General features: G+C 53.1%; 388 protein-coding genes, 4 tRNA genes, 2 pseudogenes, 2 CRISPR repeat arrays and 1 riboswitch (2 of these 397 cut by a window edge). Of the genes and pseudogenes, 183 read left to right on the top strand and 211 right to left on the bottom strand.

The window, feature by feature from the left end; translation table 11 throughout:
* Positions 1–775, top strand: the 3' portion of a protein-coding gene (locus WKR14_RS17935; RefSeq protein WP_165564965.1) for an IS4 family transposase. It extends 563 nt beyond the left edge of the window; 775 of the gene's 1,338 nt are visible here — the last part of the coding sequence; its start codon lies off the left edge, out of view; it ends in the stop codon at positions 773–775.
* Between the two features lie 40 nt (positions 776–815).
* Here the strand turns inward: WKR14_RS17935 and WKR14_RS17940 are convergent, their stop codons facing one another.
* From WKR14_RS17940 to pnuC, 4 genes are all read right to left on the bottom strand, one after another.
* On the bottom strand, positions 816–1,523 hold the full coding sequence (locus WKR14_RS17940) for an MliC family protein (RefSeq protein ID WP_146509689.1): 708 nt from the start codon (positions 1,521–1,523) through the stop codon (positions 816–818).
* A 126-nt stretch (positions 1,524–1,649) separates the two neighbouring features.
* Complete coding sequence (locus tag WKR14_RS17945; protein ID WP_339087071.1) at positions 1,650–2,327, bottom strand: Crp/Fnr family transcriptional regulator; 678 nt, start codon at positions 2,325–2,327, stop codon at positions 1,650–1,652.
* A 62-nt stretch (positions 2,328–2,389) separates the two neighbouring features.
* Positions 2,390–3,121: a nucleoside phosphorylase gene (locus tag WKR14_RS17950; protein ID WP_071475506.1), complete on the bottom strand. Its 732-nt coding sequence runs from the start codon at positions 3,119–3,121 to the stop codon at positions 2,390–2,392.
* Positions 3,121–3,852 (bottom strand): nicotinamide riboside transporter PnuC, encoded by a 732-nt coding sequence (gene pnuC, locus WKR14_RS17955; RefSeq protein ID WP_335922048.1) that lies wholly within the window; start codon positions 3,850–3,852, stop codon positions 3,121–3,123. The genes WKR14_RS17950 and pnuC overlap by 1 nt, the downstream gene beginning before the upstream one ends.
* 313 nt (positions 3,853–4,165) lie before the next feature.
* Here pnuC and WKR14_RS17960 point away from each other — a divergent pair, with 313 nt between their 5' ends.
* The 3 genes from WKR14_RS17960 to WKR14_RS17970 all read left to right on the top strand — a co-directional run bounded on the left by WKR14_RS17960 (position 4,166) and on the right by WKR14_RS17970 (position 7,413).
* Complete coding sequence (locus WKR14_RS17960) at positions 4,166–5,137, top strand: LysR family transcriptional regulator (protein ID WP_101056755.1); 972 nt, start codon at positions 4,166–4,168, stop codon at positions 5,135–5,137.
* A gap of 236 nt (positions 5,138–5,373) precedes the next feature.
* Positions 5,374–6,723 carry a hypothetical protein gene (locus WKR14_RS17965; protein WP_335922047.1) on the top strand — a complete coding sequence of 450 codons (1,350 nt, stop codon included), beginning with the start codon at positions 5,374–5,376 and terminating at the stop codon, positions 6,721–6,723.
* Between the two features lie 15 nt (positions 6,724–6,738).
* Positions 6,739–7,413 (top strand): TorF family putative porin, encoded by a 675-nt coding sequence (locus tag WKR14_RS17970; RefSeq protein ID WP_101094976.1) that lies wholly within the window; start codon positions 6,739–6,741, stop codon positions 7,411–7,413.
* A gap of 96 nt (positions 7,414–7,509) precedes the next feature.
* On the opposite strand, the gene WKR14_RS17975 is transcribed toward WKR14_RS17970, so the two are convergent.
* From WKR14_RS17975 to WKR14_RS17995, 5 genes are all read right to left on the bottom strand, one after another.
* Complete coding sequence (locus tag WKR14_RS17975) at positions 7,510–9,321, bottom strand: SWIM zinc finger family protein (RefSeq protein ID WP_339087072.1); 1,812 nt, start codon at positions 9,319–9,321, stop codon at positions 7,510–7,512.
* Positions 9,288–10,397 carry a VWA domain-containing protein gene (locus WKR14_RS17980; RefSeq protein WP_226685318.1) on the bottom strand — a complete coding sequence of 370 codons (1,110 nt, stop codon included), beginning with the start codon at positions 10,395–10,397 and terminating at the stop codon, positions 9,288–9,290. The genes WKR14_RS17975 and WKR14_RS17980 overlap by 34 nt, the downstream gene beginning before the upstream one ends.
* Positions 10,382–12,592, bottom strand: a complete 2,211-nt coding sequence (locus WKR14_RS17985; protein ID WP_339087073.1) for a DUF5682 family protein — start codon at positions 12,590–12,592, stop codon at positions 10,382–10,384. Before WKR14_RS17985 ends, WKR14_RS17980 begins: the two co-directional genes overlap by 16 nt.
* A complete protein-coding gene (locus WKR14_RS17990; protein ID WP_233962923.1) occupies positions 12,580–13,632 on the bottom strand; it encodes an AAA family ATPase in 1,053 nt (350 codons plus the stop codon). The genes WKR14_RS17985 and WKR14_RS17990 overlap by 13 nt, the downstream gene beginning before the upstream one ends.
* 66 nt (positions 13,633–13,698) lie before the next feature.
* On the bottom strand, positions 13,699–17,376 hold the full coding sequence (locus WKR14_RS17995; protein ID WP_335922044.1) for a DUF4132 domain-containing protein: 3,678 nt from the start codon (positions 17,374–17,376) through the stop codon (positions 13,699–13,701).
* A gap of 567 nt (positions 17,377–17,943) precedes the next feature.
* Here WKR14_RS17995 and WKR14_RS18000 point away from each other — a divergent pair.
* On the top strand, positions 17,944–18,495 hold the full coding sequence (locus WKR14_RS18000) for a carboxymuconolactone decarboxylase family protein (RefSeq protein WP_052248157.1): 552 nt from the start codon (positions 17,944–17,946) through the stop codon (positions 18,493–18,495).
* A 73-nt stretch (positions 18,496–18,568) separates the two neighbouring features.
* The gene (locus tag WKR14_RS18005) at positions 18,569–19,150 is read left to right on the top strand and encodes a TetR/AcrR family transcriptional regulator (RefSeq protein WP_143078327.1); all 582 of its coding nucleotides are present in this window, start codon (positions 18,569–18,571) and stop codon (positions 19,148–19,150) included.
* Position 19,151: 1 nt separating this feature from the next.
* Here the strand turns inward: WKR14_RS18005 and WKR14_RS18010 are convergent, their stop codons facing one another.
* The 7 genes from WKR14_RS18010 to WKR14_RS18040 form a co-directional block, all read right to left on the bottom strand.
* Positions 19,152–20,075, bottom strand: a complete 924-nt coding sequence (locus WKR14_RS18010; protein WP_335922043.1) for a cation diffusion facilitator family transporter — start codon at positions 20,073–20,075, stop codon at positions 19,152–19,154.
* A 173-nt stretch (positions 20,076–20,248) separates the two neighbouring features.
* On the bottom strand, positions 20,249–23,455 hold the full coding sequence (locus WKR14_RS18015; protein ID WP_335922042.1) for a CusA/CzcA family heavy metal efflux RND transporter: 3,207 nt from the start codon (positions 23,453–23,455) through the stop codon (positions 20,249–20,251).
* Positions 23,456–23,465: 10 nt separating this feature from the next.
* Positions 23,466–24,524, bottom strand: a complete 1,059-nt coding sequence (locus tag WKR14_RS18020) for an efflux RND transporter periplasmic adaptor subunit (RefSeq protein WP_335922050.1) — start codon at positions 24,522–24,524, stop codon at positions 23,466–23,468.
* Positions 24,525–24,604: 80 nt separating this feature from the next.
* Positions 24,605–25,873, bottom strand: coding sequence for a TolC family protein (locus WKR14_RS18025; protein WP_335922041.1), 1,269 nt, complete (start codon positions 25,871–25,873; stop codon positions 24,605–24,607).
* Between the two features lie 271 nt (positions 25,874–26,144).
* On the bottom strand, positions 26,145–26,540 hold the full coding sequence (locus WKR14_RS18030; protein WP_418354536.1) for a hypothetical protein: 396 nt from the start codon (positions 26,538–26,540) through the stop codon (positions 26,145–26,147).
* A 99-nt stretch (positions 26,541–26,639) separates the two neighbouring features.
* Positions 26,640–26,816, bottom strand: coding sequence for a DUF3012 domain-containing protein (locus tag WKR14_RS18035; RefSeq protein ID WP_039034819.1), 177 nt, complete (start codon positions 26,814–26,816; stop codon positions 26,640–26,642).
* Positions 26,817–26,895: 79 nt separating this feature from the next.
* A complete protein-coding gene (locus WKR14_RS18040) occupies positions 26,896–27,261 on the bottom strand; it encodes an STAS/SEC14 domain-containing protein (RefSeq protein ID WP_025009267.1) in 366 nt (121 codons plus the stop codon).
* A gap of 170 nt (positions 27,262–27,431) precedes the next feature.
* Here WKR14_RS18040 and arfB point away from each other — a divergent pair, with 170 nt between their 5' ends.
* The 3 genes from arfB to WKR14_RS18055 all read left to right on the top strand — a co-directional run bounded on the left by arfB (position 27,432) and on the right by WKR14_RS18055 (position 28,873).
* Entirely contained in the window at positions 27,432–27,848 is a 417-nt protein-coding gene (gene arfB / locus WKR14_RS18045) for an alternative ribosome rescue aminoacyl-tRNA hydrolase ArfB (protein ID WP_071475514.1), read from the top strand.
* A 159-nt stretch (positions 27,849–28,007) separates the two neighbouring features.
* Positions 28,008–28,451 carry a type II 3-dehydroquinate dehydratase gene (gene aroQ, locus WKR14_RS18050; RefSeq protein ID WP_039034821.1) on the top strand — a complete coding sequence of 148 codons (444 nt, stop codon included), beginning with the start codon at positions 28,008–28,010 and terminating at the stop codon, positions 28,449–28,451.
* A 41-nt stretch (positions 28,452–28,492) separates the two neighbouring features.
* Positions 28,493–28,873 (top strand): acetyl-CoA carboxylase biotin carboxyl carrier protein, encoded by a 381-nt coding sequence (locus tag WKR14_RS18055; protein ID WP_039034822.1) that lies wholly within the window; start codon positions 28,493–28,495, stop codon positions 28,871–28,873.
* A gap of 15 nt (positions 28,874–28,888) precedes the next feature.
* Here WKR14_RS18055 and WKR14_RS18060 read toward each other — a convergent pair whose 3' ends face one another.
* The 10 genes from WKR14_RS18060 to WKR14_RS18105 all read right to left on the bottom strand — a co-directional run bounded on the left by WKR14_RS18060 (position 28,889) and on the right by WKR14_RS18105 (position 40,166).
* Positions 28,889–29,329, bottom strand: a complete 441-nt coding sequence (locus WKR14_RS18060) for a hypothetical protein (protein ID WP_039034823.1) — start codon at positions 29,327–29,329, stop codon at positions 28,889–28,891.
* A 12-nt stretch (positions 29,330–29,341) separates the two neighbouring features.
* Positions 29,342–30,004, bottom strand: coding sequence for a TorD/DmsD family molecular chaperone (locus tag WKR14_RS18065; protein ID WP_071475516.1), 663 nt, complete (start codon positions 30,002–30,004; stop codon positions 29,342–29,344).
* 50 nt (positions 30,005–30,054) lie between these two features.
* Positions 30,055–30,735, bottom strand: coding sequence for a DMSO/selenate family reductase complex B subunit (locus tag WKR14_RS18070; RefSeq protein ID WP_039034824.1), 681 nt, complete (start codon positions 30,733–30,735; stop codon positions 30,055–30,057).
* A gap of 14 nt (positions 30,736–30,749) precedes the next feature.
* Positions 30,750–33,266, bottom strand: a complete 2,517-nt coding sequence (locus tag WKR14_RS18075; protein ID WP_039034825.1) for a DMSO/selenate family reductase complex A subunit — start codon at positions 33,264–33,266, stop codon at positions 30,750–30,752.
* Between the two features lie 28 nt (positions 33,267–33,294).
* A complete protein-coding gene (locus WKR14_RS18080; RefSeq protein WP_071475517.1) occupies positions 33,295–35,289 on the bottom strand; it encodes an MtrB/PioB family decaheme-associated outer membrane protein in 1,995 nt (664 codons plus the stop codon).
* A 15-nt stretch (positions 35,290–35,304) separates the two neighbouring features.
* Positions 35,305–36,267: a DmsE family decaheme c-type cytochrome gene (locus WKR14_RS18085; protein ID WP_226685312.1), complete on the bottom strand. Its 963-nt coding sequence runs from the start codon at positions 36,265–36,267 to the stop codon at positions 35,305–35,307.
* A 642-nt stretch (positions 36,268–36,909) separates the two neighbouring features.
* Entirely contained in the window at positions 36,910–38,115 is a 1,206-nt protein-coding gene (locus WKR14_RS18090; protein ID WP_117199825.1) for an IS256 family transposase, read from the bottom strand.
* 290 nt (positions 38,116–38,405) lie between these two features.
* On the bottom strand, positions 38,406–38,840 hold the full coding sequence (gene tnpA / locus WKR14_RS18095; RefSeq protein WP_208138538.1) for an IS200/IS605 family transposase: 435 nt from the start codon (positions 38,838–38,840) through the stop codon (positions 38,406–38,408).
* A 166-nt stretch (positions 38,841–39,006) separates the two neighbouring features.
* A complete protein-coding gene (gene rpmE, locus WKR14_RS18100; protein ID WP_025009259.1) occupies positions 39,007–39,219 on the bottom strand; it encodes a 50S ribosomal protein L31 in 213 nt (70 codons plus the stop codon).
* 125 nt (positions 39,220–39,344) lie between these two features.
* Positions 39,345–40,166 carry a FimV/HubP family polar landmark protein gene (locus WKR14_RS18105; protein WP_335921434.1) on the bottom strand — a complete coding sequence of 274 codons (822 nt, stop codon included), beginning with the start codon at positions 40,164–40,166 and terminating at the stop codon, positions 39,345–39,347.
* Positions 40,167–40,406: 240 nt separating this feature from the next.
* Here WKR14_RS18105 and priA point away from each other — a divergent pair, with 240 nt between their 5' ends.
* The gene (gene priA, locus WKR14_RS18110) at positions 40,407–42,602 is read left to right on the top strand and encodes a primosomal protein N' (protein WP_335921435.1); all 2,196 of its coding nucleotides are present in this window, start codon (positions 40,407–40,409) and stop codon (positions 42,600–42,602) included.
* Positions 42,603–42,656: 54 nt separating this feature from the next.
* Here the strand turns inward: priA and WKR14_RS18115 are convergent, their stop codons facing one another.
* Positions 42,657–43,334, bottom strand: coding sequence for a DedA family protein (locus WKR14_RS18115; RefSeq protein WP_226685310.1), 678 nt, complete (start codon positions 43,332–43,334; stop codon positions 42,657–42,659).
* Between the two features lie 292 nt (positions 43,335–43,626).
* Here WKR14_RS18115 and argS point away from each other — a divergent pair, with 292 nt between their 5' ends.
* From argS to hslU, 4 genes are all read left to right on the top strand, one after another.
* Complete coding sequence (argS, locus tag WKR14_RS18120; RefSeq protein WP_226685309.1) at positions 43,627–45,372, top strand: arginine--tRNA ligase; 1,746 nt, start codon at positions 43,627–43,629, stop codon at positions 45,370–45,372.
* 3 nt (positions 45,373–45,375) lie between these two features.
* A complete protein-coding gene (locus tag WKR14_RS18125) occupies positions 45,376–45,945 on the top strand; it encodes an SPOR domain-containing protein (RefSeq protein ID WP_101094994.1) in 570 nt (189 codons plus the stop codon).
* A gap of 226 nt (positions 45,946–46,171) precedes the next feature.
* The gene (gene hslV / locus WKR14_RS18130) at positions 46,172–46,696 is read left to right on the top strand and encodes an ATP-dependent protease subunit HslV (RefSeq protein WP_025009255.1); all 525 of its coding nucleotides are present in this window, start codon (positions 46,172–46,174) and stop codon (positions 46,694–46,696) included.
* A gap of 21 nt (positions 46,697–46,717) precedes the next feature.
* Positions 46,718–48,043 (top strand): HslU--HslV peptidase ATPase subunit, encoded by a 1,326-nt coding sequence (gene hslU, locus WKR14_RS18135; RefSeq protein WP_101094995.1) that lies wholly within the window; start codon positions 46,718–46,720, stop codon positions 48,041–48,043.
* A gap of 70 nt (positions 48,044–48,113) precedes the next feature.
* Here hslU and WKR14_RS18140 read toward each other — a convergent pair whose 3' ends face one another.
* The 3 genes from WKR14_RS18140 to WKR14_RS18150 all read right to left on the bottom strand — a co-directional run bounded on the left by WKR14_RS18140 (position 48,114) and on the right by WKR14_RS18150 (position 54,797).
* Complete coding sequence (locus tag WKR14_RS18140; protein ID WP_335921436.1) at positions 48,114–51,569, bottom strand: S8 family serine peptidase; 3,456 nt, start codon at positions 51,567–51,569, stop codon at positions 48,114–48,116.
* A gap of 290 nt (positions 51,570–51,859) precedes the next feature.
* The gene (locus WKR14_RS18145; RefSeq protein ID WP_339087074.1) at positions 51,860–54,079 is read right to left on the bottom strand and encodes a tetratricopeptide repeat protein; all 2,220 of its coding nucleotides are present in this window, start codon (positions 54,077–54,079) and stop codon (positions 51,860–51,862) included.
* Position 54,080: 1 nt separating this feature from the next.
* A complete protein-coding gene (locus WKR14_RS18150; protein WP_101094998.1) occupies positions 54,081–54,797 on the bottom strand; it encodes a response regulator transcription factor in 717 nt (238 codons plus the stop codon).
* Between the two features lie 289 nt (positions 54,798–55,086).
* On the opposite strand from WKR14_RS18150, the gene WKR14_RS18155 reads away from it, so the two are divergent.
* Entirely contained in the window at positions 55,087–55,659 is a 573-nt protein-coding gene (locus WKR14_RS18155; protein ID WP_100142984.1) for a nucleoside triphosphate pyrophosphohydrolase family protein, read from the top strand.
* A gap of 139 nt (positions 55,660–55,798) precedes the next feature.
* Here the strand turns inward: WKR14_RS18155 and WKR14_RS18160 are convergent, their stop codons facing one another.
* The 4 genes from WKR14_RS18160 to uvrD all read right to left on the bottom strand — a co-directional run bounded on the left by WKR14_RS18160 (position 55,799) and on the right by uvrD (position 60,686).
* Positions 55,799–56,227: an excinuclease ABC subunit A gene (locus tag WKR14_RS18160; RefSeq protein WP_101095000.1), complete on the bottom strand. Its 429-nt coding sequence runs from the start codon at positions 56,225–56,227 to the stop codon at positions 55,799–55,801.
* Between the two features lie 139 nt (positions 56,228–56,366).
* A complete protein-coding gene (locus tag WKR14_RS18165) occupies positions 56,367–57,407 on the bottom strand; it encodes an NAD(P)H-dependent flavin oxidoreductase (protein WP_101095001.1) in 1,041 nt (346 codons plus the stop codon).
* A gap of 150 nt (positions 57,408–57,557) precedes the next feature.
* On the bottom strand, positions 57,558–58,418 hold the full coding sequence (gene ubiA / locus WKR14_RS18170; protein WP_335921438.1) for a 4-hydroxybenzoate octaprenyltransferase: 861 nt from the start codon (positions 58,416–58,418) through the stop codon (positions 57,558–57,560).
* A 102-nt stretch (positions 58,419–58,520) separates the two neighbouring features.
* Positions 58,521–60,686, bottom strand: a complete 2,166-nt coding sequence (gene uvrD, locus WKR14_RS18175) for a DNA helicase II (RefSeq protein WP_101095003.1) — start codon at positions 60,684–60,686, stop codon at positions 58,521–58,523.
* Between the two features lie 339 nt (positions 60,687–61,025).
* Between uvrD and WKR14_RS18180 the strand changes: the two genes are divergently transcribed.
* The gene (locus WKR14_RS18180) at positions 61,026–62,669 is read left to right on the top strand and encodes a methyl-accepting chemotaxis protein (protein ID WP_226685307.1); all 1,644 of its coding nucleotides are present in this window, start codon (positions 61,026–61,028) and stop codon (positions 62,667–62,669) included.
* Positions 62,670–62,743: 74 nt separating this feature from the next.
* On the top strand, positions 62,744–62,968 hold the full coding sequence (locus WKR14_RS18185) for a hypothetical protein (RefSeq protein WP_039034839.1): 225 nt from the start codon (positions 62,744–62,746) through the stop codon (positions 62,966–62,968).
* A gap of 53 nt (positions 62,969–63,021) precedes the next feature.
* Here the strand turns inward: WKR14_RS18185 and WKR14_RS18190 are convergent, their stop codons facing one another.
* From WKR14_RS18190 to hemE, 3 genes are all read right to left on the bottom strand, one after another.
* Positions 63,022–63,825 (bottom strand): SDR family oxidoreductase, encoded by an 804-nt coding sequence (locus WKR14_RS18190; protein WP_226685306.1) that lies wholly within the window; start codon positions 63,823–63,825, stop codon positions 63,022–63,024.
* A gap of 26 nt (positions 63,826–63,851) precedes the next feature.
* Positions 63,852–66,374, bottom strand: coding sequence for a putative bifunctional diguanylate cyclase/phosphodiesterase (locus WKR14_RS18195; RefSeq protein ID WP_339087075.1), 2,523 nt, complete (start codon positions 66,372–66,374; stop codon positions 63,852–63,854).
* Between the two features lie 507 nt (positions 66,375–66,881).
* The gene (gene hemE / locus WKR14_RS18200; protein WP_039034841.1) at positions 66,882–67,946 is read right to left on the bottom strand and encodes a uroporphyrinogen decarboxylase; all 1,065 of its coding nucleotides are present in this window, start codon (positions 67,944–67,946) and stop codon (positions 66,882–66,884) included.
* 613 nt (positions 67,947–68,559) lie between these two features.
* Between hemE and rsd the strand changes: the two genes are divergently transcribed.
* The 9 genes from rsd (at position 68,560) to hydF (ending at position 76,762) form a co-directional block, all read left to right on the top strand.
* Complete coding sequence (gene rsd / locus WKR14_RS18205; protein ID WP_101057096.1) at positions 68,560–69,042, top strand: sigma D regulator; 483 nt, start codon at positions 68,560–68,562, stop codon at positions 69,040–69,042.
* Positions 69,043–69,477: 435 nt separating this feature from the next.
* Positions 69,478–69,882 carry a hypothetical protein gene (locus WKR14_RS18210; RefSeq protein ID WP_101057094.1) on the top strand — a complete coding sequence of 135 codons (405 nt, stop codon included), beginning with the start codon at positions 69,478–69,480 and terminating at the stop codon, positions 69,880–69,882.
* A gap of 277 nt (positions 69,883–70,159) precedes the next feature.
* Positions 70,160–71,392, top strand: coding sequence for a [FeFe] hydrogenase, group A (locus tag WKR14_RS18215; protein WP_101057092.1), 1,233 nt, complete (start codon positions 70,160–70,162; stop codon positions 71,390–71,392).
* Between the two features lie 10 nt (positions 71,393–71,402).
* Positions 71,403–71,720, top strand: a complete 318-nt coding sequence (locus WKR14_RS18220) for an iron hydrogenase small subunit (RefSeq protein WP_107005187.1) — start codon at positions 71,403–71,405, stop codon at positions 71,718–71,720.
* 10 nt (positions 71,721–71,730) lie between these two features.
* Positions 71,731–72,396, top strand: a complete 666-nt coding sequence (locus tag WKR14_RS18225) for a cytochrome b/b6 domain-containing protein (protein WP_224866446.1) — start codon at positions 71,731–71,733, stop codon at positions 72,394–72,396.
* A gap of 68 nt (positions 72,397–72,464) precedes the next feature.
* Entirely contained in the window at positions 72,465–73,919 is a 1,455-nt protein-coding gene (gene hydG, locus WKR14_RS18230) for a [FeFe] hydrogenase H-cluster radical SAM maturase HydG (RefSeq protein ID WP_335921439.1), read from the top strand.
* Complete coding sequence (locus WKR14_RS18235) at positions 73,916–74,527, top strand: hypothetical protein (RefSeq protein WP_165565712.1); 612 nt, start codon at positions 73,916–73,918, stop codon at positions 74,525–74,527. The genes hydG and WKR14_RS18235 overlap by 4 nt, the downstream gene beginning before the upstream one ends.
* On the top strand, positions 74,524–75,537 hold the full coding sequence (gene hydE, locus WKR14_RS18240) for a [FeFe] hydrogenase H-cluster radical SAM maturase HydE (RefSeq protein WP_165565713.1): 1,014 nt from the start codon (positions 74,524–74,526) through the stop codon (positions 75,535–75,537). Before WKR14_RS18235 ends, hydE begins: the two co-directional genes overlap by 4 nt.
* A complete protein-coding gene (gene hydF / locus WKR14_RS18245) occupies positions 75,530–76,762 on the top strand; it encodes a [FeFe] hydrogenase H-cluster maturation GTPase HydF (protein ID WP_101057079.1) in 1,233 nt (410 codons plus the stop codon). Before hydE ends, hydF begins: the two co-directional genes overlap by 8 nt.
* Here the strand turns inward: hydF and WKR14_RS18250 are convergent.
* The 38 genes and pseudogenes from WKR14_RS18250 to WKR14_RS18435 form a co-directional block, all read right to left on the bottom strand.
* The gene (locus WKR14_RS18250) at positions 76,722–77,885 is read right to left on the bottom strand and encodes an ABC transporter permease (protein WP_101057077.1); all 1,164 of its coding nucleotides are present in this window, start codon (positions 77,883–77,885) and stop codon (positions 76,722–76,724) included. The two genes, hydF and WKR14_RS18250, sit on opposite strands and share 41 nt — an antisense overlap.
* The gene (locus WKR14_RS18255; protein WP_339087076.1) at positions 77,882–79,039 is read right to left on the bottom strand and encodes an ABC transporter permease; all 1,158 of its coding nucleotides are present in this window, start codon (positions 79,037–79,039) and stop codon (positions 77,882–77,884) included. The genes WKR14_RS18250 and WKR14_RS18255 overlap by 4 nt, the downstream gene beginning before the upstream one ends.
* A gap of 2 nt (positions 79,040–79,041) precedes the next feature.
* Entirely contained in the window at positions 79,042–80,016 is a 975-nt protein-coding gene (locus WKR14_RS18260; protein WP_028781331.1) for an HlyD family secretion protein, read from the bottom strand.
* The gene (locus WKR14_RS18265; RefSeq protein ID WP_339087077.1) at positions 80,006–81,406 is read right to left on the bottom strand and encodes a TolC family protein; all 1,401 of its coding nucleotides are present in this window, start codon (positions 81,404–81,406) and stop codon (positions 80,006–80,008) included. The genes WKR14_RS18260 and WKR14_RS18265 overlap by 11 nt, the downstream gene beginning before the upstream one ends.
* A gap of 367 nt (positions 81,407–81,773) precedes the next feature.
* A pseudogene (locus tag WKR14_RS18270) lies at positions 81,774–82,001 on the bottom strand (alpha-amylase family glycosyl hydrolase); the annotation flags it as partial.
* A 322-nt stretch (positions 82,002–82,323) separates the two neighbouring features.
* Positions 82,324–82,722 (bottom strand): hypothetical protein, encoded by a 399-nt coding sequence (locus WKR14_RS18275; RefSeq protein ID WP_101054766.1) that lies wholly within the window; start codon positions 82,720–82,722, stop codon positions 82,324–82,326.
* 355 nt (positions 82,723–83,077) lie between these two features.
* Positions 83,078–84,526 carry a metalloprotease TldD gene (tldD, locus tag WKR14_RS18280; RefSeq protein WP_335921440.1) on the bottom strand — a complete coding sequence of 483 codons (1,449 nt, stop codon included), beginning with the start codon at positions 84,524–84,526 and terminating at the stop codon, positions 83,078–83,080.
* 36 nt (positions 84,527–84,562) lie between these two features.
* Positions 84,563–85,408 carry a carbon-nitrogen hydrolase family protein gene (locus WKR14_RS18285; protein ID WP_335921441.1) on the bottom strand — a complete coding sequence of 282 codons (846 nt, stop codon included), beginning with the start codon at positions 85,406–85,408 and terminating at the stop codon, positions 84,563–84,565.
* A complete protein-coding gene (locus tag WKR14_RS18290) occupies positions 85,332–89,675 on the bottom strand; it encodes a YhdP family protein (protein WP_335921442.1) in 4,344 nt (1,447 codons plus the stop codon). Before WKR14_RS18290 ends, WKR14_RS18285 begins: the two co-directional genes overlap by 77 nt.
* A complete protein-coding gene (gene rng, locus WKR14_RS18295) occupies positions 89,675–91,141 on the bottom strand; it encodes a ribonuclease G (RefSeq protein WP_044735291.1) in 1,467 nt (488 codons plus the stop codon). Before rng ends, WKR14_RS18290 begins: the two co-directional genes overlap by 1 nt.
* A gap of 131 nt (positions 91,142–91,272) precedes the next feature.
* Complete coding sequence (locus tag WKR14_RS18300; protein WP_335921443.1) at positions 91,273–91,875, bottom strand: Maf family protein; 603 nt, start codon at positions 91,873–91,875, stop codon at positions 91,273–91,275.
* 1 nt (position 91,876) lies between these two features.
* Positions 91,877–92,365, bottom strand: a complete 489-nt coding sequence (gene mreD / locus WKR14_RS18305) for a rod shape-determining protein MreD (RefSeq protein ID WP_025011856.1) — start codon at positions 92,363–92,365, stop codon at positions 91,877–91,879.
* Positions 92,362–93,240, bottom strand: coding sequence for a rod shape-determining protein MreC (mreC, locus tag WKR14_RS18310; RefSeq protein WP_039034090.1), 879 nt, complete (start codon positions 93,238–93,240; stop codon positions 92,362–92,364). The genes mreD and mreC overlap by 4 nt, the downstream gene beginning before the upstream one ends.
* Positions 93,241–93,282: 42 nt before the next feature.
* Entirely contained in the window at positions 93,283–94,332 is a 1,050-nt protein-coding gene (locus WKR14_RS18315) for a rod shape-determining protein (RefSeq protein WP_025011854.1), read from the bottom strand.
* Between the two features lie 208 nt (positions 94,333–94,540).
* Entirely contained in the window at positions 94,541–95,983 is a 1,443-nt protein-coding gene (locus tag WKR14_RS18320) for an inorganic phosphate transporter (RefSeq protein ID WP_224866455.1), read from the bottom strand.
* Between the two features lie 120 nt (positions 95,984–96,103).
* Entirely contained in the window at positions 96,104–99,283 is a 3,180-nt protein-coding gene (locus WKR14_RS18325) for a DUF6701 domain-containing protein (protein ID WP_339087078.1), read from the bottom strand.
* A 532-nt stretch (positions 99,284–99,815) separates the two neighbouring features.
* Positions 99,816–100,289, bottom strand: a complete 474-nt coding sequence (locus WKR14_RS18330) for an MSHA biogenesis protein MshP (RefSeq protein WP_165565720.1) — start codon at positions 100,287–100,289, stop codon at positions 99,816–99,818.
* Positions 100,279–101,115, bottom strand: a complete 837-nt coding sequence (locus tag WKR14_RS18335) for a PilW family protein (RefSeq protein ID WP_335921445.1) — start codon at positions 101,113–101,115, stop codon at positions 100,279–100,281. Before WKR14_RS18335 ends, WKR14_RS18330 begins: the two co-directional genes overlap by 11 nt.
* A complete protein-coding gene (locus WKR14_RS18340; RefSeq protein ID WP_224866458.1) occupies positions 101,115–101,615 on the bottom strand; it encodes a type II secretion system protein in 501 nt (166 codons plus the stop codon). The genes WKR14_RS18335 and WKR14_RS18340 overlap by 1 nt, the downstream gene beginning before the upstream one ends.
* The gene (locus tag WKR14_RS18345) at positions 101,605–102,072 is read right to left on the bottom strand and encodes a prepilin-type N-terminal cleavage/methylation domain-containing protein (RefSeq protein WP_335921446.1); all 468 of its coding nucleotides are present in this window, start codon (positions 102,070–102,072) and stop codon (positions 101,605–101,607) included. Before WKR14_RS18345 ends, WKR14_RS18340 begins: the two co-directional genes overlap by 11 nt.
* Before the next feature lie 108 nt (positions 102,073–102,180).
* Positions 102,181–102,681 carry a type II secretion system protein gene (locus tag WKR14_RS18350; protein WP_335921447.1) on the bottom strand — a complete coding sequence of 167 codons (501 nt, stop codon included), beginning with the start codon at positions 102,679–102,681 and terminating at the stop codon, positions 102,181–102,183.
* A 17-nt stretch (positions 102,682–102,698) separates the two neighbouring features.
* On the bottom strand, positions 102,699–103,217 hold the full coding sequence (locus tag WKR14_RS18355; RefSeq protein ID WP_219012047.1) for a type II secretion system protein: 519 nt from the start codon (positions 103,215–103,217) through the stop codon (positions 102,699–102,701).
* A gap of 34 nt (positions 103,218–103,251) precedes the next feature.
* Positions 103,252–103,854 carry a pilus assembly FimT family protein gene (locus WKR14_RS18360; protein ID WP_039034083.1) on the bottom strand — a complete coding sequence of 201 codons (603 nt, stop codon included), beginning with the start codon at positions 103,852–103,854 and terminating at the stop codon, positions 103,252–103,254.
* Positions 103,855–103,918: 64 nt separating this feature from the next.
* Entirely contained in the window at positions 103,919–104,413 is a 495-nt protein-coding gene (locus WKR14_RS18365) for an MSHA biogenesis protein MshF (RefSeq protein WP_101058387.1), read from the bottom strand.
* Entirely contained in the window at positions 104,413–105,633 is a 1,221-nt protein-coding gene (locus tag WKR14_RS18370; protein ID WP_144134060.1) for a type II secretion system F family protein, read from the bottom strand. The genes WKR14_RS18365 and WKR14_RS18370 overlap by 1 nt, the downstream gene beginning before the upstream one ends.
* A gap of 2 nt (positions 105,634–105,635) precedes the next feature.
* A complete protein-coding gene (locus tag WKR14_RS18375; protein ID WP_335921450.1) occupies positions 105,636–107,390 on the bottom strand; it encodes a GspE/PulE family protein in 1,755 nt (584 codons plus the stop codon).
* Positions 107,387–108,715, bottom strand: a complete 1,329-nt coding sequence (locus WKR14_RS18380) for a tetratricopeptide repeat protein (RefSeq protein ID WP_335921451.1) — start codon at positions 108,713–108,715, stop codon at positions 107,387–107,389. The genes WKR14_RS18375 and WKR14_RS18380 overlap by 4 nt, the downstream gene beginning before the upstream one ends.
* On the bottom strand, positions 108,712–109,623 hold the full coding sequence (locus WKR14_RS18385; RefSeq protein WP_335921452.1) for an ExeA family protein: 912 nt from the start codon (positions 109,621–109,623) through the stop codon (positions 108,712–108,714). Before WKR14_RS18385 ends, WKR14_RS18380 begins: the two co-directional genes overlap by 4 nt.
* A gap of 8 nt (positions 109,624–109,631) precedes the next feature.
* On the bottom strand, positions 109,632–111,362 hold the full coding sequence (gene mshL / locus WKR14_RS18390) for a pilus (MSHA type) biogenesis protein MshL (protein ID WP_226564640.1): 1,731 nt from the start codon (positions 111,360–111,362) through the stop codon (positions 109,632–109,634).
* Positions 111,362–111,655 carry a general secretion pathway protein GspB gene (locus WKR14_RS18395; RefSeq protein WP_229839749.1) on the bottom strand — a complete coding sequence of 98 codons (294 nt, stop codon included), beginning with the start codon at positions 111,653–111,655 and terminating at the stop codon, positions 111,362–111,364. The genes mshL and WKR14_RS18395 overlap by 1 nt, the downstream gene beginning before the upstream one ends.
* A gap of 13 nt (positions 111,656–111,668) precedes the next feature.
* Positions 111,669–112,328, bottom strand: coding sequence for a type II secretion system protein GspM (locus WKR14_RS18400; RefSeq protein ID WP_101054718.1), 660 nt, complete (start codon positions 112,326–112,328; stop codon positions 111,669–111,671).
* Positions 112,325–112,924, bottom strand: coding sequence for a PilN domain-containing protein (locus WKR14_RS18405; RefSeq protein ID WP_101054715.1), 600 nt, complete (start codon positions 112,922–112,924; stop codon positions 112,325–112,327). The genes WKR14_RS18400 and WKR14_RS18405 overlap by 4 nt, the downstream gene beginning before the upstream one ends.
* Complete coding sequence (locus tag WKR14_RS18410; RefSeq protein WP_335921453.1) at positions 112,921–113,805, bottom strand: MSHA biogenesis protein MshI; 885 nt, start codon at positions 113,803–113,805, stop codon at positions 112,921–112,923. The genes WKR14_RS18405 and WKR14_RS18410 overlap by 4 nt, the downstream gene beginning before the upstream one ends.
* Before the next feature lie 223 nt (positions 113,806–114,028).
* Entirely contained in the window at positions 114,029–115,942 is a 1,914-nt protein-coding gene (csrD, locus tag WKR14_RS18415) for an RNase E specificity factor CsrD (RefSeq protein WP_101054709.1), read from the bottom strand.
* 189 nt (positions 115,943–116,131) lie between these two features.
* A complete protein-coding gene (locus tag WKR14_RS18420) occupies positions 116,132–117,379 on the bottom strand; it encodes a malic enzyme-like NAD(P)-binding protein (RefSeq protein ID WP_101054707.1) in 1,248 nt (415 codons plus the stop codon).
* Between the two features lie 175 nt (positions 117,380–117,554).
* Positions 117,555–118,373: a thermonuclease family protein gene (locus WKR14_RS18425; RefSeq protein ID WP_101054705.1), complete on the bottom strand. Its 819-nt coding sequence runs from the start codon at positions 118,371–118,373 to the stop codon at positions 117,555–117,557.
* Between the two features lie 79 nt (positions 118,374–118,452).
* Positions 118,453–119,115 (bottom strand): SDR family NAD(P)-dependent oxidoreductase, encoded by a 663-nt coding sequence (locus WKR14_RS18430; protein ID WP_335917456.1) that lies wholly within the window; start codon positions 119,113–119,115, stop codon positions 118,453–118,455.
* On the bottom strand, positions 119,112–119,621 hold the full coding sequence (locus WKR14_RS18435) for a hypothetical protein (RefSeq protein WP_101054699.1): 510 nt from the start codon (positions 119,619–119,621) through the stop codon (positions 119,112–119,114). The genes WKR14_RS18430 and WKR14_RS18435 overlap by 4 nt, the downstream gene beginning before the upstream one ends.
* A gap of 327 nt (positions 119,622–119,948) precedes the next feature.
* Between WKR14_RS18435 and ubiD the strand changes: the two genes are divergently transcribed.
* From ubiD to WKR14_RS18450, 3 genes are all read left to right on the top strand, one after another.
* Positions 119,949–121,430, top strand: coding sequence for a 4-hydroxy-3-polyprenylbenzoate decarboxylase (gene ubiD, locus WKR14_RS18440; RefSeq protein ID WP_054744491.1), 1,482 nt, complete (start codon positions 119,949–119,951; stop codon positions 121,428–121,430).
* Positions 121,431–121,495: 65 nt separating this feature from the next.
* A complete protein-coding gene (fre, locus tag WKR14_RS18445) occupies positions 121,496–122,194 on the top strand; it encodes an NAD(P)H-flavin reductase (protein ID WP_101054692.1) in 699 nt (232 codons plus the stop codon).
* Between the two features lie 155 nt (positions 122,195–122,349).
* Positions 122,350–122,730: a gamma-butyrobetaine hydroxylase-like domain-containing protein gene (locus WKR14_RS18450; protein WP_100141861.1), complete on the top strand. Its 381-nt coding sequence runs from the start codon at positions 122,350–122,352 to the stop codon at positions 122,728–122,730.
* Positions 122,731–122,773: 43 nt separating this feature from the next.
* Here WKR14_RS18450 and WKR14_RS18455 read toward each other — a convergent pair whose 3' ends face one another.
* From WKR14_RS18455 to WKR14_RS18465, 3 genes are all read right to left on the bottom strand, one after another.
* Positions 122,774–123,868: an MJ1255/VC2487 family glycosyltransferase gene (locus WKR14_RS18455; protein ID WP_101054689.1), complete on the bottom strand. Its 1,095-nt coding sequence runs from the start codon at positions 123,866–123,868 to the stop codon at positions 122,774–122,776.
* Positions 123,869–123,877: 9 nt separating this feature from the next.
* A complete protein-coding gene (locus WKR14_RS18460) occupies positions 123,878–124,390 on the bottom strand; it encodes a phosphatase PAP2 family protein (protein ID WP_165565730.1) in 513 nt (170 codons plus the stop codon).
* A 121-nt stretch (positions 124,391–124,511) separates the two neighbouring features.
* On the bottom strand, positions 124,512–124,754 hold the full coding sequence (locus WKR14_RS18465) for a YgjV family protein (RefSeq protein ID WP_101054684.1): 243 nt from the start codon (positions 124,752–124,754) through the stop codon (positions 124,512–124,514).
* Between the two features lie 334 nt (positions 124,755–125,088).
* Here WKR14_RS18465 and rraA point away from each other — a divergent pair, with 334 nt between their 5' ends.
* Entirely contained in the window at positions 125,089–125,574 is a 486-nt protein-coding gene (gene rraA, locus WKR14_RS18470) for a ribonuclease E activity regulator RraA (RefSeq protein WP_025011574.1), read from the top strand.
* Positions 125,575–125,682: 108 nt separating this feature from the next.
* Positions 125,683–126,705, top strand: coding sequence for a formimidoylglutamase (locus WKR14_RS18475; protein ID WP_335917457.1), 1,023 nt, complete (start codon positions 125,683–125,685; stop codon positions 126,703–126,705).
* A 75-nt stretch (positions 126,706–126,780) separates the two neighbouring features.
* Here WKR14_RS18475 and WKR14_RS18480 read toward each other — a convergent pair whose 3' ends face one another.
* Positions 126,781–126,963, bottom strand: a complete 183-nt coding sequence (locus WKR14_RS18480) for a hypothetical protein (protein ID WP_165565732.1) — start codon at positions 126,961–126,963, stop codon at positions 126,781–126,783.
* A 12-nt stretch (positions 126,964–126,975) separates the two neighbouring features.
* On the opposite strand from WKR14_RS18480, the gene ubiE reads away from it, so the two are divergent.
* From ubiE to WKR14_RS18535, 11 genes are all read left to right on the top strand, one after another.
* Positions 126,976–127,731: a bifunctional demethylmenaquinone methyltransferase/2-methoxy-6-polyprenyl-1,4-benzoquinol methylase UbiE gene (gene ubiE / locus WKR14_RS18485; protein WP_101054677.1), complete on the top strand. Its 756-nt coding sequence runs from the start codon at positions 126,976–126,978 to the stop codon at positions 127,729–127,731.
* Between the two features lies 1 nt (position 127,732).
* The gene (locus WKR14_RS18490; protein WP_101054675.1) at positions 127,733–128,365 is read left to right on the top strand and encodes a ubiquinone biosynthesis accessory factor UbiJ; all 633 of its coding nucleotides are present in this window, start codon (positions 127,733–127,735) and stop codon (positions 128,363–128,365) included.
* The gene (ubiB, locus tag WKR14_RS18495; protein WP_226564656.1) at positions 128,362–130,011 is read left to right on the top strand and encodes a ubiquinone biosynthesis regulatory protein kinase UbiB; all 1,650 of its coding nucleotides are present in this window, start codon (positions 128,362–128,364) and stop codon (positions 130,009–130,011) included. The genes WKR14_RS18490 and ubiB overlap by 4 nt, the downstream gene beginning before the upstream one ends.
* A 59-nt stretch (positions 130,012–130,070) precedes the next feature.
* Positions 130,071–130,316 carry a Sec-independent protein translocase subunit TatA gene (tatA, locus tag WKR14_RS18500; protein ID WP_101054667.1) on the top strand — a complete coding sequence of 82 codons (246 nt, stop codon included), beginning with the start codon at positions 130,071–130,073 and terminating at the stop codon, positions 130,314–130,316.
* Between the two features lie 6 nt (positions 130,317–130,322).
* On the top strand, positions 130,323–130,730 hold the full coding sequence (gene tatB / locus WKR14_RS18505; RefSeq protein WP_071475672.1) for a Sec-independent protein translocase protein TatB: 408 nt from the start codon (positions 130,323–130,325) through the stop codon (positions 130,728–130,730).
* A 10-nt stretch (positions 130,731–130,740) separates the two neighbouring features.
* The gene (tatC, locus tag WKR14_RS18510; RefSeq protein ID WP_039034057.1) at positions 130,741–131,496 is read left to right on the top strand and encodes a twin-arginine translocase subunit TatC; all 756 of its coding nucleotides are present in this window, start codon (positions 130,741–130,743) and stop codon (positions 131,494–131,496) included.
* A gap of 48 nt (positions 131,497–131,544) precedes the next feature.
* Positions 131,545–132,060: a hypothetical protein gene (locus WKR14_RS18515; protein ID WP_101054664.1), complete on the top strand. Its 516-nt coding sequence runs from the start codon at positions 131,545–131,547 to the stop codon at positions 132,058–132,060.
* Positions 132,057–132,860, top strand: a complete 804-nt coding sequence (locus tag WKR14_RS18520; RefSeq protein WP_101054661.1) for a TatD family hydrolase — start codon at positions 132,057–132,059, stop codon at positions 132,858–132,860. Before WKR14_RS18515 ends, WKR14_RS18520 begins: the two co-directional genes overlap by 4 nt.
* Positions 132,853–134,754 carry a sensor domain-containing diguanylate cyclase gene (locus WKR14_RS18525; protein WP_101054658.1) on the top strand — a complete coding sequence of 634 codons (1,902 nt, stop codon included), beginning with the start codon at positions 132,853–132,855 and terminating at the stop codon, positions 134,752–134,754. Before WKR14_RS18520 ends, WKR14_RS18525 begins: the two co-directional genes overlap by 8 nt.
* Entirely contained in the window at positions 134,751–135,761 is a 1,011-nt protein-coding gene (hemB, locus tag WKR14_RS18530) for a porphobilinogen synthase (RefSeq protein ID WP_339087079.1), read from the top strand. Before WKR14_RS18525 ends, hemB begins: the two co-directional genes overlap by 4 nt.
* 203 nt (positions 135,762–135,964) lie before the next feature.
* The gene (locus WKR14_RS18535) at positions 135,965–136,501 is read left to right on the top strand and encodes a thioredoxin family protein (protein ID WP_101054773.1); all 537 of its coding nucleotides are present in this window, start codon (positions 135,965–135,967) and stop codon (positions 136,499–136,501) included.
* Between the two features lie 104 nt (positions 136,502–136,605).
* On the opposite strand, the gene WKR14_RS18540 is transcribed toward WKR14_RS18535, so the two are convergent.
* Together WKR14_RS18540 and rhlB are read right to left on the bottom strand one after the other, a co-directional pair.
* Positions 136,606–137,526: an exopolyphosphatase gene (locus WKR14_RS18540; RefSeq protein WP_101054653.1), complete on the bottom strand. Its 921-nt coding sequence runs from the start codon at positions 137,524–137,526 to the stop codon at positions 136,606–136,608.
* Positions 137,527–138,840 (bottom strand): ATP-dependent RNA helicase RhlB, encoded by a 1,314-nt coding sequence (rhlB, locus tag WKR14_RS18545; RefSeq protein WP_025011564.1) that lies wholly within the window; start codon positions 138,838–138,840, stop codon positions 137,527–137,529.
* A gap of 153 nt (positions 138,841–138,993) precedes the next feature.
* Between rhlB and trxA the strand changes: the two genes are divergently transcribed.
* Complete coding sequence (trxA, locus tag WKR14_RS18550) at positions 138,994–139,320, top strand: thioredoxin TrxA (protein ID WP_025011563.1); 327 nt, start codon at positions 138,994–138,996, stop codon at positions 139,318–139,320.
* 213 nt (positions 139,321–139,533) lie between these two features.
* A complete protein-coding gene (gene rho / locus WKR14_RS18555; protein ID WP_025011562.1) occupies positions 139,534–140,799 on the top strand; it encodes a transcription termination factor Rho in 1,266 nt (421 codons plus the stop codon).
* Positions 140,800–140,906: 107 nt separating this feature from the next.
* On the opposite strand, the gene argA is transcribed toward rho, so the two are convergent.
* Entirely contained in the window at positions 140,907–142,226 is a 1,320-nt protein-coding gene (gene argA, locus WKR14_RS18560; RefSeq protein WP_101054770.1) for an amino-acid N-acetyltransferase, read from the bottom strand.
* A 672-nt stretch (positions 142,227–142,898) separates the two neighbouring features.
* On the opposite strand from argA, the gene WKR14_RS18565 reads away from it, so the two are divergent.
* Both WKR14_RS18565 and pbpC read left to right on the top strand, forming a co-directional pair.
* A complete protein-coding gene (locus WKR14_RS18565) occupies positions 142,899–148,541 on the top strand; it encodes an MG2 domain-containing protein (protein WP_335921454.1) in 5,643 nt (1,880 codons plus the stop codon).
* The gene (pbpC, locus tag WKR14_RS18570; protein ID WP_335921455.1) at positions 148,538–150,823 is read left to right on the top strand and encodes a penicillin-binding protein 1C; all 2,286 of its coding nucleotides are present in this window, start codon (positions 148,538–148,540) and stop codon (positions 150,821–150,823) included. Before WKR14_RS18565 ends, pbpC begins: the two co-directional genes overlap by 4 nt.
* A gap of 142 nt (positions 150,824–150,965) precedes the next feature.
* Positions 150,966–152,555: a CRISPR direct-repeat array (repeat unit 28 nt; unit sequence TTTCTAAGCTGCCTGAGCGGCAGTGAAC).
* Positions 152,556–152,627: 72 nt separating this feature from the next.
* Positions 152,628–154,995: a CRISPR direct-repeat array (repeat unit 28 nt; unit sequence TTTCTAAGCTGCCTGAGCGGCAGTGAAC).
* Positions 154,996–155,145: 150 nt separating this feature from the next.
* On the opposite strand, the gene cas6f is transcribed toward pbpC, so the two are convergent.
* The 7 genes from cas6f to WKR14_RS18605 form a co-directional block, all read right to left on the bottom strand.
* Positions 155,146–155,784 (bottom strand): type I-F CRISPR-associated endoribonuclease Cas6/Csy4, encoded by a 639-nt coding sequence (gene cas6f, locus WKR14_RS18575; RefSeq protein WP_335921456.1) that lies wholly within the window; start codon positions 155,782–155,784, stop codon positions 155,146–155,148.
* A 9-nt stretch (positions 155,785–155,793) separates the two neighbouring features.
* Positions 155,794–156,825, bottom strand: a complete 1,032-nt coding sequence (csy3, locus tag WKR14_RS18580; protein WP_335921457.1) for a type I-F CRISPR-associated protein Csy3 — start codon at positions 156,823–156,825, stop codon at positions 155,794–155,796.
* An 11-nt stretch (positions 156,826–156,836) separates the two neighbouring features.
* Complete coding sequence (csy2, locus tag WKR14_RS18585; RefSeq protein ID WP_335921458.1) at positions 156,837–157,724, bottom strand: type I-F CRISPR-associated protein Csy2; 888 nt, start codon at positions 157,722–157,724, stop codon at positions 156,837–156,839.
* Positions 157,721–158,983, bottom strand: a complete 1,263-nt coding sequence (gene csy1 / locus WKR14_RS18590; RefSeq protein WP_335921459.1) for a type I-F CRISPR-associated protein Csy1 — start codon at positions 158,981–158,983, stop codon at positions 157,721–157,723. Before csy1 ends, csy2 begins: the two co-directional genes overlap by 4 nt.
* A gap of 14 nt (positions 158,984–158,997) precedes the next feature.
* Positions 158,998–162,372, bottom strand: a complete 3,375-nt coding sequence (gene cas3f, locus WKR14_RS18595; RefSeq protein ID WP_335921460.1) for a type I-F CRISPR-associated helicase Cas3f — start codon at positions 162,370–162,372, stop codon at positions 158,998–159,000.
* Positions 162,369–163,358 carry a type I-F CRISPR-associated endonuclease Cas1f gene (cas1f, locus tag WKR14_RS18600; RefSeq protein WP_335921461.1) on the bottom strand — a complete coding sequence of 330 codons (990 nt, stop codon included), beginning with the start codon at positions 163,356–163,358 and terminating at the stop codon, positions 162,369–162,371. The genes cas3f and cas1f overlap by 4 nt, the downstream gene beginning before the upstream one ends.
* A gap of 113 nt (positions 163,359–163,471) precedes the next feature.
* The gene (locus tag WKR14_RS18605) at positions 163,472–164,308 is read right to left on the bottom strand and encodes a WYL domain-containing protein (protein WP_197021478.1); all 837 of its coding nucleotides are present in this window, start codon (positions 164,306–164,308) and stop codon (positions 163,472–163,474) included.
* Between the two features lie 365 nt (positions 164,309–164,673).
* Here WKR14_RS18605 and ric point away from each other — a divergent pair, with 365 nt between their 5' ends.
* Both ric and WKR14_RS18615 read left to right on the top strand, forming a co-directional pair.
* The gene (gene ric / locus WKR14_RS18610) at positions 164,674–165,375 is read left to right on the top strand and encodes an iron-sulfur cluster repair di-iron protein (RefSeq protein ID WP_335921462.1); all 702 of its coding nucleotides are present in this window, start codon (positions 164,674–164,676) and stop codon (positions 165,373–165,375) included.
* Positions 165,376–165,439: 64 nt separating this feature from the next.
* Positions 165,440–165,955 carry a helix-turn-helix domain-containing protein gene (locus WKR14_RS18615; RefSeq protein ID WP_224866476.1) on the top strand — a complete coding sequence of 172 codons (516 nt, stop codon included), beginning with the start codon at positions 165,440–165,442 and terminating at the stop codon, positions 165,953–165,955.
* Here the strand turns inward: WKR14_RS18615 and WKR14_RS18620 are convergent.
* From WKR14_RS18620 to lptM, 7 genes are all read right to left on the bottom strand, one after another.
* Complete coding sequence (locus tag WKR14_RS18620) at positions 165,925–166,491, bottom strand: HupE/UreJ family protein (protein WP_339087080.1); 567 nt, start codon at positions 166,489–166,491, stop codon at positions 165,925–165,927. The two genes, WKR14_RS18615 and WKR14_RS18620, sit on opposite strands and share 31 nt — an antisense overlap.
* 226 nt (positions 166,492–166,717) lie before the next feature.
* A complete protein-coding gene (locus tag WKR14_RS18625) occupies positions 166,718–167,434 on the bottom strand; it encodes an HAD-IA family hydrolase (protein WP_335921464.1) in 717 nt (238 codons plus the stop codon).
* Complete coding sequence (xerC, locus tag WKR14_RS18630; RefSeq protein ID WP_101096339.1) at positions 167,434–168,330, bottom strand: tyrosine recombinase XerC; 897 nt, start codon at positions 168,328–168,330, stop codon at positions 167,434–167,436. Before xerC ends, WKR14_RS18625 begins: the two co-directional genes overlap by 1 nt.
* A complete protein-coding gene (locus WKR14_RS18635; RefSeq protein ID WP_226564667.1) occupies positions 168,330–168,965 on the bottom strand; it encodes a DUF484 family protein in 636 nt (211 codons plus the stop codon). The genes xerC and WKR14_RS18635 overlap by 1 nt, the downstream gene beginning before the upstream one ends.
* Positions 168,962–169,789 (bottom strand): diaminopimelate epimerase, encoded by an 828-nt coding sequence (gene dapF, locus WKR14_RS18640; protein WP_144190952.1) that lies wholly within the window; start codon positions 169,787–169,789, stop codon positions 168,962–168,964. Before dapF ends, WKR14_RS18635 begins: the two co-directional genes overlap by 4 nt.
* A gap of 49 nt (positions 169,790–169,838) precedes the next feature.
* Positions 169,839–171,083, bottom strand: coding sequence for a diaminopimelate decarboxylase (gene lysA / locus WKR14_RS18645; protein WP_025889832.1), 1,245 nt, complete (start codon positions 171,081–171,083; stop codon positions 169,839–169,841).
* A complete protein-coding gene (gene lptM / locus WKR14_RS18650) occupies positions 171,084–171,233 on the bottom strand; it encodes an LPS translocon maturation chaperone LptM (protein WP_165564220.1) in 150 nt (49 codons plus the stop codon).
* Positions 171,234–171,313: 80 nt separating this feature from the next.
* Between lptM and cyaY the strand changes: the two genes are divergently transcribed.
* Positions 171,314–171,643 (top strand): iron donor protein CyaY, encoded by a 330-nt coding sequence (gene cyaY / locus WKR14_RS18655; RefSeq protein ID WP_025011356.1) that lies wholly within the window; start codon positions 171,314–171,316, stop codon positions 171,641–171,643.
* 14 nt (positions 171,644–171,657) lie between these two features.
* Here cyaY and WKR14_RS18660 read toward each other — a convergent pair whose 3' ends face one another.
* The gene (locus tag WKR14_RS18660) at positions 171,658–174,081 is read right to left on the bottom strand and encodes a class I adenylate cyclase (protein ID WP_335921468.1); all 2,424 of its coding nucleotides are present in this window, start codon (positions 174,079–174,081) and stop codon (positions 171,658–171,660) included.
* Positions 174,082–174,283: 202 nt separating this feature from the next.
* Between WKR14_RS18660 and hemC the strand changes: the two genes are divergently transcribed.
* The 12 genes from hemC to WKR14_RS18720 all read left to right on the top strand — a co-directional run bounded on the left by hemC (position 174,284) and on the right by WKR14_RS18720 (position 209,441).
* Complete coding sequence (hemC, locus tag WKR14_RS18665; protein WP_165565745.1) at positions 174,284–175,213, top strand: hydroxymethylbilane synthase; 930 nt, start codon at positions 174,284–174,286, stop codon at positions 175,211–175,213.
* Between the two features lie 12 nt (positions 175,214–175,225).
* Positions 175,226–175,954 (top strand): uroporphyrinogen-III synthase, encoded by a 729-nt coding sequence (locus WKR14_RS18670; RefSeq protein WP_339087081.1) that lies wholly within the window; start codon positions 175,226–175,228, stop codon positions 175,952–175,954.
* Between the two features lie 51 nt (positions 175,955–176,005).
* Positions 176,006–177,115: a uroporphyrinogen-III C-methyltransferase gene (locus tag WKR14_RS18675; protein ID WP_335921466.1), complete on the top strand. Its 1,110-nt coding sequence runs from the start codon at positions 176,006–176,008 to the stop codon at positions 177,113–177,115.
* Complete coding sequence (locus WKR14_RS18680; protein WP_226685108.1) at positions 177,112–178,281, top strand: heme biosynthesis HemY N-terminal domain-containing protein; 1,170 nt, start codon at positions 177,112–177,114, stop codon at positions 178,279–178,281. The genes WKR14_RS18675 and WKR14_RS18680 overlap by 4 nt, the downstream gene beginning before the upstream one ends.
* 275 nt (positions 178,282–178,556) lie before the next feature.
* On the top strand, positions 178,557–185,063 hold the full coding sequence (locus tag WKR14_RS18685) for a retention module-containing protein (protein WP_339087082.1): 6,507 nt from the start codon (positions 178,557–178,559) through the stop codon (positions 185,061–185,063).
* Positions 185,064–185,314: 251 nt separating this feature from the next.
* Positions 185,315–201,088: a retention module-containing protein gene (locus WKR14_RS18690; protein WP_339087083.1), complete on the top strand. Its 15,774-nt coding sequence runs from the start codon at positions 185,315–185,317 to the stop codon at positions 201,086–201,088.
* Positions 201,089–201,190: 102 nt separating this feature from the next.
* Positions 201,191–203,362, top strand: coding sequence for a type I secretion system permease/ATPase (locus tag WKR14_RS18695; protein WP_101057529.1), 2,172 nt, complete (start codon positions 201,191–201,193; stop codon positions 203,360–203,362).
* A gap of 1 nt (position 203,363) precedes the next feature.
* Positions 203,364–204,746: an HlyD family type I secretion periplasmic adaptor subunit gene (locus WKR14_RS18700; protein WP_101057531.1), complete on the top strand. Its 1,383-nt coding sequence runs from the start codon at positions 203,364–203,366 to the stop codon at positions 204,744–204,746.
* A gap of 33 nt (positions 204,747–204,779) precedes the next feature.
* Entirely contained in the window at positions 204,780–206,183 is a 1,404-nt protein-coding gene (locus WKR14_RS18705) for a TolC family outer membrane protein (protein WP_339087084.1), read from the top strand.
* Positions 206,183–206,788 carry an OmpA family protein gene (locus WKR14_RS18710; RefSeq protein WP_071476441.1) on the top strand — a complete coding sequence of 202 codons (606 nt, stop codon included), beginning with the start codon at positions 206,183–206,185 and terminating at the stop codon, positions 206,786–206,788. The genes WKR14_RS18705 and WKR14_RS18710 overlap by 1 nt, the downstream gene beginning before the upstream one ends.
* A 17-nt stretch (positions 206,789–206,805) precedes the next feature.
* A complete protein-coding gene (locus WKR14_RS18715) occupies positions 206,806–207,513 on the top strand; it encodes a transglutaminase-like cysteine peptidase (RefSeq protein ID WP_039035380.1) in 708 nt (235 codons plus the stop codon).
* A gap of 8 nt (positions 207,514–207,521) precedes the next feature.
* Positions 207,522–209,441, top strand: a complete 1,920-nt coding sequence (locus WKR14_RS18720) for a bifunctional diguanylate cyclase/phosphodiesterase (RefSeq protein ID WP_335922183.1) — start codon at positions 207,522–207,524, stop codon at positions 209,439–209,441.
* 153 nt (positions 209,442–209,594) lie between these two features.
* Here the strand turns inward: WKR14_RS18720 and WKR14_RS18725 are convergent.
* The 4 genes from WKR14_RS18725 to WKR14_RS18740 all read right to left on the bottom strand — a co-directional run bounded on the left by WKR14_RS18725 (position 209,595) and on the right by WKR14_RS18740 (position 210,334).
* Positions 209,595–209,671: transfer RNA gene (locus WKR14_RS18725), tRNA-Pro, on the bottom strand.
* A gap of 62 nt (positions 209,672–209,733) precedes the next feature.
* Positions 209,734–209,810, bottom strand: a tRNA-Pro gene (locus WKR14_RS18730).
* Positions 209,811–210,140: 330 nt separating this feature from the next.
* A tRNA-His gene (locus tag WKR14_RS18735) sits at positions 210,141–210,216 on the bottom strand.
* A 41-nt stretch (positions 210,217–210,257) separates the two neighbouring features.
* Positions 210,258–210,334 (bottom strand) — tRNA-Arg (locus WKR14_RS18740).
* Between the two features lie 220 nt (positions 210,335–210,554).
* Between WKR14_RS18740 and WKR14_RS18745 the strand changes: the two genes are divergently transcribed.
* Positions 210,555–213,209, top strand: a complete 2,655-nt coding sequence (locus tag WKR14_RS18745; RefSeq protein WP_101056943.1) for a sensor domain-containing phosphodiesterase — start codon at positions 210,555–210,557, stop codon at positions 213,207–213,209.
* A 27-nt stretch (positions 213,210–213,236) separates the two neighbouring features.
* Here WKR14_RS18745 and rep read toward each other — a convergent pair whose 3' ends face one another.
* Positions 213,237–215,249, bottom strand: coding sequence for a DNA helicase Rep (gene rep, locus WKR14_RS18750; protein WP_144361372.1), 2,013 nt, complete (start codon positions 215,247–215,249; stop codon positions 213,237–213,239).
* Positions 215,250–215,508: 259 nt separating this feature from the next.
* On the opposite strand from rep, the gene ubiK reads away from it, so the two are divergent.
* Complete coding sequence (gene ubiK, locus WKR14_RS18755; protein ID WP_025010065.1) at positions 215,509–215,763, top strand: ubiquinone biosynthesis accessory factor UbiK; 255 nt, start codon at positions 215,509–215,511, stop codon at positions 215,761–215,763.
* 64 nt (positions 215,764–215,827) lie between these two features.
* On the opposite strand, the gene WKR14_RS18760 is transcribed toward ubiK, so the two are convergent.
* Positions 215,828–216,793: a DUF3187 family protein gene (locus tag WKR14_RS18760; RefSeq protein ID WP_335921707.1), complete on the bottom strand. Its 966-nt coding sequence runs from the start codon at positions 216,791–216,793 to the stop codon at positions 215,828–215,830.
* A gap of 275 nt (positions 216,794–217,068) precedes the next feature.
* On the opposite strand from WKR14_RS18760, the gene creD reads away from it, so the two are divergent.
* From creD to WKR14_RS18780, 4 genes are all read left to right on the top strand, one after another.
* On the top strand, positions 217,069–218,490 hold the full coding sequence (gene creD, locus WKR14_RS18765; RefSeq protein WP_412503957.1) for a cell envelope integrity protein CreD: 1,422 nt from the start codon (positions 217,069–217,071) through the stop codon (positions 218,488–218,490).
* A 395-nt stretch (positions 218,491–218,885) separates the two neighbouring features.
* Positions 218,886–219,143 carry a YjhX family toxin gene (locus WKR14_RS18770; protein WP_208189717.1) on the top strand — a complete coding sequence of 86 codons (258 nt, stop codon included), beginning with the start codon at positions 218,886–218,888 and terminating at the stop codon, positions 219,141–219,143.
* 10 nt (positions 219,144–219,153) lie between these two features.
* Positions 219,154–219,873, top strand: a complete 720-nt coding sequence (locus WKR14_RS18775; RefSeq protein WP_335921709.1) for an SAM-dependent methyltransferase — start codon at positions 219,154–219,156, stop codon at positions 219,871–219,873.
* Positions 219,874–219,896: 23 nt separating this feature from the next.
* The gene (locus WKR14_RS18780; RefSeq protein ID WP_335921710.1) at positions 219,897–220,739 is read left to right on the top strand and encodes a class I SAM-dependent methyltransferase; all 843 of its coding nucleotides are present in this window, start codon (positions 219,897–219,899) and stop codon (positions 220,737–220,739) included.
* 79 nt (positions 220,740–220,818) lie between these two features.
* Here WKR14_RS18780 and WKR14_RS18785 read toward each other — a convergent pair whose 3' ends face one another.
* The gene (locus WKR14_RS18785) at positions 220,819–223,137 is read right to left on the bottom strand and encodes a zinc/cadmium/mercury/lead-transporting ATPase (RefSeq protein WP_215773567.1); all 2,319 of its coding nucleotides are present in this window, start codon (positions 223,135–223,137) and stop codon (positions 220,819–220,821) included.
* 548 nt (positions 223,138–223,685) lie between these two features.
* On the opposite strand from WKR14_RS18785, the gene WKR14_RS18790 reads away from it, so the two are divergent.
* Positions 223,686–224,582 carry an acyltransferase gene (locus WKR14_RS18790; RefSeq protein ID WP_224868131.1) on the top strand — a complete coding sequence of 299 codons (897 nt, stop codon included), beginning with the start codon at positions 223,686–223,688 and terminating at the stop codon, positions 224,580–224,582.
* Positions 224,582–225,520: an acyltransferase gene (locus WKR14_RS18795; RefSeq protein ID WP_165565756.1), complete on the top strand. Its 939-nt coding sequence runs from the start codon at positions 224,582–224,584 to the stop codon at positions 225,518–225,520. The genes WKR14_RS18790 and WKR14_RS18795 overlap by 1 nt, the downstream gene beginning before the upstream one ends.
* A gap of 72 nt (positions 225,521–225,592) precedes the next feature.
* Here the strand turns inward: WKR14_RS18795 and WKR14_RS18800 are convergent, their stop codons facing one another.
* Complete coding sequence (locus tag WKR14_RS18800; RefSeq protein ID WP_109247733.1) at positions 225,593–226,090, bottom strand: DUF523 domain-containing protein; 498 nt, start codon at positions 226,088–226,090, stop codon at positions 225,593–225,595.
* Between the two features lie 442 nt (positions 226,091–226,532).
* Here WKR14_RS18800 and WKR14_RS18805 point away from each other — a divergent pair, with 442 nt between their 5' ends.
* From WKR14_RS18805 to WKR14_RS18830, 6 genes are all read left to right on the top strand, one after another.
* Positions 226,533–227,243, top strand: coding sequence for a GntR family transcriptional regulator (locus WKR14_RS18805; RefSeq protein ID WP_206194689.1), 711 nt, complete (start codon positions 226,533–226,535; stop codon positions 227,241–227,243).
* Between the two features lie 12 nt (positions 227,244–227,255).
* A complete protein-coding gene (gene prpB / locus WKR14_RS18810; RefSeq protein WP_107111698.1) occupies positions 227,256–228,131 on the top strand; it encodes a methylisocitrate lyase in 876 nt (291 codons plus the stop codon).
* Positions 228,132–228,311: 180 nt separating this feature from the next.
* Complete coding sequence (gene prpC / locus WKR14_RS18815) at positions 228,312–229,436, top strand: bifunctional 2-methylcitrate synthase/citrate synthase (protein WP_226565125.1); 1,125 nt, start codon at positions 228,312–228,314, stop codon at positions 229,434–229,436.
* Between the two features lie 101 nt (positions 229,437–229,537).
* The gene (gene acnD, locus WKR14_RS18820; RefSeq protein WP_101095971.1) at positions 229,538–232,129 is read left to right on the top strand and encodes a Fe/S-dependent 2-methylisocitrate dehydratase AcnD; all 2,592 of its coding nucleotides are present in this window, start codon (positions 229,538–229,540) and stop codon (positions 232,127–232,129) included.
* An 85-nt stretch (positions 232,130–232,214) separates the two neighbouring features.
* Positions 232,215–233,414, top strand: coding sequence for a 2-methylaconitate cis-trans isomerase PrpF (prpF, locus tag WKR14_RS18825; protein WP_226685294.1), 1,200 nt, complete (start codon positions 232,215–232,217; stop codon positions 233,412–233,414).
* A 365-nt stretch (positions 233,415–233,779) separates the two neighbouring features.
* Positions 233,780–238,216, top strand: coding sequence for an EAL domain-containing protein (locus WKR14_RS18830; RefSeq protein WP_335921712.1), 4,437 nt, complete (start codon positions 233,780–233,782; stop codon positions 238,214–238,216).
* A gap of 61 nt (positions 238,217–238,277) precedes the next feature.
* Here the strand turns inward: WKR14_RS18830 and WKR14_RS18835 are convergent, their stop codons facing one another.
* Positions 238,278–239,369 carry a branched-chain amino acid aminotransferase gene (locus WKR14_RS18835; protein WP_071476418.1) on the bottom strand — a complete coding sequence of 364 codons (1,092 nt, stop codon included), beginning with the start codon at positions 239,367–239,369 and terminating at the stop codon, positions 238,278–238,280.
* 104 nt (positions 239,370–239,473) lie between these two features.
* Positions 239,474–240,832, bottom strand: coding sequence for an alpha/beta hydrolase (locus WKR14_RS18840; RefSeq protein WP_335921713.1), 1,359 nt, complete (start codon positions 240,830–240,832; stop codon positions 239,474–239,476).
* Between the two features lie 235 nt (positions 240,833–241,067).
* On the opposite strand from WKR14_RS18840, the gene WKR14_RS18845 reads away from it, so the two are divergent.
* Entirely contained in the window at positions 241,068–241,622 is a 555-nt protein-coding gene (locus tag WKR14_RS18845) for an outer membrane beta-barrel protein (protein WP_287591323.1), read from the top strand.
* Between the two features lie 66 nt (positions 241,623–241,688).
* On the opposite strand, the pseudogene WKR14_RS18850 reads toward WKR14_RS18845, so the two are convergent.
* Positions 241,689–241,874, bottom strand: a pseudogene (locus tag WKR14_RS18850) (IS5/IS1182 family transposase); the annotation flags it as partial.
* An 86-nt stretch (positions 241,875–241,960) separates the two neighbouring features.
* Positions 241,961–242,737, bottom strand: a complete 777-nt coding sequence (locus WKR14_RS18855) for a helix-turn-helix transcriptional regulator (protein ID WP_335921714.1) — start codon at positions 242,735–242,737, stop codon at positions 241,961–241,963.
* A gap of 149 nt (positions 242,738–242,886) precedes the next feature.
* Between WKR14_RS18855 and WKR14_RS18860 the strand changes: the two genes are divergently transcribed.
* From WKR14_RS18860 to WKR14_RS18875, 4 genes are all read left to right on the top strand, one after another.
* The gene (locus tag WKR14_RS18860; RefSeq protein ID WP_335921715.1) at positions 242,887–244,002 is read left to right on the top strand and encodes a multidrug effflux MFS transporter; all 1,116 of its coding nucleotides are present in this window, start codon (positions 242,887–242,889) and stop codon (positions 244,000–244,002) included.
* Between the two features lie 505 nt (positions 244,003–244,507).
* Positions 244,508–244,798, top strand: a complete 291-nt coding sequence (locus tag WKR14_RS18865; RefSeq protein ID WP_071476413.1) for a helix-turn-helix domain-containing protein — start codon at positions 244,508–244,510, stop codon at positions 244,796–244,798.
* Positions 244,788–246,137, top strand: a complete 1,350-nt coding sequence (locus WKR14_RS18870; RefSeq protein WP_335921716.1) for a type II toxin-antitoxin system HipA family toxin — start codon at positions 244,788–244,790, stop codon at positions 246,135–246,137. Before WKR14_RS18865 ends, WKR14_RS18870 begins: the two co-directional genes overlap by 11 nt.
* Positions 246,138–246,154: 17 nt before the next feature.
* Entirely contained in the window at positions 246,155–247,159 is a 1,005-nt protein-coding gene (locus WKR14_RS18875) for an SEC-C domain-containing protein (RefSeq protein WP_335921717.1), read from the top strand.
* Here WKR14_RS18875 and WKR14_RS18880 read toward each other — a convergent pair.
* Positions 247,121–247,375, bottom strand: coding sequence for an Arm DNA-binding domain-containing protein (locus tag WKR14_RS18880; protein WP_198552056.1), 255 nt, complete (start codon positions 247,373–247,375; stop codon positions 247,121–247,123). The two genes, WKR14_RS18875 and WKR14_RS18880, sit on opposite strands and share 39 nt — an antisense overlap.
* A 306-nt stretch (positions 247,376–247,681) precedes the next feature.
* Positions 247,682–248,455 carry a hypothetical protein gene (locus tag WKR14_RS18885; protein ID WP_339087085.1) on the bottom strand — a complete coding sequence of 258 codons (774 nt, stop codon included), beginning with the start codon at positions 248,453–248,455 and terminating at the stop codon, positions 247,682–247,684.
* Between the two features lie 748 nt (positions 248,456–249,203).
* Between WKR14_RS18885 and WKR14_RS18890 the strand changes: the two genes are divergently transcribed.
* Positions 249,204–249,824 (top strand): inovirus Gp2 family protein, encoded by a 621-nt coding sequence (locus tag WKR14_RS18890; RefSeq protein ID WP_208142395.1) that lies wholly within the window; start codon positions 249,204–249,206, stop codon positions 249,822–249,824.
* 42 nt (positions 249,825–249,866) lie between these two features.
* Here WKR14_RS18890 and WKR14_RS18895 read toward each other — a convergent pair whose 3' ends face one another.
* The 5 genes from WKR14_RS18895 to radC (WKR14_RS18915) form a co-directional block, all read right to left on the bottom strand.
* Positions 249,867–250,592, bottom strand: coding sequence for a lecithin retinol acyltransferase family protein (locus tag WKR14_RS18895; protein ID WP_025888119.1), 726 nt, complete (start codon positions 250,590–250,592; stop codon positions 249,867–249,869).
* Positions 250,593–250,661: 69 nt separating this feature from the next.
* Complete coding sequence (locus WKR14_RS18900) at positions 250,662–251,222, bottom strand: site-specific integrase (protein ID WP_339087086.1); 561 nt, start codon at positions 251,220–251,222, stop codon at positions 250,662–250,664.
* A 108-nt stretch (positions 251,223–251,330) separates the two neighbouring features.
* Positions 251,331–251,738, bottom strand: a complete 408-nt coding sequence (locus WKR14_RS18905; RefSeq protein WP_339087087.1) for a DUF2787 family protein — start codon at positions 251,736–251,738, stop codon at positions 251,331–251,333.
* A gap of 75 nt (positions 251,739–251,813) precedes the next feature.
* Positions 251,814–252,176: a hypothetical protein gene (locus WKR14_RS18910; RefSeq protein WP_339087088.1), complete on the bottom strand. Its 363-nt coding sequence runs from the start codon at positions 252,174–252,176 to the stop codon at positions 251,814–251,816.
* Positions 252,169–252,660 (bottom strand): RadC family protein, encoded by a 492-nt coding sequence (radC, locus tag WKR14_RS18915; RefSeq protein WP_221051610.1) that lies wholly within the window; start codon positions 252,658–252,660, stop codon positions 252,169–252,171. The genes WKR14_RS18910 and radC (WKR14_RS18915) overlap by 8 nt, the downstream gene beginning before the upstream one ends.
* Before the next feature lie 79 nt (positions 252,661–252,739).
* Here radC (WKR14_RS18915) and WKR14_RS18920 point away from each other — a divergent pair, with 79 nt between their 5' ends.
* Positions 252,740–252,997, top strand: a complete 258-nt coding sequence (locus WKR14_RS18920; RefSeq protein WP_420884221.1) for a helix-turn-helix transcriptional regulator — start codon at positions 252,740–252,742, stop codon at positions 252,995–252,997.
* A gap of 83 nt (positions 252,998–253,080) precedes the next feature.
* Here WKR14_RS18920 and WKR14_RS18925 read toward each other — a convergent pair whose 3' ends face one another.
* Positions 253,081–253,416 (bottom strand): hypothetical protein, encoded by a 336-nt coding sequence (locus tag WKR14_RS18925; RefSeq protein WP_339087089.1) that lies wholly within the window; start codon positions 253,414–253,416, stop codon positions 253,081–253,083.
* 19 nt (positions 253,417–253,435) lie between these two features.
* Between WKR14_RS18925 and WKR14_RS18930 the strand changes: the two genes are divergently transcribed.
* Entirely contained in the window at positions 253,436–253,615 is a 180-nt protein-coding gene (locus tag WKR14_RS18930; protein ID WP_339087765.1) for a helix-turn-helix transcriptional regulator, read from the top strand.
* A gap of 396 nt (positions 253,616–254,011) precedes the next feature.
* On the opposite strand, the gene WKR14_RS18935 is transcribed toward WKR14_RS18930, so the two are convergent.
* Positions 254,012–257,206 (bottom strand): sacsin N-terminal ATP-binding-like domain-containing protein, encoded by a 3,195-nt coding sequence (locus WKR14_RS18935; RefSeq protein WP_339087090.1) that lies wholly within the window; start codon positions 257,204–257,206, stop codon positions 254,012–254,014.
* Positions 257,207–257,637: 431 nt separating this feature from the next.
* Between WKR14_RS18935 and WKR14_RS18940 the strand changes: the two genes are divergently transcribed.
* Genes WKR14_RS18940 through drmC form a run of 5 tightly spaced genes read left to right on the top strand, consistent with a single transcriptional unit; the run spans position 257,638 to position 265,153 of the window.
* Positions 257,638–257,859, top strand: a complete 222-nt coding sequence (locus WKR14_RS18940; RefSeq protein ID WP_339087091.1) for a helix-turn-helix transcriptional regulator — start codon at positions 257,638–257,640, stop codon at positions 257,857–257,859.
* Positions 257,822–259,096 carry a DNA (cytosine-5-)-methyltransferase gene (locus WKR14_RS18945; RefSeq protein WP_339087092.1) on the top strand — a complete coding sequence of 425 codons (1,275 nt, stop codon included), beginning with the start codon at positions 257,822–257,824 and terminating at the stop codon, positions 259,094–259,096. Before WKR14_RS18940 ends, WKR14_RS18945 begins: the two co-directional genes overlap by 38 nt.
* Positions 259,089–262,520, top strand: coding sequence for a DISARM system helicase DrmA (gene drmA, locus WKR14_RS18950; RefSeq protein WP_339087093.1), 3,432 nt, complete (start codon positions 259,089–259,091; stop codon positions 262,518–262,520). Before WKR14_RS18945 ends, drmA begins: the two co-directional genes overlap by 8 nt.
* Positions 262,521–262,525: 5 nt before the next feature.
* Complete coding sequence (locus WKR14_RS18955; RefSeq protein ID WP_339087094.1) at positions 262,526–264,328, top strand: DUF1998 domain-containing protein; 1,803 nt, start codon at positions 262,526–262,528, stop codon at positions 264,326–264,328.
* A 12-nt stretch (positions 264,329–264,340) separates the two neighbouring features.
* Entirely contained in the window at positions 264,341–265,153 is an 813-nt protein-coding gene (drmC, locus tag WKR14_RS18960) for a DISARM system phospholipase D-like protein DrmC (protein ID WP_339087095.1), read from the top strand.
* Here the strand turns inward: drmC and WKR14_RS18965 are convergent.
* The 4 genes from WKR14_RS18965 to WKR14_RS18980 all read right to left on the bottom strand — a co-directional run bounded on the left by WKR14_RS18965 (position 265,143) and on the right by WKR14_RS18980 (position 274,518).
* The gene (locus WKR14_RS18965; RefSeq protein ID WP_339087096.1) at positions 265,143–268,949 is read right to left on the bottom strand and encodes an Eco57I restriction-modification methylase domain-containing protein; all 3,807 of its coding nucleotides are present in this window, start codon (positions 268,947–268,949) and stop codon (positions 265,143–265,145) included. The genes drmC and WKR14_RS18965 overlap by 11 nt on opposite strands.
* Positions 268,949–272,005, bottom strand: a complete 3,057-nt coding sequence (gene drmD / locus WKR14_RS18970; protein ID WP_339087097.1) for a DISARM system SNF2-like helicase DrmD — start codon at positions 272,003–272,005, stop codon at positions 268,949–268,951. The genes WKR14_RS18965 and drmD overlap by 1 nt, the downstream gene beginning before the upstream one ends.
* A 188-nt stretch (positions 272,006–272,193) precedes the next feature.
* Positions 272,194–273,432 carry a tyrosine-type recombinase/integrase gene (locus WKR14_RS18975; RefSeq protein ID WP_339087098.1) on the bottom strand — a complete coding sequence of 413 codons (1,239 nt, stop codon included), beginning with the start codon at positions 273,430–273,432 and terminating at the stop codon, positions 272,194–272,196.
* Between the two features lie 222 nt (positions 273,433–273,654).
* Positions 273,655–274,518 carry a YicC/YloC family endoribonuclease gene (locus WKR14_RS18980; RefSeq protein WP_101056442.1) on the bottom strand — a complete coding sequence of 288 codons (864 nt, stop codon included), beginning with the start codon at positions 274,516–274,518 and terminating at the stop codon, positions 273,655–273,657.
* 180 nt (positions 274,519–274,698) lie between these two features.
* On the opposite strand from WKR14_RS18980, the gene rph reads away from it, so the two are divergent.
* Both rph and pyrE read left to right on the top strand, forming a co-directional pair.
* Positions 274,699–275,412 carry a ribonuclease PH gene (gene rph, locus WKR14_RS18985; RefSeq protein ID WP_025010865.1) on the top strand — a complete coding sequence of 238 codons (714 nt, stop codon included), beginning with the start codon at positions 274,699–274,701 and terminating at the stop codon, positions 275,410–275,412.
* Positions 275,413–275,517: 105 nt separating this feature from the next.
* Positions 275,518–276,159, top strand: a complete 642-nt coding sequence (gene pyrE, locus WKR14_RS18990) for an orotate phosphoribosyltransferase (RefSeq protein WP_025010866.1) — start codon at positions 275,518–275,520, stop codon at positions 276,157–276,159.
* Between the two features lie 103 nt (positions 276,160–276,262).
* Here pyrE and folE read toward each other — a convergent pair whose 3' ends face one another.
* The 5 genes from folE to coaBC all read right to left on the bottom strand — a co-directional run bounded on the left by folE (position 276,263) and on the right by coaBC (position 281,478).
* Complete coding sequence (gene folE / locus WKR14_RS18995; protein ID WP_025010867.1) at positions 276,263–276,913, bottom strand: GTP cyclohydrolase I FolE; 651 nt, start codon at positions 276,911–276,913, stop codon at positions 276,263–276,265.
* A gap of 194 nt (positions 276,914–277,107) precedes the next feature.
* Positions 277,108–279,078, bottom strand: a complete 1,971-nt coding sequence (locus WKR14_RS19000; RefSeq protein WP_335921718.1) for a S9 family peptidase — start codon at positions 279,076–279,078, stop codon at positions 277,108–277,110.
* Positions 279,079–279,208: 130 nt separating this feature from the next.
* The gene (gene slmA, locus WKR14_RS19005) at positions 279,209–279,802 is read right to left on the bottom strand and encodes a nucleoid occlusion factor SlmA (protein ID WP_025010868.1); all 594 of its coding nucleotides are present in this window, start codon (positions 279,800–279,802) and stop codon (positions 279,209–279,211) included.
* Between the two features lie 24 nt (positions 279,803–279,826).
* On the bottom strand, positions 279,827–280,285 hold the full coding sequence (dut, locus tag WKR14_RS19010; protein WP_025888140.1) for a dUTP diphosphatase: 459 nt from the start codon (positions 280,283–280,285) through the stop codon (positions 279,827–279,829).
* Positions 280,282–281,478 (bottom strand): bifunctional phosphopantothenoylcysteine decarboxylase/phosphopantothenate--cysteine ligase CoaBC, encoded by a 1,197-nt coding sequence (gene coaBC, locus WKR14_RS19015; RefSeq protein ID WP_165566087.1) that lies wholly within the window; start codon positions 281,476–281,478, stop codon positions 280,282–280,284. Before coaBC ends, dut begins: the two co-directional genes overlap by 4 nt.
* A gap of 128 nt (positions 281,479–281,606) precedes the next feature.
* Here coaBC and radC (WKR14_RS19020) point away from each other — a divergent pair, with 128 nt between their 5' ends.
* From radC (WKR14_RS19020) to WKR14_RS19035, 4 genes are all read left to right on the top strand, one after another.
* Complete coding sequence (gene radC, locus WKR14_RS19020) at positions 281,607–282,284, top strand: RadC family protein (protein ID WP_039035359.1); 678 nt, start codon at positions 281,607–281,609, stop codon at positions 282,282–282,284.
* Between the two features lie 122 nt (positions 282,285–282,406).
* Positions 282,407–282,643 carry a 50S ribosomal protein L28 gene (gene rpmB / locus WKR14_RS19025; RefSeq protein WP_028769274.1) on the top strand — a complete coding sequence of 79 codons (237 nt, stop codon included), beginning with the start codon at positions 282,407–282,409 and terminating at the stop codon, positions 282,641–282,643.
* A 6-nt stretch (positions 282,644–282,649) separates the two neighbouring features.
* On the top strand, positions 282,650–282,823 hold the full coding sequence (rpmG, locus tag WKR14_RS19030) for a 50S ribosomal protein L33 (protein ID WP_025010872.1): 174 nt from the start codon (positions 282,650–282,652) through the stop codon (positions 282,821–282,823).
* A gap of 301 nt (positions 282,824–283,124) precedes the next feature.
* Entirely contained in the window at positions 283,125–283,892 is a 768-nt protein-coding gene (locus WKR14_RS19035) for a phosphatase PAP2 family protein (RefSeq protein WP_101056444.1), read from the top strand.
* 49 nt (positions 283,893–283,941) lie between these two features.
* Here the strand turns inward: WKR14_RS19035 and WKR14_RS19040 are convergent, their stop codons facing one another.
* The 6 genes from WKR14_RS19040 to ilvC form a co-directional block, all read right to left on the bottom strand.
* Positions 283,942–285,072, bottom strand: a complete 1,131-nt coding sequence (locus WKR14_RS19040) for a pyridoxal-phosphate-dependent aminotransferase family protein (RefSeq protein WP_045283242.1) — start codon at positions 285,070–285,072, stop codon at positions 283,942–283,944.
* Positions 285,073–285,199: 127 nt separating this feature from the next.
* On the bottom strand, positions 285,200–286,753 hold the full coding sequence (gene ilvA / locus WKR14_RS19045) for a threonine ammonia-lyase, biosynthetic (protein ID WP_335921719.1): 1,554 nt from the start codon (positions 286,751–286,753) through the stop codon (positions 285,200–285,202).
* Position 286,754: 1 nt separating this feature from the next.
* Complete coding sequence (gene ilvD, locus WKR14_RS19050; RefSeq protein ID WP_165565788.1) at positions 286,755–288,611, bottom strand: dihydroxy-acid dehydratase; 1,857 nt, start codon at positions 288,609–288,611, stop codon at positions 286,755–286,757.
* 36 nt (positions 288,612–288,647) lie between these two features.
* The gene (gene ilvM / locus WKR14_RS19055; RefSeq protein ID WP_025889838.1) at positions 288,648–288,905 is read right to left on the bottom strand and encodes an acetolactate synthase 2 small subunit; all 258 of its coding nucleotides are present in this window, start codon (positions 288,903–288,905) and stop codon (positions 288,648–288,650) included.
* Positions 288,902–290,578, bottom strand: coding sequence for an acetolactate synthase 2 catalytic subunit (gene ilvG / locus WKR14_RS19060; RefSeq protein WP_100143442.1), 1,677 nt, complete (start codon positions 290,576–290,578; stop codon positions 288,902–288,904). Before ilvG ends, ilvM begins: the two co-directional genes overlap by 4 nt.
* Positions 290,579–290,990: 412 nt before the next feature.
* The gene (gene ilvC, locus WKR14_RS19065; protein ID WP_286996504.1) at positions 290,991–292,472 is read right to left on the bottom strand and encodes a ketol-acid reductoisomerase; all 1,482 of its coding nucleotides are present in this window, start codon (positions 292,470–292,472) and stop codon (positions 290,991–290,993) included.
* Between the two features lie 148 nt (positions 292,473–292,620).
* Between ilvC and ilvY the strand changes: the two genes are divergently transcribed.
* Entirely contained in the window at positions 292,621–293,493 is an 873-nt protein-coding gene (gene ilvY, locus WKR14_RS19070; RefSeq protein ID WP_025010072.1) for an HTH-type transcriptional activator IlvY, read from the top strand.
* Positions 293,494–293,734: 241 nt separating this feature from the next.
* Here the strand turns inward: ilvY and WKR14_RS19075 are convergent, their stop codons facing one another.
* Complete coding sequence (locus tag WKR14_RS19075) at positions 293,735–295,066, bottom strand: hemolysin family protein (RefSeq protein WP_101056451.1); 1,332 nt, start codon at positions 295,064–295,066, stop codon at positions 293,735–293,737.
* Positions 295,067–295,239: 173 nt separating this feature from the next.
* Between WKR14_RS19075 and WKR14_RS19080 the strand changes: the two genes are divergently transcribed.
* Positions 295,240–296,043: a substrate-binding periplasmic protein gene (locus WKR14_RS19080; RefSeq protein ID WP_335921720.1), complete on the top strand. Its 804-nt coding sequence runs from the start codon at positions 295,240–295,242 to the stop codon at positions 296,041–296,043.
* 11 nt (positions 296,044–296,054) lie between these two features.
* On the opposite strand, the gene WKR14_RS19085 is transcribed toward WKR14_RS19080, so the two are convergent.
* From WKR14_RS19085 to WKR14_RS19100, 4 genes are all read right to left on the bottom strand, one after another.
* A complete protein-coding gene (locus WKR14_RS19085; RefSeq protein WP_165565790.1) occupies positions 296,055–297,842 on the bottom strand; it encodes a GGDEF domain-containing protein in 1,788 nt (595 codons plus the stop codon).
* On the bottom strand, positions 297,839–298,945 hold the full coding sequence (locus WKR14_RS19090; protein WP_318245791.1) for an ABC transporter substrate-binding protein: 1,107 nt from the start codon (positions 298,943–298,945) through the stop codon (positions 297,839–297,841). The genes WKR14_RS19085 and WKR14_RS19090 overlap by 4 nt, the downstream gene beginning before the upstream one ends.
* Positions 298,946–298,994: 49 nt before the next feature.
* The gene (locus WKR14_RS19095; protein ID WP_101056455.1) at positions 298,995–299,243 is read right to left on the bottom strand and encodes a hypothetical protein; all 249 of its coding nucleotides are present in this window, start codon (positions 299,241–299,243) and stop codon (positions 298,995–298,997) included.
* 140 nt (positions 299,244–299,383) lie between these two features.
* Positions 299,384–300,202 (bottom strand): EAL domain-containing protein, encoded by an 819-nt coding sequence (locus WKR14_RS19100; protein ID WP_335921722.1) that lies wholly within the window; start codon positions 300,200–300,202, stop codon positions 299,384–299,386.
* 310 nt (positions 300,203–300,512) lie between these two features.
* Between WKR14_RS19100 and WKR14_RS19105 the strand changes: the two genes are divergently transcribed.
* The 5 genes from WKR14_RS19105 (at position 300,513) to WKR14_RS19125 (ending at position 305,115) form a co-directional block, all read left to right on the top strand.
* Positions 300,513–301,073, top strand: a complete 561-nt coding sequence (locus WKR14_RS19105; RefSeq protein WP_339087099.1) for a winged helix-turn-helix domain-containing protein — start codon at positions 300,513–300,515, stop codon at positions 301,071–301,073.
* 90 nt (positions 301,074–301,163) lie between these two features.
* On the top strand, positions 301,164–302,114 hold the full coding sequence (locus WKR14_RS19110) for an IS30 family transposase (protein WP_001107060.1): 951 nt from the start codon (positions 301,164–301,166) through the stop codon (positions 302,112–302,114).
* Between the two features lie 291 nt (positions 302,115–302,405).
* On the top strand, positions 302,406–302,906 hold the full coding sequence (locus WKR14_RS19115) for a hypothetical protein (RefSeq protein WP_101056458.1): 501 nt from the start codon (positions 302,406–302,408) through the stop codon (positions 302,904–302,906).
* Between the two features lie 146 nt (positions 302,907–303,052).
* Positions 303,053–304,573 (top strand): YifB family Mg chelatase-like AAA ATPase, encoded by a 1,521-nt coding sequence (locus WKR14_RS19120; protein ID WP_109247176.1) that lies wholly within the window; start codon positions 303,053–303,055, stop codon positions 304,571–304,573.
* Between the two features lie 173 nt (positions 304,574–304,746).
* Positions 304,747–305,115 (top strand): hypothetical protein, encoded by a 369-nt coding sequence (locus tag WKR14_RS19125; RefSeq protein WP_051541835.1) that lies wholly within the window; start codon positions 304,747–304,749, stop codon positions 305,113–305,115.
* A gap of 86 nt (positions 305,116–305,201) precedes the next feature.
* On the opposite strand, the gene caiA (WKR14_RS19130) is transcribed toward WKR14_RS19125, so the two are convergent.
* Positions 305,202–306,338: a crotonobetainyl-CoA dehydrogenase gene (caiA, locus tag WKR14_RS19130; protein ID WP_165565794.1), complete on the bottom strand. Its 1,137-nt coding sequence runs from the start codon at positions 306,336–306,338 to the stop codon at positions 305,202–305,204.
* A gap of 348 nt (positions 306,339–306,686) precedes the next feature.
* Between caiA (WKR14_RS19130) and WKR14_RS19135 the strand changes: the two genes are divergently transcribed.
* Positions 306,687–307,334: an MBL fold metallo-hydrolase gene (locus WKR14_RS19135; protein ID WP_101056462.1), complete on the top strand. Its 648-nt coding sequence runs from the start codon at positions 306,687–306,689 to the stop codon at positions 307,332–307,334.
* A 76-nt stretch (positions 307,335–307,410) separates the two neighbouring features.
* Here the strand turns inward: WKR14_RS19135 and WKR14_RS19140 are convergent, their stop codons facing one another.
* From WKR14_RS19140 to fixA, 5 genes are all read right to left on the bottom strand, one after another.
* A complete protein-coding gene (locus tag WKR14_RS19140; RefSeq protein WP_109247174.1) occupies positions 307,411–308,730 on the bottom strand; it encodes an MFS transporter in 1,320 nt (439 codons plus the stop codon).
* Between the two features lie 352 nt (positions 308,731–309,082).
* Positions 309,083–309,370 (bottom strand): 4Fe-4S dicluster domain-containing protein, encoded by a 288-nt coding sequence (locus tag WKR14_RS19145; protein WP_025010089.1) that lies wholly within the window; start codon positions 309,368–309,370, stop codon positions 309,083–309,085.
* A complete protein-coding gene (locus WKR14_RS19150) occupies positions 309,367–310,659 on the bottom strand; it encodes an FAD-dependent oxidoreductase (RefSeq protein WP_109247173.1) in 1,293 nt (430 codons plus the stop codon). Before WKR14_RS19150 ends, WKR14_RS19145 begins: the two co-directional genes overlap by 4 nt.
* A gap of 60 nt (positions 310,660–310,719) precedes the next feature.
* Positions 310,720–311,670 (bottom strand): FAD-binding protein, encoded by a 951-nt coding sequence (locus WKR14_RS19155; RefSeq protein ID WP_335921724.1) that lies wholly within the window; start codon positions 311,668–311,670, stop codon positions 310,720–310,722.
* Positions 311,671–311,680: 10 nt separating this feature from the next.
* Positions 311,681–312,454 (bottom strand): putative electron transfer flavoprotein FixA, encoded by a 774-nt coding sequence (gene fixA, locus WKR14_RS19160; RefSeq protein ID WP_109247171.1) that lies wholly within the window; start codon positions 312,452–312,454, stop codon positions 311,681–311,683.
* Positions 312,455–312,987: 533 nt separating this feature from the next.
* On the opposite strand from fixA, the gene WKR14_RS19165 reads away from it, so the two are divergent.
* From WKR14_RS19165 to WKR14_RS19200, 8 genes are all read left to right on the top strand, one after another.
* The gene (locus WKR14_RS19165; RefSeq protein ID WP_248953086.1) at positions 312,988–314,094 is read left to right on the top strand and encodes a hypothetical protein; all 1,107 of its coding nucleotides are present in this window, start codon (positions 312,988–312,990) and stop codon (positions 314,092–314,094) included.
* Positions 314,095–314,222: 128 nt separating this feature from the next.
* On the top strand, positions 314,223–315,743 hold the full coding sequence (gene caiT, locus WKR14_RS19170; protein ID WP_165565799.1) for an L-carnitine/gamma-butyrobetaine antiporter: 1,521 nt from the start codon (positions 314,223–314,225) through the stop codon (positions 315,741–315,743).
* A 62-nt stretch (positions 315,744–315,805) separates the two neighbouring features.
* Positions 315,806–316,948 carry a crotonobetainyl-CoA dehydrogenase gene (gene caiA, locus WKR14_RS19175; RefSeq protein WP_109247168.1) on the top strand — a complete coding sequence of 381 codons (1,143 nt, stop codon included), beginning with the start codon at positions 315,806–315,808 and terminating at the stop codon, positions 316,946–316,948.
* 115 nt (positions 316,949–317,063) lie between these two features.
* Complete coding sequence (gene caiB, locus WKR14_RS19180; RefSeq protein WP_224867021.1) at positions 317,064–318,290, top strand: L-carnitine CoA-transferase; 1,227 nt, start codon at positions 317,064–317,066, stop codon at positions 318,288–318,290.
* An 80-nt stretch (positions 318,291–318,370) separates the two neighbouring features.
* A complete protein-coding gene (gene caiC, locus WKR14_RS19185) occupies positions 318,371–319,927 on the top strand; it encodes a crotonobetaine/carnitine-CoA ligase (protein ID WP_335921725.1) in 1,557 nt (518 codons plus the stop codon).
* Positions 319,928–320,160: 233 nt separating this feature from the next.
* Positions 320,161–320,946 (top strand): crotonobetainyl-CoA hydratase, encoded by a 786-nt coding sequence (gene caiD / locus WKR14_RS19190; protein ID WP_165565801.1) that lies wholly within the window; start codon positions 320,161–320,163, stop codon positions 320,944–320,946.
* Between the two features lie 64 nt (positions 320,947–321,010).
* On the top strand, positions 321,011–321,601 hold the full coding sequence (gene caiE / locus WKR14_RS19195; RefSeq protein WP_234595201.1) for a carnitine operon protein CaiE: 591 nt from the start codon (positions 321,011–321,013) through the stop codon (positions 321,599–321,601).
* A 24-nt stretch (positions 321,602–321,625) separates the two neighbouring features.
* Positions 321,626–322,567, top strand: a complete 942-nt coding sequence (locus WKR14_RS19200; protein WP_286996157.1) for an alpha/beta hydrolase — start codon at positions 321,626–321,628, stop codon at positions 322,565–322,567.
* A 159-nt stretch (positions 322,568–322,726) separates the two neighbouring features.
* Here the strand turns inward: WKR14_RS19200 and WKR14_RS19205 are convergent, their stop codons facing one another.
* Together WKR14_RS19205 and WKR14_RS19210 are read right to left on the bottom strand one after the other, a co-directional pair.
* A complete protein-coding gene (locus WKR14_RS19205) occupies positions 322,727–323,188 on the bottom strand; it encodes a TlpA family protein disulfide reductase (RefSeq protein ID WP_165565804.1) in 462 nt (153 codons plus the stop codon).
* 2 nt (positions 323,189–323,190) lie between these two features.
* Positions 323,191–325,359 (bottom strand): TonB-dependent receptor plug domain-containing protein, encoded by a 2,169-nt coding sequence (locus tag WKR14_RS19210; protein ID WP_224867039.1) that lies wholly within the window; start codon positions 325,357–325,359, stop codon positions 323,191–323,193.
* A 266-nt stretch (positions 325,360–325,625) separates the two neighbouring features.
* Here WKR14_RS19210 and WKR14_RS19215 point away from each other — a divergent pair, with 266 nt between their 5' ends.
* The gene (locus WKR14_RS19215) at positions 325,626–326,963 is read left to right on the top strand and encodes an IS4 family transposase (protein ID WP_165564965.1); all 1,338 of its coding nucleotides are present in this window, start codon (positions 325,626–325,628) and stop codon (positions 326,961–326,963) included.
* A 58-nt stretch (positions 326,964–327,021) separates the two neighbouring features.
* Here the strand turns inward: WKR14_RS19215 and yjjG are convergent, their stop codons facing one another.
* Together yjjG and WKR14_RS19225 are read right to left on the bottom strand one after the other, a co-directional pair.
* Entirely contained in the window at positions 327,022–327,714 is a 693-nt protein-coding gene (gene yjjG, locus WKR14_RS19220; protein ID WP_226565297.1) for a pyrimidine 5'-nucleotidase, read from the bottom strand.
* A 60-nt stretch (positions 327,715–327,774) separates the two neighbouring features.
* Positions 327,775–327,900: a hypothetical protein gene (locus tag WKR14_RS19225; RefSeq protein WP_264186480.1), complete on the bottom strand. Its 126-nt coding sequence runs from the start codon at positions 327,898–327,900 to the stop codon at positions 327,775–327,777.
* A gap of 117 nt (positions 327,901–328,017) precedes the next feature.
* Between WKR14_RS19225 and WKR14_RS19230 the strand changes: the two genes are divergently transcribed.
* The gene (locus WKR14_RS19230) at positions 328,018–328,788 is read left to right on the top strand and encodes an HNH endonuclease (RefSeq protein ID WP_226565295.1); all 771 of its coding nucleotides are present in this window, start codon (positions 328,018–328,020) and stop codon (positions 328,786–328,788) included.
* A gap of 41 nt (positions 328,789–328,829) precedes the next feature.
* Here the strand turns inward: WKR14_RS19230 and WKR14_RS19235 are convergent, their stop codons facing one another.
* The 3 genes from WKR14_RS19235 to WKR14_RS19245 form a co-directional block, all read right to left on the bottom strand.
* Positions 328,830–329,894 carry an aminoglycoside phosphotransferase family protein gene (locus tag WKR14_RS19235; protein WP_335922082.1) on the bottom strand — a complete coding sequence of 355 codons (1,065 nt, stop codon included), beginning with the start codon at positions 329,892–329,894 and terminating at the stop codon, positions 328,830–328,832.
* Complete coding sequence (locus WKR14_RS19240) at positions 329,887–330,822, bottom strand: NTP transferase domain-containing protein (RefSeq protein ID WP_224867048.1); 936 nt, start codon at positions 330,820–330,822, stop codon at positions 329,887–329,889. Before WKR14_RS19240 ends, WKR14_RS19235 begins: the two co-directional genes overlap by 8 nt.
* 111 nt (positions 330,823–330,933) lie before the next feature.
* Positions 330,934–332,223, bottom strand: coding sequence for a hypothetical protein (locus tag WKR14_RS19245; protein WP_335922081.1), 1,290 nt, complete (start codon positions 332,221–332,223; stop codon positions 330,934–330,936).
* 223 nt (positions 332,224–332,446) lie between these two features.
* Here WKR14_RS19245 and gmk point away from each other — a divergent pair, with 223 nt between their 5' ends.
* From gmk to WKR14_RS19280, 7 genes are all read left to right on the top strand, one after another.
* Entirely contained in the window at positions 332,447–333,070 is a 624-nt protein-coding gene (gmk, locus tag WKR14_RS19250) for a guanylate kinase (RefSeq protein ID WP_039034660.1), read from the top strand.
* Between the two features lie 59 nt (positions 333,071–333,129).
* A complete protein-coding gene (gene rpoZ / locus WKR14_RS19255; RefSeq protein WP_025010112.1) occupies positions 333,130–333,411 on the top strand; it encodes a DNA-directed RNA polymerase subunit omega in 282 nt (93 codons plus the stop codon).
* A gap of 25 nt (positions 333,412–333,436) precedes the next feature.
* Positions 333,437–335,545 carry a bifunctional GTP diphosphokinase/guanosine-3',5'-bis pyrophosphate 3'-pyrophosphohydrolase gene (spoT, locus tag WKR14_RS19260; protein WP_071238954.1) on the top strand — a complete coding sequence of 703 codons (2,109 nt, stop codon included), beginning with the start codon at positions 333,437–333,439 and terminating at the stop codon, positions 335,543–335,545.
* 24 nt (positions 335,546–335,569) lie between these two features.
* The gene (locus WKR14_RS19265) at positions 335,570–335,953 is read left to right on the top strand and encodes a RidA family protein (RefSeq protein ID WP_165565813.1); all 384 of its coding nucleotides are present in this window, start codon (positions 335,570–335,572) and stop codon (positions 335,951–335,953) included.
* A gap of 57 nt (positions 335,954–336,010) precedes the next feature.
* Positions 336,011–336,703 (top strand): tRNA (guanosine(18)-2'-O)-methyltransferase TrmH, encoded by a 693-nt coding sequence (trmH, locus tag WKR14_RS19270; RefSeq protein ID WP_335922080.1) that lies wholly within the window; start codon positions 336,011–336,013, stop codon positions 336,701–336,703.
* Positions 336,704–336,862: 159 nt separating this feature from the next.
* On the top strand, positions 336,863–338,518 hold the full coding sequence (locus WKR14_RS19275) for an AMP-binding protein (protein WP_335922079.1): 1,656 nt from the start codon (positions 336,863–336,865) through the stop codon (positions 338,516–338,518).
* Positions 338,519–338,686: 168 nt separating this feature from the next.
* Positions 338,687–339,616 carry a calcium/sodium antiporter gene (locus WKR14_RS19280; RefSeq protein ID WP_039034664.1) on the top strand — a complete coding sequence of 310 codons (930 nt, stop codon included), beginning with the start codon at positions 338,687–338,689 and terminating at the stop codon, positions 339,614–339,616.
* Positions 339,617–339,765: 149 nt separating this feature from the next.
* Here WKR14_RS19280 and WKR14_RS19285 read toward each other — a convergent pair whose 3' ends face one another.
* Complete coding sequence (locus WKR14_RS19285) at positions 339,766–340,287, bottom strand: DUF3332 domain-containing protein (protein WP_101055337.1); 522 nt, start codon at positions 340,285–340,287, stop codon at positions 339,766–339,768.
* A 594-nt stretch (positions 340,288–340,881) separates the two neighbouring features.
* On the opposite strand from WKR14_RS19285, the gene WKR14_RS19290 reads away from it, so the two are divergent.
* The 24 genes from WKR14_RS19290 to WKR14_RS19405 all read left to right on the top strand — a co-directional run bounded on the left by WKR14_RS19290 (position 340,882) and on the right by WKR14_RS19405 (position 363,169).
* Positions 340,882–341,349 carry a hypothetical protein gene (locus tag WKR14_RS19290; protein WP_101096596.1) on the top strand — a complete coding sequence of 156 codons (468 nt, stop codon included), beginning with the start codon at positions 340,882–340,884 and terminating at the stop codon, positions 341,347–341,349.
* A gap of 46 nt (positions 341,350–341,395) precedes the next feature.
* A complete protein-coding gene (locus WKR14_RS19295; protein WP_101096595.1) occupies positions 341,396–341,764 on the top strand; it encodes a nuclear transport factor 2 family protein in 369 nt (122 codons plus the stop codon).
* A 45-nt stretch (positions 341,765–341,809) separates the two neighbouring features.
* Positions 341,810–342,415: a hypothetical protein gene (locus tag WKR14_RS19300; protein WP_101096594.1), complete on the top strand. Its 606-nt coding sequence runs from the start codon at positions 341,810–341,812 to the stop codon at positions 342,413–342,415.
* Positions 342,416–342,591: 176 nt separating this feature from the next.
* Complete coding sequence (locus tag WKR14_RS19305) at positions 342,592–342,834, top strand: YrhK family protein (RefSeq protein ID WP_335922078.1); 243 nt, start codon at positions 342,592–342,594, stop codon at positions 342,832–342,834.
* 162 nt (positions 342,835–342,996) lie between these two features.
* Positions 342,997–345,072 (top strand): ATP-dependent DNA helicase RecG, encoded by a 2,076-nt coding sequence (recG, locus tag WKR14_RS19310; RefSeq protein ID WP_221049981.1) that lies wholly within the window; start codon positions 342,997–342,999, stop codon positions 345,070–345,072.
* Between the two features lie 188 nt (positions 345,073–345,260).
* The gene (locus tag WKR14_RS19315; protein WP_335922077.1) at positions 345,261–346,127 is read left to right on the top strand and encodes a DUF3014 domain-containing protein; all 867 of its coding nucleotides are present in this window, start codon (positions 345,261–345,263) and stop codon (positions 346,125–346,127) included.
* Between the two features lie 244 nt (positions 346,128–346,371).
* Positions 346,372–347,100 (top strand): beta-ketoacyl synthase chain length factor, encoded by a 729-nt coding sequence (locus WKR14_RS19320; protein ID WP_109247225.1) that lies wholly within the window; start codon positions 346,372–346,374, stop codon positions 347,098–347,100.
* Positions 347,097–347,894, top strand: coding sequence for a lysophospholipid acyltransferase family protein (locus WKR14_RS19325; RefSeq protein WP_335922076.1), 798 nt, complete (start codon positions 347,097–347,099; stop codon positions 347,892–347,894). Before WKR14_RS19320 ends, WKR14_RS19325 begins: the two co-directional genes overlap by 4 nt.
* The gene (locus WKR14_RS19330) at positions 347,881–348,135 is read left to right on the top strand and encodes a phosphopantetheine-binding protein (protein WP_025010130.1); all 255 of its coding nucleotides are present in this window, start codon (positions 347,881–347,883) and stop codon (positions 348,133–348,135) included. The genes WKR14_RS19325 and WKR14_RS19330 overlap by 14 nt, the downstream gene beginning before the upstream one ends.
* 9 nt (positions 348,136–348,144) lie before the next feature.
* The gene (locus WKR14_RS19335; protein ID WP_025010131.1) at positions 348,145–348,393 is read left to right on the top strand and encodes an acyl carrier protein; all 249 of its coding nucleotides are present in this window, start codon (positions 348,145–348,147) and stop codon (positions 348,391–348,393) included.
* Positions 348,393–348,941, top strand: a complete 549-nt coding sequence (locus WKR14_RS19340; RefSeq protein ID WP_208182210.1) for a hypothetical protein — start codon at positions 348,393–348,395, stop codon at positions 348,939–348,941. Before WKR14_RS19335 ends, WKR14_RS19340 begins: the two co-directional genes overlap by 1 nt.
* Positions 348,942–348,951: 10 nt before the next feature.
* Positions 348,952–350,322 (top strand): AMP-binding protein, encoded by a 1,371-nt coding sequence (locus tag WKR14_RS19345; protein WP_208125226.1) that lies wholly within the window; start codon positions 348,952–348,954, stop codon positions 350,320–350,322.
* Positions 350,315–350,677: a thioester dehydrase gene (locus WKR14_RS19350; RefSeq protein ID WP_101055321.1), complete on the top strand. Its 363-nt coding sequence runs from the start codon at positions 350,315–350,317 to the stop codon at positions 350,675–350,677. Before WKR14_RS19345 ends, WKR14_RS19350 begins: the two co-directional genes overlap by 8 nt.
* Positions 350,674–352,386 (top strand): glycosyltransferase family 2 protein, encoded by a 1,713-nt coding sequence (locus WKR14_RS19355; RefSeq protein ID WP_335922074.1) that lies wholly within the window; start codon positions 350,674–350,676, stop codon positions 352,384–352,386. Before WKR14_RS19350 ends, WKR14_RS19355 begins: the two co-directional genes overlap by 4 nt.
* The gene (locus WKR14_RS19360) at positions 352,383–353,936 is read left to right on the top strand and encodes an aromatic amino acid ammonia-lyase (RefSeq protein WP_335922073.1); all 1,554 of its coding nucleotides are present in this window, start codon (positions 352,383–352,385) and stop codon (positions 353,934–353,936) included. The genes WKR14_RS19355 and WKR14_RS19360 overlap by 4 nt, the downstream gene beginning before the upstream one ends.
* On the top strand, positions 353,933–354,370 hold the full coding sequence (locus WKR14_RS19365) for an acyl-CoA thioesterase (protein WP_221055564.1): 438 nt from the start codon (positions 353,933–353,935) through the stop codon (positions 354,368–354,370). Before WKR14_RS19360 ends, WKR14_RS19365 begins: the two co-directional genes overlap by 4 nt.
* Positions 354,367–355,218, top strand: a complete 852-nt coding sequence (locus WKR14_RS19370) for an outer membrane lipoprotein carrier protein LolA (RefSeq protein WP_335922072.1) — start codon at positions 354,367–354,369, stop codon at positions 355,216–355,218. Before WKR14_RS19365 ends, WKR14_RS19370 begins: the two co-directional genes overlap by 4 nt.
* Positions 355,218–357,575 carry an MMPL family transporter gene (locus tag WKR14_RS19375; RefSeq protein ID WP_335922071.1) on the top strand — a complete coding sequence of 786 codons (2,358 nt, stop codon included), beginning with the start codon at positions 355,218–355,220 and terminating at the stop codon, positions 357,573–357,575. The genes WKR14_RS19370 and WKR14_RS19375 overlap by 1 nt, the downstream gene beginning before the upstream one ends.
* Positions 357,572–358,828 (top strand): NAD(P)/FAD-dependent oxidoreductase, encoded by a 1,257-nt coding sequence (locus WKR14_RS19380; protein WP_144131435.1) that lies wholly within the window; start codon positions 357,572–357,574, stop codon positions 358,826–358,828. The genes WKR14_RS19375 and WKR14_RS19380 overlap by 4 nt, the downstream gene beginning before the upstream one ends.
* Positions 358,825–359,508: a DUF3261 domain-containing protein gene (locus WKR14_RS19385; protein WP_335917589.1), complete on the top strand. Its 684-nt coding sequence runs from the start codon at positions 358,825–358,827 to the stop codon at positions 359,506–359,508. Before WKR14_RS19380 ends, WKR14_RS19385 begins: the two co-directional genes overlap by 4 nt.
* Before the next feature lie 31 nt (positions 359,509–359,539).
* Entirely contained in the window at positions 359,540–360,730 is a 1,191-nt protein-coding gene (locus WKR14_RS19390; RefSeq protein ID WP_339087100.1) for a beta-ketoacyl-[acyl-carrier-protein] synthase family protein, read from the top strand.
* On the top strand, positions 360,727–361,218 hold the full coding sequence (locus WKR14_RS19395; protein ID WP_101059649.1) for a hotdog family protein: 492 nt from the start codon (positions 360,727–360,729) through the stop codon (positions 361,216–361,218). The genes WKR14_RS19390 and WKR14_RS19395 overlap by 4 nt, the downstream gene beginning before the upstream one ends.
* Entirely contained in the window at positions 361,215–361,940 is a 726-nt protein-coding gene (locus WKR14_RS19400; RefSeq protein WP_335922146.1) for a 3-ketoacyl-ACP reductase FabG2, read from the top strand. Before WKR14_RS19395 ends, WKR14_RS19400 begins: the two co-directional genes overlap by 4 nt.
* On the top strand, positions 361,937–363,169 hold the full coding sequence (locus tag WKR14_RS19405; protein ID WP_025888490.1) for a beta-ketoacyl-ACP synthase: 1,233 nt from the start codon (positions 361,937–361,939) through the stop codon (positions 363,167–363,169). The genes WKR14_RS19400 and WKR14_RS19405 overlap by 4 nt, the downstream gene beginning before the upstream one ends.
* Before the next feature lie 100 nt (positions 363,170–363,269).
* Here the strand turns inward: WKR14_RS19405 and WKR14_RS19410 are convergent, their stop codons facing one another.
* The gene (locus WKR14_RS19410; protein ID WP_335922147.1) at positions 363,270–363,593 is read right to left on the bottom strand and encodes a hypothetical protein; all 324 of its coding nucleotides are present in this window, start codon (positions 363,591–363,593) and stop codon (positions 363,270–363,272) included.
* Between the two features lie 157 nt (positions 363,594–363,750).
* Between WKR14_RS19410 and WKR14_RS19415 the strand changes: the two genes are divergently transcribed.
* Positions 363,751–364,071 (top strand): rhodanese-like domain-containing protein, encoded by a 321-nt coding sequence (locus WKR14_RS19415; RefSeq protein ID WP_165565823.1) that lies wholly within the window; start codon positions 363,751–363,753, stop codon positions 364,069–364,071.
* Positions 364,072–364,314: 243 nt separating this feature from the next.
* Here the strand turns inward: WKR14_RS19415 and WKR14_RS19420 are convergent, their stop codons facing one another.
* The 5 genes from WKR14_RS19420 to WKR14_RS19440 form a co-directional block, all read right to left on the bottom strand.
* Entirely contained in the window at positions 364,315–364,908 is a 594-nt protein-coding gene (locus tag WKR14_RS19420) for an FMN-dependent NADH-azoreductase (protein ID WP_101055293.1), read from the bottom strand.
* A 196-nt stretch (positions 364,909–365,104) separates the two neighbouring features.
* Entirely contained in the window at positions 365,105–365,575 is a 471-nt protein-coding gene (locus WKR14_RS19425) for a thioesterase domain-containing protein (RefSeq protein WP_044736017.1), read from the bottom strand.
* Position 365,576: 1 nt separating this feature from the next.
* Entirely contained in the window at positions 365,577–366,014 is a 438-nt protein-coding gene (gene dtd, locus WKR14_RS19430) for a D-aminoacyl-tRNA deacylase (RefSeq protein ID WP_028780049.1), read from the bottom strand.
* Entirely contained in the window at positions 366,011–367,003 is a 993-nt protein-coding gene (locus tag WKR14_RS19435; protein WP_224867077.1) for an alpha/beta fold hydrolase, read from the bottom strand. The genes dtd and WKR14_RS19435 overlap by 4 nt, the downstream gene beginning before the upstream one ends.
* On the bottom strand, positions 366,954–367,841 hold the full coding sequence (locus tag WKR14_RS19440; RefSeq protein WP_224867079.1) for a virulence factor BrkB family protein: 888 nt from the start codon (positions 367,839–367,841) through the stop codon (positions 366,954–366,956). Before WKR14_RS19440 ends, WKR14_RS19435 begins: the two co-directional genes overlap by 50 nt.
* Positions 367,842–368,023: 182 nt before the next feature.
* Here WKR14_RS19440 and WKR14_RS19445 point away from each other — a divergent pair, with 182 nt between their 5' ends.
* The 8 genes from WKR14_RS19445 (at position 368,024) to WKR14_RS19480 (ending at position 376,295) form a co-directional block, all read left to right on the top strand.
* Positions 368,024–368,242 (top strand): hypothetical protein, encoded by a 219-nt coding sequence (locus WKR14_RS19445; protein WP_028780047.1) that lies wholly within the window; start codon positions 368,024–368,026, stop codon positions 368,240–368,242.
* Positions 368,243–368,262: 20 nt separating this feature from the next.
* Positions 368,263–368,913: a DUF2959 domain-containing protein gene (locus WKR14_RS19450; RefSeq protein WP_039034687.1), complete on the top strand. Its 651-nt coding sequence runs from the start codon at positions 368,263–368,265 to the stop codon at positions 368,911–368,913.
* A gap of 182 nt (positions 368,914–369,095) precedes the next feature.
* Positions 369,096–370,310 carry a 4Fe-4S binding protein gene (locus tag WKR14_RS19455; RefSeq protein WP_028780045.1) on the top strand — a complete coding sequence of 405 codons (1,215 nt, stop codon included), beginning with the start codon at positions 369,096–369,098 and terminating at the stop codon, positions 370,308–370,310.
* Between the two features lie 112 nt (positions 370,311–370,422).
* Entirely contained in the window at positions 370,423–371,760 is a 1,338-nt protein-coding gene (locus tag WKR14_RS19460) for an IS4 family transposase (protein WP_165564965.1), read from the top strand.
* A gap of 145 nt (positions 371,761–371,905) precedes the next feature.
* Positions 371,906–372,958: an XdhC family protein gene (locus WKR14_RS19465; RefSeq protein ID WP_101059644.1), complete on the top strand. Its 1,053-nt coding sequence runs from the start codon at positions 371,906–371,908 to the stop codon at positions 372,956–372,958.
* Entirely contained in the window at positions 372,955–373,599 is a 645-nt protein-coding gene (locus tag WKR14_RS19470; protein ID WP_101055289.1) for an NTP transferase domain-containing protein, read from the top strand. The genes WKR14_RS19465 and WKR14_RS19470 overlap by 4 nt, the downstream gene beginning before the upstream one ends.
* Positions 373,600–373,602: 3 nt before the next feature.
* Positions 373,603–374,058 (top strand): (2Fe-2S)-binding protein, encoded by a 456-nt coding sequence (locus WKR14_RS19475; protein ID WP_248952608.1) that lies wholly within the window; start codon positions 373,603–373,605, stop codon positions 374,056–374,058.
* Entirely contained in the window at positions 374,055–376,295 is a 2,241-nt protein-coding gene (locus WKR14_RS19480) for a xanthine dehydrogenase family protein molybdopterin-binding subunit (protein ID WP_335922148.1), read from the top strand. The genes WKR14_RS19475 and WKR14_RS19480 overlap by 4 nt, the downstream gene beginning before the upstream one ends.
* Positions 376,296–376,460: 165 nt before the next feature.
* Here the strand turns inward: WKR14_RS19480 and WKR14_RS19485 are convergent, their stop codons facing one another.
* From WKR14_RS19485 to WKR14_RS19495, 3 genes are read right to left on the bottom strand one after another with little or no spacing between them, the layout of a single operon-like run.
* On the bottom strand, positions 376,461–377,522 hold the full coding sequence (locus tag WKR14_RS19485; RefSeq protein WP_101055283.1) for a zinc-binding dehydrogenase: 1,062 nt from the start codon (positions 377,520–377,522) through the stop codon (positions 376,461–376,463).
* Between the two features lie 9 nt (positions 377,523–377,531).
* Complete coding sequence (locus WKR14_RS19490) at positions 377,532–378,038, bottom strand: 2,4'-dihydroxyacetophenone dioxygenase family protein (protein WP_101055281.1); 507 nt, start codon at positions 378,036–378,038, stop codon at positions 377,532–377,534.
* Positions 378,039–378,081: 43 nt separating this feature from the next.
* Positions 378,082–378,846, bottom strand: coding sequence for an SDR family NAD(P)-dependent oxidoreductase (locus WKR14_RS19495; protein ID WP_101055279.1), 765 nt, complete (start codon positions 378,844–378,846; stop codon positions 378,082–378,084).
* Positions 378,847–379,038: 192 nt separating this feature from the next.
* Between WKR14_RS19495 and WKR14_RS19500 the strand changes: the two genes are divergently transcribed.
* A complete protein-coding gene (locus WKR14_RS19500) occupies positions 379,039–379,989 on the top strand; it encodes a helix-turn-helix domain-containing protein (protein WP_335922149.1) in 951 nt (316 codons plus the stop codon).
* Between the two features lie 70 nt (positions 379,990–380,059).
* Here the strand turns inward: WKR14_RS19500 and tnpA (WKR14_RS19505) are convergent, their stop codons facing one another.
* Together tnpA (WKR14_RS19505) and typA are read right to left on the bottom strand one after the other, a co-directional pair.
* Positions 380,060–380,494 carry an IS200/IS605 family transposase gene (gene tnpA / locus WKR14_RS19505; RefSeq protein WP_208138538.1) on the bottom strand — a complete coding sequence of 145 codons (435 nt, stop codon included), beginning with the start codon at positions 380,492–380,494 and terminating at the stop codon, positions 380,060–380,062.
* A gap of 192 nt (positions 380,495–380,686) precedes the next feature.
* Positions 380,687–382,498 (bottom strand): translational GTPase TypA, encoded by a 1,812-nt coding sequence (gene typA, locus WKR14_RS19510; protein ID WP_101055275.1) that lies wholly within the window; start codon positions 382,496–382,498, stop codon positions 380,687–380,689.
* Between the two features lie 457 nt (positions 382,499–382,955).
* Here typA and glnA point away from each other — a divergent pair, with 457 nt between their 5' ends.
* Positions 382,956–384,365: a glutamate--ammonia ligase gene (gene glnA, locus WKR14_RS19515; protein WP_101055273.1), complete on the top strand. Its 1,410-nt coding sequence runs from the start codon at positions 382,956–382,958 to the stop codon at positions 384,363–384,365.
* Between the two features lie 104 nt (positions 384,366–384,469).
* Here glnA and WKR14_RS19520 read toward each other — a convergent pair whose 3' ends face one another.
* Both WKR14_RS19520 and WKR14_RS19525 read right to left on the bottom strand, forming a co-directional pair.
* Positions 384,470–384,967: a hypothetical protein gene (locus WKR14_RS19520; protein WP_101055271.1), complete on the bottom strand. Its 498-nt coding sequence runs from the start codon at positions 384,965–384,967 to the stop codon at positions 384,470–384,472.
* Between the two features lie 9 nt (positions 384,968–384,976).
* Complete coding sequence (locus WKR14_RS19525) at positions 384,977–385,900, bottom strand: C-GCAxxG-C-C family (seleno)protein (protein ID WP_224867087.1); 924 nt, start codon at positions 385,898–385,900, stop codon at positions 384,977–384,979.
* 236 nt (positions 385,901–386,136) lie between these two features.
* Between WKR14_RS19525 and WKR14_RS19530 the strand changes: the two genes are divergently transcribed.
* The 8 genes from WKR14_RS19530 (at position 386,137) to glnG (ending at position 395,954) form a co-directional block, all read left to right on the top strand.
* Positions 386,137–387,183 (top strand): toxin-antitoxin system YwqK family antitoxin, encoded by a 1,047-nt coding sequence (locus WKR14_RS19530; protein ID WP_224867089.1) that lies wholly within the window; start codon positions 386,137–386,139, stop codon positions 387,181–387,183.
* Positions 387,184–387,306: 123 nt separating this feature from the next.
* On the top strand, positions 387,307–388,164 hold the full coding sequence (locus tag WKR14_RS19535) for a DMT family transporter (protein WP_025889910.1): 858 nt from the start codon (positions 387,307–387,309) through the stop codon (positions 388,162–388,164).
* A gap of 90 nt (positions 388,165–388,254) precedes the next feature.
* Positions 388,255–389,487 carry a cyanate transporter gene (locus WKR14_RS19540; RefSeq protein ID WP_335922115.1) on the top strand — a complete coding sequence of 411 codons (1,233 nt, stop codon included), beginning with the start codon at positions 388,255–388,257 and terminating at the stop codon, positions 389,485–389,487.
* A 106-nt stretch (positions 389,488–389,593) separates the two neighbouring features.
* Positions 389,594–391,573: an FUSC family protein gene (locus tag WKR14_RS19545; protein ID WP_335922116.1), complete on the top strand. Its 1,980-nt coding sequence runs from the start codon at positions 389,594–389,596 to the stop codon at positions 391,571–391,573.
* A gap of 12 nt (positions 391,574–391,585) precedes the next feature.
* Entirely contained in the window at positions 391,586–392,743 is a 1,158-nt protein-coding gene (locus WKR14_RS19550) for an iron-containing alcohol dehydrogenase (RefSeq protein ID WP_224867095.1), read from the top strand.
* A gap of 71 nt (positions 392,744–392,814) precedes the next feature.
* The gene (locus tag WKR14_RS19555; protein WP_234555662.1) at positions 392,815–393,360 is read left to right on the top strand and encodes a DUF4124 domain-containing protein; all 546 of its coding nucleotides are present in this window, start codon (positions 392,815–392,817) and stop codon (positions 393,358–393,360) included.
* Between the two features lie 115 nt (positions 393,361–393,475).
* Positions 393,476–394,534 carry a nitrogen regulation protein NR(II) gene (gene glnL, locus WKR14_RS19560; RefSeq protein ID WP_224867098.1) on the top strand — a complete coding sequence of 353 codons (1,059 nt, stop codon included), beginning with the start codon at positions 393,476–393,478 and terminating at the stop codon, positions 394,532–394,534.
* 16 nt (positions 394,535–394,550) lie between these two features.
* Positions 394,551–395,954: a nitrogen regulation protein NR(I) gene (gene glnG, locus WKR14_RS19565; protein ID WP_101055252.1), complete on the top strand. Its 1,404-nt coding sequence runs from the start codon at positions 394,551–394,553 to the stop codon at positions 395,952–395,954.
* Between the two features lie 51 nt (positions 395,955–396,005).
* On the opposite strand, the gene WKR14_RS19570 is transcribed toward glnG, so the two are convergent.
* The 3 genes from WKR14_RS19570 to WKR14_RS19580 are packed head-to-tail and all read right to left on the bottom strand — an operon-like array spanning position 396,006 to position 397,783.
* Entirely contained in the window at positions 396,006–396,338 is a 333-nt protein-coding gene (locus WKR14_RS19570; protein WP_335922117.1) for a hypothetical protein, read from the bottom strand.
* Positions 396,339–396,349: 11 nt separating this feature from the next.
* The gene (locus WKR14_RS19575) at positions 396,350–397,219 is read right to left on the bottom strand and encodes a cation diffusion facilitator family transporter (protein WP_339087101.1); all 870 of its coding nucleotides are present in this window, start codon (positions 397,217–397,219) and stop codon (positions 396,350–396,352) included.
* Positions 397,220–397,264: 45 nt separating this feature from the next.
* Positions 397,265–397,783 carry a Spy/CpxP family protein refolding chaperone gene (locus tag WKR14_RS19580; RefSeq protein WP_224867102.1) on the bottom strand — a complete coding sequence of 173 codons (519 nt, stop codon included), beginning with the start codon at positions 397,781–397,783 and terminating at the stop codon, positions 397,265–397,267.
* Between the two features lie 208 nt (positions 397,784–397,991).
* Between WKR14_RS19580 and WKR14_RS19585 the strand changes: the two genes are divergently transcribed.
* A complete protein-coding gene (locus WKR14_RS19585) occupies positions 397,992–398,678 on the top strand; it encodes a response regulator (protein WP_039034710.1) in 687 nt (228 codons plus the stop codon).
* Entirely contained in the window at positions 398,678–400,045 is a 1,368-nt protein-coding gene (locus WKR14_RS19590; protein WP_335922119.1) for an ATP-binding protein, read from the top strand. The genes WKR14_RS19585 and WKR14_RS19590 overlap by 1 nt, the downstream gene beginning before the upstream one ends.
* A 270-nt stretch (positions 400,046–400,315) precedes the next feature.
* Here WKR14_RS19590 and WKR14_RS19595 read toward each other — a convergent pair whose 3' ends face one another.
* The 3 genes from WKR14_RS19595 to WKR14_RS19605 form a co-directional block, all read right to left on the bottom strand.
* Positions 400,316–401,320, bottom strand: a complete 1,005-nt coding sequence (locus WKR14_RS19595; RefSeq protein ID WP_335922120.1) for a permease — start codon at positions 401,318–401,320, stop codon at positions 400,316–400,318.
* A gap of 117 nt (positions 401,321–401,437) precedes the next feature.
* Positions 401,438–401,692 carry a thioredoxin family protein gene (locus WKR14_RS19600; protein WP_101055238.1) on the bottom strand — a complete coding sequence of 85 codons (255 nt, stop codon included), beginning with the start codon at positions 401,690–401,692 and terminating at the stop codon, positions 401,438–401,440.
* A 64-nt stretch (positions 401,693–401,756) separates the two neighbouring features.
* Positions 401,757–402,047 (bottom strand): ArsR/SmtB family transcription factor, encoded by a 291-nt coding sequence (locus WKR14_RS19605; RefSeq protein ID WP_101055236.1) that lies wholly within the window; start codon positions 402,045–402,047, stop codon positions 401,757–401,759.
* A gap of 258 nt (positions 402,048–402,305) precedes the next feature.
* On the opposite strand from WKR14_RS19605, the gene WKR14_RS21415 reads away from it, so the two are divergent.
* Entirely contained in the window at positions 402,306–402,620 is a 315-nt protein-coding gene (locus tag WKR14_RS21415) for an ATP-binding protein (protein ID WP_373296834.1), read from the top strand.
* Here WKR14_RS21415 and WKR14_RS21420 read toward each other — a convergent pair.
* Positions 402,516–402,875, bottom strand: a complete 360-nt coding sequence (locus WKR14_RS21420) for a hypothetical protein (protein ID WP_411911873.1) — start codon at positions 402,873–402,875, stop codon at positions 402,516–402,518. The genes WKR14_RS21415 and WKR14_RS21420 overlap by 105 nt on opposite strands.
* Before the next feature lie 437 nt (positions 402,876–403,312).
* On the opposite strand from WKR14_RS21420, the gene WKR14_RS19615 reads away from it, so the two are divergent.
* Entirely contained in the window at positions 403,313–404,179 is an 867-nt protein-coding gene (locus WKR14_RS19615; RefSeq protein ID WP_025010766.1) for a LysR family transcriptional regulator, read from the top strand.
* Between the two features lie 38 nt (positions 404,180–404,217).
* On the opposite strand, the gene WKR14_RS19620 is transcribed toward WKR14_RS19615, so the two are convergent.
* From WKR14_RS19620 to WKR14_RS19645, 6 genes are all read right to left on the bottom strand, one after another.
* A complete protein-coding gene (locus WKR14_RS19620; RefSeq protein WP_418354537.1) occupies positions 404,218–405,414 on the bottom strand; it encodes a hypothetical protein in 1,197 nt (398 codons plus the stop codon).
* 239 nt (positions 405,415–405,653) lie between these two features.
* Positions 405,654–406,088 (bottom strand): IS200/IS605 family transposase, encoded by a 435-nt coding sequence (gene tnpA, locus WKR14_RS19625; RefSeq protein WP_208138538.1) that lies wholly within the window; start codon positions 406,086–406,088, stop codon positions 405,654–405,656.
* Between the two features lie 254 nt (positions 406,089–406,342).
* Positions 406,343–406,696, bottom strand: a complete 354-nt coding sequence (locus WKR14_RS19630; RefSeq protein ID WP_044735439.1) for a cytochrome c3 family protein — start codon at positions 406,694–406,696, stop codon at positions 406,343–406,345.
* A gap of 26 nt (positions 406,697–406,722) precedes the next feature.
* The gene (locus WKR14_RS19635) at positions 406,723–408,243 is read right to left on the bottom strand and encodes a flavocytochrome c (RefSeq protein ID WP_335922196.1); all 1,521 of its coding nucleotides are present in this window, start codon (positions 408,241–408,243) and stop codon (positions 406,723–406,725) included.
* Between the two features lie 422 nt (positions 408,244–408,665).
* Entirely contained in the window at positions 408,666–409,649 is a 984-nt protein-coding gene (locus tag WKR14_RS19640; RefSeq protein ID WP_335922195.1) for an MDR family oxidoreductase, read from the bottom strand.
* Between the two features lie 208 nt (positions 409,650–409,857).
* On the bottom strand, positions 409,858–411,660 hold the full coding sequence (locus WKR14_RS19645) for a sigma-54-dependent Fis family transcriptional regulator (protein WP_335922194.1): 1,803 nt from the start codon (positions 411,658–411,660) through the stop codon (positions 409,858–409,860).
* A gap of 247 nt (positions 411,661–411,907) precedes the next feature.
* On the opposite strand from WKR14_RS19645, the gene WKR14_RS19650 reads away from it, so the two are divergent.
* Complete coding sequence (locus WKR14_RS19650) at positions 411,908–413,428, top strand: aldehyde dehydrogenase family protein (protein ID WP_071476350.1); 1,521 nt, start codon at positions 411,908–411,910, stop codon at positions 413,426–413,428.
* Positions 413,429–413,603: 175 nt separating this feature from the next.
* Positions 413,604–414,068: a tRNA (cytidine(34)-2'-O)-methyltransferase gene (locus tag WKR14_RS19655; RefSeq protein ID WP_221050015.1), complete on the top strand. Its 465-nt coding sequence runs from the start codon at positions 413,604–413,606 to the stop codon at positions 414,066–414,068.
* A 1-nt stretch (position 414,069) separates the two neighbouring features.
* Here WKR14_RS19655 and WKR14_RS19660 read toward each other — a convergent pair whose 3' ends face one another.
* The gene (locus WKR14_RS19660; protein WP_339087102.1) at positions 414,070–414,609 is read right to left on the bottom strand and encodes a hypothetical protein; all 540 of its coding nucleotides are present in this window, start codon (positions 414,607–414,609) and stop codon (positions 414,070–414,072) included.
* Positions 414,566–415,129: a hypothetical protein gene (locus WKR14_RS19665; protein WP_339087103.1), complete on the bottom strand. Its 564-nt coding sequence runs from the start codon at positions 415,127–415,129 to the stop codon at positions 414,566–414,568. Before WKR14_RS19665 ends, WKR14_RS19660 begins: the two co-directional genes overlap by 44 nt.
* Positions 415,130–415,419: 290 nt before the next feature.
* Between WKR14_RS19665 and WKR14_RS19670 the strand changes: the two genes are divergently transcribed.
* Positions 415,420–416,427, top strand: a complete 1,008-nt coding sequence (locus WKR14_RS19670; protein ID WP_339087104.1) for a hypothetical protein — start codon at positions 415,420–415,422, stop codon at positions 416,425–416,427.
* Positions 416,428–416,555: 128 nt separating this feature from the next.
* Here the strand turns inward: WKR14_RS19670 and tuf are convergent, their stop codons facing one another.
* From tuf to WKR14_RS19740, 14 genes are all read right to left on the bottom strand, one after another.
* Positions 416,556–417,740, bottom strand: coding sequence for an elongation factor Tu (gene tuf / locus WKR14_RS19675; RefSeq protein ID WP_165564289.1), 1,185 nt, complete (start codon positions 417,738–417,740; stop codon positions 416,556–416,558).
* An 80-nt stretch (positions 417,741–417,820) separates the two neighbouring features.
* Positions 417,821–419,917, bottom strand: a complete 2,097-nt coding sequence (gene fusA, locus WKR14_RS19680; protein WP_025012040.1) for an elongation factor G — start codon at positions 419,915–419,917, stop codon at positions 417,821–417,823.
* A 72-nt stretch (positions 419,918–419,989) separates the two neighbouring features.
* A complete protein-coding gene (rpsG, locus tag WKR14_RS19685; protein WP_025012041.1) occupies positions 419,990–420,460 on the bottom strand; it encodes a 30S ribosomal protein S7 in 471 nt (156 codons plus the stop codon).
* A gap of 76 nt (positions 420,461–420,536) precedes the next feature.
* Positions 420,537–420,911, bottom strand: a complete 375-nt coding sequence (rpsL, locus tag WKR14_RS19690; protein WP_025012042.1) for a 30S ribosomal protein S12 — start codon at positions 420,909–420,911, stop codon at positions 420,537–420,539.
* 178 nt (positions 420,912–421,089) lie between these two features.
* Positions 421,090–425,301 carry a DNA-directed RNA polymerase subunit beta' gene (rpoC, locus tag WKR14_RS19695; protein ID WP_039034636.1) on the bottom strand — a complete coding sequence of 1,404 codons (4,212 nt, stop codon included), beginning with the start codon at positions 425,299–425,301 and terminating at the stop codon, positions 421,090–421,092.
* Between the two features lie 84 nt (positions 425,302–425,385).
* Positions 425,386–429,417 (bottom strand): DNA-directed RNA polymerase subunit beta, encoded by a 4,032-nt coding sequence (gene rpoB / locus WKR14_RS19700; RefSeq protein WP_339087105.1) that lies wholly within the window; start codon positions 429,415–429,417, stop codon positions 425,386–425,388.
* Between the two features lie 233 nt (positions 429,418–429,650).
* Positions 429,651–430,019, bottom strand: a complete 369-nt coding sequence (rplL, locus tag WKR14_RS19705; RefSeq protein ID WP_039034634.1) for a 50S ribosomal protein L7/L12 — start codon at positions 430,017–430,019, stop codon at positions 429,651–429,653.
* A gap of 54 nt (positions 430,020–430,073) precedes the next feature.
* Complete coding sequence (rplJ, locus tag WKR14_RS19710; RefSeq protein WP_025012044.1) at positions 430,074–430,574, bottom strand: 50S ribosomal protein L10; 501 nt, start codon at positions 430,572–430,574, stop codon at positions 430,074–430,076.
* 263 nt (positions 430,575–430,837) lie between these two features.
* Positions 430,838–431,539 (bottom strand): 50S ribosomal protein L1, encoded by a 702-nt coding sequence (gene rplA, locus WKR14_RS19715; protein WP_025012045.1) that lies wholly within the window; start codon positions 431,537–431,539, stop codon positions 430,838–430,840.
* A 4-nt stretch (positions 431,540–431,543) separates the two neighbouring features.
* Positions 431,544–431,972, bottom strand: coding sequence for a 50S ribosomal protein L11 (gene rplK / locus WKR14_RS19720; RefSeq protein ID WP_025012046.1), 429 nt, complete (start codon positions 431,970–431,972; stop codon positions 431,544–431,546).
* A gap of 123 nt (positions 431,973–432,095) precedes the next feature.
* On the bottom strand, positions 432,096–432,647 hold the full coding sequence (gene nusG, locus WKR14_RS19725) for a transcription termination/antitermination protein NusG (protein ID WP_025012047.1): 552 nt from the start codon (positions 432,645–432,647) through the stop codon (positions 432,096–432,098).
* A gap of 8 nt (positions 432,648–432,655) precedes the next feature.
* The gene (gene secE / locus WKR14_RS19730; protein ID WP_039034630.1) at positions 432,656–433,036 is read right to left on the bottom strand and encodes a preprotein translocase subunit SecE; all 381 of its coding nucleotides are present in this window, start codon (positions 433,034–433,036) and stop codon (positions 432,656–432,658) included.
* Positions 433,037–433,787: 751 nt separating this feature from the next.
* Positions 433,788–434,063 carry a GIY-YIG nuclease family protein gene (locus tag WKR14_RS19735; RefSeq protein ID WP_165565940.1) on the bottom strand — a complete coding sequence of 92 codons (276 nt, stop codon included), beginning with the start codon at positions 434,061–434,063 and terminating at the stop codon, positions 433,788–433,790.
* Positions 434,060–436,198, bottom strand: a complete 2,139-nt coding sequence (locus WKR14_RS19740; protein WP_420884222.1) for a S9 family peptidase — start codon at positions 436,196–436,198, stop codon at positions 434,060–434,062. Before WKR14_RS19740 ends, WKR14_RS19735 begins: the two co-directional genes overlap by 4 nt.
* A gap of 324 nt (positions 436,199–436,522) precedes the next feature.
* Positions 436,523–436,709, top strand: a riboswitch (FMN riboswitch).
* Between the two features lie 113 nt (positions 436,710–436,822).
* On the opposite strand from WKR14_RS19740, the gene ribB reads away from it, so the two are divergent.
* Together ribB and WKR14_RS19750 are read left to right on the top strand one after the other, a co-directional pair.
* Positions 436,823–437,476 (top strand): 3,4-dihydroxy-2-butanone-4-phosphate synthase, encoded by a 654-nt coding sequence (gene ribB / locus WKR14_RS19745; RefSeq protein ID WP_025009206.1) that lies wholly within the window; start codon positions 436,823–436,825, stop codon positions 437,474–437,476.
* Between the two features lie 259 nt (positions 437,477–437,735).
* The gene (locus WKR14_RS19750; protein ID WP_339087107.1) at positions 437,736–440,933 is read left to right on the top strand and encodes an EAL domain-containing protein; all 3,198 of its coding nucleotides are present in this window, start codon (positions 437,736–437,738) and stop codon (positions 440,931–440,933) included.
* Positions 440,934–440,974: 41 nt separating this feature from the next.
* On the opposite strand, the gene ftnA is transcribed toward WKR14_RS19750, so the two are convergent.
* Positions 440,975–441,502 (bottom strand): non-heme ferritin, encoded by a 528-nt coding sequence (gene ftnA / locus WKR14_RS19755; protein ID WP_028780740.1) that lies wholly within the window; start codon positions 441,500–441,502, stop codon positions 440,975–440,977.
* A 274-nt stretch (positions 441,503–441,776) separates the two neighbouring features.
* Here ftnA and moeA point away from each other — a divergent pair, with 274 nt between their 5' ends.
* Positions 441,777–443,021: a molybdopterin molybdotransferase MoeA gene (gene moeA / locus WKR14_RS19760; protein ID WP_039034625.1), complete on the top strand. Its 1,245-nt coding sequence runs from the start codon at positions 441,777–441,779 to the stop codon at positions 443,019–443,021.
* Positions 443,022–443,028: 7 nt separating this feature from the next.
* The gene (gene moeB / locus WKR14_RS19765) at positions 443,029–443,781 is read left to right on the top strand and encodes a molybdopterin-synthase adenylyltransferase MoeB (RefSeq protein WP_339087108.1); all 753 of its coding nucleotides are present in this window, start codon (positions 443,029–443,031) and stop codon (positions 443,779–443,781) included.
* A gap of 53 nt (positions 443,782–443,834) precedes the next feature.
* Here the strand turns inward: moeB and WKR14_RS19770 are convergent, their stop codons facing one another.
* Positions 443,835–445,664, bottom strand: a complete 1,830-nt coding sequence (locus WKR14_RS19770) for a LamG-like jellyroll fold domain-containing protein (protein WP_339087109.1) — start codon at positions 445,662–445,664, stop codon at positions 443,835–443,837.
* Positions 445,665–445,936: 272 nt separating this feature from the next.
* On the opposite strand from WKR14_RS19770, the gene WKR14_RS19775 reads away from it, so the two are divergent.
* From WKR14_RS19775 to WKR14_RS19815, 9 genes are read left to right on the top strand one after another with little or no spacing between them, the layout of a single operon-like run.
* Positions 445,937–446,596, top strand: coding sequence for a Bax inhibitor-1 family protein (locus tag WKR14_RS19775; RefSeq protein ID WP_101055858.1), 660 nt, complete (start codon positions 445,937–445,939; stop codon positions 446,594–446,596).
* 4 nt (positions 446,597–446,600) lie between these two features.
* Positions 446,601–447,407, top strand: coding sequence for a hypothetical protein (locus WKR14_RS19780; RefSeq protein ID WP_339087110.1), 807 nt, complete (start codon positions 446,601–446,603; stop codon positions 447,405–447,407).
* Between the two features lie 27 nt (positions 447,408–447,434).
* Positions 447,435–447,830 (top strand): VOC family protein, encoded by a 396-nt coding sequence (locus WKR14_RS19785; protein WP_071237347.1) that lies wholly within the window; start codon positions 447,435–447,437, stop codon positions 447,828–447,830.
* A 9-nt stretch (positions 447,831–447,839) separates the two neighbouring features.
* Complete coding sequence (locus WKR14_RS19790) at positions 447,840–448,157, top strand: DUF2845 domain-containing protein (protein ID WP_156029228.1); 318 nt, start codon at positions 447,840–447,842, stop codon at positions 448,155–448,157.
* 33 nt (positions 448,158–448,190) lie between these two features.
* The gene (locus tag WKR14_RS19795) at positions 448,191–449,117 is read left to right on the top strand and encodes an alpha/beta hydrolase (protein ID WP_224867730.1); all 927 of its coding nucleotides are present in this window, start codon (positions 448,191–448,193) and stop codon (positions 449,115–449,117) included.
* Positions 449,114–449,710, top strand: a complete 597-nt coding sequence (locus WKR14_RS19800; protein ID WP_339087111.1) for a hypothetical protein — start codon at positions 449,114–449,116, stop codon at positions 449,708–449,710. The genes WKR14_RS19795 and WKR14_RS19800 overlap by 4 nt, the downstream gene beginning before the upstream one ends.
* Positions 449,710–450,192: a GNAT family N-acetyltransferase gene (locus WKR14_RS19805; protein WP_335923135.1), complete on the top strand. Its 483-nt coding sequence runs from the start codon at positions 449,710–449,712 to the stop codon at positions 450,190–450,192. Before WKR14_RS19800 ends, WKR14_RS19805 begins: the two co-directional genes overlap by 1 nt.
* 60 nt (positions 450,193–450,252) lie before the next feature.
* Positions 450,253–450,495: a hypothetical protein gene (locus WKR14_RS19810; protein ID WP_025009196.1), complete on the top strand. Its 243-nt coding sequence runs from the start codon at positions 450,253–450,255 to the stop codon at positions 450,493–450,495.
* 2 nt (positions 450,496–450,497) lie between these two features.
* Complete coding sequence (locus WKR14_RS19815) at positions 450,498–451,007, top strand: M23 family metallopeptidase (RefSeq protein ID WP_045283325.1); 510 nt, start codon at positions 450,498–450,500, stop codon at positions 451,005–451,007.
* On the opposite strand, the gene WKR14_RS19820 is transcribed toward WKR14_RS19815, so the two are convergent.
* Positions 450,976–451,860: a LysR substrate-binding domain-containing protein gene (locus tag WKR14_RS19820; RefSeq protein ID WP_071476339.1), complete on the bottom strand. Its 885-nt coding sequence runs from the start codon at positions 451,858–451,860 to the stop codon at positions 450,976–450,978. The two genes, WKR14_RS19815 and WKR14_RS19820, sit on opposite strands and share 32 nt — an antisense overlap.
* Before the next feature lie 108 nt (positions 451,861–451,968).
* Between WKR14_RS19820 and WKR14_RS19825 the strand changes: the two genes are divergently transcribed.
* Positions 451,969–452,625, top strand: coding sequence for an FMN-dependent NADH-azoreductase (locus tag WKR14_RS19825; RefSeq protein ID WP_165565933.1), 657 nt, complete (start codon positions 451,969–451,971; stop codon positions 452,623–452,625).
* Between the two features lie 85 nt (positions 452,626–452,710).
* Here the strand turns inward: WKR14_RS19825 and WKR14_RS19830 are convergent, their stop codons facing one another.
* The 14 genes from WKR14_RS19830 to moaA form a co-directional block, all read right to left on the bottom strand.
* Entirely contained in the window at positions 452,711–452,878 is a 168-nt protein-coding gene (locus WKR14_RS19830; RefSeq protein WP_025009192.1) for a YqaE/Pmp3 family membrane protein, read from the bottom strand.
* Positions 452,879–452,992: 114 nt separating this feature from the next.
* The gene (locus WKR14_RS19835; protein WP_165565932.1) at positions 452,993–453,673 is read right to left on the bottom strand and encodes a TIGR01621 family pseudouridine synthase; all 681 of its coding nucleotides are present in this window, start codon (positions 453,671–453,673) and stop codon (positions 452,993–452,995) included.
* 3 nt (positions 453,674–453,676) lie between these two features.
* Positions 453,677–454,939 carry a sensor histidine kinase gene (locus WKR14_RS19840; protein ID WP_101055893.1) on the bottom strand — a complete coding sequence of 421 codons (1,263 nt, stop codon included), beginning with the start codon at positions 454,937–454,939 and terminating at the stop codon, positions 453,677–453,679.
* Between the two features lie 49 nt (positions 454,940–454,988).
* Positions 454,989–455,666 carry a response regulator transcription factor gene (locus WKR14_RS19845; RefSeq protein ID WP_101055862.1) on the bottom strand — a complete coding sequence of 226 codons (678 nt, stop codon included), beginning with the start codon at positions 455,664–455,666 and terminating at the stop codon, positions 454,989–454,991.
* Positions 455,667–455,668: 2 nt separating this feature from the next.
* Positions 455,669–456,190, bottom strand: a complete 522-nt coding sequence (locus tag WKR14_RS19850) for a PepSY domain-containing protein (RefSeq protein ID WP_101055863.1) — start codon at positions 456,188–456,190, stop codon at positions 455,669–455,671.
* Positions 456,191–456,245: 55 nt separating this feature from the next.
* On the bottom strand, positions 456,246–456,605 hold the full coding sequence (locus WKR14_RS19855) for a YgiW/YdeI family stress tolerance OB fold protein (RefSeq protein ID WP_286998022.1): 360 nt from the start codon (positions 456,603–456,605) through the stop codon (positions 456,246–456,248).
* A gap of 120 nt (positions 456,606–456,725) precedes the next feature.
* The gene (locus WKR14_RS19860; protein ID WP_101055865.1) at positions 456,726–457,820 is read right to left on the bottom strand and encodes an ABC transporter ATP-binding protein; all 1,095 of its coding nucleotides are present in this window, start codon (positions 457,818–457,820) and stop codon (positions 456,726–456,728) included.
* Positions 457,817–458,482 (bottom strand): molybdate ABC transporter permease subunit, encoded by a 666-nt coding sequence (gene modB / locus WKR14_RS19865; protein ID WP_101055866.1) that lies wholly within the window; start codon positions 458,480–458,482, stop codon positions 457,817–457,819. Before modB ends, WKR14_RS19860 begins: the two co-directional genes overlap by 4 nt.
* Complete coding sequence (modA, locus tag WKR14_RS19870; protein ID WP_335921951.1) at positions 458,483–459,283, bottom strand: molybdate ABC transporter substrate-binding protein; 801 nt, start codon at positions 459,281–459,283, stop codon at positions 458,483–458,485.
* A gap of 12 nt (positions 459,284–459,295) precedes the next feature.
* A complete protein-coding gene (gene moaE, locus WKR14_RS19875) occupies positions 459,296–459,754 on the bottom strand; it encodes a molybdopterin synthase catalytic subunit MoaE (RefSeq protein WP_224867739.1) in 459 nt (152 codons plus the stop codon).
* Position 459,755: 1 nt separating this feature from the next.
* Complete coding sequence (gene moaD / locus WKR14_RS19880; RefSeq protein WP_144218005.1) at positions 459,756–460,004, bottom strand: molybdopterin synthase sulfur carrier subunit; 249 nt, start codon at positions 460,002–460,004, stop codon at positions 459,756–459,758.
* A 4-nt stretch (positions 460,005–460,008) separates the two neighbouring features.
* Positions 460,009–460,485, bottom strand: a complete 477-nt coding sequence (gene moaC, locus WKR14_RS19885; RefSeq protein WP_025889198.1) for a cyclic pyranopterin monophosphate synthase MoaC — start codon at positions 460,483–460,485, stop codon at positions 460,009–460,011.
* Positions 460,478–461,008, bottom strand: coding sequence for a molybdenum cofactor biosynthesis protein B (gene moaB / locus WKR14_RS19890; RefSeq protein ID WP_100143302.1), 531 nt, complete (start codon positions 461,006–461,008; stop codon positions 460,478–460,480). Before moaB ends, moaC begins: the two co-directional genes overlap by 8 nt.
* 70 nt (positions 461,009–461,078) lie before the next feature.
* Positions 461,079–461,373: the 3' end of a GTP 3',8-cyclase MoaA gene (moaA, locus tag WKR14_RS19895; protein WP_028780719.1), read on the bottom strand. The gene runs 686 nt beyond the window's last position; 295 of the gene's 981 nt are visible here — the last part of the coding sequence; its start codon lies off the right edge, out of view; it ends in the stop codon at positions 461,079–461,081.

Below are 461,373 nucleotides of genomic sequence, written 5' to 3' on the forward strand. Positions count from 1 at the left end.
CCCTTATCGTCGAGGCGAAATTCCTCTTGCTATGCCCTTTATTGACTCCTTACCGGATAATTCCGTGACCTTATTGGATAAGGGTTTTTATGGAGCAGGCTTACTTCTTTCTCTCCAAAATAGTGGTGCTAACAGACATTGGTTGTTACCGGCGAAGAAAGGGGTGAAATACACCCTGCTGGACGATGAAGAGAGTGACGACATGCGAGTCGAAATGAAAGTCTCTCCACAAGCACGCAAGAAAAATCCTAACCTACCTGAAACATGGCAAGTGAGAGCCGTGACTTATCAGGTACAAGGTAAGCCAAAAACCGTATTTACGTCTCTTCCCAGAGAGCAGTACGATGCGGGAGCAGTCGCGGCGCTTTACCACGAGCGATGGGAAATTGAATTAGGGTATCGAGACATAAAAAGTTCGATGCAACACAATGCGTTAGTGCTGAGGAGTAAGACAGTCGAACTTGTCTATCAAGAGTTATGGGGGCTGCTGCTTGGTTATAACTTGGTGAGACGAGAAGCGAGCCAAGCGGCAGTAGAGCATGGTCGAATGCCCAATGAAATCAGCTTTAAGTACGCTTGTCAGTTCATCGCAAGTCAGCTCAAAGTCATGAGCAAAGCGGTGTCACCAGGTAATACGCCGAAGCGTCTAAACAGTCTGCGAGGAGACTTGTCCATCCTCTTTATAGACAAACGCCCTAAGCCAAATCGGCCTAGGGCGGTAAAAATATCAAAGACCCGATATCCTGTTAATCACAAGGCAGCTCCGCTTAAGTGAACTACGTTGCCGCGATTGCGGGCGTTTTTGGGTCTGTGGTTTACTTATCGTCTTGGGGTGTGGGCTTGCAAAGCATCTCCTCGGCGCCATAACCCCAGGTCACCCTGGCCTCGCCCTGATGCTCCCAGAAGCTGTAGTCACCGCCCTGATACTTGGCGCCGCTGCCGCTTGGCACACTGAACATCAAAATGCTTCTGTCGCCGCGCTCGGCAATCATGGTTGCCGGCTCTGTCTCGAAAAAAGTAGTCACCAACTCATTGGCCGGGTTGCCGTCACAGGCAAAGAATACCGGGCCGCTAGACGCCACCAAATGATAACGGGCCTGCAGTTCTACTATCCGTCTTTGATATGAGTCCTTGGTACATTGCAGCTTGTCTTCATTCTTCCAACATTCGTTACGGCCCTTGATCCAGCCGCGCTGCTCGGCCTTGAGCAGGGGTGGCTGTTCATTGACCGCCTTGTCACCGGCCTTGGCATAAACCTCGGCCAGCTGCTGATCCAGCTTGGCAAGCTCTGGCTCCTGACAAATAAGCATCTCTATACTGGAAGCCCGCTCGCCCAAGGCGTTGCAATCAAATGTCGGCAGTTCCCGCTCTGTTGCCTGGGGCGAGCTTGAACCACCACCAGTAGCCAATGCGGCGGCAACTTCCTGGCTGTTATCCAGTGTCTGCTGCCCGCAGCCACTGAGCGTCGCCGCGGCGACCAACGCCAGTAAAAGCCCTGCCTGTGAAACTGTCCCCAAACTCATTTTTGCTCCTTAATCTTCTCGCTAGATCTACTCGCGGCTGCCTAAGCCTTTGCGCAAACTAAGCCTAGTCTAAAACCCGTCGCCTGTCCGCTGACTGAATTAAATGTCAGATCAATGAGTTGGCTACTAAGCCTTATCGACAAAATCCTGCAATGCCTGCAGATTGGCAATTTTCAGCAAGGCGCCCTGTTTTATGACCAGGCCCTTGTCGATAAGCTCTTTTACCGCCCTGCGATAGACCCGGCCAGAGGTGCCGAATCGCTCCGCTTCCTGATCCGGGCTACCACAGGAACCCAGCATCACCTCTTCGTGTTGACGCCTGAGCAGATCGAAAGCGATGTTATAGCTGATGGGGTGCAAGAGCCTATTGGTGTAGATGTCCAGCGAGTCCTGATAATCCCAGGCCAGGGCGCTGGCAAAAAAGAGGGTAAATTTGGGTTGTTGCAGCAGCATCTGCCTGACTTTCTTCAAGCATAACTGGCGGATTTCCATCGGCTCTTCGGCCACCACACTCCACTGACAACTGGTGGCGGTAAAGAACTCCATCTCACCGAAAAGGTGCCAGTCGCAATCCAGCTCCCCCAATTGAAACCTGCGACCGTTGACGGCGCAAATATTCATCGACACCCGGCCTTCGGGCACCAGGCACATATGGGTCAACTCCCGCCCCTGAGACAAGAGATCTTCACCGGCCTGCAGCAACCGGCTCTGACCGCAGCACTCGAGCATGGCGTCGCAAAACGCCTGGTGAGACTGCGTTAGATGCGCACTGAAACGCCCGGTGCTGTATGGTTGCAGCTGCATAACAATAAGATCCCGTAAAGATGATGGCTCATGCTAGCCCATCAGCCTTACGGGCACAAACTTCAGCAACAGAGCGCCTCCAGCGCCGCCAAAGACGCCAGCTTTTCCCCCTGCATCATGGCGCTATCGGCATCGACATACTGGTTGATGCCCTGTTGCACATCTTCACCATACAAGACCACATTATTGAGCACCGCAGCCACTTCCAGGCCTCTCAGGCGGCCAAGCGTCAGCAGCGCGGCTGTTTCCATGTCGGCCCCCAAGACTCCGAGTCGATGCCAATGACGGCAAATCTCCAGCTCATCATCCCGGTAAAAACTGTCGTGTGAGCGCACTATGCCGGAGTGGAAGCGGCAATCGCGGCGCTGCAAATAGGCCGCCATGGCATTGATAAGCTGCCGACTCGCCAGCGCCGGGTAACCGGGCGGTGCATAACAAGCTGAGCCACCGTCATCGCGCACTGCGGCCTCGGCCAGAATCAACTCGCCCAAGGCTATCTGCGGCTGCAGCGCGCCGGCGGAGCCGACCCGAATAACACGGCGGGCGCCACACTGATACAACTCTTCCAGGGCGATGATCGCCGATGGTGCGCCTATGCCTGTGCTGCAAACAGTGACAGCCACGCCTTGGTAAAATCCGCCCATGCTGCGAAACTCGCGGTTCTCTGCCAGCAACCGGCCATCGTCCAACAGCGCGGCAATCCGATTGACCCTTTGTGGCTCACCGCAAAGGATCACCCGCTCACTCACCTGCGCCGGAGACAGACAGATATGCGGCTGTTTATCGGCGCTCATCAGCAAGCCTCCACCGGACGGCTGCCATTGTCTTTGGCGGTACGCATCCACTGACGGGTACCGTTGGCGGCAATAAACAGCAGAATGATGTATTCAATCGACAGGGCATAAACCCCCTGGGCGGCATAAATGCCGACACTGACCACATTGATAAGTACCCAGAGGATCCAGTTCTCGACATATTTTCGGGTCATCAGAATTTGCGCCACCACAGACAGCACTGTCATTACTGAGTCCCAGAAGGGGAAGGCATCCGGCTCCAGCACTGGCTGGGCCAGCTCGGCACCAAACAGGTTGAGCGTATCGACACTGACCTGGGCAAAGAGAGCAAATACCGGATCGATATAGACAGTCATCAGGCCGATGCCCAGCACTGAGACCGCCGCGGTAAAGGCCAGTTTTTGCTTCGACAGCCAACGCACCTTGAGGATGTCGCCGGTTTGCTGATCCGGCCGGGTCCAGGCATACCAGCCATAGAGGTTGGCGCAGAAGAAAAACAGCTGCAGCAGCAAGATGCCGTAGAGCTGTATTTGATAAAAAATAATCGCAAACAGAGTGACATTAACCAACCCAAACAGATAGTTAATCGTTTTTTCCTGGCTGGCAAACCAGATACAGAGCAAACCAAATACTGTGCCCACGGCTTCAATCCATGACATGGCATAGCCACTGCCAATGGGAATGTTCACCAGGGTATTGTTGATATCAAACCAAGCGGCAATATCCATCATCTATTCCTTGCATTATTGTGTTTTGCGCCAATGTAAGCAGATGGCAAAGCTCAAGTTAAGGACATTTGTCCACCTTGGCTGATTTAAGTCACAGCACACAATTGTTTGATCTCTTCAGCACGACGTCCATGCCGGTCACAGAGGTTCACAATAGAGTTTTTCCACTTTTGGGATTCGCTTTTTTCGATTCGGCAACATTGGGCGCCATGTAACATTTTGGTTAATTCACTCAAGTCAGATGTGACTCAGTTCACTTTCCCCTGTTAGTTATCCCGCCATTATTCGAGCATACCTTGGAAGCATTTACCCAGCTATGAAAGATATAAAACGACTGGACTATGAATTAATGCAGGTGCTTATCGCCATAGATGAGCATAGAAATTGCCAAAATGCGGCCCATGCATTGAGGATAAGCAATTCGGCTATGAGCAGGTACCTCAAGCAGCTAAGAGAAATTTTTGATGACACCCTGTACATCCGCCGTGCCAGTGGTTTTATTCCCACCCATAAAGCAAGTCAATTACTGCCCATGATTAGGGAGTTGTGTCAGCGCTATCAGGAGTTGGAAAATCAGTTCACCGAGTATCAACCGGCCAAGTCACGGGAGCACTTTGTTATTTCCGTTTACGATGACTTCAGTCCGATTATTCACAAAATACTCAATAATAAGGTGCGTCCTTTCGCTCCTGACATGAGTTTTGATATTCGAATTCTTTCCCACGAATACACCACAGAACTGGAAAACGGCAATATAGATATTGCCGTGATGTCAGAAAGTTATACCGGCGCCCATTTACAGGGCAATCTATTTGCCGAAGTGAAAAACTTGTATTTATTGGGCAACCGTAAACATCCTTTCTTGCAGGATAATGTGCAGGTGACTTTGGAAGACCTGTTCAAATACCCTTATTATGAGATGGATAATTTCTGCGACTTACCCGAGCCTTTAATTGTCTCGGCAGCCAGACGGCGCAACCAGGATTGTGTCATTGCCGGCTCTACCGGGAGTCTGGCCAGCCTCGCCTGTGTACTGCTGGATATGCCTTACTACTCCATATCCTGCAATCTATTTACCACAGATTATATCGCCAGCTTTCCCAATCTTATTTATAGAAAACTGCCTCTCGAAATAAGTCAGACGCTGTTAAGCGAAATAAACACCAACAGAGATATAGGCCATTATGTCGTGGTCAGTGATCTAAATAAATCACAGGCCAGAGACTGGCTTAAGGAGGTATTGATCAGAGAGCTGAAAAGCGAATGGAATAGGGGAAGGTGCAAATAAGTCCTCGTGGCACTCTGGCTTACGGACCTGCCTGCTGTGTTGTGCTTCTTGCAAAGGACTAGAGCCATTTGCTGCGAACCACGCCTTGCATCCAGGCCTGTAAGCCGACGCAGAGCACACATGAGGCTTGTTCGCACCTTTCCTGGAAAACCCAACTCATAACAAAAAGTCTCCCGGAATGAACATGGCAAGAGTTCGCTCTTGTCAGGGGGAGCTATTACCTAAGGGATAACAAGATGAAACCAAAAATACTGAATATGGCCACATATTCGGCAGGGTTGGCTGCGCTCCTTTGTCTGCTGGGACAAGGGGTTCAGGCGGCAGACAGCTGCCTGAATTGTCACAGTGATCAAGCCAAATTACAGGCGCTGATAAAACAACATCAGTTGAAAAAAGAGTCGCTCTCCGTCGAGCAACAATCTCTGCAACTTTTGGTAAGCCAAACAGATATGGGCAGCCATGCCGAACTCGGCTGTCGCGACTGCCACAGCAAGGCCGACAAACCAGAGGGCAGAGCCTGGCACCCAGGCGTTCTGGCCGATCCCAGTGCCGATGGCGGCAGTGTCTGTGGCGACTGCCATGGTGAGGAGATGATTACCAACTTCCGCCACTCACTGCACTTCACTGTCAATGGTGTTGCCAAGGGCTTGATGGAAAGGTTGCAGCAGACCCCAGAGCGGGCCCAGTTGTTTGAACAGATGCACAATGGCGAAGAAGGCTGTGCCAGTTGCCACGCAACTTGCGGCCAGTGCCATGTCAGTGCTCCCGACTTCGCCGGTGGCGGCCTTTTGAACAAGCACGCCTTTATCGGTACACCGGATCCGGTCAAAACCTGCGAAACCTGTCACTATGAAAATGCCGAGCAGCACAAAGAGCAAGATGTGCACGTCACCAAGCACAATATGAGCTGTATCGACTGTCACAGTGCACAGCAGGAATTCCACGGTCGGGACATCAAGCAGATCCCCGAAGGCAGACTCTATAGCGAAGGCCCGGACAGTAACAAGACCGGTCCCTATGAGCAGACTCAGAAACGCGACATTATCGTGGTGAAATGTGAAGACTGCCACCAGGATAAAGTCGCCGATCACACCGAACTTCTAAGCGGTAAGGCCTCTCCCATAGATCACAATGCCAAGCTGAAATGTACCGCCTGCCACACCCAGCCCTACAGCAACTGCTTCGGTTGCCACCAGGACGACACCTTGTCTCTGGGCAACTGGCAGAGTCTCAAGACTGCCGAGACTCCGGAGCAGAACATCAAGCTGGGTCTCAGCATAGCCAATGATAAAAACAGCAAATTGATTCCGCTGAGCCATTCGGCCGGGATCAGTATCGATGCCGGGGTCAAGGTGGATCTCAAAGATCCGGCCACCAAATCCTATTGGGTGCCCTTTTCTACTCACTTTACCGCCAAGAACCCTCTGGCGACCAAGCAGGCACGCGAAAGTGGGCGCATGTGTGAAAACTGCCACAACACTGATGAGGATATCTTCCTCAAAGAAAGTGACGTTCATCTGGGAGAGACAGATCCCGTCTCAGAAAGCCAATGGATAGTCCCTAAAGAACGTTTACCCAAACACTGAGCCCAGGAGCCGAATATGAAACATAAGATGATAATCAGTTTACTGCTGTGCGGTCTTGGCAGTATGCAATACGCGCAGGCCCAGGAAAGCGCCTTTCAGACCTCTGGAGTGATCATGGGGCTGAGCAACTATCTGTGGCGCGGCCTGACCATCAGCGACGACAAACCCTCACTGCAGGCCGATATCATGTTGGAACATGAGACAGGTTTCTATGCCGGGGTCTCCTTTGAAACCTATAGATATCAAGGCGATGAGGGCATAGAAAAAGACTATGAAATCGACTACTACGCGGGTTACTACCTGACGGTCAACGACGAGTTGGGCTTTGGCTTCAATGCCATGCGTTACACCTATGGTGACAATCACTCCAATCTCGAATACACCCTGTCCATGGACTACAACAGCTTAAACTTGGCGCTCAACTATGATCAGGACTTTGAAACCTGGTACAGCGAGGCCAACTATGCACTGCCGCTGGCACAATATGGCGAACTGGTGATCCATGGCGGCTATTACTTCGATGCCGAAACCATGGGCTTTGAAGATAAGGGGGAACTGCAAGACAGCGCCTACGATCTGGCGCTGCGCTACAGCTATCCCCTGTTGTCACAGTTGGATCTGCTGCTGGAAGCCAGCTATCAGGAGTTTGAGCACGACCACTATATGATAGGACTCGCGTTCAACTTCTAATCAAGCTAGTTAACGACTAATTCCTCACCATAATAATAATTAGCAACTCCCAAACTCTTGCCCCGCCCCTGCAGCGGGGCTTTTTTTAGGTTCATCCTAGCCTTCCGGATAATGCACCGGCTTGATCAGACACATGGCGAGCATTTTCTCGGCGCAATAGGCGGCGCGCAGATAGTCCCGCGCTTTAGCTCCCTTGAGGTTGTGACTCAGCGTCATCAGCCCAAGACGCTCGGCCCTTTGCGCCAATGTTGGCCTTGGTGCCGGCAGGCCATCGGCAAGCTCATCCAGCACCCCATGCAGGGTTTGTTGCATCAGGCCCAGGCGCGGCTGCGGCGCCTGGGGGGCTGACGGCTCGGCCAGCGCCTGCGCGAGTAGCTGCTGATCGCCGGATTGGGGCAAGGTATCGAAAAAGAGGCTGAACCAGTTATCCAGCAGCAGGGAAACAGGTCGCAGGTATAAGTGGCTGGCAGTGCGCTCGATGCGCGCCACTATCAGCTCGGGTACCCGCTCGCCCAGCAACTCCAGATTGGTCACGGCTCTTTGACTCAACTTGTTGTAAGGCAGCGAGAAACTCAGCAGCGCCTGCTCCCTGTCCCAATAATGCAGTTCCATACACTGACTGGCCTGGTTGAAACCACTCAGGTAGAGACCGCTTGGCCGAAAACACAGGTACTCCTGTTGCCAGTCTATTTCGCCGACAACAGCGAGACTCACGGGCTCCAGCGGCTGGGTCGCGGGGTAGACCCGGGTATCCTGCAAACGCCGCAGGCGCCCCCAGGCATTGAGTTCGGCCTGAGCCAGGGCTTGGGTCTTACCCTGCCAACCCAGGGCCGACGGCGCGCCTGCCAGCATGGGCAGACCGCGAAATACGCTGGCATAATCCAGCCGCTGCTCGGCTTTGGGGCGGCTCTCGGCCAGGGTGATAAAACGCCCCTGCTCATCCTGCAATACCTGAGTCACACCATGGGCGCCCCCTTCGCTTTGCCAGGGGAAAGCGCCCAGTCCCAGCACCTGCTCCGGCGCTTGTTGATAGGGTCTTTGCGTCTGAGCCTGGCTGCCTTCCAGAGCCGCCAAGGAGCGGGCCAGACAGCTGAGTAGCAATTTTCGGTCCCTGACGCCTTGGCCCGAGACATATTTTTCCAGCGTGCCATGCAGCTGTTTCAAAGCGGTCAGCGGCAGATTTTGCCTGTCCATGGGCACCAGCAGGAGTTCCAGCTCTATCAGGGACGAGGGCCGCAACCTCTCTATGCCGAGCTCAGTCATCTGCTCCAGCAACTTAAGGCAACGGCGCTTTAACTGATCGCGGCTCTGCTGCCCCAGATACTGCAACTGCGCCTGCTCATCGAGCAGCCATTGCGGCCATTCAAAGGCGATGGCCTGTTCTTGGCAATAGAGCCAGACGGCGAGTAGCGCATAACGCTGCGCCTCTTCGGTGCAGATAATATCCTGCAGCCCCTGTACACGCCGAAAATACAGCTGCTGCCCCTCCAGTTCGACACAGACTGTGCCTTGCGCAAGCTTAATATCCACCGCCCAGCGGCGCTGACTCTGCTGGTACAGACGGCGAACCTGAGTCTTGCCGGCATCATTCAAAAGCTCGGCCAGATGGAGTTCCACCCGGGGCGGCTCTTCGGCGCGAGTCTCAGGGGATGCGGGCTGCTCCAGCAGATAAAGCGCCGCAGCCACTATGTGTTTACACAGGCCGGAGGCGCCGCAATCACAGCGACTGGCGAGCGGGTTATCCCAATCCAGCTGCCCCTTTTGCCCTTCAAACTCAAAGCCATAATCCTGCATCTGCGGCTGGCTTTTCTCCAACGCCTTGCGGGCCCGGCGCACCAAACCTGCACTGCCGAGGCTGGTGAGTATGGTTTCATTCATCGGCGTAGCCCCATAGTCAGCGCCAGCCATTCGGCAAAGTTATCCGGGCTGAGTGAGCCTATCTCCATCCCCAGGCGCTGCAAGTTATCGGTGCTAAAAGTGCTGTAGAAAGGCTCGGCATCGTGATTCATGGCGGTCATCCCCAACATCTTGATGCCACTGTCTATCATCCCCTGAGCCTGGGCCAGTAAGGTCTGCATCGAACCGCCCTCTTCAAAGTCGGACACGGTTGCCACCACAGAGCGCCCCGGCTCAGAACAGAGTTGCTGACAATAGCGCCAGGCCTGGGAGATCAGAGTGCCGCCGCCCAACTGGCAATTGAGCAACACAGACACGGGGTCCTGGGCCTGCTCACTCAAGTCCACCACCTGGGTGTCGAACACCACCAGCGACAACTTCACCGATGGCAAGCGGGTCAGGATCCCGGCGATCACTGCCGAGTAGATCAGCGAAGTCGCCATGGAGCCGGACTGATCTATGCAGAGCACTATGTGCCAGGGCAGTTGGTGTTGCTGGCGGGCATGGAAATAGATCCGCTCGAAACAGACCTTCTCGCCATCAAAATGCTTGAGGTTGCGGCGAATACTGGTCTGCCAGTCCAGATTGGCCAGCCGTTTCACCGGACTATGGGCCTGGCGGTTGAGCCTGCCACTCAAGTTGTTGATATAGGTCGGCCGCAGGCGGCGCAGCAACTCCTCGACCACTCCCTGAATAATTCGCTCTACCTGTTGCCGAATGGCCGGCTTGTGATGGGCATTGAGTTTCAGCAACTGCTTCAGCACCCCCATACTGGGAGTGATCTTTTCCAGCACCTGCGGCTGCTGCAACACCTGATGCAACCCAAAGCGCTCGACCGCATCGGACTGCAGCCTGTCGTTGACTGAACGGGGAAACAGGGTCTCCGCCGCCTCCAGCCAGTTGGTCACCGCCAACTCGCTTTCCCCCAAGCCTGCGCTTACCTTGAAGCCACGCTGCAGCTGGCCCTCCTGATAGAGCTGCTGCAACACCTCATCCTGTTGCTGTTGCCGGGCGCTGAGACGGGTATCAAGCGCGTTGGCATAGCGCCCCAACACCAGACGCCAGCGCTGCTTCAGTTGCTCATCCATTGACTCAATCCTTGTTGCTCCAGGTCACTGCGCAGCTGCCGCTCCAACGCCAGCCCCTGTTGAAAGTCCTGTTCAGATATCCCGTATTGCAACCAATTCAGGCCGTTATCCCACTGATTCAGCTGCAGCAAGCGGCGGCAGAGCTCATCCACTTCTCTGGCATCCAGCGCGCAGAACAAGCCCCTCATGGCCGGTAGCTTGTCGATAAACTGTGCCTCACTCAGCTCACAGAGCCAGTGATTCAGCATGGGCAGCAGGCCATGGTCTTGCCGCAACCAGTGCGGCACCACCTTGAGCAGCGCCTCAATCACAGGGAAGGGATCGTTTTGCAGCTGCAACTGTTGCAGCAGTGGCGCCGGGTCCAACTTGTCCAGCTCGATAGCCAAGGCCTGCAGGACAAAATAGAGCACGGGTCGATGGGCGTTATGACTTGTCAACCAGCGCAGTCTGTCACGCCAGGGAGACTCGAGCTCGTCCTGATGCAAGACAGCTACGCTCTGCAGATCCAACAGTAACTTCAGCGCATCTTCATCGCTCAGACGGTTGATTGCCGGTAAATGAAAGCCGACCTGATGCCACAGGGCTTTTTGGTAAGCCAGCAGCTCAATATCGGCAAACAGTGGATGATGCGCTGCCGCCAGCAAGGTCATAAAGCTATTGGCCAGTTGCTGAATGTCGCTGCATTGGCTTATCTGCTGCGCAATGGCATGGGCGCTCAGCTCTTCCGGCATCCCCAGATGCAGTGCCAACACCAGTTTTTCCACCAGTTGCTGCAAATCTTCCTGGGGCAACTCACTGAGCCGCCGTTTCACCACCAGCTCGAGACGTAGCCCCAGGCTGGATTTCTCGGCCAGTGCCACTTCCACCGCCGGAGTCCAATGATAGTCCCAATGTTCATGGCGATGGTTGAACTTCAATTGCCGGATGACCGGCATACCATTTTGTGGCCTGGCAAAACCGCTGCCCACAAACAGCAGCCGACACAGGAGGCGACGACGCTCAATATGCTTGTCCGTCATGGCGTAGAGATCGAAGTGGCAGCGTCCCGGTTTATCCGTCTGCAATCTGGCCTTGCGACATAGCGCCAACACCTCTTCCACCAGCGGTAAACTGGGTTGGTCGGCCGGTAACTGCCCCAGGGCATCGCCGCTGAGCACCTTTTGCCAGGGTTCGAGTGTCGATGCCGACAGCTGCTGTTTAATCAGGCAGCTGCCCAGAGAATCCAGCAGATCATAGCTGCCGGGGCGCGCCAAGCCACGCAAACTACAGAGGGCCTGCAGATGTTCAAAGCAGTTTTTCTTATAGATTAGCGGCAGTTGCGGCATCTGCTCCAAGAGGTAGAGCAACCAATCATCGGCGTTCAATTGCCGCTGCTGAAACTGCCAGCGACAGAAGGCCGGATAAGGCATACCGGCGCCGTAGCCTTTGCGGGCATCCAGCAAGGCGTCACTGAAACGGATCACAAAGCTGTCTTGCGTGTCATCGACGACGATCGCCTCGGCCTCATCGGCAAAGTTAATCAACGCCGGGGTATGAAAACCACCTGTGAGCACGGCCACTCGCTCATAGCGGTGGCGGGCCGCCTTGATATGGGCCCGCATCTGGGTTTCTCGGGCCAGATCGCCCATCTCTTTCAGGCTGTCTGTGCCAAAGCAGGCACGACTGGCAGCGCAGAACAGCAATACCTGGGTAAAGAAGCTCTCGGCCGAGGCGAAATTTTGTTGTTCAAACAAACGCTGCCAGAGTTCGTCGGCATCCCGGCAGCCCAGTTGCTGCTGTAGGCGGCGGCTGTAATCCGAGCTTAAAAAGCGGCTATCACTCCAGCGGTTGCTTACACCGCCCTCCTGCGCCTTTTCATCCAGATCGATGAAGATCACCTCAACGCCCTGCGCCGTCGCCCAGCGCAGCGCCTGCCATTCAGGGCTGTTCTCGGCCAGAGGGTAGTAGCTGCCACTCTGATAGATGGCAATGGGCGGCACCACAGTATCGCGCTGCAGCAGCGACAGATGGCGGATAAAACTGCCGGGGGCTTCTATTAACACAGCCTGGGGCTGCCGACGCTGCAACTGCTCCAGCGCCATGGCGGCGCAGGCGGGGCTGTGATGCCGCAGCGGCAACCAGCACACCCCGGGATCGGCCGCAGCGGCCTTGAGCAGTTCACCAAACTCCTCCCTAAGGAGCATCACCTCATCCACAGCGCTTTTCCTGCCTGGAAGAAGGCTTGCCAGCCCTGGCGTTCACGGGCGACCACATCCATGTAATGAGCCAGCTTCTTCACATCGTCGGCCTTGTCCTTGATTAGCGTGCCGTGCATCTGCTGCACCAACTGGGCGGCACTCATGGGCTCTTGCCAATAGAGGCTGTGCAGGGCGCAGCCATGCACTATATTAACCGCCTCGGCCGTGGACAGAGTGGCATCCATCGCCTGCGGGCCGACTGTGCTGCGAAGGTCGTGAAATACCCGCACCAGCAAGTCCACCAGCGCTTCATCCAGCTGCACCTGTTGGCCGCTGTCCGCCAGACGCTGGCTCACCTGAGCCAAAATCAGCTGGCGCTCCAGCAGAGGATCGCTGAGCACAGGCACTGTCTCGAAGTTGAAACGGCGCTTTAGCGCGCTGGACATCTCGTTAACCCCACGGTCCAGCAGGTTGGCGGTGGCTATCAGGTTGAAGCCCGGTTTGGCCTGAATCGAGACGCCCAGCTCGGGGATACTGAGGCTTTTTTCCGACATCAGCGAGATCAGCACATCCTGCACCTCCTGCGGGCAGCGGGTGATCTCTTCGATACGCACCAGCTTGCCCAGCTCCATCGCCTGATAGACGGGGCTTTTCAGCAGGGCTTCCAGACTGGGGCCACCGGACAGTAACAGGGCAAAGTTCCAGCTGTACTTGAGCTGCTCCTCCGTGGTGCCTGCTGTGCCCTGAATGAGATACTCACTGCTGCCGCTGATGGCGGCGCTCAATAGCTCAGAAAGCATTGACTTGGCGGTACCGGGTTCACCGACCAACATCAGGCCGTTGTTGCCCATCAGGCTGACAATGGCCCGCTCCACCAGGGCATCTTCCCCGTAGTATTTGCGGCTGATATCAAGCGCCGCATCGCCGCAGATAAAACGTCGCACCGCCCCGGCCGACATGGCCCAGCCCGGTGGAATAACCCCCTTGTCGGCCGCCATCAAGCGTTGCAATTCATCCTGATAACGCTGCTCGGCATAAGCCCGAATGACTTGTTCCATCCTGTTTGCTTCTCCTTATTGGCTGCCACCGCCAAGGCAGCAGCCTAATCCATCCGTTATCGACCTTTACCAGGGCAGTTTCGATTCCCAGTCCAATTCTGCCACACACTTGTCGCCGACTTCACGATAGTCAACGGCGATGGCATTGAGCAGGTTGACCGGCACCTCGGCCAACGGCAATTGACGGTAGCGGGCATAACGGCCGCGGGGGTTGGTCCGCTCCATGACCCTGATGTCATAGATGGCGGCGGCCTCGTTTTCTTCCGGCACGCAGTTACCGCTGAAGCCGAACTCCACTCTCAGCCCCAGGGTATCGAAACGCTTGAAGTAGTGATCAAAGAAACCGCCGTCTTCCGCTTCACCGCGCTGATAACCTTTCTTGGTCAACAGGCCACGCAGGGTATAGCAGTCGGTCATCCGGCCGCGCTGGTCATTGAGTGCCTCCTGGTCTTCAGTCAACGTCACTTCGGCACTTCGCAGCTGCTCAAACAGCGGCTTGACCTTGTAATCCTTGAGATGTGCACGCCAGGCATCCAGCGCAGCCTCCGGTAACAGGTTACCGCTCACCAGGCGTATACTCGCCGCAGCGGGCAGTTGCAGCTCTTCATCATCAATATCGATAAAGGCGCCGTCTTCCGTGGGTCTGAAGGTTTGCCATTGACCATCAATCTCCACCTGCCAGAGGGTGCGCTGCAACAGGCGATACATGACCGGATGCTGATGCAGGTATTGCTGCCAGTCCGCGGCGAGCCAATGCCGCTCTGTGACCATGGCCTCATACAATCTGGCACTTTGCTGTTCAACCACCTGCTTGAGTTCTTTCTTGCAGTTGCTGAACCATTTTTTCACTTCGGCAATATCGCCTTCGTTATCTGTCTGCCGAGGTTGCGGCAGGCTCTTGAGCAGCTTGCCCTCTTCGTTGAGCAATCTCAGCTTGAGGTCGTCCCCGAGTGCCAGCGCCAAAGTACGGCTGCCGAATTCAAACGGGCTGGGCTGGGTCAGATGTTCGAGCCCGGCCGTCTGCACAGTGCGATCCGCCAGCTCATCCTGAGTCCAGCCGTTACGGGCCGCGATTAGACTGACTTGCGCCCGCGCCAGCTCCTGCACCGAGTTGGTACGATAACGCCGCGAAATACTCAGCAGAAACTGAATCGCCACAGGATCGTCCGAGTTGGCCAAGGCCTGCAACATGGCCTCTATCTGTGCCCGCCGCTCATAGCGCTTCTTCATAAAGGGTTGGATCATGCCCAGCAGGGTTTGCGCATCGCCGCCAGCGATCAGGGCCAACATCCCCTTATCTTTGATGGCCGAGCCCTGGAGCTCATTCTTTTTCTCGGCAAAGCAGGCCTGAAACGCATCCTCAAGGGTCTTGTGTTGATACTCCTGACCCCAGTCGTATTTGGCCCAATGCTGATAAGATTGAAAGGTCTGCTGCTGATGCGCCTTGGCATATTCCAATGCCTCATCATCCGAAGGACCACCTGTATCCTGGGCGATAAATGCCGACAGAATAAAATGCCCAAGGCGCTGACGGCTTTCACTATCCAGCAGTGACAGATAGTGACTCAGCAATGGGTTGCCCTGAGGCTGCTTGAGTTTCACCGCCAAGACTACCCACCAGAACACCAGTTCGGGCTCGACCGGGCTGCCGTCTTCAAAACGGCATGCGGGCAGCGCTTCACGCGGGAACCAATCCATCGACTTGGGTGGCGCCTTTTTAAGGCCAGCATTGGCTTCGGCCAGCAGCGCTTCCTTGCCAAGGAACTGGCTGATATCGGCGCCGGTTTGCAACAAGGCTTCCAGCAACACTACCCGGGTTGGCATATCTTTCTCTTTATTCAGCGCCTGACTCAATGCCTCCTGCGCCGAAGCCGCCTTGAGGCGACCCAACCAAGTGGCGGCCAGTACCCGGTTATCCTTGCTGCCGGAGGCCAGCTCGGGAGTGATAAGGCTGATATCGGCGCCGTGGCGTTCGGCGCAGTACTGAGCCGCCGCCTGTATGGCTTTGCGACCATGGAAGGCATGTTCATGAACCTTTCTTTGCCAGTGCTGCGGCAGCTTGGGAAATTCGGCCAGAATCGCCAAGGTCTGTATCAATACCTGATTGGCATCGTGTCGATAGGTGCCATTGAGCACCCGGCCATTAAGGCCATGCTCTATATAGTCGGGGTTTTCGGCAAAGAAGGGCCAGATCAACAGTTGTTCACAGGCGGCAGGCAACCAGTCATCTTCGCGGCCTTCGTAACCAAACAGGGCTTCAACCAAGGCCGCGGCGGGTTGATTCTCTTGGTTGCACAGGCTCAAGAGTTGTCGTAAATCCATCATCCCCTGCAGACTTCTCAGAATATGTTCCTGACCCAGCATATGCTCCCAGGAATGGCAGGAGAGCTCATGGCGTTCCATCCGCAAAATCAGCCGCAGACAGGCTTTGGGGTGCTCGTCGAGATCGGCGTGGCTGATCAGAGAATAAAACCCTGGCAGAGATGATTGCCGGCCTCTTTCGAGGTCCATCAGCGCCGCTTGCAGCTTGGTACTACTGATCTGCTGCCACTGCTGCAGACTTTTCCGGTAGTCGGCCAAAAAACTTTTTAGGTAGCTGGGGGCATCTGGGTGCTCCGCTGCAGCGATATCTTCTTCGAACTCTTTGATCTCTTTAGCCAACTGCTTTTCACACAGACCGAGCCATTCTTCAGGCACTTTGACGTTATTATCAATGGCCGCAACGGCCGGAATGTCCCAGCTGAACGGCTCACTCTGTTGCTGCCGGGTCGTGTTATCCAGCATTTTCGCCAGTGCCGTTTTCACCGTGGCGGATTTCTCTTCACTGTGCCAGCGCTGCAGCAAGGGAGTCGCTTCAGGATAGCGGCCGGCCACAACCAGCCAGTGACCACGGGTAGCCGCCTTGGCACCCGGAAATTCCCGCTCCAGAAACGCCAACAGCTGCTGTTGCGGGCTCTTTTTCAGCAGTTTCAGGGCCTCTTCACGGACAGTCGCCGAACCATCGGCGGCCAACGCCATGACCAGCGGCAGCTGCGCCTGTGACAGGGTCTGACAGGCTTTATTGAGCAAAGCACAAAAGGTTTCGCGGCCGCTGAAATGCAACTGTTTCAACAGCTGCAGATATTCAGGATCTTCACTGAGCTTGAGCCAGTCGGTACTCTTCCTCAGCGCGGTGCGGAATGTATCGTGATAATAAGAGTCGGAACCTTCTAGAATAAAGGCTTCCAGCTCATGGGGCGGGTGCTCATATTGCGCGACCAGCGACGCCAGATAATCACGACCGGGCAGATCTTTGCCCGCCAAACGGCAACCGTAATACTCTTCCGCCAACTCTTTAAACAGCATCAGCACGCCATTGAGCCAGCCGCTCGAGCTGTTTTGCACGCCGTAGGTGCTTATATCTGGGTTGCAGGCATGACACACCAAGCCGAGACGGCGCATAACGGCCGCTTCATTACAGGCACCGGTTGCCACAAACTGGTTGATGGCATCACGGGCCTGAACCAAGCGTTGATCATTTTGTCCGTAGCCATAGGAAACTCCCGGCCGCGCCAGTGTTTCTCTGGCACTGAGCTGCTGGAGCTGCGACAGGCATGCCACAGGTTCACCGGTCAAAATATACTGACTGACGGCTTGTGCCAAACCGGTTTGCTGCTCATCGATAATCCGGCAAGCGTCTAGCAGTAACTTGTCTGTATTGGGGCGAGTGAAGGCTTCAAGCTTGTTTTTTAATACGTCCAGCATCTCTCATATTCCTTGAGTCATTAGCAAATATGTCTTCCTTCCCCCAATAGCAGACATTCAGTAAACACCTGCTTAAGCTGGCGGCCGAGCCTCCTTTTCGGACGAGGAAGGGCAATTCTAACGGAAACACAAAAACAATATCGCTTACAAAACACTCAGTTACAGTTCAATGCCGCCAAGTGTGATCCAGCCTCCCCGGGATGACGCCATATTACCCATAGAGTGCGGTTGATTGGCCTTGAAACCGCCAGCGACTTAGGCCACGCCAACAACAAAATCAGCGATATCCGGCAAGGAGTCATGGTCAATGTCTCAAATCTTGTTTGAAAAACATGCTGGCTGGAGATTGCAAACAAAAGTTACTAATGGTAACTTTGCACTTGTTACTATAAGTAACTTAGTCAACCAAGCGTTAGTGGCTGTCGTTTCATGGATATCTGTTTCAAGGGTATCCGTTTCGAGGCCGTCCGTTTCGAGGACAGGCAAAGCAGCCGACCGGCACAGCTTGGTATTTTTGCCGTTGCGCTTAAGCCGTAAACGGCCAATAACAGCAACAGGAGTTTTAGTGTGGAAAGGTTAACCAAGTGCACTCTGGACAATGCCGATGAACTGGCCAAACCCATATTGCAGGAGATCAAGGCTCGCTACGGAGTGATCCCCAACTTCTATTCAGCCCTGGGCATAGATGGCGCGGTCATGAAGGGCTATCTGGAGTTTGAGGCCAATCTGGAAGAGCACAGTTTGCTGAGCCTGGCCCAGCGGGAGATGATCTCCCTGGCGGTTGCCAACTATAACGGCTGCGAATACTGTGTCAGCGGCCATAGCTTTTCCGGAAAACGTGCCGGACTCAGCCCCGACGCCTGCATCAAGGCGCAGCAAGGCAAGGCCGATAACAGCGAAGATCAACTGCTGCTGGATGTTGCCCTGGCACTGCTGCAACACAGAGGCAAACTGCCGGACTCATTGCTAACGGCCTGTTTGGATGCCGGGTTCAGTGAGGCCAAGGTGATGCAAGTCTGCGCCTGGAGTGGTCTGAATAACTTCAGCAACTGGGTTAACAACACAGTGCAGCCAAAAATCGACTTTCCAAAGGTTCCACTGCAACCCTATACTGAGTAACAAAAGAGAAGCGACAATGCTATGCATTGCCGCTTTTTCAATTTAAATTCAATCAGCTATCTGTGGGGGATACGTGAAGAAGAGAATGCTCAAAGATCAGCGCAGGGAACAGTTGCTCGAAGTTGCCTGTGAGATTGTCCGCGAAGCCGGTACCGATGCGCTGACCTTGAACACCCTGGCTCAAAGAGCCGGAGTAACCAAGCCTTTGACCTATCGTCACTTCGCCACCCGACAAGGATTGTTGGCACAGATGTACCGCCACTACGACAGTCAATTTGTCGAGGCGGTGAAACAAGCCGAAGCGGAGCAAAAAACCTCGCTGGCAGAGCTTTGCACTTTGGTCTGCTGCGCCTATCTGGACTGCGCCGTACGCTGCGGCCCCGAGTATGAGGCGATAGTTGCGGCGCTGCGCGGCTATCCTGAGTATCAGAACATCACTACAGATATTCGCGACTTCTTCACCGATTTCTACAGCGAACTCTTTGCCGATTACATCCAGTTGCCGGCGCCACAAAGTAAACTGCTGTACTGGGCCATCCATGGTGCCATCAATGAAGTCGCCAATGCCGTGGCCTGCGGCCATGCCACACCACAAGAAACAATAACCAGGCTAAGCCAATTGCTGCAACGCATGCTCGGCGCCGACGATTGCTGATTCAGGCAAACCTGCATTCAAGCGTTATCTCTGCCCCCTGAGTGCGCCGACTCAACCAACATCTGAGCCGCTGCTGCGCCAAGGGCGATACACTGTCCAACCCTGGCTCCAGGTAGACCACCGCAGTCAACACGTTTTGCTTCTCATCCAAACGCCACAGGTGCATCGACTCGACTCTGACCACTTCAGGTCTGGCGGCCAATTGCTCCTGCAACAGTTCCGGGGCCAAGTCAGCCGGAGCCTGCTGCATCAGAATACGCCCGGACTCCGCCAATAGCAGTGCGCCATGGTGGATCACGTAAACAGAGATCAATACAGTGACCAGGAGATCGACCCAATACCATTGGTAAAGGATAATCAGCCCGCTGGCTACCAACACAGCCACTGATGCCATGGCATCCGATACATTATGAACAAAGGCTGCGCGGATATTCATCTTGTCCTTGGCCCCGACACCATAAGTCAACATAGCAGTGCCAATATAGATAATCAAAGCCAGGGCAGCCAGCCAAAACATCAGCAAACCGTCCACAGACTGCTGACTCCATTGCGGGTTCCAGAAACGCTGCAGAGCCTCATAGACAAGGTACACACCTACCAACGATAAGATTGCCGCATTGATAAAGGTACCCAGCACTTCGGCGCGTTTATAGCCGTAGCTCATCCCTGGGTGACTGGTTTTCCGGCTTAATTTACGGGCAATTAAAGCTATCAAGATTGCTATGGCGTCACCGAAGTTATGCAGAGCATCGGCAATCAATGACAAACTACCAGCCCAAATACCACCAAACAACTGCGCCAGAGTGAGTAAGATATTGATGATCACCGCCAATCCCAGACGACCGCCATGATCCGGGTTATCTTGGTGGAAGTGCCCCGTATTCTCCAACTCCAGTGCCTGCCATTCTTGAGAAGATTTTTGCATAGCATGTTTCCCTATAAAAGGGGGCATCCCTGCCCAGGCCTACCGCAAAGCGGCAGGCCTTAGACGCAGGCCAGGTAGGCAGTCCGGCCATAACCCAAAGCGGCTCTCATCTTCCACTTTAGGGCGTCACGCTCCAATCTGTACAATGCTTCTCTATCAGAGTAAATCAGCTGTTATTCCAAGGTTTCCAGCTCCTTGTCGCTCTTGATGTACAGGGCTCGATACAGGGTCGGCAATACCAAGAGAGTCAATGCGGTTGAGCTCAGCAGGCCGCCTATCACCACCACGGCCAGCGGCTTTTGGATCTCACTGCCGGCACCGGTTGACATCAAAATGGGGATCAGCCCCAGCGCCGAAGTCAGTGCGGTCATCAACACAGGGCGCAGTCGGCCGACCGTGCCTTCAAACACCGCCTGTTCCAACGACTCGCCGCTGTTGCGCCTCTGGTTGATTGAATCCACCAGCACCACCCCATTGAGCACCGCCACCCCAAACAGAGTGATAAAGCCAATAGAGCTGGGCACAGATAGATAGGTACCGCTGAGCCAGAGCGCCAGCACGCCGCCAATCAATGCCAATGGCACATTGGCCATGATCAGCGCCACCTGCTTGATAGAGCCAAAGGAGAAGTAAAGCAGCAAGGCGATCAGTGCCACAGAGATGGGCACCACCATACTCAGCCTTTGTTGGGCCCGCTGCTGGTTCTCATACTGACCGCCCACCATCACGGTATAGCCCGGCGGCAGTTGGGCTTCGGGCACCAGGTTGTAGATATCCTGCACCACGGAGCCCATGTCCCGGCCGGAGACGTTGGCCTGCACCACCACTCGCCGCTGCACATCGTCACGGCGGATATTGGGCGGCGCCATCTCTATGCTGACATCGGCCACTTCGCCCAAACGCACCTGCGCCCCATTGGCGGCCACCAGACGCAGATCGGCTATCGCATCCGGGCTCTGGCGGAAACGGTTGGCCAGACGCAGGTTGATATCGTAACGGGCGTTGCCGTCGATCACCTGACCGGCACTGCTGCCGCCTATGCCTGTGCTCACCAGCGACATCACCTCATCGACACTGATGCCGTAACGTCCCAGCATCGCGTTGTTGGGACGCACCACCAATTGCGCCTCGCCGGTGATCTGCTCAAGAGACACATCCACGGCACCGGGCACCTGGGCCACCAATTTCGACAGTTGTTCGCCTTTTTCCGCCAGCACATCGAGATCCGGGCCAAACAGCTTGATGGCCAACTGTGCCTTGACCCCGGACAGGAGTTCATCAACCCGGGTAGCGATCGGCTGGGAAAAGGTCAGCAACAATCCGGGGAAGACACTGAGTTTCTGCTCCATCAGGCGTTGCAGTTCGGCGCGACTATTTGCAGAAGTCCACTGTTCCAGCGGTTTGAGACCGATGTAGATTTCAATATTGCTCACCGGCTCAGGGTCGCCGCCCAGTTCAGGTGCCCCTATACGGGACAGGGCATACTCCACCTCGGGAAATTCCAGCAGCAGGGCCTCAAGTTTGGGCGCCACATCCAGAGAGGTCTCCAGGCTCGCGGTGGGTGCCAAGGTGACCCGCAAGTTGATGGTGCCCTCTTCCAGCTCAGGCACAAATTCCGTACCCAACTTTGGTAGCAGCGACAGGCTCATGCCCAACATGACTACCGCCACCAGGCCCACCTTGCCAGGCGAGGTCAATACCTTTTGCAGCAGCGGGCGGTAGGCCCGCTCAAGCGGTGCCAATACTGGGCTTTGCCGGAAAGTCACCCCCTTGCGGAACAGATAAACGGCCAGTGCCGGCACCACCAACAGTGCCACCAACAGCGCCGAGATCATCGCAAGAATGATACTCACCGCCATCGGCTGAAACAGCTTGCCTTCGACCCCTTGCAAGGCAAACAGCGGCGCAAACACCACTATGATGATCGCCGTAGCAAAGAACACCGGGCTGCACACCTCTTTGGCGGCCTGCCATACCCGCATGGCAATCGAGCCTCTGTGTTGGTCTTCTTCGCCATGGTAAGGGTCTTCCTCGCCATCGCTGCGCTGCCGCGCCTGGTCTTGGTGGCGCCTATCCGGCTCACTCAGATGTTTGAAGATGTTCTCCACCATCACCACAGAACCATCCACCAGCATACCTATGGCGATCGCCAAACCACCGAGCGACATCAGGTTGGCCGACATTCCCAGATAGCTCATCACCAGCAATGCCAACAAAATGGAGACTGGAATTGACAGCAATACCAGCAAGGTGGCCCGTACGTTGACCAGGAACAGTGCCAGGATCACCACGATAAACACAAAGGCCAATAACAGGGCATCACGCACTGTGGTCACCGCCTTGGTTACCAAGTCAGCCTGATCGTAGAACACCTCGAAGGTCACCCCCTCGGGCAGCGCCTGGCTGATCAACTGCTCGCGCTCGGCGATATCATCGATAGTCGCCTTGGTGTTGGCGCCCATTCTTTTGAGCACTACCCCGGCAACCACTTCGCCCAAGGCCTTGGCTTCTCCATTGTCGTCCCGACGGGTCATGGTGACGGCGCCGACCCGGATTTCACTGCCAAAGCCCACTTCGGCCAAATCGGAGACAATGACCGGTGTGCCCTGGTATTCGCTCACCGGAATGCGGCCTATGGCGTCCAGCCCGGCCTGACCCGCAGGCAACAAACCATAACCACGCACCACGAGTTGCTCCTGACCGTTGGGCATAAACCAGCCGCCGGCATTGCGGTTGTTGGCATTCAGCGCCTGCTCCAGCTGTGACATAGACAAACCGTAAGCCAGCAGCCTATTGGGATCGACCCTGACCTGATACTGACGCACTTCGCCACCGAAAGAGAGCACATCGGTCACGCCACCAACCGGCATCAGCAACAGCTTCACCAGATAATCGTTGAGACTACGCAGCTCATCGGCGCCGATATTACTGTCCGGTTCGGCTCGCAGAATGTACTGATAAATCTGCCCAAGACCCGAGGTGTTGGGGCCGATTTCCGGCACCCCGACTCCATCCGGGATCATCTCCTTGGCGGTGGCCAGCTGTTCAAACACCTGCTGACGAGCAAAGTAGATATCTGTGCCTTCCTCAAACACCACAGTCACTATGGAAAGTCCGGTGCGGGAGAGTGAACGAACTTCTGTCACCGCAGGCAGTGAGTACATGCTGGACTCCACCGGATAAGAGATGAGTTTTTCCACCTCTTCGGCCGCCAGTCCCTCGGCTTCGGTATTGACAGTGACTTGCACATTGGTCACATCGGGAAAGGCATCCAGATTAAGCTTTGGCAGGGCAAACACCCCCACCACCAAAACAACAATCAAGGCCAGCAACACCAGAAAGCGGTTGCGGATAGCCCAATCTATTAACGATTGCAGCATAGTGCTTTCCTCAATGGTTGTGGATGTCGAAGCCGGACTTGGCCAGCTCGGATGCCAGGAAGAAGGCTCCGGCGGTAACAACCCGAGTTCCAGGCTCTATGCCGGATACCAGGTTCATGCCGCGTTCACTGGCCAGCAGTTGCACCTCTTTGGCCTCGAAACCGTCATCATCTTCGATAAACACCTGCCAGTCGCCATCGCCACTCCGGCTCAATGCCGCATCCGGCAACATCACACCTTCACCGCGAGGATCGGGCAAAAACAGTTCGGCAAATTGACCTGCATGCCAACGCACCTGAGTGTTATCCAACCGCGCCAGCACCCGCTCGGTACGGGTCACACTGGACAACTCATGGGAGCGGCCTATCACGCTGGCACTGACACTGCGATCGCCAATCCGCACCAGAGTCTCACTACCTTCACCCAAGCCTTCGGCCTGCGCAGGAGTCAGCTCGGCGGCCACCCACAGCGAGCGCTCATCGGTTAGCTGCAACAGTTGGCTACCGGCGCCGAGCAACTGCCCGAGGCGCGCCTCATCCTGCTGCACCCGGCCATCAATGGGCGCCAACAACTGATATTGACCTATCTCCTGGGGCCGGCTTTCCAGCGCCTTTATCTGTTGATCCGTCATCTGCAATGACTTGAGAATGGCGCGTTTCAGACTGGCATCGACCTGAGTCTGCAACCTACGACTGGCACTGACGGCGCTCTCACTCATGCGGCTAACCCGGCTCCACTCGGCAGCGGCATTGATATAATCGGCCTGAGCCTGGGCCACCGCGGCACCACCCAAGGTCAGCAAAGGATCCCCCGCCTTTACCTCTTGCCCCGGCACCACATGCCGTTCCAACACCCGTACTTCCAGCTGCGGCGTCAGCACCACAGTACGCTCGCGATCCACCAGTAAGGTGGCGTTGGCAACAGCATTGAGGCTAAAGCCACCGACGCTGACCTCTTGGATCTGAATGCCCGCCAGTTGGCGTTGTTCACTTGAGAGCTGCAGCGCCTGATGCTCATCTTCATGTCCATCTTCGGCGGCGATAGTCAAAGGGCTGGACAGCCCCAACATCAGCGCCAGTAAAGCGGCTTGTAGCCGTGGGTATTGTAAAGTCTTGTTCATTGTCCGGTACCTTAGTGTGTATGGGGCTATCATTGGGCATTCTCCTGGGATACGGCTATTTTCGGCAGTGCGCCGGGCAGTTGCCCCGAAGCGCCCATCCACTCGAGCCAACTTTGATAGAGGGCGGCTTCCAGTTCGAGACCGGCCTGAAAACTGCTGGCCAATTGCCGCCGACTGGTCAAATAGTCGCTGGTGCTAAGATCGCCGCTGCGCCAGCGTTGCCCCAAAAGCTCGGCCGCCTTGCGACCGGCCACCAAAGCCTGCTGTTGCCAGTCAAGCCAGCTCTGTTTTAATCTGGGTAAGCTGTAGCTAAACTGCTGTTGCTGTTGTTTAAGTGCCATCTCAATGCTTTGGAACTGGGCGCTGGCGGCGGTAACCGCCTCCATAGCCGCCTTGATCGACTCGCTGTAGTCGTTACGCAGTTGCAGTGGCACAGATACCCCAATCCCCAACTTGTTATCTGAACCTTCTCTCTCGGCACTAAGGCTGATATTGGGGTCAGCCGCTGCTTGAGCCTTGGCTTGATTGACTTGCAGCCGCGCCAACTCAAGTTGCAACCCGGCACTATTCAGTGCCGGCACGGGCGCCTCGGTCGCGGGCAACTCTAGCCGGTCGGCGAAGCTGCCAAAGGGCAGCTCTGCCCGGCCAAAACGCGCCAGAATACGGGTATCGGCATCCAGCAACGCTTTCTGGGCCAAAGCCAGATCACTGATGGCACTGGCCTGTTCCAACTCCATCAGATTCAATTCTGCCTGGGACAGATCACCGACTTCGGCTCTTTGCCTGGCTATCTGCAACTGCTGCTCACCGTAATTATTCTGAGCCCGCACAAACATCAGCTTCTTCTTGGCCAGACTCTGATCGACCAGGGCCTGCAATACCTCGGCATACAAGCGGGAACGTTCAATAGCGATATCACTCTTCAGCAACATCAACTGTTTGAGCGCCAATGCACTGGCTGCGGCGCGCTTATCACCCCAGTCAATGGTTTGGCTGAGAGACAGGTTGTAGGTGTCATCTTCCGGTGCATTTTGATAACTCAAGCCCAACTCGGGGTTGTAGATGGCGCGATCGGCGCCCTGGGCCAGATATTGGGCCTCGCGGATCCTCGCTTCCTGAGCCTGAAACTCGGGTAAAGTCGTCATCTGCCGCATCAGCTGCTCGAGCCAAGCCAATGACACTTCGGACTCGGTGCCACCAACAAGATAGGAAGTATCCGGCTTCTCGGCGGCAAACGCCGGTTGCGAGACTAGTGTTCCCAGCCCAAATAGACTCATGGAGACTATAAATTTCAACATAAACTTTCCTTGGGAAAGACCTATATGGCCACGATGAAATCGTGTGACCAAAGGTTAAACCTTAGAGTTAAATCTAAAGTCAATGGTTAACGTTTTGTGTGTTGAGTCGAATACTGATCAGAATGCTGCGGCTATATCAGCCAAAGCGCATGAGATGATTCAAGCTGTTGAAATAAAGCGGTTAAAGGCTCTGACTACAGACAGCTCAAGACAAGCGCCATGGAATACAGGCAAACCATGCCTGGGCACCACAAACACTGAAATCAGTTAATCAAGCTATTGGGGGGCGGTAATCTGGGGTGGAGAAATAGGGTTGGAAAGCGGGCTCCAGACTCTGGGGCCTGGCGTGCATCAAGGGAGTCGGGCTCTGAGCCAGAGTCACCGGCAAAGACAGGTGACCACCATGACATTGACAGTCGAGGCAGAGATCAAACTGTTGGGACTCAGTATGAGAATGCAGATGACTATGAGTCGCTCGGGAAACCTCCATCCCGGATGAAGTCTCTGACTCACAGGTACAATCGATACACTGGCTGATCACTGTGACTTCGGTGACAAACTTGAGATGAGGATGGTTACTCTCTTCCTCAGCCGGATTGCCCAGATGCAACTGATGCGCGCCAAGATTAGCGGCGCAAAATTGCAGCACCACCAAGGCGATAAGCATATGAGTCAGTTTGCGGACAAATACAGTCAAGGATAATTCCGGTTAAGGGTAAAAAATGGCCCGTGCCCAAATAGACCTACAGGCCAAGATAAAGTTCAGTTATTTAAACACACAATGTTTGGCGTAATCGGCCGCTTCATTGGCGCTCCAATCACCCTTGGGCTTTTCATCCATCTGCTTACACCAAGCTTCGCTGCCCACTTCAGGGGCACAAGCACTCAATCCAGCGGCAAAAGCCAGCGCCAAAGATGCAGCAAAAATTTTGGATAATGACATCGAAATTTCCTTATCTGAGTTACTTAATCGCCACAGAATAGCAGAATAACCGGCTTTACCCTATAGGCGGTTTTGACAACTAGCAGGCCGAACGTTTGGCTATCCAACGAATAGCCTCGTCTTTATGTTCCAGCGGATACCAAGCCAGTTCAGCGCTGACAAAGGGCCCCAGCAGACGCACCGCATTGCCGACCCAATCCGGGCCACCGACAAACACCAAGGCATCAAATGGAGGCAGTTGCACTTCACCGGCTCCCGAGAGGGAGGCCATCTCCCAGCCTTCCAACAATACATCTGCCTCTATATAAAGACAGACCTGGCCCCACTCCTGGCGGTAACTCTTGATGGCGGGACGCAGATATGTGCGGTAATCCTCGGCAGTGATACGGCCACTGGCAAACAAGCTGATCACGCCTTTGGCAATATCCGGAATTTGACACAACATAAGCAAAGCTCCATTGAACCTTCGATACCGGCTTATGGCACGGCATCTGATGACTATGGGTTATCCCATACAGGAAGTTTAGTCTTACAAGACTCTCCGCACTATGGAGGAAGTAAACGCTTCCATGGGATGGTAATATAGCGACTGCCTCAAAAAACAATTATTTTGCCATGATAAAGATCTCAAACCGTGTCCAAGTTTCAGAAAATGAAATCGAATGGCAATTTGTCCGTTCCAGTGGTGCCGGAGGCCAGCACCTGAATAAAGTCTCCACGGCGGCGCAACTCATCTTCGACATCAAGGCCTCATCGCTGCCGGACTTCTACAAGGAAAAGCTGCTGACCAAGACAGATCACCGCATTACTCAAAGCGGCAAGATCATTATCAAATGCCAACAGAGCCGCAGCCAGGACGCCAACCGCCAGACAGCCTTACAACAGTTTATCGAACTGGTTGCTTCGGTCGGCGAAGTAACCAAGAAACGTATTCCCACCAAGGCCACCCGCGCCAGCCAAAGGCGCCGGGTCGATAGCAAAAAGCAACGCGGTGAAGTGAAATCGCTGCGGCAGAATAAAATCCGCTTCTGATAAGACCAGTCTTGCCGCCGGAATAGACAATAATTGCTGGCAACTGAAAGGAATGTGCAGCGATTGTGCGGCTATTGGTCGACAAATTCGACAGCTTTTGCTGAAATCAGGGAGGCACAAATTCAGGTGCGAACTCTCCCTTAAGGCAAGGAAAACAATATGAGCAGTCAGGCAAAAATACTCTTGGTGAATGGCCCCAATCTCAACCTGCTTGGTCGCAGAGAGCCGGAACATTACGGCCAGCGGACGCTGGAGCAACTGGTGCAGGGATTGCAGGACAAGGCGCTTGCCGCCGGAGTAAAACTGGAGCATATTCAGTCCAATGCCGAATACCAGCTCATAGAAGCTATCCACAACACAGATGCCGGTTTTGTGATCATCAACCCGGCCGCCTTTACCCACACCAGCGTGGCACTCAGAGATGCCCTGCTGGGGGTCGCCATTCCTTTCATTGAAGTGCACCTTTCCAATGTGCATGCCAGGGAGCCGTTTCGCCATCATTCCTTCTTTTCCGACAAGGCCAAAGGAGTGATAGTGGGACTGGGGCCAAAGGGTTATGAATTTGCCCTGGAAGCCGCCATAGAGGCGCTTAAACAAGGCTGAGCAAAGGAAGGTCCTGTCACCCTTTAGTACTGAGAATGACAATGGACATACGTAAAATCAAAAAACTGATCGAATTGGTGCAGGAATCCGGCATCAATGAGCTGGAAATCACTGAAGGCCAGGAAGCCGTGCGTATCCGCCGTTTTGGCCCACAACAACCCCAGGCCTGTTTCAGTATTGGTAATGACAGCGTGCAAGTGTTGGCGCCTGTGGCCGGCACCTTTTTACGCAGCGCCGGCGACCATGGCGTCCCCTTGGTGGAATTGGGCACAGAAGTTGAGCCGGGCACAGTACTGGGCTATGTGCAAACCATGAAATCCCTCAATCCGGTCAAGGCAGAACAGAGCGGCACGGTGAAAGCCATACTGGCAGAAAACGGTGAAGCGGTAGGGCTACAGCAAACCCTGTTTGTGCTCGATTAAACTCTCAGTTTAACTTCACCCCATATTGCGACTGAGTTGGCGTCGCTGTGTATATAAGGACTCCAACTGAGAGCTGATCTCCAACAATTGCTGCCGCTGCAGTTGCTGAGATTCGCTCAGGGCCCCGACGGACAGCTCGGCTGCCAACTTGGGGGCCAAATGCAGTATCTGCTGCTCGGCCTGAGTGATTGATTCTTGCTGTACTTCCTTGATAAACAAGAGCCTGAAACAATCAAAAAATACAGATAACAGTAGACCATCATCTATCTGTGTTTGGCTAAAGCGGGGATCATCGGGCCGATAACTGATGGCCGCTACCAGGTTACACAGGGTGGTCAAAGAGGTAGCCCCACCGGATAACTCGCAAACCGCAGGACGGGTTGCCAGGGCCTTAGCCAAATGCTCTGCAAATTCGGCCTTCTGCCACTGAGCTCCCAAAGCATGAATAACACTCACCCCAGACTCCTCTTACCGAAACAATCTTGCAGGCATAGGTATGAGATTAAAATCCTCTGTCAGCTGCAGCAAAAAATCCCTGGCCAGCAATGCAACTGCAAAATAAAACTCAGTTTGTGCATGCTCGGCAGCCAACTCAAGGCAGCGCTCCGCCCAAGGAAGAAGATGCTGTTGCAGTAATACCTGAGTAAAACGCACTAATCTCTGGTTATCCGGCTCTGCTGCCAAGCGTCCAAAACTGGCATCCAACACGCTAAAGAACAGGCCGATATGATCGACCGGATCCCTTGCCGGTAGCTGCAAACTGACATCATGAACCTGATAAAAATCCATCAACGCCAGAGTGCTTCTGTCATTCAACACTTGTTCTTCACCCAAATAAACAGAACCATAAGGTACAGCTTTAGGCTCACCGGGACCGAAAAACAGTTGTCCATAGTCAAGTTGCAGATCCAGAAATTGAGTCTCGTCCCATTGCTGCAAATAGTTAGCCAGTGCTTCCCTACCGATCCTGTTACCGTCTCGAGCAGCCAGCTCAGGCCAAGTCTCGGCAACTTGATTGACCTTTAATTCGGTGATCAACTCAGGTTTAGGGTAGCCGTAAAGCAGATGATGCAGAAGACGTGCTATCCCTTGATATTGAATGAAATCTATATTAGACAAAGACTTAGACATCTTATCTCCTGATGGACAAAAACAGGCGCCCACGGGCGCCTGTTTTCCAGTTACACCTCAGTAGGGTTAAGCACCTTGCCGGCACCACTTCCCGCGGGTTGACCATGGCGGTTTGCCTTGATGATCAGGTTAGGGGAAGTTATCGATTCACTGGGCAAGGGGGCGATATGACCATCACCGTCACCATACTTGGCGCGCAAGTTGTCCATGGTATCAAAGTCCAGCGCTCGCATTGGGCAGGACTCAACACAGACAGGTTGGCGCCCTTCAGCCAAGCGTTCGTGACAACCATCGCATTTGGTCATCACTTTACGCTCTCTATCTATCTGTGGTGCGTCGTACGGACAAGCTCTGGCACAGCTTTCACAGCCAATACACAGAGACTCTTCGACATGCACCAAACCATCTTCACGACGCTTGTGCATAGCACCGGTTGGACAGGCTTTGACGCACACAGGTTCGCTGCAATGGTTACAGCCAATGGACATATAATAAGCAAATACATCCTGACTATAAGTCTGGGTATTGGGATCCACAGACCAGCTACCACCACAGTATTCATAAACCCGGCGCCAGGTGACGCCTTTCAGGCTGGGGACGCCATTGGCCAAAGGTTTATTATTGGCGCGCAGCAAATCACCCTGACGGTCTTTGCAAGATACATGACAGGCCTTGCAACCAGTGCACTTGGTGGTATCGACATAAAAGCCGTATTGAGTAGATTGATTCATTTACAAGTGCTCCCTTACGCTTTTTTGATGAGCTGAACACGGTTGGTGTGTTGAGGATTCCCCTTGGCCACCGGGCTTGGGATATAACGGGTCAGAGTATTGATTGCCCCGCCGACATCGATCACTTTTCCGGACTGTCCAATGCGGCCATTGGCATCAGCCAGGTACCAGGCCCCTTGCCCCAATGCCACGACGCCTGGCGCCACTCGAGGAGTAACCCGAACCTTGACCTCAATAGATCCCCGCTCGTTGTACATTTCGACCACATCACCGGCAGTCAACTGATAGGCAGCCGCGTCGATGGGGTTAATCCACACAGCATCTTCCACAGCCTCACGCAACCAAGGCACGTTGTGGTAGCTGGAGTGAGTGCGCCCCTTGGTGTGATAACCTGCAAGTTGCAGCGGGAAGCCTGCATCTATGGCGTCCTGATCCTCATAACCATCCCAAGTCACCGTGTACTGAGGAATGGCTGTAATGGAGTCACCTTTTACCTTGTTCTGTTCCCAGTTTTTGGCGCGCCAAGCCAGCTCTGCAGAATAAATCTCTATCTTGCCTGAAGGCGTAGATAACGCTTTACCACCATTGACATAGCTATCCAGAGCAACATATTTGTCGCCCATATTCTTGCGGAATACCCCTATCTTCTGGGCCTCTTTATAGCTGGCAGGGAAAGCCGGGCTGACACCTAGGTTTGCACTGGCACTCTTGGTTTTCTGATAAAGTTCTTCCAACCAATCAGCTTCGGTTTTGCCTTCAGTGAACAGCTGACCAACACCCATTTTCTCTGCGATCATAGCAGCGGCTTCATACATGGACTTACAATCCCACATAGGTTTTACCGCGGCAGACATGGCGGTCAAATACCCAAGCGAACCTGAGGCATATGAGTCATTCACCAAGTCATTGGACTCCAGCCAACTGGTATCGGGAAGTATGATATCGGCAAACTTAGCCCCTGGAGTCATCCAGCAATCGCAGGAAACGATAAACAAGTCTTCAGCATCACGTAAAATACGCGCTGTGTTATTGATTTCAGCGTGCTGGTTCAGCAAAGAACTATCCGAGGCACTGAACACAAAATGAATATTGCTGCCCAGTTTCTCATCGGGATCCGCAGTTCCGCGAATACCGTGAGTACGTGCAGTAAAATTCTCACCGTTTTCAATCGCTTCAGTCCAGGTAAAGAAGGAGATAGCTTCCTTAACCGGGTTGGAACCCGTGGGAATACCTGCACGTGACATGCTGCTCATATAAGGCAGTTCACCATTGGACGCCCCCAGAGTACCCAGCTTACCTGTCAGTACAGAAAGCATATACAGGGCACGCATACTCTGTTCACCGTTGGCCTGGCGGTTAACCCCGGCACCTGCCACAATATAGGGAGCCTTGGCATTCATCAGATCTTCGGCCACCTGACGGATATAAGCAGCGCTGATGCCAGTAATTTTCTCGGCCCATTCAGGCGTGCGCGCGCCTTGAGCGGCAAACTTACCAACCCCCATGATGTAATCATGGTAGTTATCGCTGCTGTCCATACAGGCCGCATATTCTTGCTCTTTGGCATCACTGCTAGCAGCAAACAATGCTTTTTGTTTCTCAATGGAGGCCGCGTCATACCCCACTGCATACTCATTGATAAAGCCAAGTGAATTGGCATCTACCCAACCTGTGCTGATCATCTCGAAAGCAACAGCTTCGGCAAACGCCGCATCGGTTCCGGGACGAATAGGCAACCACATGGACTCTTTGCCCAGCATAGAATCGGTATAGCGAGGATCAATCATCACCACTTTAAGGCCATTATTTTTCATCAAGGCCTGCAGGTAGTCGTACCCTTCACCCGATCCGGATTGACGAATTTCACTTGGGTTGTAACCAAAGCCCAGGAAAAAGTCACTGTGTTCCAGAGTTATGGTCGACGAGCCTTGAGTACTCCCTGTCCCGAAAGTATGTTTGGCCGCTTCCATCTGCTGAGCCCAAGAGTAGTTGCCGTAAGCGTTAAGGCAACCACCTACCAGGTTAAACAAGCGGTTAAAACAGGCATTGGAGGCAAAGCCATAATAGGCGCCTGAGCCATAGCTGCGGAATACGGCTTTGTTACCATATTGATTGATCACCCGCTGCAAATTATCTGCGATGGTTTGAGTTGCTTCATCCCAGGTGATCGGCACAAACTTGGCTTCTCCCCTTTCCCCTACCCGTTTCATTGGTGTTTTCAGGCGATCCGGTGCATATGCACGTTGGCGCAACGAACGACCACGGGCGCAGGCACGAATTTGATGAAGACCGTAGACATCTTCTACCTCATGATCTGTCTCTACCCGGGTAATAATGCCATCACGACTGAACACTTTAATCGGACAGTTGGAGCCACAGTTAACCAAGCAGGATGACCAGTTTATCTGCTCATCACTGACAGGTGGCTTTGGCGGGACAACATTGGCGTCATCAGAGCTGGAATTACAGCCAGACACTGTTGCAGCGCAACCCAGGGCGGCACTCATTTTCAAGAAACTTCTGCGTTCCATTATATTTATCCTCACGATTTAAGTTTGCTCAAGGCAACAGGTAGCTGAAAGAGAACATCAGCTGATGGGCGTTATAGTTATGATTCAATACGCCCAAAGTAGTCAGGCCGGTGACGGCATCAATACCGACATCGCTGCCATCGGTATCGAAGTAACGCTCGTACCGGTACGACACTTTCAGAGCCATGGCATCATTCAAGTGGTAGCGGCCGTATAGCTCAACACTATGATTAAAACTGTAATAGTCATCGTACTGAGCGCTTCCAATACAGGTTTCCCCCTCGGAATCGGCAAATTGATAGTCAGCCCCCAAGGTCAGGCGGTCGTCCAGCAAGCCGCTATAGGCGATACCTGCCCCAAGGTTGATAAAGCTGTCATCGATGTCGCCATACCAAGTCGCGCTTTGGTCGCCACTCTGTTTCGATGCAATCCACTGCTGGCCAACGAAACCGTAAACACTCAGTTGCTTACTCAACTGCATTGTCAGGTTCAGGTCATAGCCATAATCGCGGGATTCAGTAAGACCAATGACTGTTTCTTGATAATCATCAAAGGCATAGTGACTGTTCAGGTCCAACGTCATCCAGCTCAGCGGTGTGTACTGCAACCCAAGTTCCATTGCGGTCCGGCGTCGATCAGCCAGGTGATACTTGCGCAGCAGGCTCTGGGTTTCGCTGGAGGTCAGTTCGGCCGCCTCATAGCGGCTGCCATCCCGCTCACCAAAACTGGCTTTCAGATCAAGCTTCAGCGGAGTAAAAAGCTGCATACCCAGCTTGGCCCACAGGTTGTGGTCACGGGTTTCTTCCCGCTCACCATAGCTGCGATCAAGCTGTTTGAAGTCGTAACCAGTCTGGAGTCGGTAACCCGGCGCCAAGCGGTAGCTGGCATTGAGTTTCAGTGCCTGACGTTCAGAATCCAGCAAAGGATTTTGCCGAATAGCGCCACTGACTGGGTTGAATTCAAGCTGCACAAATTCGGCAACAGTAGAATCATTGTCGCGCTTGCGGTAATCCAATTGTCCCCCCAGGCGCAAACGACTATTGACCAAGGTGCTGACGGCCAGATTGGCGTCCAGGGTATCTACCTGACCATCCCAGCTTTGCAGCGGATTTCCCGTCATCTGGATCAGGCCTTCATCCTGGATCATCCGTCCGGCAATTGCCCGGCCGCTGATCACCGTGTTGCTCAACCGGTACTGGCCGTTCAATGTCAGTTGATGGGCCTGATTGTCCGGTGCGGCGCTGTAGATATCACTGGCATAAGGCAGACTTAAATTGTTGATGTCATTCTTGTATTGGCTACCTTGATACGCCAATTCAGTAAACCAATTGTCGCCGCTGAGCTGTAACCCGGCCCGCAACTTGTCGTTGCTCTCATCCACCGGCAAAGCGAAGTTGACCGGCCTTGGAGTCATCAAACTGGCACTGCGGTGGCCCTGTTTTTCCTCTCTGTCATAGCGAACATAGCTGCTCAGGTCACCGATTTGGGCCAATTGACCGAAGTCATAGCGAAAGCCTATTCCAGCCTGCTGCCGCTCCAGTTCCAGATCCAGGTAACGCAGGGTATCATCGGGTTGCAGCATACCCTGGTTATGCCAAAGTCCGGTGCCAACGTTGCCGTTCTCATAACGGGTCAAGCTGCGATAATCCAGCGTCATCTGGTACTTGCCGGGGCGACCGCTTTTAAGGCTGACAAAGCCGTTATCCTGACCCAAATTATGGGCCCGCAGTTGGCTGCGATACCCGTTTTCGGTGCGGTAACCAAGTGCAGCATCGACACTGGCGACGATACCATCATGATCATCACCAAAAGCATTACCGCTGTGGATATCATCACTGTCGTTGTACCCGGCATTCACTGTAGCCTCACCGGCCAAGCCTGGCGTCAACTGACACTGCCGACATTGAAAACCGGCAGTATTGACCTTATCTGTATTGGCACGGCTAACCCCAAAATCGGCAGCCACAACAGTTCCTGAAACACCCAGTAGTGCCACAGTCAACAGATTCAAAGGAAATCTCATCTTCAACACTCCTGCTTAACGGGACAGCACACTGCCGGCTGGATGATTAGAACCATGGATTTGGCTGTGGCAGTTCAAACAACTCTTGCCGGAGCCAAAAGCGTTAATACCACTTTGAGATACAGCTCTTGAGGCATGACCATCGTCGGCATGGCATTGTTGACATAACTGGGGTACCCGGGCTTTCAACAAGGCTTCGTTCACACTGCCGTGAGCGTTGTGGCAGTTGGCGCAGTTTTCCACCACAGGAGCATGTTCCCACAATACAGGGCCACGCTTGTCGGCATGACATTCATAGCAAGTGGTATTGATACTGCTCTGTTTCAGTGCACTTTCGGTCAAGGAACCATGAGGGTTGTGGCAATCGATACAGGTCATCTGATCCCACTTGAGCGGATGGGATGAACGCTTGCTCATATCGGCCTTGGCACGGGTATGGCAGCTGGTGCAGGCCTCGTTGATCCGCAAAGGATTGAGCATGGGGTCTTCGGCGGCATGCACCTGATGGCAATCGGCACAGGCTACCTGCTCCAGATTATGCAAACTGTTGTGCCAAGCCATCTGTTCCGTATTCTGGTGACAATCAAGGCAAACACTATTCTGACTTTCAGCTGAGAGTTTGGACTCCGGGCCGAAGCTTATCATAGGCTCCTTACCGCCACGGTTATGCTTACCCATGGGGCCATGACAAGCTTCACATTGAAGTCCAGCCATAGGTAAACGGCTATTATTCATCCCGCCATGGGTTCCTTTAAACAGCGCCATAACTTTGGGATCTTTTTTATGGCACATCAGACAGGAGTCTGCGCCTTTAGGGGAATATTTCCCATCACTGAACTTTTCAGTTAATTGCTGTTCAAGCTCGGTTGCAGTTAAATTATCCCAAGGGGTAGCCTGAACAAAAGCAGTTGAAAACAATAAGACAGCGCTTAGCGCATATAGGCAAAAACTCCAGCCTTTATTGATAGATTTAATCATTCTCCGGCCTTTATTATCTATTTCACTTAAAAAGGAGACCGTTTTCTCCCAAACACAATTCTAAGGCATTCACTTTTCGAATTATCAAATGTTGCATTTCCATATTTCAAATTTGGGATGAACATACAAAACAACACAACAATATGACACCGATCACTCAAAATCACATCATAACCAATAAATGCCAATAAATTGACTAAAGATAACACCTTGAATAACAATTAAAAAAACAAAGTCGTTAACCAAATGGGCAGAGGTTGAAATAATTAACGAAACAAAATGTAACAACGAAATAGCTGCATAATAATTGCATGATTGATATGAATCACAATTTAAAAAGACTCAAAAAATATGTATTATTAAAACATAAACAACGAATATGAGAATGAAAATCATATAGGACATATATTATTTCAATTATTGATAAGCATTTTATTATTTAATAAATAACTTTATTTTCAGGATTAGGAATAAGAAAGGTTTTAACAAGTTCCATCAGCACTCTGAGTTAACTTGTCGGATGGGATAAAAAGCATGCAAATAAGAGGTATCACTCCCGTAAATATTGAACATAAGGAAGCTGTGAACAAGTCCCATGTGTGCCCTGCAGAGGGTGTTCAAAATTCTGTGTCACGTTAAAAATCACAGATCGATGTGAGCATCCAGTCGTCCTTCAAAATGGATGGACAGCTGAGATAGCGTTAAATTCCAGTTTTGAATCGGGTGTGACCACCGCTCCTGAGCCTTCAATATACCGGCGTAGAGCAGTTTGAGTAAACTGTTCTCGTTGGCAAAACCACCCTTGGTTTTCGTCAGTTTACGAAACTGACGATGTACGGCCTCAACCGCGTTCGTGGTGTAGATAGCCTTACGCACGTATTCCGGGTACTTAAAATAGGTCGATAACAGCGCCCACTTGTTGCGCCAGGACTTGATGACCACAGGATATTTGTCGCCCCATTTGGCTTCTAGCTCGTCCAGCGCCATCTCAGCTGCATTGAGGGTTGTGGCTTTATAGACACACTTTAAATCAGCCATAAACGCCTTCTGGTTTTTAGACGCTACGTATTTCATTGAGTTACGAATTTGATGAATGATGCATGACTGCACCTCTGTATGTGGGTAAATGGTTTCAATGGCTTCAGGGAAGCCTTTAAGGCCATCGACACAGGCAATCAGGATGTCTTTAATACCGCGACTATGAAGATCGGTTAGTATACTTAGCCACTGATGTGCACCTTCAGTGTCTGAGATATACAAGCCCAACAGCTCCTTTTTTCCTTCTACATTGAGCGCCAGAATGGTGTACACAGCTTTGCTGACAAAGCGGCCATTCTCTTTGATTTTATAGTGAATAGCATCAAGCCAGAGGATGGGATACAGGGCTTCTAAATCACGTTCACGCCAAGCCTGAAGCTCAGGTAGCAGTTTATCAGTAATGGCGCTGATGGTGCCATTGGGGACTTCAATGCCGTAGATATCGGCGATATGGGCACGAATATCCTGATAACTTGTGCCCAGTGAAAATAGCGCAATGATTTTCCGCTCCATCTCATCGGTCAGGTATGTCTGGTTCTTTTTTACAACCTGAGGCTCGAAGGTGCCATCTCGGTCACGCGGAGTATGCAGCTCAAAGCTACCGGTAGCGGTCTTCAGTGTCTTACTGGTCTTGCCATTTCTGCGATTACCAGGCTGCTTATCTTCAAGATGTTGGTCGAGCTCAACATTGAGGGCCGCTTCAGTAAGCTGTTTAATGAGTGGGGTGAGAATACCATCTTTGCCGGTCAGGTCTTTACCTGCACGCAGAGCTTCAATGGCGGCTTCCATGTCGAATGTAGGTTTGGTCATTTGAATATCCTTTTGGGTGTATATTACTCAAATGACACAGATTTATGAACACTACCGCCCTGCATCGGCTACTGGATGCAATGCGTGGCTCACTGCAATTCCCCTGGAACCCAGGGTGTAACACTCACATCTCTAGATAACAGGCCCGACGGCAAACACTACTCAACATCAAACTCTCATTAACCAGGAAGCCTCCGAACTGAGTCACAACAGCATGACTCCTGAAGCAGTAAAGAATCCACCTTCTGAAGAAGGTGGCTTTGTATATGCCCCCTCAAAGGGGGCGTTGTTTACTCCAGCGTTAACTGAGCTTGCTCCTGCTTTTCTTCTTTCTCTTGATGCCGGACATAACGCCTTATTATCTCTTCATTTATTCCAACCGTATCAACAAAGTATCCTCGCTGCCAAAAATGGTTACCCCACATTTTGTTCTTCCTCAAGTGCGGATATTTACTAAATAGTTTTAGTGCTATTTTGCCTTTGAGCGCTCCCATCAGTCTTGATATCGATAACTTTGGCGGAACTTTTATAACTAAATGAACATGGTCTACCTGAACATTTAACTCTACTACTTTGCACCCAAGTTGCTCACTGTAAACGTGAATACAGCGGTAAACATCCTTACCTACTTTGTTTTTGAGAATCCTAAAACGGTACTTTGGAGTCCAAACTATATGATATTGACATCGCCAATACACATGCGATGCTTGCTCGTATCTACTCATGCTTTTTGTCCTTTGACTTCGCTAAAAATCAAAAGAGCAATTAGCATGGGTAGCCTTTACAGGCCAAGCCTAAATTGATGATAACCACCTACTGAAGTAGGTGGTTTAGGGGCTGAAAACAAAAAAGGCGTCCCATGGACGCCTTTTCGATTGGTTGCAGTGGCAATTACTTCTTGCCCAGCATACCGAAACGCTTGTTGAACTTGTCGATACGACCACCGGTATCAACAACTTTCTGAGTACCAGTGTAGAAAGGGTGACATGCACCGCAAACGTCCAAGTGCAGAGCTTTGCCTGCAGTAGAGTTTACTTTGATGACATTGCCACAAGTACAAGTTGCAGTGATTTCTGCGTATTCAGGATGGATACCTGGTTTCATTGGGGTTACCTCAAGTTAAGGCCATGTCGCTCTTCCAACCCGAAGTCGGACACCACATGCGGTTAATATCAAAAGTTCAGGGCGCAGAATAGTACAGTATCTGCCCAGCGCTGACAAGTAGGTGACTACATCTGCTCGAACTTTTCTTTGGCCGCGGCTTTATCCTCATAGGACTGCAGCAAGCGGCTACTGGGGCAGTGCAGCTTGGCATCACTGCGAAGGTTGCGGATATTACCGCGGCTGAAGGCCTTGGGATTGGCCTCAAAAATAGCCAGCATGGCGCCATAGACATGGGTATGGTTGTTCTCGGCGTAGCGGCTGGCCACCCGCCAGAGGGTTTCCGTACCATCGAAATCCAGCATGCATCCCGGCTCACGCTTCTCAATTGGCGGCGCCTTCACCTGTGAGTCTGGCGCGGCAACGGCTTGAGAGGCCGAGGACATACCAGGACTTTGAGGCTCGGCATCGGCTTGAACGGCGACCTCTTGAACCCTTTGAGCTTGAACGGCTGACAATTGCACAGCTTCGCTTGCTCCTGTTGTGGCTTGCACTGCAGCCCGCTGTGACTCACTCGGCATCTGCTCACCAAAGACCCGGGCACGGTTGGAACGCAGCGCCACAGGCACCGATGTATCGAACAAGGGCAAGCGTTTGAGTTCATGCCAGCGATTGATTCGGTATTCCCGCACCAACAATTCTGCCTGCTTGTCGGTCACTTCATCTATCCCCAGCAGCAACACCATGTAACGGTTAATGGGTTGCACCATGAGTTTTTCCGCCGCACCTTGCTGCCTGACAATAAACTCCAGCCGAGTCATATCCTCACTGTCGGCCACCACATTGACCTTGAGCATGGGCAGGTGCCCAAGCTCAAACATTCTTTGATTGATACTGACATGGGCGGTTTCTGCTCTGGTAACAAACGTTAGCAACATGAGTACAAGCATCAGTAAACCCGCTCTCATCCCTATCCTCTCTGTTTGATTTTAAATTACCCAGTTTAAGCTATCCGGCTTGGATCCTCGGGCTTAGGTTCTCTGGTTTAGGTTCTTTGGTTTGGATTCGTTAAGTCAGCAAATTCAAGCTGCGGTTTTTGCAGCTTTTTGTTTCCGGGGCTGGTTCTCTCATTCTAGCCTGAGTAAACTGACGGGCAACATGTGCCGTGATCATTTGCGAAAATTCTGACTATGCCGCAGTTTGTCGAAGTTGCCCTTCCCGTTCCCATGCGGCAGAACTTCAGTTACCTGATGCCCAAAGCCTGTCCCTGGCCACTCGAGCCGGGGATGCGGGTGCGGGTGCCCTTTGGCCGCCAGCAACTCATAGGCCTGGTGACAGGCCTGAGTGATGAGTGCGAACTCGAGCCCAAACAACTCAAGCCGGTATATCAAGTGCTGGACAGCGCGCCATTGCTGCCACCGGCGCTGTACCAACTGACCCTCTGGGCCGCCAGATACTATTTCTGCAGCCAGGGGCAGATGTTGACCCAGGCCCTACCGGTAGCGCTGCGCAAGGGTGCCGATGCCGCGCCGGAGAAAATCAGTTATCTGTGTCTGACCAGTGCGGGCCAGGAGGCCACGCTGGAGTCGTTGAAACGGGCTCCCGCCCAACGCAAACTGCTGCAACAGCTCAAACTGGGGGAGCTGACCACTGAAGACGTCAATGCACTGGAGCTGAGCAAGAGTGCCATCAAGGGGCTGCTGGACAAGGGCTGGGCCGAGCAGAGAGAGCGGTCAGTCAGCGCCAATCTTGAATGGCGGCAAAAGCTTGAACTGGGGGAAGAACCCCACAGACTCAACCCAGAGCAAGCCGTGGCGGTCGCCAGCCTCAATGCCCAGAGCGGCTATCAGTGCAGCTTGCTGGAAGGGATCACAGGCTCAGGCAAGACAGAAGTCTATCTGGCGGTACTGGAAACCATACTCAAAGCAGGTAAACAAGCGCTGATCCTGGTGCCGGAAATCGGCCTGACGCCGCAAACCATTAACAGGTTCAAACGCAGATTCAAAGTCACGGTTGCCGTGATCCATTCCGGCCTGACCGACAAGCAGCGCCTCGACGCCTGGCGCCTGGCCCGCAGTGGCGAGGCGGCCATCATAATCGGCACCCGCTCGGCGCTGTTCACTCCCATGGCCTGGCCCGGGATCATCATTCTCGATGAGGAACACGACAGCAGTTTCAAACAGCAGGAAGGCGTGGGTTATCACGCCCGGGATCTGGCCGTCATGCGTGGCCACCTGGAGCAGGTTCCTGTGCTGCTGGGCAGCGCGACGCCGTCGCTGGAGAGCCTGCAAAACGCCCTCAGCGGCCGCTATCAGCATCTAAAATTGGGAGAGCGGGCCGGCAATGCCCTCAAGGTGCGTCAGGGACTGATAGATATCCGCAACCAACCGCTGCAGGCGGGCATGTCGCAACCGCTGCTGAACGAGATGCGCCTGCATCTGCAGGCCGGTAACCAGGTGTTGCTGTTTCTCAATCGCCGCGGCTTTGCCCCAGCCCTGCTGTGCCACGAATGTGGCCATCTGCATGAGTGCGATCGCTGTGATGCATTTTTCACCCTGCACCAATCACTCGGCGAAATTCGCTGCCACCACTGCGGCAACCAATACGCGATTCCACGCCAGTGCCACAACTGCGGCAGCACCATGTTACAAGGCCAGGGCATAGGCACGGAGCAATTGGAGGCGGCGCTCAGCAAGGAGTTTCCCGAGTATCCCGTGGTGCGAATCGACCGGGATACGACCAGCCGTAAAGGCTCGCTGGAACAGCACTTAAGCGCTATTCATCGCGGCGAATACAAGATATTGGTAGGCACCCAGATGTTGGCCAAGGGACATCATTTTCCCGATGTCACCCTGGTGGGGCTGCTGGATGTGGATGGCGCACTGTTCAGCGCCGATTTTCGAGCTCCAGAGCGATTCGGCCAACTCTATACCCAGGTAGCAGGTCGCGCCGGTCGCGCCAACAAGCCTGGCACTGTGCTGCTGCAGACCCATCAGAGCGACAACCCCTTACTCAGGGACCTGCTTCACAGAGGCTATGGCGAGTTTGCCCGCAGTCAGCTCAATGAACGCCAGCAGGCACTGTTGCCCCCGGCCTGGCATATGGTGCTGATCCGCGCCGAATCACACCGCGCCGAGGATGCCGATGCCTTTCTGGCAGCCTTCGCCGTCATGTTACCCATGGACAAGGATTTTGAAGTGATAGGCCCGCTGCCGGCGCCGCTGGATCGCAAGGCGGGCAAGTATCGACGCCAGTTGTTGGCCCAGGCCAAGGATAGACGCAGGCTGCAACAGGTGTTTGAACAGCTGTTACCTCAGGCCGAACAGCTGCCCGAGGCCAAGCGCTGCCGCTGGAGTCTGGATCGAGATCCTCAGGATCTGCTGTAATTGATAAGAGTCCGCAGGATCTGCTCCAATTCCCTTTAACAGCTTTAATCCGGCTCAGAATTGACCGTGAGGCCCCTGCTTATCCTGCGGCTTGCGCAGCAACTTATAGGTCAGCCAACTGCCGAGCGCCAATACCAGAGTGATCACCGGCGCCGCCATCAGCACCATGGTCAACAGCTTGCTGATCCGCTCCGGCAGAAACGGCATCATATAGCCCAGTGATACCAACAGCCCCACCCAGAAGAAGGCGCTCAGGGCCGCAAAAAAATAGAAGCTCTTGATACAGGCCATGCGCACGCCCATCACCAAAGGCAACAGCGAACGCACCAGCGGCAGAAAACGGGCACAGAAGAGTGCCACCAACCCATGGCGAGCAAGGAGTTTATCCACTGCCGCCAGGCTGTCGGGCGGCACCTTGTAGACCCAGCCCTGCACCTTGGGCAAACGATTGAGCAGCCGCCCCTGAACAAACGCCAAATAACTGCCGCCTGCAGCCGCCACAAACAACAACAGAAACACCAGCCAAGGGTTGAGGATCCCCATCCCCGCCAGGGTGCCTGAGAGGATTACCACACTGTCACAAGGCAAGGGGGCCGCCGGCAGCAAAGCACTCTCCAGGAAAATAAAACTGAAGATGCACACATAGATACTCAGGGCGATACCCGGAGCATGCAGCGCGGTAAAATCCTGTTGCCAAATGGCTTGTAACACTGTGGTGATGGAGTCCAGCATCTATATCTCCATTGAAACTATCGACACATACCGATGGCAAAATCGGCACTTGGGGGGAAGACAGGATCGACATCATACTCCCCAAAAACGAAAATCAGTGATTCTTAAACAAAGATTCATCCATCTTTATCAATAACAGTGATCTTAAAAGGTCACAGGCAACAGCAAACCCAGACAACAACAAAATTTGCTGATAAAACCATACTGGTGATAGCAATGTTACTGCCGAAAGCGCTAGAATGTGCGGTTATTCCCCTTTTAACCTTTATCAGTCAGTGTCGATAAAACGCCAATGAAATCACATATCCAATCTTTGCTTGAACAGACAGTAGCCACTTTGAAACAACAGGGGTTGATCCCCGAAGATACTGCGCCAAGGATTCAGGTAGACCGAACCAAGGATAAGAGTCACGGCGACTTGGCCACCAACCTGGCCATGATGCTGACCAAGGCTGCCGGCAAACCACCTCGGGAACTGGCACAACTGATCATCGACAACCTGCCTGCCTCAGGCCATGTGGCCAAGGTAGAGATAGCCGGCCCCGGCTTTATCAACTTCTTTATAGATGACAATGCCCTGGCCAAACAGCTGCAGGCGGCACTGGCCGACGAGCATCTGGGTGTGAGTCTGCCCAAGTCGCAAACCGTGGTAGTGGACTACTCCTCCCCCAACCTCGCCAAAGAGATGCATGTGGGCCACCTGCGCTCCACCATCATTGGCGACAGCGTTGTGCGGGCGCTGGAGTTTCTCGGTCACAAGGTGATCCGCCAAAACCACGTCGGCGACTGGGGTACCCAGTTCGGCATGTTGCTGGCCTATATGGAAGAGCTGCGGGCACAAAATGGCGAAAACGCCAACCTGGAGCTGTCGGATCTGGAAAGCTTCTATCGCGCTGCCAAACTGCGTTTCGACGAGTCGGCCGAATTTGCCACCCGCGCCCGCCAGTTAGTGGTCGAGCTGCAATCCGGTGACGAGTACTGCAATAAGCTGTGGCGTGAGTTCAACGATATCTCCCTGAGCCACTGCCATGACGTATATCAGCGCCTGGGCGTCAGCCTGACCCGCGCCGATGTCCATGGTGAAAGCGCTTACAACGACGATCTGGAACAGGTGGTCAAAGATCTGGATGCCCAAGGCTTGCTGTCTGAAAGTAACGGCGCCAAGGTAGTATTCCAGGAAGAATTCCGTAACAAAGACGGTGAAGCCCTGCCGGTGATCATTCAGAAGGCCGATGGCGGCTATCTCTATGCCACCACAGACCTGGCGGCCATGCGCTATCGCTCGGGTACCCTGCATGCCGATCGCGCCCTCTACTTCGTAGATCTGCGCCAGGCGCTGCACTTCCAGCAAGTGTTCAGCCTGGCCCGCACCGCAGGTTTTGTGCGCCCGGAAATGACACTGGAACACATGGGCTTTGGCACCATGAACGGTGAAGACGGCCGCCCATTCAAGACCCGCAGCGGTGGGGTGGTGAAACTGGTGGACCTGCTCGATGAAGCCAATGTCAGGGCGCTGGAGCTGGTACGCAGCAAGAACCCCGACATGGACGAAGACACCCTGGCCGAAATCGCCCGAGTAGTCGGCATCGCCTCGGTGAAATACGCCGATCTGTCGAAGAACCGCGCCAGCGACTATATCTTCAGCTTCGATCAGATGCTGAGCTTTGAAGGCAACACAGCGCCATACCTGCTGTACGCCTATACCCGGGTTGCCGGGATCTTCAAGCGGGCCGAAGATGTGGATCTGAGCAATGCCGTTATCGCTCTGGAACACGACAAGGAAAAAGAGCTGGGCAACAAGCTGGCCCAGTTCGGTGAAATCCTTGCCCGTATGGTCGACAAGGGCCAACCCCATGTACTTTGTGGTTATCTGTTTGAACTGGCCGGCGCCTTCTCCAGCTTCTACGAAGCCTGCCCCGTGCTGGCGGCCGATAACGAAACCCAGAAGCACAGCCGTCTGCTGCTGTCTCAGTTGACCGCCAAGACCCTTAAGCAGGGCCTGTCACTGCTGGGTATCGAGACTCTGGAGCGCATGTAATCCATGGGACGCGATTACGCCAATAGCAAACCCAAGCCCCGCAAGCCAGCCAAGCGAGGCGCTCGCAAGCAACCGCAGCCCAGGCAAGGCTTTCCTGTGCTGTTGCTTGTGGTGGTAGTGGCCGTGGTGGCCGGCTTTGGCTATTTCCTCTGGAGCCTGAAGAGCAGCGCCCCCGAGGCCGAAGTGGTTCAACCTCAGCCACAGACTAAGCCGGTGCCACAGAAGAAAGACCCCAACGCCTTGCCGCCCAAGCCCAAAGAGGAGTGGACCTACCTCAAGGAGCTGGAAAACAAACAGGTAGAAGTGGATCTGCCGGAAGAGAGCAACAAGCCATCTCGCCCTTATCAGATGCAGTGCGGTTCCTTCCGGGTGCAATCCCAGGCCGACGAGATGAAAGCCGTGATCGCCTTCCAGGGGCTTGAAGCCCAGGTGCGCAAGGTGCAAGGCACCAGTGGTGTCTGGTACAAAGTGGTACTCGGCCCCTATGACAGCAAGCGCGATGCCGAGCGGCAGCGCCACGTGCTGCAAAGAGCCGGTCTCAACGGCTGTATGATCTGGTTCTGGGAAGATTAAACTCCCCTCCTCAATTTAAAGGCTGCAAACAATGAGATTTGCAGCCTTTTTGTTTTTCAGCACGAAAGCCGCTGCCTGGCACTTGATATTCCTGTCCCCAACCCCATATAGAAAACTATTACCTCATTAGTTGGCCTTGCTGTGCCCCAATGGGCCGTTTCATGCAGCAGACCCTGGGGATTTGACCCATGACGGACGCGCCGTCCGCCCGAGAAGAGGATCTATCGTGACCACTATCGTATCTGTACGCCGTAATAATCAGGTTGTTGTCGCCGGCGACGGCCAAGTGTCTCTGGGCAACACTGTGATGAAAGGCAATGCCCGCAAAGTACGCCGCCTGTACCACAATAAAGTATTGGCCGGTTTTGCCGGTGGCACCGCCGATGCCTTTACCCTGTTTGAACGCTTCGAGGCAAAACTGGAAATGCATCAGGGGCATTTGATGAAGTCGGCGGTCGAGCTGGCCAAAGACTGGCGCAGCGACAGAGCCTTACGGAAACTCGAAGCCATGTTGGTGGTGGCCGATCATGAAAGCTCACTGATCATCACAGGTAACGGCGATGTGGTGCAGCCGGAGCATGATCTTATCGCCATAGGCTCAGGTGGCAACTATGCCCAGGCCGCGGCGTTGGCGCTGCTGGAAAACACCGAACTGGGTGCCCGTGATATTGCCGAGAAGTCGCTGACCATAGCCGGCGATATCTGCGTATTTACCAACCAGTTCAAGACTATAGAAGAACTGAATTACTGATCCCGAGCGTGAGGAAGCATTATGTCTGAAATGACACCCCGCGAAATCGTCCACGAGCTGGACGCGCACATCATAGGCCAACAGAAGGCCAAACGCTCTGTCGCAGTTGCCCTGCGTAACCGCTGGCGCCGCATGCAGCTGGATGCCGGTTTGCGCCAGGAAGTGACCCCGAAGAATATTCTGATGATAGGCCCAACCGGTGTCGGTAAAACAGAGATCGCCCGCCGTCTGGCCAAGCTGGCCAATGCGCCTTTCATCAAGGTTGAAGCGACCAAGTTCACCGAAGTGGGCTATGTGGGTAAGGAAGTGGAGCAGATCATCCGCGATCTCACCGACGCCGCGGTCAAACTAACCCGCGAGCAGCAGATGAAGAAGTGCCGCTCCCTCGCCGAAGAAGCCGCCGAGGAGCGGGTTCTCGATGCCCTGCTGCCCAAGCCAAAGAACGAATGGGATCAGGAAACCGAGGACAAGTCCCACACCCGCCAGGTGTTCCGCAAGAAACTGCGTGAAGGCCAGTTGGACGACAAAGAGATCGAAATCGATGTCTCGGCGCCGCAAATTGGTGTCGAAATCATGTCGCCTCCCGGCATGGAAGAGATGACCAACCAGCTGCAGAGCCTGTTCCAGAACATGGGTCAGGGACAGAGCAAGCGCAAGAAACTCAAGATCAAGGATGCCTACAAGCAACTGGTCGAAGAGGAAGCCGCCAAGCTGGTCAACCAGGAAGATCTCAAAGAGCAGGCCATTGAGCTGGTCGAGCAGCACGGCATAGTGTTCCTCGATGAGATAGACAAAATCTGTAAGCGCGGCGAAACCTCAGGCCCGGATGTGTCCCGCGAAGGGGTACAGCGTGATCTATTGCCGCTGGTGGAAGGCTGCACAGTCAACACCAAGCACGGCATGGTAAAGACAGACCACATTCTGTTTATCGCCTCCGGCGCCTTCCAGATGAGCAAGCCATCGGATCTGATCCCCGAACTGCAGGGCCGTCTGCCGATTCGGGTCGAGCTGGATGCCCTGACCGCCTCCGACTTCAAACGGATCCTCACCGAGCCCCACGCCTCGCTCACCGAGCAGTATGTGGCCTTGATGGGCACCGAAGGAGTCAGCATCGAATTTACCGAGTCGGGTATCGACCGCATCGCCCAGGCCGCCTGGCAAGTCAACGAACGTACCGAAAACATCGGCGCCCGTCGGCTGCACACTGTGATGGAGAGGCTGATGGAAGACATCTCTTTCGAGGCCAGCGACAAGTCCGGCAGCAAGTTTGTTATCGATGCCGAATATGTCGATGCTCACCTGGACAACCTGGTTCAGGATGAAGATCTGAGTCGCTTCATTCTGTAAGCCGGTCTTAACACTGAAAACAAAAAAAAGCCGCCTTAACTAAGGCGGCTTTCAATACAAACCCAATAGGTTACTTACCTTTTCCTTTGCGGCTTAACTCAGGGGTCACAGTGATAAGTTCAGAGCAGATATTGCTGCCGGCTTCACATACCTTGTATTCAAAGCTTTCGGCACTGCTGTTGAAACGTTCCTTATAGCTGCCTCTATCTCGGGTACTGTCGATCAGTTGACCATCACGATAAATGTCGATAGCTCGGGCTGACGAGCCATTCCAGTTCAAGTTAACATTCACCTTGCTACCGTCTGTACTGCCGGCACCACTGAGGCTGATAGCCGCGGCAACACTCACCTGCTTGCTGATGCTGTGACTGGCGCCACTGTTGTCTGTCACTGTCAGCGTCACCTCATAGCTACCACCAGAGGCATAACTGTGGCTTGGATTGGCCAGTGATGAAATATTGCCATCACCGAAGTCCCAAGCCCAAGCGACCACTGCCCCATCATTATCACCGGAAGCATCGGCAAAGTTCACATCCAGATGATTCACCTGGAAGCTGAACTCAGCGCTCGGCAACTCATTCACAGGCGCGGCTTCCACTGTCAAAGTTACCAGGGCCACACCATTGGCAGCCTGGCTATCGGCTGCGCTGGCCGTCACTGTATGCTGCCCCACGCTCAGGCTATTGGTGCTAAAGGACGCGCCTTGACCAATCAGGCCATCCAGATCGGATGTCCACTCCAGGGTATTAGCTACATCACCATCTTCCGCATCGTTGGCAGAGCCCATAAAGGCCACAGTGTCACCTTCAATAACGCTGCTGCCACCCACTGGAGCAAGGATATTTACCACAGGAGCCTGGTTGTCAGGAATACCGGCGTCACCATCATGGGTAAAGCTCAGTGCCCAACGGTTTAGCCAACCGGAGTTACCACTCCATTCATCTTTGATGATGAGTTGCCAAATACCAGCAGCCATTTCACCGTTAAACTCTACCGGATAGAAGGTTTTCACCAGATCGCGATAGTATTCATCTGAACCTTTGCGATCAAATATCTCAACCCGAGTGCCATCAGGCGACACCAGATGAATCAACATGTCATTGGCTAAGCTATGTTGGATATCGACAAACAAGTTCATATCTTTGATTTTCAGTCCAAGAGGGACTTCAATCTCAGCAACTATTGTTCCCATATCAAATATCGGTTGACGGTTCGTGTCCTCATAGGAAACAAGGGTACCGTCACTAACAATGTACAGAAAGAACTCACGGCTGCTCACCACACCTTGACTGTCAGAGGCTGTCACTGTGATCTGGTGAGTCCCCTGGCTCAAATCCGAGCGGGAGAAGTTTCCACCTGTGCCGATTTGACCATCGAGGCTGGAAGTCCACACCAGTGAGGCACGAACATCACCATCTTCTGAGTCGGTTGCATCAGCAACGAAATTGACTACATCACCCGGCAAATATAGAGCATTTTGCAGGTTAGCACCTATAGTCACTGTAGGAGGCAGATTGGTACCAGGCTGAGATCCACCTGTAACATCCATGCTCCAACTTTTGAGAGTACCGGTATCACGGAATCCTGAATCTGTGACGTGAAGAATCCAATCACCTAAAGCCTCTTCCAGATCAAAGTCTTCCACTGCATAACTGGCTACCAGGTTATCAGCACTGCCGCCGGTACGATTATGCAGGGTAACTGTGCGACCGCTGGGCGAAGTCAAAGTCACCAGCAAATCACCTATATAGGTATGTGCTATGTCCAGATTGACCACGAGGTCCGTCAATGTCAGGTTGATTGGTACATTGATTACGCTACTTACACCATCGGCATTGTCATCGGGGATCGCCAGCGGATTTTCATTGCTATAGGTAGTGCTGAACGTACCGGCAGGATACACCAGCAGACTGACATCGATACTCTTGTGGATATCACCATCAACTGCATTAATAGTAATGATGTGATTGCCCAGAGTAGTATTGGCATCTGTGGAGACTGTCATTGTGGTGCGACCATCGGCCGGTACTGTGTTACTGGAGAAGCTCACCGCTGCATTCAAGCCCGCTGGCAGATCGGCACTAAAGCTGGCATTGCCGTTATAGCCACCCACGGCGTTCATGTCGATATCGAAAGTCACAGACGAGTCTTGGTTCACTGTGCGACTGGCAGGACTCACCAACAGATAATAACCAGGACCACCGGCACCGGCCATGTTCAAGGCACTCTCCAGGTTCAAGCGCTTACCTGTCACGGTTTTACCTTCCAATGCGGCAATGGGGTCACCGGAAGACATTAGGATATTCTTGACATCGGCCGTAGTCAGGGTTGGATCGGCAGCCAAAATCAAGGCGGCAGCCCCTGCCACATGGGGAGTCGCCATGGAAGTCCCGCTCAGGGTATTGTAATCACTCCCTGGAACAGTGGAATAAACATCCGAGCCTGGAGCCCCCATATCAACCGTATTAAGCCCCCACTGAGAGAAGTAAGACATTTCATCATCGCGAGTGGTGGAAGCAATGGCCATCACGTTCGCTACATCATGGTTGGCGGGCCAGCTGTCATTGACATCATTATCAATCGCATCATTACCGGCCGCGGCGACAAACAGAATATCGGCATTATTGGCTGCCGTAATAGCATCTTCCAAAGCCTGGCTGAATGAGCCACCGCCCCAGGAGTTGTTCAACACTCGGATATTTACGCCACGGTTTTTCAAATCAACCATGTAATCAATACACTGAATACCATCTGCCGTGGTACCACCTTGGCTACCCAGGAAAGAGCAACCTACCATGGCAGTATTCCAGTTGACCCCAACCACTCCCGAGCCATTATTGCCGGTCGCCCCTATGGTACCTGCGACATGAGTACCATGGTAATGGGTATCCTGCGGATTGCCGTTATCATTAATGGCTGAAATACCGTGAATATCATCAATATAACCGTTGCCATCGTCGTCGATACCGTTATTGGGGACTTCATTGGGATTCACCCAAATATTGTCTCGCAGATCCGGGTGAGTGTAGTCAAAACCTGTATCTATCACCCCAACGACTACCTCTCGCGAGCCCATTTCCATCTCCCAGGCCTGCTCCGCATTGATTTTTAGCATACCCCACAACTGGCCGTAGCTTGGATCGTTGGGGATAACCGAAGGATAAAATCTGTGGTTGAGTTCAGCGTATTCGATGTGGGGGTTATGCTTGAGCCGTTCCACCATAGCGCGGGCATCCAGCCCCCGGGGAACTGTCAATTCAGCCAGTCGACCCTTGGCAATATGGCGAAATCGATCATCAACGCCATCATGGTTTTTATCTTTGAATGAAGAACCGAATTGAGCCATTAACTGCTTACGGTCCGCTTTCTTTGCGGTTTCTTTGAATTTAACAATAACAGAGGCATTATCGAAGTCTTGTTTGGGTTCCAGTTTCTTGGCGGCAAGTGACGGAACCGTCACTGCCATCAGGGAAGTAGAGAGCATGGCCAAAGTCAATCGGCTCAAGCGAGTATGCGGCTTTCTCATTTGTAGTCTCCTGTGATTAAGAGTGCTCGCTATAATCGTTATGTATGCGAACACATACAACCTAGACACGAAACAAACAAAATTCAAACAAAAAAGAAACTTTTTTAACAATAGAGTTCTCACACCATCACTCCAAGCAAAGTGGATCCTCAGCAGCAAAAACTAGCTGAGGCTCACCAGGGTAAAGAACTGAAGAACGCTAAGATCCGCTTAAAAACAGCAAGGAATGTTATGAAGTGTATCTAAAGAAATACAATTTGATGGCAGGTATATTTAGCGGGAACAAGAAGTTAACAGGGCCAAACGAGTTCGAATCTCGCCCCGCCCATTGGACTATCGCCGACACGAATTTGCCCCCGACTATTTTCGGCCAATCGTCGGGCGATGGCCAACCCCAAGCCTATACCGCCGGTGGCACGGGTGCGACTGGGATCGAGACGGATGAAAGGTTCAAAAATCCGTTCTCTTTCTGCAGTCGGCACCCCGGGACCATCATCGTCCACTATGATATTCACCTGCCCTTGTTCAAGCTGACAACTGAGCCGAACCTCTTGATGGCAGTGTCGCAATGCATTGGATAGCAAGTTGTTTATTGCCCATTCCAAATGCTTCTTACTGGCAATGACAGATATTTCAGGATCGACTGGCGTTAAGGTGATCTTTTTCTCGGGGAACAAGGGATGCTGCCTTACCACCAAAGTTTGCAATAATGGCGCCAGCGACAAAGACTCTGTTGGCGCTCGCCTCGGACTGCCTTCGGCTTTAATCAGCTTGACGATTTCACGGATCAGCTCATCCAACTCTTCCAGGCCCCGCAGTACCCTGTCTTCCAATTGCGGCCTTTCGTCCACCTCGGCTTCGATGAGCATATCAAAAGCCAGTTGCACCCTGGCCAGTGGCGCCCTGAACTCGTGCGCCACCGCCTGCATTAGATCGCTTTGCATCTTTATCGAACGTTGCAAGGCTTGATTTACCCGCGATTGGCTATGACGACTATAGAGCAGTAGCAAAATAGCCGCAGCCGCTACCAGCGCCACGATCCAAAGATTGCGGGTAAACTTTTGTTGTTTGATAACCTCTTGTTGCAAGGCTTTCTCGCCTTCCAGCAAAGTGATTTGTCGCTGGCGTTTTTCATCTTCAAATGAACTGCGCAGCCATGCCAGACGCTCACTGGAGTTGGCATTAAAAAGCGCATCATTGATACTTTTAAACTCTTTATGGTTTAACAACGCCTGGCGATAATTACCTTTACGTTCATGTATTTTTGACAAGAGTTCATAGGTATCTCTGAGCTGACCACGATCGCCACTGGCAAGCGCCAATTGCAATGCCTGCTCGGCTCTTTCACGGGCAATATCCACATCATTGGTCGCCAAAAAATAATCAGCGAGACTCAGCCTTCCCTGGGCTTGCAAGGCGACCAGCCCCAATCGGTCGGCTGTAGCCAGGCCTCGCTCCAGATAACGCCGGGCAATGGGATACTCGCCCATGTCCAAGGAAAGCTTACCAAGACTCATTAAAGCCGTGGCAGTGACATTACCGTCTTTAAGCTCTTCACCATAGATCAGAGCTTGTTTCATGGCAGCCTTGGCCGCCACCTTTCTATTGAATTTTTGCTGCACTGTCCCGAGAGCTGTCAGCGCCTGTGCCATTCCGGTCTTGTCATCCAAGGCCTCGAATCCCTGCAGTCCCAATTGCAACTGCGCCATGGCCCCCTGCAAATCACCTATGTGCTCATAAGTGATCCCCATATTGTGATGCAATTCCGCCACACCGGACTTATCGCCCAACTGCTCCCTGATCCTCAAAGACTCCTGTTGATTTGCCAGCGCTTCACCAAAATCGCCCAAAGTCGCATGAATACCTGCAATATTATTCAACGCCAGCGCCAATGCTCTTGAGTCGTCCAGTCCTCTATGTAGATCCCTGGCCTTGGTAAAACACTCCAGTGCCAACTGATATTCAGCCTTATCACTGTAGATAAGACCCATATTGTTGTAGGTGGTCGCTTCAAAAGAACTGTTTTTCAGGCTATTGGCAACTGTAAGCGCTCTCTGATAATAGGTTAGAGCCTTATCCAACTGACTCTGACGCCAATAAATCAGACCGGCGACATTGAGCGGTACCACCAAGATCTCAGCTTGCTGCTGCTCCTCGGCCAAAGTCAACGCAGCTTCGCCAAAGTCCGCAGCCTCGGCAAACTCCCCCAACATCATTTTCGCCCAGGCCAGATTACTGAGCGCCATCACCTCGGAACCTGGATCAGGCTCAATTTCCAGTAGTCGCAGAGCCTGTGTACTGTAGTCTATGGTTTTGATTGGGTCTTGATGGCGTGAGGCAGCGGCCAAATCAAGCAGTTCGAGGATTTGACTATGCTCATCCGAGACCAAAGATGAACGTTCCGCTTCCTGACAAGATGGCAGCAATATCAGCAGTAACAATCCCAAGAGCCAGGGCATTAACGCCCCAGAACGGCCTTGAAACCTGGAAACTACCAAGAAGGCTTTCATCTTAACTCAGGGTCAGTACGTAGCCTTGACCACGTATCGTTTTGATTAGGGCGGGTTCTTTGGGATCATCATCCATCTTGCGTCGCAGATGAGAAATTCGAAGATCTATAGTGCGCGGTGTGCTGTCATAACCCAGCTCTTTAAAGTGTTCGCAAATAGCATCCCGCGCGAGAGTCCGGCCGGCATGTTTGCTCAAAAGCCACAGCAGTTCAAACTCGGCCAGGGTAAGTTCAAGATCTTGGTTATTCAAACTTGCAGTCCGCTCCAGCTTGTCCAGACGCAACCCATTGACAGCCAAATGGGTCTCACTCTGATTTGCTCTTGGTTCCTGAACTTGGCTTTCTTGTCGTTCCGAGCGGCGCAGCAAGCTGCGAATACGCGCCAACAGCACCCGGGAACGAACCGGCTTGGCAATATAGTCATCCGCTCCGGTTTCAAGCCCGGCAACTTCATCAATATCATCCCCTAACCCGGTTAACATCAGGATGGGGCCGGGATAACGACTACGAACTTCGCGACAGATAGAAAGTCCATCCATCTCTGGCAGCATGACATCCAACACCACCAATCGGGGGCGTTCGTCAATAATGCGTCTGGCGGCATTTACCCCATTGGCTTCGGTTCGGACCTCAAAGCCATTCTTGGTCAAAAAGCCACTCAGCAGCTCTGTTAATTCCTGATCGTCATCAACCAACAGGATAAATTCACTCAAATCCATGATGTCACATCCCCGAAAGCTATGAATTTGATTGTATGTAATTATGTACAAAATTCAAACTTTGTATCTCAAGTGTGATTAATGCTTCTCAGGGTAAGGGCCAAAAAAGCGGTCCGAGGGCAACTCCAGATACAAAGTTCATCTTGGCACAAAATCCAAAGGTGACAACCTGGGGTGTCAGCATCAAGCCGAGCAAAGGCAGATTTTAAACAGGCACAGTAGCCAAACTTTGCCTCAAACCCGGTAATTCTTTATCATCCCCTCCTTTGCCCAAGCTGGAACCCAAGCAATGAAACTGACTCTGCTGACTCAAGAGCTATACAGCAAGCTCTACCGGGATATTCACGAATTCCGAACCACCTTCGATCTGCCGGTCGACTCTCCTGACACCCTGGATGCCAAGGCAGACACGCTGCACACCTCACTTATCAGCGAAGAGCTGACCGAACTGGCCGAAGCAACAGACAAAATTGAACAGGCCGACGCCATAGTCGACAGCGTGTATGTATTGATGGGCCGCTTGGTGCACTTGGGCTGCAACCAAGTCGGGGAGCGACTGGAGATCAGTTACCTGATAGATCTGCTGCTGCAGGTTGCCGCCAACAAGGCAATCGACTTTGAGCCCTGCTGGGATGAAGTGCATGCCAGCAACATGAGCAAGGTATGCCGCAATGAGCAGGAACTGGCAGATACCGTGGCCCACTATGCCAAGCAAGGGGTGGAAATTATCGGCAGCCGTCAAGGTGACTTCCTGATAGCCAAGTGTGCCAAAGATGTGGAAATGACCGGTAAAACAGTGCGCCAGGGCAAGGTACTCAAGTCTGTCTATTATCGTCCAGCCAACCTAAAGGACCTGGTTTAACGCTCGGCGTTCAATCCTAAACTGGCACTCGCCTTTGGGGAACCAAACAGGTTCCCAACCGCTCGCCCACAAAAGCAGACTTCAGGTCTGCTTTTTCAGCGATCAAAACTGTGAGTGCTTCATCGTTAGAACTTCACCGTTAGAACTTCACCAAGGTCCCTTTCAGCGCAACTCCGGCCATGATAGCCCCGGCACCACACTCATATTCAGTTTCGCTGGCAAACTCACGCTTCTTGTAATAGGACTGGATATTGACCACAGCGTCCATACCCTCACGCTCGGCGCGCTCCTGCAACGCCTTTAGCGCACTCAACATCACCCACTCACAGGCCTCGCGATCCGACTTGCCAAAGGCATTGGTCTTTTTATTGGTGATCACCTCACCATAGCTCTGGCTGATCTGCGGATGCGCCTGAGTGGCAAAATACAGTGGCACATCGTAAAGGGCTTCTTTGGCCTTCTCGGTCTGCAGCAGTTCCTGCACCGGATACTGGGCTATGGTGTCGCGGGCCGCGGCGTTGGCACTGACCATCAGGGCCAGCAGCGCCAGAGCAAGTGATTTTTTCATCTATATCTCCCTATTGCGGCTCTACGCCGCAGTCAAAGCTTTGATTGCAGTCCATCTTAAGATAGGGTCACTCCGCCGGTTGCAGGAGTGACTAATTCGCAATGATACAGGCAGTTACATACACTAGACCAGAAAAAGCTCAAGCCTTGATAAAGGCCGCCATCAACTCACGGGTCAAGTCGGCGGCGGGAATTTCCCGACATCCCTCCGGGTTCTGACCACACCAGAGCGGGCTGAAATCATTGCAGTTGCGTGCTTCTGCCGCGGCGCGCAGCGGCGCAATGGCATTGGCCGCCAGTGGAAAGTCCGGCGCTTGCCCCAAAGGCCCCAACTCACGCATCAAACGGGTCATTATGCCTCTGGCCGGGCGACCACTGTAGAGATTGGTCAGTGCCGTATGGCGATTCATTTGCGGATCTTTCAGCGCTTGGCGATGCAGTTCACTGATCTCGGCCTCCGGGCACAGGAGATAGGCTGTACCCACCTGCACCCCGGCCGCCCCCAAAGCCATGGCCGCCTGCACTCCGGCGGCGTCGGCAATACCACCGGCGGCAATCACGGGCACCTTCACCGCCTGTACCAGGCGCGGTAACAGGGCAAAAGTACCGCTGTGCTCAGTCAAGTCATCACTGAGGAAATGGCCTCTGTGACCACCGGCTTCCAGGCCCTGGGCTATGATGGCATCCACGCCTCTGGATTCAAGCCATTTGGCCTCAGCGACGCTGGTTGCCGAGGCAATCACCTTGGTGCCCCAGCTCTTGACCCTGAGCATCAGTTCGGTGGAGGGTAACCCGAAATGAAAACTCACCACTTCGGGACGAAAGGGTTCTATAACCGCGGCCACCTCGGCATCGAAGGGACGCCGCTCAGCACCGCCGCCGAGTTCTTCAACCTCGAACTCACGGTAATAGGGCGCCAGTTGCTGCAGCCAGGTACGCAAACGCTCGGGTTGTTCCTCGGGTGGCTTATGGCAGAAAAAGTTAAGGTTCAGCGGCCGGTCACTCTGACGCCTGAAGCTTTCTATCGCCAGCTTGAGTTTGTCATGGGATAACATGGCGCAGGGAATGGAGCCGAGCGCACCGGCAGAAGCGACCGCCAAAGCCAGCGGCACTCCCTGAGCACCGGCCATAGGTGCTTGAATAAGCGGTAATTCAATACCAAAGAGTTGTTCTATCAACATACCAAGACTCCTTCTTGCTTCAGTCCTCAGCAGCACCTCTTGCCGCTGCTTGGTTTACTAACCCGGCTGTTCAGACTAACGGTTGGCAGTGGTTTGCACCAGCAAAAACGCCGCGAGAATCGCGGCGTTGATAGTCAAACTCAATGTCATTCAGAGCAGGTAATCCATCCCCAAGGCGACAAACAAAGCCATACCCGCCCAGTTGTTGTTGAGAAACGCCTTGAAGCAGGGCGCCCGTTGTCTGTCATAAATCAGTTTCTGCTGATAAAGTCCAAAGCAGATAAAGGCCAGCAGCCCTACCAGATAGAGGGCTCCTCGCTCGGCCACATAACCTGCAGTCATAAAGCAGGCCACCGCCGCCAGCTGAAACAGGCCGATGATCTGCCTGTCGTAACGGCCGAACAGAATCGCGGTGGACTTGATCCCCACTTTGAGATCATCGTCCCTGTCCACCATGGCATACATGGTGTCGTAGGCTACAGTCCAGAACCAGTTGGCGGCAAATAGCCACCAGGCTTCGACAGGGACTTCACCTGTCTGGGCGGCATAAGCCATGGGGATCGACCAACTCCACACTGTGCCGAGGAACATCTGCGGCATATTGGTGTAGCGTTTGGTGAAGGGATAGATGATAGTCAGCAGCATACCGACAAGGGAGAGCTTCACCACCAGAGGGTTAAGCAGCAACACCAGACCAAAGGCAAACAGCCCCATGACGACAAACAGGCCCAGCGCTTCTTTGACCGTGACCTCGCCACTGGCCAAAGGTCTGGCTTTGGTGCGCTCGACATAAGTGTCCAATTCACGGTCTGCATAGTCGTTGATGATGCAGCCGCAGGCGCGCATCACAAACACACCTATGATAAAGATGATCAACACCTTGAGATCCGGTAAGCCCCCGGCCGCCAACCACAGCGCCATTAAACAGGGCCACAACAGCAGAAAAGTCCCTATGGGTCTGTCCAGGCGCGACAGACGGGCATAGACGTCAATTTTTTCCCTCAAGTTCATCGGTAGGCTCTCCAACACATCTCAGCCTTAAATTTGCCAAGCATTATGACTCAGCAACAGTGTGATTGACACCGCAAAACGCGAATTTTCCTACCCGGGCTGTCAGCAAGCGGTTAACTTGGCGTAGGCCACCACCAACCACTTACTGCCGAAGTCATCAAAATTCACCTGCACCCTGGCCTGTGCGCCCTGGCCTTCAAAATTGGTCACTATCCCCTCACCGAATTTGGGATGCAATACCCGTTGGCCAACATTAAAGCCCGTGTCGTTGAAGCTGCTTTGCGACTTGTTGAACCTGTTATTGGCCATGGGGGTGGCCACCTGCGCCTTGAGACGAATTTCCTGCAGGTACTGAGGCGGGATCTCCTTGATAAAGCGCGATGGCCGTGAATAGTTTTCACGGCCATAGATGCGCCGCGACTCGGCATAGGTGATATACAGCTGCTGCATGGCGCGGGTCATGCCCACGTAACACAGGCGCCGCTCTTCTTCCAAACGATCGCCCTCTTCCAGCGACAACTGACTGGGAAACAGCCCTTCTTCAACACCGGCCATAAACACCAGCGGGAACTCCAGCCCCTTGGCCGAGTGCAGCGTCATCAGCTGCACCGCATCTGTGTGGGCATCGGCCTGGCCTTCTCCCGCCTCCAGCGCCGCATGGGAAAGGAAGGCGTTCAACTCACCCATGTCCACCAGCTCTTCCGGCACTTCGAAGGTGCGCGCCGCGGTGACCAGTTCCTCGAGGTTTTCCACTCTGGCCTGAGCCTTTTCGCCCTTTTCCTGCTCATACATAGCCTTGAGCCCGGAGTCCTGGATCACTCTATCCGCCTGGCGATAGAGGGGCAGCTCTTCGGTGTCGCTGCGCAGCTGCACTATCAAGTCCATAAAGCTGCGCACCGCATTGGCGGCGCGGCCGGCCAAGACCTTCTCTTCCAACAAACGGACGCAGGCCTGCCACAGGGTGAGTTGCTGCTGCCGGGCCGTGGTTCTGAGAATATCCAGGGTGCGATCGCCTATCCCCCTGGCGGGAGTGTTGACCACCCGCTCGAAGGCGGCGTCATCGTCGCGGTTGGCAATCAAACGCAGGTATCCCATGGCATCCTTGATCTCCTGACGCTCGAAGAAGCGCAAACCGCCATAGATGCGATAAGCCAGCCCCTTGTGCAGCAAGGCCTCTTCCAATACCCGTGATTGAGCATTACTGCGATAGAGGATGGCGCAATCACTGAGACTGCCGCCCTTGTCCTGCCAGTCGCCAATGCGGCCTATGATGAAGCGGGCTTCATCCATCTCATTGAAGGCACAATAAACTGAGATCGGTTCACCATCGACATCTTCGGTCCACAACTGTTTACCCAGCCGATCCGGGTTGTTGGCGATAAGTTCATTGGAGGCCTTGAGAATATTGCCGCTGGAGCGGTAGTTTTGCTCCAGGCGAATGGTTTCAGCATTGGGAAAGTCCTGTAAAAACTTGTGCAGATTTTCCACTTGGGCGCCGCGCCAGCCATAGATGGACTGGTCATCGTCGCCCACTATCATCACATTGGCGCTCTTGCCCGCCAATACTCTGATCCAGGCATATTGAATGGCGTTGGTGTCCTGAAACTCATCCACCAGAATATTGCGGAATCTATCCTGATAGTGGGCCAGAATATGTTCCTTGTTGAGAAACAGCTCGTGAGCCCGCAAGAGTATCTCGGCAAAGTCCACCAGCCCGGCACGATCACAGGATTCCTGATACACCTGATAGATTTGAATCAGCCTCTGTTCCATGGGAAAAATCCCACCATCAAGATGCTTCGGGCGTAAACCTTCATCCTTCTTGCCATTAATATAACTGGCCACCATCCGCGGCGGATACTGTTTCTCATCCAGATTCAGGCTCTTGAGGATGCGCTTGAGCAAGCGCAGCTGATCATCCGAGTCGAGGATCTGAAAATTCTGCGGCAGGCCGGCATCCTGCCAATGAGTGCGCAGTAGACGATGGGCCAGACCATGAAAGGTACCAATCCACATGCGGCCCATATGGTTGCCGACTATCTTCTCCAGCCGTTCCCGCATCTCGGCGGCGGCCTTATTGGTAAAAGTCACCGCCATAATGGAGTACGGGCTCTGGTTTTCCACCTGCAGCAGCCAGGCAATCCTGTGAGTCAGTACCCGGGTCTTGCCGCTACCGGCTCCGGCGAGCACCAGCATGCTCGATTGAGGTGCGGCTACCGCCTCACGCTGCTTGTCATTCAGGCCATCCAATAAAGAAGATACGTCCATTCGCGCCTCCACAAAAACAAGCGCGCAGTATAGCAGGAAAGACCCGCAGCTCCTACGCGCCTTGGCAGGCTACTAATAGAACCGGACTCAAGGTAAGAGGGCAAAACAGAGTCGGCTTCATCGGTATTTCCCCTACTTTGTTCAAAAACAAAATACAGTCTCAAAAGTTCATATTAAATCATTACTAAATAACGACTTAATAATATAAACAATCAAAAATACTAAAAGTTAAAACATTTACCTATTAAATTGCCACAACTCACAGTTTATAACAGAGCAAAGACCTAGGATCTTGAAACATTCACTATATTTTTCATGCATTTGTTTGGGAGCCGGGTTTTGAACCAAGCCATCTTTTCCAATCTTTCTTTGCGCAAGTTGTTAATCACCTTGTTTGCTGCGCTTTTAGCACTGTTTTGCCTGTCATTGGGCACCATTGGCTATCACCTAGAGGAGGTGAAAAGCCAAATAAGCCTGCTGGAACGGGAGTACCACAGCAATGATCAGGCCGCCTCTTTACTGCAACTGGTATCCGGCCTCAGACGAGAACAGCTGGGTTACAGCTTGAGACGGGTACTGAATGCTCCCATGAGTGAGGAGTCACGTCAGTACCTGCAAGATCAGACCCTGGCGATCAACTCGGCATTACAGCAACTTAAACAGGGGGCCGGACAAGATACCCTGGTGCAGCTGCACAAGCTGGATGCGCCGCTGCAGGCCTTTATGGGACTGCATAAGCAGTTTTTGGCTCAAGACAGCAGCGACCTTGCGGAAAACACCGCCAACATGCTGACCTCCATGGAATCCTGGCATATTTACAACAATGTCGAGACCGAACTCAAAGCCTTGATGGAGCTGGAAACCAATAAGGTCAGCTCTGCCAGAAACGCCAGTGAACAGGCGATTCAATCCCTCAGCAGCAGTCTGGTTATCGTCTTTTGTCTCTTTGTAACCCTGGCATTGGGGGCCGGCTGGTTCCTGCTGCGACGAATCTTTATTCCCCTTGGCGCCACCACGCAAGTGCTGGAAAAAATCGCTTCGGGCGATCTCGCCAGCGCCATCCCGATGGAGAAATTCAGCGGCAGCGAATTCAAACATTTGGCAGAAACTCTGGGACAGATGCGTACCACATTGCATGAAATGATCTCCCAGATAGGCGCCGCCTCGGTACAACTGGCTGCGGCTGTGGAGGAGATGACTGCTGTCGCCGCTGAATCTGCCGAGGAGATGCAACAGCAGCGCTCTGAGGTCGATCAGGTAGCCACCGCTATGACAGAGCTACAGAGCTCGATTGCCGACATCTCCCGCAACACCACACAAACGGCCGATCAAGCCAACCAAGGGGTGCAAGCCACCACTGAAGGCCAGCAAGTGGTAATGCAAACTCTGGATACCATTCAAAGTTCAGATGCAGAAATCACCGCCGCCAGCGAAGTGATAAATCAATTACAGAAAGACTCAGACTCCATAGCCATGGTGCTGGAAGTGATCGCCCAGATAACGGACCAGACCAACCTGTTGGCCCTCAATGCCGCCATCGAAGCCGCCAGGGCCGGTGAAGCCGGCAGAGGCTTTGCCGTAGTGGCCGATGAAGTACGCACCCTCGCCAGCCGCACCCAAAGCTCGGCGCTGGAAATCAAAGGCACTATAGAGCAGCTGCAACAAAGGGCTCAACATGCCAATGAAGTGATGCAAAAGAGCCGTGAACGTATGCAAGGCAGTGTCCGCTGTGCCAATGAGGCCAGTGATGCGATTGAAAGGATTAGTGCCGCCATCAGTATCATCAACGATATGGCGATTCAGGTGGCCAGTGCCACCGAACAACAGACAGCGGTTACCGGCGAGTTGGGGGTCAACATCACCAATATCAGTGATGCCGCCTCCAGGGTGTCAATGGGAACAGGACAGGTATCTCAATCCAGCCAGGAGCTGAGTCAGTTAGCCCACAATCTGGCGCATTTGATCAGCCGTTTTCGCACCTAAAATGAGATCTTTGTCACAATCAAGCGGCCACAACGGCCGCATGATAATACCATTCCGACTTGGAGAGACTGACTATGGGATATTCAATCAAAGACTTGGTATATAACGGTGAAACTCATGGAGTACACAACTGGTCAACCCTCGAAGGCAGCCAGTTTTACTGGCATCCGGATTGGCTACATATCGCCGAGGATTTAACCGGCCACAAAGCCACAGCCCATATTCAAGCCAAAGCTGCCAAGGCTAGCCATGAAGAGGCGAAGGCCACCATAGTCCAGCACCTCAACGACAAAAAGTAATCTCTAAAATAACCTAAATAAGCCTCCACTGCGGAGGCTTATCTATTTTTGGGCTAATGCCCGGACGCTATTGCCTTGCGGGCAAGATTATCCACCCATGCTGGAGCAATAAGGCGAACAAAACGTCCCAGACGACCACGCCAGGAGGTAATTAGCATCCTGCCCCGCCCGGCTATGACCGGCAGCATCATCTGCGCGCATTCTTCGGCAGTCATGATCTTGCTCTCCGCCATGGGAGAAGTCCCGAGTGGCTTACCCTCACCATCCAGCGCCCGCCGATGGATCTCGGAGACCACAAAGTCAGGGCAGATCACTGTCACTGCAATACCATCCCCGGCCAACTCGATTCGCAGTGAATCAAAAAAGCCCACGACAGCATGTTTGGAGGCGGCATAACCACTGCGGGTTGGCACCCCGGTCAAACCGGCCACGGAAGCCACCACCACCACTTGCCCTTGGGAAGCCTTAAGATGTGGCAGTGCTGCATGGGTCAGCCAGGCAGGTCCCAAATAATTGACCCGCATCAGCTGTTCAAGAATGTCCAGTTGCTTGAGTTCATCGAAGCGGCTCCACATGGTCATGCCGGCATTATTAATCAATATATCCAGCCGACCAAAGCGCTCGATTACCGTGGCTATCAAGGCTTCACAGTCCTGTTGTCGCCCGACATCACCGCAGACCACCAGCGCCGCACCGCCGACCGATTCGACCTCCATCGCCAGGGTACGTAATCTGGGTTCATTGCGGGCACTGAGCACAAGTTGTCCACCGAGTGGTGCCAATGCCAGCGTCAGCGCCCGTCCAATACCTTCCGAGGCACCGGTAATCACTATGACCTTATTAGCGAGTCCTTCCATCTACAGTCCATTGTCAGTCGAAGTTATCAGGCTAAGCTCGCATACTCCTCTTGCAAGTGCAATCCCTGCAACTGCTGCTCATGAGCCTTCTGCCACTGATAAAATTGCTCCAGAGGTTTGGGGCGCCCTATGGCGTAACCCTGAGCATAATCAACCCCTATCTCCAACAGCTTGTCCACTATTTCCTGGTTTTCGACAAACTCGGCGACAGTTTCTATCCCCATGACCCGGCACACATCATGAATGGATTTAACTATCGCATAGTCTTTGGCATTGCTGGCCAGATGACGAACGAAGCAACCATCTATCTTGACATAATCCACCGGAAGTTCCCGCAAGTAACCGTAAGAAGCAAAGCCACTGCCAAAATCATCCAGGGCGAAGGCAAATCCCAAGCGGCGCAATTGGTTGAGCATTTCCATCGCCCGGGTTCGGTTCTGGATAGCACTGGTTTCTGTAATCTCAAAGCAGACACAGGAGCTGGGAATACCATAACGCCCCTGCATCTCGGCGATATAGTCCAGCATGCCCTCGCTCCCCAGACTGTTTCCGGAAAGATTGATGGAAACACAAAGCTCAGACCAGAGCTGCGAATGCTCGGAAAGCCACAGAAAGGCTTTACGGATAACTTCCCTATCAACTTCCGGCATCAACTTGAAGCGCTCTGCCGCCGCAATAAACTGTGCCGGAGGCAAAATACGGCCACTGTTGTCGCGGATCCGCAGCAAGATCTCCAACCTTTGACGGCGACAACAACCATTGAGTCCTTTAATTGGCTGAAAATAGAGCAATAACTCTTTGTCTTCTATGGCTCTGGCAATACGCACAGCCCACTTGGGGGCATTGCGCTCATTAGCCAGCTCTTTATTGCGATCATCAAAGAAGTGAATTTGATTACTGCCCTTGCGCTTGGCCGCCAGACAAGCGATATCGGCATCCTTGAGCAGTTCGGCCGGGGCCATGCAAGGGCCTCGATGGAAGGCCACACCACTGCTGACACCCACCCGGTAATGGGCACCGCCGCAAGGCAATACCTGCAAACAAACTTGCTTCACCAACTGCTTCAAAAGCTTGGCGACTTCAAGAGCACTGCGGTTACGGACAGCCAAGCCAAACTCATCACCACCGAGTCTGGCCAACATTTCATCGCCCTGCAAGCAGGATTCTATGGCTCTGGCAACCATCACCAACATCTGATCGCCGGCGTCATGACCACAGTTATCATTAATAAGCTTGAACTGCTCCAAATCCAGATAACAAAGCGCCAGGGTATCGGCGCCTTCGGCAAAGCCGGGCAAGCGTTCCTCAAAGGCGCTACGATTATAAAGCCCGGTAATACCATCGACACTGGCCTTCAACCTGAGTTGCTGTTTGAGGGTTTCTTCTTGGGTAATGTCCCGCAGCACTGTCACCGCACCTATCACTTTACCTTTGTGGTTACAGAGATTGCTCACAGCCCGTTCCATAATCCTCGGCTGCTGCATCTGCAGAGTGACCTTACTGTACTCGGGCTGTCGGTTACCACTGGACATAAAGGCGAGTAACTCTTCGTCCAGTTGATCGTCACTCTTGAGTAGAGAATCCAGCGTTCGCCCCAATGCCTGTTGACTGCGCAGCCCAAGCAGGGATTCAGCCTGCGGATTAAGGTAGATAACCTTGGCCTTATTGTTGGTGAGGATTACCGCTTCGGCAATGGATTCAAGGGTGATACGGGAACGTTCGTTTTGCTGAAATATCCGCAACAACAAGTTGTTGATCCTGTCAGCCAACACCTTGAATTCAGCGCCGCCGCAACCACTAATATGGGTATAACGCCTGGCGCTGGGATCTATCTCCTTAAGCTCTGTCATCAGTCGGTCGAAAGGTTTTAGCAACCCGCGTCGTAACCACAAATAACCGATGGCGACCATCAGCATGCCACCGAGCAATAGCAGCATCACCACAAGTAAACTCTGCCACTCCAGACGTTCAAAGGCATCGCTCTGTTGTCTGATCTGTAATACAAAAGGCTCGTCCAACAGTGTCGGTACGGGAACTTGACTGAAAAGCTTAAGATGCTGCCCTATACTCACAGGCTGTCGCAGCGGAACCAAGGTCACAGATTGGATAAGATTGATCTGCCCAAGATTCTGCAGGTGCACAGGGGTCAGCAAACGAGTGACGATCAAAGCCTCGTCATCGTCAAAACGATAGAAGCCAATCTGCAGCGGTTGACCATTGACTACAGCAGCGCCAAAAGCTTCTTTATCCAAAGCAGCAAACATATCGGCAGGAGGAACTTTTTGCTCAAGCACCCGGGTCTTGCCGTTGGCCAACGCCGTTACCTTGCCCTGATGTAGATGAAACAGACTGATATTGGATGACTGTAACCCCTCAACCCAACCGGCTAACAATGAATCTGACGGCATTTCGAGAATGGGGACATAGAGACGCGCCAGCTGCAGCAAACGCCGGGACTCTCGGGTAAACTGTTGTTCAATACCGACATACTCATGTTCCAGCGTTTGCTGCCGGAACTGACCCAGACTGTATTCAAACCAAAAATTCAAACAGTAGGCGACCACAAGCAGGGCCGGAATACAGAACCCCAGAATGAACACGCCTATTTTTTGCCAATGTGCATCTTAAACCACGGCTGATTGTGATCGGATATCAAGAGTGCCGAACTCCGGCAGGCAACATACCTCATTTAATGACCGGTTAAAACTCTTGACTGGCATCATCGCCAGTTTGCCGCCCTTTGCCCGCGACAAACTGCACCAGTTTGCCCTGACTCTTACAGGCTTGTGTTGATTTGGCGCAGGAAAAAAGAGATAGATACGTGCTTTGGAGCACAATTTGTCAAATTGAAAATATCAATGGTAAGGAACTAAATCTGTATTCCGGGTAATTCAGCATGGGTTCCTGTCCACCGCAGAATCAGGTTAGTCCTCCCCCTAAGACACAGCCACTCAGTCGCATTAATGTTATCCAAGGGTGCAAGCCCGGACAACATGTTATTGTTTTAACATTAAAAAGGCCCGCAGTGCGGGCCTTTTTAATAAACGAATACTAACTTACTTATGGTACTGGGCAGACAGCTCATGTACCGACTTAACGAAGGCACCGGCATGCTCAGGATCCACGTGCTGGTGGATACCATGACCCAGGTTGAATACATGGCCTGTACCTTGACCATAGCTGGCCAGGATCTGCGCCACTTCTTCATGAATACGCTCAGGCGATGCGTACAGAGTCGAAGGATCCATATTGCCCTGCAGGGCAACCTTATCGCCGACACGCTTACGGGCATCGCCTATGTCTATGGTCCAATCCAGCCCAAGGGCATCACAACCTGTCTCAGCCATAGCTTCAAGCCATAGACCACCGCCCTTGGTAAACAGGGTTACAGGAACCTGACGACCTTCGGCATGACGGTTCAAACCATCGATGATCTTCTGCATATAACGCAGGGAGAATTCACGATAAGCCGCATGTGACAGCGCCCCACCCCAAGAGTCAAAGATCATCACGGCTTGTGCACCATTGGCGATCTGGGCGTTCAGATAAAGGGTCACTGAGTCGGCCAGCTTGTCCAGCAACATGTGCAATGCTGCAGGCTCGGCATACATCATCCGCTTGATCTTTTCGAAGGCCTTGCTGGAACCACCTTCAACCATATAGGTAGCCAGTGTCCAAGGTGAACCAGAAAAACCTATTAGCGGTACTTCGCCCTTGAGTTCGCGGCGAATGGTGCTAACGGCTTTCATCACATAACCGAGCTCATCTTCCGGATCCGGAATAGCCAGTTTCTTGATGGCGTCAATGGTATCGGTTGGGCGTTCAAAGCGAGGCCCCTCACCTGCTTCAAAATACAGGCCCAAACCCATGGCATCAGGCACAGTCAAAATATCGGAAAACAGGATTGCCGCATCCAATTCAAAACGACGCAGCGGCTGCAGGGTAACTTCACAAGCCAGCTCGGCATTACGGCACAGCGCCATAAAGTCACCGGCTTCGGCGCGGGTAGCGCGATATTCTGGCAGATAGCGGCCAGCCTGGCGCATCATCCAAACTGGTGTAACATCAACAGGTTGCTTGAGCAGCGCACGTAAATAACGATCGTTTTTTAATTCTGCCATTGGGCTTATTCCTACTCCGATTGAGATCTGCTGGTTCGCTAGTTTAGCATTTGCGGCTGCATTGTAACCTGTGTCTGAGTATTTATGTGACCAGAGGCATGGATAAATACCATTCCAGAGAAGAGTTTGACCCCATCCAAGCTTTATTGGGCCACTACAATGGACAAATTCATGACCGAATTGACAATAGATACTGACGATTCGATCACCACAGACTTAATGCGCCGCGAAACCCGGCGACACCATTGCGCCAGCTCACATTTTTACAACAAAAGTATAAAAATCCAGGCGTCAGCCAAACGTCTTATGACAGAAAAAAGTTGCACAGGTTCCCACCCTTTGGTATAAAAAGTCTGCGCTAGCAAGAACAATCAAGAAGCTCGTCACATCGAGCCCGTTAAAACTTTCCTCGCCCAGCTGTAGTTTCTACCGCTGGGCTTTTTATTTTCCGATCCACATCCGGATACACAATTTAACATTTGAGTTGTTTTTGTATACAAAACAACTGGTTTGTCCATGAGTAAAAAAACCGTTTACACGTCGAAAAGAGTTGATCACTGGTTAACTTGTCACCTAAATTAGGTACAGGTGCGGCGATAAGGATGAGAAGATCATGCTGAAACAACTTGAACAGGCCGAGCAAAAATGGGGCGGAGCCAATGCTCTGGTAGATCAATGGTTGAATAACCGCAGGAAGTTACTGGTTTATTACTGCAAATTAGCCGGACTGGCCCCCTATGAAAACCGTGACAAGTCCCTGCCCTGCGTCGATCAGGTTCGCGGCTTCTGTAATCTGTTGGTGGATTACGTTTCAGAAGGTCATTTCGAAGTCTTCAATAGGGTCGTCGACGCCTGTGACGAACAAGGACAATCGCACAAAGCACTGGCACAGCAATTACTGCCCAAGATTGTCGAGACTACAGATCAAGCCTTGGACTTCAGTGATAAATATTCCGAGCTGGAAAGCGACGATCTACTCTATCAGCTGGATAAAGATCTCGCCGAATTAGTGCACGCTCTGGAGACCCGCTTCCAGTTGGAAGATAGAATGTTGGAAGTGCTGCACAATAAAAAAGCAGCGCCGACACTCAACTAATACCGTAACGAGTCTGCCGGCTATTGTCGTACCTAATGCCTTATTACGGCCGTTTTCAGACTTCAAAGCCGGCTCTATGTAATTAGATGAATATTTGATCGCAATAACGGGGTTCGAGCAGAGAAACACTCGCTCCTTTCTTTTTATCTGGCAAAGTGAAATCGTCGCCCTCTCTCGCATTTGGTTAAATTTACAGCTCAAGTGTTATCAGGAGCATCCATTAACCAAAGCAAGCGGCACCTGATTCGCCTCCAACCTCCTCAGCACCTAACAGTTAAATGCCTTGCCTTGTTGTGGAAACAGCGCTCATCAAAATGATCAACTTGGTAAAAGGAATTAAACTAGGACACTGGTATTCTTTGTTGCCAAGAAGTTATAATCCGGCGCGGATAACACGGAAAAGTAATACCTTACAATCCAATAAAGGACGGATTAATGCGTAAATTGACCCTAGCCTCACTGGCTTGCACCGGCGCTCTGCTGGCAGGCTGTAGTTCAACCCCGCAACCCATCATAGCCCAGGAAAAAACCGTCGAAGTGAAAGGCCAAACGCTGAAGCTCGGCGGACGCTACTTTTCCGACAAGAAGAAACTGGAACTGACTGTCAACGGTGACCCCATAATGCGTGGCACCTTCCCACCTTATACTCCAACCCAAAATCTGGGTGGTCGTTATCAAGAGATGGAAATCGATGGCAAGTGCTACTTTGGGTCTGTACTCGGCAGTCAAGGCGGCGCCTTTGGTATTATTGCCAGCGCGGTACAATCCTCAAAATCCAGCAATGGTGACAAATGTGAGATTCTGGTTGACGGTAAAACAGTCGAAAACCTCTATTTCTAACACTCCCCCCAACTAGATGTGTCCGTGTTATCCCGCATCACATCTGTGAAATTAACTGAAACAGGGCCTAAGTCAAAAAGTCCCATGCCCCTGTTTCACTGGCTAATTTCATCATATTTCATGTAAAAACTTGTGAAATCTCCAACTTGTTCTGCTTTGGATCACAGATAGCTGTCAGCTATTTCCTATAATCCTTCCGCCCTTTCCCAAGGGGTATAGCCTTTACATAAGCAATTAGAAAATAAGAACATTCTCACGTAAAAAGGAACGCATTGCCATGACAGCAACCAGCTATCAGCCGGGAGAGATCCGCGGACTGATCCAGATAGATGCGCTCAAATGCAAAGGGTGTGACGCCTGCAAACAGTTCTGTCCCACCCATGCTATTGAGGGCGCATCCGGTGCCCCACATAAGATTGATGAAGAGCGTTGCCTGAGCTGCGGCCAGTGTTTGATCAACTGTCCGTTCGGTGCCATTCATGAAACCCAGAGTGCCTTGGATACAGTATTAACCAAGCTCCAGGATCCCAACACTGAAGTGGTCGGTATTCTGGCTCCGGCGGTACGGGTTGCCATAGGTGAAGCCTTCAATCTGCCCAAGGGGCAACTGCTGACCAATAAACTCTATGGCGCCATGCACCAAGCGGGATTTAAAATTTTCGACTGTAACTTCGCCGCTGACCTGACCATTATGGAGGAAGGCTCTGAGTTCATCCACAGGCTGCATGCCAATGTGCGCCAGGAGCCAGATGCCGGTAAGCTGCCGCAGTTTACCTCCTGCTGCCCAGGCTGGGTTCGCTTCCTGGAAACCGAATACCCCAGCCTGCTGCCACACCTTTCCACTGCCAAGTCACCGCAGCAAATGGCCGGGACTGTAGCCAAGACCTATGGCGCCAAAGTTTATGAAATGGCTCCGGAAAAAATCTTCACAGTGGCAGTTATGCCTTGCACCTCGAAAAAACTCGAAGCATCACGTCCAGAGTTCAAATCAGCCTGGCGCTTCCATCAGCAACACGGCAGCGATGCCGCACCTTACGCCGATGTGGATGCTGTGCTGACTACCCGCGAGATGGCCGAGCTACTCAAGCGCCTCGATATCCATCTGCCGGATGTGGCCGAATATAAGGGTGATAGCCTGTTTTCCCAATACACAGGGGCCGGCACCATTTTCGGTAACACTGGCGGCGTGATGGAAGCCGCGGTGCGTACCGCTCACAAGGTGCTCACTGGTGAAGAACTGGCCAAGCTGGAACTGACACCTGTGCGCGGTCTGGAAGGCGTCAAGGAGGCCGAACTCACCATTCATGACCAACAGCTCAAACAAGATGTGCAGCTGAAAGTCGCCGTAGTACACGACATGGGCCGCAATATCCGCCCCTTGCTGGAGCAGGTGATGGCCGGCACGTCCCCCTACCATTTTATCGAAGTGATGAACTGCGCCGGTGGTTGTGTCAACGGTGGCGGTCAACCTATCAACGGCTCAGGCACATCCTGGGTTGCCCAACTGTAAGGAGTTGCTCATGACAGACAAGTATCAATTTACCGAAGATGGTTTTCTGTTGTCTCGGCGCCGTTTCATGGCTGTAGGTGCTGCGATTCTGGCGCTACTGGCCCTGCCTGTGGGCTGGCTCGGCAACCGTATCGCCAAGCGCAACGAATACATCAAGGCGCGTGCCGATGCCCTCTATATGGATGATGCCATTGCCAAATACCGTGTCAGCCATGCCAACCCGGCCATTGCCCGCTATTACAGCGAATTTGGCGGTGAGCCGCTGGGGCATCTGTCGCACGAGTTGCTGCATACCCATTTTGTCGATCGCACTAAACTGAAATCCTAAGGAGTCGGCTATGCATCAGGACAATCGTCCCATTCTCAAGCACCCGCTGAATGTTCGGGTGTTCCACTACATCTTGCTGCTGAGCTTCCTACCACTGGCGGCTACCGGGCTGTTGTTGTTCTTTAAACCCTTGAGCGACAGCGCCATGGGGCTAACCTATGACATTCATATTGTTGCCGGTGTCATCATGGCGCTGGATGCGGTGGCCTTCACCCTGATGGCATTCGACCGTGTCGTACTGTTCACCAACAGAGTATTCACCTTCGGTGGCAACGATGTAGGCTGGTTCAAGGTACTCGGTGGCTACCCACAGAAGTTTTTGCTGGGTAAGAAGGTCGCCGTGCCTCCTATGCGCAAGTACAACTCTGGACAGAAACTGTTCGGAGTGTGCGTTCTACTCGGCGGTACTGCACTGATCATTACAGGTCTGGCGCTGTGGCTGGTTCCCTATGCAATCCCACGTGATACCGCCTGGTTGCTGGGCATGATCCACCTGGGGTGTGGCCTGTTACTGACAGCATTTTTACCCGTGCACCTGTTCCTGGCGGTTTATCGCTTCGACGATTTCAAGGCGATGATGCTGCACGGCAAGGTGCCCTACCATGACGCCGCCGAATACACGCCACTATGGGTGCAGGAGGAGGTCGTTCCGGTCTCTAGCAAACACGCCGAGTGATCCGTTCCTTCGTTAAATTCCAAGGAGTGCAGTTTGACTGCGCTCCTTTTTTCACAGGAGAGCCACAGATGTCAGGCCCTTTGATATCAGACCCGCTTGTATCGGGCCATGCCGAGACGATTCAAGTCAAAGACTATAACCCCGCCGTGAATTTTATTGATGATGACGCCATCTGGGCCTTGCTCAATAACAATCAGCAACCCAGCCCGGACACAGTACGCCAGGTGCTGGAAAAAGCCCGCCGTTTGCAGGGGCTGACGCTTGAGGAAGTAGCGGTTTTACTGCAAAACCAGGACGCCACTGTAGACGAAGAGCTGTTTGCCGTTGCCCGTGGCATCAAAGATGCCATCTATGGCAATCGCATTGTACTGTTCGCTCCGCTGTATGTTTCCAACTACTGCGCCAACGCCTGCAGCTATTGCGGCTTCAGCGCCGACAACCATGACTTGCCACGCAAGACCCTGAGCGAGCAGGAGCTGATCGCCGAGGTGGAGACCCTGGAAGATATGGGCCACAAAAGGATCCTGGCGGTCTACGGTGAACACCCGCGCAATAACGCCCGCGCCATAGTCGACTCCATCAAGACCATGTATAGCGTGCGCAAAGGCAAAGGTGGTGAGATCCGCCGCATCAATGTCAACTGCGCCCCCATGGACACAGAAGACTTCAAGCTGCTGAAGACGGCCGCCATAGGCACCTATCAGTGTTTTCAGGAAAGCTACCACAGAACGACCTACGAACAGGTACACCTCAAGGGCCGCAAGAAAGACTTCCTCTATCGCCTCTACGCCATGCACAGAGCCATGGAAGCCGGTATCGACGATGTGGGCATTGGCGTGCTGTTCGGTCTCTATGACCACAGATTCGAACTGCTGGCCATGCTCGCCCATGTACAGCAACTGGAGCAGGATTGCGGCATAGGCCCGCATACCATCTCCTTCCCGCGGATTGAGCCCGCCGATGGCTCCAGCCTGTCGGAGCGGCCACCCTATGCGGTCGATGACGCCACCTTCAAACGCCTGGTGGCCATTACCCGCCTGGCAGTGCCCTACACAGGGCTGATTATGAGCACCCGCGAAAGTGCCGAACTCAGACGTGAACTCCTGAGCCTGGGGGTTTCACAGATCAGTGCCGGCTCTCGGACCACCCCAGGTGGCTACAATCAGGAAGACGATGCGGCCCAATTTAGCCTGGGCGATCACCGCAGCATGGATGAAGTGGTATTGGATCTGGTCAAGCATAGCCATTCCATCCCCTCATTCTGCACCGGCTGCTACCGCAAGGGCCGCACCGGAGATCACTTTATCGGCCTGGCCAAGCAGCAGTTTATCGGCAAGTTTTGTCAACCCAACGCCTTGATCACCTTCAAGGAATACCTCAACGACTACGCCAGTGAGCAGACCCGTGAAGCCGGCGAAGCCTTGATAGCCGCCGAGCTGGATAAACTCAGCCCCGCCAGAAGACGTAATATCGAGGCTTGCCTCACGCGCACCGATGCGGGCGAGAGGGACATCTATCTGTGAAAGGTCGTACCCTGGTACTGGCACCCGGTTGTCGACTCTATGCCGGGCTGCCAAAACAACAGCTAAAGTCGGCACTGAGCCGCGCCCGGCGAGTGGCCCTGCATGCCGGCCACTATGCCAATTTCAGTGAAGGGGCGATAGATCAGCTGTTGCGACAAAGACTGCAAAGCAGTCAGCTGTCGCAGCTGTTGATAGTGACACAAGAGTTACAAAGCGAAGCCGGGCTGGCGTTTGGCAAAATGTTGCGCCCGGAAGCCACCGAGGCGGAAATCCTCGAGGAATACCGGGTATCTCAGCAGTGGAGCAAGCAACTCGCCGCCTCCTGGCCCGAGCAGGTGACGGCGGTCAGCAGTAAGCTGGCCGCCAGCGCGCCGCTGTTATTGCTCGATGATCAACTGTTTGTCGGCCACTATGCCCATAGTCCACATCTGGCGCCTTTGGGATTGTGGCTCAAGTTGGACAGCCGCGAGCTGGGGCTGCCACCGGCGGGCCTATGGCAACGGATGCAAGGCCGCACCAAGGTCGCTGTCACGCCCTGGCAACAAGCCTTGTATCGCTACGCCGATGAGCTGGCACAAGTGCTGAAACAGGCAGGAGTCCAAGCATGAAGCCGGCAGAGACTCTCGGAAGATTGGAAATCAAGGCGTTATTGGCAGGAGAGGCCGATGACTGGCTGTTTGCCCGTGCCGATGCGGTCAAGCGTCAATACTTCGGTCAGGAGATCTGGCTCAGAGGCATAGTGGAGTTTTCCAGTTATTGCCGCTGCGACTGTCACTACTGTGGCCTGAGAGCCGCCAATCGCGACATTGAGCGTTACCGGCTCAGCCACCAGGAAATCATCGACTCGGCCCTCAAAGTAGATAAAGCCGGCATCGGCACCCTGGTGCTGCAATCCGGTGAAGACAGTCGCTTTCGCCAGGATGGCATAAGCCACATCCTCAGCACCATCAAACAGCAAAGCCGGTTGGCCATCACGCTATCTTTGGGTGAACGCAGCCACGGTGAACTGGCGCTCTGGCGCGAAGCCGGCGCCGACCGCTATCTGTTGAAACTGGAAACCCTGGATGCCGAGCTCTATAGCCGCCTGCGCCCGGGAAGAGTGCTGGACAAACGCCTAAGGCTACTGGAAACCCTCAAGAGCCTGGGTTATGAGACCGGCAGTGGCATTATCTGTGGCCTGCCGGGCAGCAACAGCGATGCCCTGGCTGACGCCCTGTTGGCGCTCTCAGCCATGGAACTGGAGATGTTGGCGGTCGGTCCCTTCGTCAGTCATCCACAAACCCCGCTGGCAAACACGGCCAACGGCAAGGTGCTTGAGTGCCAGCGAGCCTGCGCCATACTCAGATTGCTTAACCCCGGCGCCAACATACCGGCCACCAGCGCCCTGGATGCCCTGCAAAGCGGCGCCAGGCTCGACTCCCTGAGTCGCGGCTGCAATGTGCTTATGCCCTCGTTCACACCACAGAAAGACAGCAGTAAATACCTTATTTACCCCGGCAAGAATGCCTCCGGCTGCCCGCTGGAACAGCGTCTCGCCGATATCAGACTCAGCCTCAAAGCCCGCGGCTTGCATTGCTCTGCGGACAGAGGCAACGCCAGGAGACAAATTAATGTGTAATTCGGCCCCCAATGCAGCCCCCCGCGGGGTCAGACTGCACATAGTATTGTGTGGTCGTCGCAACGCCGGGAAATCCTCCCTGCTCAATTACTTATCCAACCAACAGAGTGCCATAGTCTCTGAGACCAAGGGCACCACCACAGATGCGGTGCGCAAGCCCTTTGAGCTGCATCCGGTCGGCCCGGCTACCCTGATAGATACCGCCGGGCTGGACGATACCGGCGCCCTGGGGCTTCAGCGAATTACCGCCAGTCGCCGGGCGTTGCAACAGGCCGATATCGCCGTCTATGTGCTGGATGAACTGGGGTTAGATGAGTTTGACCGCGACTGGCTGTTACTGCTGCAAAGCTGGCAGCTGCCAATCCTGGTGGTAGCGAACAAGCAAGATCTGGCGCCGTTGCCCACGGAGCATCAGCACTGGCTCAAGGGCCAAGGCATCAAGTTCTTATGCCTGTCGACCCAAGAGGCAAAACACCGGGACAACTTGGTCGAGCAGCTGGTTCAACTGGTACCGGCGGATTTTCGCCGCGATCCCGTGCTGGCCGCCGACTGTTACCGCACCGGAGAGCAGCTACTGCTGGTCGCCCCGATAGATTCAGCCGCCCCCAAGGGCAGATTGATTTTGCCCCAGGTGCAGGTTCTCAGAGAAGCGCTGGATAACGGTGCCATCGCCAGCATCTGCCGTGAGTCTGAGCTGGCCTCAGCCTTGGCCGCCATGCCCACGCCACCGGCACTGGTAGTGACCGATGCCCAGGCGGTGAGACAAGTGGCCGCTCAGGTACCCGACAGTATTCCGCTGACCACCTTCTCCACCCTGTTTGCCCGGGCCAAGGGCGATCTAACGGCGCAGCTGCAAGGCGCCAAAATGCTCGAAAAGCTCGAGGATGGCGATCGGGTATTGATCGCCGAGGCCTGTAGCCATGAGGTGCAGGATGAAGATATAGGTAGAGTGAAGATCCCGGCGGCCATTGGCAAATTGACCGGCAAGCAGTTGCAGTTCAGCGTCTGTGCCGGCCATGACTTTCCGGCCGATTTGGAACGCTACAAACTGGTAGTCCATTGTGGCGCCTGTATGTTGGGTCGGGCAGAGATGCAGCGGCGCATTCTCGAATGTCGCCGCCGCGGCGTTGCCATCACCAACTACGGGCTGGTACTAGCCAAGGCCAGTGGGGTGCTGGAGCGGGTCAGCGCGCCGCTGCTGGTAGCTGACGCCGACGCCAACTAACGCCCCAAACCGCCAGAGGGAAGAACAGCAACAATAGCCCCCACAGCTGCAACCATTTGGGGGCTATGGCTGCCCACTCGGCTCCCATCTGGTTCAGCTGCAGCATTCCCATAATCGCCGGCACCGCCGGGATCACCTGCGACAGCCACACCAAGGGCTCAGGGATCAGCGCCAAGGGCCAGACAAAGCCGCTGACAAACAGAATAGGCATAGAAACCAAGAGTATCACCTGGGTCGGCAACTCGCGCCGCACAAACAGGCAGCTGAGCGCTACCCCGGCGCTGGCCGTGGTCAGCAAAAAAGGCAACATCAGCAACAACACCTGCCCCAGACTCGCCTGCAGACTCACCTGATAGGCGTAGTAACACCAGCCAATATAGAGCGCACTGAACAGGCAATAGAGCAAACTGAAGGCCAACACCCGAGCACTGACCAGCATCAAGGGGCTGACCCGGTTCCAATAGCCCGGCCGATGCCATTGCCCGGCGCCGAGTATGCCTGCGCCTATCAGTAAGGTCTGGTGCAAAATCAGCAGAAACAAGCCTGGTACCACATAAGGGGTATAACCCAAACCTTTATTAAACGCGGGCACGGCATTGAGTTTAATCGGTGCCAGGCTCTGGGCAGCGGCCTCCGGGCTCTGGCCCGAAGCCAATAGTCCCTTGAGCTGGATCTGCTTGCCGGCATCCATACCGGCACTCACTAAACCTTCTACCACGGCGGAATAGATCAGGAAGTAACTGGCATCACCGCCGAAGCTCAAGGTCGCGCCCCGTCCCAGCAACAGATCGCGGCGAAAATCAAACGGGATCACCAATAAACCATGGGCGCGGCCATCGGTGACCCAGGCTTTGGCTTCGTCGATGGAGCCGACCCGGCCGACAACCTGAATACGGGCACTGGCATCGGCGTGACGGATAAGCCGCCGTGACAGCGAAGAGTTATCGTGATCCACCACCACCAACTGCTGCTCCGTGGGTACCTGATGCAGATAGGGCAAGGGATAGAGCACGGCGTAAAAGAGCACGCCGCCAAACAGGGTCAAAGAGATCGCCTTGTCACGCACCAAGGCACGCAAATCCAGCCAGATCAGCTGCCATAACGAAAGGGACTTGGCTGTCATAACCTCTCCTCAAGCGGCAACTGCGACTGCAGCACCCTGGCATAACGACGGGCAAAGAACCAACTGGGGATCAACAGCAGCAGAAAGCCGAGATAACCCAGCGCCTGAGGCAGTAAGCTGGCCGGCCCGGCGCCATAGCTCACCAAAGCAACATGAGACTCTATATAGTGGCTGGATGGCATCAACAGACGCCACCACTGCGCCAGCAGCGGCATTTCTCCGGTCGGGAAGGTAATGCCCATAAAGGCAAAGGCGGGTGCAAACAGCGCAGTGCAAAAGCTGATCACCCTGGCGCAGTCGGCCAGCATAAAGTAAATTCCCTGCACCCACAGCCAAACGCCCATCAACATCAAGAGTTGCATCGGCAACAGCCACAGGAGTTGCCCGGCAATCGGCAGCCCCAGCAACTGATACAGCAACACCAAAATAAAGCCGCCGTGCAGCAGCATAAAGGCGCCGTTGACCACAAATTTACTCAAAAGCACAGAGGGCATCCCCAGGCAGAAGCATTCGCCCAGAGTATCTTGGCGCAGCTCACGGTTGAGACTGCCGGCAAAGGCCAGCATGGCAAATAACTGCCACAAAGCGATCAGCACTGGCGGCACCAGGAAGCCGACATAGTTGTTATTGCGGTTAAACAGCGCCGTGGTTTGGGTGCTCACTGGGCTGAGACGCACCTCAACCTGGGACGGATTGACACTGGCCGCCAGTTGCTTGAGCCTGGCCACCTGCTGCAAACCATCGGCTAGGGTCAGTTGCAACTGACTGGCCAGCAGCTTGCCCACCAGCAAAAACTGGCCGTTGTAGCGCAGGTCTATGGTGGGAGTGTGCCCGGTCAGCAGTTCCTGTTTCAGACCATAGGGCAAGATGACCAAGGCATAGACCTCGCCGCGGCGCATCGCCTCGACCGCCTCGTCCAGCGCCAGATAGCGCCTGGGGGCGGTGACAGGATTAGCCTCAAGATGACGCCCCAGCTCACGACTGAGGCTGGAGTTGTCCTGATCCACCAGCGCCACCGGCAACTGCCTGGGCAACCCGGCGGAAAACAACCACCAAAGACAGAGCACACCGATAAGCGGCAGATAGCTTATCAGTGCCAGCTGCCAGGGATCGCGCCAGACAGCCTGCCACTCTCGCCGAAGCAACTTCTTCATAATCAAGACTTTTCAAGTAATACTGACATGCCCACCCGCAGATCGGCCACCGGCTCCAGCGGCCTGAGCTCCACTTCAAAGGTACGCATATCAAAGTCGTGGCCACTCTCGGTCGCCCGCCAGGTGGCGAAGTCGCCCAGCACACTGATGTGGCTGACCTCAAACTCGACACTGCGTTGCAGCGCCGGCAGTGTCAGGGTCATACGTTCGCCCTTCTTGAACTGCTTGAGCTGATCCTCACGCACCTGAAACACGGCCCAGGCATCTGTCATATCCACCAAACTGACCACAGGGAAGCCACTGGGTGCCAGCTCGCCCACCTGCAACAGCACCTCGGTGATTTCACCGCCCTTGGGCGCGCGCATCTGGCTGTCGGCGAGTATGGCACTGACCTCTTTCACCGCACCTTCGGCCATCCGGGCATTACCGGCTGCGGCGGCCTTGGTTTCTTCCCGGGCGCCCTCTTCGGTCATTTGATACATGGCATAGGCGGCCTGCTCGGTATACTTGGCGGCCTGATATTGGGTAAAGGCTTCATCACGCTTTTGCCGGGCAAGTACGCCATCGCGGAACAGGTTTTCTACCCGGTCGAAAGTGGTCTTGGCCAGCTCACTGGCGGCCTTGGCCTTGAGCCACTGCTCGCGGGACGCGGCAACCTGCTGCTTACGGGCACCGCTGTCGGCTTCCTGCTGCATCGCCTTGGCGGCATCGCGGCCACCCTCGGCCTGCATCAGCTTGGCATTGAGCTCGGGGCTGTCGATAGCAAACAGCAGATCCCCTTCACTGACACTGTCTCCGCGGCGCACCAACACCTGCTCCACCCGGCCCGGCACCTTGGAAGACACGTTGTATTCCCTGGCCTCTATCTGCCCCTGCAACAGCTGTGGCTTGGGGGAGTAAGCCAGGATCAGCCCATATACCAGCGCCGCCACTATGGTTACCAGGGCCACTATGGCCACCAAAGGATTAACCCGCATCCTGTATCTCCTGCTTGTCACTGCGTCCGATAAATTCATCCAACTGGCCACTGACCGCCATCAAGCGGGCATAGGCCTGAACATAACGATATTGAGCCGCCAACTGCTTGGTGCGTACCGCACTGAGCTTGAGCTCGGCGTCCACTCTGTCGATGGAGGTAGACAGCCCTTGATTGAAAGCCAGTTCACGCAGCTTGAGGTTTTCCTCTGCCAGCGCCAGAGAACTGTTCAAGGCATTGACCTCCTCTTCGGCCTGCAGCAGTTGGCGATAGCTCTGATCCACCAACAGACTGAGATCCTGACGGGTTTGTGCCTTGGTGTATCTGGCCTGCAGCAAGGCGCTCTTGGCCGCCTGCACCTTGCCGCTGCGACCATCACGGGACAGCAGCGGCACCTTGACCCCGACGCCTACCATCCAGTCGGGTTCGACCCTGGAAAACAGGCTGTCGTCTTCATAGAGGGTGTAGTTACCGTAGAGGAAAACCGTGGGGAAGTATTTTCCCTTTTCCATATCGACCAGGCCCTGAGCCTGGGTCTCTTTCGCCTCCAACAAGCGCAAGGCTGGATGCTGCTTCAGCGTCAGCTCGGTCAATTGCGGCAATGAAGGGGAGCTTGGCGCCATAAACAGCGGCGACTTGGTGGCGATATCAGTCTGGTGCAGCAGGCGAGACAGGGCTATCAGCGCCATCTCATGGCGACGTTTGGCACTGCCGAGGTCGACCTTGGCCTGATCCAGTGCCACCTGGGCATTGAGGCGCTCGACTCTGGCGATCTGCCCCTGTTGTTCCAGTTTTTCAGCGTGGCTGTAATGCTTTTCCAGCGATGCCACCAGCTGAGCCTGGGTCTGCACCAAAGCCTGGGTCACAGTGACGGCATAGTATCTGTCTACCAGTGTGGTAAACAGCTCACGCCGCGCCAACTCCAGTTGCTGCTTCTTCTCAGCGACCTGAGCCGCCTGAATGCCTTGAGCGGCAGAGATCTGGCCACCGGTATAAATCGGCCACATCGCCTGTAAGCTGGCTCGGAACACATCCTGCTCGGTGAAAGGAGTCACAAACATCGAGCCGGGAAGCGAGCCGATAATGCCACCTATGGCCGGTGGCAGAGTGGCGGGATCCATAGAGGCGAGTGGATTGAGATCGCGCAGATCCAGCTCTATCGGTTTTTCCAGCCTGGTATAGCTGCCGTTGATGTTGAGCGATGGCAGATTAAGGTCGCGCCCGGCCTCTTGCTGCGCCTCGGCGCGGCTGACTTCCTGGCCTTCGGCCGCCAGCTTATCACTCACCTCCAGCAACTGTTGCCAGGCCGAGGCAAAACTATAGTCTGCGGCAAGCGCAGGCTGAGCCGCCAGCGGCCACAACAGCAACCAGGCAAATTTGGTCAATTTCATCTACACCCCTAGAGTAAAAACTCTAATTCCTGAGCAAAAAGGATATCATCCTCGCTTGTCGGCCACCAGTTAACCTTGCTGCGCAGCGGCGCAAGACAGCCAAAGCCTGGCGAAACAATTGTTAAAAACTAGACAAGCTACTGGATCCTAGTCTTTTTTAAGCTGTATTGAAACTAAGGAAGGTGCGAACCTGCACCGAGGAATAGACACACATCCTAAACTAACGAATTTAGAATTACAGAATTGCACTGCACTTGGGCGTTGCCGAGAGCCTGTTGGCGCAAATTAAAGTGGCCAGCGACGAGTGTGCTTATGGGCGTGAGCCAAGGATGGTGAGCAGACCTTATCCGTGGATGAATTTGGATGCCAGCACCAAATGGTAGTGATTACTCATGACCGCATAAGCGCAAACGTCGATGCAGAATATTGACGACAACTGCCTGATTTTATCCACTATCCAGCCACGTCTATGCTCGTAACTGCGCCCCGACAGAGCATCTTCACCACACAAAAATGCCCTTCTCACGCAACGGTTAATCACGTGGTAAAAGGGCGTACTTTCAGCATCTATCAACTGGCGACGGGCAGTGGTCATAACCAACCTCGACTGAGCTTTGATGGGTATTTCAAAGCCTAGTCAAAGCTGTGTGAAACATCAAAAAGATATGGCTGTCCTGTCTTTTTTGGGCGAAACATCAAAAAGATATGGCTGTCCTGTATTTTAACCCTGTCTTTTTTTCCAATCTGAATCGCCACGGATTTTCACCTGAGCAGATAACCCAATTGAATTTGGTACCTAACGGATTTTGTCATTGAGCCGTTGCTCACTGAAAACAAACCCAAGCCAAGCCCCCTTTACCTGATAAAACAAAGCCTCGCGAGTTCGAGGCCTTGGATTCAAAACATTATTTTAATAATCAGAACATTTTTGGGGCCTTATACATATACCTCTTATCAATATAAAGCACTTTGCTTTCCATTGAGTTTGCTATCACTAGATATGACTTTTTATACTCTTTAGTCTCATTGAATCCTGCATATACCATGTACGAAAGATAATCACTATTCAATTTAATGTTCGAGCAATTTAGAGGTTTATTGTCAATCTCATAAGGCTCGTAAACCAAACTTTTACTGCCAGCTAATGCTAAAAGTTCATGCAGGCTTATAGATTCCTTGCCTACTAAGCCTAATGTTTCTCTGGCTTCTTTTTCAATTTCTGGGGGGCAAAAATCCATAGCTTCAGCCTCTGTACTATTACAACCTGTAACCATAAATAACATAGATATGATAAAAAGTTTTAATTCGACTCTCATTTATCCAGCTCCTTCTCTAACCCAATATACAGCAGGAATATACAGGACACCCTAAACACTTTACGAGCTGCAAGGAAGCTCGTTGCAGGGGGCAGTCTCTGATAAATAACGACGGATTTTTGGAAGTAGGCTCTCTGAGACGCTCACTTTCGGAGGTTCATGCAGCATTGTCCTTGCCAGGCCTGCCTGCGGCAGGCTTAAGCCTGTTTCTGCAAAGATCACAATCGATTTAGATTAATAGGGATGCATTTGCTCCAAGACTTTCTGCCGTCACAGCGGCTATCAACTTCGCCCAAGAGCAATGCAGGAACCAGCGCTAAACTCAGCTGCCGAATCAGGGATTCGACAGCATTTCTCAGGCTGTGCCGCCGACCGTCAGACGGTCCAGTTTAAGCGTTGGCTGCCCAACCCCGACCGGGACACTCTGGCCGTCTTTGCCGCAGACGCCGACGCCTTTGTCGAGTTCAAGATCTGTGCCCACCATGGAGATCTGCCCCATGGCTTCCGGGCCGTTGCCTATCAGGGTCGCGCCCTTCACCGGACTGGTGATCTCGCCGTTTTCAATCAGGTAGGCTTCAGAGGCCGAGAACACAAACTTACCCGAGGTGATATCCACCTGACCGCCACCAAAGTTGGGGGCGTAGAGGCCTTTTTTCACCGACTTGATAATATCGGTGGGCGCCGACTCTCCGGCCAGCATATAGGTGTTGGTCATCCGCGGCATAGGCAAGTGAGCGTATGATTCGCGGCGGCCATTTCCAGTGGGCTTTTGTCCCATCAGGCGGGCATTGAGTTTGTCCTGCATATAGCCCTTGAGAATGCCGTTCTCAATCAGCACTGTCTTGTGCGCCGGGGTACCTTCATCATCTATGGTCAGCGAGCCACGGCGGTTTTCCAGCGTGCCATCGTCCACCACAGTGACCAACTTGGAGGCCACCTGCTGGCCAATCTTACCGCTGAAGGCGCTACTGCCCTTACGGTTGAAGTCACCTTCCAGACCGTGGCCAACCGCTTCATGCAACAAGACTCCGGGCCAACCTGCGCCCAGAACCACAGGCATTTCACCGGCAGGGGCGTCTATCGCCTTTAGGTTGACCTGTGCCTGACGCACGGCCTCGCGGGCAAAGGCAAAACACATGGGCAGGCCGTCATCAGCGGCAGCCATCAGGGTTTGATAGTGGTGACGACCACCGCCACCGGCACCGCCCCGTTCACGGCGGCCGTTTTCTTCGAGGATCACCGAGCAGTTGAAGCGAACCAGCGGCCGGATATCCGCCGCCAGAGTACCATCGCTGGCAGCTACCAGTATCTCTTCATGCACTCCGGCCAGGCTGACCACCACTTGAATGATGCGGCTATCCAGGCTGCGGATATAGGCATCCGCTTCCTTGAGCAGGGCAATTTTACGGCCCTCTTCCAGTGCCGCTATTGGATCTTCACTCAGATACAGCGCCTTGGCGCCGCGGCGCTTCCAGGCCTGAGTTTGATAGCTGCCCCCAGTCTGGGCTATGCCTCTGGCGGCATCGGCGGCGGCAGCCAGGGCCTTGGGGGTTATCTCATCGGCGTAGGCGAAACCTGTCTTTTCACCACTGATGGCTCGGACACCGACACCGCGCTCAATATGAAAACTGCCTTCCTTGACTATGCCATCTTCCAGCACCCAGGTTTCATGACGGCTGCCCTGAAAATAGAGATCGGAAAAATCCACCTGGTGTTGGTGGATTCGCTCCAGGTAAGTTTGCAGATCGTCGAGGTGCAGTCCCTCTTGCAGTAAACTCTGTCCCACTTGGGTTAAAAATGGCATTGGGTCTCTCTCAATCCGGCCCTGTGGCCTTGTTGGTTATTTCCGCTTACCGTCGCCCAGTTGCGGCGGCAAAAATCTATTGTGTGTCTCTACGGGCATGGCGCTGCGCACCCGCGCTAACTCGGCCTTGTCCAAACATGCCTGCACCCAGCCTGTGCCTTCGGCCTTCTGCGCCAGAATGCGTCCCCAGGGGTCGACTATCATGCTCTGGCCCCAGGTCTCGCGGCTTCCTTGATTATGCTGGCCCCATTGCGCCGCCGCCAGTATAAAACACTGGGTTTCTATCGCCCTGGCTCTGAGCAACACTTCCCAGTGCGCCTCGCCTGTCACCTTGGTAAAGGCCGAGGGCAAGGCGATGATCTCGGCGCCTTGCAAACGCAGCGCCCGAAACAGATCCGGGAAACGCAGATCATAACAGATAGCCAGGCCGATGCGGCCAAAAGGGGTATCCACCACGCTTATCCGCTCACCCGGGCAAAAGGTATCGCTCTCGCGGTATTGGCCTGTACCGTCGGTCACTTCCGCGTCAAACAGATGCAGCTTGTCGTAGTCGCCGAGTACCTGCCCCTGATCATTAAACAGATAACAGCGGCTGTAAACCCGGCCATCGCCACTGGCTACCGGAATAGAGCCGGCCAGCAGGAATACCTGAAACTGGGTGGCAAGTTCGGCCAGTTGCCGTTTGAGCGGGCTTTGCCCAGGCTCACCGGCCCAGGCCAACTGCATGCTCTCATGGCCGCCAAACAGCAGGCTGCACTCGGGCAGCACCACGAGTTGGGGTTCATTATCTTGGCGGGGAAGAGTCTCAAGCTGCGAGACGATAAATTGCAGATTCTGTTCCGGCTCCCGGCAACTCTGACACTGTAGCAGACTGACTTGCATGTTCGACTTCCTGTTTCACTGGCACTTCTGTCTTGGGTTCACTCGGCGATTTGAGCGGCAGCGGCGTGACTTTATCGGCTTGAGGCAAAGATTTTTCAGCCTCAGCGCCGCCGACACCCTCTTCAACAGCCCTCACTGGGTCGCTGTTAAGCGCTTTGGCTTTGTTGTCCTTGGCTTTGTTGTCCTTGGCTTGATCACCTTGGCCTGCATCCGTGGCCGCAGGCTCATCGTCCTGCACTTGAGTCTGTCCTTTCCCAGGCGCCGACTTGGGTTGCCGTGGCAGTACAGACTCAGGGATCTCTATCTCTTTGCTCTTTCGCTCCAACTCTTCCAGCTTGGGCTCTGACATGGTGCCGGTCAAGCGGAAACGTATCTCTGAAATAATCTCAATCACGGGTTCCAGCACCTTGGTCAGGGCAAAAGCCCCCAGGCCCATGGTCCAGGCACTGGTACTGAGCAGCACAACAGTCGGCACGCTGGAGGCCAGTTGCGGCACAAAGCGAATATCATAGTTGAGGCTCTCGGTAACCAGATCGGTATAGCCGCGCACCTTCATGTTACCGGCAATGGCGTCCATCTCGGTATTGGTGGTCTTGAGCACCCCGTTCTCCAGGGTCAGATCGCCGCCAAAGGAGTTGTAATACAGGCCCTTGCCAAACACATCGGTAAAGTCCAGTGACAACTTGCGTAAAAGCGAGTCCAGACTAAAGAGAGAGAAGATCCGCGCCCCCTTGTCACTGAGCTGTTCGATATGCCCCTTGCCGAGATCGAAACGTACTTTACCGCTGAGACTCTCCAGATTAAACGCCAGCGGCGCCCCCAGCCAGTTGAGCTCGGCCTTGACCTCCAGCGGCGAGTCTTTCACGCCGGGATCCAGTCCCAAGCGAGTAGCCAACAGATCAAATTTATCTCCCTTGAGATTGAGCTCGACCTGGGTCCGGTTGTTACCATCACGGCTCAGCCATTCACCCTTGCCCTGCAAACTGGCATCGTTGCTGCTGAGCGCCAAGGTCTGGATCTGATAGCCCGTCGCCGACGGGTTAGCCTGCAACAACAAACGCCCCAGCGCCATATCCTGATAGCGGAAATCATCCACCTCCACCGCCAGCGGCGGCAGGTCACTGCCCTGAAGCAGATTGGTTTCAGGCTCGGGCTCGGATTGCGCTTTGGAATCGGGCTCAGCCGCTGCTGCCGCTATCGGATTCAGATACAGGCGCGAGGCCACCAACTTCAATCCTTGGCTGTACCAATCCGGATAGATCTCTACCCGACCGGAAAACTCCGGTGACAGTCCCTCTATCTGCCAGGCATGCTCTCCGGGGCGGGCACTGAGTTGCAACTCGGTAAAACGCTGCCCCAGTAGCTCGAGCTGTTTCACTCTGGCCTCTATCCCCTTGAGCGGAGGGAAGAAGGCCTTGTCGGCTGCAATGCTTGTAGTGCCGGCCGTGCTCTCGGTTTGAGTCTCATCCTGGGTCTTGGCCTGGGTCTTAGCTTGAGTCACGGCTTGAACTGCTGTTTGGCTCTCGCCAGCAGCCTTTTCGTCATGGTTACCACCGCCGACAAAGGCGTTGATCAGCGGCTGCCACTGGGCAAAATCCACCTCATCCAGGGCCAGCCGTAAGTGACCATCCTGCTTCTGCAACTGATCGCCGCTGCGATAGAGGCGCCCCAGCAGCAGGTCATAGTGTTTCAGGCCCTTACCTGAGTCGGCATCAAAGCCACCCCAGAATTCGGCCTTATCCCCCAGACGCACGCCCAGGGAGCTGGTCTTGTTGTCACCGAGCAGCTCGGCCTTGAGCGTCAGCGCCTGCCCAGATGCCTTTTGATAAGGCGGCGGCAACAGCAACTCTGTCTGCTTGAGATTGGCATTAACATTGGCTTGAATTCGATAGCCTATCTCATCAAAGATCAGCTTCAGATTCCCCTGCCAATCCAACGCGCCCTGATAAAAATCGCTTAAAGGATTATCCAGCTCGGACGGCAAGTTGGCGAGGTTCCACTGGCCCTTGAGCCTGGCATTGAGCCCCATATTCTGATTGACCTTGCCGGTATCGAACCCAAACTGCAACGGCTGGCCAAACAGGCTGGCACTCAAGCCTTCACCCTTGACCACCTCGTTATGAAAACTCACCTTGCCGCTGACCTTATCCAGCAACACCCCTGGCTCACGGATATAAATCGGCACCCCGGCAAACTGGACATCACCGAAGATCTGCGCCTCTTCACCGTCATAGAGCGGAATACTCAAATCCAGCTTGCCGCTGACAGGCCCCTGAACCTGCACCACATCCAGGGTGATACCGACACTGTCTCTAAGCGGCGAGCGCTGCAACACCTCGGTGGCATCCTGCCCTTGAGTCGCCAGTTGCGCCTCGACCCGCAGCAGACTCCGGTGATCCATCTTGGGGATATAGACATGGGCGCCATCGGCCGCCACATTCAACAGCTTGCCCTTGTTGACCCAGAGATCCATCCGGGCATTTTCAAATAGCGCCTTGAGACTCAAGTCGGTCACCGCCGGCCAATCCGGCTGGAAGGCATATTCGGCGTGGGTCAGATTGAACCCTGCCTGAAACACCCCGGAATGATCTTGATAGGGAAATCCGGCCAGCTCACCGTGCCAGACCACGGCGGCATCATCGCTACGACCGGCCTTAAGGGCGCCTTCCAGATAATCGGCCAGCGACTCACCCATGGCATGGCGCGGGAAATAACGCCCGGCATTGGCGGCGTTGAGTAGTTTGACCCGGGAAGACAGCGCTAGGTGTGGCTTGTCGGCCAGCAGCAAACGCATCGAGGCGTCCAGGCTGATGTCGTCATTGCCCAGATGCAGTGCCGGCAGCACCAGCGCCTGGCGCTCAAGCGAGAAGCCCAGCTCAAAGGCATCGGCGCGAAAACTGAGCGGCGCCTTGAAACCATCGCCAAAGTCCAGTTTATAGTCCTGGCTAGGCAATGCCGCGCTGAGGAAATTGTTCCGCCAACCCAGAGAAAGATCGATTGGTGTGCTGCCAGGGATGGACTCGGAAGGCTGCCAGCTAACCCGCTCCAGCGCCACTTTAGCCTGCAGGGCTCCTTCCTTGGGGCGATAGATAGCCAAAGGCCCGAGCTTGCCCTGAGGCTTGAGTTGCTGCCAGGTACGCAAGCCTTCCAAGGGCATGCCGGGAACTAGCGGTAACAGCGGCAACAAGCCATCGAGTTGCAGTTCATTGAGTTTGCCATAAAGCACCCCGGCGGTTTCCATGGCGTGAAACTCCAGCTTGGGCCAAGGCTTGTCATTGGTTGCCAGCTTGAGCTCGCTGCTGTCCAGGCGCCAGCCGTCGGCTATGGGCTGCCAGGCGATCACTCCACCGTCTATGGCAAATTTTTGTGGCTCATCTCTGAGCGACCAGCGCAGCCAGCTGGGCAACAGCTTGATCACCCCGGATTCCAGGCCACGGTTGGCAAACTCAATCCAGGCTTCCAGGTTAATCACGCCCTCCAGTGGCAGCTTGGTTTGCGGATCGTAGGGATTGGGCTGGCGCGAGGCCCACTTACCTAGATCCAGCGACTGCGCCTGCAGATAGGCCTGGCCCTTGATACTATCAGGCTTGTAGCCATCGCCCTTGAGATCCAGCCTGAGAGTGAGTTGTTCGGTCGCCGTTGCCAGCTCGTCCAAATAGAGAGCGCCGCTGCCCTGATGCAACTTGCCGCTATTGCGCCAACTGAGGTCCCGCAGATGAATGGGACGATAATCATGGCTGCTGGACAGCAGTTGCACACTGGCATCGCGAATAGAAAAACGGTCCAGCTGCTCCAGCAGCAAAGCGTAGAGCCAATCGATATTGGTGGCTGGGGCAGGTTTACTTTCAGTATCAAGAGTCGCGGTCGATTTTTGCCCCAGATGATCCAGATCCAGCGCCAGTTGCACCCCGTCGAAGATCACGTCTTCCACTTGCGGGCCGGCGGTCATCAGACTCTGCCAAAAATCCAGTTTGACATCGACCTTGTCGATCATGAGTGTCACCGGCAAACGCTCCTGCGGCGGCAACACCAAGTCCTCAACCGTCAGCGCCGGGCCGAAAGCCTGCCAACGGGCCGACAGATTGCCTATCTGGACCTCGACGCCATATTCGCGCTCGACATAGTCGGCCAATTGCTGCTTGGCTTCATCCAGTTGCGGCAACAGCCCGCGGATGAGACTCACCATCAAGGCAAACAGCACCAAGGTCACGGCCAAAGTGCGCCAGCAATAGCGGCCAAGGGTTCGAGGGCAAAAAGACAGCCGCACTAGACCATCACCACATCATATTTACTCTGCACATACATGGGCTCGCAGTGAATGCGAATACGCTTGCCGATATAGACTTCGAGTTCAGCCACCAGGTGGTTCTCGTCATCGGACAGGCAGGCGTGTACCGCAGGGGCACAGTAAATCAGGAATTCATCGGCATCATAGGTGCGGTTGAGACGGATGATCTCGCGGAAGATCTCAAAGGAGACGGTATCCACTGTTTTCATCGAGCCGGTACCACGGCAGGCAGGACACTCGCCACAAAGCACATGCTCCAGGCTCTCGCGAGTGCGCTTGCGGGTCATCTCCACCAAACCCAGGCCGGAGAAACCTGAGATATTGGTCTTGACCCTGTCATTGGCCAGTGCCGTGGCCAGGCTGTTGAGCACCCTTTGTTTGTGCTCATCCTGCAGCATATCAATAAAGTCGATAATGATGATGCCGCCGAGATTACGCAGCCGCAGCTGACGGGCAATCGCCTGGGTCGCTTCCAAGTTGGTGTTGAATATGGTTTCTTCGAGGTTACGGTGGCCGACAAAAGCCCCAGTGTTAATGTCCACAGTAGTCATGGCTTCTGTCTGGTCGATGATCAAATAGCCACCGGACTTGAGTTCCACCTTACGCTCCAGCGCCCGCTGAATCTCATTCTCCACATCGTAGAGATCGAAAATCGGCGCCGGGCCACTGTAGTGTTCTATCTTATCGGCAATTTCCGGCATGAACTCCTGGGCGAAATGCAGCAGTTCCTCGAAGGTGTGGCCCGAGTCCACCTGAATGCGATCGAGCTCGGCACCGACAAAGTCCCTGACAATTCGCACCGGCAAGGCCAAGTCCTGATACAGCAGCGTGGCCTTGGGCCTTTTGCGCCGCTCGCTGACCTTGGCCCACACCCGCCGCAGGAAAGCAGCATCCTGCGCCAGTTCATCCTCACCTATGCCTTCGGCCGCGGTGCGAATAATAAAGCCGCCGTCATCGTCGACAAAAGGCAGGGTAATCTTCTTCAGCCGCGCCCGCTCCTCTTCGGAGTCTATTCGCTGGGAAACCCCCACATGGCTTGAGCCCGGCATAAACACCAGGTAACGGGAAGGCAGGGTAATGTCTGTGGTCAGCCGCGCGCCTTTGGTGCCCAGGGGGTCTTTGACCACCTGCACCATGATGTCCTGGCCCTGACGTACCAGCTCGGCAATATCACGCACCACGAAGTTGCCCTTTTCCACATCGGCAACACACTCTGTGTGCGGCACTATGTCCGAGGCATGCAGAAAGGCCGCCTTTTCCAGGCCGATATCGACGAATGCCGCCTGCATCCCGGGCAAAACCCGACTGATCTTGCCCTTGTAGATATTGCCCACCAGGCCGCGCTTCATACGCCGCTCGATATGCACTTCCTGCAGGACACCGTGTTCTACCAATGCGACTCGCGCTTCCGTGGGCGTCACATTGATCAGCAGTTCTGACCCCATCTTCCGCGGAGCCTTGCTATTGACTGTGCGACTGGTATTCACGATTTACCCTTGTTGGATGTTAATTCATTGATTTTATCGACTGGCGGGCGTTAAAGCTGCTAAAAATTCGTCAGTTTGTGTAAGCGAGCTTACAAACATCCGGCCTTGTGCAACAGCGACCGGGTTTCAGCCATGGGCAGGCCCACTACCGCCGAATAACTGCCTTCAATCTTGGCGACAAAGCTGCCACCCAGCCCCTGAATGCCATAGGCTCCCGCCTTGTCCATGGGCTCGCCCGAGGCAACATAGGCCTGAATATCGGCATCGCTCAAGTCGCAGAAGTACACCTGGGTGACCACCAGAGCCGCCTCTGTGCGCTTGCCATCGGTCAAGGCCACGGCAGTCATCACCTGATGACTGCGGCCACTCAGGCTCTTGAGCATGGCGCAGGCATCGGCCTTGTCCATGGGTTTACCCAAAATTCTGTCGCCCAATACCACTATAGTATCTGAGCCCAGCACTAGAGTATCAGACCCTTCCTGATGTTCAGGGTTCCCGCACCACAGGGCTAAACCTGCTGCAGCCTTCTCTTCGGCCAAACGGCTGACAAACTGCTCCGGGGTTTCCCCGGCTTGATGACTCTCGTCGATATCGGCGGGCAGGATCTCAAAACCAAAGTTCGGATTTCCCAGCGCCAGCTGTGCCAAAAGCTCGCGGCGTCTGGGAGAGGCTGAGGCCAAAATCAGCGGCATATTAACGTACCTTGTAGTGGCGCCTGATGCGGCGCAGTATCCAGAAGACCCAGGGCCAAATAACCAGGCTGGACAGGGAAGGCAGGAATAGCTCCATGGTGAAATGCGCCCCTGATACCACAAACTGGGCCCAGAAAATAATCAGATGATAGAAGCAGATCAAGCTGGCGATCACCAAAGACTGCTGCCACATGGGGAAGTTACGCAACTTCTGAAAGTGCAGTACCACCACATAGATCACCAGGGAAATGGCCAGTGCGCGGATCCCCAGGGTAGCCCCCAGTAGAATATCCAGTAGCACCCCCAACACCCAGGCGGTGAGAATATTGTATCTGTGGGGCAGCGCCACGGCCCAATAGATCATCACCAGCACCAACCAATCGGGGCGCCAGGCGCTGAACATTTCCGGTACCGGCATGATCTGCAGCAGCATACCCAGCAGCAGGGTCAGCCATACCGCCAAACGGCCATTGGCATTTTCCAGACTCATGATTCGGCTCCACTGTTGGCGTCGGTTGCAGCCGGCTCTTGTGACTCAGGCTTGGCGCCGGGATGGTCTTCAGGCCAGATAAGCAGCAGATAACGGATTCGGTCCAGCGCCGCCAGCGGCTGCGCCGTGACCTTGAGGTAGCTCTGGCCATCGTCCCGGGAAACCGAAATCACCCGCGCCACCGGATAACCTTCCGGGAAGCGGTTGCCAAGCCCAGAAGTCACCAGCAGATCGCCGACCTTGATGTCGGTACTCTTGGCCACGTGTCTGAGTTCTATCTCATCGAGCTCGCCTATACCGTTGGCTATCAGGCGCACATCGTTGCGGGTAATACGCACCGGCAAGCCGTGTTTGGGGTCGGAGAGCAGCAACACCCTGGCGGTGAGTTCGCTGACCTGTACCACTTGGCCGACAACCCCCTGGGCATCCACCACCGGCTGACCGACAAACACGCCGTTGCGACTGCCGTGGTTGATCACCACATAATGATGGAAGGGGTCACTGGCCACTTCCATCACCTCGGCCACCATCTTGCGCGAGTCCATATGCACCGGCGAGCCCAGCAGTTCACGTAGGCGTTGGTTTTCCTGGCGCAGGTGTTCAAAACGCTGCAGTCTTTCACTCATCAGCAGTTGCTGGCGCAAGAGTTCTTTATTTTGCTGCTCCAGCATGTCACGGGTCGCCAGACTCTGGGCAGACCAATCCAGCAGCTCACCTGGCACATTGGCCAGGTACTGTAGAGGGCTCAGTAAGGATGCCAGCGACTGTCTCGCAGGTTCGAGACGATCATTGGCAACCAGCAGGATCACCGACATGACCACTGCCAATGTCAACCTGAACTGATTTGAAATACCGCGAACAAAAATAGGCTTCATAGAAAAGCTAAGGCGGTAAGATACCGCCTGTGCTGGAAAGTATTAGTTTTCTTCTGAGAACAGGTCACCGCCGTGCATATCGATCATCTCCAGTGCTTTACCGCCGCCGCGGGCCACACAGGTAAGCGGATCTTCGGCGACCATTACAGGGATCCCGGTTTCCTGCATCAGCAGACGGTCCAGATCCCGCAGCAAGGCACCACCACCTGTGAGCACCATACCGCGCTCAGAGATGTCGGATGCCAACTCCGGAGGCGACTGCTCCAGTGCGACCATCACGGCACTGACAATGCCCGACAGCGGCTCTTGCAGCGCTTCGAGGATCTCATTGCTGTTCAGGGTAAAGCTTCTCGGTACCCCTTCGGCCAGATTACGGCCGCGCACTTCAATCTCCAGTACTTCATCGCCTGGATAAGCCGTGCCGATTGTGTGCTTGATGCGTTCGGCCGTGGCTTCACCAATCAGGCTGCCGTAGTTGCGGCGCACATAGTTGATGATGGCATCGTCAAACTTGTCACCTCCGATACGCACGGAAGAGGAGTAAACCACGCCGTTGAGCGAGATGATGGCCACTTCAGTGGTACCACCACCTATATCCACCACCATGGAGCCTGTGGCTTCGGAAACCGGCAGGCCGGCCCCTATGGCGGCCGCCATTGGCTCTTCAATCAGGTAAACCTCACGGGCGCCGGCACCCATAGCTGACTCCTTGATCGCGCGGCGTTCAACCTGAGTGGCACCTACAGGCACACACACGAGTACCCGAGGGCTTGGGCGGAAAAAGCTGTTGTTGTGCACTTGCTTGATAAAGTGCTGCAGCATCTTTTCGGTTACATAGAAGTCGGCGATAACCCCATCTTTCATTGGGCGGATGGCCTGAATATTGCCGGGGGTACGTCCCAGCATCTGCTTCGCCTCAGTACCGACTGCGGCCACGGATTTCTGCCCAGAGCTGCTTCGTTCGCCACGGATGGCGACCACGGAAGGCTCATTCAATACAATGCCTTCTTCACGAACATAAATGAGAGTGTTAGCTGTACCCAAATCGATCGACAGATCGTTAGAAAAAATGCCACGCAGCTTCTTGAACATGTAACTAGCCTGTATTCTGTGGAGTCAGAAGAAATGAAAATCAGCTAACTTTATCAATGCCTCCGGCATTCCACAAGACTCGCGGGGTTAACATTCGCTAATCCGTGAGGGTTTTTGGCATATATCTGTAAAAGCTGTCGCAATGCGCTGAGATAAAGTTGCCAAAAGCTTGGATCATGCCAATCCCTTGACATGATTTGTGTGCTTATTAAGCAAAAAAGGTTTGCACCAACATAAAGAGCCCGGCCGACAAAACTATGGTCATAGGCAGTGTCAGTACCCAGGTCAACAGAATTTGTTTAATAGTGTTTTTCTGTACTCCGGAGCCATTGGCCACCATGGTGCCGGCCACGGCCGAAGACAGGATATGGGTGGTAGATACCGGCATGCCTGTCATACTGGCGATACCGATAGAACCGGCGGCGGTCAACTGCGCGGCGATACCCTGACTGTAGGTCATGCCACCGTTACCAATTTTCTCGCCAACCGTGTGCACAATCCGGCGCCAGCCCACCATGGTGCCGCAACCCAGCGCCAGGGCAACGGCCACTATGACCCATAGCGGCGCATATTCGGTAATGGCGTTAAGCTGACCACGCCAATGTTTTAACTGACTGACTTCTGCAGCGGGCAATGGCTGCTTGGCCAATTTGCGGGTACTGTCATCGATACAAAGGATCAGCTGCCTGGCTTGCCGGCGCTGTTCCTGAGTAAGCTGTTTAACCGTATTCCCTTGCTCAAGGAGCCTATCCAGGCTTTGCATCGAAGCGATGGCCGAGTCCTGACAGCGACTGTCGGCGGCGTGCTCACCCAAGTTAGCCACCAGCTGCGGGTTGCGCTCATACAGGGCCATGATGCGCCGGTTGGCATCCTGAGCCTTATCCATATCGAAGCTTTGACTGTTCAAGTCCAGGGCAAAATAACCCGGCGCCATGCAGATAAGCACCAACATCACCAGACCTATCCCCTTCTGACCATCGTTGGAACCATGGGCGAAACTCACCCCCATGGCCGAGGCTATCAAGGTAATCCGGGCCCAGAATGGCGGGTGCTTCTTGCCATTGACCGCCATCTGCTCTGCCGGAGTGCGATGCAGTTTGGGCTTACGCCAGATACGTTTCATCACCAACAGCAAAATCGCCGCCAGAATAAAGCCCAGGGTTGGAGACAAGAGCAAGGAGAGCATGATATCTATCGCCTTGCCGGTATTGACGCCATCCAGCGGCGATTGGCCGTTGAGCCAGGCATAGGCACCACCGACACCCATGATGGAGCCGATCAGAGTGTGGGAGCTGGAGGCGGGAATACCGAAGAACCAGGTACCCAGGTTCCAGACGATGGCCGAGAACAGCAGGGAGAACACCAGCAACAGGCCTTGGGAGGAATCCATGTCCAACAAGAGCCCGACCGGCAGCAGATGCACTATGGCGTAAGCCACACCGAGCCCCCCCAGCAACACCCCGGCAAAGTTGAACAGCGCCGAGGCCAGCACTGCGCCTCTGGCCGGCATGGCATTGGTATAAATCACAGTGGCTACCGCATTGGCGGTGTCGTGGAAGCCATTGATGAACTCGTATGCCAACACAAAAAGTACAGCCAGGATCAGCCCCAAAGACCAGATCCACCCCAAACCCGCAAGCGCTTCCAACATAATTTAATCAGCCAAATACAGCAGAGGCTGTCGATTATGCTCAATGTGAGTTGAAGACAAAGTTAAATTATCTACATCTTGGCGCTTTAGTGATTTGCTTCACACTGTTGTTATTCGGCTTCAGTTAACTTCCCGCCAACTGATGATCCTGTCGTTGCCGCGATAGCGGCCAAAGAAGGCACTGGCTCTGGGGTCGCTAAGTGTGCCGTCATTGAGACCATTCCAATTCCAGTACCACTGCAACCATTCAGGCGTTTTGAGCGGCGCCGTCACCTTACCGCGATAGCCGGAGCTTCCGAGCGCACGCCACAAGAGTTCAAATTCACCGCCAAAGGCGGTGACTGTGTTGCCGCCGCTGGCGAAGCGGCTAATACTCTGCCCGGCACTGAGCGCAGGTTCATAGCGGTAACCCAGGGTGAGTTGATCCTGTTGATATTCAAGCGGCGTGTTGAACACACTGCAGTTATCCAGCTCGTTCAAACGCCAGCCACTACCATCCCAATACTCTGTCCTCGCCGCCATGCTCAAGATTTGGGTTTCCGGGCCAAAGGTATTGTCCAACAGCAAACGCCCATGACGCATCTTTTGGCTACCAAGACGCACGGCGCTGCAGTTGCCTGCCACAGAGCAGTCACCGCTGAAATCGCTTTGCATATTGCTCCCCTGCAGCTCGGCAATCTTGTCCGGATCCTGAATTTCCAGGCCTATATCCAAAAGCGGGAAAGGCCCGTCTGTTGCAACCGGGTCCTTACGGGCAAACTTGAGTTGCCCTTGGAACTCAGCCAGGCCATCCACCCAGGTATCTGAAGTGATCTCGCCCCCCGAAACCCGGCTGTCCAAGGCCACTCCGTCGAATTGATTGACTGCCTGATAATGACTGTAAGCCTTGGCAAAATCACCGACATAATTTTGGGTCACTTGCCTATCCAGTGCCAAGGCGCTGACTTTATAACTGACTTCAAATGGCTGATCCATATAACTGAAACCATTACAGGCGGGCAGCAAACTGGCTTCATCGACTCGGAAAAAAGCCGGCACAAAACGCCCGACTGGCATTTTGGTTTTGCCGCTCGGCCCCTGCCAATAAGCACTGGCCACCAAACTCGGGAAGGTCACACTGCCCTCGTAGGGCAAAGGCGCCGTGACGCCGAATTCAAACACCCCAACCTCACTGACCGCCTGAGCGAGCCGGTTATTCTCAGGCGTTTGCTGGCGCAGATGATCATACTGCTGCAGTTGCAGTTCACCGGGTTGACCTGAAGCCGGTGCAATCAACTTATGCCATAAAGAGAGACCCGCCTGTTGATAGGAAGGTGTAGTGAGGTTTTTACAGAGATCGGCATTACCATTATCCGCCCAGGCTTTGGCGCTGATGCTGAGTGGGAAATTTTCCTGCGCCCGCCGAAAAGGCGCACAGGAGGCATCCGCGGCCTGGCAGTATTGCTCGACCTCGACACAGAATCCCAACGGGAAGCTGACAAAATCATCGGCGCCGTGCATCACCAGCCCGGCATCCCCTTCGCTGGTCGTTCCAGTATAGAGGGTGTTTAACTCGACCCGACCGGCATCGGCATAATTGATATCGATTCGGCTTTGGCCTTGACTGTCGAAGGCCAGGGTCAGCGGCGTGGCGGCAGCTTGACTGCTGCCTATATCCTGCCAGCTCAGGGCGCCTGTCGGTTTCAGTTGCACCTTGGGTGAACCGACAACTGCCGACAGCGCCTCACTCCAGAACGAAAGCGTCTTGTTGGTACTGGCAAAGGCCGGTACACACTGGGCTGTGCCATCTGACTTCATCGCCTTAACAAGCACTCCCGTCTCTGGCTTGTTGGCCAGCTTATCTGCCACATCAAAGATGAAACCACTCTCGGCAAAACTCAGGCGACAGGCGACCGAACTCAAGGGACCGCTGCCACTTCGGCACAGGGTATCACTGCCGGGGCGGGTGGCCGGAGTCGAGGAGGAAACCCCCAGTGTCAGCGGCGTTTGATCAAACTTTTGCAGTTGAATTTGGGTACTGCCGCCATTGAAAGTCACCGAACTTGCCGGCAACCAACGACCGTTACTGACAGGATTCGGGCTCAAATTGGCGGTGACAGTACCAGTGAAGAGCTCTGAGCAGCTGGCATTTTTACAGGCCCTCAAGGTGATGGGTTCGGCGCGACAGGTAAAAGGCGCGCTGCTGTAATCAAACTCAAAATGATGCACCTGCTCGCCCACGGGTTTTGACTCCAGGGCACAAACCTGGAAATTGTCTATCTCATGGTTGTTGTTAGCATCACCGGTAGAGCCGGTAAGCGACAGGTAAAAATCTGTCGGCACACGGCTTTGTCCAGGAAAGTTACGGGCATTGAAAGGGCTCACCAGAGTTTGGTAACCGGCACCTGTATCTCGCTCAACAGACACCATGGCCATATTGGCCTGACGGGAATCTACAGTAATCTTATACTTGTGCCCCGGCGCAGGAGACTTAGAGCCTCGAACATCAATACCAGGACTGATAGAATCTTTCGTCCCCTTCAGGTAACGATAAGAACCTGCCTCTGAACCACGAATAGAAACAGATTGTCGAATCTCCCCCAGGCCTCCGACACGCCCTTCTGTGGGGTTGGAAAAATTTCCGTACTCATCCAGTGCCACCCCCAACCAGCCTCCGGCAAAACCCGGGGTACCATCATTACGCTGGGCATAACCCAAGGCGCCACCAAAACTGCCCGGTTGCGGCGTCACAGCCGCATCAGAAAGGATCACCGCCACACCATCACCGCCGGTACCACTCTGGGGCGACCAGGCGTAATAATCAAATTCAACTGTTACCAGGTTGCCTTCGGCCGGAAACAAGCGCTGATAGGTACTGGAGGTTGCCTGATTGCCTTGGGCAGGAGTCAAACTCAGACGCCCGCCCACTATGCTGGGCGGCATTGAATTGCCCAGCACCTTGATGGCCCAAGCATCTGCCGATAGGGAAGTCGAATTAAAATAATCTTTGAAACAATGCAGTTCCTGCGGTGGAGGATCCACTATGACTTCGTTAACTTGAGTATCACTATTCATTACCAAATGGCGACTGGTTACCCTGCCATTCACCACAGCTTTATTATTTAAGGTCACCGTACCATCGGCGTATACATAACCGTTAACTGTACTATCGCTATTCAATGTCAGGTCATTGTAGGCCACTATGGTCAATTGCCCACCCGAAGCCACGTTAATAGTCGCACCATTTAATTCTGCATTATTCGAGATAAAAATGCGGCTGTTACCTTGCACATCCAACTGGGCGCCCTTATTAAGCTGCAAGGTTTCCAGCCAATAATCCCCCGACGTTAGCGTTAACCGTGCATTGCTGCCAAGCTCCATTTTTCTTAGGCGGTATTCCGTATATACATTGGAAAAACTGCCCGAACATCCACTATAAATTGACAGTCTTCCCCACATATTTTGCATGGCACTTTGCTGAGTCAGGGTTGCACAATCAGAAATCGGGCTATTACTGGTACTCGTCTTAAATCGATTTTCGTTGGCATTAAGGTTGAAGCCACCAACACTAGAACTGGCAATCTGGCATTGCATTCGCCCACCGTTACCATCATCACACGCATCCGTAGGTGACCCGTTATTTATTGAGCAATACTTCAATGCCATCCCTTGGGTTCCATTGATTTTAGCATTGTTATATAAGGTTAGAGATGAAGTACCCTGCGCATTACAATTCCGATTGTTATTACCATGATGCCCTTGCACCACTGCTGGAAAAATTTCACTATTATCAATAACCTCGAATGACATTGCCTGAAAAGAGCAACATAAGGTGATAACCCACAACAAGTATCTATTCACGGGCTTCCACCTCCACAACCCGGCTCACTCTCAGACATTGACTGTCATCAGCCGCGCCCACACCACAACTGCCGCTCTCGCATACCGCAGTGCTGCGGATACGATACAATCTGGCACTGCCCGGGCTGGCATCCTGGCTTAAGGTCTCGCAACTGAGCTGGACATTACAGCCATGAAACCCGGTCACATCCGGCGCTGTCCAACTTGAGCCCACGGCGGCGCAACCGGCAGTGCCGCCGCTTAAGGGGAATAGCCTGGCCAGGGCCGCATCGGCGCCGCTGTTGGCAGCATTGAGCGCCCTTAAGCCCCAGACTTCCAGATTAACGCCCTCGTCGGCGTCGCCGCCAACCCGCAACAGAGTCACCGCCAACAGCGACATCACCAATATTACAAAGATGGCTATCACCAAGGCGCTGCCGCCCTGATGCTTTTGCGCATAACAGTGATAATTTCGGCTAGGGAACATTGATCACCTGCACTTGATGTTGATACTGAAACTTTTCACCGACAACAGCAAACTGCGGCTGCAACTGTACTATGGCGTTGTTAACCAGAGTCGCAGGCAGCAAACGCACCGCCGGGTTGGTGGCCATATCATTACTCAAGCCTTCAGCCATCAAGGCTCCCGTGCCCATGGTATCGGGCAGAGGCTGACCGGCATGATAACCATAGTGGCTATAACGGCGAATGCTGCCATCTGCCTGCGAAAAACAGTAGCTGACAGGTTGCCCGGCCACATAAAAGCGCTTCGCCGGTGAAGCTTCGGCAAAATTAACCGCGGCGGCAAACTGCAAGGTCAGCAGTGAGCCGTTGGCAGTGACCTTCTCTATAGCGTGACGCTTGTTGCTGCCACTGCCATAAATCTCCGCATGGGTCAGCGGGTACACCAGCAATTGTTCACCGGCCGAAACCGCCGTTGCCGGCGCAAACACTGTGGCAGTGTCCGCCTGGACATCCGGTGCCAAAGGCAATGACAGATAGCTGCCGCTGGCACTGATGGGCAGAAACTCCAAACACTGCTGCTGAGAGCTGGACTGCAACCTGAGACTGGAAGGCACGGCATTATGCAGCTCCCGGCTCAGGCGTTCCATCACGAAACGACTGCTGCCCAGCACTCTGTCGACGGCAGTAGAATCCACAAATATGCGGGTACCAAAGATAATAAAGCTGCTGACCCCCACCACCAGAATCCCCAGGATAAGGATCACAGTGACCAACTCCACCAAGGTAAAGCCCTTGGCGAAACCTTGTCCTTTGATCTTTATGAATCTCTTACCCTGCCTGCAGCGCATCAGAAATTACTCCTCAGCACGTCGTAACGGATAGCCTCGCCTGCCGGGGTGGTTACCGTGACAGTCACCAGCTTGCTGTTGGCTTGATACTGAGATACCTGGACGCTGAGGCGATAGCCTGGATAGTGTTCAAGATAATTCCGGCTGGCATTAAGCATCAGGCTCTGCTCGTTAAGACCGTGGTAATCGTCGATATCGTCAAATTGATCCCGACTCTCACCATCCGGGCCATAATCGCTAACCCGGGTACAAGTGACACCGCCCAAACCGTTACAGGCGGGCAGGCCACCATTAACGCCGCTATGTTCATCATAACGCTTGCCCCAGATTTCATTGATCACAGCCTGAGCCAACTCGGCGCTGCGCACTCTATGCAGGGTCTGCGCCGCATGATCGCTTTGGGGAAACAGCACGCTGGTCAGCAGCACCAGGGCGATACCGAGCACCAACATGCCGATCACCAGCTCTATCAGGGTGAATCCCCGCGCTTTAGCCCTCATGGATATAGCCCTCGGACTCTATGGCGATAGTCAGGGTTTCATCGGCGACCACTGAGAGGCAGGCGCCATTGCAGGCAAGGTTGGTGCGGCCCAAAGCATCAAACTGGATCTGAACACTGTCAGCGCCGTTACTTTGAAGCAGTATCCGGGTATTACGCGGCAAGCTTTCGGCGCTATTACTGCGGATAAGGGTCGCGCAATCCTGGGTCAAGTGGCTGAGTTGATAAGCGCCACTGCTGATAGTGAGTCGATAACAGCGGTCGGGATTATTGAGTGCCAACATCTGGGTCTTTTGCAGCTCGGCAATCAACTCCTGTCGCAGCGTCCAGGCACTGTAACTACTGGAGGATACCAATTTGGGCAGCACCACGACGGAAAGTATGGCCAGCAACATGATAGTCACTACCAACTCCACCAGAGTAAATCCCCGGGTGCCTGTCCCCTTGGTCACAGCCATATGATTTCCCGCCAATTCCATACTCAGTCAAGTATGGCAAATAAGCTCAATAGTTTGAATCCTGACGTAAAAAAGGCCTGCTTGGCAGGCCTTTTCAGCTACAGGCTATTAGCAGTTGGTATCCACGATCTTATATACGGGCAATGAGTTCCTGGTAGCTTCCGAATACTCAACAAAGCATTTATAAGTGTCTGAAGGCGTTGTTCCCTTACGATAAATGATCACATCAGCAGCACTGACATTGGCTGCGCTGGGAGCTGCGATAACCCATTCCCCGCTGGAGGTGGTATCTGCTTCCAGAATTTTGAGAATATTGGTTGCATCAGCCTTCACATATCCATATACAGCAGTGATATCCGCACTATCATCCCCTGTAAGATCAACATTGTCACCATTGCTACCGTCGTCTTTTTCTTTACCTTGAATAGCAGCTTTCGAATAGAGCAAGGAATTACCGCCCTGTAACGCTGCTTTCATACCAGAAAGAGTTGACTTGGTTGCATCTGATTGCAGATTCAAAAACTTAGGCGCTGCAGTGACGGCCAGTATCCCCAAAATGATAATCACCACCACTAATTCAATCAGCGTAAAACCCTGTTGTTTATTCATTTTCTATCCCTTTCAAATTAGCAATCTGTACCTGTTACCACATACTTTGGCAACGAAGTTACTGTGGCTGGGGTGTAGTTAATACGACAGGCCTCACTGCCTTTCTTACCCTTGGGGACAATAATGAAAGAAGTTTCACTGACATAGATCACCCCAAAGTCTTCAGTTGCAACGGTATCTGTTCCGGTAATAGCCTCGAAAGTATTGTCCATGGCTTTTTCCAGATTGGTTTTCACTGTGGTGGAATTGGTCGCACTATCCAAATATCCAAAATCCACAGTAACACTAATATCACTGTTACCACTCTTGCCAATGACAACACTCTCACCCGCAGTTTTACCTTGACCGGCAATAACAGCCTTGGAATACACCATGGCATTGGCCCCCTGAAGTGCCGCCTTCATTCCCTGGAGAGTGGATGCTCTGGCATCGGATTGCAGATTGATAAACTTGGGCGCTGCTACCACAGCTAAAATACCGAGAATGATGATCACCACCACCAATTCTATCAAGGTGAAACCTTGTTGTTTTCGCATAGCGCTTTCCTTTGGTTCAAAAAATACAATTCAATCAGTTGCTGAAACTCAAGACCTGGCCGGTTCCCGGGTTATAGGTAATACCCTTGGCGCCTGTGGTGTTGAGATCCGGCGCCGGTGTTGCCACGCCTGAACTTTGGTTCAGTGCCAATGATGCCACCTGATGGTAAACACAGAGATCCAGCCCGGTTATTAAAGTACCGTCAATGGCTGTAGCACTTACACCTGCACCATCCAGGGCTCTGACGGTATAACGTTGTTCTCTGGCGTCAGCGGTATAGAGCACATTCTTAGGCGCACTCTGCAGTACTGTGTTGAATACTTGCTGGCAACTGGCATCATCCATGGAAGTGGCCGAAGTATTGCCAGTGCCGGTTGGATAACCGAAACGGGTGTCCAAAGACACGGAAATACCATCGAGGAGCACTGACGTATTACGGCGACCATCAACCTCCCATTGGGAGCGTACAAAACTCACCGCCGTAGCCAGGCCACCCGTCACGCCTTCGAGGCTGGCATCCTCGGCATCATCTGTCACATTCAAAAAACGCGGAATAGCAGTTGCGGCCAGCAGGCCCAGGATAACTATTACTATCACCAACTCGATTAACGAGAAGCCTTGCATCTGTCGTTTCATCTAGGTTTCCTCCACCTGTTCGCCATGGATATTAGCAGCTCCGTTAAGATAAAAAACCATTTAGTCAATAATCTGTATTTGACGTCAAAAAAATGACCCTTCCAGTGTCCAACTGATAGCTCAAACTGTCACCGGCAGGGCTCAGATAACGGCAACTTTGATCCCGGTTGATAAACTGAGCTTGAATCACCGCCTTATCCGGTATACCTCCCAGAAGCTGCTGCCAAAGCACCTCGCAGCCTTTGTCATCCCGGCTGGGTGCCTGTGGCCAACCGGCCGGATTCATTGCCAATGGACTAGGCTGCACCTCGTGATCCAATGTTTGCCAATCCAGTTGCATCTGTTCAGGGCGCCCCAAACGCAACCACTGGGATCTCACCATAGCTATCACATTCAACATCCTATGGTGTTCAAGCTGCAGCCCTCTGGCCGATACCTTGTCCACAGCAGAAAAATAACGCATTCCCAACACCGCCAAAATAATCAACAGAATCAACAGCGCCGCCATACTGGCAAAGGTTCGCAGCAGATCTTCCTCAGCCTGATGCTGGCTTGGCATCAGCCGCCTCCCTTGACCACATTGAGCATGTCCCACATAGGCAGATAAATACCCAGGGCCAGGATTAACACAACAACTGCCACTATGCCGATCAAAATAGGTTCCAGCCTGGCGGTGAGGTTCTTGAGGTCATAATCTACCTCACCCTCATAAAAATCGGCGGCATCATTGAGTAGCTGATCTATGCGGCCGGTTTCCTCCCCAACCGCCACCATCTGCAACACCAGAGGCGTAAACAACTGACTCTGATTGGAAACCCTCAGCATGGATTCCCCCGCTTCGACCCCGCGGCGCATGTTGACGATTCTGTCGTGCATATAACTGTTATCCACGGCGTCGGCCACCAAGCTGAGCGCCTGAGTCATGGGCACCCCGGCGCTCAACATCATGGCGAAACTACGGCAATAACGAGCCAGGGTCGAGCGCTCTATGATGGAACCCACCGCCGGAATATGCAGTTTCCAACGATCCCACTGCTTTTCCCCCTGCTCGGTTTTGTGCCAATAACTCACCCCGAGTACAGTTACCACCAGCGCCACCAGCATCAAGGGCCAATAATTGACAAACAGGTTGGAGGTACCGATAAGCAACCGGGTCGCCCAGGGTAATTCGGCATCGAAGCGGGAAAACATTTCGGCGAACTTGGGGATCACCATGATATTGAGGATCACCAATGCCAGCACTACCGCCAACAGAACAAACATAGGGTAACGCATGGCAGATTTGATCCGTCTGCGGGTTTCCTGCTCCCGCTCGATATAACCGGACAACTGCAAAAAGGCATCTTCCAGTTTGCCGGTGTTTTCTCCCACATGCACCATGGAGACGAACAAGGCGTCGAACACGTCCGGATGGTGGTTCATCGCCGACGACAGCGGCCGCCCGGCGGTCAACTGCTCTGAGACATCCTGCAACGCCTCTTTCATCCGCTTTGAATGGGTGGTTTCCGCCAGCCCGGCAATGGCTCGCAGAATAGGAATGCCGGAGCGGGTCAGGGAATACATCTGCCGGGTAAAGATCTGCAGTTCATCCAGGCTGACTCTACGTTTCAGTAGGCCCTTGAGGCTAAGATCCCGGCCCGCTTTGACCTCATTGAGTTCCAGCGGGATCACGGCTCTGGCCAGCAGTTGATCGGCTGCCGCACTTTCAGAGGCGGCATCCAACTGCCCTTTTACCTGTTCACCACCGGCATCCCGGCCCCGATAGGCATAAAGCGGCATAATCAGACCTCATCCCTAGCCATCATCTCGGCCGCCAACGGCACCTGAGCTTCAGAGACATCTTCCACCAACTTGGCGACCTCTTCTATGGTTGTCAGGCCAGAATGCAAATACGCCAATGCCGATTCAGCCAGCGGGGTAAACTGCTCGCTGGCGTAAGCAGCGCGGGCAAACTCATGGGGATTACCGCTGCGCATCGCCTCTATCATGGTTTCATCCAGTTCGAGGATCTCAAATACCCCTATCCGGCCGCGATAGCCGGTGCCGGAGCAGCGCTGACACCCAGTGCCCACTCTGAGCCTGGCATCGGAAAAGTCGCGCTTGCTGATGCTCTGGAGCCAGACCCTGTCCTGCGGCGTGAGTTGATAATCTGTGGCGCAGTTCTTACACACCCGCCGCACCAGGCGCTGGGCGATAATGACCCTGAGGGCACTGGCCACCAAATAACTGGCCGCCCCCATATCAAGCAAACGCAGGGCGCTGGTAATGGCGTCATTGGTGTGCAGGGTCGAGAGCACGAAGTGACCTGTCAGGGCGCCGCGCAAGCCGATTTCGACGGTTTCCTGATCCCGCATCTCCCCCACCATTATGATGTCGGGATCCTGGCGCAAGGTGGTGCGCAGTACATTGGAAAAATCCAGGCCTATCTTATGATTGACCTGCACCTGGTTGATCCGCGGCAGTTGGTATTCCACCGGATCTTCCACAGTAATGATCTTGCTCTCAGCCTTGTTCAGTTCACTGAGAATGCCGTAAAGTGTAGTGGTCTTACCCGAACCTGTAGGGCCTGTGACCAACAACATGCCGTGGGGGCGTTTTATCTGCCGCCGTACCCGCTCAAGAATATGAGGTGGCATCCCGGTTTCATTCAGGGTCAAGAGCCCTGCCGATTGATCCAACAGCCGCATCACCACAGACTCACCGTGATAGATGGGCATGGTAGACATACGCACATCTATCTGATGGCCTTTGATTTCAATATGAAAACGGCCATCCTGGGGCAAACGTTTTTCCGAGATATCCAAGCCGGCCATCAGCTTAAGCCTGAGCACCAGCGCCGCAGCGATATTGACCTCTTTGAGCACGTTTTCCTGCAACAGACCATCCACCCGCTGGCGGATCCTGAGCGACTTGTCACCGGGTTCAATGTGAATGTCCGAGGCGCGGATCTGCACCGCATCCTCGAAAATCGACTGCAACAGCTTAACCACTGTGGTCTCGTTGTCGCTGTCGCCTTCAGTCAAACTGGCGAGATCGAACTGATCATCGGCGGCGTATTCCTCCTCCAACTTACCGGCCATCTGGGCAATGTGGCCGGTGCGGCGATAGAGGTTGTCAAAAGCATCGAACAGCTGCTGTTCCTTCACCACCGCCAGTTTCAGGCGTCTTGGCGCCAACAGCACATCCAATTCATCCAGCGCCTGCAGATCGGCAGGATCGCTCATGGCCACCAGCACGGAATCGCTATCGGCCTCAATCACCAAAGCTCGAAAACGCCGCGCCTGCACTTCAGACAAGAGGTTGACCACCTCGGCAGGAATGGGGCGCTTGCTGATATCGATAAAGGGAATATTCAACTGATGCGAGAGAAACTGCAGCAGCTGCTCCTCGCTGATAAAGTCCATGTCTATCAGGGTGCGTCCCAGCTTGCGGCCGGTTTGTTTTTGTTGTGACAGCGCGTTTTGCAGCTGCACCTCGCTGATAATCTGCTCCTGTACCAGGAGATCACCGAGGCGCATTTTCAACTTGGGTTTCACTGGCGGCCTCCTAACTGGACGAGTCGGTTTTCTATGTAGTCACGGGCATCCGAGGACAAGCCCTGGCGCTTGAGTGCTTCCTGGTAACTGGCCTTGGCGGCATCATAATCGCCACTCGCATCCTGGGCATAGGCTAGCCCCAACCACCAGCGCCCCTGAGAGGCATCCTGCTGGATCAAGCTAAGATAACTTTGTTGTACCAAGGGCCAATCCTTGAGACTTTGGCCAAGTTCCGCCTGCAGCAGCCATTTCTCGCGCCCAAGCTCGCTGCCATCGGCTATCTGTTGCAAACTGGCAAGAGCCAGAGGTAACTCGCTGCGAGCCTTCTGCACCCGGGCCAGCAACAACCAAAACACTGGTTGCTGCGGATAACTTTCGGCACCTTGACGCAGCAGTACTGCCGCCTTGTCCAACTCGCCACGGCCATAAAACAGCGCAGCCAGCTCCTGGCGGGCGTTGTGATTGGCATCATTCAAACGCAAGGCTTCGGCATAGGCCGACATTGCCTTGTCTGTCTGTCCCAGTTCCTTGGCCTGTTGTCCCTGTTGTAATTTCTTTTGCGACAGCTCTGCCGGGGTCAGAGAGACCTGAGTCACGCTCATTTTCGTCTGGCTTGGTTTAGCAGCCGCTGATCTGGATTGGGTTATCCGGCCACTCTCATTGGAGCTGGGCTTCTGCTCCAAGCCTGACTTTTCATTGCGACCCGGTGTTTTTATTTGTGCTGACTGAGATGGCTCTTGTCCAGCCTCCTGTCCGAGCGGCTCAGCCTTGGCGGCCGGAATATCACTAACGGCCTTGGTATCAAATTTCCCAGAGGCGGCACGGCTCGAATTGAAGCTGCCCGTTTCTGAGCCATAGATTTCCGGGCTTTTTGTTTCAAAAGCTGAGCCTTGAGCATTCAAGCCCGTATCAGGAGCTTTGGATTGTTCACTTGGAGCCAGGCTCTTGCTGGGAAGTTGCAGCACCGAGATCTGCGCCTCAGGATTCAAATTTAATCTATCACTGCCATCGGCAGCACTTGAGACTGCCCTCGGCTGTGGCCGATTTCGGCCCGTGGGCCCAGGCTCATAAGGCACAGTCTGCGATGGCTCTGCTCGGTCACCGCTTTGGTTTTGGTTTTGAGAAGCGCTTTGACTGCCACTTCCCAGATAACCGCCCAACCATAACCCCAGCGCCAACAAAGAGATGCCAAGCAGCGTGCCACCCAGCAGCAACCACCAGGGGTTGGCCGCCGCTTGACTGGCCTGCCCCGCCGGAACATGAGCTAAGTTGTGGGGCTGCTGGCGTTTATCCAGGTCCTTGAGCATCTGATTGACCACACTCATAGCCAGGCTCCCTTCATGGCATAAACCCCAACCGAGGCGCCGACTGAAGCAAGGAGCAGCGCTAGAGTCGACCAAAGCCAGCGCCAGTTGGAAGTACGGGAAGCATCTTCGGTATCCTTGATGGCGCCTTTGATATGCGTAGATGTTACTTGCTGTTTACCTTCACCGAAACAGAGCAGCAGCGCCTTGTGCGCCAAAATATTCACCAATCTGGGGATCCCTCTGGCGGCGATGGCAATACGCTTACTGTCTGCGGCGCTGAACAACGCCGGCCCCTGATAACCGGCCACTGCCAATCTGTGGCGCAGATAGGCATAGACTTCGTCCCGGGTCAGCGACCGCAAGCGATAGCTGAAGGTAATCCTCTGGCGTAACTGGCGAAACTCTTGCTGCGCCAAGCGCGCATCAAGCTCGGGCTGGCCGAAGATCACCACCTGCAGCAACTTGCGGCTCTCGGTTTCCAGATTGGTCAACAGCCGCAAAGCTTCAAGACTCTCATCCGGCAGAGCTTGGGCTTCATCAAGCAGCAAAACAATATTAAGCCCTTGGGCACTGAGCGCCAGCAGTTGCTGCTGAATAAGACCACTGAGTTGCTGCTGATCTTTAATATCACTCACGGCAATCCCCAGCTCCTCGGCAATCGCCAGCCTGAGTTCTGCCGGGGTCAGATAAGGATTAGGCAACCAGGCGCAGCGAAACTGCTGCGGCAGCTCGTTGAGCAGTTTGCGGCACAGCAAGGTCTTGCCGGTTCCCACCTCGCCGGTGACCTTGATAAAACCTTCACCGGTTTGCAGCGCCACCTGCAATACTTGCAAGGCCTCCACATGGGGAGCCAACCCCAGGAAAAAACCTGTATTGGGGGTCAGGGCAAAAGGCATGCTCTGCATGCCAAAGTGCTGCAGATACATAGAAGCGGTTATTCCTGTGGATACCAGCGGTCGAGCAAGCTCTGGGAACGTTGCAGTTCTTTTTGCCAGGTGCCATCAACTACCACGGTCGGCTTGAGCAAAATCACCAGCTCTGTCTTGCGCTTTAACTTACTGCGGTTGGTAAAGGCTTCACCGATAAAGGGAATATCACCCAGCAGCGGCACCTTGGATACCACTTCGGTATTCTCGCTCTTCATCAGGCCGCCAATCACTACCACATCACCGGAAAGCGCCTTGATGACAGTGTCGGACTCACGGATTTCACTCTGGGCCAAGGGCAGATCCAACGAAGAGTCACTTATCTTGATACTCTTGTTCTGCTCTTTCACATCTGTGACTGAAGGATGTACATGCAGCAAGACACTGCCGTCTTTGTCTATTTGGGGCGTCACATCCAGAGCGATTCCCGAGAAGAAGGGCGTCAACTCCACCTCAGGAGAGGTCACAGGCGTAGTGCTGGCCACTGTGGTAGAGGAAACATCCGTGACAAAGTATTCGTCACGGCCAACTTTGATCACCGCCTTCTGGTTATTGGACGCTGTCACCCTGGGGCTTGAGAGCACATCGACATCGCCTTGGGTATCGAGCAGAGTGATCAAAGCCGAAAAATCCGTACCCGTAATTTTCAACGAAGTTACACCGCCGATCACATTTGAGATTGAATCAGCAAACGTTCCTCCAGAAGTACCGAAACCCACCTCAGCTTTATGACCTCTGCGATCATAACTGCCGGTGATTCCATCCCAATTGTTATCTGCACTCCCTCCATCAGAGGCTAACCTATCCCATTGGATCCCCTGCTGATAACCATCGGAGAGGGTCACTTCGAGGATCTTGGCTTCCAGAATAACCTGCCGCTGCAGATGGCTCTCGGCGGTGGAAAGGAAACTGCGAATTTGCCGTAACTCATCCGGATTGGCTCTGACGGTTACCAAGCCGGCCTGGGGAGTGACCACCACGGAGCGGCCATCGCCACTGTTGCCCAGAATTGATTCCAGGGTCTTTTGCAACTCGCCCCAGAAATCTGTCTTGGTGCGGGAACTGATAAAGGTGCCGTTGGTGTTATTGCTGTTCTGGTTGTTGCTATTGTTATTGTTGTTATTGCCAAAACCACTGTTGTTATTGTTGTTCAGGCCATTATTGTTCTGATTGCTATTGCCGTTGTTGTTATTGTTGTCAGAGATCCTTCCCGAGCTGACCGAGGTCAGCGACAGACCGATACGCTCCATATAGAGGTAATTGACCGGGAAAGTCTCGGTTCTAAGGCCAGCGGGATAGACCCTCAAGACTCGTCCTTCCCGGCTGATCTCATAACCGTAAATATCCTGCACTACCTGCAAGGCTTCACTCAGAGTTACGCCCTTGAGCGATAAAGAGATATTGCCGCTCACTTGTGGATGCACAGCCACACTGAAGGGAGTGCCTTCCACCAAACTCGGAAAAAACACTCTGGCATCGACATCATTGGCCGAGACATCAAAACGCCGCTCTGTCTGCATAGGTGCCGCCAGCCCGGCCAAAAGACCATCGGCATTCAACTCCTGCTGCACACCGGGAGGCAAGCTGGCCGGAGGGGGCACTACTGCCCTGGCACTTTGCTGCGCCATGGAATCGCGCAGCGCCTCTTTGGAAGCTGCTGGGTTGGGCCTATCCGTGGTTTGGCAGGCCGCCAGGCCCAGAACCAACAACGGCAGCATAGAGGCGAGTCTGGTTTTCATTAATGTTTTTCCTTGCGCTCGGTAATCGCTTGAAACAGATAGAGTCGGCGGCCATCGGCCAGCAAAACACTGCCCTGATCGATACGGCTTAGCACCACACCTTGAATCCTGTCTCCCTGGCGGTAAATTTGGTTATTGATCACGGCCCGCCTGCCCTGAGGTCCATTGAGCAGACTGCTCAGTACCAAGCCCTGCCCGCCCGGCCCCTTGGCCGGAGCGATCAGCCCCTGCGCCGGCATGGTGGGGTCCCGCAAACTGGCGGCAACGAGATCCTGGCTACAGAGTAGCGCCAATAAGATTAAGCTCTTAGCTGGATGATGCCACACTGATAAAGTCCTCATTGATGCTGAGCGTGTATAACTCAAGTTGCACACTGGCCTTGGGATACTCAGACACCCGGTAATCCAGGCGCTTCCAATAAAGCTTGTCCGGCATCTTTTCCACCGCCTGTACAAACTTGAGCACGGCGAAATAGTCACCTTCCAGCTCCAGCACTATGCCGTGGCTATAAAGATTCATCTGCTGCTCATCGGCTTTGCCTACCACCAGCAAAGGTGTTGGGGCGACAGACTTGAAGCCGGTCAACTGTATTCCCTGCACCCGTTCCAGCAAGGCGGTAAGCAATGACGGCATATAACTGGCGGGCACCATGTCAACCATCTGGCTGTCCAGCTGTTGATCCAGCGTAGCGATATCACGATTCACTTGCGCCAAATTTGCCTTGAGCGCCGTATCCGGATCTTCCGCCAGGCGTTGACGATAGAGCGCCAGCTGTTGCTGGCTGAGCTTGATGCTACTCTGGCCAGCATGCAGCCGTTGCAGATTGCTCTGGCGCTCCAGCCAGAAAGACTCCAGCGGCAGATACAGCAGCAATAGCAGCAACAACAGGCTGACTCCCGCCACCATGCCTCTTTCTCTTTGACTCAAACCATCAAAGGCTTGGCCCAGACGCCGAAGGAAATTCATTTCTTCACCTCCAGGGCTTCACTGGTCAGAACGAAGGCCAATGGCTGGCCTGGCTCCCGAGCCATGGTCATGGAAGCAAACGAGCGCCCTCTCAGACTCTCTGTTTGTTTGAGCTTGTCTATCCAACGCGGCAGACTCTGCGGATATTGGCCGAAACCTTCAAACGCCAATTTGCCTTCTTCCAGCTTGATGCGACTCAGCCACACACTGCCATCGGACACTTGAGCCAACTCCTGCAGCACAGGCGCAAAGCCCTTGGAGGTCATGCGCTCCCGCTGCCCAAGTTCGGTCAGCAGTAACCCCTTGAGCTCCCGCTCCTGAGTACGGCGCTCCAGCTCAACGACCAGCTCGGCACTAGGGCGACGCTTGGCCAATTCGGCTTCCAGTTGTTGTTTTTCGCTCTCCAAGGCCTGGCGCTGCGACTCGACCTCAAGCAACTGCCTGGACACTTGCGTTTGCTGCCACCATCCCAAGCCGATAAGCGAAAGCCCCAGTAACAAGAGCACACCTGCAATAGCCAACAAACGGGCGAAACTGAGCCTTAACCTGGGGGGCAAGAGAGAAGGCGAATAGAGATTGACCCGGGTCTTGCTCATTTACTCCCCCGCTCAAGTTCCTGATAGCTGAGTTCAGCCATTTTCATGCCGACATCCATGCCATCTACCGGACGCACCTGCTGGTTGAAATTACGGGACACAAGTTGCGCCAAGGCATAGGTTTGCCCCTGAACCATAATGTCAATCGAGGCCACCGGCGCTTGCCGAAGCTGACTTTCAAAAAAGTCCATCGAGCGCTGGATCTCCAGGCTAAGGGTATCGGCAACGCCGAACCCCAAGGATTCGGCATCGGTCTGATGCAATTCGGCAAATCCGCGGATACGCCGCTGCATATAGAGCTCACCCTCGCGTACCACAGTGAGTAATAACTCCTGTCCAGGCACTTGGCTTATCACCAGCCTGGCTAAAGGGTCTTGGTTAAAGAGGTTAGTGGGCAGTAACTCTTCGATGCTTATCCCCACCAACTGCATACCGGCCTTATCGATTTCCTGGGCCAAGGTAGACAAGCGACTGTGGGAACAGACGACAACATTGAGTTTGTCACTGCTTTTAATCGGCGATTCAAAGTAATCCAAATGGATATCGGTTGGCGGCGTGCTGACCATATCCTTGACCGCCCACACCAATGCCTGAGCCATCTCATCGGCTTCAACCTTGGGCCGGTCGGCACTCAAAAGCTGATAGCGACCAAAACCTAAAGTCAATTGTAATTTTGAAGGGCCAAAATCGGCATAAACCGAGGAAAACAGTGAGTTCCAATCATCTTTGTGCAGTGGATAGCAGTGACAAAGGGCTCTTTGATCGTCATTTTCCGGGCGAAAGACCCAGGCGTGATTGGCCGCGAGGAACACCCCGGTATTGCTACCGGATTGAGGCGCGCCAAAGTTGAAAAGACGACTGATGAATGACTTGTTCGTCATAAGAAACCCTGAGTCCCTGTGAAAACGGCAGCGTTTATCGTACCCATAAGGTTATGAACTTGCTGCCAATTTAAAGTTAAGTCAATATTTTGGCATGTTCATTCTAAACACTAATCAATTCATTTTATAGGCAAATATTATTAAACTGAGAGCTGCCCTAAAGATAGGCTCAGCAAAGTCGGCAAACAAGTCCAGCCTGTAGTAACCCGGAACTCTTTCTTGATCAGGCTGTTGCCGGCATAGGCTCGCTGAACCAGCTACCCTGAGCGGCGCTGACGCCGAGTATTCTCAGTGTCTGCCACTCTTCAAACAACTCCACCCCCTCGGCGCAAACCTGCACTTCGGTACGGTAGAGTCCACCTATCAAGCTACGAACAAACAGTTGGTTTTCGGGTCGTAAATGGATCTGCCGCACTATGGATCTGTGCAGCTTAATCAGTTGGAAACCTGTGTCCTGAATATATTGGGTGCTGATCACCTGCTGGCCCACATGATCGACGCACAGGCGCGCCCCCATCTTGCGGATCATCTGTAACCTGGAGGCGATTTTCTCCTGATTGGGCGCCGCGATATCCTCACTGACCTCGAAGATCAACCTACCGGTCAGGTCCCGGTATTCCAGCAAGGTGGTACGCAACCAGCGAATAAAGGCGCGGCTCATCAGCGAATCCAGGCTCAGGTTGATGCTGAAACAAACCTTCTTGTCCGGCTCACTCGGCAGCAACTCAAATAAGACTCTTTCCAGAGTCTGGCGCTCAATTTGCGGCATCAGGCCACATTTAACCGCCATAGGCAAAAATAGGGTCGCTCGCACCAGATTACCTTCGGGATCCCTGGCTCGGGTAAACACCTCTCTATGGTGCAGCTTGCCGTCACAATCCATCACGGGCTGGGTATAAGCCAGAAATCGCTTATTGACCAAGGCCATTTCCAGAAAGCTGCGCCAGCGTACCGAGCCCTTGGCGAACTCCTGATCCACCGCGCCCTTATCATACATAAACCAGGTATTGATCCCCTGCAGCTGCGCTGCTCTAAGGGCCATTTCCGCCTCTTCCAGCAGTTGCTGATGGCCATCACCCACCTTGAAATAAGCGCCGCCGAGATGATAGAAGTTGTCGGCATTGTCCAGCTTGGGCAATACCTGGCTTTGGCAGACTTTTAACAAGCGGATCGCCAGTTGATCGGCCTCCGCCAGGGAGATTTGGGTCACCACTATTGCAAACTGGTTATGGGAGCGGCGGGCAAAGAAACTGTTGGGCTGAGACTGCAGGATCTGGCTGATACCGTTGACGTTTTGTCTGAGCAGTTCCAGCGTCAGACTGTCCCCCAGCTTTTGTTGCAGCAGATCCAGATCCTCCAGCTCCAACAGATAGAGCACCCCATGGGCTATCATGCCCTGCTCATTGCTCAGGGCATCGAGGCGATTCTTGAGAAACAGACGGTTACCTATACGGGTGTCGGGATCCAGGAAGGTATTACTGCGAATAAACTTGTCGAACCTGGCACGTTCTTTCTGGGCATCGGCCAGTTCTTCCAGCAAACGGCTGAGGGCACGGTTAATCAACCTGGGTTTACCCTTGCCCGGCATCGCCAGTGCTTTTTCGTGCTCACCCAGGAGAATCAAACGGCTGCGCTGCGCCAGCTCTTCAATCCCCTCCAATTGCCGCGAATACCAGAGATAGCCAAAGCGAACAAACGCCAGTACGGCCCCGACGCCAAGTAGAATGATCAAGACTTCGTACCAACCTGGCCTGTGCTGGGAAAACGGCTGCGGCAGTTCCAGCTCCATGCGAAACTCAGGGTTGCTCTTCAACGAAGATTGATAGCGCACCAGGTTTTCTGTAGCGATATTGCCTTTATATTCAAATAGTAATTTATCATGATGCCAGAGCTTAAAACTGGCGGCATTGTAGGCAATCAACATGGGTGGCAGCCAGGACTCCAGCTCCCAGTTACTGCCGGAATGGTATTGATTGGCCAGCATGGTTTCCAGCTCCGTGACTTTCTGTTGCTGGAACTTGTAGGTCAGTTGCAGAAAACTCATCATGGCGCAGAGCAGAAACACAAATGCCACTATCGTCAGCGATAAGAGCCAAAAACTGGTGAGCTTTTTTGTGAGAATACGGGTGAGTTTCATTGAGGGCGATCCTGCCAGTCTTCTTATTCTTCTTGGGGTGAGCCGCCTCACTGCGGGAACTCAGTCTGCTGATTATTCAGCAGCCATACGCAAAAGGCAACCAACAAGCAGCATAGACCAGAAAATGTCCCAACAGTCTTGCAAAAACAACAAAGGGGCCAACAAGGCCCCTTTGGAATAAAACTGCTATCAGACTTCCGGGTATTGCGGCAAAGTGTCTATCTGAGCCACCCCAGAGTCGATTGCGGCTTGGGCCACAGCCTTGGCGACTTTAGGCAGCAATCTTGGGTCCATCGGCTTGGGCAACACATACTGAGGGCCAAAGCTCAACTCGCTGACATTGGGGTAAGCCGCCAACACAGATTCAGGCACAGGCTCCTTGGCCAGTTCGGCAATGGCATAAACCGCGGCTATTTTCATCTCATCATTGATGCGGCTGGCACGCACATCCAGGGCGCCACGGAAGATGAATGGGAAACAGAGCACATTGTTGACCTGGTTGGGATAGTCGCTGCGACCGGTTCCCATGATCAGATCCTTACGTATCTCATGGGCCAGCTCAGGCTTGATCTCAGGATCCGGGTTGGAGCAGGCGAAGATCACCGGCTTCTCGGCCATCATGGCCACTTCCTCGGCGCCGAGAACGTCAGGGCCGGAAAGGCCCAGGAACACATCGGCGCCCTTGATCACATCCTGCAGCGTGCGCTTGTCTGTATTGTTGGCAAACAGTGCCTTGTACTCGTTGAGATCTTCACGGCGGGTATGAATCACACCTTTTCTATCCAACATGTAGACATTTTCACGCTGGGCACCACACTTGACCAACATGCTCATACAGGCGATGGCCGCTGCGCCTGCACCCATACAGACAAACACAGCCTCTTCCAGCTTCTTGCCCTGGATCTCGAGGGCATTGATCATCCCGGCGGCTGTCACAATTGCCGTGCCGTGCTGGTCGTCGTGAAACACAGGAACCTGGCAGCGCTCGATCAGCTCACGTTCAATTTCGAAGCACTCGGGCGCCTTGATATCTTCCAGGTTGATACCGCCAAAGGAGTCGGCAATCGCTTCAACAGTATGAATAAACTCTTCAGCTGTGCGGTGTTTTACTTCGATATCTGTGGCGTCGATATTGGCAAAGTGCTTGAACAGCAAAGCCTTTCCTTCCATTACCGGCTTGGATGGCAAGGGGCCGAGGTTACCCAGTCCCAGAATGGCAGTACCGTTGGAGATCACAGCAACCGTGTTGCCCTTGTTGGTGTATCTGTACGCATTGGCAGGATTGGAAGCGATTTCACGTACCGGCTCTGCCACTCCAGGGCTGTAGGCCAGAGCCAAATCCATACTGGTCTCGGCAGGCTTGGTCAGCATCACTGCGGTTTTGCCTGGAACGGGGAACTCATGGTAATCGAGCGCTTTTTGACGGAAATCTGTCATTTTAAAATCCTGAAATGCGGAATGATATTAAGTAAAAACCGTACAAACACAGGTCTGGATCACTGCAAAATTCCTTTCACAGTGACTCAAATCACAAGGCGCTAAAGATACGCGAAAAGGCACGAGTTTAAAACAGTGGATGGCAAATTTTCCACTTAAGTCAGGTATTTTGCTTCTAAGGGGGATTTTCCAAACTTATCTGTGAAGGATGGCTGACGATAATCTGCCACTTTTTGTAGGAAAAATACAACTTACCCCGCACTACAACGGCTCTTTTGAGCGAGTTCAACGCTAAAACCTTGCTAAAATTACCAGATCCGGCCTGAGGTATGCCAACATAGAAGTTATCGTCCAGAATAAGCCACAAATACTGTCCCTTTCTTTCAAAATCCGTCACTACACCTCTGACCAGCCGGTAGTGATTTAAATCCTGTTGGCCGATAACCGAAGTCGCCTTGGGCGCATAGTCGTCAAACTGCCACAAGCCTGCATTCTGAGTGCGCGCTTGCTGCTCCATCTCGGCAAAGCATTCCCAAAATGGATGTTCCTGATAGACCCTGGCCATCGCAAAACCCTGTTGCAGCAACGCCTGCTGCAACAATAAACCATCCGCAGTAAAAACATAGGCCAAGGTGCGACCATAGGGATCCAGCTTGGTAGGACCAAACATCAGCGCCAGCTCATCCCCCACTTTGAGCTTAGAGGCTACAAAGGCCCTGGCCTCCAGACTGTAGCGCTGGGAGAGACTGGGATACTGATGATCTATCTCGGGGGCATTGACACCTATCAAGCGTATCAGGCGGCCATCTTTGAGTGTGAGGGTATCGCCATCATTGATATAGGCGAGTGTGACCTTTTCGCTGGCTGTATAGGGAATGCACAAGTTGTCGGCTGTGCTGGCCTGCGCCAATCCCAAAGACAGCAGAGTGCCCAGCAACAACAAGCCGTTTATCAAGCCTGCGCCTATGCGATTAAGGTTCCTTAGAGATATCATAGCGCCTCCCTTGGCAGTGTTTTTTCTTGGCCGCCCTGACTAACAGCGCAAAATCCTTTTTCACTGTTAACTATGTATCCTAGCCCCGGGTCAGGGTGATATCCGAAACATAGCCGTGAGCGCAGTTTTGTAAGGCGTTACTTAGCATGGCTGCCGCTTCATCGGCCGTCATAAAACTCGATGTATCCACCAACTTACCGCTGCTGGGCCAAAAACCGGTTGCCATTCCACCGGGGTAGACGGCTATCAGCTTTATCTTGCTGCCCTTGAGCTCCAAGCGCAGAGACTCCAGCATGCCTCTGACGGCCCACTTTACCGCACAGTAACTGCTCTCTCCGGCCTTGGGTTGCAGCGCCGCGGTAGACATGACAATCACCAGTGTCATGCTCTCTTGCCGCCAACGAGCCAGCATGGCTCTAAGCAGCAACAGGGTGGACAGGAGATTATTGTCGATAAGGCTCTTTATCTCGGCCGGTGACTGAGTTTCCAGGTTACCGAAGCGACCACTGCCGGCACAGTGCAACAACATTTCAGGGGCCTCGCCCAAAGTATCTAGCAGAGCCTCAATCGCGCTCGGATTGGTTAAATCTGTTGTTTGACAACTGACTCCTGGCAACTCTGCCGCCAGTTGTTGCAACCTCTGTTCGTTGCGGCCGGTTAACAACAAGGACTCACCTTCAGTATGATAGCGCCTCGCTAGCGCTGCCCCCAAGCCACTGCTGGCCCCTGTGATCAATTTCATTTGCTTTGCTCTCCGACTTCAGATGGGGATTGCGGCAGAGGCCGATAGGTTTGGCTTTGCCAGTCAAATTGATAGGTCTTGCCCTGCCATTGATACAAGGTACGATTACCTTCTTGTATCACCCTGGCGTTAGCCGGCAGACTGGCGCGACTCCCTGTGTCGGCCAAGGTTTCGAAGTGAGTCGTGACTCGCTGCGGTGGCGCAACCACCACAGGTTCCGGCTTGGGTTGCCTGCGATATACATAGGGGCGCTGCCAGCGATCTCTGTACCAAGGATCATCCCACTGCCAACGATTCCATGGGTCGTAGCGCCAGGGCGATAGCCAGGGATTGTTAACGCCCCAATACAGCCCCCAATGACTTCGTGAGCCATGGTTATGGTGGCGATTATAATCTTCTCTATGAATATCGCCCTGATAGTGGCGCTCGGCATGGGAGTTATCCCAAGCAGCAGCCACCTGTGGCAAACTCATCAGTATCAGACTCAGGAAAATTGCTCGCTTCATATAGCCTCCAGGCTTCAAGGCCCGCAGCTTTCATGCTACTACGGCTGACTCCCGGATTCACCAGAGAATCACAGGATAAACGAAGATGACTCAGCGTGCATTCAGCCAAGGGTTAGCTGTTTGTCTCTAGCCACGGCAACTATCTCAGGGAAGATCCGACTTCGACAAGCCCCAGACATGCCTGCAGTCAGATACCTTGACCGCCGATTGCTGTGCAAGCCAAAGTGCCTTGAGGAGTTATTCGCACCTTCCTTAGCAGTTAACCGTTGCCGGGATTAATGCTATAGTGCGCGCCATTAATGCATTCGGAAGCGAGGCTATTTCCACATGAGTTTTAAGGATTTACGCAGTTTTATCGATCACCTCGAGAGTCAGGGTGAGCTCAAGCGTATCAGCTATCCGGTTGATCCTTATCTTGAAATGACCGAAATAGCCGATCGGGTGCTGCGCGCCGGTGGCCCGGCACTGTTGTTTGAAAACCCCAAGGGCAAACAGATGCCTGTGCTGGTTAACCTCTTCGGTACGCCGAAGCGGGTCGCCATGGCCCTGGGCAAGGATGATCCCATGGCGCTGCGGGACGTGGGCGAACTGCTGGCGTTTCTCAAGGAGCCAGAGCCACCCAGGGGCTTCAAGGATGCCATTGCCAAGATCCCCATGTTCAAACAAGCGCTGAACATGCCACCCAAGACAGTGCGTAACGCCCCATGCCAAGAGGTGGTGTTGCAAGGCGATCAGGTCGACCTGACCGCCCTGCCCATTCAGCACTGCTGGCCCGGCGATGTTGCACCACTGGTAACCTGGGGTTTGACCATCACCAAAGGGCCGAGACAGAAACGCCAGAATCTGGGGATCTACCGCCAGCAACTGCTCGGCAAGAACAAGCTGATCATGCGTTGGTTGTCACACAGAGGCGGGGCGTTGGACTTTGCCGACTTCAAGCAGCAGCACCCAGGTGAAAAATATCCTGTGGTAGTTGCTCTGGGCAGCGACCCAGTCACCATTCTCGGCGCCGTCACGCCAGTGCCCGATGCCATGAGCGAATATGCTTTTGCCGGACTGCTGCGTGGTGAGCGCACCGAAGTGGTCAAGGCCTTGAGTTGCGATCTGGAAGTGCCGGCCACCAGTGAGATCATTCTCGAAGGTTATATCGATCCCGAAGAGATGGCGGTGGAAGGCCCCTACGGTGACCACACAGGTTATTACAATGAAACCGACAGTTTTCCTGTGTTTACCGTGACCCATATCAGTCACAGAAAAGACGCCATCTACCACAGCACCTACACGGGAAGGCCACCGGATGAACCGGCTATGCTCGGGGTAGCGCTCAATGAGGTCTTCGTTCCTATCCTGCGCAAGCAGTATCCGGAAATAGTCGACTTTTACCTGCCGCCGGAGGGTTGTTCCTACCGGATGGCGGTGATCTCCATCCGCAAACAATATCCCGGCCATGCCAAGCGGGTGATGATGGGAGCCTGGTCTTTCCTGCGTCAGTTTATGTATACCAAGTTTATTGTCATAGTCGACGAAGACGTGAATTGCCGCGACTGGCAGGACGTTATCTGGGCCATAACCACCCGGATGGATCCCAGCCGCGACACTGTGATGATAGACAACACCCCCATTGACTATCTGGATTTCGCTTCGCCCGTGGCGGGACTGGGATCCAAAATGGGCCTGGATGCCACCAATAAGTGGGAAGGTGAGACCAACCGCGAATGGGGTACCCCAATAGTGATGGACCAAGAGGTTAAACAGCGGGTGGACGAGATTTGGGAACAGTTGGGCATAGAAGACCAAGCGACCCTATAATTCGCAATAACTGCGTTAGCCATTATGAAAATAAGCCTTCAACAGAGAGGTAAAAAGGAAGTTCAATGAATAGCATCCGCTGTAAGATAGAGAAAGTTGCCCCATTCAATGACGCTGTGTACCAGGTATTGCTGCGCCCCGAAAAACCGCTGGAATTCAAGGCTGGTCAGTACCTGTGCGTGGTAATGGGTGAGAAAGACAAGCGTCCCTTCTCCATAGCTTCGGCTCCCGGCAGCGAACTCATAGAACTTCACATAGGCGCAGCCGTCAGCGAGAGCTATCCCATGCAAGTGGTCGAGCGGCTGAGAAACAACAGCCATATCGATATCGAAGCTCCGGGCGGCGAAGCCTTCCTCAGACACCAGAGTGTCAGGCCCAGACTGCTGGTTGCCGGTGGTACAGGCTTCTCCTATATCAAGAGCCTGGTAGAGCAGCAAATCGCCCTGGGGCAAAAGGTTGAAACCCTGCTCTATTGGGGCTGCCGCAATCCTGAAGCCATGTACTACGAAACCATCGCCAGAGAGTGGCATCAAGCACACCCTTGGTTGCATTTCGTGCCAGTAGTAGAACAGGCCGATGCCGACTGGCAGGGGAAACAGGCCAATCTACTGTCGCAGATACGCTCGGACTTTGTCAGCCTGGTGGGCTATGACATCTATATCGCCGGTCGTTTCGACATGGTCGGCGCTGCGCGAGAGCTGTTCCGCGAGATGGGACTGGATGAAGCCCACCTCTACGGCGATGCCTTCGCCTTTATCAAATAACTGTCTTCATCTTTATTCAATAGTGGTCGCAGCATGCGGCCGCTATTTTTGCCACTATTAATGTGTGTCAGCTCTCATCCACCGGGGTGCACAGTCCAAGCGCTCTGACATAGAATAAACAGATACACAGAAACCCCGGACACAATGGAGTTCCCATGAGTCATCCTCAAGTCACATCACTGAAACTGAAGCGTAAATCCAAACTGCTCGAGATAGGCTTCGATGATGGCAGTCAGTATCAGCTGAGCTGCGAATTTCTGCGGGTTCACTCTCCGTCGGCCGAAGTACACGGCCATGGCAACCCCAAGCTGGTGACTCACAAAAAAGAGGTCAACATCAGCGCCATTGAGCCGGTCGGCAATTATGCGGTTAAGCTGGTGTTCGATGACGGCCATGATACCGGCCTCTATTCCTGGCAGATACTGCACCAGCTCTGCACCCAACAAACTGAACTCTGGGAACAGTATCTGGCGCGGCTGCGTGCCGAAAAGGGCAGCCGTGAAGCCCTTATCAGCATGAATATCAAATATAACTGAGTAAAGTACGACCAAGTTATGCGATGACCTATTCGTACCTTTGCTAGCGGATCAGCGAGCCCAAAGGCAGCCCGCTGAGTGCCCTGGCATCCTGCTTGGAAAACCAGGTGTCGGGTAATGTCACCTGCTGCCACAGCTCCCGGCACAGCGATTGACTGTCCTGCCAATTGCCGGCCAACAGCCAAGGCACCAGCAGATCGCCCACATCCGGGTAGTTAATCGGCTCAGGGCTACCCCGTTTGAGCCAACGTTTCACCGTTTGCGGCTCCAGCGTCATCATGCTGTCGGCCGCGGCCAGCAACTCCAGGGCGGCCACATTCGACAGCTGTTCAAACTGCCCAAGCAAGGGTTTAACCAAGAGCTTTTTACCCAGGGTCAGGGCTTCACTGGCCAGTTCAAATCCGGCATTGGCTATCACACCACCGCAGCTGGCGAGGTCGGCCTTAAAGCCTTCACGATCAAAACCATGCCACAGAATATGCTCAGGTAAAGCAACTGGCGCCGCTTGGCTGTGATACACCATAAAACGATAGTCATTAAAAGGAAGTAACAATTCGGCAATAGCTTGTGGGCTCTCAAACGGCAGATATACCAGAATATCGTGTGAATGTTCCACGGCGCAGCGACTGACATCGACAAAGGGCGGCAAAATTGGGTAACCAAAATGATGCCAGTGACACCCCAATGCCTGATCCACAGGGGCAAAGTTCTCCAGCAACCAGTTATTGAACCAGGAGTTTCCCACCTTGGGCACAGGGTATCTGAGAGAAGCTTGATGGCTAATGCTTATGCTGGGCACCCCCTGGCGCCTGGCAGCCCAGGCCGAAACCGGCTCAAAATCATTGAGCAAGAGATCATAACCACTGAGGTCCAACTCGCGAATGTCCCGCCAAAGTGCTAGAGCAGAGTTATTCATCAGCGTCTTGGGGATGCTGACCTGTCCCTTTTGAGTAATAAAAGTCAGCCCGGCACAGACCCGGTAATCACCGAAGGCCTGCATATCAAAAAACTGCTGCGGCTGGCGACCACTGAATAAATAGTCAACCTGAATATCGTGCTTTGCCAAGGCTTTGGCTACTACCCTGGCGCGACTCAAATGGCCATTCCCTGTGCCCTGAACACCGTAAAGTATCCGCATTGATAGTCCTTATATCCAAACTACTGCTATGAGAGTGGCACTGCTGCCCAAAAGGGCACCCGCCAGGATGTCGAGAGGGTAGTGAACGCCGAGAAACACCCTGGAAACCCCAACCAGAGCAGCCCAGATAAATACCGGCACTGCCAGCTGTGGGTAAATTTGCCATACCGCACTGGCGAACACGAAGGCACCCGCCGTATGGCCGGACGGCAGACTGAATTTGTCAGAGGGCTCAAAGCTGGCCCTGAAGCCCACCAGAACCTGATGACATGGGCGTTTACGGCGAATGGCATTTTTCAGCAGCAGATACAAAGGCAATTCCACAGCGTACGCCAACAGCAACAAGGCGAAAAAACGCGGCCCATCCTGCTCCAATAACATGAGCAGCGCCAGACACAGGTAAAGCGGGCCATTACCCGATGCAGAAAACTTGAGGGCACAGGCTTCCAGATCATGTTTGCGGCCAAATTGTGTCAGCGCGCGAAAGGTTCGAAGATCGAGTTCAGCGAGGTATGTAAACATGGCTGAGGCTCCTTCTGTGGACAGTAAGGAGCCGGGGCAAGGGCTCCAATCTGTGTAGCAGTAAAGAGCCTAGTCAAGGGGTGTGACGGGCAGGTGACACCTGCCCTAAGCTTTTATGACATCAGGCAGTGATTGCCGCCCGGCCACGATAGATTTTGATCAAATGATAAACGTTGATACAAGCCACAAAGGCGTTCATTCCCGCTACCGGCCAGGCAGAAATGGCCGCACCGTAAATCACGAACAGGGTACAACCGGTAAAGTTGATCCAACGCAGCCAGATAATATCCTTCATCATCAGAGAAATGGCCACCATGATGGAGGCAAAATAGCCAATGATTTCAATTGTGTTAAGAGCTTCCATAAGGCACCTCGTTCAGGCCCTCTGCCGTCCATAAGCCTGACGGGGGATCCGTGCCCCTAAAGCAGGTTAAAGTTAAGTAAGTTTGGATGGTACTTATATTAACAAAAGCCACAGCACATTTGTAATAAAAATACGTTATTTAATGACTCACATCAAAAAATGGTGCACATTTATACACTAGCTACGAAATATTACCACACAAATGTTAACAAAAAGAAAATCCAGCAATACCGTGATTGATAACACTTTTCTTTTCAAGAATCCCTTATATACTGGCACTTAGTGCGTTATCCCGCGGTCTTGTCAGACCCTGCGGTTCAACAGGAGTGTAAATATGGAATACAACACCTCAGAACTTTGTGACATGTACTTGGATGTTGTCGATGTCGTCGAGCCTATGTTCAGCAACTACGGCGGTTGTAGTTCATTTGGCGGCTCCATTAGCACCATCAAGTGTTTCGAAGACAACGGCCTCATTCTCGATGTATTGCAGGACGATGGCGAAGGAAAGGTTCTGCTGGTAGACGGCGGTGGTTCTCTGCGCCGAGCGCTGATCGATGCCTCGATTGCCGAGGTTGCAGTCAACAACAACTGGGAAGGCATTATCGTTTACGGTAGCGTGCGCGATGTCGATGCCCTCGAAGAGCTGGATATAGGTATCCAGGCTCTAGCCTCCATTCCTGTTGGTGCCGATGGCAATGCCATTGGTGAAGTGGACATCCCAGTGAACTTCGGTGGTGTTACCTTCCTTCCAGGCGATCATATCTACGCCGATAACACAGGGGTAATTCTATCTCCAGAACCCTTGGATATCGACTGATATTCACTGTTGAACTAAAGCCGGCTTCTGCCGGCTTTTTTGTTGCCTTTTGCTCAGCCTCAGCCAGAATAGAGGCTATTCTTGCCCCGTCAGAGAAAGGGATACTCTATGGAACTGCCGCTCTCCCCCATCACGCAAGCCAAGCTGGCCCAATCTTTCAGCCCAAGAGAAGGTGAAACCCGTCTGGGTCAGAAAGTGCGCCTGCTGCCAGGCGCGGCAAGCTATATGGATGCGTTGACCCAGGCCAAAGCCGCAGGCGCCCGTTTTGCCATTATCGGAATCAAGGAGGACCTTGGGCCCAGAGCTAATCTGGGACAAGGCGGTGCCAACCAGGCCTTTGACGCCATGTTGCCGGCACTGCTTAATCTGCAGTCCAACCGCTTTCTCAGTGGTGAAGAATGCCTGCTGCTGGGGGAAATCACCCCGGTTGCCAATGCTGCCAATGATTGTCAGCAACTCAGACAAGAGGTGGAGTCTCTGGATCAGCAGGTCATCGAAGCCCTGACTCCGGTTTTTGCCGCCGGGCTTGAGCCCATCGTCATCGGCGGTGGCCACAACAACGCCTTTGGCTTACTCAGCGCCGCCCGGGCGGCATTATCCAAGCCGCTGGCGGCGGTCAATCTGGATCCTCATTCAGACTTCAGGTTGCGTGAAGGCCGCCACAGTGGCAACGGTTTCAGTTATGCCGCGGCCAACGGCTCTCTGGGGCATTATCACGTGCTCGGGCTGCATGAACTGAAAAACAGTGAAGCCAACCTGGAGCAACTTTCGGCATTTGGTGGCAGCTGGCACAGCCTGCAGCAAATTTGGGTACGTCGCGAGCTGAGCTTAGAACAGGCTCTGAATGACATTGCCCGCCAGCTGCGCCATACGGGGCTGCCGGTCGCCATAGAGCTGGATCTGGATGCCATATCCCAGATGCCCTCCAGTGCCTCTACGGTTGCCGGTATTCCATTGTTGGATGCGGCGCATTATGTCAGCCATATGGCGCGCCACACCTCTAGTGTCTATCTGCATCTGGCCGAAGGCGCCCCGGCATGCCACGATGCAGGCCTGGCCGCAGGCTACAAAGCCGTGGGTCAGTGCCTTGCCGAACTGATTTACGCCTACCTACAGGCCAAACAGGTCTGAACACTGCCACACTCTTTTCGCTTTAGCACCGCCAAGCTTGCCCGTGCTCAAATAGGCAGGACGGCTCAGCGAAGTTCAGCCGCGATAGGGAATGCTATGGCGGCTGAGGCTATTCACCCCCGGCAGATATTGTGGTCTAATGCGCAGTCTGGCCACGGGGCCAACAGCGTTTTTTACTGCGGCGATCACAGCTTGGCCGCGCAAAGATTCAGCAAGCCGCACCAATAGCTTACACTCGCGGCAATACAAGTTAGTCATAGGAATACACTGATGTCTGAAGGCTCACCAAAGAGTACACATTTCGGGTATAAAACTGTCGAAGCTGAAAAAAAGGCCGACCTGGTAGCCGGAGTCTTCCATTCCGTTGCCGCTAAATACGACATCATGAACGATGTCGCTTCCTTTGGTATCCATAGATTCTGGAAACGCTTCACCATAGAGTGCGCCGGTGCCCGTCCGGGAATGAAGGTATTGGATCTGGCCGGAGGCACCGGTGATTTGACCGCAAAATTCTCGCACCTGGTGGGCGAAAAAGGCCAAGTTATTCTGGCGGATATCAATGATTCCATGCTCAAAGTTGGCCGCAGCAAGCTGCGCGACAAGGGCATAGTGGGCAACGTCAGTTATGTACAGGCCAACGCCGAAGCGCTGCCCTTCCCGGACAATCACTTCGATATCATCACCATCGCCTTTGGCCTGCGTAATGTGACCGACAAAGATGCGGCGCTGCGCTCAATGCAACGAGTGCTCAAGCCTGGCGGTAAATTGTTGGTATTGGAGTTCTCCAAGCCACAGCATGAGATCATGCGCAAGGCCTATGATCTGTATTCGTTCAAGATCCTGCCCAAGATGGGTCAGTTGGTTGCCAAAGACGCCGACAGCTACGAATATCTGGCCGAGTCCATCCGTATGCACCCGGATCAGGAAACCCTGAAGCAGATGATGCTGGACGCCGGCCTGGAGCAGGTGGATTACATCAATATGACCGACGGCGTAGTCGCTCTGCATCGAGGCTATAAGTTCTGAGATGAATGAACTGAGCCTGACATCACAGTGGCGGCTGCTGTGCTGCGCCGCTCTGGAGATGGCGCTAGAGAAAGTCACCGACCAAGCCGAGGGCGAATATGCCCGGTTGAAATCGCTGCACGGTAAAGTCCTGTGTCTGCAGCTCAGTCAACTGAATTGGCCGCTTTATTTAGTGTTTGCCAAGAAAATTCAGGTGCTTTCCAACTATGAAGGCGAGGTGGCGGTAACCGTCAAGGCCGATGCCACCACTCTCTATCGCCTGGGCGAAGGCGAGAGTCTCACCGAGCTTATCAAGCAAGATAAGCTGGTCATCGAAGGTGAACTCTCTCTGTTGCAAACATTCAGCCATTTCCTGCAACAGGTCAGATTCGACTTTGCCGAGCCTTTGTCCCGTTATCTGGGTGATGCCCCGACGCATATACTATTGAGCGGTCTGGAGCGAGCCAGGGCAGATTTAAGCCGGGTGTTTAACAAGACCCAGTCCCATCTGGCGCAATTAACCACCGAAGAGTATAAATTAGCCCCTCATCGGCTTGAATTTATTCACCATTGCGACAAAATTGACGAGCTTGCGACCGCCACGGACGCCTTAGAACAACGACTCGCCAATTTGAAGGACAAGAAAAGCCCATGAGTTTCGCCAGTATCAAGAGAGGATATCAGGTTATCAGCATTGCCCTGCATTATGGTTTGGATGAGCTGTTGCCGAAAAAGTTGACCCCTTGGTACTTCAAACTCTGGCGTCGCAGTCTATTTTGGCTACGCAACAAACATAAATCCAAGGCAGGCGGTGAACGGCTGAAACTGGCGATGCAAGAGTTGGGGCCGGTTTATATCAAGTTCGGCCAAATGCTCTCCACCCGCCGCGATCTGCTCAGTGATGAATGGGCCCATGAATTGGCCATGTTGCAGGACAGAGTCCCGCCATTTGACTCCAAGTTGGCGCGGCAAGCCATTGAGGCCGAGCTTAAGGCCCCCATAGAAACCCTGTTTGACGATTTTGACGATACCCCGCTGGCCTCGGCGTCTATTTCCCAAGTGCACACGGCAACGCTCAAGTCCAACGGTAAGCCTGTAGTCCTCAAGGTATTACGCCCCAATGTAGAGCAAAACATTCTCGCCGACTTGCAGTTGATGAGCCAGAGTGCCAAGCTGCTGGAAACCATTCTCGGCCCGGATAACCGCCTGCGCCCGGCCGAAGTGGTGGAAGACTACCGCACTACCATTTTGGGGGAGCTCAACCTTAAACTGGAAGCGCTCAATACGGTCAAGCTGCGCAACAATTTTATCGACTCCAACGCCCTCTATATTCCCTATGTCTATGAAGAGCTTTGCTATCCAAGGATGATGGTGATGGAGCGCATCGAGGGGATCCCTGTATCTGATATAGCAGCGCTCAAGGCACAGGGCACCAACCTCAAGCTGTTGGCCGAGCGTGGGGTGGAACTCTTCTTTACCCAGGTCTTTCGCGATAATTTTTTCCACGCCGACATGCACCCGGGCAACATCTTTATTTCCCGCGAGCACCCGGAAGATCCTTTCTATATCGGTCTGGACTGCGGCATTATGGGAACACTTAACGACACGGATAAACGCTATCTGGCAGAAAACTTCCTTGCCTTCTTCAATCGTGATTACCGCCGTATCGCTCAGCTGTATGTGGAATCCGGTTGGGTTTCGGCCGATACCGATATTCAGGCCTTCGAGCAAGCAGTCAAAGTGGTGTGTGAACCTATGTTCAACAAGCCGCTGAATGAGATCTCCTTCGGCCATGTATTGTTGGAACTTTTTCGCACCGCGCGCCGCTTTCATATAGTGGTGCAGCCGCAGTTGGTCTTGCTGGAAAAGACCTTGCTCTATATCGAGGGCTTGGGACGTCAGCTTTACCCTCAGCTGGATCTGTGGCAAACGGCCAAACCTTTCCTTGAGCAGTGGATGGCAGAACAGGTCGGCCCCAAGGCAATGTTCAAAAAAGTGCAAACACAATTGCCCTTCTGGTCTGATAAACTTCCAGAGTTTCCGGAGCTGATATATGACAATCTGAAGCTGGGGCGTAATCTCCTTGGGGCTCAGCAGCAGATGCTGGATAAGTATCTTAAGCACCAGCAAAAAGCACACAAAAGTAATTATTTGTTAATCACATCCGCAATTTTGTTGATCTGTGGCACGATTTCACTCAGTCAGGACGCTACACTGTGGCCGTCCTATGTCAGTATTGGGGCCGGAGCAATCCTATGGTTTGTTGGATGGCGATCCAGGCCTAAAATTAAGAAATTTTAATTAGTACATTTTAATTAAAGGTTCATAATTGAACCAAGATTATCTAAGAGGAAACCTTCATGGGTGGTATCAGTATTTGGCAACTTCTCATCATCGCGTTAATTGTAGTGCTGCTGTTCGGCACCAAGAAGCTGCGTTCACTGGGCGGCGACCTCGGCGGAGCAGTTAAGGGATTTAAAAATGCCATGTCCAGTGACGACGACAAGAAGGCCATAGAGGACACTTCTGCACAGAACACTCAGGCAGACCCAAAAGCACAGGCGACTGATAAGAAGCCTGAGTCCAAGGACAAAGAACAGGCGTAATTCCCTATGTTCGATGGTATCGGCTTTATGGAGCTGCTGCTCATCGGGGTATTGGGGCTGGTCGTTCTCGGCCCCGAACGTCTCCCGGTAGCGGTACGTTCAATTACCGGCTGGATCCGTGCCATGAAACGCATGGCTAATTCGGTCAAAGATGAACTTGAGCAGGAGCTCAAGATCGAGCAGTTACATGCAGACCTGAAGAAGGCCGAGAGTAAGGGCCTCAGCAATCTGTCTCCGGAACTGCAGGAATCTATCGATCAACTGAGAGAAGCGGCCCAATCGGTTAACCGCCCCTATCAGGTTGAAGACAGCAAATCTCCAGCCCAGGAATCCCCCAAGGCAGAAGCCGCTGTCGAGGAGAAAACACCTGCCACCGAGACGGCTCCCAAGCCGACAGGTACTGACACTAAATAATGGGTAACGCATGTCGCAACAGCAGCCATTAATCAGCCACTTGCTTGAACTGCGCACTAAACTGCTCAAAGCCATTGCAAGTGTGCTTATCGTGTTTATTGCCCTGGTTTACTGGGCCAATGATATCTATCACTATATGGCGATCCCATTGATGCAGTCATTGCCGGATACCGGCAGTATGATTGCAACGGATGTGGCCGCGCCGTTTTTTGCTCCCTTTAAACTAACACTGGTACTGTCTTTTTTCATTGCGGTGCCCTATGTGCTATTTCAGATCTGGTCCTTTGTCGCGCCCGGACTATATAAACATGAAAAACGTCTGGTAGTTCCGCTCTTATTCAGCAGTACTCTGCTGTTTTATTTGGGAATTGCCTTTGCCTACTATGTAGTGTTCCCGGTCGTATTCGGCTTCTTTACCAGTGTGGCTCCGGAAGGGGTTCAGGTCGCGACCGATATCAGCAGTTATCTGAGCTTTATTCTGAAACTGTTCTTTGCCTTTGGTTTGGCATTCGAGATCCCGGTCGCCGTGATTTTGCTGTGCTGGGCCGGAGTCACTACTCCGGAAGACCTAAGAGCCAAACGCCCCTATATCGTTGTCGGTGCCTTTGTGGTGGGCATGATGCTGACACCGCCAGATGTCATCTCTCAGACTATGCTGGCCGTGCCAATGCTGTTATTGTTTGAAGGTGGACTCTTGGCTGCCCGTTTTTACAGCAAGGCTTCGGATGAATCAGACGAGGACGAAACCGAGGAAAAGCAGGCATAATCAGCAGGCAGCAAGGGTAATAACAAGAATAAAAGAAGGATGATATTCATGCGTTTAACCTGGATTGCTGCCTCTACTGCTGCACTGCTTTGTTTTCAGGCTCAGGCCGGAATCGAGCAGGAGTTGGCTCAATGTGCCTCCCTAACAGATAAACTCGACCGGCTCATCTGCTACGATGAGCTGGCTGCCAAAGTCTCTCATGTAAAAGCCCCCCAAGTTAGTCCTGCCGAAGTAACCACTGTGGTTGCCGCTGCGCCTGTAGCCAAGAGTGTCCAGGTCGATCCTGCGGCCGACTTCGGTGCCGATAACCTGGAATCCACTATCCAGGCCAGCAAGAAAAATGAAGTTGCGAAGATTTTCCTGACCATCAGCGAGGTAGAGAAAGACCCCTATGGCGCCCTCAAAATCAGCTTCAATAACGGTCAGGTTTGGAAACAGACCGACAGCCGCAATTTCCGCCTGAAATCCGGGCAGAAGGTTTATATCGAAAAAGCCGCCTTAGGCTCATTCCTGTTGGGAGCTGAAGGGCGCAACAGCACTATCAGGGTCAAACGTCTGCAGTGAATCAATACCTGGATATCGCTGTCAATTTGATTGGCAGCCACCTGGAACAAGATCTCAATCGAGTTATCAATGAAGCGGCAGGCGAAGGCGTCTCGCCGCTTATCATTATTGGCAGCCATCTGGATGAAAGCCGAAACTGCATCCAGGTTTGCCGGCAATATCCCCAAAAAGTCTACACTACAGCAGGTGTCCACCCTCATCATGCCAGCGAATGGCAAACGGAGAGCGCCGCAGAACTGAAGCTACTGGCCGGACAACCGGGCGTGGTTGCCATAGGGGAATGCGGCCTGGATTACAACAGAGACTTTTCGCCGCGCCAGCAGCAACGCCAGGCCTTTGAGGCCCAGTTGGCTCTGGCGGTAGAACTGCAATACCCGGTACTGATGCATCAGCGAGATGCCCATGATGATTTTCTGGCCATTCTGGATGACTATCTGGAAGCCCTGCCGGCGGCGCTGCTGCACTGTTTTACCGACGGCCCCAAACAGGCCGAAGACTATATTGCCAGGGATCTGTATTTGGGCGTAACAGGTTGGGTTTGTGACGAACGTCGGGGACAGGATCTGGTCAGCGCTCTCCCCTTAATCCCGGACAACAGATTATTACTGGAAACCGACAGTCCCTATCTACTACCACGCAGCATGCGGCCCAAGCCCAAATCCGGCCGCAATGAGCCCAAGTATCTGCCTTACATAGCCCAAGCTGTCGCCGACATCCGAGGTCAGTCGCTGGAGAGTCTTGCGCGCCAATGCTTTAGCAACAGCTTGCGTTTCTTTAAACTGGAGAGCATTCATGGCTAATGCCTACTCCATTCTATTGCTCTTCTTGAGTTTACTATCTCTCAGTCTTGCTGCCGAACCCAGAGTCGCGTTGTCGGCAACCGAAGGGCTGGATTTAGATCTACGCCCCAGCACCCGAGTCACAGAACAAGGCACTGATAGTCGCCTCAGCCAGATACAGAATTTACCGGATACCGCCTGGCACCCAGCCAATGACTACAACTTTATCGAAATGGGCGCCGATGGCCTCTGGTTCAACTTCAGCCTTTATGCCAAAGAGCCGGGCCATTTCAACAGAATACTAGCCTTCAATAACCCCAGTATGGACAAGCTGGAGATCTACCACTATGTCGATGGTCGTCTCCAACGTCAGCTAACTCTGGGAGATACCCAGGCCTTTGGCCACAGAAGCATATTAAGTACCAACTTCCTCTATGCCTTTCATATCAGGCAGCAGGAGCAGCACCAATTCTGGCTGAAATTGACCACTGCCGGCAGCAGCTATCTGCCTATCCACCTTTGGGAGCCATACGAGCTGCTACAAAGCCAGGAAACCCGCAATATGCTCAATGGCATACAGTTAGGCGCCCTGGCCGCTATAGGCTTGTTTGCATTGTTTATCGCCCTAACAACCCGCTCCTTTAGTTACAGCTATTACGCCGGCTATGTATTGACCATGACCTTATTGGTTGCTTGCATCAATGGCACGGCCTTTCGCTATCTTTGGCCCAATGTGCCGCAGCTGCAACAATATGTTATCCCTTCGTTGGTCCCTCTGGTTATCGCCTTTGGAATACTCTTTACCGAGAAGGTATTGCAGCTCAAGTACCACAGTATCCGTATGTTGAGAGCCTGTCGCTATACCGCGGCCAGCGCCATACTGCTGATGTTTGCCACTGTAGTGCTCGATTATGCGCTCGCCATCTATATCGAGATCATCTCAGTCATGTCTGTGAGCCTGATGCTACTGTTTTTCAGCATACTGCAGGCGATACGCGGCAATAAACTCGCCAAACTCTACACTGTCTCCTGGAGTGGCATGACGCTGGGGATCTTTGTCTCCTGCCTCATGTATCTGGGTCTTATCAAACTGCCCTTGATGCCCCAAACACCGGTGCTATTGGGACTCACCTTCGAGGTGGTGTTTATGGCGGCAGTACTGGCAATACGCTACAACGATGAACGCAAGGCCAAGCAAAGAATTCAGCAAGAAGCCCTGAAACAGGCGGAGCGAATCCGCGAAGCCAGGGAAGAAACCCTGAGAATGGAAGCCGAGAGCAACGAGAAGCTGGAACGTATGGTGCAGGAACGTACGCTGGAGCTGGAAATTGCGCTCAGAGAACTGAACGAAGCCAACCAGAAACTCACTGAGCAAGCCACCATAGATAGCCTTACCGGGGTCAAAAATCGCTCTACCTTCGACAAGCGTCTGCAGGCCGAAGGGCGCATCAGTCGACGGCAACAGACGTCGCTGGCGCTGCTGATGCTGGACATAGACAGATTCAAGACCATTAACGATACCCATGGCCATTTGGCCGGCGATCAAACCCTTAAGAGTATTGCCAATACCCTCAAGAATATCCTCAGGCGCCCAAGTGATCTGGTATCACGTTTTGGCGGTGAGGAGTTTGCTATTATATTGCCTAATACTGATACTAACGGGGCCCTGAGTGTGGCAGAACAGATACGTCACGCCATCTCGGCCTTGGATGTCAGTTGGGACAAACAAACAATCCCTCTGACCGCCAGTATCGGCGTCAGCGTCGCCATCATAGAGTCGGATATGCACATCACCCAATTGTTGGAGCAAGCCGACAAGGCGCTGTATCACGCCAAAAATTCAGGCAGGGATCGGGTCTACGCCTTTGATCCCGAGCAAGATACCCTTTCAGATCCAGCCAGGAGCCCAAAGTGAACATAATTACCAGTGCCTACCCACAGCGTCGTATGCGCCGTATGCGCAAGCATGAGTTCAGTCGCCGCCTGATGGCTGAGAACCAGTTGACGGTCAATGACCTCATCTACCCCATGTTTGTGCTCGAAGGTAACAAGCGTACCGAATCTGTAGCCTCCATGCCGGGCGTTGAGCGTTACAGCATAGATCTACTGCTCAAAGAAGCCGAAGAGCTGGTAGAGCTGGGGATCCCTTTGATTGCCCTCTTCCCGGTAACACCGGCGGAGAAAAAGTCTCTGATGGCCGAAGAAGCCTACAATCCTGACGGTTTGGTGCAAAGAGCCGTTCGTGAGCTCAAGGCAGAGTTCCCTCAATTGGGCGTGATGACAGATGTCGCACTGGATCCCTACACCACTCATGGCCAAGACGGCATCATAGATGAGACGGGTTACATCATTAATGACATCACCATAGAAATTTTGGTGAAACAGGCACTGTCCCACGCCGCAGCAGGTGCCGATATGGTAGCCCCTTCAGACATGATGGATGGTCGCATAGGTGCCATACGTCAGGCGCTCGAAGCTGCAGGCCACGTCAACACCCAGATTATGGCTTATAGCGCCAAGTATTCTTCCAACTACTATGGCCCCTTCCGCGATGCGGTCGGCTCTGCCGGCAACCTCAAAGGCGGCAACAAGCACAGCTATCAAATGGATCCGGCCAACTCGGACGAAGCATTGCATGAAGTCGCCCTGGACATTCAGGAAGGCGCCGATATGGTGATGGTGAAGCCAGGCATGCCTTATCTGGATATAGTGCGCAGAGTCAAAACCGAACTGGGTGTGCCGACTTTTGCCTATCAGGTCAGCGGTGAATACGCCATGCATATGGCAGCAATTCAAAACGGCTGGCTGGCAGAAAAAGCCATAGTGATGGAATCTTTGCTGTGCTTCAAACGTGCCGGCGCCGATGGCATTCTCACTTACTTTGCCAAGCAGGCCGCCCAATGGCTGAAAGACGCCAAGTAAATTGAACTCCAAAGCCGCCTTCAAGGCGGCTTTTTTGTATTTATACCATTCCCGGCAAGAATCCACTCCCTGGTTGAAAAACCTCTTTGTTCAGATCAAAATTATTTAGTGATCTTGCTAACATACATAGTGTTTGTCTCTTTGATATATCCCTCACCAATGTTTGAATCAGGGTATGGAGTCACCCCACCCGAGGTAGTATGATGCACCAGAATGTAAAAGCGTTACTCGCCACCACCGCGTTATTCTTCAGTTGCCAGGTTATGGCCAATGGCGGTTGTGGTTTCGAAGACAAACAGGAAGGCTTTATCGCCACCTGCAGCGAGGAGAAACAGGAAGTGATCTTAACGGGCGCAGTCGAAGCACAGAAACTGGTGACAGAATTACCCGAATTCAGCAGTGGCTATCAGAGTTATCAGGTAGAGACAGATGCCTTGGCTCCAATAAAAGCGGTCGATAAGGCCACAGAAATTGTCGTCATCATAGGCACCTGGTGCCCGGACTGCCACAGAGAAACACCGCGCTTTATCCGTATCATGGAGCAAGTGGCCAACCCTAATATCCAGGTGCGTTATATCGGGGTAGATCGCCAGAAACAGGATCCGGAAGGCTTGGCCGCCCAATATGACTTCCAGCGGATCCCAACCTTTATTGTACTTCAGGATGACAAAGAGATTGGCCGTATCGTTGAACGCCCGGAAGTCTCTCTGGAGCAGGATCTGGCCAAGATCCTCAAGTAATCTTTCAAGCCACTATGCCGCGTAACCTAAGGTGCACTAGGGCTGTAGCAACAAAAAAATGAGATAGTAAAAAGGACCTGGTTAAGGTCCTTTTTTAATTGTGCTTATTCTGCAGACTGCCGTTTGGCCAACATCTGCAACACCCCTTCACGCAAAGCGCCGCCGGATAAATGCAGTTGTTCAATACCCAGCAGCTCAAACAGCGCCAGCAAGATGGCAACACCGGATGTAAAGGTCGGTGCCCGCTCTGGAGCAAGGCCATCTATGCCATCCAGAGTTAAGCTCTCCTGAGCCAATAACTCCTGTTTCAGTGATTCCAACACCGCCAGAGTCAAAGTTTCCGACCTCTGCCTATGTTGCAACACTTCAACCACTGACTGCACTGCTCCGGAAGCGCCGACCACCGAATGCCAACCCAGCGCTTTCAAAGTCGATTTGTGTTCAGCCAAGGCCAGTTCCACCCTGGCTCGCACATCGTCAAAGTCCAGCGGTTGCAAGGGAGCAGAGGTGAAAAAGCATTGGTTGTAGGTGACACAGCCTATAGGCAGACTGGTTTTAAACAGCACCTTTTCACCGTCACCCACAATAAACTCGGTACTGGCACCACCTATATCTATCACCAGGCGTCGCCCTTCGCCATGAGTGGTCGCCACCATGCCTTGATAGATAAGTTCGGCTTCACGCATACCGCAGATGATCTCTATCGGGTGCCCCAATATTTGCAGGGCACGACGATTGAATTCATCGGCGTTGCTGATACAACGAAGGGTTGCTGTGGCAATGACGGCCACATTGACATCATCGACTTGATGTTCGACAAGCATATTGGAGAACATGGCCAGGCAATCGAGGCCACGTTCGAATGCCGCCAGGTTGAGACTGCCATCAGCCTCAATTCCCTCGGCCAACCTCACCTTACGTTTGTACTTGGCGAGAACCTTGGGCTGGCCGCCGACGGTACGGGCAACCAGCATATTGAAGCTATTGGAGCCAAGAGTTATGGCAGCGTAGGCGGGTTTCGGCATTCAGGAATGTCTGCGAGTCCTGTCGTGACGAGGTGGACGACCACCGCTACGATGAGCTCCCTGAGGACGTCCCTGACCGCGATCACGGGTATTGCGCGGTCCGGCATGCTTACGATGGATACGAACCGGTGCTGGAATATCATCGAGCAAGGCTTCGGCATCATAAGAGGTTACCGGAATCGAGTGCTTGATATAGTCTTCGATAGCCGGCAGGTTGAGGGCGTATTCTTCACAGGCAAAGCTGACCGAAACCCCTTTGGCACCGGCACGGCCAGTACGACCGATACGGTGAACATAGTCTTCACAGTCATCAGGCAGGTCGAAGTTATAGACATGGGACACATCAGAAATATGCAGGCCACGGGCCGCTACGTCTGTGGCCACCAAAATATCCAGATCACCCTTGGTGAACAGTTCCAGGATCTTAAGGCGTTTCTTTTGTGGCACGTCACCGGTCAGTAGACCGACTCTGTGACCATCTCCTTCGAGCCAACCCCAGAGGTTTTCACACTGATGTTTGGTATTGGCAAAGACTATCGCCTTATCCGGCCAATCTTCCTCTATCAGGGTAAGCAGCAGTGGGATCTTGTCTTTCATCGAAGGATAGAACAGCTCTTCCTTGATGTTTTTCGAAGTTTTCTCTTCCGGTGCAATTTCGACTTTGACCGGGTCATTCATATGGTCATAAGCCAGCTCCTGCACCTTCATCGACAGGGTAGCCGAGAACAGCATGTTGAGCCTGTCTTTGGCATCCGGCATGCGGCGGAACAGGAAGCGAATGTCTTTGATAAAGCCCAGATCAAACATACGATCCGCTTCATCCAACACTACGGCCTGAATAGCGCTGAGGTTGATAACCCCTTGACGCACGTAATCTATAATGCGCCCCGTAGTACCAATCAGGATATCCACGCCCTTGTCCAGCACCTTGCGCTGGGCATCATAGCCTTCGCCGCCATAGACAATCCCCACCTTGAGTTTGGTGTGTTTGGACAGCAAGGTGGCATCTTTGGCTATCTGAATCGCCAGTTCCCGGGTTGGTGCCATGATGATGGCTCTGGGCTGATTAAGTTGGCGTTCGGCGGGAATGTCGGTGGAAAGTAAGTGGTTAAAAGTTGCTACCAGAAAGGCCAGGGTCTTGCCCGTACCTGTCTGCGCCTGACCGGCGATATCCTTGCCCTGCAAAAGTACCGGCAGGGAAAGTGCCTGAATAGGCGTACAATATTCGAAACCGTTTTCTGCAAGCGCCTGAATTACTTCAGGATGTAGTGGCAGTTCGGCAAATTTTTGTTGAGATAAATGTGTTTCGCTCATAGCGCAAGCATACCAGTTAGGGTTGCAATAAGATACTCGATCGTTTGAAATAGCGACAAGAAAAAAACGGTGACTTGAATTGCCGTTAATCCAACCCAATATACAGGTTAAGCCATTAACAGACCAGTAATGGCAACCCAACTGGAGAACATCATGAGCGATAAAATTGTGTACCTGAGCGACGACAGCTTTGAAAACGACGTCCTGAAATCAGAACTGCCTGTATTGGTAGACTTCTGGGCCGAGTGGTGTGGCCCATGTAAAATGATCGCTCCCATCCTGGACGATGTTGCCGAAGAATACGCCGGCAAACTGACCATCGCCAAATTGAACATAGATCAAAATAACGCTTCACCTGTTAAATACGGTGTTCGCAGCATCCCTACTCTGTTGCTGTTCAAAAACGGTGAACTGGTTGCCAATCAGGTTGGCGCCCTGTCCAAGACTCAGTTGAAAGAGTTCATCGACGCCCAGATTTGATCACTCAAATCAAATAAGTGACACCCGGCACGCCCTAGAAATAAAAATGTGCCGGGTTCAGTTAAACTTCTGGACGCCCTGTCCTGATAGTGCTACTTTAATAACCAGATTCTTTCTACTAACCCACTTCTCGCTGTTCAATCAACATCCATCAAGTCCAATTTGAGAGATTGAGCGCGTAAGCTTTGTCGCGTGAAACAAGACCCACCAAAAATGAATTTAACTGAATTAAAAAACAAGTCTATTGCAGACTTAGTCGCACTGGCCGAAGAAATGAAGCTGGAGAATATGGCGCGTGCCCGCAAGCAGGATATCATCTTCTCTATATTGAAAGCCCATGCCAAGAGCGGTGAAGACATCTTCGGCGGCGGCGTTCTGGAAATACTTCAGGATGGATTTGGTTTCCTGCGCAGTGCCGATGGTTCGTATCTGGCCGGTCCCGATGATATTTATGTTTCTCCAAGCCAGATCCGTCGTTTCAACATGCGAACGGGTGACACCATTTTCGGCAAAATACGTCCCCCTAAAGAAGGCGAACGCTATTTTGCTCTGCTGAAAGTTAACGAAGTTAACTTCGACAAGCCTGAAAACTCTCGCAACAAGATCCTGTTTGAAAACCTTACCCCACTGCATGCAGAAGAACGTCTGCGTATGGAACGTGGTAACGGTTCCACCGAAGATATCACAGCCCGAATTCTGGATCTCTGCTCACCTGTGGGTAAGGGCCAGCGTGGGCTGATTGTTGCGCCACCCAAAGCCGGTAAGACTCTGCTGCTGCAGAACATTGCCCAATCAATCACCTACAACAACCCTGAAGTAGTGTTGATGGTGCTGCTGATCGACGAACGTCCTGAAGAAGTCACCGAAATGCAGCGTCTGGTTCAGGGTGAAGTGATCGCTTCCACCTTCGATGAGCCTGCAAGCCGTCACGTACAAGTTGCAGAGATGGTTATCGAAAAGGCCAAGCGCCTGGTTGAACACAAGAAAGACGTAGTGATTCTGCTGGACTCCATCACCCGTCTGGCTCGTGCTTACAACACGGTTGTGCCTTCATCCGGCAAGGTGCTGACAGGTGGTGTGGATGCCAACGCGCTGCACAGACCCAAGCGTTTCTTCGGTGCAGCCCGTAATATCGAAAACGGTGGCAGCCTGACTATTATCGCCACTGCGCTTATCGATACCGGCTCCAAGATGGACGAAGTGATTTACGAAGAGTTCAAGGGTACAGGTAACCAGGAACTGCATCTGTCACGCAAGGCCGCTGAAAAACGGGTATTCCCTGCCATTGACTTCAACCGCAGCGGTACCCGTCGTGAAGAGAAACTAACCACGCCGGATGAGCTACAGAAGATGTGGATCCTGCGTAAGATCCTCAACCCTATGGATGAAGTCAGCGCGATGGAATTCCTGATCGACAAGCTGGCAATGACCAAGACCAATGAAGAGTTCTTCACTGCGATGAAACGCACCAAGTCTTGATGTAAAAGGCAACGGTCCCAATCGGACCGTTCCTGCTCTGACACCCATTAACACCATTCAGTCAAAGTTTGTTTAACTGAATGGTGTTATGTCAAACAAGTTGATTCTTACAGGTCGAGCGCCAAGATTTTCGAGCGGCGATGGTAGTTGTAAAGCTGCTTCTTCTTGCTAGGCAAAGCATCCACCTCCACCAATTCAAAACCATGTTCCAGGAACCAATGAATGCTGCGGGTCGTCAACGCGAATAACCTGGAATAACCACGTACCTTGGCCTGGCCTATAATGTTTTGCAGCAGCAAACTACCACGATCGGCATCGCGATAGTCAGGGTGTACCACCAAACAGGCAAATTCGCCGGCATTGTCCTCTTCAAAGGGATAAAGCGCCGCGCAGCCTATCACCAAGCCATCACGCTCAATCAGCATAAACTGCTCTATTTCTATCTCCAGTTGTTCGCGGGAGCGACGCACCAGGATACCCTGCTCTTCCAGCGGGCGGATCAGGTTGAGTATGCCGCCAATGTCGGCAATGGATGCGCGCCGTAAGCGCTCGGCACTCTCAGTGACTATCTGGGTACCTATACCTTCACGAGAAAACAATTCCTGCAACAGGGCACCATCTTCCAGATAGCTGACCAAATGGCAACGGGGTACGCCACTGCGACAGGCATCAATACTGGCCTTGAGAAACGCCATGGTGCCGACGCAACCTTCACCCTGGCCGGCCAGTTTATCGAGAATTTTCTGGGCATCGTTGGGCATCAGTTCGGCAATCACATCACCATTACGGTCCAAAATACCGTTCTGGGAGCTGAAGCCTATCATCTTGTCGGCTTTAAGCTTGATTGCTACTTGAGTCGCTACCTCTTCAGCGGTGAGATTAAAACTCTCGCCGGTGACCGAAGCTGCTATCGGCCCCATCAGGATGATGCAGTTATTTTCCAATTGCCGCTTAAGCCCTTGAACATCAATACGGCGCACCTTGCCGGAGAGGCAATAGTCAATGCCATTGTCGACCCCCAAAGGCTGGGCAATCACAAAATTACCGCTAACCACATTGATCTGAGCTCCCTGCATAGGTGTGTTCGACAAGCTCATGGACAACCTGGCAGTAATATCAAACTGCAAAGAACCAGCCACCTGCTTAATCAGCTTAAGAGTCGCTTCGTCGGTGATCCGTACACCTTGATGGTAGGCGGGCTCAATCTGATGATGAGCCAAGGATTCGTCTATCTGCGGCCGGGCGCCATAAACCAATACCACCTTGATCCCCAAGCTATGCAGCAAAGCAACATCATTGATGATGGAACGAAACTTAGGCTGAGCCAGTGCCTCCCCTCCTAACATTACAACAAATGTCTTGCCCCTGTGGGCATTGACATAGGGAGCAGAATGACGAAAACCATCAACCAATTCTGTGGTACGCACCTTGGGATTTACCTCACACTCGTTAAAGCCGGCAGAAATGAATGCCACACCTGTGGCACGAACAACATAATAATAATGCATTTAAATTCACTTAAAAAGCATTTATTTGCAAATACGGCCATTTCAACTCCTAACCATTCACATGCAGGACAAGCAATCTCCAAATACTTTTCCAAAGACAACTATCGAGTCAACATTCACAGCCAGGGTTCCAGTTATCGCAAAGAAAGGTATAGCAGGGATCTGTTGAGAATGTATGAACCCTCCAGCGACCCGGAACCTGCGCCATAAGGTTTGCTATCGTCGATGGGCAGATAGACAGGGCCCGCAACTCAGCCTTCCCAAACAAGAAACATTACAGGTAAGAGTTATAGATGCGGCGAATATAGAATCCAAAGTCAAACCCCAAGTGCCGACGTGCTGCCTGCGGGCTCGTACCTGGAAGGAGAGTTTCTGCAAATATCTAAACAACTGCCGCCCGATTATCAATTTTGAATTCAAACGCGGATCAAAATCAGGCTGATTGCTGTACCATATAGCCTCAGTTGCAGAGGCGATATCGAATAGGGCATCACAGCATCGGCCCGGTCTGATTGACATCGGCGACCGACATCTTTAAAACGTCAGCCAAGTTGGCGATAGCGCTACGAGACACAGCAAGGACACGGAACGATGGGACAGCTTATAGGAAATTTCTTCTCGGTAGTTTGGCGAGTTCTCGCTGCGGTTTTTGGTCACTGGCAAGCGCCGCCCTGGATGCATTGGTGCATAAAGCATCCCTTTAAAACCTTGGGAAGCCTACTGCTGCTATCTGTGCTGACTGTGCTTTGCTGGGGCGGCTGGTATTGGTATCAGCATTTACCCAAGCCCTATACCCTACACTATACGCTCAAGGCGCCGCAGCTAACCGATTACCACCAGGCCAAACCTCAGGTCGCTCCCTTGACCCTGACCTTCAGTGGTTCGGTCGCACCTTTGGACGTCATAGGCAAACCAGTCTCCAAAGGCGTCAGCCTCAGCCCCCAACTCGCCGGGCAGTGGCGCTGGGCCAGTGACAAGCATCTGCAATTTATTCCGGATAACGACTGGCCGATTGCGGAAAAGTTCGCGGTCAGCCTGGATAAGAAGCAGCTGCTGGCAGACCATATCTTACTGGATAAATACCAGAGCGAATTCAGCACAGCCGCCTTCACCGCCACCATCTCTGATGGGCGTCTGTACCAGGATCCGGCCCAGCCGAGTATTCAAAAGCTGGTCGCCACCCTGGCCTTCAGCCACCCGGTGGATACGACCTCGGTCAAACCCCAACTGGCGATATTGCTGAGCCCCGGCTTGACCTACAGCGGCAATGGCGATACCGAAGTCACCTTCGACGACAAGCATCTGTTCGCTTACATACATTCTCCTGCGCTCGCCACACCACTTGAGCAGAGCACTGTAACCCTGGAAGTCAGCAAAGGGATCCAGGCGGCCAGCGGCGGCAACAAGGCAGGCAAGAGCCAATGGCAAGTAGAGGTTCCCGGCCGTTATCAGCTGAGCTTTAAACAGGCTCAGGTCAACTTCGCCTACAACGACAAGGATGAACCCGAGCCGGTACTGACAATGGAAAGCTCACGTCCGGTCAACGACGAAGCGCTTCAAGGCAAGGTACATGCCTGGTTGCTGCCGCTGAAAAATCCCAAGGGAAGCCGTCACTGGTATCAGGAAAATGTCACCGAACAGGTGCTGGCCAAGGCCGACAAACTGACCTTGACCCAGATCCCCGGTGCCGAAGGCCTCAACCAGTTGCACAGCTTCAAGCTGAAAGCTCCGGTCGATCGCTACGTGGCGGTAATGGTGGATAAGGAAGTCGAAGGCCAAGGGGGTTATCTGTCCCGCGATGCCGTGCTGACTGTGCTGCGAATGCCGCAATACCCCAAGGCGCTCAATTTCCTCGGCGAAGGTTCCTTGCTGACTCTGGACGACGATCAACGCCTCGGCTATCTGGCCCGAGGGGTACAAAAGGTGCAGATTGAGGTCGCCCAGTTACTGCCTGATCAGCTCAATGCCCTGATAGATCAAAGCTCGGGCAGCTTTGCCGAGCCCTACCTCAACAACACAGATTTCGACCGTTTGGTCACCCGTCAGGTGTTCAAGCAACAGCTTGCCGGGCGCGATCCCAGCAAGACGCTCTACGGCAGCGTCGACCTCAAGCCCTTCTTCAAGGACAAGCGCGGCATCTTTGTGGTCAAGCTTACTCCGGCCGATGAAAGAGACAGCCAAACCTTCGACTATTACCAAACCGAGGCCCACGATCTGCGCTTTGTGGTCGTGACAGATCTGGGCATACTCGCCAAACGCAGCCGTGATGGCAGCCAGGATCTATTCGTGCAATCCCTCGGCAAGGGGACTCCGGTGGCAGGAGCCCGGGTGGCCGTCATCGGCCGCAACGGTTTGCCGGTAGCCGAGGCTTTAACCGATGAACGCGGTCATGCAAGCTTTGCCAAGCTTGGCGATCTGCGCCGGGAAAAGACCCCGCTCTACTATCGGGTCGAAAAGGATAGCGATCTCTCCTTCCTACCGCTGGCTGATTGGCGTCGCCAGCTCAATCTGTCCCGTTTCGATACCGGCGGCAGCTATGAGAGCGACGATCCCGGCGCCCTGAGAGCCTACCTCTTCACCGACCGCGGGCTGTATCGCCCCGGTGAGACGGCCCATATCGCCAGTTTGGTGCGGGGTCAGGACTGGAGTACCGCCCTGGGTGGCCTGCCGGTGAAGATGCAGATCACCGACCCCCGCGGTGTAACCGTGCTGGATCGCACCTTCAAACTCGATGGCAGCGGCTTTGACAGCCTGGACTTCAGCGCCGGCGAAACCGCGGTTGCCGGTGACTATCTCGCCACTTTGTCCCTCATCAAAGACAGATACCGCCTCACGCGTCTTGGGGATGTCACCTTCAAGGTGCGCGACTTCGAGCCGGATCGCATTAAGGTGCGAGTCTCTCTGGGCACCGACAAGCAATTTGAAGGCTGGCGCACGCCGCAGCAACTCAAGGCCGAGGTCTTGGCCGAGCAACTCTTCGGTGGCCCGGCGAGCGATCGCCGAGTCAGCGGTGAGATGGTGCTGTCACCAACAGATATCAGCTTCAAAGCCTGGCCCGGCTATCGTTTTGGGGTATTGGGCAAGCTCAAGGAATCGTTCCGCGAAGACTTGAGCGAAACCACCACAGACGGCGAAGGCAAGGCCAGCCTGGACTTGGCGCTGGACCGCTTTGCCGGCAGCACTTACAAGCTGCACTTGCTGGCTCGGGTATTTGAAGCCGGTTCAGGCCACGGTGTCAGCGCCCAAGACCAGCTACTGGTATCCGATGCCGACTGGTTACTGGGCTACAAGAGCGATGGCGATCTGGACTTCATCAGCAAAGACGGCAAGCGTGTGCTCAACCTGCAAGCCGTTGGCCAGGACCTTCAAGGTGTGGCTACTGAGCTCAAAGTCGAGCGTATCGCCCGGCGCTGGGTGTCTGTGTTGGTGAAACAGAATGACGGCACCTACCGCTATGAATCGCGCCGCAAAGACAAACTGCTGGGCAGCACTGCCCTGAGTCTGGCCGCAAGCGGTGGCCAATTGGAACTCGACACCAGGGAGCCGGGTGACTACCGCCTGCGACTGCTGGATGAAAACGGCCGCCAGTTGAACCAAATAGATTACAGCGTTGCCGGCAGCGGCAACGCCAGTCGCACGCTGGAGCGCAACACCGAGCTGGAACTGACGCTAAACAAGGCGGAATATCTGCCGGGTGAAAGCATTCAGGTAGCGATCCAGGCCCCTTACAGCGGTGCCGGACTCATCACCATAGAGAGAGACAAGGTTTACGCCTTCAAATGGTTCAAGGCCGACAGCACCCGTTCGTTGCAAAGCATTACCCTGCCGCAAGGCATTGAGGGCAATGCTTATATCAATGTGCAGTTCCTGCGGGCACCGGACTCGGAAGAAGTCTTCATGAGCCCGCTGTCCTATGCCGTGAAACCCTTTAAGGTGGATCTCGGTGAGCGGCGTCAGGCCATCGCCCTGAGCCTGCCGGAAAAGGTTAAACCCGGGACGCAACTGGATATCGACCTAAAGCTGCCAAGCAAAGCCAGAGTCGTGGTATTCGGGGTTGATGCCGGTATTTTGCAGGTGGCCCGCTATGAAGCGCCGGATCCACTGGCGCACTTCTTCGACAAGAAGGCTCTCAGCGTAGATTCGAGCCAAATTCTCGACCTGCTGCTGCCGGATCTCAAGGTGCTGATGCGCCAGGCCGCACCCGGAGGTGACGCCGCCGCGCTGCTGGCAGCCAACCTCAACCCCTTCAAGCGCAAACGCGCCAAGCCCGTGGTCTACTGGTCGGGTATTCGTGAGTTGGCCGCCGGAGAGCAGCGGCTTCAATATACAGTGCCCGACAGCTTCAACGGCAGTATCCGCTTCTTTGCCGTCAGTGCCACCGAAGGCGGCATAGGCACCAGCGAGGCCAGTGTCGCGGTCAAGGCGCCTGTGGTGATGAGCCCCAATGTGCCGGCATTCCTGGCACCCGGCGACAGCGCCGATGTGACTGTGGGGCTCTATAACACAGAAGCCGAAGCGCAGGATGTTACCCTGACCCTCAGCCTGAGCGGCGCCCTTCGCAGCGACTTGCAACCGCAGCAGTTCCATATCGAACCGGGCCGTGAGGCCACGGCGCACTTTGCCGTCAAGGCAGGCGAAAATCTGGGTCAAGGAGAACTCCACTGGAAACTCACCACCAGCGAAGGCGAGCTCAAGATCAGTGAGAGCATCTCGGTGCGGCCATTAACGCACCACCGTTTAACCCTGGCCACGGCGGTGCTCGACCGCTCCGAAGCCAAGCTCAAACTTGACCGTCAACTGTTTACGCCGTTCAGCAAGGTGGAAGCGGCCCTTGGCAACAGTCCGCTGGTTTGGGCTCAGGGGCTGAGCCACTATCTGGACAACTATCCTCACGCCTGTACCGAGCAGTTGGTATCCAAAGCCGTACCGGCACTGCTGCTGGGCAAGCCCCAGGATAATCTCAATGACTTTAACCAACTCATTGGCCAATTGCGAAGCCGCCAGAACAGCAGCGGTGGCTTCGGTCTCTGGGCCGCCAACCCGATAGTCGAGCCCATGGTGGCCTTGTATGTGGTAGACATGCTGCTGGACGCCAAGGCCCAGGGTTACCCCGTACCCCAGGATCTACTGGACAAGGCCAACAGCTATCTGTCGAGCGTGAGCTCCGGCCCCAGCAGCGGCTTGGATGAGCTGCGCGAGCGTGCCTATGGCGCGTATCTGCTGGCCCGCCAGGGGGTGCAGGTGAGCGGCGCCCTAGCCGACATCCGCGAGCGTTTGCAGCGCTACTATCCCAAGGATTGGCAAGCGGACATCGCCAGTGCCTGGCTGGCCGCCAGCTTTACCCTGATGCAGCAGCAACAGTTGGCCGAGCCGCTGTGGCAGGCGCAGAAGTGGCAGTTGCTTGAGGACAAGCCCCAGCGCCTCGGCCTCTACCTGGATCCCATGGTGCACGATGCCCAGCTGCTGACACTCATCGCCCGTCAGGCGCCACAGCGTCTGGATGATCTGCCGGAACAGCTGTTGCCGCGCATGGGCCAGTGGCTCAGCGAGCAGCGTTACAGCTCGCTGTCTGCCGGTACTCTGGTGCGGGCGCTGACCGCTCTGGATAACTCCCGCGGCGATCAGGGGCTGGCCATGCAAGCCTTGGTCGATAAGGCCTGGCAGGCACTGAGTCTACCCAAGGCTAAGCTGCCCCTCGGCAGTGAAGAGGTGAAATACCAGAAAACCGGCACTAATGATGCCTTCTATCTTCTTAGCCAGCAGGGATTTGACCAAAGCCCGGCCAAGCCTTTCAGCCAGGGGCTGGAGGTGAGCCGCGACTATCTGACCCTGGAGCAGCAACCTCTTGCCAAGGTCAAGGTCGGGGATGAATTCCTGGTCAGGCTGCGGCTGCGCTCCACAGATATGGACAAGTTGCAGCAGGTGGTCGTAATAGATCTGCTGCCCGGCGGCGTGGAGCCGGTTTATCGTGACAAGGATGACAGCTTCGATGGCTGGCAGCCGCCTGTGGGCATGGCTCAGCACAGCGACTGGTCGCCACAGTGGCTCAATGTACGCGAAGACCGCCTGGTACTCTACGGTACCGCCTGGCGCGATGCCAAAACCTTTGTCTACAAGGTACGGGCCACCAATGTCGGCCAGTTCCAGGTGCCGCCCGCCTACGCCGAGGGGCTGTATGATCCCCTGGTTCAGGCTCAGGGCCCAAGTGGTGAGTTGGTGATCGAAGCGCCATGAAACGCCGCTATTTGTGCCTGCTGGCCCTGGCAGCCTTGCTGCTGGGGCTGAGACTCTGGCCGGCACAGCCTTTTTCAAAGCTGGCGCCCAGCTCCCGCATGGTGTTGGCCGCCGATGGCAGTCTGCTGCGGCTGACGCTGGCCAGTGATGGCCAGTATCGGCTCTGGCAACCCCTGGAAGGGGTTTCAAACAACATGGTGCAAGCCATCTTGCTCAAGGAAGACCGCTATTTTTACTTCCACCCCGGCATCAACCCGGCGGCCACCGCCAGGGCGATAGTCGCCACCTATCTTAAGGATGATCGCCAGGGCGCTTCGACCCTGACCATGCAGCTGGCCCGGCGGGTCTACAACATCAACAGCCGCCAGGTTGCCGGGAAATTGCAGCAGATGCTGGCGGCACTCTGGCTGGAGCTGCGTTACTCCAAGCATGATATTCTCGAGGCCTATCTCAATCTGGCGCCCATGGGCGGCAATATTGAAGGTGTTGGCGCTGCCAGCCGCATCTACTTTCATAAAGACGCCGGTGAACTTTCACTCAGTGAAGCCCTCAGCCTGGCGGTCATGCCGCAAAGCCCGGCACGGCGCGCCCGCTTCGGCGCCGACTTTCAGGATGCCCGCGACCGTCTGGCGTTGCTCTGGCAACAAAGCTATCGCGACGATCCCCGCAACAACGGCCTGTTGACCCTCACCGCCATCGGCCATGATCGCACTGAGCTGCCATTTCTGGCGCCGCATTTCAGCCGCCGCCTGCTGCGGGATAATAGTGACACCCAAATTCACAGCACTCTGGACTTCAGCCTGCAGACCTTGCTGGAGCGGCGCCTTGGGCTGTATATCGAAAGCCAGCGCCATCTGGGGGTCAAGAATGCCGCCGCAATCCTGGTGGACAGCCGCGATCAGAGCATCAAAGCCTGGATAGGCTCGGCAGACTTCTTCGATACCGATATCCAAGGCCAGGTGGACGGCGTCACCGCCCGCCGCTCGCCGGGTTCAACCCTGAAGCCATTTCTGTTTGGCCTGAGCATAGATCAGGGGCTCATACACCCGCTGAGCATACTCAAGGATGCACCCACCGCCTTTGGCAGTTTCCAACCGGAGAACTTTGACCACAGATTTACCGGCCCCATCAGCGCCCACGATGCCCTGGTCAAGAGCCGCAATCTGCCGGCCGTGTGGCTGGCAGGACAAGTGAACCAACCCAATCTCTACGGCTTCCTGCGCCAGGCCGGTATTCAGGGGCTCAGGGGTGAAAGTCATTATGGTTTATCCCTGGCGCTGGGCGGCGGTGAGCTGACCATGGCGGAGCTGGCGCGGCTGTACCTGATGCTGGCGAGCCAGGGCCACGACTATCCGCTGCGGGATCAACAAAGCCAGCCCATCAGTCCGCAAGGAAAGAGCTTGCTGAGCCCTGCCGCCGCCTTTATGGTGCGGGACATACTCAAGGACAACCCCCGCGCCGACGGCCTGCCCGGCAGCAACTGGACAGTGGCCTGGAAAACAGGTACCTCCTGGGGATATCGCGATGCCTGGAGCGCCGGTATCACAGGCCCCTATGTGTTGGTGGTCTGGGTGGGTAACTTCGACGCCACCCCCAACCCGGCCTTTGTCGGCGTCCGTACCGCCGGGCCCCTGTTCTTCGCCCTCAGCGATGCCTTGCAGGGCGCGCTGCCGGGCACGGCCGACATGGCCAACACGCCGCCGGATACAGTGAAAAAGGTGGCCTTCTGCGCCGCCTCCGGCGAACTGCCCAACCCTTGGTGCCCCAAATTGGTCGATGGCTGGTATATCCCGGGAGTTTCCCCCATCAAGGTCTCCAACTTGCATCGCCCCGTGTGGCTGGATAACAAAACCGGCGCCGCCGTCTGCCCGCCCTACGACTCGGCAATTCACCACCAGGAGGTGTTTGCCTTCTGGCCGTCAGACTTGGCGGCCCTGTTCGAGCAGGCAGGTTTACCCCGCAGGAGGCCGCCGGAGCTTCCGGCCGCCTGCAGCCAAAGAGTCGCGGTCAGCTACTCGGCCCCGCTTATCCGCTCCCCCTTGAAGGGCGTCACCTACAGCCTGCGCCAAAGCGTGGCCAATGAACACATAGCCCTCAAGGCCGACGCCGCCTCCGACAGCCAAATACTCTACTGGTTTGCCGGTAACAGCCTGCTCGGCCAGAGCCTGCCGGGCCAAACCCTGGAATGGCGCCCGCCCAGAGCAGGACGCTTCCAACTGTCGGTCAGCGACGACAAAGGCCGCAGCGCCAGCAGACTACTTCGAGTAGATATGCTGCCTTGAGCCGGGCCGCTATTTAGATCACCTCAGTTTCGACCTCTTCAGCCCCACAAATGCAGGACTTTCGGATTTTGCTGGGGCCGAGTGATAAATCCCCGTTGTGGAGGGAGCACGGCAAGGCTCAAGTGCAATTCACCAGAAAACCTTTCTACGCTGCCTGAGCGGCAGTGAACTACTCTAGACATTGTTTAGTTCTCTTTGTGACTTTCTAAGCTGCCTGGGCGGCAGTGAACGTTGAACATTATTGCCTCGCTGACTCTATTACTTTCTAAGCTGCCTGGGCGGCAGTGAACATCTTCTGGATGAGGCTCGAATTGCAAATCAATTTCTAAGCTGCCTGGGCGGCAGTGAACAAGGGGACGAAAAAGCGTCCCCTTCTTTGCTTTTTCTAAGCTGCCTGGGCGGCAGTGAACTAATCTTTGCGCAAAATAAAGCCCACTTGTGTTTTCTAAGCTGCCTGGGCGGCAGTGAACGATATTGTGATGATGAACCGCGAAGTTGCCGATTTCTAAGCTGCCTGGGCGGCAATGAACCGAGGAACCAAAAGCGCGTTGAACTTTTCATATTTCTAAGCTGCCTGGGCGGCAGTGAACCATATCTGAGCCAGTTTCGACTGTGATATCAAGTTTCTAAGCTGCCTGGGCGGCAGTGAACTAAGAGCACGAACGTCATCAAGACAACCAAGCTTTCTAAGCTGCCTGGGCGGCAGTGAACTCAAATGCTACCACCGCATACTATTTATGGGATTTCTAAGCTGCCTGGGCGGCAGTGAACATCAACACCGCACAACTTGCAGGGATGTTAAATTTCTAAGCTGCCTGGGCGGCAGTGAACGTGGTTTGGCATTAACGGGTGGGCGTTAATAATTTCTAAGCTGCCTGGGCGGCAGTGAACTCGTAGCAATAAGGCGCTCAGCTTCTGGTAGTTTTCTAAGCTGCCTGGGCGGCAGTGAACTAAACAAAGGCGCTCAGCGCGTATTGGGTAAATTTCTAAGCTGCCTGGGCGGCAGTGAACGTCCCGACAACTGCGGCACTGTAGGTATTCAGTTTCTAAGCTGCCTGGGCGGCAGTGAACCAATTTCAGCTGCAGTAATGAGAGTGCCAGTCTTTCTAAGCTGCCTGGGCGGCAGTGAACGATAGGCAACTTGCACTTGTTGCTGAATATGATTTCTAAGCTGCCTGGGCGGCAGTGAACTGAGCGTGCACAGCTAACAATGACTGCTGAAGTTTCTAAGCTGCCTGGGCGGCAGTGAACTTAACCTAGCTGTATCTCAGGAACGTCTATCATTTCTAAGCTGCCTGGGCGGCAGTGAACTTGCGAAAACTCTCCTTTGCTTTAGTTTTTAATTTCTAAGCTGCCTGGGCGGCAGTGAACATGAGGCCTCTTTTTGGCGCTCTTTTTCTGTCTTTCTAAGCTGCCTGAGCGGCAGTGAACTTGTTTTCACTGAAAACAAAAAAGCCCCATAATTTCTAAGCTGCCTGAGCGGCAGTAAACCTGTAGACGTGGCAGGCGTAACCACCGCTATCTTTCTAAGCTGCCTGAGCGGCAGTGAACGCTCTGGTACTGATTCACCTTGAAATTAGAGATTTCTAAGCTGCCTGAGCGGCAGTGAACTTTTCAATAAGTTGAACAGGCCCTGTTCTGATTTTCTAAGCTGCCTGAGCGGCAGTGAACAATCAGACGGTCTAGGCGGTTGAGTCACGCGATTTCTAAGCTGCCTGAGCGGCAGTGAACTTCTGAACAAATCATAAGATTCTTTCTCGTAGTTTCTAAGCTGCCTGAGCGGCATCCGCGCCGGGTTGTTGTCTTTCTAAGCTGCCTGAGCGGCAGTGAACAAATCCAGCGCATACGATAGCCAAGATTTTCATTTCTAAGCTGCCTGAGCGGCAGTGAACTCTGAGTCGGTTGGTTCGGAAGAGTCATTAGATTTCTAAGCTGCCTGAGCGACAGTGAACTGTACCTGTACCAGCACGCTGGGCGCGTTGGTTTTCTAAGCTGCCTGAGCGGCAGTGAACTTGAGGCCGCTCATGTAGTAGCAGAATGAAACTTTCTAAGCTGCCTGAGCGGCAGTGAACTGCGCAGATTGCTGCCAGTGACATGGGTATCATTTCTAAGCTGCCTGAGCGGCAGTGAACGAACATCTCAGGCGCGCCGTTTTCGTTTACTGTTTCTAAGCTGCCTGAGCGGCAGTGAACATAAGGAATTGCAGATCGTCTACTAGCTCGTATTTCTAAGCTGCCTGAGCGGCAGTGAACTAACACATCCGAGGCCACTGCGCAGCTACAGTTTTCTAAGCTGCCTGAGCGGCAGTGAACGTTTTGGCGTCGCTGGTTTTGATTTCGCAACATTTCTAAGCTGCCTGAGCGGCAGTGAACATGTTTCGGTTACTGCGATGGTTATGTCTGGCTTTCTAAGCTGCCTGAGCGGCAGTGAAGTCGACTACATACGGCGTCCCATCGATTGTGATTTTCTAAGCTGCCTGAGCGGCAGTGAACTTAATCGTTATTTTTGCCGTGATGATTGCTGTTTTCTAAGCTGCCTGAGCGGCAGTGAACTAGTCTTGATGCATCTGGCAATCTTGCGCAGTTTTCTAAGCTGCCTGAGCGGCAGTGAACTCGACTACATACGGCGTCCCATCGATTGTGATTTTCTAAGCTGCCTGAGCGGCAGTGAACAAAAGATGTTATGTCATTCGCGGTCGAAGCAATTTCTAAGCTGCCTGAGCGGCAGTGAACTGAATATGGATATTATAGAGACACGGCAATATTTTCTAAGCTGCCTGAGCGGCAGTGAACAGGTGCAAAAGACATTGCCAGCAACTGTTAATTTTCTAAGCTGCCTGAGCGGCAGTGAACTCATTCAGGGGGCTAACCAGGGCTCAGCGTGATTTCTAAGCTGCCTGAGCGGCAGTGAACATGAGTTCCAATCTGTGACACTAACCGCAACTTTTCTAAGCTGCCTGAGCGGCAGTGAACATCATCAACGTGCGGCTCGTGCTGCTGAGAATTTTCTAAGCTGCCTGAGCGGCAGTGAACAGAAAATCAGCTTTCTGCTGCGGCAGCCAGTCTTTCTAAGCTGCCTGAGCGGCAGTGAACACGTCGCAGCCATTTACCGCCTTGCGGGTATTTTTCTAAGCTGCCTGAGCGGCAGTGAACGCAAAGTTGCAGAAATAATTAGTGCCGAGCGATTTCTAAGCTGCCTGAGCGGCAGTGAACGCACATAATCATTATCAGAGTTGTTCGAGACATTTCTAAGCTGCCTGAGCGGCAGTGAACCAATTACAGGTTATGGCCGCTTTGCTTATTCATTTCTAAGCTGCCTGAGCGGCAGTGAACTTGATTGCACAGTGCCGCAAATGTCCCAAACGTTTCTAAGCTGCCTGAGCGGCAGTGAACCGCTATTTTTGAAACGAGGGAGGCCAGATAATTTTCTAAGCTGCCTGAGCGGCAGTGAACGTCACTGACAAAAAGTTTCCTACAAGGTCAAATTTCTAAGCTGCCTGAGCGGCAGTGAACAAGCTGAGATAAACCGCTCCAAGGCCGTTAGCTTTCTAAGCTGCCTGAGCGGCAGTGAACAACGCCATGACGCTGAAACGGAAACGGCATAATTTCTAAGCTGCCTGAGCGGCAGTGAACATGAAGAGGTACTGGCTCCAAGCACAGTGGTTTTTCTAAGCTGCCTGAGCGGCAGTGAACATTGATAAAAACTTATAAGGACGGCACTCTTATTTCTAAGCTGCCTGAGCGGCAGTGAACACAACCAGCTTGGATGCACGGGTACCAATTGGTTTCTAAGCTGCCTGAGCGGCAGTGAACACGACCAAGGCATGAGCACAGTTCTCCCGCCTTTTCTAAGCTGCCTGAGCGGCAGTGAACGCAGCGTAGAGACCGGCTCGCATCCACTCGATTTTCTAAGCTGCCTGAGCGGCAGTGAACTTTATGGTAGCTCGGTAGGTTTTTTCTTTGAATTTCTAAGCTGCCTGAGCGGCAGTGAACTCCGAGCTCAAGCTTCTGCAGTGTGACCGATATTTCTAAGCTGCCTGAGCGGCAGTGAACGAAACAAAAGCGCGAGCGTAGGAGCGCATATCTTTCTAAGCTGCCTGAGCGGCAGTGAACATCACCCTGAGCGATTCAGAACATTTTGCATTTTTCTAAGCTGCCTGAGCGGCAGTGAACAATAGAATAAAGCAATAAAAGAAAGTCACAACAGATGGTTAGGATAAAAAACCTATTTTTACCCTGTTGAGCACCACCTGTTGTAACTGATTGTATATAAAGCTTATTTTTAAAGAGCAAAAATAAAGGGTAAAACTCACCCTTTGATGCTTAAAAGTGCGGTACTGTTCCAAGCGATGCAATACCATTAACTTTACGACTCAGCCCGTAGCAATCGAACTGCCCATCCACAGGTGTACTTTGCGGATATCTTTCGATAAACAGCGGGAACTTGCTGTTTTTGTCCGGCGAACGTTGTTTCGTTTGCTGGCTGTGCAAGAAGACAAATGGCAAATCACACTGCCCAGTCGGTTTGCTTTTTTCAAGCTCGGTTAAGCACTCGGCCAGCGGCTTGCCCGACTTTGCCGCCCATAATGCCGCCTTTTGCTGCATAGCCCGCTCAATCCGCTCAGGCGATTTCACCTGTTTGCGTACAAAGCTCACGTAGGAAACATCACTCGGTACGGGTTTGATCCCTTTAATATGCGCATAGTCTTCGAATCGATTCAGCCATTGGTGAATGGCTAGCTTTTCCAATGACGCTTGTTCTTTGGCAAAGAGGCGCAATTTACTGCCCAGGGGAAACTTAGCCCGGAGATAATCAGGAAAGCCAACCGCAACACTAGACTGATTTGCATCCACTTTGTGTTCAACAAGTGCAATATGCACTTGTTGAAATACATTTTGCCAGAGGAAACCAAGCGAGATATCGACATCCGGTAGTAGGGTAATTTCTTGGTAGTAGTTCATTACCGCCACCTATTTATCACTTTCGCCGAATACCCCACCGCGCACCAACACGGCCACCACATAATGTTCATCTTCTTCACGCGGTAGTGGTTCTCCACGAGCCCACTTGTCAAAGAAGCTGTAAAAATCCTGCTTATCTTTCGGAGTGCGGAATGCTTTACCCAAATTGGTCACTGCGCCATAAGGTTCTATGGCAATCGCCCCTGCACTTTGTTCTGCCAAAGCGTATTCTGGATACCAAGTATCAATAGAACGCAATGCATTACCTATTTTTTGTGAGTGCATCGCTGCATGTTCATTAACGGCATAAAGAATTTTACTTTTCTTGGTTTTGCTATTGCCTTTATCCAACACTAGCTCTTCACTTGGATAAACTTCTTGCGCTTTACCCACTTTTGCGTAGCAGTCAATTTGCAGCATCAGGTGTTCGGACTTACTGGCCAAGGCCTTGGCAATGCGTTCAGCCAAACTACTCACTTGTTCGTCGTTATGATCGAAATGGCGGGTGCTGAACTTTTTGGCGTCAAACGTCCAAGTTTGCTCCGCCCCTTTATTAAGCGCCTTAACTTGCACTTCAATTTCTTCAGCACCCACTCGGTTACGCCATAAGAAACGCGCGTTTGCCAGGTTAGTGGCGTAGCGTTTTGCCAATTCAAAACAACCATGTTTGGCAATGTACTGCTCAACTGCGGCACTATAGCTCTGTTTGAATTGCGCATTATTACAAGCCGAAGGTTGAGCTAAACCACCCAACACTTTTAGGGTGAAATGGAGTTTAAGAGTGTCTTGATCTTGCCCCAGAGCACAGGCATCGACACGTTGTAAGTTTGCTTTCTCCACTTCGGCATTTAACTTAAGCGGATCATTTTTTACTGCCGCTTTTAAACGGTTAGAAATGGTTCCACGTACCGATTTTTCTTGTAACGATAAAGGAGTGCCCTGTTCTTTAGCGTCCCAGCTAGTGCCAAATAGATAGCCATCTGATGGGACTAGTTTCTTCTCAAATGCCAAGACTGAAGCGGTGTCGTTAATTTTAGCCATGAGATTGTTCCTTATTGATGTTCGTTGATAGCGTTAACTTGCTGACAAAGGTAAAGATCGTTTTCTAAATCGGAGTGGTATTGCCAAAGGGTGTCATCGAGGTTTTTAATTTTGTGCGCCATAACAAACTCACCTAGCGTGACCACGCTTTCAGCAAAGCGGTGCGGCACTGATGGATCGCGTTGATTTTTCGCCTCACCTAATGGCGAAATCCCCTGAAACCCAGTGGCAATCGGCACAATCCAGCCACTCGTCTTGCGTTGGCTATGCCAAACAACACTGCCATCTTCAAGCTGTTCACAATTGTGGTTAACGCTGAGGTAGCCAAGCAGTGCATCTAATGCATCATCGCCTTGCTGCATGGCCTCTATCATTAGATCACGCCGTTCTAGCAATACATAGCCCGGCATCAGTTGACGTAGAACTCGCGTCGTATCCTCTTCTGTCACCACTGAGCCGATTGCGGGCTTTCCTATACAGATGACATCACCACCCGCTACTTTCATGGTGGCGATGACCGCTTGCAATTGCCCTGCAAAATCAGGATGTTGCACCTGTTCCTCATCGCCACTCCACTCAATCACTAAAGAGACGTCTAAATGACAGCGTGCTTCCTCGATAAATGCCGAGCGTGAACCATCCTTATCGAGTGGGTTACCTGTACCAATGATTGAATGGACAAAATCGCCCTCACCTTTGTGAGTTTGTACATCACAGCAATGACTGACAACGGCGACACTGTGCAGCATTAACTCAGACAGACCGGCTTGGTTCAATTTGCGCTCCAAAGCGTGGACAAACCCTAACCATGCTGTCATGGCCGGAAAACCTATGGTAAAAGGGCTTGAGAGTGCATTGGCGTTGTGAATTTTAATATGGGGCAAAATCAGCACTCTCATCGAAAGTTCTCCCTATTGCTGGCAACCACTGTCTCAATGGCCAAGAGTTCTTGATCGGCCAGTAATAAGGGGTTGCTGATGACTTTGCTGCGGCTGTAGTGGTTGATTAAACCACGGGCAATTTGACGAGTGATTTTATCGAGCCACTCATTCTCTTGTTCTCGCTGCGACTCAAATTCAGGGTACAACCAAACTTTTTGCTCCAATGGCAATTCGCTTGGTAGATCGCCTTGATGGCCAGTAAGAAAAAGGCGCACTTGCCACATTTTTTCAATAACCAAATCAACGTATTGCTGAATACGGTAATCGCGTCCATCACGGATATTGATGTTGTTATAGTCGGCTTTAAACAGTCGATGCAACGCTTCCAACACCTCCTTGGCTTGCCAAGCGGTAAAACACTCTTTGAAAAAGTCTGTCTTAGGCAAGCGGATTTCTCTGGGTGTTAAGTTAGGCGGAATGGATGGAAGAAGATGGGCTTTTCCCGCATTTTGGTTATTGAGCACGCTGATGTTTTGAGGTTTTGTACCGCCAAAGCCAATGGTCGTTAGACCAAATATTTCTTGATAGCCCTCTGGGTGAAATCGATTGGCTTTTTTGTTCTCTCTGGCCTCTTTGACAAGCTCCCCAAATCGCATTGCATCAAGTCGTTTGCGTAATTCAAAAAGATGGCCTGAATGGGTCAATAGCGACAATAAATGATATTCACCTTCGGCTACCGGGAAATAGACCTGCTTAATCTTCGAGCTGGATACCGAAGCTTGATCGCTATCGATCATTTTTAAAAAACCGTCTCGTAGCGTCTGATAATCACAGGTTGGCACCTCAAGCAACTGGCGAGCCAACTCACTTTCTTGTTCAATATGCACGAGCAGAGAGCGTTGATCGCTCATCGGCAAGCTCAGGAACTTATACACGTCCAATGCCGCTGCATTACCGAGTGCATCAGGCTCTACCGCCACATTGCCTGATCGCAGAAAGCCATCGACACTCGGTTTATTCTTGGCAATTATCGATGAAACATAGCCATTTTTGTTCTTTCGCGCACTCGGATGACTAAAGGTGCAGGGATGTGAGGCTATTGAGATTTGCCCAGCCCTTTTAGCGGCATCGGGTAACCAATTTGCCAACAAAAAGTTTTGCTCACACTCCCGCTGTTTTTCCAATACTTCTGATTCTTGCATCGAGGTACTGACATTTTTCTTAAGCCAGGCTTCTTTGCGCTCGGCAAAGAAGGTGACTATTGCTGGATCTAACACAGTAAATCCCTCCACTATTTAACCTTAACCAAGCCTAATTGGTCGTTGTAACTGTATTGCTGACTTCCTTCCCGGTAGATAAAACTGATTTCTCCGTATCGCACTGACGTAGCAAACTCCTGCTCAGCACTTGTGCTGTATTGATTAACTAACTCACCGTAATCACGTTGCAGCCAGAGTTTCTGCTGTTGTTCTGGCGCAAGCGGTTGATGCTGAATATTTAACACTTGCTCAATCGCAGGCCATTGCCGCTCATTAGGGATACAAAACTCGATACTGCGCGATTTTTTGACTAAGTAGACCTGTACTGAGGGTTCACTTTTGCGAAAGCGTTTGAAGTATTGCGGCAATGCCGTAAGCCACCAGTAGCCATGAATATGACCGTGTAAATGCTCACACCAACAAGACTGGCGCTGGCTTTCCCGACGGTTGCGGCTGAATCTATCCCGGCGGTTAACTTCGCTTACTTCTGGCTTGCCGATTTGATCCGTGCCGCATGTTTTGGCGGTGGCAAAGTGCTCTAAATCCGCCAAGTTTTTTTGTGGCTCCAACGTCGCTCGCTTCTGAATTCGAGCAACTGCATTAACCGATTGCAGCAATGGCTTTTCGTCCACCAACTGGGTTAAATCATGAGTGACGAGCTGAGTAGTTCGGTCGGTTTCATAGCCAGGACGGTTAAATACTCGCTCTTCTCCCCCCTTGAACCCTTTGAGGTTGTACTGCAACAAGCCAATATTGGGCACAGGAATTTCTCCATCACGGTGCCTGCGTACACGGCCTGCCATTTGAATAATCGAACGAAAAGAAGAGGGCTCTATCACCGCCCAATCAAAGTCATGGTCGCGCCCCACTTCTTCCACAGGCGTCGTCACCAAAATAAAGATCATATTTTTTGCAGAACAGGCATCCAAATGACCGCGAATAATGGGATGGGTAAAGGCAAGCGGTAATTCGTTCGCTGCTTCTTTACGCTTAAGCACCTCATCCAGATGCTTTTCTTGCTCGTGGCGCAGCAACAGCACTTGCTGACTGTGGTAAGCCATACAACGTACTTCGGTATCTGCTGGCCAATCAGAACTGAGCAAGTACTTGGTTAGCTCGACACAGGGTTGAATATTGGCAAGGCGCACCACACCAAAGGAAACTTGAATTTGGCTTTGGGGCTCTAAGGTAGAGTGGTGCCGGTGTTTGGCCAGAACCGCTTGCTTTACTGTTGCAAAATACTGAGTATCAAGCGGTAAATCTGGTTGTTTGAGGCAGGGGATAATTTCGGCTTTACGTTTGGCGGTTTGCTGTTTGAGCTTCTCGACCCGTTTATTGATAAAGCCTTGTTGCAAGGCCCGGTAAGCCTCCAAGTCATAATCATTGCTCCCCACCAACTGGGTATGTGCCGTAAATTCATCAATATAAATACAATTAATGCTGGCGTTTCGGTCACGACTGGCGGCAAATACTGCCCACCCCTGGCGATAGGCATTATACAAACCGAGCGCTAAATCCGGCGGGATGGTGGCAGAGGAAATCATGACTTTTCGCCCCAGCATACCGGCCAAATGAACGAGTCTGCCAATCGCAATCAGATCGTCGCCAGTAAAATCATCGATTTCATCTATCACCAAGTCGGATGACATTAACCGTAAGCAAGGCAATATATAACGCCCACCCCGTTTGGTTTCGGTAGCTGCCATAATATGATCTATGGTGCAAGCCAGTACCGGGGCATACAGCAACTTGCGATCTTTTTCCTTGATTAAAACGGTAGTGAGTTCTTCTTCGGGCAATACGCCCTGCCAATGCAGTTCATCAGTTTCTTCTTGCAAGCTTTCCATCGATTCAGAGCCAAGCTCAGCTTGATTAAGTTCCATTTCCTCCTTATCGACTTGCGCACCAGTCTGGTGATGTAACTCGTAAATCGCCTTAGAGCCAATGAGCACAGCGAGATCTTTATCTTGCAGTTTGAGCCGCTGTTTGTATTCATCACCAGTTTGCAAAGTAAGGGTGCGCAAACCAAGCGCGAGAATAAAACGCAGACTTTCACCATCCTCCGAGAGCGCCTGCATGATTTTGGCGTTAGCCATGGTTTTCCCACAGCCAGTACTCGCCATGTTGACCACAAAATAACCTTGGCTTTTATCTTCAGTATGCTCACGCCACTCGATAATTTTACGTACCGCTTTGTCTTGCCAACGGAACGCTTTTGGGGTGCTGCTCTTGGGTGCCAGCTCGGTAAGTTCAGTCGCTTTTAGCGGCTCAGATTCAAAAAAGGGCAGCAACTTCACCGTATTCACCGCCACCCTGGCGACATTAACCAAATGTTCATCCAGCTTTTGTTTACGCTCTTTGGTCTCGGGATCTGTATTAGCGTACAGCTCGGTTGAAACCTTCCAACTAGGATCATTGGCTTGCGAGGAGTAATAATGGTCGCCCAGCATCAAGCACAACCGTGCATGGTGTAAAACCACGCGCCAACTGCCGTCATTCATCGCTTGATCTAACAAAGGCAACTGATGCAATAAATCCTTAGCTCGGCGTTGCAATGCCGTTAGCCAAGTTTGTGATTGAGAAAGTAGCCCTAAAGGAAATTCAAAGCATTTGGGTAACAGCCTGTTGTAATCCTCAAATTGGTTTTCATATCCCCATGCCGAAGTGATTCTGGCCAACAAATCACCAATCGAACTATTACGATTCTCTCGCTGCTCCCGACACATATCTTCTTTTTTGGGCAGCGGTAATCTGTGATGAGAAACAATTAACCAACTAATCAATGCTGCTGCGTTGGGCAGTTCGCTTAGTGGCTTTGCCGTTTGTAACCTCTGGTAAGTCAATCGCGACTCATCAATGCCTTGGTTGATCAGAAAGTTCAACCATGCTTCATCGTGACTATCACTCATCTGGCTTGTAACGAACTGATGAAATAACAGGCAAGAGATCCACTCATGGCGCAGTGGATCGCCTTTATGCTGGGTTTTAATCTCTGGGTTTAATTTTTCCTGAAACAGTAAAGAAGCCTTCCCCCAATCGTGCAGCAAAGCGGCCATAGCTGCGAGCGCTTTAATCAGTGGCAAATATTTCCAATCACTTTCATAGTCGCTGTTGAGTAAATCTTTCTCAGTACTGTTAACTGGCACCACACCTTCCAAATTAAATTTCTTTTTATTCCCCACCACCCATAAAAACTGGCTGCGGGAGCGAGAGCGGATCCAATGGCAACTGACGGCAGTGCTGCGGCTGGCGGTTTGACGTAGCATTTTTTTCACCGTTAACAATCCCTCTTCGGTGATCAGGGTTTGCCAGGTGTTATCGCCAATCCGGTTGGCAAAAGCATCCAGTACGCGACGGGTTTTCTTAAGCGCGTTTTTTTCACACTGAGAAACAAAGGTGACCATCATAATGGGATTACCTCGCGCTCTTGTTCACCCTGACCTCCCAGGGCAACGCGTTTTACTGTGTCAAACATAAAGTCGAGGGCTTTGTGCTCAATAAAGGCTTGCAATATTTGCTGGCGAAACTCTTGTTCGGTTGCGTTTTCTTTGGCACAAACAAAGGCCCAGGGCAGCACAATGGCGTCTTTGATTAAATCGGCCACATCAAACACCAAAGCACCGCGGCGGGTTTTACCATGCATCACGGCAAAGCCATGGGGTATACCCAATACCCACAAACAGCTTGCTGCCAAACCATAAGCTAAGTAGTTGCCATGGTTTAAAAAGTCGTTGGCTTTGTCGGTACATTTTTTGTCGGATTGTTGTTGGCGAGAAAAACCCTCTTTGCCGGTATTATTGGCCGCGTATCTGTATAGAACTTTGGTTAATTGCGCTTCGGTAAGCAGCAGCTCTGAGGATTGACTGGCTGCCACTGTGCGATTGTGGAAGGTTTCAAGTGATTGTTGGATAACCTGATCCTGAACATTGAACTTTTCCAGAGCGAGTTCACGGTCAGTGCGCCACACCTTTTGTAAGTAGTCGATTCGGGCATTTTGAAATTGTTTCGCGGCGGCTAAGCGCTTTTCATCATCAAACCAAAATGAGAGCCAGCCTTGCAGGTATTCGGTAGGGCGATATTCACTTTGCGGTGTAAACCATTCCACTTCGGTCGCCATATGCAACGGTGTGCCGCCACCGCCACAAAACCCTACCAGTACTCCGGCCTGCGAGAGCATACGCATTGCGGCCTGAGTAATTGATGTACCGTTGCCAAGCAGCAAGACTGTGGTGTTGGCGATAGGGATATTGAAGTAGAGGTTTTCTTTATCAGCTTCGGTTAAATAGAGTACTCGGCCATCTTTTTGCATTACGCGGCAATATTCGAGGTAATACATGTTGGCGCGTTTTGAGTGCAGAATCACTTTAAGATCAGAGGGTGAGAAATCGTCCATTTAAATACCTCGGCGTTAGATATCAGTTACTTTTACCCAACTTTCCTATTGCCACCAATACTGTACAGACACTCAGGTTAACTGAGTTTACCTTGGCTCAAACCATGCCTGTTCTAGCTATTGAATAACCACTGCTTGATGTCATTTCGGTTTACCAGCACCAACTGCTGAGCCTCGGGTGTGCCATCCAGATACTTGGTATTGACCTGCATTTCCCTGAGCAGGTAATCCACCAAGGCTGCCCGGCACTGAATAATGAGTTGTCCCCCTTCCATCTGATAATCCTTGGCCAGCACCTGTTGTTGCTGGGCTGTCAGGCGGGGATCCGGAGCCAGAATTACCGCCAGCATGGTCTGCCAGGCCGAGTCATCTTTTACAGTTTGATGGGCGATGCCCTCCACAACAGGAATTCCCCGAAAACGGCTCAGGACAAGATCGCGAAAAGCCGCTGACTTTTCACAGTAACCCCGAACATGGTAGCGGCTGCCAGCTTTGACTAAGGTGTGGGGAGTAAAAATTCGGCCTTCATCTTCGGGATTTGACAGAGAGACATATTCCACCTCAAGCCTGAGGTTTTGCTCGATGGCATTAATCAAACCGGCGAGGACATGGCGGCAAGTGTTGCGTTCCGGCAACGCCATTCGGGTGGCACAGGAGCCATTCAAGGGGCGGGGCTGAGCAAAGTAACCTGTCTCGTACCAGAGGAAAAAATCATCCAGGGAAGCAGATGAGTAGCTGAGACTGGCATGCTCTGCAAACCCAAAACAGGCCTTATCGAGCTTTATCAGGGCGCCTGGGTGCAATTCCCGGTATTTGGCCAAATCTTTGTGGGCTTGCTGACGGGTAATGGCAAATTGGTGTTCGATATCTTTATTGCGGACTCTCCCTTTCCAAAAGGCCAACATCTCAAGAAAAGCAAATCGCTCTATCGGCAACTTACAATTGCTCACCTTACCCTCCATGGACATTTAACTGTCGTCACCTGAACATAAATTCAGTCTGCCATAGCCCCATGTCAACGAGTAGGTCTGATGGCGAAATATTCGACACTCATCATACCGTATAAAAGACTGTAAGCTGAATACCTTAGAAAGGTGAGAACAAATCCCTTGCATACTCTGCGTTGGCCTATAGGCTTGGATGCATGGTGTGATTCGCAGCAACTCACCAAGCAGTTACGGCCCTGAGCCGCTATCCACTCCAATTGCAAAATGTGATTAACCAAGCAAAACGGTCAAGTTTTATTGGCCTAAGCTTGGCTAAAGCTAAAGATGCTTTTATTATGCATGTAAATTGATAATACAGAGAGCATCCTATGTCAGCGCAAATCTCCCTCGAACGCAGAGTCGGCGAACTGGTCGCCGAAGACTTCCGTAACGCCCATGTTTTCAGCCGTTTTGGTATCGACTTTTGCTGTGGCGGTGGCCGCTCATTGGCATCGGCCTGCGAGCGAGCCGACGCCGAGCCCACCGAGGTACTGCACGCCTTGAGCCAACTGGCCGCAGAGGGCACGCCGGACGATGCCTTGGCCAAATTGCCACTTGGTGAGCTTATCTACCATATCGAAGCGACCCACCACAAGTACATACGCGATACCGCACCGCTGCTGCTGGAATATGCCCAGAAGATGGTGCGGGCCCACGGTGAGCATTATGAAGAGATCAAACCCTTGGCCGGTTGGATCCGCGCCCTGATGGACGACCTCTTGCCCCACCTGCAAAAAGAGGAACAGATACTGTTTCCGGCCATTCGTGCCCTGAGTCAAGGGCAAGAGTTCAACACCTGTTTCGGCCATATAGGCAATCCTATCCGGGCAATGGAATATGAGCATGATGAGGCGGGGCAAATTCTGGCCAAGCTGCAGCAGTTGACCAATCACTACCAGGCCCCTGAGCATGCCTGCACTACCTGGCGGGTATGCTATGCCACCCTGGCCGAATTTGAAGCCGATTTGCACCGCCACATCCACCTGGAAAATAACCTCTTGTTTCCCAAAGCTCTGGCACTGGTGGACTGAGGGCTGTTCAAATCCCGGCTGACTTGCTACAACTGCATTAACAGCAGTAAACAAGGAGTTAGTCATGCCGGTTACAGGTTTCATTCTGGACGATATTGAAAATCTGCGTGAGTCTGCCGCAGTGGAGTTCAAACTCGCCGCCGGCCGCCATGGCAAGGGTGCGCTGCCACAGGCGCTGTGGGAAAGCTACAGCGCCTTTGCCAATACCAATGGCGGCGAAATCATTCTTGGTGTCAGAGAGGAAAAAGGCGAGTTTTATATCGAAGGAATTGCCGAACCCAGGCCCCTTATCGATGAAGCCTGGAAGATACTCAACAATTCGCAAAAAATCAGTGCCAATATTCTTGGTCCGGCCGATATCCAGCTGATAGAACTGGCCGGTAAACAGTTGATCCGCTTTCATGTGCCTCAGGCAGACTACAGCCAGCAACCCATCTATCTGGGGACGGAAGCGATTGGCGGCACCTATATCAGGGTTGGAGATGCCGATATGCGCGCCAGTCCGGCGCAGGTGAAACGTATGTTAAGACGCAAAAAAAGACACAATGCTCAAGCCAGCCATAATTCCAAAGTTAAATAACTTCCCACCAAGGCAATAGCCGAGCCCATGAGTTGCACCGCCCGTTTACGCTTGCCATCCGGGTTTATCAAACTGCCAATGGTCACTCCGGCAACATGAATCGCCGCCGTCCCCAGTATAAAGCCCATGGCATAAATACCAGGCCTTGCCAATTCAGGCATTTCGGTGCCGTGAACATAACCGTGAAACAGAGCAAAAACGCCGACAAAAGCCATGCCGAAAGAGATTGGCATTTCTCGATTGAGGGCTATGACCAACCCCAGCAACAATACCGACAGCGCTATGCCAGGCTCAACAAATGGTATCGGGGTAGCGATCATGCCCGTGATAGCACTCAAAGTCATAAAAAACAGAAATGCCAACGGTACTGACCAAATGGCGCTGCGCCCTAGCTGAGTGCTGAAAATACCAACACTGAGCATAGCCAGCAGATGATCAAATCCCAGCAGGGGATGACTGAATCCATCCCAGAAACTACCATCCGCATGCAGCTCGTGTGCTGAGACCGGCAGGCTCAACAGCAACGAAAACAGCATGATTATTCGGGATAGCATAGGTTAAATCTCAGGCGATAACTGTAAATGATTATACATTAGCATCAAGTTTATGTTGTGGAAATGATAACAAAGAAAAGAGGTGAATTAACGCAAACCTTAATGAAAAACAATTGTTTCAATTAATTGCATTCAGTGGATATACAGGTCTAGAAACCTAAAGCAACCTATTGATTATCAATGATATATCATCAAAGCCACAGATGAGCTACAGCAAAAGAGTCAATTCACTCAAGGACCTAATCTGTATGTGAGGCAGTAAGCTATTAGCCACCCTGCAGTTGTCACCGGCAAATGCCGGATTGAGCCAAGCAGCCTGACAGCCGGCCTTACGGGCACCTTCGACATCTGTCAGCGGGTGGTCGCCGACATGCAGCAGCGCCTCAGAGGGTAAGACCAGGCGCTCGGCGGCCAACTGGAACATATCCCGCCAGGGTTTACGTCTGACACCATTGCCCGGATGCAGCACAAACTCAAACATCTCTCCCAGGCCAATTCTGCCGGCATCCACATTGCCATTGGTGATCCCAACCAGGCGAAATCGCTCAGCCAATTGCGAAAGTAAGGCGAGCACTTCCTGTGACACCCTAAAGTCGCTGCGCCGCTCAAGGAACAAGGCCAGACCCGCTTCAGCGCCTTGATTGGCCTCATGTTTATCATATCCCAGCATCTCCAGCCCGGTTTGCAATAGCGCCAATCGCGCGGCACTGGTGTCATGAGTCAGCTCGGCTTGCTGCAACAAGAGCTGGCGCTTCAACGCCCGCCAGTCTGCGGCCTGCCAGTTGCCGCTCAGTGGGTATTCTTTGGCCAGCCAGTCAAGCAATGCGCCTTCGGCGGCAGCGATGATTGGCCGGTTATCATAGAGGGTATCGTCGAGATCAAAACTGATGGCTTTAATAGCGCCGGGGCGAAGAAACACCTGCATCACTTGTCCTTTTTAGCTCTGGGGTGAGCGCCGTCATACACCTTGGCCAGATGCTGAAAGTCCAGACTGGTATATATTTGGGTGGTCGCCAGATTGGCGTGTCCCAGCAGCTCCTGTACCGCCCGCAAGTCGCCGCTGGATTCCAGCATATGAGTCGCAAAGGAATGCCTCAGCTTGTGGGGATGAACCCTGGCGGATAGCACCTGCTCCCGCCCCCAGCGCGCCATGCGCGCCTGAATACTGCGATGCGCCAAGCGCTTGCCCTTGGCGGTCACGAACAGCGCTTGATCTTCACAGGGAATATCCCGGCGGTAATCCAGCCATTGTTGCAATGCGGCAATGGCGACCGAGCCCACCGGCAGCAGCCGTTCCTTGCCACCTTTTCCCATCACCTTGATTTGCTGCTGGGCGAAATCCAGTTGCGGCACATCCAGCGAGGCCAACTCAGCCAAACGCAGCCCTGAGGAGTAACACAGCTCCATCATCGCCTTGTCACGGGCGCTGAGGGGATCTGTCACCTCAATATCCAACAGATGGCTGATGCTGTCGGCGTCGAGATTCTTGGGCAGCGGCTTATTCTGTTTTGGGGCGCTCAGTTGCCGGGCGGGATTGCTCTTGACCAGCTCTTCGAGCAGCAGAAATTCGTAGAACTGCTTGACCGCCGACAGGCACAGAGACAAAGAGCGGGGGCTGAGCCCCTGGCGATGTAACTTGGCCAACACAGCACTCAACTGGGGATCGGTTACCTGGTCCCAATCAATATCCTGCGGCAGCAGCCCGGCAACCCGTTGCAGTTCGCGCAGATAGTTGCGGGCTGTGTAAGGAGACAGCTGCCGCTCGGCACTGAGATGGCGCTCGAAGCGGCTAAGCCAGGGAGAATCCTGTTTAACGGCCATCAGAGCTTGGGCAGCAGATGGTCCAACAGCTGCCGCAACTGATCCAGCAGCATATTGTCCATCTCCGGATGGAAGTGAGTCACATCGGCACTGGCGATAGCAAAGATCACCTGGCCATTTTGTTCCGACAGCCGTGCCAGTGACACTGAGCCGACTTCAGAGCCGAACAAACGTTTGGACTCCTCCTTGGTCAGGCGTCCAAAATAATAACCGTGCTGCAAACGTTTACGCCAGATGGCCGAGAGCTCTGAGTCAATATCATGCACGGTAATCAGGCGTACATGGCTGAAGTTAAAGGCTTCTTTAAGCTCGGCGCACAGCACCTGTCTGAGCTCGCCCATATCTTCGCAATCGAGCAGCTTCAATGAAAGCTGGGTATTGAAGCGAAAGATTTTCTCGTTGCGGCTGGCCATGCCAAGCAGCGCGGTGATCTCCTCTTCCAGCTGTTGTGCCCGGCTGCGCAGCAGCTCCTGCCGCCGCTCTACCAGAGAAACTGTGCCACGCTCGCCGTGAGGCAGACGCATAGCCAACAGCAGCTCGGGATGACGGCAGAAAAACTCCGGATTATCCAACAGATATTCACGGATGATCTGCTCATCAAAAGGTGGAGTGAGCTTAGCTTTGGCGTCTGTCATATCTGTATCTGTCCGTCGTATACCTGTTCGGCCGGGCCTGTCATCCACAGCGGCTTGCCCTCACCGTCCCATTTAATTGTCAGAGTGCCGCCGGGCAAGTCGACCCGCACTGTATTGCCCAGCTTGCCCTGCAGTTGGCCCACCACAGCAGCCGCACAGGCACCACTGCCACAGGCCAGAGTTTCGGCGGCGCCGCGCTCATAAACCCTGAGCTTGATATGGCCCTTGTTGATCACCTGCATAAAGCCGACATTGACCCCTTTGGGGAAGCGTTCATGATTGGTCAGCTGCGCGCCAATAACATCGACATCTGTGGCAGCCACATCCTCGACTTCCAGCACGCAGTGGGGGTTACCCATGGAGACAGCACCGCAGAGGAAGGTTTGCCCTTCAGTTGGCAAAAGGTAGGTCTTTTCGGCCTTTTTGGCCTTGAAGGGGATCCGCGCCGGATCCAAGATAGGTACGCCCATATTGACGGTGACATTGCCATCGCGCTCCAGGCGCAGGGTCATCTTGCCGGATGAGGTGCTGACCTTGATCTTGTATTTCTGAGTCAGGCCCTTGTTGCGAACAAAGCGGGCAAAGCAGCGGGCGCCGTTGCCGCACTGTTCGACCTCGCTGCCATCGGCATTGAAGATACGATAATGAAAGTCCAGATCCGGATCATAGGGCGGCTCGACCAGCAGCAGTTGATCGAAGCCGATACCGAAGTTGCGGTCGGCCAGGCGCCGGATCTGCTCCGGCGAAAAGTACACATTCTGAGTCACGCCATCGACGACCATAAAGTCGTTGCCCAGACCATGCATCTTAGTGAAGTGGATCAAGATTACTCCTAGGTTCCAACGCCTACAGCGGGAAAGTACTTACACTAGTTTACGGCAGCAAGTGCTCACCTTGCCACAGTTGTTCCAGCTTTTCCCGTTCACGCACCAGATAATGTTCACTGCCATCGACCATGACTTCAGCCGCTCGCGGACGGGTGTTGTAGTTGGAGGACATCACAAAGCCATAAGCACCGCTGGAACGCACCGCCAGCAGGTCTTTGGCTTGCAGCACCAAGGCGCGTGATTTACCCAGAAAATCCCCGGTTTCACACACTGGGCCGACTATGTCGTATTCCCGGCTTTCACCCTCTCTTGGCTGCACCGGGATAATCTGCTGCCAGGCGCTGTAGAGTGACGGCCGGATAAGGTCATTCATGGCACCGTCCACTATCGCAAAATGCTTGCCGGCATTCTCTTTCTGGAACAGCACCTGGGTGACAAAGATCCCGGCATTGGCGGCAATCGCCCTGCCCGGTTCGAAAATTAGCTTCAGTGGTCGTTCACCCAGACGCTCGAGCAACGCGGCGGCATACTTGTCCGGTTGTGGCGGTGTTTCTTCATCATAGGTGACCCCCAGGCCACCGCCCACGTCCAGATGCTCAATCACTATGCCTTTTTCTGCCAGCCTATCGATCAATGCCAGCATTCTGTCCATGGCATCGAGAAACGGCCTGAGCTCAGTAAGCTGTGAGCCGATATGGCAGTCAGCGCCCTTGATAGCCAAGTGCGGCAAGGATTGCACCTGCAGGAAGGCTTCCTCGGCTTCATCCATGGCGATACCGAACTTGTTTTCTTTCAGGCCGGTGGAGATATAGGGGTGAGTACCGGCATCCACATCCGGGTTGATCCGCAAGGAAACCGGCGCCTGTTTACCCAAAGAGCCTGCCACTTCGTTGAGCAGTTCAAGCTCGGCGCGGGATTCAACATTGAAGCAATATATACCCAGCTCCAGTGCCAGCTTCATTTCCGCCGCTGTCTTGCCGACACCGGAAAACACCACCTTGGCCGGATCGCCACCTGCGGTGATTACCCGGGTCAGTTCTCCGCCTGAGACAATATCAAAGCCACTACCAAGGCGTGCCAACACATTGAGCACCGCCAGATTGGAGTTGGCCTTAACCGCATAGCAGATAAGGTGCGGATGACTGGCCACGGCCCTATCAAAGGCATGCCAATGGCGCTCCAGTGTCGCCCGCGAATAAATATACAAAGGCGTACCATATTGAGCCGCCAAATCGGCTACGGCGCAGTCTTCGGCATACAGAGCCTGAGCTTGATACTGAAAATGATCCAATTAGTTTTCCTCTGTCGATTGCTGGGGTTGTTCGGTTTGTTCCGCCTGGGGTTGGTTCTCCGGCAGATCCGGGCTCTTGTAAAGAACGCCTTTTTGACCACAACCAAGCAGCATCAGGCTAGCAAGCATCAGGGATAAAAACAGTCTCATTTTACTCAACATCTGGGCAGCAGGATTACATTAGCCTTATAATCGCATTCATCTTGATGAAAGCAAAGGACAGATATTCCATGGCCATGACAGATACCGAATATCATCAGCTCGCCGATGAAATGTTCGACCGGATAGAAACCGCAATTGAGAATGCAATCGATGAACAAGATGCCGATGTTGATATCGACGCTTCAGGCAATGTGCTGCAGCTCGAATTCGCCGACAGCTCCAAAATAGTGATTAACAAGCAGGAACCACTGCACCAGATCTGGGTAGCAACCCGTTTCGGTGGTTATCACTTTGGTTATGTCGATGGTAAATGGATAGACGAGCGCAACGGCGGCGAATTTATGCCCTTCGTCAGAGAGTCCATCAGCCGCCAAGGCGGTATAGAACTGTCGTTCTAATGATTTAGGGGCGGTCAGAACTCTGTCTGCGCCGCCCTTGCCGTAACCCCGAAAGGCACCACATCCAGATTACCGCTCTGGCGCACCAGGCGGAAAAACTGCGGAAAGTTGAACTGATTTTTAAGGTTCAGTACTTCACCGAAGGCGTAATGCTGGGTGACAGTATTCACCAATTCACTGACATCCGGATTGCTGTGCACATAGTGGCTCAAGCCATTTCCTTCATCCAATACAAACACGTCCAACTCATCTTCCCGGCTACGCAGGAAATACTGGATCACCCCTTTCACCGCATAGTTCTGGATAACCTCGGGCACCTTGACCCAAGGATCGTTAGCAAGCTCGGGCCTTGGCAGACTTTGTAGCTCGCCCCTGGCCAACTGACGATAGAGGGACTTCACATCGCTGAGATCCCGGTAACTCATGCCCTTGGCATCGAAAAACAAGCCATATTTCTTTTCACCCAGTTGCAGTGGCTGCACTAAAGTCTTGGACGGACAGGCGTCTTTTATCAGTCGGTGCACCTGCTTGAGAGTATCCACTACAGTTTGTTCCAGCTGGGACTGTAGCTTTTGCGAGGCACTGACAACATCGAAGGCCACCTGTTGTGGCGCTCTTCTCATACCTGGAGTGGCGAAGGCGATGGCCTCCAGCAGGGCCTTCTCACCGCTAAAGCTGTGGCAATGCCATTCCCCCCAGGAGTTAAGGCTCATCAGTTGTACCGAACCCAGCAAACTGGCTGCCGGTTTTCCTGTCGCCAGCAGGTTGCTGCCCATGAGTTCAAGCATCAAGGTTTGACCCTGCCAATGTTCGCTGGGGTCCTGCTCCAAATTAAGGATCCACACCAACTTGCGATAATGCCAAGGCTGGCACAGATCCAGTTTCGACACCCGCCATTTCTTGTCTTCGGTATAAGGCAGCAGACGTTCGGCCACCTGGTTAAGACGCCGACACCGTAGACGCCCCGTGCCGTATTCAAACCAACGACTATGGTTGGTTGCCACCCCATTAAGGCAGGCCCAAATCATCAAAGAAGCGGCATCATCGGCCTGATAGATGGCTACTTCGCCCATAAACTGCCGCGGCTCCGGAAATAGACGATAGAGATGACAACGGCCATCCTGTTCGCTGCGAACTATGGTCAAATTCGGCTCAGCCAGCGACTGACTCCAAAGCCTATTGAGCCGCAGGATCTGCTGCTTGTCTTCGCTGAAATAGGTGTGCAGCTTACGAGTCAACAGCCCCAAGTCTTCTACTTTAAAGTACTCACTCAGCCTGTGAGTCGAAGCGAAATGCAAAAGAGTTTGATAGCTGGCCAGCATCAACTCGTTAAGTTGAGCGTTGAACCACTGAAGCTGGCCACTGTGCCAATGTTCGCAATCATCCAGAGTAATCAGCAGGCTCTGGGGCCATTCCCACTGCTCCACCAATTGCTTGAGTTTGTGGTAGCGCCAATCGTGACACTGCTCGAGATCACTGAGCCTGATACCACACTTGAGGTAAAAGCAGCGGCGCACTATCTCCAGCCGACGATCATCTCCCACTTTAAGCAGATAAGACTCGATATATTGATACAGGAGCAGATAGGCGTCGTTGGCGTTGGAAAAGTCACCGGCCAGAGTTCTCAACCATACCCATTCACTGACCAGATTGGTTTGTGGATAGTTGCTGGCATAGGCTTCCAGCAGCAGCACCTTGAGCAGGGCCTTGTGCGGCTTGTCCAAGCCTTTGTAGAGCTGCCATAAAGAGGCACCAAAATACTCATTGGCGGGTAGTTGGTGCACATCACCAAGAAACAGAAAATCGCTGCAAGGCTGAGCATTGGGCCACCAGGCGACCGTCTTGCCGGCCAGGCGGATATGGCTGCGGTAGAACTCTTCCAGCAGCAACCAATGTTGGGCGCTGCCGCTGTGTTCATGCCCCAATAGCTCCCATTCGGCGTCCTGATAGCAAGTGTCATCACGGCAAAACTGCCGCGGGTGTACCAGATAAAAGTTCACCTCGAATTGAAAGCCGGCAAACCAGCGGGTGAGTTTTAGGCTCTTCTCCCGCAGCAGTTCCATTTCCTCCTGGGTTAGCCCGGCGTCATAGACCAACCAGACATCCACATCACTCTTGGGGTTCTGGCCAAAACTGGCGGTGCTGCCCATTACGTAAACCCCTTCCAGTACAGGACTGGCATGCTGTGAGTCTTCGAGCAGTGGCAACTTGAGAGTAGCGAGCGATTCTTTGAGCTCGACAGAGTGGTGGAATCCCTTGATACCGCAGGGTGTCATGGGGCCGTTGTATCCGGGCAAGCGGTTGTGATGCTGATGCAACAACAGAGGGATCAGGTTAAACAGATGCCTTTGCAGTGGGGAAAACAGCGCCTGAGCACGGGCCAAACGCACTCGATTGAGGCGCTCGGCGTATTCGGCGTATTGTCGCTGACGTTCGATCATCCGAATTTCACTATCCCTGAACCAGTTAGATGATCATGCTAACACTTTTAAGGTAGCAGGCAAGTAATGAGATCAAGATCACACTATTTGGCGAAAATTTAACGTGCCCACTTCAAAGATTGAGCAGCGTTCGGTGCCATTCTCCAATAGGCAATGTTAGCATTGGCGCATTTAATGTACTCTCACGGAAAAGATTGGCATGTCAGAAAATCGCATTCGCATAGCAACACGTAAAAGCCCTCTCGCCATGTGGCAGGCAGAATTTGTTAAAGCCGAGCTGGAACGCACTCATCCCGGGCTGACAGTAGAGCTGCTGCCAATGAGCACCAAGGGTGATGTCATCCTGGATACTCCTCTGGCCAAAGTAGGCGGCAAGGGATTGTTCGTTAAAGAGCTGGAAGTCGCCATGCTGGAAGACCAAGCTGATATCGCGGTGCACTCCATGAAAGATGTGCCGGTTGAATTCCCGGAAGGTCTGGGATTGGAAGTGATCTGTGAACGTGAAGATCCCCGTGATGCCTTCGTTTCCAACAGCTACAAGAGTATAGATGAACTGCCTCAAGGCGCGGTTGTCGGTACTTCAAGCCTGCGCCGTCAATGTCAGCTCAGAGCCCGTCGCCCGGACCTTATCATCAAAGATCTGCGTGGCAACGTGGGAACCCGTCTGGGTAAGCTGGATGCCGGTGAATATGATGCCATCATTCTGGCTGCCGCCGGACTTATCCGCTTGAAACTGTCAGAGCGTATTGCCAGCTTTATCAGCGCCGAAGAATCACTGCCGGCCAACGGCCAGGGTGCTGTCGGCATCGAATGTCGCACCAATGATGAGCGGGTAAAAGCCTTGCTGGCACCGCTTGAACATAAAGAAACCCGCTACAGGGTATTGGCCGAAAGAGCAATGAATACGCGTCTGGAAGGAGGTTGCCAGGTACCTATCGGAGCTTATGCCGAGATCCAGGGAGAACAACTGACCTTGAGAGGTTTGGTAGGTAATCCTGACGGTTCTGAAGTCATTTCAGGAGTGGTAAGTGGTCATCAAGACGAAGCGGTGGCCCTGGGTAACGCCCTGGCAGAAGAACTGCTGAGCAAAGGCGCCAAAACCATATTGGATGCCGTTTACGGCAAATAACAAGGCGGCACTATGAAAGTGTTGTTGACGCGCCCTGAGGGGCGCAATCACGCCATGGAACAGGCGCTGACAGAAAGGGGCATACCTTTTATGGTGACCCCTCTCTTGGCCGTCGAGGCCATGGAAGACAAAAGTATCTCCCCTACCGAGGTGCAGAATGCCGACATCATTGTATTTGTCAGCACCAATGCGGTGCATTTCGGCACTCAAGCGCTGAATGCCTCCTGGCCGTCACACATTCAATATTTTGCCGTCGGCGAAGCCACTTTTGAGGCCTTTGCACATTATGGCATTCAGGGGCATAAGGCTCCGGATGACAATCAACAGACCGAAGGCCTGTTAACCCTGCCAGGACTGCAACCCGAAGTAGTAAAACACAAGAAAGTGGTCATAATTCGGGGCAACGGTGGCCGGGAAGTACTGGGAAAAACACTTCAGCAATATGGCGCTGTAGTCAAGTTCTGGGAGGTCTATCGCCGCACCTGCCCTTCCTATGATGCAGTACAACTGGTCAAGGAATGGCAAGCCTTCGGGATAGACACCATAGTGATCAGCAGTGCAGAAAGCCTGACGAACCTTATCCGGCTGCTGCCAAAAGAGTATTTTGCTTGGCTGCAAGCATGTCATATTATAGTTCCCAGCATTCGGGTGGTAGATAAGGCCGTCGTCGCCGGATTAACTCAGGTGACTGATGCTACGGCGGCCAATAGTAAGGCCGTACTCAAGGCATTGAGGCTTTAGTTTCCCCCCTCCCGATTTCCAGCCCTATTGTCGCGTTAAAGGACTGCATTAATGGATAACAGCAAGCCAGAAGTCGGGAGCGATACCCCCGCACTGCCTACCCAGCCCCAGGATCTCACAGAGCAAGATACCCCTGTGGCGACAGCCAAGCACAGCTCATGGCTCCTGAAACTAACCCTCCTATTGAGCCTGTTGCTGGCACTGCTGGCCTGCGCCACAGGTGCTTATCTCTTTTGGCAACTGCAGCAACAGCAAGCCACCAATGCGCAGCTGGCAACTTCCCTCGAACAAGTCAAACAAGCTCCTGAGGCCAGATTGCAGGCGCTTGAGCAGCAACTGAGAAGCGACCTGCAACAAAATCAACAACAGCAAGGCGCCATAGAACAACTGAGCGAAGCTCAACAACAGATGCAAACCCGTATCGCCACTCTGGCACAGCGCAGCCCCAACCATTGGATGGCGGCAGAAGCCGAATACTTGGTGCGGATGGCGGGACGTAAACTTTGGTTGGAGAAAGATCCGCAAACTGCAACCGGCCTGCTACAGGCCGCCGATGAGCGTATTGCCGCCATGCAGGAGCCATCACTAATGCCACTGCGTCGCGCCCTCGCCAACGATATGGCGGCGGTAAGCGCCATCAAGAATACCGACATCGCAGGTACTGTGTTCACCCTGGATGGCATTATCACTAAGCTGAACAAGCTGCCGCTCAACCGTGTCGGCAGTCAACAAAAGGAGCCGGAAACAGAAAGTAAGATGTCTGACTCTATTGGTGACTGGCAGAGCAACCTGGCCAAGACCTGGAGTGCGCTGAAGGAAGACTTCTTCACTATTCGCAAGATAAGCTCAGATATCACACCACTGCTGTCTCCCCAGCAGGAATGGTACCTGCTCGAAAATATCCGTAATAAACTACTGCAGTCACAGCTGGCCCTCTACCAATATGATGAGCTCAACTACCGCCAATCATTGGCCATGGCCCGCAAATGGATCCAACAATATTTCAACCTTGACGATCCGCGCACCGAAGAAGTGCTGACTGCAATTAATGCTTTGTCCAGTCTGCAGCTGGATCCTATCAATCTGACTAAATTTGAATCCAGCGCCCAGCTCAAGCAGTTGGTCACCTATGGCGAACTCATGCCGGGGGCCGAACTATGATAAGAGTACTCATCTATCTGGTGATTATTCTGGCAGGCGCCTGTCTGAGTCCGCTCTTAGCCGGTAAGACGGGTTATGTTTATATCGCCTTCCTGGATTGGCAACTGGAAACCAACCTGCTGTTTGCCGTTATGGCACTCATCATCTTCTTTGCCCTGCTGCAGCTACTGGAATGGCTGCTTGTCACTATGCTGAATCTGGTATTAAGCAGTCGCTACCTGCCGCGGCGCTGGCGCCGCAATGCCGCCCGCAAGCACACGCTCACCGGCGCCCTGGCGCTGGCAGAAGAAGATTGGCCTGCGGCCGAAAAGGCGATGCAAAAAGGCGCCGAAGCCGGTGAACTGCCCGCTCTTAATTATCTGGCAGCCGCCAGAGCAGCCCAAAGACAGTTCAAAAATGAAGAACGGGATGAGTACCTGAATAAAGCGGCCCAATTGCCTCTGGCGACCCAAGCGGTCACCACCACCAGAGTGCGCTACTACATGCAGCAAGGCGAACTTGAAAAGGCCCGCGAGCAACTGGATAAACTGCAGCCCAGCAGTAAGAGTAAGGCGCCGGTACTACAACTGGCCTTGGAACTTTATCAGAGCCAGCTGGACTGGCAGGCGCTGAAACTATTGCTGCCCACACTGCGTAAAAAACAGCTCCTGGATAATGAAGAGTATGAACTCCTGAACCAAAGAGTAAACAATGCTCTGCTGGCGCAAGCGGCCCTTCGCAACGAGCAGGAACTGGAAAAATGTTGGCACTGGCTAAGCCGCCAGGAACGCAGCCAGCAGCCCAATATGGCGCAATATGCTTTGGGTCTGGCTGGCTTCAACCGCCGTGACGATGCCCTAAAACTGCTGAATAAGGCGCTGAAAAAAGAGCCTTGTGCTGCGGTTTTGGAAGTATTGCCGAAAATTTTTGAGCCGCAGGACAGCGAAACCCTGAAACTGCTGAAAAATTTGGAGCCCAAGCTCGAAAATCATGCCGACTACCAACACTGTATGGCTCAAATTCATGAGCTCTGTCGTGAATTCAGTCTGGCCCGCGCGGCATGGGAACGCTTGTGTCATTTACTGCCCCGCAAAGAATACTGGCTGGCCTTAGCCAAACTTCAGGAACAATTAGCCGATAATCAAGGGGCTTTCAAGAGCTATAAGCAAGCCGCCAAGTGCGACTAATCGATAGATCTTTTCGTAATAAAAAAGCCACTTATTTAGTGGCTTTTTTATTAATCATCACTAGATTATCCGCACACATACTGTAACCGCATGAATGCGAGACAGATTCTAAGATATGGACATTTTGTCCCACCCATACCATTTCGCAGCCATTAACGTCACATATTTGACAGTCTTTGTTTCAACCCCAGACTTAATAATTAATACCTTTAACTGACGCTCATAGGCACAAAGTGACCTTGCCGTCAGTATATGTGTGCAAAGGAGTATGAGTTATGGGCGTCGCAATCAGTAAGCAAGACGCGGTTGTCACCAATCTGGTTGGACAACTCAAGGCCAAGGACGAAAATGGCAATATCCGCGATCTGAATATCGGGGATGTCATTCGCAATGGTGAAGAGATCATCTTCACTGCAAATGATACTTTCACCATAGAATATGCTGATGGTACAAGGCTGACAGAGCAAAATGCACAACCCAGCGCTCAACCTCAGCCAGATGCCTCGGCCGCAGATGTAGCCCAATTTGCCAATGAAGGGGTCGATGCCGAAATAGCCGCATTGCAGGCACAAATACTTGCAGGTGATGACCCTACCGCTAACCTGCCCGCTACAGCTGCCGGTGCCGGGACAGCTGGTAATCAGGGAGGATTCGACTATATCTCCGTAGCCAGGGATGGTTCTGAAGTATTGGCGAGCGCAGGTTACGATACCAGTGGCTTTGAGCAAACTGCCATCACCACCCAAGAAGAAATACTGCTTGAGGACCTTCCTTTGGTGGGCCCTACCCTTGATAGCGGTACAGCCACACTCTCTGATGCCAACTTGCCCACAGGGACGACGCCATCGTCCACAGCCTTGACCCAAACCGGTAACTTGAGCTTTAGCGCCGCAGCCGGTGTGGCAAGCTTGCCCCTGGATGGGATAGCCATTGTCTCTGACGGCGTATTTGATGGCCCTGTCAGTATCAATACCGAATACGGTGTACTCACCATCAGCGCCGTTGACCTGATAAACGGCAATATCAGCTATAGCTTTACCCTCAATTCCGCGGTTGACCACAGCTCAAGTGATGACTTCTCCCAGGCTTTCAACCTGATATTGACCGACCTAGAAGGAAACAGTGTCGGTAATACCCTTACCATCTCGGTACTGGATGACGCTCCAAGCGGCCAGGATGACATCAACAGCGTAGATGAAGACTCACTACTGGCCATTAGCGGCAATCTGCTCGACAACGATGTTCAGGGCGCAGATACCGCACAGGTAACAGCAGCCGGCAGTGGCGGCAACCTTGATAATGCCATATCCAATCAAAGCCAGGTTTCAGGCAGCTACGGCCTGCTGACCCTCAATGCCGATGGCAGTTACAGCTATCAAATCAATTCTACAGCGCAAGCCGTTCAGGCGCTCGCTCAGGGAGAATCGCTGACAGAAACCTTCTCCTATCTGCTGACTGATGCCGATGGTGATACCAGCATCCAGACCTTGACTATCACTATCACTGGCACCAATGATGTACCTGTGATCAGCACTCCCCAGCCGGGTGAGGCCGACGGCGCTGTGCGAGAAGCCGGCCAGTTCGATGACGGCAGCATAGACCCAGGCACCCCTAGTGTCAGTGGCCAACTGAGCGCCAGCGATGTGGATAATGGTGCCGTGCTTATTTGGTCCGGCAGTGCCGACAGCCCTCTTGGCAGCTTCAGCATAGATGCCACCACGGGCGCTTGGAATTATCAGCTCGATAACGCCGCAGCCGATGGGCTGCTGGAAGGTGAAATTCGCACTGAAACCTTCTCTGTTACTGTGACGGATGAGTTTGGCGCCAGCGCCGAGCAACTGGTCACTATTACCATCATAGGGACCAATGACGCCCCTATTCTCAGCGCCGATAGCAGCGGCAGTCTCACCGAAGATGTTGATATCATCAATGGTATACTCAGTGACAGCGGCGCCTTGAGCTTCACCGATGTGGACATTGGTGACAGCCATGTTGTCAGCAGTAGCTACAATGGCGATGCAAGTTGGAGCGGCGGCGCTCTGGATCAAGCCGTCCAGGATGCTCTCGCCCAGGGCTTTAGTGCGGACAATTCCGGCTGGAGTTATGAGATCGCCAACAGCCTGGTGCAGTTCCTCGCCATCGGTGAGACCATCACCTTAAGCTTCACGCTGACGGTCACCGACGACTTTGGCGCCAGTGATTCACAACAAGTCACTCTGACCATTACCGGCACCAATGATGCGCCTGTGCTGAGCATCGACATGAGCGGCGCGGTCACCGAGGATGTCGATGTCATCAATGGCATGCTCAGCGACAGCGGCGACTTGAGCTTCACCGATGTCGATATCAACGACGGCCACAGCGTCAGCAGCAGTTACAACAATGATGTCAGCTGGACCAATAATCCCCCACTGGATCAAGCCACCCAGGATGCATTGGCCGCCGGCTTCAGTGTCGACAACTCCGGCTGGAATTATGAGATTGCCAACAGCCTGGTGCAGTTCCTCGCTGTCGGCGAGACCATCACCTTAAGCTTTGATGTCACTGTCGATGACGGCAACGGCGGCACAGATACCGAGACGGTCACTGTCACCATCACCGGCACCAATGATGCGCCTGTGCTGAGCATCGACATGAGCGGCGCGGTCACCGAGGATGTCGATGTCATCAATGGCATGCTCAGCGACAGCGGCGACTTGAGCTTCACCGATGTCGATATCAACGACGGCCACAGCGTCAGCAGCAGTTACAACAATGATGTCAGCTGGACCAATAATCCCCCACTGGATCAAGCCACCCAGGATGCGCTGGCCGCCGGCTTCAGTGTCGACAACTCCGGCTGGAATTATGAGATTACCAACAGCCTGGTGCAGTTCCTCGCCGTCGGCGAAACCATCACCTTGAGCTTTGATGTCACTGTCGATGACGGCAACGGCGGCACAGATACCGAGACAGTCACTGTCACCATCACCGGCACCAATGATGCGCCTGTGCTGAGCATCGACATGAGCGGCGCGGTCACCGAGGATGTCGATGTCATTAATGGCATGCTCAGCGACAGCGGCGACTTGAGCTTCACCGATGTCGATATCAACGACGGCCACAGCGTCAGCAGCAGTTACAACAATGATGTCAGCTGGACCAATAATCCCCCACTGGATCAAGCCACCCAGGATGCATTGGCCGCCGGCTTCAGTGTCGACAACTCCGGCTGGAATTATGAGATTGCCAACAGCCTGGTGCAGTTCCTCGCTGTCGGCGAGACCATCACCTTAAGCTTTGATGTCACTGTCGATGACGGCAACGGCGGCACAGATACCGAGACGGTCACTGTCACCATCACCGGCACCAATGATGCGCCTGTGCTGAGCATCGACATGAGCGGCGCGGTCACCGAGGATGTCGATGTCATCAATGGCATGCTCAGCGACAGCGGCGACTTGAGCTTCACCGATGTCGATATCAACGACGGCCACAGCGTCAGCAGCAGTTACAACAATGATGTCAGCTGGACCAATAATCCCCCACTGGATCAAGCCACCCAGGATGCGCTGGCCGCCGGCTTCAGTGTCGACAACTCCGGCTGGAATTATGAGATTACCAACAGCCTGGTGCAGTTCCTCGCCGTCGGCGAAACCATCACCTTGAGCTTTGATGTCACTGTCGATGACGGCAACGGCGGCACAGATACCGAGACAGTCACTGTCACCATCACCGGCACCAATGATGCGCCTGTGCTGAGCATCGACATGAGCGGCGCGGTCACCGAGGATGTCGATGTCATTAATGGCATGCTCAGCGACAGCGGCGACCTGAGCTTCACCGATGTCGATATCAACGACAGCCACAGTGTCAGCAGCAGTTACAACAATGATGTCAGCTGGACCAATAATCCCCCACTGGATCAAGCCACCCAGGATGCATTGGCCGCCGGCTTCAGTGTCGACAACTCCGGCTGGAACTATGAAATCGCCAACAGCCTGGTGCAGTTCCTCGCTGTCGGCGAGACCATCACCTTGAGCTTTGATGTCACTGTTGATGACGGCAACGGCGGCACAGATACCGAGACTGTCACTGTCACCATCACCGGCACCAATGATGCGCCTGTGCTGAGCATCGACATGAGCGGCGCGGTCACCGAGGATGTCGATGTCATCAATGGCATGCTCAGCGACAGCGGCGACTTGAGCTTCACCGATGTCGATATCAACGACGGCCACAGCGTCAGCAGCAGTTACAACAATGATGTCAGCTGGACCAATAATCCCCCACTGGATCAAGCCACCCAGGATGCATTGGCCGCCGGCTTCAGTGTCGACAACTCCGGCTGGAATTATGAGATTGCCAACAGCCTGGTGCAGTTCCTCGCTGTCGGCGAGACCATCACCTTAAGCTTTGATGTCACTGTCGATGACGGCAACGGCGGCACAGATACCGAGACGGTCACTGTCACCATCACCGGCACCAATGATGCGCCTGTGCTGAGCATCGACATGAGCGGCGCGGTCACCGAGGATGTCGATGTCATCAATGGCATGCTCAGCGACAGCGGCGACTTGAGCTTCACCGATGTCGATATCAACGACGGCCACAGCGTCAGCAGCAGTTACAACAATGATGTCAGCTGGACCAATAATCCCCCACTGGATCAAGCCACCCAGGATGCGCTGGCCGCCGGCTTCAGTGTCGACAACTCCGGCTGGAATTATGAGATTGCCAACAGCCTGGTGCAGTTCCTCGCCGTCGGCGAGACCATCACCTTAAGCTTTGATGTCACTGTCGATGACGGCAACGGCGGCACAGATACCGAGACTGTCACTGTCACCATCACCGGCACCAATGATGCGCCTGTGCTGAGCATCGACATGAGCGGCGCGGTCACCGAGGATGTCGATGTCATTAATGGCATGCTCAGCGACAGCGGCGACTTGAGCTTCACCGATGTCGATATCAACGACGGCCACGGTGTCAGCAGCAGTTACAATGATGACGCTACATGGAGCAATAATATTCCTCTGGATCCCGCCCTCATTAGCGCCCTGGAAGCCGGTTTCAGTGTCGACAACTCCGGCTGGAACTATGAAATCGCCAACAGCCTGGTGCAGTTCCTCGCCGCCGGTGAGACCATCACCTTGAGCTTTGATGTCACTGTCGATGACGGCAATGGCGGCACAGATACCGAGACAGTCACAATCACCATCAATGGAACCAACGACCCGGTTGAAGGCGAGTTTGCCAAAGAAATCTGGGTTCCGGCCTCCCTGTTGCAACTCTCGGATCCTTATCTTGCCGGTTATCCGCTGAATATTGATGTTCCAACCGATGTAGATGCCACGGATGAAATTAGCATCACAAACCTGAGTCTTGAGTTTATCGACCCTGCAGAAACTGCCGAGCTAGGCTCTATTTGGTACTGGGATGATGGCGAGCAGATGCTGGTGCAGTATGACTTTGACAATCCTGAAGCCTTGTCTGCAGCAGAGTTAGGCAGTCTGGTCTATATGCCGGGTAATAACGGTGATATTGAGGAACAGCTGGATATTTCTCTGACCTTCACAGTCAACTCAGGTACAGATCAGGTGGATGGTGACTTCATCATCCATGCGGTGCCGGGGAACAGCTTAGGAGGGGAAAGTGTCACCATAGGTGATGGTTCATCGCCTTTGACTTCAGGTAATGACCAAGACGCCATTCTCAGTATCAGCGGTGGATTCGCCGATGCGATTAATTTAGCGCCTTCCGCCGGTAGCCTGGATTTATTTACCGACTTCCAAAAATCGCCCTTTGCCATCCCAATCCCCGGCAATGAAAGAGACATTGACACTACCGCAGGCAGCAAGCGGGAAACAGAGGTATCGGTCAGGCTAACCATCAACGGTATTACCTTCATAGTACTGCTGGCTGATCCTGTGGATAACATAGAACAAACTTGGTTCTATGATGCAGATACTGGCTTGATGAAAGCCAGCATTGGCTACAATCAGATAGTGCAAGAATCGGATAACTCGATAACACTTGCTGACTATCTGACCTTGAATCCAGCCCAAGCTGCAGATCAGTGGACTATTACTTACTTCGACAATGATGGAGGCAGCTATCAAGCCAGATATGTACAAGCTGTATTTACTCACGAGCTACTGCCTGATGATGCCATTACAATAACAGGAAGCGACGACATAGATAACCTCATCTTTGGTAGCACTCAGGGTGACTCACTCACCGGGGCTAACCAAAGTGATGAAATTGTCGGTCGCGAAGGGAATGACACCATCAAAGGTCTGGAAGGCGATGACCAATTATTGGGTGGTGCCGGCAATGACCACATCTTTGCCGGGACGGGTGCCGACTATCTGGTTGGTGGCCCCGGCAGTGATCGCTTGGATGCCGGCTCAGATAATGACAGAGATATTCTGATCTGGGATGCCGGGTCTGCAGATGGCAGCACCGATGAAGTCTATAACTTCGCCCCCAACACAGATGCACTGGATTTATCGGATATATTGGTTAATGAAGAAAATGGAGTTTTGGATGATTACCTGGACTTTAGCTTTGTAAATGGCAACACCATCATAACTGTCGACACGACAGGTGCCGGCGGGGACAGTGTCACCATAGTACTGAATGGTGTGGATCTGTCCACAGAGTATGGAACTACCGATGAAGGTTTGATTATTCAATCCCTTATCTCGGATGGTGCATTATTGGTCACTCAACCTGTTGTTCAGGCTTCTCTACCTGAGCCAAATTATACCTATCTATCCGAGGAACAATTAGTCCCTTAACCAAACCACTACTAATCACCAAGTATTTAAACAGAAGCATCAAGCTTCTGTTTTTTTATTAATCAAAATAAAAAATAAATCAATAAAAATCATAACATTACAAACCGTACGAATGGTGTCAAAAAATTGACTTAGCGGTCTTATTCATCTAAAATCGCCGCATAAGATTCACATCTTTCGCCAATTTGCAACCCAACTCCAATGGGATGCAACTTTATTGATACGGATATTGCAAGCGCCGGGAGCGGGACATGAAAGCACTTATCATAACACAAGATGGTCAAGTTAAGAGTTTGAATGGCAAGGCTTATGTCATGTCAAATGGCCAGCAAGTGCCATTACAACAAGGCGACTTGGTCGCGCAGGGAAGCGAAGTTTTTGTCGATAATGATGCACAGTTCGAGCTCTTACTCAGTGACGGAAGTAGTCTTGGAAATGAAGATGAAGCCCCTGAGGAAGCGTTGCAAAATACCGATGCTGTAACAGATTCTGAAATTGCCCAGCTACAAGCCCTTATCGCATCGGGAGAAGATCCAACCGCTTCATTGCCTGATACTGCTGCCGGAGGAACTCAAGGAAATGAGGGAACGTCCGGTTTTGTCTCATTGGCAAGAAGTGGCGCAGAAACTCTGGCTGCCAGTGGCTACGATTCAGCAGGCTTCGAAACCGATGCTATTACACTGCAAGAAGGCTTATCACAAAACGCCTTCAACCTGACCCAAGTTGCTCCCAGTACCGTAACCTTGTTGGCGCCAACCCAAGTCAATGAGGGGGGCAGTATCACCTACACAGCTGTTGTAGATAACGCCCCTCTTGAAAGTGATTTGGTGCTGACCCTGTCCAACGGCGCGACGATAATAATCCCCACTGGCCAAACTTCCGGCAGCGTTACCGTCGATGCTCCCAGCGATGATGTTTACTTGGACAGTGAAGTACTGAATGTCGGTGTCACTGAGTCCCAGGGCGGCAACTATGAAGAGCTGGATCTCGGCAACAGCGTCGACACGATGGTCAATGACACCATAGATACCACCACCATCACCCTGACGGCCCCGGCTGAAGTCAGTGAAGGCGGCAGCATTACCTATACCGCCACGGTCAACAATGTCCCTGAAACCGACCTGGTACTGACCCTGTCCAATGGCGCCAGCATCACCATTGCGGCCGGTCAAACCGAAGGCACTGTCACCGTTGCGGCGCCGACTGATGATGTCTATCAGGACGGTGAAACCCTCTCGGTTAATGTCACCGGAGCTGAAGGCGGCAACTATGAAGAGCTGGATCTCGGCAACAGTGTCGACACCCAGGTCAATGACACCATAGATACCACCACCATCACCCTGACGGCCCCGGCTGAAGTGAGTGAAGGCGGCAGCATTACCTATACCGCCACGGTCAACAATGCCCCTGAAACCGACCTGGTACTGACCCTGTCCAATGGCGCCAGCATCACCATTGCGGCCGGTCAAACCGAAGGCACTGTCACCGTCGCGGCACCGACTGATGATGTCTATCAGGACGGTGAAACCCTCTCGGTCAATGTCACCGAATCAACAGGCGGCAACTATGAAGAGCTGGATCTCGGCAACAGTGTCGACACCCAGGTCAATGACACCATAGATACCACTACCATCACCCTGACGGCTCCGGCTGAAGTGAGTGAAGGCGGCAGCATTACCTATACCGCCACGGTCAACAATGCCCCTGAAACCGACCTGGTGCTGACCCTGTCCAATGGCGCCAGCATCACCATTGCAGCCGGTCAAACCGAAGGCACGGTCACAGTTGCAGCGCCGACCGATGATGTCTATCAGGACGGTGAAACCCTCTCGGTCAATGTCACCGAATCAACAGGCGGCAACTATGAAGAACTGGATCTTGGCAACAGCGTCGACACCCAGGTCAATGACACCATAGATACCACCACCATCACCCTGACGGCCCCGGCTGAAGTGAGTGAAGGCGGCAGCATTACCTATACCGCCACGGTCAACAATGCCCCTGAAACCGACCTGATCCTGACCCTGTCCAACGGCGCCAGCATCACCATTGCAGCCGGTCAAACCGAAGGCACTGTCACCGTCGCGGCGCCGACTGATGATGTCTATCAGGACGGTGAAACCCTCACGGTCAATGTCACCGAATCAACAGGCGGCAACTATGAAGAGCTGGATCTCGGCAACAGTGTCGACACCCAGGTCAATGACACCATAGATACCACTACCATCACCCTGACGGCTCCGGCTGAAGTGAGTGAAGGCGGCAGCATTACCTATACCGCCACGGTCAACAATGCCCCTGAAACCGACCTGGTGCTGACCCTGTCCAATGGCGCCAGCATCACCATTGCAGCCGGTCAAACCGAAGGCACGGTCACCGTTGCAGCGCCGACCGATGATGTCTATCAGGACGGTGAAACCCTCTCGGTCAATGTCACCGAATCAACAGGCGGCAACTATGAAGAGCTGGATCTCGGCAACAGCGTCGACACCCAGGTCAATGACACCATAGATACCACCACCATCACCCTGACGGCTCCGGCTGAAGTGAGTGAAGGCGGCAGCATTACCTATACCGCCACGGTCAACAATGCCCCTGAAACCGACCTGATCCTGACCCTGTCCAACGGCGCCAGCATCACCATTGCAGCCGGTCAAACCGAAGGCACTGTCACCGTTGCAGCGCCGACTGATGATGTCTATCAGGACGGTGAAACCCTCACGGTCAATGTCACCGGAGCTGAAGGCGGCAACTATGAAGAGCTGGATCTCGGCAACAGCGTCGACACCCAGGTCAATGACACCATAGATACCACCACCGTCACCCTGACTGGCCCAGCAAGTGTAGTGGAAGGTGAAGCTACTGATATTTATACGGTTACATTAAGTAACCCCGCCCCTATTGGCAGTATAGTGGCTCTGAGTTATAGCTATACCACTGCAAGTGGTGACGATATTATTGAAACTGTTCAAGCGCTAATTGGTGAGGATGGTCTTACCGCAGCTTTTACAATTAGTACCTTAGACGATAGCTTTTTTGAACCAACAGAGTCTTTCATTATTAGTGTCAGTAATATCTTAACTACTGAAGGCTACCCTATTTTTGAAGACTTAAATTTAACTGACGCAAAAGTTACAACAAGTATAATAGATAACGACCTGTCAGCCAGCATCACCCTCAATGCCAACATCACTGCCGATGACATCATCAATGCCCAGGAAGCCGGGCAGGATATCCCTGTGACCGGTACCGTCGGCGGCGACGTCAAGGCCGGTGACATCGTCACCCTCACCGTCAATGGCAAGGAATTCACTGGCGCGGTGTATGACGACAACGGCACCCTGCGCTTCAGCATCAACGTGCCCGGCGCCGATCTGGTCGCCGATACCAACCATCTGATTGATGCCTCCGTCACCACCACCGACACCGCCGGCAACACCGCCTCAGCCGACGACACCGAAGGCTATGGTGTTGACACCACCGCCCCGGCCGTCACCATCACCATCACCGAAGACACCAACAACGACGGTCTGCTCAGCATTGCCGAGCTCGACGGTCAGGTGAACTACCTGGTACAGCTCGGTGCCGGTACCGCCGTGGACGATACCCTGGTCATCACCGATCAGGATGACAACGTACTGTTCAACGGTCTGGTGACCCAGGCCATGCTCGACAACGGACTGGCTCTGGCCGTGGATGCACCGGCTGACGGTGACCCCCTCACCCTGACCGCCACCGTGACCGACCCGGCCGGCAACAGTGATTCCGACAGCGACAGTGTCACCATTGACACCACCGCCCCGGCCGTCACCATCACCATCACCGAAGACACCAACAACGACGGTCTGCTCAGCATTGCCGAGCTCGACGGTCAGGTGAACTACCTGGTACAGCTCGGTGCCGGTACCGCCGTGGACGATACCCTGGTCATCACCGATCAGGATGACAACGTGCTGTTCAACGGTCTGGTGACCCAGGCCATGCTCGACAACGGACTGGCTCTGGCCGTGGATGCACCGGCTGACGGTGACCCCCTCACCCTGACCGCCACCGTGACCGACCCGGCCGGCAACAGTGATTCCGACAGCGACAGTGTCACCATTGACACCACCGCCCCGGCCGTCACCATCACCATCACCGAAGACACCAACAACGACGGTCTGCTCAGCATTGCCGAGCTCGACGGTCAGGTGAACTACCTGGTACAGCTCGGTGCCGGTACCGCCGTGGACGATACCCTGGTCATCACCGATCAGGATGACAACGTGCTGTTCAACGGTCTGGTGACCCAGGCCATGCTCGACAACGGACTGGCTCTGGCCGTGGATGCACCGGCTGACGGTGACCCCCTCACCCTGACCGCCACCGTGACCGACCCGGCCGGCAACAGTGATTCCGACAGCGACAGTGTCACCATTGACACCACCGCCCCGGCCGTCACCATCACCATCACCGAAGACACCAACAACGACGGTCTGCTCAGCATTGCCGAGCTCGACGGTCAGGTGAACTACCTGGTACAGCTCGGTGCCGGTACCGCCGTGGACGATACCCTGGTCATCACCGATCAGGATGACAACGTGCTGTTCAACGGTCTGGTGACCCAGGCCATGCTCGACAACGGACTGGCTCTGGCCGTGGATGCACCGGCTGACGGTGACCCCCTCACCCTGACCGCCACCGTGACCGACCCGGCCGGCAACAGTGATTCCGACAGCGACAGTGTCACCATTGACACCACCGCCCCGGCCGTCACCATCACCATCACCGAAGACACCAACAACGACGGTCTGCTCAGCATTGCCGAGCTCGACGGTCAGGTGAACTACCTGGTACAGCTCGGTGCCGGTACCGCCGTGGACGATACCCTGGTCATCACCGATCAGGATGACAACGTGCTGTTCAACGGTCTGGTGACCCAGGCCATGCTCGACAACGGACTGGCTCTGGCCGTGGATGCACCGGCTGACGGTGACCCCCTCACCCTGACCGCCACCGTGACCGACCCGGCCGGCAACAGTGATTCCGACAGCGACAGTGTCACCATTGACACCACCGCCCCGGCCGTCACCATCACCATCACCGAAGACACCAACAACGACGGTCTGCTCAGCATTGCCGAGCTCGACGGTCAGGTGAACTACCTGGTACAGCTCGGTGCCGGTACCGCCGTGGACGATACCCTGGTCATCACCGATCAGGATGACAACGTGCTGTTCAACGGTCTGGTGACCCAGGCCATGCTCGACAACGGACTGGCTCTGGCCGTGGATGCACCGGCTGACGGTGACCCCCTCACCCTGACCGCCACCGTGACCGACCCGGCCGGCAACAGTGATTCCGACAGCGACAGTGTCACCATTGACACCACCGCCCCGGCCGTCACCATCACCATCACCGAAGACACCAACAACGACGGTCTGCTCAGCATTGCCGAGCTCGACGGTCAGGTGAACTACCTGGTACAGCTCGGTGCCGGTACCGCCGTGGACGATACCCTGGTCATCACCGATCAGGATGACAACGTGCTGTTCAACGGTCTGGTGACCCAGGCCATGCTCGACAACGGACTGGCTCTGGCCGTGGATGCACCGGCTGACGGTGACCCCCTCACCCTGACCGCCACCGTGACCGACCCGGCCGGCAACAGTGATTCCGACAGCGACAGTGTCACCATTGACACCACCGCCCCGGCCGTCACCATCACCATCACCGAAGACACCAACAACGACGGTCTGCTCAGCATTGCCGAGCTCGACGGTCAGGTGAACTACCTGGTACAGCTCGGTGCCGGTACCGCCGTGGACGATACCCTGGTCATCACCGATCAGGATGACAACGTGCTGTTCAACGGTCTGGTGACCCAGGCCATGCTCGACAACGGACTGGCTCTGGCCGTGGATGCACCGGCTGACGGTGACCCCCTCACCCTGACCGCCACCGTGACCGACCCGGCCGGCAACAGTGATTCCGACAGCGACAGTGTCACCATTGACACCACCGCCCCGGCCGTCACCATCACCATCACCGAAGACACCAACAACGACGGTCTGCTCAGCATTGCCGAGCTCGACGGTCAGGTGAACTACCTGGTACAGCTCGGTGCCGGTACCGCCGTGGACGATACCCTGGTCATCACCGATCAGGATGACAACGTGCTGTTCAACGGTCTGGTGACCCAGGCCATGCTCGACAACGGACTGGCTCTGGCCGTGGATGCACCGGCTGACGGTGACCCCCTCACCCTGACCGCCACCGTGACCGACCCGGCCGGCAACAGTGATTCCGACAGCGACAGTGTCACCATTGACACCACCGCCCCGGCCGTCACCATCACCATCACCGAAGACACCAACAACGACGGTCTGCTCAGCATTGCCGAGCTCGACGGTCAGGTGAACTACCTGGTACAGCTCGGTGCCGGTACCGCCGTGGACGATACCCTGGTCATCACCGATCAGGATGACAACGTGCTGTTCAACGGTCTGGTGACCCAGGCCATGCTCGACAACGGACTGGCTCTGGCCGTGGATGCACCGGCTGACGGTGACCCCCTCACCCTGACCGCCACCGTGACCGACCCGGCCGGCAACAGTGATTCCGACAGCGACAGTGTCACCATTGACACCACCGCCCCGGCCGTCACCATCACCATCACCGAAGACACCAACAACGACGGTCTGCTCAGCATTGCCGAGCTCGACGGTCAGGTGAACTACCTGGTACAGCTCGGTGCCGGTACCGCCGTGGACGATACCCTGGTCATCACCGATCAGGATGACAACGTGCTGTTCAACGGTCTGGTGACCCAGGCCATGCTCGACAACGGACTGGCTCTGGCCGTGGATGCACCGGCTGACGGTGACCCCCTCACCCTGACCGCCACCGTGACCGACCCGGCCGGCAACAGTGATTCCGACAGCGACAGTGTCACCATTGACACCACCGCCCCGGCCGTCACCATCACCATCACCGAAGACACCAACAACGACGGTCTGCTCAGCATTGCCGAGCTCGACGGTCAGGTGAACTACCTGGTACAGCTCGGTGCCGGTACCGCCGTGGACGATACCCTGGTCATCACCGATCAGGATGACAACGTGCTGTTCAACGGTCTGGTGACCCAGGCCATGCTCGACAACGGACTGGCTCTGGCCGTGGATGCACCGGCTGACGGTGACCCCCTCACCCTGACCGCCACCGTGACCGACCCGGCCGGCAACAGTGATTCCGACAGCGACAGTGTCACCATTGACACCACCGCCCCGGCCGTCACCATCACCATCACCGAAGACACCAACAACGACGGTCTGCTCAGCATTGCCGAGCTCGACGGTCAGGTGAACTACCTGGTACAGCTCGGTGCCGGTACCGCCGTGGACGATACCCTGGTCATCACCGATCAGGATGACAACGTGCTGTTCAACGGTCTGGTGACCCAGGCCATGCTCGACAACGGACTGGCTCTGGCCGTGGATGCACCGGCTGACGGTGACCCCCTCACCCTGACCGCCACCGTGACCGACCCGGCCGGCAACAGTGATTCCGACAGCGACAGTGTCACCATTGACACCACCGCCCCGGCCGTCACCATCACCATCACCGAAGACACCAACAACGACGGTCTGCTCAGCATTGCCGAGCTCGACGGTCAGGTGAACTACCTGGTACAGCTCGGTGCCGGTACCGCCGTGGACGATACCCTGGTCATCACCGATCAGGATGACAACGTGCTGTTCAACGGTCTGGTGACCCAGGCCATGCTCGACAACGGACTGGCTCTGGCCGTGGATGCACCGGCTGACGGTGACCCCCTCACCCTGACCGCCACCGTGACCGACCCGGCCGGCAACAGTGATTCCGACAGCGACAGTGTCACCATTGACACCACCGCCCCGGCCGTCACCATCACCATCACCGAAGACACCAACAACGACGGTCTGCTCAGCATTGCCGAGCTCGACGGTCAGGTGAACTACCTGGTACAGCTCGGTGCCGGTACCGCCGTGGACGATACCCTGGTCATCACCGATCAGGATGACAACGTGCTGTTCAACGGTCTGGTGACCCAGGCCATGCTCGACAACGGACTGGCTCTGGCCGTGGATGCACCGGCTGACGGTGACCCCCTCACCCTGACCGCCACCGTGACCGACCCGGCCGGCAACAGTGATTCCGACAGCGACAGTGTCACCATTGACACCACCGCCCCGGCCGTCACCATCACCATCACCGAAGACACCAACAACGACGGTCTGCTCAGCATTGCCGAGCTCGACGGTCAGGTGAACTACCTGGTACAGCTCGGTGCCGGTACCGCCGTGGACGATACCCTGGTCATCACCGATCAGGATGACAACGTGCTGTTCAACGGTCTGGTGACCCAGGCCATGCTCGACAACGGACTGGCTCTGGCCGTGGATGCACCGGCTGACGGTGACCCCCTCACCCTGACCGCCACCGTGACCGACCCGGCCGGCAACAGTGATTCCGACAGCGACAGTGTCACCATTGACACCACCGCCCCGGCCGTCACCATCACCATCACCGAAGACACCAACAACGACGGTCTGCTCAGCATTGCCGAGCTCGACGGTCAGGTGAACTACCTGGTACAGCTCGGTGCCGGTACCGCCGTGGACGATACCCTGGTCATCACCGATCAGGATGACAACGTGCTGTTCAACGGTCTGGTGACCCAGGCCATGCTCGACAACGGACTGGCTCTGGCCGTGGATGCACCGGCTGACGGTGACCCCCTCACCCTGACCGCCACCGTGACCGACCCGGCCGGCAACAGTGATTCCGACAGCGACAGTGTCACCATTGACACCACCGCCCCGGCCGTCACCATCACCATCACCGAAGACACCAACAACGACGGTCTGCTCAGCATTGCCGAGCTCGACGGTCAGGTGAACTACCTGGTACAGCTCGGTGCCGGTACCGCCGTGGACGATACCCTGGTCATCACCGATCAGGATGACAACGTGCTGTTCAACGGTCTGGTGACCCAGGCCATGCTCGACAACGGACTGGCTCTGGCCGTGGATGCACCGGCTGACGGTGACCCCCTCACCCTGACCGCCACCGTGACCGACCCGGCCGGCAACAGTGATTCCGACAGCGACAGTGTCACCATTGACACCACCGCCCCGGCCGTCACCATCACCATCACCGAAGACACCAACAACGACGGTCTGCTCAGCATTGCCGAGCTCGACGGTCAGGTGAACTACCTGGTACAGCTCGGTGCCGGTACCGCCGTGGACGATACCCTGGTCATCACCGATCAGGATGACAACGTGCTGTTCAACGGTCTGGTGACCCAGGCCATGCTCGACAACGGACTGGCTCTGGCCGTGGATGCACCGGCTGACGGTGACCCCCTCACCCTGACCGCCACCGTGACCGACCCGGCCGGCAACAGTGATTCCGACAGCGACAGTGTCACCATTGACACCACCGCCCCGGCCGTCACCATCACCATCACCGAAGACACCAACAACGACGGTCTGCTCAGCATTGCCGAGCTCGACGGTCAGGTGAACTACCTGGTACAGCTCGGTGCCGGTACCGCCGTGGACGATACCCTGGTCATCACCGATCAGGATGACAACGTGCTGTTCAACGGTCTGGTGACCCAGGCCATGCTCGACAACGGACTGGCTCTGGCCGTGGATGCACCGGCTGACGGTGACCCCCTCACCCTGACCGCCACCGTGACCGACCCGGCCGGCAACAGTGATTCCGACAGCGACAGTGTCACCATTGACACCACCGCCCCGGCCGTCACCATCACCATCACCGAAGACACCAACAACGACGGTCTGCTCAGCATTGCCGAGCTCGACGGTCAGGTGAACTACCTGGTACAGCTCGGTGCCGGTACCGCCGTGGACGATACCCTGGTCATCACCGATCAGGATGACAACGTGCTGTTCAACGGTCTGGTGACCCAGGCCATGCTCGACAACGGACTGGCTCTGGCCGTGGATGCACCGGCTGACGGTGACCCCCTCACCCTGACCGCCACCGTGACCGACCCGGCCGGCAACAGTGATTCCGACAGCGACAGTGTCACCATTGACACCACCGCCCCGGCCGTCACCATCACCATCACCGAAGACACCAACAACGACGGTCTGCTCAGCATTGCCGAGCTCGACGGTCAGGTGAACTACCTGGTACAGCTCGGTGCCGGTACCGCCGTGGACGATACCCTGGTCATCACCGATCAGGATGACAACGTGCTGTTCAACGGTCTGGTGACCCAGGCCATGCTCGACAACGGACTGGCTCTGGCCGTGGATGCACCGGCTGACGGTGACCCCCTCACCCTGACCGCCACCGTGACCGACCCGGCCGGCAACAGTGATTCCGACAGCGACAGTGTCACCATTGACACCACCGCCCCGGCCGTCACCATCACCATCACCGAAGACACCAACAACGACGGTCTGCTCAGCATTGCCGAGCTCGACGGTCAGGTGAACTACCTGGTACAGCTCGGTGCCGGTACCGCCGTGGACGATACCCTGGTCATCACCGATCAGGATGACAACGTGCTGTTCAACGGTCTGGTGACCCAGGCCATGCTCGACAACGGACTGGCTCTGGCCGTGGATGCACCGGCTGACGGTGACCCCCTCACCCTGACCGCCACCGTGACCGACCCGGCCGGCAACAGTGATTCCGACAGCGACAGTGTCACCATTGACACCACCGCCCCGGCCGTCACCATCACCATCACCGAAGACACCAACAACGACGGTCTGCTCAGCATTGCCGAGCTCGACGGTCAGGTGAACTACCTGGTACAGCTCGGTGCCGGTACCGCCGTGGACGATACCCTGGTCATCACCGATCAGGATGACAACGTGCTGTTCAACGGTCTGGTGACCCAGGCCATGCTCGACAACGGACTGGCTCTGGCCGTGGATGCACCGGCTGACGGTGACCCCCTCACCCTGACCGCCACCGTGACCGACCCGGCCGGCAACAGTGATTCCGACAGCGACAGTGTCACCATTGACACCACCGCCCCGGCCGTCACCATCACCATCACCGAAGACACCAACAACGACGGTCTGCTCAGCATTGCCGAGCTCGACGGTCAGGTGAACTACCTGGTACAGCTCGGTGCCGGTACCGCCGTGGACGATACCCTGGTCATCACCGATCAGGATGACAACGTGCTGTTCAACGGTCTGGTGACCCAGGCCATGCTCGACAACGGACTGGCTCTGGCCGTGGATGCACCGGCTGACGGTGACCCCCTCACCCTGACCGCCACCGTGACCGACCCGGCCGGCAACAGTGATTCCGACAGCGACAGTGTCACCATTGACACCACCGCCCCGGCCGTCACCATCACCATCACCGAAGACACCAACAACGACGGTCTGCTCAGCATTGCCGAGCTCGACGGTCAGGTGAACTACCTGGTACAGCTCGGTGCCGGTACCGCCGTGGACGATACCCTGGTCATCACCGATCAGGATGACAACGTGCTGTTCAACGGTCTGGTGACCCAGGCCATGCTCGACAACGGACTGGCTCTGGCCGTGGATGCACCGGCTGACGGTGACCCCCTCACCCTGACCGCCACCGTGACCGACCCGGCCGGCAACAGTGATTCCGACAGCGACAGTGTCACCATTGACACCACCGCCCCGGCCGTCACCATCACCATCACCGAAGACACCAACAACGACGGTCTGCTCAGCATTGCCGAGCTCGACGGTCAGGTGAACTACCTGGTACAGCTCGGTGCCGGTACCGCCGTGGACGATACCCTGGTCATCACCGATCAGGATGACAACGTGCTGTTCAACGGTCTGGTGACCCAGGCCATGCTCGACAACGGACTGGCTCTGGCCGTGGATGCACCGGCTGACGGTGACCCCCTCACCCTGACCGCCACCGTGACCGACCCGGCCGGCAACAGTGATTCCGACAGCGACAGTGTCACCATTGACACCAGCATCGGCGCACCTACTGTATGGATTGTTGATGACGGCACGCCTGGCGATGGCTTGCTTACTCATGGCGAGATCAACAGTAACGGTCCAGGGGTTCAGCTACAGGCAAATGTAAGCCATGCAGAGCTAGATCATGGTGGCTATGTCAACCTGACAGTAACTATCGGCAATGCCCAGCCTCAAGAATATGAGCTGGAATTGGTAAGTGGCGTACTGCAATTTACCAATGGCGATCCTGCACCTAATTTCGGCTACAACAACGGCGTTATTACTTGGAGTGAAAATGCACCCGATGCCGGACAAAGCATTACGGTAACAGTCACTCAAACCGATCTTGCTGGTAATGAGTCTGCAGAGGATTCTGATACTGCCCTAGTATTTGCTCCTGGCAATAATGAAATGACCGTTAATGAAAGCGATCTGCGTGACAATGTGCCCGATGTAGTTTCACAGCAGATCTCCTTTACCGCTGGCAACGAAACACTGACACAATTCCGTTTTGGTGATGTAAACAGCATTCAAGCTGCAACCAACCTTGCTACAGGCGTGAGTATTGCCTGGGCTCTGGCATTAGATGGTAGCTTGGTCGGTAGTGTCGGCGGTGTCCCTGTCATCAAGTTGACATTGACCGATACAGATCCAATCTCTGCCCACACAACTGGCAGCATCAGTGTTAATGTGGAATTGCTGGATAACATTAAACAGGTCAACGGCGCAAATGACATCAATCTAGATTCGCTGATTGAAGGTATCATTATCGAAGCTGTTGGAGCCAATAACAGTGTTATTTCTGCAACCTTGGATGTCACCATTAATGACGATGGCATTGATGCTTCTACCACTAACAGCAGCGGCTTGAATGCTGCGGATACCCAGATCAGCGGCACTGTTGCTGTAGCTGGCGCAGACGGAAACGATAACGAGTCTACCGATCAATACAGTGCAGATCTGTCTGTGAATATTGTCGGTTGGAGCGAATCATCTACCTTTGCCGATTCCGGTCTGATGACCTCTGGCAACGCGATTTATTACTATGTCGATCCGGACGACACATCGGTGCTGATCGCTTATACAAGCTCTTCAGCTGCCGAATGGGGTGATGCCGATGCGATTCAGACCAAGATTTTCACACTGACACTGGATCCCAACAGTGGTGAATATGTGCTAGATCTTGAAACTCCAATCACCAAGATCACCACCACTAACGCCGACCTGACAGGTAATATTCCAGGCGGTAACGACGAAGATTTATTCGTAATGCTCAACGGCGCAGTTAAAGGTGAACCTGAATCAGGTGACGTTGTGCTCTGCATCATCACGGCAACTGACGCAGGTGGTGTGAGCACTGTAAACACCAGCCCTAACGGTATCGGTGTAGGTGCGGGTAAAGACATTGGAGCAAACGAAAAGCTGATACTCGACTTTGGCTTTCCGGTCACTAACTTCACGGGTATTAACCTTTCCCACAACAACGGTAGTGCCTACACTGGCGACTTCACTATTACTATTGTAGGTAAGGATACTTTTGGCAATGACCTGACCCAAACCTTCATTTCCGATCCTGAATCATTGGCCAGTGACATAGTTTCGCAAGGATTCGCTGAGTTCAGCCACATTGAGCTCTCTACAGCGCCGGGTGGTCAAGACTTTAACCTGAAGAACTTTACCGCGAACAGCCTCAGTGTTGACCCACTGGGAACTGTTCTGGACTTCAATGTTGCCATCACTGACAGTGACGGTGACACAGATTCCAGCAATCCGTTTACTGTAACGCTGAATGTGCCTGACACGCTTAGTGCTGTCACACCCGCTGCGTTTACCAGCCTGGCAGAAGCCAAACTGGTATCCGATACCATGGATGCCGATACTGATACTTTGGTATTCAAGGCCGGTAGCAATGAGGTTAATCACATTAGCTTCAACGCAGATGTGAGCGATATTCAGGTTGAAGGCATTCGCCAACCAATGAAGTGGAGAATCGAAATCGAAAGTGGTGTGCTGATTGGCTCTATGCCTGGCCGAGGCGACCTGCTGAAACTGACCTTGGACTGGAACGCAATCGAAGCCGGCGAGCAAGGTTCTGTTGTGGTTGAGGCAGAGCTGCTTGGTAAGCTGCCTCATAACGTAGACTATGATTCTTTAACGGTTACTGGCATTAAGGTTGTTGCAACCGATGCCAGCGGCAACACTGCCAAGGCAGACGTCACAGTAACAGTTGCGGATAGTCAGCATATCGCTGTCGATGACGACAACCATGTTGATGTACTGATAGACGCCTTTGAAGTTCGCAATATCACAGCCAGGTGGACTGACTGGACTCCTGAATCAAATAGCTCCAATGTTACCACCTATGATAGTCCTGATGATGATTCTGGCGACGATAGAATTCGTTGGGGCTACGTTGGCCACGGACAGCCACGTTCTGGCTACAACTTTGATGAAAACACCAATATTCAGGTGGGTGATGTGGGCTTGAACCAGAATATTGTTCTGGGCACCTTTACGCACGTAAACCAACCTATCAATGGCTACTCATCAATCACTGAAGCCACCCTCGAAGTCACCCTGATGATCAATGGTGTTCCAGCCAAGGTCACTCTCGAGTTTAATCACAATGAAACCGGTGGTTATAACAACCCACCGGATATTGTGACTGTCGCCAACACATCCTCTGAGTTTGTGTACGATGGCGCTCGCTACACACTGAAAGTAATGGGCTTCCTCGATAGCAATGGCGATGTTGTGACCAGTATCAAGACAGCTGAAGGCGCCTCCACCAGCTTCCCATTGGTTGTTCAGTTGATTCCGGGAGATGGATTTGAACTGCCGCTCATCGGTGGCAACGTCCTCCACAACGATATCCAGGGCGCCGATGGCGATATGGAGATCTACGGCGTTTCGCACAGTGGTAACAACGCCACTGAATCCAATGGGACCTTTGTGATTCAAGGCACTTACGGAACCCTGACCCTGTACGGCAATGGCAGTTACAGCTATCAGGTCACAACCGTAGGCAGTCTGATACCGAACAATGCGGTCGACACATTCAACTATACCATTGAAGACAGCGATGGCGACCTTAGCACTGCGGAACTGAATATTAACCTCAATGCCGTAGAAGAGCTGCCAATCGTTTACGAGGGTGCACAGGGCGTGGATTCTTTCCTGCTCAACAACTGGACCCCAGGACAAGGCCAGTTTGCAGCTTCTCTGGGGGGTTATGATGCCGTAGCTCCAATAACATCTAATGATGTGATCAATCTGGATACGGCCTTGCACATAAACGCTGGTGACAGTAACGACTATGTAGAACTGGGCATCTCACAGGCTGATAACACCGTAAAGACTGGCAGCGCATTGCCCAATGTGAACAATCAAATGTCTCAAAACGACGTGCTTTCCAGCAAGTTTATGTCAGCACGCAACATCTTGGATAGCGATGGCCAGCTGAAACAAAATGTGTTGGAAGAAGTGCAGCCCAAGACAGATACCGTCAACCTTGGCCTTGGTGACGACACCGTTTATGGCGGTGAAGGTTCCCAAATGATGCATGGCGGTGCCGGCAACGACTTACTCATAGGCGGCGAAGGTAATGACACCATCATTGGTGGCCTTGGAGAAGACGTGCTGCGCGGAGACGGCGGTGCTGATACCTTCGTTTGGAAAGCAGGAGAAACCGGCACCGACCACATCACTGACTTTGAACTCAACAAAGATAAGCTGGATCTCAGTGAGCTACTGTTGGGTGAAGAGCACAACTCACTGGAGCAATATTTCGAATTCAGTGTTGCTGATGGCAATACCACCATCTCTATCGATGCGGATCTGGACGGTGAATTCGATCAGCATATAGTACTCGACGGTGTCGACCTGTTTGCGGAATACGGCAGTGATGAAAGCGACATTATCAATGGCCTGCTGGGAAGTAACGGCGATGGTCCTCTGCTTGTCGATACTCAATCGGCCAATCCAGGTGCTTCCTATGTCAGCCAGAGTAGCTCTTCTGGGCTGGATCAGCCAAAACCAGACGAAGTGTTTTAAAAGCTCTTTGATTTGAAGGCCGGCCTATATTGCAATTCGCAATATAGGCCGGCATGGCTGATACTAGAATTAATCATATAAAACGAAAGGATAAGTCGTTCTGTGACCGCATCCGCTTCACCTAAACCTGAACAATGGACTATCTCGGCTTCCCAGCGAGTCACTGTAGACCCTCTGCTCGATAGCCTGGTTCTATTGACAGAATACTTCGGCAGCCCCTGTTCCAGCGAGTCTCTGGCAGCAGGCCTCCCCTTGTCTTCAGCCGTTTTATCACCGGAACTGGTGCCACAGGCTGCTGCCAGGGCCGGTCTGACGGCCAAGCTTTCCCGTAAAGGCTTGAATCAGGTTACTGCCATTCAGCTGCCTTGTATTTTGCTTTTGAAAGACAAGAAAGCCTGCATTCTTCGCGAACTGGATCTGGAACAACAATATGCGGTGATCCAACTGCCGGAAACCGGCGGCGAACAACGCCTATCTATAGAAGAGTTGGAAACCCTCTATGTAGGCTATCTGTTTCTGGTGAAACAACAGTACCGTGGCGATATGGGGTTTGATGTCTATCATCATGACCACAGTAAACACTGGCTGCTGCAAACCATTAAAGACTCGGCCCCCATCTATCGTGATGCACTGATTGCCTCAATCCTGGTGAACTTGTTTGCCCTGGTTTCACCGCTGTTTATCATGAACGTCTACGATAAAGTGGTGCCCAACCTGGCGTTCGAATCACTGTGGGTTCTGGCTATCGGAGCCGGTATTGCTTATCTGTTTGATTTGGTCATGAGGCAGCTGAGAAGTTACCTTATCGATGTTGCCGGTAAGAAAGTCGACATCATAGTCTCATCGCGACTGTTCTATAAGGCAATCGGCATTCCCCTCGAAAACCGCTCGGCCAGTGTCGGTGGCATGGCGCGTCAGCTGGGTGAGTTTGACAGCATCAGGGAGATCCTCACCTCGGCAACAATAACCACGCTGGTTGATCTACCCTTTGCATTATTGTTTGTATTGATTATCTATCTGGTCGCAGGCGATCTGGCGCTAATCCCCCTTGTCGCTAGCCTCATCATCATCGGCTATACCTTGATTGTCCAACCCAGGCTCAAGACAGCTATTGAGGAAAGCAATAAATTTGCCAGCCTCAAGCATGGCCACTTGATCGAAAGTCTCGCCTCTCTGGAATCCATTAAATCCTATGGGGCAGAAGGCCTGGTACAGAAAGCCTGGCAGCAGATGATAGGTCACACGGCCAATTGGCAGTTGAGATCGAAAAAGCTTTCCAACTCAGTGGCCAATGTCGCCAACTTTGTGGTGCAGCTGACCGTCGTCAGTGTCGTTATTCTAGGGGTTTACCGGGTTGCCGATAATGATATATCCATGGGTGGGATCATTGCTGCTGTGATGCTTGCCAGCAGGGCCGTTGCGCCTATGGCACAGCTGGCTAATTTAATGACCCGAGCCAACCAAACTGCCAGCGCGCTGAGACAGCTGGATCAGATAATGACCCAGGAAGATGAATTTGAAAACAAAGGCCACCTGGTCAGCAAACAACGATTGATGGGCAAGATAGAAGCCGACGACCTCAGCTTCAGTTACCCAGGCTCGGAAAAACCTGTATTGCACCCCTTCGCCTTAAGGATCCGTCCCGGCGAGCGGATAGCCATTATCGGCCGTAACGGCAGCGGCAAGAGTACCCTGGCCAAGCTGCTGGTTGGACTATTTAAACCCAGCAACGGTAGCCTAAGGTACGATGGCATAGACAGCGCCCAGATCCACCCGAGCGATCTACGCCGTAACTTCGGCTATCTGCCACAGGATGTCACCCTGTTCCACGGTTCGGTTCGGGACAATATTCTCTTCGGCACCCGTCAGGTCACAGAACATCAGCTGATCCGAGCCGTACAGCTCTCAGGAGTCAACCTATTTACCGACTTGGAATCAGAAGGCCTGGATCAACAGGTAGGTGAAGGCGGCCATTCGCTGTCCAGAGGCCAGCGACAAACCGTGGCCTTGGCCAGAGCCATACTCAATGACCCGCCAGTGCTTTTGATGGATGAACCCACAGCCAGCCTGGATGCCAGAGCCGAGAAGCAATTCATGCGCTCTATGCATAATGTCAGCCGCGACAGAACCTTGTTGATCATCACCCATAAGATGCATCTGCTGAATCTGGTTGATCGCATCATAGTGATGGACAGAGGCCACATCATTGCCGATGGTCCCAAAGACAAGGTGCTCGAAAAGCTCAACCAAGGGCTGATGGCAGGAGGCAAGTAATATGAATAAGCACCTGACTTCTGATGACTTGGAAATGGTAGATGATGTCTACGGCGCCATGATGACAGATGCCCCCACCAGCCACAGATTGATTATCTGGTCACTGGCGGCGATGATGCTCTGCTTCCTCACCTGGGCTTATTTTGCATCCCTCGACCGAGTTACCAAGGGCACGGGTAAAGTGATCCCCTCTTCCCAGGTACAGGTCATCCAAAGTCTGGATGGCGGCATTTTGAAAGAGATGTACGTTCAGGAAGGCATGCTGGTCAAGCAAGGTGAGCCCTTGGTACGCATAGACGATACCCGTTTTCGTTCCGATGCCGCCCAGCAAGAACAAGAGGTCTACAGCCTGCAGGCCAATGTTATTCGCCTTCAGGCTGAGCTGAACAGTATCTTTATCTCGGATATGACCAACGACTGGCGCGAACAGCTCAAAATAACCAAGATCCCACTGGTATTTCCTGCCGAACTGACAGAAAAAGAGCCTGAACTGGTCAGGCGCCAACAGGAAGAATACGCCGGACGCCTGGATAACCTCAGCAACCAGGTGGAGATCCAGGCAAGACAAATTCAACAGCGGCAACAGGAAACCGAAGAGTTAACCTCGAAAATCGGCACCTTGAGCACCAGCTACCGCTTGGTCAGCCGCGAACTGGAACTGACCAAACCTTTGGCACAAAAAGGCATAGTGCCCGAGGTGGAACTGTTGAAGCTGGAACGTACAGTTAACGACATTCAAGGCGAACTGGCGACGCTCAGGGTGATGCGCCCTAAGCTCAAAGCCAACATGGATGAGGCGATACTCAAGCGCCGGGAAGCGGTATTGGTTTACGCCGCCGATTCCCGCGCACAACTCAATGAAATGCAGGCCAAGCTGGCAAGAATGAATGAGGCCCAAGTGGGAACCAAGGATAAAGTCAGCAAAGCCGTTATCACTTCACCGGTCAACGGAACCATTAAAACAATAAATATCAATACATTGGGCGGCGTTGTTCAGCCAGGTATCGATATTATGGAGATCGTCCCTTCCGAAGACCAATTGCTGATCGAAACCCGAATTTTGCCAAAGGATATCGCCTTCCTGCATCCGGGGCTGCCCGCCATAGTTAAGGTTACCGCCTATGATTTTACCCGTTACGGCGGGTTGAAAGGCACTGTGGAACAGATAAGTGCAGACACCACTCAGGATGAAGAAGGCAACAGCTTTTATTTGGTAAAAGTGCGGACCGAAGAGTCCAGTTTAATTAAAGACGATGGCACTGAGATGCCCATTATTCCCGGGATGTTGACCTCTGTTGACGTAATTACCGGGAAAAGAACTGTCCTTGAGTACATACTTAATCCCATTCTAAGGGCCAAAGAAACAGCGTTAAGAGAACGCTAGGCTCATAGTCACAATAAACCTGGAGGGTTTAGCATGAACAAGAAAGTTACTCGGCTGGTGAAACCCAGTGCCTTGGCACTGGCGATTACCGGGCTGATGTTGCCCACGGCAGGGTTTAGTCAAACCCTGGAACAAGCCGTAGCGCAAACATTGGATACCAACCCGGAACTACGACTCGCCTTTAACCGTTTCAAAGCTCGTGAAGAGCAGGTAAACCAGGCCATAGCCGGCTACATGCCAACGGTAGATATTACCGGTGGTTATGGCTATGAATACACAGACAGTCCAGCTACCCGACGCCGTTTGGCCGGCACCACGGATGATGAAATTGAACTCAAACGGGGCGAATTCGGTGTCAGCATCAAGCAGATGCTGTTCGACGGCTTCTTTACCAGCAGTGAAGTCGACAGATACAGCTTCGAAGCCAGTGCCGATCAATGGGCGCTGTTTGCCGCTGCCGAAGATATGGCGCTGGATGTCGCCAAGGTCTATATCAACTATATACGTAGCGAGCAGGTGTTGACGCTGGCAGAGAAAAACCTCAAGAGCCACCAGGACATCTACGAACAGATCAAGCAACGTACTGACTCAGGTTTAGGCTCTACCGCGGATCTATCGCAAATCACAGGTCGTCTGGCTCGCGCCAATGCCAATGTGGTATCGGCACGCAATAACTTCCTAGATGCCAAGAGTCAGTTTTTCCGCATTACTCATCAGCAACCGGAAGACTTGATAGTACCGGTTCCGGATGCCGATATGTTGCCGGTGGACGTAGACTCCAGTATCAAGATGGCCCAGGAGCACCATCCCATTCTCAAGTCGGCCGCCAGTGATATCCGCGCCGCCGAGTATGAGAAATCTTCGGCTCAATCCAACTACTACCCCAAGATCACGCTGGAAGTAGAAGGTAACATGAACAACAACCTGGACGGTGAAGATGGCTTTAGCCGGATCGCCAGCCAAAATGTCGGTGGTCACAACAATGACATTCTTGCCATGGTCAGGGTTCGTTACAACCTGTTCGCCGGTGGCCGTGATTTAGCCCGTGAAAAAGAAGCCAGCTACAAGATAGGTGAAGCGAAGGAGATCCGTGAGCGCGCCTATCGTGAAGTGGTTGAAGGCGCCAACCTTGCCTGGAACGCATACGAGTTCCTGGGACCACAGAAGCAGTATATTCGCGATCATGTCATTGCCGCTAAAGACACTCAAGTCGCCTACTCACAGCAATTCAACCTGGGTCAGCGTACCCTGCTCGACTTGCTGGATACCGAGAATGAGCTGTTTGAAGCCAGGAAAGACTATCTGACCGCCGAGTATGACGAAGTGATTGCCAAATACCGCGTACTCAATGCCACAGGACAACTACTCGACTCGCTGAGAGTCACTCGCCCCGATGTATGGAAAGGGGAGCGTGAATATGAAGGAGGAGTTAAATAATGAAACTCTTTATCACACTGCTTAGCGTCGCCATACTGGCGGGTTGCTCAATGCGCGACACTGTATCCATGGATCAGCCAACAGCTCAGGTCAACGACCTCAATGATCATGACAGAGACGGTGTTATCGAGGCCCGTGAACGCTGCTCAGGTACTGTCGAAGGTGCCAACATTGATAACTATGGTTGTGGTAAGATCAAGCCTATCAATGAGCGTTCCGAGTTGAAGATACTCTTTGCCAACGATTCCTTCTACATAGATCCTCAGTATTATGATCAAATTGGTGTCATTGCTGACTTTATGAAGCAATATCCCAGCACCAAAGTGACCATCGAAGGGCACTGTAGCCGTACCGGTAGCTATGATCACAACCTGAAGCTATCGCAAAATCGGGCAAATGCCGTAACCAAAGTGCTGGAAGATCAATTCGGCATTACCGCCGATAGACTAACCGCAGTAGGTTACAGCTACGATAAACCTGTAGATCCAACAGACACTCAGTTGGCCCACAAACGTAACCGCCGGGTTATCGCCGAGGTAACAGGCGAGGATACTATGGCCGATATGAAGTGGAACATCTACACTGTGGATCAAGAAGTGAAATAGGACCTTGATATCCCCATATGACAGGCAGGCTCAACCAGTATTCACTGCTCAGAAGGGTCTGCCATTACACAGTACTGGCATCGACTCTGGCCGTGTCATGCCTGTACGCCGCATCCACCCAACAGCTAGACGCCAACAGCATTACCAAAACGCTGGAATCACGTTATGGCGAGCGGGCTGGCCTCAGGGCCAGAGCCTGGTTCAAGATACTGGACGAGGCACAAGGGTTGGACGATATGGGAAAAATCACCAAGGTAAACAACTTCTTTAACCTGTTTCGCTTTGTAGATGATAGCAAACTCTGGGGGATGGCTAATTACTGGGCCACCCCTTTGGAGTTTATCGGAGTAAATGGCGGTGACTGTGAAGACTTCTCCATCGCCAAATACTTCACGCTGCTGCAGTTGGGCATCCCTGAAGACAAGATGCGCATCACTATGGTTAAAGCAACCAGTGTTAATCAGTACCATATGGTGCTGGCCTATTATGAGACGCCCTCCTCTGTCCCTCTTATTCTGGACAACCTGGATCGCGAGCTCAAACCGGCAACACAACGTGGAGATCTGATCCCCGTATACAGCTTTAACGGTAAACAATTGTGGCTAAACAAAGAGAAAGGACGCGGTGTATTAGCAGGATCATCCGCTCGCTTGGAAAAGTGGAATGACCTGAGACACAGATTAGGGGCTGATCGCTTGCGTCAGCCAAAATTAAAACTGGAGTAGCTACAGCAATGACACTGTTTCGACAGATATACTCGTTACTGTTTGGGCTGTTTCTCTTGGTTGTCGCCAGTGTGGGCTATGTGCAATTCAATGAGACCCAGAACTTTCTAACCGAGCAGATGGAGTCGGACCTCAATAATGTCAGCCATTCATTGGGATTGATGTTGGTTCCGTCACTGGAAGCCGGTGATCTCGCCACCGCAGAAACCATGGTTAATGTCATCTTCGAGGGAGGCTATTACCAACAGGTGAAGCTAACTTGGCTGGTTGATGGCAAACAGCAGGTCTGGAATAACAATATTCGCATCGAAGATGTTCCCCAATGGTTTATCAATCTGGGGATCTTTACCCCTTTGCGTAAAGAAAGCACCATTACTTCAGGTTGGCTGCAACTGGCCAAACTGGAAATTACCGCTCACCCTGGGTTTGGTTATCACGAACTGTGGCGCATTATGAGCCATACCTTAATAGCCTTTTCAATTCTATTTTTGGTCGCCATATTGTTTGCGCGCCTGGGCCTGACATGGATCCTCAGTCCACTGCACTCCATTGCCGAACACGCCAAAAGCATTGCCAAACGGGAATTCGGCCCGGATATGCCGCTGCCTAAAACCCTGGAACTCAGGGATGTAGTCAACGCTTTTAACAGCATGTCAGCCCAGCTGAAGAAAATTTTCAGTTCTCTGGATGAAGAAGTCACTGCACTCAGGAAAAAGAATCTGGTGGATCAGGTATCCAACCTGCCTAATCGTCAATATATGATGGGCCGCGTTGGCGGTTGGCTAGGTGAACCCGGCAGCGGCGCTCTGATGATGGTCAAGTTCGACTGGCTCGAAGAAGTCCACAGCAAGTATGGCTATCAGGTACGGGACGAAACCATCAAGCTGCTTTCAGAAAAACTGCAGCATGAGTTGGGCGAAATCTGTGAATCTGTCATTGCCCGTATCGCCGCCTATGAATTTGCTTTCTTGATCACCAATGTTGAACGTGAACAACTGAGTAAGTATCTACAAACCCTGATCCGTACAACCAACCAGGAAATGGTCAAGGCGGGTTGTAAGCCCAATGAAGATTACGCCATAGGTATTGCCGAACGTATCGGGCAGATGACCAGTTCCGAGCTGCTGGCGCGCTCGGATAACGCCCTGCAAATCGCCCTCAAGGAAGGCAAGGTTTATCACTGGTTGGAGACCAACGAACAGCAGTTGTTCAGTCGTGAGCAGTGGCGCGATAAGCTTACCGACGCAATTAACCGCAAACAATTCCGTTTCCGTTGGCAAGCTGTGCACTATCAAGGATCTAACAATATACTGCAGCGGGAACTTTTCTGTCAGTTACAAATAGGTGACAAACTGGTGCATGCAGGCCAGTTCATGCCTTATGTTGAGCTACTGTCTCTGGGTAGCTTACTCGACCACTGCCTGATTGAAAAGATCAGTGAAGATGAGTTGCTGGAGAAGAATGCCGAAGCCATTGCGGTTAACCTCACCCATCACAGCATCAGTGACCCCAAGTTCCATGAATGGCTCAATCACTTCCTGCGTAACTGTCGCCATGCAAACCGTTTGGCCTTTGAATTACCGGAAGCCGCCATCTATACCGATATTGACGCCTGTCAGGCGCTGTGCACCATAATTCGCGACAATGGTGCCAGTATAGGAATAGACCACTTCGGCCGTCAGTTCGGCTCCATGTCTTATCTGCAAAGCCTGCGGCCGGCTTACGTCAAGCTGGACCAATCCTTTGCACAATATGATGAAAACCAGCACAACAGCGAACTGTGCCGCGCACTGGTGAACGTGGCCCGAGGGCTGGAAATCGATGTGATAGTGACAGGTATTCAAGAGAAAGGTCAGTTGGAGCGCTTTACGCCACTCAAGACTCAAGCATACCAAGGCTTTATTTCACCGCCGGTGAATGTTGAGTAACTGACATAGGGCTCCCTCCGGGGAGCCTTTGTTTTAGGCGAAGCCGTCGAGACAAGGAAGCCCCAAGACACTCGTGCCCCCTGAGGATGAAAACAGGAAGGCTTTGAATGCTAAAAACAAAAAGCCCCTGATTTCTCAGGGGCTTAAATGTTTTGGTCGGTGATAGAGGATTCGAACCTCTGACCCTCTGCTCCCAAAGCAGATGCGCTACCAGGCTGCGCTAATCACCGAAATACTGTGTTGCTGAATACTTCCCAGCTTTTACCTGACTTGCAGTCAGATAAATCAAATTTGGTCGGTGATAGAGGATTCGAACCTCTGACCCTCTGCTCCCAAAGCAGATGCGCTACCAGGCTGCGCTAATCACCGAAATACTGTGTTGCTGGTTACCTTTGCAAGTAGAGGGTCACCCTCTGCTCCGCTCTAGTTTCCAAACCGGGATGCGCAACCAGGCTACGCTAATCACCGAAATACTGTGTTGCTGGTTACCTTTGCAAGTAGAGGGTCACCCTCTGCTCCGCTCTAGTTTCCAAACCGGGATGCGCAACCAGGCTACGCTAATCACCGAAATACTGTGTTGCTGGTTACCTTTGCAAGTAGAGGGTCACCCTCTGCTCCGCTCTAGTTTCCAAACCGGGATGCGCTACCAATTGCGCTTATCACCGTAAGATTTGAAGCTGACTCGCTTCACGAAAGAAGTGGGGTGACTGATGGGACTTGAACCCACGACAACCGGAATCACAATCCGGGGCTCTACCAACTGAGCTACAATCACCACTGATATTTCTTTCACTGACTGGCGCGTTTGAATCAAACTGGTGCGCCCAGAAGGATTCGAACCCTCGGCCTCACCCTCCGGAGGGGTGCGCTCTATCCAGCTGAGCTATGGGCGCCCGCCGTGTCAGCGCCGCATATAGTAGGAGGATTTCCCCTCCGCGTCTACACCTGATTTGCTTTTTTTCGGTTGTTTGCTCAAGTTTTGACTGAAACAGTACAACAAATATCCGACACCAGCCAAAAAATTGACTTGGATAATACTGTCTTTCGTGTTATTTGTATCCTTTGATTAAAAACCATACAAAGATATCATCATTTTGTTCCTCGGCGGATAACATGTTTAGGGATGACGCTTTCCATCAGCATTCGGCTCTGGAAATCTCAAGATTAAATAAACGAGTTGCCAGACTTAGACGTCTGGCGGCCAAATATAAACGAGCCGAAGCCACCCAAAATGCACTGCTGGAAATCTCCAATATTGCCAACAAGGCTACCTCTATGGAGAACTTCTATCAGGGGATGCACCAGTGCCTCAAACAATTGATCCCGGCCGACAACTTTTATATCTCCCTGCTCGATGCCCAGAAACAACATCTTGAGCTACCATTTTTCTCCGATGAAAAAGACTCACACCCTTCTGAACTCTATCCGGAACAAGAGCTGTCTGAAATTTTGACTCAAGGTCTCACCGGCTATGTGTTGCGAACCGCCACCCCCCTGCTTTGTGACGAACATAAGGCAAAAGAATTGGCCGATGCCGGCGAAATCATGGCTCTAGGTTCATCCTGTCACCAATGGCTTGGGGTGCCCATAATGCAAAATGACAGAGCTATTGGTGTCTTGGCGGTACAGAGCTACAATCCCGCCAGTTCCTACGGCGAGATGGAGCTTGAATTGATGGCTTTTATTAGTCATCACATCGCAGGAGTCATGGAACGGTTACGGCATCATGAGCAACTTGAACAAGCCATCACCCAAAGAACCCAGGAGCTGAGCCAAGCCTATGGCAAACTAAAACAGGAAGTCTATGAGAGACGCCGAGCCGAGAGACTACAAAAGTCCCTGTTTGAGATAACCGAACTATCTTCCTCCAACTTGGATGATCGCGAGTTTTATACCGAGCTGCACCGGGTTCTCTGTCATTTGCTACCAGCCAACAACTGTTACATAGCGCTGCTGGATGAAACCGCAACTAAGCTGCACTTTCCCTTCTATGTTTCTCAACTCAATGATCCCGCCCCCAAGTGTCGTCCCTTGATGGATGGACTGGTGGAATACCTACTCAGGTTAAAACGTCCTGTGTTGCTGGATCAAAGCGATATCCAATCTCTGGTGTGCACCAAAGAGATTTACAGCAAGGCACCTGAACTGAATCAAACACAGAACATGCACCAGTGGATCGGCGTGCCGTTATTTATTCAGGACAAAATTGCCGGTGCCCTGACTATCTATAGTTTCAGCATGCATCAGAACTACCAGTTCAAGGATCTTGAGCTGCTGACTTTTGTGTCGCAGCATATCGCCACGGCCATCGAACGTAAGCTGGCGACAGAGGCGCTGAAACGTAGCAAAGAAGCACTGGAAGAAAAGATTCTGGAACGCACCCGTGAACTGGCCACCACCAACCAAGAGTTACAGAAAGAGATCTGCCAGCGCCGTAAGGCCGAGCAGCAACTGCTACACGACGCCAAACATGATGGCCTGACGGGTCTACCCAATAGGCTGATGTTTATGGAACGATTGAACCAGGCAGTTAAACATAATCGCCGTCATCTACAAGATAAATTCGCACTCTTGTTCGTCGATCTCGACCGTTTCAAATTGATTAACGATACCCTGGGGCATCTGGAAGGCGACAAGTTTCTGGTGGAGACCGCCATTCGCCTGAAGTTTTGTATTCGCGACAATGACACTCTCGCCCGTCTGGGCGGGGATGAATTTGTGATTTTGCTGGACGGGTTACGCACAACCGACGATGCCAAAGAAGTCGCCGAGCGGATCCTCAAAGAACTGTCACGCCCTTATGAGCTGGCCGATAAACAGTTCAACTCAGGCGCCAGTATCGGCATAGCCGTCAGCGGCCATCACAGGGATGACACCAGTGAGTCCATTCTGCGAGATGCCGACACCGCCATGTACATGGCCAAAACCCGCGGCAAGGGTTGCTATGTGGTATTTGATGAAAAATCCCATCAGCAATTGATGCAGGACGTAAGCCTGGAAAATGAGTTGAGAACCGCCCTGGATACCCAGCAAATCCAGCTCAGTTACTTTCCGGTGCAAGACCTCAAGACAGGGCAGCTTCAAGCCCTGGATGTGCGTCTGTATTGGCCCCATCCACAACACGGTAAAATCAAACAACAACAGCTTGCCAACTTGGCAGAGCAAGCCAACTTACAGCTGGAGCTGGACAGATACGCAATAGAAGCGCTGAACAGTGAACTTCCCAAGCTGCAACTCAATTCAGGCACCAAGTTACATCTGGCCATATGTAGCCAGCACCTCAAGCATAAACATGCACTTCGCAGCCTGAAAAACTGCCTGAGAAACTGCCAGTTCCCGCTTACCGACCTATGTTTGTTCTTCAACGAACAAGCTTTGGCCCGGGATCTGGAAAGCCATATTAACGGCTTTGAGGTACTTAAACGCTTGCAGGTCACTCTGGGGATCACAGGCTATGGCAGTGGTTACAGCCCTTTGGTCAGCCTATCTTTTCTGCCGGTGAATGTGCTGAGACTGGATGCCAGCTTAGTCTCGCATCTGCAAAGCCCACATCATAGACGTTTACTCAAAGCAATAAACCTAAGTGCAGGCGCATTGGAACTTGAGCTGGTATTGGATGGTATCAATACCCAAGAGCAAAAGCAGCAACTGGCACAAATGGGCTTTAACTCAGGCCAGGGACAAGCTCTTGGGAATCGCTTGAACCCCGTCAGCAGCAAGGGGAACAGCACCAAGCCCATAGATACGGCAACCCAAGTTTGCGCCTAAGCCGTGTTTTGAAACCGGCTCTAACCCTTACTTCTTGAACATATCCCGTAGGTTGGCAATATTGGCCTTGCCGGTTTCCATCCTTTGCTGCTCACTCTGCTGCGGCTTGCGGTTTTCCCAGATAAGGTCGTCCTGAGGCAGTTCCATCAAGAAGCGGCTGGGTTCGCAACGCATGGTTTCACCGAATTGACGTCGCTCACGACAGAGCATAAACCACAGTTCCTTTTGAGCCCGAGTGATGCCAACATAAGCCAGACGCCGCTCTTCATCGACATTGTCTTCATCTATACTGGTTTGATGCGGCAAAATCCGCTCTTCCACTCCCACCATAAACACATAGGGGAACTCCAGCCCCTTGGAGGCGTGCAGCGTCATCAATTGCACCTGATCGCCGCTCTCATCCTCATTGTTTCTTTCCATCATGTCTCTGAGCGTAAGCCTATTGACCACTTCAGGCAGGCTCATGGGCTCATCCAGATCGTCACCGGCCAGCATCTCGGTCACCCAGCGATACAGTTCGGAGATGTTCTTCATCCGCATCTCGGCGGCCTTGGCGCTGGTGCTGGTCTCATAGAGATAATCTTCGTAGTTGATCTTGCGGATCAACTGCTTGATGGCATCAACGCCCTCACCGCGCTGAGCTATTTCACCGGTATCGACGATGAAGCGACCAAACTCATACAGTGATCCCATGGCCGCCGGAGGCAGATGATGATTCAATTCAGGAGCAAAAATCGCCTCGAACATGGAGATATGTTTCTGATTGGCAAAATTCCCGAGTTTTTCCAGGGTTGCCGGGCCAATCCCGCGCTTGGGCAGGTTAACGATACGCAGGAAAGCGTTATCGTCATCCGGATTCACCACCAAGCGCAGATAGGCCATGATGTCCTTGATTTCGGCTCTGGCAAAGAATGAGGTGCCACCGCTGAGCTTATAGGGGATACGGTTGGTCATCAGCGCCCGTTCCAGCAAGCGGGACTGGTGATTCCCGCGATAGAGAATGGCGTATTCCCCATAGCTGGTCTTGCCCATAAACTTGTGACGAATGATTTCGGCCACTACCCGCTCCGCTTCCTGCTCTTCGTTGGCGGCAAACAGTACCCGCAGCGGCTCACCATAGGCCAGCTCACTGAACAGCGATTTATCATACACATGGGGGTTGTTGGCGATCAGAATATTGGCCGCCCGCAATATTCGCTGACTGGAGCGATAGTTTTGTTCCAGCTTGATAAGCTTGAGCTCGGGAAAATCTTTACCCAGCAGCACCAGGTTTTGCGGCTTGGCACCGCGCCAGGAGTAGATAGACTGGTCGTCATCGCCCACGACAGTAAAACGCGCCCGCTCACCCACCAGCAATTTAACCAGTTCATACTGGCTGGTGTTGGTATCCTGATATTCATCCACCAGCAGGTAACGGATCCGCGCCTGCCAACGGGCCCTGACATCGGTGTTATGCCGCAGCAATAGGGTTGGCAACAGAATAAGGTCGTCAAAGTCCAGCGCATTGTAAGCCTTCATATGCTGGGCATAACGCTGATACAAGAGTGCAAACAGTTGCTCCTGTTCACCCTTGGCTATCTTGCGGGCGTGATCCGGGATCACTAAGCCCCCCTTCCAATTGGAGATCATGGTCGCCAGCGCCCGCAGCAGATCTTTATCCTCCTGCAGCTCATCCTGGGTCAGCTCTTTGAGTAGCGCCAAGGTGTCCTGATCGTCAAACAGAGAGAAGCCGGCCTTTAGACCCAATGTCTTGTGTTCACGCTTGATAATTTCCAACCCCAGAGTATGAAAGGTAGAAATCCACAGCCCTCTGGCTTCCTTGCGCCCCATGGATTGAGCCACCCGCTCTTTCATCTCCCGCGCCGCCTTATTGGTAAAGGTTACTGCGGCAATATGCTTAGCCTGATAACCACACTTCTGCACCAGGTGGGCTATCTTGTTGATAATAACCCGGGTCTTGCCACTACCGGCGCCAGCCAATACCAGGCAGGGACCGGAAACATAATGGACGGCTTCATTCTGGGCAGGATTGAGCTTCATGGGTTATCTATATCTCACACAAGGACACTCTAGAGGCAGGGATCATACCAGAATCAGTGCCAGAGACAGCCCCAAAATCCCATTAGGGATACTTCTTGCAAAGGACTTGGGCCACTTGCTACAAACCACTCCTTGCATCCAGGTTTGTAAGCCGACACAGAGCACACATGGGACGGGTTCGCATCTCCCTTAGGTTAGCCTTGGGTTCAATGCAGCCTATAAGTTACAATCAGTTAAAACCTGCCAGTGGATTAAAGAGATGATCAACCCCAAGAAAATCGAAGAAATGGCCAAACAGCTGAGCGAAAACCTGCCTTCAGGGCTGAAGCAATTTGCCGGTGAGTTTGAAGAACGCAGCAAGCAAGTACTGCAACACCAGTTGCTGAAACTGGATCTGGTCTCCCGGGAAGAGTTTGAAGTCCAGCAGCACGTGTTACTGAAAACCAGAGAAAAATTGGAAGCCCTGCAGGCCAGAGTCGAAGCGCTGGAAGCCAAGGCTGAGCAGGCCGAGTAATATATCTCCCCCCAAGAATAGATAAGGCCGTTCGAAAGCGGCCTTATGTTTTAACACGGCTAAATTAGAGCATATGCCGATAGCCCAGAGTAAAGGCGATATCCGTGCTGTTATCCATGTTGAGGAAGTTTTCAATCACAGTGAACTCTATAGCACTGCGGTCCAAATAATAGCGGTAGCCCAGCACAGCTTCATTTGAAGCTTCAGAGAAGTCATCATCCGCTTCTGTCATTCCTTCGTACCTGTGATACTCCAGCATCCAGCCATGGCGACCGACACGGTATTCATAACCCAGCCCTAACATCAAAGCATTGGACTTATAAGGCATGTCAGACAACACCTCTTCGTCCTCACGGAAACTCAAGCCAAGTGTTGAATGGAAATTATGCCGTCCGTTGCGATAGCTGTAATTCAGCTGCAACGCCTGCTCAAAGTTTTCATTGGCGAAAGAACCGGACCCTACATAGTTGTAATACAGGCTTCCCCCAACGGACAGGCCATGGTGCTCATTCTGCAGCAACTGATACCCGAGATAAATATTGAAGGCATTGTTTAGGGTCTCACCACCAAAATCGCTGATATTCACATTATGTTGCTTGGAGTAGATCTGGTTCTGATTTCGCGGCTGATGGTCGCGACCATTCTGGTCAAAACCGAAAGCATCATGAAACCACATTGTCAGTGAATCCAAATGGTTGTTACCACTGAAACGCCAAGTATAGTTGGCGTCCAACATCCAACGGTCATCGATTTGCCACTTGAGACCACCTGTTAGAGAGTTGTGATAATAGTCAGCCAGATAATCTTCTGTCTCGGCCCAGACACTGGCCATATTACCGGTCAGATACCACTCTTTTTGTCCCTCGGCCATAGAGAAGCCAGAGCGCAACATAGGGGTCAGGCTACTGGACTGCAGAGGAGACTGGGCATAGACCTTGAGCGGCCCATAGTCGTCAAAATCGGCCAGTTCAGCATGCAGGGGCAGACTGAAAAAAATCGGCAACCAACAAGCTTTGGAGAAATATTTCATAAGAATCATCATACCAATTCACATAGGCGGTTATTTTAAATGACTGCAGCATCGATTCACACTCATTATAGATGATTCAATCATGACCACATTGTCACAATAAATGTGACAGTGAAACCATTCACTTGTCGGCGTTATTCAAGTAAACCTCATTCAATATTGCTCCAATTTGGTATGGCATAATTTTGCCACTATTGATCAGTGACTTGTCATGATATCTCCAGCCAAATCTGCTTTAATGCTGCCACGAGTAGGTTAAAGGAACATACCTCATGATATTTCAAATTATCCTCATACTAATAGCGCTGGCCTTGCTTGGAGCCATAGGTTTCGGGGCTTATCTACTGCTGAAAAGCCTAATGAAGAAACAAAGTAGTCAAACAGCGCTGCCTCAGTTCAAATCCAAATTAACTCTTAAGCTATTTGCAGTAGCCATAGTGGGTCTGTTGTCATTGATCCCGCTAGGAATGATCCAGGATCTCAGCCAGGACAGAGAAAGCCTCTATCGCCAAGTAGTGCGCGAGATCGGCCATACCTGGGGAGATGCCCAAACCTTGGCCGGTCCGGTTTTGGTACTGCCATTTCGCTACGAAGTGATCTCCGACAACAATATCGACGGCAAACAACACCGTAGTCGTCAGGTCTACAGCGATGAACTCTTGATCCTGCCCAAAGGCATAACGCTGGATGCCGGTCTGCAGCACGAATTCCGCCATCGCGGCATCTATCAGTCACTCGTGTATCTGGGACAAGTCAAAGGTCGGGCCAACTTCGAATTGCCCAAGGTCAATATCCCCGGCCTACTCGGCTTTGACTATAACCAGGCCCGGCTGGTGTTTGGCGTTTCAGCCAACCAGGCTATTGAGACTGTCAGTCATTTTAATCTGGCTGGTGAGCAGGGCATCCCCAGCTTGATGTCAGGTACAGGGTTGGATAACACAGGCGGCCTTAGCCGCGGCTTTCATCGCACCATAGCGCTGGATCCGAGACAAGGTGAATACCAACTGACATTCCAGCTCAGCCTCAGGGGTTCTGAAGGCTTGGAGGTACTGCCACTGGCAGAACTGAGCCAGATAGATATCCATGCCGATTGGCCACATCCCAGCTTCCAGGGTTACCTACCCGCCAGCCGTAATCTCAGCACTGAAGGTTTTGATGCCAACTGGCAAATAAGCCATCTGAGTCGTAACTTTCCTCAGGTGTTCCGAGCCAGTGATGGCCGGGATCTCACAGAGATCAGTGCCAGTGTTACCCTATTCGAACCCGTGACTCACTACGGCAAGATAGAACGTTCGCTCAAGTACGGCATACTCTTTATTTTGCTGACCTACATACTGCTGCTGATCTTCGAGCTGGGTAACAAGTCACGCCTCAGCGCAGTACAGTATCTGATGGTGGGTGGCGCCATGTGCCTCTTCTATCTATTGATGCTGTCGCTGTCGGAACACCTGCTGTTTTTAACCGCTTATCTGGTAGCCGCTGCGGTTCCCCTGCTCAGCATTCCGCTTTATGTCGCCAGCGCCAGTGGCAGTCGGCGCCAGGGAGCTATAGTTGCGGCCATGCTGGCAAGTCTCTACGGTGTACTCTACTCCATACTCCAGCTGGAAGATTATGCCCTCTTGATGGGAACCGGATTACTGGTACTGATAATGATGATACTCATGTACCTCACCCGCCACCAACAAATCGAGGAGTAGTTCCCGCGCGACCTAACGTAAGAGTTGAGCCCAGCAGCAAATATGCAAAGGCGCTCAGATAAACGAATAAATCCACGTTTACCTGAGCGCCTTTCAACTCAAAGCATGAGGTTCATCAGTGACCTAGTATTGCCGTTACAACCCTGTACAAACAACAGCCTAAAATCACAGTTCCCCAACCGGCTGATTTACATCTAACATCCTTAGTGGTAAAAATTGAGCGGTAAACCTACTTTCAACTCTCATTGAGGCATTGATGCTGGAGATTGTAATCATCAGATAATCAGTTAACTGACCTTCCAAGGCCGGTCTGATTATCAATGCGCGTAAATCAAAGGTGGACACTGACAAGTGCCCGCATGTTTTGCTCATGATGATTATCGAGTTTTTCCAGTATGAATATATCCCGTCAGGAACAACGTACCCTGCACGTCCTCGCCAAAGGCGGACGCATTTGTTATTTCCGCGACACTTCAGGTCGCGTCACAGCCGTTGAATGTTATAGCCGCGAAGGGCTTGTTCTTTGCGACTGTACCCTCGCCATTTTCAAAAAACTCAAAGCCAAAAAACTGATCAAATCTGTCAAAGGTCAGCCCTATCGCATAACCACGGCCGGCTTGCACAATGTGCGCGCCCAACTGGACAAGCGTTGAGGAAAGAAAGATGAATACACTATTTTCCCGTGACTATATCAACAGCAACATGATAGGCCCCAACGCCCTGCTGCTGGCCGAAGAAGTCTGCCGGTCACTGCAACTGCAACCAGGGATGCGGGTGCTGGACTTGGCCTGTGGCACAGGCATGACTTCCATCTATCTGGCGAAGGCCTTCAACCTCGAAGTCACCGCCATGGATCTTTGGATAGCGGCCGAAGACAACCAGGCAAGATTCAAGGCCGCAGGCCTGGAAGACAGGATCACGGCGGTAAACTTTGACGTAACCCAGATGCGGCCGGGACATGCCCCATTTGCAGAAAACAGTTTTGATGCCGTCTTGTCCATCGATGCCTACCACTACTTTGGTGCCAGTTCAGCGTTTTTTGACACCCACCTCGCCCCTTTCATCAAGCCGGGCGGCCAGGTCGCCATAGTGGTGCCCGGGCTGAAAAAGCCATTTCCGCAGCAGCAAAACGTTGCCCCTGAGCTGGCCCCCTGGTGGCAGCCCGGGATGAACTTTTTCACCGTCGATTGGTGGATGCAACTCTGGCAACAGAGCGCATTTTTACAGTTGGAGCTGTGCGAAGAGAGCGGGCAGTGCACCCAGGCATGGCAGGAGTGGTTGGCATGCGACAACCCTTATGCCGTACGGGATCGCGAGATGATGGCCGCCGAAAACGGCCAATGGTTCAACTTTACCAAAATGACAGGCCGCATACACAAGTAAGCTTTAGAAAAGCAAGGAAATGTATGAATATCAATAAGCTAATCAGCCAGCATTTGCCAATAAGGCTGTTGCCGAACGAAAGCAAAATTCCCTGGAATGATGCCGATTTCAGCCAGCGAATGCTGGAAAACCACCTCTCCCAGGAGCACGATTGGGCCAGTAGAAAACTGGCGGTGATTGAGCGCCAGGTAGATTGGCTCTGCAGCCAGCTGGTTCCTGGCGCACAAGTGCTGGATCTGGGCTGTGGCCCCGGCTTTTACACTCAATTGCTGGCAAAACGCGGTTTTTGCTGCACCGGCGTCGACTTCTCACCAGCCTCTATAACCTACGCCCAACAACAAGCGCAGACGGCTGGACTGAATATCGACTATCAACTGCTGGATGTCAGAAGCTACCGGCCGACCAAGAAGTTTGACTTCATCATGATGACCTTCGGTGAGCTGAATGTTTTCAGCGCAGCGGATGCCAAGAGTTTACTCAAGCATTGTGCAAACTGGCTGATGCCGAATGGCAAACTTCTTGTGGAAGTACACAGCTTTGATGAAGTCAAACGGCAGGGACAGGCAGAGCCAAGCTGGCAAAGGCAGTCACAGGGCCTATTTCTCGATGCTCCCCACCTGCTACTGACGGAGCATGCTTGGGACGAGGCATTCCAAATCAGTTCCACACTGTTTTGGGTGATTGAAGAAAACGGCAAGGTGACGCGATTCGGCAGCCGGATGCAGGCTTGGCAAGATGGGGAATATCTGCAGCTGTTAAACGAGTGCGGCTTCAACAAGATTCAGCAAATAGACACTGCAGTGTGGCCCAGCAGCAATACCTTTGAGGGCAAGCTCTACACACTAATGGCATGCTACAAGGCATAACCTGAGTCCGTTTGAAAGAGGAAGGTGTTAAGGTTTAAGGTACCTTCCTCTTTTTTATTGTTATCAACACCAATACATTTCAGTAGCGCTTTCTAAGCAGTCTCAAGGCGTTGGCAGTTACCAACACAGTTGCGCCTGTATCGGCCATCACCGCCAGCCAGAGGCCGGTGATCCCCAGTAAGCTGGTCACCAGAAAAATCGCCTTCAGCCCCAGCGCCAAGGCTATGTTCTGGCGGATATTGCTCAGGGTTGCCCTGGCCAAGTGGATCATTGCCGCCACCCCTCCCAACTGATTATGGGTCAGGGCCGCATCGGCGGTTTCCAGCGCGGCATCGGTTCCGCCGCCCATGGCAATACCGATACGGGCTCGCTTCATTGCCGGGGCATCATTGATACCATCTCCCGTCATGGCAACATTGCGGTGCTCGGCCAATGCCGCCACCTCAGAAACTTTATCTTCCGGCAGCAGCCCGGCGCGCCAGTCGATGGCCAGCTCCTCGGCAATCGCCTTGGCGGTTCTTGGGTTGTCACCGGTCAGCATTATGCTGTCGATACCGAGATGGCGTAGTTTGGCTATGGCGTCGGCGGCCTCGACGCGCAGCTGATCCCTGAGGGCAATGATGGCCACAGGAAAAAGTGGCTCCTGCTCGGCATCACACAGTACGACCAGGGTTTGCCCCTGCTGCTCCAGTTCTGTGACGCGTTGCAGCAACTCAGGAGCTAAGTTTGGCAACCTTGAAGGGGCCAACAGTCGCCAGTTTTGCGAATCGACCCGCCCTTCAACGCCCATACCGGGTAAGGCCCGAATAGCATCTGCGCCTGGCAGTTCCAGCCGCTGCACTTTGGCATGATTGACTATCGCCTGTGCCAGGGGGTGGTGTGAGCCCAATTCAATGGCGGCGGCCACCCTGAGCCACTTGGTCGCATCCTGCGCTGTGAGGCTCTCCACCAGGGTAACTTCAGGTTTACCTTCTGTGAGGGTGCCTGTCTTATCGAAGGCGACGGTATCAACATGTGCCAGTGCTTCCAATGCCGCGCCGCCCTTAATCAAGGCTCCCTGACGGGTTGCGGCCGCCAGCGCAGAGGTTACCGCCGCCGGCGTCGAAATTACCAAGGCGCAGGGGCAACCTATCAACAACAGTGTCAAACCACGGTAGATCCATTGCTCCCAAGGCTCGGCGTACAGCAGAGGTGGCAACAGCACAGTCAACAAGGCCAGCAACATGATGGCTGGTGTGTACCAGCGACTGAACTTGTCAATGAATCTCTCTATCGGTGCTCTCTGCCCTTCGGCCTCTTCAATCAAATGCAGGATGCGGTCTATGGCGTTGCTGCCGGGCTCGGAGACAACCTTCATCTTCACCAGCCTGTCGGCTGCCAGACAGCCGGCGGCGACTCGTTCGCCCTTAACCCTTTCTACCGGGATAGATTCTCCCGTAAGGGCGCTTTCATCAAATGCCGCCAAGGCATCGAGCAGTTCGGCATCGGCAGGCAAGCGTGCCCCAGGCGCAACTTCTATGATGTCGCCAGGGCGCAGCTCAGAGGCGGCCACCTCTTGCCTCTGGCCATCATTCAGCCTCAATGCCTTATCCGGCACCAATGCCATCAAGGCGCTGACTCCGGCGCGGGCGCGCCCGGCTGCAAACGATTCAAGCTGCTCACCGAGCATAAACAGAAGCAACACCATGGCCGCCTCGGCCGTTTCGCCCAACAACAAGGCACCTATGGCGGCAACTGTCATCAGGGTTTCAATGGCAAAAGGGGTGCCGCTGCGAATAAGAGCCCAAGCCTTGCGGGCAATAGGCAACAGCCCCCAAACTGTAGCCAGAGTGAACAGGCCGGGGCTGATATTCGCAGGCGCCAGAGCCGCCAGCAGCATTAGCAGCGCCAGTGACAGTGGTTGCCAGTATTTGGGTTGCCAGTATTTGCCAAGCCGGCTCCCCGGGCCGGGTTTTGGGCCTTCCTTACCTGCCTGGGCCTGCTGCTTAAGCTTAAAGCCGGCCCCATGCACAGCATCGACTATGCCTTGGGGCGAAACGCCGGGCGTCAGTTCCACCAGCAGCTTTTCGGTGGCAAATACCACCCTGGCGCTGCAAACGCCGCTCACCCTGGAAACTGCAGTTTCGACTTTACGGGCGCAGCTGGCACAGTCCATACCCAGTATTTGCCACTGATGCTGCTCGCCTTGAGCAAGCCGGACAGTGTTTATTTCGGTAGCCGAGTCGGCCTGATGGGACTCATGATGATCATGGCAACAAGCTGAATGACAGCCAGAATGCTCGTCGGAATGACTGACGGCGTTACCGGCTATTTGGCTATCTGTGCAATTTGCCGGGTCCTTAGCCCTCGCCTTCACAGTCTCGGGAGTGGGTTTGGGATCACAACAGGAATGACTCATAACCGTGCCTCATGCTATGGCTCAAATGATGCCTCGGAACTCAAATGTAACTATCCGGGCTGTTTGTTATTACCAAGGAGTGTAAAGCTTGGAGTAAGCTCCAGAGTCAAGCGGCTAGGCCAAAGTATTTGCCCAGGCCTATAAGCCACTATCAATTAACCAGCCATAATCACTGTGCCGCCCTAGCCTATAACGGCGCTGATTGTCCCATTTACCGCCATCAGTGTTGCGCTTGACAGTCAACCGGCTTCCACCAAAAATGCGCCGGGGATTTAAAGAGCCAGGCGCAGTTTCGCCACAAAGCAACATACGGGTAAAGGCCCAGGACGATACTGAAAGAAACTGCATTGCAAGCCATCTTCTGCACAGCGCAGAGAATAATAGATGGCGCAACTTATACGGCTGAAGCAGGCTAAACCTCTTGTACCAATGTTTATGTGAGCAGGTCCTAACTCCCTGTCAACGCCAGCTTAAGATTGAAGCCAGGTGGCGACTGCGGTTAACATAGTCGGTCGATTTTTCTTTTTATGATCCTGAGGGAGCCCAAGTTGTCCTTGATCCGAGGTTGTCTTGCCTTTAGCGGCTATGTTATCAACACCCTGTTTTGGAGCCTGCCAATTCTGCTGGGCAGCCTGATAAAACTGCTTCCTATCAAGCCGTTGCAACGCTCTTGCAGCCACTTTCTGGACATCTGTGCCAGCGCCTGGATCAGTGTTAACGGCGGCATAGAAAAGCTATTTCATCCGCTGAAGATGCATATAGATGAGCTCCCGGAGCTGTCTGAACAGGAGTGGTATATGGTGGTAGCCAACCACCAGAGCTGGGTTGATATTTTGATCCTGCAGCGACTGCTGAATCGGCGGATCCCTTTTCTCAAGTTCTTCCTGAAAAAAGAGCTGATTTATGTCCCTGTACTTGGGCTGGCCTGGTGGGCGCTGGACTTTCCCTTTATGCGCCGCTACAGCACGGCCGAATTAAAAAAGAACCCCAAACTCAGGGGTAAAGACATTGAAATTACCCGTAAGGCCTGTGCCAAGTTCAAACACAAGCCGGTGAGCGTGATGAACTTTGTCGAAGGTACTCGCTTTCAGCCCAGCAAGCACCAAAAGCAAAACTCACCGTTCAAACACCTGCTCAGACCCAAGGCCGGCGGCATGGCCTTTGCATTGTCGGCCATGGGCGATCAGATCCATAAACTGGTGGATGTCACCATCTATTACCCCGGCAAGATCCCCAGTTTTTGGGACTATATCAGCGGCCGTCTACCTGAGGTTTACCTCCATTTGGAGGTCAAAGAGATAGACTCGGGGATGCGAGGTGACTACGCCAATGATCGCCAGTTCAAACAAGCCTTCCAAGAGCGGCTGAACGCCCTCTGGCAGCACAAGGATGAGGTATTGGAGCGACTGGCCGCCAAGGCAAACCATTCTCAAGGGGACTCCTGATGTTACACTTCCTGCCCGGGCCTGTGCTATTTATTCTCAGCCTGAGCCTGCTGATCATCAACACCGCCGTTTGGGGCTCGCTGGTGTGTATCGGCGGCCTGTTCAAATTGTTGCTGCCCTGGAAGAGTGGCCGTATCGCCATGACCCGATTAATGAACCGTTTCATGTGGGCCTGGGCCAGCTGTAATGGCGGCATACTGCACCTGATAGCCAAGGTAGAGTGGGATGTACAAGGGCTTGAAAGCCTCAAGCCAGATGGTTGGTATCTGCTGATCAGCAACCACCTCAGTGGCTTTGATATTGCTGCGCAGACCTATATCCTGCGCAACAACATCCCCATGCTGAAATTCTTTCTCAAGAAAGAGCTGCTGTATGTTCCTATCATGGGCCTGGGTTGCTGGGCGCTGGACATGCCCTTTATGAATCGCACCAGCCCGGAAAAGCTGAAGAAGAACCCCAAGCTCAGGGGCAAGGATCTGCAAACGACCCGGCGCTCCTGCGAAAAATTCAAAGACTTGCCCACCTCCATCATCAACTATGTGGAAGGCAGTCGCTTTACCGAAGACAAACGGCAACGGCAAAAATCCCCCTACAAGCACCTGCTGCGGCCAAAAGCCGGCGGCATCGCCTTCACCTTGTCAGCCATGGGCGAGCAGTTTGATGCCTTGCTGAATATGACTGTGGTTTATCCCGATGCCCCCAAAGATATTCTCGGCGCCGTGATGCAGGGTAAAGTACACAAAATCGTGGTGCGAATCGAGGCTCTGCCCGTGCCTCAGGTGGATTCTGTCCGCTACTTCAGCGAGCCAGAGTACAGGGTAGAATTTCAACGCTGGCTCAACGACATCTGGCAACAAAAGGATGCCCAAATCGATCAACTACTGGCCGAATACCATCCCGCCGACGACTACCGCAAGCTGGCACAAAAAAGCCACTGACAATGATTGTCCAAGACAAAACAATGCCGGGCCTAAGCCCGGCATTGTTGTTTTAAAACTGAGCATTTCGACTCAAGCACTTTTATCGCATTCAGTCAGATACTTTTCGGCAGCGTCCAACTCAAACTCGCTGAACACTTGAATCCCATGGCGCATCAGCAAGGCGGCGGTCACGCCGTCGCCCTCTATGAGTTGGCGGGAGAAACTGCCATCGTAAATCTTGCCTTTACCACAGGAAGGACTGCGGGCCTTGAGAATGGCCGCAACCACTTGCTGTTGCTGCGCCTTGGCCAGCGCCAGCTCGGCGCCTCGCTCAAAGGCCACGGTCACATCCTCACCGTCACAGGTCAGCACTCGTCCCTGTATCTGTTCAGCCGGTGCTCTGGGTGTCGGCAAGCCACCGGCGCATTCGGGGCAGAAAGGCACCAGCCGCCCTTGGGCCTGCCATAGCAGCACTCTGGCATCATTAAGCAGGTTATGGCCACCGTCATAGCGTACCTCTTGCCCCAACAAACAGGCACTTATCAATATCCGATTCGGTTTTGTTGTGTTGATGATTTCTGCACTCATGCTTTGCCCACTCTTGTCATTCTTGCCGTTCTCGCCGCTCTCATCACGCGGACGACTCGCTACGGGGAACCACCCTCGCCTAATTGGCAGTGACTCATGTTCTCGGTTTAACGGCCCAGGGTCTGGGACACTGCGACGGATAACGAGCTTCCTTCTTTTCCTTGTCTGCCGCTGACAAGGAAGCATTCTATCAGTCGCCCATTAAGAAAACTGTTTAAAACAAGATTGTCGACAATAGTTGCAATAGCAAGTGTAAACCCATGCTAACAGCAAGTTTTAAAACAATAGCTAAGACCTTGTTTAGTAAAAATTTAAAGAGCAAACACCACAAAATATTAGACTTACGTCTAGGTAAGCGGATTGTTGACAATGACCTAGATCACATCTAATGTCGAACCATAGTCAACAATCGAGCGAAACTTAACCAGTGACTCAGGCACCTGTGTTGGACAAAAACAGCGTCGATAAAACCACTTCGGAGAAGAGCAGTACCCTGGTGGATCAGATCCTGGTGCAAATTCAGACCAGCATCATCAAGGGTGAGCTGGCCCCCGGCAGCAAGATCAACGAGCAGGCGCTGGCACTCAAGTACGGTATCAGCCGCGGTCCAACCCGTGAGGCATTGCAGCTCCTCGAGCGACAGCGCCTAGTGGTACGCATCCCCCATGTAGGTGCCAGAGTCGCCGCCATGACTGTGGCCGAACTCAACGACCTCTACGAACTGCGCAGCACGCTGGAAGCCATGGCCTGTGAACTGGCCGCCAAACGGATAACCGATGAGCAGCTCAACCAGTTGTGGCAACTGCTGGCCCGTCAGGAAGCGGCGCTGGCAGAAGGCGATACCTATTTTCAGGAAGAGGGTGATGTGGACTTTCACTACCAGATCATCCGCGCCAGCGGTAACAAGCACCTGCAGGAAACCCTGATCGGCGGCTTATATCACCTGCTGAGAATGTATCGCTATCAATGCACCAATAAGAACCGCCCGGTCAAAGCCATCGCCGAGCACAGACGCATAGTCGAAGCCATAGCCCAGCGCGATGCCGAACTGGCCGGCTTGCTGATGCGCCGTCATATCGAACAGGGACGGCGCAATACCGAACTCAGACTCAAACAGCTTCAGGCGGAGCATGCCGCCCTGGACTCAATATAAGGAAGCAAGCAGATGACTCGCAGCGCAGGACTCAGATTCCGCCAGGCTCTGGCCAAGGCCAAGCCGCTTCAAATCGTGGGAACCACCAATGCCTATTTCGCCCTGATGGCCGAGCAATCCGGTGTTCAGGCCCTGTACCTTTCCGGTGCCGGTGTCGCCAACGCCTCTTACGGCCTGCCGGATCTCGGCATGACCTCAATGAACGATGTGCTGATCGATGCCAGCCGTATCACATCGGCCACCGAACTGCCGTTGCTGGTCGACATAGACACAGGCTGGGGCGGCGCCTTCAACATTGCCCGCACCATCAAGGAGTTTGAAAAGGCCGGTGTTGCCGCCGTGCATATGGAAGATCAGGTGTCACAGAAGCGCTGCGGTCACAGACCCAACAAGGCCGTGGTCAGCACCGAAGAGATGGTTGACCGTATCAAGGCCGCTGTGGATGCCCGCACAGATGAGAACTTCGTCATCATGGCCCGCACAGACGCGGTTGCCGTGGAAGGACTGGATGCAGGTATCGAACGCGCCCAGGCCTATATCGAGGCGGGTGCCGACATGATCTTTGCCGAGGCGCTGACCGAGCTGGATCAGTACCGTCGATTCAAGGCGGCCGTCAACGCCCCGATCCTGGCCAACATGACCGAATTCGGCAAGACAGAGCTGTTCAACAAGGAACAACTGGCCGAAGCCGGAGCCGACATGGTGCTCTACCCACTGAGCACCTTCCGCGCCGCCAACCTGGCCGCCCTGAAAGTGATGCAGGCACTGATGGCCGACGGTCATCAACGCAATGTGGTCGATGCCATGCAAACCCGTGAAGAGCTGTATAAGTTCCTCGGCTACCACCACTACGAAACCAAGCTCGATGAGCTGTTCAGCCAAAAGTAATGGCTGGATCCAGGGATGATTGACCGGCGCAGACGCGCCGGTTGCAGGGTTTGCCCCATGAAACACCCGGGGTTGCCGCCCTACACTGCGCCCCAGAGCGCTGAAAAAGGCAACCGCATACCAGACCAGCCATGGCTGGCCAACAAATTGACAAGAGTGTAACGGAAGAGGGAATGCATTATGACTGACAAGAAACTGAGCGGCGCCGGATTACGCGGCCAAAGCGCAGGCGAAACTTCACTGAGCACAGTCGGTAAGTCCGGCTCAGGCCTGACCTACCGCGGCTATGACGTTAAAGATCTGGCCGAAAACGTCAGCTTCGAGGAAGTGGCCTATCTGATCCTCTACGGCGAACTGCCCACCGAAACTCAACTGGCGGCCTATCGTCAGAAACTCAAAGGCATGCGCGGCCTACCACAGGCATTGAAAGAAGTGCTGGAGCGGATCCCGGCCGATGCCCACCCCATGGACGTTATGCGTACCGGTTGCTCCATGCTGGGTAACCTGGAAACCGAAAAAGATTTCTCCGAGCAGAGTGAAGTGGCCGACCGTCTGCTGGCGGCATTTCCTTCCATCATCTGTTACTGGTATCGCTACAGCCATGACGGCGTGCGTATAGACACAGAAACCCATGACGACCAGATAGGCGCCCACTTCCTGCACCTGCTGCACGGCGAAGCTCCATCTACCCTGCATGCCCGAGTTATGGATGTGTCACTGATCCTCTACGCCGAGCACGAATTCAACGCCTCTACCTTCACCGCCCGGGTTTGTGCCTCTACCCTGTCTGACATGCATTCCTGCATCACAGGCGCCATTGGCTCACTGCGCGGCCCTCTGCACGGCGGCGCCAACGAGGCGGCGATGGAGCTGATTCAGGATATGCGCGATGAAGACCATGCCCGCGAAGTGCTCAAGGGCAAGCTGGAGCGCAAAGAGAAGATCATGGGCTTTGGTCACGCCATCTACCGTGAGTCTGACCCCCGCAACGTGATCATCAAAGAGTGGTCGGAAAAGCTGGCGCAGGAATATGGTGATGATCGCCTCTATCGCGTTTCTGTCGCCTGTGAAGCCCTGATGTGGGAAGAGAAGAAACTCTTCTGTAACGCCGACTTCTTCCACGCCAGTGCCTATCACTTCATGGGGATCCCCACCAAGCTGTTTACTCCCATCTTCGTTTGCTCCCGCCTCACCGGCTGGGCCGCACACGTGATGGAGCAGCGCGCCAACAACCGCATTATCCGCCCGAGTGCCGACTATGTTGGGGTTGAGCCACGCAAGGTGACGCCTCTCAGCGAGCGTTGATCCCGGCGGCCAAACGGCCGCCCGATGAATGAGCAAGAGCGGGCACCCAAGTGAGCAGGGGCCCGGCTCTTTTTGCAGTTGCTTCTCAGTGGACAGAACTCATGAATACCAATTACCGAATTCCCCTGCCCGGCACCAGCCTCGAGTATTTCGATACCCGCGCCGCAGTCGAGGCCATCAGCCCCGGAGCCTATGCCAAATTGCCCTACACCTCGCGGGTGTTGGCCGAAAACCTGGTACGCCGCGCCGAGCCCGGCAGGCTCAACGACTTCCTCGAACAGATTATCGAACGCAAACGGGATCTGGACTTCCCCTGGTTTCCGGCGCGGGTGGTGTGTCACGACATTCTCGGGCAAACAGCACTGGTTGATTTGGCCGGTCTGCGTGATGCCATCGCCGACAAGGGGGGCGATCCGGCCAAGGTTAACCCTGTGGTGCCGACCCAACTGATTGTGGATCACTCTCTGGCGGTGGAACACCCCGGCTTTGAAGCGGATGCCTTCGAGAAAAACCGCGCCGTTGAAGACAGACGCAACGAAGACAGATTCCACTTTATCAACTGGACCAAGACGGCCTTTAAAAACGTCGATGTGATCCCGCCCGGCAACGGCATCATGCACCAGATCAACCTGGAGAAGATGTCCCCCGTGGTCCAGAGTCGCGACGGCGTAGCCTTCCCGGACACCTGTGTCGGCACCGACAGCCACACGCCACACGTGGATGCCCTTGGGGTGATCGCCATAGGCGTGGGTGGTCTGGAAGCCGAAAGCGTGATGCTCGGCCGCGCTTCCTGGATGCGCCTGCCGGACATAGTCGGCGTCAAGCTGACCGGCAAGGCCGCTCCCGGCATTACCGCCACGGATATAGTGCTGGCGCTGACCGAATTCCTGCGTAAAGAGCGGGTGGTGGGTGCCTATCTGGAATTCTTCGGTGAAGGCGCCGCCAGCCTGACCCTGGGTGACAGGGCAACCATCTCCAACATGACTCCCGAATATGGCGCCACTGCCGCCATGTTCTATATCGATCAGCAAACCATAGATTATCTGCGCCTCACCGGCCGTGATGACGACCAGGTAGCGCTGGTGGAAAACTATGCCAAGACCACGGGTCTGTGGGCCGACAGCCTCGAAGGCGCCGAATATGAGCGGGTACTGGAGTTCGATCTCTCCTCCGTGGTGCGTAACATGGCCGGTCCTTCCAACCCGCATGCCCGTTTGGCCACCAGCGACTTGGCCGCCAAAGGCATTGCCGGCAAGGTAGAGCAGCAAGAAGGCCTGATGCCGGACGGCGCCGTGATCATTGCCGCCATCACCAGCTGTACCAACACCAGTAACCCACGCAACGTGATTGCTGCCGGTCTTATCGCCCGCAACGCAGTGGAAAAAGGCCTGGTACGCAAGCCTTGGGTCAAGACCTCTCTGGCCCCCGGCTCCAAGGCGGTGGACCTCTATCTGCGCGAGGCAGGGCTATTGCCTTACCTGGAACAGCTGGGCTTTGGCATAGTCGCCTTCGCCTGTACCACATGTAACGGCATGAGCGGCGCGCTCGATCCCAAAATCCAGCAGGAAGTGATCGACAGAGATCTGTACGCCACCGCGGTATTGTCCGGTAACCGTAACTTCGATGGCCGAATCCACCCTTATGCCAAGCAGGCATTCCTGGCCTCGCCACCTTTGGTTGTGGCCTACGCCATTGCAGGGACTGTGCGTTTCGACATAGAGAAAGACCCACTCGGCACAGATCAGAACGGCAACGCCGTAACCCTCAAGGACATCTGGCCCAGCGACGAAGAGATAGATGCCATCGTCAAGTCGTCGGTCAAGCCGGAGCAGTTCCGCAAGGTGTATGAGCCCATGTTCAATATCGCCGTGGAATACGGTGATGGGGTCGACCCTCTGTATGACTGGCGCCCAATGAGCACCTATATCCGTCGTCCCCCCTACTGGGAAGGCGCCCTGGCCGGTGAACGTGCACTCAAGGGGATGCGGCCACTGGCGGTATTGGGTGACAACATCACCACAGATCACCTGTCGCCATCGAACGCCATTTTGCCATCCAGCGCCGCCGGCGAATACCTGGCCAAGATGGGCCTGCCGGAGGAAGACTTCAACTCCTACGCCACCCACAGGGGTGACCATCTGACGGCCCAACGGGCCACCTTTGCCAACCCCAAACTGTTCAACGAAATGGTCAAGGACGATAGCGGCAAGGTGATCCAGGGCTCGCTGGCCCGTATCGAGCCCGAAGGGCAACAGGTACGCATGTGGGAAGCGATAGAAACCTACATGGAGCGCAAGCAACCACTGTGCATCATAGCCGGTAAAGACTATGGCCAGGGCTCCAGCCGAGACTGGGCCGCCAAGGGCGTGCGTCTGGCCGGAGTCGAGGCAATTGTGGCCGAAGGCTTCGAGCGCATTCACCGAACCAACCTGATAGGTATGGGCGTGTTGCCGCTGGAGTTTTTCCCTGGGACCGACAGGCTGACCCTGGGCATAGACGGCACAGAAACCTTCGACGTTCTCGGCGAGCGCACTCCCGGTGCCACTCTGACCCTGTTGCTGCATCGCAGCAATGGCGAAACGGTGGAAGTACCAGTGCGCTGCCGCCTGGATACCGCCGAAGAAGTGACCATCTATGAAGCCGGTGGAGTGCTGCAGCGTTTCGCACAGGACTTCTTGCAGGGCAATGTTTAAGCCGGCCCTTGATGCGTGACCAAGTCGGCCATAGCCAAGGTTATGGCCGACTGATAAAAATATTTATCTCAAAGGATCCAATGCCATGGCATTTAAACCACAGATAAAAATTCCCGCCACCTATATGCGCGGCGGCACCAGTAAGGGGGTGTTCTTCCGCCTGGACGATCTGCCCGAGACGGCCAGAGTGCCCGGCCCGGCCCGCGATGCCTTGTTGATGCGAGTCATCGGTAGCCCGGACCCCTACGGCAAACATACAGACGGTATGGGCGGCGCTACCTCGAGTACCAGCAAATGCGTGATCATGAATGCCAGCCAGGTTCCCGGTCACGACGTGGACTACCTCTATGGTCAGGTCTCCATAGATAAGCCCTTCGTCGACTGGAGCGGCAACTGCGGCAACCTTTCCACCGCGGCCGGCGCCTTTGCCCTGCATGCCGGTCTGGTGGCCCCGGAACGGGTACCGGAAAACGGCATCTGCGAAGTGCGGATTTGGCAAGCCAATATTGGCAAGACCATTATCGCCAAGGTGCCGGTCAGCGCCGGTGAAGTGCAGGAAACCGGTGACTTTGAGCTCGACGGTGTCACCTTCCCCGCCGCCGAAATCGTGCTGGAATTTATCGACCCCGCCGATGACGGTGAAGACGGCGGCGCCATGTTCCCTACCGGCAAGCTGGTGGATGAGCTGACGGTTCCCACCCAAGTACACCCCAGTGGCAAAATTCAGGCAACGCTGATCAATGCCGGGATCCCGACCATTTTCGTCAATGCCGCCGATCTCGGCTATCAAGGCACCGAACTACAGCCGGAGATCAACGGCGATCCCGAGGCGCTCGCTCGCTTTGAGCTGCTTAGGGCACACGGCGCGCTGGCGATGGGGTTGATTAAGGAGCTATCCGAAGCCGAAACCCGCCAACACACTCCCAAGGTAGCATTTGTGGCCAAACCGCAGGCGCATCAGGTTTCCAGTGGCAAACAGCTGGCCGAAACCGATGTCGACCTCTTGGTTCGCGCTTTGTCGATGGGTAAATTGCACCACGCCATGATGGGCACGGCGGCAGTGGCCATAGGCACGGCCGCAGCTATCCCGGGCACCCTGGTTAACCTGGCGGCCGGCGGCGGTGAGCGCAGTTCGGTACGCTTCGGCCACCCATCAGGCACCTTGAAAGTCGGCGCCGAGGCCGAATTCAAGGACGGCCAATGGCAGGTGACCAAAGCCATCATGAGTCGCTCGGCGCGCATTCTGATGGAAGGTCAGGTCCGGATTCCGGACCGCGGCTGCTAAAATTCAGTTGAGCTTTAGCTCAAGGCAATCCCCCTGTTAAGTAATTGATTGCCGCTTCCCTTTTGTAAAGGCTCCGCTTCCTCCCTTCCGGCGGGGCCTTTTTTCATTCCAATTTGCAACCATGCAATATAAAGTTTGCCAAACAGAGAAAAGAAATCTGTTATAAGTAATACCATTCTGTATTAGGAATTTACTGACTCTGCGAGACTGATGGATGTTTATACAAGGCAAACATTGGAAGGAAGCAGAAGATAGGTCAACATTGGCCTGCACAGTTTCAATAATGCCTTGGAACGCCTGTCAGCCCTCCCCCATAAAGAATGGTTACATTATCACTAACCAAAGCCACCAAAGAAGAGGATTTCTTGTCGCGGATCTGTTGCCTACTCGCCGCTCTGCTGTTATCTGTCTGCCTGTTTGATCTCAGGGCTGAACCTGTACCCCAGCTCAAGTTTCAGCATGTCAGCAGCATGAATGGCCTTAACCAAAACAGCATCACCAGCCTCTATCAGGACAAGGCCGGTATCTTGTGGATTGGCACCCAGGATGGGTTACATAGTTACAACGGCATCGACTTTACCCTGTTTCAGCATGACCCCTACCACAGCCAGACATTGTCGGATAATCATGTCACCGACATACTGCAGGATGACCAGGGGCAACTTTGGATAGGCACCTTCAATGGTGGCTTGAACCGCCTGGATCTACAAACAGGTGTATTCACTCCCATTGGCCGCGACCAGGGGCTCAACAGCAAAAAAATTAACCGCCTGGCTCTGGTAGGCAAAACACTCTGGATCGGTAGCGGCAATGGACTCTACGCCCTGGATACTGACAGCGACGAATTGCATGAGCTGTCACTGAGGCAAAATATCAGCACAGATATCCAAGTGCTGACCCCCATAGGCAAAGATGCCTTGCTGATTGGCAGCCAGAGTGATGGTTTGCTGCTTTTGCGTAATGAAGGACTCAAGCCCCTGCCCTTACCCGATGCCGAACATGGACATCCGGTACAGGCGCGCCAAAGCGAAGATGGCGCCCTGTGGCTGGCAATTGATGACGCACTCTGGCGTTATCCGCCGGGTTTGAACAACCCAGAGCTTATCTATCGTTTACCCAAACCCAATCGGGGCATTCTCGAATTTATCTTCGACAACAGAGGTGACATCTGGCTTGGTGGGCAACAGACAGGACTTATCCAACTACAGCTTAAAGAAGGTCAGTGGCAAGCCAGACACTATCGCTATGACCCATCGGATCCCAACAGCCTCAGTGATAATGATGTCTACAGCCTGCTGCAGGACAATAACGGGATTTTGTGGATTGGCAGCCTATTTTCCGGCATAGACAAGGTGAACCTGGCCCGGCAATACTTCAAGCATATCTACAACAATCAACAACCCTTGGAGCGTCAGCGGAACAATAATATCCGCGCTATATTGCGCGCTAAAGACGGCCTGCTATATTTGGGCACTGATAGGGCCGGCTTATTTCATATAACAGCCGATGGCCGCTTTGTTTCCCACCACAGTCAGCTTGCCAAGCTGTTCGGCCAGGATGAATCCTTTTTGGATCTCACCGTGAGTGCGATTGCCCAAGACAGTCACCAAAGATTGTGGCTGGCCAGCAGTGGCGGCTTGATAAGCCTGAACAACAGCGGCGAAATGCAGCTCTATCGTCCTCCGGGTAACAAACCCGCTATTCGTGATTTGCTCATCAGTCCAGATGAGCATATCTGGCTCGGTGTCGGCAACACCCTATACCATTTCAACCCGGAAACCAGGGGATTCCAAGCTCACTTTGTCAACGAGTATCTTGAAGATGGCCCACAAGAGCAAATGATCCTCAGTCTGACCACAGCCAATAACGGCATCTGGGTCGGTACGACCAACGGAGCTTATTGGCTGCAACCTGACACAGGTCAACAGCAGATCATCCGCGGTGATCGTCTGGTCAATCCCATGGTGCGGGACATACTCAAAGACAAAGACGGCAATATCTGGTTTGCTACTCACGGCGGGCTCAGCCGCTTGCGTCAAGGTGAGCTGCAACACTTCGACCGTAATCAGGGATTACCGGGCAATACCGTCTATGCCATTGAGCAAGACGAGAGTGGCGACCTCTGGTTCAGCAGTAATTCAGGGATCAGTCGCTTTGCCGTCGACAAGGAAAAGGTGCTGACTTTCAATGAACATGAAGGATTGCAGGCGTTGGAGTTCAACGGCAATGTCAGTTGGCAGGATAAGGATGGCAGTATCTGGTTTGGTGGCATCAATGGATTAAACCATTTCTCTCCTCAACAAGTCCCCAAAGTTCGCAAACAACCTAAACTGGCCCTGGCAGGTTACCGCATGGGCAACAGCTATTTCCCACGGCTGGATCTTGGTCACGTTCCCGAATTGACGATTCCTTACAGCGAGCAGTTGGTAAGCTTTGAGATCTCAGCACTGGATTTTGCCTATCCCCAACGCCACAGATTCAGCTTTTTTCTTGAAGGCTGGGACAAAAGCTGGCACCCGGCCCAGTCGCTGCACGAAATCAGCTATACCAACTTGGCGCCTGGCAACTATCGGCTGTTTGTCCGCCATCAGTTACAACACAACCCTGAAGGACAGGAACAGCTACTGCTAAAACTCACGGTACCAGCCCCCTTTTACCGCACCACTCAGGCGTATCTGTTTTACCTGACACTGACACTGATACTGTTTAGCCTCTGGCTAAGACATTTCCTTGCTCAACGCCGCCTCGAACAGCAAACCCAGTCCAACATTCAACTTTCCGAAGAAAGGCTGAAACTGGCGCTATGGGGCTCGGGTGACCGCATGTGGGACTGGCAGTTGGAAGATGATCGCTTCTTCATTACCGGCCCCAAACAAGGCTCGGAAGCACCGGCGGAAACCAACGCCAGTAGGCAGATGGCACTGGTGCATCCCGATGACAGGCCCCAGGTTCAAGCGGCACTGGAGAGCTACCTGCAGGGAGATACCGAATTCTTCGAGGCCGAGTATCGTATCAAACTCACCGACGCCAACTGGAGCTGGGTGTTGGATCGCGGCAAGATCGTCGAGCGCGACCGTAACGGCAAGCCATTGCGCCTGGCGGGCACTTTCACAGATATCAGTATGCGCCGCGGTCAGGAAGAAGCGCTGCGGCTATCATCCCAGGTGCTGGAAAGCATGAATGAGTCTGTGGTGGTTTGCGATCTCAACTACCGCATCATCTCGGTCAATCCGGCATTTTGCAGCACAACAGGCTTCAGCGAACAGCAGATCGCCTGTAAACCTTTCCTGTTCCTGACCCGTGGCCTCTATGACAGAAGCTTCTATCAACAGATAGAGCATCAATTGCTGAACCAAAAACACTGGTCCGGTGAAGTGCAGATCCGCACCCACTGCAAGCAGCCGCTGCTGGTGTGGATGGAAGTCAATCAGGTGCTCAACAGCCAGGGCGAAGCCAGCCATTTCGTGGTGGTATTTACCGATATCACAGACCGCAAACAGGCCGAGGAAGATCTGCGCCTGTTGGCCAACTATGATCAGCTCACAGGCCTGCCCAACCGCACTCTGTTCCAGGACAGGTTGGATCATGCCCTGCGCCAGGCGCACCGAAACCGTAACTTGGTCGCCCTGCTGTTCCTGGATCTGGACAGATTCAAACACATTAACGATTCTTTGGGCCATCATGTGGGCGATCAACTGCTGAAAGCGGTTTCCTCCAGACTGACCCAAGCGATAAGAGATGGGGATACTGTTGCCCGTCTGGGTGGTGATGAGTTCATCATCATTCTCGAAGGGCTGCAAAAAACCGAGGCGGCGACAGTCATCGCCGAAAAACTGTTGGCGGCGTTTGATCGCCCCTTCTCACTGGAGAATTTCAGCCTCAATGTTTCACCATCCATAGGCATCAGCCTCTATCCGGATGATGCCGAAGAGGCGCTGGAGCTGCTGAAGTTTGCCGACACCGCCATGTACCATGCCAAGTCACTGGGACGCAATAACTTCCAGTTCTATACAGCTAAACTCAACGCCTATGCGGTGCGCCATGTGCAGCTGGAAGCCGGGCTGAAACAGGCGCTGGATCGCGATGAATTCTACCTGCTGTATCAACCCAAATTCTGCGTCCATAGCGGCAAACTCACCGGCATGGAAGCCCTGCTGCGTTGGGAAAGCCAGGAGCTTGGGCCTATTTCTCCGGCGGAGTTTATTCCGCTGGCCGAGGAAACCGGCCAGATCAACGCCATAGGTCAGTGGGTACTACTGAGTGTCTGCAGTCAACTGGAGCGCTGGCAGAATCAAGGGCTGGAAGCAGTTCCGATAGCGATCAATCTCTCTGCCAAACAGCTGCAGTCAGACATTATTTCCAGCATAGAAGTGGCTCTTGCCATGCATGGTCTGGCCGCTGATCTACTTGAGATTGAACTGACAGAGTCAGCGGTGATGCAACAACCATTGGAATCGGTGGAAATACTCAATCAACTGAAAGGGCTGGGATTAAGCCTGGCGGTCGATGATTTCGGTACCGGCTACTCCAGTCTGGCCTATCTCAAGCGTTTCCCGCTGGATACCTTAAAAATTGACCGTGAGTTTGTCCGCGATATCACCAAAGATCCTGACGATGCCGCCATTACCAGCGCCATCATAGTCCTGGCTCACAGCCTGGAGTTACAGGTGGTGGCCGAAGGGGTTGAAACCCAGGCTCAACTGAATTTCCTTGCCGCCCAGGGCTGCGATCAGGCCCAGGGCTTCCTGTTGGGACGCCCGATGACAGAAGTGCAAGCACAAGCCTTACTCAGCCGAAAATAAAATCAGCTCGTAAAAAACGCGGCTCAAATGACCGCGTTTTTATCAATGGTGGGTTATTGGCTTATGCCTTTTCCTGCCTGGGCACTTTGCAGACCCAGCCTTGTGGGCCTTGTCTGTGCCCTTTCTGGATTTCGGTGAAAACTTTATAGATGCGGCTGACATGTTCACCCACCTTGCCGTCCCCGACAGTAACCACCCGGCCATCTTCAAAAATGTAGGAGCCGACCGGAGAAACCACGGCCGCTGTGCCGAAACCGCCGGCTTCGATGATCTCGCCTGATTCGACACCTGCGATAAAATCATCAAGCTTGACCTGCTCCTGGCGGACATCACAGCCAAGCAGTGGCGCCAGCTCAATAATTGACTGAGAGGTGATCGACTTGAGTATGGTATCGGTAAACTCAGGGATGATCACTGTACCATCCTTGAGAATATGGAAGTGGTTCATCGCTCCGGCTTCTTCGATATATTCATTGGTCGAGTCCAGATACAACACCTGGGAAGCACCGTGAGCCGCGGCGGCCTTACCGGCACGCAGGGAAGCAGCATAGTTGCCGGCAGCCTTGGAGGCTCCGGTACCGCCGGATACCGCACGATGGAATTCTTTGCTGATCAGCAGGCGAATGGCGTTGAGACTCTCACCATAGTAGGCGCCGCTGGGACTCATCACCACACAGAAGGTGTAGCGGTTAGCCGGGCTGACTGACAGTCTGTCTTCGGTGGCAAAAATAAAGGGCCGGATATAGAGGCAAGCCCCTTCCTGCATGGGGAACCAGAGACGGTCGACATCGATAAGGGCGTTGATCGCCTTAAGCTGCATCGCTTCATCAATATTGGGAATACAGACGATATCGGCAGAGCGGTTCATGCGTTCGGCATTCTTGTTGAGCCGGAAAGTATAAATCTCACCGTCTTCATGCATAAAGGCCTTGGCGCCCTCAAAAATACTCTGACCATAATGCAGCGCCATCGCGCCGGGAGCCATCTCAAACGGACCGTAGGGGACGATGCGGGGATCCCGCCATTCGCCATCATAATAATCCATCATGAACATATGGTCGGTGCGCAGACGACCAAAGCCAACATTACCTTCAGGACAAAACTGCTCTGAGCGACGCTCTGCGGCGGGCTTTAACTGATACTTGATTTCCATTGCTTACCACCTTGACTATTGTTCAAGCAGACTAGGGAGCGCCCGGAACAATGTCAAGAGGACCAAGGTCTGTGGCCAGCAGGAGTACTGTAAAAAATTAGCCATCAAATCTCGGCAAGTTCCCCCTGGGGAGGTAAGCGGGAAAAATCGCCGCCCTCTTCAGGGCTGACAAGGGTAAACAGCCCGCCATCACGATGCCGCTTAAGCAAGAGATCCACTTCCAAAGTGGCGTCTTGCTTCAGCAGCCTGGATACCGCGCCGGCATCAGACTGGAACTCAGCCGCGCGATAATAACAGCCGCCATCATCGGGGCGCGGTACCAGCTTAAAACCGATTTTACCCTGAGGCAGGGTCTGCATCTTGGCGGCATCCAGATACAGAGTCAGGCAGTTGCGGCTCTGCTGATTGCGCTGTTTATCCTGCATAAAGCCCTTAGGCAAAATACCCGGCAGATACTGCTCGCCACTGAGCAGATAGAAATCGAAATCCTCTATGGCGGCGCCGGTATCATCCCACACCCGAATCACCAACATAGTGTAACGCTTCTTGGTAGCCCGGCTTTGGGTTTGCCGCGCAAACTCCTGACAGGCATGACGATAAGCCTCTACCGAGTCGACTTTTAACCAATTAAGAATCGCCTGCACCACCGGCTTGTTAGTGGCATTTCTGCGACTGACAGAACGCATGATCCCCATTTTTTCTTTGCTGTGACTGGCCCGGGGAATAATGCCAAAGCCACTGGCAGGAGCCTGAATGAAACTTGCCGGCACCAGCTTGGCCACGCAGGCACCATCAAAACTGTCACATTCCTGAGCCTGCTCCACCAATTGCAGCCGAGCATAATTCATATTCGCCGCCGCGACCCGCACCACACCATCCGAGCCAGGCTCAGCGGTATAGGAGTTGAGATAATCATAGAGGGATGCATCTATGCTTTCGCCAGTCAGCACCAAGGGCCAAAGCCTAGCAACTTCAAAATCATAGTTAAGCCAGGCTTGACTTAAAGCAGCCTGCCCCAGGCTGCCCAGCTCCAACCAGTCAAGGATCTTCTTCCCTGGCTCCAATCCATCAAACCAGGCCTTAATCCTGGCAAGGCGCGACTTGCCAAGCTGTGCCAAGGCTGAGCCGTGATTGGCCGGTGCCAGCATGATCATATGAGTCACGGGACAAGCCGCCAGCTTTTGGGCTCCAAAGAAAGTCTCCAACCAACAACGTATCACGGCCGCGCCAGTGCTGTGGGTGATCACCGCGAAAGGCTCATCCCCCAGCACTTCACGTCTGGCAGCCTCGAAAGCCAGCGCAACGTCCTCCAGCTTCACTTGGTCCTGAAAACTGATATAACGCCCCAGGTGCAGATGACTCACCTCAAGCTCAGTGTCTGCCAGCTTGGCCAATGCCTGGGGCAAATAACCATAGGTCTCTGTGGAGGTCACACTCCAGCCGTGTACAAATACCAGTCTCATCCCTTTTCCCTCAGGTTAATAGTCCCATTTCCAACCACAACCCCATCACGGGCTATCAACAATTGCCATTTCTAACATCAAGTTTTTTAACACAAAAACCTAACTTATACGATAAAAAGTCTCTTCCGGCTCTCATTCAGTCAAAGTTCAGCAAAACGGCCCTAACCTGCCGATGAACACAAGTTGACCCGGCTTAAAACAGCCATCCGGTCTTTCCCGGATCAAGGAGTAAATTATGAAAATTCAATCTCTAATACTGGCTTCCGCTGCGGCTCTCGCTTTCTCAGCCCCTTCCTTTGCTGCTGACTGGTTTGTCGGCGGTGGTGTCGGCGCGCAGCAAAACGACTACTCTCACAAGCCCATTGATGGCGGCAAGTTCAGCGATGATGATCGCAACGCTGTCTACATGGTGCGCGGTGGTGCCTTCCTGACCCCCAAACAACGCCTGTACGCCACCTATAGCTACAACAGCGATGACTTCGCCAAGCAGCAGATGGGACTGGTTTCCTATGACTATCTGGTAGGTTTGGATCAGGCCCACAAGCTGAACTGGTTTGTCGGTGCCAGCGCGGGGATTAACCACACCTCACCGGACAGCGGCGCTCTGGGATCAGATAATAATTTTGTCTGGGGTGGTCAGACAGGTCTTGTGTATAAGTTGAACGACAACCTCAATACCGAGATAGGTTATCGCTACCTGAAGCAAGACTATGACAACAAGATAGACACAGGTAAATATGCGCTGGACAACACCCAGCAACTGTACCTGAGCGTAGACTACCGCTTCTGATGACATCCTGGTCACTATAGTGCATGGATTCAAAAGTGTATTTAGTTGACCACCGGAACATAAGATGGTCTGGCGAACAGGCATGCCGAATCTTATGACTTTGTTTAACACCTTGACGCCAGCCAACGCTTCAACAACTTGCCTGCAGTAGCCTCGTGAGCGGGACCTGGCGTCAATGAGTTATTTATAACGATACCCAGTGGTCTCTGGCAAGGAACGCCTATGGAAGTTATTCATCCATTCCCACTGTTTACAAAGGATTTGTGCTTCTGCAGCAAGCCTTGCATTCAATTTTATGAGCCGGCGCAGAATACGCATGAGGCTTGTTCACACCGTCCTTAATTGATTGAATTCTGAATAAAGCTCAAAGGCGTTTGGCCCGTCTGCTTTTTAAAAAAGGCAATGAAGGCGCTGTCGGAAGAAAACGCCAGATTGTGGGCCACCTCGCTGACTGTTCTGGCGCCGGATAGGAGTTCGATGGCCTTCAAAAGGCGCCACTGTTGGCGCCATTGCTGATAAGTCATACCGGTTTCAGCCTTGAATAACCGGGTGACTGTCTTGGTGCTGGCGCCGACACTGCCGGCAAGCCGGCCTATATCAGGCGCGAGAAACGCTTCCTTGATAAGCTGCTGGCGGAATCGGCGAAACCTGCGATCCTGTGGCAGTGGCAACTGAAATGAATGTTTCTTGGCGGCATAAAACTCTTCCCAAAATAACGCACTGCTATTGACCATATCCGACTCCGACGTGTTCCACGGCCACAGCGCCATTTTGTCTATCAAGGCTTTCAAGAGGGCGTTGACCTCTATCATGCGAAGCTCAGCCGGAGTGTTGAACCTGGCGCAATCAAAATACAAAGAACGATAGGCCACCACATTGGTCATTACCGCGCGGTGCGAAATACCGGGCGGGATCCACACGGCTTTGGTGGGTGGCAAGATGCAGATGGCGTTCTCCAATGCAAAGCTCATGCAGCCGTGGGGGGCATAAAGCAGTTGCCCTTTATGGTGTTGGTGCATGCCCGAATCGTGCTGGCCAACATCGGCCGCAATGCCGATAACGCTGGCTGGAAAGGTATCCGCATCGAACTCAGTTTCCTGCTCAATAATCGCCATGATGTCCCTATTTTGATGTTTCTTGTCTTTATGTCGTTAACGTGCCGTTTCATCACGAGTATACACTGCGCGCCGCCTCGGAAAAGCGCGAATCAAGCCTGGATGCAAGGCGTGGTTCGCAGCTTGCTTGATTGTGATAAGGATAAGAGATGAAAACTAAACCTTCGCTATGCTTGATGCTGGCGCTACTGATGTTTCCGCAAATAGTGGAAACCATTTACAGCCCGGCCCTGGGGGCGATTTCGCAGACATTTGCCGTGTCCTACCCTCAGGCGGCGCAAACCCTATCGGTTTATTTCCTGGCTTTCGCTTTGGGCGTGGCCGTGTGGGGCATAATGGCCGACAGTTGCGGCCGTCGCCCGGCCATGTTGCTGGGACTCTTTATCTATGGCGTCGCAGCCTGGGTGGCCATGTCAACAACCAGCTTCGCCGTGCTGATGGCCGCCAGAGCCTGCAGCGCTTTTGGTATTGCCGTCGGCTCTATCGTCACCCAAACCATGCTGCGTGACGCCTTCAGCGGCGAAGAGTTGGCGAAAGTGTTTAGTGTGATGGGACTTGGGATTGCCATCAGCCCGGTTATCGGCATGTTTTCCGGTGGCCAATTGGTCAAGGTGGGTGGTCATCATGCGGTGTTTTTGGCTTTGTTTATTATGGCCTTGGGATTATTCGCCTATTGTTTTATCAGGCTGCCGGAAACCCAAACCAGCAGGCAGAGTTTGCAACTGGTCGCCTTGAGTAAACGTATGCTCGGTGACAGGCAAATCTGGCAATCTGCACTCTTGGTCACTGCCTATAATGTCGCCCTGTTTTCTTACTACCAACTCGGTGGATTCAACTTTGCCAGGCTTGGGTTCACGCCGGAACAGTTTGGTTACAGCGGCCTGATCCTTGGCCTGGGCTCACTGGTTGGCAGCTACAGCAATAAATGCCTGATCTCCAAGGGAGTCTCTCAAGGCAAGCTCTTGCAAGGCGCCGCTTTACTGCTGCTTCTGGGAGCCATAGGAGTACAACTCTCGCTGAACTCCATCGGGTTTCTGGCGCCTATGCTACTCGTGGTTATGGCATTCGGAATAGCTATCCCCAATGTGCTCAGCATGGCCTTGGCTCAGTACCGACAGCAGGCTGGCAGCGCCGGTGCCCTGTTCGGCTTGATGTACTACTTACTCATCGGCAGCGGCCTTGCTCTGGCAGGCGCGGTGCAGCACTTGGGATGGGTACTGTTAGCCTGCGGCAGCATGGCGCTGTTGGTAAGCCGGGTTCGCTGATGAGTTTGCTGCAGTTGGCCACTGTTCAATGCAGGGTTTGCGCTATTAGGCCCTGCCTCCGGTCTTAGTGTTCATTTGCGGCGACCAGCTATTAGGTAAGAGTTAGAAATGACAAAGCCCCTTACTGAAGGGGGTTTGCTGGATTTTTGAACATTTTTTACAGCGCGGAACATTATTCTAGGTTCAGGAACTGCTTATTGAGCAGCAGACTAGACCCTTTAAAAATCAATAAATTATAAAAATAAACCGTTCAAAAATGGCTGCCTCCACCACCAAACAACCTACCACTAACCTATGGCTTTTACTAAATCTTGGTAGCACTTCTTGGTTATGAGTACGGAAAAACAATGCCGTTTTCACTCTACAGTTGGGTTCAAAAATAACAGTTTCGGAAGGCTTGATCGAGTGAACTTTCAACACCACCGCACTTATTGGATACAATAATAGCCATTTCTGGTTATTTTCCTATACAATGGACATAACTGTATCCAATAAGTCATTGCGAATGAATTTTACTTTACTTGATGATATCGATGTAAGCCAAGCCTATGCGGCTTATTTACGAGAGTTACGTCAACGAGCGAAGCTGTCACGAACAGCACTGGCAGAGCGAAGCTGCGTCCCAGCGGCCACTATTAAGAAGTTTGAGCTGACTGGGCAAATTTCATTTCGTCAATTGCTGTTGCTTTGGCAGACCCTCGACTCATTGGATAGGCTCTATCAGCTCACGCTACCAAGTAAAGAACGCGTTTCTACACCATCTAGCATTGATGAGGTGCTAAAAGATGAGTTTTAAACCCATTCAAAAACTCACCATATCCCGTACGTTAAGCTCAGGTGAGCAGGTCACTGTAGGGGTTTTGGCTCAGAATCGACAAGGCGTTTTTTTTCAGTATGCAGACAGCTATTTGCAGCAGTTTGGCAATTTATCGCCTTTTACTATTCAGGCAAGCACACAAGTACAAGCCGCACCTAAACAGCCACACCAAGGTGTGCATGGTGTATTCGGGGATTGTTTGCCCGATGGTTGGGGCATGCTGTTACAAGATCGTATTTTCCGGCAAAAAGGCATTCTGCCTAATCAATTAACAGCAATGGATAGACTGGCTTTTGTCGGTGATAAAGGTATGGGAGCGCTCTCTTTTTCTCCGGTATCTGAGTTTTCAGCCACGACGCACGCTGACATTGATTTAGCAACCTTGGGTTTAGAAGCACAAACACTGTTCGATTCTTCAATGTCAGATTATATGGACGACAACCAAGATGAGTTAGATGGGCATACTCAACACGTGTTGGCCGCATTAGTCGCCGGAGGTAGTTCGGGTGGTGCAAGACCAAAGGCGCAGATTTATACGCCTGCTGGGGAAACTCGGCATTGTCGAACCTTTGCACAGCCCGGTGATGAAGCTTGGTTGATTAAGTTTACCTCGAAGAATCTAGCGCTCGGACATGAAGAAGGTTTGTGCGAGGCGGTTTATTTGCAAATGGCCGAGCAAGCAAAGTGCCAACCGCCAATTTGGCAACTTATTGAAGCGCCGCATACAAGCGGTGCGCCTGCGTGGTTAGCACTCAAGCGTTTTGATTATATCACTGAACAGGCCGACTCAGGCAGTCAACTGAGTTCAGGCCGATTGCATATGCACAGCGCCTGCGGATTGCTTGATGCAGACTTCCGAACGCCAAGTTTAGATTATATTGATTTAATCAAAGCCAGCCGACAGCTGTGTAAATCTCCAGCCGCTGGGCAACTGCAATTTCGCCGTGCCATTTTTAACCTGCTGTCGTCTAACCAAGACGATCACAGTAAAAACTGGGCTTTTTTGCAAACGGACGATGGCCAATGGAATCCTGCACCTTTTTACGATGTTACCTACAGCCCACATCCATTTAACGAACATGCCACTGCCTTTGGAGGTTATGGCAAAGCGCCACCGCTTAAGCTAATGCAAAAGCTGGCTGCCAGCGCAGGCTTTGCCAATTGGAATGAGGTGAGGCAAGTTATTGAAGAAGTCGCAGAAGCCATCAGTCAGTTTGCTCATCTAGCAAAGCAGCAAGGGGTAAGTAAAATCACAGTGTCTGCTATTACTCATACATTGAACCAGCGTAAACAAGAAAATGAAGCGCTTTTTCTATAATAATAAGAAGGGACAACATGAAGCTTGGCCGAAACGATCCTTGCCATTGTGGCAGTGGTAAAAAGTTTAAACGTTGTTGTATGAGCAGTGTCTCCAAGCAACATGCCCAAATATTTGATGATATTGACACCATGCTGGCAATGAACCCCAATTTGAGCCTTGATGAACTCAACACTGTTTTACAGCACAAAGTGCAGGATCGTAATAATCAACCTCATCCCGATTTTTGTGGTGTAACACCAACGCAAATGGCCAATTGGCTTTATGCGCCTTTTGATGAATTACAGTGGGTGACAATCAGCACACCAGATGCGCTTTTAGCCAGTCCTGTGATGCGCTATTTAGCTCTTATTCTTGATGAGGCTATGGCGCAAGATGGGTCATTCAAAGCCACGAGTAAAGGCAACTTACCGGCTAAGTTGGTCAAACAGGCCAGTGAGTTATTGCCTGAGTTTGCCGTTGCTCAGTTCCCACAAAATATTAGCATCAGCGAGTTTGCGGGCAGTAACGAAGATAAATTTAATGCCCTGCACTACACCCGAGTGCTAGCCGAAATTAGCAGCATTATTTATCGCCGCAGCGGTCGCTACCATGTCAAAAAGTTAGCACAACAACAGTATCAGGCTTTAAGTATACAAGCATTCTTCAAACCTATGTTAGAAGCCGCAATCAGCAAATATAACTGGGGGTATATGGACGGCTTTGAATACGATGTCGACTTGCGACCATTTTGGTTATTTATGCTGTGGCGCATTCAGTGTCACAACAATGTGGAGCAGCTTGTTAAAGAGGTGATGACTGCTTTCCCCGATTTACTACAGGCATTCTCTACAGATGATTACTTCGCGCCAGAAAGAACCTTAAGCATGCTCATTGAATCCAGGTTTATTAAGCGATTTTTACAGTTTTGGGGATTTATCACCATAGATCCAAGGCGTTATTTAAACGCTGAGCCGGTCGTCAGAAGAGCTCAAATTCAGCCCTTATTCAAACAAACGTTTCAATTTACAATTAACATATAAAAAGATCGTGAAGGCCGCATCTCGTGCATCTGCAAGGGATAGTTCTGGATAAGATCCAATTGTCATTTCTGGACGACAACCGTTGATTGAAAATCGCAAGATCCAAAAAGGTTCTCCAGAGGCGGGTACAACGAAGTAGAGGCCATTACCATCTGCGGTTTTGCGTGGTTCATCTTTGGCCAAAGCGGCGACTTTGCGTGCATTGAGCTTGCCCATATAGTTCTCCTTAGGTATGGAAAGTTACTCACCATTTAAGGGCATACTAGATCAATCCTACTCACCACTAAACTCACCAGTTGGTTGAAAACAGAGGCAAAGACCTGAAATCTTCTGAAAACAAAAAAGCCTCAAAAAATGAGGCTTTATGCTGTACTTATGAATGTTAAAACATCACTCCACGTTTTGGATCTTCTTGTGGTCTATTTTATGAATTCTTTTAAAAACATATAGTTGTTGTATATTTTTTAAGCGTGAATGAACAGTGCCCACCGTATTGCCCACCATTTGGTCATTGAGCTTTAGTTAGTCTAACAGCAACTTTTCTATTAACTCATCAGGTGTAATGCTCAACTTGCTAGCCTGTTTGCGAACTTTATTTAGGCTTTTCTCGCTTATCACACCTTTTTGTTTCTGGTTTGTCCTAGATTTCTGTTGGGCCCAGCCATTCTTGAGCTTTTTTAATTTATCTTTATCGAATACTCCTAAAAAGGTGTCATAAAGTAGAATGGCGTCATGATATTTTTCTTTATTATCCCGTGGTGCTAACAGAAAAATGTTGTCAAATAGCTTGCTAGAGTGTTCCCAAATCCAATCGCATTGCTCTTTGTTGTCTATATCAAGCCAGTCTATTTTTGCCCTTTGGGGGGCATTTTCAACCCAGTTTTTTTTGAGCTGTTCTACTTTTCTGAGCTTTTCAGCCATAGGTACATTCAGATAATCAAAAAAATCAATAATAGACTGATAACGATCTTTTGTTGTGAATGCATATGTATCAAATGAAAATGTTGGAGGTAAGTAAATTTCTTTAGTTTTCTGCTTAAACTCAATGACGAGCTGACCCCAAATCCAATTGCATTGTCTTTCTAATTTTGGTGAGAGCCATGAGATGTTATCTAGAGCAATTGCTTGATGCTCCCAAAGTTTCTTTATATCTACTTTGAGTTGTTTAGCTTGGCCTATCGATGTTTCCAGGTAAATTCCTTCAGTTAATTTTAGCTCATCTTGTCCGAATGGGAGGTATGAGACTCCTTTGAATTCCAACCATCTGATAATGAAATTTCGCTGTCTTCTATTCATATTCGTTTGTTCAGTTAGAAAGCATTTATTTATAAATAATATAACGCAAACTTACGTCATTTAGAACCCAACTTTTTGATATATTTTGACTGGTAATTGCCATTATTTATGTCATAAAAACGTAAGCGTTACTGCGGGGAAATACCTTGTTTTAGACGTTTTTGTTGGTTTTTGACGGTAGTTTTTCATATTGCATAGGTAAATTTCTTCAACGGTCGAATGCAAACGTTTCCTGTATCTCTGGCATTCTTCAGTCATTAAGGAAGGTGCGAACAAGTCCCATGTGTGGTCTGCGTCGGCTTACTGGCTTGGATGCAAGGCGTGGTTCGCAGCAAATGGCCCTAGTCCTTTGCAAGAAGCACAACACCGCAGGCAGGCCTGTAAGCCACGCCCTTCGAGGCTTTCACAGCAACCGGCTCTCTGCGTTATCCGACTTCGACAGGCCCCGGCATGCCTTCAGTCAGATGCCTTGAACGCCAATTGCTGTGTAAGCCAGAGTGTCACGAGGACTTATTCGCACCTTCCTTAACTCCAGAGTACTGGTGCGATAAAAGGGCTATGTAATAGCATTAATAAGTTCAAATTTCCCAGGCTCAACTGATAACGGTCATTTCGGTATAGTAATATATTAGCTGTAGGTTATTTCTCCTTGGTCAGGGGGAGGATGATTGTAAGTTTAAAATTACAGTACCTGTTCATCTTGTGTTTATACGCGTTGTTTGAACTAACTAAACACAAGGACATATCCATGAAAGGCTTTGACACTAACACCTGCTTTTCTATTGCAGGCAAGTACGATCTATCTAACGACTATCTCAATTCAATCCATGCAGTGGTGAACCGACATTTAGCGAGATTTACGCGGGTTACGATTCTTAGATTTGATTTACGCTTCCCAGCCTACCTTCAATCAGATGACACCGCGGTAATCTCTCGTTTTATCGAGGCATTTAAAAGTCGTTTAAGGGCTTGGAAGGATAGACGTGCTTCAGTCCATCCGATTGGTTTCGGTTACATATGGTGTCGAGAGCAGGTTGACGGTACAGGGAATTGGCACTACCACGTGGCCTTTGTTTTTAACAAAGATGCGGTATTCACCTTTGGCACTCAGGTGCTCGGAGAGGACAATACATATAACCGTATTTTTGGGGCATGGGCTAGTGCACTTGGGCTGAATGTACAATATGCCATTGGCTTAGTGCATATCTGTCAAAATGGTGTGTACTGGCTAGATCAAAATGCAGCAGACTTTGTGATGCATTATGATGCAGGGATGAATCGTCTTAGTTATTTGGCGAAGAAAGAAACAAAATACATAGGTGATGGTAATCGCCACTTTGGTAGCAGTCAGAAGATTTTCATGGGGTAATGGCTAAGCAGTCAGGGGCATTCGCGCCTGACTGCTTAAATATCAGTAGCGTAGCCAGCTCCAGATATCCCTACCAACATCCACTATTGCCACAATACCGTCTCCGGTAACTTCAAGGGGTTTGACTATGGTGCAATCTACAGCCGTTTCCAATGAACCTTTGACGAGTGATGTTGCAGCTTCACTATAGTTTCCTGCTCTTAAATGCCCGGAGGACGTACTCAGTGTTTCACAGGTGCCATTGATAAAAGTCTCAAGTGGTTTGGCTACCAAATCGCCTGGAGTCCCAATGGCCCTGTTCACTGCATCCGGTAACCCAATGTATTCACCGACGGCTTTGGCTGCTGTTGATGCAAGGGCAATATTGGCCAGGCTCCCTTGTGCGACACGTTGAGCGGCACTGCCAAGCAATCCGGCTCGTGCGGTTACTTGTGCGGTGAAATGGAGGTTGTTACTGACCTGATTGGACGTTTCTGTTTCATCGATACACCAGTTGACGAAGTGTTCACAGTTATTGCTGAGCAGGTGATAGGGCCGATAACCGAGTAAGCTCTTTGCTCGCTCCACAGCACCGTCTCTATCATATGCAATCACTTTGCGACGAACCTTGGCCCCACCCGAGAATTCACTCAGACTGAGTTGCTCAACAAAACCATCTTTACGTTGATGGATAACTTGATCATGGCCAACACACAGACCATGGTGTTCAGTCAATCCAAGTGGATCAATATTGGTAACCAGATGATCACCGGCTTTGAATTTCTTCATGTTGTACTCCAAATAAAAAGAGAGCAGTGCCCTTTTAGGCAACTGCTCTCAAGTGGGAAAGGTTTGGGGTCAGATTTCCAGTTCAATAAAGTCGCGGTCTATCTGTTGTTGGGTAATGCCGATGTAACGCAGCGTGACCGCTTCCGATTGGTGCCTGAGCATACGCATCACTCGGCCAATATCCTTGCAGGATTGGTACAAGTGATAACCGCGAGTTTTACGCATTGAGTGGGTCCCTAACGTAAGCCTGATGTCTTCACCAACGAAGGCAAAGGCTTTGGTCACGGCTCGACGACTGAGCGGCTTAGGCGCTGCATTTTGCATCTGCTGGCTACGGTAGGATTGAAACAGATAGATGTGGTCAGGGTGACGCTGGCGGATAGCGTCGATCAAAGCCTTGGTTTTGGCGTTGAGTTTGATATCGGCTCTTTTACCGGTTTTTTGCTCAATAATGCTGAGCCTGTCACCTTGGATGTCACTGAATCTGATCGCCAGTAGATCAGAGATCCGCAGTGCCAGATTAAGACCGATATTCCAGATATCAGCCATCTGCTGACCAAAGTGACGCTCAAGCAGATAACTGATAAGCTTTATGGTATCGCGGCTTTTCACCGCCTCGACTTCTTTCATGGTGAAGTTCCCTCATTTGGCTATTTGATGAATATGGGAACCAGCCTCTTGCCAACCCCTATCGGGCCTGGGTTTGCTAGTTCCCACAATACCTTTTTGAGAACCACTTCAGTGGGCCTGCACTTTGACGACATAAGCGTCGATGGCGACATAGCTGAGGAAGTTCTTGAGCAGCAGTTGCACCAACCCCGCGACTTCCCGCAGAGGCCGAGTTCCGTAGAAGGTGCTGTAAGCCTCCTGAGCCTGAAAATGCACGTCAATCTCCCGCTCCAATTCCGGCATGACCCGACCATAGAAAGCGAAGTCGGTAAAGTAGCTGAGTGCCCAGGCATCGCCCTGACGACTCAAACCTATCTCCACCGGATGGAAGCCACCCCGCTCGGCGTTGTAATCCGGATCGGCAAAATTGAGGGTGATAAAGCGGGCTTCCTGGGTTTGATAGTCCTTGGCATGCATCTTTAGCAGTTCATAAAAGTCGGCGGGTAAAGTCAGTGCCTGGTACTGGATAATGTTCATATCGATTCTCCAAAAACAAAAAGCCCGCTTGGTGGAATGCCAAGCGGGCAGGGGGATAAATAAAAGGCTTGCGGTTCAGCTGTGGGCGCTCCAATTGGGTTGGGTATTGGAGCCGTGATTGAAATAGCAGCCGTTGATCACCTTAAGCCAAGGACCAAACGGCACGCCGTAAGTGTCGCAGCGCTGCAGGTAGCGACAAAAGCCGATTTCCCTGGGAATGTGACCATCCATATCTTTGTGAGACACATACAACACGGTTTTACGCAGTGACGTTAATGGCATCACCTGGGGAGCGCCAATCTCCTCGCCAGTGTCATTCAGCGGTCGCTCGAACGTGGGCAGGGTAAATTCTCTGAGTAGATACGCTCGCAATTCAGGGAATGCCTGACAGGCTTCAGCCACCGCAGCCTGCGAAAAGCTGTCGGTAAACTCAATCATGGCGTCTTCCCTCCAGCCAACCTCGCTCGGCAAACGATACACACTGGTCGCCCACCACAATGTGATCCAGCACCGGCACATCTATGGTACTGAGAGCGTTGATTAACCGCTCGGTGATACGCCTGTCGGCCTGAGAAGGTTCGGCAACGCCGGAAGGGTGGTTGTGAGTGAGGATAACTGCCGCTGCATTACAGCTCAGTACCGCTTTAACAACTTCCCTGGGGTAAACACTGGCAGCATCAATCGTGCCGTAAAACAGCTCGGTGAACTCAATTAATCTGTGTTGGCTGTCCAGCATCATGACCGCGAATACCTCGCGCTCATGTTGATGCAATTTGAAGCGCAGAAAGTCCATGGTTGCGCTTGGGTTGGTGAATACGTCACCTCGAACATAGCGCTCGGCGATGATGCCGGCAGCGGTTTCGAGGATTTGACTGGATGTGTGAGACCAATTGTTGCTGGGTGCAGAAATGGTTCTGTGCATATCGCCTCCTTGATGATGACTCTGGTTTATGCACAGGGGTGATATATATCTGAAAATGTTTCGAAAAGTGGGCTGCAGAGTGGATGCGGAAAAGTTAAAAATTACTGACAGCGCTTATGTGATGAGTCAATTACAGGAGCTCATCATGAAACTATTACGATTGAAGCAGGTGATGGATTGTACAGGGTTAGGTCGCTCGTCTATCTATAACTACATTAGCGAGGGACGCTTCCCAAAACCTGTGAAGCTTGGACCGAGAATTGTGGCTTGGGTTGGCGCTGAAGTAGAAGAGTGGATTCTTGAACGAATTGAAGACCGGGATGAAGGCTTGGCGTAGGTAACGTTTAAACAAGTGGAAGAAGGGAATTGTCAGTAGCACCTGACAATTCCCTTCTTCCCATATTTGACCGAATCTCGGCTTTATCCACTGAACCGGGCGTATCCTAGTACATTGGACATAAACCCCTGTGTTGCCATAAAACCAATAAGGCCACCGATAAACTGAGGGCCGATACTCCAAAATACGCGCTTGTAAAAAGCGTCTACTGCGCCGGTGGTTAGGTAAATATCGGGTCTGACAAAGTCCAGAAACAAGCGCCCTATAAAAGCTCCTGTGCCGGTAAGCAAAGTGCCAGAAACTAAAAAAGCCAACCATCCCAAAAAACCAACAGAGACATGGCTGTTGAATACTGTTACCAGCACCATGACAAACATCAAGACAAAGCTAATTATCAAATATCGAACGTATCTATCCATTACAGCAACTCCTGAGTAAATCGGGCTTAGCCAAACTCAACTTGCGGAAAGACTCAACAAGCCTCAGAGCTTTGTTTCTAAATATGAAAGTGGTGAGCGACAACTGAGGATTTTGGAGTTGGAGGCTGTTTGCATCGCTTGTGGGGCATCAAGTGCTTCTTTCTTAGAGCGTTTTTTTAAAGTATACCCCCTCAACTGAAGTGAGCTAAGTTCATTTCCTTCTCAGAGCTTTTGTACCAACTTGATTCAGTATCAAGCTCGGCTTAGCTATGTGGTTTTCTTCTCTGAATTGCGTTTCGCAGTGATTGGTACTCGAAAATTCAACTCCAAACTAAACTTCCCTTCAAATACGGAATCCGGTTTTCGTTGACATTCCACAATGAAGCTCACATTTCTAGAACCGTGAAACTTGGCCCCCCGTTTGATGTCATGGGTTGAAGAAGTGTAATATGCGTATAAGGGCCCCGGCTTAGAAATAGAACTGGGAGCCCAAAAAAACTATTGGTCAGTATCCATGATTTTTTGTTAGATCAAGGTGTTGGGTAATGTTACACTACTGGTTGCTAACGAAATCTCCCAAGATTCAATTGAACATTTAATCACTAGCGATTTCGCGCCACCCATGATCGAAAGTAAATGTTTGAGCTTTGGCTGCTGGATCCTGAATTCTGAGCACTCGGGCATGCATCGGATCGGTTGCTCGTTCAACAACATATAACCAGTATGCTTCACCCTTTTCGCGGGCATAGTTGAATTGAGTGTGTGAAAGGCCAACAGGGCGGTCTTCTAACGTACCCGTCATTGCTTTCACTTCGACCCATCGCAACAACTCTCCGTTACTATCAATTTCGAAAAGATCAAAACCCGGGTTGCCTTCAGGGGTGCGATTCAGTGTTGGCTCCTGCCTGATAATTAGGTCAATTGCCTTCGCTTCAATTTTCATCCTTGTTTCTTGGTCGACGCCATCATTATCGTGATTATCATCAGGGTGTGCACCGACGTAGGATATGAATGGTCGTCCGCCTGTGTGACCGGGAGTTCTCTTTCCCGAACCACCGTGCTCACCTTCTTTGTTACCGTTGAAGCTGTGCCTGTTGGAGCCGCCGTGGCCGCCTACATTTCCCCTTACGCCACTCTGTGAAGTACCTGTGTGCCCGTGGCCACCAGTTCTCACTCCTGTTCCTGTGGCGTCATTGCGGGGATGCTCGCTCTGATCGTCGTAAATGTCTTCATCGGATGGCTGAACTGCCTCCGCTTCTGGCGCTGGACTTGGGTTTGGATTTGTGTGCAGTCGCGAAGCCAGTTCAGCAACGATAGTGGGGTCTCTTCTCAGCAGATCAAGAATGGCCGGGTCGATTCCGGCCTCCTTGGCCAGCTGGTCGATGAGCGGCGGTTTGAAGATGATCTTGGTCTGCAGGAGCGAGCTTGGCTTCCAGCCAAGGGTGTCGAATACGACGAGCCCGGGAGGTACGAGTTTGCCGTTAGCATTCGGTACCCAGCTCTCTTGATTGAGCATCTGGACGAAGGCAGCATCGAATCGAGCGATTTTTGTCTCATGAAAATAGCCCCATTTGTAGGTGCCATAGAAGGCACCGGCCCCACGAACTTCTAAATCAGCCAATGCCTCCCACAGTACCTTTACTCGTGCCGAAGCCTCTTCTGGTTTCAATGTGGGTAAGAATGCCAGTAATTGGGTCAGCCCACGGAGGGTAAAGTCCTGCGGTAGACTTTGCCAGCTGGCACGCTCAAGGCCAGCTTCTCTGCGAATCTGTTCTTTCTTGGAGGCATCCAGACGTGAAGGTATTGCCTGAGGAGTTAAGTAGCGGCTGGCACCACATGAGATCAAGAGCTCACGTATGCCTTCACCTCGCAGACAGTCATAGTTGTTGTCTACGATCCAGACGTCGGGTACACCTGCAAACAGTTGCTGCAGGCGGTCGGTGGATATGTAAGTCTCTCCAGGCTTGGCTCGGTAGCTTTGCCCAGTGCCAGTATCTACTACCATAACGAAGTTGGTATCGCGCAGAGTAGACCGAAGCTTCTCCTTTCGTTCTGATGAGTCGGTGTTAAATGCTGCCAATATGCGTTCGATATCAGCAGCGTAGACATCCACGTTCACATCCAACTCTTGTTCTTGGTACTTTGGCAAAATGTTCCAGATAACATCATCCACGGGGTCTGGTTCAGTAATGCCCAGTGAAACAAGAAAAGCACGCACTTCTGGTGTATTACAGACTGCACGGCGCATTGTTGGGAAACTGGTGGCAATGGTGCTGGGAAGGAATGCCTTTGCTTTTCCGTTCTCATGTGCGAAGACGTGAGTTCCGTCATCAAGACGTATGATTGGAATTGTAGCAAGATAGCTGCGAAGAGTTCTTTCCTGGCCGCTAAGGTATTCATATAAGGCCAACACCCATGCATCTGTCTGCGCTTCAAGAAACGACTTAGTTAGTTTCCGCACCAGCTTTATCGGTGTGATTTCCTCAATGTCGAGCTCGCTCGTTAAATAATCGTGAATTTCAGGTGCTCTATCCTTTGTAATTTCACCAGACAGCCAAGCACTTACTTCCATATTAAACAGCGCTGCAATTTGTTCAGGGCTAAAAAGCTCACGTAACTCCTGTGTTCGCGCTAACTTGGCTTGAAGTGCGGTGACATGCTTTCCGGTAAACGTTGGAAGGAGTTCTTGGTTCAGAAACGCTTGTCGGACGGCGTCAAACATTGGTGCAAATCGCGAATCTTTGGGAAATTTCTCGCGGTCAAGTGGTAAGCAGCGCATTGCCGCAATATTCAGCATTGCGTTGTCGCGCATCCAACACATAGCTTCTATCAGAAGACAGGAGGTTTCCTTAACCAGATATTGGTTCCATGGCTCACCGGGAGGAATGTTGTCGCGGCTTGGCGTGGTTTTGTATGGTCCCTGCACCAGAAAACCAAGATGGCTCTCTACCACAGTAGGAAAGAACACTACCAGTGGTGATTTGGCCAGGGGCTGCACACTCCAGTGGCCGGGGGAGTCGTTCACTGCCAGCAGCAAGAATGCTATTTCCACCCGTCCTACTCTGTGGCCCTTTTCGGAAAATACCTCTCGATGAAATACCAGCCAGTTTTGATCAACTGCTTGTTCATTGCCCTCTTTGCCGACTACCTTAATGCGTTGGACATTGGGACCGAGCTGTTCGGGGATGTGACGTCGATAAAATCCGGACGAGTCGGCTTCGACGCACCAGCTGATTTCCTCTATGTGACGCAGGAATAGCAGCGATCTGGGGCCCAATTGGCGAAAACCTGTAGTGATGTCATGGGCAGCGTTTGCGTCTTCTGGTCTCAGAGGCAAGATGATTAGCGTCTCGTCCGCTGCGCGTGGCAAACGCTCCAAACTCTTTGGATAGACGTAGTTCTCAATGGCGAAGTCCTCATCGCCAGAGTGTATTTCCGGAAGATCAGTAACTGTGTAGACAGATTTAAAGCCGAGCCCAAATCGACCGATGGAGGACTCGTTTTTGGTACTTTCAGATATCTCACAGACACTTCGTACATCGGCTTCGTCAAACGGCTTGCCGAAATGCGAGAGGGTCAAGCGGTTAGAGGTGAGAGTGAACGAAACCTTGCGCGAACCGTGCCATTCGCCACGTCGTCCGAGTGCGTCCTCGGCGTTTTGCAAAAGCTCGAAGATGAAGTGCGTACGGTCGTCGTATAGCTCAGCCGCAAGCTTACCGGACTTCTGGGCGCCTTTTTTTCCGTAGTTCTCTCTGTTTTCTTCGCAAATTACCTGGTAATTCGATGCCACCGTTCTTTCCCTGAATAAGGCTGCACAACCTCTGTAGATGTGCCATGTTTGCTAGAATTAATGTGTTGCAGATATTTTAATATGGAAAACAGTCTATTACCAAATATGTTGCATATGGAAAATTGGTGATTGGATGAGCTAACACAAAGGAAGAAATTCAGGCTATTTATGAGGGGAACGTTTCTTTAGTTGGATTCTATAGCACTTCATTGCGGGCTTAGAAGTTAGCAATGTTTGTATCTGCAGTCCGTCCGTCTGGGCTGGAATCGCAGTTTCTTGTAAAGTCGCGTGAATTTTCCATGAAGCTGACTCGATCTAAGCCGCAGTTTATTGGCAGAGTTTTCGAAAAACTGCCAAATAATGCCTCGCTAAAGCATATTTTGGCTCTTTAGGTGTTATTATGCTCTCCTGAAGAGCGACTTGGGTTTTCAATGGTAAAGTGTCATCTATCAAGAGTTCTTGGTGAGAAAAAGCTTAAAATTGCAGATGTTGCTAGGGATACCGGTATCAATCGTGGGACTTTATCTCGCATGTATTATGAAACTTCTTTACGGATTGAGCTTGAAACAGTTAATGCATTATGTGAGTACTTATCTGTAACTGTAGGTGAGTTGTTTGAGTACAGGGATTCTAAGAAAAGTGCCGATAACTAATAGAAAAATAACACTAATTTCATTGTTTAGTGGCGCTGGTGGATTTGATGTGGGACTAGCTACAGCTGGTTTTGATGTCCGTTTGTGTGTAGAAATTGACGAGCGAGCACAGCAAACACTTACTTTAAACAATCCACAGTGGAAACATGCAACACCCGGCGACATTCATGCATTATCTCCCCAAGAATTGTTGCTGCAAGCGGGTTTGAAGCCTCGAGAGTTATCCTTGCTTGCGGGTGGGCCTCCTTGCCAGCCCTTTTCAAAGTCTGGGTATTGGGTGACAGGTGATACTGATCGTTTAACAGATCCAAGGGCCAAAACCTTGAAGGCCTATCTGGATATTGTCCGAGAGGCTCAGCCAGAGGTGATACTGCTGGAGAATGTTAAAGGCATTGCTTATTCCGATAAAGACGAAGGATTACAGCTTTTAGTAAATGAGCTGAACAATATTAATAGAGCCAAGAAGACTAATTACCAACCAAACGTAATTGCTCTAAATGCAGCAGACTATGGCGTTCCTCAGTCGAGAGAACGTGTGTTTATAGTCGCCAATCGAGATGGAAAGCCGTTTAAGTTGCCAGCACCAACGCATTTTTCACCTGAGAAGCTGCAGGGTAGAGGACAACCGCATTTAACCGCATGGGATGCGATTGGCGATTTGGATGTCGATATTTGGTTGGATGAGGTTAAACCCTCGGGTAAATGGGCTGATCTTTTACCAACGATTCCTGAAGGCCAAAACTATCTCTGGCATACCGAGAAAATGGGTGGGCTTCCCTTGTTTGGCTGGAGAACCCGTTTCTGGTCCTTTCTTCTTAAACTTGCGAAAGACAAACCAAGCTGGACTATTCAGGCTCAGCCTGGTCCAGCAACAGGCCCCTTCCACTGGAAAGGACGACTGCTTTCAGTTCGAGAACTCGCCCGCCTGCAAACCTTCCCGGATAACTACCAGTTTGCTGGTGACCGACGTGCTGCACACATGCAGATTGGTAATGCGGTCCCCCCTGCAATTGGAGAGTTTTTGGGTTTGGAAATTCGCCGGCAGTTTTTTGGTGAGCGCATTCGCAAAAAATTGAAACTAATTCCTGAAAAGCGAAACGATTGCCCACCACCGGAAACCCCAAAAGCAGTCCCTAAAAAGTACTTGCCATTAAGTGGAGCTCACGATGCCCACCCGGGAACAGGGAAAGGCCCAGGAGCCCAAAAACGCGAACAAAAGGAACAAGCCAATGCCTGACAGCAGCAAGCGAGAGTCGCGCTCACGAATTCTAGAAGCTATCGAGCGGGAGTTAATGGGGCCAACGACAGTTGACGAATCGATTAATGAATTTCCGACTACTCGATATATCGTAGGTCGTTTGGCTCCCCTCAAGTCTGAAATTCCCGATTACGAAAAAGATGAACTGGCTGCGGGAAATGACGATGATGAGGGGGGAGAACACGAACCACAACCGCCGCTCATTGTAGGCTTTAGCCCTTCCTCTATGGGGCTGTCTTTTCTGGTTTCGCAGGAAACCAAAACCATCAATGCCAATGCTGCCTGGGGCGACTATCGCCGCGAAAAAGATGAATCTGAAGGCGGTACCTATTGGCAACGCTATCAGCGGGCCGTTTTAGTAGAGGGCATACCTGTTGATCAAATTGGCAAGCTGAGTCCGATTCCCTTATCAAAATCCAATGCACCCGCGTCAGTTACAATTACTCCGGATGGCTTTAGGCGACCAGGAGAAGGTGGCGACGGAGATTGCCAGGTATTTCTGGAAGGTGTTGTTCACCATATTGATGGTGCCAAGGCGGTCAGTCTGTTTCTGGTAAACCGCCGACCTAAAGGTGACGATGCCGACAAAGCAAAAGATCAACAATGGTTAATGCAACCAAAACTTCAGGTGTTTGGGGCTGATAAAGGGCCGATCTTTATCGCTAAAGATTTTGATAAAGACATATCCAAAGATCCTGAAGTTGCGACTGCCAATCTGCTCTATCGGGATGCCAAAGAATTCGCTACCGGTCATGGGGTCGCCGCAGGATGGGATGGTCTTAACGTCACCCGTGACCGTGCCAGCCTATTATTTACCGATTTCATTCCAAACTTCGAAGTACCCAGCCTGATAGCCCAAAGTGGCGCTATTTCCGGTCTTAACTTGGATATGCTGGAGCTAAGCAAGTGTGCAACGCCCAACGATTTATTCCAGGCTATCGAGCCGCTGCTGGTGGCCTACGAGCAATGGGTAGCCGATAGAAAAGCAGAAGCGAAGAATGCCCCCTTTAACTCAACACCAGAAAATATTGACACATCTAAGGTGCTTATTGAGTCCTGCGAGGACGCCGCTCGAAGAATGCGCGAAGGCTTGGAACTCATTCGAGATGAGAAAAATGCCTTTGAGTCATTTTTGTTTGCCAACTACGTAATGTGGGATCAGCGTATTCATGCGATTTGGGCAGGTAGAAACCGTGATAAGGGGGAAATCGTAGGCACGCCGGCTGACTTCGACAAGCCTAACAACCGCACCTGGCGTCCATTCCAGATGGGATTTATCTTGCTTAATATTGCCAGCATGGTGAATAAACCCAAAGCTGGTGAGAAAGTTGCAGCAGATCGAAAACTTGTTGACCTGCTCTGGTTCCCAACGGGGGGTGGTAAGACCGAAGCCTATCTTGGGCTCGCGGCATTTACGCTGGCTTATCGGCGCTTGCGCGGCGATGTCAACGGCTTGGATTCCAGCGCTGGCGTTGCCATCATCATGCGCTATACCTTGCGCCTACTCACGGTTCAGCAGTTTCAACGAGCTACGGCACTGATCTGCGTCTGTGAATTGGTGCGCAAGAGCAACCCTGAAAAGTGGGGGCAGGAGCCCTTTAAAATTGGCCTTTGGGTGGGTAAAGCTACAACGCCAAACGATGCCAAAGCATCTGGAAAGGCGCTGGAAGATTTAGACGAAGGTAAAAAACCACGCGATGGCAGCCCGGTTCAGCTAGTGTCTTGCCCTCGCTGCGGCACCTCGCTGGTTACTCCGCAAGGAAAACCGGAAAATCAAACTTACGACTTTGATAATGCGCGGCTAAGAACACTTGTTCGCTGCCCGAATCCAAAGTGCGAATTCTGTGCACGTAAGTCAAATGACCAAGGTTTGCCAGTTGTTGTTGTCGATGACGAAATCTATCGCGAGTGTCCGTCATTGGTCATTGCCACCGTGGACAAATTTGCTCGTATGCCCTTTAAAGGCGAGACTCAGGCACTCTTCGGTTTGCGAGATAGATACAGTCCAACCTATGGACATCTAACTCCTGGGCATGGTGAAAAGCCAAACCAGCGTGTCGTTAAAGACGATCAGCCTGCACGTCGGTTAGTGCCGCCAGAATTGATTATTCAAGACGAATTGCACCTGATCTCTGGCCCACTGGGTACCATGGTTGGCCTATACGAGACGGCGGTAGATTTTCTAACTCGGGTTGAAGTTGAAACCGGTGTTTCGATACCAGCCAAGATTATTGCGTCCACAGCAACCATTCGCCGTGCTCGCGAGCAAATTCGTCAGCTCTACAACCGCGATCTAGCGATCTTTCCTCCCAGCGGTTTGTCATCCAAAGATTCCTTTTTTGCTAAAGAGCAGGAAATTAAAGAGGATGACGACAAAACAGCCGGTCGCCTCTATGTCGGATTGAACGCCCCTGGCTCAAGTACCAAAACCTTGTTGGTACGTGTTTATGCAGCGCTTTTGGCAGCGGGTGAAGCCGAAATTACGCGTGACCATGAAGCCGCAGACCCTTACGCAACAGTTGTTGGCTACTTCAACAGTCTGCGTGCACTGGGTGGCGCTCGTCGTCTGGTGGAAGACGACATCAAGAAGCGCCTGCGCTATCTGTCCCAGCAGCGCGGGTTCCCACAACGCTACATCAATGATCCCGATGAGCTGACCAGCCGACTGGATTCCTGGCGTATCCCTGGCTTGTTAAAGCGCCTGGATAACAAGTTCCCGCGCGAGCAAGGCAAGCAATATCCAGTCGATGTGCTGCTGGCCACCAATATGATATCGGTGGGTGTAGACATTGACCGCTTAGGTCTCATGGTCGTAACTGGCCAGCCTAAGAGCACCGCTGAATACATTCAGGCAACCAGCCGAGTAGGTCGTAAACACCCAGGCTTGGTTATCACCATGTACAACTGGCTGGGTGCGCGTGATCTTTCACATTACGAACACTTCCGAGGCTACCATGCAGCGCTTTACCGATATGTGGAAGCCATCAGTGTTACGCCTTTTTCATCTCGCGCCTTGGATCGCGGTTTGCGCGGCGCCTTTGCCGCCATGCAGCGTCTGGGCGGCCAGAACATGGCGAGAGAAGTACATGCGCAAAACTTTGACCCAGCATTACCCGGTACAGATCTAATGATCACCGATATCACGCTGCGCGCGGCAGACTTGGTTGGTAAGAAAAACGCCAAACTGGTTAACAATCGCCTGATGTCCAGCCGTGATGATTGGGCACACTATGCAGATGATCTGCTGCGCTACTCTTGGCTAAAAAGCGGTGAGCGCCCACCAAACAATGCCCGGGTTTTGTTGAAAACGTCGGGTACTGATAACGAAGGCCAATGGTCTACCCCCGGATCACTACGGGAAGTTGAGCCAACAGCTGCATTTTATCTGAGTGATGAGGAGTAACACGAATGTCGAGTAAAAGAGCAATTGGCGACGTTCGTCCCAGTCAGGTAATCACCACGTTTGGCCCCGGTGCGATTGTCGATCTACAAACACTCTCAGTCATCGTAGCCGGTATTGACGGTTGGCATCTGGATGAAGACTTAGCTATTCATGAGCCTCGGCTGCAGCGTGCGTTAAAGGTAAAGCGTTTCTTTTCGGCAGAGCCGGCAAGTGGTAACTACTTCACCAAGCGTGGCACCGTCCCGACCTTTCTGTTTCCGCGCTATCAGGTCTGTACGCACCCCGAATGTGCAACGCTCTCTGAGCCAGGCGAAGGGCTGGTTGAATACAACGAAAAAACTCAGGAAATGGAGTGCAAGGCACCCAACTGCAAAGGCCGGGGCAAGTTCCGTGCACCCACCATTCCAGCACCTTTTGTAGTGGCTTGCCCGGGCGGACATATTGATGACTTCCCTTGGCGCGCCTATGTACACCGTGATGCCGACACCAACTGCAAAAAACGAATGCGTTTGGTTTACTCGGGTACGACGGGGTCGGTGTCCGATATTTGGATTTATTGCACTTGTGGAAAGAAGAGAAGTGTTAGTGATGCCTTTGGAGAGAAGCAAAAGCGTTTGGCTGCACTCGGCGAATGTTCTCGTAAAAGGCCTTGGTTGGGAAAGTCAAATTTTGACAAAGAATGTAAGCACTCTGATGATCTTAGGGCCATTCAACGCGGTGCCACAAACGGCTGGTTCCCCTTGGTGCGCAGTGCCTTATCGATTAAAGAGGCGGCCAGCCCGATCGGCCAGGCACTGAAGAAGTGCCCCCAGCACCAGGTAGAAAAGATCGACTCGCCGGAAAAACTGCAAACACTGCTGGAGTTGGAAATGTTCCCTGCGCTGGCAGAGTTCAAAGCCGAAGATATTTGGCAAACCTTGTTGAAAGAGCGCGGTGAAATAGAAACCGATGAGATTGATTTGCGCCTGCCGGAGTGGAACGCCTTCCGCGATATTGAAGGCAGCAACCAAGGCGATCAGTCCGACTTTTTTCTTGAGGCTGGTGAAGTGCCCGACTTCCTCGCTGATAAAGTTGAACGTATTGTTCTGGCCCGCAAGCTTTTGGAAGTACGCGCACTTACCAGCTTTACCCGCATCGATTATGCGTCCGGAATGGATGACGACGGCATGGGGGCTTCGCGTGCGCCCATCTATAAAGAGCGTCAGGACTGGTTGCCAGCCGTCGAGGTACGCGGTGAAGGTATCTTCTTAGAGCTTAAAGAAGAGGCTTTAAACGCTTGGGAGGCGGAGCCTGCCGTACAAAGGCGCGCCGCCGCCATCGAACAGAAATACAAAGAATGGGCCGCTGAGCGCGGTGTGGATGCCGATGACTTTCCCGGTGCGCGTTATGTGTTGTTGCACAGTCTGGCCCATGTGCTGATGCGCCAATTGGCGTTGGATTGCGGTTATTCTGAATCGTCTGTGCGTGAGCGTATTTACAGCAGTACCGATCCTGAGCGCAAAATGGCGGGTATTTTGTTGTACACCGCCAGCGCGGATTCCGAAGGCAGCTTGGGTGGCCTGGTAGATCTTGGCACTAAAGAGCGTTTCCCGAATCTGATACACAACGCATTGGAAAACGCTAAACGCTGTTCATCCGACCCACTGTGTGCGGACCACCAACCCGATGTGCATGCCACCATTAACGGTGCTGCTTGCCACGCCTGCGTTCTGGCACCGGAGACTTCCTGCGAAGCGTTTAACCGCTTTTTGGATCGCAATTTCCTGGTGCCTACCATGGCATACAGCGATATGGCTTACTTCAAATAACAGGGAGTTGCCATGTCTGCTAACAGGGATAAATCTGCCTGTGCTTTGGCACAGGCGGTGCGCCAGTTGATGAATGCTGGTGCTTTTGCTGAAGTGCTTTTAGGGGTGGAGAGCGGTGCGCTAAGCTCACAGTCGGGCTCCGCCACCATTGCCAAACTCGCCGCCGGGCGTGGTGCGGTACAAAGCGCACTTGCAAATGTGATTACCATTTGGAGCAGTGAGTTTTCAGTACTCACGAACTCCGCCTTTGCCCTGCAGCTGGCCGCGCTGAAAGGGGCAGTGCTGTTAACCGAAGGCGAAGCCACGCAAACCGAAGTGGTCTGGACCGGGCCAAAAGTGGAAGGCTCATACCTGCGTGCTACGCGCCAAGTGGTGCAGGATATTATCTCTGCTGCTCAGTCAGAACTGTTGGTGGTGGGCTATTGGCTAGCGGGCAAGGAAGATTACGAGGGCATTATTAACGACATCATCGAGTTGATGGCCCATGCTGTCGCCCGTGGCGTAAAGGTCACCATGGCGCTGGATGAGGGCGAAAAGGGCTACGGCAAAAACAACCGAGATACCCTGATCGCCTTGTGGCCCAAAGGGGTTGCCCTGCCCAAACTGCTCACGTGGAAAATCCCTGCTGACGATAAGCACCTCAAGCTACACGCCAAGGTGCTGGTCGCCGACCGGCACGATGCTTTGGTGACCTCTGCCAACCTCACCATGTATGCGCTGGATCGCAATATGGAAATGGGCGTTCGGGCACAGGGGCAACCCAGTGAGCGAATTGCTGAGCATTTTGATTTGCTTAGAAAGCTTGAAGTCCTTACTAGCTATTAAGTAGATAAGAGTACAGGGCTTCAACCAGGTCTTCATTCCGAGACATTAGAGCAGTGGCATCACCTGGACTCTGATGAAGCATTCGTGTATTGGCTTCAATGTTGGATGCAATTTCTTGACCTTCTCCCGTCAAAACTAAAGGATTTGGTACCGGCATTTTTGCAAGTACGGTTGGTTTTACCTGAGCCATAACACGTCCTTCTTCTTGAGCTAGCGCTCTATAGATCTTTAAGAAATAATCAGAATTCAAAACACCTGCTACAAAATACGGGCTAACCCCTTCGATTGTAGAAAACAAATACACACCATCTAGCGCATATCTTCGAAATTCGTCCACGGCTAACCGAGGTCGATCCGAGGTTATGACGCCAACAATCTTGCTCTCTTTTTCAAATATTCTTTTGTTTCTGCTTCTGTGGAGCTCAAATATTGAATGTTTTCCTTGAGCAACTTCTTTGCAAGTAATCTTTTCAGCATGAGATTTTATAAAGTTTGCAATTCCGGGAGCTTTTTCTGCATCAAAGCCTCGCTCGGTATAAATCAACTGCTTATCTGAACTCCCTATCTGGAAAGGAGAAATTAGTGATCCGCTGTCAAGCACGGGCTTAAGATATTCTATCTCTATTGAATATGTCGATGTATCTTCTTCGGTTGGAAGAAAAGCTTCCTTCTTGTCGGCACTTGCGCCACGCTGGATTCCATCGTCATCGAATAGATTCTCCAACGGATTCACTTTGCTTAGCAGTCGTGTTGTGAATGCTATGTCTTCAACGTTCTTTGTTGGTATTAGATTGTTTGGTAGGTTTAGCAAGTCCTCAGCAGAAAAAGTTGCCTGAATTGAGCTGTCCGGTATACCTATGTTTTCGCGAGTTAGACCTGAAAATACTCGTACAAGTTTTCTGCTCGGATCTCTATGTTTAAACACAGCAATACAACAAGGTCGTGTTACACCTCTGAAAATCCCGTCTTCAACGTCGCACACTTCAATCGAAGAGAATTTTTCTAACAAGCCCTTTCTTAGGTCTGCGCCATAGGTTTGGTACAGCGCTACATCCGGCAAAATGAATCCTGCAGCCCCTGTTTTTTTTAGAATCCGGAATGCTGATTTGATTATGAATAAATGAAATAAGTCAGTGATTCTCCCCAAGAAATGAGAGCAATCTAAACTCCATAGTTCCTTAAGATACTTAGTGCCTAAATCACCCCATGGAGGATTGGCAATAATGGCATCGAAACCGGCTTTGTCCTGGCGAAAAATTTCAGGAAACTCTATCTCCCAGCAGAAAGGGATAATGGATCTAACTTCAGAAGTCAGCCCGCGAACAATCTTATCTATTTCGACTGGCGCCTTTTCATCCTTCCCCAAGCGCTCCAACCAGTAGCTATACTCAATTAATTTGGCTTCACGCTGTTTAGTGTTGGCGCCGTCAAAAAAAGCAGCAATCGCTAAGGTCGCCTTCATGCGAATACTGGCTAGGGCTTCTTCGGCGATGCGGTTTTCTTTTTCTTTGCTGACAAAGTCGTGATCGATAATGTTGTGAATTGCTTCGCGGTGTTTCTCTGCTTCTTCCACTTCCCGATCTGTCTGGTTTGTAAACAGTGGGTCGAAGTCGTTGCTGACAGGCTTCCAAGTAAACTCGTTAATCTGCGCCGGAGTAAGGCCAACCAATGAGTTTCCATGTTTAAGTGAGTGATCTAAAAAGGTAAAAGGGCGATCATTGGATAACGTTGTTAACCAAAGCGATAGCTTGGCCATTTCAACCGCAAGCTTGTTGGTGTCAACACCGTAGATACAATACTCAGCCACATAACGGCGGGCAAATACTATCCGCTCCTCGCGGGATTCTGGCATCAGGTTTTCGCTGGTTTTACCTTGAGACCGTGTACCAAAGGGCATGGTTAAAATGCTGTCAGGCTGTTCTGCCGCTATGCGCTCCCAGGCATCCACAAGCCGCTCAGCCAGATAACGGGTGGCCTGTACCAAAAATGCACCGGAGCCCATGGCCGGGTCGCATACCTTAAGGGCCAGAATCTCCTTCGGGGTTTTGATTAACCTTGGTTCAACCAATAAACCCGGTTTGCCTTCTACATTCACATAAACCTGATGTTCTAGCGTGCGGCGTACCACCGGCTCGGTTAGGGTTGACGGTGTGTAGTGAGCGCCGCTTGAACGACGGTCTTGCCCGTGGGTGACATATAGGCCACCGGGACGCACTATGCCCAAGGGTTGCAGAAAGCGTTCGACGGGCTTTGCCTGCTCCAGTAGCTCGGCATCATCGGTGCCGAGGTTCACCAGAGTTTGTCGCTCTTCGTTTCGCTCCAATACCTTTTTGATGGTGCCTGCTGTTTTGCTGGTGTGCTTGCTAATGGCCTTGATTAACGCCTTCTGGTCGAGCCCCGAAAACTCATGAGCCGAAATTGGCTCAGGCTCTTTGATTTTGCTGCCCCCTTGTAACATGAGGAGCGTTTGGTTGGTTGGCGCTCTGGCCACGCGGCGATCCAGCAAGCCTTCATACATATGGCCAATTTGTTCAACCGCCAGTGTGCGATAGCTCACCAACTGACGCGCACCATCGGCTTTGGCATATTTCAGGCTGCGGAGAATATCGCGAATGACAGCGTCTCTGACCTTGGGCGGCTCGGGCACTTCTGTTGGCCATTCGCCATTCTTGGCTCGGCCGTCCAGCAACGGGTAGCGGTCAGGATCAAACAGTTGGCCACCATGAGCGGCAATGCGAATATCCGGGTCCACGCTGCCATCGTGTAACAGCCGCGCACTTGCTAACAGGCGTGCATAGGCGGCATAGGAATATTTCAGTTTTTCCGGCGCCAGGCGGCGGGTTTCCTCAAGCTCGGTGAGCAGGTGCAGTACGCCATAAGAGCGGTCGTAGATGACATTACCGTGCGGCAGCAAACCGTTTTCTTCGGCATATAGGGTAAATAACAAGCGCATGATAAAGGCGACGCTGGACTCAAATACTTCAGCGTCGCTGTAACCCTTCAGATATTGGCTGTCGACCTCCACATTAGCTCTATCCAGCTCATGCACCAAAATTTGCAGGGCTTCGCGTACTTGATTACCTAGCTGATCGGCCACATCCAACTGGCGCTGGCGGCTTTGTTTAATCAGCTCAAGAATGACTTGATTGCGGGGCCCGGCAAAGAAACGGGATTCACCTAATAGATCCTTAAACGCCGCCAGTGTAATCGGATCGTCGTTCCAAGTTTGAACGGTCCAGGTCATCCATGAGGTGGTTTCTGAGGGAGACGCCACGACCAGGCGCCAGGTTTCGCCGTTAGTGAGTAAGCCGAGTTCAATTCCTGTTTCGCGTAGCAAACGTTCAAACTTAGTGGTGGGTGATGCTTTCCAGCGCCCTCTATCTTGTAGCCAAGGCTTATCCAATGACTGCTCACGCGGTACTTCAAGCACGAGCATTACGGCATTGCCTTCATCGATTAATATGCGTGTGGGGCGCAAAACTTCTTGCTGCGCGCGCAGGTTGACCACACTGTCGGCTGGAATGGCTGCACCCAATTGCCAATAGTCTTTGTCTTTTAGGCCGAGAAAGTCTTCGAGGATAAAGTTAATCCAGGCGAGCTGGCCATTTCCTTCCACCATGCCCTTGGGCAGACTCCAGATTTCCCGCTGCTTTCTGAATGCGGCAATTTCTGCCTTGTCGAGCGAGCGGAAGTTGCCCGCATCAGCGAGAACGGGTTCGCTTAATACGACGCCGGTAATTTCAACACTGGAAAGCCAGCGGTGCTGCCGATTTGCTATACGTTTATTGATTGCCATCAGTAACTCCCCTTCGGCAAAATTACTTCCAGTGCAACCGGATACATTCTTTGATCTGTGACTTTATATAAATTTCGTAGGCGTTTGGGCTCTGCCTCTCGTTCTTGTTCAAGCTGTTCAAGTCTGTATTGAAGAGCAATTAAATCCTGCTCTCTCTGGTCTTGCTCTTCGTCGTCAAACACAAATTGTAACTGCATGTCCAAAGAGCGTTTGTGCCAATCTTTGATAGCCTTGCGAATGGCCATAATTCGTTCTGTCGACAGGCTTTGTGCATGTTTACGGGCCACCTCGCCACGCTCATTTAGATTGGCGATTAATGCTTTAGCTTCTTCTTTTGCCGTGTTCGACAGCTGTTGAGCTATGGCTTCAATGAACGGTTCAATAAGTTCCTTTACGCTCTCTAGATGACCTTTGAAATGAATCCCGTCATCCGGTCGAACAACTGCTTGCGGGACCAGAGCGCCTCCCTGAATGAAGAGCGAACAGCGAACCAATCCTTCGTGAAGTCGATTATGTTCTGGACCCAGCAATACCAAACGCCCCCATGCGATGACGGCTGGTGCAGTAATCTCAGATGATTCTGTGATGCTTATGCGATTTAGCTGGTTTTTTGATGATTGCGCTCCCCACATCTGTACGCGAAAGGTGGAAATCGCCCGTCGCATGAGTGGGTGATCGAGGTGAACAATGGCCACTGCATCATCTTCACGTGCTTTGTCTCGATTAAATGAAAGACGCTTTTGCGGAAAGTCTGTACTGATGTAGGCTTTACATTCGGTCCAAGCTGTTGGCACGTGCGTTAGTGAAAACTCATCATCACCCAAGTCTGTGATTGCTTCATTACAGCCTTCCAGGCTCAAAGCTTGGTATAGCAGGTTGAGTTGATTGCTTGTTGAAATATCTAGTGCACAGCGAGCTCGGTTCAAAGCCTCTACCATTTGCGTGACGTTTTCATTCTCCCGGGCTTCTAGCGCCATTTCTTCTTGTGCAAGTCGTCTGCGAGCGTCGTCATTAATTGCAGCAAGGTTAACAGCTTGTCCCAGTGCCTTCTTTCTTACATTATCGGCTATTAAAGCGCCAACGCTACCTAGATCATTTCTTATATTTTCAACTTTATCGACAATGTGTTTAAGAAACTGGGAGTCCTCCTGGTTTTTAAACACAAAGTGATGAATACGCACTTCGTCTGCTTTTTGTCCGTGACGGTCTACACGGCCGTTACGCTGTTCTAGGCGGATCGGGTTCCAGGGGATTTCATAATGAATTAAATTTCGGCAGTGCTTTTGGAAGTCCGCACCTTCGGAGGCCGCATCCGTAGCGAGCAAGATGCGGACGTTGGTTTCGTTGTTTGGCGACTGGAATTCATCGTTGATAAATTGTCGTTCAGAGTCTTTCATGCCGCCAACGATGGTTCTGGTAGCATCCAGGAATCCATGTTTTTCCAGAATCCGTTCCAGATAATTTAGCGTATGTTTGTATTCTGTGAAGATGATGACACGCTCACCATTCCATTGATCTCCATCGCGAAGATTTCTATTGATCCACCCGATTAGCGCCGCCGCTTTACTGTCTTCTTTAATCGAGATATGCGAAACCTGCATATCTACAATTTCAAACATACGTTGCAGCATTTCCTTCTCATCTGCAGACAGCTCAGAAATCAGCTTGGAGGCTACACTTGTGGCTGCCTCTAGGTTGTCCTCTTTATCTTCATCATCACTCCAATCTTCCGACTCTTTTTGCTCGAAGCTGTTAAACAATGATTCTCCAATGCCAAGCTCACCTTTAATGCCAGCATTTTCTGTGTGTACGATAAGGCTCTCGCGTAGCGCCAATGGTGAGGATAAGGCACGTTTTTTCAGCAGTGTTAAGATGAACTGGAGAGGACGTTCAGAACGCTTTTCTACAGAGGTCAATCGGCTTTCAGTGTAAGTATTTAGAAGATTAAAGAGACGTTGCTCTTCATAGCCTAGCGTGACATACAGCTGTGGGTCTGTAATTTCATCTCTAGGCATGACTACACGCTTTGGAAAACGCTGTGAGCCATCCGGGTTAGTGATGTCTTCTTTCAGTCGCCGAATAGTAACAGCTGAGAGCTGTGTCTTATCAAGGTCAGTGCCACGAGAAAAACGGAGATTGTCCAGAATTTCCAGCAGGCCTGTAAAACTTTCACGATAGCCATTATGGGGCGTAGCGGTGAGAAACATCTTGTGTTCGAATTGTTCTGATATTGAACGCAACAACGAGGTGCGCTCAGAGTCTCGAACATATTGCTTTTTGCCTGATGGTGCAGCGTTATGAGCCTCGTCGAGGATTAGCAAATCCCAAGGCCTGTTGTTAGGGCTTTCGTCCAATCTTCGCCGAGTAAATTCATCAAACAAACGGCGAGGGTGCTCTGTTTTGAGATAATCAATTGATGTTACAAGGCGAGGAAAGCTGGCCCAAGGATTAATGCTAGGCCCGTACTCCTTCCGCATTTTTAGAACGGAATCTCGATCGATGATCTTGAACTCGAGACCGAATTTTTCAGCCATCTCATCAACCCACTTAATTCTTAAGTGCGCTGGACAAACGATGAGTACGCGACTTGCTCGATGGCTATGGATCAGTTCTTGAGTGACTAAGCCTGCTTCAATGGTTTTACCCAGACCCACATCATCTGCCAGCAAAAGTCGAACCCTGGGCATCTTGGTTGCGCGGATAACAGGAGCAATCTGGTACTCCTCCATCTGCACGCCGCCACGAAACGGCGCCTGAAGTATATCGCCAACAGCCAGCGAGCTTGAACCCCATCTAAGAGCTCTTATGAAAGCATCAAAAGTCTCCGGCTGATCGTGGTCCACTAAAGATGGAAGTGACGTTGTCTGAATGATGGTTGGGGTGATTTCTCGTTCCCATATTACTTGGATATTCTCTCCAAGCGAATCGTCACTCAAACATTCAAGTGAGACTCTGTGAATTGGCGTACCTGTTTGCGATATTGTCTGATACACAGCTTCAACTGCCCAGATTCTGTGTCTTAGCTTAGCTAGTTGACCTTGTTCGGGAATAGACATGCATTTTCACTCAGTAAGATAGTGAGGCAATTATAACGACATAAGACTACTAAAAAACGAGTAGCGTTTGTGAATATCACTAAAAACAAGGACAACATCGGGGAAATTCAGGCATGCTCATTAATTCAGGAGGGAGCTATTATAGCTGAGCTGGTGGCGCTTCACTTTGTCGCTTGTACGTGCCTCTCTTAACGTTTGCCGAATGTTGGCGATAAATTTACTAATCTAGCAATGGTTTCTGAGAGTTTCTCTATTGCCTCTCGCCTCTCTTCCAGATAATCGTGACGGTTGTAGATACCCTCAACACCTTTGAGTTTGTGATTTAGACAACGTTCGGCCACATCCCCGGAAGTGCCTTGTCTCGCTAGCAAGCTACGGCAGGTGCGTCTGAGATCATGTACGGTGAAGTGCGGGATTTCTCCCATTAGGTTTGGTGGTTGTGTCTTTTTGCCAGCTTCATGCCCGAAGAGCTTGGTAATCGCTCTGTTTAAGGTGTCTTTACCCATGTATGGATTTTTACTTGAACGCCTGCAGGGAAAAACATACTCAGAACCGCAAGCCCGGACTTCCAATTCTTGTATCCAGGTTAGAACTATTTGGGGTAAGGGAATATCGATCCCCATGCCTGATTTACTACGCTCTTTGGGCAAACTCCAAATTTTTCTTTGTAGGTCAAATTCTTCCCACTTAGCTTCAACTAATTCAGACTTTCTAACACCGAGTGTGACTAATAATGCACAGGCGAGATAGTTATCACGGCTGAAGCTGTTGTTATTTTCACGAGCAACTTTAAAGAATTGCTTTAATTCTCCAATGGTTAAGGTTCGATCCTTACTTTTTTCAATACCACCAGCATCGGTTACCGAAAAGGCGCTGGCCGGATTGAAGGCAATTAAGCCAAGTTTGATGCCGTGATTAAAAAGCTGTTTGCAGTACATCAGCGCATCGTTGGCAATGGTTGGACGACCACTTTCGGTAATCTTTCTCAGAATATCTCTGATATCAATGGGTGTTACATCATTGAGTGGGATTTTTCCGATTTTAGGCGCGATGTCCTTTGAGAATATCCTGAGTGGGATCTCGGGGTGTTTAAGGCGCTTTTCTAACCCTGAGTACCAATCATCAAACAGGTCCTGCACAGTGTCGACTCTGGTCTGGGCAGCTTGGCGCTTTACCTGTATCGGGTCACTACCTAATCGTACTTGCTTCATCTGCTCTGCAGCTTTCAGGCGAGCATCAGCAAGTTTGAGATCGCTATACTTGGCGAGCGTCATTTCCTTGCGTTTGCCTGCATAACTGTATCTCAGCATCCAGTATGGGTCACCCGACTTGGGGATCACCAGATAGAGCCCATCGCCATCAGCATGCCGGCCAATAGCTGATTGCCTCAGTTTTGTTTCAATTTCCTTTACCGTCAGTGAGCCCATTGTGGCGACCTCCCTTTGCACTGTATCAGCCGTGGTGGGTGAAGTTGACTGTTCATCATTTTACCCACCATCTCACTATCCTGTTAAGTTCTATTTGCCCACCAATTTACCCACCGCTTGGCTGTGGAAGTTGGTGGGTACTATTGGACGCTAATAGACGGAGTTTAATTTATAGTTCATTAAAAACAATTGGTTAATTTCAATATTTGGCGCTGGTGGATTCTATTCCACGTTCTGGATCTGCTCTCTCATCTGTTCAATCAGCACTTTAAGCTCGACTGCGGCGGCGGTGATTTCGCTGCTGATTGACTTGGAGGCCAGGGTGTTGGATTCGCGGTTGAACTCTTGCATCATGAAGTCCAGTCTGCGGCCTTCGCTGCCACCCTTGTTGAGGATCCGGCGGGCTTCGGCCACGTGGGCTTCAAGGCGGTCCATCTCTTCGGCCACGTCCTGTTTTTGGGCCAGCAATACCATTTCCTGTTCCAATCTGGCCGGGTCCAGTTCGCCCTGGATTTCGGCCAGGCGGTTACTGAGTTTTTCCCTTTGCCATTCCATGACCTTGGGCATGTGCTCGCGGACGATGGCGATCTGGGCTTCAACGGCATCCAGGCGGGTCAGCAGCATCTCTTTGATGGCGCTGCCTTCACGGCCGCGGGCTTCGATAAACTGATCGACGGCGCCGTCGAAGGCTTTGAGCAGTTCGGCGGCAATGGCATCCATGTCTTGCTCGGATGAGGACATGACCCCTGGCCAGCGCAGAATATCCACCGGGTTGAGCTCACCTTGGCCGGCTTGCTGTTTTACCCAGTTGGCGGCCTGCAACAGTTGCAGGGCCAAATCCTGATTCATATTCAGCTGGGTACCTTGTTGATCGCTCAGCTCGTAGCGCAGGTTGACTTCTACCTTACCGCGATTGAGACGCTTGCGCAGTCTGTCTCGCAGCACAGGCTCCAGGCTGCGGAACTGTTCCGGCAGGCGCAGATAGGTTTCCAGATATCTCTGGTTGACTGAGCGGATTTCCCAGGAGGCTGTGCCCCAGTCGGCTTTATGCTCGATACGGGCGTAGGCGGTCATGCTGTGGATCATCAGATATTCCAGTTGCTTGAAGACGGGTGTAGCAGAGGATTATAGACAGCTTGCCCCCGGGGTTAAAGTGAAGTGTATACACTTTGTCGGTTCGATACAGATCCGTCATGGCGTCAAGCGCCGCAAGGCCCTATAATATGCAGCCAATTCAGTCCAGACGACAAAATACAGGAATTCACTATGCGTCCCAGCAACAGAACTCCGGCTCAAACCCGCCCCATTTCAATCACTCGCCAGTTTACCGCCCATGCGGAAGGTTCTGTGCTGGTCGAGTTCGGCGATACCAAAGTACTCTGTACCGCCAGTTTTACCGAAGGGGTGCCGAGATTTCTCAAAGGCCAGGGCCAAGGTTGGGTGACGGCAGAATATGGCATGTTGCCCCGTTCTACCCATAGCCGTATGGATCGTGAAGCGGCCCGGGGCAAGCAGTCTGGTCGTACCCAGGAAATTCAGCGCCTCATCGGCCGTGCTTTACGCGCCGCTGTGGATATGAAGCTGCTGGGTGAAAACACCATAGTGATCGACTGTGATGTGATTCAAGCCGACGGCGGTACCCGCACCGCAGCCATCACTGGTGCCTGTGTGGCTCTGGTGGATGCGCTTAATTGGGCTCGTGCCAAGGGGATTCTCAAGGCTAATCCGCTCAAATTCCTGATCGCCGCCGTGAGCGTGGGGATTTTTGAAGGTGAGCCTATCTGTGACCTGGAATATATCGAAGACAGCGCCGCCGAAACCGATATGAACGTGGTGATGACAGAAACCGGCAAGATCATCGAGATCCAGGGCACCGCCGAAGGCGAGCCGTTCAGCCATGAAGAGTTGCTGAGTCTGCTGGAGCTGGCCAAGCATGGCATTCGTGAGATTATCGATGTGCAGAAGGCTGCATTGAGTTAAGTTTTTTTAAGGACCCCATGAGGGTCCTTTTTTTCGTACTCCAGAGAGTACTTTTTCGTACCCGTGAGCCTTAAGGGCTTACCCATAATCACAAGAGGAGAGATCGTGAAAGCCTATCAGCGCGAGTTTATTGAATTTGCCCTTGAGCGTCAGGTGTTGAGATTCGGTGAGTTTACCCTGAAGTCCGGCCGCAAGAGCCCATACTTCTTCAATGCCGGTCTGTTTAACACAGGGCGGGATCTGGCCCGCCTGGGCCGTTTTTATGCTGCTGCGCTGGTGGATGCCGGTATCGACTACGATCTCCTGTTTGGCCCGGCCTACAAGGGGATCCCCATCGCCACAACCACAGCTGTAGCCTTGGCCGAACACCATGATCTGGATATTCCTTACTGTTTTAACCGTAAAGAGAAGAAAGACCACGGCGAAGGCGGCAATCTGGTTGGCAGCGAGCTCAAGGGTAAGGTGATGTTGGTGGATGATGTGATCACCGCAGGTACCGCTATTCGCGAGTCCATGGAGATCATTCAGGCCAATGGCGCGACTCTGGCCGGGGTATTGATTGCCCTCGACCGTCAGGAGAAGGGCAAGGGCGAACTGTCTGCCATTCAGGAAGTGGAGCGCGACTTTGGTTGCCAGATAGTGGCCATCATCAAGCTGGCCGATTTGATTGCCTACTTGGCCGAGAAACCGGGGATGGAGCAGGAGTTGGCCGCCGTTAGCGCCTATCGTGAACAGTACGGTATTTAATGCCGTCCAGGATAGAATCTCAGCTCTTAAAGAAGCTTGAGTAACTTTCTGTACAGTCCAACAAAAAACGCTGCCTTGGCAGCGTTTTTTTATTACGGAGAGGCTATTTGGCCTGATGCAGAAACTCGGCGCGGGTGGCCGGGTTGGACTTGAACACGCCGCCAAGAGCCGTAGTGGTGGTGGAGCTGGTGGAGTCCATCACACCGCGGGATTTAACGCAGTAATGCACCGCATCCATTTTTACCGCCACATCTTTGGTTTCCAGCAGGGTCTGCAACGCGACCAGTACTTGCTGGGTCAGGCGCTCCTGCACCTGTGGCCGCTGGGCAAAGAAACGCACTATGCGATTGATCTTCGACAGGCCGATGATCTTCTTTCGCGGCAGATAGGCCACAGTGGCCGTGCCGTCTATGGTCACCAGATGGTGCTCACAGGTGCTGGTGAGGCTGATATCCTGCACCCGCACCATTTCATCGAAGCCCATCTTGTTGTCGATAACAGTGATCTTGGGGAAGTTGGCATAGTCGAGGCCGGAGAAAATTTCGTCGACATACATCTTGGCGATACGTTTCGGCGTATCCATCAGGCTATCGTCGCTCAGATCCAGCGACATCAAGGTCAAAATGGCCTTCATATGGGCCTCTATTTTTTCCTTGCGCTCCTCGGCCGATAAGCCACAGGGTACCATGGGGGTCTCGAGTCCTCGCTCCAGGAGCGCGGTCTGAACCATCAAAGCTGCTTCACTCAATGCCATTGTTTTCCTCCGGCGGATAGACGCCAAGCAAGCGCCTTCCGTTTGTTACTGTCCGCGCAAGCTGTGTGACGCTTTTCACATTTATCTGCGGGAAGCGGAGGATACCGCTATTTGCTGTAAATTCATACCAGAAAAGCCCCATAGCACGAAAAAAGCCGCTCTCTGGAGAGCGGCTTGGTTTACGGCAGTTAAACTTAAACGCCCAGATTCTGCTTCAGGAAGTTAAGCATTTTCTGATAGTAGATGGCTCTGTGGCTTTCATCGTAGAAACCGTGGCCCTCATCATCCATGATGATTTTCTGGTAGGGGTAGTTATGCTTCTTGAGCGCATCTTCCAGGGCTTCAAACTGCTCTATGGGGGCGCGCTCATCATTGCCACCGTGCACAAGCAGCAGGTTGGCCTTGAGCTTGTCGACGTTGCGAGTGGGCGACATAGCGCGCAGCACGGCTTGATCCTGACCAAGCACAGTTCGCAGGTAGCTGGTGCCCGAGTCACGTGCCTGCACATCACCTTCTTTAAACATCATTTCCAGATCGTACACCCCGGCAAAGCCGATGGCGCACTTGAACAGATCCGGCTCCATGACCGAGCTTTGCAGCGCGCTGTAGCCGCCAAAACTGCCGCCGACGATACAGATGCGCTGCTTGTCCACTATGCCTTGATCTATCAAATGGCGGGTGGCGTCTATGATGTCGTACTGAATTTCACTGCCCCACTTGCGGTAGCCCGCTTGCTGGAAGGCTTCGCCATAACCACCCGAACCGCGGAAGTTAACCTGCAGTACGGCTATGCCCTGATTGGCCAGCATCTGGTTTTGAGGATCAAAGCCCCAGCTGTCCCTGACATAGTGTGGGCCGCCGTGCGGGTTGACCACCAAAGGCAACTGCTTGGGATCTTTGCCGGGAGGCAAGGTCAGATAAGCCTGAATCGTCATGCCGTCACGCACCTTGATATCCATGGGTTTCACTTCAGCCATTTTGGCCGGATCTATGCTTTCCATGGTACGCAGCAGATGTCTGAGTTTGACCGTTTTAGTATCAAACAGATAGTAATCACCCGGGTTGCGGTCGTTGAAGGCCAGAATGATCATCTTGTCGGCGTTACGGGTCTCGCTGATGATGCGAACCTGATGCCCCGGCAGACTGGCCAGCAGCTGCTTCAGATACACTGCATGCTGATCTTCCGGATCAACAAAGGCGTAGGTTGGGTAACCGTTGGCAAACTCCACCGCGTAGAGCTGTTTGTTTTGGCCGTTGATCCAGAAGTTGTCCGGCTCGACTCTGGCGTCATTGACCATCATCTTCTTTTCACCGGTTTTCAGGTTGACCCGATACACGGCCTTGGGCTCATCGGCCTGGGAGGCGGCGGCATAGACGCTGTTAGGGTCTTCGGTGAAGGAGATTGGGGTAAAGTCCTTCAGGCCGATATTCAGCTTGTCGGTGTCAATCCATTCACCGTCATTACGGTAGAAAATACGGGTGTTGTTGCTTCTGTCCTGACCGGCCACAAAGCGCACCTCACCGTCATCATCTGTCATGAAGCTGGCCATTCCTATGGGAGAGCGGGTAATTTTCTTGCGAGTGCCGCGGTAGACATCAACCCGATAGACATCCTGTAACTGTTCATAATCCAGGCTGCGACCGCCGTTCCAGGGGATGGCATTAACCAACATGTAACGGTCATCATCCGGCAAGGGATCGAGCACATAGGCAGTGGCCTGGATGGCGGTGTTTTTCTTCAAGTGGGAACCGGTTTGTTGCTGGCCCGAATTGTAACCGAACAGATAAGCAACCTTGGAGCCGTCGGCATTCACCGCCATCAATTCACCATAGTAGAGCGGGCGATCATCCCAGCCCTTGAGGTATTCCTTGGCGACCACGACACGTTCATCGTTGACCCAGGTGTAACTGCCCACTTGGGCATTGCCCGGGAAGTAAACAATATGCTTGGCACTGAGGTCTTCAGTATTCAGGATCAGTAGCTTATCTTTTCCTTCGTGATTCATGATCACGCTGAGATAGTCACCGGAGGGGGAAATTTTCACATTGGTGTATTGCGCCCCCTGGCTGAAAATTTCTGCCGGCGTGGGCGTTTGATTACTCAGGGCCAGTGCGAGTGCGGGGGCCAGCAATAATATACCGGTCAACAAAGGTTGGAATTTCATTTTACATCCTTGTGTTTATTATAAGTAACCTATGTTTTTTCAATGTTAATTAAATGCTTGGGTTTGGACAAGGCTAAATCCATAAAAAAAGGACGGTTTTTACCGTCCTTGATCCCGAAAAACAGGGCGTTCAGCTCTGCAATAACTGGCTTTGAATAAACTGCCACTGCTCCTCGAAGTGAGCCGTTGGCTTGAGCTTGAATTCACTGCGAACAAACTGGGCAATACGGCCTTCGGCCACGGCCAACAGCAGGTTTGCCAGAATGGCTTCATCCAGGGCGAATTTTTGCCCTTCTCGCAGGGATTTTTCCCGCAGGATCTGCTTCAGATGGGTTTCCAACTTGGCAAACAACAGGTTGATCCTCTCTCTGAGACGCTCATTTTCGCCCAGCAGGGCATCACCGCTCAGTACCCGGGAGATCCCTGGGTTGCGCTCGGCAAACACCAATAACAGCTGCAGTGCCTGTTGGCAGCGTTTCATGGTATCTTTCTCCTCATCCATGATGAGGTTGATGCGTGACAGCAGAGAGTCTTCAATAAACTCAATCAGGCCTTCAAACATCCGCGCCTTACTGGGAAAGTGGCGATAAAGCGCCGCTTCCGACACGCCAACTTCCGAGGCCAGCTTGGCGGTGGTAATCCTTTGCCCCGGATTGGTTTCCAGCATTCTGGCAAGGGATTGGAGTATGTGTTCACGACGATTGATTTTTTCTTTTACAGCCATGTTTCGCTCTGTCAGTGGCAGGAATTATTGAGTGCCTGAGTGACCGAAGCCACCTTCGCCTCTGTCCGAGGTGTCAAATTCATCCACCAGTTTGAACTGGGCTTGAACGACGGGCACAAACACCAATTGGGCCAAGCGGTCACCTATCTCCAGGGTGAAAGGTGTCTGGCTGCGGTTCCAGCAGGAAACCATCAGCGGGCCCTGATAGTCAGAGTCGATAAGGCCGACCAGGTTGCCGAGTACTATGCCGTTTTTGTGGCCCAGACCCGAGCGGGGCAAAATCACCGCCGCCAGAGAAGGGTCGGCCACATGAACCGCAATTCCGGTCGGGATCAATACAGTTTCACCCGGGGCTATGGTGATGCTGGTGTCCAGCATGGCGCGTAGATCCATGCCGGCACTGCCTGGGGTCGCATAGCTTGGCAGCGGAAATTCACTGCCAATACGCGAGTCGAGAATTTTCAGTTCTATGGGTGTTTTCATGAGTGGTTTTTATGCTTCGCTATCAGGATCAGCAACTGTTTGGCCAGGCTCAACTTGTCGGTGGCCGGCAGTTCATCACAACCTGTTGCAGAAAATACTTTCAGGGCATTCCGGTCGGCGTTGAAACCCTGACCCGGAACAGACACATCGTTGGCGGCAATCATATCGAGTTTCTTGCGCTTGAGCTTGTCACGCGCGTAGGTCTCCACTTCATGGGTTTCTGCCGCAAAACCCACGGTAAAGGGCCGGATAGAATGGCTGGCGACCGTGGCCAGAATATCCGGGTTACGCACCAGTGCCAATGCCATGGTTTCGGAAGATTTTTTTATTTTGGCTTCGGCGACATCGGCGACACGATAGTCTGCCACTGCGGCGCAGCCAATAAAAATATCCTGCTGTTCCACCCTTTGCATCACGGCATCGAGCATCTCTTTGGCCGATTGCACATCGACTCGGGTCACCCCTGCCGGGGTAGCTAAATTAACCGGGCCGCTGACCAGAGTCACTTCGGCGCCCATCTGCGCCGCCGCAGTGGCCAGTGCAAACCCCATCTTGCCAGAGCTGTGGTTGGAGATATAACGCACAGGATCTATCGCTTCACGGGTCGGTCCGGCGGTGAGCAGCAGCTTTTGGCCGGCCAACAGCTGTGGCTCAAAACAAGCGGCGGCTCGCTGAGCGATATCATTGGGTTCCAGCATACGCCCCGGGCCGATTTCACCACAGGCTTGGCTGCCGCTATCCGGGCCCCAGATACCATAACCGCGCTCGGCCAGCACCTTGAGGTTCTCCTGAGTCGCTACGTTTTGGTACATCTGTTGGTTCATCGCCGGGCAGAGCATCACCTTAGCCGCCGTTGCCAGGCAGGTGGTGGTGATCAGTTCATCGGCCATACCGGCACGAATGCGGGCCAACAGGTTGGCGGTAGCGGGGGCAATGATAACCAGATCGGCCCAACGGGCCAATTCGATATGCCCCATGGCAGCCTCGGCCGCAGGATCCAGCAGATCTGAGGCTACCGGATGGCCGGATAACGCCTGCAAGGTCAGCGGGGTAATGAATTCCATGGCGCTCTGGCTCATGACGACTCTGACTTCGGCACCTCTGTCCTGCAGGCGCCGCACCAGATCAGCACTCTTGTAGGCGGCAATGCCACCGCCAATCCCCAAGAGGATTTTTTTATGCTTCAGGCTCATAGAAACAATCAACTGATGGTAATTGGCGGCTAAGATATCACAAAGCTCCCCCGACTTGGCAGGATGCAGCTTCAAAAATCTCGACCATAATTGAAACAAAGTATAGGGCACAGGGACGGGAGCCAAGGATGGGTATCAGAGACTGGCCTACAGGAGAGGGCCCAAGGGAAAAGTTGCTGCAGCAGGGAGCCAAGAGCCTGAGTGATGCCGAGTTACTGGCGGTCTTGCTGCGTAACGGCCTGGCGGGGCAAAGTGCGGTTGAATTAGCCAGAGATTTGCTCGCGGCATTCGGTTCACTGCGGCAACTCTTGGTGGCACCACTGAATCAAGTTGCCCGAATTCCGGGAATGGGGCCGGTGAAATATACCCAATTGCAGGCCGCCGCCGAACTTTCGAGACGAATTTCTCGGGAAAAGCTGCAAAGAGGGCCGGTTTTGACAAATCCGGATTTGACTCGCGACTATTTAATGAGACAATTAGCAGACCGTGCCACCGAGGTGTTTGCGATTCTGTTGCTGGACAGCCAGCACCGAGTAATCCAATTCGTGGAATTATTCCATGGCACCCTGGACTCTGCATCCGTCTATCCGCGAGAGGTGGTTAGACTGGTGCTGGAAAAACAGGCCGCGGCGGTCATAGTTTGCCATAATCACCCGTCCGGCGTGGCTGAGCCCAGCCAGGCTGACAGGCGAATTACTGAGCGGTTGAAATGTGCGCTCGCAACCATAGATGTTTCGCTTCTGGATCATATGGTTGTAGGGGATTGCGAGATAGTTTCCTTCGCAGAACGCGGATGGATAGTTTGATCCATCGCTTGATCTTTCCTCAGTTATCCTGTATAACATGCGCCCTCTTTGTGCCTCGGGCGACGGCCATACGAGGCACATTAATGCTCGAGCGTTAAAATTGTTTTTTGGAGAAGATTGACATGTCAAGAGTATGCCAAGTTACTGGCAAGCGACCAATGGTTGGTAACAACCGTTCGCACGCAAAAAACGCAACTCGTCGTCGTTTTTTACCTAACCTGCAGAACCACCGTTTCTGGTTAGAAGACGAAAAGCGTTTCGTACAATTGCGCGTTTCTACCAAGGGTATGCGCATTATCGACAAGAAAGGTATCGAAGTCGTTGTTGCTGAACTTCGTGCCCGTGGCGAGAAGGTGTAATAGAAAATGGCTAAAGCTAAAGGAAATCGTGAGAAGATCAAGCTGGTTTCAAGCGCCAAGACTGGTCACTTCTACACTACCGACAAGAACAAGCGTAACATGCCTGAAAAGATGGAGATCAAAAAGTTTGATCCCGTAGTTCGTCAGCACGTTATCTACAAAGAAGCCAAAATCAAGTAATCCACTTGGTATTTGAATTCTTGGAAAGCCCCTCTCGCAGGGGCTTTTTTATACTCAACTTTCAGTCACATTGGCTATATCAAGACAATGCCATATCAGAAACTCTGGGTACTCTGTAGCCGTTTTTAATCAGTATCATCAATCGTTGCCCTCATTGCCACCACGCCTAGGTAGCAGAAAACAACTTCGGCCCCTGTTTAGCGCAACATGACACTCAGCTTAACCAAACACTGAATAGTACTTGCTGCACTTCCTTTCTCTGGCACAATGGCGGTTTGTCCGTTCCGATAAGGGTGTATTAATGAAGTATGCAGCCGTCCCTTTGACCTCACTGGCCATTTGTTGGCTGTTTCTGCTCAGCTTGCCGCTGGCGCTGTTTTCCCTGTCAGAGCCACTCTTCCCTTGGCTTAACCTCGATAGCGCCGCCGCTCAGTTTTGGTACTGGTTAACCGTGTCCGGTTCGGCGCCCTGGGGCGTAAGCACTGTGTTGTTGGTGTTTGCCATCAGCTTTTTTATCCTGCCAAAGGGCAGCTGGCTGAAGATGATGTTCTGCACTTCGCTGGGCTTGGTGCTGTGTTTGCTGCTCAATGAACAGCTCAAGCTGGTATTTGCCGAATCCCGGCCCTATATCGAATGGCTGTCCCACCAGCAGCATCTGGATATCAAGGAGTTCTACAGCATAGACAAGTACGCCCGCAGGGAACTGCTGGCGCAGGTTCTTCCCGGGGTATCACCGCTGGATATGCCTATCTCGGCACAGATCCAGCATCACTGGCAGATAGAAACTGGGTTTTCCTTTCCCTCCGGCCATACCATTTTTGCCGTGACCCTGACTATGTGCAGCAGTTTCTTTCTGCTGAGACACAACAATCTCTGGCTTCCGGCGCTGCTTATCTGCTGGGCACTGCTGATGGGGCTGAGCCGTATGTTGCTGGGGATGCATTGGAGTGTCGATGTATTGACCTCGACCCTGCTGGGGGGGCTGCTGTCGGCCTTGGCTATCTATATCGGCAGTCACAGCTATCACCGCCTAAAGCCTGTGTTCACCAAGGCTATGAGCGAAAGCTAAAACGAAAACGCCCCGTCATTGAACGGGGCGCTTATCTAAAGGCGAGCGATCAGTTAAGCACTTCGGCCAAGGCCCGCAGGCACAGGGCAACATTTTCCCGTCTGGCACCGTAACCCATCAGGCCGATACGCCAGGCCTTTCCGGCCAAGGCGCCGAGGCCGGCACCTATCTCCAGATTATAGTTATCCAACAGCTGCTTTCTCACGGCGCCATCATCGACACCTTGCGGGATATAAACTGCGTTGAGTTGCGGCAAGCGGCTCTGCTCGGCCACCACAAATTCGAGCCCCATGGACTCAAGCCCCTGACGCAGCAAAAGGTGCATATCCCGGTGGCGTTGCCAGGCATTTTCCAGCCCCTCTTCGGCCAGTAACCGCAGCGCTTCATGCAGTGAGTACAGGGCATTAACAGGCGCCGTGTGATGATAACTGCGCTTACCATCACCGCTCCAATACCCCATCACCAGAGACTGGTCCAGGAACCAGCTCTGTACCGGGCTCTTGCGCGCCTTGAGTTTAGCCACTGCGGCCGGTGAGAAGGACACGGGGGACAAACCAGGCACACAGGAGAGGCACTTCTGACTGCCGGAATAGATGGCATCTATGCCCCAATCATCGACTCTGAGCTCGACGCCTCCGAGGGAAGTTACGGCATCGACAATCGACAGACAGCCGTGCTCACGCGCCAGGGCGCACAGTGTTTTGGCGTCGGAAAGTGCGCCGGTGGAGGTTTCGGCGTGCACAAAGGCCAGGAAGGCGGCATCGGGATGCGCCTTCAGCGCAGCTTCCACCACTTCTGGGTCAACCGCTGTGCCCCATTCGAAATCCAGCATCACCGCCTCGGCGCCAATCCGCTCGACGTTCTGGCGCATTCTGTCGCCAAACACCCCGTTACGGCAGACAATCACCTTTTCGCCCGGCTCCACCAGGTTGACGAAGCAGGTCTCCATACCGGCGCTGCCCGGGGCAGAAACCGCTATAGTCATCTCGTTGCGGGTTTGAAACGCATATTGAATGAGACTCTTGAGCTCATCCATCATGGCCACAAACAGAGGATCCAGATGCCCGACCGTCGGCCGCGACTGCGCCGCCAATACCTGAGGATAGACATCCGAAGGGCCGGGGCCCATCAGGATCCGGCGGGGAGGGTTAAAAGCGCTAACCGAGGGTGCAGCAAACATCTTGGCTCTCCTTACAAGAGGTTTCAGGGTACGGATTAGAATAATAACTCAAGACCATAGCATAAAACTGGCCGCCGGACTGCCCCTGCTTTTGGCGAAGACAGTCGACCTGTTCCCTTTCAGGATCTCACTGGCCTGGACGCGCCAGAAACAGCCGGTAGGCGGGGTTATCCGTCTCGTCCTGACAGACAAACCCCAACTCATCCAGAAACTGGCCAAAGGCGGCTTCATCGGCCTTGGGCACTTCAAAGCCGGCCAGCACCCGCCCAAAGGCGGCGCCATGGTTGCGATAATGAAACAAACTGATGTTCCACTTGCTCTTCAACGTCGTGAGAAACTGCAGCAAGGCTCCGGGATGCTCCGGGAATTCAAAGCTGAACAGTTTTTCTTCCAAAGGCTCGGGTGGCAAGCCGCCCACCATATAACGCACATGCAGTTTGGCCGCCTCATCGGCAGAAAGATCCTGCACCGCAAAACCGGCACTCTCCAGGCGGGAGACAATCGCCTGCAGCTCGCTGATACCTTCGCTAAGACGGATCCCGGCAAAGACCACGGCGCGATCGCGCCCGCTGAAACGGTAGTTGAACTCAGTCATCACCCGCCGCTCCAGCAGCTCACAAAAATGCAGGAAAGAGCCCGGCCTTTCCGGAATGGTCACTGCCAGCACCGCCTCTTTGTGCTCGCCCAGCTCGCAGCGCTCAGACACATATCTCAGGCTGTGAAAATTGACATTGGCCCCGCTGAGAATCGCCGCCAGTTTCTCGCCCTTGCCCTTATCACCGACATACTTTTTCAGCCCGGCCAACGACAAAGCACCGGCCGGTTCGGCAATGGCGCGGGTATCTTCGAAGATATCCTTGACCGCGGCGCAAATTTCATCCGAGCTGACGGTCACCACTTCATCGACATATTCCCGCGCCAATCGAAAAGGCTCCTGACCTATACGCTTAACCGCCACCCCATCGGCAAACAACCCCACCTGCTCCAGCGTCACAGGTTCATCCGCTTCCAGCGCTGCCTTGAGACAAGCGGCATCTTCCGGCTCGACGCCGATGATCTTCACCTCGGGCATTACGGCTTTGTAGTAAGCAGCAATGCCGGCGATTAAGCCACCGCCACCCACTGGCACAAACACCACTTCAAGATCTCTTTGCTGCTGCAGCATCTCCTGGGCAACCGTGCCCTGCCCGGCGATCACCGCCTCATCATCGAAGGGGGGAATAAACACCCGCCCCTCATCCTGGGCCAACGCCATGGCATACTGATTGGCCTGATCGAACGACTGCCCATGAAGCACCACATTGCCGCCGAGGCGGCGCACCGCATCTATCTTGATGTCCGGGGTGGTAGTAGGCATCACTATCACGGCGTCGACCCCGCGACTCGAAGCCGACATGGCAACGCCCTGGGCATGATTACCGGCCGAGGCACATACCACTCCGTTTTCGCACTCAGCGGGGCTCAAGGCGGCGATACGATTATAGGCGCCGCGCAGCTTGAACGAGTGTACCGGTTGCATATCCTCGCGCTTGAGAAACACCTGGCAGCCCAAACGGGCCGACAGCTTGTTCAGACTCGACAGCGGGGTAACCTGCGCCACATCATAGACATGGGACAAGAGGATCTTCTGTAGATAATAGTTGGCCAGCGACAGCTGACTCTTGGATGCCAGCGCCAACATACTAGCCCTCCAACTTAGTGCGATCGCGCACGGCGCCCTTGTCGGCACTGGTGGCCAACATGGCATAAGCCTTGAGCGCCAACGACACAGGGCGCACCCGTGCCAACGGCTTCCAAGCCAAAGGCCCCTTGGCCTGCATCGCCTCACGGCGCTGGGCGAGCTCAGCATCGCTCAGCTTAAGTGTGATGCTGCGGGCCGGGATATCGATTTCAATGGCATCGCCATTTTCAATCAAGGCGATAGTGCCCCCTGAGGCGGCTTCCGGTGACACATGGCCTATGGACAGCCCGGACGTACCGCCGGAGAAGCGGCCATCTGTGATTAAGGCGCAGGCCTTGCCCAAACCGCGGGACTTGAGGTAACTGGTGGGATAAAGCATCTCCTGCATGCCAGGGCCACCTTTAGGGCCTTCGTAGCGAATAACCACCACATCCCCGGCGACCACTTCACCGCCGAGGATCCCGGCAACGGCCTCGTCCTGGCTCTCATATACCCTGGCCACGCCTTTGAACCTGAGGTTGGATTCATCCACCCCGGCGGTTTTCACTATGCAGCCATGCTCGGCCAGATTACCGGACAGTACCGCCAAGCCCCCTTCCTGACTGAAGGCAAACTCGCGGCTGCGGATACAACCTTCGCGGCGATCTGTATCCAGTGATGGCCAGCGGCAATCCTGCCTGAAGGCCTGGGTAGTAGGGATCCCCGCGGGACCGGCACGGAAGAAGTCTTTTACCTTCGCAGACTCGGTGCGCATCACATCATAATTGGCCAGCACAGACTCAAGCGAGCCATCATCGGAAGCCACATGGTTAACATCAGTATGCAATAAACCGGCGCGTTCCAGCTCACCCAAGATCCCCATTACGCCACCGGCTCTGTGGACATCTTCCATATGGTATTTAGGGGTCGAAGGTGCCACCTTGCAAAGGTGCGGCACCTTGCGGCTGAGACGGTCGATATCCGTCATGGTGAAATCCACTTCGGCTTCCTGAGCCGCCGCCAACAGGTGCAGCACGGTGTTGGAAGAACCACCCATGGCGATATCCAAGGTCATGGCATTCTCGAACGCCTTGAAGTTGGCGATATTGCGCGGCAATACCGAGACATCATCATCCGAGTAGTAACGCTTGGCCAGCGCCATCACTCTTCTGCCCGCCTCCAGAAACAGTTCGCGTCGATCACTGTGGGTCGCCAACATGGAGCCGTTGCCCGGCAGCGACAGCCCCAACGCCTCGGTCAGGCAGTTCATCGAGTTGGCGGTAAACATGCCGGAGCAGCTGCCACAGGTTGGGCAGGCGCTGCGTTCGATTTTCTCGCTGTCGGCATCGGATACCCTGTCATCGGCCGCCGCCACCATGGCATCCACCAGATCCAGCTTGATAAGTTTATCGGACAGTTTGGTCTTGCCCGCTTCCATAGGCCCGCCGGAGACAAATACCACGGGGATATTGAGCCGCAGCGCCGCCATCAACATGCCGGGGGTGATCTTGTCGCAGTTGGAGATACACACCAGAGCATCGGCGCAGTGGGCATTGACCATATACTCGACGCTGTCGGCAATCAGTTCACGGGAAGGCAGGGAATAAAGCATGCCGCCATGGCCCATGGCGATGCCGTCATCGACCGCTATGGTGTTGAACTCTTTGGCGATGCCGCCGGCCTCTTCGATGGCCGATGCCACCAGAGAGCCCATGTCTTTCAGATGCACATGACCGGGAACAAACTGAGTGAAGGAATTGGCAATGGCGATAATGGGCTTACCGAAGTCGCCTTCCTTGACCCCTGTGGCACGCCAAAGGGCTCGGGCTCCGGCCATGTTGCGGCCTTCGGTACTGGTTGCTGATCTGAGTTTGGGCATTGCTCAATTCCTTACGCTTATTCTGATGATTCTTGGTTAGCCGTTGACGGTACGGGAGAGGCAGCTTGCGGGCCGCACAGTGCAGCGGGCCACGTCTACCAGCTTAGTCAACTGACGGCTCAGTAGCTCTATGGCTCTGTCACTGTCGACTGCCATTGCCAGCTGCAGGCGCTGATCCTCGGCCAGTGTCATGTGCATATCGCGGACGGTAAAGCCGCGGTGGCGGGTTACCCGCAATACACGTTCCAGTACTTCGGGGCGTTGTTCCAGGGTCAATTCCAGATTATGGATCATGATCGCTTCTCCGTTTGTTCCATCATTTCACAGTTGGAGGCGCCGGGGGGAACCAGCGGCCAGACATTAAAGGCATCGTCTATGGCGACGTGCAGCAGGAAGGGGCCTTTGGCACTGAGCATCTCATCCAGTGCCTGCTCAACCTCATCGGCCGAGTAGATGGTGCGTCCGGGGATATCGAAGGAGGACGCCAGGGTAACAAAGTCGGGGTTATCGGACAGGTCGGTTTCGCTGTATCTCTCTTCAAAAAACAGCTGTTGCCACTGTTTCACCATGCCCAACTTCTGGTTATCTATCAAAAGTATCTTCACCGGCAGTTTACGACGCTTGATGGTGGTCAGCTCCTGCACATTCATCATGAAAGAACCATCGCCGGAAACCGTGACCACAGTGGCATCCGGCCTTGCCATCTGCGCGCCTATGGCCGCCGGCAAGCCAAAGCCCATGGTGCCAAGCCCGGCACTGGAAAGATGATCTTCCGGGCGGCGAAAATGCATATGCTGGGCAACCCACATCTGGTGCTGGCCGACATCACAGCTCACCACAGAGTCGCTCGGCAGCTTGTTGGCCAGACGACGCAACATGGCCGGCGCATAGATGAGTGAGCCTGGATGGGCGTAATCCCACTGGTGCAGCGCCCGCAGATGCTCGACTTCCGCTTGCCAGGGCGCTATCTGCAGCGCTTGCGGCGCCAGTTGCGTCAATATGCTTCTTAAGTCCCCATCCATTGCCACATCCGGCTGGCGCAGTTTGCCAAGTTCGGCAGCATCGATATCCAGGTGGATCACCTTGGCCTTGCTGGCAAAGCTCTCAAGCCTACCCGTGACCCTGTCATCGAAACGGGCACCGACCACCAGCAGCAGATCACACTGCTGCACCGCCAGATTGGCGGCCTTGTTGCCGTGCATCCCCAGCATGCCCAGGTAACCTTGAGTGCCGTGGGCTATGGCGCCCAGCCCCTTGAGCGTTGCCACCGAAGGAATACCGCTACGCTGAATAAAGGCCCGCAGCGGCTCCACTGCGCCCGCCATACCGACGCCGCCACCGACGTACAACATGGGTTGGCGCGCGGCCGCCAGCAAAGCGTTGGCTTCCGCCAAAGCCGCCTGGTCCAGCTCCGGCTCATCGGGCACCGCCTGCAACGGCGCCTTGTATTCCACTTGGGCAAGTTGGATGTCTTTGGGGATATCCACCAACACAGGACCGGGACGGCCGGAGGCGGCGATTTCGAAGGCGCGGTACAGGGTAGCAACCAGTTCCTCGGCGCGGGTCACCATAAAACTGTGTTTGGTACATGACAGGCTCATGCCCAGCACGTCCATCTCCTGAAAGGCATCTGTGCCTATCACGGAGGTGGAAACCTGGCCCGTGATGGCCACCAGCGGCACTGAGTCCAACAGCGCATCTGCCAAGGCGGTGATCAGATTGGTCGCCCCCGGGCCCGAGGTAGCCAGGCAGACGCCCGTCTTGCCGCTTGAGCGGGCATAACCGACGGCGGCGAAGGCGGCGCCCTGTTCATGACGGGAGAGCAGATGTTCGACCTGGCTGTCGTAGAGAGCATCGTAGATAGGCATGATGGCGCCGCCGGGATAACCAAAAACCGTGTTCACCCCATGGGCGGCCAATACCTTGATAACTGCTTCACTGCCGCTGATCTTCTGCCCTTGTTCCATCTTGTTATCTCGCCTATTTTTGCTGCTGTTTAAGTTTTCAATGGCCCTGAAACGACAAACCCCCCGGTCCTTTCGGAGCGGGGGGTTTGTTTGCAATTTCTGACCCTATCTGGTCTGTCGTCGCGCCACGAGCCGCCCCCGCTGTGATGGAATAATCACGACGGTAATAATCACGAGGAGGAGCTTGGCGCTTAAGTTAAACATTTCTCAGACAGTTTCCTGTATTCAATTTATCTGCTTGGCGAGCCCTTTGGCAGCGCACTTATTAACCATTACCATAAAGTGTTTTCAGAACACAACAAAAAAATTCACAACCTGAAAATCTTCCAACTTGGCTTGGCTAGTACACCCTCGCCAATGGCTCGCCTAAACAGCTTGATTGCCGCCGGCGGCAATCAAGCTGACGTTTACGTCAATCTTGCAGGTTTATCCTTTTCATTTCAGTCATGTAACCGCGAAGTTCGGCACCGACATATTCGACGGCCGTATGGCGAATCGCTTCGTTGACCTCGATCAGACGCAGATTATCGACCCCATTGCCCGAATCCTTGAGACCGGCGCCCAGGACCTCGGGAGAGAGGGCGTTGACATAGTCACGCAGCAGCGGCACGGCGGCATGGTTGAACAGGTAACAGCCATATTCGGCGGTATCCGAGATCACTACGTTCATCTCATAAAGGCGTTTACGGGCTATGGTGTTGGCAATCAGCGGCGTCTCATGCAGCGACTCGTAATAGGCCGACTCTTCGATGATCCCGGCATCCACCATGGTATCGAACGCCAGTTCCACCCCGGCCTTGATCATGGCCACCAGCAAGATCCCCTTGTCGAAATAGGTCTGCTCATCTATCTGCTCGGCGCAGGTCGGCGCTTTTTCAAAGCCGGTGTTATTGGTCTCTTCACGCCAGCGCAGCAAATTGGCGTCGTCATTGGCCCAGTCGGCCATCATGGTGGCGGAAAACTCGCCGCTGATGATGTCGTCCATATGTTTTTCAAACAACGGGGTCAGCAACACCTTAAGCTCTTCGGCAATCTCAAACGCCTTGATCTTGGCCGGGTTGGACAAGCGATCCATCATATTGGTGATACCACCATGCTTGAGCGCCTCTGTGATGGTTTCCCAGCCCTGCTGGATAAGCTTGGCGGCATATCCCGGCTCAACGCCATCAGCCACCATCTTGTCGTAACCCAGAATCGCCCCTGTCTGCAGCATGCCGCAGAGAATGGTCTGCTCGCCCATCAGATCAGACTTCACCTCGGCGATAAACGAGGAGTGCAGCACGCCAGCGCGATCGCCGCCGGTAGCACTGGCATAGGCCTTGGCGATCTCCAGGCCGTCGCCATTGGGATCGTTCTCAGGATGCACGGCGATCAGTGTCGGAACCCCGAAGCCACGCTTGTATTCCTCACGCACTTCGGTACCGGGGCACTTGGGCGCCACCATGATGACAGTAATGTCCGGACGCACCTGCATCCCCTCTTCCACTATGTTGAAACCGTGGGAATAGGACAGGGTCGCACCTTGCTTCATCAAGGGCATTACCGCATTGACCACAGGAGTGTGCTGCTTGTCCGGTGTCAGGTTCAGTACCAGATCGGCCCCGGGGATCAGCTCTTCGAAGGTGCCCACCTTGAAACCGTTTTCGGTGGCTCGCTGCCAGGAGGCGCGTTTCTCGGCGATGGCTTCGCTGCGCAGGGCATAGGCGATGTTCAGCCCTGAGTCACGCATGTTCAACCCCTGATTGAGCCCCTGGGCACCACAACCAAGGATGACAATATTCCAGTCCTTGATATAGTTACAGCCGTTTTCAAACTCGCTGCGTTCCATAAAACGGCACTGGCTCAGCTGTGCCAACTGTTGCCGCAGATTCAAGGTATTGAAGTAATTTGCCATCTTAGCCACCTGTTTAACCGAATTCCTGGGACCAAGCCGAAACGGCTCAGTGATGCAAATCACTATAGCCCATGGTTTAAATTGCTTGAAATGATATATTCGGCATGTCATGTTGCACAAAACGCAACAACAAGAGAGGCAAAACGGCATGGATATTCGGGCGATAAAACTCTATCTGGATCTCTGCGACACCCTGCATTTTTCCCGCACCGCCACCCGGATGCATGTCAGCCCTTCAACCTTAAGCCGCACCCTGCAAAGGCTGGAAGATGAAGTGGGCAGCAAGCTGCTGGAACGGGACAACCGCAGCGTTACCCTGACCCACGCAGGCGAAGCCTTTCGCCGCTTCGCCAGCCAGACATTGACTCAGTGGCAGGAGCTGCGCCGCGAGCTGGATCCGCAGCAAAAGCTGCTGAGGGGCACATTGCAACTCTATTGCTCAGTCACAGCCGCCTACAGCCACCTGCCGGCCCTATTGGATAAGTTTCGCCGCCAGCAGCCCCTGGTCGATATCAAACTCACCACAGGTGATGCCGCAGATGCGGTGCAGGAAATTCAGCAGCAGAGGGCGGATATCGCCATCGCCGCTCTGCCGCAGGACTTTCCGCCGAGCCTGCACTTTGCCCCCATAGGAGAGGTGCCACTATCGATTATCGCGCCCACCATCAACTGTCAATTGCAGTCGCTGCTGGCGCAAAACCCTATTCCCTGGGAGCAACTGCCCTTTATCGTGCCCGACCACGGCCCCGGGCGTTTACGGGCCGAACGCTGGTTCAAGGCGATGGGGATCAAGGCCAATATCTATGCCCAGGTATCGGGCCACGAGGCGATAGTGCCCATGGTGGCTCTGGGCTGCGGTGTCAGCATCACTCCGGATGTCGTGGTAGCCAATAGTCCACTGGGCGAGAGGATAAAAACCCTGGCCTCACCGGCCGAGATAGCCCCCTTTGAACTGGGGTGCTGCTGCAAGGCCAAGCGGCGCCAGGATCCCTTGGTGAGTGCATTTCTGGAAGTGATTTAGCTAAAGGAAGGTGCGAACAAGTCCCATGCGTGCTCTGCGTCGGCTTACAGGCCTGGATACAAGGCGTGGTTCGCAGCAAATGGCCCTAGTCCTTTGCAAGAAGCACAACACAGCAGGCAGGCTTGTAAGCCACGTCCTTCGGGGCTTGGAAAGTCGGGCGGGCTTTACCGACTATGACCGAGTCCTCTGCAAGATGCATAACTCAGTCTATGGTCTGTATGCCACGCCCTTCGAGCTTACCTTAAATATCGAGTGACTCTTCATCCTTGGGCAGTTGATCTTCCTGAGGCAAGAGGCGGGTAACCAGCAACTGGTCAACCTTGTAGGCATCTATGTCCACCACCTCAAACTTATAACCTGCGTAGTTAACCGAGTCGGTGCGCTTGGGGATCTTGCGTAACGTATACATCATAAAACCGGCGATGGTTTCATAGTTTTGGTTTTGCGGAAACTCCTCAATACCAAAGGCACGCATCACATCGGTTATCGGCGTCACCCCGTCCACCAGCCAGGAGTTGGCATCACGGGGCACTATCTGCTCTTCACTTTCATGCAGCGACCAGGCGCCCATTACCGCACTTTGCAGATCGTCAGTAGTCACTATCCCTACCACCAGGGCGTATTCATTCATCACCACGGCAAAGTCGGCCCTGTGATGACGGAAATATTCCATGGCTTCCGACAGGCTCAGGGTGTCGGGAATGATCAGGCAGTTGCGCACTAACGAGGTATCTTTCAAATCTATCTTACGGCCGTTGATCACCCGCAGCAGCAGTTCCTTGGCGTCCACCACCCCTTTGATATTGTCCAGCTGACCATCACACACCAAAAACTTGTTGTGCGGATCCTCGGCGATTTTTTTCTTGATAGCGTCTTCATCATCCTGCAACAGGAAATACACCAGGCTCTCACGGGCGGTCATTGCCGAGGTGACGCTGACAGATTGCATCTCGAACACATTCTCAATCATCTGCTGTTCACCCTTATCCAGTACACCGGCCTCGGCACCGGCATCCATAATGGCGTAGATATCGTCAGGGGTGATTTCATCATTGCGAGCAGTAGGTATCTGCAGCAGTTTGAAGATACCGTTGGCCATGCCGTTGAATACCCATACAAAGGGGCGCAGCAAGGCAATACAGATAAGCATAGGGTTTACCAAGTTAACGGCCACTTTCTCCGGTAAGGCCATGGCAACCCGTTTAGGCATCAGGTCGGCGATCAGAATAAACAGACTGGTCACCAATACGAAAGACAACACAAAACTGAGTTGTCCGACCCAGGGCGGCGGAACCACATGGGCCAAAGCTGCCGCAAAATAAGGGGTAAAAGCAGACTCACCGACTATACCACCCATGATGGCAACGGCATTGAGACCAATCTGCACTACGGTGAAAAAACTACCCGGAGTGGTTTGCAGCGCCAACACTTTTTCGGCGCGCAAATCTCCCTCATCGGCCATCTGTCGCAAACGGATTTTACGGGAAGCGGCCAGGGCAATTTCAGACATGGAAAAAAAGCAGCTGGTTCCGATCAGGCAAAAGATAATCACCAAATTATCGAATAAACTCATACAACACCTTAGGTTAGTTACAAAGCGCTTCTATGCCGTGCCCTTGTCCAGGCCTGAATGTGGAGTGACTGGGAGGTCTAAAGGCTAACTGGTTACCGGTACGGGTACTAAACTGGCGAATTGAGTGGCTTTGCTATACTCCAAGAAACCCATTGCAGGCTTCTTCTACCGGAATGAAGTTCACATTATATCCGTTTGCAGCATTTTTGACAGTGATGCTTATCTCACCGGTCTCCAACGCAAAAGATGAGCTTAGCGGCATACCATTAAAAATATGTGTCGAAGAGTCTGAATTTCCTCCTTTCAATTACTTTTCCAGAATAGATGGCCGTAAGTCCCATAACAGTGACGGCTATGATATTCAGTTGCTTTATCGACTGTTTACACCACCGCGTTGGCAGTTACACATCATCGCCCTTCCCTGGCCAAGGTGCATGTTGGAAGTGGAATTGGGCAAGATAGATGCCGCCATGAGCGCCTCAGCCAACCCCGAGCGACGGCGTAAGTTCTTGCTATCGCGCTCGTATTACCACCTCACCCCTGGGGTGGTATTTCTCAAACAGAGCTTCCCAAAGGGTCTAAGATTCAACTCGCTAACGGAGCTAACGCAGATAGGCACAGTTTGCGGCATTCGCGGTTTCAATTATCGTAACTTCGGTTGGGACAACTCTCAGCCACTATCCCTAAGCAAAGATCTGCCGTTGATCCCCGAGTTACTGCAACGGGGTCGATGTGACTTCTTTCTGGCACGGCTGGAGGTTTTCAGCGGCACCTTAAAGCAGATGAATCGCACCCCCCAGGACTTTGGGTTAGCAACGCAAGTGGTTCCCAACACTCGGCCAGAACCCTTCTATATGCTGGTATCCAGACAAAGCCCACACAAGATGGTACTGCTGGAAGAATTCAATAGCGGCGTCACCCTACTGGAAAAAAGCGGCAAGTTGCAACTGTTACTGCAAGCCTTCACAGACCACTGAGTTCCAGGCTATTACGCAATACACCAAGTATTACGCCCTTGATGTTTAGCCTGATAGAGCGCCTTGTCTGCCACCCGAATAACCTCACTCAAATCCCGTGTATTCTGGGTCAGGAGTGCCAGCCCAAGACTGATAGTGACTATACCTGCGGGGGCTGAGCCATGAGTAATTTGCAATTCCCGAACCTGAGTCAACAAGGTTTCGGCAACACCCTCAGCTTGCCTGCGGTCGACTCCCGGCAACACCAAAGCAAATTCTTCGCCGCCGACTCTGGCCAGCAAGGCGCGTTCAGGAAGCGCTTTACGCATGGCCTGGGCCAAACGCTGCAATACCCGATCACCGGCTGGATGGCCGAAACAATCGTTAAAAGCTTTAAAATGATCGACATCCAGCATTATCAAGGCGCCCTCCTCTTTCGAAGCCAGCAACCGCGCCAGGGATTCAGTAAAGGGACGGCGGTTCGCCAATCCAGTTAGTTCATCGGTTTCCGACAGCTGTTTAAGTTTGTGATTCAGCCCCAACAGCTCCCGCTGCAGCCCCAACATCTGCAAATCTCTGCGCTCCCTGACCAGGAGCTCGTTGAGCGCAGCGGCAAACTGGGTCAGCATGGCACGGCGGGATTGAGGCCAAAGTTTTGGAGATTGACTATTGCTTAGCGACAAAATCCCCAGCAGGTCTTGCCCATCTGTGATGGCAAACAGCGCCAGGGAACGTAACTGCAACTGTTTGAGTAACCTATATTCGGCGCTATCATCCGACTGCAGGGTTTCCACATCCTCAACGACTATCATATGTCTGGTGTTGAGTTGCTCTGAAAAACGATTCAACTCACTGATATCTATGTAACTTGAAGACAGCAAGTCGTCGCGGCGACTCCACACGCTACGATAACAGAGTTGTTGCTCTTTGATCTCCAGCAAGGTGACCCGCTCGACTGCAAACAACTCGGCAATCTGACGACCCACATCGGCCAAAGCCTGATCTACGTCCCCTGGCTGTACCTTCAGAAACTGCAATGATAGATCCGCCAATAACTCATTGGCTCTGGCCTGCCAAGCCAGTTCTTTATGGCTAAATTCCACCTGCTCGGACAATTGCCTTTGCCCTCGAGTCAAATGCCTCTGCTGCCAGCGTTTGCGGGCAAAGTCGGTTCTAATACGTCGGTACATCTGCTCTATGGCGCGGGCCACGCTGCCAATTTCATCTTGATTTGCCGCTCCGACCTCATTAGGCAAGGGCACTTTTCGCGGTTGTCCCAAATCGATACGATTAACGTATGCGGCCAGCGCCGCCAATCTTCCGGTAACCAGGCTACGTACCAGCGTCAGGATCACATAGATCATCAGCAGGGTTTTCAAGCCATTACCCACGACTATCAGGATCATCTGCCGCCATAGCTCATAATAAAGTTGGTTGCGGCTGCGTTGAACCTTAAGCTCACCTATCTGTTGCTGACGGTAGATTATTGGAAACAGAAAGATTTCATTGTCCAGTGCCTGATTCTTTCCTACCTGCAGGGCGATACCATCGGCACTGGACAAAGAAGCACCGGAAACATAAGGCTGCATACCTATACCTATCAGTATGTCCCGCAGCAACTTATGGTCTACATCCCAAATGGCCTGAGCCATGCCGGGCAGATTTGCCTCAACATATTCATGAAGCCTGCGATTACTCCCCTCAACACCATCCTGGTAATTCCAGAACAGCTGGGCCGCCATGGTCATCAAGGCAAAGAATGAACTGACGCCTATGATCACCAAGGTCATCTTATGACTGATGACGGAACTTTGTTTCAATGCATTACTTCCGATGTCTGTTGGTACCAAACGAGCAGTGCCCGCCAATTTCGTTGCTCAAGTAAGTTGAAAGGCTCTGTCCCCGGAACCAACAGCCTGAACATAGAAGGTATCTTATTATTCCAGGGCCTGGCCTCACTGTCGTCTCGGATGCGCCTGAGCGCCTCTGCCCCCGCCAGCAAATGCCCACCACCCAAGACACTGACACGCCCCTGGCTACGCCAATCAAGCACCTTGTTGGAAGTATTGATACTGGAAATGAAGATATCCTCTCCTGGCCTGAGCCCCTTTTCCTCCAGCGACGCAATAGCACCAAAGGCCATATGATCATTGGCGGTCCAGATCCCTTTCAGCCCCGGGTAACGTTTCAGCAGAATTTCTGTTTGCGTCTTGGCTCTTAGTTCTTGCCAATGACCGTAGACGACTTGTAATGGCTCTACCCCTCTTTCTCTGAAGCCATTTATTGCCCCTTGAGTCCGCGCTATTGATGCAGGCGTTCCCTTATCGCCGGAAATCAGCAGTACTTGTTGCGACCCGGCCCCCAACTGCTGCACCAAGGCCTGCGCAGTAAGAAAGCCTATCCGTTCATTATCAGGGACCAAAGGCGGTAACAGATGCTGTCGCCAGTATGGCTGTTGTTGCAACAAATGGCGCACTTCAGGAGCCACATCATTGAGCAATAAAAGAGTCTTAATAGGTAAACCTTCAAAGGCGGCCAACATTTTTACGGCAGCATTTTTTTCATTAACCAAAATAATATATTGAGGTAACTGTTCACGGGCAGCCAACTCTTGTGCCAAGGCTATCATCCGAAAATGATCCCTGTCGGCGTGCAATATTTCCAACTCAATATTCAGCTCTGATGCTGCTACCAGCATAAGGCTATCTATATCGCCCCAGAAACTTTCCTGAGCAGAGCCGGGATTAATAAAGCTCACCCGTAACGGTTGAGTTTGAGCCGAAGACTTGGCAGGATAAACCAGAAAAACACTTAGCCAAGGTAGGATGAACAAAAGAAGTTTACGTCGTGGTATGAAGCAATTTCCCCACGACGTATTAAGTAGACTCAACAGCAAGGTATCCTTCCCCCGGGTAAACAACACATCTCGTATACCGGAGAATTAAAACACAAATGAGCTGCTTTTGTGGAGATTAATTAACCTCTGGCAAACTTTCCAAAGACTGATAACCCATTTCATTGAGTTGATCATTAACGCAAGTCAGCAGATACTCCTGACGCTCTTCGGCTGGCACCGCGTCTTCGTCAGCCATCTGCAAACAAGCTTGCTGCAGTTGTTGAACGTCGGTTTCACTGGCTTGAGGCAATGCTTGTTCTTCATCGACCGCCAAAACAGCACCACTGAGTAACATACCGGCCAACAGTAGAGTTAAGCTTTTCATCTTGTTTCCTTGAGTGAGTAAAGTGCCATTCCATGGAACGGCACAGAGAAGTCTCACACAATCTACCAGTAGATTTTACATTCAGATAACGAGAAATTTTTGCCGTGACAGTGACCTTTTTTATCCGATCGCCAGATAAGTCATCGTAGTAAGGCATGGTTATTTAGCCGTACAGGAAGAAGTTCTGCCGGTACTGAAAAGAGATATCCTTGTAAACCATCATAGGGCACAAATTCCATCGCTAAAAACTGATCCAAATTCTCGACCTTTTCAACAATCACTTTAAGCAAGGCTTTATCCTTCAACTGATAGACATGCTCAATAAAATCTGCTCTTATCTTCTCAGAGTATTCAAAACCATTAGGCAAAATCAGCTTAATATAGTCAACACATCCTGTCCTTATCCAACATTGCCTTAGATCTCCTTCAGGCTCAAAATCATCTAAAGCTATTTTTAACCCCAGATCATGTAGTTTTGCCACACTAATAAAAGCCGGGTGAGCACAATCAGGGTTTAAACGCTCAGTTATCTCAATAACCAACTCAATATCTTGCTTTTTTAATGTGTCATTGAGCCAAATCAACTCAGCTTCCAATGCCATTATCACCCTAGCTTCCACATTAATAAACAAACGTTTTATTTTACGTCCGGTCAAAGCCAGTACATCAAGGTTTCTATAATCAATCACAGCTAACTGGTGTAACTGTTCCAATGATAGATTCAATAGTTCTTTATATTCTAGATTCTGATAAAAAAACTCTACATTCTTGTGTTGCATTCCCGGCCTAAACAAAACCTCATATGCAATACTCTTTATACAGCCATTAACCTCTCTGGTAACTATTTCTTGTAAGTGGGCCCGCGTCAAAGGTTTATAATCCGCTTGAAAGTGAGATACTCCTGTAGGGATTCCCTCCTTACATGTATGGATATTGCTGCTTCTCTGCTGCGTTAACATACTCCCTCCTTAAACCACAGGAATCAACTACCACAAACAAGATGACACCCTGTTAAATCAATAACATTAGCCTGGTAACCTGGAGGTTCTCACCAAAATCATTGTTCTTATAGTTATAAAACCTAATAAATAAAAGAAGACAAATAACAACTCAAAATCCAACAATTTTCACGCCAAAACAACAAGTTGCAATCTTAACATTTCTTTGATTAACAATTTATAACCTGAACTGCTGGATTTTTTATCACTTATTATTAGAATGAAAACATGTAGAAGATTAGGTTGAAGCCAAAAATCAATAGGATCCAAGATGGACACCACCAAAGGAAGGGAAAACATCACTGTTCGCCTAAACAACGGCAACCCAACCATAAGCACAAACACCAGAAGATATAAGTGTTCAACCCCAGAGCTTTATATATTAAAAGAGATGTATAACAATAAAGGGCAAGCAGTAAGCAGAGACAAATTGTTATCGACAGGCTGGAACGGCAGAGTAGTCTCTCCAAACTCTATTCCTGTGGCCATCGCTAATCTAAGACGTGTATTCAGGGAAATATCAGGCAATGAATTAATATTTACAGTCAAAGGGTTTGGATATGGCTTAGACACAATGCAAGATCATATCAAAATTGAATTCATGTTAGACAATCAAGAAAAGCCACCCACTGAACAAGGTCAAAATACAGAGTCAGCGAGTCAGTCAAAACAAAGTCAACCTTCTTCAATCAAGATAATTTCAATAATAATGGCATCAATCTCATTGTTTTTTATACCATTTACTATAAAAATATCAATGACAGAAAACCTTCCTGAAGTAGACATTTACACTGATGGAAAAGCAAAAATAATAACCCCCGAATTCAGATAATAAGTGCACCACTCATGGTTAAACGGTGAGGAGAGATCAACTGCCTGTTGGTGATACTCTGTAGTCGCCAAACAAACATGAGTAGTTACCATGAATTACAAGCAGTTGATCGAGGGACAACGATACCAGATTGAGGCCTATTTACGCGAGGGTTTCAGTTATCGGGAGATAGGAAAACGTCTGAAAGTCAGCCACAGCACAATCAGCCGGGAAGTAAATCGCAATCGAATTCGGGATAACCATTACTTGCCGGAAGTCGCTCAGGCGAAGGCACTAAAACGCCGTTGTCAGTCCGCGAAGTCTAGAATATCTGGACTGACCATCACCTTTGTTGAGTTCGGTCTCAATGAGAAATGGAGTCCGGAACAAATAGCCGGTGTCGGTAAAATCATCGGATATAACGTCAGTCACGAGTGGATTTATGGCTATGTCCAGCGTGATAAATTATGCGGCGGCAAGTTGTACAAACAGCTCCGCCAGAGTCACCGAAGATACCGTAAAGGTAACCGTGCGAAGCGTGTGATTATCCCGAATCGCGTAGGCATAGAGCATCGTCCCGCTATCGTGAACAAGAAAAAGCGGTTCGGAGACTGGGAAGCTGACACGGTTCTGGGCAAGCAAGGTACGGGCGCGATTGTCAGCCTGGTTGAGCGAAAAAGTAAGCTGTACCTGATACGCAAAGTGCCAGCGAAAAGCGCAGCCGATGTAGCCCGGGCCATGGTTGGTATGCTGTGGAAATATCGAGGTTATGTTCGAACTATCACTGCGGACAACGGCAGCGAGTTCTGTGACCACGAACAGGTCGCAGAAAAGCTTAAAACGGATGTCTACTTCGCTAACCCTTATTCGTCCTGGGAACGCGGACTGAATGAAAACTTCAACGGTTTGCTGCGGCAATACATACGGAAAGGCACCGATTTGCGGACGGTAACAGATAAGCAAATTAGTGAGATTGAACGGGCATTAAATGCCAGACCGAGAAAGTGCCTCGGCTTCAGGCAACCTGTTGCGGTATTCAATGAATTACGCAAGGCAGCCTAATTTAGCGAGTGGTGCACTTCGGAGTTGAATTCGCGCCCTTACAGAAATGGAAAATATGGATGAACAAAAAGAAATAAAATCACTCATTCACAAGCTGAATTATAAGTTACTTGGAACTGTCAATTTTCACGATCTCAAGTCAGAAATAAACGATGATAAAGATACAATAATTCTCAGTTATGGCACAGGTGTTTTTTCAATTGACTGCATTAACAAGTCACACAATAAAATCAGTACTTATGTCAGCCACAATGAAATATCCATATACAATAAAATCAAGGATGGAACTGCATGTCAAAGCTAGAAAGAATAGTGCCATTTATTATTCCCCTCGCATTTCTGCTGGCTTCTATCATAGTCAACTTAATTTATGACTATCACGATGTTCAAGATATTGACGGTCTGTACCGAGTAATAAAAAATGTTGAAGGACCAGATAACCAGATTAAGCGGATCAGCTTTTCCCTTTATATTGACATGGAGTCCGAAAGCTTCTGGGGTTGGTTACAACTTGATGATAACAAAGATAAATTTGAGGGTAAGATACTCTTTTCCGGCAAAATCTCCAGGTTGGCGTTACATGATAATTCAGTGCAAGTCGAACAGGTTAAAGTCTACCCAGTCTCGACCGACTCCCTGGAGGCCTTGTTTGACAATCCTGCACTGTCACTGTTGAAGCTATTGCTGGCGACTAATTATAAGGTGGTATGGCACTACACCTTGGTCGACAGCGTTTTTTGTTTCTCCAACGAAGCAGATGACAGCCTCAGATGTATGCAGAAAGTCATCTAGTCTCACAATTTTTATTGATGCTGACCATTTCCGGGTTCTGGAAATCTCGGTCGATAACGCCGGGACCGCTATTCCCACAAGCCAATGTAAATCCAGGCAACTGCTACACTCTACAAAATAGGGAAGCGCACAACAAAGGAACTGTTATGCCCATAGCCAGAGTTGCCACCCGAGCCGCCAAAGGTGTGGAGGCGCCTCAAGTACTGGTCGAAGCTCACCTCTCCAACGGCCTGCCGGCCTTCAATCTGGTGGGGTTGCCGGAAGCTTCGGTCAAGGAAGCCAGAGAAAGGGTTCGCAGCGCCATAATCAATGCGGGTTTTGAGTTCCCTATGCGCAGGATAACCATCAATCTGGCACCGGCCGATCTGCCCAAGCAGGGTGGACGTTACGACCTTCCTATTGCCATTGGCATCCTGGCAGCATCCGGACAGCTGCCACTGAAATCCCTGGACGAGCATGAATTTGTCGGTGAGCTTGGGCTGTCCGGTGAGGTCAGGCACTGCACTGGGATCCTGCCGGTGATCATTGCCGCCCGTCAAAGAGGTATCAAACTGGTATTGCCACAGGATAACCGTAGTGAGGCGGATTTGGTGGGCTATCAACAGTGTTGCCTGGCCCAGCACCTGCAACATATTGCCGCCTATCTGCACGGGCAGCAAACCCTGCCGGGGATAGTGCCGGGAACCGAATGGCTGGAACAATCCAAGCCACACTCAAGTGACTGCCTGTCGGAAGTCATAGGCCAATATCAAGCCAAACAAGCACTGGAAATCGCGGCAGCCGGCGGGCATAACCTGCTGATGCTGGGGCCACCTGGTACAGGCAAAACCATGCTGGCCAGCCGGATAATCTCACTCCTGCCTCCCATGAGTTATGAAGAGGCGCTGGAAGTGGCGGCAATTCATTCAGTGGCCGGCATGGCCACTGAGCCGGGGGAATTTTATCGCCGCCCGTTTCGCGCTCCGCACCATACCAGCTCGGCCATCTCTTTAGTGGGTGGCGGCTCGATTCCCAAACCCGGCGAGATTTCGCTGGCTCACCTTGGGGTGCTGTTTCTCGATGAAATTGCCGAGTTTCCCCGCAAGGTACTCGACTGCCTGCGTGAACCCATGGAAACCGGCCATGTCATCATCTCCCGCGCCGCAGCCAAACTGCGCTTCGATGCCCGTTTTCAACTTATCGCCGCCATGAACCCCAGCCCCTGTGGTGATGCAGGCCCAGGAAGCCGCGCCAGCCCAGAGCAGATCCGCCGTTACCTGGCCCGGCTGTCTGGCCCTTTCATTGACAGATTCGACCTCACCATAGAGGTGCCCAAACTCCCGCCAGGCGCCTTGACCTCAGAGGCGGCGCAGGGTGAAACCAGTGAGCAGATTGCCGCCAGAGTCGCTGCGGCCAGGGAGCTGCAACTCAGCCGCGCCGGCGTACTCAATAGTCAGTTGGGCAGTAAGGCATTGAAGCAGGCAGGTTTCAAACCCGGCGATCTGGCGTTTCTCGAACAGAGTGTCAATCAGCTGGGATTATCAGTGCGCAGCTTTCATCGGCTGCAACGAGTGGCGCGCACCATAGCCGATCTGCAGCTCAGCCCCATGGTCGAGCGGCGCCATCTGGCTCAGGCCCTGGGTTATCGGGCGATGGACCGTTTGCTGGCCAGCCTGCAACAGCTTTAATGACCCATGTGAATTGATGCCTGCATGTTAGGCGAATCAACAAAGGGGCCAATGGTCATAAACCAAGCGTCCAGAAAAAGCAAAGCAAAACCGCTGAAAGCACCTTGGCTTCAGACTAGGTACAGGCCGCCTTTGTTAAAGTAGAACGCCATTTCACTGACAAGGAGCCCAAGATGAAACCATTGATGCGTTCCCTTTCCATCAGCTCCATGCTGACGTTAACCGCCTTACTCTGGGGTTGCAGCGATGTCATCAGCGAACAATACCCCACCGAAGCCGAAGCCCGGGCTGAAGGAGTATTCGAGCGAGGCTGGCTGCCACCGATATTGCCGCCCTCGGCCACGGAGATAAAGGTCAACAATGATCTGGACAACAACAGCTCCAGCGGCAGTTTCCGCCTGCCCGCCGCGGCAATGAGCGAGTTCACTTCTCAGTTAAAAGCCGAAGAAGGTCTGGCCAACAGCTGGTATTACCGCGAAGGCGACTCCCTGTGGATCTTTCGCCTGACCCAGGACGGAGTTATCCAGTACCAACTGCAGTAAGGCTTCAACTAGATAACGGTTACAGCTTGGCCAACAGGAAGGCCAACTCGGCCACATTGTGGGCGGTATCTGTCTTTACCTAAAGACTAGACATACTCCCGAAGCACTTCCCGGCCCAGCGTCAGCACCTGCATCTCTTCCGAGCCGCCGGAAACTCTGTCGACCCTCAGATCGCGCCAGAAACGGCTGATGCGATGCTCGCCGGTGATCCCCTGACCGCCAAACACCTGCATGGCATTGTCGACCACATCAAAGGCCGCCTTGGAGCAGTAAAGCTTACATTTGGCGGCATCGCCCGGGGTCATTTGGCCGTTGTCAGCCTTCCAGGCGGTGTGATAAATCATGTTCTTCATGTTGGTGAGCTGCACCGACATATAGGCAAACTTTTCCTGGATCAGCTGCGTCTTGGCGATCGGCAAGTCAAACTGTACCCGCTTGTTGGCGTAACGGGCGGCATCTTCGAAGGCGCAATAGGCGCAACCATAGTTGCTGCAGGCAATGAGGAAACGCTCCAGATCAAACTCCTTCTTCACCCTGGCAAAACCGTTGCCTTCGGTGCCGAAGAAGTCCTTTTCCTCCAGCTCTACGTTGTCGAACTCCACCACACAGCAGCTGTCCATCTTCAGTCCCAGCTTAGGCAAGTGGCTGACAGAGATCCCCGGTTTACTCATGTCGACAAAAAACTCGGAGAAAATCGGTTCGAAGCTGGCGGAATCTTTGGCCATCACCACCAGATAAGGCGTCTCGGCGGCACTGGTGATATAACATTTGGTGCCATTGAGGTAGACCTTGCCCTTCTTCCGGGTGTAAGTGGTCTGCAGACTGCGCACATCCGAGCCGGCATCCGGCTCGGTGACCGCCGAGTTCCACACCTGTTTGCCAGTACCAATATAAGCCATGATCTTATCGATCTGCTCCTGGGTGCCTTCCTGTAATATGGTAGGAAAACCCGCCATCTGATAAAGCACATAGGTTGGCGCACCGAGACGGCCCAACTCTTCCCAGATCAAGGCCAGAGTCACCAGACCTGCATCGCTGCCGCCGTATTCTTCCGGAAGCAGCAAACTATCCAGCCCCAGCTTGGCCAGCTCTCTGACAAAACGCTCAGGATATTCATTGTTGTCGTCGCAGGCGGAGAAATAGCATTCCCAGTCCTCCTGTGACATCAGGTCTCTTACTCCTGCAATAAATGCTTCTTGTTCGTTTGTCAGTCGATAGTTCATCGATACCTCAGCAAGTTTTCATCAGTAAGCAGGATACCTATCGAAACTCTGCGACAGGTACCTACGGCAGTATAACCCCAGGCATATTCGAGTCAATCCAGTTAGAAATGCTGGAACATGGTCAATATTATAGAAATTAGCCCGCCATCCCTTTGAGCTATTTCACAATAATCCAAGTGAAATAGATTATTCAACAACAAGATATAAATTTAAAGCCTGAAGCAATCCATTTAATGAATTAAAAAATAAAATCACAGAAAATAAATTATGATTTATTGAGCAATATCAACAAATAGAATCCATCCACCAGTAAACTCAATTTATATTTATATAATCGTGGAGATATAAATGACTCAAAATGTAAACTTCAAAATTATTCCCGTAACTCATTATAAACAAAATGCCTGTGTTGTTTGGCAAGATGGTTGCAACAAGGCCGCTGTAATAGATCCAGGTGGTGAAGTAGAGAAGATAACAAGTTTTATTGAAGACAATAAACTGGAGCTGGATAAGATACTCCTGACCCATGGTCATATAGATCATATCGGCGCAGCCAGATTATTGGCCGAAAGTTCATCGACCGAAATACTCGGCCCTCATAAGGATGATACTTTTCTGTTTGATATGCTGCCGGAGGAATGTCGTCTATATCAATTTCCCCACTGTGATGTCTTTTATCCAGACCGCTTTCTTGAGCAGGATGACACTATTTGGGTCGGCGAGTTACAACTTCAGGTGATTCATTGTCCGGGCCATACACCAGGCCACCTGGTATTCTTTGCCCCGGCGGCCAAGTTGGCCTGGGTTGGCGATGTGCTGTTCAGACACTCCATAGGCCGCTGCGATTTTCCCGGCGGGAATCACGCGGCGCTGCTGGATTCCATCAAGAACAAACTCTGGCCGCTGGGGGGAGATACCTGCTTTATTCCCGGTCATGGCCCCATGTCAACTTTTGCTGAAGAGCGGCGCCACAACCCTTATGTCGCCGACCATTGAAGCTGTTGCCGCCTCCTTGGAGGCGGCGATTTTCGATATTTTTAATAAGCAGCGTTTGATAGTTAGTATCTGATAATCAGTGTTTTACAAATCCGGCAACACTGGTATCCGCCAAGGTCATGCCACGGGTTTCCGGTGCCAGCAAGATGGAAACCACCAGGCCCAGCAGTGAAATACCGGCGCCAGCCATCATGGTCCAGGAAACCCCATAAGCGTTCATAAATACAGGCAAAGCATAGGTCGATAGTATGGTGCCTATTCGGCTAAAAGACATCACGGCCCCCACGGCCGAAGCACGGATATCGGTAGGGAACAATTCATTGGGGTAGAGCCACTGCAAGATCCCCGGACCACCTGAGCAGAAGGCGTACATACCAAAGGCCGCAATCACCACCCAGATACCGGGCGAGGACACCAGCCCCAGCATCGCCAGTGACAAGGTCATCATGGCAAAGCTGATGATAAGCAGTGGCCGGCGGCCCATGGAATCCAGCCAATACATGGCCGGGATACAGCCTATGATAAAGAAGGCGCTAATGATGATGTTGCCAAGTGCCGAGTCTTTGCCATCGTAGAAACCCAAGGCCCCAACTATCTGCGGCCCAAAGGTGTAGATGGCAAACATGGGAATGATCTGGCAGGTCCAGATAGTGCCGATAAAGATAATCATGGTGAAGTTGCGTTTTTCGAACAGCTTACAATACTGGGTATCGATCTTCTCTTCCGCTTCAATATGAATATTGCCGCCAAAGTACTGTTGCATAACCTGCTTATACTCAGCGATACGGCCCTTACGCAGCAGCCAACGTGGCGACTCGGGTAGATGGAAACGCCCAAGCAGGATAACAAGACAAGGTATCAAGCCGCTGCCCAACATCCAACGCCAGCCACCCTCGAGATCGTAAAGCAGATAACCAACCGCATTGGCCGCAGTAGCGCCCACGTACCACATCAGCGCGATAAAGCCCATGGTAAAGGCGCGCTTCTTGGTTGGGGAGAACTCGGCCACCATGGAGGTGGCAATGGGGTAATCGGCTCCAATCACCACCCCGATAAGGAAGCGCATCACCACTAATTCTATTGGGGATGAGACGAACATGGTGGCGACAGATAACACGGCTATTGCTATGATATCTATCAGGAACATTAACTTGCGACCAAACAAATCAGCCACATAGCCAAAGAGTGCAGTACCGACAAACAGGCCCACCAGGGTAGACGCCCCAACCAAACCAATCCAGTTGGCATCCAGCTGCATCTCGGGGATAAGTTGCTCCAGCGCCAAACCAATAATGACCAGAATATAACCGTCGAGGAAGGGACCACCACTGCCCCAAAACATGATTTTCTTATGTAATGGCGTAAACTCCATTTCATCGAACTTTTTAGCTTTCATATGCTAATCTCTTATTTTAAACCAATAAATTCATTTGATTTATTCGTTCACAAAAATGTGCCATTAATCTTCAGCCTGATTTCTCAGCCGAGAAATACTGAATAAAAAATGGAATTAAAACAAATCTGAAGCTCAAAAGTGAGAAAACGGTTACAATTAGCAAACTACATAAATAGCATGTAAAACTTAAATAGGCTGAATAATGGATAAGAGCATAGCGCTTAAAATAAACAGTTATTTCACCCTGTTGACTAAAAAGAGTGGATAACCTTGAAAGTGTATGCTCTCACTTTGCACAATCGAGCTCGTTAGAAAACTAACTTAAATTCAGATTTAAGGTTTTCGAGCGGCACTAACCATAACGATATTCAATACCGAATGTACCTCTGGGGTATTCCCATTTCTTGATAATGGTTTCACCGCAAAGCATTTTACAGGTGCCACATTCCAAGCAACCGGCAGAGTCAAATTTTAGGCTGCCGTCGTCCTGAATTTTATAGAGTCCTGCTGGGCAGGCGTTGACCAACTTACGGAATTCATTGATATCCGGGTTTTCAACAAGCTCAATATGTGGATGCCCTTCATCAACATAGAATTTGTTTACCCCCAGTTTCACATCAACATTGACTGGCTCGCTCATATCGCTGTCATCCCCTTAATACCATCTTTAATCAGATTCATATAACCCACTTCTTTGGCATGCTTCATCAGGGTCTTGCGCAGAGGCTGCGAGGCGCTGCCATCTATGGTGAACATTTCCTGCATGAGATCGGCGACCAGCTTGGGATACTGATTGAAGATCCTTGGGTTCTCCATAAAGGCGGGTAATTTCTGGTACAGCTTGAGATCTTTCATGATAAAGCTGTTGTCCAACAGTGTTTGATAGGCACTGAGTCCAGCGGCACTGAAATCATTCTTGGCCTTGGCTGCGAGCACGGCTCTGGCGGCGGCCTCACCGGATGCAATGGCTAAATCCATACCGCGAACCGTATAGCCCACGTTGATACAGAAACCTGCCGCATCACCGGCAATCAAGACACCGTCATCCACCAGCTTTGGCACCATGTTCAGTCCGGCCTCGGGAACCACGTGGCCTGAGTACTCGAGCAGCTTGCCGCCTTCAATCAAAGGCTTGATCGCCGGATGATTCTTGAAGTCTTCCAGCATCTGCGGCACTGTCTTGGAGGAAGTTTCGATATGGTGCAAACCACACACAATACCCAAAGAAACAGTGTCTTTATTGGTATAGAGGAAGCCCCCACCCAAGAGACCATTGGAGGGTGAACCGGCAAACAACCAGGCAACCCCTTCGTCACCACTGACATTAAAGCGATCCTTAATCTGCTGCTCGGACAGGGCAATCAGCTCCTTGGCACCGACCGCCATGGCACTGGCTTGCACCTTGGGCTTAACCATGCCGATCTGCTCACCCAGAAGCGGATTGACTCCTTCAGCCAGAATCACTGTCTTGGCCAGCAGCGAGTCGCCATCGGCTTCTACACCAACAACCTTACCGTCTTCCTTGAGAATTTTTTCGACCCGAATACCGGTAATAAACTGAGCTCCGGCTTCCTCGGCCTGTTCGGCCAACCACTGGTCGAAAGTGCCCCTGAGGAGAGTATAAGACTCCTCTACCGGCTCCTGACCACGGCCGTTGTGATAGTCCAGAGTTACTGCCGTATCATCAGTGAGAAACGATACTTTTTCCTTGGTGACCTTACGCTCCAGCGGTGCCCGCTTGGCAAAATCGGGCATAATCTTTTCCAGGCTGTGAGCATAGAGTCTACCGCCAGTCATATTCTTGGCCCCGGCATAGTTGCCGCGTTCAATCACCAGAACATCGGCGCCCTGACTGGCCAGGACATAGGCAGCAACGCAGCCGGCGAGTCCGCCTCCCACTATGATTGCGTCAAATGCATCTTCTGACATGCTGATCCTCTCTTGAATTCGAGACTACCGGCCCCTTGAGCCGGTAGTCGGGCCAAACAGTTAACCTTTGAAACTGTTCAGTAAGGCTGGAACTATCTTGTTGATATCACCGACAATGCCGTAGTCCGCATATTGGAAGATGGGGGCATTCTTATCTTTGTTGACAGCGATAATGGTTTGGGAATCATTGACACCGACCATGTGCTGGATCTGACCGGAAATACCGACAGCCACATAGACATCAGGTTTGATCATCACACCTGAAACCCCAATGTAGCGCTCACGCTCCATCCATTTTTCGGTTTCGGCGATCGGGCGACTACAACCCAGTTCGGCTCCCACATTGTCGGCCAGCTGTTCAAGCAACTTCAGGTTATCCTGCGAACCTATGCCATTGCCCACACCGATAACGCGCTTAGCCTTACCCAAATCCACATTGGACTTTTCTTTTGGCCGACGAGCCAGGCAACGAATACCATTGGCAGGGGCAACAAATTCCAGAGTGATAGTGTCGGCGCTGCGACCCGCTTCTTCGGCTGGCAACTCCTTGAAGGCGCCGGCAGCCAGAGTCACTACGGCAATTTGAGAGGTGATCTTCTCTTCACCTATGGCCAGGCCACCGTAGACCAGGTGCTTGGCACCCACATGACCTTCACCATCGACTGTGAGTTCGGCGGCATCATTGAAAACCCCGGCACTCAGGCGCACACCCAGCTTAGCAGCCAACGCCTTGCCACGACGGCTGGCAGGCAGCAAGACCAAAGATTGCTGCGCTTCGGCTTCAATCGCCTTGGCCATGGTCAGAGCATAATCTTCAACTATGCGGCTAGAATCCTTCTCACCCAGGTGATACACCTTGTTTGCGCCCAGTGCCGCAGCCCTGGCGACTTCATCGGCACCACCCAAGACAAATACAGAAACACTGTTACCCAGTTGCAGACCGGCGGCCATCACTTCGGGCAGACGAGCGGCCTCACTGCTGAAAACCCAAACATTTGCTAGCTTGCTCATTTCATCCCCCTCAATTCAATACGTTGCCAATATGACCGACAAACTCGGCAACCTGGCCATCGTCATCACCCTCAATGATGATCTGCTTGCGAGCCTTCTGCTCAGGCGCAGTAATAGACACCAGCTCAACCAGTTGTGGGATCTCTTCCAGCGCCAGATCGGCATAAGCCAACTTGTTGACCGGCTTTTTACCTGCGGCCAGAATGGCTTTCATTGAAGGGATTTGAGGTTCGTTGATATCGGCAGAAACCGCTAATACGGCAGGGAGCGACAACTCCAGCTCTTCAACTTCATCGTCCAGCTCACGCTCGACCCGGACCACGCCATCGGCGACTTCCAGAATCTTGCTGACACCATTGATGCAAGGCACTTGCAGCAATTCACCAAGCAGCAAACCTACCTGCTGAGCATAGAGGTCACCGGAACCGTCACCGCAGAGGATCAGGTCATAACCTTCCTGCTTGGCCGCCGCCGCCAGCACTCTGGCAGTTTCATGCGGTAATACCTGTTCCAACTTAGGGTCGCAGACCAGAGTCAGTGCATCTGGGCCTCTTGAAAGAATATCTTTACAGGCTTTGGGGGCGGCCAGTGCATCTGCGCCTATGCTCAGCGCCGTAATATTGCAATCGCTCTGGGTTGCCTTGATTTGTACCGCAGCTTCAACGGCACACAGATCGAATTGACCTATCTTTTTGTTTACATTACTTGTGTCTACAGGAAGGTTGGGAATGACTTTGATATCCTGCTCTTCCGGGACAAGCTTATAACATGCAATGATCTTCATCTTATCTCCAGTCTAAGTATCACTATAAACATTCGTCTCTACTGGTTTACACTCCTCAACATTGGTGATCTGAAACCCATAATCAATAAAGTTTCAGGCTTACATCACACAAAGTCGCACCCTCCTGGGTAACGAAAAGGAATAAAATTCCACACCCATTTAAATATCAACATGGATAATAGATTAGTTCACCTTAACCAAATTTAGAGTTGCTTAATTGATTATCAGATTAATTAAATAAACCTCTCACAATCCATCAGCTTCATTTTATTAATACAAGCTATTTTCAATTAAGACCAAACAAATTCGTTTGTTGAGCCTTTTTTTGTGAGCAATATCTTATTTCTAAGCCAGATTACAAAAATCCTGATTATATAACGAGCGCAAATGGTTCATTTTTGCCGTTTTTGGTGACTCTCGTCACATATTTTCGAGCAAAGCAACAATCCATTGACCAAAAGTGTGATGCGGGAATGTTTTTTTATTTATTGCCGAAACCATAATCGGTTCAAATTAAAAACGGAGGGTGATGAATGAATAAGTTTAAGCTAAAAAACATAAGCTTAATGTTATTAGGACTAACGCTTAGCATGCCAAGTTTGGCAGTAGAGATCAGTGGTTCAATAAGAGCTAACTACAGCATTAAAGATTTTAGTGATGCTTCAAAAGCCACAGGAGGAGACTTTGATTTCAATACCCTGGGAATAAAACTATCCCAGGATTTTGAAGACTATGGATTTGTCGCTGAATACCGCTTTGCCGATGGCTATGACTACCTAAAAAATGGTTATGCCTATTGGAATGCCAATGAAGATTTAACCTTGCAGCTCGGGGTAGTCAACAAGGCATTTGGTAATAAGAACTTTGCTTCCCACAACTGGTGGTACAGCCTCAACTACTACCTTGGTTTCGAAGATGACTATGGTGTTGGATTCAATATCAACCATAAATTCAATAACTTCGAAACAGACTTTTCCTTCATCCAGAGCTCTCTCTACAAGGGCAGCGACTATCGTAACTTTGCTGGTACCATAGGTTCAGGCACTGTCAATGGTACTACCTATAACAACAAGGAATACAATACCGCCAGTCTGCGCGAGACCTACAGATGGGAAAACGATAACTGGCAAGTGCTCTTGGGAGCCTCTGTTGAATACGGCCAACTTTATAATCCGGTGGCCGATGAATCAGGAGATAACCTGAACTATGCCGTACACCTGGATGCAAAATATCGTGGCTGGGGTGTACAACTCCAGTATTTGAAATATGACTTTGACCAATATGATGATGGTCAAATAGATACTTCAAAAATTGGAGTTGGCGCAGTGAATGGCTTTTATGAAGTGGCCGCCAAGGGCGACATCATGACCTTCAACCTGTCAAAAGTTTTTAATACCCAATGGGGTGGCCAATTCACCTTCTATAACGACTTCAGCATTTTGACTCCAGATGAGTCAAAATTTGATGACTCTGTACTTAACAGTACTGGGGTATCTCTTTCATACAAACAATTCTTTGTATATGTCGACTATTATCATGCCAAAAATGTTCTCTGGCTAGGTGACAATAGTCTGGGTCTTGAGGACAGCGATAAGGAGTGGAATGGTCGATTCAACATTCACCTGCAATATTGGTTTTAATAACTGAGCTATTTAACCAGTAGCTCAAACCCAAATCATTTTATATTAATCTGAGGTTTTTTATTAAACCTTACGGGCTCACCTTTCCTGAAAATCAATTAAAGACTTTTTGGGCATGGAGAATTTTGATGAGTGAAAATAAAAAGATCAAAAAGGCCGGTATTGAAGCGAAAATATTTTTCCCTTCATTATTGGTGGTGATCCTTCTCTCCTACTTTACCGTGAGAGACCTTGATGCAGCCAATGAAGTTATCAGCGCAGTCTTCCACTATTTAACCCATAGCTGGGGCTGGGCATTTGAATGGTACATGATAGTCATGCTGGCCGGCTGGCTCTGGTTACTATTCGGTCCTTATGCCAATAACCGTCTCGGTAATGAAGAACCGGAATTCAGTACCGGAAGCTGGATCTTCCTGATGTTTGCCTCCTGTACCTCAGCCGCCGTATTGTTCTGGGGTTCATTGGAGATCTACTACTATGTCAGTTATCCCCCATTTGAAATGGAACCTCTGACAGTCCAAGCCAAAGAGTTTGGTCTGGCCTATAGTCTGTTCCACTGGGGTCCCCTACCATGGGCCGGTTATGCCTTCTTCTCTGTCGCTCTGGGTTACTTCCTGTTCGTAAAGAAAATGGACGTGGTACGCCCCAGCGGTACGCTTTATCCCATCATGGGCAAGAAGTGTGAAGGCATCATAGGCACCATCATAGATAACATCTATGTCGTGGCGCTGATCCTGGCCATGGGTACCAGTCTGGGTCTGGCGACGCCTCTGGTTACCGAGTGTATTCAATATCTGTTCGGTATTCCGCGCACCATTGAAGTAGATGCCACCATCATCTCAGCCTGGATCATTTTCAACGCCATTTGTGTGGCCTTTGGTCTGCAAAAAGGGATCAAGATTGCCAGTGACCTGCGCAGCTACCTGAGTATCATCATCCTTGCCTGGGTACTCATCATTGGCGCCACCACTTTCACAGTAAACTACTTCACCGATTCCATCGGGGTATTGCTGATGAACATGGGCCGTATGCTGTTCTACACTGCCTCAGTCAGTGAAAGCAGCTTCCCTCAGGATTGGACAGTGTTCTACTGGGCCTGGTGGGTAGTTTACGGCATCCAAATGTGTATCTTCCTGGCCAAGATCTCTCGCGGCAGAACCGTGCGTCAGCTGTGTCTGGCCATGGTAGGCGGCTTGACAGCTTCTACCTGGTTGCTGTGGACCATTCTGGGCAGTAACACACTTAATCTGATGAATGAAAATATCGTCAATATGCCTGCCCTGATTGAACAATATGGTGCCGCCAGGGCCATTATTGAAACTTGGGCCGCTTTGCCAATGAGCACCATCACCATGTGGATGTTCTTTATTCTGTGTTTCTTGGCAACAGTGACATTAATTAACGCCTGTTCTTACACCTTGGCCATGTCAACCTGTAAAGGCGTCGATGCGGATAATGAACCACCAGTTTGGGTTCGTGTAGGTTGGTCTGTATTGGTCGGTGTTATCGGTATTGTTTTGTTGGCACTTGGCGGATTAAAACCTCTGCAAACAGCCATTATTGCCGGCGGTGCGCCTCTCATTTTCGTGAACATAATGATCATTATCTCATTCTTGAAAGATTCACGAAAAAATAATTGGAAGAGTTAATCTAATTATAGATTCACCTCACACCTTAACTTGATTAAATATATTTATATAGGGGAGTTTTCATGGATTATCGCTTAACAGATGAGCAGGAACTATTCGTTAAAGGTGTTCGTGACTTAATGGAAAGAGAAAATTGGGAACAATATTTCTCTGAGTGCGATGAAAATAGTCAATATCCAGAAAGATTTGTAAAAGAACTGGCAGATATGGGCATAGATAGCCTGTTACTGCCGGAAGAGTTCGGCGGCATGGAAGCCGGGCTGATGACCTTGGCGGTTATCTGGGAAGAGTTGGGCCGCCTCGGTGCCCCCACCTATGTCCTATTTCAGTTGGCCGGCTTTACTACGGTACTGAAACACGGTACCCAAGAACAGATCGACAAGATCATGGCCTTCCTGGGTACCGGCAAACAGATGTGGAATTCCGCCATCACCGAGCCGTCTGCCGGTTCCGATGTTGGTAGCCTGCTGACTACCTATACTCGCCGCGATGGCAAGATTTACCTCAATGGCACCAAGTGCTTTATCACCAGTGCCGCCGGTTGCCCCTTCCTGGTAGTGATGGCCAAAGACTCAGCCTCTGAGAAACCTGTGTTCTCCGAGTTCTTCGTCGACATGACCAAGCCAGGTATCAAGGTCAGCAAGCTTCCCAAACTCGGTCTGAAGATGGACAGCTGCTGTGAAGTGCAGTTCATCGATGTTGAGCTGGAAGAGAAAGACTTCTTCGGCACTGAGGGTAACGGCTTCCTGCGGGTAAAAGAAGAGTTCGATGACGAGCGTTTCCTGGTGGCCTGCACCAACTATGGTACGGCTTACTGCGCCTTTGAAGACGCTGCCAAGTATGCCAACCAGAGGGTACAGTTCGGTGAAACCATTGGCCGCACTCAGCTGATCCAGGAGAAGTTTGCCCATATGGCCATCGAGCTGAACAACATGCGCAACATGATCTACCACACTGCCTGGAAAGCCGACAACGGCATGATGACCTCTGGTGACGCGGCCATGTGTAAGTACTACTGCGCCAACGCCGCCTTCCGGGTAGTCGACCATGCCATGCAGGTCTTCGGTGGCTACGCCATCGCCGGTGAACACCGCATCAGCCGCTTCTGGCGCGATCTGCGGGTAGACAGAGTCTCAGGTGGTTCAGACGAAATGCAGATCCTGACACTGGGTCGCGCAGTGCTGAAAGAGTACCGCAACAAATAGTTGCCTTGAGGACCGGCCGGGTTTGCTTATCTCCCTGCTCCCGGTGAAACCGGCCGGTCGATATGACGCTGCACACAGCGCCATCTATGCCAAGAATTGCTAGAAGGAACAGATCATGTCACAACACTTGTCTATGCCTACATTCGGTCCGCTCTCCGGTCTCAGAGTGGTGTTTTCCGGTATCGAGATTGCCGGTCCATTTGCCGGGCAGCTATTTGCTGAATGGGGCGCCGAAGTTATCTGGATTGAAAACGTGGCTTACACAGACACTATCCGGGTACAACCCAACTATCCAGAACTATCTCGCCGCAACCTGCATGCCTTGTCGCTGAATATCTTCAAGGATGAAGGACGCGAAGCCTTCCTCAAGCTGATGGAAACCACAGACATCTTTATCGAAGCCAGTAAGGGCCCGGCCTTTGCCCGTCGCGGTATCACTGATGAAGTCTTATGGGAACGCAATAAAAAGTTAGTTATCGCTCACTTATCTGGGTTTGGTCAATACGGCACCGAAGAATACACTCACCTGGCCGCTTATAACACCATTGCCCAGGCCTTCAGCGGCTATCTGATGCAAAACGGCGATGTCGACCAACCCATGGCATCCTTCCCTTATACAGCTGATTATTTTTCAGGTATGACTGTAACCACATCTGCACTGGCAGCCCTGTATAAGGCGCAGCAAACAGGTGTTGGCGAAAGTATCGACGTGGCCATGTATGAAGTTATGTTACGCATGGGCCAGTACTTCATGATGGACTACTTCAACGGCGGTCAGATGGCACCACGCCAGTACAAGGGCCGTGACCCTTACTATGCCGGTTGTGGCCTGTACAAGTGTGAAGACGGCTACATAGTGATGGAAATGGTCGGCGTCACCCAGATTGAAGAGCTGTTCAAAGACATAGGTCTTGGCCACCTGCTGCACACAGAAGCCATACCTGAAGGCACTCAGCTTATCCACCGCATCGAATGCCCACATGGACAGGAAATTGAAGATGCGCTGGAACGCTACATAGGCCAACGCACCATTGAACAGGTACGCGAACGCTTCGCCGAACTGAAAATTGCCTGTGCCAAGGTACTCAGCGCCGAAGACCTGGAGTCCAACCCTCAGTACATCGCCCGTGAGTCGATCACCGAGTGGCAAACTATGGACGGCCGTACCTGCAAGGGCCCCAATGTGATGCCCAAATTCAAGAACAACCCAGGCCAGATCTGGCGCGGCATGCCAAGCCACGGCATGGATACCGATGCCATTCTCAAAGATATCGGCTACGACGAAGCCACTATCCAGGAGCTGGTGAATAAAGGGCTGGCCAAAATCAAAGGAGAAAAATAACTCCTGAAGTCGCGCGAAGGCTTGTGTTCAAGCCTTCGCAGTATACCCCGCTGAAAACGTTTTATTGAGCAAGGTGTCAAATGGATATAATAGCTGGACAAGATTTACGTCAGACTTGGGATGATCTGGCCCTCAACTATGGAGAGAAAACGGCGCTTATCGTCGAAAACCTTCAAGGGCTGGCCCAGGAATACAGTTATGCCGGGCTCAATAAAGAGATCAACCGCACCGCCAACCTGTTTCATTCGCTGGGCGTCGCCAAGGGCGACAAGGTGGCACTGCATATCAACAACTGTGCCGAGTTCATCTTCTGTTGGTTCGGTCTGGCCAAGATAGGCGCCATCATGGTGCCGATAAATACTCATCTGCTGCAGGAAGAAACCGCCTACATTCTGGACAAGTGCGCTATCTCGCTGGTGGTTACCAGCAGCGATTTTCAATCACTCTATAGCTGTTTGCAGCAAGATCCCGGCTCTCCACTACAGCAGATACTGCTGATTGCCGATGAATCTGCCACCGCGCCGGCCAATATTCTCAATTTTCACCACCTAAGGCTGGCACAACCCGACGAGCTGCAACACAGAGCGCCATTGAGCAGCAGCGATGTTGCCGAAATCCTGTTTACCTCGGGCACCACTTCCCGTCCCAAGGGCGTGGTAATTACCCACTACAACCTCAGATTCGCCGGTTACTACACCGCCTGGCAATGTGCCCTCAGAGATGATGATATCTACCTGACCCCCATGCCCGCCTATCATATCGACTGCCAGTGCACCGCAGCCATGGCGGCCTTTTCGGCGGGAGCCACCTTTGTGATGCTGGAAAAATTCAGCGCCCGCGCCTTCTGGGGTCAGATTTGTAAGTATCGTGCCACAGTCACAGAATGTATCCCGCTGATGATCCGCACCCTGATGATGCAGCCGCAAATGCCCTGGGAGAAACAGCATTGCCTGCGTGAAGTGTTGTTCTATCTCAACCTGTCAGATCAGGAAAAAGACGCCTTTATCGACCGCTTTAACGTGCGCCTGTTTACCTCATATGGCATGACAGAAACCATAGTCGGCGTCATAGGCGACCGCCCAGGTGACAAGCGGCGCTGGCCCTCCATCGGCCGGGTCGGCATGGGCTATCAAGTGGAGATCCGAGATCAACAGGGGCGCCCCCTACCTCCCGGCGAGACCGGGGAGATCTGTATCAAGGGCGAACCGGGTAAGACACTGTTTCGTGAATACTACAAATTGCCGGAAGAGACCGCCAAGACACTCTCGGCCGACGGTTGGCTGCACACAGGCGACTCAGGCTACGTCGATGAGGAAGGTTTCTTCTATTTTATCGATCGCAGCTGCAACATGATCAAACGCTGCGGCGAAAATATCTCCTGTGTCGAACTGGAAAACATTATTTCCGAGCACCCCAAAATTGCCGATGTCGCCATTATTGGGGTGAAAGACTCTATTCGAGATCAAGCCATCAAGGCTTTTATTGTCTTGCATAAAAACCAGGCGATTACTGAAGAGGAGTTCTTCGAATATTGTGAAGAACATATGGCTAAATTCAAGGTGCCTTCTTTCCTTGAGATCAGAAAAAACTTACCGAGAACCTGTTCGGGAAAAATAAAAAAGAAGAGTCTTTGCTGACAATCAGCCAAACAAATAAACCGAATTAAAAATTTAAGCCTTCAATATATCGAAGGCTTAAAAAGCGAACCGTAAAAACCAAAAAGTATTTGGTAAGTTGCTTATTACCAATAAATGTAATAGCTGGGTAATATCTGCTTAAGCCATAAATAATTGTGGCCTTAGGCTGGCGATAAGCGTTAACTGTATTTCGCACATACTCAGTGATATTTTAATCCAGATGGAGTATTAGCATGAACGAATCGTTACACATACGCCGCAATGGCCATATTCTGGAAATCACCCTGGATCGCCCCAAGGCCAACGCCATAGATGCCAAGACCAGTTTTGCCATGGGTGAAGCCTTTATCGCTTTCCGTGATGATCCGGAACTGCGGGTGGCAATTATCACAGGGGCCGGTGAGCGCTTCTTCTCTGCCGGCTGGGATCTGAAAGCCGCCGCCGAGGGCGAAGCCCCGGATGCCGACTTTGGTCCAGGCGGTTTTGCCGGTCTGACCGAGCTGTTCGATCTGGACAAGCCTGTTATCGCCGCCGTCAACGGTTATGCCTTCGGTGGTGGTTTCGAGCTGGCCCTGGCCGCCGACTTGATAGTCTGCAGCGACAACGCCAGCTTCGCCCTACCGGAAGCCAAACTGGGCATAGTACCGGACAGCGGCGGCATGCTACGCCTGCCCAAGCTGATCCCACCAGCGATTGTCAATGAGATGATGATGACAGGCCGCCGCATGGATGCCCAGGAAGCGCTGCGCTGGGGCATAGTCAACCGGGTAGTGGACAACAGCCAACTGATGGAAACCGCCCGTGAGTTGGCACAGGAGATCACCCAGAGTGCCCCTCTGGCCCTCGCCGCCCTGAAAGAGGTTTATCGCACCACCAGCGAAATGCCGGTGGAAGAAGCCTATCGCTTTATCCGCAGCGGCCAACTGAAACATTATCCTTCCGTATTGCATTCTGAAGACGCGCTGGAAGGGCCACAGGCCTTTGCCGAAAAACGCGATCCCGTCTGGAAAGGCAAATAATTTAAGGAAAGCACGCCAACCGGGACAAGGATGTCCCACCCCTGCAACCCACAGGATAAATACCATGACCTGTTATGCATTTGAAGGTCTGATCCCTGTTGTCGACCCCAGCGCCTTTGTTCACCCCAGTGCCGTACTGATAGGCGATGTGATAGTCGGCGCCAATGTCTACATCGGCCCTCACGCTTCCCTTCGCGGTGATTATGGTCGGCTGATCCTCAAGGCCGGCAGCAATCTGCAGGATGGCTGCATCATGCACGGCTATTGCGATCAAGACACCATAGTCGCCGAAGATGGCCATATCGGCCATGGCGCCGTGCTGCACGGCTGCATCATAGGCCGCAATGCCCTAATAGGCATGAACAGCGTGATCATGGATGGCGCCGAGATAGGGCCAGACAGCATAGTCGGCGCCATGAGCTTTATCAAAGTCGGTTTTCAGGGGCAACCGCGGCAGTTACTGGCAGGCTCTCCCGCCCGATATATCCGCGATGTCACAGAGCAGGATCTGCACTGGAAACGCCTCAATACCCGGGAATATCAGGCGCTGGTGCCGCGCTGCCACAACTCCCTTCGGGAAGTGAGGCCGCTGACACAAACCGAAGCCAACCGTCCCAGGCTCAAAGGGGTCACAGAGGTGACTTACAAGGCCTGATCCCTTGCTGAATGGAGTACCCGTATGCCACTCAATCCCCAGGTTGAAACCTTCCTGCAGCAAACCTATGCCGCAGGCTTTACGCCCTATGAAGATCTGGCGCCCGAGGCCGGTCGTCATCAGGAACACAGCGATATTCCCCCGGCCAGGCCACCGGAAGAGATGGCCGCCGTTGAACACAGGTTTATTCCCGGCCCTACCGCCGACCTGCCGGTTAGGATTTACCGCCCGAAACACAGCGAGCAACCCCAACCGGTGCTGATCTACTTTCACGGCAGCGGCTGGATGGTGTCCAACATAGAGATTAACGACCCTTTCAGCCGGGCACTGGCCAAGAGTTGCGGCGTGGTGGTGATTGCCGTCAACTATCAAAAGGCGCCGGAGCACAAGTTCCCCATCCCCATGGATGACTGTTACGCGGCAACCCTGTGGGTGTTCAAACACGCCGAGAGACTGGGACTGGATCCCAAGCGAATCGGTATCTTCGGCGACAGCGCCGGTGCCAATCTCGCCGCTGCGGTGGCATTGAGGTGCCGCGATGAAGACTCGGCGGATCTCGCCTGCCAGGTGCTGGTTTACCCGCCGGTGCAGTACGGCTGGCACACGGCCTCGGCCGAGAAATACGCCAGAGGTTTTTTGCTGCACAAGGACAGTATGAAGTACTACTGGAACCACTATCTACGCAGCCCGGCCGATGCCATTCACCCCTATTGCTCCCCTTTGCTGGCAACCGACCACAGTAAGCTGCCCACTACCTTGCTCTACTGCGCCGAATGCGATCCCCTGTGCGACGACAGCCGTCTGTACGCCGACAAGTTGGCGACTTCCGGCGTAGCCGTGCACTATCAGCGCTACCCGGGCACGATTCACGGCTTTATCAAGATGTTGGGAGTATTCGATCAGGCCGATGAATTCCAGCGCGATGTCGGCGCCCAAATAAGAGAACTGCTGGCGGTCAAGGATTAACAACCCAAGCGCCTGAGTTTGACAGCCCTGAAATAGGGCACTCAAACAGCCACCAAAAATCACCAACGCCATAGTTGAGGTTTTAAGATTGACAACAAAATGCCCGGCTCGATGCCGGGCATTTTTATCTCGATGGGGTCAGGTTTGAATTGTGCTCACTCAAGCCGCCGGGCAGAGCTGCGCTTGCAGTTCGGCTTCCCCGGTCAAACCACGATAGCCCTTAATCAGCTGGCCCTTGCTGTCCAGCAGCAACAAGATAGGGGTTGCAGGAATGCCGCCCATGTCCCTGACCAGCTCCATTGGCGCTCTATAAGCCTCAAACGGAAAGTTGAGGCGGAACAGCGCCCGTTTCAGGGCCAGTTGATTGCCATTGACGCCGAGCGCCACCGGCTGCAGATGACCATGGCACTGCTGATGTAACTTTTTCAGTACCGCCGCCTGCTTGATACACCAGGGGCATTCGGGCTCAAAGAACATCAGTACAGCACTCTGGCCCTCGAGATGCGCCAGCGTCTGTTGCTCTTGCCCGCGAAGGGGCTGGAACTGATAGTCGCGAGTCAGCTGTGAGGCCTGTAACGGCATGGCACTCAGCAGCAATAATCCCAGAGCCAGGCGCTTCATAATCAGAACACCAGTTTCATGCCGGCATAGATCTCTCTGCCACGCAGTGGACCATAGATGTAACCCACATCAAAGGCGCCTTCGGCGTCATAGAACAAGGGGCTTTCCTCGTCACCGGCCTGGGTGTAGTCAAACAGGTTGCTGACCCCGGTATAGAAGGACAGGTTGTCGTTGAACTGATAGCTGGCACGCAAGTCCAGAGTAAAGTAGGACGGCGCATCAGTACGTTTCTTCGAGTCGGGATCCACCTTACCGTTGGCATCCAGGCGGTTGTAACCTTCATAGCCATACTGCGACAGATCGCGGCTGCCAATCCACACCAGGTTGGCGAAAAACTCCCAGTCGTTGACGTCCCAATCCACGCTCAGGGTCACTCGCTCTTCGATAGGTGCCACGGCATAGGAAGACTTGAATACCGAGTCATAGTCGAAGTGCTCGCCGGTAAGGTTTACCGTCAGGTCATCAGTCAGACGATAACCCAGAGCGATGTCTGTGGTCACCACACTGGCCTTCTCATCCAACTGGGTCAGCAGCGGGATCCCTTGGTCGTTGGTGGTCAGCGCCGCCAGATGCTCGACTTCGGTCCAGGCCACGGAGGCGGTAGAGGTGAGTCTGTCACCTTCGTAGCTCAGGGCATAGTTCACCGAGTTGGAACGCTCCAGCTCGTCGATATCGATATCGAACCCCAATGAACCATCCAGAATGCCGTGATCAGTCTCGAAGAAAGACAGCGGCGCCCGATAGCCACGGCCGGCAGACAGACGCGAGGTCCACAGTTCATTGTGACGCAGGCGAATATCGACTCTGGGCGAGAGTATCGACTCGTCCAACTCTGTGCCCGGCTTACTGGGGTCGGTAAAGTCGGCAGTGATGCTGTCGTAACGCAGCGCCATGGCCACTTCGAGGTCATCTGTCACCTGCCAGGTATCCTGTAGGTACAGGCCCTTGACGTCATAGTCAAAAGAGTCGGACACATAGTCAGGGTTGGCGCTGCCGGCGCGGGAGTGAGAGCGCATCTCTTCGGTACGCAGATCAGCACCAAAGGTCAACAGATGGCTGTCATTAAGCAGATAGTTGAATCTGGCGTCGAAGAACCACATCTTGTCATCGGCGGTATAGTCAAACCCTTCGTAGAAGGAGTCCTGTTTGTGCTCGGCATAGCTTACCGCCAGGTGCATGTTCCAGTCGTCGTTGAATTCCTTCAGCCAGGCCAGCGATGCCTCGTTACGCTCTGTCTTGATCCATTCGGTAGTTTCCCAAGCCTTGCCGGTATAAGGATTACGGATATCACCATCTTCAAACAGCTGTTGCGGCTCACTGGGCTTATCATCAAAACCTGAGAGTACATTGCCTATGCTGGAAGCTGTGCCATCGGCAAAGCTACTGCCCAGCATGGGGCCACCGAAGATCTCCGACTGGATATTAGCCATGCGCAGCACCAGGTTGTCAAAGTCGCCGATATCCTGGGAAATTCTGGCGGTTACGCTGCGGTTTTCCTGCAGTGGCGCCTCGTTGACCTTGTTGTCATCGGCATCGAACTGATCTCTGTCGTCATACTGAGCCACCAGCGTTGCCCGGGTGCGGCCGTCTTCACTGACGCCCTTGCCGAGAAAGCCCACTTTGCGATAACCGTTTTCACCTGCGGCGACATCCAACTCGGCGCCGTTTTCGGTGGGCTCATAACTGATAATATTGATAGTACCGCCGATCGCCTCCGGGGCGATAAGTGAAGCACCGGCGCCGCGGGCCACTTCAATGCGTTCAATCCCGGTTGTGGGAATGGCATCGACGGCGTAATAACCGGAAATCATGGTATGCACCGGCAAACCATCCACCAGAATCGTGGTCTGCTCCCCTTTCATGCCGTTGAGCATGATGCGTTTTACACCGCACATGGAGCATTCGTTGGAGACTTTTACCCCGGGAGAGTTATCTATGGCTTCCGACAAATTAACGGCATTCTTGTTTTCTATGATGCTGGCGTCAACGACTTCCGTCTTCATTATAGTGTTGGCCAAGGTGCCGGCTTGCTCCAGCCGCTGCCTAACCCCTACCACACTCAAGCGTTCTATGTTTTCCGCTGCCGGCTCCTGCGTTTTTTCTGCTTCTGCCGCCATCAACTGCGGGCTCAACAGGGCCGCCAATACAACTGCCAGATAAGTCGGTTTCACTCAGATATCTCCCCAAATCAACAAAGTTGCGTAATATTATACGAATGATAATGATTATCACTTGATGAAGATCATGTTTTTTAACAGTCGTTTTAAAGGTGTATCTACACCCCTTAAAAGTAGTAACTGGCGGGCGGCGGTTTTATCAGCTACGCAGAAATGCGCAAGGCCCGCATAGTGGCGCAATGTAGATCAGATAAGGATCGGTTGACCGATCCTTCTGATGAGAGACAATCGGAAACCTGTTTGTAGGTTTCCGATTTTTTATGTCTATTCAAAACTGCTTTGCCGACTTTCTTGAAGAGAGTCCTGTTGATGTCGCTCAGCTAACCACCTTCTCCGAGCATATTCCTGACGAGTGGATTGCTAAAGCGGTAACACTTTCCGATAAAGCGACGATTCGTCGACGTCGCTTACCGAGTGATATGGTTCTTTGGCTTATTGTTGGAATGGCGTTTTTCCGCAACGAACCGATTGCCGAAGTTGCACGGCGAATGAATGTCTGTGCCGAGGGGTTGGCTAATGAGGAGCTGTTAGCAAAAAGTGCTTTAACGCAAGCAAGGCAACGCCTTGGCAAAGCAGCCCCAGAATGGTTGTTTAGGCAATGCAGCCATAGGTGGGGGTTAGAGCGTTACCCTGAGGATACATGGCAAGGTTTGCAAGTCTTTGCTGTGGATGGCGCGCTTTTTCGAACCGCTGACACACCGGAACTAAGAGACCATTTTGGGTCAGGTAATACATCCAGCGACAGACAGACGCCTCATCCAGTATTAAGGGTGGTGACCATGATGAATGTTCGCTCTCATGTCATTGTCGATGCCGCTATAAGCCCTTATCGTCGAGGCGAAATTCCTCTTGCTATGCCCTTTATTGACTCCTTACCGGATAATTCCGTGACCTTATTGGATAAGGGTTTTTATGGAGCAGGCTTACTTCTTTCTCTCCAAAATAGTGGTGCTAACAGACATTGGTTGTTACCGGCGAAGAAAGGGGTGAAATACACCCTGCTGGACGATGAAGAGAGTGACGACATGCGAGTCGAAATGAAAGTCTCTCCACAAGCACGCAAGAAAAATCCTAACCTACCTGAAACATGGCAAGTGAGAGCCGTGACTTATCAGGTACAAGGTAAGCCAAAAACCGTATTTACGTCTCTTCCCAGAGAGCAGTACGATGCGGGAGCAGTCGCGGCGCTTTACCACGAGCGATGGGAAATTGAATTAGGGTATCGAGACATAAAAAGTTCGATGCAACACAATGCGTTAGTGCTGAGGAGTAAGACAGTCGAACTTGTCTATCAAGAGTTATGGGGGCTGCTGCTTGGTTATAACTTGGTGAGACGAGAAGCGAGCCAAGCGGCAGTAGAGCATGGTCGAATGCCCAATGAAATCAGCTTTAAGTACGCTTGTCAGTTCATCGCAAGTCAGCTCAAAGTCATGAGCAAAGCGGTGTCACCAGGTAATACGCCGAAGCGTCTAAACAGTCTGCGAGGAGACTTGTCCATCCTCTTTATAGACAAACGCCCTAAGCCAAATCGGCCTAGGGCGGTAAAAATATCAAAGACCCGATACCCTGTTAATCACAAGGCAGCTCCGCTTAAGTGAACTACGTTGCGCATAGTGGCGGGCCTTCGATTTGACAATCTTGTAGTAGAAGCTGCGATCAATTACATAACTGCTTTTGCAGTTCACTCAATGAACGTACCTCGATATGAGGCTTAATCCCTTCGGGGGCCGCCTCGCCTTTCACATTGAGCCAACAGGTATCCAGACCGGCTTGAAGGCCACCAAGAATATCCGAGTGAGGGTTATCACCCACCATCAATACCCGCTTACGCTCGGGTTGCTGCATCTTGGTCAGCGCATGCTCGAAAATACCCGGATCCGGCTTGGCCAAGCCTACCTCTTCTGAAATCACCAACAGCTCAAAGTGTTCGGCAAAGCCGGTCTTTTGCAACCGCACCTGCTGCAACTCGGTAAAACCATTGGTGATAATTCCCAAGCGGGCACGGCCCTTGAGGCTATCAAGCAGCTCGGCAGCACCGGGAAGCGGCTCACAGATATCGGCCATTGCCGTCATAAAGGCACTGTTGAGTTCAAAAGGCGTGCGCCCGAGACGTTTGGCCCAATGGCTGAAACGGGTCAGTTGCAACTCGCTGGCGCTGATCTTGCCGTCCTGATAGGCCACCCACAGCGGCATATTGGTTTGCTGATACTCGGCATAGTCGGCATCGCTGAAATCCACCCCATGACGGGAGAACATCAGCTTGAGTCCCCGCGGCGCATCGAACTGAAACAGGGTTTCATCGGCATCGAACAATACCCACTGATAAACCTGACTGTTAGAGTACGGCATGCTTCTCTCCTGTTTCTCCATTCTTCTTTAAACCCAAAACCATAACCCGAAAACATAGTGTTATGCAGGACACAAGCTGCGAATTTTACGCTCTGGTGTCGGCGGCGTCCAACCCGCTGCCGCCAGGCGGTTTTGCACCTTGGTCGCCAGGCGCTGCAGTATCACACCGGCCAAGGTCAGCGTCATGATAGATTTTTTGCAGCAAAAGCGAATGCCTAGGTGGGAACACGAATAAATAACCGATAATTTTCCATTTGATTTAAAAGGAATAATATCCATACTGGCAGCACTCTAGGAGGGCTTATGGCAAATCAACGTAGGTGGGTTCGAGATGAACTACTGGTGGCTTTTTATCTTTATAGCCACACGCCCTTTGGCAGAATAAGCCAGCGTAATCCAGAAATAATCCAGATAGCCGAACTCATGCAAAGGTCAGCCTCATCGCTATCGATGAAAATGGCTAATATTGCCAGCTGTGACCCCAGCATCACCTCTACAGGTCGTAGCGGACTCCCTGGTGCTTCTAGAGCCGACAAAGCCATGTGGCAAGAGATGACCCAGGACTGGGAAACCTTCTATCTCAAAGCTTATGCTGCCCACCTGCAGTTAACACAATCCTCTGAGCCACAAAATGTAAAGTCCGCAGGGACTGACGATTTCCACGGTAGGGAAAGAGAGACGCTGACTAAGACCAGAGTCAGCCAACAAGTATTTAGAAGCTCGGTTTTGAGTGCCTATGATTTTCGCTGTTGCATAACAGGATTAGACATTCCAGAGTTACTGATTGCCAGCCATATAGTGCCTTGGAGCCAAGAGCCTAACCAACGTCTCAACCCCAGTAACGGCCTGTGTCTTTCCAGCTTGCATGACGCCGCTTTTGACAAAGGCTTGATCACCTTGAATTCCCATCTGGAGTTGCTGCTATCCCCTAAACTCCTGACGAAAAAAAATCGATATTTGAGTGACAGTTTTGAGCGCTTTGAAAATCAGCCGATTCGTCTACCAAACAAGTTTGCCCCGGCAGAAGAATATCTAGCCCTGCATCGCCAGCAGATTTTCCAGGCAATATCGTAAAGGAGACCTCTCACCGCCCCTTTTCAGAGACGGCGAGATGCTCAAACCAAGCACGCCTTTAGGGCCTCGCTCTGCTGCAATAAGCTGAGATAGAGGGTGAACTGGTTGGCGGCTCTGTCCAGGTTGTGACCTTCGCGATGGATATGAAAATACTTATCCCCCAACAGATAGTCGGTGAGGAAACGTACACCTATCATAAGACAGATCACCCGGGCACCCAGCCATAGACTCTGGCGCTCCAGTGGCGTCAACACCTCGCCCAGCTCTGCCAGGTAACCCCGACAGATGGCGGCAAACACTTCGGGCCTGACTCTGACCTTATCGAGTGCGGTGGAGTCTTCGGCCTCGGGCGAGCAGAAGGTGCGCACCATGTCGCCGAAGTCATACATCAGGAAACCCTTCATGCAGGTGTCGAGATCTATGATGGCCATGCTGGACATATCACGCTTGTCGAACAGCATGTTATTGATCTTGGTGTCGTTGTGGCAAATCCGCAGCGGCAAACCGGCACAGGTATCTTCAAGCTCCACAAGCAGCGATTGCTGGGACAAGGCCAACTCGGCCCACTGCCGACAGTGCTGCAGGCGCTCAAGCGGGTCCTCGGCAACCGCCTTGGAAAGTGCTTCGATTCTGCCTGGCAGATGATGAAACTTGGGGATCACATCTTCCAGTTCATGGGGGTCTACTTGGCTCAGGGCGCGGGCGAAATGGCCAAAGGCACGCGCCGCCTGTTCGGCCTCGGCCTCAGAGTGCACCACTTCGATGCTCTGACTGAAAGGCAGATAACTGATGGCGCGCCAGAACCCCTGTTCACCGAGATCCACCGCCAACTGCTGCTCGCGGGTCATCACAGGCCTTATCAGCTGCAGTTGATAGCCGCCTTGCGCAGCACACTGACTCAAATGCTCGCTGACCTTGGCTGCATTATTGACCAAGGCCTTGGGCGCACGGAATACCTGGGTGTTGATCTTTTGCAGCACAAGTTCATCATCGGTGCTGCGGATCAGAAAGGTGTCGTTGATATGACCATTACCCAGCGGGCTGATTTTGGCATTGTCAGGGATCCCGAAATGAGGCAGCACCTGCTGCCGAATAAGTTCAAGCACCCATTAACTCCTGTAATTGCTGTTTCACCCGGGCGGCATCCTGGGGATATGTCACTCCCAACCAGGCCTCGCGGGCGGTTTCCACCCTGACACTGCGGGTGGTAAGGATTTGCTGTTGTTGGCACGGCTCTGGATCTGGCTGCTCGATTGCATTTTGCACTATCGCAGGCAGATAACACTCGGCTTTAAGATCATCACCATGGGTTGCCAAAAAGCGTCTGAGCCCTTGTTCCAGTGCGGTAAATATATTCGCCGAAAAGCCCCAGCAGGTCATGGATACCAGGGCGTCGGCGGCTATCGGCCGGCGTTCGCCCTGAAGCTCTCCCTCAAGGCCATGGGTGCCTGGACGAATATCGAGCCACTCCTGCACCGAAGTCAGGTAACCCTTCCCATTGACCTCACACAGGCCACGATTCACCCCGCCATGCTCGGACAAGGTCAGTCCCAGCGGCCAGGCCACCATCATCCATTCATTGGGATATTGCCTAAGCCCTTCGGCCAACTGCACAAAGGCATGATCGCCATAATAATCATCTGCGGTGATCACTGCCATGGGGCCATCGACCAGATGCCTGGCACTCCAGAGGGCATGCGCCGTGCCCCAGGGTTTTTGCCTGTTACTGTGGCGCTTTGTGATATCCCCTGTCTGCCTTGCCGATACCGGCTGTGGCAGATCGTCCAGCGTCTGATAACAAAGATGCCACTCAAACCCGGAAGGCAGGAAGTCGCTTAACTGGCGACAGATCTCGCTTTCAAGCTCAGAACGGATAACCAGCACCGCACGGGCAAACCCGGCCTTGATGGCCGAGCGTAACGCCAATTGCAGCATGGTTTCCCCATTGGGCCCCAATGCCGCCAACTGTTTATCACCGCCAAAACGGCTTCCCAGCCCGGCGGCCATAATCACCAGAGTTAATTTTGTATCCATAAACTGTCGAATATGCCGCGAAGAAAGCCGAGCCGAAAGAAGCGAGGCAGTATAACAGAATCACAGCTCTGATGAATCAAAGCTGTGGTTAACCGTACGCCAATATACACCCTATTCAATAAACTGCCGAAAGGCCGGAACAGAACCCAATGCCGCCTGACTGCCCTTGAGGCTGAAGTCATAACCGCAGAGCTTAACCGAGCCCCGCCGCGCCATATCCTGAACAATCACCTGACTGTCCAGAGGGCTGAAGGCCGCTTCTACCTTGCCGTTATCGCCGATAACGACCGACATGGGACGGTAGCCAGTGCCATTGTTAAACACCAGCTCGGCGCAGCGGCGATCGCCCTTGGCGGTAGCCAGATCCCACAAGGGGCCTGGGGCGTCAGTATCGCCAAGCCAGCTCATACGCAGCAAGTCGCCATCAAGCGACAGGCTGAAGCTGTCCGGCAGGCGCACTGTCACCCTGTCGGAAGTTTCGGCCGCAATTTCAGTAGTCTCACGGCCTGATGCCTCATTAGGCTCAGCCTGAGGCCACAGCAGCCATATGATCAATCCCAAGCCAAGCAGCGCTGTGACCAGAGCGGCTATGGCAAAACCCTTACGCTGGGCGGCCGAAAAGCCGCCAAGCCGCTGCCAAAGTTGCATTACGGCATCGCGCCAGGAGAGCAGCAATACCGACAAGGAGCCAGTGCGGTCGATCTCATCATCAAACCCAGACTCAGCGCTATTGCCCTTATGCCGGGCTTGCTTATCTGTATGCCAACCAGGCTCTGTATTTATCTCGGAGGCATCGCCATCACTCGGCGCCGAGTCAAAATAACGGCTGCGGCCAGGTCCATAGGAGATGGCGTCATGACTGAGGTCATGGACGGCGTTATACTCAGCAGCGCCGCGCTCGGCAGCATACCCAGGCGCAAGTTCAGGTTCAAGAACTGAAGCGCCGCCCAGGGTTGGCTCGACCCGTCTTATCTTGTTTTTGCGCTCAGCGCTCAAAGGCACAGGGCCACAGTATCCCTGCACATAGTCTCGCTTGCTGCGGGCGCCGCGGCCGCGATTCCCTCCAGGCAACAGTGCCAAACCTGTATGCAGCGCCAAAGCCAGCACCAGGGCTCCTATCAGGTAACTGCCTTCCTGGCCGCTACCCAAGGTCAACAACAGAATAAGCCAAGGCAGCAGAGCTATCAGTGACAACCAGGGATTAAGGCCACCGTCACCCAGGCGACGACGACAACTGAGCAGTAATACCGGTGCCAGCAAAATCCCGGGTAACCAGATGAAACTACCGCCACCGGAAAGTAGCCCCAACACGAGTAGTAAAAAATAAACGGCGCCACTGATGGCCGCATGTCGCAGACCATTGTCGTAACCCTGAATACAGATGAGCGATTTATACAGCACAGAACCCCTTAAAAAATCGGCCGACTTATTGATGGCAGACTAACGAATTTGATGGCAATTGTCAGCGCCACTGGCATGGCAGCGTTGCCTGCCTATATAATAGCTGCCCTTAAGGAAGCTGCCTTGAACTCCTGTTCAATCCAGAATAACGGCAGACCAGAGTTCGTAGCTTCCCTCATTAATCACCGATTTTTTGCAACCAAAGACTTGGAACCCAAATATTATGAGCGCACGCGGAAACCTCTTTATTGTCTCGGCCCCCAGTGGAGCGGGCAAATCGTCACTGATTGCAGCCCTGCTGGCCAATAAACCGGCCGACAAACAAGTTTCCGTATCGCACACCACCCGCCAGCCCCGCCCGGGAGAGGTTAACGGCCAGCACTATCATTATGTGTCGGTGGAGGAGTTCAAGGCGCTGATTGCCGAAGAAGCCTTCTTCGAGTGGGCCGAAGTCTTCGGTAACTTTTATGGCACTTCCCGCAAGGTCATTGAAGAAACGCTTGAACGGGGCATAGATGTATTCCTGGATATCGACTGGCAGGGTGCCCAGCAAGTGAAGAAACTGATGCCCGAGGCCATCGGCATCTTTATTCTGCCACCGTCCCGCGAAGAGCTGGAGCGCCGTCTGACCGGTCGCGGTCAGGACAGCAGCGAAGTCATCGCCTCCCGCATGGCACAGGCAGTATCAGAAATGTCGCACTATAAAGAGTATGATTTCATCATAGTCAACGACGATTTTGAGACTGCACTGGGGGATCTGAGCGCAATCATTCGCTCACAACGCCTGACTCGTGCTAGTCAAATTAATACTCACAATGATATGCTTAAGGGTCTGTTGGCAGATTAATTGCCTTCGTGTACAATTTTGCGTCATTTTTTCCATTCAAATCACTGGAGTTTCAACACATGGCTCGCGTTACTGTAGAAGACGCCGTTAAACAAATCGGCAACCGTTTTGATATGATCATGGTTGCGGCGCGTCGTGCCCGTCAGATCGCCGTCCAGGGTAAAGATCCTTTGGTTGAAGAGCAAAACGACAAACCCACTGTTATCGCACTGCGCGAAATCGAACAGGGACTGGTTAACTCAGCGACTCTGGATGCCGATGAGCGTCAGAGCGTACGTGAGCGCGAAGCAGCTGAAATTGCTGCCGTGGCAGCGATTGCAGAAGGTAACTCTTCACTCTAAGGCATATTCTTAGGAGAACAGCCACTTGTATCTGTTTGAAGGTCTCAAGGAGTCTGCCGCCAGTTATCTGGAGCCGGAGCAGGTAGAATTACTCAAGCAGGCCTATCAGGTGGCGCGTGATGCCCATGAAGGGCAGATGCGCACCAGTGGCGAACCCTATATTACCCATCCGGTTGCGGTTGCCCGCATCCTGGCCGAAATGCGTCTCGACCATGAGACGCTGATGGCCGCCCTGCTGCACGACACCATAGAAGACACCCAAGTTACCCATCAGGATCTGGCCGAACTGTTCGGCACCTCGGTGGCGGAACTGGTGGAAGGTGTCTCCAAGCTCGACAAGATCAAATTCCGCGACAAGAAAGAGGCCCAGGCGGAAAACTTCCGCAAGATGATGATGGCCATGACCCAGGATATCCGGGTGATCCTCATCAAACTGGCCGACCGCACCCACAATATGCGCACCCTGGGCGCCCTGCGGCCGGACAAACGTCGCCGCATTGCCCGCGAAACCCTGGAAATTTACGCCCCCATCGCCAACCGTCTGGGTATTCACAATATCAAGACAGAGTTGGAAGATCTCGGCTTTCAGGCCTATTACCCCATGCGCTATCGGGTACTCAAAGAGGTGGTTCGTGCCGCCCGCGGTAACCGCAAGGAACTGATCCAGAGCATAGAAACCGCCATTCGTACCCGCCTGGAAGATGTGGGTATCAAGGGTAAGGTCAAGGGCAGGGAAAAGAACCTCTATTCCATCTACAACAAGATGCGCAGCAAAGAGCTGCAATTCCAGGAAGTGATGGATATCTATGCCTTCCGCCTGATAGTGGACTCCATAGACACCTGTTATCGGGTGCTCGGAGTGATGCACGGCCTCTACAAGCCGCGCCCGGGCAGATTTAAAGACTATATCGCCATTCCCAAGGCCAACGGCTATCAGTCGTTGCATACCTCGCTGTTTGGTCCCCATGCGGTACCGGTGGAAATTCAGATCCGTACCGAAGACATGGACCAGATGGCCGATAAAGGGGTTGCGGCACACTGGATGTACAAGAGTGGCCAGACCGGCGCCTCGGGTACCACTACCCAGCTGCGCGCCCGCAAATGGATGCAAAGCCTGCTGGAACTGCAGCAGAGTGCTTCCACCTCGTTTGAATTTGTTGAAAACGTCAAGACAGAGCTGTTCCCGGAAGAGATCTATGTATTCACTCCCGAGGGCCGCATTCTGGAACTGCCGGTAGGCGCCACCGCGGTGGACTTCGCCTATGAGGTGCACACAGATGTGGGCAACACCTGTGTCGGCGCCCGGGTCAACCGCCAGGCCTACCCCCTGAGTCAGCCACTGATTTCCGGGCAAACGGTCGAGATCATCACCGCCAAGGGCGCCCGCCCCAACGCCGCCTGGCTCAACTTCGTGGTTACCGGCAAGGCCCGCGCCAAAATCCGTCAGGTGCTCAAGAGCCTCAAGCAGGACGAAGCCAGCACCCTGGGTAGGCGTCTGCTGAACCATGCTCTGGGCGAAACCAAGCTGGAACAGATAGATCCGGCTCAGATAGACAAGGTAGTCAAAGACACCAAACACGCCGATCTGCAATCACTGCTGGCCGACATAGGTCTTGGCAATGCCATGAGCATAGTCATAGCCCAACGCCTCAAGGGCGACAAGATAGAGCCGCAGAAGCAGCATGATGAGCACAAGCTGATGCCGATCCGCGGCGCCGAAGGCATGTTGGTTACCTTCGCCAACTGCTGCCGCCCCATTCCTGGGGATGCCGTGATTGCTCACGTGAGCCCGGGCAAGGGCCTGGTGGTGCACATGGAAAACTGCGCCAATATCCGCGGCTATCAGGGCGAGCCGGACAAGTATATTCCGGTGCAATGGGATGCCGTCGATGGGGTCGAATTCCAGGCCAACCTGAGGGTCGAAATCGTCAACCATCAGGGCGCGTTGGCGAAGATCACCAATATCATTGCCGCCGAAGGCTCCAATATTCACAATCTCAGCACCGAAGAGCGCGATGGCCGCGTCTATCTGATCAACCTGCGCATCTCGGTTCGCGACCGGATCCACATGGCAAATGTTATGCGCCGAATCAGGGTACTGCCCGAGGTTCTGCGTACATCCCGTAACCGTTGATAACAGAAAAAAAGAGAGAGTGTTATGGCAGAGAAGACCATCATAGCAACAGACAAGGCTCCCGCCGCTATCGGCACCTACTCCCAGGCAGTCAAAGTGGGCAGCACAGTCTACCTATCCGGGCAGATCCCGCTGGACCCAGCCACCATGGCACTGGCCGGTGACGACTTTGAAACCCAGGTTGTACGGGTATTCGACAACCTCAAGGCCGTCTGTGAAGCCGCCGGCGGTTCCATGGCCGATATCGTCAAACTGAATATCTATATGCTGGATCTGGGCAACTTTGCTACGGTCAACGAAATCATGAGCCGTTACTTTAACCAGCCTTACCCGGCCCGCGCCGCCATCGGCGTGAAAGAGCTGCCAAAGGGTTCTTTGGTCGAGATGGACGGTGTGATGGAACTCTGAGTTCCCTCTCCAATACAGGGCGCTACGGCGCCCTTTTTCATATAGGATCCCCCGCCAATGAGCCCCGAACGCTTCGCTCGCATCAACCAAATGCTGGATATGCGCCAGCCGGATCTGAGCCTGATCCTGGACAGAGTCCACAAGAGCAACAATATTTCCGCCGCGCTGCGCAGTGCCGATGCTGTGGGTATCCACGAAATTCATGCAGTCTGGCCCGATGCCGATATGCGCCTGTCCGGTAATACTGCCTCCGGCAGTCAGCAGTGGGTCAAAACCATTAAACACTATGACTTTGCCTCGGCAGCCAAGGCCTGCAAGGCGCGCGGGATGCAGCTGGTCGCCACCCATTTCGGCCCTCAGTCCCGTGACTTTAGGGAGCTGGATTACCGCCGCCCCACCGCCTTTATTGTCGGCAATGAACGTGATGGTATCAGCGCCGAAGCCCTGGCCGCCGCCGACGAGCAGGTGGTGATCCCCATGGTCGGCATGGTGCAATCCCTCAATGTCTCGGTGGCGTCGGCGCTGCTATTGTATGAGGCGCAGCGTCAGCGGCAGGAGGCCGGGCTCTATGGCGCCCGCAAGCTGGACAATGCCTATTGCCAGACCATGTTGTTTGAGCAAGGCCACCCCATTTATGCCAAAGCCTGTCGGCGCAAAGGCATTCCCTACCCGGCCATAGACGCGCAGGGCCAGATAGTCGCCGCTGCCGACTGGTGGCAACGGATGCGAGAACCCGTCCAGGAACTGTGAAGCATTTCAAACAACCGATTAAATATTGCACCAGATCACAATTGTCGCCATACTGGTTTGGCCACTGCATAGCGAAACTAACAGATAATCAGATCGTTGCAGCCGCCGTGGGGGAAGCTGCAGCTACGCAGATAACAAGAACAGTAAAGGGGACACCCCATGGAAGCATCATTCAAGAGCCCAGTGGAAATGCTCGACCACTGGGTAGAGACTCAAGGCGATGAGATCTATCTCAGGCAGCCGATCAACGGCCAATATCAGGATCTGACCTGGCGTCAGGTACAGGCCAAGGTGCAACAACTCTGCGGCGGCCTGCGTCACTTGGGGCTGCAACCCGGCGACAAAATAGCCGTGCTGTCGAAAAACTGCGCCGAGTGGTTCATTACCGACCTGGCGCTGATGTACGGCGGCTATATCAGTGTGCCCATCTACCCCACGGCCAATGCCGATACCATACGCTACGTGCTGGAACACAGTGGCTGTAAGGCCATCATGCTGGGGAAGCTGGATCACTGGGCCGATCAGGAAGCCGGTGTCGGCGGTGATATTCTGCGCCTGGCGATGCCTTATGACACCATGCCGGCTCAATATCAATGGCAGCAGCTGTTGAATCTCGGTACACCTCTGGTGGATGCCCCTTATCCCGAGGCCGAGCAGGTGATGACGCTGATCTACACCTCAGGTTCCACCGGCAAGCCCAAGGGCGCCATCCAAACCTTCGGCAGCTACGGCTGGACCTGTAATGCCGTGGTGCGCGATCTCAAGACAGATGGAAAAGACAGACTGTTGTCCTACCTGCCGCTGGCCCATATCACAGAACGGGTGGCGATAGAGGGTTCCTCCTTCTATTCCGGCTCCTGCGTTGCCTTTGTCGAAAGCCTCGACAGCTTTGTTGCCGATGTGCAGCGAATGCGGCCAACCGTGTTCTTCTCGGTACCTCGGCTGTGGACCCTGTTCCAGAAGAACATTATCGATAAGGTCGGCTACGCCAGGCTCAATCTGCTGCTGAAGATCCCCCTCATCAGCCATCTGGTCAAACGCAAGATCCATAAAGGACTGGGGCTGGACAAGTGTCGTTTGCTCGGTTCAGGTTCGGCGCCCATTCCTCCGTCACTGGTGGAGTGGTATCACAGCATAGGTTTGGATATCTGCGAAGCCTGGGGCATGACGGAAAACTGCGCCTACTCAATCATCAACTTCCCCTTCGATGCCAGTAAGATAGGCACAGTCGGCAAGCCGGTGATCGGCTGCGAAGTCAAGCAGGCGGCCAATGGCGAACTGCTGGTGAAGAGCCCGGGATTGATGCGTGAATATTACAAGGCGCCGGAAGCCACAGCCGCCGCCTTCGATGAAGAGGGCTTCTTCCTCACCGGCGATCTCTGCGCCATAGATGCCGATGGTTGCGTCAGCATCACAGGCCGGGTCAAGGATAACTTCAAGACCGCCAAGGGCAAGTATGTGGCGCCAGTGCCAATTGAACGTAAGCTGGCGCAGGATCCCCATGTGGAGCTTATCTGTGTCATCGGCCTGGGACTGCCTCACCCTGTGGCTTTGGTGCAACTCTCTGAAGGGGCGGCGCTGCAAGCCAGAGAAGAGGTGCGCGCCTCGCTCAAGGCCACTGTGGATGCGGTTAACCCCAACCTGGAATCCCATGAAACCGTGGAAGCTGTTTTGGTGGTCAAGGAGCCCTGGACCATAGAAAACGATGTGCTGACTCCGACGCTGAAAATCAAGCGCCATGTGTTGGAGAACAGATACGCCAGCCGGATGGAAGACATCCGTGGCGCCAAGGTCGTCTGGGAAGACGAAATCTAAAGCCCTCATCCTGGTTTATCTGATCATCCCGGCTCCGGCCGGGATTTTTATGACATATTCTGTCAAAAAGGGGTTGCCTTCGGGAGGAAAAACCTTATGCTGGCAGCCCAAACACATTCATCGGTGCCGTTCTGCATGGCACCTTACTGACAGGAAAAGCGGTTTTCAATGTTGATTGCACTCTCTATTCTCGGCGGCTTCTTAATTTTGACTCTGGGAGCCGAAGCCTTGGTTCGCGGCGCCAGCGTCATCGCCCTGCGCCTGGGAATCGCCCCGCTGGTGATCGGCCTGACTATCGTCGCCTTCGGCACCAGCGCGCCCGAGCTGGCAGTGAGCGTTAAGTCAGCACTGGCCGGTAGCCCGGGCATTGCCCTGGGTAACGTAGTGGGCTCCAATATCGCCAATATCGGTCTGATCCTGGCGCTGACCGCACTGATCCGCCCGATAGGCGTTCAGACACAGATGGTAAGACGCGACATTCCGCTGATGATAGGCGCCTCTATTCTGATGTGGCTGCTGGTACTCGACGGTGAACTGAGCCTGATTGATGGCGCCGTGCTGACCAGCTTACTGGTAGGCTATCTGCTGCTCAGCTATTTCAGCAGCAAGGGCGAAGATACAGATGAACCTATTGAAGGCCCCAAAAACCCTCTGCTGTCGCTGCTGTTTATCATCGCCGGTATCGGCATGTTGGTGGGCGGCGGCATACTGTTTGTCGATGGTGCGGTCGAGTTGGCCCGTACCTTCGGCATCAGCGAAGTAGTGATCGGCCTGACCATTATTGCCATAGGCACCAGCATGCCGGAATTGGTGACCTCGATTCTGGCCGCACTCAAGGGCCAGAGCGATATCGCCATAGGGAATGTGGTTGGCTCCAACCTGTTCAACCTGCTGGGGATCCTCGGGGTCACGGCCCTGGTGCACCCCATCAGCTCTGCCGGCTTCAGCAGCCTGGACTTCAGCGTGATGCTAACCCTGGCATTGTTGGTGTTGCCCTTTGCCTGGAGCGGATTTCGTATCGGTCGTCGCGAAGGCGCCATATTATTGCTAGGTTACTGCGGCTATATGGGCTATCTGGTTACCCACGCCAGCGCCTGAATCTGAGTACGCCACTGACAATTGAATGCTTCTGAAAAGCTTTGTTGCCAAGCCGCAGTAGCATAAAAAATCCCGGGTTTTGACACCAAAAATGAATAATCAAAACCCGGGATATCATCAAGTTAAGGGGCAAAGCAGCCCAAGAGCGCTCAGGAGCGAGCCGCTACATAACTTTCCATTTCAGCTATGCTGACACTGGCAATGAATTGCTGATCCAGATAAAAGTCCACCATCTCCCCCTGCTTGCGCCCCAGCATTACCTGCTCGGAGCCATCTTCATAGCTCAATGTCATCGCCAGGGTATTGTCATCTATGGCTGAGATGCTGGCACGGCTCAGTTTGACCGGGGCAGTGGTCAGATCCTTATCCAGTTTATGATTGATCTTGAAAACGGCATCGGCCGGCATATCCACCAAAGCCGGAGACTTGCCGGTAATAGGGTTCTTGCCTGTCCAAAACTCAATACTGTTGAAAATAAACAGATCGGCGGCGGCAGTAATACCATAGACAGGCGCCAGCAGCACGTACAAACCGGCGCGGCCGTAACGGTTATCCACCGCACTCAAATTGCCTTTGGTCAACATGCCTGAAAGCCCCATCTGCCCCATACAACCCGCCAGTTGCGAGCAGAGCAACAGAGTGACTCCCAGACCGACTTTACTCAACTTCATCAATATCTCCCCAAATAGAGTTTACGCATATGTTATTGGCGCGCGGATTCTACTCAGGTTAATCAATTTAACTATGCAGGGGCTCACAACTTGAGGTTAGTTTTTTGGAGAGTAAGTTACCCGGCTGTTAGATGTTTTTCACTGGGGAAAAATCAGTAAGGCACTGGTTGTAAAGGCGTTCAAACAAACACAACTCCCTTACCTTGTGCAGTGACCTGTATCCTGAGCTCCCGGGCCTCAGTCGCAGGGGTTTAGGAAACCAAGGCCGACTATCAATCGCTGTTGCCAAAACAGGCAAAAACCGGTTCCCTTCTGCGAATATCGGGAGTGAAGCGCTGTCCCATCCTAAAATGGGTTAGCTTTTTAGCGTCAACACGCCCGATAAATTTCACTGTTATATTTCCATTAATGCCGGTTCACTTGAATTTATTAAGCCAAAGTCGCTCGGTCCGAAAGCGTGGCATCTCGGGGTTCACCGCTGAGGCTAAAAGCTTTACCATGACTCGGCGACCAGCAAAGGCTTGTTATCCGAAGGCTGTTGTTTGGACGAGAAGAATCAGGGATCCGGTTAGTCTAAGTTAAGGAGAATAATCAATGCGTTGCAGACATTGCGGCTCAGACAGTATCAGACATTTCAAAGCCATTCATGCCGAAGGAACAACAGAAGTTTCAGTCCGCGCTTCGGCCAAACCCGTGTGGAACAACCAACCCTTCTCAGTGCATGGAAAACAAAAACTCAAGGGTAGCGCCCAACTGCAAACCGAACTGGCCAAGCGCTGCTCGCCGCCATCTGCCCCTCAGCCCTTGGTGCTATTTCTGGCGGCTTTCCCCGGACTACTCTTGGGCGGCTACCTAGGGTTTCAGGCAGGCAGCAACTGGAGCAGTTTTTGGCTGGGAGTGCTGTGCTTTTTTGTCTCCTGCTTTACTCTGATCCTGAGCGCCGATTGGCTGTGGAAGAACTACTTGGGAGGGCGAAAGTCGATGCAGCAATACCAGGCGGCGCTGAATCAATGGCAGAACTCCTGGTACTGTGGCAAGTGTGCCAAAGTCAGTATTTTTTAAACCTTCTTGCCTCTTTGCCGTCACTCATCAGGCCTTGGGAATAACCATGAATCACATCTCAGACATTCAGCAACTGGAAAGCCAACTGCGTAGCGCCATGTTGAATTCGGATATCAATTTGCTGGATAGACTGTTGTCGCCTCAACTGATATTCACCAATCACCTGGGGCAAGTGCTCGGCAAAGCAGAGGATCTGCATGCCCACAGCTTAGGCCTGCTCAATATCACTCGGATAGACACCCTGGCCGAAGAGATACGGCTGCATCAGGAGACTGCGATAGTATCGGCAGAGGTGAATATTCAGGGCAGCTATGCCAAAACGCCGACCAACGGCCGTTTTCGCTTTACCCGGGTTTGGCTGCACAGGACAAGCGGCTGGCAACTGATAGCGGCTCACTCGAACCTGCTGGCTTAAGCACTGGGTTTTACGACAAATTACTGATTTCATGGTGACCATTTTATGACCAAAAACCCACAGCAGGCCAGGCTCTGCCAATATCAGCAGCATATGCTGATGACAGAGCTCAAAGCCGAGCCGGGCAAATTGAAACTCATCTGGCGCAGCAGGCAAACGCAACTGAAATACGCGCTTTGGGGACTACTGGCGATGCTTGCCGGAATGCTGGGAGTACTGGTGTTGGACCCCGCCAGACAGGACACTTGGTTTACGGCTGCCATCATAGCCATAGTGCTGGGGCTCAGCGGCATCATCATGGGCCTGAACCTCTACCGCCTGCTCAAACCCGTTACCCTGGATCTGCAACAGGGCTGCTTCTTCCGAGGCAGAAAAAGCAAGCCGCTCAGTCAACTCTGCCGCATAGAGGTGCAACGCAATACCCATAACGAAAGATCCAGAAGTCACATGCTTGAACACCTGACTGACGAAGAGCTCATAAGTGTCAGCGTGGTACTCTGTTTTGCTGAGCGTGAGCGACTCGGTTTTGGCCTGTTCAAACCCCAAAAGCAGGCCACAGACAAGGCCAGAGCCTACGCACAAACACTCGCCGAACTGATAGGCTTTAACGGTGAAATAACCGTTAGCCAGGGTTCAGGCCTGGGCCGTTAAGTTACGCTACTCTTTTGCCAAGCCTGCCGAATCCAAGATGCAAGTTGTTAACTTAATCTTATGGTTATGTAGATATATTTATTCTCATTAAAACAAATAATTAGGGAATTAGATTTGCACTCGGAGGATGGCAGCGTTAAGGTATCGCGGCAAATCATAACTACCAAGAAGGAACCATGATCGACAGTAAGCAGCGATATTTTGCCGAGCAAGATATCAAAGCCCCCGCCACCCCTCTTCCCAAACACGCCTTGTTCAATACCCTAAGCGACCTGATAGTCGCGCTCTGTTTTCTACTGGGCAGCTTCTTTTTTCTCACCGATGTTCACACCCTTATCGGCGCCTGGCTGTTTGTCATCGGCAGTGTTCAGCTACTGATAAAGCCCCTGTTCACCCTGCTCAACTGGCGGCGCCGGTAGAATAATCCGCCCCTAGGGCTTTTGCCGTACCTTCATCACATCCCAGCAGAAGCCCTGCCGCCATTGCGCCACACTTTACCCAGCCGATAAAAGCAACGCATTGCCAAGGGCTATTTCTCTGATAGTATATGTATAAATTCACAGTAATCCGGTGCTAAAGGTTTGCAGAGACTGGATCTTATTGCTATCACCGAGCTGAAAGGCGTAGCCGCTAAAATGGCTGAGAAACTGCACAAGCTCGGAATCAACACGGTACAGGATCTGCTGTTCCACCTGCCGCTGCGCTACGAAGACAGAACCCGCATCTACCCCATAGCCAGCCTCACTCCCGGCAGCTACGGCACCATAGAAGCCGAAATTCAGTCCAGCCAGATCATCAATGGCCGCAAGCGCATGTTGATCTGCAATGTCCGTGATGACAGCGGTACCATGACCCTGAGGTTCTTCAATTTCTCTGCCGCCCAGCGCAATGCCATGCAACAAGGGCTGACCATTAGAGCCTACGGCGAAGTGCGCCGAGGTAATCATCAGGCCGAGATCATTCATCCGGATTACAAGATACTCAAGGGCGACGAACCGCCTAACCTCAGCGAAACCCTGACGCCCATCTACCCCACCACTGAAGGACTCAAACAGGCCAGCTGGATGAAATTGACCGAGCAGGCTCTAAGCCTGCTGCAGGAGGACGGACTGCAAGAGTTGCTGCCCGAGGCGCTGCGCCCCAATCAGCAAAGCCTGGCTCAGGCGGTGCGCACCCTGCATAGGCCCCCGGCGGATGTCGATATCTACCGTCTGGAACAGGGGCAACACCCGGCGCAGCAACGCCTGGTGCAGGAAGAACTGCTGGCGCATAACCTGTCTATGCTCAAGCTCAGAGAGCGCAGCAATCATGACAAAGCCGTGCCTTTGCCCGCCACCGGCGCCTTGCTCAATCCCTTCCTCGCCGCCTTGCCCTTTAAACCTACGGGGGCGCAGCAGCGAGTGGTGGCAGATATCGGCCGCGATATTGAAAAGCCGCAACCCATGATGCGCCTGGTTCAAGGCGATGTCGGCTCGGGCAAGACCCTAGTCGCCGCCATGGCCGCGCTGCAGGCGATAGAAAACGGTTATCAGGTGGCCATGATGGCGCCCACTGAGCTGTTGGCCGAGCAACATGCTATTAATTTCAGTCAATGGCTGGAGCCATTGGGGCTCAAAGTCGGCTGGCTGGCGGGCAAGCTCAAGGGCAAGGCCAGGGCCCAGTCGCTGGAGGATATCGCCTCCGGCAGTGCCCACATGGTGATAGGCACCCACGCCATCTTTCAAGAGCAGGTACAGTTTCACAAACTGGCATTGATCATCATAGATGAGCAACACAGATTCGGCGTACATCAACGCCTGGGGCTGAGAGAGAAAGGCATCAGCCAGGGCTTTCACCCCCACCAGTTGATCATGACGGCGACCCCTATCCCCCGCACCCTGGCGATGACCGCCTATGCGGACCTGGATACCTCCATCATTGACGAGTTGCCGCCTGGGCGTACCCCGGTCACCACAGTGGCCATCAGTGACAGTCGGCGTCAGGAGGTGATCGACAGGGTGCGTCAGGCGGCGCTCAATGACGGTCGCCAGGCCTACTGGGTCTGCACCCTTATCGAAGAATCCGAAGTGCTCGAATGCCAGGCGGCCGAAGACACCTGCGAAGAACTGCGTGCCGCCCTGCCGGAGCTGAGCATAGGCCTGGTACATGGCCGTATGAAGAGCGCCGAAAAACAACAAGTCATGGATAGCTTCAAACGCGGCGAACTCAAGTTGTTGGTGGCCACCACTGTCATTGAAGTGGGGGTCGATGTGCCCAACGCCAGTCTGATGATCATCGAGAACCCGGAGCGGCTGGGGCTGGCGCAGTTGCACCAGTTGCGCGGCCGGGTCGGTCGTGGCGCCGTGGCCAGCCACTGCGTCCTGCTGTACAAGGCGCCGTTGTCACACACGGCCACCAAACGGCTTGGAGTATTGCGCCAGAGCAACGACGGCTTTGTCATTGCCCAAAAAGATCTGGAAATCCGCGGCCCCGGTGAAGTGTTGGGCACCCGCCAAACAGGTATAGCCGATATGAAGGTGGCCGATCTGGTACGGGATCAGGCGCTTATTCCCCACATCCAGAAACTGGCCCGTCATGTAATGAGCCAGGCACCGGAGAATGTCGATGCCATCATTCAGCGCTGGCTGGGCGACCGGCAGCAGTATGTTCAGGCCTAGTGCGCAAAAAACGTCACAAAAGTGCCGAGAGTTCAGCCGGAGTTCAAGTCGGCCACCACAGGATCTGCTCTACTGGCACTATTTCACAAATAAATCTTACTGCTGAATGGTCGAACGCTGGACAAGATGGCCAATATTTGCAGAATGGGAGAAGCGCTGCCTCACAGGTATCAATGAAAGGAAATCCAATGCAAGTTAATCAAGAAGATAGAATCGCGCCGCAGGAAAAATCCTCTGGCAACAGTGGCATTGCTATCATCCTACTGGTGTTGGTATTGCTGATTGCAGGAGGAGCCTACTACTATTTCAGCGGTGAGCAAGAGCCGCAGCAAGCAGCAGAGCCCACCCAGGTTGAACTTCCCGAACCCGCGCCCAGCGAACCGCTGCCAACCCAAGTTCAGGTGCCAGAACCTGAAACCATGCCCGAGCCAGAACCTGAAGTGGTTCAGCCCGAAGTTGAGCCGGAACAACCTCTGCCTTCACTGTCCGAAAGTGATGAATATGTTCATGAAAAAGCCGTGGCCATGGCCGATGGTATGAAGATAGAGCCGCTGCTGGTTGAACAAGATCTGGTACGCCAGTTCGTGGTGTTTGTCGATAACCTGGCCCAAGGTGAATTAGCCCGTAAAACCAGTCCGATGAAAGGCCCGAGCGACACCTTCACTGTATCTGAAATTGCCAACAAGACCTATCTGGATCCGGATAGCTATCACAGATACGACCTTTACGCCGACTTCCTCACCGGCCTCAATGACGAGCAGTTGCTCAGCACCTACCGTCAATTGTCGCCACTGCTGGAGCAGGCCTTCGATGAGCTGGGTTACCCCAACCTCAAATTCGATGAGCGGATGCAACAAGCCATCAAGGTGCTGTTGGCCACCCCTGTGATAGAAGATCCTATCGAGCTGTATGCTATCAGTGTGAACTACAAGTTTGTCGATCCCAAACTGGAAGCCCTGCCCAACGCGCAGAAAATGCTGGTACGTATGGGGCCCGACAACACCCGTAAGATCAAAACGGCACTGCGACGACTACAGAGCCAATTGAGCAACTAAGCAGCATCTGAATCACCCGGCAGTCGCCGGGTGATTCCCTTGTTAGTGAAAAGTTGTAACTGATCTTTAGCTGTAACCTAAACCCCTTCTTAAAACCCGTACTTTCAGTGTAGAATATGGCCCTTTGTACCGGTGTTTCAGAGGGAAAGGACAATCGGTACGGCGGTCGCATTCCGACCCGACAGATTCACTCCCTCACGCCCCGTAAGGGATGGCAATAAAGATCTGTGTCAGAGGCAAAGCAGTGCAACTAGCGTTCAGTATTCTCTCCTGGGGAGCCTGGTCTCCGGAGTATCAACAGCAGCAAGATTGGCAGCAGTGGCAGAGCAGCAACTGCGCCCTTGATGACAGCGATCGCCTTGCCCCCAAGTTACCCCAAGTTGCCGCCATGCAGCGGCGCCGTTTCAGCCGCCTGAGCAAGATGATGCTGGAAGCCGCCTTCCAGGCCGAGCCTCCCGGCCAATGCCGCAGCGTATTTGCCTCGCGCCATGGCGAACTCAATCGCACCATAGAACTGCTGCAGGATATTATCGTCAGGCAGCCTCTCTCCCCCATGGGTTTCAGTCAATCAGTTCACAACACCGCCAGCGGCCTGTTTGGCATAGTCACGGGTAATACTGGCGCTTCCACTTCTGTGGCTGCGGGCACAGATACCCTGTCCCAGGCCATGTTGGAAGCCTGGGCCCAATTAGCCGAAGACCCCAGCCCCCTGCTATTGGTGTTCGGCGATGACCCTGTGCCGCCCGTCTATGATGAATTTACCCAAGAGATGGAGCTGCCACTGGCCTTATCGCTATTATTGGCTCCGGCCGATGTTTCCGGGATTGCCAGAGTCACCTTGAGTCAGCAGACCGGCGCCGGGCAGCCGCTAAGCTTTGGCGCCCTGCTGCAGGCACTGGCAAACGGCACGGCAATCCAGGGGCAACTGGCCCATTGGCATTGGCAGCTGGAACCTTCACGGGAGCCGTTATGACAGCCCCGGCAACCGGTATCGGCTATTTTCCCCGTTGGCTCGCCGGCATCAGCTGTTATATCGCCTTCGGCCTCGGCGGCTTGCTGAGCTCCTTGACCATTTTACCTGTGCTGAGATTCTGGCCCGGCGAGCGCGATGTGCGCATTCAAAGAGTACAAAAAGCGGTGCACTACATGTTCCGCGGCTTTGTGCATATGCTGACCTGGGCCGGTGTGGTCAGGGTCAGCACAGTCAATCTGCAGCGATTACAGCAGGCCAAGGGCATGGTGGTGATTGCCAATCACCCCACCCTCATAGATGTGGTGGTGTTAATCAGCCTGATGCCCAATGCCGGCTGCATTGTAAAACAGGGACTGTGGCGTAACCCCTTTCTGCGCGGAGTCGTCTCCGCCGCCGGTTATATTCCCAATCGCGGCGCCGAGCTGCTGCTACAGGACTGCCGTGAAGTGTTGGCCAGAGGCACCAATCTGATCATCTTTCCCGAGGGCACCCGCACGGTAAAAGGCACAGTGATCAACCCCTTTGCCCGCGGTTCGGCCAATATCGCCCTGCGCACCGGGGCCGATATTCTGCCAGTGGTACTCAGGGTGGTTCATCCCGGACTCACCAAACAGGATCCCTGGTACGAAATCCCGAGACGCACCATACAGATGCAAGTGGAAACCGGGGCAAGCATAGCGCATCTGAGGTATGATGCCGAAAGCGGTGGCGATGCCCGGATGGCACGCCAACTCACCAGAGATCTGGAAACCTATTACAAACAACAATTAGATATAAATTATGAGCTTACATAACGAAATTAAACAGCTAATCATAGATTGCCTCGATCTTGAGGATATCAGTATCGACGATATAGATACCGAGGCACCGCTGTTCGGTGAGGGGTTGGGACTGGATTCCATCGATGCACTTGAGCTGGGCTTGGCGATCAAGAAGCAGTTCGACGTCAAGATCGAAGCCAACTCAGAGGCAACCAAGGCCCACTTTTACAGTGTTGCCAGCCTTGCCGCGTTTATCGAATCCCAGCGCGCGTAGGAGGTGCTCATGCAAAGCCGTGAACAGATATTGGAAATGCTGAGCAAGATCCTGGTCGATGAGTTTGAAGTGGATGCCGAGGCGATAACCCCTGAGGCTTCCCTCTATGAAGAGCTGGATCTGGACAGCATAGATGCGGTGGATCTGGTGATCAAACTGCAACAGCTGACCGGCAAAAAGATCCAGCCCGATGAATTCAAGTCGGTACGGACGGTCAACGACGTGGTTAACGCCATCGAGGGACTGGTTAAAGACTGATGCGTGCCCTGGCTCAGACAGTCACGGCCCTGTTGCTGCTGGGATATCCCCTGGCGGTATATCTGGGGCTGAACTATCTGCCGGGCAATGGCCTGGCACTCTTGCTGGCGGCCTTGCTCGGTGCCAGGTTGCTGCTGGGGAAGCAAAAGCTCAAGGCGCTGGCCGCTCCGGTCGTTCTGGGGTTACTGCTGGCGCTCGGCAGCTTGCTTGCCAAGCGTCAGGACTGGCTGCTGTACTACCCTGTGCTGGTCAATGCCTGCATGCTGGTGCTGTTTGCCTCTTCGCTGCTTAAAGGTCCCAGCATAGTGGAACGTCTGGCCAGGTTGGCCGAGCCGGATCTGCCCGAGGAAGCCAGGCCCTACCTGGTAAGGGTCACACAACTCTGGTGCGGTCTGTTTGTCTTCAACGGCGGCATGGCGGCTTATACGGCGCTGTTTACCAGCCTGGAGACCTGGACCCTGTACAACGGCCTGATAGCCTATCTGCTGATGGGGCTGCTCGGTGGCGGAGAATGGCTCTATCGCCACTTTTGTCTGAAGCGATCATAAAGGGACAGTTATGACAGAGTTATTGAAAACCTGGCTTACCCAAGGCCCAGCAGGGCAACAACTGATCAGTTTTAACCACCATGACATAGTCACGGGTTCACTGTTCGCCACCCAGGTCTATCATCTGCATCAGCGCCTGCGAGCCCGGCCGGAAAAGCGTTGGTTACTGGCCTGCGACAGCAGCGATCTGTTCGCCGTTGGCCTCTGCGCCGCCCTGTTGTCGGGCAAGCAGATCATACTGCCGGCCAACACTCAGCCGGGTACTCTCAGCGAACTGACCCAGGAGTTTGATGCCATAGTGTCAGACCGCCCCCTGTGTGAGGGCAAGATCTGGCTCGAGCTGAAAAAAGAGCTGTCACTGCCCCACTCGCCCTGGCCGCAGATGGCCGAGGGGGATGAGTTCGGCGAACTGCTGCTGTTCACCTCAGGCTCCAGCGGCCAACCCAAGGCGGTTCGCAAGCGTCTGCAGCAACTGGATGCCGAAGTCAGTGTGTTGGAGCAGACCTTCGCCGCTCACCTGCCACACTGCAGCGTGATTGCCACCGTCAGCCACCAGCATATCTATGGCTTGCTGTTTAAGATTCTCTGGCCACTGGCGGCCAGTCGCCCCTTCCTCAGCGATCTGGTGGAATACCCGGAAACCCTGAGTTATTACACCGCCCTATTTCCCAACCTGTGCCTAATCAGCAGCCCGGCGCAGCTGTCGAGGCTGCCGGATGCGCTGGAGCATGAGCGCCAGTTGCACACTCCCAGCCTGATCTTCAGCTCCGGCGGGCCCCTGAGCCTGGAAGCCGCCCAAGGGGTCAAGCGCTGCTACGGTAGCCTGCCAATCGAGGTCTACGGCAGCACGGAAACCGGCGGCATAGGTTATCGGCGCCAACAGAGCAGCGACACGCCCTGGCAGGCCTTTGCCCCCATGGAACTGAGCAATGACAGCGACGGCGCTTTGCTGCTGCGCTCGCCCTATCTCGAAGACGACGGCCAGTACCGCTGTGAAGACAAGGTTCGGCTGCTGGGCGAAGGCCAATTCTGCCTCGAAGGCCGCTTGGACCGCATCGTCAAGATAGAGGAAAAGCGCCTGTCTCTGGTGCAGATGGAAACCTTGCTCAACGCCCATCCCTGGGTGACCCAATCGCATCTGGTGCTGCTGGAAAACCCCAGAGTACAACTGGGCGCGGCGGTAGAGCTTTCCGCCGCCGGTAAGGCACAGCTGGAAGCCGAGGGTAAACTCAGCATCAACAACGCCCTCAAGGCCCATCTGCTGAGCCAATTTGAACGTGTGACTCTGCCAAGGCGCTGGCGCTATCCACAGCAGCTGCCACTCAACGCCCAGGGCAAGTTGCTCAAAAACGATATTCTTGAGCTGTTTGATCATGATTAAGTCTGTTCTTCCGCCCATTGTTCAACACCGGCATCAGGACAATGAAGCCAGTTGGCGCCTGAGCATTCCGGCCGAGCTGCCTATGTTTGCCGGCCACTTTCCCGGCCAGCCGGTATTGCCCGGCGTGACTCAACTGGACTGGGCCGTGCGTCTCGGCAGCCAGGCATTCGGCTATGATGCCGAAGTCGCGGTACTCGAGGTGCTCAAGTTTCAGCAACTGCTGTTGCCGAATATGCAAGTCACCCTCAGCATCAGCAATAACCCCGCCAAGGGTAAACTGAGCTTCAGCTACAGCAACGGCGAACAGAAGTTCGGCTCGGGTCGTATTGCCTTCAAGACAGAGGCCAAGCAATGAAGCTGGCGCTGATCATCCCCAATTACAACCACAGGGGCCATATCGCTGCGACGCTGGAAGCCCTCAAACCGCTGGGGCTGCCCTGCTTTTTGATCAACGACGGCAGCGACGATGAGACCCGCTATCTGTTGCAACAGTTGGCCGAACAACACAGCGACTGGGTCAGCCTGCTGCATCACCCTTATAACCGCGGCAAGGGCGCCGCCGTGATGACAGGCCTGCGCGCCGCTTGGGCTGCGGGTTTTTCCCACGGCCTACAGGTGGACGCCGACGGCCAACATAATCTGGAAGATATTCCGGCGCTAATCGCCAGGGCGCAGCTCAACCCCAAGGCGCTGATCTCCGGCCTGCCGCAATATGATGATTCCGTGCCCAAGGGTCGGCTCTACGGCCGTTACCTGACCCATTTTTGGGTCTGGGTCGAGACCCTGAGCCTGGATATCCGCGATTCCATGTGCGGCTTTCGAGTCTATCCACTGGCGGCCACCGAAGCCCTGCTTCGCAGCGAAGCCCTCGGCGAGCGGATGGACTTTGATATCGAAGTCATGGTGCGTCTCTACTGGCGCGGTGTTGCCATAGAACATATTCCCACCAAGGTGATCTACCCGGAAGACGGCAGCAGCCATTTTCAGGGGCTGGCCGACAATGTGCGGATCAGCAAGCTGCACAGCAGGCTGTTTTTCTCCATGCTGTGGCGCAAGCTCAAGGGGCAGAAACTGGGGCCAACCCAAGCGGCACAAGACAACCCCCAAGACGCTCATTGGTCCAACGTCAAGGAGCGGGGCAGCTACTGGGGTATCAAGCTGCTGGCCGAAAGCTATCGTTTCGGCGGCCACTGGCTGGCACGGGCGATCATGTACCCGGTGATCTGCTATTTCTTTATCACAGGGCGACAGGCCCGCGAGGCGTCACAAGCGTTTCTAAAACGGGTACAGGCACTGGAGCCACAGCACCCGAGCCTCGGTCAGCCGGTGACTTGGCGCGACAGCCTGCGCCACTTCTTCGCCTTCGGCAATGCCGCGCTGGATCGCATCGATGCCTGGTGCGATCGCATTCGCTTGCAGCAGGTGGAGTTCAGCGACCGTCAACAGTTGGCCGAGCAGTTACAAAGCGGCCAGGGAGCCGTGTTGCTGGTGTCCCACCTTGGCAATATCGAGCTATGCCGCGCCATCTCCATTCACCAGCGCAAGGTGAAGGTCAATGTGATGGTGATGACCCGCAATGCCGAAAACTTCAACCGGGTGCTCAAGCAGCTGAACCCGGACAGTGAACTCAACTTACTTCAGGTCACCGAACTCAACCCGGCCACCTCCATGTTGTTGCAAAGCAAGGTCGAGGCCGGTGAATTGGTGGTGATTGCCGCCGATCGCACCTCCAGCCACAGCCCGGGTCGTACGGTAAAAGTGCCATTCCTCGGCGAGATGGCGCCCTTCCCCCAGGGCCCCTTTATTCTGGCCGGTCTGCTGGACTGCCCCATCTACACCATGTTCTGCCTGCGGGAGCAGCAGGGCTATAAAGTCTGGCTCGAGCCCTTCGAGCAGAGCCTCAAAGGCCCGAGAGCCGAGCGGCAGCAGCGACTGCAACAGGCAGCAGGCCTCTATGCCCAGCGACTGGAACATTTTGCCCGCAAGGCACCACTGCAGTGGTTTAACTTTTTCGATTTTTGGCGGCAGGACCAAGTTGCTGACCGCCCCAAGGACAATTCATGAGCGCAACAGTTAAGGCCACCAAGACGGTCGGCTTCGGCCAAACATCACTGACACTGGAACAGGTGGTCGCCATCGCCAAAGGAGCGCCGGTGACCCTCAACGCCAGTGCCGAGTACCGTGACTATATCCAGCGCGGCGCCCGCTTTATCGACAGCCTGCTCCATGAAGAAGGCGTGGTCTATGGGGTCACCACAGGCTATGGCGATTCCTGTACCGTCAATGTCGGCCCGGAGCTGGTACACGAGTTGCCGCTGCATCTGTCGCGCTTTCATGGTTGCGGCATGGGCAAGGTGCTGGAGATCCCCCAGGCCAGAGCCGTGATGGCCTGTCGCCTCAACTCACTGGCCGTGGGTAAGTCCGGTGTCAGCTATGAGCTGCTGGAGCGTATAGCCCTGCTGCTGAACCTCAACATAGTGCCAGTGATCCCGGAGGAAGGCTCTGTGGGTGCCAGCGGCGATCTCACGCCACTGTCTTATCTGGCCGCCGTACTGGTTGGCGAGCGGGAGGTCTTCTATCAAGGACAGCGCCGCGCCACCAGCGAGGTCTACGCCGAACTTGGGGTCAGCGCCCTCAAGCTCAGGCCCAAAGAGGGCCTGGCACTGATGAACGGCACCGCCGTGATGACGGCGCTGGCTTGTCTGGCCTATGACAGGGCCGAGTACCTGAGCCGCCTGTGCGCCCGCATTACCGCCATGGCCTCACTGACACTCAAGGGCAACTCCAACCATTTCGACGAGATACTGTTTGCCGCCAAACCGCACCCGGGGCAGAACCAGGTCGCGGCCTGGATCCGTGAAGACCTCAACCACCACGAGCACCCACGCAATTCTGACCGACTGCAGGACAGATATTCGATTCGCTGCGCGCCGCACATTATCGGGGTCTTGGCCGATGCCCTGCCCTTTATGCGCCAGTTTATCGAGACCGAACTCAACAGCGCCAACGACAACCCGATAGTCGACGGCGAGGGGGAACATATTCTCCACGGTGGCCACTTCTATGGCGGCCATATCGCCTTTGCCATGGACAGCCTCAAGAATGCGGTGGCCAATCTGGCGGATCTGCTGGACAGGCAGATGGCTCTGGTGATGGATCCCAAATTCAACAACGGCCTACCGGCCAACCTGTCGGCCAGCCAGGGCGAGCGCAGCCCCATCAACCACGGTTTCAAGGCAGTGCAGATAGGTTGCTCGGCCTGGACCGCCGAGGCACTGAAACACACTATGCCCGCCAGCGTGTTCTCGCGCTCTACCGAGTGTCACAACCAGGACAAGGTCAGCATGGGCACCATTGCCGCCCGTGACGCCCTGCGGGTGCTGGAACTGACCGAGCAGGTGGCCGCTGCCGCACTGCTGGCCATGAGTCAGGGGATCCGCCTGCGCCTGCTCGCCGGTGAACTGGAACGTGAGTCGCTGACCGAGTCAGTAGCTACCACCCTGGCGCAGCTGGAAGCCGACTTTGAACTCTTGATTGAAGACAGGCCGCTGGAAGCCTTGTTGCGGCAAACCCTGGCCAAGATCCAAGCCGGGGAGTGGGAGGTGTGCCGATGAAAGCCATCCTCAGCACTGAAATAGAGCTGGAGATCCCCTTCCACGATGTCGACTCCATGGGCATTACCTGGCACGGCAACTATCTGCGTTATTTTGAGATAGCCCGCTGCAAGCTGCTGGACAGGTTCGACTACGGCTACAGCCGAATGCAGGAGTCAGGTTACGCCTGGCCGATAGTGGATCTGCAGCTGAAATACGTCAAACCCAGCCGTTTCGAGCAGAAGATCCGGGTGAGTGCCGCCTTGGTTGAGTGGGAAAATCGACTGAAGATTAACTACCAGATTTGCGACGCCGCCAGCGGTGAGCGCCTCACCAAGGGCTACACCATACAGGCCGCAGTGGATATGCAGACTCAGGAACTGTGCTTGGTGACCCCGCCGGTGTTCCGTGAGCGCCTGGCGCCCTTCATCGCGGCCGCCGAGGCCAAACCATGAACCCCTCAGCTTTCGGCTTTCGGCTCACTCGGCAGCTCGCCCTACTGCTTGGGCTGTTGGGACTGTTTTGGTTTGGCGCCGCTTGCAGCAACATGGCTTTAGGGGAAGTGGCGCCAGCCACTATGGCATTAGGAGAAGTGGCGCCAGCCACTATGGTATTGGGAGAAATGGCGCCGGATAACACTCAGACAGAGCCGGTGGCAGTGTTGGCCGCCGAAGCCAAGGGGAAAATCAGGCCGGAGGCGCAGGCATTCGATAAACTCTTTGCCAAGGCGGCCACAGAGCAGGCTCTGCAACAGTTAAGCACTAAGATGGCCCTCAGCGACAGCAGCCGAGGCAAGTTTAAGCAGGTGCGCTGGCTCAGGGTGCTGAAACAACCACTTCGCAGCAGCGGCGAATTTCTGTTTCAGCGAGAACTGGGCATGCTCTGGCAACAGCAGACTCCCTTTGGCAACCTCTTGCTGCTGAAACAGGGCGAGCTTATCCAGCAGGACAGCCAGGGCAAACTCAGTGTCACCAAGGCCGATGCCGGCCCGGCGGCCGTGGCTGAAATGCTGCCGCGCATGATGCAATCCCTGCTCTCCGGTGATATTCAGGCATTGAGCCAGGGGTTTGAACTCTATCTGCTCAATGACCAAGCGGGTCATTGGCAACTGGGACTCAAAGCCAAGGAGCAGACAATGGCGGCTCTGCTGCCGCAAATGGTGCTCGAAGGCAATCAGGATCTCGAATCTCTGACCCTGCTGGCCAAGAACGGCGATATCAGCCAGATATTCTTCTCTGAACTGGATAAATCCCCACTCAATGACAGCGAGCGCGCTCGCTTCTTTCCCGAGGTGGCCCCCTGATGTCGCCTAGCCCTGAACCCGCTCGTCCCAGGCTCTCGGCGCCGGTTGGCCTGCTGTTGTGGCTGGGGCTGCTGACGCTGCTCATTCTGCTTGGCGTCTGGCAGTGGCAACAGGGCGGCCGTATTCAGAGCGACATTCTCGCCATGCTGCCCAAGGAGCAGGAAGATCCGCTCGCCGAAGCGGCGCTGAAACGCATGGAGCAGAAGCTCGGCAATCAAGTGTATATCGGCCTGATTGCCAAGGATAAGCCTCAGGCGATCAACGCCGGCAAACAGCTACTGAGTGCGCTGAAAAAGGAGCAAAACGCCTTTAAGAGAGTGCGCAGCGCCGAGGCCAACAGCTTCAGCGCCCTGGGGCGTTTCTATTTCCCCTACCGCATGGGGCTGCTCAGTGACAGCCAGAGGCAGCAACTCGCTAGCGGTGAATTAACCCCTTTGATTCAAAACGCGCAGCAACAGCTCTACAGCGCCTTTGGCGCCGCAGGCAGCGACCTGATTGCCGAAGATCCGCTGTTGCTGTTCCCCGACTGGCTCAAGTCGCTGGCCGAGGGCCGCAGTCTCATCCAGGCAGATGGCATACTGTTGGCGCCAACGCCGCAAGGCCAGTATGCAGCCATAGTGATGGCCGAGGGCATAGGCAGCGCCTTTAACCCGCAGCAACAGGCAATCCAGCTCAAGGCGCTGGAGCAGGCCTTGGCGCCTCTGCCGCAAGATACTCGAGTGCTCAAGGCCGGCGCCCTGTTTCATGCCGCGGCCGCCACAGAATCGGCCAAGAGCGAGATCAACCGTATCGGATTAGTGTCCCTGCTTGGAGTGATCCTGCTGGTGCTGCTGGCGTTTCGCTCCTTGATGCCGCTGACGGTGGCACTGCTCACCCTGGGCAGCGGATTCCTGGCGGCGACGGTCATTACCCTGACACTGTTTGGCGAACTGCATCTGCTGACTCTGGTGTTCGGCACCAGCCTTATCGGTATCGCCATCGACTACAGCTTTCACTTCTACTGCGAGCGCTTGCAACATCCCAAGGCTTCTCCCAGGCAGGTGATTGGCCTGATATTTCCGGCCGTGACCCTGGCCTTGATCACCAGTGTCGGCGCCTATCTTGGCATAGGCCTGGCACCTTTTCCCGGCATGCAACAGGTGGCCGTATTCTGTGCCAGCGGGCTGATTTTCACCTGGCTGACACTGCTGCTGGCGTATCCGGCCATAGCCGCCAGCCCCTTGCTTGCAGGAGATAGCCGCCTGGCGCTGGCTGGCCGCTTGCTGAGTCTCTGGCAAGCTCTCTGTCGGCGCAGCAGTCTGTTAATCCTAGTGCCACTGGGGTTACTGCTGCTGTTTGGCGGCATTAACCTCAAGGCCAACGATGATATCCGCGCGCTGCAGAGCAGCCCACCAGCGGTCAGCGAGCCGGAAAATGCTCTCAGGCAACTGCTGAGTGGCGGCACTGACAATCAGTTCCTGCTGGTCCGGGGTGACAGCGCCGAGGAGATGCTGCAGCATCTCGAACAGCTGGCGCCCGGGCTCGAGCGTTTGATTGCTGAAGGCAAACTCGGCAACAGCGTGAATATCGCCCGCTATTTGCCGAGCATCAAACGCCAGCAGCAAGATCATCAGTTGCAGGGGCTTATCTATCGCCAAACAAATACAGTTTTGGACACCCTAGGGCTGAATGCCGAGTTGGCCGGGCCGCTCTCGAGGCAATGGGCCGAATTCCAACCACTCTCGGCCACAGACTGGCTCGCCAGTGAAGGGGCTAAATCCTCAGGGCTGAGTGACCTCTACCTCGCCCCCACTGACGGAATAACGGCTCACGCCGCCATAGTGCTGCTCGGCGGGATCTACGATCTCGACGCCCTCAAGCAGCTGGCAAGCAGCAACCCGGGCGTGCAGTTGGTCGACAAGGTCGCCGATATCTCGGCACTGATGGCCAAATACCGTCAATTGACCCTGATGATGCTGGCGCTGGCACTGATGTTGGCGGCGGTGATTTTCAGCTGGCGCTTTGGTTTGCGCCGCGGCCTGTGGGTGGCGCTGGTGCCAACGCTGGCGGCGATTCTGACTCTGGGCGCCCTTGGCTGGCTCGGCAGCGGCTTGACCCTGTTTCATGCCCTGGCATTGGTGTTGGTGTTCGGCATAGGCGTGGACTACAGCCTGTTTTTTGCCGAAGCCAAACAGCATCCCAGTGGCGTGATGTTGGCGGTGCTGATGTCTGCCGCCTCCACCCTGCTGGCCTTTGGCCTGCTGGCTTTGAGTGACACCTATGCCATTGCCGCCTTTGGCATAACCCTGGCGCTAGGCATAGGTTTTACCCTGTTACTCGCTCCCCTAACCTCAACTCTTACAAGGAATGCAAAGTGAATACTGCCAATGCCGTGGAACAAGTCGATGTAGTAATTATCGGTGCCGGGCCATCCGGCTCGGTCGCGGCCAGCCTGCTGAAACAACAAGGAGTAGATGCCCTGGTGCTGGAGCGGGCCCAATTTCCACGCTTTTCCATCGGAGAGAGCCTGCTGCCCTGCTGCATGACAGTGCTGGAGCAGGCTGGGATGACAGAAGCCGTAGCCGAGGCCGGGTTTCAGTTTAAAAACGGCGCCGCCTTTCGGCGCAACGGCCGCTACACCACCTTTGATTTCAGTGACAAGTTTACCCCGGGCCCCGGCACCACCTTTCAGGTTCCCCGAGGCCAGTTCGACAAACTGCTGGCCGACACCGCCAGTACCCAAGGGGTAGAGATACGTTATGGCCAGACGGTCACCGCGGTAGATCTCAGCGCAGAACCACGGCTGACAGTGGCTGACGAAAATGGACAAGTCTATTCAGTGCAGGCCAAATATCTGCTGGATGCGAGCGGCTTTGGCCGGGTACTGCCAAGATTGCTGCAGCTGGAATGCCCCTCCAGCCTGCCGGCCCGCTCGGCCATCTTTACCCATATTGAGGACAATATCAGCGACCCGGAGTTTGACCGCAACAAGATCCTTATCAGCGTGCATCCGCGCAACAAGGATATCTGGTATTGGTTGATCCCCTTCAGTAACGGCACCTGTTCGCTGGGGGTGGTGGCCGAACCGCACCTGCTGGCAAGACTCGAAGGCAGCCTGGAGCAGCAACTGCGCACCATAGTCAATGAAGAGCCAGGGCTGGAAGCGCTGCTTAAAGACGCCAGAGTGATCCGCGACTGCGCCACCTTGAAGGGCTATTCGGCCAATGTCAGCACCCTGGCCAGCGACAAGTTTGCCCTGCTGGGCAATGCCGGTGAGTTTCTCGACCCGGTATTCTCCTCCGGGGTGACCATAGCCATGCACTCGGCCAGTCTGGCCTGCGACTGTCTGGTACGCCAGCTCAAGGGGGAAGCGGTAGACTGGCAGCAGGATTATGCCGAGCCCTTGATGCTGGGGGTCAACACCTTCCGCACCTATGTGGAAGCCTGGTATGACGGCAGATTCCAGGAGGTGATCTTCTTTGAAGACGCCAACCCCAAAATAAAACAGATGATCTGCTCTATCCTGGCGGGCTACGCCTGGGACAGCAACAACCCCTTTGTCAGTGAATCCCGGCGCAGATTGGATCTGGTGGTGAACCTCTGCCGCGACGCTGTCGAGGAAGCCTTATGACAGCCGCTGTCACCCGCTTGCTGCTGCTTGCCACTGTGCTGGTTGGCCTGGGCGGCTGCAGCCAAATATTGTATCGCCAAACCTGCGTTGCCCTGGCAAAGGATGTCAGTTATTGTCTGGCGCCGCTGCCGCTGAACCAGGCCGCGCCCAAGGGACAAACCTCTGATACCCAGGCTGCCAATGGCTCAAAGCAGCCAGATGAGCCCCAGGGCAATGGCTCGGTTCAAGCTCAACCTTTGGAGCAAACGCTCAGTCTCAGCCAGCAGGTGCGGCTGCAACGAGGGGAGCAGAGCCATGAGCTTATCAGCCAACTGGAACTGCAGCCGCAGCAGATGACAGTGGTGGGGCTGGCACCTCTGGGCCAAGCACTGTTTACCTTGATCTACGATGGACATACACTGACCAGCGAGCAGAGTGTGCTGCTCGGCAATGAGTTTAAAGCAGAATATCTGCTGGCCTTGTTGCAGCTCATCTATTGGCCGGAGGAAAAGCTGAACGCTTATCTGGATGGCGCCAGGGTGAAACTGGAAGATTGCGCCGCCGTCCTGTGCCGGGTATTGCTGAGCAATGACAATCGCGAGCTGATGCGGATAAGTTACTCCAGCCCCGACATCTGGCATGCGGAAGTGGCCATGAACATGCCGCAGGCCGATTTAAAACTGAACATTAAGCCCCTGTAATGAATACAGGGCCGGATCCCAAAACAGAGATATGACACCTACAGCCATAAATCATGCAGGTTTTTGTACCCCTCTCGGCAACCGGGCCGACGAGGTGCTTAACGCCTTGCTCGCCGGTGACAGCCGCGGCATGGTCAGCCGCGACAACCTGTTGTTTGAACGGCCGGCCATAGTCGGGGTAGTGAACACCGAGTTACCTGCCATTCCCGCCGAGTTTGCCGACTATGACTGTCGTAACAACGCCCTGTTGCTGTGCGCCGCGCTGCAAATTACCCCGGCGGTGGAAGCCGCCAAGGCCAAATATGGCAAGGAGCGCATCGCAGTTGTCATAGGCACCAGCACCTCAGGGATCTCCAAGGGCGAAGAGGCACTGGAGTACCGCAATCGCCACGGCCACTTCCCCTCTGATTACCACTATTTTCAGCAGGAGCTGGGGGGCACCAGTCGCTTCCTGCAAGCCTGGTTCAAGCTGAGCGGCCCCTGTTACACACTGTCGACGGCCTGCTCCTCCAGCGCCAAGGTGTTTGCCGCCGGTAAACGGCTGTTGCATGCCGGACTGTGCGACATGGTGATAGTCGGCGGGGTCGACAGCCTGTGCCAATTGACCCTAAACGGCTTCGATGCGCTTGAGTCTGTCTCCAAGGGGCACTGCAATCCATTCAGCGCCAACCGCGACGGCATCAATATAGGTGAAGGCGCGGCGCTGTTTACCCTGGAGAGAGGAAGCGGCCAGGTGCTGCTGTCCGGTGTCGGCGAGTCGGCCGATGCCCACCATATCTCGGCGCCCCATCCCGAAGGCAGCGGCGCAATTGCCGCCATGGAGATGGCCCTCAAGCAAGCGGAGCTGACGCCTGATGACATCGACTATGTCAATCTGCACGGCACTGCCACCCCCAAGAATGACGCCATGGAAAGCCGCGCCATGCACTCGGTATTTGCCGAAGCGTTGCCGCCTTGCAGTTCCACCAAGCCCTTGACCGGCCACGCACTGGGCGCCGCCGGGGCATTGGAAGCGGTATTCTGCTGGCTGCTGTTGTCGCCCCTCAACCCTGATGGGCTACTGCCGCCGCATCTGTGGGACGGTGAGCAGGATGGCAAGGATCCCGCACTGCCGCTGGTCAAACAGGGCAGCCGCCACTCTCTGAATCACCTGATGAGTAACTCCTTCGCCTTTGGCGGCAGCAATGCCAGCCTGATCTTCAGCCGTGGAGCCCCTGAATGACCCAGACTTTAGCCGAGCGTGATATCGCCGATTTTCTGCCCCACAGGGCGCCCATGATATTGATAGACGCCGTGGTCGAGCACAGCCAAGACAGGCTGCTGACCAAGGTGAAGATTAGTGAGCAGAGCCCCTATTTCGATGACGCCCGGGCTCTGGTGCCCAATTATGTCGGCATAGAATATATGGCCCAGAGCATAGCGGCACTGGCCGGAGTGGAAGCCGAGGCCCGCGGTGATATTATCCGGGTCGGTTTTTTGCTGGGCAGCCGTAAGCTCAGCATGCACACCCCGGGATTCCTGCCCGGACGCGAATACCTGACCCAGGTGCAGCGCCTCTATCAGGAAGACACGGGACTGGCAGTGTTCGACTGCCGCATCTTTGATGGCGACACAGAGATCGCCAGCGCCAATGTAAACGTTTTTCAGCCCCAGGACACCCAGGCCTATATTGCCGGTAGTCTGGAGGCGATGCAGGGAGATTCCGCATGACACAGAGAGTTTTGGTCACAGGTTCCAGCCGCGGCATAGGCAAGGCTATCGCCCTGCGCCTGGCGCAATCCGGCTTTGATATCGCCCTGCACTTTCATGCCAATCAAGCCGCCGCCGAGGCCAGCGCCGCCGAAATCCAAGCCTTGGGCGTCAAGGTCAGCCTGCTGCAGTTCGATGTCGCCGAGCGCCAGACCTGCCGCCAAGTCATTGAGGCCGACATAGAAGCCAACGGTGCCTATCACGGCCTGGTTCTCAATGCCGGAATCGCCCGCGATACGGCTTTCCCGGCGATGACAGAGGCCGAGTGGGACTGTGTCATCCACACCAATCTCGATGGTTTCTACAATGTGATCCATCCGGCGCTGATGCCGATGATCCAACGGCGCAAGGGCGGCCGCATCATTACTCTGTCTTCGGTTTCCGGTTTGGCCGGCAACCGTGGCCAGGTGAACTACAGCGCCTCCAAGGCCGGCATCATAGGCGCCACCAAGGCGCTGGCACTGGAGCTGGCCAAACGTAAGATCACGGTCAACTGCATCGCTCCCGGGATTATCGAAACCGAAATGGTCGATGCCTTCAGCCCCGAACTGGTACAGCAACTGGTGCCGTTGCGGCGCATGGGTCAGCCTGAAGAGATAGCGGCCCTGGCCAACTTCCTGCTGTCTGACGAAGCCGGTTATATCACCCGCCAGGTGATCTCGGTCAACGGAGGCATGCTATGAGCCGCAGGGTGGTTATTACCGGCATGGGCGGCATTTCCGCCCTGGGCCAGGATTGGGACAGCGTCAAGGCCAGGCTGCAAGCAGGCCAAAATGCCGTGGTTCGCATGGATGAATGGGACAGGTTCGACGGCCTGCATACCCGTCTGGCGGCGCCGGTCAACGACTTCAGCACTCCGGCGCACTATTCGCGCAAGAAGATCCGCTCCATGGGCCGGGTGTCTCTGATGGCCACCCGCGCCAGTGAAATGGCGCTGGAGGATGCCGGCCTGTTGCATGATCCTCTGATAGCCTCAGGCGCCATGGGCATAGCCTACGGCTCTTCCACCGGCAGTACAGATCCCATCACCGCCTTTGGCGACATGCTCAAACACGGCGATATGAGCGGCGTCACCGCCACCAGCTATATCCGCATGATGGCCCATACCACGGCGGTCAATGTCGGGGTATTTTTCGGCCTCAAGGGGCGGGTATTAACCACCAGCAGCGCCTGCACGTCCGGCAGCCAGGGCATTGGTTATGCCTATGAAGCCATCAAGTATGGCCAGCAGGATTTGATGCTGGCGGGTGGCGGCGAAGAACTCTGCCCCACAGAAGCGGTCGTGTTCGACACCCTGTTTGCCACCAGTACCCGCAACGACACTCCTGAATTGACCCCCAGGCCGTTCGATCGCGACCGGGACGGTCTGGTGATAGGCGAAGGCGCCTGCACCCTGGTGCTCGAAGAGCTGGAGCATGCCAAGGCCAGAGGCGCGCGCATCTACGCCGAAGTGCTGGGTTTTGGTACCAACTCAGACGGCCTGCATGTGACGCAACCGAACGCCGACACCATGGAAAAGGCGATTCGGCTGGCACTCAAAGACGCCAATATAGCGCCGCAGCAGATAGGCTATGTCAACGCCCACGGTACGGCCACCGACCGCGGTGATGCCGCCGAGAGCCGGGCTACCGCCGCAGTATTTGGCGAGCAGATGCCGATTTCATCGCTGAAGAGCTATACCGGCCATACCCTGGGCGCTTGCGGCGCGCTGGAGGCCTGGTGGAGCATTATGATGATGCGTGATGGCTGGTTTGCACCCACAATCAACCTGGAGAATGTCGCCGAGGATTGCGCCGAGCTGGATTATATTCGCGCCGAAGGCCGGGCACTGGATACCGACCTGGTGATGAGCAATAACTTTGCCTTTGGCGGCATCAATACTTCGTTGATCTTCCGCCGCTGGCAGGACTGAGCTTAGCCCCTGGAAGCACTAGAAACCAGAGGAAACCCTAGAAAACCAGAGGAAGCCCAAGAAAGCTTTAGCGGGATAAATCGGCACTGCTGGCCTCTTTTCAGGCCGCCTTGTCGTCGCGGCAGCGCCCCGTGATATCCAGGATCTGTGTAGTCGAAGCCGCCAAGGCTTCGACGCAGTGGTCGTCCAGTTTGCCGGCGGCCAATTGGCTGAGCACCGGGCTGTCGGACATGGGATATTCATAGCCCACTATGGCCTGGCCCCGGTGAATGCTGTTGATAAAGGTTTTTAGCAGCCCGGTCGACTCGTGATACAGGGCGCAGGCGATACGATCCACCCAAGGGTAGCTGAGCTGTAGATGTTCGTGAATGCGCTCCAGGCGCTCAGAAGCGTTGCGGCCCTGCAACCAGAGGGATGATGGCATATTCTTGTCCATACACTATTTTCAAATCATTTCCTTTTCCAAAGGATAGAACAAAAAACAGCCCTGACGAGAAAACGACCAGCATTCAGGCCATTGCATTTTTAACTTCATAAGATTAATCTTATTAAAAAATTTCTAATTGATAGAGAGTCTGAAAATGCAAACCAATGTCACGCCACAAGATGGCCGCCTGAACCCAGAGCAATGCCATGAGATGATCGCCAAGGGAGTTCGGGTACTGGATGTCCGCTCGGCCGTCGAATACGCCGAAGGGCACCTGCCACAGGCGGTGAATGTGCCGCTGGATACCCTGGATACCTGGCTCAAGCAACAACCGAATAAGCAGGAACCCTTTGTGCTCTATTGCGGCGCCGGCATGCGCGCCCAGAAGGGCTGCGACATTCTGCGGGCTAACGGCTTTGATTGCGTACTCAACGGCGGCGCCTTCAAGGAGCTGGTCTGCGGCCAGCCTGAGTAACCAAAATGACAAGCAAGCCCGGGCGATTTCAGATAAGCCAACATCGCGGTCAAGCCTCTGCGCGGGTGCGTTATCGCGAACAGTGGCCCGCCGAAGGGGTTAATGCCGCTTGTCCCCTTTGCAGCAAAGCGCTCGAGCCGGACAAGCCGTCACAAAAAAGCCCCGGGGAGCCACCTCCGGGGCAGTAGAACCAAATCAGTCAAGCAACTGGCGTTCAGATTGATGGTGGAAGAGATGTTTGCCTCAGGCAGAGATGGCCGCCAGCGAAGATTTGGCTGCTGAAATACCTTTGGCGTTGGCGTCCGGGCCCATGTTCAGCGCTTCACCGTAGACGGTTTCCACTTCGGTAATTCCAATAAAGCCCAGCACGGTTTTCAGATAAGGCACCACATGGTCTGTGGTCGAGTCTTTATGGACCCCACCTCGGGTAGTGATCACTACCGCGCGCTTACCAGTGATAAGACCCACAGGGCCATTTTCTGTGTAACTGAAACTCACACCGGCGCGGGCAATCAGGTCAATCCAGTTTTTCAACTGGGTCGGAATACCAAAGTTATACATGGGCGCAGCTATTACTAGTGTGTCGTGATCTTTCAGTTCCTGGATCAGCTCATCAGACAAGGCCAACGCCTGTTGCTGGCGCTCGCTCAGCTGTTCGCCGCCGCGCAGGCCGGTGGCAATTTCACCGTCCAGTACCGGCAGCGGCTCGGCCGCCAGATCCCTGACTGTGATGCTGGAACCCTGCTCCTGCCAATGCTTGACCAGGTGGTCGACCAAGAGACCGGACTGAGAGTAACCACCCAGGATGCTGGATTTCAAAACTAATACTTTGCTCATGATATTGCTCCGCTTCGATTCAGGAATTTGTTTGAGTCAGAGCTTTTGCTCCAATCTATGCTGAGCAGTTTACTGATGGATAAAATAGAAAAAAAGCGGAGAAAATTTGATATTAAATTCGATTTTTTAGAAAGGAAAGGTTGTTATCCAGGGCTTACAAGGTTAAAACCGAACCTGTAAGCCTAGGTAATCCCAGCTAGGACAGGGTCGCCTCTTGCTTGGGCTGGCTGACGTAAACCCCCAAGAAAGAAGCACAGCAAAGGCCGTGACTCCAGAGTTCCACCTCCTGCCTGACTTTGACCCTGCGCCCTTCACTCAAAGGCGTCAGTGACACGCCCGGCCAGCTGACTCTGGCCTCGATCAACTCACCGGGATTGGCAGTCACCGGCGCCCGATAACGGATCTCGGCCTGGGCCAGCACTATATCACCACTCACTCCGGCCCGCTGCTGTTGCAGCCAGAGCATGCCCCAGCCACACAGAGTGCACAGGGTATAGATACTGCCGGCAAACATGGTCTGATGCAGATTGATGTTGGGCGGTAGCGGTGCACCGACACGAAATTCTGTGCCATCAAAAGCCAGTGGCCGGATCCCCATAAAGGCACTGACGGGGATGGTGCCATGCCAGGTGTTTTCCAATTGCTTAAGCAGTGATGGCTCAGACATATCAAACACTCAGATTAAAGGTCACTGGCCCGTCGTTCAGCAGTTCCACCTGCATATCGGCAGCGAAGCGGCCGGTTTCTGTGGTCACCCCCTTGCTGCGACAAAATGCCACAAAGGCTTCATAGAGCTCTTCGGCCTGAGCCGGACTGGCACCACCCGAGAAACTGGGACGCAGACCGCGGCTGGTATCGGCCGCCAGGGTAAATTGCGACACCACCAACAACTGCCCGCCGACCTGAGTCAGATTGAGGTTCATCTTGCCGTTGTCATCGCTGAACACCCGGTAATTCATCACCTTGGTGGCCAGCTTTTCCATCGCCGCCATATCATCCTGGCGTTCAACGCCCAACAACACCAACAAACCTTTATCTATAGCGCCGGTCACTTCATCGGCAACCGTTACCTTGGCACGGCTGACTCTCTGTATCAGGGCGATCAATCCTGACTCCTTAATTCTGTTTCACAAGAGGCCGCAGTGTCGCCCATAGCACACAGGGCTGCAACCACGGCGTGACGCATTTTATCATCCACCAGCGAGTGATGACCTCCGGCCACCAGCTGCAACTCGGCCGGGCGGGTCTGGCGGGCAAGCTGAGCCTGCAGCAAGTGAGTTGGACAGACCCAGTCGTTTTCCCCCTGCAGCAAGCGGGTATGTTTCGGCCAGTTATTGAGCCCTGCATCAAGCAAACTCATGGCTTCGAAATAGTGATGGCGGGCATAGTGAAGTTCGATTCTGGCCATATTGCTGTCCCTAGGCGCCCTTGGCGGTGGCAACAGCACCCCGGGTAAAGACAGATGTTGCTCCCAGCGCAGCCAACTGCGGACATAATCCTGGGCATTGAGGCAAGTAAATCCCTTGGCATAGCTTTCCAGCAGCGCCGCAGTGCTGCGCTCACTCCTGGATAGCCAGCGGGAAAAACCATGATAGTCCACCGGGAAACGGCTGGCGGCGCCAGCAGCACCATAGAGCCAATCGCGGCCCTCGGCAGAGGGGATAAAGCTGCCCCAATATGTCTGGGCTATGACTCGCTCAGGGAATAAACCGCCGTACACCAACCCCAAGGTTGCCCCGAATGAGCCCCCTGCCAGACACCAGCGCGGCAACCGCAGCGCCTTCCTGACCGACTCGAGATCATCGAGCAGGCCCTGGAAATGATTCTGCGCCAGGCCTTTCTCGGAGCGCGATAAGCCGGCGCCCCTCTGATCCAGAAACAATAAACGAAAGCGGCGCAGATCAAACAGCGCCAACTCTTCAAGGTTGCAACCGGCGCCGGGCCCGCCGTGCAGATACAGCAGCGGGATGCCTTCCGGGTTGCCGAATTGCGCCAGATACAGGCGGTGGCCGCCACCCACCTCCAGCCAGTCGCGGGCAAACGGATTATGCCGATCCGGGGTCATCATCCAGCGGCTCCAATGGGGCGTCACCATCGAGGAATTCCGGCAAAGAAGCGGTGATCTCGGCTCCCATCAGGACAATCATCCAGGACAGATAGACCCAGACAAACAGTATCGGAATCGTCGCTAAGGCGCCGTAAATCGCCTCGTAGCTGGGGAAGTGAGTCACATACAGGGCAAAACCTTTCTTGCCCGCCTCAAACAGCAAGGCAGCCACTATGGCCCCGAGCAGGGCATGCAGCAGCTTCACCTTTTGATTGGGCACCACAGTGTAAAGCAGCAGGAAGGCCGCAACAGAAAACAGAAACGGCAGACGCGCGACAAAGAAGGTACCTACACCATAAGTATCGGCTTCGTTGAATATTTTCAGCGATACCAAGTAGGAAGTGGCCGCCAGGCTGGCCCCCATCAGTACGGGTCCCAGCGTCAGGATCATCCAGTACATGGAAAAAGACACAACAGTCTGGCGTTTTTCTTTGGTGCGCCAGATATAGTTAAGCGCCTTGTCGATGGCGGAGATCAGCAAAATGGCCACCACCACCAGGGCGCCGATACCGACGGCCGTGCCCTTGGAGGCGTTGCCGACAAACTCGTTGATATAGACCTGAACCGTATCGCCTGCGGCCGGCAGAAAGTTTTGATAAATAAAGTTTTCTATCAGTTGCCGCACCCCCTTGAAGACAGGGAAAGCCGACAGCATAGACATGGTAACGGCCACCATGGGCACCAGCGACAATAGGGTCACATAGGCCAGATGACCGGCTCGAATATTGATTTGATCGTCCTGCAATCTCTGTTTCAGGTGCAGCAGGAAGTGCCAGCAGCCTTTCATAAACAAACTGAAATTGCGGGTATCTATCTTGTTGCTCACGGTTTTCTCTTGATCCTCTGGGTCTAGTGTCGCTATCTTCGTACAATAATGCCCGGATTACAAAGTGTGATGCTGCCACTGCAGCAGGGCAAAGGAAGCCGGGAATGACGCCAGCGCTATGCATAGGCATGCGCCGAGGCCCGTCGTTCAGCGCTTCTTCCACAATTTAAAGGAGAGAGTTAATGTCACAACAAGGATCGGCGGGCAATGTGATTGCCGCGCTGGCAAGCGTATTTTTCCCGGGTTTGGGGCAGTTGGTTCAGGGGCGGATCCTGGCCGCACTGATCTTCTTTTTGGTAACAGTCACAGGTTACGCCCTCTGGTGGTTGGTAGTTCCTGCTATCATAGGTGCCATCGCCCATCTCTGGTGCATCATAGATGCCGCCAAATACAAAGCATAAATAGACAAAAGAGAAAGCTTATGAACAAGATCCTCACCACCGCCCTGGTCAGCCTGGGATTGCTGCTGGGTGGTTGCCAGAGTGCCTATTACGGTGCCATGGAAAAGGTTGGCTATCACAAACGTGACATCATGGTTGACCGGGTCAAAGACGCCAAAGAATCGCAACAGGAAGCGCAGGAGCAGTTCAGTTCGGCACTGGAAGAGATGCAGGCGCTGCTGAACCATGATGGCGGCGATCTGGAAAAGGCTTACAACAAGGCCAAAGACGAATATGAGTCGGCCCAGGAAGCCGCCGACGATGTCAGCAACCGCATCAACAAGGTGGAAGATGTGGCCGAAGCCCTGTTCGACGAGTGGCAAGGGGAAATCGGTGAGATCAGCAAGGCCAGCCTGCGCAGTAAGAGCCAGGCCAAGCTGAAAGAAACCCGCCGCTCCTACGAGCAACTGATCCGCAGCATGCGCCGTGCCGAAAGCAAGATGCCTCCTATCCTGACCTCAATGAAAGACAACATGCTCTACCTCAAGCACAACCTCAACGCCCAGACCATAGGGGCAATCAAGGGTGAGTTTGCCAGTCTGCAGAGCGATATCTCCGGCCTTATCAAAGAGATGAATAAATCCATCGATGAGTCCAACCGCTTTATCGCAGCAATGGAGTCGGGTAACTGACCGCCAAACCATAGAGATAGCCCCGCACCGCGGGGCTTTTTTTCAGCTGTGAGCCAGTGCACGAATTTCTCCATCTGCGAATGTAAACTTGGATCTGCTGCACACTTCCTTTTTTGACTCAAGAACTTGTGCCCTGATTTGAGTTCACAATAGGCAGTCCTTTGATGCTGGCCTATATTCTCATGACACTGACCGAATCGCTCACCCTCATGCTGGCACTCCTCTATGGTGTCAGCCAACTCTGGTGGAGCGGCCGCCGTTTCGGCGCCGGCCTCACTTTGCTGCTGATTTTAACCGCGCTGCTGATTAGCAGCAGCCCCATGTTGCTGCTGGCCACACTGACAGCCGTTGGTAGCCTGGCATTGCTGCAGCAACTGCGCCCCGGCTTGCTGCAATCCGAGCCCAGGATCAATAACCTGCGCAGCGGCTGCCAGCACCTGTTGGCGCTGTCCCTGTTTCTGGTCGCGATTCAGTACACCATCAACAGCCTGATGCTCAAGGCCGGAGTCACGCCCTGGATTGGACGCCCGGATGTGGTGGATGCGTTTCTGCCTATTGCCGGCGGTATAGAGCTCAAGGCGATAGCCACTCTGGGACTCTGGGATCAAACCCACCCGGCGGCGGCCGTGATGCTGGCAGTGGTGTTGTTGACCGGACTGCTGTGCAAGCGGGCCTTCTGTGGCTGGGCCTGCCCGCTGGGATTGGCCGGAGAGTACCTCTATCGCCTGCGTAAACGCTTTATCAAGCGCGAATTTATGCCGCCTGCCTGGCTCGACTGGCCACTGCGTATGCTCAAGTATCTGCTGTTGGCGGCGCTGCTCTACATAGTGTTGGGCATGCCGTCTATGGGGATCCCCGGCTACCTGGAGAGTAATTATCACAAGATAGCCGATCTCAAGATGGCGCTGTTTTTCATCACTCCGGGACTCATCACCCTGGCCTGCTTTGGCCTGATCCTTGCCATTGTCGCCTGGCGCCGTCAGGGATTTTGCCGTTACCTCTGCCCCTATGGCGCCCTGCTGGGACTGCTGAGTTTTCTCAGCCCGCTGAAAATCCGCCGCGCCCCTGAGCATTGCCTGATAGAGTCCAAGGGGATGAAATGCGACAAGTGCACCCGCGCCTGTCCGGCCGGCATCATAGTGCATACCAAAAATACAGTGCACAGCGATGAATGCCAGGCCTGCATGCGCTGCGTGGCCGCCTGTCCCAAGAAAGCGGCGCTGGGGTTCGGCCTTAGCCGCAATCATTTCTGGTCGGCCAAGTCGGTAATGCTGCTGGTACTCGGACTGCTGTTCCTGCTGCCCTTGATAGCCTACACCTCGGGCTTCTGGGAAAGCCAAACGCCGGATGCGGTTCGGATGCAACTGCTGCAGATGATCGACTATGTAGGTCACTAAACTTAACCACTCAGGCTCGCCGACAGGCGCAATGTAGATCAGATAAGGATCGGTTGACCGATCCTTCTGATGAGAGACAATCGGAAACCTGTTTGTAGGTTTCCGATTTTTTATGTCTATTCAAAACTGCTTTGCCGACTTTCTTGAAGAGAGTCCTGTTGATGTCGCTCAGCTAACCACCTTCTCCGAGCATATTCCTGACGAGTGGATTGCTAAAGCGGTAACACTTTCCGATAAAGCGACGATTCGTCGACGTCGCTTACCGAGTGATATGGTTCTTTGGCTTATTGTTGGAATGGCGTTTTTCCGCAACGAACCGATTGCCGAAGTTGCACGGCGAATGAATGTCTGTGCCGAGGGGTTGGCTAATGAGGAGCTGTTAGCAAAAAGTGCTTTAACGCAAGCAAGGCAACGCCTTGGCAAAGCAGCCCCAGAATGGTTGTTTAGGCAATGCAGCCATAGGTGGGGGTTAGAGCGTTACCCTGAGGATACATGGCAAGGTTTGCAAGTCTTTGCTGTGGATGGCGCGCTTTTTCGAACCGCTGACACACCGGAACTAAGAGACCATTTTGGGTCAGGTAATACATCCAGCGACAGACAGACGCCTCATCCAGTATTAAGGGTGGTGACCATGATGAATGTTCGCTCTCATGTCATTGTCGATGCCGCTATAAGCCCTTATCGTCGAGGCGAAATTCCTCTTGCTATGCCCTTTATTGACTCCTTACCGGATAATTCCGTGACCTTATTGGATAAGGGTTTTTATGGAGCAGGCTTACTTCTTTCTCTCCAAAATAGTGGTGCTAACAGACATTGGTTGTTACCGGCGAAGAAAGGGGTGAAATACACCCTGCTGGACGATGAAGAGAGTGACGACATGCGAGTCGAAATGAAAGTCTCTCCACAAGCACGCAAGAAAAATCCTAACCTACCTGAAACATGGCAAGTGAGAGCCGTGACTTATCAGGTACAAGGTAAGCCAAAAACCGTATTTACGTCTCTTCCCAGAGAGCAGTACGATGCGGGAGCAGTCGCGGCGCTTTACCACGAGCGATGGGAAATTGAATTAGGGTATCGAGACATAAAAAGTTCGATGCAACACAATGCGTTAGTGCTGAGGAGTAAGACAGTCGAACTTGTCTATCAAGAGTTATGGGGGCTGCTGCTTGGTTATAACTTGGTGAGACGAGAAGCGAGCCAAGCGGCAGTAGAGCATGGTCGAATGCCCAATGAAATCAGCTTTAAGTACGCTTGTCAGTTCATCGCAAGTCAGCTCAAAGTCATGAGCAAAGCGGTGTCACCAGGTAATACGCCGAAGCGTCTAAACAGTCTGCGAGGAGACTTGTCCATCCTTTTTATAGACAAACGCCCTAAGCCAAATCGGCCTAGGGCGGTAAAAATATCAAAGACCCGATATCCTGTTAATCACAAGGCAGCTCCACTTAAGTGAACTACGTTGCGCCGACAGGCGGGCCTTTTTACTGCGCTTGTCGCCGAGTCCCACTACCCCTCCCTGACTTGCCACACCCGACAAGATTGTTTCCCGGTGCTATTTTATGCAATGCTAACTTCTCCACCAAAAACACGGGAAGTTTATGGCGCACCATCTGCAAACCTTGCTGCAACAATGGGCTCTCAGCGCAGACGAGCCCTGGGTGCTGGCGCTGCTCACCTCGGTACAAGGCTCTTCTTATCGCAAACCCGGAGCCATGATGCTGTTTCATCCCCTGGGCCAGAGCCTGGGGATCCTCAGCGGCGGCTGTTTGGAGGCCGATCTGCGCCATCAGGCACACAAGGCCCTGACGGAACAAAGGGTGGTGGAGGTCTGTTATGACGCCCGCGATGATCAGGATGCCAGTTACCAACTGGGTTGTGGCGGCTTGGTGAACATCTGCCTGCTGCCTCTGGGGCGGGAGAATCATTTTCTGGCACTCGATGAGTTGCGCCAGGCTCTGAATGCCGGTCAATCCGGCTTCTGGCAGCTGTTGATGCCAAAAACCGGTGAAGCGCCCGCAGCCCTTGAGGCGCGCTTTTTATCCCAAGGTTCACCCTCAACCGGTGCCGAACCTCTGCCTTTCCCCGCCAATGACTTTCGCCGCACCGGGATTTGGAGTCCAGAGACTGGGCAGAACGGGCAACAGAGCTGGTTAACCGTACCCGTGGGCCCCAAACCTGCGCTTGCGATTTTCGGCGGTGGCCTGGATGCCAAGCCGCTGGCGCAGATGGCTTTGCAACTGGACTGGCAGGTGAGCGTCGTCGACCCCAGAGCCGCCTACGCCCGCAGCCATGACTTTGCCGGTTGCGACATAATCAAGCTCGGCGCCGACCAGCTGGATGCCGATTGGCTCAAGCGTCAGGATGGTGCCATAGTGATGCACCACAATGTCGAGCTCGACAGCGCCATTCTCAAACGGCTGCAAGTAAGCTGCCCACGCTATCTGGCGCTATTGGGGCCAACTCACAGGCGCGATAAGGTACTCAAACATGCCGGCCTTGAGCTGGCAGACTTTGCCATGCCACTGGCGGCGCCCGCCGGACTGGCACTCGGCGGCGAACTCCCGGGGGCCATCGCCCTCAGCATTTTGGCCCAGTGCCACGGGGTTTTGTTTGATGCGCCCATGACTGGGCTTGAGGGCCTGATGCCATGAGGCTATTGCCTGTGTTACTGGCCGCCGGAGCATCGAGCCGCTTCGCCGCCGATGACTCAGTGCCCGGCCATGCCAAACTGGCGGCACAGGATAGCCATGGCACGCCGCTGCTGCGCCTCAGTTGGCAAGCGCTGGAGCAGATGCGCGCTCAGACAAGCCTGAAGTACCCCAAGCTTGAGCTGCTGCCGCTGCTGACCATACTCGGCGGCCACAAGGAGCAACTGCAAGCGTTGTTGCCGCCCCATGCCAGCTGCTGTTTCAACCCCCTCTGGCAACAGGGGTTGGGGCACTCCATCGCCCTGGCCGCGGAGCAAGCCAAGGCCTGCTCCGCCGATGCCCTGCTACTGGCGCTGGCCGATCAGGTTGCGCTCACTAGCGCCGATTACCTTGAATTACTCGACTGTTGGCTGGGCAGCCAACTCAGCAGCAGCGCCTTTTACCGGGACGCCCCCGGCGCGCCTGCTATCTTTAATGCCACAGACTTCAACGCCCTTAGCCAACTGCAGGGTGACCGAGGGGCCAAGGCCCTGCTGACCGAGAAATTACAACAACAACGACTGGGCCGGATAGTGCTGCACCGCGCCGCCATAGACATAGACACGGGCGCAGATCTCAGACGCCTCAACCAGCACAAGGAGTGAACAATGTCGCAACTCAAAATCAATGGCAGACAGTTTTCGGTCGAGGCCGATCCCAACATGCCCTTGCTCTGGGCCCTCAGGGATCTCCTGGGACTGACAGGCACCAAATTCGGCTGTGGCGCCGGACTCTGCGGTGCCTGCACCATACATCTGGACGGTAAGCCCGCCAGAGCCTGCCTCACCAGTCTCAAAAGTGCCGAGGGCAAGAACATCACCACCATAGAAGGCCTGGATAATCCGGCGCTGAAAGCCGCCTGGAGCAAACACAAGGTTCCCCAGTGCGGTTACTGTCAGACAGGGCAACTCATGTCTGCCGCGGCGCTCTTGAGTGAAACGCCCACCCCCAGTGACCAACAGATAGACGAAGCCATGTCCGGCAATATCTGCCGCTGCGGCACCTATACCCGGATCCGCAGCGCCATCAAGGATGTCGCCGTCAAAGGGGGGCAGAGCTCATGAGCCGGTTTACCGCAGTGGAAAACTTCAGCCGTCGCGATGTGCTGAAACTCTTTGGCGCCAGTGGCGGCGCCTTGATGCTGGGCAGCAGCGCCCTGGGCTGGAGCCCCATGAGCCTGGCGCAGGACAAGCTGCAACCTTTGAATCTGTTTATCGCCGTCGGTGAAGACGACAAGGTCTACCTCACCTGCCATCGCTCGGAAATGGGCCAGGGCATACGAACAGGCATACCTCAGGTGCTGGCCGATGAACTGGAAGCCGACTGGGACAAAGTCGTGGTGGTGCAGGGCCTGGCCGACAAGCGTTACGGCAGCCAGAATACAGATGGCAGTCGCAGCATACGTAAACACTACGACAGAATGCGGCAGATGGGTGCCATGGCGCGCACCATGTTGGAACAGGCTGCCGCCGAACATTGGCAAGTGCCGGTCGCAGAAGTCAGCGCCAAGGCTCACAGAGTGACTCACAAGGCGTCCGACCGCTCCCTGAGCTATGGCGAACTGGCACTGGCGGCGTCCAAGCTGCCGCTTCCGGATGAGAGCCAACTCAGGCTCAAACCCAGAGAAGAATTCACCCAGATAGGTCAGTCACGCACCATAGTGGATATGGATGCCATGTTGGATGGCAGCGCTATCTATGGTCAGGATATACGTCTGGAAGGCATGCTCTATGCCGCGATTGCCCGGCCGCCTGTGCTCGGCAGCCAAGCGGCGAGTGTCGATGATAAAAAGGCCCGCGCCTTCCCCGGTGTTGTGGATATTATCAGCCTGCCCGCTCCTAAAGGGGCACCGGCCTTCCAGCCGCTTGGCGGTGTGGCTGTGCTGGCCAACAATAGCTGGAGCGCCCTTGAAGGCCGCAAGGTACTGACGATTCAGTGGCAGCAAAGCCCCAACGACAAGCACGACTCCCAGGCGTTTATCGCCACCCTGAAACAGCGAGTACGGCAGAGTGGCAAAGTCAGGCGTGAGCTGGGCCAGCCTCCCGCAAGCTGGCCCGAAGAGCGCACGCTCAGCGCCGATTACACTGTGCCCTATCTGGCTCACGCCATGATGGAGCCGCCGGCGGCCACCGCCAGAGTCAGCAAGGATGGCTGTGAAATTTGGGCCTGCAGCCAAACGCCCCAGAGTACCCAGCAGAATGTGGCGGCCGCTTTGGGGCTGAAGGAGGAGCAGGTCAAGGTGCATGTCACCCTGCTGGGCGGCGGCTTTGGCCGCAAGTCCAAGCCGGACTTCAGCGTCGAAGCGGCGCTGCTTTCCAAACGCAGCGGCAAGCCGGTGAAGGTGTTCTGGAGCCGGGAAGATGAGCTGCAAAACGGCTATCTGCACGCCATCAGCGCCCAGCATTATCAGGCACTGCTCAGTGATAATGGCAAGGTGGAGGCTCTGTTGTCGCGCACCGCCTTCCCTTCCATCAGTTCCACCTTTGCCGAAGGCGTGGATGAACCCTCGGACGGCGAACTGGATTTGGGCTTTATCGACTTGCCGTTTCAGTTGCCGTCGCTGCGCTGCGAAACCGCCAAGGCCGAGGCTCACACCCGCATAGGCTGGCTGCGCTCAGTGTGCAACATTCAGCATGCCTTCGGCATTGGCAGCTTTGTCGACGAACTGGCGCTACGCACCGGCCAGAGTTGCCCGGCCATGTGGCGGCAGCTTCTGGGGCAACCCAGAGTGGAGAACTTTGCCGATCAGGGCTTCAAATACGGTAACTATGGCGAAGAACTCAGTCGTCATCCTGTGGATGTCGCTCGTTATCTGGCGGTCATCGACGCCGCCGAAAAACGTATGGCGCAATCACCGGCCAAGGCGGGCGAAGGCTGGGGGTTTGCGGTGCACCGCAGCTTTGTCAGCTATGTGGCGGTCGCCATCAAGGTCAAACTGGATGGTGAGCGTTTGCAGGTGTTGCAGGCCATCTCAGTGCTGGATGCCGGCACTGTGGTTAACCCTGACAGGGTGCATTCGCAGTTGGAAGGCGCGGTCATCTTCGGCCTCAGCCTGGCGATGCTGGGCGAAATCAGCTTCAAGAATGGCAAGGTGCAACAGTCGAACTTCCACGACTATCAACTGCTGCGGTTGCCGCAATGCCCTGAGATAGAGACACAAATCATCGGCTCGACCGAAGTACCCGGCGGTGTGGGCGAACCTGGAGTGCCCCCGGTAGCACCGGCACTGACCAACGCCATAGTGGCCGCCGGCGGCAAGCGCTACCGGGATCTGCCACTGAAGCAGTATCTGCAGCTTTAACTCGTCCATAGAGTGCCGGGGAATGCCCCGGCAAGTCGAAATTGGCCAAAAATCATGATTTGCCGAGCCGGCTTGAGATTACAAGCCCCACCATGATGAAGCGTAAAATAAATAAAAAGCCGCTTTATAAGTTAGCGGCTTAATTCGAGTTAAGGTGTCGAATGATTAATTGAGCGTTTGCAACTCACCATCACGCCAAGGTTCAATCACAACTTTAATATGTGGATTCGGCTGCATAAGCTGTTTGAATGCACCCGATACGCCGTCCATCCCAACTTTACCTGTGAGCAACTTATTCCAAGGCACCCTGCTCTCGGCCAATTCCTGCAAACACTGAGCAAACTCATGTGGTTGATAGTAGTAAGAGAAGCGCATATCCAGCTCTTTCACTGTGGCGTAGGCATAGTTGATGTTCGCTTCAGCAGTGTGGATCCCCGTTACCACTATGGTCGCATTGGCCGGCGAACGCTTCACAAAACCTTCGATCAGTTTATGAATACCCACACACTCGAAAATCACCACACGATTACCCGCGGCAATTTCAGCAGCATATGCCACTTCATCTTGCTCACCCGGATTAACCCAATGAGTCGCGCCGAATTCACGGGCTAATGCCAGTTTTTCGCCCTGAAGATCAGCCGCAATGATATTACGTACACCTTGTAGATGCAGCGCAGAAATGGCCGCTAAACCGATAGGCCCACAACCAACGACCAAGGCAGTATCTTCGGTGCCGACTTCACCACGATTGACGGCATGCAAGCCTACAGCCAGTGGCTCTGTCAGCGCCACAGCTTCTGGTGGGAGATGATCCGGAACTGGCAATAGCAGTGCTTCATCGAGAATAAAGTATTCTGAATACGCCCCATTAACGCCGGGAGTCACCCCTACTCCAGCACCATTTTGGCTCATCAGGATAGGCACAGAGGTGACTCGGGTGCCTAAAGCTAGGGTTTGCTGGGTTTCGGGACCAAATTCAACCACTTCAGCACAAAACTCATGTCCCAGCATCACAGGAACATGATTATCAGCCCCCTCAGGCATCATGCCTAGTTTGCGGTAAAAATCGAATACCTCGTTATAGTGGCGCGCAATATGAACATCTGAGCCACAGATACCACAGGCAAGACTGCGTACCAACACTTGGCCTGCCTGTGGCTTAGGTAATTCGACCTGTTGCAGAGTGACTTCGCCATCCTGCAACACGATTGCATTCATCAAACTCATAATGGTTTCCTATTGAGTATCGCTCATAGATGCCGGCGCACCGGGTTTAATATAACGGGGCTTGATGCCTTGTGCCTTGGCAGCAGCCAGAAGAGCCTGCTCAATCCAACCGGCATCCATGATAAACATGAAGTTACCATCGGCATCGAAGTTAACATTGACACCGGTAATCACCATCACACCATCAGCGCCTTCAGAATCGGCGGGACAATGGAAAGTGTGGATAGACCCACCCGGCTCATACAGATAGCTGCCGGCTGTTTGGGGTTGTTCCGGGTATTCGAGGTAATGCCACCGCCCCGCCAAGGTATAAAAATGCACTACACCTGTATGAAAATGCTTGGGTAAGGTGATACCCGGCTTAAACTTAGCGCGGATCACCCAAACACCATTTTCAGGGTCCAAAAATAACGGATACACATCAACGCCCGGCAGCGCATCTTTGATGATCTGCTCTTCGTTAGTATTGAGGGTTAATAAAAAATCTTGATGATTAATCACTTCCGGTAAAGCCATATTTGCCTTCCTCATGTTTTTATTGGGTTGATGGGTCGAGCTATCACTCCTTCTGCAATGGATATTTAAAATTCTCAAAACCGTCGGAAGCATGCACTGTGCAGCCGTTGATGCAATTGGCCTCGTCACTCACTAGAAACACCGCCACATCAGCTATCTCGCTCGGAAGAGTAAACTTCTGACGCATTTGTTCCTTACGAATGTGTTCCCAGAGTCCCAGTGCCTCGTATTGACGCAGCATAGGAGTATCGACACGCCCGGGAGCAATGGCGCAAACTCGAACGCCCAATGGGGCAAGCTCAAGCGCAGCGCATTTGGTCATCATATCGACGGCCGCTTTACTGACGTTGTAGGTAAAGGTCATTTCCGAGGCAATTGTCGCGTAGACAGACGAAGTATTAAGGATCACACCTTTAGTACCTTGAGCCCGGAATTGGCGTCCACCGGCCACAATGCCGTGATATACGCCTTTTTGATTCACATTGGTAACTGGGTCAAAATCACCCAAAGGATCATGTTCTAACAAGGGTTTGGCTGAGCCAATGCCGGCATTGTTTATCACAATATCAAGTTGACCAAACTGGGTAACCGCATGTAACACCATAGCTTCAACTTGTTTGTAGTCGGTCACATCGACACTAAAGGTCACCAACTTATCTGTGGGGAAATCGTTAAAGACCTTGAGCGAATCAGCTGACAGGTCTGCGGCAACGACTCTCCCTCCCTCGGCGAGTATTTTACGGACGATGGCTTGCCCTATGCCTCCTGCAGCCCCCGTCACCACTGCGGTTTTATTCAGTAAACGCATAGATGTCCTCTTTTTATATTTATTAGTTTCATTATTAAGGCAATATTAATTTAGATGATTAATTACACATCTTCTTGACTTATTACGAATGAAATTTGATATATTGCGATTCTTATAACAAAGAGAACTAAATGCCCCATGTACCTAGTCCGTAGCGGTGCAGCTGCTCAATTTGAGCAGCTGGTCCTGGAGTTGGGTGAAAACCCCATCGAAATGATCCATCAGGCCGGATTACGTCAGGCACAGTTTCGCGATCCCAATATCTATATCGCCTATCCACGACTAGCCGAGTTATTGGAAATCGCTGCCCAAGGCTGTAAACAGCCGCTGTTCGGACTTATGCTTGCCCAACGGCAAACCTTACATGTGCTCGGTGACTTACCTATGTTGATTTCCCGCACAGCGACCGTGGCCGATGCACTTGAAAAAGTGAATGACTATCTGTACCTGCACGCCTCAGGTATCTCGCTGCAACTGCAACCACAGGGAGATATGGTACGCCTTGTCTTATCAATTAATGTTCACTGCCGTGGCATTGAACAATTGATGCAACTGAGCGTGGCACAACTGGCAATGTTTGTTTCAAGCCTGTTGAATATCAACATCAACACTATCCCCTTACATTTGTGTCAAAGTAAACCCAGCGAACTTGACCCCCAGCACTTTGCCCACTTAGTGCGCTTTCGTGAATCCTTTGATGGCGTAGTACTTAAAACTGCACAATTAACCGGGCGGAACTATCACGATGAGGGAGCACTCAACCGCCATTTTCAGTCACATCTGCAATATTTACAGAGCCGCTATCCCGACAATCTGGCCGATCAGGCAAGAGACTTAATTCACCGACTACTTCCAACCGGAGAGTGTTGTATTGAGAGGGTATCAACTGCGCTGGGGGTACACGAGCGCACGTTACAAGCAAGACTCAAGGAGACTGGGCATAACTATCGTAAATTGTTGCAAGAAGTCAGACAAAATATCGCTAAACAACAACTCAGTTATGGCACCCAAACCATTACCGAACTGGCACTACAATTAGGTTATGCCGAGGTCGCTGTTTTTAGTCGTCATTTTAAAACTTGGACGGGATTGTCCCCCAAGCAATGGCAGCAGCAATATCGCCAGGGACAAATAGAGGATTAATCTTGATAAGTAAAGAATCCACCTTCTGAAGAAGGTGGCTTTGTATATGCCCCCTCAAAGGGGGCGTTGTTTACTCCAGCGTTAACTGAGCTTGCTCCTGCTTTTCTTCTTTCTCTTGATGCCGGACATAACGCCTTATTATCTCTTCATTTATTCCAACCGTATCAACAAAGTATCCTCGCTGCCAAAAATGGTTACCCCACATTTTGTTCTTCCTCAAGTGCGGATATTTACTAAATAGTTTTAGTGCTATTTTGCCTTTGAGCGCTCCCATCAGTCTTGATATCGATAACTTTGGCGGAACTTTTATAACTAAATGAACATGGTCTACCTGAACATTTAACTCTACTACTTTGCACCCAAGTTGCTCACTGTAAACGTGAATACAGCGGTAAACATCCTTACCTACTTTGTTTTTGAGAATCCTAAAACGGTACTTTGGAGTCCAAACTATATGATATTGACATCGCCAATACACATGCGATGCTTGCTCGTATCTACTCATGCTTTTTGTCCTTTGACTTCGCTAAAAATCAAAAGAGCAATTAGCATGGGTAGCCTTTACAGGCCAAGCCTAAATTGATGATAACCACCTACTGAAGTAGGTGGTTTAGGGGCTGAAAACAAAAGCCCCGCTAAGTTAGCTTAGCGGGGCTTTTTATTCACTGTGAGGCTGTCACCTCAAGCGCAACCACTATCAACCGCGGCTGGCGCGCTTGCGGTCATTTTCAGTCAGGTGACGCTTACGGATCCGAATACTCTTAGGCGTTACTTCCACCAGTTCATCATCATCGATGAATTCCAGCGCTTGCTCCAGAGACATCTGGATATGCGGAGTCAGTACCTGAGCTTCGTCAGTACCTGAGGCGCGCATGTTGGTCAACTGCTTGCCCTTGAGGCAGTTTACTGTCAGGTCGTTGGAGCGGCTGTGAATACCCACTACCTGGCCTTCATAAACCTCGGCGGCGTGACCAATCATCAGACGACCGCGATCCTGCAGACCAAACAGAGCAAAGGTCAGTGCCTTACCGGTCGCATTGGAGATCAATACACCGTTGGTACGCTGGCCGATATCACCACCCTTATATGGACCGTAATGGTCGAAAGTGTGATACAGCAGACCCGTACCCGAGGTGGCTGTCATAAACTCGGTCTGGAAACCGATCAAGCCACGGCTTGGGATCATGAAATCGATACGTACGCGACCCTTGCCGTCAGGCTGCATGTCGCGCATATCGGCCTTACGGGTACCCAGCTTCTCGATAACGCCGCCCTGATGCTCTTCTTCCACATCCACGGTCAGTTGCTCGTATGGCTCACACTTCTCGCCGTCGATCTCTTTGATGATCACTTCAGGACGGGAAACCGCCAGCTCATAACCTTCACGACGCATGTTTTCGATCAGGATAGACAGGTGCAGTTCACCACGGCCGGATACGCGGAAACGATCCGGACTCTCGGTTTCTTCCACACGCAGGGCCACGTTGTGTACCAGCTCCTGTTGCAGACGCTCAAGGATGTTACGTGAAGTCACGTACTTACCTTCTTTACCTGCAAAAGGAGAGGTGTTGACCTGGAAGGTCATAGTCATGGTTGGTTCATCAACAGACAGAGGTGGCAGAGCCTCGGCATGACCGACGGCGCAGATGGTATCAGAAATCTTCAGCTCGCCCAGACCTGTGATGGCAACGATATCACCGGCATTGGCGCTGTCCACTTCGTGGCGATCCAGGCCCATATAGCCCAGAACCTGGCCGACTTTGCCGTTACGGGTCTTACCGTCGGCACCGACAATAGTGACCTGTTGGTTGGTCTTGACGCTACCGCGCTTGATACGACCCACACCGATAACCCCTACATAGCTGTTGTAGTCCAGCTGAGAGATCTGCATCTGGAATGGACCATCGGCATCAGCATCAGGTGGAGATACTTTTTCAACAATAGTCTGGAACAGCGGAGTCATATCTTCACTGGCTTCATCGGGATCCAAGCTGGCAAAACCGTTCAGAGCCGAGGCATACACAATAGGGAAGTCCAACTGTTCGTCGGTAGCACCCAGGTTGTCGAACAGGTCAAATACCTGATCGATAACCCAATCCGGACGAGCGCCAGGACGGTCAATCTTGTTGATAACCACAATAGGCTTAAGGCCTTGGGCAAATGCTTTCTTGGTCACGAAACGTGTCTGTGGCATTGGACCGTCCTGCGCATCAACCAGCAGCAGTACAGAGTCAACCATAGACAGAACCCGTTCTACTTCACCACCGAAGTCGGCGTGTCCTGGGGTGTCTACTATGTTAATGCGATAGTCGTTCCACTTAATGGCAGTATTCTTCGCCAGAATAGTGATCCCACGTTCTTTCTCCAGATCGTTGGAGTCCATCACCCGCTCGGTGGCTTCTCCGCGGGTTGCCAGGGTTCCTGACTGTGCCAACAGCTTGTCTACCAGGGTAGTCTTACCATGGTCAACGTGCGCTATGATGGCGATGTTACGTAAATTCTCTAACACAGTTTTGCCTCTTACGATCTCTGTTCTGTGGGATGCAGCAATATAAATTGAATGGTACAACCGCTCTATGACTGCTTGGCGATTGCCTTCCAGGCCTTATAAAACCTGGACTAGCATCATGCTGGGGAACACTATTTCCCCGGATGGTTGCTTTAAAAAGCGTGCCATTCTACTCTAGCGAGGGGCTATCGCACAGGATTATTTTTTAAACACCTATGATTATCCTACTGAATAAGCGCACGCACCATTATGGTGAGTGCACCTTTTTGGAACACAGCACGCACCATTATAGTGCAAACCCGCTTATCTCGCCAGCCCTTGATTTTACCACTCCCTTTATTTTCAATACCTTAGCATCTTGGCATGAGTTTGGCTTAATAGAAACCAACAAGGCGCCAGACGCTAAATACTAAGAGTTGACAAAGGGCACCCCCTTTACCCTACCGGAGGCTTGATAATGTCAGTCGAATCAGTTTTACAACAGCTGCAAGAGTTGGAAGTTAAGTTTGTTGATTTACGCTTTACCGATACCAAAGGTAAGGAACAGCATGTATCTATCCCGACTCATCAGGTAGATGCTGATTTCTTTGAAGACGGCAAGATGTTTGATGGTTCATCCATCGGTGGTTGGAAAGGGATCAACGAATCTGACATGGTACTGATGCCAGATCCAGACAGCTTTGTACTGGACCCATTTACCGAAGAAACCACAGCACTGATCCGCTGCGATATTCTCGAACCCGGCACTATGCAGGGGTATGAGCGTGACCCTCGCTCCATCGCCAAGAAAGCCGAAGAATACTTGCGTTCTACCGGCATTGCCGACACTGTGCTGATAGGCCCTGAGCCAGAATTCTTCCTGTTCGATGACGTGCGTTTCGGTACCGACATGAGCGGCACCTTCGTCAAGATAGATGCCAAAGAAGCGGCATGGAACTCAGGCACCAGCTATGAAGACGGCAACACAGGTCACCGTCCATTCGTTAAGGGCGGTTACTTCCCGGTAGCACCGGTAGACTCTTCACAGGATCTGCGTAGCGCCATGTGTCTGGTGCTGGAAGAGATGGGTCAAATTGTGGAAGCTCACCACCATGAGGTGGCTACTGCGGGTCAGAATGAGATCGCCACGCGCTTCAACACACTGACAAAGAAAGCCGACGAAATTCAAGAGCTTAAGTATGTGATCCACAATATGGCTCACGCCTACGGCAAGACTGCAACCTTTATGCCCAAGCCGATTGTCGGCGACAACGGCAGCGGCATGCACGTTCACCAGTCACTCTCTAAAGACGGTACTAACCTGTTTGCCGGTGACAAGTACGGCGGCCTGTCTGAAACTGCCCTGTACTATATCGGTGGTATCATCAAGCACGCCCGTGCCCTGAACGCCTTCACCAACCCAAGCACCAACTCCTACAAGCGTTTGGTGCCACATTTTGAAGCCCCCGTGATGCTGGCTTATTCTGCCCGTAACCGCTCGGCTTCTATCCGTATCCCTGTGGTGCCAAGTCCTAAGGCTCGCCGTATCGAGACCCGCTTCCCGGATCCTATGGCCAACCCATACCTGGCCTTTGCAGCACTGCTGATGGCCGGTCTGGACGGTATCCAGAACAAGATCCACCCTGGTGATGCCATGGATAAGGATCTGTACGATCTGCCGGCCGAAGAAGCAGCGGAAATCCCGACTGTGGCCGAATCTCTTGAAGTCGCCCTGGCGGCTCTGGATGCAGACCGTGAGTTCCTGACCCGCGGCGGTGTGTTCAGCGATGACTTTATCGACTCTTACCTCAAGCTGAAACAAGCCGAGGCCGAGCGTGTCAGCCGTACCACTCACCCTGTCGAATTTGAGCTGTACTACAGCCTCTAATTGCCCTGCAATCAACCGATGAGTCAAGCCATCGGATAATAAAAAAAGCGCCCCGGGAGTAATCCTGGGGCGCTACTATTTTAGGGCTCTGAAACTCAAATCATTCAGGGAGCGCTGACAAGCTCAGGAGCACTCTGAGCCTTGGCCCCGGTGAGGATCACCGCCAACTTGAGTTCACCCTCTGTCTGGTTCAGCTCTTCAAGCCCTTCTGGAGTAAAGCGATATTGGCCTTCAGTCTCCAGCGCTTCCATGGTGCCAGCACAGGTGTCGACGGTTTCACTGCATTCAAAACGTGCGCCCTTGTGCCAAGGCATGGAGAAGGCCGAGACCTGCTCAGCCGGCATCTTGAGATACATCACCACATAGTTGCTGCCGGCATCCTTGACAGGTTTACCTTCTGCCGTAGTCAGACTGAAGGTCAACGCCTGGCTTTGAGGATCCACGGCGCTCAGTGCCACCTTGAGGCTTTCGGCTTCATTGATGGACACAGACTGCTCAGGTTCTGGCTTAGGCGGAACCACAGGGTCATCATCATCGTCCAACCAATCACAACCACCCAGGCACAACAGCAAAGACGCCACTATCAAACTCTTATGTTTCATAACAGCCTCCTAGTGACAATCGCTGCAGGACGCACCTTCATGAACCCCGGTCAAACCGGCGCCAATATCATGGGCGCTGTGGCAGCTCTGACATTCCATCTGTGAATTAACATCAGCCCCTATGTAAGTATCCGGCTCCCGCTTGGTGCTGCTGTGGCAACCGCTACACTCGGCATTGCCCTCTGCCACCATTTCAGCGTCCAAGGCATTGTCCAGCGACTTATTGAGGAAGTCAGTGGTGACATAGGCAATCTCGGCCGTCAGCTGAGCGCAGCGCTCCAGCTTCGCCTGGTGACTGGAGCCATACTTGCTCGCTTTCGACCAGTGGGTCACAGAGGTGTGACAGAGAATGGAATTGGCAACCGACTGGCCTATCTTATCTGCGGTCAGTAATTCACCTGCGTTGTCTGTACGGGTCGGTGCGCCAATCGCCTTGAGGAAAGCTTCATCATTTCTCGGCATGGCTGTGTGTTCATAGTAACGGTACACGGAGCGGATCACCGCAGTGCGGTCGACCCCGCCCAGGACGTTGACCGCCATGGCCGCCGCATTCAAGCAGCCACACAGGGTTCCCCAACCTGCGATACCGCCGCCACCATAGGCCGCCAGGTTAGTTGGGATAGCAGCGAATTTACAGGCATCCTCATGCCCCTTGGCCGCCAAAGCCTTGACCAGGGCATCAAACACGCCGTACATACAACCACCGCGGCCATAACCTTCATAGGCCAGCTTGGCGACTTCCATAGGATCCAATTTCACATAGGTCAACAGCTTGGTACCCAGATCGCTGCCCCCTTCACTGCCGATCCCTATGCTGGTATCTCCGGGACAAGACTCTGCTGCCAGGGCTGTGGTCGCAATCAGCGAGCTCCCGGCGGCTACTCCAACCAAACCTACTATCTGGCCCATTGCCTGACGTCGATTCACGTTCATACTCATCACCTCTTTTTGCACTTATATTTTGTAGAATTGCAAATTAAGCAAAACTTACCCTTTATAATCAATGACTTGCAAGCAAAGCCAGCTTACTCCCTCTCTTGTTGTGCAGGTGTGATCCAAAGCGGGTTTCGGTGTTAAAAAGTCAAAAAACCAGCAGTTCATCGGTAAGAGGCTTGAGCCAAGCAACAACGGCAGCGACAATGAGCCACTTCGTCAAGCAAGGATCTGCTATGAATCACAGCCTCTTTTTACTCACTCTCTTGCTGCTGGCTGGTTGTCACTCTGAGGTGCAACTGCCGATTCAGGCTGACGAACTGGAGCAAATCCACTGCCGGGAAGTAAAGGATGACAATGGCGCCCTGGGTTATTACCTCGAAAGCTGCATTGACGGATACCGAGGAGAACCTTTCAGCGGCATTGCCATTTGGGGAGCGCCGGATCGCCCCAACTATAGCGCGGCCCAGTTCAAGAATGGCCTGCGGGACGGCTACAGCTTCAGCACATCTGCGCCGCCTGCACGTCTGTTAAGCCAAAGCGCCTGGTATAAAAATGGCAAGTTGCACGGCTGGCAGCTGAACTTTCAATACCAGCAAACCCAATTACGCAGCAGGGAGTTGTTTCAAGACGGTGAACGCCAGGAACTCTGGCTCTACGACAACCAAGGCCGACTCGACAGCTTCAAGCGTTTCGACCAGGGTAAAGTGATTGAATTCATCTCCTACGAGCAGGGGCGGGAGCGGATGAAACAGTTCAAGCGGGACGGCGAGAAACTCACCGTCTGGAAAAGCTATTTTCCCGATGGTTCATTAAAGAGCTTCAGTGAACATCTGGATGAAGAAAATCTCAGAAAACTCAAGGAACAAGGCTACTACGCCAACGGCCGACTCAAGTTGGACTATCTGTTCGATCGCCGGCAACGCACCGCAGTGCAGCACACCTTCTGGCGCAATGGCCAGCGCCAGTCCGAGCAACACTATGGTTTCTTTCCCTCAATAGCCGCCGACGGCATCTGGCTCAGTTATTGTGAGACCAATGGCGCCTTGAGCAAACGTACTCCGTTCCGCCGAGGCGCCAAGCAGGGTGAGGAGCAACTCTTTCACTGCAATGGCCAGTTGCAGGTGAGCAAACGTTTCGACCAGGACAAGCTCATACCACAGACCCTGAACTACTTTGATAAGCAGGGGCGCAACTATCTGCAGGAAGAGATAGGCGCGAACGGCAAGGTACTGCATACCCGTGTCTATGATGAACAGGGTAAACTGACCTACCAAGATTGACATAATATTCAATCAGTTGGATTTATCATCCAAAGATAATAAAGCTCTTTTTCAAATGCGGCTTGCTTATCCAGGCACTGAACTTTAAAATATCTTCACATCAAGATACTTTAAGAAAAGAAGATGCCCTACCTAATTGCACTCCTCGCTCCCGTCTTCTGGGGAACCACCTATGCCCTGGTCAGCCTGTACCTACAGGATATGTCCCCTTTCTGGGTCGCCGTCTGGCGCGCACTACCGGCCGGGATCCTGTTATTGCTGCTGCGCCCCAAACTGCCTTCGCTCGCTTGGAGCAAAATACTCTTGCTGGCATTTTGTAATATCGGCGCTTTCTTCGCCCTGCTGTTTATGGGCGCCTACCGCCTTCCCGGCGCCGTGGCCGGCACACTAGGGGCCACACTGCCACTGATGTTTCTACTGCTGGCCTGGCTGCTCGATGGCCAAAGGCCGGCACTGAAGTGGACCTTGCTGGCACTGCTGGGACTGAGTGGAGTGATGTTATTGCTCAATCCTTCGGCCAATCTGGATCTGATTGGTGTGCTCTGCGCCCTGAGTGCCACTCTGTTGGTAGCCCAATCATCCCGCTGGATGCAACGCTGGCAAACCGGCGATCTTCTGGTATTGACCGCCTGGCAGCTGTTGCTCGGTGGCTTGATGCTAATCCCGCTGGCCTGGACAGTGGCCGGGGCTCCCACACTGCCCGAGCCCAAGACCTGGCCCGCCATCGCTTGGCTGGCCATCTTCAGCACGGCGCTGAGCTACTGGGCCTGGATCTGGTCCATCAAACATCTGGGACCGCAAATCATGGGCATGATGGCCTTGATCAACCCTGTGGTGGCCGTCTCGCTCGGGGTGTTTTTGGTCGGCGAACAGCTGGACAGCTATCAATGGCTGGGGATCGGCCTGATCATGTCATCGCTGTTGCTGATGAAACTTCCTGTCCCGGCTATCTGGTATCGCTTGCGCCCCAGCCGGCGCTGACACTCACCTGACATAAGAACCTTGTTTGGCCCCTGAAAAAGGGGCCAAGGGTTCGGCTTAACTGAATTTGGCAAAATAAGGAAATGGACTATGAGCTCATCAAAATGGCAGCCTGTGTGGCTGATCCTGACCTTAATTATTCTCGGCCTCAACCTGCGCCCCAGTATGGCGGCCATAGGCCCACTGCTGGAGGCTATCCGGACTTCCTTGCCCCTCAGTTACAGTTCCTTGGCACTGCTGACCATGCTGCCCGTAATGACCATGGGAGTCGCTATGTTTATCGGTGCCAAGCTGGCCGCCAGACTGGGAGAGCGCCAAACCCTGCTACTGTCGCTGCTACTTATTGGTTTGGCCAACCTGGCTCGGCTCTGGGCCGGCAGCGGCCTGCAGCTACTACTGACCGCAATCATTGCCGGCTTAGGTATCGCCCTTATTCAGGCACTGCTGCCCGGAATGATCAAGCGCAGCTATAGCCAGCATATTGAGCGTTATATGGGGATTTACGTAACCGCCATCATGGGTGGAGCGGCCCTGGCTGCAGCCATTAGCCCTTGGCTTGAACACAGGTTTGGTCATTGGCAGTCGGCGCTGGCCTTCTGGGCTCTGTTGAGTCTGCCGGCGATGCTATTTTGGTTCTGGGGCAAACACGGCCTGCAACCCCTGGGCTTCAACAAGGCAGCAGCAAAGAAGACTTCAGGAAAACCGGGAGTTAGCCCAAATGTGGGCATAGGCAGCTTTAGCCGCATTCCCAGGGCCTGGCTGCTGGGGCTTTTCTTTGGCCTGAGCACAGCATCCTATACCTGTGTGCTCGCTTGGTTGGCGCCCTTCTTCATTGACTTGGGCTGGCAAGCCACTCAGGCAGGGCTATTGCTGGCGTTTCTGACGCTGATGGAAGTGGTCGCAGGCCTGTTGCTGCCGACGCTTGCGGCCCGCAGCCATGACAGAAGGCCACTGCTATTGCTGCTGCTCCTGTCTACGATTGGCGGTTTTATCGGGCTGGCTTTGATGCCTCTGGCCCAGCCCTGGTTATGGGCTGCGCTGCTGGGAATAGGCATTGGTGGCCTCTTCCCCTTGAGTCTGATTGTCACTTTGGACCACCTGGACGACTACAGCCAGGCGGGACAACTGACCGCCTTTGTTCAGGGGATAGGTTACCTGCTGGCATCCCTGTCGCCTCTGCTGGCGGGTTATCTCAAGGACAGCTCCAGCAGCTTCACGCTTTCCTGGTTGCTGCTCGCAGCTGTGTCTCTGGGCATGCTGGCCATTGCCTGGCGCTTTGATCCCAAGCGCCACAGTCAGCACTTCGCCCTGTTGGCCCACTGAATCGATTTGCCGGGTGGAAAATTGTTAACCGCCCGGCACTCAAGCAGACTCAAATGAGGTAGAATGGCGTCCCTCTTGTGCCATTCTGCTGTCTAAGCAACATAAAGTGAATCTATCCAATCTATTCCAGCGCCTGCTGCAATGGCTGCCTGATCGTGCCGATCTTCCCGAAGGCTTACGCATAGGGCTGCCCATGATGGCGGGCCTGTTGCTATTTTCGTTTCTCGGTGACAGTGCCAGCGGCGTCAACGCCCTGATCTGTGCCTGGCTGGTCGGCGTCCAAGGCCGCAACCTGGCTTATCCCAAACGTGCCGGGCTGTTGAGCAAGTCGGCACTTCTGTGCTGTATCAGCAGCGCCCTGGCCTTGCTGAGCCTGATCCACCCTTGGCTGGGGATTAGCGTACTCGGCGCTATAGGCCTGTTATATGGCCTCAGTTCCAACCAAAGAAAGTACATTCAGCTGCTGACCTACAACGCCGGCTTTTGCCTGATCTGCGGCCTGCATCTGCTGGAGTCGGGTACCGACTGGAAGATGTTGTTGCTCTCCAGCCTGTTCGGCAGCTGGTTGGCTGTCATCAGCGCCGTCATCGCCGGGCCCTGGATGGCGATACGTCAGGGCGAACAGCTGCTGGCCAGTGTGCAGCGCAAATTCGGCTTCTGGTGCAATATACTCAGCCACTCGGACGCCGCCAATGTCGGCCAGCGTCTGGCCTTGCGGGAACAGCTCGATGATGCCATCGCCGTGCTGGCCCATTGGTTGCTGGAAATGCCGGATAAAGCCGAAGTGCAACGCATCGCCCGGCAACTGGAGTCGAATCTTATCCTGATAGAAACTCTGGAGAGCATAGGCAGGCTACAACAAAATGATGCCGCCAACCCGGTGTTGCAGCAGTATTTGGCCAATTTTGCTAGCGAACTCAAGACCCATAGAGAGCAAGGCACAGAGCCGACACCACTGCCCTTGGGGGACAAGCCGCAACCTCTGCTGTTGGATGCCGCCAACCGCCTGGCCTTGGCGCTGGATCCTCAAAGGCCGCTGGCAGCCGACTGGCGCGAGCGCCTGGGGCTTATCTGGCCTTCCGATGGCCAAAGCGTTCGCAGTCAATGGCGCAAGGCCTTGGTGAAACACTCGCGGGAATGGCACCACGGCCTGAGAATTCTGTTCACTCTGCTGTGTTGTCAGGCCGTGGTAGAACTGCTGCAACTGCCGCAGGGTTATTGGGTGACGCTCACCGCCTACATAGTGCTGATGGTGGCACCGCTCGGGCAGTTGCAGGCCAGGATCTGGAGCCGCTTCTATGGCACTGTGCTCGGCTCTGTGTTGGCACTGGGGCTTATCTGGTATCTGGGCGCCGGTAGCTGGTTATTACCGGCCACCTGCCTGAGTGCCTTTCTGGCCTTTGCCACCTTCTACAAGGCCAGATATGAGATTCATGTGTTCTGGCTCACCATGCTGATGGTTTTTGCCATCACCCTGTTGTTGCCAAGCGATCCCTATATCGCCTTCTACCGAGCGCTAGACACCTTTACCGGCGCCCTGATGGCATTTCTGGCGATGCATCTGTTTATTCCCAGCTGGACCCGGCGCTGGCTCGACAGCTATGTGTGCCACTTTATCGAGCTGGAGCGGGCTTGGCTTGCCAGTATAAATGCAGGTAAAGCCGACAACGCCCTGCGCTGGCAGTCCCATGCGGCGCTGAGGCAACTGGGGCAAGAAGTCGGCTTTTTGAAGCTCGAGCCCAACACAGGCCAGCGGGAGCTGCAGGACTGGCAGAGTTTTCTCTGGCTTGGGCTGACGCTGCACTGCACCCTGGTGTTGGTGGCGCGCCAGCAGCAAAAGCCGCCACTGCACCAGGCAGAGGCACAGTTGGCAGCTTGGCCCCAGCTGTTTCGCCAGCGCTTTTTGGCAACAGAGATGCATCAAGCCGAGTCCGGGCCAGCGCCCGATTCAACAGATGCGCCTACGCAGCTGTCAGCCAAACAAGCTGAAGCTATTCCCGCCTGGGTAATGCAGGATATTGCCCATCTCTATGCCTGGCTCGACTGGCAACGCCCCTACGCCCTGGGTGGCAATACTCACGGCTGACAGGAGTCCAAGATGTACGATTTTGAATTTTACAATCCAACCCGCCTGCTCTTTGGCCGTAGCAGCCTGGAGCAGCTGGACACTCTGGTGCCCAAGGATGCCAGAGTACTCTTGCTCTACGGCGGTCAAAGCGCCAAACGCAATGGCACCCTGACCCAGGTCAGCCAGGTATTGGGTCAACGCATCTGCGCCGAGTTCGGCGGCATTAGCCCCAACCCCGACTACCACCAGCTATTGCAGGCAGTAGAGCAGATAAGGCAACAAAAGCTGGACTTTATTCTCGCCATCGGCGGCGGTTCCATCATAGATGCGGGCAAGTTTATTGCCGCCGCAGCGCCCTATCAGGGAGAGCCCTGGGAGATACTGGAAACCGACGGTCGCCACATTGACCAAGCCCTGCCGCTCGGTACTGTGCTGACCCTGCCGGCCACCGGCTCAGAGATGAATAACTGCGCGGTGATCAGCAATAGCGCTCTTGGTCTCAAGCGCTCCTTTCGTCATCCCTCGGTGTTTCCCCGCTTCTCTGTACTGGCGCCACAACTTAGTTTCAGCCTGCCGCAACCACAGATTGCCAACGGTGTGGTAGATGCCTTTGTGCACGTGACCGAGCAGTACCTGACTTACCCGGTCGATGCCAAGGTGCAGGACAGGTTTGCCGAAGGCCTGCTGCTCACTCTGATAGAGGAAGGCCCCAAGGCGCTGGCAGAGCCCGAAAACTATCGGGTGCGCGCCAATATCATGTTCAGCGCCACCATGGCGCTCAACGGCCTGATCGGCACAGGTGTTCCGCAAGACTGGTCGACCCATAAACTGGGTCACGAACTGACGGTGCGCCACGGCCTGGATCATGCCGTGACCCTCGCCATACTGCTGCCGGCCATGCTGCGCCTGAGAAAGACCGCCAAACACGCCAAGCTGCTGCAATATGCCGAGCGGGTTTGGCAACTCAGCGACGGCAGCGAGGAGCAACGCATAGATGCAGCCATAGAGCAAACCCGGCTGTTCTTTGAATCCATGGGAATCAAGACTCACCTCAGTGACTATGGCATAGGCCATGAGGCCATAGCGCCGCTGCTGGAAAACCTTGAACGCCAGGGCCTGACCCAACTGGGAGAAGACGGCCGGGTCGACCTCGAGCTGAGCCGGCAGGTTTTTCAGGCCAGCCTTTAAAGGCAGTGATTTTTGTCAATAAACAGGCTAATCTGAAACAAGTTCACAACTGCATAACAAGGGAAGTCTTTATGCGCACTCTGATGATAATCAGCCTGGCACTGCTGTCGCTGGTTGCCCAGGCGACTGTCTATAAGTGGGTCGATAAAGATGGCAAGGTGCATTACAGCGATGAACCCACCCCCCAAGCCCAGGCAGTGGAATTCACCGACAAGACCCAGAATCAGATAAGCCTGGAAACACCTAAACCTCTGCCCGATCCCATAACAGTGGAACAAGTCGGCTATGCGTTAAAGATACTTTCACCACAGCATGAGGAAACCATTCGCAATAACGCCGGTGATTTTCAGGTTCGGGTAGAAGTAGAGCCGGAGCTGGCTTCGGGTCATTTTCTGCAACTCTACATAGATGGCATCTCCTCCAGCGACGCTCAGCGCAGCAATCTCTTCCAGCTCAAGGACATCGACCGCGGCGAACACACGCTGCAACTCAAGGCGGTGCAACAAAACGGCAAAGTCCTTGCATCCAGTAGTCCCATAACCATTTTTCTGCACCAAGCCGGACTGATGCAACCCGCCTTCCCGGCACCCGGGAAAGGCCCAAAGCCAAGTAACTAAAGTTATTTCAATAAATTAGCTACTTTGCTTTTCGAGTTAGTCCACAGAGTTGTTGGCTTGCGGCCTGCACCGAATTGGTGCACCATTATGGTGCAATCCTGCTATGGGAAACTCAATGGACACAAATATCCTGCTCAATCATCTGGCAACTGCCGTTCTGGTCATCGACAGTGACCTGCTTCCCAGCTATGCCAACGCCGCTGCCGAGCAGTTGCTGGGCGTCTCCAGTCACAGATTACAGGAGCAGGTACTGACAGAGCATCTGCATGCCATAGGAGTTGAACCCAGAGTACTACAAAGCGCGGTGCTGGAACGTCAGGGGTTGACGGTCAATACCGCCCAGCTCATCAGCCTGGATGGGCAGCATCACACTGTGGATATGACACTGATCCCTCTGGAGCAGGGAGAACAGCTCAAACCCTTGAGCCTGTTGGAACTCAGACAGGTGGATCAGCAGCGGCGCATTCACCAGCAGTTGACCCTGGATGCCCAGCAGCAGGCGGCTCAATATCTGGTGCGCAACCTGGCTCATGAGATCAAAAATCCGCTGGGGGGCCTGCGCGGCGCGGCGCAGCTGTTGTCACGTGAACTTAATGAGCCGCAGCTCAAGGAGTTCACCACACTCATCATTGAGCAGGCCGACAGGTTGCGCGCCCTGGTAGACCGATTGCTGGGGCCACAGAAACCATCGCAGCACAAGCTGCAGAATATCCATCTGGTGCTGCAAAAGGTGATCAATCTGGTGAGTGTGACCCTGCCGCAACAGATACATCTGCGTCAGGATTACGACCCATCCATTCCAGACTTGCCTATGGATGAAGATCAACTGCAACAGGCAATCCTCAACATAGTGCAAAATGCAGTACAAGCCTTGGAGCATCAGGGCGGCGATATCATGATCCGCACCCGCACCGCCCATCAGGTCACCATAGGTAACCAGAGACACAAGTTGGTGTTGGTGCTGTCAATCATAGACAACGGCCCGGGTATCGCCCCGGAACTGGTGGATACCCTGTTTTACCCCATGGTCACAGGCCGTAAGGACGGCAACGGCCTGGGGCTATCCATCGCCCACAATATTGCCAGGCTCCACGGCGGCCGCATCGACTGCGATTCGGCCCCGGGACACACAGAGTTCAGCCTGACATTGCCGATCAACAACCACAACGGCTAACAAGAGAGGAAACAATATGAGTGAACAGGTTTGGATCCTCGATGATGACAGTTCAATTCGTTGGGTGCTGGAACGGGCACTGCAAGGTGCCAAACTCAGCTGCGCCAGCTTTGCCGCCGCCGAGTCACTGTGGCAGGCGCTGGAAATCTCCCAGCCCAAGGTCATAGTCTCGGATATCCGGATGCCGGGGACCGATGGCCTGACCCTGCTGGAACGTATCGGCCTGCATTATCCCCATATCCCGGTGATCATAATGACGGCCCATTCCGATCTCGACAGTGCCGTCAGCGCCTATCAGGCCGGGGCGTTCGAGTATCTGCCCAAGCCCTTCGACATAGATGAGGCGATTGCCCTGGTGGAGCGGGCGCTCAACCATGCCACAGAGCAGGCTCCTGCAGCGGCCGAGCCTCAGGTCAAGGCACCGGAGATCATCGGCGAAGCCCCCGCAATGCAGGAGGTGTTTCGCGCCATAGGCCGTTTGTCGCGCTCATCGATCAGTGTGCTAATCAACGGCCAGTCCGGTACGGGTAAAGAGTTGGTTGCCGGGGCGCTGCACAAACACAGTCCACGCAAAGACAAACCCTTTATCGCCCTCAATATGGCGGCCATCCCCAAGGAGCTGATCGAATCCGAGCTATTCGGCCACGAGAAAGGCGCCTTCACCGGCGCCGCCAATGTGCGTCAGGGCCGGTTTGAACAGGCCAATGGCGGCACCCTGTTTCTCGATGAGATAGGCGATATGCCGCTGGACGTACAGACCCGGCTGCTGCGGGTGCTGGCCGATGGCCAATTCTATCGGGTCGGCGGCCACTCTCCGGTGCAGGTCGATGTCAGGATCATTGCCGCAACCCACCAGGACCTGGAACAACTGGTACTCAAGGGGGGCTTTAGGGAAGACTTGTTCCACCGCCTGAATGTGATTCGAGTTCATCTGCCCCCGCTGTCGCAGCGGCGGGAAGATATTCCGCAGCTGGCGCGCCATTTCCTAGCCAGTGCCGCCAAAGAGATTGGGGTAGAGGCCAAAATACTCACCCCGGAAACCGCCGCCAAGCTGCAGCAACTGCCCTGGCCCGGCAACGTGCGTCAGTTGGAAAATACCTGCCGCTGGTTGACCGTGATGGCTTCAGGCCAGGAAATTATCCCTCAGGATCTGCCGCCTGAGCTGTTCAAGGAGCCCAAGGCACCTCAAGGCAGTGCCGGCCCGTCCCAGGATTGGCAAAACGCCCTGAAATTGTGGCTGGATATGCGCCTGTCACAGGGCGAGAGCGATCTGCTGACCGAAATCCAACCCGCGTTTGAGCGCATCTTGCTGGAAACCGCGCTGGAGCATACCCAAGGCCACAAACAGGAAGCCGCCAAACGCCTGGGATGGGGCCGCAACACCCTGACCCGCAAGCTTAAAGAGCTGGCAATGGACTGAAACCTCATAAAGATGGAGACACGACCCAAATAAGCCCAAGGGTGCAGGCTATTAAGAGAGGATTTTGGCGCCCAGGCGCAGTGCCGCCAAACTCAGGGAATAGCCCCAACGGATCAGTCCCCTGCGTCTGCGCTCAGGCAAGAGTGGCCAACTGGAACCATTGGCTGCAATCAACTCGGCGCGCCAAAGCGGTAAAGGAATGATCTCCAGTCGGTAGTCTTGACCATTCAAGACTATGGTTTGCCGTCTTGGCAAACCATAGAGGCGCTGACAAAAACACTGCAGCCCCAGCCATTCCAGTTCCAGGCGACTGCTTAATGGATAATACCGACAGTGCAGTTCACCCCCTTCGAGATTCAACTTCTGTTGTTGCATCCATGCCATGACAGTGCCCGCTACACGGGATCCTGGTGAATAATCACCTCGGCATGGTCAAAGTCGGCGCGGATCCGCTCACCTGTGGCCACGGCAATATCGTGGGCCTGTTGCAGGCTCAGGTCTTTGTCCAGCTCCAGATGCAGTTGAATAAAGGTGGTCTTGCCCGCCTGACGGGTACGCAGATCATGAATGCCACGCACTTGAGTATCCTGCTCGGCCAATTGCTGAATGCGCAGCCGGGTTTCATCATCCAGCTCACGGTCGAGCAAGGCCTGAATCGAGCGATACCCCAGCGACCAGGCCTGTTGCCCTATGTAGAGGGCGATCAATACCGCGAACAGACCATCGGCCCACCACCAGCCATATTGCGCCAAGACCAGCGCCAACAACACGGCGCCGTTGAGAAACAGATCTGACTTATAGTGCAGGGCATCGGCTTCGACCACTGTGCTCTTGGTGGCCGCCAAGGCCCGTTTTTGCAGTAATACCAAGGCCAAGGTCAGCACCATAGCGATGATGGATACCACAATACCTAGAGTGGCATGGGTCAAAGGCATGGGGTTGACCAAGCGCTCGCCGCCGTGAAACAGCAGCAGGAATGCTGTCCCCATAATAAAAGCCGATTGGGCCAAAGACGCCAGCGGCTCAGCCTTACCGTGACCATACCTGTGCTCCTGATCGGCAGGCACCAAGGCATAACGAATGGCAATAAAGTTAACTATGGAAGCCAGGGCATCGGCAAAGGAGTCGGTCAGGGAAGCCAACATACTGGCAGACCCGGACCAAAGCCAGGCAGCCAGTTTTATCAGGATCAAGGTAATCGCGGTCGCCACAGCGGCGCGGCTCGCCAATTTAACCCAAAACTCGTAGCGGGAAGTCGGTGTCATTCAAGGGCTCAGCGGTCGGGAGTCACTGAGCCCATAGTAGCAGATTTAATTTGCCGCTGGCCCGAAACAATCACCACAACGGTAAGGACCTTCTTTGAATTTCGCTTGCTGTTCAGGTGTCAGCAAATTATAAATTTGATTGTGTAACTTCATGCGATCCAACATATGCTGCTCACGTACTTGTTGGCGCTGTTCAATCAATTTCTTGGCCTTGGCTTCATCGAAGTTGCCTGAGGTCATCAGTGCCTGCATTTCGGCTCTGTGCGCTGCACGGGTTTCCTTGTCAGGACGTGACATGCTGCTTCTATGTTGTTCCATCAACGCCTGGATCTCTGTTTTCTGGGCGTCGGTCAGATCCAGACCTCGCAGGCCATACATGCCAAAATGGCCCTTACCGCCTTTCATGTGGTGGTGATAGCCGCGCTCGCCCTTCATGTGATGATAACCACGGTCGCCGTCACGGTGTGGGCAATCGCCGTAGCCGTTACCGGCTTGTGCCGCGCCAGCCATCAGAGTGGTGCCGGCAATCAGGGCCAGCAAACTTGCTTTGATTGAAGTCTTCATATGGATATCCTCGTTCTCGGTCGGGAAGTATTTGACGTCTTCCAGTCTAGTCCTCTATGTGTAAGTGTGGGTTCAAACTGAGTAAAGCACTGTAAAGCTTGGTCATCCGGGTTGAAGAAGCGTATCTTTACCCAGACTTACACAGCTAAACTGCAGTTGACTCAAAAGCGGGTATACTCGGCAGAGAGAAATTGTGTGAGGCGTATAAATGAGCCGGATTTTATTGATAGACGATGACCTGGGCCTGGCAGAACTCTTGGGGCAATTGCTGGAGCTGGAAGGCTTTGAGCTGACACTGGCCCATGATGGTCAGAGCGGCCTGGAACTGGCGATTGCCAATGATTACGACCTGATCCTATTGGATGTGATGCTGCCCAAGCTCAACGGCTTCGAAGTGCTCAGGGAACTGCGTGGCAAGAAACAAACCCCCGTGCTTATGCTCACTGCCCGCGGCGATGAAATAGACAGAGTGGTTGGCCTGGAGATAGGCGCAGACGACTATCTGCCCAAGCCTTTCAATGACAGGGAACTGGTAGCCAGGATCCGCGCCATCATACGCCGTGCCAATATCACCCCGCAGGACATTCCCCAAAGCGGTATTCAAACCATAGGCGATCTCAGCCTGGACTCTGCCCGTCAGGAAGCCTATTGCAATGAACAGTTACTGTTGCTGACCGGTACTGAGTTCAGCCTGCTCTACACCCTGGCCAATCAGGCCGGCGAACTAATAAGTAAAGATGAGCTGAGCGAAACCGTGCTGGGCAAAAAGTTGATGCCCTTTGATCGCAGCCTGGACATGCATCTTTCCAACCTGCGCAAGAAACTGCCGGAACGCAGCGATGGTCGTCCCAGGGTCAAGACCATACGTGGCAAAGGCTATATCTGGATCCCCTGATGAAGTCATTTTCCCTGCCCAATCGCCTCTTTATCAAACTGCTGCTGGGCTTTTGGCTCTGCAGCAGCCTGATCATTCTTGCTGTTGGCATGCTGCCACTGCTGCAGCAAAACCATGACAGAGCCCCAATGCCGCCTAAACTGCGGGAGGTCTTGTCTCAGGTCGCCGATGAGCTGCAACAGGAACCGGCCAAGTTGAATGGCCGCTTTCTGCACCATTGGGAGCGCAGACGCAGCATGGAAGGCAAGCCAATTCGCATCTATCTGGTCAATGAGCAGGGACAGATAATCAACACTCATAGAGTATCCAAAGGCATGCGCCGCTTTATGTTGATGGCAGAGGAAGCCAACGCGCCAATTTCACACCAGTTTCGCGATGAACTGATATTCGGCCCATTCGATTTTAAGGTTAACGGCACTCCCTATGCCCTTTATGGCCGGTTGCCGGATCACCACCCCATGCCCTGGTTCTTTTTCTTTATTGAACACAAGTTACTGACATTGTCGCTGGCGATTCTGCTTTCAGGGTTGCTCTGTGGTTTGTTGGCCTGGCACCTGGGCAAGCCGCTGCGTTCGTTGAAACAAAGCGCCAACGCCCTGGCGCTGGGACAATTGAACAGCCGGGTCGACGATGCCACAGCCGGACGCCACGACGAAATCGGCGAACTGGCCCAGGCCTTTAACAGCATGGCGGCCGCCATCGAAACCATGGTCAATAATCAGCAGCGACTGATAAGCGACATCTCCCATGAGCTGCGAACTCCGTTGACCAGACTGCAATTGGCACTGGCTCTGGCGCGCAAGAAGGGTATGGCCGGAGATGAAGCCGAACGTATCGCCTACGAGGCCGACCAACTGGAAAAAATGATTGCCGAGCTGCTGGAACTTTCCCGGGTGAAACTCAAGGCACAGGACAACAAACTGAAAGTAGGCTTGGCCGAATCATTGAGCCAGGTACTGGACGATGCCGAATTTGAAGCCGAACAGCAACAAAAAGAGCTCTGCATCCTGATACCGGAAGAACTGGAGTTGCCCATCTACCCAAGGCCGCTGTCGCGGGCGATTGAAAACCTGCTACGCAACGCTATCCGCTACTGCCATACCCAGGTAAATATCTGCGCCGAGACCAAGGGGCCATGGGTAGAGATAAGCATTACTGACGACGGCCCGGGTATTGAGGAATCTGAGTTGGAGGCTATTTTCAAGCCCTTCTATCGACCACATTCAGCCAGAGAAAGAGAGAGTGGCGGTTGGGGTCTGGGGCTGGCCATTGCCGATGCCGCAGTGCAAGCCCACGGCGGCCATATTCTGGCAAGCAATCGCGCCCAAGGTGGGCTCGAGGTCGTCATCCATTTGCCACGCGCCTGAGACCTTCAGGCTCATCTTCCAAAGAGGATTAGCGGCATACATTTTGCTCAATCATGTTGATATGTGACTGCATAACCAATAAACATCCATCTCTGCAGATACTTCGTATTTGGGGGCCTCAAATATGAAGTGTTAGCCCATAATCACCCCTGAAAAGCCAGTCGCAACACTTCCTCGCAAGGTGAAGCACTGCGTCCCCGCTAAAGCATCTCTTATGAAAGAGATGGCACAAAGCACAGCTTTACTTTAGTCAATATTTTAATATTGGAGCTAGACCAACATAGGACCAATTGCGTTGAAAACCCACCCTATAAGGGTGAATGACATCAGTAAAATCGTAAAAACAATCGCTAACAAGCGCCATTGCATCACCTGCTTAAGCAAAATAAATTCGGGGAAGCTGGCAGCAACCGTGGCCATACAAAAAGCTAATGTTGTCCCTATAGGAAGACCATTAATGATGAGGCTTTCCATGATAGGAATGACCCCTGTCGCATTGGAATAAAGCGGAATACCTATTAACACTGCAACAGGCACAGACCACCATTGACCATCACCCAAGTGAGTTTCAATCCAACCATCCGGAACAAACCCATGAAGTGCCGCGCCAAGCCCAACGCCGATAATGACCCATTTCCATACCCGAGAAAAAATCGCTTTGGTTTCGCTTTTGGCAAATTGATGTCGTTCCGATAATGTCATCAGGGGGGCCGATGCTTCTTGTTGATTATTAGATACAGCCGCCTGTATTTTCCCTCTTTCAAACGCCTTAGCTGCAAAGGACTGCAGCCAACGCTCAGCACGAACAGCATCCAGGAAAGCCCCTGCAAGTATACCCACAGACATACCTACACCCACATAAATCATCGTAAACTTCCACCCCAATAAGCTTACCAATAGTAGAATGGCAACCTCATTGATTAAGGGGGAAGTAATAAGAAATGCCATAGTGATCCCGACGGGAATGCCTGCGGAGGTAAAGCCTAGAAATACCGGAATGCTTGAACAAGAGCAAAAGGGGGTCACCGCACCAAAACTTGCTCCCAGAAAATAACCGACAAAGCGATTTTTACCCGCTAAATAATCCCGAACACGTTCAACATTAAGTGACGCTCTCACCAAAGCGATGACATAAATCATCAAGATCAGCAGTGCGAAAATCTTAGTGGTATCTTCAATAAAAAAGTGTATTGCATCTGCCAGCTTGGTCTCGGGAGGGATGCCTAACAATCCAAAAGTTATCCAAGTCGCCAGGTCAGAAAAGAGGTGCATCATGATTTACCACCTTTGAGCTGTGGCTACATTATTAGGGAAGGTGCCACGAGGACTTATTCGCACCTTCCTTAGATGGAAAGCCGCAGAGGAAGCCGCTTATTCCGGCTTGGCTATGCTCTACACTGAAGATTCAATGTGTGCCAGCATTAACGCCTTGATCTCTGCAGGACTGGCAAGACGACCTGTCAACTTAACTTGTTCATCTATAACCAAAGCCGGAGTCGACATCACGCCGTACTCCATAATTTCTTCGACATCAGTAACTTTAACTAACTGATAATCAAGCTCTAAAGAATCTGCCACAGCAGAACAAGTTTCAGCCAGCTTTTGGCATTTAGAACAGCCAGATCCTAACACTTTGATTTTAAACATAATGCCACCTATCATTTGGTTATTTAGCCAAATGATAGGTAAGAAACCACTTCGGGAATGCGATCTACTTCTGAATTTGGTGATCCTGTAAACAATCAATACAATTGAGTGAATGAAGCAAACACGGCATAGCTAGATGATAGAAGATCTGCTTTCCGCGCTTTTCCATACCGACAATGCCCTTATTACGAAGTATGGATAGATGCTTGGAAACCGTTGAAAAATCAACATCAAGTGCCTCTACAAATTCACATACACATTTTTCGCCATCAGCAAGTTGTTCAACTATCCATAGACGCGTTGGATGTCCCAAGGCCTTGAAAATATCGGCTTTAGTTTTGGTTAGTTGTTCCACAAATTCTCTTCCACAACAAGAACACATTGTGTGCCATAGTGAATCGATAAACTCACTTTTTAGCAAGGGAGTTATGAAATAAAACGCGTCATTGCCAATGAAAAACCAGGGGACAGGGGCAATCCAAGCCCCATAAGACGAACTGGCGCTAGCCCTGGCACGCCAAAAAGGGGATGGCCGGAGAATAAAGCCAAACAGCAAAAAGAGGTTAACTTCCAGATATCGGAAGAGCTGGAGCTGCCCATCTACCCAAGGCCGCTGTCGCGGGCAATTGAAAATCTGCTGCACAACGCCATTCGCTACTGCCGTACCCAGGTAAATATCTGCGCCCAGGACAAGGGTCAATGGGTAGAGATAAGCATTACTGACGACGGCCCGGGTATTGAGGAATCTGAGTTGGAGGCTATTTTCAAGCCCACGGTGGCAATATCCAGGCAAGCAATCGCGCCCAAGGTGGGCTTGAGGTCGTCATCCATTTACCACACGCCTGAGACCCTCAGGTTCATACTCCAGACTGGGTTGGCGACTCAGCCAGGCGGCAAACTGTTGCTTGGAGGGGCTGCGCTTATCTGAGTGCCCCATCAGATGGATCAGCGCATAACTGAACTGGTAATAGAGCTGTGGGTCGTCGTGGGTCTTGCAGGCATCGTCGGTATTGATCATGGCGCCACGCAGATAACTCATCACCAGCTCGACCCGATCGAATCCTGGCACCTCTCCCACGGCGGAAATGGTCTTGGCATTCCACTGCATATATTCATCGAAACGTCTTTCACAGCCATGCCGATAAAACTCGGTCGCCAATAGCAACAGGGCTTGATTTGGCATTATCCGCTCAATGACAAATTTATTTGTCGACAATACTTCATAGAGCCGCTGACAATGATGAAATATAAACCTTTCCAGAGGGTCTTTATATTGTATTTCATCCTGTTTAGCCTGTTGTAGCCAATACTCATATTCACTGCAAGCTACTGCCACCATGAGATCGGCCTCTGTAGTGAAATGATTATATACTGTGCCTTTGGATATTTGGCTGGCTTCAACAAGATGAGAACGACATAAACCGAAAGTCTTCTGTCCTCTTAAACAACGTTGCGCCACTTCAACCAAAAAGTTTCCTCGTCGCTCCCATTTTCCCATTGGCCACTCCTGAGCAAAGCTTAAATACAAACTCTCCCAACTTCACAATAAAATAATAACAAGCTTTATGCGACTGCGATATTGAGTAATACTGATACCATTATGAGTCACGCCAATAGCCAATGTTAAAAATAGAATTGCTCGAGAGTTTTATTGCTGTGGCCGAATGCGGTAATTTATCCAAGGCTGCAGAAAAAGTCTGTCGCACCCCGTCGGCATTGAGCTTACAGATCAAAAAGCTGGAAGAAAGTGTCGGTCAACCGCTGTTGCTCAGAGACAATCGAGGCGTGGTGCTGACCGAATCCGGCAATACCCTGCTCAACTACGCCTATAAGATGATGCAACTCAACACCCAGGCCCTGGATGAGCTGAAAGACTGTCAGAATCGCGAAGTAATTCGCCTTGGCGTTCCCACAGATTATATTACCTATTATCTGGACAACTGCCTGCTGGAATTTGTCCGTGAGTTCACCTGTATTGAGTTGGTCATAGACACAGATGTCAGCGGCAATCTGTATAAGCGGTTGCATCAAGGGGAATTCGACCTGATAGTGGCGACCCATTGGCAGCCTCCGGTGCAGGGAGAGCTCCTGTTCGAACGACGTTTTCATTGGGTGGCCGCCAAGAACGGCAGTGCCCATAAACGGGAAACGATTCCCATGGCACTTTACCCGGAAAACTGCCCCATCAGAGCTCAGGTGTTTGCCAACCACCAACTGTCGATGCGGCCCATCAATGTGCTGCTTTCCACCCCCTCCCCCCAAGCCTTGTGCATGGCGGTTGAAAATGATTTGAGCATAGCTCCGATTGCCGAATTCAGGATCAACGACAAGATGCAGATCCTCGATCCCATAGAGCATGATCTCCCTCCCTTGCCCGTGTTCAATGAATCTCTCTATCTCAATCCGGAGAGTCAGACTGAAGCCTGCAATCAACTCATCGCCCTGTTGAAGGCCAATCTCAAAAACAGAAACACCACCGTAGAATAAGATGAAAGCCGGCTAATGCCGGCTTTCATCTTGATTTACTACCACTTGAGTTTACTCAGATCGCACTGAATGGTTTCGCCCTTTTTGGCCGGTGTGCCAGGCTGCTTGGCTGATTCACACAAGAGTGTTGTACCATAGTCATTGCGTGTGTCGTGGGCATTGCTTCTGGCCCAAACCGAGACTATCGCTCTCTCTTCCGGCTTGGCTTCACAGCTGCCATCAACATCGAAGGCATGGATGGTGTTCTGGTGAAAATACAACAGGGGATCGCGTTCGCTACTGCCGGAAAGCCACATGGCATCGACATTGGGTTGCCCGGCATCGAAGCGAACCCGGCGCATCTTGTCATTCTCTTTTACAGTTTCCAACAAAGGTGAATCGGCTTTGATTGCCAGGCTCTTGAACTGATTGGTGCAAGCCGGCAGCCTCATGTTGTAGTACATTTCAGAAATGGCATGGTTGTGAAACGGGTAAAGAGTATCGACCGACTGTACTGTCATACCTACTTCGGCGCCGACTTTCTCACCATTGATGCTGTCAATTCTCAGTAGTCCCCAGTGACCGAAGATCTCTGCATAAGCATAACCGCCACGAACATTATTGAAGTTCTTGTCATTGCGCTTGCTTTCTTCGGCATACATGGGGAACCAACCGGCAGCGGCCCACAGGTTGGGCAAGGCGTTGGCACTGATGTCATAGGGGAAAGCCGATGGCATCTTCACCTCATCACCTGTGACCATTTTGTAGAAGTTATCAGTAAAGATTTTTCCCTGCTTTTGCACCTGTTTATTGGTGACTTTCTGCTTGAAGAATTCATTAAAGCTCATGCGTTTCGCCCACTGAGCCACCGGGGATTTTTGCTCCAGTTCCCCTCCTGGGCTGTAGATCCAATTGACATCACGGCGAGCCCCGAAACAAATTTTGGCACTTTGGGGATTGTGCAATACCTGATAAATATTTTTCACCATCAGCTGCATATCGCGGCGCTCCATTACGCAGAACTTTTGTCCACCGGCGCTGGTGTCGTAAATAGCTTCATCCGAGTTCAGGCAATGAGCTTGCTCGCCATTGGTGAGCGCCTTGGCAAAGCCATTTAAATAACGCAATGTTTCATCCCAGAGAATATCGACATACTTTTGATCTTGTTTGGAATAATCTGGCGTTTCACCCAAACAAACAAAGCTTGCATTTTCAATATCAGCCGGGGCTAAAAAATCCGGTAACTTTTCTGCCATCGCTGTATTGGAAATCAGCAGTGAAATTAATATTAGTTTCTTATTTATCACCTGGAACCTCAATTATAGTTAGAGTCAATATCAGGCGAAGCATATACTTGGAACCCATTCCAAAAATGTTGTCTGAACACAGGCAACAAAAAAGATAACAGAATGAAAAAGAGTTGTGAGCCAGCAAGTAAAGAATCCACCTTCTGAAGAAGGTGGCTTTGTATATGCCCCCTCAAAGGGGGCGTTGTTTACTCCAGCGTTAACTGAGCTTGCTCCTGCTTTTCTTCTTTCTCTTGATGCCGGACATAACGCCTTATTATCTCTTCATTTATTCCAACCGTATCAACAAAGTATCCTCGCTGCCAAAAATGGTTACCCCACATTTTGTTCTTCCTCAAGTGCGGATATTTACTAAATAGTTTTAGTGCTATTTTGCCTTTGAGCGCTCCCATCAGTCTTGATATCGATAACTTTGGCGGAACTTTTATAACTAAATGAACATGGTCTACCTGAACATTTAACTCTACTACTTTGCACCCAAGTTGCTCACTGTAAACGTGAATACAGCGGTAAACATCCTTACCTACTTTGTTTTTGAGAATCCTAAAACGGTACTTTGGAGTCCAAACTATATGATATTGACATCGCCAATACACATGCGATGCTTGCTCGTATCTACTCATGCTTTTTGTCCTTTGACTTCGCTAAAAATCAAAAGAGCAATTAGCATGGGTAGCCTTTACAGGCCAAGCCTAAATTGATGATAACCACCTACTGAAGTAGGTGGTTTAGGGGCTGAAAACAAAAAAGGCCCACTTGTGATCAAGTGAGCCTATCATTGAATTAAAACAGCAGTTGCAGGGACTATTTTAATCAAAGATATTTACGGGTCATGCTGCCGGTGGAGGAAACTTGAGGCAGCATATAAACCCTTTCATTATTCCTTATGTTTATCGTATTTAAAGGTATGGCAATTACTGCACAGAGGTTTTTTAGGCTGGTGTTCACCATGACACTCAACACAAGGCAGGTCTTTACCATAATGCAAGTTGTCATGGGGATTTTGCCATCTGTCCTCACCACTGCGGGCTGTCTTTTTTGCCAGCTCATCGACATCGTGGCACTTCAGGCAGGCACCATCTGAAGGGTACTGCTTAAGCCCTTGGTCGTGGCATACCTTACAATCCTTGCCTATCACTGCCTTATGATAATCGCGCTGCTGAACGGCATGAACCGATACCGAAGTTAGCCCTGCCAACAGCAGTGCCCATACTAAGTTTGCTTTCTTCATTATTGAGTCCTCTCTCACCGTTCAATTCAGGCTTGCATCATGCTGCGGGCCGCAGTCATACCCATCACCATACATTCGGGGATAGAGCAGCTTCCCAGGCGGCTAACGCCATGGATGCCGCCACAGACTTCCCCTGCGGCATAGAGTCCGGCAACCGGCTTACCTGTGAGGCTGTCTTTGACTTCAGCCTTGGTGTTCACCTGGACTCCGCCCTGGCAGTAGTGCACCTTGGGCCATAGACGCACCACAGTGAAAGGCGCTTCAATATACTTATCTTTTGCCTTGGTCATGTTCTTGCCAAACTGCTTGTCTTCACCGCTATTGACATAGCGGTTGTACTCTTCGATTTGTGCCTTGAGTGGTTTCAAAGGCACCTCAAAGTGCTTGGCCAGTGCCTCCAGTGAGTCAAACTTCCAACCCACATTGTATTTGAGCACCTTGGCGGTATTGGGGTGCTGTTTGGAGTCCTTGTAGCTGGTGATCAAGATAGGTGGCAGCGGTTCTCCCTTAGCGTCGCGACAGGCCAACTCGGCATCGGCGCGGGTCTTGCGGTCGGCAATTTCATTCATAAAGCGCTTACCTGTCATGCGGTTAATCGCAATTGAATGAGGGAAGTTGAAGATGGAATAGTTGGAAACATAACCAAAACCGCCCTCATCGGGAGAGGCCCAGGGCCCGGACTGAATATGTGCCAGATGCACAGGCACAGCGCCGAGACGGAACATCTCCAACATACCTTCACCTGTGGCGCCGGGAGTATTGGTACAACCCACTTCATGGGTCAGAGTCGGATCCTGCGCCATTCGCAGGCCGATATTCTGGGCAAAGCCACCGGTTGCCATCAAGACACCGCGCTTGGACTTGATATACACCAACTTGCCAGAGTCCTCTTCGCCGAAGTAATAACCCTGACGCATCTTCACCCCTTCGACGCGACCATCCTTGCCGAGGACAAAGCCCTCAAACTTGGAGCGGTTATGGGTCTTGACTCCGATACGCTGGCACTCTTTATACAAAGGCTGGGTAATACCTGCGCCGCAACTGACCGCGGTTTGATAAGTACGGGCAACCGAGTGACCACCCAATTGTTGCAGGTAAGGATGGTATTCGGCACCGGCATCCAGGGTCATCTGCAAGGCTTCCACCGCGTGTGAAGCCACATGACGCAGCAGTTCCTCATCGGCGATACCCCGGCCCGATTTCAACTGATCGGCAACCATCTGTTCTACTGAGTCCTTAACACCTTCCTGTTGCTGCATAGGTGTACCCGGTGCGGCGAACAAGCCACCGTTAATGGCAGAGTTACCACCGAAATAAGGCATCTTTTCAAAGACATGCACATCTTTGGCGCCTTTGCGGGTCGCCTCAATGGCCGCTGCCAAACCGGCAAACCCTGAACCGATAATCAGCACTTCAACTTCTTTATCCCAACTCACATCCGTGGCTTTTTCCGATACAGCCAACACGGGAGCAGCCACGGCAACTCCGGCAGCGGCGCCAACGCCCTTAATAAAATTACGGCGTCCCAGCAGATCTACTTTGCTCATCTGTCATCACCTTTTTCGTTTTAATTGACACTGGTATCTTAGGGATGGAATCAATTCCAAAACGGGAGTTAAGCGTCAGTTGCTTTTTAAACAAAAGGGCAACATTTAAAAATGACATCTGGCTTGGGTTTTAACTGCAAAGCTGGACAAGTGACATTTTTTGGAACGGTTTCCAAACTTCGCCACAGCCCACAAGACAGGCAAGAAATCAGGGGAAAAGAGAACAATTGATAAACAGCTATGACTTTGGCTCTTTCTCAAGCTCAAAAGCTAATCTAAGTCAAAGTTAGCCAAGCACTGACTCAATAGAAGGAATATCAACAGAAAAGCTGGGTTGGAGCCGTATTGCTGGGGCCTAACTGTATTCAGGACAGGTCACAACAAACTGTTGGGGGCCCAGAGGCCCCTTTTTTAGACGAGGATCAGCCGACTTTAATCAGAGTGCGGCCGCTGATTTCACCTTTAACGATTTGCGCTGCGGCCTCGGGTACCTGCTCCAGAGTGATTTCATGACAAGCCTCTTGATAGTAACTCTCAGGCAACAGAGCCACTATCTGCTCCCAGGCAGCACGGCGCTTGGCGGCCGGGCACTGCACCGAGTCTATTCCCAGCAGGCTGACGCCACGAAGAATAAAGGGCATTACCGTGGTTGGCAGGGCAAAGCCCCCCGCCAGGCCACAAATCGCGGCGACCCCAGCATAATTCAGCTGTGACAAGGCGCTGGCCAGCACCTTGTTCCCTACGGTATCCACTACGGCGGCCCAGCGCTGCTTATCCAGTGGTCTGGCATCCTGCTCAAGCTCGCTGCGCTCAATTAAATCGCTGGCACCAAGCTGCTTGAGCCAGGCCGCATTCTGCTCCAGGCGACCTGTACCGGCGACAACCTTAAAGCCGAGTTTAGCCAGCAGCGTCACGGCCACCGAGCCGACCCCACCACTGGCACCTGTTACCAGCACCTCACCATCTTTCGGTTTGATCCCAGCTTGCTGCAACGCTTGTACACACAGCATGGCCGTGAGACCGGCGGTGCCTATCATCATCGACTTGGCGGCTGTGCAACCCAGTGGCATAGGCACCAGCCAGTCACCCTTGACTCTGGCACGCTCGGCCATACCGCCCCAATGGTTTTCGCCAACGCCCCAGCCGGTGAGGATAACCTCATCGCCTGGCTGATAATCCGGATGGGCCGACTCTCGTACCACACCGGCAAAGTCGATACCCGGCACCATGGGGAATTGACGAATAATCTTGCCAAGCCCGGTCACCGCCAGGCCGTCTTTGTAGTTCAGTGAGCTGTAGGCAACATCGACCAGAACATCCCCCTCAGGCAGATCGCTGTCTTGCAACTGAGTGACTTGGGCCAGGGTCTGTTTATCGTTTTGGGTCAATACCAGTGCCTTAAACATGATTACCGCTCCTGCTGTTAAAAATACAAATTCAAGACTAATGGAAAAAAACGCGACGGGACACAAGAGCATTAGCAGAGTGTCGAGGCGTGCAACTCATGGGTTATTTCGCAGCTTGGTTCACATTCGATAATCCCAATCTGTTGCCCTGGCCTCATTACTTGGCTCTACCACTGCGGAATTATTAACGAAATACCAACATATAAAACTACTTCAGCGCCAACGCCTTAAGCTTACGGTATAGGGTGTTGCGACTAATCCCCAAACGGCGTGCCGCTTCACTGACGTTACCATTGCAGGCCAGCCAGGTGTCGCGAATTTGCATCTGCATTTGGCTGTGCAGATTGTTGCCCGGCGCGGGTGCCAAGCCAGCCATCGCCTCTTCTGCAGTACCCAAGGTCTGCTGCAGGCTCTCAGGCAGCGTTTGCCAGTTAAGTTCAGGGAACTCTTCGGCCATCAAACAGGCTACCTGCATCAGGTTATCCAGCTCCCGTAGGTTTCCCGGCCAATGATATTGCAGCAATCGCTGCTCCAGCACAGGACACAGGCTCTGGGGCCGAACTCGATAGCGCTGGTGCAATTTGTGGATCAGACGCCGCAGGTCGCTTCGCTGGCGCAATGCAGGCAGTGTGACCTGCAAGCCATTGAGCCGGTAATAGAGATCGGCGCGAAAGGCCCCCCGCTGCACCAATGCTGGTAAGTCCATATGAGTGGCGGCAATCACCTGAATGTCGACGCTGTGTGCCTGATTACTGCCAATGGGCACCACCTCGCGCTCCTGCAACACCCTAAGCAAACGGCTCTGGGCCGCCAGGGGCATCTCGCCTATTTCATCCAGAAACAGGGAGCCCTGGTGCGCCTGACGTATTTTGCCGACATATCCCTGCCTGGAAGCTCCGGTAAAGGCACCCGCCTGATAACCAAACAGCTCTGATTCCACCAGCTCCGCCGGGATCGCGGCGCAGTTGACCGCCACAAAAGGCTGCTGATGCCTGGCACTTTGCACATGCAGCTGTTTGACAAACTGCTCCTTGCCCACTCCGGTTTCCCCCAGGATCAGCAAAGGGATATTTCGTGCCAACACCTTACGCGCCTGCTGCCAGGCTTGCTCCAACCTGGGTTCTTTAAAAGCTGCGCTGCTTTCTCTGCTCTGGCTTTCTCGGCTCTGACTCGTTCGAACCACAGGCTTGGTATGTTGAGGCTGCTCCAACGCCTGGGTTCTGAACACCAATCCCTGCTGCAAGCGGCCGCTGCCCCGACTCAATACCTGAGGGGACAAGGCCTGATGAATTTGGCCCAGATTGATGCCTTTGAGCAACTGCCTTGCCATAGGGTTGGCACCCAGCACCCGTCCATCAAGGTCGAGCACTAATACGCCTTGCCAGCCTGAATGCAACAGGGCCTGCTGCGGCGCCAGATCCAATCGAACAGCAGCGCTGGGGAGTCGGCACAATAAGGCCAGCTCCAACTGCTGCGCCAAACTGGACACCAAGATGGCTGTCTTTGGGGTATGGATTTGCTGCTCACTGGTGATATCCAAGGCTCCCAGCAACTCACCGTCCGGGGAAAACAGCGGGCTGGCGGTGCAACTCATAAATCTGTGGCTCTTGATAAAGTGCTGCTCACCGATAACCGAAACACACTGGCGTTCGCTGAGTGCCGCGGCTATGGCATTGGTCCCCTTGTATTGCTCCATCCAGTTGACCCCGGTATCCAGGGCAATATTGGCAAGCTTTTGTGAGTAGCGGCTCACGCCCCAGTGATGCAGCACAAAACCTTGAGGATCCGAGAGGATGAGCCGGCTCTGGGTTCGCCCCATAAGTTGATTGAACAGTGGCAGTGCACTGTGCTCCACGGCTTGCAGCAGCCGGCCATGGCGCTGGCGCCGCTCATCAAGGGCTGCAGTATTGAGCCTGAGTTCATCGGGTATGGCGGCGGGATTGAGCCCGGCCCCCTGGCAACGTTGCCAGGAAGCTGATAACCAGGATTGGGAATGGGTCTTGAGTGTCATAGCCCTGCTCCATTCTGGTACACCTGTGTGTACCTTTTTGCCACAGTTTGCGCGATAGACAACTCGAGTACCCGGCACCACGCCAAGATACAGCAATCGCAAATTTAGTTTTTCATCATACTGTTAGCACAATAAATGAACAAGCAGGCTCACACTGGCCCGGCCTTTGCGTTTACCTGAGCCAAGGCCGCAGTGGCCGAACAGATAAATACAAGAAAAACCTTTCAACAAGACGAGGAAACTCACCATGATTTATGCCCAACCCGGCACTCAGGGTGCCCTGCTGCAGTTCAAGGATAAGTACGACAATTTTATTGGTGGAAAGTGGCTCGCGCCGGTTGGCGGACAATACTTTGATAACCGTACCCCGGTCACCGGCGAAGTCTTCTGTCAGGCCGCCCGCTCTGATGCCCGGGATATCGAGTTGGCGTTGGATGCGGCCCATGCCGCCAAAGAGAGTTGGGGTAAGACTTCAGTCACCGAACGGGCCAATCTGTTACTGCGCATTGCCGATCGAGTAGAGCAGAGGTTGGAGATGCTGGCAGTGGCCGAAACCTGGGAAAACGGTAAGGCGGTCAGGGAAACCCTCAATGCCGATTTACCCCTGTTGGTGGACCACTTCCGTTACTTTGCCGGCTGTATTCGCGCGCAGGAAGGCAGTGCTGCCGATATTGATGCCACCACGGTCAGCTATCACTTTCCCGAACCTTTGGGCGTGGTTGGGCAGATCATTCCCTGGAACTTTCCACTCTTGATGGCGGCCTGGAAGATAGCCCCGGCACTGGCGGCCGGCAACTGTATCGTACTCAAGCCAGCTGAGCAGACACCGGTTTCCATCATGGTACTGCTGGAGCAGATTCAAGATTTGCTGCCTGCCGGGGTGCTTAATGTCGTCAACGGCTTTGGCGCCGAGGCGGGTCAAGCGCTGGCCACAAGCAAACGCATCGCCAAGTTGGCTTTCACGGGTTCAACCGAAGTGGGTTACCACATACTCAAGTGCGCCGCTGAGTCACTGATCCCCTCGACCGTTGAGCTGGGTGGAAAATCCCCCAACATCTATTTTGCCGATGTCCTGGAACAGGAAGACGACTATCTGGATAAGGCGGTCGAAGGCATGTTGCTGGCCTTTTTCAACCAGGGTGAAGTCTGCACCTGTCCCAGCCGGGTACTGATCCAGGAGTCCATCTACGACAAATTTATCGAGCGGGTCATCGCCAGAGCCCAGAGTATCAAACAGGGAGATCCGCTGGATACCGACACTCAGGTCGGCGCTCAAGCGTCACAGGAGCAGTTTGATAAAATACTTAGCTATCTGGAAATTGGCCGCAATGAAGGCGCCAAGGTACTGCTTGGCGGTCAGGCCAACAGCCTGCCGGGCTCCCAGAGTCAGGGCTATTATGTTACCCCGACAATACTCAGTGGCCATAACCGGATGCGGGTATTTCAGGAGGAGATCTTTGGCCCAGTCGTTGCTGTAACCACCTTCAAAGATGAAGCAGAAGCACTCAGCATTGCCAACGACACCCAGTATGGTTTGGGGGCCGGCGTCTGGACCCGGGATATGAATCGGGCACAGCGGATGGGGCGGGGGATCCAGGCAGGACGGGTCTGGATCAACTGCTATCATGCCTACCCGGCACATGCCGCTTTCGGAGGATACAAAAAGTCAGGTATCGGCCGGGAGACCCACAAAATGATGTTGTCTCACTACCAAAATACCAAGAATCTGCTGGTGAGCTACTCCACCAGTCCCTTGGGTTTCTTCTAAATCAAACACAGTCAAAACAAGCCCGGCTTCTGTCGCAATTCCGTTCACTTTGTGTGAACGGAATTACTTGTCAGGGGCTTTTTTACTTTCTAGCGACTTTGCATTCTCACTGAGAGGGGGACACTCCGTTGCTGAATGGTATAATGCCCCAATCTGCATGCAATAAGGTCAACCCGTGTTCCACATCGCCCTCTATGAACCCGAAATTGCCCCCAATACCGGCAACATTATCCGTCTCTGTGCCAACAACGGCTGCGAGCTACACCTGATAGAGCCTTTGGGCTTTGATCTGGAAGAGAAAAAACTGCGCCGGGCCGGGCTGGATTATGGCGACCTGACCCGAGTAAACCGTTACCCTGATTTCCCGCACTTTCTCGCAGCCATGGCGGGCAAACGCATTTTGGCTTGCACCACCAAGGGCAGCCGGCCACATTCCGAGCTCGAGTATCGGCAAGGCGATGTGCTCTTGTTTGGCCCCGAGACTCGCGGCCTGCCTCAGGAAATATTGCAGAGCATTGCTGCAGAGCACAGACTGAGGATCCCCATGGTGCCCTCCAGCCGCAGCCTGAACCTTTCCAATGCAGTGGCTATCATCAGCTATGAAGCATGGCGTCAACAGGGTTTCAGCGGCGCGATATAAATCAGCGAGGTTGCAGTGAGATGGCTCTGTAGGTTTGATAGCTATCCGAGTCCTCATCCAGATAATGCAGATTCTGGCGCCAGAGCCAGCCGTCATTATCGGCTTCGAATAGCAGTTGGATCAGCGCCGGTCGTCCACCGGACTGCCCTTCACCCAGCAGGGAAAATCCGCTGCCCTGATGGTAAAGGGTGAAGGATTGAAAGCGTTCTTCGGTCACACCGTCAAAGTACCAGAGCCCCACACTGGGGTCTTGGTCTCGAAACCACCAGGTTTCACTCAGGGGATGGCGTGCCCCTTCACTGACGCTGAGTAACAACTGACGCTTGTCTTTACTGCAGATGGCATCCAGGCTGAGCTCCTTCGGTGTTTGCCCGCTTTGGGCGCCATCCCCCTGCCAATGGCCATTGAGCGCTTCACAGAATTGACTAAAAGAAGCCTTGCTGGCCCAGGCGGGTTGCCAGGCCAGGGCCAGGGAAATAATAAACAGGCGTAGAAAGTCAGAAGAGTTCGATATCGTTGTTGTTTTGCTTGAGATGTTCATCTTGATACTGGCTCAAAGCCTCGTGTAGTGGCATTCCCTGCAGCACAAGATCAAACATTTTGCGTTCACAGTCCAGCGAGTATGTCGACTTAATCGTACGCTGTAACATTTTCCAGGCATGTTCCGAGGTGCGGCCATGCTCATCCCGCAAAACTTCTTCAGTCAACGCCAGCCCGGTCACCACATGGTTGAGCCTTTGTGACAGACGATCATAGAACTGAAAAGCTATGATGCCTTCATTGACCTTACCGGCCAGATGGCGGCCATGATCGCGGATCTCGGCCGGAGTATTCTCCTGAGTTTCCAACCAAGCATTCACCTCTCGCAATTGCTCCGCCATGTCGGTAAACAGGCTCCCTAAACCGGTGACATTGTGTTCACCATCGGTCAGGGTCAACTCTATCTGGGCTATCGACAACAACAGGAGTTTTACCGTTTCCGAGATATGCAGCCATTGGGCCGAATCGAGTGAATCCAGAGTCGTGGGCGTTTCGAGCTGCTTGTTATCTGTCATGGTCATGGGGATCTCTGTGGCTGAGTGGCAGGCATACAGAAGTTTAGGACATAAAACGCCTTTTGCCTCTTACCTGGCGCGGCCGGTAAACGGCTACCCGGTGTCGTGACTATGAGTTAGTGCCCGGGGCGTTAGTACCCAGGAGCTTTGAGTTCAGCCAAATCCCACAGTCGAACCGCACCTGGAACAGATCAAAGTTTCCCGATAAACAAGCCGATAAATTTCTGTTTTCGTAGCAGATCTATTGCACAGTTTCTGCGACAATCAATGCCAATGCTGTTATTGCCGGAGATCTTATGCACAGACTCAAGAGCCGTATCATCAGAGAGTGGGATTTCAACCACAAAGGCTGGTTGCTGGAGGCTGCCCGCTTCCTGGCCCCAGAGCTACTGGCGTTAACTCTGTGGGACGAGTCTGAGGGTAAGCCGCTGCTGGCCATTTGGCCTACCGAGGCCGACTCCCCCAGCTTGCTGCTGGATCTCACCCAATTTAAGGGGCATCCCCAGGTCTGCCTCTGGCATCAACAGCTCACCCTGCTGGATGAAACCGGGCTCTGGATCTGGGATTCGCTGGCAGAAGATCAGGCGCAACACTACCCCTTTGCCAATCCGGATGTGCTTTCCATGACTGTGGAGCAGCAACACTTCCATTTTCTGCCATTGCAGCTTTGTCCGCTGGATGACAATCAACTGCTGCTGCGAATGAGCTCCCCCAATACCCGTAAGGGCCGAGCCATTTCCTGGTTATTTATCAAAGATGATCAGTGTCACTTGGTCAACAGATACAAGGAGCCGGACGAACCTGAGCTCACCGCCTTAAAGCCAGGCAGCCCACACTGGCTGGAAGAGATCCAGGTCTGTGACAGGCAGATTTTCTGCCTCTGTCAGGGGCAATCTGCACCAGACACTCAAGAGGCTATATTGGCAGAATACAAATATGGCCTGCCGGATAGCCTCTTGGGCAAACTTTCCAAAATGCTCGGCAGTGGTCAGGAAAAAGATCTGCTCTTGCAATCGTCTAGCCTTCTGGCACCCGGCAGCGCCCGTTTCAGCAATTGTGGGCCACAGCTGTGGTTAAGAACCAAGGGCAACAATCGCTTCGAGTGTCATCCACTGGCCGAGGATCAAAGCGCCTTTGAACTGGCACTAACCCAGGTTCAAAGTCTCGGTGACATCAAACCAACCAAGGCTCAAATAAGCTTTATGGATAACAAGCTATTTGTAGTGCACGACAAGCGCAGGTTGAATTTATGTGCAATTCAGGCAAGTAACCCTGTGAGCTCTTTAAATAAAAGTACAGCTTGAGACAGAAATCCTCTATCCGGGATTAATTAAGCGTTGGCGCATAAAAGGAAGGAAGCAAAGCGTGTAAATAACGTTATAAAACAAAAAAGGAAGCCGAAGCTTCCTTTTCAAAGTAACCTGTCTCGCAATTAAGCGATGATCTTAGCTACAACACCAGCACCAACTGTACGGCCACCTTCACGGATTGCGAAGCGCAGACCTTCGTCCATCGCGATTGGGCAGATCAGAGTTACAACCATCTTGATGTTGTCGCCTGGCATTACCATCTCTACGCCTTCTGGCAGTTCGATAGTACCGGTCACGTCAGTTGTACGGAAGTAGAACTGTGGACGGTAGCCTTTGAAGAATGGAGTGTGACGACCACCTTCTTCTTTAGACAGGACGTAAACTTCTGATTCGAACTTGGTGTGTGGAGTGATTGAACCAGGCTTAGCCAGTACTTGACCACGCTCTACTTCATCACGCTTGGTACCACGCAGCAGGATACCGCAGTTCTCACCGGCACGACCTTCGTCCAGCAGCTTACGGAACATTTCTACACCAGTACAGGTGGTCTTGGTAGTGTCGTGGATACCCACGATTTCTACTTCGTCACCAACTTTGATGATACCGCGCTCTACACGACCTGTTACTACAGTACCGCGACCAGAGATTGAGAATACGTCTTCGATAGGCAGCAGGAATGGCTTATCGATATCACGCTCTGGCTCAGGGATGTATGTATCCAGTGCTTCTGCCAGTTCAATGATCTTGGCTTCCCACTGAGCGTCGCCTTCCAGAGCTTTCAGAGCAGAACCCTGAATTACTGGCAGGTCATCACCTGGGAAATCGTACTCAGACAGCAGTTCACGAACTTCCATCTCTACCAGTTCCAGCAGCTCTTCATCGTCTACCATGTCACACTTGTTCATGAATACGATGATGAAAGGTACACCTACCTGACGAGACAGCAGGATGTGCTCACGAGTCTGTGGCATTGGGCCGTCAGTAGAAGCTACTACCAGGATTGCGCCATCCATCTGGGCAGCACCGGTGATCATGTTTTTAACATAGTCAGCGTGACCTGGGCAGTCTACGTGGGCGTAGTGACGAGTTGGAGTGTCATACTCGATGTGAGAGGTATTGATGGTAATACCGCGCTCACGCTCTTCTGGAGCGTTATCGATCGCTGCGAAGTCACGAGCCTCACCACCGTAAGTCTTAGACAGTACAGTTGAGATAGCAGCAGTCAGAGTGGTTTTACCATGGTCAACGTGACCAATGGTGCCCACGTTAACGTGGGGCTTGGAACGTTCAAATTTAGCTTTAGACACGATATATTCCTTTCTTTTCAGAAGAGTCCGGCGCTGCCGGACACCATCAATCAAAATAACAGTTAATGCCGTTACCTAAATCAGGTACGAGCTTCGATAACTGCTTTAGCAACGTTTTGCGGCGCTTCAGAGTACTTCAAAAACTCCATGGAGTATGAAGCCCGACCCTGAGTCGCTGAGCGCAAATCTGTTGCATAACCAAACATTTCAGCCAAAGGTACCACAGCTCGAATAATCTTGATACCGGCGACGCCGTCATCCATACCTTCGATAAGACCACGACGACGGTTCAGATCACCTACTACGTCACCCATGTAGTCTTCTGGGGTTGTCACTTCAACCTTCATGCAAGGCTCGAGCAACACAGGGTTAGCTTGCAGCGCCCCCTTCTTGAAGCCCATAGAACCTGCAACTTTGAACGCCATTTCGTTCGAGTCCACATCATGATATGAACCATCGAACAGAGTGACCTTCACGTCCAATACAGGGAAGCCGGCGACTACACCGTTCTTCATCTGTTCTTGGATCCCTTTGTCAACCGCAGGGATGTATTCCCTAGGAACAACACCACCAACGATTTCGTTGACAAACTCATAACCGGCACCCTCTTCACGAGGCTCCAGTTTCAGCCAGACATGACCGAATTGACCACGACCACCAGACTGACGCACAAACTTACCTTCCACTTCCACAGCACTGCGGATAGTTTCACGATAAGCCACCTGAGGTTTACCAACGTTACATTCAACGCTGAACTCACGGCGCATACGGTCGATGATAATGTCCAAGTGTAGCTCACCCATACCTGAAATCAGAGTCTGACCCGACTCCTCATCAGTCTCAACCCGGAAAGAAGGATCTTCCATTGCCAGCTTCTGCAGCGCAATGCCCATCTTTTCCTGGTCGGCTTTGGAACGAGGTTCCACAGCAATGGTAATTACCGGCTCGGGGAATTCCATCCGCTCCAGAATTACCTTATGGTCTGGGTCACACAAGGTGTCACCGGTTGTCACATCTTTCAGGCCGATAGCAGCAGCTATATCACCTGCGCGCACTTCTTTCAGTTCTTTACGGTCGTTGGCGTGCATCTGCACGATACGGCCGATACGCTCACGCTTCTCTTTTACAGAGTTGTAAACGGCTGAACCTGACTCCAGGACACCTGAGTAAACCCGGATAAAGGTCAAAGTACCCACAAATGGGTCTGTTGCGATTTTGAATGCCAACGCAGAGAAAGGTGCATTGTCATCAGAAACACGCTCAACTTCCTGTTCTCTATCATCGATGCCCTTAATCGCAGGAACATCAACCGGAGCAGGAAGGTATTCAACAACGGCATCGAGAACTGCCTGTACGCCTTTATTTTTAAAGGCACTACCACAGGTAGCCAGCACAATTTCGTTGTTGATAGTACGTTGACGAAGCGCTTTTTTGATCTCTTCTTCTGTGAGCTCACCTTCTTCAAGGTATTTGTCCATCAGCTCATCAGAAGCCTCTGCGGCACTCTCTACCAGGTATTCGCGCATTTCGGTTGCCTTGGCAAGCAAATGCTCTGGGATCTCTTCGTGAGTGAAAGTCAGGCCCTGGTCTTCTTCATTCCAGTTGATGGCTTTCATCTTGATGAGATCGATAACCCCGCTAAAGTTTTCTTCTGTACCAATATTCAATTGAATAGGCACACAAGTTGCACCGAGACGGTTACGGATCTGTCCTACTACGCGATCAAAGTCGGCACCGGCACGGTCCATCTTATTGACGAACACCAGACGGGGGACATGATACTTGTCGGCCTGACGCCATACGGTCTCAGACTGAGGTTCCACACCAGAAGAACCACAAAAGACCACTACAGCACCGTCAAGTACGCGCAGAGAACGCTCTACCTCAATAGTAAAATCGACGTGACCTGGGGTATCGATGATATTGATACGATGCTCAGTAAACTGGGCATCCATACCGCGCCAGAACGTAGTAACAGCCGCAGAGGTAATAGTAATACCCCGCTCCTGCTCCTGAACCATCCAGTCAGTGGTAGACGCACCGTCATGGGTTTCACCCATCTTGTGGTTTACCCCTGTATAGAACAGGACTCGCTCTGTGGTAGTAGTTTTACCTGCGTCAACGTGAGCACAAATACCTATGTTGCGATAACGCTCAATTGGAGTTGTACGAGCCACGATTATACCCTCTTGACTAAGATAAAAATCTTAGCAATGTCAGAGAAAGCGCGGGCAAGCCCGCGCCCGATATTACCAACGGTAATGAGCAAACGCTTTGTTGGCTTCTGCCATACGATGCACGTCTTCGCGCTTCTTAACGGCAGTACCTTTGTTTTCGGAAGCGTCCAGCAGTTCACCTGCCAGGCGCAGAGCCATAGATTTTTCACCACGCTTACGAGCAGCTTCAACCAACCAGCGCATCGCCAGTGCGTTACGACGAACTGGACGAACTTCACATGGAACCTGGTAAGTAGAACCACCAACACGGCGAGACTTAACCTCTACCGCTGGGCGAACGTTTTCCAGGGCTGCTTCAAGGATAACCAGATGCTCTTCGCCTTTCTTATCGGCTACAACATCCAGTGCTTTGTAGATAATTTTTTCAGCAGTCGACTTTTTGCCGTCCTGCATAATGACGTTGATGAACTTAGCCAGCAACTCACTTTGAAACTTTGGATCAGGTAGGATTTTACGTTGTCCTACTACGCGACGTCTTGGCATAACTATTCTCCGTATGCTTCAGGTATTTCCAAAACTGGAATTTATATTTAGCTTGGCCTTACTTAACGGAAAACCATTAAGACTTAGGACGCTTAGCACCGTACTTAGAACGAGCTTGGCGACGTGAAGTCACACCAGCACAGTCCAGGGCGCCACGAACAGTGTGATAACGCACACCAGGTAAGTCTTTAACACGACCACCACGGATCAGGATTACACTGTGTTCCTGCAGGTTGTGGCCTTCACCGCCGATGTACGAAGTTACTTCGAAACCGTTGGTCAGACGCACACGAGCTACTTTACGTAGTGCAGAGTTAGGTTTTTTTGGAGTAGTGGTGTACACACGAGTACAAACACCACGCTTTTGTGGGCACGCGTTCAACGCAGGCACGTTAGTCTTTTCGACTTTAGGTGCGCGAGGCTTACGTACCAACTGGTTTACAGTTGCCATGTATAGCTCCGAATCAGTTGATTTCAACTCAACAATAAGGTGTGAAAAATCTAATCCCACAATAGTGGGACGCGGAATTTTAGAAAGGTAAGGCTTGGCTGTCAAGAAATAGCCAACTTTTGCAGCGTATTCCAATGAAAAAGGCGCCTTTCGGCGCCTTTTGTAACATCTGTGCTACTTATTCCTGACTGCCAGCCAGGTTCAACAGATCGGCCAGGTTCTGTTCGGCTTCGCTGGCGCTGATGCTAGGTGCTTCAGTCGCTACTTCACCGCGAGCCTGGTTACGGTTGTTGTGGTAAGCATAACCGGTACCGGCCGGGATCAGACGACCTACGATCACGTTCTCTTTCAGACCGCGCAGGTTGTCACTCTTACCACCTACTGCCGCTTCGGTCAGTACGCGAGTGGTTTCCTGGAACGAGGCCGCGGAGATGAAGGACTCGGTCGCCAGAGAGGCTTTGGTGATACCCAGCAGTTCGCGTTCGAACTTGGCCGGAATCTTGCCCTGCTCTTCCAGTTCGCGGTTAGCGATCTTGACGCGGGACACCTCAACCTGCTCCCCTTCGAGGAACTCAGAATCACCGGCTTCAGTGATCAGACACTTACGCAGCATCTGGCGAATGATCACCTCAATGTGCTTGTCGTTAATCTTCACACCCTGCAGACGATATACGTCCTGTACTTCATTCACAATGTAGTTGGCTACGTTGTGAATACCGCGCAGACGCAGAATATCGTGAGCAGACTCTGGACCATCGGCGATCACTTCACCGCGTTCGACTTTTTCACCTTCGAACACGTTCAGGTTACGCCACTTAGGGATCATCTCTTCGTATGGGTTACCGCCTTCAGCAGGGGTAATGACCAGACGACGCTTACCTTTGGTCTCTTTACCGAAGGAGATGGTACCGCTGATCTCAGCCAGAATCGCCGGCTCTTTTGGCTTACGGGCTTCGAACAGGTCAGCAACCCTTGGCAGACCACCGGTAATATCGCGAGTCTTGGACGATTCCTGAGGAATACGAGCCAGTGCATCACCAACGCTGATCTGAGCATTATCTTCCAGGTTTACGATCGCATTGCTGGGCAGGAAGTACTGCGCAGGTACGTCGGTACCGGGAATGGTCAGGTCATTACCGTTTTCGTCAACCAAACGGATCATTGGACGCATTTCTTTGCCGGCGCTTGGGCGCTGGGCCACATCCAATACCACGATGGAAGACAGACCGGTCAGCTCGTCGGTTTGACGCGAGATGGTGACACCGTCAATCATCTGCTCAAACTTCACATAACCCGCCACTTCAGTGATGATTGGGTGAGTATGCGGATCCCAGTTAGCGATAGTCTGGCCAGCGTTAACTTCGGCACCTTCCAGCGTTTCGAGCACAGTACCGTAAGGCACTTTATAGCGCTCTTTCTCACGGCCCAGTTCATCAATAATCGCCAGCTCGGACGAGCGCGATACGATAACCAGCTTGCCATCGCTGTTCTTAACGAACTTGGCGTTATGCAGCTTCAGGTTACCGGCGTTCTTCACCTGAACGTTGTTTTCTGCAGAAGCCCTGGATGCCGCACCACCGATGTGGAAGGTACGCATCGTCAGCTGTGTACCAGGCTCACCGATTGACTGAGCAGCAACAACACCGATTGCTTCACCTTGGTTGATCAGGTGACCACGGGCCAGGTCACGACCGTAACACTTGGCGCAAACACCGAAGTCGGTATCACAGGAGATCACAGAGCGAACTTTAACTTCGTCAACACTGTACTCTTCCAGCTTGTCACACCATGCTTCATCCAGCAGAGTGTTACGTGGCGCCAGGACTTCGTCGGAACCAGGATAGTAAACATCCTCGGCAACAACACGACCCAGTACCCGCTCACGCAGCGGCTCAACCACGTCACCACCTTCAATCAGCGGCTTCATGATCAGACCTTCGTGAGTACCACAGTCATCTTCGATAACGACCAGATCCTGGGCAACATCCACCAGACGACGAGTCAGGTAACCTGAGTTCGCTGTCTTAAGTGCGGTATCCGCCAGACCCTTACGAGCACCGTGGGTTGAAATAAAGTACTGCAGTACGTTCAGACCTTCACGGAAGTTCGCCACGATGGGCGTTTCAATGATAGAGCCGTCTGGCTTGGCCATCAGACCACGCATACCCGCCAACTGACGGATCTGAGCGGCACTACCACGAGCGCCTGAGTCGGCCATCATGTAGATGCTGTTGAAGGAAGCCTGTTTCTCTTCTTCACCGTCGCGGTTGATAACCACTTCGGAAGACAGGTTTTCCATCATCGCCTTGGAGACTTTCTCGTTGGCGCTGGCCCAGATATCGATAACCTTGTTGTAACGCTCACCGGCAGTTACCAGACCAGACTGGAACTGTTCCTGGATTTCCAGAACTTCGGCTTCTGCGTCGGCAACCAGCTTGTACTTGGCTTCCGGAATTTCCATATCGTTGATACCGACAGAGGCACCAGAGATAGTGGCGTATTGGAAACCTGTGTACATCAGTTGGTCAGCAAAGATAACAGTATCTTTCAGACCCAGCTGACGGTAGCAGGTGTTCAGCAAACGGGAGATCTGCTTCTTGCCCATGTTCTGGTTAACCAGATCAAAAGACATACCGGCTGGCAGGATCAGTGACAACAGAGCACGACCTACTGTGGTGTCGACAATGCGGCGCTGCTGGGTGCGCTCACCATTCTCATCGATATGAGTTTCGGTGATACGAACTTTAACCCGGGCGTGCAGCTCGGCGGCACCTGTGCGATAGGCTTTCTCGGCTTCGGCAACAGACTCAAAGGCCATACCTTCACCGCGGCCATTTACGCGCTCACGGCTCATGTAGTACAGACCCAGTACCACGTCCTGAGAAGGAGTGATAACCGGCTCACCGTTGGCAGGCGACAGAATGTTGTTGGTTGACATCATCAACGCACGGGCTTCCAGCTGGGCTTCCAGCGTCAGAGGCACGTGTACCGCCATTTGGTCACCATCGAAGTCGGCGTTATAAGCCGCACACACCAATGGGTGCAGTTGAATCGCTTTACCTTCGATCAGTACAGGTTCGAACGCCTGGATACCCAAACGGTGCAGTGTTGGTGCACGGTTCAGCATCACGGGGTGTTCGCGGATCACTTCATCCAGTACGTCCCAAACCTCGGCAACTTCACGCTCAACCATCTTCTTGGCAGCTTTGATGGTAGTGGCCAGGCCACGACCTTCCAGCTTGCCGTAGATGAATGGTTTGAACAGTTCCAGCGCCATTTTCTTCGGCAGACCACACTGGTGCAGACGCAGAGTTGGGCCCACGGTAATTACCGAACGGCCTGAGTAGTCAACACGCTTACCCAGCAGGTTCTGACGGAAACGACCTTGCTTACCCTTGATCATGTCGGCCAAGGACTTCAGAGGACGCTTGTTGGAACCGGTAATGGCACGACCGCGACGACCGTTATCCAGCAGGGCATCAACAGATTCCTGCAACATACGCTTTTCGTTGCGAACTATGATATCCGGAGCGGCCAGATCCAGCAGACGCTTCAAACGGTTGTTACGGTTGATCACGCGGCGATACAGATCGTTCAGATCTGAAGTCGCGAAACGACCGCCGTCCAATGGAACCAGAGGACGCAGATCAGGTGGCAGAACCGGCAGCACCTTGAGGATCATCCACTCTGGCTTGTTGCCTGAATGGTAGAAGGCCTCAACCAGCTTCAAACGCTTGGTGACTTTCTTGCGACGGGTCTCAGAGTTAATAGATGGCAGCTCTTCGCGCATCTGCTCAACTTCTTTCTCCAGATCGATAGCGCGCAGCAGTTCCAGAACCGCTTCGGCACCCATCTTGGCTTCAAACTCGTCACCATACTCTTCCAGCGCATCCAGGTAGGTTTCTTCGGTCAGCATTTGACCGCGCTCCAGGCTGGTCATGCCTGGCTCGATAACCACGTAAGATTCGAAGTAGAGTACTCGCTCAATATCACGCAGAGTCATGTCCAGCATCAGACCGATACGGGATGGCAGTGACTTGAGGAACCAGATGTGGGCAACTGGGCTGGCCAGTTCGATGTGGCCCATACGCTCACGACGTACTTTGGTCTGGGTCACTTCAACGCCACACTTCTCACAGATCACACCGCGGTGCTTGAGACGCTTGTACTTACCGCACAGACACTCGTAATCTTTGACCGGGCCAAAGATACGGGCACAGAACAGGCCTTCACGCTCAGGCTTGAATGTACGGTAGTTGATGGTTTCAGGCTTCTTAACTTCACCAAATGACCAAGAACGGATCAGATCAGGCGACGCCAGGCCGATCTTGATGCCTTCAAATTCTTCAGTCTTGCTTTGCTGTTTCAGAAACTTTAATAAGTCTTTCACGTTTCTCTCCTGAAGGAGTTAAACCCGGTGCCCCGCTCTCGCGGAGCACCAATTCGTTGCCAAACGCAGGCTTTAAACCGCGTCTTACTCTTGATCCAACTCGATGTTGATACCGAGAGAACGGATCTCCTTCAGCAATACGTTGAAGGACTCTGGCATTCCTGGCTGCATCTGATGGTTACCGTCAACGATGTTCTTGTACATCTGAGTACGACCGTTAACGTCATCCGATTTCACTGTGAGCATTTCCTGCAGAGTATACGCAGCACCGTATGCCTCCAGGGCCCACACTTCCATCTCACCGAAACGCTGACCACCGAACTGAGCTTTACCGCCCAGAGGCTGCTGAGTAACCAAGCTGTACGAACCGGTAGAACGGGCGTGCATCTTGTCATCAACCAAGTGGTTCAGTTTGAGCATGTACATGTAACCTACGGTCACAGGACGCTCGAACTGGTTACCGGTACGACCATCAAACAGATTCAGCTGACCGGAAGTCGGCAGACCTGCGAGCTCAAGCATCTGCTTGATCTCTTTTTCTTTGGCACCGTCGAAGGCTGGGGTTGCCGTTGGCAGACCATCCTTCAGGTGTTTGGCCAGACGCAGAACTTCATCATCGGTAAATGAATCGATATCCACGCGCTGCTTCACTTCATCGCCCAGTTCATAGACCTGTTTGATGTAGCCACGCAGTTCGGCCAGCTCACGCTGTTCTTCCAGCATGGCATTGATGCGATTACCAATACCTTTAGCCGCAGCACCCAAGTGAACTTCCAGTACCTGACCTATGTTCATCCGCGAAGGTACACCCAGAGGGTTCAGTACGATGTCGACAGGGTTACCCTGCTCGTCGTATGGCATATCTTCGATAGGACAGATCTTGGAGATCACACCCTTGTTACCGTGACGACCGGCCATCTTATCACCAGGCTGGATGGTACGCTTAACCGCCAGGTAAACCTTAACGATCTTCAGTACGCCTGGAGCCAGATCATCACCTTGGGTGATCTTGCGACGCTTGATTTCAAATTTCTTGTCAAAGTCGGCTTTCAGCTCTTCGTGCTGTTCAGCCAGCTGTTCCAGTTCGGTTTGCTTGGCTTCATCGTCGATAACCTGAACCAATACGTCTTTGCGTGGCAGTTCGGCCAATTTGGCTTCACTGAAACCGGCGCTCAGCAGCAGGTTACGGGCACGGCTCAGTACACCTTCTTCAAGGACCTTGAACTCTTCAGTCAAGTCCTTACGGGCTTGAGCAATGTGCATCTCTTCGATTTCGATGGCGCGCTTGTCTTTTTCAACACCGTCACGGGTGAAGACTTGCACGTCGATAACTGTACCCTTCACTGAGTTAGGTACACGCAGAGAGCTGTCTTTAACGTCAGACGCTTTCTCACCGAAAATAGCCCGCAGCAGTTTCTCTTCCGGAGTCAGCTGAGTTTCACCCTTAGGCGTTACCTTACCAACCAGAATGTCACCGCCTTTAACTTCGGCGCCGATGTAAACGATACCGGATTCATCCAGCTTGCTCAGTGCAGACTCACCTACGTTAGGGATGTCGGCAGTGATCTCTTCGCTACCCAGCTTGGTGTCACGGGCAATACAGGACAGTTCCTGAATGTGGATAGTGGTGAAACGGTCTTCCTGCGCTACGCGCTCGGAGATGAGGATGGAATCCTCAAAGTTGTAACCGTTCCATGGCATGAAGGCCACGCGCATGTTCTGACCCAGAGCCAGGTCGCCCAAGTCGGTTGACGGACCATCGGCCAGCACGTCACCACGCACCACAGGCTCACCTACGCTACAGCATGGACGCTGGTTGATGCAGGTGTTCTGGTTGGAGCGAGTGTACTTGGTCAGGTTGTAGATATCGATACCGGCTTCGCCTGGGCGCAGCTCATCTTCGTTAACCTTAACCACGATGCGGCTGGCATCAACATAGTCGATCACGCCGCCACGTTTGGCAGCCACAACCACGCCTGAGTCAACAGCCAGTGTACGTTCAATACCTGTACCCACCAGAGGCTTCTCTGACTTGAGTGTTGGTACTGCCTGACGTTGCATGTTTGCACCCATCAATGCACGGTTAGCGTCGTCGTGCTCAAGGAATGGGATCAAAGATGCCGCCACAGAAATGATCTGCTGTGGAGATACGTCCATATACTGGATATCGGAAGCGCGCATAAAGGTAGATTCACCCTTGTGGCGACAGGCAACCTGCTCTTCCACAATGCGACCTTCGTTGTCGAGCTCGATGTTGGCCTGTGCAATCACATAGCGGCCTTCTTCGATGGCTGACAGATATTCCACTTCATCGGTAACCACACTGTCGATCACCTTACGATAAGGTGTTTCCAGGAAGCCGTATGAGTTGGTACGGGCAAAGGTAGACAGTGAGTTGATCAAACCAATGTTTGGACCTTCAGGAGTCTCAATTGGACACAGACGACCATAGTGAGTTGGGTGCACGTCTCGAACTTCGAAGCCGGCACGCTCACGGGTCAGACCGCCAGGACCAAGAGCCGAAATACGGCGCTTGTCAGTCACTTCTGACAGTGGGTTGTTCTGATCCATAAACTTCGACAGCTGAGAAGAACCGAAGAACTCCTTCACTGCGGCAGAAATTGGCTTGGCGTTGATCAGATCCTGAGGCATCAGCTCGTTCAGATCGCCCAGAGACAGACGTTCACGTACTGCGCGCTCAACACGTACCAGACCGACACGGAACTGGTTCTCGGCCATTTCGCCAACGCTACGGATACGACGGTTACCCAGGTGGTCGATATCATCGACTTCATCAAAACCGTTACGGATTTCGATGATCTTCTTCATTACGGCAACTATGTCTTCTTTGGTCAGTACACCGGTACCTTCGTTCTCGTCGATTTCGAGACGACGGTTGAACTTCATCCGGCCCACTTTAGACAGGTCATAGCGCTCTTCGCTGAAGAACAGGTTCTGGAACAGAGCTTCGGCGGCATCCTTGGTTGGTGGCTCGCCAGGACGCATCATGCGATAGATTTCAACCAGCGCTTCCAAACGGTTGGTGGTTGAGTCAATACGCAGGGTGTCAGAGATATAAGCACCGTGATCCAGCTCATTGATGTACAGAGTGCTGATCTCTTTGATACCGGCCAGTGACAGATTGGCCAGGTCTTCCAGGCTGATCTCGTTGTTGGCAGTAACCAGTACTTCACCTGTGTCAGGATCGATATAGTCCTGAGCCGCGACTTTACCAACAATATACTCAACCGGGACTTCCAGTTCAGTGGTGTTGGTTTTTTCCAGTTGGCGAATATGACGGGCAGTGATACGACGGCCCTTCTCTACCAGCACAGTGCCTTCTGAGTCCTTGATGTCATAGCTGGCAGTTTCGCCACGCAGACGCTCAGGAACCAGTGTCATGACCAGAGAATCTTTCTTGATCTTGAAGTCGACACGCTCGAAGAAGATGTCGAGGATATCCTGAGTAGAATATTCCAGGGCACGCAGAATGATGCTGGCAGGCAACTTACGGCGACGGTCGATACGTACAAACAACGCATCTTTAGGGTCGAACTCGAAGTCGAGCCATGAACCGCGGTAAGGAATAATACGCGCGTTATACAGCACTTTACCTGAGGAGTGTGTCTTACCACGGTCGTGGTCGAAGAACACACCTGGGCTACGGTGCAACTGAGATACGATAACACGCTCAGTACCATTGATAACAAAGGTACCGTTTTCAGTCATCAGAGGGATATCCCCCATATAGACTTCTTGTTCTTTAATATCTTTTACAGTGCCGGCGGCAGCTTCACGATCATACAGCACCATGCGCAGCTTAACGCGCAGTGGAGCGGAGTATGTCACACCGCGGATTTGACACTCTTTCACATCAAAAACAGGCTCGCCCAGCTTATAGCTGACGTACTGCAGTTCTGAATTACCAGAAAAGCTCTTGATGGGAAAAACGCTACGGAAGGCGGCCTCTAGGCCACGCTCACCGGTAGGATCTTGATCGGTGAACTTCTTAAAAGAGTCTAACTGAATAGACAACAGGTAAGGGATGTCCAATACCTGTGGACGCTTACCGAAGTCTTTGCGAATACGCTTCTTTTCAGAATAGGAGTAAACCATGGGTTTCCTCTGCTTGCGAGATGTGACCAAGACTGAATCAACACAGTTAATCCAGCACGTTTGCCCATCACCGTTGATGGCAAGAACCTAACCAATAATCACTGCTAGGGACTGCAAAATCTGGCGACAAACGGTGAAAAAAATCGCCAACGCTTACAGCGCAAAAAAGGCCGACGGTCAAAAAACCGCCAGCCTCCACCCAATTGGCTTGGGTGATTGTAAGTCAGTATGACTTACTTGATCTCTACTTGAGCACCAGCTTCTTCAAGATCTTTCTTCAGAGCTTCAGCTTCTTCTTTAGAGACGCCTTCTTTAACAGCTACTGGAGCAGATTCAGCCATAGCTTTGGCTTCTTTCAGACCCAGACCTGTAGCACCACGTACAGCCTTGATCACAGCAACTTTGTTGTCACCGTGAGAAGTCATAACTACGTCGAACTCGGTTTTCTCTTCAGCAGCAGCAGCTTCACCAGCGCCGCCAGCAACTACTGCGGCAGCAGCAGATACGCCGAACTTCTCTTCCATAGCTTCGATCAGTTCAACAACTTCCATTACAGACATAGCTGCAAAGGCTTCAAGGATTTGGTCTTTAGTGATAGACATAACAAATGTTTCCTATTGTTCTGAATTCAATTCTGTTAAGCAGCCAGCTTGAGATTAAGCGGCTTCTTGTTTTTGATCGCGCAGAGCGGCCAGAGTACGAACGAACTTGCCAGCAGATGCTTCTTTCATAGTCATCATCAGCTGTGCCAGTGCTTCTTCGTAAGTTGGCAGTTTTGCCAAACGATCAATGTCAGCTGCAGGGATGAATTCCCCTTCATAAGCTGCACCTTTAACTTCGAAAGCGGCTTGCTCTTTAGCAAAGTCTTTTAACAGACGAGCTGCAGCACCTGGGTGCTCGTTAGAGAAAGCGATCAAAGTTGGGCCAGAGAACACCTCTGTCAGACACTCAAAAGCAGTGCCTTCAACTGCGCGGCGAGCCAGAGTGTTACGTACAACACGTACATACACACCGTTTGCGCGAGCAGTCTTACGCAGAACTGTCATAGCACCTACAGTTACACCGCGTGAATCGGCGACAACTGCAGAAAGCGCACCTTTGGCAGCTTCGTTGACTTCAGCAACAATCGCTTTTTTGTCTTCGAGTCTTAATGCCATTGGCTTTACTCCTGGATTCTACCTGGGGAATCCCCCCAGTGTTTACCATACTGAATACAAACGTACTCAGTTACTTACGGTGCAGATAATCCAGCAGAAATAAATCTATCTGGGGCCTGACACCGTCTACGCAGGAAATTAAGTATCCCAGACGGTCAACACCTGCGGTCTTGGACGGAAACCCATCTGAGTGTAAACACTCGTCATAGGTTCCAACCCACAAAAGTGCGCGCATTATAGGCTAACGCGCGCATTTTGTAAAATTAGTTAGCAGTGTCCAGAGTGTTCTGGTCAACAGCTACACCTGCACCCATAGTGGTGGAGATGCTTACCTTCTTCACGTACTGGCCTTTGGCTGCAGCAGGCTTGGCCTTCTTCAGTGCAGTCAGCAGTGCTTCCAGGTTTTCTTTCAGTTGAGCGGTTTCGAAGTCCACTTTACCGATAGTAGTGTGGATGATACCGTTCTTGTCGTTACGGTAACGAACCTGACCAGCCTTGGCGTTCTTAACAGCTTCGGCAACGTTAGGAGTTACAGTACCGGTTTTAGGGTTAGGCATCAGGCCGCGTGGGCCCAGGATTTGACCCAGCATACCAACAACGCGCATTGCATCAGGAGATGCGATAACTACGTCGAAGTTCATTTCGCCGGCTTTCACCTGCTCAGCCAGATCTTCCATACCTACCAGTTCAGCACCAGCTTCTTTCGCAGCTTCGGCATTGGCACCTTGAGTGAATACAGCAACACGTACTTCACGACCAGTACCGTGTGGCAGCACAGTGGCACCACGAACGTTTTGGTCAGATTTACGAGGATCAACACCCAGGTTAACGGCAACGTCTACGCTCTCAACGAACTTGGCAGTAGCCAGTTCTTTCAGCAGAGCTACAGCTTCGTTGATGTCGTATGCTTTGGTTACGTCCACTTTTTCGCGGATGGTGCGCATGCGCTTAGTCAGCTTTGCCATTATATTAGTCCTCTACTACCAAACCCATGGAACGCGCAGTACCTTCGATTGAGCGAGTCATCGCTTCAATGTCAGCACCAGTCATATCGGTTGCCTTGGTTTCAGCAATTTCCTGAACCTGGCTACGCTTGATAGTACCCACTTTCTGAGTGTTAGGACGAGCAGAACCTGACTTCAGACCAGCGGCTTTCTTCAGCAAGAAGGCTGCAGGTGGAGTCTTGGTTTCGAAAGTGAATGAGCGATCGTTGTAAACAGTGATCACTACTGGAATTGGCATACCTTTTTCGAACTTTTCAGTACGAGCGTTGAATGCTTTACAGAATTCCATGATGTTCACACCTTTTTGACCCAGAGCTGGACCAACTGGTGGAGACGGGTTTGCAGCACCGGCTGCTACTTGCAGCTTGATGTAAGCTTCAATTTTCTTTGCCATCTGACATTTCCTCAGTTTGGGTTCAAACGCTCAGGCGACATGCCTTGAGCTCCCCGAAAACAACGGGTGCGGATTATATAGAAATCCGCACCCGTTGCCAAACGGATTTTGTATTTTATTTAATCAGGATTTCTCGACCTGATTAAAGTCCAACTCAACCGGAGTCGAACGACCGAAGATCATCACAGACACCTTAACGCGGTTCTTGTCATAATCCACTTCTTCAACAGTACCATTGAAGTCGGCAAACGGACCATCGGTAACTCGAACCACTTCGCCGGGCTCGAACATAACGCGATGAGTAGGAGAATCTGTAGTCTCCTGCAGACGACGCAGGATAGCCTCGGCTTCTTTATCGGAAATAGGAGCAGGACGATCTGAAGTGCCACCGATAAAGCCCATCACACGTGGGATGCTTTTCACCAAGTGCCAGCTTTGATCGTTCATTTCCATCTGTACCAGCACATAGCCGGGGAAGAACTTGCGCTCGCTCTTGCGGCGTTGGCCGGCACGCATTTCCACAACTTCTTCGGTCGGAACCAGGACTTCGCCGAAGAACTCTTCCATACCGTGCATTTTGATGTGTTCAAGCAGAGACTTACATACACGGCCTTCATAACCGGAAAAAGCCTGAACCACATACCATCTTTTCTTAGCTTCTTTAGCTTCAGTCATTCTAGTGCCTATACGCCAGTAATAAAGTTGACAATGCGCAGCAATACCGCATCCAGTCCCCAGAGAATCAAGGCCAGGATACCTGTCGCAGCCAGTACGATAAAGGTGGTATTCAACGCCTCTTGGCGAGTAGGCCATACAACTTTGCGCACTTCGATTTGTGACTCACGGGCAAAGGCCAATGCTTGCTTACCCTTAATCGTTTGCAGGGCTATAAAACCTGCAATAGCAAATACGACAACCACACCCGCTGCGCGGATTGGCAGAGTGAAGATTTCACTGTCGTTGTACATCTGGTTGCCAACAATCGCTGCAGCCACCAGTAGTATAGCTACTACCCACTTTACGATATCCAGAGAGTTGCCCTGGTTTTCAGTATTTGTTGTCATCGGTTAATTCCGTTACTCATTACGACCTGAGCCTAGGGACAGCTGAGTAAGTTTAAGGCTTAATTCAGCGCCAGCCCGCTTTCGAACTCGCCCCTGACGAGAATTCTCCGGCTCAGGGCACAAAAATCGGCCATAGATTGTATTCTTAATCAACTTTGTTATCAAGGATACACGGGGCGAAACCAAGAGAAAGCCGGACTCTTTGTGTCAGTTAACAAAAAACACAGTTAAGCGCCTTGATGCCAAGAACCAAATCCAGGACCAATACTTTTCCCAAAAAGGCTCGAAAATCAATTCGTCCGCTCGGAAACAATAAGCTACCGAGTTTTCTATCTGTTCGAGAGTGTAACATCAAGCATGCAACTGGTTTCCTGCTCGCCTCACTAGCCAACCTTTAAATGGACCACTTTACGATCCGGTTTGAGTGTCCGGCGGACACCCGAATAGCCAAATCAGTCACTTTTTAAGGAAAGAGGACACTAGTGCGGACACTTACTTCAAGATGGCCGCAAGAATAACAAATATAAACAATGTGTTATTGCTTTGGCATGTTTTCTGCTTTAGGTGATAAGAGAAACAGCCATCGACTGGCGTTGTGGAACTCGCCGGCCGCGGCTCTTTGTCACTATCTTGCTGATGGGCCATCGCTGATGAGCCATCACCCCCTCCTTGGGGACCCTCTTCCCGACCGCAGGAAGCGCCCGCTGTAATGGCCCGGCCATTGGCGCTCCTGCTCCTTTTTTAAGGTCGCTCACCCCGGCATAACTGCGGACTTGGCAATCAAACTCAGTTTGGCGCGCTTACTCAGCTTTTTTACCGCCATTTCCCGCCGTAAGGCATCACCGTGGCTGCCAATCTCTTCACGATAAACGAGTTGCAAAGGCCCGCGACCACGCAGATATTTGGCGGCTTTGGGGCCGCCACTCTGATGCTCCTGCAGGCGCCGGGGCACATCCTTGGTGATCCCTGTGTACAGTTCGCCCCCGGCGCAGCGCAGGATATACAACTGCCAGTTATCACCACTCATTCCAGTCCCAACAGGCCGAGGAAGAAGGCATATTCCAGCGCGGTATCTTCAAATTGCCGGAAACGTCCGCTCTTGCCGCCATGGCCGGCCTCCATATCCGTCTGTAACAACAGCAGATTGTCGTCCGTCTTGTAGTCCCTGAGTTTGGCCACCCACTTGGCTGGCTCAAAATACTGTACCTGGGAGTCGTGCAGCCCTGTGGTCACCAACAGATGCGGGTAGGCCTGATGGCGAATGTTGTCATAGGGCGAGTAACTCAGCATATAGTCAAAGTAGGACTTGTCATTGGGGTTGCCCCACTCATCATATTCATTGGTCGTCAGCGGAATCGACTCATCAAGCATGGTGGTTACTATATCCACAAAGGGCACATGGGCGGCCACCGCCAGGTAAAGATCCGGAGCCTGATTGACCACGGCGCCCATCAATAAACCACCGGCACTGCCACCGGCGGCAACCACTTTCCCGGGTGCGGCATAACCCAGCTCCAAAAGTGCCCGGGTAGTGTCTTCAAAGTCATTGAAACTGTTTCGTTTATTAAACAGCCTGCCATCATCATACCAAGGCCTGCCGAGCATCTCTCCGCCCCGGACATGGGCAATGGCATAGACCACGCCACGATCCAGTAGGCTGAGAATAGAGGCATCGAAATCCGGCTCTATGATATGGCCGTAGGCACCATAACCGTACTGATACAGTGGGTTGCTGCCGTCTTTACGGAACTTGTCCTTGCGATACACCAGAGTCACGGGCACCTGGGCACCATCACGGGCCGGGATCAGCAAGCGCTCGGCCTGATAGTTGCCGGGCTCGAAGTCCCCCAAGACTTTTTCCTGCTTGAGCAGTTTGCGCTCGCCCGGCTTATCCAGTTGATAGCTGTAAATACTCTCGGGGGTAGTCGGGCTCGAGTAATATAACCTCAGTTCGCGACTGTGCTGGCTGGGATTGATATCCAGACCAACCACATAGGCCGGGTCATCAAAGGTCAATTCATAGCCCCGGCTGAGATCGGTATGGGGATAGACCTTGATATGGCTCAGCCCCTGGCTGCGGCTCTGTACTATCAGATAATCGTCCAACAATAACAGGTCTTCGAGGCGCACCTCGGGATCATGGGCCAGCACCTGTTGCCACTTGCGCTTGTCGCCGGCATCGGCAGCCGTGGTTTTCATCAGCCTGAAATTGGTCGCCTGCCAGTTGCTAAGGATGAAAAATTCATCTCCTCGTTTGGCGATGCTGTATTCGTGGCCCTCTTCCCGCGGCAGAAACGCCCGGAATTCGCCGAGCGGGGCGTTGGCATCGAGCAGGGAAACTTCACTGGTCGTGGTGCTCTCGTGGTGCAATACAATCAGGGATTCATCCAGACTCTTGCCGAGGGAGATATAGAAGGTATCGTCCTGCTCTTCATAAACCAGCAGATCCTCGCTCTGAGGGCTTCCCAGCTTGTGCCGGAAAACCTGGTATCCCAGCAGGGTCTGTGGGTCTTTGGCGATATAGAACACATAACGGTTGTCATTGCTCCAGACCACCCGGCCATCGACGCCCGTCAGCTTGTCGGCAAGCTGTTCACCTGTGGCAAGATCTTTAAAATAGACGCTGTAAATACGGCGGCTGAGGGTATCCTCGGCAAAGGCCAGTATCTGCTCATCCGGGCTGACAGACACTCCGCCCAGAGCGTAAAACTCCTGCCCCTCGGCGCGCCGGTTAACATCTAGCAACAACTGCTCTTCACCATTGAATTCACGGCTTCTGGCGATCACCGGATACTCCAGCCCAGCCTCGAAACGGCGATAATACCAATGGTTATGCCAGCGATATGGCACGCTGCTCTCATCCTGCTCCAGCCTGGAGGTCAGCTCTTTAAACAGTTTCTGTTTCAGCGGTTCCCAAGGTTTAAGACGCGCGGCGGTATAGGCGTTTTCCCGCTCCAGATAGTCGATAACGTCCGGGGCCTTACGTTCATCGTCACGCAGCCAATAATAGTCGTCTGTCCTGGTCACACCGTGAAGACTCATGGTGTGGGGACGTTTTTCGGCAACCGGTGCCACCAGCTTATTTTCTGAATTCATTCCACTGCATCCGCACAGCCACAAGGCTGTGCCTAAAACCAACATCAGGGATCCTGCTCGACTCATCACTCTTCCTTAGGGAATTCTTGCAAAGGACTAGGGCCATTTGCTGCGAACCACGCCTTGCATCCAGGCCCGTAAGCCGACGCAGAGCACACATGGGACTTGTTCGCACCTTCCTTAGCCTGAGAAGCATTAATATCAGCGGCCTACTCCCTCGACTACAGGCCGCCTGCATATAGTGACGCCGACCGGCGCCAACGGCAAGCCCTGCCATCTAAGCCCTACTCTCAAAGGCTCCCCTTCACCCGCAGAAAATGTGACCCTGTCCGCTTGTCATTTGTATGTAACAGGCGCATGCTGTTGCCGCCTGCCACATATAAGTGACGGGTCAATTCTCAGGGCGGGGTGAAATTCCCCACCGGCGGTAAATCATGTCAGCGACATGAAAGCCCGCGAGCGCCCGCCAGATTCTGGCGGGGTCAGCAGATCTGGTGTCATCACGACCTAGCGTGACTATTCCAGAGCCGACGGTGTTGCCATTTAGATGGCTCAGTCCGGATGAAAGAGAATCAGATTGCCGCCAGGCGATCCGCTTAGTGATACGTCTCTGCCAGCGGCAGAGAGGCCACTATTCCTTTCTTTGCCCTGATTCTGGAAAACCCAAGCCGTAATTTAAGGATTTTTACCATGAATCAGTCATTATTAGCGCCTTTTGGCACCCCGATTGAAAGAGTCGAAACCGCCCTGGAAGCACTGCGTCAAGGCCGCGGTGTTTTGGTGGTCGACGATGAAGACAGAGAAAACGAAGGCGATCTTATCTTCGCCGCCGAGAGTCTGACCAACGCCCAGATGGCGATGCTGATCCGCGAATGCAGCGGCATTGTCTGTCTTTGCCTTACCGACGAGAAAATCAAGGCCCTGCAGTTGCCGCCCATGGTGGAAAACAACTCCAGCCAGTTCGGCACCGCCTTTACCGTAAGCATTGAGGCCAAAGTCGGAGTCACGACAGGGGTTTCCGCTGCCGACCGGGTGACGACTATCAAGACCGCCATTGCCGACAACGCCAAACCGGAAGACCTGGCCCGCCCAGGACACGTCTATCCGCTGCGGGCTCAGCCCGGTGGTGTGATGACCCGCCGCGGTCACACAGAGGGCACTGTGGACTTGATGCAACTGGCAGGCCTAAAACCCGCCGGAGTGCTGTGCGAGGTGACCAATCCGGATGGCACCATGGCCAGACTGCCACAAATCATTGCCTTTGGTGACAAACACGACCTGCCGGTTCTTTCCATCGAGGATATTGTCAGCTATCGCGAATCTCTGCTGGCCAACGCAGGCTAATAAACCAGCACTCTCTAACTATTTAATCAAAAGCGGCTACATAGCCGCTTTTGTTTTAAACAAACCAGCAAACTAGGTTACAACAAGGCTTACATTAACCCTTTTCTTTTTAAGGTTTATTTTCGTGACCTAGATTAGAAATCCTTGAATAACGGGTCGCTCCCTGATAGGCAATATGTTACTTATCGAGAGTTATTGCCTGTATCCCAATAGCTTACAGGCAGGTCTTTATCAGTTAGGATTTCGAGGAGAGCCATAGGTGTTAAGCCAACTGAGCCTAAAGCGCAAATTACTCTTGTTTGCCTTAGTGCCTGTTTTGGTTCTCAGCCTACTGGGTTGTGTGCGTTTATTTGAACTGCTGCATAACTATCGTTTGGCCAACCAAAGTTATCATGCCGTCGAGGTAGGGCGTCGCCTGGCCGATCTCATCTACGAATTGCAGCAGGAACGTGGTCTCAGCGCCGCCTATATCGCCTGCGATGGTAAGTGCTTTGCCGATAGTCTGCAGGTGCAGCAGCAGCGGGTATCGGCACAGATAACCGCCCTGCAAAACTCTCCCCACTTATTGCAACTCCCTGAACAACTGTCTCCTACGGCCCAGCATCTGCTACAAACCAAACTGGAAGCTCTGCGGCTCGGCAAGCAGGCTCTGGAAAACAACCGGCGCGAACTATTGAGCCGCGACGAAAGCGACGCACTGAATTTCTATTCCGACTTTAACTACGAACTCCTGCTGGGTATAGCTAATCTGCAATCCCTGTCAAGCAATGTACAACAGGCCAGAGCCTATGCCGACCTGGCTGCACTATTGCGGATTCAGGAATTGGCGGTGCGCGAGCGCGGCCTGATCAACGGCATGCTGCTGAAACGTCAGTTTGATACCGACAGTTATGAACAGCTGTTGGCATTAATAACAGAGCAAGATCAGAGCATAGATCTGTTCCGGGCCAGTGCTATAGCAGAACACAAACAACGCTTGCAAACCATGCTGCAGGATAATAAGAGTCGGGCATTGAATAACGTCAGGGAACAACTGCGCCAACAAGATGCCATCACGCGCCAGGCACACAAGTTCAGCTCCCAGCTGGGTTATGGCGGCCTATTGCATGAGTTTAAAAACTTTCTTCTTCGGGGAGAAAGCAAGTACCAACAAGGCTTCTATAGCAAACTGGAATCACTGGAGCAGATCCTCAACAAACTAAGCTCAAACCGGGTGCTCTCTAATACACAACAACAGGCGATCGCCCAAATCGAGGACAAACTCAACGAATATCGCCACAAGATGCAACTGATAGCATCCATGCAAAGCCGGGGGGCCAAGGTGAAAGAGATAGACTCCCTGGTGCAGATTTCCGACGAGCAGATGCTCGATGCTCTGAAGGCCCTGACCCAACCCAAGCCACCTGTGACTCCCGAAGTCTGGTGGCAGTTGGCCAGTGAAAGGATCCGCCAAATGGATGCCATAGCCGACAGTATTTCCGATGATATTCTCAATCTTTCCAACGCTCAGCGCGCCCAATCGCTGCGCCTTATTGCCCTCTATCTCCTTTCAGCCGCCGTCACTATCGGCCTGCTGTTGTTTCTTGGCCGGGCCCTGAGTCACAATCTGCTCAGGCGTATCTACGCTATAGCCAACAACATGCGCTTGATGACCAAGGATCCTAATCTGGATCTGGATATCAAGGTCGAGGGTAAGGATGAATTGGCCGACATGGCCAAGGCTCTGGGACAAATGCTTAATGAAAGGCAAAAATCCTATCAACAGTTGAAACAGGCCGCTGCGGTATTCGACTACTCAGGCGAGGGGATTGTCATCACAGATGCCAATAACCGTATTGAACTGGTCAACCCGGCATTCAGCCGCATTACCGGTTACAAGCTGGAAGAGGTCAAGGGCAAGAATCCTTCAATACTCAACTCCTATCGCCACGATGATGCCTTCTTCAGTAATATGTGGGATAGCCTGCTGACCAATAACAAATGGGAAGGCGAGATCTGGAATAAGCGCAAAGACGGTGAAATTTATCCTGAGTACTTGGCCATCACCCTGGTTAGAGACGATAACAACAATATACTCAAACACATAGGTTTGTTTGTCGATATCAGTCATCGGAAAAAATACGAGCAGGACATCTGGTATCAGGCTCATTTCGATATTCTGACCAAGCTGCCTAACCGCAAGATGTTCAACGAGCGGCTGCACCACGAGCTGTTACAGGCCCGTATCCATGGTCACAAACTGGCAATTCTGTTGATCGATCTCGACAGGTTCAAATATATCAATGATGTACTGGGCCACAAACGCGGTGATCTACTGTTACAACAGGTGGCGAGAAGATTGGAGTCACTCCCGGATGAACAGAAATTTGTCGCCCGCATAGGGGGCGATGAATTTGCCGTGATCTTGCCACACTATAAGAATGATGCCGCCCTGACAGCAGTAGCCGACAGAGTAAAAGCCCTGTTCGGCAATAGCTTCGATATCGATGGTCAGGACACCCTGATCTCGGTCAGCTTTGGTATAGGTGTCTATCCCGAGGACGGCGATGACATAGATGCCCTGACCCGCAACACAGAAACCGCCATGTACAGCGCCAAAGACAACGGCCGCGACAACTACCAGTATTTCACTCCCAGCATGAACGCCAGCATGCTGGAGCGCTTGCAGTTGGAGCAACATCTAAGAAGCGCCGTGTTGCATCAAGAGTTTTGCTTGCATTATCAACCCATAGTTTCTATGGAAACCGGCCAAATCACCTCTGTCGAGGCGTTGATACGCTGGAATGACCCCGAATATGGCTGGGTTTCGCCGGAGAAATTCATTCCTATCGCAGAGAACAACGGCCTAATAGAGCCGATAGGCGAATGGGTACTGGAACAAGCACTGAAAGACCTAAGCCATTGGCATGCCAAGGGAATAAAGCTGGATATGGCGATCAACGTCTCCAGCCGCCAGTGTATCAATGTCAGTGGGGTACGCTTCGACACCTTGCTGGCCGACGCCATCAAACGTCACGGCATAGCCGCCGAGAGACTGCACATAGAAATCACCGAATCCATGTTGCTGGACGACAGTCCCCATTGTTTGGAGGTGCTCAACAGCATTCGCCAACTCGGGGTGACGATTCATATGGATGATTTTGGAACCGGCTTCTCCTCCTTGAGCTATCTGCGTAAGTTCCCTATCTCAGTGATCAAAATCGACAAAAGTTTTGTCGATAATGCCTTGGTGAATGAGGCCGATGCCAGCCTGGTGCGGGCAATAGTCATGATGGGCAAGAGCCTGGACTTACAACTGGTGGCAGAAGGCATAGAGACCCGCGCGCAATGGATCTTGCTCAAGTCCATGGGCTGTGATTTTGGCCAGGGCTATCTGCTTTCAAGACCGCTGCCGGCCAAGAGCCTGACTCCGATCCTCGCTCAGGGTGAAACTTTCATTCGTCAGCTTCTGGCATAAAAAAGCAGCCTTAAGGCTGCTCTTGTCATCAGCGGATAGCCTTAAGCCATCTGTGCATTCATCACTGTCTCGCCACCTTCGCTCGCCAGTTGCATCAGGTCCTTGTCCACCAGGAACAGCGCCTTGCCATCCTCGCCCACCAGGCGGATCTTGTCGACAATCGACTTGAATAGCTTCTCTTCTTCATGCTGCTCGGCCACATACCACTGCAGGAAGTTGAAGGTAGAATAATCTTGAGTCGTGAAGGCGGTATGAGCCAAAGCATTGATCTTGCTGGTGATCAGCTGCTCGTGCTCGTAAGTGTACTCGAACAGGGACAGCAGGGATTCAAAATTGGCCTTTGGAGCTTCAATGGCGCCCAGCAGAGGCATGCCACCGGTTTCACTCACATAGGTGAACAGACGGCGCATATGCTGCATCTCTTCATCGGCGTGATCCCGCAGGAACTTGGCCGCGCCTTCAAAGCCTTTGTCTTCACACCAGGCGCTCATCTGCAGATACAGGTTAGAGGAGAAAAACTCCATATTGATCTGCTCGTTCAACTTATCAATCATGGCTTGTGCCAACATATCCTTGCCTCTCATTTCGGGTATCTGTTTCATGGGCGCTATTGTTATCAAGGGACACAACAAATGCAAGAATCTTTACCTAACGCAATGATTTATAATGAAAACACTTTTCATTTAACTTGAATTCTCATTTGCTATTTGGCGCAATCCGCTGACTGTAAAAGGAAAAGCCTGCACCCAGTGCACGAAAACTGGCATGCAGATCATAGTCATCCACTTTCAGCGTGGCATAATAGCCAACCAGGTTCAGTAATAGCTCAAATAAGGTTGCTCTATGTCCAAGCCGCAAGACGTCTGTGCCCATCCAGGGCTGATGCATCCGGATCTCGCTCTGCCCCTGCTACTCGAGCAGGTCACCCCGTTGGAAGATACCGAAACCGTGCAACTGTCGGATTCTCTGGGACGAGTATTGGCAGAAGACTTGGCCAGCAGCATAGACTTGCCGCCGTTCGATAACTCGGCGATGGACGGCTACGCCTATCGTTATGCCGACCTGCCCGAGAAGGCCAGCCTGAAATTACTGGGTAGCTCCTTTGCCGGCCACCCTTTTGAAGGCCAATATCAGCCAGGCGGCTGTGTTCGCATCATGACTGGCGCTCCTGTGCCTGCGGGTTTCGATACAGTGCAGATGCAGGAGAAAACCGAAGCCAATGGCGAGCAGATCACCATAGAACCTTGCAAGCAGGCCGGAGACAATGTGCGTGGCCGCGGCGAAGAGCTGCTGGCCGGCACCAAGGTCCTCAGGGCCGGCACTCTGATAGGTGCCGCCGAAATGGGGGTGATGGCCACCATAGGCATCAGCAGCCTTAGAGTGATCCGTAAAGTTAAAATCGCTTTCTTCTCCACAGGTGATGAATTGCGCCCCGTGGGTTCAGAGTTGGCGCCCGGTCAGATCTATGACTCCAATCGCTACTCGATTCAGGGCCTGCTCAGCCGCGCCGGTGTCGAGTGGCAGGATCTCGGCGTTATTGCGGATGATCCTGAGGCTATCCGCCAAGCGTTTCGCAACGCCTCAGCAAGCGCCGATATGGTGATCACCTCAGGGGGAGTCTCGGTCGGTGAGGCCGACTTCACCAAGCAGATCCTCGATGAGGAAGGCAAAATAAGCTTCTGGAAACTGGCGATCAAGCCGGGCAAACCCTTTGCCCTCGGCCATATAGGCAAAGCGGTGTTCTGTGGTCTGCCGGGCAACCCGGTTTCATCCATGGTGACCTTCTACAAGCTGGTGTGGCCTTTACTGCATAAACTGCAGGGGCTGCCACAACCAACTCCGCTACTGCTGGATGCCAAATTGACCGCCCCCATACGTAAACAGCCAGGACGGGTGGAATATCAGCGCGGAATCCTGAGCCGCAACCAGGACGGGGAACTGGAAGTGGCAGTAACCGGCTCACAGGGCTCTGGGATGCTGACCTCCATGAGCCTGGCCAACTGTTTTATTATTCTGGAACAGATGCAGGGCGACACCCCAGCGGGCACCAGAGTCACGGTAGAACCCTTTAACAGCGTGCTGTGCTGAGGCCGATATGAGCGACGAGATACTCACAGATGCCGAGATGTTGCGCTACAGCCGGCAGATCTCCATCAAGGCGATGGACATTGAAGGCCAGGAGAAGCTCAAACAGGCCAAGGTGCTGATGATAGGTGCCGGTGGCCTAGGCTGCGCTGCCGGTCAGTATCTGACGGTTGCCGGGGTCGGCAAGTTGACCCTGGTGGACTTCGACACTGTCGAACTGTCCAACCTGCAGCGCCAGGTACTGCACCAGGATAGCAACATAGGCCAGCCCAAGGTGGAATCGGCTAAAGAGAGCCTGAGTGCACTCAATCCCCATGTGCAGATAGAAACCATCAATGGGGTGTTGGATGATCCCGAATTGGATCAACTGGTTGCCGAGCACCATCTGGTGCTGGACTGCACCGACAATGTTGCGGTGCGCGAACAGCTCAATCGCAGCTGTTTTCGGCATAGGGTGCCCTTGGTGTCTGCCGCTGCCATCCGTATGGAAGGGGTGATCTCCGTCTTCGGTTATCAGCAACAAATGCCTTGTTATCACTGTTTCAGTAGTCTGTTCGGCGAGCAGCAACTCAGCTGTGTCGAGTCGGGTATTCTGGCGCCGGTCGTCGGTATGATGGGCTGCCTGCAAGCGGTGGAAGCCATCAAGGTGATAAGTGGTATCGGTAAGCCGCTCTACGGTCGTTTGCTGATGTTCGATGCCATGACCATGGAGTTTCGCGAGATGAAGCTGCCGCAGATCCCCAACTGCCCCGTCTGCGGTTGAGTCTGCAATAACAAGAGGCTGCCTGGGCAGCCTCTTTGATTTTCAGCATTTTTTTACTTGGCGTTCAGCCAGTCAGACTCAGGCAATACCCTGTCGACAATCCGGATCTCGGCAATATCACCGCGGAACAGATCGGCCACCTCGCCGTCCCAACTGGAGGCTCCCACCATCCATTCGCCACCGGGAATACTCACCAGCCCATGCTGCTCGGCTTCGGCGGTACGCATTACCCTGGAGTTGTCCACATACATGGTGGCATATTGGCCGTCATTGACTATGGCCACGTGATACCAATAATCCCTGTCCACTTCCCATGACCAGTTGCTGGGCCCCACGCCGTTGCTGGAGGTGGAAATCCACTGGAACTCCTTGAGACTGGAGGCGGTCAACGCCAGCGAAGGATCGCCGCCGCCACAATCCAGCTTATGGTGTTCACACACCTGGCTCTGGCTGGGTTTATGGGCAAAGACGGCGCCCCAGGCATTTTCCGATGCCTGCCACTCTGGTGCCAGACGCACTATCATCTCTATGGTGTACTGCGGCAGAACACCCGCCTGGCCATCGGCAGAAACCAGCGTCGGTGCCTGGCTGGAGAGGTAATAGCCGCCCTGGGTGTTGCCGCCCTTGAAACGAGCCGCCCCAGTGGCGTGGCCGAAGCCAGGAGCTTCACCGAGCTGTTCAAACAATTGCTCCTGAGTGCCACTGCTGCCCGCCTTGGCCTTGAGGCTCAAGGTATTGCCGCGCCCAGATAGATCCATAAACTGCACCTTGGTTGGATCTGTGCTGGTTAACTTATGCTCGGCATCGAATATCCAGTAGGCAAGTGTTCCTTCAAGCTTACCCGGGCCTTCGGTTTCCACTTCCTGATTCAGCTTGGCAAAACGTTTTTCAAAGTCCAGTGGCTGTTCAAACTCCCAGCGTTGCAGCACATCCTGAGGCTGCCTCTCTGCCTCAGGGATGGCCGCTACCCAAGGTGAAAATGAACGGAACTGCAACCGCTTGTTGGCTTCATCGAAACTCACCAGTTGCAACATAGCGTTGCCACCCCAGAATCCCGATTGGTAGTCCACCAAGATCATGACCACATCGCGACCATAGCGGTTCTTGGCCACCATCTTGGCCTCACCATGGTGATGGCCGTTGAAGGTGAGAAAAATCTGGTCATTGTCTTTGATCAACTTGTCCCACAGCATGGCGCCATTGTCGGTAAATATGGCGCTGTTGCCATCATCGGCCACATTTAATAACTGATGGGTAGTAAGTATGGTTGGTGTTTCCGGGTGAGCATCCAATACTGACTGTGCCCAGGCTATGCTGGCCGCCGAGGTACGCCAGTCGAGCGCCAGCAACAGATACTCGCGCTCACCGCCCTTGAAGAGGTGATAACTGTTGAAGCCGGTGGCATCTGCCCCCTGGAAACTGGCAAAGTTATTTTGCTGCAAAGACGCCGGGAAATGCTTGAGGAAAGGCTCTGCCGCCAGGGTTCTGTCGCTGTCGAGGTTGCTGTTGATATCAACCCCGGACTGACGGTAAGCCAGCACATCATGGTTACCCGCCAATATGCTGTATGGGGTGGCTGGATTGGCCTCCAGAATGCTCATGGCCGCACGGGCATTGAGCCATTCCTGCTCTGAGTCAGGCAGGTCAACCACATCCCCCAGATGCGCCGTAAAAACGATATTTTGTTGCTGGTAGTTATCGGCAATCCATTGAGTTTGAGCATTGTAGCGCTCGGGATTATAACGGGAGTACTTCTGGGTATCGGGCATGACCACCAGAGTGTAACTCTCGGCTGCGGCTTGAGTGCCACTGTCGCTATCTGAGTTACACCCGGTCAGGCCAAGCACGGCGCCCAGAACCAGTGCTCCAATTGAGTGTCGCATTAAATCTCTCCAGTTCAGGCTAGTAAGAAAGTCTGAATTTAAACAAGGACAGATGAAGCAAAATAAATACTTTTATTTCAAAATCATTAAGTTACAACAAAGCATCAAAATATACATACTAGCAACAAAAGTCACTATTGCTGCAAGCGCTTGAGGGTTGGAAGATGTCCTACAGGATTTTGGGTGATAGCGCCTTGTTGAGCCTGATATTTTTCTATATTGTGTGGCGCTTTCATCTCGCCTGACTTCCACAAACAAGGAAATTTCCCACTATGGACAATAGCCTGCGACGCAACTATGGCACAAATAAGGGCCAGATCAGTGCCGGCAAATATAACCTGGTCGTTGGTCTGACCCTGATCTGGGGGTTTGTGGTCAACTATCTGATGGTGTTGAATATCGATCCTGAAATCATCATCACCATTCCAATCTGGCTGTTCTTTATCGGCTACTTCGTCTGCTGTATGGCGGGCATCTATCTATTTGAAAGCTCAGCCCAGCCCGCGATAAGCTTTCTCGGCTACAACCTGGTCGTTGTTCCCTTCGGTCTGATAATTAACCTGGTGGTCAGCAGCTATGACCCGACTCTGGTGTTGGAGGCACTGCGGATAACGACTATCGTGACTCTGGCAATGATGATATTGGGCACCCTATTTCCCGCCTTCTTTGCCCGCATAGCCGGCGCCCTGACAATAGCCCTACTGTTGGTGATCATTGTCGAACTGGTAGAGCTATTTATCTTCAAGACCCATCACGGCATTACCGACTGGATAGTGGTATTGATCTTCTGTGGCTACATTGGCTATGACTGGGGCCGAGCCAATGCCAAGGAAAAGACAGTCGACAACGCCATCGACAGCGCCGCCGCGCTTTATATGGATATCATCAACCTATTCCTACGCATTTTGAGCATTCTGGGAAGAAGGAATTAACGCCTTGCGTTTACTCTTGCTGTTGCTGCTCCCCATGGCTTTTTCCTCTCTGAGCGCTGCCGAGTGCAGCACTCAGGCTCTGGCCAAGGCCAGGAGTGATTTCCAACAAGGTTATGCCAAAGGCGAGTATCAACAGGCAACGGCGGCGCTCGCCGCCTTTCATCAAGAATGTGGCTATGAGTTGTTCCCCAAAATCAAAGGTGCGACCGAGCCAGCCATCAAAGATGTTCGCCGCTATTACTGGCTGATAAGCGATCTCTTGTTGGGCCTGTCCCGCAGTGGACAGCTCAACGAATGCATAGCCCTGGCCGAGTATGAAGAGCTCAATTGGGGTAGCCACTTTTATCGCCTCGGGGGTGAATCCGTGCTGGCGGCCCTGCAATACAACGCCGCCAACTGCAAGAGCAACAGAGAGCAAAAGCTCGGCAGTTTCAGTCAACCAACTTGTCCAATCGCAGGTGCTGCGGATGCGCTGGCTATTCCCTCAAGCTGGCAGATGGGCCAGGCCTGCTTGCGACTGTTTCCGGGGCAAGCAGAAACCGAGTTTGACGCAGGCGATCAGATCCCGCCCCATATCGAACTGATAACCGCCACTGAACACCACAAACTGGCCTTTGCCGACGGCAAGCTTGGCAGTGGCGATTTTTGCGGCTTCTCTACTCTGACTCTGGGCCACAATAAGCAATTACGCATTGCGGGAAGTGGCGGATTCTGCTGGCAAGGCAGTGCGGCTTTCATGCTCGACTCAGTCTACCGCTTGCAGCAAGATAAACTGACCATCACAGACGAACTCTTCGTGCCGGTGCACTGAACCATGACAATCAAAGGAAGGATGCCAATGATAGATCACCTCAGCAGCTATGCCACAGATTACCCCAGGACACGCGACTTCTATCTCGAAACACTAAGCGCCTTGGGTTACCCCTTGGTGATGGAACTGGTGGCCGAGTGGAACAGCGAGTTTCCCAGCCAGCGTATGTGCGCCTTCGGACCGGACAACAAACCCGTGTTTTGGATCATTGAAACCAAGACGCCCCATACGCCGCGGCATATTGCCTTCACTGCCGCCGACCGCGATGCCGTCAACCGGTTTTATCAGCTGGCACTTGAGCATGGCGGTCAGTGCAACGGCCAACCTGGGCTGAGGCCTCATTACCACGCACACTACTTCGGTGCCTTTGTGTTGGATCCCGATGGCAACAATGTCGAAGCCGTATGCCATCAACCCCAGTAGGTATTTGAAATGAAGAAATTACTTTTATGCCTCTCCCTGTGTTTGTTGGCTCTGCCAGCGATCGCCTGCGATAGTTTTCGCCTCAAGGACGGAAAACTGCTGCATTGCGGCATGAGCCGCATAAAACTGCTGGAACTAGCAGGTTCCCCCATGGATAAATACACCCAGACACTTGGTGTCGACAGCGGCAGAGCCACCGCCGGCAAGACAGTAGAAGTATGGAGTTACCGATTGCAAGGCAGCATAGGGGGCGAGTATTTGCTAACAGTCACTCTGAGTAATGGTCAGGTGCAGAATATCGTATCCGAGCAACAGGATCGCCTCTGAGCTCAGGACAAGTTTTCACGGGAGGTTCCCGCCATGACGGGATTGGAAACAGGAATACAACGACTGGTGGATGAGTTTATTGCAGCCGGTCGTCCCAACGCGCGTCTGCAGCCACTGAATGAACGACGTCAGGGCTATGAAGCCAGTGCGGTGCTGGCGGGACCCGCCGCCGAGGTTTGCACCCAGGAGCTGGAGCTGGAAGGCATTCGCCTGCGACGTTACCTGCCTGACACCCCAGGGCCTTGGCCCACGCTTATCTACTTCCATGGCGGCTGCTTTGTGGCCGGAAGCTTTGTGACTCACGAGCAGCAGCTCAGCTATCTGGCCTGTCATGGCAAAGCCCAGGTTATTGCCGTCGACTACCGCCTGGCACCGGAACACTGCTATCCGGCAGCACACGACGATGCGCTCAAGGCCACCCAGGCTATACTGGCCCAGGCGGCGCAGCTACAGCTGGATCCGGATAGCGTCACTCTGGGCGGCGACAGTGCCGGCGGCCATCTGGCGCTGGTCACCTGCCTGCGCCTGAAACAACTGGGCTGGCAGCCGAAACGGCAGTTGCTTATCTACCCCATGTTGGATGCCACCGCTGCCATGGAGAGCTACCGCAGCAACGGCGACGACTTTATTATCACCTGCGATGCCTTGCTCAGCGGTTTTGAAGCCTATCAGCAAGGTTCAGGTGTCGACGCCAACCATCCTGAAATCAGCCCCCTGTATCGGGAGGATTTTCAGGGCTTGTGTCAGACTCACATTATTACCGCCGAATTTGATCCGCTGCGGGATGAGGGAGAAGCTCTGTATCGCAAGCTGGTATCCGCCGGTGTCGATGCCCGAGCCTGCCGCTTTCAGGGCGTGATCCATGGTTTCTTCCAATTGGCCGATATCAGCTCGGCCGCGCGCGAGTGTCTGGCCCAACTGGCGGCCATTCTGCGTCGAGACAGTGAAGAAGCTGCATGACAAGCGGCTCGGATGTGACTCAGTGGCAAGCGCTGGCTGACGGCTACCCCCAGGTAAAATCCATCAGCCGTCCTTTCGTGGGCGGTGCGCTTTCCTGCCTGATAAGCCGGCATCAGGTGCCGGCTCTGCTTGACCTGCTACGCCGCTATTTACAACAACATGGCATGGAGATAGAACAGCTGGGAGAAGGCCTGCCTGACTATCTAGTTCTGGCGCAGCAGTTGCAGTGTCAGGGCGATAACTTCGAGACCGAGTTTCTGGCACCGATAAAGCTCTATCTGCAACTGACCGCCGACTTTGGTGGTTACCTTCTGTGTCTGCAATCTGATCACAGTGAGCTTCTGGCACAAGTCCAGCAGCTGGCGCCGACTCCGCCCATGCCTTGGGAGAGCTTTCCCGAACTGGATCCCGATACCCTGGGTGGCCTCCAGGGCTCTCTGGCCTTTTGGCAAGACTACCTCTGGGGACCATATTGGCAGTGGCTTAGGCGCAGCGGCATTCCCAAACTGGGTGATGGCGAGCTGGCGCGGCGCTGGGAGGAATACAGTCATTGGCACAACGGCGAGCCGGAACTGGCTGCGGAGCAAATATAATGAAGCTGGAGCTGGCAAATACTGCAGACATTACACTCACTGAACCTGAGTGGGCCTTACTCTTGCTGGCCGACCCCAGCCGCGAAGCCGTGCAGGCTTACCTGAGAGACTGTCTGCTGCTCAGAGCCCTGGATACAGAAGAGCGTCTGCTTGGGCTGGCACTGCTGCAACTAACGCCGGTGTCCACAAAGATTCAGGCCGAGGTAAAAAACCTCGCCGTTCATCCGGATCACCAAGGCCAGGGAATAGGTAAATGGCTATTGCAACAGTGTCAGACGCTGAGCCGGGAAAAGGGACTGGATAGCCTTTGGATAGCCACGGGCAACTCCAGCCTGGCTCAGCTGGGCCTCTATCAGAAGTGCGGTTTTCGTATCAAAGGTATTGTTCCGGACTTCTTTGCCGCTTACCCTGAGCCGATAGTGGAAAACGGTATTCTCTGTCTGGATCTGCTGCTGTTGGCTTGTCCACTGGCAGAGATCTAACCCAAGAAAGAACATCCAGTGGAATTATTCCAGGGACAACCATTTACAAGGAGAGTTGCCATGGCCTTCAGTGACCGGGAAAAACAGCAGATGTGCGATCTCAAGGGGGTAGGAGCCACAGTCGTTGGTCGCCTTGAGCAGCTGGGATTCAGTCAGCTGTCGCAGCTGGCCGATGAATCCGCTAGCGATATCACCCGCGCCATAGCCCAGTTGATGGGCTCGAGCTGCTGGCACAATAGTCCCCAGGCCCGCGCGGCTATCAGTGCCATCATAGAGTTGGCTCAACGACAGCGTGACCTATGACCATGAAGAAACGTTATGGCTTTATCCTGCTGCTACTGCTGATCTTTGCCGGTGCCCTGATCCCGGAAAACCCACAGGTGCCGGTTCACCAGGCCAGCGCCAAAGACTGGCATAAAGACAGTTTCTGGTATTACCCCTGGGGCACCTCCGGGGTACACAAGGGCATAGACATCTTCGCCGCCCGCGGCACTCAAGTGCAGGCCCCGACGCCCATGCTGCGCCTCTATCAAGGGGAGTGGCGTCTCGGCGGCAAGGTGGTGCTGGCCTTGGGGCCAGGCTGGAAGTTGCATTATTTCGCCCATCTGGACAGCCTGGAGCCGAACGGTTTTTATCTACCTCAGGGCAGCAAACTGGGCACGGTCGGCGACTCGGGCAATGCCAAAGGCAAGCCGCCCCATCTGCACTACAGCATAGTCAGCCTCATGCCCATGCCTTGGTTGATGGATGATGCGCCCCAGGGATACAAGAAGGCGTTTTATCTCAATCCTGTGACCTATCTGGCGCCCCGCTGAGTGCCTGCTGCCTGAGCCATTCGAGAAACACCCTGACTCTGTGGCTCTGCTCGCGGCCGGGAGCCGGCAGCAGCCGATAACTGAGTCCAGGCAACACCTTGCCCGGCAAGCAAGGTTTCAACCAACCCCGCTCCACCAAAGAGGCCACCAGCACAGAACTGGCAAGTGCCAGGCCTTCACCGGCCAGAGCGGCCTGCACCAGGTGATCCTCCTGGGTAAACTCCAGCAATCTGGCACCTTTGAACTCGTGATAGGTCTGTTGCCATTGCTGCCAATCGAGTCCGTCGAGAGCCGGGTTCTGCCAGCGGGTCTGCAACAGCGTCACCTGAGGTTGTTTGCTCTTGAGATAACCGGGACTGGCGTAAATGCCGAACGTCTCACTGAACAGCACCTCTTCGCCTTCTGCCGCTTTGCCGTAGCGTATGCAGAGATCTGTCTCACCCAGAGGGTCGCTAGGCTGCAGCCCCTCATCGCTGCTGACCGACACCCGAATATCGGGGAAACGCTGCTGAAAGTCCGGCAATCGCTGCGCCAGCCATAGGGCGGCAAAACCATGGGTGGTGGAAACTCTCAGCTGGTTTGGTGTCACTCCCAAACGTTCAATCCCCTGGGCTATGCCGAGCAAGGCCTGGCGACAGGATTCTGCCAACTCGGCTCCAGCCGGTGTCAGTGATACCGCCCGGGTCTGGCGGATAAACAGGCGGGTGTCCAGCTGAGTCTCAAGATTTCTTATCTGATGGGAAACCGCGGTCGGAGTCAGGCTCAACTCCTCCGCAGCCAGCTTGAAGCTCAGATGCCTGGCGGCGGCTTCGAACACTCTCAAGTTATTCAGTGTGGGTAAATGGGCAAACATTGCGATCAAATAAGTGAATTTTGCTCATCTATAAGTGAGAAATGACCCTTTGTCAACTCGAGCGGTATTCCAGATAGTTATGCCCTGAGCAAACAAACGGAGAAAGTGATGAAAACCCTTTTAAGAATAGATGCCAGTGCGAGAAGAACCGACAATGACAAGTCCAGCTACAATTCGATTTCCAAGTCGTTGGCGCAGCTATTCTGCGATCACTGGCAAGCCCAAAATAACCTATCAAAATTCATCTATCGCGATCTGGGTGACCAAGCACCACCGGCCATCACCCAAGATTGGATTGCCGCTGTATTCACCCCGGAGGAACTCCAAAGTACAGAGCAGCAACGGCTGCTGGCACTGTCGGACTGTCTTATCGACGAGTTGCAGCGGGCCGATATCATTCTGATCTCAACGCCCATGTACAACTATGGCATGCCGGCGGCACTCAAGGCCTGGTTTGATCAGGTCATACGCATCAATCGCACATTCAGCTTCGACTTAAAGCGCGGCGATTTTCCGCTGCGACCGATATTCAGCGGCAAGAAACTGGTGTTGGTTTACTCCTGCGGCGAGTTTGGCTTTGGCGACGAGGGCATTCGCGCCGGAATGAATCACCTGGGTCCCCATATCAAGACCCTGAGCCACTATCTTGGGGTAGAACAGTTTTATGAGGTGCGCAGTGAATTTCAGGAGTTTGCCGACGAGCGCCATCGGGTTTCCATCGAAGCGGCCAGCGCCTCACTGAGGGAACTGGCCCAAAAAATTTAGCAATCAAACCACTGCGTTTGAGAAACCAAAGCCCAGATTGGCCGCTAACAAAGACCGGCCAATGCCACTGTCTCAGCGCTTGTGCTCAGTTCTTGGTCACCACCCAGAGCGCATGCAGCAACCCCGGAAACCAAAAGAACAGACAGAGAATGATATTGATCAGCAGGTCTTTACCGGCACCGGCTTTGAGAAATACCGCCACCGGTGGCAACAAAATGGCGATGATGACGAGCAAGAGTTTATTGGTATCCATGGTATGACTCCTGGCAAGGAATTAAAGGGACAACCCATTTAACTTGGCAGCATGATGCCCGGCTTGCAACCTTTTCCCTTTCCCTGAGTAAATCGAAATGTCAGCTACCAGTATTTATTTGCGCTTGGGCCAGTCCAACTCCCAGGGTTGCTTAAGCGTTTGCAACTGACCGAGAACTCCCGACTGCATAAAAACTTCGCCTTGCGATGGCAAGCTCAGGTATCTAAGCGCTTGCCCGCGCCATTCAAACTCCAGCGCATAGGCGTGCAGGTAGCCACGGTCAGCATCAACAGCACTGCCGCCATAGAGAGTGTCCCCCAGAATCGGCACTCCCAGGCTGGAAAGCGCCACCCTCAGCTGATGGGTCTTGCCGCTGTGAGGCTTGAGCAGATACAGGCGCAACCCTTCGGCGACCGACCAGGAAAAGAACTGGGTAACCGCCGGGTTATCGGTGGAACGCAGCAGCTTATACTGGCTACGGCGGGACTTGGCCATATCACCTATGATCCAACCCTGTTTCTTACCCGGTTTACCCTTGGCCAACGCCAAATAATATTTCTGCACCTTGTGTTCACTGAACATACGGGTAAATTCGGCCGCCGCCTCGGATGAACGGGCCAGAAGCAACAGGCCGGAGGTCAAGGTATCCAGCCTATGTACGGGATAGAGCTTATAACCCAATTCTCGCTCGGCACTGGCCACCAGCCCGGCCTCACCGTGTTGACTGTGGAAGTGAACTCCGGGCCGCTTGTCCAGCAGGATAAAGTCGGGTTCTGTAGCTATCACTGAATACATGGGTTAAACCTGAAATGTGACTATGACCCTAAGGCCGGGGTGGTTATCCTGCAGTGAAATACTGGCGTTGTGCCGCGAAAGAATCGCCTTGACCATAGAAAGCCCCAAGCCGGTGCCTTGCTTATGACGGCTGGGATCCAGCCGCACCAGGCGTTCGAAGACCCGCTCACGCTCCGCTTCCGGGATCCCGGGGCCATTGTCGCTGATGATGACCTGGTTGGCTTGCTGCGAAATGGTGATACAAGCTCCCTCGCCTGCATAGCGAATGGCGTTGTCGACCAGATTGAACAGCGCCTGGAACAAGAGATGTTTATCGCCTGTGATATGGCAATCCTCACTGGTTTCCAGCTTGAGTTGTTGCTCTTGTGCCTCGGCCAATACATCGGCCATATCCAGCAGATCATGACACATCTGCTGTAAGCTGAAGCTCTCCAGCTCCAGTTGTTGTTGCCCCTCTTCAATGCGGGTCAGCGACAACATGGCGTTGAAGGTCGCCAGGCAGTGATCCAGCTTTTCAATAAGAATCGCGCTGCGCTCGGGTAGCTCTTCCGCTGGATACTGCGGCAGCTGCTCCAATCCGATCCTCAGGTGCGACAAAGGCGTGCGCAGGTCATGGGCGATATTGTCAGTCACCCCGCGCACGGCGGCAAGGTTGCGTTCCAGGGTATCCAGCACCCGATTGAACTGGCGCGCCAACATATCGAATTCATCACTGTTGCGACTCACAGGCAAGCGGGTGTTGTAGTAACCTCGCTCTATGCGTTCACTCAGGCGGTTATATTGCACCAAACGCCGGAGCAGCGCCTTGGAAAACAGATACCCCATGGCCAGCGTCAATACCACTGTCAGCATCACAGCGGTGGCCGCCGCGCTGAGAAACTTTTCGATCAAGGTCGCCAAGTGGTCGGTACGGGTGGCGATCAGCACAGGGCCATAGCGGGTCATTACCACGCCGCCGGTGAGAATATGCAGTTTATCCGGGCCGCCGGTAAGGATGGGGAAATCACGGGTTTTCGGCAGCAGTGGCATATTGTCGGGCATAAAGGTCAACGCCCCGACCATATCCGGGCTACCCTGCCAGGCAATCAGTGCAGTTTGCGGATCAGCAGCATGGATTTGCGCCGCAAAGCTGCGCTTATCTACGCTCAAGGCCAGTTGCTGGTAACGCTGCGCCTCCGAGGCTAAGTGTTTCTCAACCTGAGACTGCTGCTCTGTCACCAGCTGTTGATAGAGTGCAAACAGTAACGCGCCGATGATCAGAGTCACCAGCACAGAGAAGAAGATGGTAATACGCCATACGCTGCTCTGATACGGCTTAATGGCTTTGGCGGAGACGATAACCAGCCCCTCTTATGGTTTCAATCAGCTCGCCATGCCCCAACTCTTCGAACTTACGTCTCAGCTTGGCGATATGCACATCGATAACATTGGTTCTGGGGTCAAAGTGGTAGTCCCATACGGCTTCAAACAGCAGGGTGCGACTGATCACCTGATTGGCGTGTTCCATCAGGTACTTGAGCAGTTGGAATTCCTTGGGTTGCAACATCAGTTCAGTACCGTCCAGAGTCACTTTACGGGTCAGTAACTCCATCTCCAATAAACCCACCTTGAGATCTGTCTTGGCCGGCAGTGACTGGCCACGCAACATCAGTTTCTCAGCCCGCACCAGCAGTTCGGAGAAGGCAAACGGCTTGGTCATATAGTCATCACCACCGGCGCGCAGCCCCTTGACCCTCTCGTCGACGTGACTGAGTGCCGAGAGGATCAACACCGGGGTTTGATTGCCGGTGGCCCGAAGCGCCGCCAAAACCTTGAGGCCATCGAGCCCGGGTAACATGCGATCCAGTATTACCAAGTCGTATTGACTACTGGTCGCCAACAGCAAACCCTGATGACCATCGGCCGCAGTTTCAATGTTATGTCCCTGCTCCAGGAAGCCCTTGACGATATAATCCTGAGTGGTTACGTCATCTTCGACCAGTAATATCTTCATTGTCAGTCCCATTTCAGTAGAGGCAATGGCCGCTGTTTTTCGATATCAAACGCCAGCTTATGCTTGCCTCGTTCATCCATTACTTTCAGCTCCAGGTAGGCAATCCCCAGATCTTTGTCCAACTGAGCTTCCAGCAGATGAGCCTTACTGTTTTGCATCGCCATTTCTACCAGTTGGGAAAAACTGAGCTTTTTCTGCACCAAGAGTTTGACCGCAGCCAACTCAGCCATATCGTCAGCCTCCAAACGATCGACTTTGCGTTTGAGGATCTCACCGCTGCCGGCAAGTATATCCAGCTCAGTGGTAGTGTGATCATCCGGGTTTATTAAGTCAATTTCATAGACCAAGACCCCATTATCCACATCGGTTTCAAACTCGACGATCACCCCGGGAAACTGGGACTCAATACGCTGCATCAGCTCTATCGGTTGAATACGGTCACTATCATTCAACAATTCCAGCAGCGAGGGAGCCGCGACTGCTACCGAAGAAAACAGCACCAGCCCCGCCAATAAACGTCTCATTTTGCCTCCATCCGAGCGCTGGCATCAAAGGCCAACTACTCATACAAGCCAAGATTCATTTAGTGTCACCAATCAAGGTGATACTTTCAATTTCAACTTCATTGCCGTTCCACTCTTTGTCAACCTCGCCGGTCAGTTTCACCAGAGTGCTTTCTTTCACATCGGCATTGATATTGCGCCACAGCTTATGATCGATTTCGACTTTAACCTCGCCGGAATCATCACGGAACAGGTAAGTTTCGTCGCCCAGGCTCTTCACCAGGTAACCTGTCAGCTCAACTTGAGTATCGTCACTGGCCTGCTCGACCTGAGACGCTGTAATGACCCGATTTTCGACTCCTGGCCCGGTATAGGCTGCAAGAGCAGCGGCACTGCAGAATGAGGATAATACCAGTAAATATGCCAACTTTTGCATCTTGTTTCTCTCCTGAGGTTGTTTCAATGGCTGCAGTATAGATTTCAGCGCTTGAACTCAGGATGGAAGCTAAATTAAGTTTTGATCATCTAATCGACAACCGGCATAAAGACTGTCTTATCAGTGTTCGAGAATATGAATTTGTTCAGATTTGAGAGCAACTTCTGTCTGCATACCGGCAACCAACTCCAGCTTGCGAGCCAGATGTAACGGCACTTCGGCGCTAAGGGTCTGATCCACGCCTTCGATTGCCGCCAGCAGGCGCACAGACTCGCCCATCACCAGTAGGGATTCGAGCCTGACATTGAGTTTATTGAAGCTGCGGCACAGGCGGCCACGGCTGATGGAGTTGAATCTGACGCCTTGATTGGGCACCACCCAGCGCACCTTATCTCCCGGATTCAGGCGCGCATCATAGTCACAGGCAATCAGTTGCTCGCCAAACTTAAGCCAGGTGAGTTGTCGCTCCTGCTCCAGGGCCACCACTTCAGAGTCAAACAGGTTTCTCAGGCCCATCTGCCGGGCAACCGCCTCATTACGGGGTTTGGCCAATACGTCATGGGGCACACCCTGTTGCAGTAACTGCCCTTGGCTGATAAGCACCATGCGGTCGGCCAGCAATAAGGCTTCGTTGAGATCATGGGTCACCATGATCACCGGAATATGCAGCTGTGACTTGAGCCGTGCCAGCTCCAGATACAGGCGCTCACGGGTCTCGCGATCGACGGCAGAAAAAGGTTCATCCAGCAGCAATACCGAAGGCTCACGCGCCAACGCTCTGGCCAGCGCCACTCGCTGTCTCTGGCCGCCGGACAACTGCTCAGGCAAACGATCCGGCAAACCGTGCAGATTGACCCGCTCCAGCCAATCCAGCGCTCTGGCACGGCGTTCGCCCTTAGGCAGATGATCCAGCCCGGCGATAACATTGTCGACCGCACTCAGATTGGGAAACAGGCCAAAATGTTGCGGCACAAACCCCAGATGGCGTTGCTGCGGGCTCAGGTTCACTGTCTCGGAAAACCAGGGTTTATCACCATAGCGGATGCTGCCGGATTGCGGCTTATTGAGACCGGCAATCATCCTCAGCAGCGTAGTCTTGCCACCACCGGAGGGCCCCACCACGGCCAGGACTTCACCGGCACGGCAAACAAAGTCGGCCTGCAGTGGGATCCCCTTGGTTTGATGAACGCTGACATGCAGATCTGTCGGAGTCATCTCAATCTCCCGAGCCGCCGCGACAACCCTGTGGTCAATGCCAATGTGGTGATGGCAAACAACAAGAGTACCAGCGACATAGTACCGGCCGAGGCGAAGTCAAACGCCTGGACACTGTCGTAGATGGCGATGGAAATCGTCTTGGTCTCTCCCGCGATGGAGCCCCCCATCATCAGGACGACACCAAACTCGCCGAGCACATGGGAGAAACACAACACCAGGGCCGTCAAAATCCCCGGCCACACCAAGGGCAACTCCACCTTGAACAGCTGTTTGGTGCGACTCATGCCACAACAGGCGCAGGCATCGCGCACATCCTGAGGAATAGCTTCAAAGGCTCTTTGAATAGGCTGCACCGCAAAGGGAATATTGACCAGTACCGAGGCGACCACCAGGCCGGAGAAATGAAATACCAGCTGCACGCCCAAGGTTTGCTGCAGCCATTGGCCCAGCCAGCTTTCACTGCCAAGCCCTACCAAAAGGTAATAACCTATCACCGTGGGCGGCAACACCAGAGGCACCATGATCAGCGCCTCTATCCATGACTTACCGCGAAACTCTCGATAGGCCAGCAAGCGGCTCAGCAAGATGGCAAGCGGCAAGAGTACCAATACACTGATGGCAGCCAGTTTGACCGAGAGCCACAGCGACTGCCAATCCATTCAACTTCCCTCGGGCAAGGCAAAGCCATAGGCGCTGAACACCTGTCGCGCTTCCTGCCCTTGCAGATAATCATAAAAAGCTTTGGCATCGTCACCGGCTTTATCAAGCAGTACCATGCGCTGGGTCAGCGGGGCATGGGAGTCTACCGGCAACGCCAGATAACGACCTCTCGCCTGAAACTGTGGCGCCACCGCCAGCGACAGGGCAACTATGCCGCCCTGAGTCGAACCACTCAAGGCAAACTGCGCCGCCTGGGAAACGTTTTCACCATAGATGAGGTTGGCCTGCAACTCCTGCCACAAACCTTTTTGCTTGAGCAGTGCGCGGGCGCGCTCGCCATAGGGAGCATGATCCGGGTTGGCGATAGCAAAGCGCTTGATCTGCCCGGCGGCCAGTGCTTGTTGCAGCCCCTGTAGCTCTTGATCCAGTTTCAGCGGCGAATTTTTTGGAGCCACCAGAGCCAAGCGTCCATAGGCGTAGACCAACCCCTTGTCGCGAGTGATGCCTGCGTCAGCCAGCGCCTCGACATAACGCTCATCGGCCGAGAGAAACAGCTCAAACGGCGCACCATGTTTTATCTGCGCCACAAAGTTACCGGAAGAACCGTAGGAGATCTTGAGTTGGCGTCCTGTCTCTTGCTGATAACGCTCGGCAATATCATCCAGGGCAAACTTGATATTGGCCGCCGCAGCCACATGAACGCTTTGCGCCGCCGAAGCCGGCAGACACAGACCGAGCAGCGCCAGCGCGGTCAGCACGGCCCTGGTCGTCGAATTCAGCAATCGCTCCAATAGCACCATCACACGCTCCGGTTACTTTTCCCAGGCCTTGGCGGCCTGCTCGTCGGCATCGCGAGCCTCAACCCAGTGTTGACCACTTTCACCGGCTTCCAGTTTCCAGAATGGCGCCTTGGTCTTGAGGAAATCGATGAGAAACTCACAAGCCGCAAACGCCGCCTTGCGGTGGGCACTGCTGACACCGATAAACACTATCTGTTCGCCCAAATGCATAGTACCAACCCGGTGAATTATGGTCAGCTGATTCAGCGGCCAACGCTCACGGGCTTGAGTGGCAATTTGCCCTAAAACGGCTTCTGTCATCCCGGGATAGTGTTCCAGCGTCAGGTCGGTAACCGCGCTGCCATCGTTGAAGTCACGCACCTTGCCGACAAAGGTCACCACGGCGCCGTCGCTGTTGTCGGCGGCGATGCGGGTATATTCAGCCGGGACATCGAAGTCGGCGGTTTGTACCAAAATACGATCGCTTTGCATCTCAACCTCCGGTTACCGGTGGGAAGAAGGCCACCTCGTCACCCGCTTTGATCTCTGTATGCCAAGGGCTGAGGGTTTGGTTGATGGCCACCAACAGCTTGTCGGACGCCATCACTCTGGCCCACTTGTCGTCTGTGGCCGCCAATTGGGCACGCAGCGCCTCGGCCGTCAAACCCGGCTGGCTCTCGACTTCAATGGCAGCCGTTCCCAATAATTCGCGTACTTGAGCAAAAAACAGCACTTTAATCATATCGTTACACCTTAAAATGACCGGATTTACCGCCGCGTTTCTCCAGCAGTCTTACCTGGGTAATCACCATATCCTTCTGCACCGCTTTACACATATCGTAAATAGTCAGCGCCGCAACCGAGGCCGCCGTCAGGGCTTCCATTTCAACCCCGGTTTTACCAGCCAGCTTACACAGGCTGGTGATCCTGACCCGGTTTTGCTCCGGCTCAGCCTGCAGATCCACCTCGACCTTGGTCAGCATCAAGGGGTGACAAAGAGGGATCAGCTCTGAGGTTTTCTTCGCGGCCATAATGCCGGCGATTCTGGCGGTGGCGAACACATCGCCCTTGTGGTGGCTGCCACTCATGATCATCTGCAGCGTCTCGGCAGACATCTCAATATAGGCCTCGGCACGGGCTTCGCGCTCGGTGATCGACTTTTCGGTCACATCCACCATATGGGCGTTGCCGTCGGCATTGATATGGGTAAAGGCATTAGTCATCTATAGCAACCTTTTTCAAATGGGATACGAAGTTACAGGGCCGGTGCCGGGCATCCAGCTGCTCTTTGAGGATCTTGTTCCAGGCCGTACGACATGCGCCGGTGGAACCGGGCAGACAAAACAGCGCCGTTTGATTGGCGATACCGGCCAGTGCCCGCGACTGCACGGTAGAAGTGCCCAGCTCAGTGTAAGTGATGTGGCGAAAGAGTTCACCAAAGCCTTCTATTTCAGCGTCAAACAGCGGCCGCAGCGCCTCAGGGGTGTTGTCTCTGCCGCTAAAGCCGGTGCCGCCTGTGGTGATAATCACCTGAACATTGGCCGCGGCTATCCATTGACTGACGATGGCGCGCATCTGGTATTTATCATCCGGGCAGAGCTTACGCTCGACCAGGTTATGCCCAGCCTCCTGCAGTGCCTGTACCAAAAAACGCCCTGAGGTATCTGTCTGCAGATCCCGACTGTCTGAAAGGGTAAGAATGGCGATATTCAAGGGCTCAAAATGGGTATGAATGCAATGTCCCATGTCAGTTCCTGCTGCTGAATGCTACCGAGATGGCGATGATAAGTATCTGGCGCCCAGACGAGCGCCACCCTCAACCGCCGATAGAGGCCAGGTGTTGGGTCACACCGGTAATGCCTTGATGCAGATAGTGAGTCTCTTTCTTCTGCTGCAACTGCTGATGCAAACGGGCAATCAACTCATCCTGCTGTTCAGGACTCTGAAGCAGATCCCGAAGATCGACACCATGTTCGGTGAACAGACACAGGTGCAACTTACCCTTGGCAGAAACCCGCAACCTATTACAGCTGGCGCAGAAGTTTTTGGCATAAGGCATGATGAGCCCGATACGGCCACGATAATCAGGATGGCTGAAGTTTTGCGCCGGA

Origin of the sequence: Shewanella chilikensis (genome assembly GCF_037953065.1) — a bacterium.
Classification (GTDB): domain Bacteria; phylum Pseudomonadota; class Gammaproteobacteria; order Enterobacterales; family Shewanellaceae; genus Shewanella; species Shewanella chilikensis.

Excerpts from the sequence above, each read along its gene's own strand:
- WKR14_RS17940 (WP_146509689.1), bottom strand. The coding sequence starts at position 1,523 with ATGAGTTTGGGGACAGTTTCACAGGCAGGGCTTTTACTGGCGTTGGTC.
- WKR14_RS17945 (WP_339087071.1), bottom strand. The coding sequence starts at position 2,327 with ATGCAGCTGCAACCATACAGCACCGGGCGTTTCAGTGCGCATCTAACG.
- WKR14_RS17950 (WP_071475506.1), bottom strand. The coding sequence starts at position 3,121 with ATGAGCGCCGATAAACAGCCGCATATCTGTCTGTCTCCGGCGCAGGTG.
- pnuC (WP_335922048.1), bottom strand. The coding sequence starts at position 3,852 with ATGATGGATATTGCCGCTTGGTTTGATATCAACAATACCCTGGTGAAC.
- WKR14_RS17960 (WP_101056755.1), top strand. The coding sequence starts at position 4,166 with ATGAAAGATATAAAACGACTGGACTATGAATTAATGCAGGTGCTTATC.
- WKR14_RS17965 (WP_335922047.1), top strand. The coding sequence starts at position 5,374 with ATGAAACCAAAAATACTGAATATGGCCACATATTCGGCAGGGTTGGCT.
- WKR14_RS17970 (WP_101094976.1), top strand. The coding sequence starts at position 6,739 with ATGAAACATAAGATGATAATCAGTTTACTGCTGTGCGGTCTTGGCAGT.
- WKR14_RS17975 (WP_339087072.1), bottom strand. The coding sequence starts at position 9,321 with ATGGCTGGCGCTGACTATGGGGCTACGCCGATGAATGAAACCATACTC.
- WKR14_RS17980 (WP_226685318.1), bottom strand. The coding sequence starts at position 10,397 with ATGGATGAGCAACTGAAGCAGCGCTGGCGTCTGGTGTTGGGGCGCTAT.
- WKR14_RS17990 (WP_233962923.1), bottom strand. The coding sequence starts at position 13,632 with ATGGAACAAGTCATTCGGGCTTATGCCGAGCAGCGTTATCAGGATGAA.
- WKR14_RS17995 (WP_335922044.1), bottom strand. The coding sequence starts at position 17,376 with ATGCTGGACGTATTAAAAAACAAGCTTGAAGCCTTCACTCGCCCCAAT.
- WKR14_RS18010 (WP_335922043.1), bottom strand. The coding sequence starts at position 20,075 with ATGCAAAAATCTTCTCAAGAATGGCAGGCACTGGAGTTGGAGAATACG.
- WKR14_RS18015 (WP_335922042.1), bottom strand. The coding sequence starts at position 23,455 with ATGCTGCAATCGTTAATAGATTGGGCTATCCGCAACCGCTTTCTGGTG.
- WKR14_RS18020 (WP_335922050.1), bottom strand. The coding sequence starts at position 24,524 with ATGTTGGGGCTGTCCAGCCCTTTGACTATCGCCGCCGAAGATGGACAT.
- WKR14_RS18025 (WP_335922041.1), bottom strand. The coding sequence starts at position 25,873 with ATGTTGAAATTTATAGTCTCCATGAGTCTATTTGGGCTGGGAACACTA.
- WKR14_RS18030 (WP_418354536.1), bottom strand. The coding sequence starts at position 26,540 with ATGCTTATCGCCTTGGTGGTGCTGCAATTTTGCGCCGCTAATCTTGGC.
- WKR14_RS18035 (WP_039034819.1), bottom strand. The coding sequence starts at position 26,816 with ATGTCATTATCCAAAATTTTTGCTGCATCTTTGGCGCTGGCTTTTGCC.
- WKR14_RS18040 (WP_025009267.1), bottom strand. The coding sequence starts at position 27,261 with ATGTTGTGTCAAATTCCGGATATTGCCAAAGGCGTGATCAGCTTGTTT.
- arfB (WP_071475514.1), top strand. The coding sequence starts at position 27,432 with ATGATAAAGATCTCAAACCGTGTCCAAGTTTCAGAAAATGAAATCGAA.
- aroQ (WP_039034821.1), top strand. The coding sequence starts at position 28,008 with ATGAGCAGTCAGGCAAAAATACTCTTGGTGAATGGCCCCAATCTCAAC.
- WKR14_RS18055 (WP_039034822.1), top strand. The coding sequence starts at position 28,493 with ATGGACATACGTAAAATCAAAAAACTGATCGAATTGGTGCAGGAATCC.
- WKR14_RS18065 (WP_071475516.1), bottom strand. The coding sequence starts at position 30,004 with ATGTCTAAGTCTTTGTCTAATATAGATTTCATTCAATATCAAGGGATA.
- WKR14_RS18070 (WP_039034824.1), bottom strand. The coding sequence starts at position 30,735 with ATGAATCAATCTACTCAATACGGCTTTTATGTCGATACCACCAAGTGC.
- WKR14_RS18075 (WP_039034825.1), bottom strand. The coding sequence starts at position 33,266 with ATGGAACGCAGAAGTTTCTTGAAAATGAGTGCCGCCCTGGGTTGCGCT.
- WKR14_RS18080 (WP_071475517.1), bottom strand. The coding sequence starts at position 35,289 with ATGAGATTTCCTTTGAATCTGTTGACTGTGGCACTACTGGGTGTTTCA.
- WKR14_RS18085 (WP_226685312.1), bottom strand. The coding sequence starts at position 36,267 with ATGATTAAATCTATCAATAAAGGCTGGAGTTTTTGCCTATATGCGCTA.
- WKR14_RS18090 (WP_117199825.1), bottom strand. The coding sequence starts at position 38,115 with ATGACCAAACCTACATTCGACATGGAAGCCGCCATTGAAGCTCTGCGT.
- tnpA (WP_208138538.1), bottom strand. The coding sequence starts at position 38,840 with ATGAGTAGATACGAGCAAGCATCGCATGTGTATTGGCGATGTCAATAT.
- rpmE (WP_025009259.1), bottom strand. The coding sequence starts at position 39,219 with ATGAAACCAGGTATCCATCCTGAATACGCAGAAATCACTGCAACTTGT.
- WKR14_RS18105 (WP_335921434.1), bottom strand. The coding sequence starts at position 40,166 with ATGCTTGTACTCATGTTGCTAACGTTTGTTACCAGAGCAGAAACCGCC.
- priA (WP_335921435.1), top strand. The coding sequence starts at position 40,407 with ATGCCGCAGTTTGTCGAAGTTGCCCTTCCCGTTCCCATGCGGCAGAAC.
- WKR14_RS18115 (WP_226685310.1), bottom strand. The coding sequence starts at position 43,334 with ATGCTGGACTCCATCACCACAGTGTTACAAGCCATTTGGCAACAGGAT.
- argS (WP_226685309.1), top strand. The coding sequence starts at position 43,627 with ATGAAATCACATATCCAATCTTTGCTTGAACAGACAGTAGCCACTTTG.
- WKR14_RS18125 (WP_101094994.1), top strand. The coding sequence starts at position 45,376 with ATGGGACGCGATTACGCCAATAGCAAACCCAAGCCCCGCAAGCCAGCC.
- hslU (WP_101094995.1), top strand. The coding sequence starts at position 46,718 with ATGTCTGAAATGACACCCCGCGAAATCGTCCACGAGCTGGACGCGCAC.
- WKR14_RS18140 (WP_335921436.1), bottom strand. The coding sequence starts at position 51,569 with ATGAGAAAGCCGCATACTCGCTTGAGCCGATTGACTTTGGCCATGCTC.
- WKR14_RS18145 (WP_339087074.1), bottom strand. The coding sequence starts at position 54,079 with ATGAAAGCCTTCTTGGTAGTTTCCAGGTTTCAAGGCCGTTCTGGGGCG.
- WKR14_RS18150 (WP_101094998.1), bottom strand. The coding sequence starts at position 54,797 with ATGGATTTGAGTGAATTTATCCTGTTGGTTGATGACGATCAGGAATTA.
- WKR14_RS18155 (WP_100142984.1), top strand. The coding sequence starts at position 55,087 with ATGAAACTGACTCTGCTGACTCAAGAGCTATACAGCAAGCTCTACCGG.
- WKR14_RS18160 (WP_101095000.1), bottom strand. The coding sequence starts at position 56,227 with ATGAAAAAATCACTTGCTCTGGCGCTGCTGGCCCTGATGGTCAGTGCC.
- WKR14_RS18165 (WP_101095001.1), bottom strand. The coding sequence starts at position 57,407 with ATGTTGATAGAACAACTCTTTGGTATTGAATTACCGCTTATTCAAGCA.
- ubiA (WP_335921438.1), bottom strand. The coding sequence starts at position 58,418 with ATGAACTTGAGGGAAAAAATTGACGTCTATGCCCGTCTGTCGCGCCTG.
- uvrD (WP_101095003.1), bottom strand. The coding sequence starts at position 60,686 with ATGGACGTATCTTCTTTATTGGATGGCCTGAATGACAAGCAGCGTGAG.
- WKR14_RS18185 (WP_039034839.1), top strand. The coding sequence starts at position 62,744 with ATGGGATATTCAATCAAAGACTTGGTATATAACGGTGAAACTCATGGA.
- WKR14_RS18190 (WP_226685306.1), bottom strand. The coding sequence starts at position 63,825 with ATGGAAGGACTCGCTAATAAGGTCATAGTGATTACCGGTGCCTCGGAA.
- hemE (WP_039034841.1), bottom strand. The coding sequence starts at position 67,946 with ATGGCAGAATTAAAAAACGATCGTTATTTACGTGCGCTGCTCAAGCAA.
- rsd (WP_101057096.1), top strand. The coding sequence starts at position 68,560 with ATGCTGAAACAACTTGAACAGGCCGAGCAAAAATGGGGCGGAGCCAAT.
- WKR14_RS18210 (WP_101057094.1), top strand. The coding sequence starts at position 69,478 with ATGCGTAAATTGACCCTAGCCTCACTGGCTTGCACCGGCGCTCTGCTG.
- WKR14_RS18215 (WP_101057092.1), top strand. The coding sequence starts at position 70,160 with ATGACAGCAACCAGCTATCAGCCGGGAGAGATCCGCGGACTGATCCAG.
- WKR14_RS18220 (WP_107005187.1), top strand. The coding sequence starts at position 71,403 with ATGACAGACAAGTATCAATTTACCGAAGATGGTTTTCTGTTGTCTCGG.
- WKR14_RS18225 (WP_224866446.1), top strand. The coding sequence starts at position 71,731 with ATGCATCAGGACAATCGTCCCATTCTCAAGCACCCGCTGAATGTTCGG.
- hydG (WP_335921439.1), top strand. The coding sequence starts at position 72,465 with ATGTCAGGCCCTTTGATATCAGACCCGCTTGTATCGGGCCATGCCGAG.
- hydE (WP_165565713.1), top strand. The coding sequence starts at position 74,524 with ATGAAGCCGGCAGAGACTCTCGGAAGATTGGAAATCAAGGCGTTATTG.
- hydF (WP_101057079.1), top strand. The coding sequence starts at position 75,530 with ATGTGTAATTCGGCCCCCAATGCAGCCCCCCGCGGGGTCAGACTGCAC.
- WKR14_RS18250 (WP_101057077.1), bottom strand. The coding sequence starts at position 77,885 with ATGACAGCCAAGTCCCTTTCGTTATGGCAGCTGATCTGGCTGGATTTG.
- WKR14_RS18255 (WP_339087076.1), bottom strand. The coding sequence starts at position 79,039 with ATGAAGAAGTTGCTTCGGCGAGAGTGGCAGGCTGTCTGGCGCGATCCC.
- WKR14_RS18260 (WP_028781331.1), bottom strand. The coding sequence starts at position 80,016 with ATGCGGGTTAATCCTTTGGTGGCCATAGTGGCCCTGGTAACCATAGTG.
- WKR14_RS18265 (WP_339087077.1), bottom strand. The coding sequence starts at position 81,406 with ATGAAATTGACCAAATTTGCCTGGTTGCTGTTGTGGCCGCTGGCGGCT.
- WKR14_RS18275 (WP_101054766.1), bottom strand. The coding sequence starts at position 82,722 with ATGAGAGTCGAATTAAAACTTTTTATCATATCTATGTTATTTATGGTT.
- tldD (WP_335921440.1), bottom strand. The coding sequence starts at position 84,526 with ATGCCATTTTTAACCCAAGTGGGACAGAGTTTACTGCAAGAGGGACTG.
- WKR14_RS18285 (WP_335921441.1), bottom strand. The coding sequence starts at position 85,408 with ATGCAAGTCAGTCTGCTACAGTGTCAGAGTTGCCGGGAGCCGGAACAG.
- rng (WP_044735291.1), bottom strand. The coding sequence starts at position 91,141 with ATGGGGTCAGAACTGCTGATCAATGTGACGCCCACGGAAGCGCGAGTC.
- WKR14_RS18300 (WP_335921443.1), bottom strand. The coding sequence starts at position 91,875 with ATGCCGCTGATTTTGGCCTCAGCCTCTCCCAGACGCCGCGAGCTTTTG.
- mreD (WP_025011856.1), bottom strand. The coding sequence starts at position 92,365 with ATGAGTCTGGAAAATGCCAATGGCCGTTTGGCGGTATGGCTGACCCTG.
- mreC (WP_039034090.1), bottom strand. The coding sequence starts at position 93,240 with ATGAAGCCTATTTTTGTTCGCGGTATTTCAAATCAGTTCAGGTTGACA.
- WKR14_RS18315 (WP_025011854.1), bottom strand. The coding sequence starts at position 94,332 with ATGTTCAAGAAGCTGCGTGGCATTTTTTCTAACGATCTGTCGATCGAT.
- WKR14_RS18320 (WP_224866455.1), bottom strand. The coding sequence starts at position 95,983 with ATGTTGGAAGCGCTTGCGGGTTTGGGGTGGATCTGGTCTTTGGGGCTG.
- WKR14_RS18330 (WP_165565720.1), bottom strand. The coding sequence starts at position 100,289 with ATGTTCCCTAGCCGAAATTATCACTGTTATGCGCAAAAGCATCAGGGC.
- WKR14_RS18335 (WP_335921445.1), bottom strand. The coding sequence starts at position 101,115 with ATGCGCTGCAGGCAGGGTAAGAGATTCATAAAGATCAAAGGACAAGGT.
- WKR14_RS18340 (WP_224866458.1), bottom strand. The coding sequence starts at position 101,615 with ATGAGGGCTAAAGCGCGGGGATTCACCCTGATAGAGCTGGTGATCGGC.
- WKR14_RS18345 (WP_335921446.1), bottom strand. The coding sequence starts at position 102,072 with ATGGCTGTGACCAAGGGGACAGGCACCCGGGGATTTACTCTGGTGGAG.
- WKR14_RS18350 (WP_335921447.1), bottom strand. The coding sequence starts at position 102,681 with ATGAATAAACAACAGGGTTTTACGCTGATTGAATTAGTGGTGGTGATT.
- WKR14_RS18355 (WP_219012047.1), bottom strand. The coding sequence starts at position 103,217 with ATGCGAAAACAACAAGGTTTCACCTTGATAGAATTGGTGGTGGTGATC.
- WKR14_RS18360 (WP_039034083.1), bottom strand. The coding sequence starts at position 103,854 with ATGAAACGACAGATGCAAGGCTTCTCGTTAATCGAGTTGGTGATAGTA.
- WKR14_RS18365 (WP_101058387.1), bottom strand. The coding sequence starts at position 104,413 with ATGCCAAGCCAGCATCAGGCTGAGGAAGATCTGCTGCGAACCTTTGCC.
- WKR14_RS18370 (WP_144134060.1), bottom strand. The coding sequence starts at position 105,633 with ATGCCGCTTTATGCCTATCGGGGCCGGGATGCCGGTGGTGAACAGGTA.
- WKR14_RS18380 (WP_335921451.1), bottom strand. The coding sequence starts at position 108,715 with ATGAGTGTGGTCAATCAGATGCTCAAGGACCTGGATAAACGCCAGCAG.
- WKR14_RS18385 (WP_335921452.1), bottom strand. The coding sequence starts at position 109,623 with ATGTATCTGCAGCACTTTGGCATGCAGAGCATGCCTTTTGCCCTGACC.
- mshL (WP_226564640.1), bottom strand. The coding sequence starts at position 111,362 with ATGAAAACCAGACTCGCCTCTATGCTGCCGTTGTTGGTTCTGGGCCTG.
- WKR14_RS18400 (WP_101054718.1), bottom strand. The coding sequence starts at position 112,328 with ATGAATTTCCTTCGGCGTCTGGGCCAAGCCTTTGATGGTTTGAGTCAA.
- WKR14_RS18405 (WP_101054715.1), bottom strand. The coding sequence starts at position 112,924 with ATGAGCAAGACCCGGGTCAATCTCTATTCGCCTTCTCTCTTGCCCCCC.
- WKR14_RS18410 (WP_335921453.1), bottom strand. The coding sequence starts at position 113,805 with ATGACGAACAAGTCATTCATCAGTCGTCTTTTCAACTTTGGCGCGCCT.
- csrD (WP_101054709.1), bottom strand. The coding sequence starts at position 115,942 with ATGAAACTCACCCGTATTCTCACAAAAAAGCTCACCAGTTTTTGGCTC.
- WKR14_RS18420 (WP_101054707.1), bottom strand. The coding sequence starts at position 117,379 with ATGACAGATTTCCGTCAAAAAGCGCTCGATTACCATGAGTTCCCCGTT.
- WKR14_RS18425 (WP_101054705.1), bottom strand. The coding sequence starts at position 118,373 with ATGATATCTCTAAGGAACCTTAATCGCATAGGCGCAGGCTTGATAAAC.
- WKR14_RS18430 (WP_335917456.1), bottom strand. The coding sequence starts at position 119,115 with ATGAAATTGATCACAGGGGCCAGCAGTGGCTTGGGGGCAGCGCTAGCG.
- WKR14_RS18435 (WP_101054699.1), bottom strand. The coding sequence starts at position 119,621 with ATGAAGCGAGCAATTTTCCTGAGTCTGATACTGATGAGTTTGCCACAG.
- ubiD (WP_054744491.1), top strand. The coding sequence starts at position 119,949 with ATGAGTTTTAAGGATTTACGCAGTTTTATCGATCACCTCGAGAGTCAG.
- fre (WP_101054692.1), top strand. The coding sequence starts at position 121,496 with ATGAATAGCATCCGCTGTAAGATAGAGAAAGTTGCCCCATTCAATGAC.
- WKR14_RS18450 (WP_100141861.1), top strand. The coding sequence starts at position 122,350 with ATGAGTCATCCTCAAGTCACATCACTGAAACTGAAGCGTAAATCCAAA.
- WKR14_RS18455 (WP_101054689.1), bottom strand. The coding sequence starts at position 123,868 with ATGCGGATACTTTACGGTGTTCAGGGCACAGGGAATGGCCATTTGAGT.
- WKR14_RS18460 (WP_165565730.1), bottom strand. The coding sequence starts at position 124,390 with ATGTTTACATACCTCGCTGAACTCGATCTTCGAACCTTTCGCGCGCTG.
- WKR14_RS18465 (WP_101054684.1), bottom strand. The coding sequence starts at position 124,754 with ATGGAAGCTCTTAACACAATTGAAATCATTGGCTATTTTGCCTCCATC.
- rraA (WP_025011574.1), top strand. The coding sequence starts at position 125,089 with ATGGAATACAACACCTCAGAACTTTGTGACATGTACTTGGATGTTGTC.
- WKR14_RS18475 (WP_335917457.1), top strand. The coding sequence starts at position 125,683 with ATGGAACTGCCGCTCTCCCCCATCACGCAAGCCAAGCTGGCCCAATCT.
- WKR14_RS18480 (WP_165565732.1), bottom strand. The coding sequence starts at position 126,963 with ATGACTAACTTGTATTGCCGCGAGTGTAAGCTATTGGTGCGGCTTGCT.
- ubiE (WP_101054677.1), top strand. The coding sequence starts at position 126,976 with ATGTCTGAAGGCTCACCAAAGAGTACACATTTCGGGTATAAAACTGTC.
- WKR14_RS18490 (WP_101054675.1), top strand. The coding sequence starts at position 127,733 with ATGAATGAACTGAGCCTGACATCACAGTGGCGGCTGCTGTGCTGCGCC.
- ubiB (WP_226564656.1), top strand. The coding sequence starts at position 128,362 with ATGAGTTTCGCCAGTATCAAGAGAGGATATCAGGTTATCAGCATTGCC.
- tatA (WP_101054667.1), top strand. The coding sequence starts at position 130,071 with ATGGGTGGTATCAGTATTTGGCAACTTCTCATCATCGCGTTAATTGTA.
- tatB (WP_071475672.1), top strand. The coding sequence starts at position 130,323 with ATGTTCGATGGTATCGGCTTTATGGAGCTGCTGCTCATCGGGGTATTG.
- tatC (WP_039034057.1), top strand. The coding sequence starts at position 130,741 with ATGTCGCAACAGCAGCCATTAATCAGCCACTTGCTTGAACTGCGCACT.
- WKR14_RS18515 (WP_101054664.1), top strand. The coding sequence starts at position 131,545 with ATGCGTTTAACCTGGATTGCTGCCTCTACTGCTGCACTGCTTTGTTTT.
- WKR14_RS18525 (WP_101054658.1), top strand. The coding sequence starts at position 132,853 with ATGGCTAATGCCTACTCCATTCTATTGCTCTTCTTGAGTTTACTATCT.
- WKR14_RS18535 (WP_101054773.1), top strand. The coding sequence starts at position 135,965 with ATGCACCAGAATGTAAAAGCGTTACTCGCCACCACCGCGTTATTCTTC.
- WKR14_RS18540 (WP_101054653.1), bottom strand. The coding sequence starts at position 137,526 with ATGCCGAAACCCGCCTACGCTGCCATAACTCTTGGCTCCAATAGCTTC.
- rhlB (WP_025011564.1), bottom strand. The coding sequence starts at position 138,840 with ATGAGCGAAACACATTTATCTCAACAAAAATTTGCCGAACTGCCACTA.
- trxA (WP_025011563.1), top strand. The coding sequence starts at position 138,994 with ATGAGCGATAAAATTGTGTACCTGAGCGACGACAGCTTTGAAAACGAC.
- rho (WP_025011562.1), top strand. The coding sequence starts at position 139,534 with ATGAATTTAACTGAATTAAAAAACAAGTCTATTGCAGACTTAGTCGCA.
- WKR14_RS18565 (WP_335921454.1), top strand. The coding sequence starts at position 142,899 with ATGGGACAGCTTATAGGAAATTTCTTCTCGGTAGTTTGGCGAGTTCTC.
- pbpC (WP_335921455.1), top strand. The coding sequence starts at position 148,538 with ATGAAACGCCGCTATTTGTGCCTGCTGGCCCTGGCAGCCTTGCTGCTG.
- cas6f (WP_335921456.1), bottom strand. The coding sequence starts at position 155,784 with ATGAACTACTACCAAGAAATTACCCTACTACCGGATGTCGATATCTCG.
- csy3 (WP_335921457.1), bottom strand. The coding sequence starts at position 156,825 with ATGGCTAAAATTAACGACACCGCTTCAGTCTTGGCATTTGAGAAGAAA.
- csy2 (WP_335921458.1), bottom strand. The coding sequence starts at position 157,724 with ATGAGAGTGCTGATTTTGCCCCATATTAAAATTCACAACGCCAATGCA.
- cas3f (WP_335921460.1), bottom strand. The coding sequence starts at position 162,372 with ATGATGGTCACCTTTGTTTCTCAGTGTGAAAAAAACGCGCTTAAGAAA.
- cas1f (WP_335921461.1), bottom strand. The coding sequence starts at position 163,358 with ATGGACGATTTCTCACCCTCTGATCTTAAAGTGATTCTGCACTCAAAA.
- ric (WP_335921462.1), top strand. The coding sequence starts at position 164,674 with ATGTCAGCGCAAATCTCCCTCGAACGCAGAGTCGGCGAACTGGTCGCC.
- WKR14_RS18615 (WP_224866476.1), top strand. The coding sequence starts at position 165,440 with ATGCCGGTTACAGGTTTCATTCTGGACGATATTGAAAATCTGCGTGAG.
- WKR14_RS18620 (WP_339087080.1), bottom strand. The coding sequence starts at position 166,491 with ATGCTGTTTTCGTTGCTGTTGAGCCTGCCGGTCTCAGCACACGAGCTG.
- WKR14_RS18625 (WP_335921464.1), bottom strand. The coding sequence starts at position 167,434 with ATGCAGGTGTTTCTTCGCCCCGGCGCTATTAAAGCCATCAGTTTTGAT.
- xerC (WP_101096339.1), bottom strand. The coding sequence starts at position 168,330 with ATGGCCGTTAAACAGGATTCTCCCTGGCTTAGCCGCTTCGAGCGCCAT.
- WKR14_RS18635 (WP_226564667.1), bottom strand. The coding sequence starts at position 168,965 with ATGACAGACGCCAAAGCTAAGCTCACTCCACCTTTTGATGAGCAGATC.
- lptM (WP_165564220.1), bottom strand. The coding sequence starts at position 171,233 with ATGAGACTGTTTTTATCCCTGATGCTTGCTAGCCTGATGCTGCTTGGT.
- cyaY (WP_025011356.1), top strand. The coding sequence starts at position 171,314 with ATGGCCATGACAGATACCGAATATCATCAGCTCGCCGATGAAATGTTC.
- hemC (WP_165565745.1), top strand. The coding sequence starts at position 174,284 with ATGTCAGAAAATCGCATTCGCATAGCAACACGTAAAAGCCCTCTCGCC.
- WKR14_RS18670 (WP_339087081.1), top strand. The coding sequence starts at position 175,226 with ATGAAAGTGTTGTTGACGCGCCCTGAGGGGCGCAATCACGCCATGGAA.
- WKR14_RS18675 (WP_335921466.1), top strand. The coding sequence starts at position 176,006 with ATGGATAACAGCAAGCCAGAAGTCGGGAGCGATACCCCCGCACTGCCT.
- WKR14_RS18680 (WP_226685108.1), top strand. The coding sequence starts at position 177,112 with ATGATAAGAGTACTCATCTATCTGGTGATTATTCTGGCAGGCGCCTGT.
- WKR14_RS18685 (WP_339087082.1), top strand. The coding sequence starts at position 178,557 with ATGGGCGTCGCAATCAGTAAGCAAGACGCGGTTGTCACCAATCTGGTT.
- WKR14_RS18690 (WP_339087083.1), top strand. The coding sequence starts at position 185,315 with ATGAAAGCACTTATCATAACACAAGATGGTCAAGTTAAGAGTTTGAAT.
- WKR14_RS18700 (WP_101057531.1), top strand. The coding sequence starts at position 203,364 with ATGAATAAGCACCTGACTTCTGATGACTTGGAAATGGTAGATGATGTC.
- WKR14_RS18705 (WP_339087084.1), top strand. The coding sequence starts at position 204,780 with ATGAACAAGAAAGTTACTCGGCTGGTGAAACCCAGTGCCTTGGCACTG.
- WKR14_RS18710 (WP_071476441.1), top strand. The coding sequence starts at position 206,183 with ATGAAACTCTTTATCACACTGCTTAGCGTCGCCATACTGGCGGGTTGC.
- WKR14_RS18715 (WP_039035380.1), top strand. The coding sequence starts at position 206,806 with ATGACAGGCAGGCTCAACCAGTATTCACTGCTCAGAAGGGTCTGCCAT.
- WKR14_RS18720 (WP_335922183.1), top strand. The coding sequence starts at position 207,522 with ATGACACTGTTTCGACAGATATACTCGTTACTGTTTGGGCTGTTTCTC.
- WKR14_RS18745 (WP_101056943.1), top strand. The coding sequence starts at position 210,555 with ATGTTTAGGGATGACGCTTTCCATCAGCATTCGGCTCTGGAAATCTCA.
- rep (WP_144361372.1), bottom strand. The coding sequence starts at position 215,249 with ATGAAGCTCAATCCTGCCCAGAATGAAGCCGTCCATTATGTTTCCGGT.
- ubiK (WP_025010065.1), top strand. The coding sequence starts at position 215,509 with ATGATCAACCCCAAGAAAATCGAAGAAATGGCCAAACAGCTGAGCGAA.
- WKR14_RS18760 (WP_335921707.1), bottom strand. The coding sequence starts at position 216,793 with ATGAAATATTTCTCCAAAGCTTGTTGGTTGCCGATTTTTTTCAGTCTG.
- WKR14_RS18770 (WP_208189717.1), top strand. The coding sequence starts at position 218,886 with ATGAATATATCCCGTCAGGAACAACGTACCCTGCACGTCCTCGCCAAA.
- WKR14_RS18775 (WP_335921709.1), top strand. The coding sequence starts at position 219,154 with ATGAATACACTATTTTCCCGTGACTATATCAACAGCAACATGATAGGC.
- WKR14_RS18780 (WP_335921710.1), top strand. The coding sequence starts at position 219,897 with ATGAATATCAATAAGCTAATCAGCCAGCATTTGCCAATAAGGCTGTTG.
- WKR14_RS18785 (WP_215773567.1), bottom strand. The coding sequence starts at position 223,137 with ATGAGTCATTCCTGTTGTGATCCCAAACCCACTCCCGAGACTGTGAAG.
- WKR14_RS18795 (WP_165565756.1), top strand. The coding sequence starts at position 224,582 with ATGTTACACTTCCTGCCCGGGCCTGTGCTATTTATTCTCAGCCTGAGC.
- WKR14_RS18800 (WP_109247733.1), bottom strand. The coding sequence starts at position 226,090 with ATGAGTGCAGAAATCATCAACACAACAAAACCGAATCGGATATTGATA.
- prpB (WP_107111698.1), top strand. The coding sequence starts at position 227,256 with ATGACTCGCAGCGCAGGACTCAGATTCCGCCAGGCTCTGGCCAAGGCC.
- prpC (WP_226565125.1), top strand. The coding sequence starts at position 228,312 with ATGACTGACAAGAAACTGAGCGGCGCCGGATTACGCGGCCAAAGCGCA.
- acnD (WP_101095971.1), top strand. The coding sequence starts at position 229,538 with ATGAATACCAATTACCGAATTCCCCTGCCCGGCACCAGCCTCGAGTAT.
- prpF (WP_226685294.1), top strand. The coding sequence starts at position 232,215 with ATGGCATTTAAACCACAGATAAAAATTCCCGCCACCTATATGCGCGGC.
- WKR14_RS18835 (WP_071476418.1), bottom strand. The coding sequence starts at position 239,369 with ATGGAAATCAAGTATCAGTTAAAGCCCGCCGCAGAGCGTCGCTCAGAG.
- WKR14_RS18840 (WP_335921713.1), bottom strand. The coding sequence starts at position 240,832 with ATGAGACTGGTATTTGTACACGGCTGGAGTGTGACCTCCACAGAGACC.
- WKR14_RS18845 (WP_287591323.1), top strand. The coding sequence starts at position 241,068 with ATGAAAATTCAATCTCTAATACTGGCTTCCGCTGCGGCTCTCGCTTTC.
- WKR14_RS18855 (WP_335921714.1), bottom strand. The coding sequence starts at position 242,737 with ATGGCGATTATTGAGCAGGAAACTGAGTTCGATGCGGATACCTTTCCA.
- WKR14_RS18860 (WP_335921715.1), top strand. The coding sequence starts at position 242,887 with ATGAAAACTAAACCTTCGCTATGCTTGATGCTGGCGCTACTGATGTTT.
- WKR14_RS18865 (WP_071476413.1), top strand. The coding sequence starts at position 244,508 with ATGAATTTTACTTTACTTGATGATATCGATGTAAGCCAAGCCTATGCG.
- WKR14_RS18870 (WP_335921716.1), top strand. The coding sequence starts at position 244,788 with ATGAGTTTTAAACCCATTCAAAAACTCACCATATCCCGTACGTTAAGC.
- WKR14_RS18875 (WP_335921717.1), top strand. The coding sequence starts at position 246,155 with ATGAAGCTTGGCCGAAACGATCCTTGCCATTGTGGCAGTGGTAAAAAG.
- WKR14_RS18880 (WP_198552056.1), bottom strand. The coding sequence starts at position 247,375 with ATGGGCAAGCTCAATGCACGCAAAGTCGCCGCTTTGGCCAAAGATGAA.
- WKR14_RS18885 (WP_339087085.1), bottom strand. The coding sequence starts at position 248,455 with ATGAATAGAAGACAGCGAAATTTCATTATCAGATGGTTGGAATTCAAA.
- WKR14_RS18890 (WP_208142395.1), top strand. The coding sequence starts at position 249,204 with ATGAAAGGCTTTGACACTAACACCTGCTTTTCTATTGCAGGCAAGTAC.
- WKR14_RS18895 (WP_025888119.1), bottom strand. The coding sequence starts at position 250,592 with ATGAAGAAATTCAAAGCCGGTGATCATCTGGTTACCAATATTGATCCA.
- WKR14_RS18900 (WP_339087086.1), bottom strand. The coding sequence starts at position 251,222 with ATGAAAGAAGTCGAGGCGGTGAAAAGCCGCGATACCATAAAGCTTATC.
- WKR14_RS18905 (WP_339087087.1), bottom strand. The coding sequence starts at position 251,738 with ATGAACATTATCCAGTACCAGGCACTGACTTTACCCGCCGACTTTTAT.
- WKR14_RS18910 (WP_339087088.1), bottom strand. The coding sequence starts at position 252,176 with ATGATTGAGTTTACCGACAGCTTTTCGCAGGCTGCGGTGGCTGAAGCC.
- radC (WP_221051610.1), bottom strand. The coding sequence starts at position 252,660 with ATGCACAGAACCATTTCTGCACCCAGCAACAATTGGTCTCACACATCC.
- WKR14_RS18925 (WP_339087089.1), bottom strand. The coding sequence starts at position 253,416 with ATGGATAGATACGTTCGATATTTGATAATTAGCTTTGTCTTGATGTTT.
- WKR14_RS18940 (WP_339087091.1), top strand. The coding sequence starts at position 257,638 with ATGGTAAAGTGTCATCTATCAAGAGTTCTTGGTGAGAAAAAGCTTAAA.
- drmA (WP_339087093.1), top strand. The coding sequence starts at position 259,089 with ATGCCTGACAGCAGCAAGCGAGAGTCGCGCTCACGAATTCTAGAAGCT.
- WKR14_RS18955 (WP_339087094.1), top strand. The coding sequence starts at position 262,526 with ATGTCGAGTAAAAGAGCAATTGGCGACGTTCGTCCCAGTCAGGTAATC.
- drmC (WP_339087095.1), top strand. The coding sequence starts at position 264,341 with ATGTCTGCTAACAGGGATAAATCTGCCTGTGCTTTGGCACAGGCGGTG.
- WKR14_RS18965 (WP_339087096.1), bottom strand. The coding sequence starts at position 268,949 with ATGGCAATCAATAAACGTATAGCAAATCGGCAGCACCGCTGGCTTTCC.
- drmD (WP_339087097.1), bottom strand. The coding sequence starts at position 272,005 with ATGTCTATTCCCGAACAAGGTCAACTAGCTAAGCTAAGACACAGAATC.
- WKR14_RS18975 (WP_339087098.1), bottom strand. The coding sequence starts at position 273,432 with ATGGGCTCACTGACGGTAAAGGAAATTGAAACAAAACTGAGGCAATCA.
- WKR14_RS18980 (WP_101056442.1), bottom strand. The coding sequence starts at position 274,518 with ATGATCCACAGCATGACCGCCTACGCCCGTATCGAGCATAAAGCCGAC.
- rph (WP_025010865.1), top strand. The coding sequence starts at position 274,699 with ATGCGTCCCAGCAACAGAACTCCGGCTCAAACCCGCCCCATTTCAATC.
- folE (WP_025010867.1), bottom strand. The coding sequence starts at position 276,913 with ATGGCATTGAGTGAAGCAGCTTTGATGGTTCAGACCGCGCTCCTGGAG.
- WKR14_RS19000 (WP_335921718.1), bottom strand. The coding sequence starts at position 279,078 with ATGAAATTCCAACCTTTGTTGACCGGTATATTATTGCTGGCCCCCGCA.
- slmA (WP_025010868.1), bottom strand. The coding sequence starts at position 279,802 with ATGGCTGTAAAAGAAAAAATCAATCGTCGTGAACACATACTCCAATCC.
- dut (WP_025888140.1), bottom strand. The coding sequence starts at position 280,285 with ATGAAAACACCCATAGAACTGAAAATTCTCGACTCGCGTATTGGCAGT.
- coaBC (WP_165566087.1), bottom strand. The coding sequence starts at position 281,478 with ATGAGCCTGAAGCATAAAAAAATCCTCTTGGGGATTGGCGGTGGCATT.
- radC (WP_039035359.1), top strand. The coding sequence starts at position 281,607 with ATGGGTATCAGAGACTGGCCTACAGGAGAGGGCCCAAGGGAAAAGTTG.
- rpmB (WP_028769274.1), top strand. The coding sequence starts at position 282,407 with ATGTCAAGAGTATGCCAAGTTACTGGCAAGCGACCAATGGTTGGTAAC.
- rpmG (WP_025010872.1), top strand. The coding sequence starts at position 282,650 with ATGGCTAAAGCTAAAGGAAATCGTGAGAAGATCAAGCTGGTTTCAAGC.
- WKR14_RS19035 (WP_101056444.1), top strand. The coding sequence starts at position 283,125 with ATGAAGTATGCAGCCGTCCCTTTGACCTCACTGGCCATTTGTTGGCTG.
- WKR14_RS19040 (WP_045283242.1), bottom strand. The coding sequence starts at position 285,072 with ATGTTTGCTGCACCCTCGGTTAGCGCTTTTAACCCTCCCCGCCGGATC.
- ilvA (WP_335921719.1), bottom strand. The coding sequence starts at position 286,753 with ATGTTGGCGCTGGCATCCAAGAGTCAGCTGTCGCTGGCCAACTATTAT.
- ilvD (WP_165565788.1), bottom strand. The coding sequence starts at position 288,611 with ATGCCCAAACTCAGATCAGCAACCAGTACCGAAGGCCGCAACATGGCC.
- ilvM (WP_025889838.1), bottom strand. The coding sequence starts at position 288,905 with ATGATCCATAATCTGGAATTGACCCTGGAACAACGCCCCGAAGTACTG.
- ilvG (WP_100143442.1), bottom strand. The coding sequence starts at position 290,578 with ATGGAACAAGGGCAGAAGATCAGCGGCAGTGAAGCAGTTATCAAGGTA.
- ilvC (WP_286996504.1), bottom strand. The coding sequence starts at position 292,472 with ATGGCAAATTACTTCAATACCTTGAATCTGCGGCAACAGTTGGCACAG.
- ilvY (WP_025010072.1), top strand. The coding sequence starts at position 292,621 with ATGGATATTCGGGCGATAAAACTCTATCTGGATCTCTGCGACACCCTG.
- WKR14_RS19075 (WP_101056451.1), bottom strand. The coding sequence starts at position 295,066 with ATGAGTTTATTCGATAATTTGGTGATTATCTTTTGCCTGATCGGAACC.
- WKR14_RS19080 (WP_335921720.1), top strand. The coding sequence starts at position 295,240 with ATGAAGTTCACATTATATCCGTTTGCAGCATTTTTGACAGTGATGCTT.
- WKR14_RS19095 (WP_101056455.1), bottom strand. The coding sequence starts at position 299,243 with ATGAAAAGCTTAACTCTACTGTTGGCCGGTATGTTACTCAGTGGTGCT.
- WKR14_RS19100 (WP_335921722.1), bottom strand. The coding sequence starts at position 300,202 with ATGTTAACGCAGCAGAGAAGCAGCAATATCCATACATGTAAGGAGGGA.
- WKR14_RS19105 (WP_339087099.1), top strand. The coding sequence starts at position 300,513 with ATGGACACCACCAAAGGAAGGGAAAACATCACTGTTCGCCTAAACAAC.
- WKR14_RS19110 (WP_001107060.1), top strand. The coding sequence starts at position 301,164 with ATGAATTACAAGCAGTTGATCGAGGGACAACGATACCAGATTGAGGCC.
- WKR14_RS19115 (WP_101056458.1), top strand. The coding sequence starts at position 302,406 with ATGTCAAAGCTAGAAAGAATAGTGCCATTTATTATTCCCCTCGCATTT.
- WKR14_RS19120 (WP_109247176.1), top strand. The coding sequence starts at position 303,053 with ATGCCCATAGCCAGAGTTGCCACCCGAGCCGCCAAAGGTGTGGAGGCG.
- WKR14_RS19125 (WP_051541835.1), top strand. The coding sequence starts at position 304,747 with ATGAAACCATTGATGCGTTCCCTTTCCATCAGCTCCATGCTGACGTTA.
- caiA (WP_165565794.1), bottom strand. The coding sequence starts at position 306,338 with ATGAACTATCGACTGACAAACGAACAAGAAGCATTTATTGCAGGAGTA.
- WKR14_RS19135 (WP_101056462.1), top strand. The coding sequence starts at position 306,687 with ATGACTCAAAATGTAAACTTCAAAATTATTCCCGTAACTCATTATAAA.
- WKR14_RS19140 (WP_109247174.1), bottom strand. The coding sequence starts at position 308,730 with ATGAAAGCTAAAAAGTTCGATGAAATGGAGTTTACGCCATTACATAAG.
- WKR14_RS19145 (WP_025010089.1), bottom strand. The coding sequence starts at position 309,370 with ATGAGCGAGCCAGTCAATGTTGATGTGAAACTGGGGGTAAACAAATTC.
- WKR14_RS19150 (WP_109247173.1), bottom strand. The coding sequence starts at position 310,659 with ATGTCAGAAGATGCATTTGACGCAATCATAGTGGGAGGCGGACTCGCC.
- WKR14_RS19155 (WP_335921724.1), bottom strand. The coding sequence starts at position 311,670 with ATGAGCAAGCTAGCAAATGTTTGGGTTTTCAGCAGTGAGGCCGCTCGT.
- fixA (WP_109247171.1), bottom strand. The coding sequence starts at position 312,454 with ATGAAGATCATTGCATGTTATAAGCTTGTCCCGGAAGAGCAGGATATC.
- WKR14_RS19165 (WP_248953086.1), top strand. The coding sequence starts at position 312,988 with ATGAATAAGTTTAAGCTAAAAAACATAAGCTTAATGTTATTAGGACTA.
- caiT (WP_165565799.1), top strand. The coding sequence starts at position 314,223 with ATGAGTGAAAATAAAAAGATCAAAAAGGCCGGTATTGAAGCGAAAATA.
- caiA (WP_109247168.1), top strand. The coding sequence starts at position 315,806 with ATGGATTATCGCTTAACAGATGAGCAGGAACTATTCGTTAAAGGTGTT.
- caiB (WP_224867021.1), top strand. The coding sequence starts at position 317,064 with ATGTCACAACACTTGTCTATGCCTACATTCGGTCCGCTCTCCGGTCTC.
- caiC (WP_335921725.1), top strand. The coding sequence starts at position 318,371 with ATGGATATAATAGCTGGACAAGATTTACGTCAGACTTGGGATGATCTG.
- caiD (WP_165565801.1), top strand. The coding sequence starts at position 320,161 with ATGAACGAATCGTTACACATACGCCGCAATGGCCATATTCTGGAAATC.
- caiE (WP_234595201.1), top strand. The coding sequence starts at position 321,011 with ATGACCTGTTATGCATTTGAAGGTCTGATCCCTGTTGTCGACCCCAGC.
- WKR14_RS19200 (WP_286996157.1), top strand. The coding sequence starts at position 321,626 with ATGCCACTCAATCCCCAGGTTGAAACCTTCCTGCAGCAAACCTATGCC.
- WKR14_RS19205 (WP_165565804.1), bottom strand. The coding sequence starts at position 323,188 with ATGAAGCGCCTGGCTCTGGGATTATTGCTGCTGAGTGCCATGCCGTTA.
- WKR14_RS19215 (WP_165564965.1), top strand. The coding sequence starts at position 325,626 with ATGTCTATTCAAAACTGCTTTGCCGACTTTCTTGAAGAGAGTCCTGTT.
- yjjG (WP_226565297.1), bottom strand. The coding sequence starts at position 327,714 with ATGCCGTACTCTAACAGTCAGGTTTATCAGTGGGTATTGTTCGATGCC.
- WKR14_RS19225 (WP_264186480.1), bottom strand. The coding sequence starts at position 327,900 with ATGACGCTGACCTTGGCCGGTGTGATACTGCAGCGCCTGGCGACCAAG.
- WKR14_RS19230 (WP_226565295.1), top strand. The coding sequence starts at position 328,018 with ATGGCAAATCAACGTAGGTGGGTTCGAGATGAACTACTGGTGGCTTTT.
- WKR14_RS19240 (WP_224867048.1), bottom strand. The coding sequence starts at position 330,822 with ATGGATACAAAATTAACTCTGGTGATTATGGCCGCCGGGCTGGGAAGC.
- gmk (WP_039034660.1), top strand. The coding sequence starts at position 332,447 with ATGAGCGCACGCGGAAACCTCTTTATTGTCTCGGCCCCCAGTGGAGCG.
- rpoZ (WP_025010112.1), top strand. The coding sequence starts at position 333,130 with ATGGCTCGCGTTACTGTAGAAGACGCCGTTAAACAAATCGGCAACCGT.
- WKR14_RS19265 (WP_165565813.1), top strand. The coding sequence starts at position 335,570 with ATGGCAGAGAAGACCATCATAGCAACAGACAAGGCTCCCGCCGCTATC.
- trmH (WP_335922080.1), top strand. The coding sequence starts at position 336,011 with ATGAGCCCCGAACGCTTCGCTCGCATCAACCAAATGCTGGATATGCGC.
- WKR14_RS19275 (WP_335922079.1), top strand. The coding sequence starts at position 336,863 with ATGGAAGCATCATTCAAGAGCCCAGTGGAAATGCTCGACCACTGGGTA.
- WKR14_RS19280 (WP_039034664.1), top strand. The coding sequence starts at position 338,687 with ATGTTGATTGCACTCTCTATTCTCGGCGGCTTCTTAATTTTGACTCTG.
- WKR14_RS19285 (WP_101055337.1), bottom strand. The coding sequence starts at position 340,287 with ATGAAGTTGAGTAAAGTCGGTCTGGGAGTCACTCTGTTGCTCTGCTCG.
- WKR14_RS19290 (WP_101096596.1), top strand. The coding sequence starts at position 340,882 with ATGCGTTGCAGACATTGCGGCTCAGACAGTATCAGACATTTCAAAGCC.
- WKR14_RS19295 (WP_101096595.1), top strand. The coding sequence starts at position 341,396 with ATGAATCACATCTCAGACATTCAGCAACTGGAAAGCCAACTGCGTAGC.
- WKR14_RS19300 (WP_101096594.1), top strand. The coding sequence starts at position 341,810 with ATGACCAAAAACCCACAGCAGGCCAGGCTCTGCCAATATCAGCAGCAT.
- WKR14_RS19305 (WP_335922078.1), top strand. The coding sequence starts at position 342,592 with ATGATCGACAGTAAGCAGCGATATTTTGCCGAGCAAGATATCAAAGCC.
- WKR14_RS19315 (WP_335922077.1), top strand. The coding sequence starts at position 345,261 with ATGCAAGTTAATCAAGAAGATAGAATCGCGCCGCAGGAAAAATCCTCT.
- WKR14_RS19325 (WP_335922076.1), top strand. The coding sequence starts at position 347,097 with ATGACAGCCCCGGCAACCGGTATCGGCTATTTTCCCCGTTGGCTCGCC.
- WKR14_RS19330 (WP_025010130.1), top strand. The coding sequence starts at position 347,881 with ATGAGCTTACATAACGAAATTAAACAGCTAATCATAGATTGCCTCGAT.
- WKR14_RS19335 (WP_025010131.1), top strand. The coding sequence starts at position 348,145 with ATGCAAAGCCGTGAACAGATATTGGAAATGCTGAGCAAGATCCTGGTC.
- WKR14_RS19340 (WP_208182210.1), top strand. The coding sequence starts at position 348,393 with ATGCGTGCCCTGGCTCAGACAGTCACGGCCCTGTTGCTGCTGGGATAT.
- WKR14_RS19345 (WP_208125226.1), top strand. The coding sequence starts at position 348,952 with ATGACAGAGTTATTGAAAACCTGGCTTACCCAAGGCCCAGCAGGGCAA.
- WKR14_RS19350 (WP_101055321.1), top strand. The coding sequence starts at position 350,315 with ATGATTAAGTCTGTTCTTCCGCCCATTGTTCAACACCGGCATCAGGAC.
- WKR14_RS19355 (WP_335922074.1), top strand. The coding sequence starts at position 350,674 with ATGAAGCTGGCGCTGATCATCCCCAATTACAACCACAGGGGCCATATC.
- WKR14_RS19360 (WP_335922073.1), top strand. The coding sequence starts at position 352,383 with ATGAGCGCAACAGTTAAGGCCACCAAGACGGTCGGCTTCGGCCAAACA.
- WKR14_RS19365 (WP_221055564.1), top strand. The coding sequence starts at position 353,933 with ATGAAAGCCATCCTCAGCACTGAAATAGAGCTGGAGATCCCCTTCCAC.
- WKR14_RS19370 (WP_335922072.1), top strand. The coding sequence starts at position 354,367 with ATGAACCCCTCAGCTTTCGGCTTTCGGCTCACTCGGCAGCTCGCCCTA.
- WKR14_RS19375 (WP_335922071.1), top strand. The coding sequence starts at position 355,218 with ATGTCGCCTAGCCCTGAACCCGCTCGTCCCAGGCTCTCGGCGCCGGTT.
- WKR14_RS19385 (WP_335917589.1), top strand. The coding sequence starts at position 358,825 with ATGACAGCCGCTGTCACCCGCTTGCTGCTGCTTGCCACTGTGCTGGTT.
- WKR14_RS19390 (WP_339087100.1), top strand. The coding sequence starts at position 359,540 with ATGACACCTACAGCCATAAATCATGCAGGTTTTTGTACCCCTCTCGGC.
- WKR14_RS19395 (WP_101059649.1), top strand. The coding sequence starts at position 360,727 with ATGACCCAGACTTTAGCCGAGCGTGATATCGCCGATTTTCTGCCCCAC.
- WKR14_RS19400 (WP_335922146.1), top strand. The coding sequence starts at position 361,215 with ATGACACAGAGAGTTTTGGTCACAGGTTCCAGCCGCGGCATAGGCAAG.
- WKR14_RS19405 (WP_025888490.1), top strand. The coding sequence starts at position 361,937 with ATGAGCCGCAGGGTGGTTATTACCGGCATGGGCGGCATTTCCGCCCTG.
- WKR14_RS19410 (WP_335922147.1), bottom strand. The coding sequence starts at position 363,593 with ATGCCATCATCCCTCTGGTTGCAGGGCCGCAACGCTTCTGAGCGCCTG.
- WKR14_RS19415 (WP_165565823.1), top strand. The coding sequence starts at position 363,751 with ATGCAAACCAATGTCACGCCACAAGATGGCCGCCTGAACCCAGAGCAA.
- WKR14_RS19420 (WP_101055293.1), bottom strand. The coding sequence starts at position 364,908 with ATGAGCAAAGTATTAGTTTTGAAATCCAGCATCCTGGGTGGTTACTCT.
- WKR14_RS19425 (WP_044736017.1), bottom strand. The coding sequence starts at position 365,575 with ATGTCTGAGCCATCACTGCTTAAGCAATTGGAAAACACCTGGCATGGC.
- WKR14_RS19435 (WP_224867077.1), bottom strand. The coding sequence starts at position 367,003 with ATGGTGACGCCCCATTGGAGCCGCTGGATGATGACCCCGGATCGGCAT.
- WKR14_RS19445 (WP_028780047.1), top strand. The coding sequence starts at position 368,024 with ATGTCACAACAAGGATCGGCGGGCAATGTGATTGCCGCGCTGGCAAGC.
- WKR14_RS19450 (WP_039034687.1), top strand. The coding sequence starts at position 368,263 with ATGAACAAGATCCTCACCACCGCCCTGGTCAGCCTGGGATTGCTGCTG.
- WKR14_RS19455 (WP_028780045.1), top strand. The coding sequence starts at position 369,096 with ATGACACTGACCGAATCGCTCACCCTCATGCTGGCACTCCTCTATGGT.
- WKR14_RS19460 (WP_165564965.1), top strand. The coding sequence starts at position 370,423 with ATGTCTATTCAAAACTGCTTTGCCGACTTTCTTGAAGAGAGTCCTGTT.
- WKR14_RS19465 (WP_101059644.1), top strand. The coding sequence starts at position 371,906 with ATGGCGCACCATCTGCAAACCTTGCTGCAACAATGGGCTCTCAGCGCA.
- WKR14_RS19470 (WP_101055289.1), top strand. The coding sequence starts at position 372,955 with ATGAGGCTATTGCCTGTGTTACTGGCCGCCGGAGCATCGAGCCGCTTC.
- WKR14_RS19475 (WP_248952608.1), top strand. The coding sequence starts at position 373,603 with ATGTCGCAACTCAAAATCAATGGCAGACAGTTTTCGGTCGAGGCCGAT.
- WKR14_RS19480 (WP_335922148.1), top strand. The coding sequence starts at position 374,055 with ATGAGCCGGTTTACCGCAGTGGAAAACTTCAGCCGTCGCGATGTGCTG.
- WKR14_RS19485 (WP_101055283.1), bottom strand. The coding sequence starts at position 377,522 with ATGAGTTTGATGAATGCAATCGTGTTGCAGGATGGCGAAGTCACTCTG.
- WKR14_RS19490 (WP_101055281.1), bottom strand. The coding sequence starts at position 378,038 with ATGGCTTTACCGGAAGTGATTAATCATCAAGATTTTTTATTAACCCTC.
- WKR14_RS19495 (WP_101055279.1), bottom strand. The coding sequence starts at position 378,846 with ATGCGTTTACTGAATAAAACCGCAGTGGTGACGGGGGCTGCAGGAGGC.
- tnpA (WP_208138538.1), bottom strand. The coding sequence starts at position 380,494 with ATGAGTAGATACGAGCAAGCATCGCATGTGTATTGGCGATGTCAATAT.
- glnA (WP_101055273.1), top strand. The coding sequence starts at position 382,956 with ATGTCAGTCGAATCAGTTTTACAACAGCTGCAAGAGTTGGAAGTTAAG.
- WKR14_RS19520 (WP_101055271.1), bottom strand. The coding sequence starts at position 384,967 with ATGAAACATAAGAGTTTGATAGTGGCGTCTTTGCTGTTGTGCCTGGGT.
- WKR14_RS19525 (WP_224867087.1), bottom strand. The coding sequence starts at position 385,900 with ATGAACGTGAATCGACGTCAGGCAATGGGCCAGATAGTAGGTTTGGTT.
- WKR14_RS19530 (WP_224867089.1), top strand. The coding sequence starts at position 386,137 with ATGAATCACAGCCTCTTTTTACTCACTCTCTTGCTGCTGGCTGGTTGT.
- WKR14_RS19535 (WP_025889910.1), top strand. The coding sequence starts at position 387,307 with ATGCCCTACCTAATTGCACTCCTCGCTCCCGTCTTCTGGGGAACCACC.
- WKR14_RS19540 (WP_335922115.1), top strand. The coding sequence starts at position 388,255 with ATGAGCTCATCAAAATGGCAGCCTGTGTGGCTGATCCTGACCTTAATT.
- WKR14_RS19550 (WP_224867095.1), top strand. The coding sequence starts at position 391,586 with ATGTACGATTTTGAATTTTACAATCCAACCCGCCTGCTCTTTGGCCGT.
- WKR14_RS19555 (WP_234555662.1), top strand. The coding sequence starts at position 392,815 with ATGCGCACTCTGATGATAATCAGCCTGGCACTGCTGTCGCTGGTTGCC.
- glnL (WP_224867098.1), top strand. The coding sequence starts at position 393,476 with ATGGACACAAATATCCTGCTCAATCATCTGGCAACTGCCGTTCTGGTC.
- glnG (WP_101055252.1), top strand. The coding sequence starts at position 394,551 with ATGAGTGAACAGGTTTGGATCCTCGATGATGACAGTTCAATTCGTTGG.
- WKR14_RS19570 (WP_335922117.1), bottom strand. The coding sequence starts at position 396,338 with ATGGCATGGATGCAACAACAGAAGTTGAATCTCGAAGGGGGTGAACTG.
- WKR14_RS19575 (WP_339087101.1), bottom strand. The coding sequence starts at position 397,219 with ATGACACCGACTTCCCGCTACGAGTTTTGGGTTAAATTGGCGAGCCGC.
- WKR14_RS19580 (WP_224867102.1), bottom strand. The coding sequence starts at position 397,783 with ATGAAGACTTCAATCAAAGCAAGTTTGCTGGCCCTGATTGCCGGCACC.
- WKR14_RS19585 (WP_039034710.1), top strand. The coding sequence starts at position 397,992 with ATGAGCCGGATTTTATTGATAGACGATGACCTGGGCCTGGCAGAACTC.
- WKR14_RS19590 (WP_335922119.1), top strand. The coding sequence starts at position 398,678 with ATGAAGTCATTTTCCCTGCCCAATCGCCTCTTTATCAAACTGCTGCTG.
- WKR14_RS19595 (WP_335922120.1), bottom strand. The coding sequence starts at position 401,320 with ATGATGCACCTCTTTTCTGACCTGGCGACTTGGATAACTTTTGGATTG.
- WKR14_RS19600 (WP_101055238.1), bottom strand. The coding sequence starts at position 401,692 with ATGTTTAAAATCAAAGTGTTAGGATCTGGCTGTTCTAAATGCCAAAAG.
- WKR14_RS21420 (WP_411911873.1), bottom strand. The coding sequence starts at position 402,875 with ATGCCAAATCAAGCCCTGTTGCTATTGGCGACCGAGTTTTATCGGCAT.
- WKR14_RS19615 (WP_025010766.1), top strand. The coding sequence starts at position 403,313 with ATGTTAAAAATAGAATTGCTCGAGAGTTTTATTGCTGTGGCCGAATGC.
- WKR14_RS19620 (WP_418354537.1), bottom strand. The coding sequence starts at position 405,414 with ATGGCAGAAAAGTTACCGGATTTTTTAGCCCCGGCTGATATTGAAAAT.
- tnpA (WP_208138538.1), bottom strand. The coding sequence starts at position 406,088 with ATGAGTAGATACGAGCAAGCATCGCATGTGTATTGGCGATGTCAATAT.
- WKR14_RS19630 (WP_044735439.1), bottom strand. The coding sequence starts at position 406,696 with ATGAAGAAAGCAAACTTAGTATGGGCACTGCTGTTGGCAGGGCTAACT.
- WKR14_RS19635 (WP_335922196.1), bottom strand. The coding sequence starts at position 408,243 with ATGAGCAAAGTAGATCTGCTGGGACGCCGTAATTTTATTAAGGGCGTT.
- WKR14_RS19640 (WP_335922195.1), bottom strand. The coding sequence starts at position 409,649 with ATGTTTAAGGCACTGGTATTGACCCAAAACGATAAACAGACCCTGGCC.
- WKR14_RS19645 (WP_335922194.1), bottom strand. The coding sequence starts at position 411,660 with ATGACACTCAAGACCCATTCCCAATCCTGGTTATCAGCTTCCTGGCAA.
- WKR14_RS19650 (WP_071476350.1), top strand. The coding sequence starts at position 411,908 with ATGATTTATGCCCAACCCGGCACTCAGGGTGCCCTGCTGCAGTTCAAG.
- WKR14_RS19660 (WP_339087102.1), bottom strand. The coding sequence starts at position 414,609 with ATGAACATCTCAAGCAAAACAACAACGATATCGAACTCTTCTGACTTT.
- WKR14_RS19665 (WP_339087103.1), bottom strand. The coding sequence starts at position 415,129 with ATGACCATGACAGATAACAAGCAGCTCGAAACGCCCACGACTCTGGAT.
- WKR14_RS19670 (WP_339087104.1), top strand. The coding sequence starts at position 415,420 with ATGCACAGACTCAAGAGCCGTATCATCAGAGAGTGGGATTTCAACCAC.
- rpsG (WP_025012041.1), bottom strand. The coding sequence starts at position 420,460 with ATGCCAAGACGTCGCGTAGTAGGACAACGTAAAATCCTACCTGATCCA.
- rpsL (WP_025012042.1), bottom strand. The coding sequence starts at position 420,911 with ATGGCAACTGTAAACCAGTTGGTACGTAAGCCTCGCGCACCTAAAGTC.
- rpoB (WP_339087105.1), bottom strand. The coding sequence starts at position 429,417 with ATGGTTTACTCCTATTCTGAAAAGAAGCGTATTCGCAAAGACTTCGGT.
- rplL (WP_039034634.1), bottom strand. The coding sequence starts at position 430,019 with ATGTCTATCACTAAAGACCAAATCCTTGAAGCCTTTGCAGCTATGTCT.
- rplJ (WP_025012044.1), bottom strand. The coding sequence starts at position 430,574 with ATGGCATTAAGACTCGAAGACAAAAAAGCGATTGTTGCTGAAGTCAAC.
- rplA (WP_025012045.1), bottom strand. The coding sequence starts at position 431,539 with ATGGCAAAGCTGACTAAGCGCATGCGCACCATCCGCGAAAAAGTGGAC.
- rplK (WP_025012046.1), bottom strand. The coding sequence starts at position 431,972 with ATGGCAAAGAAAATTGAAGCTTACATCAAGCTGCAAGTAGCAGCCGGT.
- nusG (WP_025012047.1), bottom strand. The coding sequence starts at position 432,647 with ATGACTGAAGCTAAAGAAGCTAAGAAAAGATGGTATGTGGTTCAGGCT.
- secE (WP_039034630.1), bottom strand. The coding sequence starts at position 433,036 with ATGACAACAAATACTGAAAACCAGGGCAACTCTCTGGATATCGTAAAG.
- WKR14_RS19735 (WP_165565940.1), bottom strand. The coding sequence starts at position 434,063 with ATGAGTGGTGATAACTGGCAGTTGTATATCCTGCGCTGCGCCGGGGGC.
- WKR14_RS19740 (WP_420884222.1), bottom strand. The coding sequence starts at position 436,198 with ATGAGTCGAGCAGGATCCCTGATGTTGGTTTTAGGCACAGCCTTGTGG.
- ribB (WP_025009206.1), top strand. The coding sequence starts at position 436,823 with ATGAATCAGTCATTATTAGCGCCTTTTGGCACCCCGATTGAAAGAGTC.
- ftnA (WP_028780740.1), bottom strand. The coding sequence starts at position 441,502 with ATGTTGGCACAAGCCATGATTGATAAGTTGAACGAGCAGATCAATATG.
- moeA (WP_039034625.1), top strand. The coding sequence starts at position 441,777 with ATGTCCAAGCCGCAAGACGTCTGTGCCCATCCAGGGCTGATGCATCCG.
- moeB (WP_339087108.1), top strand. The coding sequence starts at position 443,029 with ATGAGCGACGAGATACTCACAGATGCCGAGATGTTGCGCTACAGCCGG.
- WKR14_RS19770 (WP_339087109.1), bottom strand. The coding sequence starts at position 445,664 with ATGCGACACTCAATTGGAGCACTGGTTCTGGGCGCCGTGCTTGGCCTG.
- WKR14_RS19775 (WP_101055858.1), top strand. The coding sequence starts at position 445,937 with ATGGACAATAGCCTGCGACGCAACTATGGCACAAATAAGGGCCAGATC.
- WKR14_RS19785 (WP_071237347.1), top strand. The coding sequence starts at position 447,435 with ATGATAGATCACCTCAGCAGCTATGCCACAGATTACCCCAGGACACGC.
- WKR14_RS19790 (WP_156029228.1), top strand. The coding sequence starts at position 447,840 with ATGAAGAAATTACTTTTATGCCTCTCCCTGTGTTTGTTGGCTCTGCCA.
- WKR14_RS19795 (WP_224867730.1), top strand. The coding sequence starts at position 448,191 with ATGACGGGATTGGAAACAGGAATACAACGACTGGTGGATGAGTTTATT.
- WKR14_RS19800 (WP_339087111.1), top strand. The coding sequence starts at position 449,114 with ATGACAAGCGGCTCGGATGTGACTCAGTGGCAAGCGCTGGCTGACGGC.
- WKR14_RS19805 (WP_335923135.1), top strand. The coding sequence starts at position 449,710 with ATGAAGCTGGAGCTGGCAAATACTGCAGACATTACACTCACTGAACCT.
- WKR14_RS19810 (WP_025009196.1), top strand. The coding sequence starts at position 450,253 with ATGGCCTTCAGTGACCGGGAAAAACAGCAGATGTGCGATCTCAAGGGG.
- WKR14_RS19815 (WP_045283325.1), top strand. The coding sequence starts at position 450,498 with ATGAAGAAACGTTATGGCTTTATCCTGCTGCTACTGCTGATCTTTGCC.
- WKR14_RS19820 (WP_071476339.1), bottom strand. The coding sequence starts at position 451,860 with ATGTTTGCCCATTTACCCACACTGAATAACTTGAGAGTGTTCGAAGCC.
- WKR14_RS19825 (WP_165565933.1), top strand. The coding sequence starts at position 451,969 with ATGAAAACCCTTTTAAGAATAGATGCCAGTGCGAGAAGAACCGACAAT.
- WKR14_RS19830 (WP_025009192.1), bottom strand. The coding sequence starts at position 452,878 with ATGGATACCAATAAACTCTTGCTCGTCATCATCGCCATTTTGTTGCCA.
- WKR14_RS19835 (WP_165565932.1), bottom strand. The coding sequence starts at position 453,673 with ATGTATTCAGTGATAGCTACAGAACCCGACTTTATCCTGCTGGACAAG.
- WKR14_RS19845 (WP_101055862.1), bottom strand. The coding sequence starts at position 455,666 with ATGAAGATATTACTGGTCGAAGATGACGTAACCACTCAGGATTATATC.
- WKR14_RS19850 (WP_101055863.1), bottom strand. The coding sequence starts at position 456,190 with ATGAGACGTTTATTGGCGGGGCTGGTGCTGTTTTCTTCGGTAGCAGTC.
- WKR14_RS19855 (WP_286998022.1), bottom strand. The coding sequence starts at position 456,605 with ATGCAAAAGTTGGCATATTTACTGGTATTATCCTCATTCTGCAGTGCC.
- WKR14_RS19860 (WP_101055865.1), bottom strand. The coding sequence starts at position 457,820 with ATGACTCCGACAGATCTGCATGTCAGCGTTCATCAAACCAAGGGGATC.
- modB (WP_101055866.1), bottom strand. The coding sequence starts at position 458,482 with ATGGATTGGCAGTCGCTGTGGCTCTCGGTCAAACTGGCTGCCATCAGT.
- modA (WP_335921951.1), bottom strand. The coding sequence starts at position 459,283 with ATGGTGCTATTGGAGCGATTGCTGAATTCGACGACCAGGGCCGTGCTG.
- moaE (WP_224867739.1), bottom strand. The coding sequence starts at position 459,754 with ATGCAAAGCGATCGTATTTTGGTACAAACCGCCGACTTCGATGTCCCG.
- moaD (WP_144218005.1), bottom strand. The coding sequence starts at position 460,004 with ATGATTAAAGTGCTGTTTTTTGCTCAAGTACGCGAATTATTGGGAACG.
- moaC (WP_025889198.1), bottom strand. The coding sequence starts at position 460,485 with ATGACTAATGCCTTTACCCATATCAATGCCGACGGCAACGCCCATATG.
- moaB (WP_100143302.1), bottom strand. The coding sequence starts at position 461,008 with ATGGGACATTGCATTCATACCCATTTTGAGCCCTTGAATATCGCCATT.